Source organism: Ruegeria sp. N4, from assembly GCF_056531425.1.
In genome coordinates this window covers 227362-675390 of sequence record NZ_JBQFLT010000001.1, presented here as the reverse complement: position 1 = coordinate 675390, position 448029 = coordinate 227362, and the positions used below count along the sequence as shown (strand labels likewise).

Below are 448029 nucleotides of genomic sequence, written 5' to 3'. Positions count from 1 at the left end.
CTCCGTTGCCGCCAAGGGACAGAAGCAGGATGACCGCGGCATAGATCCACACATTGCTGGCGTGGCCGGTCATGGTGAACACCAGCGCCATGATTGCCGATAGCGCCGAGGTCATGCAGCCCAGCCACATCACATGCTTTACCGACACCCGACCGCTGAGCCACCCCCACAGAATGGATCCGATCACGATCCCTGCGCTGGCACCGATCACAAAATAGCTGAGCGAATGTTCGGTGCCGATATGGTAGGTGGCCGCGTGAATTGTGTAAAACGGCATCGCCAGCTCGACCGAGATGAACAGAACACGGGCCAACAGGAACTTGCGATACCATGGGTAGGCCATCCCGGTCCTGAAGCCTTTTGCAAGTTCGGCCAGGGGTTTCGGTTTCTCGACGCGTTTCGGTGGGCGCTTGATCTCTTCCTCGAACAGTCGCACCCCGGCAAAGCTGATCCCGGCGGCGAACATGGCAACCACGCCGCACCACATCACCACGATATGCCGCTGCATCGGCTGATCCGAAGCCAGCAGATCCTTGGTTACCCAAACCACGATGATGGCCAGCAAACCGGATATGGTCGCCTGCGCAAACACCATCCGGTTGCGTTTGGACTCGGGGACTGAGGTGCCGTATATCTGGCTGGTGCCAAGGCTGTTGATGCCCTGACACAGGCCCATGATGATCGCGGTCAGCAGGAACAGCAAAACCACCATCACCTGTGTCAGGTTGGTGGCGAACAGGGCGACAACGGCCAGAATGGCCCCCGTCAGGATGTTGGGCACATAGACGGCAAGCTTTGCGCGCGTCACGTGGTTGACGAAAGGCGAGACGAAGATTTCCGCAATCAACCGCGCCCCTGTCACGAAAGGCAGCAGCAGGCCCGCCACAAAGGTTGGTGCCCCAAGGGCCAGGTACAGGAACGGCAGCACCAGACGCGGGTTCACCAATTGCCCGCCAATCGTAGCCAGCGCGCCGGACCAGAAGATCAACTGGTAGTTCCGGCTCTCAACTGCTTTTGCGTCTTTTGGCGTTTGCGCCTCAGTCATTCCCGCCCCGTTATTCGAAGATGCCCTGCAATGCTGGCGCAGAAGCAGGAATTGCGCAACGGGTTCGGTCGGGCCGAGTGTGGGCCTGCGGTCGCGCCTGCCCAAAAACGCGGCTTCTGTTTCTATTCGTCTTGCTTTGGCCCGGGAATGGCGGGCAGTGTCGAACCCGCAAGGGTAGAAAAAGAACGAGCAGGAGAATGACAGGTGCGCCCGGCCATTAAGACAAACAAGCCGATCCGAGCCCTTGGCACAATGTCCGGCACCTCGATGGATGGGGTGGACGCGGCGGTGGTGGAAACCGATGGACACCGCATCTATGGCTTCGGTGAAAGCGGATACCGCGCCTATTCCGAAGAAGAGCGTCAGATCCTGCGCGCGGCGCTAGGACATTGGCACGGGCCAGATGTCGATGCGGCGGCTGAACTGGTGACCATCGCCCATGCCGAAGCGTTGTCGGAGTTCGACAATATCGACCTGATCGGCGTGCACGGTCAGACCCTTGCGCATGAGCCACGTGGGCGTGGCACATTGCAGGTTGGCGATGGCAAAGGTCTGGCGCAGGCGCTGGGCGTGCCTGTGGTCTGGGATTTCCGCAGCGACGATGTCGCCATGGGGGGTGAGGGCGCGCCGTTGGCCCCGTTCTTTCACTTTGCCTGCGCCAAATGGATCGGGGCTGATGCGCCCCTGTGTTTCCTCAATCTTGGGGGGGTCGGCAACCTGACCTATGTGGACCCAAGCTTTGACGGGCCCGAACAACCCGGTGCCCTGCTGGCGTTTGACACCGGGCCGGCGAATGCGCCGGTGGATGATTTGATGCAGGCGCGTTTGGGTCAACCGATGGACCGGGATGGCGCGGTTGCGCGCGAGGGCACCGTTGAGATGGGCGCGCTGGAACTGTTTCTGGCCGAGCCGTTCTTTACCAAGATGCCACCGAAGTCTTTAGACCGGAACGATTTTGCCGAGATGATCGGGCTGGTTCAGGAACTCAGCGACGCGGATGCGGTGGCGACCCTGACGGGGATGTGCGCAGCAGGGGTTGCGCAGGGGATCGGGTATTGTCTGAAACCTCCGTCCCGCGTTCTGGTTACTGGTGGCGGGCGGCGCAACCCGGTGTTGATGGAGATGCTGCGGGTCTCGCTCGATTGCCCGGTCGAACCGGTCGAGGCCGTGGGTCTGGACGGTGACATGCTGGAAGCACAGGCATTTGCCTATCTCGCCGTACGTGTGGCGCGGGGTTTGCCGACCTCGTGCCCCGGCACAACCGGTGTTCAGGCGCTGGTGGGGGGCGGTGTCGTCAGCGCGGTCTCGATGAATCGGGCCGGGTGAGCCGGAACCGGAAAACAGTTCAAAAAAACAACTCATTGTGCGACGGTTGCGCGACACCCATGCAATGAGGGCCAGAGAGTATGGCAACCAAAGCCGAGCTTGAATCCGAGTTGGAAGCGTTACGCAGCCGCAATGCCGAGTTGGAGGCGAAGGGCGGGTCGGCTTCGCCCCCCGAATATCAGACCGAGCCCGTCAAAACCTCGGATGAGATTCGAAAGCTGCTGGAAGAGCACGGGATTGATCTGAGCAAAGCGCAGGCATTGGGAGAGGACGTGGTCGAGGAATTCGGCCGCCTGCAGAAGGATTATCCGATCACTGCCCTGCTGATTGCGTTTTCGCTGGGCTATGTGGTTGGGCGGGTACAGGGGTAGGAGCAACGTTATGAGCAGGCTGAGCAGAAATCTGGTCACGATCTACCGAACCGAACGCCTGATCGCGCGACGTCGTCTGGCCGTTATGCAGCAGCAGACCATTCTGATGGTCTTGGCCGGGATTGCCGCCATGTCGGCGCTGGTTCTGTTGAACGTCGCGCTGTTCTTTGCGCTTCGAAGCACGATGTCGCCTGCCGCCGCCGCTGGGCTGCTGTCCATTGGTAATTTTGTACTGGCCGGGCTGCTTGTGCTGATTGCACGGCGCAGCAATGCCGAAGATGAGGTCGCACCAGCCGTTGAGCTGCGTGATATGGCAATTGCGGATATCGAGGATGAGCTTGAGGATATGGCGACCGAGGCACGCGACGTGGTGCGTGCGGTCAAAGGCATTGGGGCGAATCCACTGGGGTCTCTGACGGCGGTTTTGGTGCCATTGATCAATATGCTGATCAAAAGCCGGGCTGAGAAATAGGGGGCGCTGCCCCCGTCGCGCAGGCGCGACTCCCCCGGGATATTTTTGGCCAGATGAAGAACGGATCCTAGGAGTTGAGCGTGCGGGCGTAATCTTTGGTGAAGCCTGAGTAGCCGTCGGATGTGGATTTCAGGTGGGTCCGGGTCCAGTCGTGGAATGCGGGTAGCTGGTGGAAGGGCACGTTCGGAAAGGCGTGATGCTCGGCGTGGTAAGGCATGTTCCAGGCCAGAAACCGTATGATCCGGTTGGTGAAGGTGGTGCGCGAATTTTCCAGCATATTGGCGACCGGTGGGCAGAGGCCGTGTTCGGCCAGAAGGTACAGGCGCAGCGCGGGCTGGGCGATCAGGACGGGGATGATCCAAAGCCAGAGCAGGAGCGGGGAGAAAAGCAGGCTGAACAGGCCCAGTGCTTAGAGCGTGAGCACAACGCGGGCTTCGGTTCGGATGGCTCGATGCTGCCGCGCGGGCAGGTAGGGGGCGTCGATCTGCCCGAAGGCGTTTTGAGCCAGCACTTTGCCCATGCCGGACCAGTAAGGTGCGCCGCTGAGGTAGAGTGCAAGACTGCGCCAACTGTCAGGGCGCGGTTTTCCGCCAAGTTCGGGGTCTTTGTCCGGGTGGTTGGTCCATTTGTGGTGGGCCAAATGGAAATACCTAAACCATGTGAAGGGTAGGGCAATTGGTACCGAGACCAAGTGACCAACCGCATCGTTGATCCACCCGGTTTTGAACGGTGTCTTGTGGGTGCATTCGTGGCTGAGGGTGAACAGAAAGACCAGCAGGACGCCTTGCGGGACCATAAGGACCGGCCAGAGCGGAATTTGCGTGGCGATACCGATGCTACAAACGGCCAAAAGCGCGAAATAGACCGCCAGATGTTTCAATCCTGCCGCGTCGGACCGGCGTTGCAGCTTGTCCTTGGTCTCGGCCGGAATTGAGGCGATGAGGGCGCGGTGGTCCATGGATTATGCCCTCGGAATGTCAAAACCGGGTGGGGCCAGATCGAAGCCATCGAACTCGAACCCCGGCGAGACGGTGCAACTGACCAGAGTGTAATCGCCGGTGCTGCGCGCGGCTTGCCAGTGGCCTTCGGGCACGATCAGTTGCGGGGCTCCTGCGTTCAGATCGGGGGTCAGAAGGTGATCGGTCGCAGGGCCCTGATCACTTTCGCTGAGCGACAGCACCAGTGGCGCGCCGGAGTGATAGAGCCATATCTCGGTCGCATCGACGCGGTGCCAATGGCTGCTCTCACCTTCTTGCAGCAGAAAGTAGATGCAGGTGCCCGTTGCGCGGCCCGCGTTGTCGGCGCGCCAGGTTTCCTTGAACCAGCCACCTTCCGGGTGGCGTTGCAGGTTCAGGTGGTCGATGATCTCTTGTGCGGTCATGGTATCCTCGGGGGTTTGAGGTGATTATGCACGGGTACAGGTGATCCGCTATGGCAATTGTCGGTTCAGGTCATATGTTTGGCGCATGACCCTGACGATCCCGTTCGACAATTCTTATGCCCGCCTGCCGGATACGTTTTTTGCGCGGCAGGCACCGGTTCCGGTAAGTGCCCCTCGGTTGATTGTGTTCAATACCGATTTGGCCCGGTTGCTGCAGATCTCACCCGGGGATGTGCAGGAAATGGCCGAGGCTTTTGCAGGCAACAGCCTGCCAGACGGGGCCGAGCCTTTGGCACAGCTTTATTCCGGGCATCAATTCGGCACCTACAACCCGCAACTGGGCGACGGGCGTGCGGTTTTACTGGGTGAGACCATCGGGGCCGATGGGGTGCGGCGGGATATTCAGTTGAAAGGCTCAGGTCCCACGCCGTTTTCCCGACGGGGTGACGGGCGCGCGTGGTTGGGGCCGGTATTGCGCGAATATGTCGTGTCCGAGGCGATGCACGCGCTGGGCGTGCCGACCACACGCGCGCTGGCCGCGGTCGAGACGGGCGAGCAGGTGTTTCGCGAAACCCCACTGCCGGGGGCGGTTCTGACACGCGTGGCGCGCAGCCATTTGCGCGTGGGGACGTTTCAGGTCTTCGCGGCGCGGGGGCAGTTCGACAGTTTGCGACGCCTGACGGAATACGCCATCGAGCGCCACTATCCCGAGGCCGATGGGCCGATGGGCTTGCTGCGCGCGGTGCGCGATGCGCAGGCGCGGCTGATTGCGCATTGGATGAGCGTCGGGTTCATCCATGGGGTGATGAACACCGACAATTGCTCGATTGCCGGGGAAACCATCGATTACGGGCCGTGTGCGTTCATGGACACCTATCACCCGAACACGGTGTTCAGTTCGATTGACCGGATGGGGCGCTATGCCTATTCCAACCAGCCTGACATAGCTGTGTGGAACCTTGCGCAACTGGCGACCGCTCTGATCCAGCAGATGGAAGATAAAGAGGCCGCGGTGGAAGAGGCGACCGAGATTGTCCATGCGATGCCCGAGCAGATTCAGGATCATTGGCTGACCCGCTTTCGCGCCAAGATCGGGATTTCAAGCGCCGAGGCCGGGGATCTGGAGTTGATTTCCGATCTGCTGAAACGCATGGCCGAGCAACAGGCGGATTTCACCAACACGTTCCGCGCGCTCAGCGGTCAGGCGGCGCGGGATCAATTCACCGACCCGCAGGCCTTTGACAGTTGGGCCGAGGGCTGGTCCGCGCGATTGCAGCGCGAGCCGGAGCCGCAAACGGTCATGAACGCGGCAAACCCCGCCTTCATTCCACGCAACCATCGGATCGAGCAGATGATCGAAGCGGCGGTGCAGGGGGATTACACTTTGTTCCAGCGTCTCGATACGGTGCTGTCACGGCCCTATGACGATCAGCCGGATGAGGCCGACCTGACGCGCCCACCGACGCAAGCCGAGGTGGTTCACGCCACGTTCTGCGGCACCTGATTGCGGCCCAGCAATTCGAACTGCAAACAGGTCTCGGACATTTCGATGGGCAGGGTCGGAGAAATCAGGCCGCTATCGGCCAGCATGACGGATTCGCGTTTCAGCTGGATTTCACGTCCCGACTCGGATTTCACATATGTGCCCGAAGTGCTGCGATCGGTCAGGATCAGTTTGCCCGCCTTCATTGCAAGCACGGCGTGAAGGCGCGAAATCCAGGGTTGCGACAGAACCACATGGCAATCCGGAGAGCGGCCGATATTGAACTCGCCATTGCCCAGACACCGCCAGACCCGGTCTTCATGGCGCAGGATCAGCGTCAGCCCTTCGCGCGGCTGCCAGTTTTCCTCGGACCGCCCAAAGTTCTGGGGCAGCCTTGTCTGCATGATCGAATCCGAGTCCGGATGGATCAGTGAATAAGCAGTCTGCGGCTCGTTAAGGCCCTTTAGGCTCAGCTGGCCCAAGGGGATCAGAGTTTGCCGCAATTCATTTGGCAGCAACACCGCAACGCCCTGACTGAAACAGGCCTCACCCGGATTGGCCGCTGTCGCAAACCGGGCGGTGACGTTGACGGCCTCGCCGTATATCCCGCGCTGGCCGATCACGATGGGGCCGCAATGCACACCGATATGTACGGACAGAGGCGTGTGGGTCGAAGGTTCAATCAGCTTGAGCGCGGCCTGGTACGCGGCGCTTGGGTCTTCGAAATAGCTGAGAACATCGTCGCCCTTCTGCCCAACCGGTACGCCGCCGAACTCCAGCAGAACCGAGCGAAGCCGGTCGATCTCAAGCTGGATCAGTCGCTGGGCCTCATCATCGCCTACAGCTTTGTAAAGCGGCGTGCTGCCCACGATATCGGCAATGATCATCGTGGCGAATGTGGATTCAACGTCCAATAGCGCGGTTCCTTTTTGCGGCAGTTTAACCCCGCAGAATTTTGTGTACACTGACTTAATCTAATAATCTTAGACCATTGAATATACGCCCCCGGTATTGCAAGTCGCAAGACGCGCAGAACACCACAAATACGGGTTAATCCCGGTCGTTTTGTGACAATCTCGGGGCGGGGCGCTTGTCGGGGGCAGTGAACATCAAAAACGACTTCCAAAAACCACCGACCCTGCGCCTTGCCAGCTACAACATTCAGAAATGTGTCGGGCTGGATTTTCGGCGTCAACCGCAGCGGATCATGCAGGTTCTGAACGGCATGCAGGCCGATATTGTCGTTCTGCAAGAGGCGGATAAGCGCTTGCCGCCGCGCCCGGCCGCTTTGCCGCATTTCATGCTGGATGAGGCCGGATGGCAGATCGTCGATCTGGGCGGGGCCGGCAGTCTGGGCTGGCATGGCAATGCTGTGATCTGGCGCGGGGATCAGATCTCGGTCCGTCAGACCGGCCACCACGACCTGCCGGGGTTTGAGCCGCGTGGCGCTGTACGGGTCGAGTTTGATACGCAGATCGGACCGCTGCGTGTGATGGGGATGCATCTGGGGCTGCTGCCCGCATCCAGGCGGCAACAGATCACGCATATCCGGCGCTTCGACGATGATCTGGACCAGATGCCCACTGTCTGGGCCGGGGATTTCAACGAATGGTCGCGCCAGCCTGTGCTGGACACATTGGCGCCCGAGATGCGGTTTCTGCCGCCTGTGGCCAGCTTTCCGGCGGCGCAACCGTTGGGCGCGTTGGATCGGATTGCGCTGGGGCAGGGGATCGAGGCGCTGAACCACGGTGCACATCTGGACCGGCCCGCCCATATCGCCTCGGACCATCTGCCGATCTGGGCCGATTTGCAGCGCGCCGGATGATCTGCGCCTTGGGCGTCGAATCCCTGTGGCGCTGGGCACGCAGACGGTTTAAGACAGCACCCCAAGTAACTTCTGAGGGGCAGCATGTCCGACACGATCATCGCGCGGTGCGAGGCCAAGGGCCTGCGCATGACTGGCCAGAGGCGCACCATTGCGCAGGTGCTTGAGCAGAGCGCAGACCACCCCGATGTCGAGGAACTGTATGCGCGCGCCTCGGCCATCGATGCGGGGATATCGATTGCCACGGTCTATCGCACGGTAAAGCTGTTTGAAGAGGCCGGGATACTCGACCGTCTGGAATTCGGCGATGGGCGCGCCCGCTACGAGGATGCCGAGCGTGACCACCACGACCATCTGATCGATATGCAGTCGGGTGAGGTGATCGAGTTTGTCGACCCCGAAATCGAGGCGCTGCAGGAAAAGATCGCCGCGAAACTGGGCTATAAGCTGAAAGGCCACCGGTTGGAACTGTACGGCGTTCCGCTGGACAAAGACTGACTCATCACCAATCGCGAAGGTCAGCCGCACGGGATATCATGTATTCCGGGCCGTTAAGGCTTGCCTGAACGGGCGTCTTACGATTTGGGTTTGGCAAAGAGCGGTAATTCGGGCCGCTGGTTTCAACGGATGTGATCATGAACAACGTGCACGGCATTTTGCTGGTCGTCGGCGCGATGGCGGCGTTCTCGCTTGAGGATATGTTCATCAAGCACATGTCGGCGATGGTACCGACCGGTCAGATCATGGTAATGCTGGGTCTGGCCTGTGCGGTGCTGTTTGCCCTGATGGCTGTGGCAACACGCAAACGCATCTTCAACACAGAAGCATGGCAACCCTTGCCGCTGATCCGCGCGGCGTGCGAAGGGGTTGGGGCCGTGGCTTTCCTGACCGCGCTGTCCCTGGTTGATCTGTCGACCGTGGCGGCTGTGTTTCAGGCGATGCCTTTGGCGGTGACGATGGGCGCGGCACTGTTTCTGGGCGAACAGGTCGGCTGGCGACGGTGGAGCGCTATCGGTCTGGGTTTCATCGGTGTCCTGATGATCATTCGGCCCGGATTGGACGGGTTTCAGCCGGAAACACTGTTCGTCGTGCTCAGCGTCATTGCCATCGCTGCGCGAGACCTGATCACGCGGCGGCTGGACGCGCGGATTGCCTCATCCGTCGTGGCCTTGCAGGCCTATGTCGCGGTGGCATTGGCCGGGCTGACCCTGATGGTTCTGAACGCGCAGCCGGTGGCTCCGATGGGGTCGGCACAAATCTGGCCGTTTGTCGGTGCGGTCGGCTTTGGAGTTCTGGCCTATTACAGCATCGTCACCGCAATGCGGATCGGTGAAGCCTCGGCCCTGACACCGTTTCGCTATACCCGCCTGATCTTCTCGATTGCGGCAGGGATGCTCATGTTCGGCGAGCGCCCGGATACGATGACTCTGGCCGGTGCCACGCTGATCATCGGATCGGGCATGTATACATTCATCCGTGAACGCAGGCTGGCGCGCGCATTGGCTGTCGCCGCCTGACGGATCGTCGCAGGTTGGCGCAAACATTTGCCCAGAGTCGTGTTAGCGATAACATGAATGGTTTACTTTTTGCCCTGTGATGCTAAGAGGCGTGCAACTGAACGCAGCCACAGGGACGGGCCTCATGAGCACCATCATCGACATCCACGCACGCGAAATTCTGGACAGCCGGGGCAATCCGACGGTCGAAGTGGACGTGATTCTGGAAGACGGCACCATGGGCCGCGCTGCCGTGCCTTCGGGCGCATCGACCGGCGCCTATGAGGCCGTGGAAAAGCGCGACGGCGACAAGGCGCGTTATCTGGGCAAAGGTGTGCTGGAAGCTGTTGCCGCGGTGAACGGTGAGATTGCCGAAGAACTGGTTGGCTTTGACGCCACCGAACAGGTCGCCATCGATCAGGCCATGATCGAACTGGACGGGACCGAGAACAAAGGCCGTCTGGGCGCCAACGCCATTCTGGGTGTCTCGCTGGCAACCGCCAAGGCGGCGGCGGATTTCACCACGCAGCCTTTGTACCGCTATGTCGGCGGCACCTCGGCCCGCGTGCTGCCGGTGCCGATGATGAACATCATCAACGGCGGTGAACACGCCGACAACCCCATCGACATTCAGGAATTCATGATCATGCCGACCTCGGCCGCGAATATCCGCGAAGCCGTGCGCATGGGGTCCGAAGTGTTCCACACGCTGAAGAAAGAGCTGTCTGCCGCTGGTCTGGCCACGGGCGTGGGCGACGAGGGCGGTTTTGCCCCGAACATCGCATCCACCCGCGAGGCGCTGGATTTCATTCTGAAGTCCATCGAAAAGGCAGGCTACAAGCCGGGTGAGGAAATCCATCTGGCGCTGGATTGCGCCGCGACCGAGTATTTCAAGGACGGCAAATACGTTTTGGCGGGCGAGGGGATCTCGCTGTCGTCCGAGGAAAACGCGGCCTATCTGGCGGCGCTTGTCAACGATTACCCGATCATCTCGATCGAAGACGGCATGTCCGAGGATGACTGGGACGGGTGGAAAGCCCTGACCGACGCAATCGGCGACAAGGTGCAACTGGTGGGCGACGACCTGTTCGTGACCAACCCCGCGCGTCTGGCCGAAGGGATCGAGCGTGGTTGTGCCAACTCGATGCTGGTCAAGGTCAACCAGATCGGGTCGCTGACCGAAACCCTGCGCGCCGTCGATATGGCCCACCGCGCGCGCTATACCAACGTGATGTCGCACCGCTCGGGCGAGACCGAGGATGCAACCATTGCCGATCTGGCGGTGGCAACCAATTGCGGTCAGATCAAGACCGGCTCGCTGGCTCGCTCGGACCGGTTGGCCAAGTACAACCAGTTGATCCGCATCGAGGAATCGCTGGGTGAGGTCGCGGAATACGCAGGCGCGTCGATCCTGAAACGCTGAACGACAGGGTTGACCCCGTGGCGGCGCAAACCGCGACGGGGTCGGCCACATTACTGTCGGCTGATCGGAACGAAGCTGACGACCAGCCCGGTTCCTGTCACACCCGCCGAATTTTCCTTGCTGAGTTCGGCAACCAGCTCGGGTTCCAGCACTTCAAGGGCCGCCGACAAATCGCCTGACGCGTTCGAGGTCGACTTGCGCGCAAAGACGATGTCCCCGGAAATCACCGACTGAATCTGATAGGCCGCCCAGTCAAACTGCCCGACATTTTCCCGCCAGCCACTGCATTTGGGCCCGTCGCCCTGTTCATTGAACAACCGGGATGCGTCCTGCAGTGTCACGGATGATTTCCTGGCATTGGTCAGCTTGTAGGAATAGTAGCGATCAATGCCGCCACTCAGCCCGGCCGAGGCGAATTTGGTTTCTATCCCACCCAACTCACCGGACGCTTCGAGCTTTTTCAGAAGGTCGATATCAGCGACGCGCTGGTCCGCTTCAAGCGTCACATCGGACAAAGGCAAGTCAAAGAAACACAGGCTTTCCAGGTTGGCAGGGCGGGTCAGGTCGTTGGTGGGGTTTTCGCGAACGTAGTACAAAGATCCGACACGGATGCCTTCACGCGGGGGTTTCAGTTCACGACCGCCGGTTTCATCTGCGATAGGAACGGTTTCTCCGCATCCTACCAAGGCCGCCAGGCACAGTGCCGAAAGAGAAAAATAGACTGATTTCATATTAACTTACCTCTTAATCTAAATGCGGATACAGGATACCAAAGCGAGATTCGTTCCAAGTCTTACTTTGGCTTCCCCAAAAACCGCATGGATGGCTTCAGCCTTTGCTGCCGTGCGAACTCAAATGGAGAATGCGCACGCGCAAATGTGGGCATGACATCATCAAAAGCGCACCGAGCAGCCGAAGCGCATGTAAAACAGCTTATCAGGGCTGCCTGCTAAAATCCAAATTTCAGGTGAAACCGACGGCACCGGGTGGGTGGGAACGAGGTGGCGACAAAGAGCCTTGGCAAGTCAAAAACATCTGATTTTTCACCATTTTGATGCGAAGAAACTGACAATAACATGCTCATATGTGAACTTGTTCCTATATGAGGTACAATAATCGCGGTAATCCTTAACATATTACAGAAAGGGGGACGCGATGTCTGCTTCAAGATTCCTTCTTGTTCTTTCAGTGATTTCTGCTGGCGTTTTATCTGCCTGCACCGAGCCCGGAACCTATCCGATTACGGGGGCAGAGATCTCTCAGGATGACCCGGTTCAAGAGATGTACAATCCGGGTCTGATTTTCCGTGGGGAATCCCGCTAGAGCGGCTTGCTCATCAACATGTAGCGCTCACGCGGTTTGAAGCCCGTGCGCAGATACAGCTTTTGCGCCGTTTCATTGGTGCGATCGACTTCCAGATGCAGGGCAGTCAGCCCGGCCTCGGCCAGCGCTTTGGGCAAGTCCAACAGCACTTCGGTTGCGATGCCACGGCCCCGGACGGCAGGGCGGATGTAGATCTCGTCGACAAAGCCGTCCATGCCGCCGAACTCGACCGACCAGCCGAAGGTCAGGATAATGTAGCCCAATGGCGCGCGGCCCGGACCGATCAGATAGATGCAGCCATGCGGGATACCTTCCAACAAAGGCAGCAACGCCTCGCGTCGTTGGTCGGCATCCTGCGCGATCTGTGCCTCGGTGTGGAAAGCAGTGACCAGACCCATCAGGCGATCCAGATCCTCGGGGCGGGCAAGTCTCAGTGCGGCGCTCATAGGCGGGCCAGCCTTTCTGTCAGCAAGTCGAAAAATCCTTCGGCGTCGACATCACCCATGAACATCGCGTTCGGCGCACGATCCGTGACCCGCCACCAGTCGGCAACGGTCATGCCCAGCGTCAGCTCTGACTGGGTTTCGATCTCAACATTGATGTGGCGGCCCGAGAACAGGTCTGGCCGGATCAGATAGGCCGTCACGCAAGGGTCGTGCAGCGGTGCGCCTTCCGAGCCGTATTTTTCCTTGTCAAAGCGTTCGAAGAAATCGGTCATTTCGGCAACCGCATGGCCAACCTTGCTGTCCAGCGCCCGGAACGCATCGTTGCGATGGGGCGTGACCAGGGCGTCATGGGTTACGTCCAGCGGCATGACCACGATATGAGCGCCGGATTTGAACACAATTTCAGCAGCTTCCGGGTCGACGTAAATGTTGAATTCCGCAGCCGGAGTGATGTTGCCGACCTCAAAATAGGCGCCGCCCATCAGCACGATTTCCTGCACCCGGTCGATGATGTCAGGCGCCTTCTGGAACGCCGAGGCGATGTTTGTCAGCGGTCCCAGCGGACACAGCGTAACCGTTGCCGGTTCCTGCGCGCGCAGGGTGTCGATGATGAAATCGACCGCGTGGCCCTCGGCCAGCGGCATCACCGGGTCCGGCAATACAGGGCCATCCAGCCCGGTTTTTCCATGCACATGCTCGGCGGTGATCAGAGGGCGGTTCAGCGGGCGGTCGCACCCGGCATAGACCGGGATATGCGTGTGCCCGGCCAGTTCACACACGATGCGCGCGTTCTTGGCGGTCAGCGCCAGCGGGACGTTTCCGGCGACGGCGGTGATGCCCAGAACCTGGATCTCTTCGGGGCTGGCCAGCGCCAGCAGGATGGCGACGGCATCGTCCTGTCCCGGGTCGGTGTCGATGATGATCTTGCGCGGTGCCATGCTGTGCCTCCGGGGTCTTGAAGCGCGGACACTCGCAAGTGTCACCGCACTTGTCCAGCGGTTTCAGGCCCCGGTCGGTGCGTCCACAGGCGGGAGTTTGCCGTTGGCGCGGTGTTCCTCGATCTTGACCTCATCCCACAGCGCATCCATCTCGGCCAGATCGCTTTGAGACGGCGTTTTGCCTCGGGCAGCCAGCCGTGCCTCAACCTGTTCGAACCGGCGGGTGAACTTGGCGTTGGTGCGGCGCAGGGCGGCTTCGGGCTCGATGCCCAGATGACGGCCCAGATTGACCATCACGAACAGCAGATCGCCGAACTCATCCTCAAGCGCATCGGCGTCCTTGCTGTTGCGCGCCTCTTCCAGTTCGGCAGCTTCTTCGGTGATCTTGGCCAGCACGTGGCTGGCATCGGGCCAGTCAAACCCCACGCGGGCGGCGCGTTTTTGTAGCTTATGTGCGCGCAGCAGGGCAGGCAGGTTGGCGGCGACACCGTCCAGCGCGCCTTTCTGTTCCTTTCCCGCACGCTCAGCCGCTTTGATGGTTTCCCAGTCGCGCGTCTGCTGTTCAGCCGATTTGTCGCGGGATTCGTCGCCGAACACATGCGGATGGCGGTCGACCATCTTGTCCGACATGGTGCGCACCACGTCCTGAAAGGTGAAATGCCCGGCTTCTTCGGCCATCTGGGCGTGAAAGACGGACTGGAACAGCAGATCGCCCAGCTCTCCTTGTAGCTCATCATAGGCCTCACGTTCGATGGCGTCGGCAACCTCATAGGCCTCTTCGATGGTATAGGGGGCAATCGTCGAAAAATCCTGTTCGATGTCCCACGGACAGCCTGAATCCGGGTCGCGCAGGCGGCGCATGATTTCCAGCAAACGCTCGATACCCGCATCGCTGTCGTGGATCAGAGGATTTTCGGCCATTGCGAACCCTTTCGTTCCGGTGTCAGATGCATCCATTCCGCAGTCCCGATCAGGAGTCCACCCCAGATGCCCGTCGTCAACCGAATTGCCGATTTCTCAGCCGACATGGCCGCATGGCGCCAGCATTTGCACACGATCCCCGAACTGGAGTTCGAGTGCTTTGAAACCGCCGCCTTTGTGGCCGAACGGTTGCGCGAGTTCGGGGTGGATGAACTGCACGAAGGTATTGCGAAAACCGGGATGGTCGCGATCATCAACGGGCAGGGCGACGGGCCGACCATTGGCCTGCGCGCCGATATGGATGCGCTGCCAATTACCGAGGAGACGGGCGTAGACTACGCCTCGAAACACCCCGGCAAGATGCACGCCTGCGGCCATGACGGGCACACCACGATGCTGCTGGGCGCCGCGCGCTATCTGGCCGAGACGCGAAACTTCCGCGGCCGCGTTGCGCTGATTTTCCAGCCCGCCGAGGAAGAGGGTGGCGGGGCCAATGTCATGGTTCAGGAAGGCATCATGGAGCAGTTCGACATCGCTCAGGTCTACGCGCTGCACAACGCGCCGGGCTTTGCCGAAGGCGCGTTCTACACCACGCCCGGTCCGATCATGGCAGCGGTCGATACGTTCGAGGTGCATATCCAGGGCGTCGGTGGCCACGGTGCGATGCCGCATGAGACCCGCGACCCGGTCATGGCCGCCTGCGCCATTGCGCAGGCGATTCAGACGATTGTCAGCCGCAACCACTATGCCTTGGACGATCTGGTCGTTTCGGTCACGCAAATCCATACCGGGACGGTCAACAACGTGATCCCCGATACGGCCTATATCAACGGCACCGTCCGCACCTTCGACCCTGCCGTTCAGAAAATGGTGATGCAGCGGATGGAGCAGATCGTGCAGGGGCAGGCGGCCTCGTACGGGGTCGAGGCGCGGCTGGATTATGTCGTCAGCTATCCCGCAACGATCAATGATGCCGACAAGGCGGGTTTTGCGGCCGAGGTTGCGCGGGATGTTGCAGGACCCGACCGGGTCACGGCAAATACCGGGCGTGAGATGGGGGCCGAGGATTTCTCGTACATGCTGCAGAAACGCCCCGGCGCGTATCTGTTCTTGGGACAGGGCGAGGGCGCGGGCCTGCATCACCCGAAATACAACTTCAACGACGAGATCGCGCCGGTGGGAGCTTCTTTCTTCGCGCGGATTGTCGAAAAGGCCCAGCCGCTGGGCTGATGGGATCAAGACATGGCACTGGAAGACGCAAAAACACAGGTGGACGAGGCGTTCACCAACCCTGACCTAAAAGGGCTGTCCTATGAGAACACATTCGGCGGCGCGACCTCGTTCCTGCGGCGGCTTTACACCAAAGAGCTAAAGGGCGTGGACATCGCTGTGACCGGGGTGCCGTTCGATCAGGCCGTGACCAACCGCCCCGGCACACGTCTGGGCCCCCGCGCAATCCGCGAAGCCAGCGCCCTGCAATCGCCCGATGCGCCGTATGGCTGGCCGTTTGATGCGCTCAGCGAACTGGCCATCGTTGATTATGGCGACATGGCCTATGACTATGCCAATATCCCGGCCTTTCCGGACACGCTGACCGATCATATCCGGACTATCCTGGCCGCCGACGTGGCCTCGGTCACGCTGGGCGGGGATCACTATATCAGCTTTCCGATCCTCAAAGCCTATGCCGAGAAATTCGGGCCGATGTCCCTGCTGCAATTCGATGCGCATACCGACACATGGGCCGATGATGATATGTCGCGCGTGGATCACGGGACGATGTTCTACAAGGCGGTGAAATCAGGGATCGTGGACCCCAAACGCTCGGTCCAGGTGGGGATCCGCACCCATAACGAGGACACTCTGGGCGTCAACATCATCGACGCGCGCGAGGTTTACGAATCCGGCCCCGCCGCCGTGGCCCAGAAGATCAAGGGCATTCTGGGCGACAATCCCGTCTACCTGAGCTTTGATATTGACGGTCTGGACCCGGCCTTTGCCCCCGGCACAGGAACACCGGTCTGGGGTGGCCTGAGCTCAATCCAGACGCAGATCATCCTGCGCGACATTGCCGGGATCAACATCAAAGGCGGGGATGTGGTCGAGGTGTCGCCGCCTTTCGATACATCCGGTGCGACGGCGATTGCCGGGGCGCATGTGGCCACGCAGATCATCTGCCTGCTGGGGTGGAAACGCCTGATGGCTGGCAAAACGTAAACGCGACCCCTCGGGCGTTAACCAATGGTTAGCCATACATCCGGTATGTGCTGAGGGACGTGATCTGATGGAGTGGGAACCAAACGCGCATGACTGAGTATAATCAACCGATCAGCGGCAATGATCTGGCGCGGTTTTCCGGGCCGAACACCTTTATGCGTCTGCCGCAGGCGACCTCGCTGGCGGGGCTGGATATTGCGCTGTTGGGGATCCCGATGGATATCGGCACCTCGTGGCGCTCGGGCACCCGGTTTGGTCCCAAGCAGATCCGCAGCGAAAGCGCGATGATCCGGCCCTATAACATGGCCACATCTGCCGCCCCGTTCGACAGTTTGCAGACTGCCGATATTGGCGATCTTGCAATCAACACCTTCTCGCTGTCCGAAAGCCTGAAGATCATCAAGGACAGCTATGACGGTATTCTGGCGAAGAACGTGATCCCGGTGGCGATGGGCGGGGATCACTCGATCACTTTGCCGATCCTGCGGGCGATTGCGGCGAAACACGGGCCGGTGGCCCTGGTCCATGTGGATGCCCATGCGGATGTGAACGATGAGATGTTTGGTGAGAAGGAAACCCACGGCACCGTCTTCCGTCGCGCCTATGAAGAGGGGCTGATCGTCCCCGACAAAACTTTTCAGATCGGCATTCGCGGCTCGGGCTACGCCGCCACCGACTTTACCGAGGCCAAAGACTGGGGCTTTCGCCAGTTTCCGGCGTGGGAGTTGTGGCAACAAAACCTGACCCAGATCGGCTCGCAGATCCGCAAGACGGTCGAGGATCACCCGGTTTACATCACCTATGACATCGACAGTCTCGATCCCGCCTACGCCCCCGGCACCGGAACGCCCGAGATCGGTGGATTGACCACCCCGCAGGCGTTGCAACTGATCCACGCCTTGCAGGGGGTGAATGTGGTGGGCTGTGATCTGGTCGAGGTCTCTCCGCCTTACGACCCGTCGGGCAACACGGCGCTGACGGCGGCGAACCTGCTGTTCGAGCTGTTGTGCATCCTGCCCGGCGTGACGTCGCGGTAAAGCCGTACGGGGCACCTTGTTCCGGTGGCGGATCGGGATAGGCTGACGGGAAAAGGTTGAGGTAGGTGATGAAGATAGCCCTTGGTTTGCTTCTTTTTCTGGCCGTTGGGATGGCGGCGTATATCCGATTGGCACCGTCAGACCCAAAGCGCTGGCACGTGGCCCCTCAGGCCGATGCGGATCGTGACTTGCAGGGCGGCGTTTTGCGCGTGGTTGAGGCGGGTCCGGATGGCCTGGCGCGTCTGGATGCGATTGCAAGGGCGGCACCGCGCACCACGGTTCTGGCCGGATCGGTTGGGGACGGGATGATCACCTACATCACCCGCACCAAGGTGATCGGCTTCCCGGACTACACGACGGTACAGCAGGATGGGGATGTCCTGCGCATCCACGGGCGTTTGCGCTTTGGCCGCAAGGATTTTGGAGTGAACAAGGCGCGGGTTGATGGGTGGTTGGGGCAGATGTGACGCCGCAGGTGTCGCTTAGGACTCGGCGGTGTCGGGCGCAGGTTCCAGATCCGGCCAGTCGGACGGCAAACCAGACGACAAGCACCCTTCCTGCACCTCGCGCCACATGGGCACGTTCAGCGACATCTGGCATTGCGCCATGAACATGCGGCCATCGACCTGCAGGCAGATCATCTCACCCAGTTCAACGCGCGTGCCGGTTTTGTCGGTGCAATAACAGTCCTGAACCTTGCCATTCGGGCCGGTCACATCCGCCATAACAGGCGAGGCACACAGCAGGAATCCAAGAACGAACCGTTTCATGGGCGGAATCTTAGCACAAGGCTAGCCCTTGACCAAAGCCCCGGATTAAGAGACACCGCCGGGATGATCCCCGAAGAACGCCTTGAGCAGATAACCCAGCGATTCCAATACCTCGAAGCGGCCATGGCCGATGGCGCCTCGGGCGGGGATATTGCGGCTCTGGCCAAGGAGTATTCGGACCTCAAGCCGGTGGTTGACCAGATCATGGCGTGGCGTCAGCTGGTTGCCGATCTGTCCGAGGCCGAGGCGATGCTGTCCGACCCGGACATGAAGGAACTGGCCGAGGAAGAAATCCCGGAATTGCAGGCGCAGATTCCGCAGGCCGAACATGCGCTGCAACTGGCCTTGCTGCCCAAGGACGAGGCGGACGCCCGCCCGGCGATGCTGGAAATCCGACCCGGCACCGGCGGGGACGAGGCCGCATTGTTCGCCGGTGACCTGTTGCGCATGTACCAACGCTATGCGGAAAGTCGCGGCTGGCGGTTCGAGATTATCGAGGAACAGGCCTCGGATCTTGGGGGCGTCAAAGAAGTTGTGGCCCACATCAAAGGCGACAATGTCTTTGCCCGGATGAAATACGAATCCGGCGTGCACCGCGTCCAGCGGGTGCCCGAAACCGAAAGCGGCGGGCGTATTCACACCTCGGCGGCGACGGTGGCGGTTTTGCCCGAGGCTGAAGATGTGGACATCCAGATCGACGCAAATGACATCCGCATCGACACGATGCGCAGTTCCGGCGCGGGTGGGCAGCACGTGAACACGACCGACTCGGCGGTGCGGATCACCCACTTGCCAAGCGGCCTTGTGGTGACAAGCTCCGAGAAATCCCAGCACCGCAACCGCGAGATCGCGATGCAGGTGCTGAAAACGCGGCTTTATGATCTGGAACGGCAGCGGATCGACAGCGAACGCTCGGCCGATCGGGCCAGTCAGGTGGGATCGGGCGACCGGTCGGAACGGATCAGGACCTATAACTTCCCGCAAGGCCGCATGACGGATCACCGCATAAACCTGACGCTGTATAAGCTGGACCAGGTGATGCAGGGCGATCTGGATGAAGTGATCGACGCACTGACCGCCGATGATCAGGCCCGGCTGCTGGCCGAGATGGCGCAATGACCGGGGTGCATACAGCGGCACAGGCCATGGTGGCCGCCACGGCGCGCCTGAGGGCTGCGGGCGTGGATGATCCGGCACGGGACGCCCGTGTTCTGCTGGCCCATGCGGCGCGAATCGAAGCAAGCCGCGTTACCCTGATCGCACCCGAAGAATTGCCACCCGACATTGCCGAGCGCTACGATCAGTTGATCTCGTTGCGCGCCATTCGGGTGCCGGTTTCGCATTTGTTGGGCGAGCGCGAATTCTACGGCCGCAGGTTCCATGTCAGCCGCGACGTTCTGGACCCGCGTCCCGAGACCGAAGCGCTGATCGAAGCCGCGCTGAGCGAGCCGTTCGACCATGTGCTGGATCTTGGTGTCGGCTCGGGCTGTATCCTGATCACATTGCTGGCCGAACGCACCAGCGCAAGCGGGGTGGGCGTGGATCTGAGCGAGGCCGCCTGCCTGCAAACCAGCGCCAATGCGGTGCAGCATAATGTGCAGGCGCGTGCCGAGGTGTTGCGTTCGGACTGGTTCCAGGCGGTAGAGGGCAAGTTCGACCTGATCGTCTCGAACCCGCCATACATTGCGCTGACGGAAATGCCGGGCCTGTCCCCGGAAGTGCGCGAGCATGAACCCCGGATGGCCCTGACAGATGAGGGCGACGGGCTTAACGCCTACCGCCATCTGGCCGCCGATGCGCCGGATTTTCTGCTGCCTGGCGGGCGCATTCTGGTTGAAATCGGCCCTACACAGGCCACGCAGGTTGCCGCGTTGTTTGACGCCTCTGGTCTGGCGGATGTCCGCGTGATCCCGGATCTGGACGGGCGTGACCGCGTCGTGGGCGCACGTCTGCCTGCTTGAAATCAACAGTATGAGGCCGAAAAACGCCGGTTTAGGTAAAAAAGCTGCGAAATATCCGAGAATCCTCTTGTCTGCCGGGGCAGGACATGTTTACTCAGGATTAGTCGGCGAGGTTGACGCTGTTGCAGCGCACCCCTGACGCCAAGCCCAAAAAAGTTGACTTCCCGTCATGGCAAACGCCGCAGAGCAGTGCAGAACACGGGTTGGTCGACAGCGAATGACAAGGCTGACGTAAAGTAAGATGAGATCTTCCAAATCCCGCTCGCGGGCCAAGAACAACCGCAATCGTCCTTCCGGCGGTAACGTCGTGAACCGTGTTTTTGACAGCTCGGGCCCCGAGGGCAAGGTGCGTGGCACGCCGCAGCAGATCATTGACAAATACAACCAGCTTGCCCGCGACGCTCAGTTGTCAAACGACCGTGTCGCAGCCGAGAACTTTCAGCAGCACGCGGAGCATTATCTGCGGATGCTGAGCGAGGCACAGCGCGAGATCGAAGCCCGCCGCGAAGAGCAGGAGCGCCAGAACCGCGAGCGTCAGGCCGAGCGTGACCGCGAACGCGCCGAACGGCAGGAACGCGAAGCCGCCCGTCAGGCCGACCCGGCCGAGGCACCGCAACCCGATGTGATGGATTTCTCGCCCGAGGCGTCGGCGCCTGAAAGCGGGTTGGTCGAAACACCGGAAAACAAAGGCGACGCCCAAACGGCTGAAGCGCCCGAGAAAAAAGAAAAACCCGTCCGTAAGCCGCGAGCGCGCAAGCCCAAGGCTGCGCCTGCGTCAGAGGGTGCGCCCAAAACGGATGGGGATACTCCGGAAGCGGCTGAGTAAATCCCGATAGACGATTTCAAAAAGCCCCGGACATTGTCCGGGGCTTTTTTTGTTCAGCGGTTCGTAATTTGGCGCGCCAGCGCACAAAAACCCTCAAGCGGGATTTGTTCGGCGCGTTCTGTGGGCTTGATCCCTGCTGCGATCAGGCGGTCTTCGATGTCGGGGGCCACGCCTTTCAGCGAGGCGCGCAGCATCTTGCGGCGTTGGTTGAAGGCGGCGGCCACAACACGCGACAGCGTGGCTGCATCGGCCGGATAGCGCGGCTCGGGCAGGGCGGTCAGGTGGACCACGGCGCTGGAGACTTTGGGCGGGGGCGTAAACGCGCCGGGGGGCAGTGACATGGCGATGCGCGCCTCGGCCCGCCATTGGGCGAGAATGGCAAGGCGGCCATAAGCTTTGCTGCCGGGTTGGGCGACGATGCGCTCGGCGACCTCGCGCTGGAACATCAGGGTCAGGCTTTGCCAGAAGGGCGGCCATTCGGGCGGGGTCAGCCAGCGGACCAGAAGCTCGGTGCCCACGTTATAGGGCAGGTTGGCGGCGACGCGGATCGGTGGCGTCAGATGTTCCAGCGGGTTGATTTCCAGCGCGTCGCCGTTGATCACCTTAAGCTGGCCCGGATACGCCGCGGCGATGTCGTTCAGGGCGGCGATGCAGCGGGTGTCCTTTTCCACTGCCACAACCTTGCGCGCACCTTCCGAAAGCAGCCCGCGCGTCAGGCCGCCGGGGCCGGGGCCGATTTCCAGAACGTCGCATTGGCTCAGATCCCCGGCCTGACGCGCGATCTTGGCGGTCAGGTTGAGGTCCAGCAGAAAATTCTGGCCCAGCGATTTGCGGGCCGACAGCTGGTGGGTCGCGATGACCTCGCGCAGAGGGGGAAGGGTGTCGATAGCGCTCATGATCCGGTTACCGTGGCGCGGGTTGATGGGGGAGCGCCAGAGATTTTTTGCCTCCGGCGGGGATATTTTCAGCCAGGTGAAGGATCAAGGGGTTTGTGCCATCTGTTGGGCGAGTTTCAGGGCCTCGATCAGGCTGGTGGGGTTGGCGATGCCTTGCCCGGCAATGTCCAGCGCGGTGCCGTGGTCGGGGGATGTTCGGATGAAGGGCAGGCCGAGGGTCACGTTGACGCCTTGGTCGAAATCCAGCGTCTTGATCGGGATCAGGGCCTGGTCGTGATACATGGCGATGGCCGCGTCATAGCGGGCGCGGGCGGCGGTGTGGAACAGCGTGTCTGCCGGATGCGGGCCGGTGACGGAGCAATCCTTGCTGTCCAGACCGGCGATCAGGGGCGCGATCCAATCCAACTCTTCGGTGCCCATCTTGCCGCCTTCACCGGCATGGGGATTCAGCCCCGCAATAGCGATCCTTGGATGCGCGATGCCGAACTGGCGGCGCAGCCCGTCGGCGGTCAGCGCGATTGTTTCGGTCAGCAGATCGGGCGTCAGTTCCTGTGGCACCCGTGACAGGGGGATGTGAATGGTGGCGGGAACAACCCGCAACTGCGCGCTGGCCAGCATCATCACAACGCGCTGTCGCCCCGCCAGTGCGGCCAGAAACTCGGTATGGCCCGGATAGGCAAACCCGGCCCCGTCGATCAGGGCCTTTTTGTGGATCGGCGCGGTGCAAAGCGCCGAGGCCCCGCCAGATTGCACCAGCGCCACGCCACGTTCGATCGCGTCGATCACGCTGGGGGCGTTGGCGGGGTCGGGCTGTCCGGGTGTGTTTTGGGCCGGGAAGTCCAGATGCAGTACGGGCAGCGCGTTTGGGCTGATCTGAACAGCTTCGGCCGGGTCGGCGATGTGTTGGGTTGGTGTGCCGGCGGGCAGGTGAGATGCGTCGCCGATATAGAAAAACGGGCAGGTGCCGCGCAGTTCAGCCCATGCCTTGGCGGCGATTTCAGGGCCAATGCCCGCCGGATCACCGCAGCTGAGCGCGATGGGGGTTGTCATTGCTCGGTTATGGATGCGTCGGCGCGCAGCTGTTCCAGCAGGCTTTCGGCAAAGGCTTGCAGGCGTTGCTGGGTCAGGGCGTTGGCGACATCAACGCGCGAGGTATCTTCACCCAGATCGCGGGTGCGGTTGCACAGCATCAGGAACATCAGCGTTTGCCCATTGTTGCGGGTCAGCGCCGTAGACACCTCGTTGCGGTCCAGCTTGGCCAGTTCCACGGCAACATCCTGCGGGATTTCCGATGGCGCGGCCTCGATCCGTTCCAGCACCTCGGCGGGTTGGTCCTTGGCGATGCCGTACAGGTCGTCGCACGTGTCAATATCTTCGCGCAGACGGGTAGCCTGGGCCAGCGTGTCACCGCTGCGCCCGCCGGGCAGGTAGTAGACCGCGTAGTCGATTTTCGAATATCGGGGCGCGCCGGTCGAGACCTCGCGAATACCGCGCATCTGGAACAGCGCGATGGCGTTGGGCAGGCCCACGGGCTCGGTGATCTCACCGTTTTCCAGTCCCAGAATCAAGGGTTGCAGCGCAGGTGGCAGGTTGGTGATGTTCAGCCAGTCCAGCCGTCCGCCATTGTTGCGGGTGGCAGCTGCCGAGTATTGCGCGGCGGCTGAGGAAAACGCGTCAAACCCTTGCAGGCGCGAGATTTCTTCGGCCAACAACTCGGTTTGTGCCAGGGTTTGCTGGTTCACCGGAATGATGATCTCGGACAGCAGGACCTGAAGGCCACCGCCGCCGCCCTGACCTAGGGCGCGGTTGATCTCGTCTTCGGTGGGGCGGGCCTGAGACAGAAAACGCGCGCTGATATAATCGCGCCAGGCCAACTGATCGGCCACGAAATCGCGTACCGTTTCGGGGTCAACGCCTGCATCGCCCAGCAATTGCAGGAACTGATCGGTGCTGAGTTGGCCGCGCGCGGCGAATTCGTCGATGCCGACCTGCACGTCTTCTGGGGCGGCTTGAATCCCGGCCTCGCGCATCGCTTGTTTGCGCAGACGTTCATCGATCAGGGCCTGCCGGACCTCGGCCTCGGTGCCGCCAGGGATGCCCAGAACGTTCAGGAACTGGATCCGCTGTTCCAACTCGTACCAGGTGACGATGTCCTGATTGACGCGGATCGCGGGTGAGAACAGGCTTTGGGCGCCCGACTGAGGGGCAGATAAGGCCAAAATGGCTGCTGCCAATGCCGAAGTAACCGGTTTGGAGCAACCGGAACGGAGAAACCTGACGAAACCTGTAATCAACTGCATTTTCTCTTGTATGTCTTTCCGCCGCCTTCAACGGCATATCCTGTCAGCGAAAGGGTAAACCCGAATTCGGTCGAAGGCTCAATAGTTGTTGTCGATGTAAAGCGCCTGCTTACGGACATGTTAACCTGCACGCACTCGTTCTGATAAGTCACGCCCAGCCCCAAACGAATGGGTTCCGAGGCGGCCAGATCATAGCGGGCCGAGGCGCGGGTCTGCCAGTTTTCGTCAACCCGGTAGCGCCCGCGCAGCCAGATTTCCGAAATCTCGTCATCCAGATTTTCGGCGGGATCCGCTTCTTGCCAGACATAGCTGCCGGTGATCGCACTGCCTTCACCGGTCCAGCCGCCGCGCAGCTCGGCCTTGGTAAAGCTGAAATCACCATCGATCAGCCCACGCCCGGCCAGCGACCAACCGTTGGCTGTTTTGATCTGACCGGCCAGCAGCAGATCCGAGGTCGTGCCTTGTAGGCCCGAGGTCAGGTTGAAATTCGGGTCGGCTTCGCTGCGAAAGACCTGACCCACGGTGGCCAGCGCCTGCCAGCCGTTCGCCTTGTACCGCGCCCAGTTCACGCCAAAGACGGCCGTGGCCCCATCCTCGCGCTGGTCTTCTGCCGGGAAGCGGGACAGGGACAGAAGGTTGCCCTGATCGAATTCCTGAAACGTGCTTTCGTCATTGGGCACATCGGTATCGGACACATCGGTCCAGCCGAATTGCGCGATCGGTTCCAGAAACTGGGTCGCGCCGGATTGTTCCCGGCGTGTCATCGGATAGCGCAGGGTCAGTGCCGCGCGTGGCGTGGCGCGTGTGACCTGATCCGGGAACGCGCTGTCATTGCGGATGTCGAACGTATCCACCGATGTGCCCAGCTGCACGTCGGCCCGAAGCCCTGTGGCAAAGGTCCAGCTGCGCAACCATTCCGCGTCAAAGGTTGCACGCGCAATGTCACGGCCAACAATATCCTCGTCGCTGGTGCGTTCGTGGGCGTGAGTAATGAATCCCAGCCGCACTTCACCGCCGATGGCGTTGGGGAAATAGCGCCTTTCATAGTTCAGATCGAACACGCGCGAGGGGATCTCATCCTGATCCTCGCTGTCGCGCAGGGTCTTGTAGTGGATGAAACTGGTGCGGAAGGCTGTATCGCGTTTGATCCGGGTCAGCGCGATTTCGCTGCGCAGGCGGTCGAAATCCGGCAGGCCGTAATCGGCAAGATAGGCGTCGTCGGATGTGGTGCGCAGATTGAAGCTCAGCCGGTAGTCGTTTTTGAGGTTGAAGAAACCGTTGGCGAACAAATAGCCGCGATCCTGATCCGGTTGCACATCATCACGGGTAAACGCGCCTTCGATCTGAATGCGGCCGTTCTTGAAGGCCTGACGATAGCGATATCCCAGCGTTTTGGTCTGGGCCGACACATAAGGCGTCAGCGTCAGGTCCTTGTGATCGCCTATTTTGAAGAAATACGGCACCTGCACGCCGGTCCCCAGTTGCGAGGTGCTGCGGATCGACGGCACCAGAAACCCGGTTGCCCGGTCAAGTGTCGGGTCTGGCAGGCGCAGATAGGGGAAATAGAACACCGGGAAATCCAGCACCCGAAGCTGAGCGCCTTCGAAATACAACTGTCGTTCGAGCTGGTCGTGGATTACCTTGCGCGCCCTGATCTGCCACAGAGGCGGTCTGCCATTTGCGCAGACATGACACGACGTGGCCGAGACCTTGCTGAACTGCGTATAGCGCCCGGCGGCCCGATTGGCCTGAACCGAGGCGATCTGGACCTGCTGGTCAAACACCATCCGCGCGCCGATCAACAGGCCGTTTTGAATACCTTCATCCAACTCGCCCGAATCCGCCAGCAGCGTGGTCTGTCCGGCCTGATCGATGCGGATCGGACCTTCAAGGACAAGCTGCCCGGTTTCCTGATCGAAAGTGACTCGTTGGGCGGTCAGTTTCACATCGCCCTGAAATGCCTCGACATTGCCTTCGGCGACCAGCTTGCGCTCGGGCGTGATGAAGATTTTGTCGGCCACCAGCAAGGCGGGCTGTTCCTGCTGCGCCGCTCCATCCGCAGGCGCGGGTCCAGGCGCGGTTTGCGCCTTCAACGCGGTGGTCGGGGCTGCAAAGACCAGGACACCTGCCAGCAGCGCAGATACGATGCGCGGCATTACCCGTCCTCCGCATGCAGCAACAGGCCAAGTGACAGGAATATGGCGGCAACGGGCGGGGCCCAGGCAGCGACGTAGATGGGCAATTGACCGTTTTCCCCAAGAATTTGCGCAAAGTTGCGTACGAAATAGATGGCAAAGCCCAACAGAACCGCCGTCAGAACCGCCACACCGGTTCCACCAAAACGCACGTGGCGCATGGTAAATGCGGCGCCGATCAGAACCATCGACACCAGAAAGAAGGGGCGCGCCAGTTGGACTTGCAGCCAGACCTCGTACTGTTTGGTCGAGAATCCGGCCTCGCGCAGATCCTTGATGAGCTGCGGCAGGTCGTACACAGAAACGGAGTCCTGTTGGCCCAAAGTGTCCAGAATGCGCTGACGGGTCAGCGAGGTGGGCAGGTCCAGCCGGTCATGCTCGACCGCGTTCAGTTCAGGGTTCTGGCCGTCCTCAAAGTTCCAGACCTTGGCCTGCATCAGAACCCAGCTTCCATCGATCAGCCTGGCACGGTCTGCAACGATCTGTTGGGTCGGTTTGCCGTCCGGATCGAACGAGACGATGGTGACATCACGCAGGCGCAACTCATCCCCGTTCGACGTGCCTCGGGCGTGGATCACGGCCTGACCTGTGTCGGTGCTTTGACGCAGCCACAGGCCTTCGCTGCTGATCGACAGGGCGGAACTGCCGTTGTTGCGGTAGGAATCGGACAGGCGCTGATATTCCTCGGAGGTGGCTGCCGCGATCGGGTTCAGCAAGGTCACGGCAAGCGCACCGATGATCAGCGCCAGCAGGACAGGGGCCACCAGCGCCCGGATGCCGGACCGACCCGTGGCCCGCGTCACCACAAGTTCAGAGGTGCGCGCCAGCCCCACGAACAGCGCGATAGTGGCCAGGATCACCAGCAGGGGCAGCATTTCGCTGATCGCGGCGGGCGTGTTCAACAAGGTCAGTTGCAACAAGCGGCCAAAGGACAGGTCAACCTCGTTGAACCGACGTACCTGTTCGATCAGGTCGATCAGAATCATCAGGGTCAGAAAGATGCCGCCGATGACCAGAAAGCTCTGCAAAAAGCGGCGGGCGAAGTAGCGGTCCAGTATCACGGGCACAGCCCCGCTGGGCTTGCATCACAGGCAGTCTGGCCAAGGCCTGTCCCGCATATGGTCATGCGCGACGGCGTGTGCCTGCCGTTTAGTGCCACTGTCGTCTCCCCTCGAGCCTGCCGAATATTTTTTCAGGACTTTAATGCAATTGGTGGTCGGGGAAAACTGCTATCTGGTCAAGCCGGGCGACGCGGGCTAGGTCTTGGGGAACAGATTTTGAGGAGCGCGCAATGAGCAGTCTAGTCCCCATCCAGTTTCAGGCCTTCGACGTGGACGCGATGGCACAGGCCGAGGGGCGTGTCGTCGTCGTCATTCCCGCGGACCGAAAGCTGAGCCCGGCGGCCAAACGCGCCAATCGCCTGACGCGCGGGGCCGTGGCGCGGCTGCTGGAAAGCGACCGGTTTGAAAAGGTGAATGCCGGGGATGTGGTGTCGCTGGCCTGGCCAAGCGGAATGGCGGCCGAGGCGCTGGACATCCTGATCCTGCCGCGCCGCCCTGATGCAGATGAGGCGCGAAAGGCCGGGGCCAAGCTGGCCAAGCTGTCAGATAATCAACCTTTGCTGGTCATGGCCGGAAATCTTGCCCGCGCCGAGGATCTGGCGTTGGGCATTGCCCTGCGTTGCTATGATTTTGACGCGCACAAAACCAAGGACAGCGACGCGCCGGGCACGGTCACGATCAGTCACCAGAAACCGGACGAAGTCGAAGCCGCCTTTGCGCCGATGTATGCGGTCGCCGACGGTGTGCGGATGACCCGCGACCTGACCAACGAGCCCGCAAATGTGCTGACCACCACCGAATTCGCGGATCGTTTGGCCGAGATGGCCGAGCTGGGTCTTGAGGTCGAAGTGCTGGACGAGGACAAGCTGGCCAAACTGGGCATGCGCACATTGCTGAGCGTCGGACAGGGTTCGGACAGCCCGTCGAAAGTGGTCGTCATGCAGTGGAATGGCGGTGACAAGGACGATGCGCCTCTGGCGCTGGTCGGCAAGGGCGTGGTGTTTGATACCGGTGGTATCTCGCTGAAACCGGCTGGTGGCATGGAAGACATGACCATGGATATGGGCGGCGCGGGTGTTGTTGCGGGCACCATGCGGGCGCTGGCCAAACGCAAGGCCAAGGCCAATGTTGTGGGGCTTGTTGGTCTGGTCGAGAACATGCCCTCGGGCAACGCCACACGTCCCGGCGATGTGGTCAAATCGATGAAGGGCGACACGGTCGAGATCATCAACACCGATGCCGAGGGGCGCTTGGTGCTGTGCGACGTGATGTGGTACGCGCAGGAGCGGTTCGAACCGGTGGGCATGATCGATCTGGCGACCCTGACTGGTGCGATCATCATCGGGCTTGGGCACGAAAATGCCGGTGTCTTCTCGAACAATGACACGTTCTGCGATGCCTTCCTGAAATCGGCGCGGGCCGAGGATGAGGGCGCATGGCGGATGCCGCTGGGTGAGGCGTATGACAAGCAACTGAAATCCCGCATTGCCGATATGAAGAATGTGGGCGGACGGCCCGCAGGCTCGATCACGGCGGCACAGTTTCTGCAACGGTTCGTCAAGGATGACACGCCGTGGATTCATTTGGACATTGCCGGGGTGGCCTCGGTCGCCTCCGAGACCTCCTACGCGCCCAAGGGGGCCACTGGCTGGGGTGTCCGTGCGCTCAGCCGCTTTGTGCAGGACAATTTCGAGTAAACCATGGGGGCCGTCTATTTCTACCACCTGACCCAGAGGCCGCTGGAGCAAACTTTGCCGGTGCTGCTGGACAAAGCGCGTCAAGCCGGGTGGCGGATTGCCGTGCGGGGCACCGATCCCGCCCGGCTGGACTGGCTGGATGAAAAGCTGTGGCTGGGGCCCGAGGAAGCGTTCCTGCCCCATGGCCGCGCAGGCGGGCCACATGATGCAATGCAGCCGATTCTTCTGACCTCGGACATGCAGGCGGCAAATGACGCCACCTGCGTTATGTCGGTGGATGGGGCTTCGGTTGAACCGGATGAGGTTGCCACGTTGGATCGGGTCTGCATCCTGTTTGATGGCAATGACGAACAGGCCGTTCAGCATGCGCGCGGACAGTGGAAAGCCCTGACCGGCGCGGGGTGTTCGGCACAGTACTGGTCCGAAGAATCGGGCCGTTGGGAAAAGAAAGCCGAGGCGTAACGCGCGGCTGTCGCAAATTTCAGGAGGGTGACGGATGGAAATGAAGCCATTGGGTCGTACCGGCATCATGGTCTCTGATCTGTGTCTGGGAACGATGACCTTCGGGACGCAGACATCCGAGGCGGATGCGCACGCGCAGATGGATCTGGCGCTGGGGGCAGGGATCAATTTCGTCGATGCCGCCGAGATGTATCCGGTGAATCCGGTCTCGAAGGAAACCATCGGGCGGACCGAGGAGATCCTGGGCAACTGGAACGCGGCCAACGCGGCACGCCGGGGCGATTATGTTCTGGCCACCAAGCATTCGGGGTCGGGCATGTCTTACGTGCGCGACGGCGCGCCGATCTCGGCGCAGACCATCCCTGAGGCAATCGAAGGCTCTCTGCGGCGGTTACAGACCGAATATATCGACCTTTATCAGTTTCACTGGCCCAATCGCGGCAGCTATATGTTTCGGCAGAACTGGAATTATTCCCCGTCGGGTCACAACACCAACGAGGTGTTGGAGAACATGCAGGAGTGCCTTGAGGCCCTGCAGACGCAGGTCGACAAAGGCAACATCCGCGCCTTCGGCCTGTCGAATGAGAGCGCCTGGGGCATCGCGCAGTGGTTGCGCCTGTCCGAGCAGATGGGCGCGCCTCGGGTCGCGTCGGTGCAGAATGAGTATTCGCTGCTGTGCCGGCATTTCGACACCGACATGGCCGAGCTGAGCGTTCATGAAGACGTGGGCCTGATGGCGTTTTCACCTTTGGCGACCGGGTTTTTGACGGGCAAGTATCAGGGCGGCGCGGTGCCCGAGGGGTCGCGCATGTCGATCTCGGCCGAGATGGGCGGGCGCAAGTCGGATCGGGTGTTTGATGCGGTGGCAGCCTATCTTGGGGTTGCCTCGGCGCATGGTCTGGACCCCACCCATATGGCGCTGGCATGGTGCCGGACGCGGCCCTTCATGATGTCGGCCATTTTCGGTGCGACGTCGGTGGTGCAGTTGGAACATATCATCGCCGGGAAGGATCTGCAGCTTTCCGCTGAGGTTCTGAAGGACATCGGACAGGCGCATCGCGCGCATCCGATGCCGTTTTAGTGGGCTCTCCCCCCGTCGCGTTTGGCGACTCCCCCGAGGTATTTTTGGCCAGATGAAGCGGATCCGGTCAGTGATGGGTGGGGTGCGCGCGCTCTTGCCTCAGGTCGCGGGCCGATTGGCCGTGGGCGGTGCGGAAGGCGCGGGCGAAACTGGATTGTGAGGTGAAGCCGGTGGCCAGTGCCACATCCATCAGCGGCATATCGGTGTCGGTGACCAGACGGCGGGCCTCGGCCAGGCGCAGTTGCAGGTAGTGGTCTTGCGGCGTGGTGTTCAGGCGCAGGCGGAACTGCTGTTGCAGCGTGCGCGGGCTGGTGCCCAGACGGTCGGCGATATAGGCGAGCGGCAGGGGGTCGTCGAGCGCTGATTCCATCAGGCTGTTCGCTTTGGCTGTCAGCGCAGTATGGCGGTGCGGAGCACCCGTGCGGCTTTGCGGTTTGGTGGGTTCCGGCGCGCCTTCGTACAGGAACAGGCCCGAGACGCGCGCAGCAAAGCCTGCGCCGTGACGCGCGGCGATGATGTGCAACATCATCTCGACCGCCGGGATCGCGCCGCCGGATGTCAGGCGGTTTTCGGATACTGTAAAGCGGTCGGGGCGGACATCTACCTCGGGGAAGCGGGCGGCGAAATTGTCGAGGTCTTCCCAATGGGTTGTGGCCGCGTGACCATCCAGCAGACCAGCCTCGGCCAGCAACCAGGGGCCGCCGTCAATGCCAGCCATTGTGGCACCCGTGCCGGCAATACGGCGCAGACCGGCCAGCAGGCTAGGGGTGGCGTGGCGGGCCAGTTGGAATCCGGCCACGACGATCATCAGGTCGCAGCTTTGCAGCCGCGCCAAGGGGATGCCGGGGACGTTCAGCGCGCTGGTCAGCATCGCGGGTTCCGCTGTGGCGGTCACGTAATCCCAGTCAAAAGCCGGGCGGTCCGCCAGACGGTTGGCTGCGCGCATCGGATCAACCGCCGAGGCGAAGCTGAGCGTGTTGCATTCGTCCAGCACCAGCACCGCCGTTTTCAGGGCGCGATGTTCGGGCTGGAGTATGTTTTTTGCGGATTTCATCAAGTTCGATTCGCATTCTGGCAAGTGTTTCCCCAAGGCTGCGTCAGAGTCGGGGGTGAACGCAAATCGATTGCCGGGGAGAAGCCTGGGGAAAACTCAGGGCGAAACCGGGTATAACTTGGGGAAAACACCATGCCTCTGGAAATGAACCGCGATGTCTTCATTACCTGTGCTATTACCGGCTCGGGTGGAACGCAGGATCGCAGCCCGCACGTGCCACGCTCGCCGCAGCAGATTGCCGATAGCGCAATCGCTGCCGCCAAGGCCGGTGCGGCGGTAGTGCATTGCCATGTGCGCGACCCTGAGACCGGCGCACCCAGCCGTCGGCTGGATCTGTATCGCGAGGTGACGGACCGTATTCGTGATGCCGACGTGGACGTGGTCTTAAACCTGACCGCTGGCATGGGCGGGGACATCGTGTTTGGCGGTGTCGAAAGCCCGTTTCCGGTGAATGAAGCGGGCACGGACATGATTGGTGCATCCGAGCGGGTGGCGCATATTGCTGAGTGTCTGCCGGAGATTTGCACGCTGGATTGCGGCACCATGAACTTTGCCGAGGCTGACTATGTCATGACCAACACCCCCGGTGCGCTGCGGGCGATGGGGCAGATGATGACCGATATGGGCGTGAAGCCTGAGGTCGAGGCCTTTGACACCGGTCATCTGTGGTTTGCCAAGCAGTTGGTGAAGGAAGGGATTCTGGAGCCGAATGCGCTGGTGCAACTGTGCATGGGGGTGCCCTGGGGCGCGCCGGATGATCTGAACACGTTCATGGCGATGGTGAACAATGTACCGGATGACTGGACGTTCAGTGCCTTTTCGCTGGGGCGGAACCAAATGGCCTATGTGGCGGCAACGGTGCTGGCAGGGGGCAATGTGCGTGTCGGGCTTGAGGACAATCTGTGGCTGGACAAGGGCGTCTTGGCTGAAAACTGGCAGTTGGTCGAACGCGCGGGCACCATCATCGAGAACATGGGCGCGCGGGTGATCGGACCGCAGGAGGTGCGCGAGAAGCTGGGCCTGGAGAAACGGGCACCGGTTGCGAAGTGACACCTACGGGGAAATTGGGGGCCAGCCCCCAAACCCCCGGGATATTTCTGGCCAGATGAAGAGGCGGATCGTGGACAAAGAACAACGAGCAAAAACAGCGGCAATCATAGGGGGCGGTGTGATCGGCGGCGGATGGGCTGCCCGGTTTCTGCTCAATGGCTGGGATGTGCGGGTATTCGACCCGGACCCGGAAGCCGAGCGCAAGATTGGCGAGGTTCTGGACAATGCGCGGCGGTCTTTGCCGGGGTTGAGCGATGTACCTTTGCCGCCCGAGGGGGCGTTGACCTTTCACGACGACATTGGGGACGCCGTTCGGGACGCGATCTGGATTCAGGAGAGCGTGCCGGAACGTCTGGATTTGAAGCTGAAGGTTTACAAAGGGTTGCAGGAGGCGTGCGATCCGGACGCGATCATTGGCTCTTCGACCAGCGGGTTCAAGCCGTCGGAATTGCAGGAAGGCGCGCTGCGGCCCGAGCAGATTGTGGTGACGCATCCGTTCAACCCGGTCTATCTGCTGCCATTGATCGAGTTGGTGCCGACCGCCAAGAACCCGCCCGAGATGGTGGAACGGGCGCAGGAGCTGTTGAAATCGGTTGGATTCTTCCCCCTGCACATCAAGAAAGAGATCGACGCGCATATCGCGGACCGCTTTCTGGAGGCGGTTTGGCGCGAGGCGCTGTGGCTGGTCAAGGACGGGATCGCCACGACCGAAGAGGTGGATGAGGCCATCCGCATGGGCTTTGGCATTCGCTGGGCCCAGATGGGGTTGTTCGAGACTTATCGCGTGGCCGGTGGTGAGGCCGGGATGCGGCATTTCATGGCGCAGTTTGGGCCCGCTTTGAAATGGCCCTGGACCAAGCTGATGGATGTGCCCGAGTTCACTGATGAACTGGTCGATATGATCGCGGATCAGTCGGATGCGCAGTCCGGGATGCATTCGATCCGGGAACTTGAACGCATTCGCGACAATAACCTTGTGGGCATGATGCGGGCGCTGAAGGCGCAGGATTATGGCGCGGGGGCGGTGTTGAACCGGCATGACGCGCTGCTGAAACCGGGCGCGTTGCCGACGTTGGATCAGGCGGATCTGAGCCAGCCGATCCTGACCTTGTCACGCGCCGTTCCCTTGGATTGGACAGATTACAACGGCCACATGAACGAGGCGAAGTATCTGGAAGCCTTTGCTGCTGCAACCGACCGGTTCATGGAAATCATCGGCTGCGATGCGGACTATATCGCCTCGGGCGGCAGCTATTTCACCGCCGAAAATCACATCCGCTATCATGATGAGGCCCATGCAGGCGCGAAGATTCAGGTGCGGACGCAAATGCTGTTGGGGCAAGGCAAGAAGCTGCACCTGTTCCACAGCATGTATGAGGGCGACACGCTTTTGGCCACGGGTGAGAGTTTCCTGCTGCATGTCAGCCTGCAGACCCGCCGCCCAAGCCCGCCGTTGCCCGAGATCGAAGCCGCCATGGCCAGGATAGCCAATGCGCAAGCTGATCTTCCCTATCCGGAAGGAGCGGGTGCCGCGATCCGAAAACCCGCATGACGCAGCGGGTGTTGATCACCGCGGGCGCCTCGGGCGTCGGGCGCGCGATGGCCGAGGCGTTTGATGCCGCAGGGGCGCAGGTTTGGGTGGTGGATGTCGACGAGGACGCTTTGCAGGGCTGTCCGGACCATTGGCAGTCCTCCAAGGGAGATGTGTCGGACGAGGCGCATGTCGCCGAGGTTTTCGCGCAACTGGAACAGGCCTGGGGCGGGTTGGATGTTCTGTGCGCCAATGCAGGTGTGGCCGGGCCAACCGCACTGGTTGAGGATGTGTCTTTAACAGATTGGAAAAAATGCCTTTCCGTCAATCTTGAGGGCGCGTTTCTGTGTTCAAAATACGCAGTGCCGATGCTGAAACGTGACGGGCGCGGTGCGGTGATCATCACATCATCCACGGCGGGGCAATATGGCTATCCGAACCGCGCGCCTTATGCGGCGGCCAAATGGGGTGTGATCGGGCTGGGCAAGACACTGGCGATGGAACTTGGCCCTCACGGTGTGCGCTGCAACGTGATTTGTCCGGGCGCTGTTGAAGGCCCGCGCATGGAAGGCGTCCTGCAGCGCGAAGCCGCCGCAAAGGGCATGACGCGGGATCAGGTCTATGCGGGCTATGCCTCGGGCACCTCAATGGGGCGCTTTGTCGAGGCGCATGATATTGCTGAAATGGCGGTCTTTCTGGCCTCGGACGCGGCGCGGCTGGTTTCGGGGCAGGTCATCGCGGTGGATGGTCACACGGTCAATCCTGACCCGAAACTCTGATCTGCTTTGTCAGCCTTGATTCGGGCCGCGGATCTGGCGGATTGTGCTGCGCACGGCCTGCCAGTCTTTGGCTTCCCGCGTGTTTCCGGCGGCCTCACATTCGCGCATCTTTTTAGCGGCTTCCGCCTCGGCCTGGTCGCCATGGGCCGTGTACAATGCGCGTGCATATTGGGCAGTCTGTAATGCGTCCATTCCTGTCATCCTCCATGGAATGTCTGAGGGTTCGCGCGGTCACTATACTACACGACCCGCCAAATCGCACGATTGGGGGATTCCCTTTAGCCCTCAGCCGTCGGCAATCTGGGCGCGCAACTGGCGCAGATGTTCTGGAAAATGGCGCGCTGTCATATCCGCCTCGCGGATCAATGTGTCGAAGTGGCGGGTGAAAACCTCGATCCGGTCGCGGTCCCGGAAGGCCATATAGTGACCGCCAGCATAGAAAACACACAGCAGCGGGCCGAAGATTGTGACCGGCGCGGAATACAGGCGTTTTGCGTCGAACAGATAGATGCGCAAACGTGGGTAGAGCTGTTCACAGAGGCTCAGCAGGTGGTCGATTTGTTCCAGGCGGAAAGAAAGCGGCAGGCCCTGATAGTATCCCTCGGCCTGCGCAAAGCTGCGCATTTCAAACAGCGGCATGGCGATTTCATAGTCTGACTGCGCGCTGCGCATCCAGGACAGACGATCCTCGGAGGCACCGATGGCCTGATCTGCCGTGCGACCCAGATGCGGGGCGTATTCCCATTCCAGCACCGCGCGGGTCTTGAGCATGTCGGGTAGAGTAGCCGGCACATAGCGGATTTTGTAGCCCGCAGCCTCTTGATGCCATTGAAAAATCCGCTCATCCACCAGTGCGCGGGGGGCTTCGGTCATGGTCAGGGAACTGGCCAGTAGTTCCGCCGCGCTTTCGGGGCGGTTCGACAGGCTCAGCAGCCAATCCGCTGAAACCCCAAGCGCCGAAGCACAGCCGCCGATCACATGCGCATTGGGCAAGCGCGCGCCTTCATCGGCCAGTAGTTGAGACACTGTGGACCGGTCTACCCCGATGCTGCGGGCCAGAGCGCTTTGGCTGACATGGCGGTCCTCCATCGCGCGGGCCAGTCGCAGGCGAAACTGCGCAGCGCGGACGCGTTTGTCGAGTTTTTCATCCATGTGTTTGAAAATATCACAGGTGATGAATTTTGTTAATCATATTCAGAATTCCCAACGTCCGGGCCGGTAAGTAACACTTTTGTGAGAACAATAAAAACTGGGGTCCGGAATGGAAACGCGACGAAGATCGGTCGTGAAAGCAATCATTTGGAATGCTGTTGGGTTGGCGGTCATGACATTGGTCGGTCTGATCGCAACAGGATCGGCGGCCATTGGCGGTGCGCTGGCGCTGGTCAATACGGCCATTGGTTTGACGCTTTATGTCCTCTACGAGCGCATTTGGGCCGGGATTTCGTGGGGCCGCCATGGGTGAGCCAACGACGCCGAAGACACCCGAATGGGGCACGTTTGCGCTGATCGTCGCGTGCTATGCCACTTGGCTGGCGGTGCTGTTTTGGTTGGCCGCCTGGTCGTTATGGTTGGCGATTCCGGCGATGGGGTTGGTCGGGGCCTTGCATTCTTCGCTGACGCATGAGGCGCTGCACGGCCATCCGTTCCGCGCCAAATGGTTGAACGAGGCCCTGTTGGCCTTGCCCCTGACACTGTTTATCCCGTTCAATCGCTTCCGCGATCTGCATCTTGCGCATCATCAGGATGCCAACCTGACCGATCCTTATGACGACCCCGAGACGAATTACTTGGACCCCAAAATCTGGGCGCAATTATCCGGGTGGAAGAAGCGGCTGTTTGCAATCAACAACACGCTTCTGGGCCGGATCGTGCTGGGCCCGGCCATTGGGCAGGTCATGTTTGTTCGGGACGAATGGCAGGGGATGATCCGGGGGGATCGCGCGGTTCTGGTGGCATGGGCGCTGCATATTCCGGGCGTCGCGGTGGTTTTGTGGGTTGTTGCGCAGTCGACCATGCCGGTCTGGGGATTTGTCCTGTCGGCCTATATCGGTTTGGGGCTGGTCAAAATCCGCACCTTCCTGGAACACCGCGCGCATGAGAAATCGCGCGCCCGGACCGTGATAATCGAAGATCGAGGGTTGCTGTCCTTTCTGTTTTTGAACAACAACTTGCACGTTGTTCACCACATGAACCCATCCGCGCCTTGGTATCAGCTGCCTGCGCTCTATCGGGCCGGGAAAGAGCGGTATCAGGCGTGCAACGAGGCGTATGTCTATCGGTCTTACGCGCAGATATTCAAAGAGTATTTCTGGCGGGCGAAAGACCCGGTGGCCCATCCGCTCTGGCCAAAGCCCTGATTTCGCGACAGAAGGGAAGCCATGAGCTTGTGGATTCCCGTCACCATCGCAGCCGCCTCGTTCCAGACGGTGCGGTTCATGCTGCAAAAATCGCTGAGCAGTGTGAAACTGTCCGCGGCTGGTGCGACCTTTGCGCGGTTTGCCTATTCGATGCCGCTGGCGGTTTTGGGATTGGCTGTGGCGCTGTGGCTGACCGGTGCGGCGATGCCGCCGCTGACGGCGCAGTTCTGGCTGTTTGTTGCCATCGGTGGGACCGCGCAGATATTGGCGACGGTCTGCGTTGTCGCCCTGTTCAAACAGCGCAATTTTGCGGTGGGAATTACCTTTAAGAAGACCGAGGTCATCCAGACCGCAATTGTCGGGTTTCTGATCCTTGGGGATAAGGTCTCAGCCGGTGCGCTTGGCGCGATCCTGTTGGGATTGCTGGCGGTTCTCTTGTTGTCCAAAACACCGGGCGGGGACGGGGCGTGGTGGCGTCATCTGACCAACCGCGCATCGCAACTGGGGCTAGGCTCTGGCGTTCTGTTTGCCTTCTCAGCCGTCAGCTATCGCGGTGCGTCTTTGGAACTCGGGGAAATTGACGCCTGGTTCCGCGCTGTAGTGACCTTGGCGGCAGTGGTCACGTTCCAGTTTCTCAGCATGGGCCTGTGGCTGCTGTGGCGCGACCGGGCCGAGTTGCGCGCGGTCTGGGAAACCCGATCCACCGGCGTTTTCGTCGGGCTGACCAGCCTCGGCGGCTCGTTCTGCTGGTTTCTGGCCTTCACCTTGCAAAACGCGGCCTACGTCAAAGCGCTGGGGCAGGTAGAGCTGATACTCAGCCTATTGGCCTCGATCCTGTTCTTCCGCGAGACAATCACCCGGCGCGAAATCGCCGGGATGGGTTTGCTGGGCGTTTCGATACTGACGCTGGTGCTGACGATCTAGCTGGCGCGGCGTTCGTCGAAGCTCAGCGCGATGAAGCTGGGCAGATGATCACCCATGCCGACAACCGCTGGGCCAGTATCGTCCCGGCGACCACGGCCCTTGGCGGGCTTGTCCTGCTTGCGCTCATCCTTCTTGCGGTCGCGCTTTTTCTCGTCTGTGGGCTTGACCTTTTTCTCGGGCTTGGGCGTGTCCGGCTTCGGCTCGTCCTTTACCGGGTTGTCGATGCGCGGAATGTCCTTCTGGATCAGCTTCTCAATCGCATCCAGCGCCTTCTCATCACGGCCCGAGCAGATTGTAACAGCCTTACCTTCGCGGCCCGCGCGACCGGTACGGCCGATACGGTGCACGTAATCCTCGGCATGGCCGGGCACGTCGAAGTTGAACACATGGCTGACCGATGGAATGTCCAACCCGCGCGCGGCCACGTCAGATGCCACCAGCAAACGCAATGAGCCATCGCGGAATCCGTCCAGCGTTTTCATCCGCTGGGACTGATCCAGATCGCCATGGATGGCTGCGGCGTTATAGCCGTATTTCTTCAGCGACTTGGCGCAGATGTCCACATCCGTCTTGCGGTTGCAGAAGATGATCGCGTTGGTGCATTTCTCACCCTCGGCATCGATCAACGCACGCAGAACCTTGCGCTTTCCACTGGCCTCGCGATCCCGACGCCCACCTTTGAACATGACGACGCCCTGTTCGATGGTCTCGGAGGCGGTGGCCTGACGGGCAACTTCGATCCGGGCGGGGGCGGACAGGAACGTGTCGGTGATGCGTTCGATCTCGGACGCCATGGTGGCCGAGAAGAACAGGGTTTGACGGGTGAAAGGCGTCAGCGAGAAGATGCGCTCGATATCGGGGATAAAGCCCATATCCAGCATCCGGTCGGCTTCGTCCACCACCATGATCTGAACGCCCGTCAGCAGCAGCTTGCCGCGTTCGAAATGGTCCAGCAAGCGGCCCGGCGTGGCGATCAGGACGTCGACGCCCCGGTCGATCAGCGCCTCTTGCTCCTTAAAGCTGACGCCGCCGATCAGCAGCGCCTTGGTGAGTTTCAGGTGCTTGGAGTAGGTGTCGAAATTCTCGGCCACCTGCGCGGCCAGCTCGCGCGTCGGGCACAGCACCAGCGAGCGCGGCATCCGCGCGCGGGCGCGGCCACGGGCCAGCAGGGTGATCATCGGCAGCGTGAAGCTGGCGGTTTTACCTGTGCCGGTTTGCGCAATGCCCAAAACGTCCTTGCCTTCAAGCGCAGGCGGTATCGCGCCTTCCTGGATCGGAGTGGGGGTTTCGTATCCGGCTTCCTCAATGGCTTTGAGGACCTTCGGGTTCAGGTTCAGTTCGTTAAACTTTGTCATGTATGTCCGGTTCAAGCGGACACTTGACCTGGCCCGCGCATCAAAATCTGCCGGGCCCGGATGGCCACGCGCAACAGGCGCGTTTCGGCTTTGGGCGCGGACATAACAAAAAGGTAGGTCAGGGTCAAATGAAGACCAGTCTGACGTTACGCGGTTGCGTCAAATCGGGATTTTGCGCAACAATTCAGGCCCTTCCGGGAAAGTGTTTCGCGATCTTGTCGGGCAGGTTCAAGGGCCTGTGCCGGATCAGCCCGTGTTGTTCCAGCCGCGCACGCACATCCGGGTTCTGACCGCTCATCTCCGCGTAGAAGGCCCGCAGCCCGTCCATGCCTTGCTCGGCCTCGATCCAGCTGAGCAGTTCGTTTTTGCTCAGACCGCCCTTGTGGCGCGGTAAATTGGGCGACATTCCTGGCTGGTAAGAGCCTCGATTCATTCGGAAATCATAGTGACCGATCCAATGGTCCCAGTCCGGTGCGTGGCGGTGGCACAGCTCAAGCTGGGGCAGTTCGGTTTTGCAGGGCAGCAGTTTCTTGTTCTGGAACAGGTTGTGGATTCGAAAGCTCAGGTTCGGCAATCCGGCCCGCACGAACAGCTTGCCCTGCACGTGGCTTAGAAACCCGCCCAGAACAAACCCGCCATAGGTGGGGTAGAGGTCCTGCACCAGCGCCTCGCGGCCTGGCCCCTTGGGGATATGCGCTTTGTAAAGGTCGTCGCCCCCGGCCAGCGCCTCGATCGGGCGCACCCGAAAACCGGGAATGTCTGCCGGAACCGAGCGCAGAACATCCGCAATCGGCTCGGACGACCACAGGAACTCATCCACATCGATATGGGCCAGCCAGTCCAGATTGGTACGCTTGTAGATATGGGTGGCGTGCACGGTTTGACGGACCTGGTGCTTTTCCGGCCGTGTGCGTTTTCGTTTCACCCAGAACGCGTCGTCACAAAGCCGGACCCGAACCTTTGGATGCGCGCGAAGTGCCCGAAAGGCGCGCCGGTTTGGTTCGTCAAGGTAGATGTATAGTTGGTCCGCCCCAAGCTCCAGATGGTGCGCGACAAAGCCAAGGATGTCCTCGGCAGACCCCCGCACCATTGACACGATACCCCAGGTCGGAACGTGCGTGTGATTGTCTTGGTCTGAAGCCATGCAAGTCATTGTGGCGGGGTCTGTTTTTGAGCCTGTGCCGAAATGTGATACGATAGCGCCACTTTATGAGTTCTTACATTTGTTATTGAGGAGATTACAATGCCTCGTGTTGTTCCCGCGTCATGGATGCCCGATGTCAATATGGAGCGCATCCATCTTCATTGGACGGCCGGAGCGCATAGCGCCAATGCCAATGATAAGAACAGCTATCACATTCTAGTCGAATCCGACGGTACCCTTGTGCGCGGAAACAAGTCGATTGCTGAAAATGCACGCCCCATGAGCTCGAACTATGCGCGGCACACACGCGGTGCCAACACGGGCGCGATTGGTGTGTCGCTGTGCTGCATGCTGGGGGCTGAACGGTCGCCTTTCGATCCCGGCAACTATCCCATGACGCGAACCCAGTGGGATCAGGGAATGCTGGTCGTGGCGGATCTGGCCGAGAAATATAACATATTGGTCACGCCCACCAAGATCCTGACCCATGCCGAGGTCGAGCCCAATCTGAACGTCCCGCAAAACGGCAAATGGGACATTGTGCGGCTGGCCTTTGACCTGTCGGTCAAGGGGTATGACGAAGTCGGACAGTTGCTGCGCTCCAGCGTCGCCGCCGCGTTGGATGACGGCCCGCTGAATGCCGCGGACGCGATGCCCGAAGACGCGAAGGCCCCAAGATACCGTGTGACGGGTGTCGCGCCTTCAACACTGAATTTGCGCCGCACACCCGGCGGTGAAAAAATCGGGGCACTGCCCGAACGTACAATCGTGGAACGACTGGGTGTCGATGGCGAGTGGTGGCGCGTTCGCACAAGGCAAGGGTATATCGGCTACGTCTTTTCCACGTATCTCAAGGCGATAAACCCCTAGCCTTGGTCAGACCATCATCTCTTTGGTGGCCGTCAGGTTCAGCGCCGGATAGTCGCGCACGACCCGGTCGATGTCCCATTGCAGGCGCGTCAGATAGACGATGTCGCCGTCATGATCATGGGCGATGTGCTGCTTGTTTGCGTTGACGAACTTTTCGACCTCGGGTTTGTCACCGCTGACCCAGCGGGCCGAGGTAAATTGCGACGCCTCGAATCGCACGGGCAGGCCGTATTCCATCTCGATCCGGCTGGCGAGCACTTCGAATTGCAGCGCGCCGACAACGCCGACGATAAAGCCTGACCCGATCGAGGGTTTGAATACCTTGGCCGCGCCTTCCTCGGCAAATTGCATCAGGGCTTTTTCCAGATGCTTGGCCTTCATCGGATCGCCCGCGCGGACACCCTGCAGCAGTTCCGGTGCGAAGGACGGGATGCCGGTCACACGCAGCGCCTCACCCTCGGTCAGTGTGTCGCCGATGCGCAACTGGCCGTGGTTCGGGATGCCGATGATGTCCCCGGCCCATGCCTCATCCGCCAGTTCGCGGTCCGAGGCGAGGAACAGAACCGGGTTCGAAATGGCCATCGGCTTTTTCGACCGCACATGGGTCAGCTTCATGCCACGCTTGAAATGGCCGCTTGCCATTCGTACGAACGCCACCCGGTCGCGGTGCTTGGGGTCCATATTGGCCTGCACCTTGAAGACAAAACCCGCGACTTTTTTCTCGTCCGGGGCGATCTGACGGGGTTCGGCCGACTGAACCTGCGGCTGCGGGCCATAAGCGCCGATGCCTTCCATCAGTTCCTTGACGCCAAACGAGTTGATGGCCGAGCCGAACCAGATCGGGGTCATATGCCCCTCAAGCACCGCTTGCGGGTCCAGCGCGGGCAGCAACTCGCGCGCCATTTCGACCTCTTCCAGCAGTTTCTCCAGCAGATGCTCGGGCACGTGCTCGGCCAGTTTCGGGTCGTCCAACCCGTCGATCTGGATGCTTTCGGCCACCTTGTTGCGGTCGGCGCGGTCCATCAATTCCAGCCGGTCACGCAGCATGTCATAGCAGCCAATAAAATCGCGGCCCACGCCGATCGGCCACGCGGCGGGCGTGACGTCGATGGCTAGCATTTCCTGAATTTCGTCGATGATCTCGAACGTATCGCGGCTTTCGCGGTCCATCTTGTTACAGAAGGTCAGGATCGGCAGATCGCGCAGGCGGCAGACCTCGAACAGTTTTTGCGTCTGGCTTTCAACGCCTTTCGCGCCGTCGATCACCATCACTGCGGCATCCACGGCGGTCAGGGTGCGATACGTGTCCTCGGAAAAATCCGAGTGACCGGGCGTGTCCACCAGATTGAACCGGAAGTTCCCGTAATCGAACGACATCGCCGAGGCGGACACCGAGATGCCGCGATCCTTTTCCATCTGCATAAAGTCCGACCGGGTCCGCCGCGCTTCGCCCTTGGCGCGGACCTGACCGGCCATCTGAATCGCGCCCCCGTACAGCAGGAACTTTTCCGTCAGCGTCGTCTTACCCGCATCCGGGTGCGAGATGATGGCGAATGTCCGGCGCCGGGCGATCTCGGGCGGCAGAGAGGGTTGGTTCGAGGTATCAAGCATAAACGCGCGTATAGGCGGGGAATCCCGCCGAGGCAAGACAAAGGGGTGGTTCGAATCGGCGGGTTGTGACAGAAGGAACATATAGTGAACAAAATATGGAGTGGACCAATGAATTTGAAAGAAATCGCCGAAGAACTGGTCGCGGGATGCCGCGAGAACCGGGCCAAGGAAAACCTGAGCAAGCTCTACGCACCTGACGCAGTTTCGGTCGAGGCGCAGGACATGTCGGGTATGGGCCGGGAAACCCAGGGCCTCGAAGGCATTCGAGGCAAGCACGATTGGTGGGAAAACGCGCACGACGTCTCTGGCGCAACGGTTGGTGGGCCGTTTCTGCACGGCGACGACCGCTTTGCCGTGATCTTCGAGGTTCAGGGCACAGTGAAAGACAGCGGCGAAAGCTTTGATATGCGCGAGGTGGCGATTTACCACGTCGCGGACGGAAAAATCGTGCGCGAGGAGTTTTTCTACTGACAAAGCTCGTCTGGTCCTTCCGGTCGGGCCGGTGCAAGATAAGGCAGGACAGGGAGGATCAGAATGGATCTTGGAATTCGCGGCAAACGCGCGCTGGTCTGTGCCAGCAGCAAGGGATTGGGTCTTGGGTGCGCCGAAACCTTGGCCGAAGCAGGCGTTGATTTGGTGATGAACGCCCGCGGGGCCGAGGCGTTGGAGGCCGAAGCGGCCCGCCTTCGTTCGGACCACGGCGTGGATGTTCAGACGGTGGCCTGCGATGTGACCTCGGCCCAGGGGCAGGCGCAGGTGATCGAGGCCGCGCAGGGCGTGGATATTCTGGTGAATAACGCAGGCGGGCCACCGCCGGGAATGTGGTCAGACTGGGACCGCGAAGATTTCATCAAGGCGCTGGACGCCAACATGCTGACACCGATTGCCTTCATGAAAGCGCTGTTGCCGGGGATGATGGACAAGGGCTGGGGCAGGGTGGTCAACATCACCTCGCAATCCGTGCGTGCGCCGATTGCGGTGCTTGGCCTATCGAATGCCGCACGCACCGGGCTGACAGGGTATGTTGCCGGGACGGCCCGGCAGGTCGCGCCAAACGGGGTGACCATCAACAACCTGCTGCCGGGCATTCATGCGACGGACAGGGCGGATTCGCTCGACAGCGGCGTGGCGGCGCAGCAAGGGATTTCGATGGATGAAGCGCGTGCTGCGCGCGCGGCCACGATCCCCGCGCGCCGTTATGGCACACGCGCCGAATTCGGGGCCGCCTGTGCCTTCCTGTGTTCGCAACATGCCGGGTTCATCGTCGGGCAGAATATCCTGCTGGACGGTGGCGCAACCAATCTGACAATGTAGCCATGGCGCAAGGGTTTTCGCTGAAAGACCAGCTGTTTAACGATGAAAAAACCCGTTATCTCGCGGGGTTGTTCGCCAAGGCCGATGCATCCTTTGACGCGGATGCATTTCACGCACGGGTCATGTCGCGCCTGCTTGAGCTTGAGTTGAAAGAGCGGATGACGTGGATCGCGGACTGCCTGCAAGAGGTTGTTCCGGGTGAACTGCCGCAGGTCGCGCCCGTAATCCTGCGCGCGCTTCCTCCGCCTTTGGATCCGACAAAAACCGATGATGATTTCGGCGATTTCATCTTTGCCCCTTTGGGTGAGTGGGTGGTGTCGGTTGGGTTGGAAAACCCTGATCAGTCGCTGGACCTGCTGGCCGAGATCACGCAGCGCTTTTCGATGGAGTGGGCGATCCGCCCGTTTCTGAACCGCTGGCCCGATCAGGTTCTGGCCCGGATGCAGGACTGGTGCGCGCATGAAAGCTATCACGTGCGTCGGTTGGTCAGCGAAGGCACCCGTCCGCGTCTGCCATGGGGGCAGGCCATCGGGCTGGAACTGGATGATCCGTTGCCTTTGCTGGACCGGCTGCACAGCGATCCGACACGCTATGTCACCCGATCGGTCGCAAACCATTTGAATGATGTTTCCAAGAAACAGCCTGATCAGGTGCTGGCGCGGCTGCAACAGTGGCGGGATGCGGGCGCGCAGGACGCGGATGAACTGGCTTGGATGACGTCGCACACGTTGCGGGGCCTTGTTAAGGCTGGTCATCCGGGGGCGATGGCGATGCTGGGCTATGATCCTGACGCCGACGTGGCAGTGACGATTGACCTCAACACGCAGGCCCGGATTGGCGAGGCACTGGAGTTCTCGGTGGATTTGAAAGGCCCGGATGGTCAGCCTGTACTTGTGGATTATATCATTCACTTTCAACGCCCTGGCGGAAAAACCTCAGCCAAGGTGCACAAGTTGAAACAAGCCGTTCTGAAAGATGGAAAGCTGCGACTGGACAAGCGGCACAAGCTGAAGGGAGATGCCACGACGTTCAAGCTGGTGCCCGGCGCGCACCGGCTTGAGGTTCAGGTCAATGGCAGGGTGCGGGCGGGGATCGATTTCGATCTGTTGGGTTAAATCCCCCCTCACGCTTTCGTCAAAACCCAAGATGCCGGATTGCACCGGGCGCAGCCGTGCACTAGCTGCGGTGCAGCTGTTTGCGAAAGGAAAGCTGAGATGAAGCATGAATCGGTGCAGAACTATTATGGCGAAGTGCTGCAAAGCAGTGCGGATCTGCAAACCAATGCCTGCTGCACACCGGATGACATGCCGGATCACCTCAAGCGTATCCTGTCCAAACTGCACGATGAGGTGCTGACCCGCTACTACGGCTGCGGCCTGATCGCGCCGCTGGATCTGGAAGGGATGAGCATCCTCGATCTGGGTTGCGGCGCGGGTCGGGACGTCTATGCCCTGTCCGCGATGGTGGGCGAAACGGGCCGGGTGGTTGGCGTGGACATGACACCCGAGCAGCTGGATGCGGCCCGCGCGCATCAGGAGTATCATGCCGAGGCATTTGGATATGCGGCCAGCAATGTCGAATTTCACCACGGCTATATCGAAAAACTTGACGAGCTGGACCTGGAGCCCGGTTCCTTCGACATCATTGTTTCGAACTGCGTCATCAACCTGGCAACCGACAAAGAGGCCGTTCTGCGGGGCGCGCATCGTTTGCTGAAAGACGGCGGCGAGATGTATTTCTCGGACGTCTACGCCGACCGCCGTATCCCTCAGGCAATGGCCGAGGATGGGGTTCTGTATGGCGAATGCCTGTCGGGCGCGCTGTATTGGAACGATTTCCTGTCGATCTCGCGCAAAGCAGGCTTTGGTGATCCGCGCCGCGTCACCCATCGCCCGCTGACCATCGAAAACCCGGTGCTGGAGCAGCGGGTTGCACCGCTGAACTTCCTGTCGGCCACCTATCGGCTGTTCAAACTGCCCGAACTGGAACCGGCCTGCGAGGATTACGGGCAGGCCGTGATCTACAAGGGCACCATCCCCAACGCGCCGCATCTGTTCGAGTTGGATGATCATCACGCGATTGAAAAAGGCAAGGTCTTTCCGGTTTGCGGAAACACCTGGATGATGCTGAAAGACACGCGTTTTGCGCGTCACTTCGACTTTATCGGCGATTTCTCGACCCATTATGGGATCTTCGATGGCTGCGGCGGCGAAAGCCCGTTTGAAGCGGTTGGCGAGACTGCATCGTCGGGCGGGTGCTGCTGATCCCTTGAACCTGCGGGGCGGGGTTGCTATCCCCGCCCAAGCCCGATGCTTTTGATCGGGAAAGGCAACGGGGTCCCTTGGTGACAGAAGACGCAACTCCTCCACGTCTGGAAATTCGCAATATGGTCCGCCGGTTTGAAGGGCGGGTCGTTGTCGATGACGTGTCGCTGACCATTCAGGCCGGGCAGGTGACGTGCCTGCTGGGGCCGTCGGGTTGCGGCAAATCCACCACCTTGCGCATGATTGCCGGGGTCGAGATGCAGGACTCGGGCGAAATCTATGTCGATGGAAAGCTGATCTGCGACACGGTGTTCCGGGTGCCGCCCGAACGGCGCGAGATCGGGCTGATGTTTCAGGATTTTGCCCTGTTCCCGCATCTGAGCGTGGCCCAGAACGTCGCTTTCGGCCTGAAGGGCAGCAAAGACGAAAAACGCGCGCGCGTTGAGGAGTTGCTGCGTAAAGTCGACCTGATGCGCTTCATCGACGGGTTTCCGCATCAATTGTCGGGGGGCGAACAGCAACGTGTCGCGCTGGCTCGTGCCTTGGCCCCACGCCCCCGCATCATGCTGATGGATGAGCCTTTCTCGGGCCTCGACAATCGTCTGCGCGACGGTATCCGGGATGAGACGCTGGCAATCCTGAAAGAAGAGGATGCCGCCGTTCTGCTGGTCACGCATGAACCCGAAGAGGCGATGCGCATGGCCGACGAGATCGCCCTGATGCGCCGTGGCAAGATCGTACAGCAAGGCGCGCCCTATAACGTCTACACCAGGCCAGCCGACAAGGCGGCGGTTGCTTTCTTCAGCGATGTCAATGTTTTGCGGGCCGAAGTGAATGGCGCGTTGGCGCAGACGCCATTTGGTCAGTTCCTTGCCCCCGGCATCCCGGATGGCACCGATGTCGAGATCGTCTTTCGCCCGCAACACATAAAGCTGGATTTCGACCGCAACGGCAAAGGTCCATCGCCCACCGCCACCGATGGGGTTGCCGCACGCGGCACCGTGGAACGTGCGCGTTTTCTGGGCAATGAAAGTCTGGTCGAGTTTCGGATGGACCATGACGGCTCGATCCTGAAAGTGACGGTGCCAAACGTGTTTGTGCCCAATCCCGGGCGCGTCATGTGGCTGACCATCCGGCGCGACCGCTGCTTCGTTTTCCCGGTCTAGGCCGCAATTTCCGCCAAAGTGGTGCGCGAAAGCCTCAGATTGCGTATGCGCTTTGCTTGCCGCAACGCAAGGGCGGGTCTATCAAGGGCCAAACGTGGGGATGATCGGGCACATGCGTATTCTTTTGACCAATGATGACGGGATCAACGCACCGGGTTTGATCACGCTTGAGGCGATTGCCAAAGACCTGGCCGGGCCGGACGGCGAGGTTTGGGTTGTCGCCCCGGCGTTCGAGCAATCGGGCGTCGGGCATTGCATCAGCTACACCCATCCTATGATGGTCGCCAAACTGGGCGAGCGTCGTTTCGCGGCCGAAGGCTCTCCGGCGGATTGCGTGTTGGCGGGGCTGCATGATGTGATGAAGGACACGCCGCCCGATCTGGTGCTGTCCGGGGTAAACCGGGGTAATAATTCTGCCGAGAATACGCTTTATTCCGGCACAATTGGCGGCGCGATGGAGGCCGCTTTGCAAGGCGTACCCGCAATCGCCTTGTCGCAATATTTCGGGCCGCGCAATCTGGGGCTGGACGATCCGTTCGAGGCTGCAGCGCGCTTTGGGGCCGATCTGGTGCGGCGTATTCTGGATGCCACCCCCGCTGAGCAAAGCGATTACCGCCTGTTTTACAACGTGAATTTCCCGCCGGTCCCGGCGGATGAGGTTCTGGGCACCCGCACCGCGCCGCAGGGCTTTCGCCGCGACACGCGGTTCTCGGTCGAGCCGCACAGCTCACCTTCGGGGCGGCGGTTTTTGTGGATCAAGGGCGGGTATCAGCACAATCCGACCGCGCCGGGCACGGATGCGGCGGTCAATCTTGCCGGGTATATCTCGGTCACGCCGATGCGGGCGGATCTGACGGCGCATGATGCGCTTGAGGCGTTGAAGTCGATCGAATGAGCGGACTGGACCCTGAAACCGTAATGCAGTTCCTGTTTGCCCTGCGCAAACGGGGCGTGACAGATGCGCGCGTGCTGGCCGCGATGGAGCAGGTCGACCGGGGCCGTTTTGTGACGGGGCTGTTCGCGGATCGCGCGTATGAGGATATGCCGCTGCCCATCGCCTGCGGGCAGACGATCAGCCAGCCTTCGGTCGTTGGTCTGATGACGCAGGCGCTGGATGTGCGCCCCAGGGACACTGTGCTGGAGGTCGGTACCGGCTCGGGCTATCAGGCGGCGATCCTGTCGAAGTTGGCGCGCCGGGTCTATACGGTGGAACGGCACCGGCGGCTGGTGCATGAAACAGGCCAGTTGTTTCGCGCGTTGGGTCTGACCAACGTGACCGCGATGTTGTCTGATGGCTCGTTCGGTTTGCCGGAACAGGCGCCTTTTGACCGGATCATCGTGACAGCTGCGGCTGAGGACCCTCCGGGCCCGCTCTTGGCGCAGCTTAAAATCGGGGGTATCATGGTGCTACCCGTAGGACAGTCAGATGCGGTGCAGCAGTTGATCAAGGTGACGCGCACCGAGGATGGTCTGGACTACGACGAATTGACGTCCGTCCGTTTCGTGCCTCTGCTTGAGGGGCTTGGGAAGGACGAGGCATAACAGGTTTTTAAGTTTTATCGCCAAAACCCCGGTGAACAGGGGCAGGTGTTGAGGATCGACGTGATGAGAGCAGTTTCCAAATCGGCAATGCGCCGCTGTGCGACCGGGGTGGCTGCCTTGGCAATTCTTGCCGGGTGCGAAGGGCCGCTGGATTATGACCTGCGGGGGCAGATCGGCGGGTTTTCGACCACCGGTGCCGCGCAAAGCGCCACAGCCAGCCGTCCGGCACCGGATGCGCGCGGGGTGATCACCTATCCGAACTATCAGGTTGTAGTGGCCCGCCGGGGCGACACCGTCCGCGACGTGGCCGCCCGCGTGGGTTTGCCCGAGGGCGAGCTGTCGCGGTTCAACGGATTGCAGACCACGGACACGTTGCGTGAGGGCGAAGTGCTGGCCCTGCCGCGCTCGGTCGGGGCGGCGAGCGGTGTTGACATCGCCTCGATCGCAGGCTCGGCCATTGATCAGGCGCCCGAGACGGGCTCGGTTCAGACCACGACGCTGGAACCGGCACGAACCGCCCCAGCGCCAGCGCCGGCCCCGGTACCCGCAGGGCCGGAACCGATCCAGCATAAGGTCAAACGGGGCGAAACAGCCTATACGATCTCGCGCCTTTATCAGGTTCCGGTTGAATCGCTGGCAGAATGGAACGGGTTGGGTCCGGATTTTGCGATCCGCGAAGGTCAGTACCTGTTGATCCCGGTCAAGAACCAGCCTGCGCCGCGCGCGGCTGCGGCGGCCCCGGCGGCTGAGGCAACCAACGTGACGCAGCCGGGGCAGGGCTCGCCAACGCCGACACCCCCCAGTGCCACGCAGCCGCTGCCGGATGAACAGGTCGCACCGCTGACCGAGTCGCCCGAAGCTCCGGACGTTACTGCCGAAGCCCCCAGCAATACAGGCACATCGGCGCTGTCATTGCCGGTATCCGGCAAGATCATCCGGACCTATGAGAAGGGCAAGAACGAAGGCATCGATATCGCTGCCGCGCCGGGCACATCCGTTCAGGCGGCTGAGGCGGGGACTGTTGCGGCCATCACCGCAGATGCGGATCAGGTGCCGATCATCGTGGTCAAGCACAACAATGACCTGCTGACGGTCTATGCCAATGTAGATAATATTGCCGTCAAGAAAGGCGATCGGGTCCGGCGCGGGCAGAAGATTGCGGCGCTGCGCGGCGGCGACAACGCCTATGTGCATTTCGAAGTGCGTAAGGGGTTCGAGTCGGTTGATCCCGAGCCATATCTGAAGTGACGTTGAATGGCCCGTTCCGGGCCATGCCTCCGGCGGAGGTATTTTTAGCCAGATGAAGCCGGGATCACGCGTTTGGGTCGTAGTCGCTCAGGCGTTTGCCGGGTTCATCTGTGAAGAGTTCCGGTTGGGGCGTGACGGATTCGATCAGGTCGATGCGGAAGACACGAAAGCCTTCGCGTAGCTCGCACCATGCGGTCAGTGTCCAGACACGACCCCAGTATTCCATGTGCAATGGGCGGATGATGCGGTCGGTCAGGGTGCCGTCGATGCGGCGATAAGACAGGTGCAGTTTCTGTCGTGCTTTGATGGCGGCACGGATGGGGGCCATATGAGCCAGACCGCGCGCGGCGTCTGCAAAGGGGTAGACGGCGAATTTCCAGGCTTCCGCCTCGGCCACGACCTGCGTGGGAAGAACTGCATCGATCTTTTCCGCCAGTGACTCGGCGGCTGATTTGAGGTCCGGGTCTGCAGCCTCGGCCACGATGGCCATGCCGAGGTTGAGGGCTTCGAGTTCGGATGGTGTCAGGTTCAGCGGGGGCAGGGTGATCTGCTCGCGCACCATGTAGCCCACGCCGCGCTCACCCTCGACCGGGACGCCCGAGGCGACCAGCGTGTCCATGTCGCGGTAGATGGTGCGGACCGACACCTCGAGCCGATCCGCGATGTCCTGCGCGCGGTGCAGTTTGCCGTCGCGCAGGATCTGGATGATGTCGAACAGGCGGTCAGTGCGACGCATGACACGCCGATCTGATCGGGGTTACGCGGTCATGTTCCATAGCACAGTCTCATGTCGCATCTGGACGCTGTCGGGATTGATCACCGCCATTATGGCGGCGGCGCAATCCTGCTGCATGAATTGCGCAGCGGCATCTTGCGCGGCTTTCATATCCGCCCAGACGACATAGTCGGTCCAGCGGCCATCCTCGCCCTGGCTGAGTTGACGGTGGGCAAAGCCCGGGGCTGACCGGACAAAAGCCTCGGACGCCTGGCTGAGTTTCACGAATTCTTCCGCTGTGGTGCCATTGGCAAGGCTGAAGGTGACGATTTCCGCAACATGGGTCATTTGATTCTCCGTTGACCAGGTTTCGATGACCTCTGCCTAGCCCCTTGCAACTGACATAAACCTGTCAGTTGAGAAATGCGAGCCCCATGTTTCCACCCGATCACATCAAATTTGAGCACCAATTGGGGCCGGTTCCCTTTTGGCGGGCAGGTTTGCGGCGTAAACACAGGCTCAGATCATATTCCGGGCGCACAGCGCCCAAGCAAAGGAGAAGAGACATGCTCAACAATATCGGCCTTCCCGGTCTTCTGCTGATTGCGGTTGTGGTGCTGGTGCTGTTTGGTCGCGGCAAGATCAGCTCGTTGATGGGTGAAGTCGGCAAGGGCATCACCGCGTTCAAGAAAGGCGTCAAGGACGGTTCGGAAGAGATCGAACAGGACGCGTCTGAACTGGCCAAGGATGTCACGCCCGAAACCGAGAAAGACAAGGTCTAAGCGCAGATGTTTGATCTGGGCTGGACCGAGCTTCTGGTCATCGGCATCGTTGCGCTGATCGTGGTGGGGCCCAAGGACCTGCCGGTGCTGTTTCGCAATGTCGGGCGCTTTGTCGGCAAGGCGCGGGGCATGGCGCGCGAATTCAGCAGCGCCATGAACGAAGCGGCGGATCAGGCGGGTGTGAACGAGATCAAGAAGGGTCTTAAGGCTGCGACGAACCCTGTGAACACGGCCATGGATGGTGTGAAACAGGCGGCGCAGGACATGGCCAAAAGCATCGACCCAACCAAATATGATCCCGACAGCGCAACCGGGAAACTGGCGGCCGAGCGGGCCGAACAAGCCAAGAAGGTTCAGGCCACGAGCGCCCGCGCCACGGCCGAGCGCAAGGCCAAGGAAGCCGCTGATGCGCTGGCCAAGGCGGAAGAGGCCGAAGCGGCGCTGAATTCTGAGAACAAGACATGAGCAAGACCGACGAAATCGAAGACAGCTCGGCCCCGTTGATCGAGCATCTGGCGGAACTGCGTACGCGGCTCATTCATTGCGTCGTGGCGTTTCTGGTCGGGATGATCATCTGCTTTACGGTGGCAACGCCGCTTTTCAACTTCCTGACGCATCCACTGTGCGAGGTGCTGAACGAACGTGGGCAGGATTGCGGGCTGATCTTCATCTCCCCGCAGGAAGGCTTTTTTGTCGCCATCAAGGTTTCGCTTCTGGGCGGTTTCATTCTGGCTTTCCCCTATATCGGAATGCAGATGTGGCGCTTTGTGGCACCGGGGCTGTATCGGTCGGAAAAGAACGCGTTTCTGCCCTTCATGGTTGCGTCGCCCTTCATGTTCCTGCTGGGTGCTAGCTTTGCCTTCTATGTCGTCACGCCTTTGGCTTATGACTTCTTCCTTGGCTTCCAGCAGTTTGGCGCGGAAGGTGAGGCTGTGGTCGATGGTGCGACTGCTGCTCCGCTAAGCGTTGTGTTCCAGGGCTCGGCACAGGAATACCTGAACCTGACGATCAAGTTCATTGTGGCCTTTGGCCTGTGCTTCCAACTGCCAGTCCTTTTGACCCTGATGGGCAAAGCCGGGTTGGTCAGCGCCGAAGGGTTGGGTGCGGTGCGCAAATATGCGGTTGTTGGCATTCTGGTGTTGGCCGCGCTGGTGACGCCACCCGACGTGATCACTCAGGTCATCCTGTTCGTGGTCGTCTATGGCCTTTACGAAGTGTCGATCTTCCTCGTCGCCCGTGTCGAGAAAAAGCGCGAAGAACAACTGCGTGCCGATGGCTATTATGATGACGAAGCCGAAGCGGATGAAGAGATCATTCAGGAAGAAGAAGGCAAGTAACCTTCCCTGATCCCGGACAAAGGCGCGCCTCGGTTGGCGCGCCTTTTTCATTGGCGGCTCTTGTCGTAGTGGGCGGATCATGGTTTGAAACCGCCAGACCCTGACCCGGAGGCCCCGATGGACGATCAAGCCCTGAACCGTATCGCCGACGCGCTGAATCGCATGGCACCCGCCCCATTGGCCGCCCCGGATTTCAACCAGGCCCCGGCCTTTGTCTGGCATGTCGAGCCGGACCGGCTGGAGCCGGTGACGCAAGTCAACCGGGTCGATCTGGATCTGCTTGTGGGCATCAACCGCTCACGCGACACATTGCTGGACAATACGCGCCGGTTTGCCGACGGGTATAAGGCCAATAACGCCTTGCTTTGGGGGGCGCGGGGGATGGGGAAATCCAGCTTGGTCAAAGCGGTGCATGGCACGCTGCAGGCAGATCACCCAAACCTGAAACTGGTGGAATTGCAGCGCGAGGATATGGGCTCGGTCGCGCGCCTGTTGAACCATCTGCGGGCCGCGCCGCATCGGTTCATCCTGTTCTGCGATGACCTGTCCTTCAGCCATGATGACCAGCACTACAAATCGCTCAAGGCCGTGCTGGATGGGGGTATCGAGGGCCGCCCCGAGAATGTGGTCTTCTACGCCACCTCAAACCGCCGCCACCTGATGCCGCGGGACATGATCGAGAACGAACGCTCCAGCGCCATCAACCCGTCCGAAGCGGTCGAGGAAAAGGTCTCGCTCTCCGACCGTTTTGGTCTGTGGCTGGGCTTCCACCCCTGCGATCAGGACGAATACCTTGCCATGATCGACCGCTACTGCGGTGCCTATGGGGTTTCAGTCGACCCAGAAACCCTGCGCGCCGAAGCCATCGAGTGGCAGGCCACCCGAGGCGCGCGCTCGGGCCGCGTCGCCTGGCAATTCTTCGTCGATCTGGCGGGGCGCAACGGCGTCCATATCGCCTGATCCCAGCTTCATCTGGCCAAAAATATCTCCGCCGGAGGCATGGCCCGGAACGGGCCATTCCCCTATAGCAGTGCCAAAATCCGCGCCGCCTCATCTGCCGTGTTGGTTAACACATCCCGATCTTCGCCGGGATGGAACCGAGCGCGCACGGCCGTCGGCATCGGCGCAGGTTCCACAATGGAAACCCGAGGGCCGGTGCGTTCGGTCTCGACCTGCCAACTGCGGGCCAGTGCCATCTGTGCGGCCTTTGTGGCCCCATAGATGCCATAGAACTTCTCGCCCGCCTTGGGGTCGTCAAAGAACACCGCGTGACCGGCTTCACCCAGCAAAGGTGTTACATACGGGATCAGGACCGAGGTGGCATTGGCGTTTGTGTTGATCGCCTTCGTCCACTCTTTCGGATCAACGAAATGCGCCGGTGTCAGGGCCGAGGTATGAACGGCCGTGTGCAACCAAAGATCAACCTTGCCCCAGCGATCGTGAATGCCCCGGCACAGGGTCGCCATGGCGTTTGGATCGGTGATGTCCATTGGGGCTAGGGTTGCGGATCCGCCCTTTGCCTTGATCCGGTCGTCCAGTTCTTCCAGCCCGCCGGTGGTGCGGGCAACGGCGACGATGTGATAGTCGGGGGCCAGCGCCTCGGCCAGGGCTGCGCCCAACCCGCGTGAGGCCCCGGTGATGAGGGCAATTTTGGTCTGATCGGTCATGGCAGCGGTTTGAACCCCATCGCGCAGGGCGTCAAGAGGGGGTTAGCCCCCCGGAATCGCGATCTGCCGGGTCTGGCCGCTTTGTCGCAGCATGATCCCATGTTCATCGATGGCAACAATGGTGCCCGAGCCGACCCGGCTGCCGGTCTTGACCTCTTTGACACGACCCGACGCCATACGCATCAGCGCGCGCAGATCGCTTTTGGGGCCAAAGATCCCAAGAACAGACACAGAGTTTTTCTTCAGCGCGCCCTTTTGGGTGGCCGCGCTTTTGACGGTGGCGTTGGACATGAACTGCGGTCGGGGCAGGGCCCGGACCCCTTTGGTGAGTGGTAGCAGAAGGGTGGTTAACAAAGGCCAAAAGGGAACAAAAGACTGCCGCCGCGTCGCAGATTTCGGTGCAAAACACCGCGCCGCCGAAGCCTTTGCAAATCCAAAGGGTTCAACTTGGGGATGTGGCGGCAACTTTTCGTGATCGATTTTTGCACCGACCCAAACCGCCCAAATCCCGGACCTGAACCCCTCAGCTTGATTCGCCTTCTGACCTCAGCCTGAGGCCAGCTTGGCCCCGTTCCACGACCCACCAACGACCTGCATGTCTTCGCGCTTTTTGCTGACCCGGCTGCTGTTTTCCAGACTGTCGAGGTAGTCGTCGCTGACGCTGCCGGTGATGTAGTCGCCGTCAAAGCAGGAACAATCGAAGGCCTCGATCTCGGGGTTGCCTTCCTTGGCCGCCCAGACCAGATCGTCGAGATGCTGATAGAACAGGGCATCCGCGCCCAGTTCCTCGCGGATTTCTTCAATTTCTTTGCCGTTTGCGATCAACTCATGCTTGGTGGGCATGTCGATGCCGTAGACATTGGGATATTTCACCGGAGGCGAGGCGCTGGCGATATAGACCTTCTTGGCCCCGGCCTCGCGGCACATTTGCACGATCTTCTTGATGGTATTGCCGCGCACAATCGAGTCATCAATCAGCAGGACATTGTGATCCTTGAACTCAAGCGGAATGGCGTTCAGCTTGCGGCGGACGGATTTCTGGCGTTCTTCCTGACCGGGCATGATGAATGTCCGACCGACATAGCGGTTCTTCACCAGACCTTCGCGATAGGGAATGCCGGTGATCTTGGCAGCCTCAAGCGCCACGGGGCGGGCGCTGTCGGGAACCGGGATGATCCGGTCAATCTCAAGCCCGGAATCCTGAATCTGCTTGGCCAGCGTTTGACCCATGCGCATCTGGGTTTTGTAGACCGATACGCCATCCAGCAGAGAATCCGGACGGGCCAGGTAGACATATTCGAAGATACAGGGGGTCAGCTTGCCTTCGACCGCCTGGAATTCGTGCATGTTGCCGTCCAGATCGATCAGGATCGCCTCACCCGCGCGCAGGTCGCGCAGTTTCTTGAACCCGTTGATGCCAAAGGCCACATCCTCGGACGCAAAGGCATAGTCGTTGCCGTCGCCATCGGTTTCACGCTCAGCCACCGACAGGGGGCGAATGCCGTACGGATCGCGGAAGGCCAGCATCCCGACACCTGCAATCAGGCAGATCACGGAATAGGCACCCTGCACCCGCTCCATCGTCATCTTCACGCCCGCGAAGATGTTGCGGATGGGTTCGACATTGCCGTTGACCTTGATCGCATCGGCCACCTTGTCGGCCAGCACGTTCAGCAGAATCTCGGAATCCGACGTGGTGCGCAGGTGGCGGCTGTATTTGCCTGTCACCTTCTCACGCTGCTCGGCGGTGTTGGTGATGTTGCCGTTATGGACCAGATAGATCCCGTAGGGCGCATTCACAAAGAATGGCTGCGCCTCAGCCGCGCTGAGCGAACCTGCGGTCGGATAGCGCACATGGCCCATGCCAACCTTGCCCAGCAGGGTTTCAGCGTCCGTTGCGTTGAAGACGTCCTTGACCAGACCGTTGGCCTTTTTCTCGCGAAAAAACTCACCATTATACGTGACGATCCCCGAGGCATCCTGACCCCGGTGCTGCAGCATCAGCAGCCCGTCATAGATTTCCGCAAACACATCATGTGTCCGGCTTGCGATCCCCAAAATCCCACACATGTACGGGCTCCAATTTCTATGACGTTGTAACGAGAGGTTTGACCGGCATGGGGGATCGGATGGCCTGCGCCAGACGCGGGATTGGGTGTGTTTCCAAAGCCAGATGGCCAATCATCGATGCGGCGCACGCAGATGAAAACACAAAGAACAAGACCGGCAGCTCCGATTCCGTGGCGGGTTGGCCCCCACATAATGCCTTAGAACGCGCCTGTCATCAAAGGATCACAAATACACAATGCCGCAGGTGGGTTTTGTGCAACCGTGATCCGGGGCCAAGGCTGATGACATATGATTTCTTTTATGCTGACATGTCGGAAAGGGCACGAAAACCAGGGGATTTAGCGGGCAGGGGGCTTTTATGTGGCAAAACAGGGCACCATCGAAGAAAGATGAAACACCCAAGCGGCGGTGCCATCGATGTCGCGGCATGGGGCGGGCGCCCTGTCAGATCTGCAACGGCTCGGGCGAGGTCATCAAAAGCCGCGATATTCACGGCAAGCCGATCACCAGCCGCTGCGACGGCTGTTTCGGGCTAAAGACAATCCGATGCACCGTATGCGGTGGCGAGGGGTTCGTTTAGCTTGACACAAAAAAGCCCTGGCAGTGCCGGGCTTTCCGAAAACTGGTAAAGCAGCAATCAGTTGCCGGTGCTTTCAGCAGCAGGGGCCGAACCGTTCGAGGTGCAGCTTGCTACCAGCTCTTCATACTGCGCGGTGACCCAGCCCAGAGCGGCCTCGGGGTTCTGCTCTTCGATCTGCGAGCTGAACTGTTCGAACACCTTGGCCGAGCGGCTTTCATCCACGATTGTATAGGATTGGCCGGTCATGACCGTGTCGTAGACAAAGAAGGCGATGGCAACCAGCAGGATGCCGCGCGCGATGCCGAAGAAGAAGCCAAGCGCCTGATCCAACCCGCCCAGAGCGGAACGCTGCACCAGTGACGAGAACAGCGGTGTGAAGATGCTGACCACGATCAGGGCGATTGCAAAAACGGCAGCGAACCCTGTGATCACCGACAATTCGCAACTGTCGCGCAGGAAGTCTCCGACAACCGGGATTTCTTTGACCAACGGCACGGCCTGCGGTGCAAAGATGAATGCAAGGACTGCCGCCGCGACCCAACCTGCGATGGCCAGAACCTCGCGCATGAACCCGCGCGAATAGGCCAGCAGACCTGACAGCACGATGATCAGGGCCACAACCCCGTCAATTATTGTAAAACCTTCCATGGCCCTCGCCTGTTCTTTTTCTGCCCCTCGCGGCGCGACTTTAACCTGCTCCGAAGGTTTCGCCAACAAACCCAACCAAATCAGAGGGCCGGGTGAGTGTCAGACCTGCCACAGTACCGGTTTTGCCGCCAGCCGGAGCGATTGCCGACGTGAAACCAAGTTTTTGGGCTTCTTTCAACCTGTTTTCGGTCTGCGGGGCCGGTCTAAGTGCCCCGGATAGAGAGATTTCTCCGAAAACCACCGTGTCTGCGGGCAGGGCAGTGTCTTCGCGCGCGCTCAGCAGCGCGGCGGCAACGGCCAGATCGGCGGCGGGTTCGCCGATTTTCAGGCCTCCGGCGACGTTTAGATAGACGTCCAGGCCAGTGAACGGAACGCCGCATCGCGCCTCGAGCACCGCAAGGATCATCGCCAGACGCCCGCTGTCCCAGCCCACAACCGTGCGGCGGGCCTGCGAATGGGGCGAGGGCGCGACCAGCGCCTGCAACTCGACCAGAACGGGGCGGGTGCCTTCGATGCCTGCGAACACGGCGGAACCGGGGCTTGGAGTGCCGCGTTCCGACAGGAACAGGGCCGAGGGGTTGGTGACTTGGGCCAACCCCTTGCCGGTCATCTCGAAGACCCCGATCTCATCAGCGGGGCCAAAGCGGTTCTTGACGGCGCGCAGGATGCGGAACTGATGGCCGCGCTCGCCTTCGAAATAAAGCACGGTGTCGACCATGTGTTCGACGACCCGAGGGCCTGCGATCTGGCCTTCTTTGGTGACGTGGCCGACCATGATGATCGACACGCCATGTCGTTTCGCAAACGTGGTCAATTCATGCGCCGCGGCCCGGACTTGTGACACCGAACCCGGCGCGCTGTCCACATTGTCGGCCCACATTGTCTGAATCGAGTCGATAATGGCGAGGCCGGGTTTCTCGGCCTCTAGCGTTGTAAGGATGTCGCGCAGGTTGGTCTCGGCGGCCAGTTGGACGGGCGCGTCTTCCAGCCCCAAACGGCGGGCGCGCATGCGGACCTGAGCGCTGGCTTCTTCGCCTGAGACATAGATCGTCTTGACGCCCGCACGCGCGAACCGGGCAGCCGCCTGCAACAACAGGGTGGATTTGCCGATACCGGGATCTCCGCCGACCAACAGAGCAGAGGCGGGGACGAGGCCGCCGCCCAACACGCGGTCCAACTCATCCACCCCGCTGAGTGTACGGGGTGGCGGTGTCTCCTCGGTCGACAAGTCCGTGAGTGCGATGGACGTGCCCCGCTTGCCGCCGAGGGATTTCTTGGCCGGACCCGCCGAAAGCGGCACGTCCTGGGTGATTGTGTTCCATTCGCCGCAGGCGTCGCAGCGCCCGGACCATCTTGTATGCGTGGCGCCACAGGCCGAGCAGGAGAAGGAAGTCGTCTTTGCCATGTGGCCTTTGGTGCCCGAGGGCGGGCGGTTCTTCAAGCCCTTGCGGGCTTTCATCCCCGCCGGTGGCACGCTGCGGGCTCAGGCCCGACGGGCCATCCCCCGCAGCGGGCGCTGACGCGCCTATTCCGCTGCCCGAGGGGGGGACATTGCGATGACGCTGGACGCGCTTGGATCGCTGTCATCAGGGGGGGATTGCAATTGGGCGGAAAGTTCCGGCAGCAACTCGAACAACTCGTCCCGCAGGCGGCTGAGTTGGGATTTGGCGATGGATTCCTCGATCTCGATATCGCGGGTCCATTGGCTGAGCTCGTGCAGGATGGTCTGCGCATCCTCGATCCGCTTCTGAAACAACTCAACCTCTTCCTGCCGCTGTTGCAGGAAGGTGCGGGCGCGTCTGACACGATCCTCGCCGTAGGTTTCGGCCAGTTCCTGACTGACCTGACTCATCTGGGCCGCCGTTTCCAGAACTTCAGGTTCCAGCGCCTGCAGGTCGGGGTGATCCCGCAGAAAGGCCATCCGTTCCTTCACCGCGTCGAATTCCGAGGCCAGCGCAAACGCCCCGCTGCGGTCGGCGGCATGGGCCACCTGATAGGCATGGGCGATGTCCTGCATGTTCAGCGAGAACTTCCGGTGCGCGTTTTCCAGCGCCATCATCCGCGCGTTTGAGGGCAGGTAGAAGGCCAGCATCAGAATCAGGCAGGTCAACCCGATCTGGATATAGACGCCCGCATCGATGGTGCCGCCGGCAAATCCGGCCTGCATCGACAGCCACGGCCAGACGCCAAGCGCGGACAGGGATGTAGCGACAACTGCGCCAAGCGCTGCGGCGCATATCAGGAAAAAAGTCAGTCTTAGAAAGGCATTCTGAAATTGCAATGTGATGTTATGGAGTGCGGCCATGATAGTCCTTCTCCTTTTCAAACCGGTACACACCGGGCCGAAGCGGAGGGAAAGATCAAACACGCAAGGTGATCCGCTGCGGACCCGTAAACGACAAAAAACTTTGCTGCTCGAATATTAAAATGATACTCAGATTAATGTTTTCAATCAATTAGGTCTGAGGATTTCGTGAACTGGATGTCATCTCGGTAATATAACCCAGCGCAAGCGAGGCCAGAATGCAGGCGGTGAACAGGTACAGGCCCCATGCGGTTTCGATGGTGGCGTAAGAGATGCCCTTGGCCAGCGTGATATAAAGCGCGATCAGGAAGATGTCGGCCATTGCCAGTTTGCCGAGGATGTTCAGTGCGGGTTGTAGCCGAGCATCCATCAGGTCCCATTGGATCAGCGCGGTGCCGATGGTTTTGACGTAAGGTGCGACGAGGGCGAAGATTGTGACGACCAGCGCGAGGAAGACGTCGGATTTCCAAAGCGACTGGAGGCCGGTGATGACGCTGATCTCGCTGAGGCCAAAGATGGGGAGGAGACCGGCGCGCATCAGCGGGGCGAACCACGCGATGGGGTAGAGGATCAGGAGCGAGAGGGTTGCGAGGCGGAGGGGCATGTATCCGGTTCACGAAGAAAAGTCACTTGGTCGTGCTTTCTCCAGTTTGTATGGTCGATGTCCCCAGTCAATCAGAAGTTTGAAGCGATGGTAGTAAGTTACTACTTTGCTCGCAGCGTGGTAACTGCAGAAGCTCATAGTATCTATTCGCTTCTAGAACTTGAAAAACTGCGCAGATAACAATCGCCAGCAGGATAGCAGCGGGAACAAGCTCGAATTTTCTAGGCTTCCACCGAGTTTTGAAGGCGCCGATCAACCAAATAAGAACTAGGAATACGTAGAGAACGAACAGAGCCAAGCCAAAAACTGTACTGTAGTACCTTACAAAGTCTTCGCTCGCCTCGGAAACCATCGGAAGAAACAACCTAGTGAGCGCGAAAGCCACCAGTATGTAAAACGAACTGAGCCCTTTTTTGATTGTTCGCGTTGTGAAACCCAGCTTTCGCTTTATCAGAAGCGAAACAAATACCGCGAATGGCAACAGCAGAACCAGAACGAATGTTATTAATCCCAGACCGAAGTTCTGAGACCTGTATAGTTCGCCAACATCAACGCAGCTTTGTTCCATGCTCAACGCACCGCCTCAATCGGCCCTTCTGCACTCCCGCTGATGAACTGCTCCAGATACGGATCGCCCGAGGCGTCCATCTGGCCCACAGGCCCGGTCCACTGGATCACCCCGTCATGCAGCATCGCCACGTTGTCGGCAATCGCGCGGACGGAGCTCATGTCGTGGGTGATGGTCATCGCGGTGGCACCCATCTCGGTTACGATTTCCCGGATCAGGTCGTTGATGACGCCGGACATGATCGGGTCCAACCCGGTGGTGGGCTCGTCGAAAAAGATGATCTCGGGCTCGGCGGCGATGGCGCGGGCGAGGCCTACGCGTTTTTGCATACCGCCGGACAGTTCAGCAGGAAAGCGGTCGGCGACGTTGGATTTCAGACCGACGCGGCGCAGTTTTTCGATGGCGATTTCGCGGGCTTCCTCGGCTGGGCGCTTCAGGGAACCGCGCAGCAGGCGGAAGGCGACGTTCTGCCAGACGGGCAGCGAGTCAAACAGCGCTGCGCCCTGAAACAGCATTCCGAACCGGGCCAGAAAGGCGTCTCGGTCGCCCTTGGTGGCGTCTTTGCCGTCCACATAGATCATGCCGCTGTCGGGCTTGATCAGGCCCAGAATGCATTTCAGCGCCACCGATTTACCCGTGCCCGAGCCACCGATGATAACCATCGAGGTGCCCTTGGGGATCTCAAGGTTCATCCCCTGCAACACATGGTTGTCATCAAAGGCTTTATGTACGTTCTCCATCCGGATCATAGCGAGAAGAACACCCCTGTCAGAACGAAATTGGCGGCCAGGATCAGCACGGCGGCGGCCTCGACCGAGCCTTTGGTGGCGCGGCCAACACCTTGCGCGCCGCGACCCGAGCTCATGCCGTAGTAGCAGCCCATGACGGCGGCGATCATGCCGAAGGCGGCCCCTTTGACCAGTGATGAGACGATGTCGCGCGTCTCAAGGAAATCCACCGTGTTTTTCAGGTAGGTCGCCGGGTTGAAGCCCAGGTTTTGGGTGGCAACCGTATAGCCGCCCATGATGCCGATCACATCGCCCACCGCGACCAAAGCAGGAACGGTGATCACCGCCGCCAGCACGCGAGGGGCGGTCAGGTATTTCATCGGATGGGTGGACAGCGTGACCAGAGCGTCAATCTGCTCGGTCACTTTCATGGTCGCGATTTCTGCCGCGATGGATGAGGTCACGCGCGCAGCGATCATCAGGCCGACCAGTACGGGGCCAAGTTCCCGCACCATGCCGATGGCGACGATCTGGGGGACCACGGCCTCGGCATTGAAACGCGCGCCGCCGGAGTAGATCTGCAGGGCCAGCGCGCCACCGGTGAAGATTGCGGTCAGGCCGACCACGGGCAGGGACAGCCAGCCGATATTCAGCAATGCCATGGCGAATTCGCGCGGGTAGAAGGGCGGTCGAAAGATATGCGACACTGCGTCCAGCGCAAACAATGCGACGCGTCCGAACGCAGCCAGCATGTTCAGGACCGCGCGACCCAATCCGCCAAGCATCAGAATGGGGTTCATTCCACGTAACCCCGCGAGTACCTGCGGCCCAGTGACGTCAGAATTTCATAACCGATCGTCCCAGCGGCCTCGGCCAGATCATCCACGGTCTGGTGGCCGTTCAGGATGCGCAGGCGTTCGGGGTCCTGCGGCAGGTCGGTGACATCGACGGTGATCAGATCCATCGAGATACGGCCCACGACCGGGCAGGGCTGATCGCCCGAAAACGTATCGATGCCGCCGCCAATTGCGCGGTGCAGACCGTCCGCATATCCCGCCGCCACTGTGGCGATGCGCGACGGACGCCGGGCAGTCCAGCTGTTGCCGTACCCAACAGACTCTCCGACTTCCACGGCGCGGACCTGAATGACCGGCAAATCAACCGTGACGACCGGCTTGGCCCCGGCAAAGGGCATGCCGCCATACAGGCCGACGCCCGGACGGCAGAAGTCGAAATGGAACTCGGGCCCCAGCAACGTCCCGCCCGTCGCCGCAAGCGAGCGCGGCGCGGTGACACCGTCGGTCATCTCGCGGAAGGTTTTCAGCTGCTGCTGGTTCATCGGGTGATCGGGCTCGTCCGAACAGGCGAGGTGGGACATCACCACCACCGGGTTCAGCGCCTCGGCCTTGGGGCGCAGCTCGGCCCAGTCGGCGGGTTCCAGCCCCAGACGGTTCATGCCGCTGTCAAGCTGGATGCCAAAGGGATGATCGGGCAGGGCCTGCACATGGCGCTGGAATTGCTCGGCCGAGTTGATCAGCGGCGTCAGATCGTGATCGCGCAGCAGATCGGTGTCACCCTCCATATGGCCGGAAAACACGGCTACCATCGGTCCGGGGCCAACGGCCTCGCGCACGGCAACGCCTTCCTCGGCGACGGCGACGAAAAACTTGCGCACGCCTTCCTCGGCCAGCGCGCCGCTGACGGGTCCGGCCCCCAGCCCATAGGCGTCGGCTTTGACCACGGCGCCGGTTTCAACATTGGTCTTTGCATCCAGCGCCCGCCAGTTGCTGGCAACGGCCTGAAGATTGATTGTTAGTCGTGCTGTACTCATGCGTCGTTCATGCCATTGCGTCGTGGCAGGTCAAGGGGGTATCGGGCTTTTCCCGACAAGATACGCTGCGACATAGGCAGCATCTGGCTGAGTACAAACGGTCCGCGCGGCTGTCGAGCGTAATCTTCTGCAAAAACACCATTGTTTGAAAGGGGTTTGGATTATGTGACATCTGGCGTCAAACGCGACTGAAGCCAATTATCGTTGACCCGCTTCGGGTCAAGCCGATCCCTGCGCAGACGGCGACAGCAGCGGTTTTTCGTTGCTCAGATGCCGCGCCACCAGTTTGCGCTGCTGCTTGCCACTGGGAATGAAACAGGCAGGCTGGCCGGTCTGTGCCTCAGCCGCATTCAGCGCGGGGAACAAGGCCAGCAATTCAGCCCGCGCCTCTGGCGTGACGGCAAACACGGCCTGCGGGCCGGTGAACAGGCTTTCGCTGGGCGCGCCTTCGGCAAACAGAACAACATGACAATCAAACACCAGATGATGATAGGTGACCTGAGTGATGCTGTCGTCGATGAAGATACCGGGCAGGTCGGTCAGCCGGATTGCCGAGATCAGCACGTCCTGCGTTCCAAACATCCGCCCGGCAATCGGCGACCGCACCAGCATACGATGTTGACGCGAAACCAGCAGATCGCGCCCCGGCAAGCTTTGGCCCAAGGCTCCGGCCACGATACGGATCGGGCGCAGCTCGGGTTGCGAGATCAACTCGGACTGTCGCAGAGCGCGGGAGAGATTCAGCCGCAGTGGCAGATACGCCCCGGTCGCCGTCAGGACCCGGTCGCCGGGTTTCAGGTCTTCGACGGCAATCTGCCCGCTGTCGGTCTGGATCAGAGTGCCGGTCGCAAAACAGGGCGCGCCCGGGCTGGGGTTGTCGTTGACGACGTAGTTGATGCCATCGGTCGATGTGACCGACTGCGTTGAGTCCGTCAGGTCCGGATCGCTGTCGTTGCCAATGCGGTTTGCGGTCAGACCATCGGCGGCCCCTTCGGTGGCCGTGACGTCGCTGTCGAATGACACGAACCCCAGAACGGTGCCATTGTCATCGAGAGATACCGCGCCAAAGCGATTGATGCGGGCGTTCAATACGTAATAGTCGAACCCGCCGACTGTGGTCATGGTGCCGCTATCGACCGACGTTGTGCTGCGCACTGTGCCGTTGGGGTTATACACCTCGACCGTCAGGCCCGAGACACTCTGGCCCGTGGGCACCCGGATTTCGATGAAGTCGTCATCCGGGTTGTTGAAGCCCGGACCGTTGCGATAGCGAATTTCCGAGATGATGGCTGGCAAATTCCGCGCGTCCTTTTCAGAGCATGGCCTCTATCTAACCCCATACCCAGCCTGCCGTACAGGTGAGAGGCAACGGCATTCTACCCGTGGGACAGGGGTGTCCGGCACCAGCGTGGGTCAGTACCCCTCGATCTCGCCGCCCTGTTGCCAGGGTTTGACCAGATTGCCAAAGCGCGTGAACTGCGCCTCGAAGGACAACTCGACCGTGCCGATGGGGCCGTGGCGCTGCTTGCCGACGATAACCTCGGCCTTGCCGTGCAGGCGTTCCATGGCCTGCTTCCACTCTTCCATCTTTTCCAGCTCGTGATCGCCGGGCTTTTCGCGTTCCTTATAGTATTCCTCGCGGAACACGAACATCACCACGTCGGCGTCCTGTTCGATCGAGCCCGATTCCCGCAGGTCGGACAGTTGCGGGCGCTTGTCGTCGCGGTTTTCGACCTGACGCGACAGCTGGGACAGGGCGATCACCGGGATGTTCAACTCTTTGGCGATGGCTTTCATGCCCATCGAAATCTCGGCGATTTCGTTGACGCGGTTGTCGGCCATGCCGCGGCACAGCTGCAGATAGTCGATCACCAGCAGGTCCAGCCCGTGGGTCCGCTTCAACCGTCGTGCGCGGGCAGCAAGCTGAGAAATGGGCAGGGCCGGGGTGTCGTCGATGAACAGCGGGCAGGCTTCCAGTTCCTTGGCTGCGTCCACGAAACGGCGGAACTCGGCCTCGGTCATGTCGCCCTGACGGATCTTGTGGCTTGAGATTTCGGATGCCTCGGCCAGAACCCGGCCTGCAAGCTGCTCGGCACTCATTTCGAGTGAGAAGAACCCGACCACGCCGCCATCAATCGCGCCCTCGGTGCCATCCGGTTTCAAACCGCGCTTGTAGGCTTTGGCCACGTTGAACGCCACGTTGGTCGCCAATGAGGTTTTCCCCATCGACGGACGCCCCGCCAGAATGATCAGGTCGGAGGGGTGCAGGCCCCCAAGCTGCTTGTCGAGATCGGCCAGACCGGTGGAAATCCCCGCCATGCCGCCACCGCGCTGGTAGGCCTCGTTGGTGACGTTGACGGCTTCTGTGACCGCCTTGAGGAAGGATTGAAACCCCTGTTCGGTCTGGCCCTGCTCGGATAGCTGATAGAGCTGTTGCTCGGCCTCGACGATCTGTTCTTTCGGCTCGCTGGACACATCAACCCGCGCCGCCTTGTCCGAGATGTCCCGGCCCAGCCGGATCAACTCGCGCCGGATGGCGAGGTCATAGATCATCTGGGCGTAGTCATGCACCGCAAAGGCACTGATCGACGCGCCTGCCAGCTTGACCAGATAGGCCGGTCCGCCCAGTTCCTTCAGGCCCTCATCCTCGGCCATGAAGGATTTCAGCGTCACGGGCGAGGCCAGCGCATTCTTGGCGATACGGTTGGCCGCGACCTCATAGATGCGGGCATGGACCGGATCATAGAAATGCTCGGCCCCGATGATCGAGGCGACCCGGTCATAGAGGTCGTTATTGGTCAGGATTGCACCCAGAAGCTGCTGTTCAGCCTCAATGGAATGCGGCATGGTTTCGGCGTTTTGAATCTGTGCCGCTGCCTGCTCGATACTGCTGATCTCGTTCATTGCTGCTCTCACCGTCCCTTGGGACAAGGTCCATAGCTTAGCCCTGCGAGTCGGGGCAAATTGTATGTTTTCTGGGGATATGCTGTGAATATCTCCGGGCCCCATCATCTTGAAGCATGAGGGGGCCGGACGTCAACATATTGTGCGGATTAAGTCCGCGGACCCGCCACTGTTTCCGTTCAGAAAACAGATTTCGCGACGTCAGCTTTTGTTCGCTTCCTGCCAGCCGCGCGGGTCGTTCAGGAAGGCTTCGACGCCGCTAAGGGTCTCTTCGTCAAAGGCCTTTTGGGCCTTAGCTTCGGCCAGAACGTCCCACCAGGTGCAGAGCGAATGCAGCTTCACCCCATGATCGCCCAGCGTCTTTTCTGTCTCGGGGAAAATTCCGTAGTAGAAAATGACCGCCGTATGCCCGCAGGTCGCGCCGGTTTCGCGGATCGCATCGACAAAGGACAGCTTGCTGCCGCCATCGGTGGTCAGATCCTCGACCAGTAGTACACGCTCACCTTCGCTCATCGCGCCTTCGATCCGGGCGTTTCGGCCGTAGCCTTTAGGCTTCTTGCGTACATAGGTCATCGGCAACGCCATACGCTCGGCCACCATTGCGGCAAAGGGTATGCCCGCCGTCTCGCCGCCTGCGATATTGTCGAACGCCTCGAACCCGGCCTCGCGCATCACGGTGACGGTCAGGAAATCCATCAGGGTCGAGCGGATGCGCGGGTATGAGATCAGCTTGCGGCAGTCGATATAGGTTGGGCTGGGCAGGCCAGAGGCCAGCGTGAACGGCTCGCGCGAGTTGAAATGCACGGCCTTGATCTCCAGCAGCACGCGCGCGGTCAGGCGGGCGATTTCGGTGCTATCGGGGAATGAGCTGGGGATCATGGTGCAAACCTCTGGGCTGAAAACGCGTTGCGGGCTGATAGCCTGACCCTTTGGCCGGAGTCGAGGGGGTGAAAAAAGAAAAGCGGACCCCAAAGAGGTCCGCTTAGGCCCTTACGGGCAGAGCATGCCAAGGTGGGCTTAGCTGCTCATGTCATAGGCCCGCTCGCCGTGTACCGACAGATCGAGCCCGTTTGTTTCGGTCTCGGCGTCTACGCGAAGTGGGGTGATCAGTGCAACCACCTTGACCAGTACAATCGTGACAACTGACGTAAAGACACCCACGATCACCAGCCCGCCCAGTTGCGCGGTCCAGGTGCCCAGACCGAACAGTGCAATCATCAGGGTGCCAAAGATGCCGCCCACCCCATGCACCGCGAACACATCCAGCGTGTCGTCGATATTCAGCTTGTTGCGGATCACGAACACGGCCTCCTGGCACAGGATGCCTGCCACGGCGCCGATGATCAGCGCCTGAACCGGGCCGACAAAGCCCGAGGCCGGCGTGATCGAGGCCAGACCCGCGATGGTGCCGGTCACCAGACCGACCATCGAGGCTTTGCCAAAGCGGATTTTCTCCCACAGCGCCCAAGTCAGCGAGGCGGTGGCGGCGGACAGATGTGTGACGGTCATGGCCATCGCGGCCCCTCCGTCAGCGGCCAGTTGCGAACCGCCGTTGAAGCCGAACCAGCCGACCCACAGCATCGCGGCACCGACCATAACAAAGCCCGGATTGTGCGGCGGTGTCGTGCGGTTGCGACGCGGTCCGAGGATGACAGCGATGATCAGCGCGGCCAGACCGGCGGTTTCGTGGACAACGATGCCGCCCGCAAAGTCGCGCACGCCGATCTCACCCAGAATACCGCCATCGGCCAGCATCCCGCCGCCCCAGATCCAATGCACCACCGGCGCATAGCACAGCAACATCCACAGCGCCGAGAAAGTCAGGACAAAGCCAAAGCCCACGCGTTCCACATAAGCGCCGACGATCAGTGCGGGGGTGATGATGGCAAAGGTCATCTGAAAGGCGAAGAACAGAATCTCGGGCAGGGTGCCTGCAAGGCTGTCCACATCGACGCCGTTCAGGAACGCTTTGCCCAAACCGCCCCACAGCCCACTTTCGCCAGGGCCGAAGGCGATGGAATACCCCGCGACCAGCCAAAGGACGCTCATCAGGCAGGCGATGCTGAAACAGTGCATGAAAACGCTCAGCACGTTGCGGGCGCGCACAAGGCCGCCATAGAACAGGGCAAGCCCCGGTAGTGTCATGAACAGGACCAGTGCGGTTGCAACGATGATCCAGGCTGTATCGGCTCCGTTCATGGGCCGGTCTCCTTTTCCCTGCGGATGCTCCGGGACGCCCATCGGGGCAGGTCGGAGCCATGTGAGTGATTGTGCGGGGCGTTGAAGCGGAGGCGGGGTGAGGAAAAAAGAGGCAGGGGTGGAAATTTGCGCCTAATTTGGCGTCTTTTGTTCAACTGATGACAGTTTTTGCATCAGTTGCGGGCGAATGCCTGAAAAACGGGCGGTTTAGGAAAAGGCCTGATGCAGCAGGGCCAACGCATGATCCCGCGCCGCCTTGCGCACAGCGTCCCGTCCCAAAGCACCGAATTCGACGGTTTCGGTGCGGGTTTCCAGCCCGTCACCGGCCAGCCCAAAGCACACGCGCCCCTCGGGCTTGAACTCTGATCCGCCGGGGCCCGCGATGCCGGTAACCGACACGGCCAGTCGCGCCTGCGAGTTTCGCAGCGCGCCCTCGGCCATTTCGCGGGCGACCTCTTCGGACACCGCGCCGTAGGCGTCCAGAGTGTCAGGGCGCACACCCAGCAAGTCCTGCTTGGCTTGGTTGGTGTAGGTCACGAACCCGCGTTCGACCACGGCGGAACTGCCGGGAATATCGGTCAGGGCGGCGGCCACCATACCTCCGGTGCAGCTTTCGGCCGTGGCGATCATGACGCCGCGTGCCTTTGCCAGATCAAGCAGGGCGGCGGCGGTCACAGCCCCAGAACCCCATGTGCGATACCGGCCAGAACCGCGACGCCAATCGCAGCGAACACCCCGGCGATCACATCGTCCAGCATCACGCCCATCGCGTCATTGCGCCGGTCGGCCCAGCCGACGGGGCCGGGTTTGGTGATGTCGAACAACCTGAACAGCAGGAAACCCGCAATCCAACCGGGCCAGAGCGCCGTGATCTCAATCCCGTGCGCCCAGGCCGGATAGGACACGGCCCAGAGCGCGATGAACTGGCCCGCGACCTCATCAATCACGATTTCCGACGGGTCGTGATCGTCCTGACCAGCGGTCATCACGCGCGTTGCCCACACGCCTGCGATAAAGGTCGCAACGGTGGCAATGGCCAGCAGCGGAAAGCCACCCAATGTGTGCAACAGCCAGGCCAGGGGCAGGGCGGCCAGCGATCCCCAGGTCCCCGGAGCCGGACGCAGGTGGCCCACGCCACAGACGGTTCCGATCAGGCGCGCGGCGTTCATGCCTTCACCAGACAGGCGGTGGCCAAAGCGGCGATGCCCTCACTGCGCCCGGTAAAGCCCAGACGCTCGGATGTGGTGGCCTTGACCGAGACCTGACCGACCTGCAAACCCATGATTCTGGACATCTCTTCCCGCATCGCCTGCGCATGGGGTCCGATCTTGGGGTATTCGCAGACCAGCGTGCAATCGGCGTTCGAGATGCGATAGCCCATTTGCCCGGCCAGTTCGACGGCGTGGCGCAGAAAGATCTCGCTGTCGGCCCCCTTCCACTGCGGGTCAGATGGCGGAAAATGCTGCCCGATGTCGCCCTGCGCCAGTGCGCCATAGATCGCATCCGTCACCGCGTGCATGCCCACATCCGCATCCGAATGGCCCTGCAACCCACGCTCATGCGGGATTTTCACGCCGCACAGTATTACGTGATCCCCCTCGCCAAAGCGGTGCACGTCATAGCCGTTGCCCAGCCTTACATCCATATCCAGCCCCAATATGCGTTCTGCCCGGGCAAAATCCTCGGGTCGTGTGATTTTGATATTATCCGGGTCGCCCGGCACGATGGTCACGTCCAGCCCTGCGGCGCGCGCGACCTCGACATCATCCGCTGCGCCGCCGGGATGGGCGGCATGTGCTTCGGTGATCGCCTCGTAATCAAACCCCTGCGGGGTTTGCGCCGCAAACAGGCCCGTGCGGTCCTGCGTGCCAGTAACCGAACCATCCGCCCCGGTCCAAAGCGCGTCCGTGACCGCCAGACCCGGTGCAGCGGCCTTGGCCGAGGTCAGAGCCTCCAACACGTTTCGAATAGTGTTTTCCGCCACGCAGGGGCGGGCGACATCGTGGATCAGAACGCGGGTGACGCCTTGGTCCGCCAACGCCGCCAACCCGTTGCGCACGGATTCGGACCGGTCATTGCCGCCTGCGGTCAGGGTCAGGCCACTGGTTCGATATGCCGCCCACGCCGCGTCGTCGTCGGGCGAAAGCACCAGAACGATCTGATCGACCTGACCGCGAAACCTGGCGATGGTCCAGTCTGCCACTGTGCGATCGCCCAGCGTGCGCCATTGCTTCGGCGCACCCCCTCCGGCGCGGGTTCCGCGTCCGGCGGCGACGATGATGGCGGCGGTTGTCATTTGGGGCTCGGCCTTCCGTGGTTCTCGCCATTGTTTAGGGGGCGGTGAATGCAGAGGCAATCACCCGCGTTAACGTGATTAAAAAATAGGCAAGTGATGATTTTGCAGGCTTGTGACCCGCCGTTTTGTTGTTCATATGCGCGGAATTCGATATCAAAACCCCAAATGCTCAAGGATTAGGCACGTTGACCCTGCATCTTGCTGACAAAACCCTGAACCCGCCGGTGTTATTGGCCCCAATGGCCGGAATCACGGACCGGCCCTTTCGCGATCTGGTGATGCGCTTTGGGGCCGGAATGGTCGTCAGCGAAATGGTCGCCAGTCAGGAGATGGTGCAGGCCAAGCCGGGCGTGCGCGAACGGGCCGAATTGTCTGCGGACGTGGAAAACACCGCCGTCCAGCTTGCCGGGCGTGAGGCACATTGGATGGCCGAGGCCGCCCGTCAGGTCGCGGACCGCGGCGCGCGGGTGATCGACATCAACATGGGCTGCCCGGCCAAGAAGGTCACAAATGGCTATTCCGGCTCGGCCCTGCTGAAAACGCCCGATCACGCGCTGACGCTGATCGAGGCGGTGGTCGAGGCCGTGGACGTGCCCGTCACCCTGAAAACACGGTTGGGTTGGGACGATGCGCTGCTGAACGCGCCGGATGTGGCGCGCCGGGCCGAAGGGGCGGGCGTTCAGATGGTTACGATCCACGGGCGTACGCGCTGTCAGTTCTACAAGGGTCGGGCCGATTGGCAGGCGATCCGCGCGGTGAAAGAGGCGGTCTCGATCCCCGTCATCGCAAATGGCGATATTGTTGACACCAAAGCGGCGCGTACGGCGCTGGACCATTCCGGCGCTGACGGTGTCATGGTCGGGCGCGGGGCGCAGGGAAAACCCTGGCTGCTGGCGCAGATCTGCCATGAGGTTTACGGCACCGATGCCCCTGCAATCCCGGAAGGTGCTGATCTGATCGACATGGTGCGTTCGCATTATCAGGCGATGCTGGGTTTCTATGGCGCCGATCTGGGCCTGCGCGTCGCGCGCAAACATCTTGGCTGGTACATGGATGAGGCCGGAACACCCGCGCCGTTGCGCCGGGCGGTTCTGACCTCACGCGATACAGACGAGGTCCTGCGCCTGCTGGGCGATGCCTTGAACGGCACGGCAGAGGTGGCGGCATGACCTCGGATCAAAGCATCTGGAACTCGCTGCCGGTTCCGGCCTTTATCATTGATGCCGAGGATCGGATTGCCGACGTGAATTCCTCGGGTGAGGGGTTTCTGAATGCCTCGCGCAAAGCGGTGATTGGTGAGCCGGTCTGGGATCAGATCGCCGTGGATGCCCCGCTGGAAGAGGCGTTTCTGCGCGCCCGCCAGCACGGCACGCCCTTGTTCGTCAATGATGTGGATGCAGGCTCGGGCAACCGCGCGCCGTTGCAATGCGCGCTGCAAATCGCGCCTTTGGTCGGGCATCCGGGATCGATGATCATGATTATCTCGCCCCGCGAACTGGCCGGGCGCATGACCCGTGGCAATACGGTCAAATCCGCCGCCCAATCAGCGATTGGCATGGCCGAGATGCTGGCGCATGAGATCAAGAACCCCCTGGCAGGAATCACCGGGGCCGCGCAGTTGCTCAGCATGAATATCCCGCCGCAAGATCTTGAACTTACAGATCTAATCGTCGCAGAAAGCCGCCGGATCGTGAAGTTGCTGGAACAGGTTGAGCAGTTTGGAAACCTGCAGCAACCTGACTTCAAACCGGTCAATATTCACGATGTTCTGGACCGCGCCCGCCGTTCGGCCTTGCTGGGGTTCGGTGCGGACATGACCATAATCGAGGATTACGATCCGTCCCTGCCGCTGGCCTTTGGGGATCCCGACCAGATCCTGCAAGTGGTTCTGAACCTGCTGAAGAACGCCTCCGAGGCCGCAGGGCCGGACGGTGGCACAATTCGCCTGCGCACCTATTTCGAACATTCGTTCCGGCTGCGCCGCAGCGACGGCTCGGGCCATTCGCTGCCCCTGCAGATCGAAATCATCGATGACGGGCCGGGCCTGCCAGAGAAAATCCGCAGCGATATCTTCGACCCGTTCGTGTCCGGCAAGGAAAACGGAACCGGACTTGGGTTGGCATTGGTCAGCAAGATCATCTCGGACCATGACGGCTGGATTTCCGCCGAATCCGTTCCGGGACGCACCGTCTTTAAACTGTCGCTGCGCCGCGCACCGGCAGAGAGCATATCGAAGGAGAGCACCTGATGGATGGCACCGTTCTGGTCGCAGATGACGACCGCACGATCCGCACTGTTCTGACCCAGGCCCTGACGCGGGCCGGATGCAAGGTGCACGCCACCTCTTCGCTGACCACGCTGATGCGCTGGGTGGGCGAGGGCAAGGGGGATGTTGTGATCTCGGACGTGGTCATGCCGGATGGGAACGGTCTGGAAATGCTGCCGAAAATCGCTCAGGACCGGCCCGGATTGCCGGTCATCGTGATCTCGGCCCAGAACACCATCATGACGGCGATTCAGGCGGCCGAGGCGGATGCCTATGACTACCTGCCCAAGCCCTTCGATCTGCCCGACCTGATGAAGCGCACCGCGCGCGCGTTGGAGCAGAAACAGCGCCTGCATACCGAGCCTGAGACCGAACAAAGCGACCGCCCCGATGAGTTGCCTCTGGTTGGGCGCACCCCGGTCATGCAGTCGCTTTATCGTTTGGTGGCGCGGGTGATGAATACCGACCTTTCGGTGATGATCTCTGGTGAAAGTGGGACCGGTAAGTCCCTGATCGCGCGCGCTATTCACGATTTCTCGGACCGGCGTACCTTGCCCTTTGTCACTGCAACTGCAGCTGACCTGCGTGATCTTGAGGGACCCGCGCGCGTCATGGCGCGTGTGCGCGGCGGCACGCTGCTGATCGATGAGATTGCCGACATCGATGATGAGATTCAGGCCCGGATCGTTCGGATGATGGACACGCCGGGCGATCACGTTCCGCGCTTTATGGCCACCAGCCAGTCGGACCTGACCGATGGAATGGAAAGCGGTCGTATTCGGCAGGACCTGTATTACCGCCTGTGCGGCGCAACGATCCATGTGCCAGCCCTGCGCGAGCGGGTCGATGACATCACCCTGCTGGCCGAGCACTTTCTGGCCCGCGAAGAACGTGACAGCGGCACCAAACGCTGGCTCAGCGCCGATGCGGTTGAACTGGTCCGGCGTTATTCCTGGCCCGGCAACGTGCGGCAGTTGGAAAACGCGATCCGCCGCCTGAGCCTGACCAGCCGCGCGGACGAGATTTCAAAGGCTGAGGTCGAAATGGTACTGGGCAGCCAGCCCGAGGCCGAACCGGTTCTGGGCGGGGGCGAGCGCGAGAAGCTGTCCACGTCCGTTGAACGGCACCTGCGGCGGTATTTCGACCTGCACGGCAACATGCTGCCGCCTCCGGGCCTGTATCAGCGTATCCTGCGCGAGGTTGAGGCACCGCTGATCGAAATCGCGCTGGAAGCGACCGGTGGAAATCAGGCAAAATGCGCGGATTTGCTGGGAATCAACCGCAATACGCTGCGGAAAAAGATTACAGACCTCGATATTCAGGTGACACGCCGTCGCAAACTGATGTAATATCGCCACACAAAGCGTGGCATCCGGGTATCGCCTGGGCAACGACCACGACATATGGCGGTTCGTCGCGCAAGCGACACATCAGAATGAGGGCAGACGGTGGCAACCCGAGCACAGAGCGGGATGATCCCATCGATTAGTCGATGGCGAAAATCCCGAAAACTGCGCAATTTCGGCACCTTGGGGCTGGTTCTTCTAGGACCTGCCTTGGCGCTTGCAACCTATCTTGTCATTGGTCCGTTTGATCTGGGGGCGACAGCCCCGACATTGCGTCTGATTCTTCTTGCAGATCTGGTTTACGTGCTGGTTGTCGCGGCCCTTGTGCTGAGTCAGTTGGGCAGCCTGATCGCGGCGCGACGGGCGAAATCGGCCGGCTCTCGCCTGCATTTGCGTCTGATTGGGGCGTTTACGCTGCTGGCGCTGGTGCCCACGGTGACAGTTGCGATCTTTGCCGGGCTGACGGTGAATATCGGCCTTGAGGGCTGGTTCTCGGACCGTGTGCGGCAGGTTGTCGGCTCATCCCTGACCGCAGCCGAAGCGTATGAGCTTGAACACCGCCAAGGGCTAACACAGGACGCGGCTGTTCTGGCGCTGTATCTCGACAATGCCCGCTCGCGCGATTTCTACATCTCGGACGCAGAACTGCGCGAGGTTTTGGCGCAGGGGCAATCTCAGATCCAGCGCGGCCTGCGCGAGGCCTATGTGATCGATGGCAGTGGTGAGATCCGCTCGCGCGGGGATCGGTCTTATCTGTTCAACTACGAAGCCCCGACGCCCGAGCAGATGATCGAGGCAACGGATAATGGCCTTTTGATCATCGCCGATTGGGAAAACAACGAATTCCGCGCGCTGGTGCCCTTGCAGGCCTATCTGGACCGGTATCTCTATGTCAGTCGCGAAGTGGACGGCCAGTTGCTGACCCTGCTGGACGACACCAAGGAAACGGCGCAATTCTACCAACAACTCGAAAGCGAACGGGGACGGGTGCTGTTCGAATTTGGCCTTTTGTATCTGGGCTTTGCGCTGATCCTGATCCTTGCAGCCATGTCCCTGGGCATGTGGTTTGCCGAGCGTCTCTCGCGCCCCGTGGGACGTCTGACAACCGCCGCGCAGCGCGTCGGCGCGGGCGACCTGAGCGTTCAGGTGATCGAAGAGGCCAGCGACGACGAAATCGCCATGCTGGGGCGGTATTTCAACCAGATGACCCGACAGTTGAAGGGCCAGCGCGACACGTTGCTGGAGAACACACGCCAGATTGAAAGCCGCCGCCGCCTGTTCGACTCGGTGCTAAGCTCGGTGACATCGGGCGTTGTCGGGGTAGACCCGGATGGGTGCGTTACCTTCGTCAACCGTTCAGCCGAACGCTTGCTGGATTGGTCTCGTGGCGAACAGCATCTGGCCATCGGTATTGCGGTTCCTGAGTTTTTGCCTCTGTTCGAGAGTTTGAAGGACAGCGGGCAAGAGGCTGTGCAGGGCGAAATCAAAGTGACTCGCAAGGGGCAGTTGGAGAACCTTCTGGTCCGCATGGCCACCCGGCGCGGTGAGGATGGCGGGCTTGAAGGCTATGTTGTGGCCTTTGATGACGTCACCGATCTGGTCAGTGCGCAGCGGATGGCCGCCTGGGGCGACGTGGCCCGGCGGATCGCGCACGAGATCAAGAACCCGCTGACCCCGATCCAGCTGAGCGCCGAGCGGATCAAACGCAAATTCTCGCGCAAGCTGGACGAAGAGGATTGCGATAGCCTCGAGTCGATGACCGACGTGATTGTGCGGCAGACCAATGACCTCCGGCGGATTGTGGACGAGTTTTCGAAATTCGCACGTATGCCCGAGCCGGAACGACGTGAGGAAGATGTTGTCGCCTTGGTGCGCGAGGCTGTGTTGCTGCAGCAGGCCGGGCAGCCAACCGTGCAGATCGATGCGGATTTGCCAGATCAACCAATCGCGGCGGATCTGGATGCGACCATGCTCAATCAGGCGCTCACAAACCTGATCAAGAACGCAGGCGAAGCCATTGATACCTTGAAGGAAAAAGGCGCGCCTGAAAACCTGAAACCACAGATCAAGGTGGCCGTTTCCGACGATGACGCGGGTACGATCATCACCATTGCGGACAACGGTATCGGTCTGCCCGAAGACCGGGCGCGGTTGTTTGAACCCTATGTGACCACACGCGACGAAGGGACCGGGCTGGGCCTGCCCATCGTCAAGAAAATTATCGAAGAACATGGCGGAGCGCTGACGCTTGAAGACGCGCCCGTATTCGACGGACAGGACCATTTTGGCGCGATGGCCGTGATCCGTTTGCCGGGGGCGAATCTGCCCACCAATTCAGCGCCACAGAAGCAGGCGATTAAAACCAACAAACTGAAAGCAGGCCAAAGATGAGCGACATTCTGATCGTAGATGACGAACGCGATATTCGCGAGCTGGTGTCCGACATTCTGGAGGACGAAGGCTATTCCACACGGCTGGCGGCAAACTCGGACGAGTGCATGTCGTCGATCAATGCCGAACCGCCGGGGCTGTTGATCCTGGATATCTGGCTGAAAGACAGCCGCATGGACGGGATCGACATTCTGAAGGCGGTCAAACGCGACAACCCGGATGTGCCGGTGGTGATCATTTCGGGCCACGGCAATATCGAGATCGCGGTCGCCGCGATCAAGCAGGGTGCGTATGACTTTATCGAAAAGCCCTTTAACATTGACCAGTTGATGGTGGTGATCCGCCGCGCGATGGAGACCTCGCGCCTGCGTCGCGAGAATGCCTCGCTCAAGCGCAAAGAGGTCAGCAATTCGGACATGATCGGCAAGTCGGCCTCGTTCCGGGCGATGCAGGGCCAATTGGACAAGGTCACCAAGTCGAACGGCCGCGTGATGCTGAGCGGCCCGGCCGGGTCGGGCAAGGAAATCGCCGCGCGCTATATCCACGCCCATTCCAACCGCGCCAACGCGCCGTTTGTGACCGTCAACTGCGCGGGGATCGAGCCGGAGCGGGTCGAGGAGGTTCTGTTTGGCCGCGAATCCTCGGAACGCGGGGTGGAATCGGGCTTGCTGGAAGAGGCTCATGGCGGTGTGATCTACTTTGATGAGGTCGCCGATATGCCGCTGGGCACGCAGTCGAAAATCCTGCGGGTGCTGGTCGATCAGCAATTCCAGCGGGTTGGTGGCAGCGACAAGGTGCGGGTCGATTTGCGCGTGATCTCGTCTACGAACAAGGATCTGGACGACGAGATTGCGGCCGAACGCTTCCGGGAGGAACTGTATCACCGCCTGAACGTCGTGCCGATTGCGGTGCCGTCGCTGGAAGACCGGCGCGAGGATATTCCGGTCCTGGCCCAGCACTTCATCGAAATGTGCAACGAAACCCAAGGTCTGCCGATCCGCGAATTGTCGGAAGAGGCCGTCGCGCTGCTGCAAACCATGACCTGGCCGGGCAATGTGCGCCAGTTGAAGAACCTGATCGAACGGGTGCTGATTCTGGGCGATGGCACCGGGCCGATTGAAGCTCGAGAATTGCCGAGCGACGAGGATAAGGCCGAAGAGTCGGGCCGTGTTGTCCTGTCCGGTGCGCTGGCGACCTTGCCTTTGCGTGAAGCGCGTGAAGCGTTCGAGCGTGAATATCTGCTGACCCAGATCAATCGCTTCGGCGGCAATATCAGCCGCACCGCCAGCTTTGTCGGGATGGAGCGCAGCGCGCTGCACCGCAAGCTGAAATCGCTGGGCGTTGTGACCTCGAACAAATCCGGTGCACGCGTGGCGCAAATCGATGAGCCGGAACCGGCGGAGTGATGTACCGGAAAGGCTGTGCTGGCCATGAGCGTTCTGACATCAGGGAACAGGCTTGAAACACGCGGGTACCCCGGCTTTGGCAAACGCCTGAAACGGTTGCGCCGGTCGGTCGGGTACAAGCAATCTCATCTGGCCGAGTTGCTGCAGGTGGATCAGGCCACTGTTTCAAGGTGGGAGCGGGGCGGGCAAACCCCGCCGCCGGACACTCAGCAGGCTGTGTTTGCCGCGCTAGGGCCTGCACGTGCGGATAACAGCGCCTTGCGGCGGCTGGTCATGACCTCGTCCGACTGTCTGCATCTGGTTGAAGAGGCCAGCCATAAATGCCTTGCCTATTCCGCCAGCCGGGCACGGGATTGGAAGACCAGCCAAAACGCTCTGCTGGGCGTATCACTCTGGCAATTTGCTACGGAAGAAATTCAGCAGGCCGAGGCCGAACTGGACGCCGACGGCTGGTGGGACATGCACACGCCTGCGCCAAAGGCGTTTCAGACGTCTGAGGCTGTCCATGACCGCATCCGCATCAGCGCCGGAGAGATCATCTGGGAACGTCTGTATCTGTCTGATGGAACACCGGTGCGTCTGGTCAGCGGGTCCAGACATTAGGGCCGCATAATTTATGCGTTCCGTGGTCTGATCGGGCGCTGTAGAAGCGGCGTATGACACAAGCTTTTCAAGTCCTTCTGCTCTGGCTGGCCGGGCTGGGCGCGGCGACGCAGTTTGCCAAGATCGCGGTGCCGTTCCCCCAGCTTTTGCAGCTGTATCCCGATCATGCGGAGACGATGGGTTGGCTGCTGTCGATCATCAGCCTGCTCGGTGCCGTGCTAGGGGCCGTGTCCGGGGCAATCGTGGGTCGGGTGGGGCCATTGAAGCTGCTGACCTTCGGCCTGTGTCTTGGGGGTGCGATTTCAGTGTTTCAGGCAACATGGCCCGGGTTTTACGTCATGTTGGCCAGCCGGTTTGTCGAGGGTCTGTCGCATCTGGCAATCGTCGTCGCCGCCCCAACGCTGATCGCGCAGATCACCAGCGGCAAGGCGCGGAACATGGCCATGGTGCTGTGGAGCACTTTCTTTGGCGTAGCCTTTGCGCTGAATGCGTGGCTCGGGCTGCCTTTGATCGAGCGGTTTGGGCTGACTGCGTTCTTCCTGCTGCACGGTTTTCTGATGATCGGGGTCGCGGCGTTGATCCTGATAACTCGGTTGCCCGTGCAACCCGCCTCGCCAACAGTGCCGTGGCGGTGGAGCGAGGTGCTGCATGTCCATCTGCGCACCTACCGGTCGCCTTTCGTGTCCGCGCCAGCCGTCGGGTGGTTCTTTTACACGCTGACCTTTGTGTCCTTGCTTGCCATCCTGCCGGGCCGTCTGCCCGAAGAGACAAGCGGTCAGATTGCCGGGCTGATGCCGCTGGCGGGGATCGTGCTCAGCTGGGTGGCCGTGCCATTTCTGCTGAACGTGATGCCGTGTGTTGCCGTGATTAATCTGGGGTTTGGGCTGGGTATACTGTCCATTGCTGGCGGTTTCCTCGGCCTGCCGCTGGAAATTGTCTGCGTCCTGCTGTTTGCGGTTCTGGGTCTTGTGCAAGGGGGCAGTTTTACCGCCGTGCCGATCCTGAACCAAACCGCCGAGACGCAGGCGCTCAGCTACGGGGCGATGGCGCAGATGGGGAATGCGGGCAACCTGCTGGGCACGCCGGTTTTGCTGGCCGTTCTGTGGCGGGTTGATGAGGCCGGAATGCTGATCACCGTGATTGGTATCTACGCATTAGCCATTTTTGCGCATCTGGCCTTGTCCCGCCGACGCGCGGCGCAAGGTTCAACCTGATTGACCGGGCGAGATGATCTGGAATGATCCGTCATCGAACTTTACAAAACAGGATTGCGTGGTCAGCGGGGGCAGGGTGGTTGTGCGGGCAAGTGGCACGCTGGATTTCACGCCCGATTTGCAGGGCGGCAGGCTGACCGGGCGATAGCCCTTTTGCGCCATGCACTGCGCCTCGACCTTGTTGCGTAGGGGTTTGTTGACATCCACCGTGTAGACATTTCCCGGCTCCCACCATCCGGGTGAGCGGTAGCACCTGCCGCGCCCGTCGCAATAGGTCCGACCGGGCCAATAGACCGGCGGGCTTTGCCGGATCTGATTGGCAACCGGCGCATCCTTGAGGGCCTGAACCTGACACTGGGTGGTTTCCGTCTGCATGCGCGAGACGCTCTCACCCTCGCGATAATACAAAGACAGGGGGCCACAGGCGCTGAGCGCCATCAGGGGAACCAGCAGGGCAACAAGTGTTTTCATGTGCTTATCTTGCCCCAGACCAACAGTTAAGACAATTCAATTGACCCCTATCGGGCCATCTGTCATTCAAAGATTTCAGGCAGAAGGGCCAGGAACATGAAGGTCATCATTTGCGGTGCGGGTCAGGTTGGTTGGCAGATTGCACGGCACCTTTCGGGCGAGCTTAACGACGTCACCGTGGTGGACAACAACCCTGACCTTGTGCGCCGCGCGACCGAAACGCTGGACGTGCAGGGCATCGCAGGCTTTGCCAGCTATCCGGATGTTCTGGATCGGGCCGGGGCGCGGGACGCGGATATGATCATCGCCGCGACCCACTCGGACGAGGTGAATATGGTCACCTGTCAGATGGCGCATTCGGTGTTCTCGATCCAGCGTAAGATCGCGCGTTTGCGGTCGAAATCCTATTTGCAGGCGATCCATTCCGACCTGTTCCGCCGCGATCACCTGCCTATTGACGTGGTCATCAGCCCTGAACGTGAGGTTGCCGCCGCCGCCATGCGCCGATTGTCGGCCCCGTCCGCCTTTGACACCGAATTGTTCATGGATGGTAAGGCGCAGCTTCTGGGCATTCGGGTGGATGAGGATTGCCCCATCGTGAACACCCCGCTGCGCCAGTTGACCGACCTGTTTTCGACCCTCAGCTCGATTGTTGTCGGGGTCCGGCGCGAGGGCACCTTGTTTGCTCCTGAATCCGAGGACCAACTGTTTGTGGGCGACGAATGCTATGTCTTCACAAGCGTAAATGACGTCGACCGCACGATGGAGGTGTTCGGCAAGTCGCAAAAACGACAGGACCGTGTGGTGCTTGTGGGCGGCGGCAATGTTGGCCTTGAGGTTGCCCGCACTCTGGAAGAACGCGAGGGCCGAGTCAGGGCGAAGATTATCGAGCGGGATCGCCAATGCGCCGAAAAAGCCGCCGAAGCGCTAGAGCGGACAATTGTATTGCATGGCGACGGCTTGGATTCCGCGTTGCTGAGTGAGGCAGGCATTGACCGCGCCGATGCGATGCTGGCGGTTACGGATGATGATCGTACCAACATGCTGGCCGCCGTGCGGGCCAAGGCCGAAGGCTGCGCGTTAGCGATTGCCTTGATCAACGACCCCAGCATGGTCGCTCTGATGGGCCCGCTGGGCATTGACGCCTATATCAACCCGCGCGCCACGACGGTCAGTTCGATCCTGCGTCATATCCGCCATGGACGCGTGCGGCAGGTCTATTCGATTGGCGATGCCGAGGCCGAGGTGATTGAGGCCGAGGTTCTGTCAACCTCGCCCATGGCCGGTCAAAGACTGCGTGATATCGACTTTCCCGAAGGTGTTTTGGTGGGGGCCGTCCGCAAAGGGGATGATGTATTGCGCCCCACGGGCAGCCTGCGGATCGACGAAAAGGACGTTGTTGCGATCTTTTCCATGGCCAAGGACGTGCCCGAGGTTGAGCGGCTGATGCAGGTCTCGATCGATTTCTTCTGATGGCACGCGTGAAACCACAACAGGTTGGGCTATTGCGGCGGTTGCCGCTGTTTTTGCTGATCTGGGGATGCGTTTCGATCTCGATGTGGGTGCCGGCGGTCTTTGCGCTGGTGCTGGATGACCACGATACCTCGCGCGCCTTTCTGTATTCGGGTCTTTTGGGGCTGTTTCTGGTGGCGACCATTTCCCTTGCATCCTCAAACCGGGTGCCGCGGCGGGGCACTTTGGGACAGCTGGCGGTGCTGTTGGGGTGTTTCACGGTCCTGCCGCTCTTTCTGGCCATCCCGTTTCACGAGGCGCTTGGCAACACCACGTTTCTGAACGCCTATTTCGACATGGTCAGCGCCCTGACCACAACAGGTGCGGATCTGTTTCCCAACCCTGATCGACTGAGCGCGCCGCTGCATTTGTGGCGGGCGATGGTGGGCTGGATGGGCGGTCTGCTGATGTGGATTTCAGCGGCGGCGATCCTGGCCCCCCTGTCGCTGGGCGGGTTCGAAGTGACCGCGAAGGGCCAGCCGGGGCGCCCCGTCTCGGGCGTGGCACAAAGTGAGACGGTTGACCCACGCGGCCGCCTGATCCGGGTGACACGCACGCTGACCCCGGTCTATGCCGGTTTGACGGCCGTGATCTGTATCCTGCTGTTGATCGCCGGAGAGCAAGGCCTGACCGCCATCTGTCACGCGATGTCGGTCATGGCGACCTCGGGCATTTCGCCGGTCGGCGGGCTTGAGGGGGCACAGGCCGGGATCACCGGTGAGGCAATTCTGCTTCTGTTCCTGTTCTTTGCCTTGTCCCGTCTGACATTCTCGGCGGATACGGCGACAAGCGGCTTTTCGCGGCTGGACAAAGACCCCGAGTTTCGGATCGGCCTGCTGATCGTGCTCGCGGTTGCCGCTCTGCTGTTTTTCCGCGTTTGGGCCGGGGTTAACGAAATTGGCGGGCAACTTCAGCCCTTGCAGGCGCTGCATGTCATCTGGGGCATGCTGTTCACTGGACTGTCTTTTCTGACAACCGCCGGGTTTGAAAGCGCCAACTGGAACGACGCGCAACAGCTTTCGGGGCTGGGAACACCCGGTCTGATTCTGATGGGCCTTGCGCTGGTCGGCGGCGGCGTCGCCACCACGGCAGGCGGCGTGAAATTGTTGCGGGTCTTTGCGCTGTACCTGAACGGCGCGCGCGAGATTGACCGGCTGATCCATCCCTCCTCGGTCAGCGGGGCCGATGGCGGCAACCGGCGCATCCAAAGCGACGGCGCATTTATTGCCTGGATCTTCCTGATGCTGTTTGCCCTGACGCTTGCGGTGTTCAACCTGCTGCTGGCCATGATGGGGTCGGGGTTCGAACAGGCGATGGTCCTTAGCGTTGCCGCACTCAGCACGACCGGCCCGCTGATCGAGCTGGCCACGGATGTCCCGATCCGGCTGATCGACCTGTCGGGTGGGGCCAAACTGACGCTGTGCGCCGCAATGGTGATTGGGCGGCTCGAGACGCTGGCAATCATCGCCCTGATCACCCCGTCGCTGTGGCGGGATTAGGCCAATGTTAAGTCTTGGCATTACTGCCTGATTTTTCATCTGGAATATCTGGGCGCAGCACTCCATACTCTGCCAGAGGGAGCGCGTTGGTCCGCAGCGCGTAGCAAGAACAACGGCGAGATAACAAAATATGGCTTCGGACAGACAGAATCTTCAGGACGCGTTCCTGAACAATGTACGGAAAGCAAAGGTCCCGGTCACGATTTTCCTGATCAATGGTGTAAAATTGCAGGGTGTGATCACCTGGTTCGACAATTTCTGCGTGCTGCTGCGCCGCGACGGACAGTCGCAACTGGTCTACAAACACGCGATTTCGACGATCATGCCATCGCAGCCGATCAGCCTGTATGAGGGCGAAGACGCCTCTTGATGGAACATGAACGGAGGCGCACCCGGGCCTGGGTGCTGCATCCTGAAATCAAGTCAGATGAACAGCGCCGTGTCCCCGAACCAGCGCTGGAAGAAGCGGTGGCACTGGCTGCCGCATTGCCCGATCTGGATGTGGTCGGGTCCGAGATCGTGCGCCTGCAACGCGCCCAGCCGGGTCTGCTGTTCGGCAGCGGCAAGATCGAGGAACTGGCCGAACGACTGCATGACGCCGAGGTCGAGCTGGTGCTGATCGATGGTCCGGTGACCCCGGTCCAGCAGCGCAACCTGGAGAAGGCGTGGAAGGTCAAAATCCTCGACCGGACCGGTTTGATTCTGGAGATTTTCAGCGACCGTGCCCGCACCCGCGAAGGTGTGTTGCAGGTCGAAATGGCAGCGCTCAGCTATCAGCGGACGCGGCTGGTGCGGGCCTGGACCCACCTGGAACGTCAGCGCGGCGGGTTGGGCTTTGTCGGTGGTCCGGGTGAAACGCAGATCGAGGCCGACCGACGCGCGATTGATGAACAACTGGTCCGTCTGCGGCGTCAGTTGCAGAAGGTGGTCAAGACGCGCACGCTGCACCGTGCGGCGCGGGCCAAGGTGCCGTATCCGATTGTGGCGCTTGTGGGTTACACCAACGCAGGCAAATCCACGCTGTTCAACCGCTTGACCGGGGCCGAAGTCATGGCCAAGGACATGCTGTTTGCCACGCTGGACCCAACCATGCGCCGCGTTGTTCTGCCTGATGGCCCCGAGGTGATCCTGTCGGACACGGTGGGCTTTATCTCGAACCTGCCCACCGAACTGGTCGCTGCCTTCCGCGCCACGCTGGAAGAGGTGCTGGGCGCCGATCTGATCGTGCATGTGCGCGACATCAGCCATGAGGAATCGCAGGCGCAGGCCGAGGATGTGCAGGCCATTCTGACCTCATTGGGGGTCGATGATGAACGCCCGATGTTGGAGGTCTGGAACAAAACCGACCTGCTGGACCTTGATGAACGCGAGGCGACACTGGCCCGCGCGGACCGGGATCCTGCGATCTTTGCGATCTCGGCCGTGACGGGGGATGGGATTGACCCGCTGCTGGCGGAAATCGCCACGAAACTGCAGGGCGTCCGCCATCAGGTCACTCTGTCCCTTGGGTTTTCCGAGGGCAACAAACGCGCCTGGCTGTTCCGGCAGGATGTGGTCCGATCCGAAGAACAGACCGAGGATGGTTTCGAAATCACCGTACTTTGGACCGACAAACAGGCGGCTCAATACTCTTCGTTATAGTGTGATCAAAAGGTCCAATCATGTCTGACACGCCAGACAAACGCATATTCCTGAACGGGTATCTGGATTTCCCTGCAGATCGGCTGAACGATGTGCGCACGGCATTGCCAGATCATATCGCGCTGACGCGAGCAGAACCCGGCTGCGTGTCTTTCGAGGTTGATGAAGATCAGGACCAGCCGGGTCGGTTCAACGTTTCCGAGGTGTTTGTCGATCAACCGGCGTTTGACGCGCATCAGGCCCGCACGCGCGCGTCCGATTGGTTCAGTGTTACGCAGGGGATCGCCCGGCATTATGTGATTGAAACCGCAGGCGACAGGCGGGGCTAAATCAGCTCCTACCGACCTGCCTTTGATACTCAGCCAGGTCAAACCACCAGGATGAGGATCGCACCTTGTGGTTGGCGTCTAACTCCCATTCCTCCCACCCGCGGGTCACGACCGGGTTGCCGGTTTGCGCGTGGTTGCCCTCCAGCGTCCAGACAAAAAGGGCGTGGGTTCCGGCCCAACGCAGCATGTCGCAGCGCAGATCCAGATCGGGGAGTTCCGCGTACAGATCGCGCGCCATCGCGGCTATTGCCTCGCGGCCCTCTAGCGGCGTGTCGCCGTTGATGGTCATCTGACAGTCCGGCGCAAAATAGCTGGCGACAACATCGGCATCACCGGAACTCCAGGCAATGGCGTAGTCGCGCGCGAGGTTGTTCAGGACATCCCGAATACTGGCCATGATCGCCCCCTTGGTCCCACATAGTCGGTAGGGGGATGGTAGGCGAAACCGGGCAGGGGTGCCACGGTGCCTTGCAGCATAGGGCGGGGACTCGCCGACCGAGCGGATTATCGCGGAATCAGAGTGGTCACACCAACAGCAGCGGCCCGCGCCAGATCGATGTCGAGTGACATGGGGATGTATTCTCCGCGCCGCCACAGTTGGGCCTGATCGTCATAGTAGCGCGACAGGAAATGCCCTGACTGACCGGTGGCTGTGATAAAGACCGAACTGTCGGGGTCAGCGAAGTCATAGACGCCGCGATAGCCCGCGCCGTGGACATTCTGGAACGGATCCGGCCCTTCGCCCGAGGTGCGCCCGCGCAGCAGCGTGTTGTCACCGCCGCTGGTCGATTGCCGGATGTTCACGAAATAGCGCAGGACCGGGACCTGTCCCAGAACCGGATGATCATGCGTCGCCTGATGCGCATCGCCCCAACGCAGCGATTCCAGGGCCGAGCCGTAATTCTCGGAGATCCAGATCAGCGCGTCATCCAGTGCCAGCCGCGCCATGTCGGTGCAGGTTTCCACCGGGGCGCTTTGGCGGACGTCGCACCAGACCGAGGCACCATCGATGTCGCGATAAACCCGTTCGATGAACAAGGGTTCCACATGCTTGAACTCGCTGGCCAGTGGGCCAAGTTCATCCGCGATCAGGCGGATCTGCAACGCGCGTAGCCAGGCGGCATAGATCAGGGGTTCGGGCAGATGCTCGTTCATCTCGCCGTTCCATTCGGCCAGCAGGGATAAGGCGATCTCGCGCTGGCGCACTGGCGTGCCTTCGGGGGCAGACGCACCGGTAAACCACAGATCAGCCCCGATCAGCGGCAGCAGCGACCGGGCGGTGAAGCTGACAGTGTCCAGCTGCGCCTCGATAAAACTGTCGCGGGTGTGGACCTCTCGCGATTGCATCAGGCGTTCCCAGCGGTGAACGCGCTGGGTATCGCCCCATTCGTATGAGACATGGTTGGGAAAGGGGCGGTCGATGACCTTGTTGTTGGTGTTGCCCAGCAGGCCGCCTATGGGGGCCACGAATTCGGGGTTGTTGGCATAAGGCAGGCGACCCTGCCAGCGGTTGGCGTCAATCCAGCCGGGGGTCGGGATGCGGCCTCTGCTCTGGTTTCGCAGTTCGCGTTGCGGCATGGCACCGATCAGCTTCATGCCGATCGTGTCCCCATCGACCAGTGAAAGGTTTTGCGACGGTGCGATAAATTTCTCTCCAACCTCAAGAGCTTCCCGCACGGTGTTCACGTTCATCAAACCCATCGACGCGCTCATCGACGTGTCGTTCGGGCTGAGCGCGGTCCAGGACAGGGAAACCACATGACCGGGTGGCGTGATCGTTTCCAGATCGTAATGGCTGCCGGGCAGAACCGGACCATTCTCGGTCCAGCGCAGGGTCAGGGTAATGGGGGCTTCATCCTTGATCTCGATGATCGAGGGGCGGGTGCGGAATTCCTTGTAGCCGTCTGGGGTCAGGTATTCTTCGGGATTGTCGGGGTTCAACTGCTCGATATGCAGATCCTGGTCGTCCAGATACGAGGATGTCAGGCCCCAACCCAACCGGTCGCTGCGCCCGCTCATGACGGCAGGAATACCTGGGATCGTCGCGCCGATCACGCCGCCATTGGCCAGCCCCAGATGCGCCAGATACCACACACCGGGCGCGGTGAAGCCCAGATGCGGGTCGTTGGCCAAAAGCGTGCCACCGCTGGCAGACCGTGTGGGTGCTGCGGCCCACGCGTTCGACGCGCCAGCAAGCCCGCGTTTGGGGAACGGCGACAGGGGCGTGTCCGGCATATCCGTTCCGGTGGCATAGCGGGGCAGACCGGGGAATAGCTCGGCATATTCCGGCAGGGCGGCGATGCCGGGGCCGGGGACGTCTGGCAGAATGTCAGAAAGGCGCGCGGGGTCGTTCAGCATCAGGGACGTGCGCGCGCGCAGAACCTCATCCTGCAAATGGCCCGACAATTGCAGCCCCATCAGCTTGATCACCGCAAGGCTGTCACCCGGTTGCCAGGGCGACACGGGGGCGTTGAACAGAAACATCTCGGGCGCGCCACGGCCCAAAGCCTCTTCGTTGATCTGTGTCAGGCGGGCGTTGACGCCAGCGGCATAAGCCCGCAGCGCGGCTTTTGTGTAATCGTCCTGCGCGTCAACCGACCGATGGGCCAGACCATAGAGGTCGAGCCGGCGCAACAGCTTATCGATGGGCACCGTCCGAGCGCCAAAAACCTCGGACAGACGACCCTGCGCAGTGCGGCGCATGACGGTCATCTGCCACAGGCGATCCTGTGCATGGGCATAGCCCAGACCGTAGAACACATCCGGGTCGGTTTCGCCAATGATATGCGGGACGTTTGCAGTGTCGCGAATAATTTCAACCGGGGCGATTAAGCCTTGAACCTCAAGGGTTTGATCGTATTCGGGCAGGGACTGGCTGGCTAGAAAATAGACCAGCCCGATCGCGGCAAGCACCAACAGGATCAGACCCGAGGCGATACGCACCAGCCAGCGAAAAACAAGACCCATAAATGCCCCTCAATCCCGTTCGATTATCGTTTGCGCAAAGACTAATGGATGGGGCCAGCAACCGAAAGAGGAACGCGGCAGGAACCTGCCCTGACGTACCGAAAATAAGTGCCCCGCCGCACCGGAATGCGACGGGGCTTGCCAGAGGGGTGTGGTGTTCGAAACTTACGGAATGATCCGGGTGTATTTGGTGCCTTCGACCGTGGCACCGATCTGGAGGCCCGCTTGTCCGAAGACAGCGGCCAGAACCGGTGTGCGTAGCGTGGTTGTGTCGGTCGACAATGAATCGCCCTGATCGCTGACCACGTAGCCAATGTCAGCCCCGGCGGTCCAACCGCTGGAGCGGCGGAAATCGTTCAGTGCGTCCTCGGTCATGAAGAACAAGACGTGGGCGTATTGCTGCGCGCCGATCTGAAGGCCCGCGCTGCCTTTGACGGCCGAGTAATAATCAACCGTAGCACCGTTGATCTGCAACGCGCCGCGCCCGTAGCCGCCACCAAAAACAAATCCGGCTTCGGTGATCAGGGGCATCACCAGCAAGCCATTGGCCTTGTTGGCAATTTCAACCGTGTTTGGATAGCGGCTGTACATCTCGGTCAGCGTTGCGGCGACGCGTGCATCAATCGTGGCTGCGTTCGAATTGCCAACGCCGTTGCCGCATGCGGCGGTCAAGGTCAGCCCAGCCATGCCAAAAGCAAAGCCACGACGGCTCAGTCGGGGGGATTGGGAACTGCTCATATGTCCTGTCTCTTGTAAATGTGCCTGATATGTCGGGTGATCCCGATCTTATGTGCAAGAATACGCCGATTGCCCGTGTATGTCACGGGAAAGCTTTGCGCGCCTGCGTATCAATAGGCGAAATATCGCGACAATCCGGGGTTTTAGCCCTGCAGCATCTCTGCAACCTTGGGGGCGAAATAGGTCAGGATACCGTCGCACCCGGCGCGTTTGAAGGCCAGCAAGCTTTCCAGCATGACCTTGTCGCCATCGATCCAGCCGGTCTGCGCCGCCGCCTGAACCATCGCGTATTCGCCCGACACCTGATAGGCATAGGTCGGCGCGCCAAACGTGTCTTTCACCCGGCGGCAGATGTCCAGGTAGGGCATGCCGGGTTTGATCATCACCATGTCCGCGCCCTCGGTCAGGTCGCGTTCTATCAGGCGCAGGGCTTCGTTCGAGTTCGCGGGGTCCATCTGATAGGTTTTCTTGTCACCAGTCAGCGCGCCCGAGGCTCCAACCGCATCGCGGAACGGACCATAAAAGGCGCTGGCGTATTTGGCGGCGTAGCTGAGGATCATCACGTTATAGTGCCCTGCGCCTTCCAGCGCCGAACGCATCGCCCCGATGCGGCCATCCATCATGTCCGACGGGCCAATGATGTCCGCGCCGGCCTCGGCCTGAGCAAGGGTCATCTTGACCAAGGCTTCAACGGTCCGGTCATTCACGATCTCGCCATCGACCACATAGCCGTCATGGCCGTTGATATTGTAAGGGTCCAGCGCCACGTCGGTCATGATCGCGATCTCTGGCGCAGCCGCCTTGATCGCGCGGATTGCGCGGTTCGACAGGTTATCGGGGTTCCAGGCTTCGGCGCAGTCTTCCGTTTTCAGTGCCGGATCGGTGTAAGGAAAGATGCAAATCGCCGGGATTCCAAGGGCCTGAGCCTCAACCGCTGCCTTGGCAATCAGATCGACCGAGCGGCGCATGACGCCGGGCATCGAAGGCACCGGTTCTTCCACACCTTCGCCGTCGCGCACGAAAACCGGCCAGATCAGATCATCCGTGGTCAGCGTATTCTCACGCACCAGCCCCCGGATGGCCTCGGACTGCCGGGCCCGGCGAAAGCGGGTCATGGGGTAGGGGGCGATGGTCGGTTTCATGGCGCGTGCTCCTTGAACATTGCCGCATTGGGTGGCATGAATTCGCCTAGGGCTCAAGGGTACCAATGGACGCGCCGCTGCGATAGAACCCCCTGAGGATTTTGAATAAAGGGCTGGGTTTGGACTGGTACACCTCGATCTTCGAACTCATCGACATGCGCAGCTTTTCGAATCTGTGGTTCTGGATCGTTCTGGCGGTGATGTGGTCCTCGGCCAGCCATTGGGTGATGGGTGTGCCTTACGATCTGGTCGTGCGGGCGCGACGGATCGGCGGACAGGTCGAGCTTGATCTGCTGGACATAGTGCGGATCAATTCCAACCGTTTGCTGTATCTGGTGGAAGTATCGGGCGCAGTCCTTCTGGCACTGGCCTGTTTTGTATTCACCGGATTGGCAACGCTTGGGTTTTATTACGGGGTCGAGTTTGCGCAGGCCCTGTTTTTGCTGATGTTCCCGATGACCATCGTCACGGTTCTGAATGTCGTCTACGCCCGTCGCTTGCGGCAACATGAACTGACGCTGGAAAGGGTGGCAAAAGCCTTGTCTCGGTGTCGGCTTTATACCCAAATCATCGGCATGATCTCGATACTGGTCACTTCCCTCTGGGGCATGTATCAGAACCTCTCGATCGGCGTTCTGGGATAGCGAAATCTGAAAGGCAAGGCGATGAAGGCTCCGAACCACGTGACAGTCGGCGGCGCCCCGGAAGGGTTTGACGCTCAGCTTGTCCTGAACGAGATCGCGCGTTCGGGTGGGCCAGTCTGTCACGTCGCGCGGGATGACAAACGGATGGAGGCGATGCGCGCCGCATTGGCCTTCTTTGCCCCGGACATGCCGGTCTTTGTGTTCCCCGGCTGGGATTGCCTTCCTTACGACCGGGTGTCGCCCAATGCCGATATCGCCGCGGCGCGAGTGGCGACATTGGCGGCTTTGGTGCACCAGATGCCGGATCGGTTCGTGCTGCTGACCACGCTAAACGCCGCGACCCAGCGGGTGCCGGCGCGCGATGTGCTGCGCGAGGCTGCATTCACCGCCCGTGTGAACCATCGCGTGGATGAGGACGCGCTGCGCAAGTTTCTGGTGCGCATGGGGTTCACCCAAAGCCCCACGGTGATGGAGCCGGGCGACTACGCAATCCGGGGTGGCATCATCGACATTTTCCCGCCGGGTGAATCCGGGCCTGTCCGGCTGGACCTGTTCGGCGATGTGCTGGACGGTGCGCGCCGGTTTGATCCAGTGTCCCAACGCACGACTGAGAAGCTGGAGGTGGTTGAACTCGCACCGGTTTCCGAGGTCATTCTGGACGAGGCTGCAATCACCCGTTTCCGCCAGAATTATCGCATCGAATTTGGCGCTGCCGGAACTGATGATCCGCTGTATGAGGCAGTTAGCGCAGGCCGAAAACACCAAGGCGTCGAACACTGGCTGCCATTTTTCCACGAAAAGCTTGAAACGCTGTTCGATTATCTGCCGGATGCGACAATCACGGTTGATGATCAGGTGACACCGGCACGGCTGGCACGTTGGGATACGATTGCGGATCAGTACGAAACCCGTCGTCTGGCGTTGGAAAACCGCTCGCGCATGGATGCGGTCTACAAGCCTACGCCGCCCGGATTGCTGTATATGGATGACGCGGCGTGGGAACAGGCCGTGGGTGACCGGCGGGTGATGCAGTTCAGCCCGCTGCCGCAGGCCAGCGGTCCCGGAGTGATCGATGCGGGCGGGCGGATCGGGCGCAACTTTGCACCCGAGCGGCAGCAGGAAAGCATTAGTCTGTTCGACGCGCTGGCGGGTCACATCACCGACAAGCTGTCCAAGGGTCCGGTCCTGATCGCCTCGTATTCCGAGGGCGCGCGCGAACGTCTGACCGGGTTGATCGAGGATGAAGGCCTGGCCGAAGCCATCCCCGTCACCGACGGCACCCGTGTCGGCAAGCGTGGGCTGCATCTGGCGGTCTGGGCGCTGGAACACGGGTTCGAAACCCCGGATCTGACGGTGATTGCCGAGCAGGACGTGCTGGGCGACCGCCTGATCCGCCAGCCCAAGAAACGTCGTAAGGCCGAGAACTTCCTAACCGAGACCCAATCGCTGTCGCCCGGTGATCTGGTGGTTCATGTCGATCACGGTATTGGCCGTTACATGGGCATGGAGGTGGTCACAGCCGCAGGGGCCGCTCATGAATGCCTGCTACTGGAATATGCCGAACAGTCCAAGCTGTACCTGCCGGTTGAAAACATCGAACTGCTGTCGAAATACGGCCATGACGAAGGGCTGCTGGACCGTCTGGGCGGCGGCGCTTGGCAGGCCAAGAAGGCCAAGCTGAAAGAGCGCATCCGCGAGATGGCGGACAAGCTGATCCGCATCGCGGCTGAACGCGCCCTGCGCAAGGCTCCGGTGATGGATCCGCCCCCCCACGCGTGGGAGGAGTTCAGCGCGCGGTTTCCCTATCAGGAAACCGACGACCAGCTGCGCGCGGTTTCCGAGGTGATGGAGGACATGCATTCCGGCGCGCCGATGGATCGTCTGATCTGCGGCGACGTGGGGTTCGGCAAGACCGAGGTCGCCATGCGCGCCGCCTTTGTTGCCGCCATGTCGGGCGTGCAGGTGGCGGTGGTCGCGCCGACCACCTTGCTGGCCCGTCAGCACGCCGCCAGCTTCAAGGAGCGGTTCCGGGGCTTCCCGCTGGAGGTGCGGCAATTGTCGCGCTTTGTCTCGGCCAAAGAGGCGCAACAGACCCGCGACGGGTTGGCGCGCGGCACGGTGGATATCGTGATCGGCACCCACGCGTTGCTGGCCAAGGGGGTGCGGTTCCAGAATCTCGGCCTGCTGATCATCGACGAAGAGCAGCATTTCGGGGTCGGCCACAAGGAACGACTGAAGCAACTGCGCTCGGACATTCACGTGCTGACCCTGACCGCCACGCCGATCCCTCGGACCTTGCAATTGAGCCTGACAGGCGTGCGCGATCTGTCGATCATCGGCACTCCGCCTATCGACCGTCTGGCCATCCGCACCTATGTCAGCGAGTTCGACGCGGTCACCATCCGCGAGGCGCTGTTGCGCGAACACTATCGCGGCGGGCAGAGCTTTTACGTCGTTCCCCGCATCTCGGACCTGCCCGAAATCGAAGAGTTCCTCAAAGACCAGCTGCCCGAACTGACTTATGTCGTCGCGCATGGTCAGATGGCGGCAGGTGAACTCGACGACCGGATGAACGCGTATTATGACGGCAAATACGACGTGCTGCTGGCGACGACGATTGTCGAAAGCGGGCTGGATATTCCGACTGCGAACACAATGGTTGTGCACCGGGCAGATATGTTCGGTCTGGCGCAGCTCTATCAGATCCGGGGGCGGGTCGGGCGCTCAAAAACCCGCGCCTATGCTTACCTGACCACCAAGCCGCGCCAGAAACTGACCGCGACGGCCGAAAAACGGCTGCGGGTCTTGGGCTCGCTGGACACGCTGGGGGCAGGGTTCACGCTGGCCAGCCAAGACCTCGACATTCGCGGCGCGGGCAACCTGCTGGGCGAGGAACAATCCGGTCAGATGCGCGACGTGGGCTATGAACTCTACCAATCGATGTTGGAAGAGGCGATTGCCAAGATCAAGGCCGGTGAGATGGAGGGGCTGTCGGATGCCGACGACCAGTGGGCCCCGCAGATCAATCTGGGCGTCCCGGTTCTGATCCCCGAGGAGTACGTGCCCGATCTGGACGTGCGTCTTGGCCTCTATCGACGTCTGTCGTCGCTCTCGACCAAGGTCGAGTTGGAAGGCTTTGCCGCCGAACTGATCGACCGCTTCGGCGCTTTGCCCAAAGAGGTCAATACCCTGATGCTGGTGGTGCGCATCAAGGCGATGTGCAAACGGGCGGGGATTGCCAAGCTGGATGGCGGGCCGAAGGGCGCGACGATCCAGTTTCACAATGACAAGTTTGCCTCGCCTCAGGGGCTGGTCGAGTTCATCCAGAATCAGCGCGGCCTTGCCAAGGTCAAGGACAACAAGATCGTCGTGCGCCGCGACTGGAAGAAGGACAGCGACAAGATCAAGGGCGCTTTTGCCATTGCCCGCGATCTGGCCGAAAAGGTTGTGGCCGAGAAGAAAAAGGCCAAAGCCTAGTCCCCGGTCACAAAGGTGCAAAGCTGCCAGTCGCCCGCGTCCGATTTCACAAACGCGGCGCGGTAGCCCACCATGGACCACAGAAAATCGCTGTGCATATAGCCCAAAGTTCCGTCGGTCAGGCGGACCAGTTGGTACTCGGCCCCGTCCTGATATTCGGGCACCAGAACGACCTCGTGGCTAACGAAATCCAGAATGCCGCCGCTGCGCGCCGCGGACCGGCGCAGGGTAACCCGTTCTCCGGTCACGAAATAGGCCAGAAACGGATCCAGCGATGCAGGCAGAGAGATCTGCCATTGATGCGGCATCCAGAACTCGCCCTGATCGTCGAAATAGCCGGGTTGGGACAAGGTGTCTTCCAGCGCCGCCCAATAGGCTTCGCGCAGCGCGTCGGCTTGGTCACGGGAATCCTCGGCCAGTGTTTCGGGGGATACGGTCAGGCTTTGCCGAAACGCCTCGGGGCCACTTTCGGTGCCGTGGCTGATATAGATGTCCGGACAGGCGGCGGCGATCACAGCCTCGGTGTCGCGGGCGGCGACCTTGGCCAGCAGGTCCTCTCGAAACGCCACAAGTGACGGGTCATTACCCGCCTGATCCACGGGGGTGAAGCTTTGGCGGTCCGCCCAAACCGGCCCACAAATCAGGACGGCCAGCGCAAATTTCAGTGATTTCATTCGGCAGCTCTCATCGCGGCTTGGGCGCAGAAACAGGATGCGCCGACGGCACCGTCGGCCCGCGCCAGCGCAAGGTCAAGCCGTTGTTTGATCTGTTTGATCTCAACCGTCTCGCCACGTGCTTTCAGGCAGTCATGCAGGCCCTTCAGGCTCCAGACATTGTCCGGGTGGATCGAGGCGCGGCTGAGGTCGCCGCCCAGACCCAAATCCTCGCGATAAACCGCTTCGGCCTCGGCTACATGGCCCTGTTCGAACAGCAAGGCCCCAAGGGCGTGGCGCGTGGGCTGCATCCAGCCCCACGGCTCATCGTAGGGCAGGGTGTCGTCCAACTCGACCGAGCGGCGCAGATGGGCGAAGGCGATCTCGAAATTGCCTTTGCGGTACTCAATCTCGCCGCGCAGCATCTCGGTTGCGACCTCCAGCAGATCGATGACGCGGTTGTTGTGCAGCCGCCGCGCCTCGGGCACGCAGGCTTTGGCGCTGAGGAACAGCTGTTCCTCGGCCTCGGCCTGCGCCACATCGCCGGTTGCGGCATGGGCAATCGCGCGGGCGTAATGGGTGGTTGCCGTCAGCGTGCGGAACAGGTCGGGGTCTTCGGGCAGGTCCAGTGCCTTGGCCTCGTCCCAGCGGCCAAAGCGGATCAGGATATGAGGGCCCATCGACATGTAGCTTTCGAAGAAATCCGCCATGGGCGGGCTTTCAACGCGCAGCATTTCTTCGGGCGTGGTGTCCCAAAGCCCCTGATTGGCGCGCAGTGCGGGCTCCATCTGGCCCAGAAACAGCGCGCCATAGATGGTGAAGTGATAGTTGTGCTGGCGATAGCCGGTATAGATGTTGAACGCGCCCTCGCGCTCATAATACTTCAGATCAGCGACCGAGGCCTTTTCGTTCCAGTGCACCACGTTCTGATAGTGGCCGCAAAGCACATCGATATGGGTCGGCATATGCACAAGATGCCCGGCATCGGGGACGAGGGTACGTAGCACGTCGCCTGCTTTCAGCGCTTTTTCTGGGGTCGGCGACATTTCCATCAGGTGAACATAAAGGTGCAGCAGGCCGGGATGAGACATGGCGGCGGGGTCATTCTCCATCGCCCATTCCAGCACCTCTTGCGCCTCAAGCGTGGCGGCCCCGTCGGCGGGTTTCCCGGTGCTCAGGTCCCACATTTTCCAAGGGGTCAGGTTCAGCAGGGATTCGACATAGATTGTGCGCAGGTCCAGATGTCCGGGCTGGGCAGCGAAGGCTGCGCGCATGGCATCGGCAAAGTCGAAATCCCATCGATGCATATCCTCGACCGGGTCCCGTTGCGGATAGCGCGCAGGCAGGGCGTTGATCAGCGCCTTTTCGACATCGGTACATGTGTCCGTCAGCGCCAGCGCCTTCTGCGCGGCGTCATAGGCTATTCCAAGGGCCTTTTGCCGCCCCCTGTCGTCCTGCAATTCCCATGGCAGGTTGTAGTTCGGACCGGCGGCATAAGCGATGCCCCAATGGGCCATGGCGCAGGCCGGGTCATGCTCAACCGCTTTCTGGAAACAGACCACAGCCTCACCGTGGTTATAGCCATAGGTCCAGGCCAGACCCCGGTCGAACCAAAGCTGGGCCTCGGCCGATGATGTGGTGACGGGGCAGGAATAGGTGCCCAAATCATAATCATAGCTCATCAAATAACCTCCCCCGGAATGTCGAGGGCAGGTTAGCGCGAATTATGGCGTCTGCACAGGGTCAGGCGGGCAGGCGGTTTTCGATCCGGCCCATGTGAACCATCAGCCCAAAGGCGATGATGCACATGGTCAGGATGCCCGTTGTCAACGGCGTGATCGAGCCATCGAACAGCAGCCCAACCGGCGCCGCGATCCCAGCGGCCAGCACCGTGGCAACCGATCCGATGACTGATGCGGCCATGCCTGCAATATGTCCCATCGGCTCCATCGCGATAGCGTTGAGATTGCCCAAAGTGACACCGGCCATGAAGAAAATCGTGGTCTGCCACACCACAAACAGCGCGAATGAGGCGTTGGGCGACATTGGCATTGCGCTCAGCGTAATCACCACGGTGGTGATCAGGATCTGGCCCCCCAGCGCCCAAGTCACCATGCGGCGCATCCCAACCCGCACCACGAGAGCCGCGTTCAGTAGACTGGCCGAACCCGAGATCAGGGCCACAAACCCAAACCAGAACGGAAAGCTATCCGCGCGGTCATGCACCACGTCATAGACGGGCTGCACCATGGTCAGCATGGTGAACAGGATGCCCATGCACAGGGTCTGAACCATGATCGACAGGCGCACCGTGGGATGGGCAAACATCTCTTTCGTGGCGGCAACCATCAGTGGCAACCGGAAGGGGCGGCGGTTTTCCACTGGCAGAGACTCGGGCAGGCGGGTGCCCATCCATGTGACTGTAATCAGGGCAAACAGGATGAACGAGACAAAGATGCCGCGCCATCCAAACAGGGCGATCACGCCCGCGCCCATCATCGGGGCGGCTGCGGGCACCAGCGTAAAGATCATCATCGCAATCGAGATGATCCGCGCCATGATGCGCCCGGAATAAAGGTCGCGAATAATCGCCATCGCCACAACGCGCGGACCCGCCGCGCCAAGGCCCTGAACCACACGGGCCGCCAGAACCAGTTCCAGCGAGGAACTGGCCCATGCCACGACCGAAGCCACGATATACAGCACCACGCCGCCGTAGATGACCGGCTTGCGCCCAAAGGCATCCGACAAAGGGCCGGTGAAAAACGTCCCAATCCCCATGCCCAGCACAAAGGATGTCAGGATCAGCTGCGCGCGGTTGATGTCATCGGGGCTGAGCTGCGCGCCGATCTCGGGCAGGGCGGGCAGCATCGAGTCGATTGAAAAGGCGATGGTCGAGAACATCATTGCAATCAGCGCAATGAATTCCCCTCGGGACATGCGATTGGCCATGGGCACTCCTTACCTGTTCGCGCTATCACGACAGATCAGGTTGCGCCAGACCGGAAATTTGCACAGACCTATGTGCTATTCTGCAGAGGAAGCCTCAAGTTGAGACATGATCTCGGCAATCACTTTTTCCCACATTTCAGGGGGTTGCGCGCCCGGAACGGCGTGTTGATTGGCAACGATATAGGTGGGCACCGAATTCACACCCATTTCGCGCGAATGGGTGTCGCGCTTGCGAATATCCTCGCGATCGGCGTCTGATTTGAGAAGTTTCATGACCACGGCGGCGTCCATACCCGCGCTGTCAGCGATGTCGGACAGAACCTCGGGGTCGCCAATGTCGCGCGCCTGAACGAAATAGGCGTCGAACAACGCATCGACGACGGCGTTCTGTTTGCCCTCGATCCCGGCCCAGTGGATCAGGCGGTGGGCGTCCAGCGTGTTGGGGGTGCGCTTCATCCCTTCGAAATCAATCGTCAGACCGGCGTTTTCGGCATGTTCGACCACAGGCGCATAGGCGCGCACCGCGCCTTCTTTGCTGCCGAACTTACGCTCAAGGTATTCGCGCCGATCCATGCCTTCATCCGGCATCTCGGGGTTCAGTTGGAACGGATGCCATTCGATGACAAAGGGATGATCCGGGACCTTGGCTAGCGCCTTGTCCAGATGGGTCTTGCCGATATAGCACCACGGACAGATCGGGTCGGACAGGATATCAAGCTTGACGGTCTGGGTCATTCGGAGGTCGCCTTGAAATAGGCCGGCAATGCGCGGCGCAGGAGTTTGCCGTTGCCGCCGGTCGGCAACTCGGGAAGGTGAACAAAGGCGCGCGGTTGTTTGTAGCGCGCCAGATTGGCTTGGACATAGGCGCGCAGGGCCGCGTCGTCCAGTCTTTGGGGGCCTGTGTAGAAGGCGGCGATCACAAATGTGTCTGGTTTGACCTCAACCGCAGCCGCGCCGACCTGGGTGATGCCGGGATAGTGGGACAGCGCCGATTCAACCTCGACCGGCGAGACGCGATAGCCGCCTGCGTTCATCATGTCGTCGTCGCGGCCCAGATAGGTAATCTGCCCATCCACGGCCATCGCCCCCTGATCGCCGGTCAGGAACCAATCGCCTTGCATGCGGGCAGCGACTTCATCCGGGGCGTTCAGATAGGTCAGCATCAGGCCCGGGTCCGAGCGATGGATGGCAATAGTGCCGTCCTGTCCCTGAGGGACTGGCCCGTCCGGTCCAAGGATCGCCACGCGGCGGCCCGGCTGAGGTTGTCCAAGCGCCTCGCCGCGTGGCGGATGCGCCGGGCTGGACGAGATGAAGGTCGAGCATTCGGACATGCCATAGGCTTCATACAGCTCGGTCCCGGTGGTCGTTTGCCACTGCGCGTGCAATGACCGCGACAGCTTTTCGCCAGCGCAAAGCCCGTGGCGAAGGTCAGGCAGATCGATTTTGCCGGCTGCTCGCAGCATCTTGCGAACCACGCCCGGAGCGGCCGCAAAAATCGTTGCGCGGCTGTGGCGCAGAAGCTGGGGCAGTGCTGAGATGTCGGTGCCCGGCTCGGGGATCAGGGCGGTCGCGCCAATTGTCCACGGGTCCATCAGGCCGGTGCCCAGCGTGTAGGTCCAGTTGAAGGCCCCGGCATGGCACAGGCGGTCGTCCTGCGTCAGCCCGTACCAGCCGTCCACCATCATCTGCCGCGCCCAGATCGCCCGATGCGCATGGGCCACAGCGCGCGGCTTGCCCGAGGTGCCCGAGGTGTAGACCACATAGGCCAGTCGCTGGGGATCGCCCAGATCGAACGCGGCGGGGGGCAGGTCGCGCATGGCGGTCAGCGCAGGCAGGTCGATCTGATGCGGATGCGGGGCGCAAGCCACGGACGGGTCTCGCAGGATGGCGGCGGGGCTCAGATCGGCGATCATGCGGGCCGTTTCCGGTTCGGTCAGTTGCGACGATGTTGGGACCGGTACGATCCCAACGGCAATCGCCCCTAGATAGGCGATAGGGAAATCCACCGTATTTCCCAAGCGCATCAGTGCAATGTCACCGGGTTTCAACCCGGCCTGCAATAACCCGGTGCCCGTGCCCAGAATGGCGCGCTTCAGTCGGCTGTAGCTCCAGTCATCCGTTCCGTTCTGGCCGAGGACGGACAGGGCGGTTTTATCAGGAAACTGATCCGCCTTACGCAAAACATGTGCGGCCAGATTGAACGGTTCAGGGCAGGGGGCGGGCGGCCCCTGATCAAAGATCGACAACATGCTGTCTGGCTAGCGCGGCGCTTGTCGCGTTGCAAGCACGGCTGGCTGGTTCTATAGAAAGGCCATGAGCGACCAAGATCCCAAATCCCTAATCCGCATCGCCCGCGAGTCTGGCGTCGAGACTGAACTCGAGCCGCTGGATCTTGGCGCGCGGGTGCGCGAGCTGCGCAAGGCGCGCAACTGGACGCTGGAACAGGCGGCAACACAGGCGGGGCTGGCGCGCTCAACGCTTAGTAAAATTGAAAACGGGCAGATGTCGCCCACCTATGATGCGTTGAAGAAACTGGCCACCGGGTTGGAAATTTCGGTTCCGCAGCTTTTCACCCCGCCGCAGCGAGATCAGGTGATCGGGCGGATGGCCGTCACGCGTATGGGCGACGGAACCGCGCATGCCACGGTGACATACGAGCACGAATTGCTGGCCGAGACGTTGACCAAGAAGCAGATGCTGCCCTACCGCGCGCGCGTGCGGGCGCGGTCAATGGATGAGTTCGACGGCTGGGTGCGCCATGACGGGGAAGAGTTTCTATACGTGCTGACCGGCGTTGTTCGCCTGTATACCGAGTTCTACGAACCCGTTGAAATGCGCCGCGGGGACAGCGCCTATTACGATGGCAGCATGGGGCATAACGTGGTGTCTGTCAGTGACGAGGACGCAACGATCCTGTGGGTGACGTCACTTAACTAGATGAGCGTGGGACAGTTCGTGGTTCAGGCGTTCCGTGAACAGAAAATCCTCGACCTCTTCCCGGGCTTCGTTCACGGTCAGATGATGACGCTCGGCCAGGTAGGCCTCGAACTGTTCACGGTTGTTCCACACGCGATCCATGTCCTGATCCCTCAGGTTTGGAAATCGTCGTTTGGCACGGGCATAGGTCGCGCCTAGGTCCTGCGTCAGATCTGTCCAGTTCAACATGTGCGAGCTTCCCTTGGTTTGCTTAGGACTGCTCTCCCCCACAGACAGCGTACGTATGTGTTGGCGTGACCTCGGACATGACAAAATGTCGCAGCCTGATTTGGGGTGGTGCCGAACAAAAATGCCCGCTGCGGACATCCCGCAACGGGCGATCGGACCTGCAGTTCAGTGTGAGTGGCGGCTGGTCCGTTTGTTCTGTGTCAGGACCTGAGCGACACGCGATAGGTGTCCGTAAAATAACAATTAAATCGCAGTGTTGATCTGATCTGTCTAACTACAAGGTATATCGGTAAATTGCGCATAGTAAAGCGTTTTGAGGTGTCAATTTGATCTTTCGCTAAGATTTGTTGGTTGCGCGGAATATAGCCGAGGGCTTCGCGCAACATACCAGATTTGGGGGTTGGTCCCGCATGTGCCAATTTTTGCCGAACCCGGTCAATTGATCGCCGGATTGAACAGCCGGGGATTGATCTGCACCCGACATCCTTGGGTCAGTTGGCTGTCAGCAAAAGGATCACGCCGGACCGTTACTCTTCGTACCACCAGACTTCGGGCATGTACTGAGGGCCGTCGCCATAGATCGGAAGCGTCTCGGGGAACTTCAGCGCACTGACATGCGCGATGCGGCCGACATCAAAGCTCCAGATCGGGATCACATAGCGACCGGCGGTCAGAACTCGATCCAGCGCACGGGTGGCGGCGACGAAATCCTCCCGCGACTCCGAGGCCAGCATCGCGTCGATCATCCCGTCCACGGCGGGTGAGGCGACGCCCATCAGGTTGCGCGTGCCCGGCGTATCGGCGTTTTCGCTGCCCCAATACAGGCGCTGCTCGTTCCCCGGTGACAGGGACAAGGCGCGGCGGAACGGGGTCACGTCGAAATCCAACTCGGACGTGCGACCGGTGTACTGTGCGCTGTCGACCTGTTCTGTCATGACCTGAATGCCCAAACGTTCCAACGCGCGGGCATAGATTTCGACGGCGGTTTCCATCTCGGCGTCGCCCTGTTGCAGCAAAACGGTCATGCGGAATGCCTCGCCGTTCTGGTTTTGCAACACTCCGCCCTGAATGGTCCATCCCGCCTCGGCCAGCAGCTTTGTCGCTTTGCGGATATTCGCGCGGTTGCGGGCTGAGCCATCCCCTTGGGGCAGCGCATAACCTTCCAGGGTGCCGGGGGTCAGGTCCGAGGCAAAAGGCTCCAGCAGTTCTTTGACCTTGCCGGTTGCCGGGCCGGGCTGCATCGCCAGATCCGAGCCCGAGAAATACGAGGTGATCCGGGGCTGAGCGCCACCGGTGATTGTGTCGTTGATGAATTCGAAGTTGAATGCCAGCGTCAGCGCCTCGCGCACGCGCCAGTCATCAAAGGGCGCTTTGCGGGTGTTCATGACAAACCCGGTCATGCCCGAGGGCTTGCCGTGCGGGATCTCGGTCTTGATCACATCGCCGCGCTGGATGGCGGGGAAGTTGTACTGGGTGGCCCATTTGTCGGCATTGAACTCGCGGACGGCGGATAGTTCCCCGGCTTTGAACGCTTCGAACAGCACGGTTGCGTCGCCATAGAATTCGATCCGCATGTCATCCAGGTTCATCGTGCCCCGGCGGAACGGGACGTCGTTGCCCCAGTAATCGGGGTTCCGCTTCAGGTTGACGTATCGCCCTGCCTCATAGTCGTCGATTACATAGGGGCCGCTGCCGATTGGCACATCATGCAGTTGGGCGTCGGCAAAGCTGCGACCTTCCCACTGCGCCTTTTGCAGGATCGGACGCAGACCGGCGATCAGAGCTAATTCCCGATCCGGTTCGTTATAGGTGATCCGGACGGAACGCGGGCCGGTCTGTTCGATGCTGTCGATTTTGCCCCACAGACCGCGATAACGCAGATGCCCCTCGGTCCCGAGGGTCTGGTAGGACCAGATCACATCTTCGACAGTTACCGGGCTTCCGTCTGAAAATTCAGCCTCTTCCCGCAGTGTAAATTCGACCCAGGACCGGTCTGGTGCAGTCTCAACTGATTCGGCTAACAGCCCGTAAAGAGTGAAAGGTTCGTCCCAGGACCGGCCCATCAGGCTCTCATGCGTCCAAAATCTAAGCTGCCAGGGTGAGGTGCCTTTTTGCACAAACGGGTTCAAGCTGTTAAAGCCGCCCGTGTTCCCAAAAACGACCCTGCCACCTTTCGGCGCATCCGGATTGGCGTAGGGCAGCGACACAAAATCCGGTGGTAGGGCCGGGTCGCCATACATAGCTATGCCATGGGCCGAATCTGCATGGGCGAAAGAGGTCGCCAAAATGCAGGCGATTCCCGCTGCGAATGGACGAAGAGGGCTTAGGAAATCCGGGCGCATTTTGGAAACAATCCTGCTCTGGCCTTATTTTGTTGGGGATCACCGTACCGATGATTTTTCTTATTTTCAAACTTTTAGCTTGGATGAAGGCACAGAATTGCTTATAAAGGTCTCACTGCTCGATAGGTTTCTTGCCTGTATGAAACCTGCCTCAATAACTTAACGCCCGCTTCGTGCGGGCGTTTTTTTTGGTCGGTTCGCGCGGTCTTACCGCGGTATTTTAGCGGCGTCTTTCCCCGTTTTCTTTGCAGGTGCAGCATGGCATGCTGTGCCCAATCTGATGCTAAGGGAGAACGGTCATGAGCCTGTCGGGCAAAACAGCAATCATTACAGGATCAAACTCGGGGATCGGGCTGGGCGTCGCGCGCGAACTGGCCAAGGCCGGGGCGGATGTGGTTCTGAACTCGTTCACCGACCGGGATGAGGATCACGCCTTGGCCGCCGAGATTGCCAAGCAGACCGGCACCAATGCGCGCTACATCAAGGCGGACATGTCGAAGGGTGACGAATGCCGGGCGCTGATCGAACAGGCCGGGACCTGCGATATTCTCGTGAACAACGCGGGTATTCAGCATGTGTCGCCAATCGATCAGTTTCCGGTCGAGAAATGGGACGCGATTATTGCAATCAACATGAACTCGGCCTTTCACACCACGGCGGCGGCCTTGCCAATGATGCGCGCAGTGGGCTGGGGGCGGGTCGTCAATATCGCCTCGGCGCACGGGCTGACGGCCTCGCCCTTCAAGGCGGCTTATGTTGCGGCCAAGCATGGGGTTGTCGGGATGACCAAAACCGTAGCGCTGGAAACCGCGCAAGAGCCGATCACCTGCAATGCGATCTGTCCCGGTTACGTGCTGACACCGCTGGTCGAGGCGCAGATTCCCGACACGATGAAGGAATACAACATGAGCCGCGAGGATGTGGTGAAGAACATTCTGCTGGAGCGGCAGCCGTCGAAAGAGTTCGCAACGGTTGAGCAATTGGGCGGAACCGTGCAGTTCCTGTGCTCGGACGCGGCGGCGCAGATCACCGGCACGACGATCTCGGTCGATGGGGGCTGGACGGCTTTGTGAGTTTTCATGGGGGCTCTGCCCCCATACCCCCGAGGTATTTTTGAACAGAAGAAGGGGCGGGGTCTTGAAACAGATCAACCTGGCATTGCAGGGCGGTGGGGCGCATGGGGCGTTTACCTGGGGGGTGCTCGACCGGTTTCTGGATGAGGAAGATATTGAGGTTGCGGCGATCACCGGAACCTCGGCGGGGGCGCTGAACGGGGCGGCGTTCAAATCCGGCATGGTGCATTCGGGCCGAGACGGCGCGCGGGCGCGGTTGGATGAGCTTTGGAAGCGGATGGGGGCCGTGGGCGATATGCGGCTGGCCAACTGGTTTCGCGGGTTAGAGCCTGCGAGCATTGCGCAGGCCATGGAGTACTCGCTGCCGTATTCCATTGGCGATGCGTGGTCGCGGATGGTGTCGCCCTATGCCTACGGGCCGTTCTATACGAACCCGCTGGAACCCGTTGTGGACCGGTTCAATTTCAAGGAAATCTGCGCCGATCAGGGGCCGCGCCTGTTTGTCTGCGCAACCTGCGTGCGCAGCGGCAAGATCCGGGTGTTCACCGGGGAGGAGATTTCGACCGATGCGATCCTCGCCTCGGCCTGTTTGCCGACGCTGTTCAAGGCGGTTGAGATTTACGACCCCGAGACGGAGCGGACCGAAGCCTATTGGGATGGGGGCTATACCGGCAACCCGGCCTTGTACCCGTTGTTTGGCGATGATTTGCCGGATGATGTGGTGATCGTGAATATCAACCCGCTGGAGCGCGATGAACTGCCGGTGACGCCGCAGCAGATTCAGAACCGGATTAATGAGATCAGCTTTAACTCATCCCTGTTCCGCGAGTTGCGGGCGATCAATTTCGTTCAGCGATTGCTGGAAGAGGGCAAGCTGAAGGCCGGAGAGATGAGCCGCGTTCTGGTGCATATGATTGCGGATAACGAACTGATGAACAGCCTGTCGGTTGCCACCAAGACGGTGCCCAACCCGGTGATCCTGCATAAGCTGAAACAAGCTGGTCGTGACGCCGCAGACGGGTTCTTAAAGCGCCACAAATCGGACTTGGGCCAGAACAGTACGGTTGATCTGCCCGCGATGTTCGGCTGATCACTCGGGCGGCTGGGTCGGGTCTTTTTCGTTGGGATAGACCAGACCGGCCGAGATCACCAGTTTCGCGGCGTCTTCGATGCTCATGTCCAGCAGGATGACGTCTTCGGCTGGAAAGAACAGCAAAAAGCCCGAGGTCGGGTTGGGTGTGGTCGGGATAAACACGCTCAGCAGATCGCCGCCGGTTTCCGCGCGGGTGCTGACCTCTCCCTTCGCGGTCGTCGATACGAAGCCGATGGCCCAGATGCCACGGCGCGGATATTGCACCAGGCAGGCTTTTTCAAAGGACCGCTCGGTCTGGGCAAAGACCGTTTCCGAGATCTGTTTGATGCCGGAATAGATCGACCGCACGATGGGCATCCGGTTCACCAGACTTTCGGTGAACGAGATGAAGGACCGGCCCAGAATACCCTTGGCCACCCAGCCGACCAGTACGGTGAACACCAGGAAGATGATAACGCCGACGCCGCGCAGGTTGATGCCCACATATTGTTCGGGCCGGAATTGCTGTGGCACCAGCGGCAGAACGGCGCTGTCGATCCAGCCGACAACGGACCAGATCAGCCACACGGTCAACCAGACCGGAGCAATGACGACGATCCCTGTCAGGAACGACGCGCGCAGGCGCGAAAACAGGCCGGGGCGGCGGTGGGGTTCTTCGTCAAACGGTGTATTCATTACAGGTCCGGGTGATTTGCGGAATTAGTTAAGCAGTCCAACGCGCCCGTGCAATAGGGCGGAGTTACACACCGTTTGCCAACGCTTTAGCGATGTTCGCCGCCAAACGGGCGTTGTTGCGGACCAATGCGATATTGGCGGTTAGCGAGCGGCCCTGGGTCTTTTCAAAGATCCGTTGCAGCAGATACGGCGTCACGGCTTTGCCGGTGATCCGGTGGGTTTCGGCATCGCCTTGCGCGGCGGCGATGATCGGGGCCAGCTCGTCGGCCGGGATCTGGTCGGCTGCGGGGATCGGGTTGGCGACCAGTTGGCCACCGGGCAGCCCCAGCGCGCGGCGGGTGGCGTGGGCTTTGGCGATGGCCTCGGCACTGTCCATTCGCAGGGGCGCAGCGTAGGGGGATTTCGCAGACCAGAAGGCGGGGAATTCGTCCTGCCCATAGGCGATCACCGGGACGCCCAGAGTTTCCAGAACTTCCAGCGTTTTGGCCAGATCTAGAATGGCCTTGGCCCCTGCAGCCACCACTGTAACCGGCGTTTGGCCAAGCTCGTGCAAATCGGCGGAAATGTCGAACGAGGTTTCGGCACCCTGATGCACGCCGCCAATGCCACCGGTGGCAAACACCTCGATCCCCGCATATTGTGCGGCGATCATGGTGGCGGCGACTGTGGTGGCCCCGGTGCCCCCGGTTGCGATACAGGCGGCCATATCCGCGCGTGAGAGTTTGGCGACGCCCTGCGCCTGACCCAAAGATTGCAACTGATCGGGTTCCAGTCCGACATGCAGCACGCCTTCGATCACCGCCATGGTGGCCGGAACGGCCCCGGCGTCGCGGATGTCCTTTTCCACCTGGGCTGCGACCTCGACATTCTGCGGATAGGGCATGCCATGGGTGATGATGGTGCTTTCCAGCGCCACGATGGGCTGGCCTGCGTCTTTGGCGGCGCGGACCTCGGCTGAGTAGTGGATGTTGATCACAGGGGAGTTTCTCCGGAAACGTAAGTTGCGGCGGCGTTCAGCGCGCGGGTCAGGGCCGTCTGTTCGTCGGCACCGCCCGCTTCTGAGGCGATATGGGCGGCCATGAAGGTGTCACCTGCGCCAGTGACGCGGGTTACCAGAACCGAGGGCGGGGTTTGGGTCAGAACACCCGACGACGAGCCGACGGTGGCCGAGTTGCCCCCGTCTGTCACCAGCACGCGCAGCGCGCCCCGGTCCAGAAGGCCCTTGGCGGCGGATTCGGAATCGGCAAACTCGCGCTGGCAGAGCAGACCGGCCTCTTCCAGATTGACATACAGCGTCGCGCGGGCGTGTTTCAGGAAGGGCAGCAGGCGCTCGGCCTTGCCGGGCGAGGCGGGGGCGACCCTCAGGTCGGCTTTGCCAAAGGCCGGGCTTTGCGCGATCTCTTCCAGCAGGTTCAGCGTCAGGTTGCCGTCCAGCGCAATCGGGCCTTCGAAGGGGGTGTTTTCGTATCCCAGCGGACCATGCATCAGGGGGCGCAGGATCTTGGCCCCTGCAGCCTCAAGCGAGTGTGCATCGGCAATGGCGGCGATCAACCCGTTGGCCCCTTCGACGGCCATATAGCGGTCGGTGGGCAGGTCCTGCGAGCGATAGATATGTTCAGTCACCATTCCCAGCCGTGCGCAGGAATTGACCAACTCGTCCCCCTCGGGGTCGCGGCCAATGGCGGTCAGCAGGGTCGGGGTCATGCCAAAGCGCACCAGCGTCATGGCGATGTTCATGGCAACGCCACCGGGCAGGCGGGTGATCCGGCCCGGCACGTCCGATCCCTGCCGCATGGCGCTGGCCGACCGCCCGATCACGTCCCACAGGACCGAACCGATACACAGGATGTCGCTGTTCTGAGTCATGCCGCTGTCATGCCGCAGCACCGGGGGCCTTGCAAGTCCGAACGTTAACGCCAACACAGATAAACCGCCTGTGCTGTGCGTTCAGGCTTGCGATCTGATGCGTTCGGCGGGAAACTCGGCCCGGTATGATTTGTGATTTGATTTCTATTGCAGAGCGTTGCGCATGAGCGGCTTTTTCCGCCTGATGATGGGTCTGATGCTGTTGGCGATGCCCGTCCAAGCCCAGACCCCGCCGACGACGATTGTCGAGTTCTGGACCAAGGCAGACAGCCTGTTTCTTGAAATCACCCTGAACGCCGAGATGTTTCTGGCGGGGATTGATCCTGAAACCCATCCTGACCTGACCGACAATGCTGGCTACCGGGCGCTACGCCAAAGGGTCTCGTCCGAGTTGGAGCCCGAGGTCCGCGCGTTTGTCACCGACTGGAAGGCGCGCTTGCAGGTTGAGGCCGGTGGCCCGGTCGTTCTGGCCTATGAAGGGGTGCGCATTCCCGTTGTCGGCGATACCGCCAACCCCCGGGTTTCAAGGCTGTTGCTGACAGCGCCCTTGCCGAATGGGGCGTCCAATTTGCGCCTGACATGGCCTGCGGGTCATGGGCCGGTTGTTTTGAAACAGCAACAGGTGGCCGCCCCTTACACCGGTTATCTCATGGCCGGAGAATCCAGTCCTTCGATCCCATTGCAAGGCGGCGCGGCCCTCAGCCCTGAACAGGCGGTGCAGGTGTTCTTCCCCAAAGGGTTTTCGCGTATCGTGCCCAACGGTTTGCAAGAGATCGCGCTGGTTCTGGCCTTGGTTTTTCTGTCCCTGACACTGCGCGCAGTAATCGCCCAGATGGTGTTCCTGTCGATCGGATTGGTCTTCGGACTGGCGCTTTCGGTTTACGGAGCGTTGGGGCTGTCACCATTTGTAGCCTCTATCGCCCTCACATCCGCCATCGTCATTCTGGGGCTCTGGAACCTGATCCTGAGGCGTCTTCACGTCTTTCGATTACTGGCGGTTTTTGCTGCCGGTTTGCTTCTGGGCAACGTGCTCAGCGCCTCCGTGATCGCGATTGGCGTGCCGCCCGATCACCTGCCACCCGCCATCCTGGGATTTGCCGGGGGTGCGGTGGCTGCACTCAGCGCGGTTGCGGCGGCAGGCTATGCCGGTGCTGCCCTGATCTCTGGCGGGTCGCATCGGATGCGAGGCCGGGTATCGGTTCTGGCCTCGATCCTGATTGCGGGTGTCGGGGTCTATTGGATGGTCACGCCGTGGATGCTTAGCTAGGCATGTGGGCCAATAGCGCGTTCAGCGCGGCCAACGGATCCTCGGCTGACCAGATTTCATCGCCGATGCCGAAGAAATCGGTGCAGGGCGACAGGTCGCGGATCAGGTCGGGGGTCAGGCCGCCCTCGGCCACAACGGGAACTTCGATCATCTCGGACCACCACTGGAACAGGTCCCTTTCAGCCAGCGTACCATCGCCCAACGACGACGTGCCGACCGGGCCAAAGGCGACGTAATCGACGCCAGCCTCGCCAGCGGTCATTCCGTCATGGCTGGACGCCCCGCAGAAACTGCCGAGAATCGCGTCCGCGCCCAGTTCCTTGCGGGCCGCACGCACGGACCGGGCGGCATCATCCAGATGTACCCCGTCCAGCCCCAGCCGTTGCGCCAGCAGCACGTGGTTCGAGATTACGATGGCCACGTCGCGCGCATGGGCCACCTCGCGGCAGGCATCGGCAGCGCGGGCGATGGTGTCCTCGTCATTGCCGGCCAGCGCCAGACGAATGCACGCGATCTCGGCCCCGTCCAGCACCCGCGCCAACTGGTCCGGATAGGTGCTGAGCGTGATGGTCGGCGGTGTGATCAGATAAATCTGCGGCTGCTCGGGGGTGTCCATTGGCGCGTCCTTCGCTTTCAGTCTTTGGCGCGGTTTAGCGGATTGCGGCGGGGAAGCAAACTTTTAAGCCTGCCGAGCGGGTATTTGGGAACAGAAGAAGAGGATCGGGTTGCTCTGTCAAAGCTGGCGGATTAGAGCGGGCGGAGTTTTTCGGAGACAGCCATGCCCAGCGATACATCCCAGCCTTCCTTTGTGCTTGTGCGCCCGCAGATGGGTGAAAACATCGGTGCCGCCGCGCGGGCGATGTGGAATTTCGGGCTGGACCGGATGCGGATCGTGGCCCCTCGGGACGGGTGGCCGAACCCCAAGGCGGTGGCGATGTCCAGCGGGGCGGGGCGGCTGCTGGACGAGGCGCAGCTGTTCGATGATCTGGCAGGCGCGCTGGCCGACAGTACATTCGTATTCGCCACCACGGCGCGGCAGCGCGGGTTGACCAAACCGGTCTACAGCCCGGAACGCGCCATGCAGATCGCGGCCCAGAAGGTGGCGGCCGGTGAAAAGGTCGCCGTTTTGTTCGGACCCGAACGGGCAGGGCTTGAGAATGAAGATATCGCCAAAGCCAACGCCATCATCTCGGTCCCAGTGAACCCGGAATATGCCTCGCTGAACCTTGGGCAATGTGTCTTGCTGACCGCTTATGAGTGGATGCGCCAGACCGGCGATGTGGTGCATGAAGCCACCGATCTGGGCAAGGGCGACTGGGCCACCGGCATCGAGGTCGAGAAACTGGTCGAGCATTATGAGGATCGGCTGGAAGAGGCCGGGTTCTTCTATCCGCCCGAAAAGGCCGACGGCATGAAGACCAACCTGCGCAACCTGTGGTCGCGGATGCGCATGACACGGGCCGATGTGCAGATGTTGCATGGGATCATGCGGCAGATGGTCCGCTGGAAAGATAAGGGCTGAGGCTGGACCTCGCCCGTCAGTGGCCCTAGCTTGCGACGAAATCCAGGACACATGAGGACAGCATGAGCGCCAAGCGCAGCATCTTCGAAGACGTCTCAGACAGCGAAAAACAACAAGCCGTTCAACCCGGTATGATCGACAAGGGACGCGGCGGCGCGCGCAAGGCGATCCGCGCCTGGCTGATGATCCTGTTCGCCTTGGTCGTTGTGATGATCGCCGTGGGCGGGTTGACCCGTCTCACTGATAGCGGGTTATCGATCACCGAATGGCGTCCGATCACCGGGGCGATCCCGCCGATGACCGAGGCCGACTGGCAGGCGGAATTCGACAAATACAAGCAGATCGACCAATGGCGCATCCAGAACCAGTGGATGGAGCTGAGCGATTTTCAGTTCATCTATTGGTGGGAATGGGGCCATCGCCAGTTGGGTCGCCTGATTGGTCTGGTCTGGGCGCTTGGTTTCTTCGGCTTCCTTGTCGCCCGCAAAATCCCGACCGGCTGGACCGGCAAGTTGCTGATCCCCGGCGCTTTGGGTGGTGTTCAGGGCGCGGTCGGCTGGTGGATGGTCGCCTCGGGCGTCACGCAAGGCGAGGGGATGACCGCCGTCGCCAGCTATCGCCTTGCAGTGCATCTGGGACTGGCCTTTGTGATCCTGGGATTCTTGGCCTGGTACATCTTTGAACTCGGGCGCGAGGAACGCGACCTGATGCAGGCCCGCCGCGCGAAAGAGGCGAAACTGTTCTCGCTGTCGACCGGCCTGCTGCATTTCACCTTTTTGCAAATACTCATTGGCGCGCTGGTCGCCGGGATCGATGCCGGGCGGTCTTTCACCGATTGGCCGCTGATCGGCGGGCAGCTTCTGCCACCGGATGCAACCGCAATAGACCCCCTGTGGCGCAATTTCTTTGAAAGCCCCGGATTGGTGCAGTTCATCCATCGCTGCGCCGGGTATCTGCTGTTCATCTTCGCCATCATCGTCTGGCGCCGCGGCCAGACCAGTGCCCATCCGCAGACCCGGTTCGCCTTCAACGCGGCCTTTGCGGCGCTGTCGCTACAGGTCGTGGTTGGTGTCATCACCGTGCTGTATGCCGCGCCATGGCAGATCGCGATCTTCCACCAGTTCATGGCCGTCGTGGTCTGGACCCTGATCCTGCGCGCCCGCTTCCTGAGCGGCTATCCCATTGCAACCTCAATTCGTGGAGCCTGAGCCCGATGACTGCCTTTAACGACCTGATGGCCTTTCAACGCGAAACCTCGGCCCTTGGGCAGATCGCTGGCCGCCTGGGCTGGGATCAGGAAACGGTGATGCCGCGCGGGGCCGCGCCCCAACGGGCCGAGGAAATGGCCGCGATCGAGGCGGTTCTGCATGCCCGACGGTCCGACCCGCGTGTGGCGGAATGGCTGGAGCAGGCCGAAGCTTTGGACACAGCAGGTCAGGCACAGCTACGCGAAATCCGCCGGTCCTATGAGCGTACCGTCAAAGTGCCCGCCGATCTGGCGAAAGTCATCGCCCGTGTCACTTCGGCAGCGCAGGGAAAATGGGCACAGGCGCGCGCGGATGAGGACGTGTCAGCCTTCCTTCCGGTTCTGGAAGAGGTCGTGACCCTGAAACGCGAAGAAGGTGCCGCTCTGGCGCAGGGCGGCGACATCTACGACGCGATGGTCGAGGATTACGAGCCCTACACAACCGGCGCACAGATTGCGGCGATCTTCGATCAGATGCGCCCGCGTTTGGTGGCGTTGCGCGCGGCCGTTCTGGACAAGCCCGCGCCGCAGGCGCTGGCCGGTACGTTTGACGAGGCGGCCCAGATGCGCGTTTCGCAGACCCTGGCGCTGGCGTTTGGATACGACCTGAACCGGGGCAGGGTGGACAAGGCGGTGCACCCGTTCAGCTCGGGCAGCGGATCGGATGTGCGGATCACCACACGCACCAGCGAAACGGACCCGTTCAACTGCTTCTACTCGACCATTCATGAGGTCGGACACGCCGCCTATGAGCAAGGGATCGACCCGGCCTATGCGCTGACCCCATTGGGAAGCGGCGCGTCGATGGGCGTTCATGAAAGCCAAAGTCGGATTTATGAAAACCAGCTTGGCCGGTCGCGTGCGTTTACCGGATGGCTCTACGCCCAAATGCGCGATGCGTTCGGGGATTTCGGGATCGCAGATGCCGACGCTTTCTATGCCACGGTGAACCGCGTCCATAACGGCTATATCCGGACCGAAGCGGATGAGGTGCAGTATAACCTGCACATCATGCTGCGCTTCGACCTGGAACGCGCGCTGATGGCCGGAGACCTTCAGGTCAGCGATCTGGAAGCCGCGTGGAACGATCGATTCAAGGCCGATTTCGGTTATGCGGTCGACAAACCTTCGAACGGCTGCTTGCAGGACGTCCATTGGTCGGTTGGCCTGTTCGGTTATTTCCCGACCTACTCGCTGGGCAACGTTTATGCCGGGTGTCTGTATGAGGCCCTGCGCAACGCGGTGCCGGGGCTGGATGGTCAACTGGCCGAAGGGGACACCTCGGGCGCGACCACTTGGCTGCGCGAAAACGTGCAGCAATACGGGGGGCTATACGCCCCGCGCGAGATCATCCAGCGCGCCAGCGGGGTCGAGCCGGGGCCGGAGCCCTTATTGGCTTATCTGGAGCAGAAATTCGGGGCGCTTTACGGGCTCTGACGATCTGCCGTCACGTTGTTGTTTGACAGCGTGACAGCGTGGCGTTTGGCGCTGTGGTGCGTAAACTGGACATGTCCAAGCCACTTTGATCGCCGGTTCTGCATGAAAACACAGATTAAATCCCATTTGGCTGCCGTCATAACCAGCGGCAATCTGCAATCGGCGCGCAGAGGCGTGGCAGAGCTTCGACGCAAGCTGCGCGGTGCAGAGCATGAGGTGCATTATTTTCATTATGTCGCCGATCCCTATTGCTATCTGACCGCGCAGATCCTGCCCGAATTTCAGGAGTTCTATCGCGTTAAACTGTGCATTCATTTGATCTCTGGCCCACATTCGGATGCGATCCCTGCGCCCACGGAACATAGGCAAAACGCCCTGATGGATGCAGGGCGTCTGGCCCGCCGGTTCGGGCTGGATATGCCGCAGGAACCGGCGGCAAAGAAGGTGGAAACCGCAAAGCGCCTTCTTGCGGATGCTTTAGGAAAACCCGACGCCGCAGAACGCCTGCGTGCTATCACCGCAGGCGTTTGGGGCAGGGGGACTATGCCCGACGACGGTGGCGTGGATCCCGGGCAGGCGATGGAGGCAGGCGACCAAAAGCTATCCGCGATGGGACACTACCTGGGTGGAACGTTTTACTATGGCGGCGAATGGTATTGGGGCGTTGATCGGCTGCACTATCTGGAGGACCGGCTTGCGCAGCTAAAGCTGAGGCAGGGTGATGCTCCGGTCGCGCCTTGGGAAGAGAGTGCGCAGCCACCAGACATTCAGGACAGTATGGAGCTGGAGTTCTTTTTCTCATTCCGCAGCCCATATTCCTATCTGGCTTTCGACCGCGTTGTTGATCTTGCGAACCGCTATAATGCTCGCCTGATCCTGCGCCCCGTTCTGCCGATGCTGATGCGGGGCCTGCCGGTGCCCAAGGTCAAGTCCGGCTACATCCTTGGCGATTGTGCGCGGGAGGCGCGCAGAATGAAGATTCCGTTTGGTCGAATTTGTGATCCTTTGGGGTCTGGCGTCGAACGCGGGTACGCTTTGTTCGACCATGCCGAGGATCTTGATCGGTTGGCGACCTACTGCTCGACCTTCATGCGTCTGGTCTGGTCCGAGGGAGTGGACGCAGCCTCCGACAAGGGTATGGCGCGAATTGCGGGCGCCAGTGGTCTTGATTGGGGGGCCGCGCGTCAGGCTCTGGCCACTCAAACATGGCACGACCGGGTTGAGAAAAACCAAAGCAGACTGCAAGAGATTGGTCTGTGGGGCGTTCCCAGTTTCTACGTAGCCGGTCAGGCGATTTGGGGGCAGGATCGGTTATGGGCTGTCGAGGATTTGCTGCGGGCTCAAGGGTCGGGCACGGGTGGACGCTAGACCACCTGAACCAATTCGATCCGCGCGGCAACGGCGGCAAAGAACAGGACGCTGCCGACCAGCACAAACATATGCCAGATCGTGTTGTGGAACGGCAACCAATCCAGCAGATAGAATGCGACGCCCGCGGTGTAGACCAGCCCTCCGGCGATCATCAGTGTGATGACTGTGGGCGATAGCTCAGCCAGCATCGATTGACCGGCCCAGACGGCGGCCCAGCCCATGAGCAAATAAAGCGCCAATCCGAACCAGCGGAATCGGTTCGGGTCAAACATCTTCAGCGCCGATCCCAGGGTTGCCGAAAACCAAAGCCCGATCAGCAGCCCCGTTGGTTGCGTACCCGACAACAGCAGGAACGGCGTGTAGGTGCCCGCGATTTTGACGTAAATACCCGAATGGTCGAGGCGGCGCAGGAACGCGCTCCAATCGTCGTGCTCGATCATGTTGTAGAGCGCCGAGAAGGTCAGCATCAAAACCAGCGTCACGCCGTAGATCGACGCGCCCAGAACGGCCACGGGGTCCGAACGGTAGTAGATCGTCAGGATGATCAGCATCGGTACGGCGATCAGGGCGGACGACACGCCAAGCACATGGATCACACCATCGCTTACGCGCTCGGCGCGGCTGTAGGCGGGGCGGATATGGGCAAAGGACCACATGTTAAGAAAGCTAGGCCTCGGATTGACCTCGGGCAAGCGCGCCAAACGGGCGCTTGCCGATAACGTGATCCAGAACGGCAAAACGCCCGCTAGAACGGGCGCTTTGTTTCATAAGTGTTGGAAAATTTGAGGGTTACTCCTCGGTTTCCTCATCCCCTTGGTCTGCAATCCAGGCGACCGAGACAACCTCTTCCCCCTTGCCGGTGTTGAAGACCCGGACGCCCCCCGCGCTGCGCGAGCGGAAGGAAATGCCATCAACCGGAACCCGGATCGACTGGCCCTTGGAGGTCGCCAGCATGATCTGATCGTCGATTTCGACCGGGAACGAGGCGACCAATTCACCACCGCGCATAGCCTTGTCCATCGCCGCAACGCCCATGCCACCACGCCCGCGAACGGGGTAGTCGTGGCTGGAGCTTAGCTTGCCCGCGCCGCCGGTGGTGATGGTCAGGATCAGGTTCTCGGCCGCCGACATCTCGGCGTAACGCTCCTGCGGCAGAACGCTGTCGGCATTGCCTTCGTCCTCGTCCGTCTCGGCCTCATCGGTGACACCAGCCATCAGGCGGCGCATTTTCAGATAGGCGGCGCGCTCGTCCGAGGTGGCGTTGAAGTGACGGATGACCGACATCGAAACCACGCGGTCGCCATTGGTCAGCCTGATCCCGCGCACACCAGTGGATTTGCGGCCCTTGAAGACACGCACATCGGTGGTCTGGAAGCGGATCGCACGGCCCGAATTGGTCACCAGCATTACGTCGTCTTCTTCGGAACAGATGCGCGCATTGACCAGTTCCACACCCTCGGGCAGGTCCATGGCGATCTTGCCGTTGCGCTTGACGTTGGTGAAATCGCTCAGGGCGTTGCGTCGCACGTCACCCGCGCTGGTGGCGAATACGATTTGCAGGTTTTCCCATTCCTCATCCGGCACATCCACGGGCATGATCGCCGCGATGGAAACGCCGGTCGGGATCGGCAGGATGTTGACGATGGCCTTGCCCTTACCCGTCCGGCTGGACTGCGGCAGGCGCCAGGTCTTGAGCTTGTAGACCATACCTTCGGTGGTGAAGAACAGCAGTTGGGTATGCGTGTTCGCCACGAAGAGGTTGGTGACAACATCCTCTTCCTTGGTCTGCATCCCCGACAGGCCCTTGCCGCCACGCTTCTGCGCGCGGAAATCGGCCAGTGGGGTTCGCTTGATATACCCGCCCGAAGTGACGGTCACGACCATATCCTCACGCTCGATCAGGTCCTCGTCTTCCATATCGCCGGACCAGTCGACGATCTCGGTGCGGCGGGGCACGGCGAATTGCTCGCGCACGTTGCGCAGTTCATCGCCGATGATCGACATGATGCGCTCGCGCGAGGACAGAATGTCGAGGTATTCCTTGATCTTGGCGGCCAGTTCTTCCAGCTCGTCCGTGACCTCTTTGACACCCAGTTGGGTCAGGCGTTGCAAGCGCAGGTCGAGGATGGCGCGGGCCTGAATTTCGGTCAGGTTATAGGTGCCATCGTCGTTCATCTTGGACAGAGGGTCATCGATCAGGCGCAGGTAGCCTTCGATCTCGGACGCGGGCCAGCGGCGCGTCATCAGTTTCTCACGCGCCTCGGCGGCGTCTGCTGACGAGCGGATAGTGGCAACCACTTCGTCCACGTTCGAAACGGCCACGGCCAGACCACACAGGATGTGGCTGCGCTCGCGCGCCTTGCGCAGGTCGTAGGCGGTTCGGCGGGCGACAACATCCTCGCGGAAGTCGATGAACGAGGTCAGGAACCGGCGCAGGGTCAGTTGCTCGGGGCGGCCACCGTTCAGGGCCAGCATGTTGCAGCCAAAGGACGTCTGCATCGGTGAGAACCGATAGAGCTGGTTCAGCACCACTTCGGGCGTGGCGTCGCGCTTCAGTTCGACCACGACCCGCACGCCGTTACGGTCGGATTCGTCCTGTACGTGGGCCACGCCTTCGATGCGCTTCTCGCGCACGGCCTCGGCGATCTTTTCGATCATCGCGGCCTTGTTCACCTGATAGGGAATCTCATCCACGATGATGGCATAGCGGTCCTTGCGGATTTCCTCGGTGCGGGTCTTGGCGCGAATAATGACGCTGCCGCGCCCCTCAAGATACGCCTTGCGGGCACCGGACCGGCCCAGCATCACGCCGCCAGTCGGAAAATCGGGGCCGGGGACGTATTCGATCAGTTGTTCGGACGTCAGGTCCGGATCGTCGATCAGCGCCAGCGTGGCATCGACCACTTCGCCCAGATTGTGCGGCGGGATATTCGTGGCCATACCCACGGCGATACCACCGGCACCATTGACAAGCATGTTCGGGAAACGGGCGGGCAGGACGGTTGGTTCCCGGTCCTTGCCGTCATAGTTATCCTGAAAATCGACCGTCTCTTTTTCGATATCGGCCAGCAGCGAGGCGGCGGGCTTGTCCATCCGCACTTCGGTATAACGCATGGCCGCCGGGTTATCGCCGTCCATCGAACCAAAGTTGCCCTGACCATCCAGCAGCGGCAAAGACATCGAGAAATCCTGCGCCATCCGCACCAGCGCGTCATAGATCGCGCTGTCGCCATGAGGGTGGTATTTACCCATCACATCGCCCACCGGGCGGGCCGACTTGCGATACGCCTTGTCATGGGTGTTCCCGGTTTCGTGCATGGCGTACAAAATCCGCCGATGCACCGGTTTCAGCCCGTCGCGCAGATCGGGGATCGCGCGGGAAACGATGACCGACATGGCATAGTCCAGATAGGACGTGCGCATCTCGGATTCGATAGAGACCGTCGGGCCGTCATACACTGGGCGCTCGGGCGGGGTTTCGTCCATGTTTTCAGGGATTTCTGGCGTATCGCTCACGTAAACTGCTCGTCCTTAGTGCAGACTCTATATTTTGTGGTTACATCCTATCAGACCCGGCACATAAGGTGCAAGCAAGCAACGAATCTTGCCCGGAAATTCCGAAGTAACACTCAAGTAACATCTTGTTATCCAAGTATTAGGCAGTTTCGGTGTTACTCTGAAGAGACCTTGCACGGAATTGGAGGTCTGAATGGAGCAAAGCGAAACGGAATTGATGCTAAAGGGATACGGGCTGACGACGGCAGAGTTTTTCTATCACATGCCCGATTATATCCACGTCCTGAACACGTTCATCTGGCAGGAATACGATCTGGCCCCGGATCACCCGAAACTGTTTGAATTCATCGATTTCTGGCAGCGTGAGATTGAAGGTCCGCTGCACTCGGTCAAGTTCACCCATCGCAAGATGATTGCGCCTGGCGAATGGCGCAACATGGTGGGCGAGTTTCGCGTGAATTAACGGCTTATCCCGCACGCCAGGCGTATACGGAACAGCCGGTCGAGCCTGAGGCGGTGTAGCTGTTGCCATCCTCGGCCAGACGTCCGCGCCATTTGACGGTGATACCGGGGAAATAGTCTGTCCCGCTGATCTGACCCTCGTTCACGAATATCACCGTGTTGGCGGTTTGACCCAGTGAGTCGGTCAGGCGCCCGGTGTATTTATTGCCACCCGCACGTGTGTAGCGCGTCGTGCCTGTCACTTTGACAACCAAAGCGCAGGTTGCCTTGAATTGCCACGTCCCAGCCATGGACACGCCGGTATCGGCAGGTTTTGGGGCGGGTGCCGTGGCTTTGCAGATGGTGCCGGATTTGCCTTTCAACTCTTCCAACGCATGTTTGGTTCCCAAGTCATCAGCACCCAGATTTGAGCCGCTGGCCGACCGATACCGGGCAAAGGCCTGCCGGGTCCGGGGGCCTGCAACTCCATCCGCGCCACCAGCACTGCATCCGAGCGCATTCAAAGCCGCTTGGGTGGCGCGCATCACCTCTTGCGTGTCTGAAACCGTAGGCGCGGACGGGGCAGAGGTGCGCTCAACATCCACTGATGTATCGGCCGAGGCCAAGCCGTCGCGCAGTTGCAGGGCGACCTCGTAGGCATAAGTCTCGGACTGATCGGCATATTTCTGAAGGAAACTGTCCAGCGCAGTCACCGTTCCAAGCGAGCGCGCAAGCTCAAGATCCGCGCGCATGTCGTCGCTTGGGCGCGCCGATGGGCTTTCTGGCGATGTGGTGCTTATGGCAGGGGTGAAATAGAATTCCCCAAGCAATTCATCGTAATAGGCCGGGATTTGCGTGTGCTGCACGCTGCTGGACAAGTCCCGTACTTCGCGCCGCAGGTCGGCCACCATGCTGCGCAGTTCCAGACCCGGCTGCGACAGGCGTGGCAGCAAGGCACGGGTGAAGACTGAATTCTCGGCTGGTTCATTATCGCTCAGCCGGTCCAGCGCCATCTGTCCGGCCCCGGCTGAAAAGATCACGAACATGCCTTCGGGTGCGTTGATGCGGCCCAGCCCACGCGTCCGTCCGACACTGCGCCCGGCGACGGTGTCAAACGGGTTGTCGCGGCAGGCGTCGATGATGGCGATTGAAGTGCGCGCACCGGTTGAGCGTACGCGGTCCAGCAGATCTGAAAGGGCGATGGATTCGGATTTCACGAAATCGGTCTCACCCGACAGGGGCGCGACGATATCTGTGGGCAACAGATAGTTTTCGCCGTCGATTTCCACCCCATGTCCGGCAAAGAATACAAACGCCGTATCGCCGGGATCCAGGCGAGAGGTGAATTCGGAGATCCTCTGGTTCATGCCGCGCCGGTCGAGGTTCAACCCCTCGATGGTCTCAAAACCCGCACCCTGCAACTTGTCCGAGACAGCGCGGGCATCGGCCACAGCTTTCTGAAGGTCGGTGACAGATTGGTATTGGTCATTGCCGATAACCAAGGCCAACCTTTCTTGCGCGCAAAGCGGCGCGGCGCAAAGTGCAAAAGCAAAAACAAGAAATCTGAACATCACAACAGCCCAACAGCAAATGACCCTTTTCCTTCTATACAGAAAAAGGGCGCAAAGGCTCAGTGACTTACATTACTTTTTGTTTTTGCCGGATCAGCCCGAACAACTGGCCCCGCCCAGAACGCAGAATTTGGCACAATGGGGGTGGTTCAGATGCACATCCGCCTCAGCCTCGGCCAGGGTTGCGCCCATTTCGAATTCGGGGGCGTAGGGCAGAAGAGTGCAGGCCAGCACAGCAGGGCGTTCAGCGCCTTTGCGTTTGACGACCATGCGCGCGCTGGCGCACATCACGGCGTCGGGGGATTTGTTCAGGATACCCCAGCAAGCGGTCGTGATTTCAGGGACTTCGACGGTTTCGTCCATTTCCGGGAACAGCACGGTCTGGCCGGGGTTCGTGGCGTCGATCTCAAAGCCGTGTTTTTCGAAAAACGCAGCGTATCCGGCGCGGCTGTCCGCGTCGCTGTCGCCCCAGACGGTGCGCCCAGCGACGGCCATATTGAAGCCGTTGTCGCGCAGCCATTCCATGCCCATCACGGTCTTGGCGAAACTTCCCTTGCCGCGTTCCTCATCATGCAGTTCGGGGCGGTAATGATCGACGGAAATCCGCAAAGTCAGCTTGTCGTTGTAGTCGCGCTGCAAGTCCAGCAGACCTTCGCGCATCTTGCGGCGCATCATCGGCAGCATGGCGTTGGTCAGGATCAAAACCTCGTACCCGCGTTCCAGTGCGGCGCGAGTCATCTCGATCATCTCGGGGTTCATGAACGGCTCGCCGCCCGTGAAGCCGATTTCGCGGATGGGCCAGTTGCGCTGTTCGATCTGGTCCAGATAGTCGGTCACTTCAGCCGCAGTGATATAGACCAGCGCATCGTTTATGGGGCTGCTTTCGATATAGCAGTTTACACATTCGATATTGCACAAGGTACCGGTATTGAACCACAGGGTTTGCGGATTTGTCAGCGCAACCGAGGCGCGGGTCTGCCCGTCTGCCGTCACCAATCTGTCTTGAAACTTGCCGATATTGGCAAGCTGGGGGGCATTGTCTTTCATTCCCGCATCCGGTTCTTTGAAGTGGTTTGACTGACTTAGCTGTTTATTGTCCTGTTGGTAAGGGCTTGGGGCTGTTCTGACAGAGTTTTGATGAATGAGAAAAAATCTCAAAAAACCTCGATGTGATTGCGCTAACATTGGACATGCCGACAGGGGCAGGGTAAGTACGGGCCATGGTTTCTCGCGTCATACCTGTTGACCCATTTGATCTGGTCATTTTCGGCGGCACCGGCGATCTGGCGCAGCGCAAGATTCTGCCTGCTTTGTTTCGCAGGTTTTGCGCAGGGCAATGGCCCGGTGATGCCAGAATCATCGGCGCAGCCCGCAGCGACCTGACCCCGGATGGGTTTCGCGAAATGGTGGCCGGTTCGCTGAGGCTGAACGCGCCCAGACGGGCGGCAGATTCGGATGCATTGCGCGGATTTTTGCAGCGTGTCGATTATGTTGCGCTGGATGCGATGTCGGCGGACGGGTGGGGCGATCTGTCGATCAGACTGACGGATGATCGCGTTCGGGCCTTTTATTTCTCGGTCGGGCCGCGCCTGTTTGGTCCGTTAGCGGAACAGATCAGATCGCATGGCTTGGTCACGGCGCAGACCCGGATTGTGGTCGAAAAACCCTTTGGTCATGATCTGGAAAGCGCGCGAACGCTCAACGCCACGCTGGCCGCGCATTTTGACGAGGGGCAGATTTACCGGATCGATCACTATCTGGGTAAAGAGACGGTTCAGAACCTGATGGCCGTGCGCTTTGGCAACATGCTGTTCGAGCCGTTGTGGAACAGCCAGTATGTCGATCACATCCAGATCACCGTCGCGGAAACTGTCGGCGTGGATGGGCGCGAGGAGTATTATGAGCGCGCCGGTGCCATGCGGGATATGGTGCAGAACCACCTGATGCAGCTGCTCTGCCTGATCGCGATGGAGCCGCCGGCCAAGTTTGACCCCGACGCGGTGCGGGATGAAAAGCTGAAAGTCATTCGCGCGCTTGATCCGGTCGAACCGCATCACATCGTCCGGGGTCAGTTCGCGGCCGGTCCGGACGGGCCGGGCTATCGTGAGGTCGTGGGCCACCCACGCTCGACCACTGAAAGCTATGTGGCCTTGAAAGCGCATGTCAGCAACTGGCGGTGGGCGGGAACGCCGTTTTATCTGCGTACCGGCAAACGGCTGGTCGCGCGGTCCTCGGTCATCAATGTGCAGTTCAAGGATGCGCCGCATTCGATCTTTGGCGAGGCCGCAGGGCGGCACGCGAATGCGCTGTCCATCCGGCTGCAGCCGAACGAAGGCATCACGTTGAAGGTGACGATCAAGGAACCGGGGCCGGGTGGAATGCGTCTGATCGACGTGCCCTTGGACATGAGTTTCGCCGAAGCGCTGGGGCCTGAAAATCAGGATCCGCCCGACGCCTATGAACGGTTGGTGATGGACGTGATCCGGGGCAATCAGACCCTGTTCATGCGCGGGGACGAGGTCGAGGCCGCATGGGCCTGGACCGACCCGATCATCGCCGGTTGGCAGGCGCGCGGCGATGTGCCCAAACCTTATGACAGCGGCAGCACAGGCCCCGGCGACGCCGAGCTGCTGATGAAACGAGACGGTCGCCTCTGGCAAGGAATAAAGCCATGAAAATTCAGGACTATGCCGACCGCGATATGCTGGCTATCGACGTCGCGAACGCCTTGGCCGGAGAGCTTGAGGCGGCGCTGCTGCACAATGAAACGGTTGCACTGGCGGTGCCCGGTGGCACCACGCCGGGGCCGGTGTTTGACGTGCTTTGCGCAGCCGATCTGGCATGGGATCGCGTGCGCGTCATGGCCACGGATGAGCGCTGCGTGCCCGCTGACAGCGACCGTTCGAACGAGCGCCTGATCCGCGAGCGGCTGCTGACCAACCGCGCATCTGTCGCGCAGTACATCCCGCTTTATGTTCCGGGGGCCGAGCCCGAGGCTGCTCTGCCGGAAATCGAGTCCCTGATCGCGCCGGTTCTGCCGCTTTCGGTTTTGGTTCTGGGTATGGGCGAAGACATGCACACGGCCTCGCTGTTTCCGGGAATGGAGGGGCTGGCCGCTGCGCTGGACAGCCACGCGCCAACGCTTGCCGTGGCCCGGACCGAGGTTCAGCCGGAACCCCGCATCACGCTGACCGCGCCGGTTCTGGATGGGGCACTGTCCAAACACCTTATTATCTTTGGCGCGGCCAAACGGGACGCGCTGGAACGCGCCATGTCTTTGCCCCCCGAGGATGCGCCGATCGCCGCCGTTCTGAGTGGCATGACCGTACATTGGGCGGAGTGAATGATATGAAACTGGATCACCTGAAATCGCTGGCAGGCAAGGCTGGGCGCATTCTGGACTTGTTCGACGCTGACCCGAACCGGGCGCAGGGCTTTTCCGCCTCAACCGGTGACATGGTGTTTGACTATTCAAAAACCCTGATCGACCTGGACGTGCGCGCAGGGCTGATCCGCCTGTGTGACGAAGCCGACCTGGCCGCGCGGCGCGAGGCGATGTTCTCGGGTCAAAAGATCAATGAAACCGAAGGGCGCGCGGTGCTGCATACGGCGCTGCGCAATCTGGATGGGGGGGCGGTGCATGTCGATGGGCAGGATGTCATGCCCGACGTGCTGGATACTCTGCACCGGATGCGGGTCTTTGCCGAAGAGGTGCGCGGTGGTGCGATCTCGGGCGTGGGGGGCAGTTTTACGGATGTGGTGAATATCGGCATCGGCGGCTCGGACCTTGGCCCGGTGATGGCGACCCATGCGCTGTCGCCGTATCACGACGGCCCGCGCGTTCACTATGTCTCGAACGTAGACGGGGCGCATATTGCGGATACGCTGCGACAGCTGGACCCGATGCGAACGCTGATCATCGTCGCCTCAAAGACCTTCACGACGATCGAGACCATGACCAACGCCCGCACCGCACGGGCGTGGATGAGCGACGGCGGCGGTGACCCGACCAAGCAATTCGCAGCGGTCTCCAGCGCGTTGGACAAGACACAGGAATTTGGCATCCCGGCAGAACGAGTCTTTGGCTTTGCCGATTGGGTCGGTGGGCGCTACTCGGTCTGGGGACCGGTAGGTCTGCCGGTGATGATCGCCGTGGGGTCGAACGCGTTTGATGCGTTTCTGCGGGGCGGGCAGGCGATGGACCTGCATTTCCGCTCGGCCGAATGGGGTGAGAATATGCCGGTTCTGCTGGCACTTGTCGGCATCTGGCACCGTCAGGTGTTGGGCTATGCCAGCCGCGCGGTTCTGCCCTATGACCAGCGTTTGCTGCGCCTTCCCGCCTATTTCCAACAGCTTGAGATGGAATCGAATGGCAAATCGGTAGCGATGGATGGATCGGACCTGACCGTTCCCTCTGGCCCGGTTGTCTGGGGCGAACCCGGCACAAACGGCCAGCACGCGTTTTACCAGCTGATCCATCAAGGCACCGACGTCATCCCCTGCGAGTTCATGGTTGCCGCCGAAGGGCACGAGCCGGAACTGGCCCATCATCACCGCCTGTTGCTGGCCAATTGTCTGGCCCAGTCCGAGGCGCTGATGCGTGGCCGGTCACTGGACGAGGCCCGCGCCCGGATGGCAGAAAAAGGCTTTGAAGGGGCCGAACAGGACCGCCAGGCCCGCCACCGCGTGTTCCCCGGAAACCGCCCCTCGACCACGCTGATCTATCCCAAGCTGACTCCGTTTGTGCTGGGCCAGATCATTGCCCTTTATGAACATCGCGTGTTTGTCGAAGGCGTGCTGCTGGGCATCAATTCGTTCGATCAGTGGGGCGTGGAACTGGGCAAGGAACTCGCCACCTCGCTGGGGCCGATTGTGGACGGCGATGAAAGCGCGGCGGGTAAGGATGGATCGACCGCGGCATTGGTTGTATATGCTCTACGGCACCGCGAATAACGCCATTTAACGCAGCTTGCCCTGCGGGCGGGTTGCATTTTTTAATTGTCAGACAATTAAATGCTTGGCAGGGTTCCCCCTGAGGATAAGTCTGAATTGACGCGCGGGGCCACACCCCCAGGTGTCGAGGACAAGGCGATGGCCGCACATGGCCGCGCCGAGAATGGGGAGGATGTCCATGCTGGGACAGATGATGACGCAGCCTTTGCTGATCTCGTCGCTGATTGATCACGCCGAACGTTATCACGGGCAGACCGAAATCTGCTCGGTCGAAACCGATGGCACCGTGACGCACACGAACTGGGCCGAGGTCGCCGGCAATGCGCGCAAACTGGCATCCGCGCTGACCAAGCTGGGATTAGAGCCTCAGGACAGGATCGGCACGTTGGCCTGGAACAACCGGCGACATCTTGAGATCTACTATGGCACTTCGGGCGCGGGATATGTGTGCCACACGGTCAATCCGCGTCTGTTCCCCGAGCAACTGTCCTATATCATAAACCACGCGCAGGACCGGGTTCTGTTTTTTGATGCCACCTTTATCCCTCTGGTCGCGGCTCTGAAATCCGCGCTGACCGAGGTCCGGCACTTTGTCCTGATGGGACCACGTAATGACGAGGCGCTGTCCCAGATCGATGGGGTGGAGTTCTATGATGAACTGATCGAGACCGGCGATGCGGATTTTGTCTGGCCCAGTTTCGATGAAAACATGGCGTCGAGCCTGTGTTACACCTCGGGCACGACGGGGAACCCCAAGGGTGTCTTGTATTCCCATCGTTCGACTTTGCTGCACAGTTTTGGGTCAAACACCCGCGATTGCATCGGGTTTTCGGCCCGCGATGTGGTGATGCCGGTTGTGCCGATGTTCCATGTGAATGCCTGGGGCTCGCCCTATGCCTGTGCGATGTCGGGGTCCAGAATGGCGTTGCCCGGCCCGGATTTGCATGGCGAGGCGCTGGTTAACCTCATCGACACCTACGGCGTGACGCTGGCTATGGGCGTTCCCACGATCTGGCAGGGATTGCTGGCCCATGCGGCGCAATCGGGCAGCCAGCTGACCAGTCTGCAACGCACCGTGATTGGCGGCGCGGCGTGCCCGCCATCGATGATCGACACGTTCCGCGACACCTATGGCGTTGACACGATTCACGCCTGGGGGATGAGCGAGATGAGCCCGCTGGGCACAACCAATACGCCGCTTGCCAAGCATCTGGACCTGCCCATCGAAGAACAGCGCAAAATACGCGAGAATCAGGGCCGTCCGCCGTTCGGGGTGGAACTGAAAATCGTTGATGACGATGGCAATGATCTGCCCCATGACGGCGAAACCCAAGGCGATCTGATGGTGCGCGGCCACTGGGTTCTGGACAGCTATTTCCAGATGCAGGATCAGGAGTTGTTGCAGGATGGCTGGTTCGCCACCGGCGATGTGGCGACCCTGGACCCGGACGGCTACATGACGATTCGGGACCGGTCCAAGGACATCATCAAATCCGGTGGCGAATGGATCAGTTCGGTGGAACTGGAAAACATCGCCGTTGCCCATCCAAAGCTCGCCACCGCTGCCGTTGTAGGTGTACCGCATCCGAAATGGGACGAACGCCCCTTGTTGGTGGCTGTGAAAGCCGAAGGGCAGGACCCAAGCGAACAGGAACTGCTGGCCTTCTTCGATGGAAAAATCGCCAAATGGCAAATCCCGGACAAGGTTGTTTTCGTTGATGCTTTGCCACTGAACGCAACCGGCAAAGTGCTGAAACGCAACCTGCGCGCGGATTACAAGGACGCCCTGGCGGGATGATCTTGCGCGTGTGAGGGTGAATGGCTCCGGCGGTAGGGATCGAACCTACGACCAATTGATTAACAGTCAACTGCTCTACCGCTGAGCTACGCCGGAACGGTCCGCGCCGTATAACAACCAGATTTCGCGTCGTCCAGAGGGTACAGGCAAGTTTTTTTGACAGGGCAACTCTGGCCGCAATTCATTGGTGATTGCGCCCAATAGAAGCATGATTTTGAGGGGGAAGATTTTGGCTCCGGCGGTAGGGATCGAACCTACGACCAATTGATTAACAGTCAACTGCTCTACCGCTGAGCTACGCCGGAACTGAGGGCGCGTATAACAACCCGAATTTTCCCCGTCCAGTGGGGAAGCGCGCGTTTCGTGAATTTTTTTTCGCGCTCAATCCTGCCGGGCAAAAACGGCGTCTGCGGACAAGGCGCCGCTATGGGTTGTCTTGGATTTTCCAACCAGATCAAGCAGATGGGCAAACACGTTGCGTTCCGCTGCGGGCAGAAGGGCCTTGGGGGTTTCGGTGTAGATACGCTCGGCCAAGTCTCGGGCCGTGCCGGGGCGGTCTTCCAGCGCCGACAGGATTTGCGCCTCGCGCCCAAGGCGGTGCTGAATCAACCACTCCAACCGCCCGGGCGGGTCAGTGATGGGTGCACCATGCCCGGCGTGGAAGACCGCCCATTCGCGTTCCTGGAGCCGGTAACAGGCGGTCATGAAATCGGTCAGGTCTCCGTCAGGTGGTGACACCAGCGAACTGGCCCAGCCCATCACGTGATCTGCGGTGAAACAGGTCTGGCCCCAGGCCAGTGCGATGTGGTTGCCCAGATGTCCCGGCGTATGGATCACCTCAAGCTGCCAATCCTCACCCTCAATCACCTCTGCGTCGGCGACTTCGATGTCCGGGCGAAACTGCGTGTCGATGCCTTCACCGCCACCGGCCAGACCGTTTTGGGCCAGTTGGGACATGACCGCGCTGCGCCCGGCCTCGGGCCCCCCAAAGGCGTAGATCTGCGCTCCGGTGCGTGCAGCCAGTGGTGCCGCCAGCGGTGAGTGATCCAGATGGCTGTGCGTCACAAAGATATGACTGATCTTCTGGCCCGGTTCCAAAGCCTCCAGAATCGCATTTAGATGCGCGTCCGACAAAGGGCCGGGATCAATGATTGCGATATCCCGCTGCCCCAGCAGATAGGTATTGGTGCCCCGATAGGTCATGGGCGAAGGGTTGGGGGCCAGAATGCGCCGCACCCCCGGTTGCAACTGCGTGGCAATCCCGGCGGGCGGGTTGAAATCGTCTGGGGCCTGCATTCTGTCCTCTTCCTCTTACCCGGGCAGCCCGCTAGGTTTAGCGCATGTCTTCGCAATGGCTCAAACCCTATCTGCCACACAGTCTTTACGCCCGGGCGGCGTTGATTCTGGTTGTGCCGGTGATCGTCCTGTTGCTGGTGGTCGGGAATGCGTTCCTGCAACGGCATCTTGAGGACGTGACCGCGCAAATGGTCCGTGCTGCCGCGCGCGAAGTTGATCTGATCACAAGCGCGATGAGTGACGTCGAGACGCAGCAACAGGCCATCGCTGCCGTGCGTCCCGATCTGGTTGCGCTTGAAATCAGCGCGCGATTCCTTGGCATCAATGAAGAGCCGAATATCGGAACGCGGCGCTGGTATGATTTCATTGCGCCGCAGGTCGAGGCCAACCTGCACGCCCTTTTGCCGGATCTGGATGCCGTTGCACTGCCCAACGGCCCAGACGCCCGGCTATATCTGAATACGCATCTGGGGACACTCGAGCTTGTGTTCGACCGCAGGCGACTGGCCCCGACAGCACCGCACCAGTTGATCGTGACAATGCTGTTCTTTGCGATTGTCATGACGTCGATTTCATTTCTTTACATGCGCAACCAGTTGCGGCCGATTACGCGGTTGGCTGATGCAGCACAGGCGTTCGGACGTGGGCGCGTTGTACCTTACAACCCCGGCGGGGCGATTGAAGTACGTGCAGCCGGAAACGCTTTTCTGGACATGCGTGCCCGCATTGAACGCCAGATGGAGCAGCGGACGCTTATGCTGTCCGGCGTCAGCCACGACCTGCGGACCCCCTTGACCCGTCTGAAGCTTGGCCTGTCGATGTTGCCCGAAGATGAGGCCGCGCCGCTGCAGCAAGACGTCACCGAAATGCAGTCTCTGCTGGATGCTTTTCTGGATTTTTCCCGCGGCGCTGCCGAAGGTTCTCCGGAAGAGGTCGAGCCCAAGGCGCTTGTGCGCCAGATCGTCGAGGATGCCAAACGGGCCGGTTATCAGGCTGAACTGGTTGACGTTGACGGGCAGGGCTCCGTCATGCTGCGCCCCATGGCCATTCGACGCGCGGTCGAAAACCTGATCGGGAACGCCGTCCGCTATGGCAATCGCGCTGATATTAGCCTGTCGGTCACGCCGAAAACCCTGCGCATCCGGGTCGAAGATGACGGCCCGGGCATCCCCTCGGAGATGCGGACCGAAGCGGTCAAGCCTTTCACCCGCCTTGATCCGGCGCGCAACCAGAACCAAGGCAGCGGCGTCGGCCTTGGCCTTGCCATCGTCGCTGACGTCGCCCGCGCACATGGCGGAGTGCTAAGGTTGGGCAAAAGCGACCGATTGGGCGGATTGTGCGCCGATATTATCATTGGGCGGTAGATGCGGCAGACATTTGGGCAACGCCGTGTCGGATCAATTCGAATGCGGAACGAGGAATCTAAGACCTGATTCCGTAAGAAAACCCGGTTTTCTGGTAGGCCCGGCAGGACTTGAACCCGCAACCAAAGCGTTATGAGCGCTCTGCTCTAACCAATTGAGCTACAGGCCCGCCTGAGGCTTTGAGTACCACGGTGAACGCCCGCGTCAAGCCTGACCGTTGCATAGATGCGCACAATCGACTAACCCGCCCGCAAAGCATTCGTAAGGGACCTACCATGACAGCGGGCAAGAACGGAATCACCTATGCCGATGCAGGCGTTGACATTGATGCAGGCAACGCTCTGGTCGACCGGATCAAGCCCGCCGCCAAGCGGACCAACCGCCCCGGCGTGATGAGCGGGCTGGGCGGGTTCGGAGCTCTGTTTGACCTAAAGGCTGCCGGATACGAAGACCCCATTCTGGTCGGGGCAACCGATGGCGTCGGCACCAAGCTGCGGATCGCGATTGATACCGGCGTCGTGGATGGCGTTGGCATTGATCTGGTGGCCATGTGTGTCAACGATCTGATTTGCCAGGGCGCTGAGCCTTTGTTCTTCCTCGATTATTTCGCCACCGGAAAGCTGGACACCGACACCGCTGCGCGGATCATCGAGGGCATTGCCGAAGGATGCGCCCAATCGGGCTGTGCCCTGATCGGTGGTGAGACGGCGGAGATGCCGGGTATGTATCCCGATGGCGATTTTGATCTGGCGGGCTTCTCGGTCGGCGCGATGGAGCGCGGGGCGGACTTGCCGGATGGCGTGCAGGCGGGCGATGTGCTGCTGGGGCTGGCCTCGAACGGGGTGCATTCCAACGGCTATTCTTTGGTGCGCAAGCTGGTTGAGATTTCGGGGCTGGGCTGGGACGCTGACTCGCCCTTTGGCGGCGGCTCGCTGGGTGAGGCGCTGCTGACGCCGACGCGGCTGTATGTGAAGCCCGCGCTGGCGGCGATCCGGGCAGGGGGCGTGCATGCGCTGGCGCATATCACCGGTGGTGGCCTGACCGAGAACCTGCCGCGCGTGTTGCCCGAAGGGCTGGGTGCGCAGATCGATCTGAATGCGTGGGCGTTGCCGCAGGTCTTTGGCTGGATGGCTGAAACCGGCGGGATTGCCGAGGCCGAGATGCTGAAGACATTCAACTGCGGCATCGGCATGATCGTTGTCTGCGCTGCTGATCAGGCAGATGCGCTGTCGGCGTTGTTGAGCGACGCAGGCGAGACCGTCTCGCGCATCGGAACGGTTACAGAGACAGCGGGCGTGGCCTATTCGGGCAAGCTGCTGTGAGTCACAAGCGCGTCGCCATCCTGATTTCCGGGGGCGGGTCGAACATGGTGTCGCTGGTCGACAGCATGACCGGCGATCATCCGGCACGGCCCTGTCTGGTTCTGTCCAACGACGCGCAGGCAGGCGGTCTGGTCAAGGCCCGGGATCGCGGGATCGCGACCGCAGTCGTCGATCACCGCCCGTACAAAGGCGACCGCGCCGCGTTCGAGGCCGAACTGCTGAAACCGCTGGAAGAGGCACAGCCGGATATCGTCTGCCTGGCCGGGTTCATGCGGGTTCTGACCGGCGATTTCGTCTCGCGCTTTCAGGGCCGGATGCTGAACATCCACCCGTCTCTGCTGCCGAAATACAAGGGCCTGAACACCCATGCACGGGCCATTGAGGCGGGTGACTCGGAACATGGCTGCACCGTGCACGAGGTGACGGCGGCGCTGGATGATGGTCCGATTTTGGGTCAGGCGCGGGTCCCCATTTCGCCCGAGGATACGCCCGAGGATCTGGCCGCAAAGGTTCTGGTGTGGGAGCATCAACTCTACCCAGCGGTGCTGCGCCGTTACGCAGAAGGCAACAGGTCTGTTCTTATGCTGCCCTGATCGCCCTTGGGTGATTTACACGCGCGTAAAAATCGTCTTATGGTCGCCTGTATCGCTCGGGACGCGGAAAAACGGGCAGTCACACAAAGAACAAGAGCAAGAATAGTACGGCGCATGAAAACCCTGACGACGACGCAAGAGCTGGCTGAATTCTGCTCGGCTGCTGCCGGATACCCCTATGTCACAGTAGACACCGAGTTTCTGCGCGAGCGGACCTATTATTCCAAACTGTGCCTGGTGCAGCTGGCTGTCCCGTCCGAGGATGAGGACAGCGCCGTTCTGGTCGACCCGCTGGCGGATGGCCTGTCGCTGGAGCCTCTGTTCGAGTTGTTCAAAAACGAAGATGTGGTCAAGGTGTTCCACGCGGCCCGGCAGGATCTTGAGATCTTCTGGGTCGAGGCCAATGTATTCCCGACCCCTCTGTTCGACACCCAGGTCGCCGCGATGGTCTGCGGTTTTGGTGAGCAGGTCGGCTATGAGACACTGGTGCGCAAGATTTGCAAGCAGGGCGTGGACAAGACATCCCGGTTCACCGACTGGTCCAAGCGCCCGTTGACGGATGCGCAAAAGACCTACGCCCTGGCCGATGTAACCCATCTGCGCCGGATTTACGAACATCTTGCGGCCGAGCTTCAAAAGACCAAGCGCAGCCATTGGGTATCCGAGGAATTGCGCACGCTGACGCAGCCGGGAACCTATGACATCCGACCCGAGGATGCGTGGAAACGGGTGAAAACCCGCACAAACTCGGCCAAGTTCCTCGCCGTGGTGCGGGAACTGGCACAATTCCGTGAATCGTATGCGCAGGAAAACAACGTGCCACGCAACCGTGTTTTCAAGGATGATGCGCTGATCGAGCTTGCCTCGACCAAGCCCAAAAACCCGTCGGAACTGGGCGGATCGCGCCTGTTGCTGCGCGAGGCGCGTAAGGGTGCGATTGCCGATGGTATTCTGACTGCCGTGAAGCGTGGCGTGAACTGCCCGCCGGACCAGATGCCCAAGGTCGATACCTCGCGCGACAAGCTGAAGGTCAACCCGGCGCTGGCGGATTTGCTGCGCGTACTGCTGAAATCGAAAACCGAAAGTTCGGGCGTGGCCGCCAAGCTGATCGCGACCAGTTCCGAACTGGATCAGATCGCAGCAGGCGAGCGCGAATTGCCTGCCATGTCAGGCTGGCGGTTCGAAGTGTTTGGCGAGGATGCTTTGAAGCTGTGCGAGGGCAAGATTGCACTGTCTGCCAAAGGTCAGGCCGTCAAGGTCGTTTCACTGTAAACGCCCTTAACGCCGCCGCGATTCCAGTGCGTTTTGCTGTCCGACCACCCGGACGACGCGGATGCCCTCCAGGTCTTGCTTGGTGACATTGATCGCGTCGGACACCATGCGCGTCCTTTCAGACCCTTGTGCGGTCTGATAGGTCGGGTAGTTCACGCGAAACACAAACTCCAAAACGCCATTCTTCCGGTTTTCTTCTGATTCCACAGGTACAAGCCGCGCCTCATATGCGCCCTGACGGATTGCAGTGCCCGAGGCATATACGATTGCCCCCGAAGGTATGGCATCGATCCGCAATTCATCGATTTTGGCGATAGGAACGCTGGTATCAACCTCTTCAGGGCGCGCAAACAGACCGCGACCGCCGCGTTGTTCGGGAATCAACGCATCCGCGTTATTTGCCGGAGCTGTCTCGACCGGGGCCGGGGTGCTGGAGCCAAACCAGTTCGACGGGTTCACCCGCGACTCGCGCCAACTGTTACAGGCGGTCAGGGTCAGTGCGGCGACGACAAGGATGGACAATGATTTTTGCATGGACCCACGGTTCTTTGGCTGTATTTCAGTCAATGGGTTAGCGCAATTTCCGTCCCTTGAAAAGCCACGGCAGGGGCTGGACAGCCGTGCATCGCCGCCTTAGGTCACAATTGTGAATGCAACGGAAGGACCGCCGCACAATGGCAACGCCCGCCTTTGAAGACATCGTCGAGGATTTTGAGTTTCTGGAGGACTGGGAAGACCGGTACCGCCATGTGATCGAGCAGGGCAAGGCGATGGACCCGCTTGACGATGCGCTCAAGGTTCCGGCGACCAAGGTGAACGGCTGCGCCAGTCAGGTGTGGCTGCACCCAATGATCGAAAACGGCGTGTTCCGGTTTGACGGGGATAGCGACGCATTGATCGTGCGCGGGCTGATTGCGGTTCTTCGGTCGCTGTATAACGGTTTGCCCGTGGCCGAAGTTCCCAAGGTGGACGCAGGCGGTGAATTGGCGCGGCTTGGGCTGAACGACCACCTGTCAGCGCAGCGTTCAAACGGCTTGCGTGCCATGATCGAACGTATCCGCGACGTCGCGCAAGAGAACGCCTGACCCTAACCCGGTCGCTTGGCCCAGTCTTTCAGCGTGACCTCAAGATCGCCGTATCCGGTGAGGCGGCGTTCAAATTCCAGACCCATCTTGTCGGCACAGGCGCGGGCGCGTTCGGTCAGGGCAGGGTCATCGGTCTGGGCCTGATAGACGAGCTTTGTGTAATTGCCGAAATACATGTCCCGCAGTTCAGGGTGACGGTCCAACCCTAGCGGTTTCCATACAAAGGCATCGAACTGCCGGGCCAGAAAATCCGTCAGATAGAAAGCCGTCGTTTCATCATCGCCGTGGTCGGCGAAGGTCTGATTGCCTTCAAAAAACGAATAGCAATGGGGGCCTTTGACCATCTCAACCCCCAGACGTTCGCATGCTTGTTGCAGCAGCCCACCGGTGCCGCAATCGGCGTAGACCACAAAGATCTGGTCGTAATGATCGCGGTGTTTGGCCACGGCGTCCTCGACCGCCTGCGTGATCCGTTCGGGATGAATGTGCAGAATCGCTGGCAGACAGGTGAGCGCCATGTGATCCCAGCCATTGCGTTTTTTCAAATCCAGGATCTCGCGCGCCAAGGCTCCGCAGGCGATCAACAGGATGCTTCCGGACGTATCGGCGGAGTATCCTTGGTTGGTCAGGCTTGTATCGTCGGGCAGGGTGTCGTTCGGCATGGCTGTGCTTTCTGCTGCGCTGTGTTCAGAAAAGGACGAATGACGGTTTTGGGCAAGCCTTGCACCGACATCCTGTGTCAGGTCGCCGACGCCTTGGTTCCTGACCGCTTCAGTTGTGACAATCCAACAAAAAAGCCGCCCATGTGAGGGCGGCCTTTCAATCAGATATGTCTGACGGGTCAGCCAGCCAGTTGGTTGTGCTTGCGCGACACGAATTCTTTCGCTGTCTCCACCGCAACGGCGGCGTCCCGGCAATAGGCGTCGGCACCGATGGCCTTGCCGAATTCCTCGTTCAAAGGTGCGCCACCGACCAGAACGATGTAGTCGTCGCGCACGCCTTGCTCGACCATCGTGTCGATCACGACCTTCATGTAAGGCATGGTGGTGGTCAGCAGGGCGGACATGCCCAGAATGTCGGGCTGTTCGTTTTCCAGCGCTTCCAGGTAGTTCTCGACCGGGTTGTTGATGCCCAGATCGACAACCTCGAAACCCGCGCCTTCCATCATCATCGAGACAAGGTTCTTGCCGATGTCGTGGATGTCGCCCTTCACGGTTCCGATCACCATCTTGCCTACGCGTGGTGCACCGGTTTGCGCCAGCAGAGGCTTGAGGATAGCCATGCCGCCTTTCATGGCGTTGGCGGCCAGCAGAACCTCGGGCACGAACAGGATACCGTCGCGGAAGTCATGGCCGACGATGGTCATGCCACCGACCAGCGCTTTGGTCAGAACGTCATAAGGCATCCATCCGCGTTCCAGCAGGATGTTCACACCTTCTTCGATTTCTTCCTTCAGGCCATCGTAAAGGTCGTCGAACATCTGTTCGACAAGTTCGTCGTCGTTCAGTTCGGACAGGATGATGTCTTCTTCATCAGACATGGGGCGATTCCCTGAGCTGTTTGGACCACAGGTCCATGGTGGCATTTGTTCCGTTTTGGCTAAAACGTCGCAGTTTGACTGTGACGATTGCGACCTCAGTGGTTTCGGGACCGACCTATAGGATAGAAATTCGCAACCTGCGACTGAATTCTTCGCAAGATCATTCTGCATATGGTTCAAGTCGTTAGGCGAAATCCCCTGGATTCTGTTTTTTGGCCGGAAGGCCACGTGGCACTTGCCGTAGCGGCGGTCTTTGGTTACTTTGCAAAAAGGAACAAAAAGCGAACAAATGACCGATCATTTCACAATCCGGGGGCGGGGAACCGCATCAAACGACGCTGGTCGGTTTGAACGCTATGCCACTGTCGCAACCGATGATGGCTGGTCGGCGGACGAAGACCTGCCCCCCCTGCGTACCGAGGTTCGGGATGAGGTCGCGCGGAGTGTGATCACCTATAACCGCTCTCCGGATTTGCCCTTTGATCGATCGATTAACCCATATCGCGGGTGCGAACATGGTTGCGTGTACTGTTTTGCCAGACCCAGCCACGCTTATTTGGGTCTGTCCGCAGGGCTGGACTTTGAAACGCGTTTGGTTGCCCGTCCGAACGCGGCGGATGTTCTGCGCAAAGAACTGTCGTCGCGGTCCTACCGCGTGGCGACCATCGCTTTGGGGACCAACACGGACCCCTACCAACCCATAGAGAAAACCCGTTTGATAACAAGGGAATGCTTGCAGGTTTTGCAGGACTTCAACCACCCGGTTGCCATTGTCACCAAGGGTGCGCTGATCGAGCGGGATCTGGATATTCTGGCCCCAATGGCCGAGTTGGGACTGGCGCGGGTCGGTATATCGCTGACGACGCTGGATGGGGATTTGTCGCGCCGGATGGAACCTCGGGCCCCGTCACCAAACCGACGGTTGCAGATGATCCGCAGATTGACACAAGCCGGGGTACCGGTGCGCGTGATGACATCTCCGCTGGTTCCGGGGCTGACCGATCACGAATTGGAACAGTTGCTGGAGGCAGGCCGGGACGCCGGTGCAGACACCGCAAGCTGGATCATGCTGCGCCTACCCAGAGAGGTCTCGGAACTATGGCAAGAATGGCTGGCCCAGCATGAACCCGCGCGCGCAGGTAAGGTGATGTCCCGCCTGCGCGACATGCACGGAGGTCGGGATTACGATCCTCGTTGGGGTCACAGAATGCGGGGCGAGGGGGAGTATGCGCAGGTCATTGCGCAGCGTTTTTCGAAAGCCTGCAAGCGCCTTGGGCTGGCAATCAAATCCGACGCTCTGCGCTGCGATCTGTTCTCGATCCCGCCGCAGGCCGGGGACCAACTAAGCCTGTTTTGAGATGGACCGGGCATAGTCATTTCTGGGCCAAAAGGCTGCTGGCGCCTTCTTATCAGGCCTCTTGTGGACCAATTGGCTGGGTCGCTGGTTCACTTGCGGCAAGGATCAAAGCCCTGACCAACACCCCCAAACAGAGACATTAGCCAGGAAAAAGAGCACTGGCGGCGCTAGAAAAATTCGAAGCGGCGGCACGACGAGGTTTACCGCTGCCGGCCGGATCCACATTTGACTGCTCAAAAAAAAACCCCGCAAATCGCGGGGTCTTTCTTGTGTCATGCCGCCTTAGCGGTTTTCGATATCCACGTAGTCGCGGTTGGTCTCGCCCAGATACAACTGACGCGGACGGCCGATCTTGTTCTGTGGATCGGCAATCATCTCTTTCCACTGGCTGACCCAGCCAACGGTGCGCGAAAGGGCAAAGATCGGGGTGAACATCGAGGTGGGGAAGCCCATCGCCTCGAGAATGATGCCCGAATAGAAGTCCACATTCGGGAACAGTTTTTTCTCGGCGAAATACGGATCTTCCAGCGCCTCACGCTCAAGTTCCTTGGCGACCTGCAGCTTCGGATTGTCTTCAATGCCCAGCAGATCCAGCACTTCGTCAGCCGACTGCTTCATCACCTTGGCGCGCGGGTCGAAGTTCTTGTAGACGCGGTGGCCAAAGCCCATCAGGCGGAACGGGTCGTTCTTGTCCTTGGCGCGGGCGATGTATTCAGGGATACGATCAACGGTGCCGATCTCTTCCAGCATCTCTAGACAGGCTTGGTTCGCACCGCCATGGGCCGGACCCCACAGGCAGGCGATGCCAGCGGCGATACAGGCAAACGGGTTTGCACCGGACGATGACGCCAGACGCACGGTCGATGTCGAGGCGTTCTGTTCGTGGTCCGCGTGCAGGGTAAAGATGCGGTCCATTGCACGGCTGAGGATCGGGTTCACTTCATACTCTTCCGCGGGAACGCTGAAGCACATGCGCAGGAAGTTCGACGCATAGTCCAGATCATTGCGCGGATAAACGAAAGGCTGACCGGTGTGGTACTTGAAGGCCCAGGCCGCAATGGTAGGCATCTTGGCGATCAGACGGTGCGAGGCGACCTCGCGCTGATGCGGGTCCGAGATGTCGGTCGAATCGTGATAGAAGGCCGACATTGCTCCAACCACGCCCACCATGATCGCCATCGGGTGCGCATCCCGGCGGAATCCGCGATAGAAATACTGCATCTGCTCGTGCAGCATGGTGTGACGGGTGATCGTGGTCTCGAAGGTTTCAAGATCCTTGGCGCTCGGCAACTCTCCGTACAGCAGCAGATAGCACACTTCCAGGAAGTGGGATTTCTCGGCCAGTTGGTCGATCGGATAGCCCCGGTGCAGCAGCTCGCCCTTTTCACCATCAATATAGGTGATGGTGCTGTCGCAGCTTGCGGTCGAGGTAAAGCCGGGGTCATAGGTGAACACACCCGCCTGACCGTACAGTTTGCGGATATCGACAACGTCAGGCCCAGCGGTCGGCGAGTGAACCGGCAACTCATACTCTTTTCCATGCACGGTCAGAGTGGCTGTTTTGTTGCTATCAGTCATGATTGTCCCTTCTTCATTCGTGCGCAGGCCAGATCGTTGCCGAATCCTGCGGGCAATGACCGCGCGCAAGCGCGCAGTCCGGGTGTTAGCGGAGCAGCGTTACCCGTTTATGAAGCTTGGGTTTATTTCGCTGCCTCAGAAAGCCGCGCCAGGGTTTCATCGCGTCCCAGCACAAGCATCATGTCAAAAACCGAAGGTGTGACGGCCCGACCAGCCAATACAGCCCTAAGCGGGCCTGCCAGCTTGCCGAACTTGACCTCCCTTGCTTCGGCAAAGGAATTCAACGTCTCTTCCAGCTCGTTCCGGGACCAGCTAGCATTTTGCAACTGCGGCGTCAATTCATTCAGTATACCATCGGATACTGATGCCAACGCTTTTGCGGCTTTCTCATCCGGGGCAATCGGGCGCTCGGTCAGTACAAAATGCGCTTTTTCAAGCAGTTCCGGGAAAGTGCGCGCGCGATCCTTGAGGCAATACATCGCACGTTCCAGATCACCCGATTGTGTCTGTGTGAGAGCGGGCAGCTCTGCTGCCGCGAGGTAATCTTCAACTTCTTGCCGCAGCGCAGCATCATCCGAGATTGCGATGTGCTGACCGCACAGGTTTTCCAGCTTTTTCAAGTCGAAACGCGCCGGGCTTTTGCCGATTCCATCCAGATCGAACCACTCTTTCGCCTGTGCGTCGGTGAAGAATTCATCGTCACCGTGGCTCCAACCCAGACGTGCCAGATAGTTGCGCATACCGGCGGCGGGATAGCCCATCGCCTGATATTCCTGCGCGCCCAAAGCGCCGTGGCGTTTGGACAGTTTCTTGCCGTCAGGCCCGTGAATCAGCGGAATGTGCGCCCAGACTGGAACGTCCCAGCCCATCGCCTCGTAGATCATCATCTGGCGGGCGGCGTTGTTCAGGTGATCGTCGCCGCGGATCACATGGGTGACGCCCATATCGTGGTCATCAACCACAACCGCCAGCATATAAACCGGTGTCCCGTCCGAGCGCAGAAGGATCATATCGTCTAGCTGATCGTTGCGGATGGTCACATCGCCCTGAACCTGATCCCGGATCACGGTCGCGCCGTCCTGCGGCGCCTTGATGCGGATCACAAAAGGCGCATCGGGGTGGGTTTCAGGGGGCGCATCGCGCCAGGGGCTGCGGAACAGGGTCGATTTCCCCTCGGCCCGTGCCTGTTCGCGGAATGCGGCGATTTCATCCTGAGACGAGAAACACTTATAAGCCTTGCCCTCAGCCAATAGCTGATGCGCAACCTCGGCGTGTCGTGCGGCCCCTTCGAACTGAGAAATCACGTCGCCGTCGTGATCCAGCCCAAGCCACTCCATGCCTTGTAGAATCGCCGCGGTGGCCTCGGGGGTCGACCGCTCGCGGTCCGTGTCTTCGATTCGCAGCAGGAACTTGCCGCCGCGCCCGCGCGCATAAAGCCAGTTGAACAGCGCTGTGCGTGCACCGCCGATGTGCAGAAAACCGGTGGGTGAGGGTGCAAAACGGGTGACGACCTGATCGGACATTATTTTGATTAACCTTTTGGTAACCGCGACGGGCATAGTGTGGCGCTTGTCTAACGAGCCCGAAGGACGGGGGCAACCATGCGTGTTCTTGCACGGGCCCAGGCGGCGCTGCTGAACCAGACGGGGTTCCTGTTTCCATGGTCTCCGGTATGTCTGGCGCTTGGGATTGGCCTCTATTTCGGATTGCGGTTCGAACCGGGCTGGCCGATCTATCTGGGCTTTGCGACCACCGGTTTGGTGCTGATCGGCCTGTGCCGCTTTTTACCGGCCGGATGGGGATCGTTGGCAATCGGGGGGGCGCTGGTTGCTGTCGGCTTTCTGCTGGCAGGTGCCCGCGCCCATATGGTGGCGGAACCGGTTTTGTCATGGCGGTATTACGGCCCCATCGAGGGGAGGGTCGTCGCCATGGACCGGTCTGCCTCGGATGCGCTGCGACTGACGCTGGATCAGGTGCGGGTAGGGGACGTGCCGCATGATCGGCGACCGCAGCGCATCCGTCTTTCCGTTCATTCTCAGGTCGGTCCCATTGCGCCGGGGCAGCGGATCATGACCACCGCCCATCTGTCGCCGCCGCAAGGCCCGGTCGAGCCCGGCGGTTTCGATTTCCGCCGCCACGCCTGGTTTCAACGCCTTGGCGCTGTTGGATACACTCGCGTCCCGGTCATGACCATTGCCCCGCCGCAGGACGCGATGGACGGGGTTCGGATTACCGCGATCCGCATGAAGATTTCCGAGCGGGTGCGTGAGATCTTGCCGGGGGAGGTTGGCGGCTTTGCCGCCGCCGTCACCACCGGAGACCGCAGCGGTATGGGGCAAGCGGCGCTTGGGGCGTTACGGGCCTCGAACCTCGCGCATCTACTTGCGATCTCGGGCTTGCATATGGGGCTGTTGACCGGGTTTGTCTTTGTCGCCTGCCGGATCGGGCTGTCCGCGATCCCGGCTTTGGCCCTGCGCGTTCCGGTTCGCAAACTGGCTGCGGGATGTGCGCTGGTCGCGGCGGTGATCTACCTGATGCTCTCGGGCGGTAACGTGGCGACCGAACGTGCCTTTGTCATGGTCACCGTCATGTTGGGCGCGGTTCTAATCGACCGCCGCGCCATCTCGTTGCGGGCGGTGGCCGTGGCGGCGTTGATCGTGCTGGCCTTGCGCCCGGAAACCCTGTTGAGCCCGGGTTTTCAGATGTCATTTGCGGCAACCACGGCCCTTGTGGCCGTCTTCGGCGCGCTGCGAGATTTCGGTCCGATGCCCGGCCCCAAATGGTTCCGGCCAATGGCTGGCGTTCTCATGTCATCTGCAATCGCCGGTCTTGCCACTGCGCCAATCGGAGCGGCGCATTTCAACACAATGTCCCATTACGGCCTGCTGGCCAACCTTCTGTCGGTTCCGGTGATGGGGTCGGTTGTGGTTCCCTTTGCCGTGGTGGCGGCGCTGCTGGCCCCGTTTGGGTTGGAGGCGATTGCCGTTCAGATCATGGGCATTGGCCTGCGATGGATCTTGATGATCGCGGACTGGGTCTCGGGCCTTGAGGGCGCGCAAGGTTACGTTGTCAGCCCGCCCTGGTTCGTGCTGCCGGTGATGGCCCTGGGCGCGCTTTGGATTGCCCTGTGGCAGGGTCGGGCACGGTGGATCGGCCTTGCCCCCGTTGCCCTTGCCTTTTTGTTCTGGACGTCTGGCCATCGCCCCGAGGTGCTGATCGCCGAGTCCGGTGGATTGGTGGGCGTCATAACCGAACAGGGCAGGGCGCTGAGCAAAGAAAAAGGCAGCGGTTTTGTTGCGACTGTCTGGTTAGAGAATGACGGGGACGGGCAGGATCAGGGGCACGCCGCCGGTCGCTGGCCGGGGCAGGCCGGTCTCATCCAGCGGATTGTCTTGCAGGACAAAGAGGTCATCCATGTCATCGGCAAAAGGGCCGCGCAGGAATTCACCGAATGTCATGAGAATCAGATCGTTGTTTCAGCCATAAATCTGGACATGGACGGAGATTGCAGCGTTTTTGACCCCGAACGGCTGTATGAGACCGGTAGCCTCTCCATCACTGATGGAAAGCTGATCACCAGCGCTGATCTGACCGGGCATCGCCTGTGGTCCCCGAAACCTTCCGGGGACAGGCGTTAAAGGTGGGATCAGTAGGTGCGGATCAACCCGACCAGACGACCCTGAACCTTGATTTTGTCTTCGGGCAGCACCCGCGTTTCATAGGCTGGGTTCGCGGCCTCAAGCGCGATGGCCTGACCGCGGCGGAAGAAACGCTTCAAGGTGGCCTCCTGATCCTCGACCAGTGCAACAACGATGTCGCCGTTGTCAGCGGTCGATGTCTCACGGATCACAACGACGTCGCCATCATTGATCCCGGCATCGATCATCGAGTCGCCCTTTACCTCAAGCGCGTAATGCGAGCCCTGACCCGAGACCATGGGACCGGGCACCGCCACACGATGCGAGACGTGGCTGATCGCCTCAATCGGCACACCAGCGGCGATCCGGCCCATAACGGGCAGTTCCATAGCATCCACCGCAACCGGCTCAAAGTTTGCTGGGCGTTGGCCTTCAGGCTTGTCACCATCGATCACACGCGGGCTGAACCCCGCCGTGGGTTGTCCGCCAAGGCTTTCGGGCAGTTTCACAATCTCGATCGCGCGGGCACGATGGGCCAGACGGCGGATAAATCCTCGTTCCTCCAAGGCCGTGATCAACCGATGAATGCCGGATTTCGAACGCAGGTCCAGCGCGGCCTTCATTTCGTCAAAGCTGGGCGGAACACCGTCCGCCTGCACGCGTTTGTGGATGAATTCCAGCAAATCCAATTGCTTCTTGGTCAGCATCGCTCACACCTCGTCGCTCATGCGTTTTCTTTTGTTCTACGCATGTTCACGTTTTGTGTCAACGAATTTGACGATGTTCTATATCGGCAGGTAGCGCACCGTTGCCCCCGCAGGCAGAGCGGGATCGTCGGGCGGGCGCACCAACAAGGCGTTGGCCTGTGCCAGAACGCTCAGCAGAGAACTGTCCTGATCGGCACAGGCGCGGATGCCATTGTCGTCGAGGATTGCGCGCATGTAGTGCTCGCGCGGACCATTCTCCGACAGCGGCTCGACTAGGGTGGCGGTCCTGAACGGTGTCACAACCGTATCCAGACCCAACATGCGCCGCACCATCGGAGCCAGGAACAAGTAGCCGCAAACCATTGCGCTGACGGGATTTCCGGGCAGACCGACCATGGCCGCATCGCCCATCCGTCCGGCCATCAGGGGTTTTCCGGGCCGCATTCGGATCTTGTAGAACGACCGTTCCATCCCCAGCGCCTCGGACACGTCGGACACCAGATCATAGTCGCCGACCGACGCGCCGCCGATTGTCACCACCAGATCCGCGCCCTCGGCCAGACCAAAGGCGGTTTCAAGCGACGATACCGTGTCCTGCGCGATGGGCAGGACGCGGACATGTGCGCCAAGCCCCCCCAGCAGGGCTTTCAGGCCGAACGTATTCGAGGCGATGATCTGGTCAGGGCCGGGCGTTTCGCCGGGCATGACCAACTCATCCCCGGTCGAAATCAGCGCGATCTGAGGTTTCCGCGTGACCGGCACCTTTGCGATGTTCATGGAGGCCATCAGGGCGGCATCTTCGGGGCGGATCAGACGCGGGGCGGTGATTTTGGTGCCCTTGGCGAAATCCACCCCGGCGGGCCGGATGTTGGTTTTGGGGCCGGGGGCGTCGGTGATGGTGATCAAATCACCCCGGCGCTCCACATCTTCCTGAATAACAATGAAATCAGCACCTTCCGGCACCGGCGCGCCGGTGAAAATGCGCACAGCCTGACCCGGTCCGACACGTCCGTCGAAGCGATTGCCCGCAGCGGATTCCCCTACGACCTTGAACATTGAATGCAGTTCAACCTCAGCCGCTTTGACCGCGTATCCATCCATGGAAGAGGCCGCAAAGGGCGGCTGATCGCGCGTCGCTGCGACGTCTTCGGCCAGGACCCGGCCTGCGGATTGGGCCAGTGGCACATGCTCGACCGGCAGAGGGAGCACCAGATCGAACAGCAGGGCGCGGGCGTCTTCAATCGTGATCATTGCGCTTCGTAACGCCCTGATTTTCCGCCGTCTTTCAGAAGGACCCGAATACCGCCGATCTCCATCGCCTTGTCCACGGCTTTGGTCATGTCATAGACCGTCAGCGCGGCGGTCGAGACGGCCGTCAGCGCCTCCATCTCAACCCCGGTCTGGCCCGAGGTCTTTACGGTGGCTTCAATCTGAACGCCCGGTAGATCGGGGTCCAGCGTCAGCTCCACTGCAACCTTGGTCACCGGCAAAGGGTGGCAAAGGGGGATCAGGTCAGGCGTTTTCTTGGCCCCCATGATCCCGGCCAGTCGCGCAACGCCCAGAACATCGCCCTTCTTGGCGCGACCTTCTGAAATTAAATCAAAAGTTTCCGGCGCCATCTTGATGTACCCGGATGCGACAGCTACGCGGTCCGTCACCTCTTTTTCCGAGACATCGACCATATGGGCCTGACCTTGCGCATCGAAATGGGTGAGCGGCATCACATCACTCCGGGGATCAGCGGGTTTGACAGGATGTGCCGGGTCGCGGCGGTCACGTCGTCCTGACGCATCAGGCTTTCGCCGATCAGGAAACACCGCGCGCCGTAACGGGCGATATCGGCCAAATCCTCGGGCGCGCCCAGACCGCTTTCGCAGACGATCGTCCGGTCTCCTGGAACCAGCTTCGACAAACGTCGGGTCGTATCAAGAGTGGTCTCGAACGTCTTGAGATTACGGTTATTTATGCCGATCAGGGGGCTTTTCAACTGCGTCGCACGCTCCAACTCGGCCGCGTCATGAACCTCGATCAGAACGTCCATGCCCCAGTCAAAAGCGGTTTGTTCCAGTTCAGCGGCCTGAGCATCCTCGACCGAGGCCATGATGATCAGGATACAATCTGCCCCCAATGCGCGCGCTTCGACAACCTGATAGGGGTCATACATGAAATCCTTGCGCAGGGCGGGCAGGTTGGTGGCGGCTCGGGCTGCGGTCAGGTATTCCTTGGAGCCCCGAAAGCTGGGCGTGTCGGTCAGCACCGACAAACAGGCCGCGCCGCCATCTTCATAGGCTTTCGCCAGAACCGGAGGATCAAAATCCGGGCGGATCAATCCTTTGGACGGGCTGGCTTTTTTGACCTCGGCAATCAGTCCATACCCGGTGCGGGACGCATCGTGCAGCGCTGCAGCAAAGCCGCGAACCTCGGGCGCTTCGCGCGCCTCGCTTTCCAACTCGTCCAGCGATTTTTGCGCCTTGTCCGCTGCGATCTCTTCCAGCTTGTAGGCTTTGATTTTGTCCAGAACAGTCTCGGTCATGCGGCTTCCTGTGTGATCCGCGCCAGGGCGGTTATTTTCTCTTTTGCTTTGCCACTGTCGATGCTTTCGGCAGCCTTTTCAACGCCTTCGCGCAGGTCCGAGGCCGCCTCGGCCACGACCAGAGCGGCTGCCGAATTCAGCAGAACGGCGTCGCGATAAGCGGACGGCGCGCCATCCAGCAAGGCGCGAAAAGCGGTGGCGTTTTCCTCGGGCGTGCCGCCGATGATGTCCTCGAACGGGTGCACAGGCAGGCCCGCGTCTTCGGGGTGCAGTTCGACCTCTTTGACGGTATCGTCTTCCAACGCGGCAACCCAGCTGACGCCGGTGATGGTCAACTCATCGGTGCCGTCCGAGCCATGTACCAACCATGCGCGGTCAGAGCCCAACAGACCCAGCGTCTCCGCCATCGGTCGGATCAACTCGCGCGAGAATGCGCCGGTCAACTGACGCTTGACGCCCGCCGGGTTGGTTAATGGCCCGAGAATGTTGAAGATCGTGCGCGTCCCAAGCTCTTGCCGCGAGGGCATGACATGGGCAATCGCCGGGTGGTGCATCGGAGCCATCATGAAGCAGATACCGGCTTCATTCAGCGCCTTTTCAACCACTTGCGGGCCGACCATCACGTTGATTCCCATCTGCCCCAACGCGTCCGCCGCGCCGGATTTGGAACTGAGGTTCCGGTTGCCGTGCTTGGCCACGGTGACACCGGCCCCCGCCACGACAAAGGCCGTCGCGGTCGAGATGTTCAGGGTTCCCTTGCCATCACCACCCGTACCGACAATATCCATTGCACCCGCAGGTGCGGACACAGCGTTGCACTTGGCGCGCATCACAGCAGCGGCGGCGGCGTATTCGTCCACGGTTTCGCCCCGCGTGCGCATCGCCATCAGCAGCCCGCCGATCTGGCTGGGGGTGGCTTCGCCGTCGAACAGAATGCCAAAGGCCTGTTCCGCCTCGGCACGGGTCAAAGGCCGATCAGCCGACGCGCCGATCAGCGGTTTCAATGCGTCGCTCATGCGGGGACTTTCAGTTCTTGCAGGAAGTTCTTGAGCAGGGCGTGGCCATGCTCGGATGCGATGGATTCCGGGTGGAACTGGACGCCGTGAATGGGCAGTTCCTTGTGTTGCAGCCCCATTATGGTGCCGTCTTCCAGTTCCGCCGTGATCTCAAGGCAGTCGGGTAGCGTCTCACGCTCGACGATCAGGGAATGGTAGCGGGTCGCTTCAAAGGGTGAGGGAAGTCCGGCGAACACACCTTTGCCCGTGTGTTTCATCGTGCCCATCTTGCCATGCACGATCTCGTGGCAGCGCACGACCTTACCGCCAAAGACCTGTCCGATAGTCTGATGGCCCAGACACACACCCATCAGCGGCGTTTTCGTCTCAGCCGCGGCTTCGGTCAGGGCCAGGCAAATCCCCGCCTGATCCGGGTCGCAGGGGCCGGGGCTTAGCAGGATACCGGCGGGGTTCATCGCCATGGCTTCCTGCACATCCAGCGCATCGTTGCGGCGAATGACCATTTCGGCCCCAAGTTCGCCCAGATAATGCACCAGGTTGTAGGTAAACGAGTCGTAGTTGTCGATCAGCAGCAGCATTTGGGCACTTATCTTCGCTTGGGCATTTCAGGCTGGCGATGCAGCCCCCGGCCACGGTATAATGTCGGGACATACATGCTCAGGCTTGTGCGGCAGCGTCAAGAGGACATCCCGTTCCCGGCGCGTCATCAGGCCAAGCGTCGCAGCAGACGGCGTCGGGATGGGCAAAGCAGTAAACAGGCGAAAGGCACTGGTCATGGGCGGATTTATCGGGGGAATGGTCGCAGGCGCGGTCGTTGTTTTGATTCTGGGCGCGGTACTGTCGTTGCAGGCGCCGTTGGCTCAGCGAACCGCGGTCACGACCGAAGCGCCGCAACCCGAAGACGTGGCGACATCCGAGGCCCCGGAAGGTGTGGCCGAGACCGGATCGGATGCGGATCTGGTCGAAGTGCCCCCAGCTGCGCCAAATGTTGCCGAGTACCAAGAAGAAGACGCAGCCGATCTGTCAGGTCTTGAGGCCGAGGCAGATGCCCAACCCGTGATCACGGATCCGGCGCAACAGGCCGAACAGCCTGACCCTGCGGTTTCCGAGGACGTCGCGGTGCTGACGGATCCGCCCGCCGCGCCACAACTGCCGGGGGCTGCGCCGGAGGCCCCTCAGGACGATAGCCAACCGCTGGTGATCGACGAAACACCCGCGCCGCCTGCAAAGGAAGATGTGGCTGGACTGGAACCCCAGCCAGAACCGACGCCATTGCCGGGCACGTCCAGCGAGGACACCGAAGAGAACCCGTTTGAAAACAGCCCGATTGCCGTTGAAGGCGACGAGGATGTTTTGCCCCGGACCTTGCCGCGTCTTGCAGCTCTGCCTCAGATCGGGGGGGAGGGTGAGACCAGCACCAGCTCAATCATTGGCAAACGTGTTGTTCCCCTGACCGAACGGGACGATCCGCCAGCGACGGATACGCCGACCGCGGACACGGCAGGTACGGACGGATCGACTGCCATCGCGATCGGAAAACCCATCGAGGCGTACGCCGCGTCGTTCGATAACCCCGAGGCCAAACCGCTGATGTCGATCATTCTGATCGATGACGAGGACGCATTTGGAGCCGAGGCGCTGCAGGATTTTCCCTATCCGATCAGCTTCGCCGTCAGCCCGTCCGACCCGAATGCAGCCGAGAAGATGGCCCGCCACCGAGCCGCCGGGTTCGAGGTGATGGCCTTGGTTGATCTGCATGAGGCGGCCAGCGCACAGGATGCCGAGGTTTCGATGGCCGTGTGGCTTGAAGCGCTGCCGGAAACCGTGGGTATTCTGGAAGGGGTCGATACCGGCATTCAGGGCAATCGCAAACTGGCGGATCAGGTGGCCGAGATTGCGGGTGTGACGGGCCGGGGGCTGATCACGCAGGATAACGGGTTGAACACGGTCCAGAAAATCGCGGCCCGTAACGGCGTGCCGTCGGGCGTGGTGTTCCGCGATATCGACGGGGCGCGTCAGGACCCCAAGATCATGCGCCGGTTCCTGGACCAGGCCGTGTTCCGCGCCGGACAGGAAGGCACGGTTGTGATGCTGGGTCGCGTGCGGCCCGAGACGATCTCGGCCCTGCTGCTTTGGGGATTGGAAGATCGCGGCAATCGGGTTGCCATGGCCCCGATCTCGGCCGTCATGATGCGCGAAGTGCAGTAAGATAAAGAAAGGCGGCTGATCCGGGATCGCCGCCTTCTTTTATTGGTTGCCGCTGCCGGTGAACCGGGCAGCATCTGCCGCAGCCCGTCGGATCGCATTGGATTTGTGGACTGTCTCCATATACTCAGCCTCTGGGTCGCTGTCGTAAACAACGCCGCCACCGGCCTGAATATAAAGCTTCTGATCCTTCACGATCGCTGTGCGCAGGGCGATGCACATATCCATATCGCCGCCCGCGCTGAAATAGCCGACACCGCCGCCATAGACGCCGCGCTTTTCCGGCTCCAGCTCGTCGATGATCTCCATCGCGCGGACCTTGGGCGCGCCCGAGACGGTCCCCGCAGGCATCCCGGCAAAGAAGGCATCCAGCGCGTCTTTGTCCTCGGCCAGTTCGCCAACCACGTTCGAGACGATGTGCATCACGTGGCTGTAGCGTTCGATGATGAACTCTTCGGTTGGACGTACGGTGCCGATCTTGGCAACGCGGCCTGTATCGTTGCGGCCCAGATCCAGCAGCATCAGATGCTCGGCCAGTTCTTTCTTGTCAGCCAGCAGATCGACCTCATTGGCCTTGTCCTCTTCGGGCGTCGCGCCGCGCGGGCGGGTGCCTGCGATGGGGCGAATGGTGACTTCGTCGCCGAAGACGCGCACCAGAATTTCGGGGCTCGCGCCCACAACCTGAAAACCGCCGAAGTTGAAGTAGAACATGAACGGCGACGGGTTTGTGCGGCGCAGCGAGCGATAGAGCGCAAAGGGCGGTTGCGGGAAATCCTGCGTCCAACGTTGCGCCGGGACGACCTGAAAAATGTCGCCCGCACGGATATATTCCTTGGCCTTTTCAACGGCTTCCATATATCCTGATTTGGTGAAATTCGACACGGGCGGCGCAACCTCGGACGCGTCCCCCAGATCGCGGGTCTCGGCAGGCATGGCGCGTTCCAGATCGCGGACCGCGTCCATCACACGCTCAGCCGCTTGGGCATAGGCGGCCTTGGCGGATTGCCCCTCACTGACCCAGGCGGGCGAGACAACGGTGACCTCGCCCTTCACACCGTCCAGCACCGCGATGACCGAGGGGCGCAGCATGATCGCGTCCGGCAGACCCAGCGGGTCGGGGTTCACGTCCGGCAGATACTCGACCAGACGCACCATGTCATAACCCAGATAGCCAAACAGCCCGGCGGCGGCCTGGGGCAGATCATCGGGCAGGGCGATCCGGCTTTCCGCCAGCAACGCACGCAGATTGTCCATCGGGTTGCCGTCCTGAGGCGTAAACGCCTCGGGGTCGAATCGGGTCGAGCGGTTCAGTTCGGACGCCTCACCCCGGCAACGCCAGATCAGATCGGGCTTCATCCCGATGATCGAATAGCGCCCGCGCACCTCTCCGCCAGTGACGGATTCCAGCATGAACGCGTCTTTCTGCGCGCCGGTCAGTTTCAGCATCAGCGAGACCGGCGTATCCAGATCGGCGGCGAGCCGCGTGTAGACGACCTGATTTTCGCCCGCTTCATAGGCGCGGGCGAAACTGTCGAAATCGGGGGTCAATGCCATCTTGGTCTCGTTTAATAGCTTGCCTGCACGGCGTTCAGGGCTTGCTGATCGACCACAGGGCGGGCCCGTGTTTGCGCATCGCGCACATAGGCGTCAAAGATATTCTGGGCCAGTGCCTGATCCAGTTGAGCGGTCAGTGCTTCCTGCACCTGACGCAGTTCGTCGGTCTCGGCCGGGGGCAGAATCTCATCCAGACGCACGATCATGGCCGCTTCGTTGCCGCTGATCACGCGCAACTCGCCGGGTTCCATTTCGAACACTTCGGCCATGAAACTGGGCGGCACATCGTCCAGAAACGCGGTGCGGGTCAGGGCGTTTTCGACGCGGAACGGCAAGCCGGTTGCAGTGAAATCGCCGTCGGTTGCCAATTCCACCAGGACCGAGGCCGCCTGATCCAGCAGTGCTTTGTTTGTCTCTGCAGCAATCCAAGCGGCGGCGACGCGATCACGCGCGCTGTCCAGCGGTTCAGGGCGCGGCGGCAGTTCTTCATCCAATCGCAGGGCAAAGATCGAGCCGTCCTCAAGAAAGCCGATCTCGGGGAAGTCGCCTTCACGCACGGCTTCGGCTGCGGTGCGGAACCCGTCATAGGCGGCAACGCTTTCGTCGCTGTCGCCGGTCCAGTCGATCTGGCCCAATTCCATCTCGGTCTCGGCAACCAGTTCTTCCAGTGTCGCACCACCGGCCAGCATGTCGTTGATGTCTTCCGACTGCGCCTCGATCAGACGGCGGGCGCGATCCGAGGCGATTTCTTCCCGCAGGGCCGGTTCGGCGTCTTCAAACCGAGTGTTGTTTGCGGCCAGCGATCCGTTGATGCGGAACAGGGCAGGGCCGAAGACCGACGGCAACGGACCGACAACCGCGTCGAGTTCGGCGGCAAACACCGCATCGGCGGCCTCGCCCAGATCATCGCGTGTGACGTCGCCCAGATCGATATCGCTCAGCTCCAACTCGCGGTCGCGAACCAGTTGTTCGAAAGTCGTACCGCCGACTTCGAGCTGGGCCTTGGCATCATTTGCGGCCTCTTCGCTGGGGAAGTTCAGACGTTCGACCAAACGGCGTTCAGGCTGCTGGAATTCGTCCGCGCGCTGATCGTAAAGGCGGCGCAGCGTGTCCTCATCGACCTCGACCGTGTCCACCAGCATCTCGGGCGACAGGATGGCATAGGTCAGGCTTTTGGTACGAGGCAGGGTGAACTGATCCGTGTTCTCATCGTAGTAAGACTGAACCTGATCTTCGGTCGGCTCGGCGACCGGCGTGGTCAGCGCGTCAATGCCAAGCGTTGCCACGGTAAAGCTGCGGCGCGCGCCGATATAGTCGACCATGGTTTCGGTCAGCGTTGCGGGCATCTTCACGCCACCGGTCACTGCGGCCTGAATGATCGTGCGCGAGGATTCCTTGCGCAGATCGTCTTCGAACTCGGTATCGGTCATGCCGATCTGTTCCAGCTGGAACCGATAGGCTTCGCGGTCAAACGTGCCGTTCACGCCCTGAAAGGCTGGGATCGCCACAATCTCTTCCTGCAGGTTTTCATCCCCGATCGAGATACCAAGCTGAGCGACCTCGTTGTCCAAAGCGGCCAGCGCAGTCAGGCGCGACAGGGCCAGTTGGTCCAACCCAAATTCACGGGCCTGAGACATTTGCAGCGGCTGACCGGTCTGCGCCTCGACCGCGCGGATTTCGCGCTGAAGCTCGCGCACATAAGCCTCAACCGAGACGCTTTCGTCGCCCACTTGCGCCACGGTCCGCACCGTGCCGCTGAGATTGGTTGCGCCAATGCCTGCGAGACCTACGAACAGAAGGCCCATCAGTATCCAGACAAAGGTTTTTGAAAGACTGTTCTTGCCTGCAGCCATAATGCCCTCTTGGTGTTTTTGGCAGGTCTCTGCCCTGTTGGTCGGGGCCCTGAATACGACGCGTGCCGCCGGGGGGCAAGCTTAGAAGGAAAGCGCCTGCAAACGATCGAACAACCGGCCGATTCCGGCCCGGTCCAGATTGGCAAAAGCCACACGGACCTGCCGTTCCCCGGCAGGGTCGCCTGCAGGCATGAACATGGTGCCCGGCAACAGCAGAATACCTGCTTCGGGGACCAGACGACGGGCCAATTCATCCGAGGGCATGTCGAACGGATGTTCGAGATAGGCGAAATAAGCGCCAAGCCCCAAAAGCCGCCAACCTTTTGCCGTCAGTGCCTGCATCCCCTCAGCGATGGCAGCGCGGCGGTCTAGGATTTCGTCGCGCTCACCGGCCAGCCACTGGTTCAGGTTCTGCATGCCCCACAGGGCCGCAAACTGGCCGATCTGGCCGGGGCAAATCGCAACGGTGTCCAGAAATTTCTCGATCTCGGCCAGCAAGGCCGCGCTGGTCGCAATGGCGCCGACCCTGTGCCCGGTCAGGCGATAGGCTTTCGAGAAGGAATAGAGATGCACCAGCGTCTCATCCCAGCCGGGCTGTTGGAACAACTCATGCGGGGGGCCACTGCGGCTGTCGAAATCGCGATAGGTTTCGTCGACCAGAAGGTAGATGCCCGCCTTGCGCGCCAGATCATAGAAGGCGCGGACCAGATCAGCCGGGTACTCGACCCCGCCGGGATTGTTGGGCGTGACCAGGGAAATCGCGCGCGTCTTGTCGGTGATCAGAGCGCGCGCCTGATCCGGGTCGGGCAGCAGATCCTCACCGGTGGGCAGATCGATAGCTTGCACGCCTGCCATGTCCAGCCACATTTTGTGGTTGAAATACCAGGGGGTTGGCAGGATCACCTCATCCCCCTGATCGGTGATGGCCGAGATGACGGCTGAGAAGGCCTGATTGCAGCCCGAGGTGATCGCAACCTGTTCCGGCATCACAGTGGCTACGTAATGATCTCCGATCTGGTTGGCCAGTTCGGTGCGCAGATCGTCATTGCCCAAAACGGGTCCGTAGAGATGCGCGCTGTCCTGCTGCACCGTGAAGTCGGCCATGGCCTGCCGCAGGGCCAGCGGCGGAGGATCCACCGGCGCGGCCTGGCTGACATTGATCAGAGGGTGATCATCGGGAAATGTGACGCCGTCCAGCCAACGCCGCGCCTCCATCACCGGGGGTGGGAAGGTGGCGCTGGTGCGGGTCTGGGTCATGGCGTGCCGATCTTTTGCGAGGCTCTGCCTCGCGCTCCGAGGTATTTTTAAACAGAAGAAGGGATCAGTCGGTGCCGCGATAGGGCTCGACATATTGCAGGGCCATATCCCACGGGAAGAAAATCCAGGTGTCCTGGCTGACCTCGGTGATGAACGTGTCCACCATTGGGCGGCCTTTGGGCTTGGCGTAAACGGTGGCGAAATGCGCCTTGGGATACATGGCGCGTACCAGTTCCAGGGTTTTGCCGCTGTCGACCAGATCGTCGATGATCAGAACACCTTCGCCGTCCCCCATAAGCGCCGCATCGGGGGCTTTCAGCACTTCGGCCTCACCCTGTTCCTGATGGTGGTACGAGCGGACGCTGATTGTATCGACGGTGCGAATATCAAGCTCGCGGCTGACGATCATCGCGGGGGCCATGCCGCCACGGGTGATCGCAACAACCGCGCGCCATGCGCCGTCATCGGGGCCTTGCCCGTCCAGCCGCCACGCCAAAGCGCGCGAATCGCGGTGGATCTGATCCCAGCTGATGTGAAATCCCTTTTCGTGGGGCAGGCGGTCCTTGGCGCTCATGTCTTTAGCCTTTCTCGACGTCCGGGGCATCGACGGCCTTCATGCCGACAATGTGATAACCCGAATCCACGTGCAGGTTTTCCCCGGTCACACCGCCGGACAGGTTCGACAGCAGATACAGCGCCGAATTGCCCACATCGTCGATGGTCACGTTGCGGCGCAGGGGCGAGTTATACTCGTTCCACTTCATGATATAGCGGAAGTCGCCGATGCCGCTGGCGGCCAGCGTCTTGATCGGACCGGCCGAGATCGAGTTCACGCGGATGCCGTCCTTGCCCAGATCTTCGGCAAGGTATTTGACCGATGCCTCAAGCGCCGCTTTGGCCACGCCCATCACGTTATAATGTGGCATCACCTGTTCAGCGCCGTAATAGGTCAGCGTGATCGCGCTGCCGCCTTCGGACATCATCTTTTCGGCCCGTTGCATCACAGCGGTAAAGGAATAAACCGACACATCCATGGTCAGTTTGAAATTCGCCCGGCTGGTGTCGACATAGCGACCGCGCAATTCGTTCTTGTCGGAAAATCCGATGGCATGAACGACGAAATCCAGCTTGCCCCATTTTTCTTCCAGCGCGGTGAACAGCGCATCGATCGATGCTTCGTCACTTACGTCGCAGGGCAGGACAACCTCGCTTCCCAACTGAGCCGCCAATGGATCGACGCGCTTTTTCAGAGCATCGCCCTGATAGGAAAAGGCCAGCTCGGCCCCGGCGTCGGACAAGGCGCGGGCGATTCCCCATGCGATTGATTTGTCATTGGCCAGTCCCATGATGAGGCCGCGTTTTCCGGCCATCAACTGATTTGACATGTTTGGTTCTCCGCCTGTCTTCGCGATGTGTTGCGTTGGTTTATGCCATTGGGTGCCCTGCATCAAGGCCGTGCACCCTTGCCCGCAGCAGGTTCTCGCCTTAGGTTCGGGGACAATACTTTCCAGGGGATGGAAATGACCGAGCGTGATGGCATCTTTGCTGGCTCCGATCCGTTTGAAATAGCGGCTCGGTGGTTAGGCGAGGCTGAAAAGACTGAATCAAACGACCCCAATGCAATTGCCCTGGCAACTGTCGATGCCGATGGCATGCCCAATTCGCGCATGGTTCTGTTGAAAGATATTGAACCGAACGGTTTTGTTTTCTACACAAACTATGAAAGCAAAAAGGCGTCCGAGTTGGACGGTGCAGGGAAGGCCGCTTTTGTCATGCACTGGAAATCATTGCGGCGTCAGATCCGAGTTCGTGGTACAATCACCCGCGAAGATGGGCCGAAAGCGGATGAATATTATGCATCCAGGTCACTGAAAAGCCGGTTGGGGGCTTGGGCATCGCGGCAATCACAACCGCTCAGCAGTCGGGCCGCGCTGATGGCCGAGGTAGCCAAGGTGACGGCAAAGCACGGTCCTAATCCTGCACGGCCACCGTTTTGGGGAGGGTACAGATTAGCACCAACCGAAATCGAATTCTGGGCTGACGGGGCGTTTCGTCTGCACGACAGATTCAGGTGGCAACGGGAAAAGCCGGATTCGGTGTGGCATGTGGAAAGGTTGAATCCATGACGTTCACGTGTCGCGAAATGCAACAATCAGAAAATAAACGACTTTTTCAGCTTGAAATTGTGGGTCATTCCCATAAACAACAAACCCTTAACGAACTGCTAAAATTCGCGATGGGAAAACAGTGCCAGAAGATCTGAACAACATGTATCGCGTCCGGGGACACGTAAAATGGTTCGATCCCGCAAAGGGATACGGATTTGTTGTGTCTGACGAAGGCGGTCCGGATATTCTGTTGCACGTGAACGTGTTGCGCAATTTCGGTCAAAGCTCGGTCGCGGACGGGGCAGGGATCGAGATCATGACCCATCGCACCGATCGCGGCGTTCAGGCGGTCGAGGTGATCAGTGTTGATCCGCCTGCACGCACGGACTCGATGCTGCTGGCTGATTTTGCCGAACTTGATCCTGACGTGATCTCTGACGCCCCGCTGGTGGCGGCGCGGGTCAAATGGTTCGACAAGGGCAAGGGCTTTGGTTTTGCCAATGTCTTTGGTCGCGGCGAAGATGTGTTCCTGCATATCGAGGTTCTGCGCCGCTCGGGCCTTGCGGATCTGCAGCCGGGCGAGGCGCTGGCGATGCGGGTGATCGATGGCAAACGCGGGCGCATGGCGGCACAGGTTCTTGCCTGGGAAGCCGCGTTGGACGACTAATACTTTCATGATGCGCTGCCTTACCGTTCCTGCCGTGATCCTTACGATGTGGGCCGGGAACGTGTTTGCCGAATGCCGGCCTGACCGAGTCGAATTGAAAAACGATCAGGCGCAGATTCGGTTCGACGTCGAGCTTGCCGTTACCCCGCAAGAACGATCCCGCGGCCTTATGTTCCGCGAGCATCTTGCGAACCGGTCGGGCATGTTGTTCGTGTTCGATCCGCCGCAGCCGGTTGTGTTCTGGATGAAGAATACTCTGATACCGCTCGACATCATCTTTCTGGACAAGACCGGAGCCGTGACGCGCGTCCATCAGGGGGCCATTCCGGGCGATTTGACCCCGATTGAAGGGGGCGATGCCGTGTTTGCGGTGTTGGAAATCAACGCCGGTTTGTCTGCGCGATACGGGATCGAGGCGGGAACCCAGATGCGGCACGAAATTTTTTCGCAAGGCCCAGCAATTTGGCCCTGTTAGGGCTTTTCAAATCAGATCGGCATCGTTAGGAAGGCGCACGGTCCGGGGCGTGGCGCAGTCTGGTAGCGCACCTGTTTTGGGTACAGGGGGTCGTAGGTTCGAATCCTGCCGCCCCGACCACTTTTCTTCCCTTCAAGTCGGCGAGCCACCCAACGCGCGGTAAAGCGTGCTCATCGTCTTGTCCAATTCTTCGCTTTCCACCGGAACCTCAACTTTTGATCCGTTTTTCTGCGGCACTTCAAACACCAGCGACGCATCGACCCTGTAGCCGCCCGAGGTTTTGGTCGGGATCAGCCGCATGATGCTTTTGGGCAGGTCCTGAGGGTCCCCGTCGTAGTTCAGAATCAGGAACGCGGTCGCTTCGGGCGGCAAAAACTCGCTACACGCAAAACCGCGATCCCCGAGTTTTTGAAAGGTTTCGCCGGGGCCGGAACAGCTGGCTTCGAAGGTTTCGAACAGGCGCGTGGGGTAGGTTTCGAACTGCGCGCTGCGTGACGCATCGGGCACATCTTGTTGTGTGCAGGCCACGATCAGGGCCAGTGCCGGGAGAAAGCGAAACGGCTGCATCTTCTTGTAAGCCCTCAATCATTTACGTTTTTGTCACGCGCCGGATTTGCCGGATTGCAAAGGCGCGGGATGATTCTGTTTCAACCTAGCCAGTCGGGCGTTGGTTGATCAAACGCTGATAACTGTGCTGGTAAAAACAACAATTCCATTTTGAGAGATTTGGGTTCGGCGGAATTTCGCCGTGGATCATTCTGTGGAGGAATCGCAGCACCGGGCCCCGAGGCCTCTGTCGGGGGTCGGGTCAACACAAAAGATTTCAAAAATGACCTAAAAATGCCGTTGACGATCTATGGTGAGATACGCCAGATTGTATGAGCCGAACAAGACGCCACTACATCTGGTATGAAATCCGGGGGCGGCGCGGGCGAGGGACGGAACGCACACCAAAGAATTGTGCAACCGCTAAGACGGTTATGCGTTGCCACGGGCAACGCCTGATCTTCTGCGTCTGTCAGGTTCGGCATGGTGGTGGGCCCGGTATTTCATGGGTCTGACGCTGGGTAGACGGTCATTAATTCGAAGGCAGCGGACATGAAAATTGAAAGAAAATTCACCAAGCCGGGGCAGGACGCATACGCAGATCTTGATTTCGTGTCTGCAACATCAGAGATCCGGAACCCCGACGGAACCATCGTTTTTCGGTTGGACAACATCGAAGTTCCGTCAAGCTGGAGCCAGGTGTCCAGCGACGTCATTGCGCAGAAATACTTCCGCAAGGCCGGTGTTCCGTCCAAGCTGAAGAAAGTAAAAGAGAAAGACGTCCCCGAATTCCTGTGGCGCTCGGTTCCTGCCGATGGTGCTGAATTCGATGGTGAGACGTCCTCGAAGCAAGTGTTCGACCGTCTGGCAGGCGCGTGGGCCTATTGGGGCTGGAAGGGCGGCTATTTCTCGGATGAAGAGGACGCGCGCGCGTATTTCGACGAGATGCGCTATATGCTGGCGACCCAGCGTGCCGCGCCGAACTCGCCGCAGTGGTTCAACACCGGTCTGCACTGGGCCTATGGCATCGACGGCCCGGCGCAGGGGCACCATTATGTCGATTACAAAACCGGCAAGCTGACCAAATCGAAATCCGCTTATGAACACCCGCAGCCGCATGCCTGCTTCATCCAGTCCGTCGATGATGATCTGGTGAACGAAGGCGGCATCATGGATTTGTGGGTGCGTGAGGCGCGCCTGTTTAAATACGGTAGCGGAACCGGAACCAACTTCAGCCATCTGCGGGCCGAAGGCGAGGCGCTGTCAGGTGGCGGCAAATCCTCGGGCCTGATGGGCTTCCTCAAGATCGGCGACCGCGCCGCCGGTGCGATCAAATCAGGCGGGACAACCCGTCGGGCCGCAAAGATGGTGATCGTCGATGCCGATCACCCGGATATCGAGCAATTCATCGAATGGAAGGTGATCGAAGAGCAGAAAGTGGCCTCGATCGTTGCCGGTTCGAAGATGCACGAGAAGATGCTGAACGGCATTTTCGAGGCTATCCGGTCCTGGGACGGGTCTGCCGATGATGCCTATGATCCGAACGCAAACGACGCCCTGAAAAAGGCGGTGCGTGAAGCCAAAAAAGTTGCGATCCCCGAGACTTACATCAAGCGCGTGCTGGATTACGCCAAGCAGGGCCACGACAGTATCGAGTTCCCGACCTACGACACCGACTGGGATTCCGAAGCTTACAGCTCGGTCTCGGGCCAGAACTCGAACAACTCGATCCGCGTGACCAACGCGTTCCTGACCGCCGTTGAAAAAGACGCCGATTGGGAGTTGATCAACCGCACAGACGGCAAGGTCGCCCGCACCGTCAAGGCGCGTGATCTGTGGGAAAAGGTCGGCCACGCCGCATGGGCCTGTGCCGATCCGGGCATCCAGTTCCACGACACCGTTAACGAATGGCACACTTGCCCCGAAGATGGTGAGATTCGCGGCTCGAACCCGTGTTCGGAATATATGTTCCTGGATGACACGGCTTGTAACCTGGCCTCGATGAACCTGCTGACCTTCCTGAAAGACGGTGAGTTCCAGGCGGAGGATTATATGCACGCCTCGCGTCTGTGGACCCTGACGCTGGAAATCTCGGTAACCATGGCGCAGTTCCCGTCGAAGGAAATCGCGCAACTGTCTTATGACTTCCGCACACTGGGCCTGGGTTACGCCAATATCGGCGGTTTGCTGATGAACATGGGCTACAGCTATGACTCGGACGAAGGCCGGGCGATCTGTGGTGCGCTGACCGCGATCATGACCGGCGTGGCCTACGCGACCTCGGCCGAGATTGCAGGCGAACTGGGTCCGTTCAAGGGCTATGAGCGCAACGCTGATCACATGCTGCGCGTCATCCGTAACCACCGCCGTGCGTCGCAGGGTGTGACGGATGGCTATGAGAAACTGGCGGTCAAGCCGGTGCCTCTGGACCACGGCAACTGCCCCGATAAACGTCTGGTCGATCTGGCCATGTCCGCCTGGGACGAGGCGCTGAGCCTTGGTGAGAAGAACGGCTATCGCAACGCGCAGGCCACTGTGATCGCGCCGACGGGGACCATCGGTCTGGTGATGGATTGCGACACCACCGGGATCGAGCCGGACTTTGCGCTGGTCAAATTCAAAAAGCTCGCGGGCGGCGGTTACTTCAAGATCATCAACCGCTCGGTGCCCTCGGCGCTGGAAAAGCTGGGCTATTCCTCGTCTCAGATCGAAGAGATTGTGGGCTACGCGGTTGGTCACGGCACCATCGGCAACGCGCCGGGGATCAACCACACCTCGCTGACCGGTCATGGTTTTGGCCCCAATGAGTTGGCCAAGGTGGACGCCGCGCTGGAAAGCGCGTTCGACATCCGGTTCGTCTTCAACCAGTGGACACTGGGTGAGGACTTCTGCACCGGCGTTTTGGGCATCCCGGCGACCAAGCTGAACGACCCGACCTTTGACCTGCTGCGCCATCTGGGCTTTACCCGTGCGGATATCGACGCGGCCAACGACCACGTGTGCGGAACCATGACGCTGGAAGGCGCGCCGCACCTGAAAGAGGAACACTATTCGATCTTCGACTGCGCCAACCCGTGCGGCAAGAAAGGCAAGCGTTTCCTTGGGGTTGACAGCCACATCACCATGATGGCGGCAGCGCAGAGCTTTATCTCGGGCGCGATCTCGAAAACGATCAACATGCCGAATGACGCAACCATCGAGGATTGCCAGAAGGCATACGAGCTCAGCTGGTCGCTGGGTGTGAAAGCCAACGCGCTCTATCGTGACGGTTCGAAATTGTCACAACCCTTGGCGGCAGCGCTGGTCGAGGATGACGACGAGGCGGCGGAAGTGCTGGAAAGCGGTTCGGCGCAGGAAAAAGCCGTCGTTCTGGCCGAGAAGGTGATCGAGAAGGTTGTGGTCAAGGAAATGATCCGCAGCCATCGCGAGAAACTGCCCCATCGCCGCAAGGGTTATACCCAGAAGGCGATCGTGGGTGGCCACAAAGTCTATCTGCGCACCGGCGAGTTCGAAGACGGCAAACTGGGCGAGATTTTCATCGATATGCACAAGGAAGGCGCTGGCTTCCGGGCGATGATGAACAACTTTGCCATCGCGGTCTCGGTCGGCCTGCAATACGGCGTGCCGCTGGAGGAGTTCGTGGACGCCTTCACCTTCACCAAGTTCGAACCGGCGGGGATGGTGCAGGGCAACGACTCGATCAAGAACGCGACCTCGATCCTGGACTACATCTTCCGCGAACTGGCCGTGTCCTATCTGGACCGCACCGATCTGGCCCATGTGAAACCCGAAGGCGCAAGCTTTGACGATCTTGGTCGCGGCGAGGAAGAGGGCGTCTCAAACGTCTCGGAAATCAGCGACAGTGCGGCGTCCAAGTCCTTGGAAGTGCTGAAACAAATCAGCTCGACCGGCTATCTGCGCAAGCGTTTGCCGCAGGATCTGGCAGTGTTTAACGCGGGTCAGGCCGAACTGAACGGCATGGCAGAAACTGCAGCGGCCTTCGATACCCCGGTCGCCGAAACAGCCGTGGCAACCGGCATGGACGCCCGCACCAAAGCCAAGATGCAAGGCTACGAGGGCGACCCGTGCGGCGAATGCGGAAACTACACGCTGGTGCGCAACGGTACCTGCATGAAGTGCAACACCTGCGGCGCGACAAGCGGGTGTAGCTAAGGAATTGTAGGTTGGGGACCAGTGGTTGCAACACTGATCCCCGGCTGATCTCGCAATCGATTAGCGCGCTGCGAGATAAACCAAATCCGGCCCAAGTAGGGTCGACAGATGAAAAGGAAGCAGATCGGTATTTGGTGATCAATAGCGTGCTTAGAAATACAGAGTTGTCCCGAGACTTACCAACAGGAAATCGTGACCGCCTGTGAATAAGGAGCCTGCGAAATGGCAAAAAATACCGGAGACGGATATCGCCGAGGCGCTGTAACTGGACGCACACAGTTTCAGCGAGACGATGGAAATTGGCAAAAGCGTGATGAACGTACTGGCCAGTTCATGCCCGTGAAGGACGATGGCAAACCCTACAAGGGTGTCGCCAAGGAGCCTGATGGGCGAGACACTCCCAACGCTTAGTTGGGAAAATATTAGCGCCCCGGCACCCCGGGGCGCAGGGGTCGGATAGCTGCCACAGGTACCGACCCCGACGAATACGGAGAATGGTCGCAAGACTTACCAAAGACCTTTCTCCACTTGGCCGACATGCCCGTGTTGGCCGCAAACAGGGTGGGGCGGAATATTTGCTCCCTTCCACTCTTTCACGGGGCGGGTGCGCTCGCCCCATGCGCAGTCCAGGCCGCAGGCAAAAAATACCGGGCGGTCAACGAAATGAGCCTGGGAGGCGAAACTGACAGGGGGCTTCGGCCCCCTTTCTTTTTTGCTGCGCCGAGTCGCCTCTTATCAGCAAGCCCTTGCCGGATCGGCTGCATTTTGTCGGGCAAGAATCGCCGACGGGCGGGTTGCGCGTTTCGTCCAGCAAGGGATTGCGGACCCGACTCGGGGAAAGTCGCAAATAATGGCGCGAAATCCCGCAGTTCAGGTCAATGGGGTGACCAGAACCGGGTTGAAGGTGTTTGTAAGACCTGTCCGGACGCAAACACGAAAAACTCACTCAGGAGGCACTAACATGAAACCGCAAAATCTGGCCGTTATTTCGGCAATCGCACTCGGGCTGCCCGCGCTGGCACTGGCGCAATCGGCGGCGGACACGAACGGGGATGGCGTGCTGACCATCGACGAAGTGCAGGCCGTCGTGCCCGAGGTGGACGCCGATACCTTCTCGGCCATGGATGCCAACGGCGACGGCGCGTTGGATCAGGACGAAGTCGCAATCGCACAAGAGGCCGGACTGCTGCCCAACAACGGGTAATCCGGCATGACAAAAGGCGGTCCGATCCCCATCGGACCGCCTGTTTTCAATATGTTACGCGGGCAAGTGAATGTTGAACTTGCTGCGCAGTTCCGCATCCAGAAGCGGATCAAAGCGGGCAGGCGAAGGCATCCCGAGGATTTCTTCCTTTCGTGCGGTGGCCTTGTCCAGCAAATCCGGCTTGCCCAGTTCGGCCCATTCTTTTGGCGACGTCCGATCCCCGAAGGTGGGGTAGACGTAATCGACCTGCATCCGGCTAAGCGTGGCGTCGGTTCCAAGATAATGCCCGGGGCCGCCCATGCAGACCTGAGCAATCTGGTCCAGAGCGAGCGTTTCGTCATTGACTTCGATCCCGCGAACACAGCGCTGCGCCTGTCCGATCAGATCGTCGCTGAGGATAAGGCTTTCGAAACAGAAACCCAGCAGCGAGGCGTGCATACCGGCGGATTCATACACCATGTTCAGCCCGGACAATCCGGCCATGACGTTCGAGCACATCTGCTCCCACCCGGCCTGCATGTCGGGCATTTTCGAATCCGAAGCACCCGCAGCAGCGCCGCCCGGCAGGTCGTAGAACTGATGCATCTGGGCGCAGCCTGCGCTTAGCAATGCCTGCTCTCCGGACCCGATGGACATGGCACCGGTCCGCAGGTCCAGACCGAAAGGCCAGGTGCCAAAAATCGCGGGTGCGCCTGGCTTTACGGCATTTACATAAACCAAACCGGCGAGACATTCTGCCGTTGCCTGAGTGATGGCGCCGGCGATGGTAGAAGGCGCGGTGGCCCCGGCCATGCCTGCGGACAGCAACAAAACCGGCATTCCGGCCTTGATGCATTCCTCCATCACTTCGCAGCTTTCGGTGGCGAATTTCATTGGAGGAACGACAAAGCAGTTCGAATTGGAAACAAAAGGCCGCTCGCGCCACTTGTCCTCGCCACCTGCAATCATGTGCAGCATCTCCATGGCCGGGGCCACGTGCGACGGTTCGGTAAACGAGGTGCCGATATGCTTGTAAGTTCCTGAACAGGCAGCATAAACCGTGTTGTAGTCCATTTCCATGTTGTCGAGAATGTCGCGACACACCATCGGGCGCTGGACAAAGTGGATGTTGTCGAGCTGCTGGCAAATCCGCGCCGCGTCATGCAGATCCTGCACGGTTGAATCGCGGTATTCGCGGCCATGGACGTCAACCATGCTGACAGCGGCCCCGGCGGTGCCATAGTGGACCTTGGTCCCGGTCAGATCCAGATCGTGTTGCCCGTCGCGGCTGTATAGGGTGATCGACCGGTTTGCCTTGGCGATCGTATCTTCGACCAACGCGCGGGGAAACCGGATGCGCCCATCATCGCCCAGCGTACATCCTGCACCAACCAAATAGTCGATTCCGCTTTGCGGGGCGTCGGCAAGGCCAATGGTTTCAAGGGCTTGCAGCGCGGCGTTGTGAATTTTCTCGATCTGCGCCTGCGTCAGGGGCTTGTAGGTTCCACCCTCCATGCCGGGGCGGATCGGGCGCAGATGCTCGGGCAGCGCCGAGGCACGGGCTGCTCGGCGCGCAGAGCGCCCACCGCTGCGAGAGGTGTTACGGGGTTGGTCATTCATGTCAGGGGTCCGGTCTTTGGAATCAGTCTTGAGTGTGAAGGATCAAGACAGCTGCGGACGCCCGCGCGCCGCACGCCCGCGATCCGCGCCGATGGTGCGGCTGATCAGACGTATTTTCCAAATTTCGTTCGGCATGGAACCTCGCTATTCGTGGTCGCAATAGTTGCAGCGAAGGGCGACGCGATCTGTCCCGTTTGCGACGCGGTGGTAAAAAACCGGCAGGTTTCGAAGCGGGCCTCGCGAGATAGGTGTCAGAGTCAGATTTTCTCCCGTTAGGGAAGAAATCTGTTATAGTTTATTAACTTATTGCTGAATAACTCGTGAAGTGAATTGAATTTCGGTCCCTGTAGACCACCTGTTATGTTAAGCCTGTTGCCGCTTATTTTGGATTGAGCGTGTCCTGATGACGGAGATGAAATCGCTTTCGGCCCTGATTGTCTGGATGACAATCGCCAGTGTCGGTCCCGCCTTTGCGCAGGACTGGACCGGGGCCTATGCCGGTTTCAGTTTCGGATACGCCGAGGCGGATGGCCCGGCTGGGTCCAGCGGCGACAACACCGTCTTTGGGGCGCATATCGGGTACGATCAGGATTTTGGCAATTTCGTATTGGGTGGCGAACTGGAATATAACCGTTTGTCCCTGAACCTGAGCCAGGATCAGGGCAGTCTGGACAGCATGACCAGCGTCAAGCTGCGCGGTGGATACGATTTTGGTGGTGCGTTGGGATATGTTGTTGTCGGCGCCGCCCGCGCAGAGACCTCAGCCGACAGCGATACGGCAGCTGTCTATGGGATTGGCGTGGCCTATCCGATTGGCGAGAATTTTATCATCAGCGGTGAGGCGTTGCGCCAGAACTTTGACGATGTGACCCGGTCCGAAGGGGGCCTTGGGTCGAACGTTTTCAATCTGCGCACAACTTTCCGGTTCTAGGCCGGTTACTCTGCCGCCCGTTGATCCGCCAGATTGGCCGCACACTCACAAAGGATCTGCAAGGCCGAAGCGAACCGATCATCATCCACCGTCATGGCAACACGAATGTGACCAGCAGCAGCGCGTCCAAAACTTTCACCCGGCATCACGGCAATCGCGTGTTGATCCAGCAGGGCATTCGCGAACTCTTCGCCGCTCAGCCCGGTCGCGCGCACGTCCAGCATCAGGTACATCGCGCCTTGTGCGGGGACGAGGCCAACGGTTTGCTGCCGGGCCAGAATCTCTTTGGCCAGCGCGCGGCGGCGGCGGAAAGGGGCGGCGATTTCGGCCTCTAACTCAGTTCCCGCATTCAGGGCAAAACTGGCGGCGTCCTGAACGAAACCGGGCACCCCGTAAGTGGTATGTGTTGCCAGATTGATCAGATGTGAAATCACCTCTTCCGGGCCTACGATCCAACCGCAGCGCGAGCCGGTCATGGCATGGGATTTCGACATCGAACCAACGACCAGCGTCCGCTCGACCATGCCGGGCAGGGCGCGGGGCGAAATGTGCTCACCTTCCCAAACCTGCGTATCATAGACCTCGTCCGATATCAGCCACAGGTCGCGGAGAGTGCATAATTCGGAAATGTTTTCAATCGTTTCGCGGGAATAGACAACGCCAGTGGGATTGTTGGGTGAGTTGATCAGCAAGGACACGGCCCCATCCGCGACCGCATCAATATCTTCAGCGCGGGGCTGAAAGGCATTGTCGGCCGACGTTTGAACAGCGCGCGCAATGGCTCCGGCACCGCGGATCGTGCCGGGGTAGGTCGCGTAGTAGGGATCAAGGTAAAGACCCAAACCCCCCGGATCACAGACTGCGGTATGCGCCGCGAACAGGGCGGCTTGTCCGCCGGGGGTGATCAGCACGTTGTTGCGGGACGTGGGCACGCCGGTCCGCATCTGAACCCGTGCTGCCACCGTGTCGCGCAAAAGATCGGTGCCAGGCACCATGGCATAGCCGGTATGGCCGGACCGCGCCGAAAGATCCATGGCTTGCAGGATCGAGGCATCGGTGCGGATGTCATGCTCGCCAATCGTCAGTTCGGTTACAGCGTGACCCTCGCTGATCATGCGACGCGCGCGGTAGAACACGTCCCACCCGTCGCTGCCGCCGCCGGTAAGATGCGTGATGCGATTTGACAGTTTCATGCAATGCCCCTGTTTGTCTTGACGCTGAATGGGGCAGAGCCGCCAGCGAATGTCAATCAGCTTCGCGCGGGCAGGGTGGCCTGAACCTTTTTGGTGAGCGATGCGCGCACCAGATCGTACGAAGCGGCCAGCCGATGCCGCATCTCTTCCTCATCCGCATCAAAGGGCAGGCGCACCCAACTGCGGTGAAAATACGGGGCTTTGACGCCCACGCCTGCGTCGATCAGCATCTGGGCGGTTTCGATGTCCGGTGTCTTGACCGAGACACCGTCATTTGCCGTGCCGATGCAGGCAAACATCTTGCCGCCCACCTTCCAGGCGTCGTGGCCGCCACCCCAGGGGTCCGACCATTCGGCCCCCGGCAGGTCGCGGCATACTGAGTTGACGAAATCCCGGCTCATGGTCGCAGAGTGCCGAGGAAGGTCCGCAAACTCAAGCCTTGGCTTGGCGCGTGACGCGTGTTATGCCAAGCGCCATGAACCGGATGAGCTGCATCATTATCTGCTGCATTACCTGCTGATTTATCAAGCGGGCCGGTTTCTTTCGTTTTCATCTCTGAGACAAGTTGCTAAGCCCGCGCCAACGCGCAAGCTTTAGGAGCCCGAGTGATGACGACAATCAAGCTGCACAACACGCGGACGCGGACGAAGGAAGATTTCGTTCCGATCGATGCCGAAAACGTGCGGATGTATGTCTGTGGACCCACCGTCTATGACCGGGCCCATCTGGGTAACGCGCGGCCGGTGGTGGTGTTCGACACGCTGTATCGGGTGTTGCGTCATGTCTTTGGCGCGGATCATGTGACTTACGTGCGCAATTTCACCGACGTAGACGACAAGATCAACGTGACCGCGCTGAAGCGCAAACAGGCCGGGGCCGAAGGGTCTCTGGAGCAGTTGGTCCACGAACGCTCGGATGAGACCATCGGGTGGTATCTGCACGATATGGGCGCGCTTGGGACGCTGGAACCGAACCAGATGCCACGCGCAACTGAGTTTATCCCTCAGATGATCGAGATGATCGAAGACCTGATCGCCAAGGGCCACGCCTATGCGGCCGAAGGTCATGTGTTGTTCGCGGTGGACTCGTGGAAGGAAGGCTATGGCAAGCTGTCGGGTCGGTCGGTCGATGACATGATCGCGGGCGCACGGGTCGAGGTTGCGCCGTACAAGAAAAACCCGATGGATTTCGTGCTGTGGAAGCCCTCGACCGATGATCTGCCGGGGTGGGAGTCGCCCTGGGGCCGGGGTCGACCGGGTTGGCATATCGAATGCTCGGCCATGAGCTATGAGCTGCTGGGGGAGAGTTTTGACATCCACGGCGGCGGCAACGACCTGATGTTCCCGCACCACGAAAACGAGATCGCGCAAAGCTGCTGCGCGCACCCCGAGGGTGAGTTCGCTCGGGTCTGGATGCACAATGAGATGCTGCAGGTCGAAGGTAAGAAGATGTCCAAGTCGCTGGGCAATTTCTTCACCGTGCATGACCTGTTGGAACAGGGCGTACCGGGTGAGGTGATCCGCTTTGTTTTCCTGCAGACCCATTATCGCAAGCCGATGGATTGGACCGAAAAGAAGGCGCGTGAGGCCGAGGCAACGCTGCGCAAGTGGCGGGCGCTGACAGCGGGCATCGAGCCCGCCGCCAGCGCGGCACCCTCGGTGATCGCGGCACTTGCGGATGATCTGAACACGGCGGGTGCCATTGCAGAACTCTACCGTTTGGAACGCCAGATCAGCCGTCAAAAAAACGCATCGAACGAACCTGTGAATTTGCAGGATGGATTATTGCAGAACTTCTTGGCTTCTGCACAATTGATGGGACTTCTGTTGCCCGAAATGGGAGCTTGGGCGGACGCAGCATCCGTTGATCTGACCTCTCATTCCGATCGATTGGCAACGGCCCGCGCCTCAGCGATGCAAAACAAGGATTTCTCGGAGGTTGATCGTCTAAAGTCAGCCTATATCGCCGCCGGTCTTGAGGTCCGCATGAGCAAGAATGGCGTTGAACTGGTCCCCGGTCCGGGTTTCGATCCTTCGAAGTTGGAGAAAATATAGATCACCGTTCAACCCGGGGCTTGCCCGGGCAGCGCCCGACCGCCCCCATGGGCGGGCGCTTCGCATCCACCCTCGGTCGGGCACCGCCCGAACAAGCCAAAGAGCCAGAATAATGACCAAGGAACGCCTCTACCTCTACGACACGACCCTGCGCGACGGGCAGCAGACGCAGGGGGTGCAGTTCTCGACCGCCGAGAAGGTGCAGATCGCGCAGGCGCTGGATGAGTTGGGGGTCGATTATATCGAAGGCGGCTGGCCCGGCGCGAACCCGACCGACAGCGCGTTTTTTGAGGTCGCACCAAAGACCTCGGCCCGGTTGACGGCGTTTGGGATGACCAAGCGCTCGGGTCGGTCGGCGGAGAACGACGACGTGCTGGCGGCGGTGATGAATGCGGGCACGCGGGCGGTCTGTCTGGTCGGCAAGTCGCATGACTATCATGTGACCCACGCGCTTGGGATTTCGCTGGAGGAGAATGTCGAGAACGTCCGCGCCTCGGTCGCGCATCTGGTGGCGCAGGGGCGCGAGGCGCTGTTCGACGCCGAGCATTTTTTTGACGGCTACAAGGACAACCCCGGCTATGCGACCGAGGTGTGCCGTGCCGCGCTGGAGGCTGGCGCGCGCTGGGTTGTTCTGTGTGATACCAATGGCGGCGCATTACCTGCCGAGGTTGGGCGCATCGTTGCGGACCTGGTCAATGCCGGGCTGCCGGGGGATCGGCTGGGAATTCACACCCATAACGATACCGAGAATGCGGTGGCCTGTTCGCTGGCCGCTGTGGATGCAGGTGCACGGCAGATTCAGGGCACGCTGAACGGGTTGGGCGAACGCTGTGGCAACGCGAACCTGACGGCGCTGATCCCGACCTTGTTGCTGAAAGAACCTTACGCTTCGCAATTCGAGACTGGCGTCAGCCTTGATGCTCTGGCCGGTTTGACGCGGATCAGCCGGATGCTGGACGACATCCTGAACCGGGTGCCCAGCAAGCAGTCGGCCTATGTGGGGGCCTCGGCCTTTGCGCATAAGGCGGGGCTGCATGCCAGCGCGATTCTCAAAGACCCCTCGACCTATGAACATGTCGATCCGGCAACGGTCGGCAATGCGCGGATCATCCCGATGTCGAACCAGGCCGGGCAGTCGAACCTGCGCAAGCGCCTGACCGAGGCCGGGTTGACCGTGGAAAAAGGCGACCCGGCATTGGGGCGCATTCTTGAGCGGATCAAACAGCGCGAGGCCGAAGGCTATTCCTACGACACCGCGCAGGCCAGTTTCGAACTGCTGGCGCGGGATGAGCTGGGGCAGTTGCGCGAGTTCTTCGAGGTCAAGCGCTACAAGGTCACGGTTGAGCGGCGTAAGAACAAGTACAACAACATGGTCAGCCTGTCCGAAGCCGTGGTTGTGGTGAAGGTCGATGGTGAAAAGAAACTGTCGGTCAGTGAGTCTCTGGACGAGCAGGGCAGCGACCGGGGGCCGGTGAACGCGCTGGCCAAGGCGCTGGCCAAGGATCTGGGGCAATATTCGCAGGTATTGGCGGATATGCGGCTGGTCGACTTCAAAGTGCGGATCACCCAGGGCGGGACCGAGGCCGTCACGCGCGTCATCATCGACAGCGAAGACGGGCAGGGGCGGCGGTGGTCTACCGTTGGGGTCAGCGCGAACATAGTCGACGCGTCCTTCGAGGCGCTGTTGGACGCAATCCAGTGGAAGCTGGTGCGGGACTGTGACCCTCAGCAGGCGGCGGCAGAGTGACGGCGACGTTTGACGAGGATGTCAAAGCCTGTGCCGCTTTGGTGCACAAAGCCGATCCCGATCGGTTTTTGTCAGCAATGGCCGCTCCGGTCCCCGCGCGGGCCATTCTGTTTCCGATCTACGCGCTGAATGTCGAGGTCGCGCGCGCGCCCTGGGTCACGCAAGAGCCGATGATTGCCGAGATGCGCCTGCAATGGTGGCGCGATGCCTTGCAGGAGATTGCGCAAGGTCCGACCGTGCGGCGGCACGAGGTTGTGACGCCTTTGTCTCGGGTCCTGTCGCCCCATCTGGCCGGGATGCTCGACGAATATGTGACGGTGCGGCGGTGGGACATCTATCGCGACCCGTTCGAGAATCAGGACCACTTTGACGCCTATATCAATCACAGTTCCGGTTCGCTGCTGGTGGCCGCGGCACAGGCCCTTGGGGCTGCGGATGAGGGTGTGCTGCGCGATTTCGGCTATGGCGTAGGCGTTGCGAACTGGTTCCGCGCGATCCCCGAGCTTGAGGCGCGCGGGCGTATTCCTTTATTGGATGGCACGCCCGATGGGGTGAAGACGCTGGCAGAGGCAGCTTTGGTGCGATTGACGCGGGCCCGAACTGACCGCAATGCGGTATTGGCAGACGCCCTTCCGGCGCTTTATGTCGGATGGCAGGCCGAATGGATTTTGAAACGGGTGATTGCTCGCCCGGATCGCGTCGCGGCGGGCGCTTTGGCGCAGGGTGAGGCGCGGCGGCGGCTGTCTCTGATGTGGACCGCTGCGACGGGTCGGTGGTGATCAGGCTGTTTTCGGATCGGCTGGCCTGAGGACCAGCCACAGCAGCGCTCCGCCCGCCAGGGTCAGCAGCGGGATCATAGCGAGGTTGACGGCCGTCCAACCTTCGACCGGAGAACCTCCGGAACAGTTCATCAACCCGCCCGAGGCCAGCGAAGCAATCGTCACGCCTCCGAACACCAGCAGGTCGTTAAGGCCTTGCATCCGGCCTCGTTCATGCACTTCGTGCGAGGCGGCGAGCATACTGGTTGCGCCGATAAAACCAAAGTTCCAGCCGATGCCCAACAGGATCAAGGCGATGAAGAAATTGCCCAGTTCGACCCCTTGCAGGGCGACGACTCCGGCGCCTGCAAGGATGGCAAGACCAAGGGCCACGATCTTTTCGACGCCGAAACGTGCGATCAGGTGGCCGGTGAAGAAGCTGGGGACATACATGGCCAGCACGTGGCTGGTGACCACATCCGCCGCGTCATTGGCCGAGAACCCGCAGCCGACAACCGCCAGAGGGGTCGAGGTCATCACAAGGTTCATCAGCGCGTAAGACACCATGGCGCAGATGATCGCAACGGCGATGCGCGGGGTTTTCAGCAACTCTAGCCGCGACCGGCCTTTAGGTGCGTCTGCGTTGGGTTTTGGCGGCGTCGGGATGTCCAGAAAGAAGAACAGGGCCGAGCCAATGACGTTGACGGCAATCACCGCGATATATGTGCCCAGAAACGGAATGACATAGGCCTGCGATGTCAGTTTGACGATTTGCGGGCCGATGATCGCGGCGGCCAGACCGCCCGCCATGACATAGGAAATCGCCTTGGGCCGGAACGCGTCCGAGGCGGTATCGGCTGCGGCAAAACGGTAAAACCCGTGCGCGCTCATGTAGATGCCCGTCAGCAGGCTTCCCAGCAGAAAGATCGGGAACGAGCCGAGATAGAGCCCATATGCCCCGACCAGACCGCCCAACGCTCCGGCTGTTGCGCCGACCAGAAAGCCCGCACGACGGCCCCAACGCTGCATGATAGCCGAGATCGGCGTAGCGGCCAGCATTGAACCCAGAACAATCAGCGAAATCGGCAGTGTCGCAAGGCAGGGGTTGCTGGCCAGCGATTGCCCGGCCAAGCCACCAACGATGAAAATCATCGGCATCTGCGCACCTAGAATCGATTGCGCGGCGACCAGAACAGCAACATTGCGTTTGGCTTGCGAGTCGTCCGGGGTGGCTGTAGTCATCGTCATGCGCCAATGCGTATCGGTGAAAACGCTGACGCACAAGCGGCTTGCATATGCGGCTGTGGCCCCTAACGTGCGAAGCGTGTCACAAAGCAGAGATCCCATGGCCGTAGGGCGCATCATTGAAACCCCCGACTGCGTGACGGAAGGGGCCGAGTGGCTGGCCAATGCGTGCCCGCGCATGGCTTATGCGATGGAGCAGACCGGTCCTTTGCCCCTGCGGCGTAAGCCCGACGGCTTTGCCCAACTGCTCAGCGCGATTGTCAGTCAGCAGGTCAGCGTGGCCTCGGCCAACGCGATCTGGAAGCGGATGCAGGACGCAAAACTGACCGGGCCGCGCAAGATCATGTGGGCTACGGATGATGATTTGCGGGCTGTTGGATTGAGCCGTCAGAAGATCCGATACGCCCGTGCTCTGGCTGAGGCGCGTATTGATTACAAAGCGTTACGAGACGTCCCTGATGCAGATGTCATTGCCACGCTGACGCAGGTTCCGGGCATCGGCGTCTGGACCGCCGAGATATACGCCATGTTTTCACTGGGGCGCGCGGACGTCATCGCGCCGGGCGATCTGGCCCTGCAGGAAGCCGCGCGCGTTCTCTACGATCTGCCCAAGCGCCCGACCGACAAGGAGCTTCGCCAGATGGCCGAGGCGTGGTCGCCCTGGCGCTCGGTTGCGGCCCGGGTTTTGTGGGCCTATTACCGGGTGGCCAAGAAAAGAGAAGGGATCAGATGACTCGGGTTTTGAACGCGCTCAGGAAAGAGCCGGTTTCGGGCGATACACGCTCGGTCGTGGTGTTCGTGCACGGCTATGGGGCCAACGGGGCCGATTTGCTGGGCCTTGCCGACCCGCTGGGTGAACACCTGCCGGATACGCTGTTCGTGGCCCCCGACGCGCCCGAGCAGATCCCGGGAATGCCGAACGGCTTTCAATGGTTTCCGATCCCGTGGATCGATGGCTCGTCCGAAGAAGAGGCGCGTCGTGGGATGGAAATGGCGGTCGAGGATTTCAACGCTTTCCTCGACGCGCTGATGGTAGATGAGGACGTGCTGCCCGAGCAGGTCGTTCTGTTCGGCTTCAGCCAGGGCACGATGATGAGCCTGCATGTGGCCCCCCGCCGCGAAGACCCGGTTGCCGGGATCGTGGCGTTTTCGGGCCGGTTGCTGGAGCCTGAACTGCTGGCCGACGAAACCGTTAGCCGAATGCCCATCCTGCTGGTCCATGGCGATGCCGACGATGTGGTCCCGCCGCAATCGCTGCCCGAAGCCGCCGAGGCGTTGCAGGCTGCTGATTTCAAAGAAATCTATGCTCATGTGATGAAGGGCACGGGCCATGGTATCGCACCCGATGGCCTAAGCGTCGCTTTGGCCTTCATGCGCGACAAGCTGAGCCTGTAGCGATGATCGCCATCCGCCCGATGATGCCCGAGGATGTGGCCGAGGCCTGCCGCATCCTCAACCACATCATCGCGGCGGGTGGCACGACCGCATTTGAAATCCCGTTTTCAGAGGCATTGTTCGCGCAAAGCTATCTGAATGGTGCTGATAAGATCTGTTGCCATGTTGCCTTGGACGACCAGGGCGCGGTTGCCGGGTTTCAGTGGTTGGGCACCTATGACGCGTTGCCCGATGAGTGCGCCGATATCGCAACCTTCACCCGCCGCAACCCGGTGCTGCGCGGCGCGGGCCGGGCCTTGTTTGACGAGACGGAGAAGACGGCCTGCGCGCTGGGGTTTTCTGCGATCAACGCCACGATCCGGGCGGATAACCTTCTTGGCCTAAGGTATTACGAAAAAATGGGTTTCCGGGACTACTCGGTCGCGTATGGCGTTCCGCTGCGCGACGGCACCCCGGTCAATCGAGTCTCGAAACGTTATGATCTGAGGAAGGGAGCGTAATGCTGGTTGTCACAGGAATTGTCGAAGTGAACGAGGCCGGGGTTGAACAGGCCCGCGAGGCCGCTCAGGCGATGGTTGCGGAAACCGTGAAAGAGCCCGGCTGTCTGGTCTATGAATTCAGTCAGGTGCTGGGACATCCCAACCGCTTCCGCGTCTATGAGGAATGGCAGGATCAGGCCGCGTTAGAGGCACATTTTGCGACACCGCATATGGCCGTGTTCCGCGCGGCCTTGGGTGAGGTTGGCCTGACCTCTCGCGAACTCTACACGATCACGGGTGGGCAGAAGCAGCCGCTTGGTTAGTCGGGTTCAACCCCACAAGTGACCTTCGGCAAACTCGACCGAATTGCCCGCCGGGTCGCGGATATAAAGAGATCGCGCACCGCTGGGCCAATCGAACTCGGCATCGATGGGGACGTTCCAGTCCAACAGGTGCTTGCGCATGGCGGAGATTTCGTCGCGTGTCAGCACAAGGCAGACATGCCCCGGACCCCGCGCGCCATGCGGCGGAACGGGCAGGTCCGGGTTCAGGGGCGGTTGCGCGGTCTGATCCGGGTTGAACAGCAACAGGACGGACCCGCCGACACGGTAGAACACATGCCGATCGGTGATCCGCTGAATGCGCTCCAGCCCCAGAACCTCACCATAAAACTGCTCTGCCGCGTCCAGATCGTCAACGTAAAGCGCGGCCTCCAGAATGGCCGACGGGGCAGGTATGTCCGGCGTGAGTTTCATACCCGCATTTTAGCAGAGATGAGCCGCCCGTGTCACCGCCGCGTACGGCGGTCGCGTTTGCGCTGCGGGGCCGTGTTGAGGTCGGGCAGGGGCAGGCTGTCCCATTGGCCGGGCTCCAGATCATCCAGCGTCCAGTCGCCGATGCGATAGCGGATCAGGCGCAGGGTCGGCAGCCCGACCGCCGCCGTCATCCGGCGCACTTGTCGGTTCTTGCCTTCGCGGATCGTCAACTCGATCCAACTGTCCGGCACGGACTTGCGTTCGCGGATCGGTGGCGTGCGGGGCCAAAGGCCATCCGGCTCGTCCATCTCACGCGCTTTGGCGGGGCGGGTCAGGCCGTCTTTCAATTCGACCCCATCGCGCAGCGCCTTCAGCGCGGCTGCATCGGGCTCGCCTTCGACCTGAACCCAATAGGTCTTGGCCATCTTGTGCTTGGGGTCCGAGATCTGCGCCTGCAGCCGCCCATGATCAGTCAACAGCATCAACCCCTCGCTGTCCCGATCCAGCCGCCCGGCCGGGTAGACCCTCGGCAGATCGATGAAATCGGACAGTGTTCGACGTGGCGACTCGGCGCTGCCGCGATCGGTGAACTGCGGCAGCACGTCAAAAGGTTTGTTGAATCGAATGAACCACGACATGCCCCCGCCATAGCCTGCAAAACACACTGTGTGCAACCTGTGGATAACTGTCATGCGCCTGTTACGGAACAGGCTTACCCAGTCTTCGAGATATTGTGGAAACTCAGGGCTTGTCAGAGATTTACCACGATATATAGTTATCTTAAGGCCGGGGCGGGTGCTCCCCGCTCTGGTGTCACAAACGGGCAGCTGAGAGCGAGGAGCGATTCTGTTATGGACGGAGACTTCAGGACCGAATTTGTAAGAGAGCCGGGGACGCTCAAGCATCACCCGGCGCTGGTTTTGAATGCCGATTACCGCCCCTTGTCCTATTACCCGCTGTCGCTGTGGCCCTGGCAAGAGGCGATCAAGGCTGCCTGGCTGGACAGGGTGGACATCGTGGCTGAATACGACGAAGTCGTCCGAAGCCCCAGCACCGAGATCCGAATACCCTCGGTCGTTGTTTTGAAAGACTATGTAAAACCCAGAAAGCGCGTGGCCTTCACGCGCTTTAATTTATTTCTGAGGGATGAGTTCCGCTGCCAGTATTGTGGCAGTCGCGACAACCTGACGTTTGATCATGTAGTGCCGCGCGCTGCGGGTGGGGTGACAAGCTGGCAGAATGTGGTTGCGGCGTGCAGTCCATGCAACCTGCGCAAAGGGTCCAAATCACTGCGCCAGGCAGGCATGACCCTGCGCAAACCACCGCGTCAGCCCGATGCCGAAGCGCTGCGCAATATCGGGCGAAAGTTTCCGCCGAACCACCTGCACGAAAGCTGGATCGATTTCCTGTACTGGGATGCTGAACTGGACGAAATCTAAGCCTTCGCGCGCCAGGCGGCGAGCCAGAACAGAACCAGCACCGCCGAGATTACCGCATTCCAACCAGCCATGGACAGGCCCAGCATCTGCCATGGGATCTCATCACAGCGCACCAGCGGGGCGGACATGATCTGATCCATCAGCTCTTGCGCCGATAGCCCCCCAATATCGCCCGAGGTGCAGCTGGTCGGGCCTTCCCACCAGCCTTGCTCGACGCCCGCATGAAAAAGACCGATGACGGCAGTTGTCAGCGCGGCCAGGGCACCGGCCAGGGGCAGCAAGCGAACAGTTGGCAGGGCCAACGCCAATGCGCCGATCACAATGGCGACGCTGTGGGGGTAGCGCTGCCAGATGCACATTTTGCACGGTGCCAACCCACCGACATACTGAAAGGCCCAGGCCCCCAGCAACAGGGCGGCTGATCCGCCAGCCGCCAGCACCACATAGGTTGCGCGTTTCGTCATAGGTATCGCACCGCAAGAAAGCCGCCGAACAGCAGGATGATGAACAGCGTGAACATCAGGCCCAGACGCTTTTCAATGAAGTCCCGGATCGGCTCGCCAAATTTCCAAAGAAGGCCTGCCACCAGAAAGAACCGCAACGCGCGCGCCAGAATCGAGGTCGCGACGAAGGTTCCAAGCGGCATGCCCGTCCAGCCCGACATAATGGTGATGACCTTGTAAGGGAAGGGCGTCACCCCCGCCGCCAGCACAGCCCAGAAGCCGAAATCGTTGAAGCGGGTGTTGAAGTCTTCCATTGCGTGGGCTTTGCCCATCGCCTCAAGAATGGGTTGGCCGATGCTTTCATAGGCAAAGGCTCCGATCGCATAGCCCAGCAGACCGCCCAAAACCGAGGCCACCAGAGCAACGCCGGCAATCAGCCAAGCACGTGAGGGGCGGGCCAGAATCATCGGGATCATAAGCACATCAGGCGGGATCGGAAAAAATGAGCTTTCGACAAAGGCGACAATCGCCAGCGCCCAAATCGCCCGAGGATGCTCGGCCAGTCGAATGGTCCAATCGTAAAGCGATCGTAACATGGTTTACTCAGATTCCGGTCTTTGACCGTGCCAGCCAAATCACGCACCCGTGGACCCGTCAACCGCTGGGGTGCAAACAATCGCTACGAAGGTTGATTTTTGCCTCTGGACCTTCCCCGCTCTGGGCGCTAATCCAGTGTCCGTGGCCCAAGTGGCGGAATGGTAGACGCAGGGGATTCAAAATCCCCCGCCTTCACGGGCGTGAGAGTTCGAGTCTCTCCTTGGGCACCACATTTTTATCCCTGATACATGCTGAGAAACGGTTTGTTGTTCTTCATGTGGCGGCTGATCAGTGTTTTTTGCTGTTTGCCGTTTGGAACAATGCAGGCGGGTTCGATCTGTGCTGTTGAATGTGCCAGCTCTGGAAACAATGTCAGAATTTCTTCGCGCAGGGCGGCGGGGAACATTCTTAGGGCTTCAGGGCCTGTGAACAGGCTTTCGGTTGGTGCGCCGTCGGCAAAGATCACCTCGTGAGAGTCAAGCAAGATGTGGAAATACTCAACGTTGTCAACGCTGTTGTCCACGTAGATGCCCGGCCATTCGGTCATCTTGACGGCGGCAACCAGCGCCTCGGTTTGCCCGAACATCCGTTTGGCGATTTGCGAGGAGATGAGCATTCTGTGCTGGCGTGAAACCAGCAGGTCCCGGTTTGGTAAACCATTGCCTAACGCGCCCTGAGTGATGCGAACCGGCCGGAGCTTCGGGTTTCGGGACAAGGCGCTTGCATCCAGCTTGCAAGACCCAATCCAACGGATGGGCTTGGCACCGTTTCGGGTTTCGACCAGATCACCTTCTTTGAGCATTTCCACCGGAATCAGCCCACCCGGCGTGGCAATCCCCGCGCCCCGCGTCAGGCAAACAGCCCCTTCAATGTCGTCATATTGAGGCGAGTTGCCGGGGATCGTGTTCGACACGGTGATTGTATAAACAACGCCCGGGGCAAGAGGTTCGGACGGCAGATACCCGGCAAGTATCCCAGCGCCAGCGGTAGAGTTCGGGTTCGAGTCAACTTCGATCTGATACAGCGTGATGGTGCTGCCATCGGGTGCCGTCAGGGTATATTGCTGTTCTGAATATACCGTAGTTGTCGGACCACCCAAAACCGTGCCGTCCGCAAAAGTGGCGGTTCCGAACTGGTTGGTGTCGTTGCCGTCTTCGTTGCGAAACAGGTCCCCATCCAGCACGTCATCGTCATCGTCAACGACCAGAATGACATCGTTGCTGCCATCATAGCCCCCAACCAACGAGACCGTATTGCCGGAAAACACCAGATCGGTACTCAGGTAGAGTTCATAGGTGGTGATCGGCATGTTTCAGATGCTCGGTAAAATAGTAATCACAAACTTTTGATCACGTTAGATGAACGTTCCAGCCTGTCAAGTCATGGTCCCGCCACCTAAAGGCCGGTTCGTTTCCCACGGGGAAAGTTCCAAAAGACGCGTCACATCTGAGCGAATGGGCGAAGTATCGACAAGGCACACTTGACAACTCGCGTCTCGGAATGAAACCTCGAAATTGTTGGGAGACATTGGAAAAATTCAAAAGTTGCACGGGTTGCATGACGAACTGATCTGACGTATCGGCGCGTCCCTCGCATTCGCGGGGCTTTTGTTCTTTCCCGCTCACACAATAAAAAATGGGAGTTCTTACATGAAAAACAGCAGCAAGCTTAGCCTCGGCGCATTTGTCACCGCGGCGATGATGGCACCGGCAGCCTATGCCGAAGAGTTCATCACAATCGGTACCGGCGGCGTGACCGGAGTTTACTATCCGACCGGTGGCGCGATCTGCCGTCTGGTGAACAAGGGCCGCAAGGAACATGGCGTGCGCTGCTCGGTCGAATCGACCGGTGGATCGGTCTACAACATCAACACCATCCGCGAGGGCGAGCTGGAGTTCGGTGTGGCGCAGTCCGACTGGCAGTACCATGCCTATAACGGCTCTTCGAAATTCGAAGAGGCTGGTCCGTTCGAAAACCTGCGCGCCGTCTTCTCGGTTCACCCCGAGCCGTTCACCGTTGTGGCCCGTGCCGATGCCGGCATCACCAACTTCGAGGACCTGAAAGGCAAGCGCGTCAATATCGGCAACCCCGGTTCCGGTCAGCGCGGCACCATGGAAGTCCTGTTGGGCGAAATGGGCTGGACCACCGATGATTTCGAACTGGCGACCGAACTGAAGGCGGCTGAACAGTCGGCGGCCCTTTGCGACAACCAGATCGATGCGATGGTCTATACAGTCGGCCACCCCTCGGGTTCGATTCAGGAAGCAACCACAGCCTGCGATTCCGTTCTGGTGAATGTCAGCGGTGACGCGGTCAGCAAGCTGGTCGACGACAACTCGTTCTACCGGACCGCGACCATCCCGGGTGGTATGTATCGCGGATCGGACGGTGACACCGCAACCTTTGGTGTCGGCGCAACCTTCGTGACCTCGGCGGATGTGTCGGAAGACGCGGTTTATGCGGTTGTCAGCTCGGTCTTCGAGAACTTCGACGACTTCAAAAAGCTGCACCCGGCATTTGCCAACCTCAAGCCCGAAGAGATGATCGCGGACGGCCTGTCGGCTCCGCTGCACCCGGGTGCCGAGAAGTACTACAAAGAAAAAGGCTGGATTCAGTAACCCGGACCCAAAGCAGGGTGCCCACGGGCGCCCTGCCACCCAAACCCGTAGCAAACGGGTGATTCAGAAGGCCGCAAAAGGCCGCGACGGGGAGACATTTGCATGAGTTCCGACACACAATCCAATCGTCCGCTATCCGAAGAAGAGCTACAGGAATTAGTTGCTTCCTCCGATGCGGGTGGGCGCAACCCGGTCGGTAATGTCGGGATATTCCTGGCCATTGTGGCAGCGATCTGGTCGATCTTTCAGGTGGTTCTGGCCTCGCCGCTGGCGAATTACATATTGCCCGGCAGTATCGTGAACAATTCGCGGCAGTTCCATCTGGCCTTTGCCATGTTTCTGGCCTTTGCGGCCTATCCGGCGCTGAAGTCCAGCCCTCGGAACTATATTCCGGTTCAGGACTGGATCATGGGCCTGCTGGGCGCGTTTGTCGCGCTGTACGGCTATTTCTTCTACCAAAAAATCGTCGATGCGGGCGGTTTGGCCGATGACACGGACAAATGGGTCGCTCTGGGCGGTCTGCTGTTGCTGTTCGAGGCCGCACGCCGCGCGCTTGGTCCCGCAATGGCGATCATCGCGACGATCTTTCTGGCCTACGTGTTCTTCGGCTCGTCCGAATGGGTGCCCGAGGTTATCCGCTGGAAGGGTGCCAGCCTGAAAAAGGCGATGAGCCATATGTGGATCACGTCCGAGGGCGTGTTTGGCATCGCGCTTGGGGTTTCGACCAAATTCGTGTTCCTGTTCGTGCTGTTCGGCGCGTTGCTGGATAAGGCCGGGGCAGGGAACTACTTTATCAAAATGGCCTTTGGCGCGCTTGGCCACCTGCGCGGTGGTCCGGCCAAGGCGGCGGTTGTTGGTTCGGCGGCGACCGGCCTGATCTCGGGCTCGTCCATCGCCAATGTTGTGACCACCGGCACCTTCACCATCCCGCTGATGAAACGCGTGGGCTTTTCCAGCGAACAGGCGGGCTCGGTCGAGGTTGCCTCATCCGTGAATGGCCAGATCATGCCCCCCGTGATGGGCGCTGCGGCCTTTCTGATGGTGGAATATGTGGGCATCTCGTATGTCGAGGTGATCACCCACGCCTTCCTGCCTGCCGCGATTTCCTACATCGCGCTGGTCTATATCGTGCATTTGGAAGCCGTGAAGCGGAACATGCCCACGCTGGGCGACCGTGACGTGCATCTGGCGCGGACCGTTGTGGGGATGTTCTCCTTCTTCATCGTCTTTGCCGGTCTCTGCTATGGCTCGCAATTCCCGGTCGACGCGGTGACCGCATGGGTGCCGTCGGCGGCCGGTTTGGTGCTTAGCCTGATTGTCTGTGCGGTCTATGTCGCGCTTTTGTATCTGGCCGCGCAAGTGCCGGATCTGGAACCGGATGATCCGAACGCCAAAGAGGTGCAACTGCCCGTCATCGCAGACATCTACAAGGCCGGTCTGCACTACCTGCTGCCGATCATCGTGCTGGTCTATTTCCTGATGATCGAGCAGAAATCGCCGGGCCTGTCAGCCTTCTGGGCGACTGCCTTGCTGTTCGTGATCCTTCTGACGCAGAAACCGCTCAAGGCGATCTTCCGGGGTGAAAGCGATGTCTACAATCGCTTTATCGATGGTGTTGCCGATCTGTGGCAGGGCCTGATCGACGGTGCGCGCAACATGATCGGGATCGCCCTGGCCACGGCCACGGCGGGTGTGATCGTGGGCACCGTGACCCTGACTGGTGTGGGCCAAGTGATGGCCGATCTGGTCGAGTTCCTGTCGGGCGGCAACCTGATCCTGATGCTGATCATGGTCGGTATTCTCAGCCTGATCCTGGGCATGGGCCTGCCGACCACGGCGAACTATATCGTTGTCAGCTCGCTGATGGCCGGTGTGGTTGTCGAACTGGGCGCGCAAAGCGGGCTGATCGTGCCGCTGATCGCGGTGCACCTGTTCGTGTTCTACTTTGGGATCATGGCGGATGTGACGCCTCCGGTCGGGTTGGCCAGTTTCGCGGCGGCTGCCGTGTCCGGTGGTGATGCGATCAAGACCGGGTTTACCGCGTTCTTCTACAGCTTGCGCACCGTGGCGCTGCCGTTTGTGTTCATCTTCAACACCGACTTGCTGCTGATCGATGTGACATGGGTCGAAGGTATAATCGTCGCCATATTTGCGACCATCGCCATTCTGGTCTTCACCGCCGGAACCATGGGCTATTTCCTGACCCACAGTCGGATTTACGAAAGCGTTGCGCTGATCTTTGTCGCCTTTGCGCTGTTCCGACCGGATTTCTTCATGGACCGGATCTCACCCCCGTTCCAGTCGGTGGAACCCGCCGCGTTTGAAGAAACGATCGGGCAGACGCCACCGGGGTCCGAGGTGCGACTGGTCGTGTCCGGGCCGGATTTCGACACGTTGGAAATGGTCGACACGACGGTCGTCGTCACTGTGGGTGAAGAAGAGGGCGGCGCGGCTCGGGTCGAAGCGATGGGCCTGCTGCTGATCCCCGAAGACGGGCTGATCAAACTGGAAGAGCCGCTGTTTGGCGCGCCGGTCGCGGATGAGCTGGGCATCTTCGACTATTACGGGGATGAGGCCGTGCGCCTGACCTCGGTCAGCCTGCCGTCCAGCCAACCGCCCAAGCAGTTGATCTACCTTCCGGCGATGCTCTTGCTGGGTCTGATCGCCTTCCTGCAACGTGGCCGTGCCGCCAGACAAGAAGAGGTGCCCGCATGACAAAGTCAGTTCTTTGCGCCGTCGATATCAGTAACGGAGATCTGGACAGCCCGGTCCTGAAACAGGCCGCAGCGTTGGCGGATTTGGATGGGGCCCAGTTGGATGTGGTCACGGTTCTGCCCGATTTCGGGGAAAGCTGGGTGTCGGGCTTTTTCGAGCCCGACTTCCACGACAAGGCGCTGGAAGAGGCCCATAACAAACTGACCGCGCTGTGTGTCTCGGCGTTGGGCTCGGACCGCAATGCCTCGATCCGTCATGTGGTCGCAACTGGTACGGCCTATCAGGAAATCCTGAAAACCGCCGACAGCGCCGGGTCGGACCTGATCGTGATCGGGGCGCACAAACCGGATTTCAAGGATTACCTTCTGGGCCCCAACGCTGCGCGCGTAGTGCGTCACGCGGCGGTTTCGGTCTACGTCGTCCGCTGATCCAGAGTGTGCGACCTTTGAGCTGAAGTATCATGCGACAGGAATAGCCCGAGAGCGCCGTAGGCGTGGCAGGGTATTCCTGTCTCAGAATTAAGGTCGCACGCTTTAATACCCGGTCATCTCAAGGTAGCCGCGCCCTGCGTGGCTGCCTGAGACCGTGACAGGGCCTTCCCAATATTCAAATCGCGTCGCCATCCAGGCGTCAGGGATCAGGGCCGAAACCTCGACGTTTATGTCGCGGTCAGGCAGGGTGACGTTCCATCGAATTGGCACATCCCGACCCGCAACGCGTGCGGTTTCAAGTGGTGTGAACTGGGCCGATCCATCAGGCAGTGTCTGGCTGCTGCCATCCGCATTGATCCACGTGGCCGCCGTGAAATCACTCCGTGCCCCGCGCAGGCGAAACGCCATCAGCTTGTCACCATCATCGAAGCTGAGCGAGAACCAGTCCCACCCGCTTTGATCCTCGGCCAAGGGCTGCGACGACCACTCGCGATCCAGCCAGGCATGACCGGTGACGGCGATGTCTCCGTCCGGCAAATGCAGGGTGCCTTCGACGGCGTAGAACGGTTGGGAATAGTAATAGCTCGCCTGACCGTCTGCGGATTTCACGGAATATCCGCCGTCTCCGTGAAAGACCAACGGACCTTGGGCGTTCAGGGATAGGGTATAGCCGAAATCCGCTCCATTCGCAGTCAGCGACAGCGAGTCGAAATCCGGCCCGCTCATACGCCATTCGTCGATCCATGCGGCAAAGGGTTGGGCGGTTACTCCGGCCTGACCGATGCCGCCGCGCGACAGGCGTTCCGCGAAGTAATGGCGTTCGGGAGTGGTGACGGCTGCGTGACCCATCCAGATCTGCGGGCTTTGCCAGCCGTCGGTGTCAAAGGGTTTCAGGGCGGATCGGAACAGTGTCCACTGGATGCCATAGTCGCGCCCGTCTTCGCCCATCAAGTTGGCTGTCAGGTACCACCATTCGATGCGATAGCTGGGATGCGCGCCGTGATCCCTTGGAAAGACATATTGAAAGTCGCTCTGCGGCACGTCGAACCCATCCGCCGAGCCGCCCAGACCCGCGTAGCCTTGCGCCAGAGCGGGTATCGGTAGCCAGCAAAATAGGATCAGAAAAAGGGCCTTAACGTTCATTGGCAAAAACCCTCAGTAAGTTGGCGGGGGGCAGGCGTAACAGTCGCAGCGCGGGCAGGGCGGCTGCGACAAGTGCGGCAACCAACGTCAGCAGAAACAGATACAGCCAATCCCACGGGAATACGTACATCGGCAGGCGCCATCCAAAGGCCTGGACATTAATGACAGCAAGCAGCACCCAGGCCAGAACCAGCCCCAAAGGCAGTGCCAGACAGGCTGTCAACGCCGCCAGAAGAACACTGCGCAACAGCTCGAATTTCGCCAGTTCTGCGCGATTCAAACCCAAGGCCCAAACCGGCGCGATCTGAGGCAGGCGCTGGGTCCACAAGGTCAGAAGGCTGGTTAAAATGGCGAACCCGGCGACCCCAAGCGTAAGGATGTTGAGTGCGGAGGTCACGACAAAGGTTTTCTCAAAAATCGCCCGCGATTGCGCCTTCATCGCGGCCTGCTGCACCACGTTTCGGGGCGGCAGATCGAAACGCGCGCGTAGCGATTGCGCCATCTCGGTCGCCGCGCCCGGGTTCATACGTATCCCAAAGCGCCTTGCGTCTGTCCCCGGCGCGATCTGATCCAGTTTGGTCATGGACACAATCGCCTGACCGGTGGGGTTGCCATAATCGGAATAGACGCCCGCGATTGGCAATTGATGGTCCGGCGCGATCGTCAAAACATCCCCCGGCCAAAGCTGCGCGCGGCGGGCCAGTTGCTCATTGATCAAAATGGCCTCACCCGCCATCACCCTGTTCCAATCGCCATCGGATCGGGCAATCAACGGCCAGTTATCCCGGTAGACCGGATCGTCTACGACCCCATACAAGAACAAAGGCCCGGTGGTGTGAGGCAACTCGACACTGCGGATCGGCAGGATCGCATTGACCTGAGGGGCCAGCCATACGGCCATCTCGCTGGCTTGCTGGTCATTTTGGGCAGTCACATAAATTTCGGCGGTCAGGCGTTGGTCGAGCCATCCGATGAAGGTTAGCCGGAAGCTGGAGACCATGGTGCCAACGCCGATATTTGCAGCCAGCGCCAGCAGCAGGGCCATCAGTGCCAGAGAAAGCCCCGGCAATTGCGCCCGCATATCGGCCCAGATCCATTGCGATTCAGGGCCGCGCGCTTGTTTAGCACCTACCGATAGGGCGATAGACAGAAGCAGGGGCAGCAACAGGGCGGCCCCGGTCAACAATCCGGCGAGCAAGACAAATCCGGCAAGCAGGCCACCGAGGCTGGTATAGAAAAGAGTACCGCCGACAATCAGAAACACTCCGATGACCCCGGCCAATCGGTGTGTCTGTCCCGAACCGCTCCAGGCCTGCACGCCGGGCCCTTCAAGCAGTGGCATCCGGGCCAAACGCCAAAGCGCGTGGCCGCTGGCCCCCAAGGTGCCCAGCAGCGCCATGGCCAGCCCCGCAAGCGCCCATTCGGTTTGCAGGGTCAACTGTCCCGTCACAGGCGCGCCGTATAGCCCGCGCAATGTTGCGGCCACGTCGGGCAGCAGCGCGCCTGCCAGAAAGAAACCCAGGATCAGTCCCAGTGCGCCGCCGATACAGGCCAGCAGGGTCAACTCGGCCAGGATCAGCCAGACCAGCCGCCGCATCGAAACACCCAGGGCGCGCAACGTTCGGATCATCCCGCGCCGTTGGGCAAAAGCCAGCCCGACCGTGCCATTGACGATGAAGAGGCCAACGGCGAAGGACAGCAGTCCAAAGGCTGTCAGGTTCAGGTGGAAGCTGTCGGTCAGTTGCGCGGTATCGACCTGCGAATCCGGGCTGATCTGTTGCAGTTCCGGTGCGACATCCGACAGTGGCAACCGCCCGCGCGGCTGGTTTGGCAGAACGACAAGGCGCGAGATCGCACCGGGTTGACCCAGCAGAGTCTCGGCCACGCCAATGTCGGTCAGAATGACATCCGGGGGCAGGGACCGGGACAGCAGAATGGGCGGCAGATCGATTATCGGTTCCAGAACAGGTGCAAGATCGGGATGCACTATGAGACGCCCAGGCGCGGTCAACATATCCGCTGGGTTGGGTGGGTCGGCGCCCTGTTCGGTCTCGGTCACGGCGGGCAGGGCCGGGTAGGCCACCATATCCACGCCCATCAGACGCATTGTCCGCCCCCCGACACGGAAAGTACCCTCGAGCACAGCCGCGACCTGCCAACCGGCCTGACGCAGTTGGGCATAACGCGCAACGGGGATGGGGCCGGTGGGATCGCGCAGCTCATCGAACTGACCAAGTGCCAGTTGTGCGTTTGCGCGGGCATAGCTGGCGCGCGCTTCGGCATTGATCGCCTGCACCGCAGACCACAGACCAGTGGCCAAGGCGATCCCGATCAGCAATGTCGCAAGTTGCAGCCAGTGCGCGCGCCAATGGGACAGCAACGCTTGTATGACCGGTCCGGTCATTGGATCCGGCCACCGGCCAGATGCACGCGCCGTTCAAGCCGCGCAGCAATTTCGGCGGAATGGGTGACCAGTAGCAGCGCCGCGCCTGTATCCGCGACAAGCGACAGCATCAGGTCCAGCACAGTGGTGCTGGCGGTTTCATCCAGATTGCCCGTGGGTTCATCTGCCAGCAACAGTTTCGGGCGCGCGCCCATGGCGCGGCCAATGGCGACCCGTTGTTGTTGCCCGCCGGACAGGTTCTCGGGGAAGCGATCCAGAAGATCGGACAATCCCAACCTGTCCGCCAGATGGGCGCTCCAGTCGGGATCATGGCACCCGGCCAGTCGGGCGTGGAACGAGAGGTTCTGCGCAACCGTCAGCGACGGGATCAGGTTAAACTGCTGAAACACCAACGAAACATGCCGGCGGCGCAGGTCGGCCCGTCCAGCATCATCCAGCGAGGACAGGCGCGCTCCGTTCAGCGTGATCTCGCCCCCGTCGAACCGATCCAAAGCGGCTGCGAGGTTCAGCAGCGTGGATTTGCCGCTGCCGCTTTCTCCGGTCAGCGCCAGAGTCTGCCCCTGATCCAGTTCCAGCGACACGTCGCGCAGCACCGGCCGCCCGCCGGGATAGGATTTCTGCACCTTGTCTATTGTCAACAGCATCGACCGACCCACTTTTCCCAGCAGGATGTGCAACAGTTTTGACCTATGTCCAGTGCAGACCGACCCCCGGTGCGTTTCGCCGCAGGGGCAAAATCCGCCAACCGGGCTTGTGCCAAGGCGCGGCACGGGCCATTCTGGCTGACAGAGTCATTACTGCAATTCAGGGTGAAAAAACATGAGCTTGCTGCACCAGATTGTATGGGGCAGTGCCTTTCTGGGGCTCTGCTTTGTGGTCGAGATCTTTTTGCTGACCTGGTGCACCATCGTCATCATGAGGATGGAGCCGAAATGGTCCAAAAGCGGGCTTTTTCTGGCGACTGCTGCACCGATTGCAATGGCTTTAGTGTTCATTGTTCTGACACACACCATTCAGGTCTGGATCTGGGCGGTTGTGTGGGTCCTGCTTGAGGTGCTGCCCGACTGGAACACGGCGCTTTATTTCTCGTTGGTCACATTCACCACGCTGGGCTATGGCGACATCGTTTTGGGCGAGGCGTTGCGAATTTTCGGCTCGTTCGCGTCAGTCGCGGGGCTTTTGGCCTTTGGCCTGTCCACCGCCTATATGGTGGCCCTGATGACCCGCGTGTTTCAGGAACGGTTCTTTTCCTAAAGGATGGGCGCAAACAGCCTGGCCAGCGGAGCGCCGAACCGGATATGGGCCGGTTGTTGTTGCAAAGACCGGGTGAGTTCATAGCAGTTCTCGAAATCCGCCAGCAGCATCCGTTCAACGGCTTGCGTTGCCCTTTGATCGAAGAACAGGGCCATCGCCTCAAAATTCAGGCGGAAGGAACGGTTGTCCAGATTTGTTGTTCCAACCGCGGCCAGCGTGTCATCAACCACAAACACCTTCTGGTGCATGAACCCGTCGGTGTAACGAAACACCCGCGCGCCGCAGTCGCGAACCTCATCGAAATAGGCAAAGGCAGCGAGCCAGGGCAGTCGGTGATCGATCATGTCTGGCACGAGGATTCGCACATCGACGCCACGCATCGCCGCGTGTTGCAGGGCGGTCATGATGTCGATATCGGGCACGAAGTAGGGTGAGGCGATCCACAGCCGTTCCTTCGCCTCGGCGATGGCGGAAAAGAACAGCATCGCCCCGGTTTCGGTATCGTCGCCGGGCCCGGTTGCGACCAGCAGGGCGTTCATATCCTGCTCGGACTCGGTTCCGGCCCAATCAACTTCGTCGATCAGGTCTTCGTCGCGGGCCCAATGCCAATCCTCGGTAAAGATCAGTTGCAGTTGGCGGACGATATGCCCGGTCATCTTGATATGCGTATCGCGCCAATGGCCGAAATGCTTGCTTTGGCCAAGATACTCGACACCGATATTGTGCCCGCCGATAAACCCGATTTCGCCGTCGATCACTACGGTTTTGCGGTGATTGCGGTAGTTGAGTTGGAACCGGAAATTCGGCCCGCGCTGATCCTTAGGGTTGGCAACGTCGATCCCGGCAGTCTGCATTGTCTCAAGATACTCGGTCGGCAGCCCGTAACTGCCCACAGCATCAGTCATGAACCGGACATGCACGCCGCGTTTCGCGGCAGCGATCAGCTTTTGCTGCAGTTTCAGACCCAGATCATCGGCGCGTACAATATAAAACTGGATCAGGATGTAGTTTTTGGCCGCATCGATGGCATCAAAGATCGCATCAAACGTGGCTTGCCCGTCGATCAGCAACTCGGCCCCGTTGCCGCGCGACACCGGGAGGTGGGCCAGAAACTCGAACGGGCGGGGGTTGATCGACATCGTGGACGGATCGGGCTTGGAATAGTCCGCAAAGCTTTTGATGCCTTCGACCACACGCTCGCTTTCTTGTCGTGCGATGCGATAGCCGCGAAACCGGTGGTGGCCCAGAAACAGGTACATGGGCACGGCAAAGAACGGGGCCGACACCAGAAAGACCACCCAACCCACCGCACCTTGCGGGGTTCGGGCGGTCTGCGCGGCGCGAACGGAAAACACGACCGCCGTTACGTACAGGGCAAAAACGGCGGTCGAAACAAGCAATGTCCACATAAGGTTCCAGGATCCGGGTGGTTTTTAGTTCGCCCCAGTGTAGACGCGAGACCAGTCCTGCGCCATATCCACGATCACCCACCCAAGATCGGGGCCTTTGTCCAACCCATCGATCAGCGTGCCAATTGGGCTTTCGCGGTCATAAGCCCATTCGCGGTCTGCATCCGTGTGATGTATCAGGACACCCAATCTGGGCCCATCGCCTGCGGTGACCCACTCCATCATCGCAAAATCCCCATCCGAGTTTCCGCCCGCAAGGATCGGTCGCTTGCCTATGGTGCGTTCGATATTGATCGGCTTTCCTTCCTTGTCATCAATGAAAGCGATGCCCGGCGTTTTGATCACGGTGGGCACGCCATCGACATGGTCGAAACTGGTATTGCCATAGGTGCCCAACACCTGATGAGGGGGAATGCCATAGGCATCTTCGGCAAAGACCCGCATGAAATGGATGCCGCCGCCCGAGACGATATAGGTGGTGAACCCTTCGTCACGCAGATAACGCAGCAGCTCGACCATCGGCTGATAGGTCATTTGATCGTAAGGCAAATCAGTATCCGGGTGGCGCGCCGTTTCCAGCCATTGGGCCACGGCGGCCTGAAACTCGGCAACACTGGTGCCGGAATGCGAGGCATTGACGACTTCGATCAGCGCGTCATGCCCGCCGTGCAGGATCGTGGCCAGATCGCCTTCGGCTGCGGCCTTCAAAGCTGGGGTGGTCAGGATCGACGGATCCTGTTCGGCCATGTCCGCAAGGCGATCCATGGCAAAAATGAACTGAAAATAGACGGGCTGTTCGGCCCAAAGGGTGCCGTCATTGTCGAACACGGCAATTCGGTCGGATGGGGTAACATAGTCGGGGCCATCCGGATCGGTCACGCCCTGGACAAAGTCGATAATCCGGGTGCGGGCATCGGTATCCTGCCAGCTTGGCAGCGGGTCAGCCTGTGCCATCAGGGGCAGGACAAGTGCGGACACAACAGCGGTTAATCGCAGCATGAGAATTACTCCGGTCAATAAAGGAAGGGCCGCCATCATCGGCGGCCCCCTGAGTGGCAGGCGAGCTTAGTTGCCTGTCGGTGTGCTGAGCTTTTCCATCACCTGATCCAGGCTGAAGCTAGCGGCTTTCTGGCGTGGCGGGAATTCCTGGAAGGTGCTCAGGAAGTTGCCCACATATTGCTGCGCCGGCACCAGGAAATACGCCCGGTCGAGGATCCAGTCGTAATAGGTGTTCGAGGTGCGATAACCACGCTCGTACGGGTCGCGGCGCAGGTTAACGATGATCGGCACGCGCAGTTCGGTGAACGGCTCCATCCACGCACGGAAGGTTGCCCATGCTTTCTGCTCAAGGAAGATCAGTTTCCAGTCGTCAAAGCGCAACGCCGACAGATCGCCATCGTCGGTGAAATAGAAGATCTCGCGACGGGGGCTTTCGGTGGTCTCACCAGTCAGCAGGGGCAGGATATTGTAGCCATCCAGATGCACTTTGTAGTCGCGGCCCATCGCGGGCGAGGAATAGCCTGCTTTCAGCTTGTCCTTGATCTCGGGGTCCCCGGCAACGGCCAGATAGGTCGGCAGCCAGTCCATGTGATGCACGATTTCGTTGTTGACCGAACCGGCCTCGATCTGCCCGGGCCAGCGCACCATCGAAGGCACGCGCCAGCCGCCTTCCCAGTTGGTGTTCTTCTCGCCCCAAAACGGGGTCGAGGCGGCGTCGGGCCAGGTGTTGTAGTGGGGTCCGTTGTCGGTCGAGTAATGCACGATGGTGTTGTCGGCGATGCCCAGTTCGTCCAACAGGTCAAGCAACTGGCCCACATGCATGTCATGTTCGATCATGCCAGCGGTGTATTCGTCCGCCGGACCGCCAAAGATCTCATTGGCCTGCTGCCGCATCTCGTCTTTCACATGGGTGCGGAAGTGCATTCGCGTCCCGTTCCACCAGACATAGAACGGCGTCCCGTTGGCGTTGGCTTCGCGAATGAACTCAACGGCTGCTTCCAGCGTTTCCTCGTCCACCGTCTCCATCCGCTTGCGGGTCAGAGGGCCGGTGTCCTGAATCTCGCCCCCGGCAGAGGAGCGGATTACGCCGCGCGGACCATAGGCTTCGCGGAAGGTGCGCCCGTCAGGCAGGATCGCGTCACCGGGATAGTCCTCATGTTCGGGTTCTTCTTCGGCGTTCAGGTGGTAGAGATTGCCGAAAAACTCATCAAATCCGTGGTTTGTAGGCAGGTGTTCATCTCGGTCGCCCAGATGGTTCTTGCCGAACTGACCTGTGACATAGCCATGGTCTTTCAAAAGGCCGGCGATGGTGGGGTCTTCGACCTGCATGCCTTCTTTCGCGCCGGGCAGGCCAACCTTGGACAGGCCGGTGCGGAAAACCGATTGCCCCATGATGTAAGACGACCGACCGGCGGTGCAGGACTGCTCGCCATAATAATCGGTGAAAATCATGCCTTCTTTGGCGACACGGTCGATATTGGGCGTGCGATACCCCATCAGGCCCATCGTATAGGCCGAGATATTGGATTGACCGATATCGTCACCCCAGATGACCAGAATGTTTGGCTTTTGATCCTGCGCCCAGGCGGGCAGGGCCAAAAGCACCGAAAGCGCACCGACGGCTGCGCGGCGTATCCCAGTACGCCAGTGTTCCACCAATTGAATAGAAGGTCGCATGTCTTGCTCCTGAATTTGCGGGCAGAACCGCCCGAGAGAATTTTTTGTGCTTTAACGTCGAGAGCCGGATCGACTACTCTGCGGATAGCTGTAAACGTCCTGTTCAAGCCCAGCTTGCGCAGGAATCGCTTGGCACCAAATTAGGCCAACAGCATGGGCCAAAACTTATCACATGATGATTTTCAAATATACCGATGTTAAAAAACAAACCTGATCTCAAGCCGTTGCAAGATTCAAATTGGCTGCAAACCCGGTCTGCCGGGTTCCGAACGGCGTTGATGGCCTGCGCCGTACACCGCAGGTATGAGGCCGGAGAAGCGCTGTATAACCACGGTGATCCGGCAGACGGCATTCATGGCGTGCTGGATGGTGGTGTCAGGCTGACCACCCCTGCGGATGACGGGCAGGAGTACGTTCTGCATCAGGAAGGGCGTGGGTTCTGGGTCGGTGATCTGGCGCTGTTTGCCAACGCGCACCGGCTGGTTGGGGTGGTCGCGACAAAGCACACCGAGGCCTTGTTTTTTCCGTCGGCCATGCTGGACAGGATGGTGCAGCAAAACCCGGAATACCTGCGCGATTTCTATGTGTTGTCACATGAAAACATGCAAAAAGCCCTGCGGATCATTGCCAACCTTGGCGTAACGGGTACGGAAAAGCGTCTGATCCTGCGGTTGCTGCATCTGGAGGAGGTTGCCGCAGACGCCGATGGCTGGCTACAGGTTTCGCAAGAGGAACTGGCCGCGATGATCGCCGTATCCCCGCCGACGCTGCACCGGACGCTGCAACGGCTGATCAAACAGGGCCTGATTGCTGGCGGCTATGGGCGCCTCAAGCTACAGGACCGCCCGGCTCTGATCGCGCTTTGCCAAAGCTGAGGTCAGGGCTGATCATCCCCTAGTCGCCCGTCCAGCGACATCAGGATGGCCACCGGGCGCAAGGCGGGGATGTGGCTGAATACGATCAGGATGCAAACGGTTAACGGCACGCTCAGGAACGCTCCGATAAGGCCCCAGACGGTGGTCCAGAACATCAGGGCCAGAACGACCAGAAACGTGGACATGTTCAGCGACCGGCCCAGCATCGCCGGATCTACGAAATTGCCGATCAGGAACTGGATGGTGCCGCAGCCCAGAACCACCACCAGAAACGGGCCGATGCTTTCGAATTGCACAAGCGCGATCATGGCCGGGAAGACCACGGCAATGATCGACCCGATCGAGGGGATGAAGTTCAGCGCAAAGGTCAGAACCGCCCATGTTTCGGCATATTCCAGTCCGAGGATGCGGAAGACGGTGTAGCTGATGCCCGCCGTGATCAGACTGATCAGGGTTTTGACCCCCACATAACGCTGCAGGCTGAATGAAATTGCATCCAGCATCGCCGAAAACTCTTTGCCGGTTTCGGGGTTGCCTGCGGCCAGTTGGATTTTCTTGCGAAAGGCCAGTCGTTCGGCCATCAGGAACGCGACATAAAGGCTGATCAGAAAGAACTGATTCAGCAGCGAGGTCGCGCTGCCCAGCAACAGCCGCGCCAGATAAGACATGTCGATACTGACCAGATTGTCGCGAATGAAGGTCGTGACATCACTGCCCACCAGCCCCGCCACGCGGTTCACCGCATCATCGAACTGGGTCTCATACGTGTTGATGCTGCGGGCGAACTGTGTCGCCTGACTGCCCAGAATATACATGATCATGAACAAACCGGCCAAAACCACGGTTACTCCGGCAATATTGGCCAGCCAGACGGGGGCTCGGGTCACCGCAATGACCCGGTCGCTGAGCGCGATGATCAGAACATTGATCAACAGGGCCATCGTCAACGGAATCAGAAAAGCGGCACCCGCATACAGCCCCAAAACAACCAGAGCTGCGATGATACAACTGTCGCGTACCACGGACAGGCTGGGGCGATAGCGATCTTTCGGGCTGTTTGGATCAAGGGTCATTCGCAAACCTGAACTATGATAGGGCGGGCGCATGCAAAGCGTGTCGGGTTGTCCTGATCCTGCACAGCCGGGTAAGTTTATGCAATGCAGTCAGTTATTTATATATCGGGATTTACGACTTCCCGGGTTCTACCGGGGCTGCGGGCGGGCTAGGGTTTCAGAATGTCGCAACCATCGATTCTACTATCCGGCCGTCTGATCAAAGCGCTGTTTCTGGCGTTTCGGCGGTTCAGCGAGAAAAACGGCTTTGTCATGAGCAGCCATGTCGCCATGTCGATGATGATGGCGTTGTTTCCGTTTGTACTGTTCACCGTGGCGCTGGCAGGGACGTTGTCGCAAGGCTATGTGACGGACGAGTTGATCGACCTGATTTTCGGCGCATGGCCACAGGATGTGGCTGGTCCGATTGTGTCCGAACTGCGGGCGGTTCTTCAGGGGTCAAGCTCGGGCGTGATCACGATCGGCGGTTTGCTGGCGGTGTATTTTGCTTCGAACGGGGTGGCGGCGGTGCGGGCTGCGATGAATCAGGCCTATCACGACCGGGACAGCTGGCCGTTCTGGAAGACGAGGCTGCTGTGTATCGTTTTGGTCATTCTGGGCGGGGCCGCCATTCTGATCGTCGCTGCGGTCGAGGTCGTGCTGCCCGTCTACACAACGCTGGTGTCCAAGCATACGGACGTGGATGTCTCGACTTGGCTTTCGGTGGACCGGCTGCGCTGGACCTTTACCGTGGCCGTGCCGGTGGCGACCATACTGCTGGCGCATCTTGTTCTGCCGACGCGGCGCCACCGGGTGATGCAGATCCTTCCGGGCGTGGTGCTGACCCTGCTGCTGTTGGGCGGCGGCGGCTGGGCCTTTTCGATCTATATCGCCCAATTCGCCAGCTACAGCGCCACCTATGCCGGTCTGGCCGGGGCCATGGCCGCGCTGATCTTCCTGTACCTTTGCGCGGCGATCCTGATCCTGGGCGCGGAATATAACGGCGCGTTGATGGATCTGCATAGCGAGGATATCGGCGCATGAAGTGGTTCGTCTTTGCGATTCCAGTGTTGATATCCGGGATCGCCACCGCTCAGACCCCATCATATGTCGGATCCGAGCAATGCGCCGATTGTCATACCGAAGAAACAGCCGCCTGGGCCCAATCCCATCACGCATTGGCCTGGACCGGGGTTGAAGACGGGGCGCTGGTCGCGGATTTTGACGGCACGGTGTTCGAACATGACGGCATGTCGGTCCGTTTTGGCTATCGTGGTGCGACGCCTTATGCGGATGTGACCGAAAAAGATGGCGTAACGACCAGCTATGACGTGCATTCCGTCGTCGGGATCGAGCCTTTGCAGCAATATCTGTTCGAAACCGAACCCGGACGACTGCAGAGCTTTGATGTGGTCTGGGACACCGAAAACAAGCGTTGGTTCCACCTCTATCCCGATCAGGACCTGCCGCCGGATGACGGGCTGCATTGGACTGGGCCGTATAAGAATTGGAACGCACGCTGCGCCGAATGCCACGCGACGGGGTTCGAAAAGAACTATGACGTTCAAACCCGAGCCTATCAGTCCCGTCAGGTCGAAATCGGTGTCGGGTGCGAGGCCTGCCATGGTCCGGGCTCGGCGCATATCGACTGGGTTGGCGGGAAGTCGGTTGCGGAAGGATTAAGCGACACTGGCTTTTTGATGTCATGGGGCAGGGGCCAGACCGAGGCGGAAATCCAGCAATGCGCCGGGTGCCATTCCCGGCGCGAGGCGCATGAGCAAGGCAACCCTCTGCCCGGCACGCCCTATCACGATGCCTATAATCTGGCCCTGCTGCGGCCCGGAACCTATCACCCGGACGGGCAGATACTGGACGAGGTTTATGTCTACGGCTCGTTCCTGCAATCGAAGATGTATGCGCAGGGCGTTGGCTGTATGAACTGCCACGAACCCCATAGCGCCGAGCTGCGGGCCGATGGCAATGGCGTTTGCACGCAATGCCATTCCCCGGCGGGTAACCCCGATTTTCCGACTTTGGCGCGCAAGGAATACGACACGTCTGCGCATCACCACCACCCCGAGGACAGCGTGGGTGCGCAGTGCAAGACCTGTCATATGATCGAACGTGTCTATATGGGCGTCGATGGTCGCCGCGATCACAGTTTCCGCGTGCCGCGCCCGGATTTGGGGTTTGGGCAGGACGCCTGCACCGATTGCCATGAGGACAGGGATCAGCCTTGGGCGGCTGCCCGGATTGAAGAATGGTTCCCGAATTCATCGCATCGCGGCCCGCATTTCGGGTCGGCCTTTGCCCCGGCGATGGCGGGGCAGGCAGACAGCCCCGAAGGGTTGCTGGCCATTGCTCTCGACCCCGCACAGCCGGGCATCGTCCGGGCCACGGCAGCTTATCTTTTGCAACCGTTTGGCTCTGCAGACGTGGCAGAGGCGACAGTTGCGCTGCTGGCGGATGCCGACCCGCTAATACGGGCCAATGCGGTCGCCTTGCAGCGACAGGCATCCCTCGTCGAACAGGTGCAGCGGCTTGAGCCGCTTTTATCTGATCCGTTGCGCAATGTGCGTATATCGGCGGCGAAAGAGTTTCTGAACACTCCGCCCCAAGCCCTGAGATCGGATCAGCAGGCCCTGGCCGGGCAGGCGATGTCCGAATGGCAGGGCGCAATTGCCAACCGTCTGGATTTCCCCGAGACCCATATGGTGCTGGGCGGCATGGCCTTGACCTTCCGCAATGCACCTGCCGCCGAACGGGCGTTTCGCGAGGTTGTCACGCTTGATCCGCAACGGGCCGAGGCCTGGCCGATGCTGGTGCAACTGGCGCAGATCAACCGGGGGCCGGATGCCGCGCGTGAGGTCTTGATAGAAGGCCTAGGGCGCATCCCGGACGACCCAAACCTGCAAGAATTGTCCAGACAAATCGGGCCATAACATTGGCATCTGCCTGCCCGCATAGCGCCATTATCCCGGCAAATTCTGACGTTACCCCTTAGATCGAGGGTGTCGGCCTAAGGCGAAGTCAAAGGTGGCAATATGTCGGAGCATTCAAAGAAACTGCCCATTCCACGGGGGAAATGGGTCTCGCTTGACCAGCGGATCGCGCAGTTGCGCGAGCAAGAGCCGGTTGATCTGAACCACGGAGAGGGCCTGATGCTGCAAGGCATCGCAACCGCATCGCTGAGAGAACAGCGTTTGCCCGGCCAGATCTCGCTGGAAGATTAACGTCAGCCGCGAAACCCGGTTGCGACAACGAATTTTTCGGAACTGTCTGAACGCGATGCGGGTGGTTTGACGTTGGCAACCTTGTCGAATTTCTGCTTCAGCAGCTTCTGCAAATCGCCCTCGGCCCCTCCGGCCAGAACCTTGGCAACAAACGTGCCGCCTTCTTCCAACACATCGAACGCAAAGTAGGCAGCGGTTTCGCACAGCGCCATGATCCGCAAATGGTCGGTCTGTTTGTGACCCGAGGACGCAGCGGCCATGTCCGACATCACCACATCCGCCTTGCCGCCCAACCAGTCTTTGACCTTTTGATCGGCGTCATCTTCCATGAAATCCAGCACATGCGCTGTGGCTCCGGCCACCGGTTCAACCTCTTGCAGGTCAACGCCCAGAACCGTTCCGATCCGCTTGCCACTTTTCTCGCCCAGCGCGTTCACCCGTTTGACGGCCACTTGCAGCCAGCCGCCGGGCGCGCAGCCCAGATCAACCACACGGGCACCGGGCACCAGAAACCGAAATTTCTCGTCCAGTTCCAATATCTTGAACGCTGCGCGTCCGCGATAGCCCTCGGTCTGCGCGCGTTTCACATAGGGGTCATTCAACTGCCGCTCGAGCCAGCGGGTCGAGCTGAGCTTGCGCCCACGCGCAGTCTTCACCTTGACCTTCAGGTCGCGTTGCCCACGGCCTGAGGTGTTTTTGCCACTCGGTGTCTTCGCCATCAGAACGGTCCGTCTTCCAATACGCCGTCCGCACTCATCTGCGCATACAGCAGACCCTCGCGCAGCCCCCGGTCCGCCACGGAAAGGCGGTCGGTGGGCCAGCATCGAAGCAGCGCCTGCAAAATGGCCGAGCCGGACATGATCAGGGCCTGCCGGTCATCCCCGATCCGGGGGTCGCGGCGGCGCCCGTGAGGGCCGAGTTCTAAATACCCGCGTATGACTTTGTCAATCTGATCGCTGGTCATGCGCAGACCGTCCACTTTGGTCCGGTCATAGCGTTTCAGCCCAAGATGCGACGCCGCAACCGTGGTCACGGTGCCGCTGGTGCCGACGATCTGAAACCCCGCGCGGGCCTGTTCGTCTTTGTACGGGGCGAAATCGGCAAGATTTTCCTCGAAAAACCAGCTCATTAGTGCGAAGCGGGCCGAGTCATCCTCGACATCGTTGAACTGATCGCGCAGCGTGGCGACGCCCAAGGGAACGCTGATCCAGTCTACCACCTTGGCGGCGGGAAACGGGCTGTCGGCCGTGTGAAACCCATTGTGCAGGCGCATGATTGCCGCCGGACGGTCGCGGCGCGGAACCGAGGAAATGTCGATCCACACCAACTCGGTCGAGCCTCCGCCAATGTCGACGACCAGTAATTGCTCGGTCTTGGTCGAAACCAGCGGCGCGCAGGAAATGACAGCCAGACGCGCCTCTTCCTCGGGCTGGATGATCTCAAGCGTCAGGCCGGTTTCGCGCTTCACCTGACGGATGAAATCGCGCGAATTCTTGGCGCGGCGGCACGCTTCGGTGGCGACCAAACGCATGCGTTTGACCTTGTTGCGTTTCAGCTTTTGCTGACAGATGCGCAGCGCCTGAACGGTGCGCGACATCGAGGCCCGGGACAGCCGCCCGGTCCGTTCCAGACCCGCGCCCAACTGCACGGATTTGGAGAAACTGTCGACCACATGGAACCCGCTACCCTTGGGTTGGGCTATCAACATGCGGCAGCTATTTGTCCCCAGATCCAGCGCGGCATACAGCGCATCTGGATCGGGTCTTGCCGGCGCGGGGCTTTCGACCGCCTTCGGGAACGCGCCCGCACCTTTGGGACGCTTGGGCGCCATTCGTCACGCCCTCCGATTTTCGAGTTAATTTGACCCTAGGCGGGGGATCGCCGACGCGCAAGTGATTTCAATTTTGAATTTAACGTGAGTGTCACACAGCGTTCATACTGGAATGCGATCCCCGCGCGGGATCCCCGATACGGGATTCTCTACCAGCTTTCAGCCAGATACGGAGATTGCCATGAAAGACGAACGCACCCTGTCCTTTGATGAATACGATGAGGTCGTAAACCCACGTCCCGAAGAATGTGAATTTGATCGCGTGGTCGAACGCGCCTTGTCGCGTCGCGGATTTCTGGGCGGCGTTCTGGCCATGGGCAGCTTCACCGCCGTTGGCGGCGCGCTTATTCCTTCTGGCGCGCGCGCAGCGGCGGACCGGTTCTCGTTCGAGGCGATCCCTGTATCCACCGCAGACGACGTGATCGTACCGCCGGGCTACAAGGCCGAAGTCATGGTGCGTTGGGGCGATCCGCTGTGGTCTGATGCGCCCGAATTCGATCACGCGACCCGTGGGACGGCTGCCAGTCAGGAGCGCGCCTTTGGCGACAATACCGATGGTCAGGACGTGTTCTATCACGACGGGCACGTGTTGCTGGTGGTAAACAACGAATACACCAACCGCGACATTCTGTGGGGCAACAACCCCGATGCCAAAGCAGCCTCGGACGACGACGTCGCCAAGGGCATGATGGCCCACGGCGTGACCGTGGTTGAGATCGCCAACACCGACGGTACATGGGGCATCGTCAAGGACAGCCCGTATAACCGCCGCATCACGCCGCAGACCGATATGACGATCACCGGCCCCGCAGCTGCTCATGATTTGATGAAAACCGCTGCTGATCCGACCGGGACCACGTCGAAAGGCACCTGGAACAACTGCGGCAACGGTATGACCCCGTGGGGCACGTACCTGGCCTGCGAAGAGAACTTCAACGGCTACTTCTCGGCAGAAGACGAAAACCACGAGGTCAGCGCTGAGCTGAAGCGCTATGGTGTTTCGGCCAGCGACTGGGGCTATGGCTGGGCCAAGATCGACGACCGTTTTGATGTGTCGAAAAACCCCAACGAGCCGAACCGCGCCGGCTATGTGGTTGAGATCGACCCGACCGATCCGAACTCGACCCCGCGCAAACTGACCGCTTTGGGTCGGTTCAAGCATGAAAACGCCGAAGCGGTCGTTAACAATGACGGTCGTGTTGTCGTGTACATGGGCGATGATGAACGCGGCGAGTTCCTGTATCGCTTTGTCTCGGACGGCGTCTATGCCGCTGGCGTGGACACCAACGCCCTGCTGGAAAACGGCACCCTGTCGGTCGCCAAGTTCAATGACGACGGCACCGGTGAGTGGCTGGATCTGACGCCCGAGACAACGGGTCTGGCCTCGCAAGCCGAGATCAGCATCCACACCCGTCAGGCAGGCTCCGCCGTTGGCGCGACCACCATGGACCGCCCGGAATGGGTTGCTGCCAACCCGAACGTGGCCGAGGTGTATTGCTGTCTGACCAACAACAAGAACCGGGGCGTCAAACCGAATGCCGGGGGTGACGACACCTCGGTCAACGGTCCCAACCCGCGCGAGGCCAACAATTACGGCCAGATCGTGCGGTGGCGCCCGGACGGTGGCGATCACACTGCCTCGGGCTTTGCTTGGGATCTATATGTTCTGGCGGGTAACCCCAATGTGCATCAGGATGCCTATGGTGGCTCGGACAACGTCAACGCCGACAATATGTTTAACTCGCCCGATGGTCTGAAATTCGACAGCAACGGCCTGCTGTGGATCCAAACCGACGGCAACTATGGCAACGAAGGCGATTTCGAAGGGCAGGGCAACAACCAGATGCTGGCAGGTGACCCGGTCACCGGTGAAATCCGTCGCTTCCTGGTTGGTCCGAACGAATGCGAAATCACCGGCCTCAGCTGGTCTCCGGATCGTCGCACCATGTTCGTGGGCATCCAGCACCCGGGCGAGGACGGCAACAGCCACTGGCCGGAAGGGGGCGATGCAGTGCCGCGTTCGGCGATCATCGCGGTGACTCGCGAAGATGGCGGGCTGGTGGGTTAACCCCTCTGGACCCTTAAAAACATGCCCCGGACGCGGTTTCCCGTCCGGGGCTTTTTGGTTTTATGAAGCGGTTTCATAGTGAATTGAGGATTATGATATGCGCAATTGCAGGGGCACTGTGTAAAAGCCCGGTACACCACCCTGGGCAAAAACGTCGTTTGGAAAGCGTTGGGTGTCGAAAATCGACTGACCCGAGCCCAGATTGAAGTTTAGAACCGCCCCATCGGGTTAGGAGGAATCACAGCAATGCCTGACGTCACCATCGTTTACTGGCGCGACATTCCCGCTCAGGTCATCGTCGGCAAGGGCCGTCGTGGGGCCAAGCGGCAGTTAGAAGAACGGTTCGAGCAAGCCATCGACCGGGCTGCCATGAAGGTGAACGCCAAGGACAGTGATGCCTATCTGGCCGAATGGCGCAAGGCCGAGCCTTTCGCGGTTGAGGGCGACCCGTCCGAGATTGCCGAGGCGCAGGCCGTGCGTCTGGAAACGGAATACGATCAGGACCGCATCAAAGCGCTGATCGCCAATGACGGTTGGGCATGAGCCCGAGACAGCTATGGGAGGCCGCAATGGCTTTGCTGAACTTCAAGAAACGTGATGCGGTCGAAAACGGGCCGGTGAATCCGACCGTCGAAGCCTTCTTGCAGGGCTATTCGATCGAGGTGATGCCCCGCACCGCCGAAAAGGTCGAAGATTTCCGCGCGCTGCTGCCCGAAGGCACGCGCGTCTACATCGCCCATATCGAGGGCACGCCCATCGAAGACATGGTCAAGACCGCCAAGCGTATCGCGGCCGAGGGCTATCCGGTCATGCCGCACTTCCCGGCGCGTATCATCAAGGACGCGGCGACGCTGGAGAACTGGATCTCCATGTATCAGGGCGAAGCGGGCGTCGAGCAGGCGCTGCTGCTGGCTGGGGGCGTTGCCAATCCGCATGGTGATTTTGACAGCTCGATGCAGTTGCTGGAATCCGGTCTGTTCGACAAGGCGGGTTTCAAGCGCCTGCACGTCGCGGGTCACCCCGAGGGCAACAAGGACATCGACCCGGACGGCTCGACCAAAAATGTCGACGATGCGCTGCGCTGGAAACAGAAGTTCAGCGAAACCACCGACGCCGAAATGGCTCTGGCCACCCAGTTTGCGTTTGACGCCAAGCCGATCATCGCATGGGCCGACAGCCTGAAAGAGGCGGGGATCGACATCCCGGTCCATATCGGTATCGCAGGCCCGGCCAAGCTGCAGACGCTGATCAAGTTTGCCATCGCCTGCGGTGTTGGCCCCTCGCTGAAGGTTCTGCAGAAACGCGCCATGGACGTGTCCAAGCTGCTGCTGCCCTATGAGCCGAACGATGTGATCACCGAACTGGCCAACCACAAAGCGGCCAACCCGGATTTCAACATCACCAACGTCCACTTCTTCCCGCTGGGCGGGATCAAGACCAACGCCAACTGGGCGATCAATAACGGCGGCGCTTCGGCAAAGCCTGCAAACTCCTAAGGAACGGATATGACCCGTACAGTCGTAGAATCAAAAACAAAAACTGCCGTTCTGGGCTTTGACGAACCGTTCTGCGTGATCGGCGAGCGGATCAACCCCACAGGCCGCAAGAAACTGGCGGCTGAACTGGAAGCGGGCGACTTTTCGACCGTGGAAAAAGACGCGCTGGCACAGGTTGCGGCAGGCGCGACCGTGTTGGATATCAACGCAGGCGTTGTCTACAACTCGAACCCCAACCCGAACGAGACCGAACCACCGCTGATGCGCAAGATCGTCGAGCTGGTGCAGGGTCTGGTCGATGTCCCGCTGTGCATCGACTCGTCGGTTCCGGGTGCTTTGGAAGCCGGTCTTGAAGCGGCTGAGGGCCGCCCGCTGCTGAACTCGGTCACCGGCGAAGAAGAGCGTCTGGAACTGGTTCTGCCGTTGGTCAAAAAGTACAATGTGCCGGTTGTGGCGATCTCGAACGACGATACTGGCATCTCGGAAGACCCTGATGTGCGCTTTGACGTCGCTAAAAAGATCGTCGAACGGGCCGCCGATTTCGGCATTCCCGCACATGACATCGTGGTTGACCCGCTGGTCATGCCCATCGGAGCGATGGCAACCGCAGGCCAGCAGGTGTTCGCTCTGGTCCGTCGTCTGCGTGAGGAACTGGGTGTGAACACCACTTGCGGTGCGTCCAACATCTCATTCGGTCTGCCGAACCGTCACGGTATCAACAACGCCTTCCTGCCTATGGCAATGGGTGCTGGCATGACCTCGGCGATCATGAACCCGGTTGCATTGCCGGTGACGCAGAAAAAGATTGCCGAGAAGAAAGAGGCAGTCGCTGCCGCTGGTATCATCCTGCCCGAAGGCATGGATGATGAGACCTTCGTGCAGATGTTCGGTCTGGGTTCCACCCTGCCGCGCGCCGGTAAGGAAATGGAAGCCATCCGCGCCGCCAACCTGCTGACCAACAATGACCCCCACGGCGGCGAGTGGATCCGGTTCAACAAAGCGCCCGAAGCGCCCGGCGCCGAGGGCGAAGGCCGCGGACGCCGTGGAGGTGGCCGTCGCCGCCGCGCCTGATCCAAGAGTTATCGCAAATTTCAGAGGCCGGGCATTTGCCCGGCCTTTTTTCGTCAATGCCGAAGCCCGATGGCCCGGTTGATCTCGCCCCCGGTGTTCACTGCGCAATAGGTGGGGAAGGGTGCCCGAGCGGATAGATCGATATCCCGCTGGATCCACTCACGCTCTTCCAATTGATGCAGCGCGGATGACAGGGCGCGATCGGTGATCGAGGCCAGCGTTGTTTTCATGGTCGAAAAGCGCTGCGGGGTTTCCGTCAAGGCCAGTATCGGAACTGACCAACTGCGCCTCAGCAAGGTGAATTCGGTCTCATCAGGAACGGTCGCCACAATTCTGCTTGCGATCTCGGCGGCCTTCACGCCCTCTGCGGTCAATCTGAACTCGGGTCGCAGGGGGTGACCGTGACCCGGGTTTCTTTCCAACAGGCCCAACTGAAAAAGATGATCCAGACTGGCGGCAAAGGACGTCCGGCTTGCACTGGTCGCGGCAAGCAATGGGGCCTGACGGCCCGGAACCCCAGAATGCAGCGCTGCCAGAATGTTCAACGACCACGCCCTAGAGGTCAGCTTGACAAGTGTCGCAATGTCCATAAAGTATAGTTAATATAATTTCAGACATAAGGAAAGCGCAATGGCCCTGATTTCTCTGGACAACACGATTACGCTCGCAATCTCGGTTCGTGATCGTCATGCAAGCGCGGATTGGTATGGCGAAAAGCTTGGCTTCGAATTGATCCACCACATTGACGAAGCCGGTTGGAGCGAAATGCAAACCAAGACCCAAGGCGTGACCCTTGGATTGGGTGAGCAGGCAGAACCAGCGCCGGGCAACACCGTGCCGGTATTCGGCGTGGCCGACATTGCAGCGGCCCGAACTGCGCTGGAAGGGGCCGGAGTGCGGTTCGATGGCGAAACCGAAACCATTGAAGGCATGGTCAGCACCGCAACATTCTACGACCCGGACAACAATGCCCTGATGTTGGCGCAGGATTTGACCACAGCCGGATAAACACGTGTTTCAGAGGTAAGTCGGGAATACCCTCTGAGTGACCACCACACCTAACAGCCGCGCATTTCCTTGCAATATGGACCTGTTCCGGGAACAGTGACGACGGCGTCGGCACGTAAAAAGGTGGTCACTATGTCCAAACATCACCCCCCGAAACTCTCGGACGCGGATCTGACCAGCAAGTTGGGAAAGAAGGACTATTTCGACCAGTTGATCGATCTGCAGGCCAAGCTGGCCATTGTTCAGCAGGCGTTTCTGTTCCATGGCCTGAAAGGCGTGATCGTCTTTGAAGGCTGGGACGCGGCGGGTAAGGGCGGCACGATCCGACGGATCAGCCAGGCGCTGGACCCGCGCAGCTTCAAGGTCTGGCCCATTGGCGCGCCGCGGAATTATTACCTCAATCGCCACTACCTGTTGCGATTCTGGGAGCGTCTGCCGCCCTCGGGCGCAATCTCGGCCTTTGATCGCAGTTGGTACGGGCGCGTTCTGGTCGAACGGATCGAAAAATTGACGCCGGAACATCGCTGGCGCGCGGCTTATGACGAGATCAACGCCTTTGAACGGATGCTGACTGACGACGGCACACGGATCATCAAGCTGTTCTTCCACATCTCGCAGGATGAGCAGATGGAGCGATTCACCGAACGGCTCACAAATCCGTTGAAGCGCTGGAAACTGACCTACGAAGACTTTCGAAACCGCGAAAAATGGGCCGAGACAGAGGTGGCAGTGGACGAGATGCTGGCCCGCACCTCGACCCAGAACGCGGCCTGGCACGTGATACCGGCAAACAACAAAAAATATGCGCGTATCAGGGCGATGCAGGCTATTGTTGATGCATTTTCGAAGGATGTTGACCTGAACCCGCGCCATCTGGACAGCGAAACCCTGGATGCCGCGTGCGAGGCGCTTGATGTCGATGAGACGCTGATCGAAAGCCTGCGCGCGCGCACCGAGTGAGTTTTGAGGCGAGCCGGGTGACAATCCCGCTTGAACCCCGGTTCCCGGTGGTGCTATCCACTTCCACGCGGCGGGTATGATGTAATGGTAGCCTGTCAGCTTCCCAAGCTGAACGCGCGGGTTCGATTCCCGCTACCCGCTCCAGAGTTTTCCCCATCGGACCAAAATACTGCCGCCCGCTCGTACATTTGCGCGCGGAGTCGCGACCTGAAATTCGAAGCAGGTCGCGACTGTGGTCTTTTTTGGGCTTAACCCCGACGTCTGCGGCGACGGCCTCCGCCTGTTTCGGCGTCTGCGCCGCCCGTGTTAAAGCTGGGCGCGGGCAGGGTGACGACCTGACCGAGTTCCGGGAACGGGTCGGTTTTGTGCGGGATGGCGTTGGCGGCGACGAAATGGTCCTGAAACTTCGGCTCGATGGCGGTTTCGATCTTGGTGATCTCGCGCACGACCCGTTCGATCTCGGCGCGTGAGCCGATGTTGCAGAGCGCAATCCGTGCGCCGGTGCCAGCGGCGTTGCCCGCGCTTGTGACCTTGTCCAGCGGCGCGTCTGGGATCATGCCCAGAACCATCGCGTGTTTGGTCGAGATATGCGCGCCAAAGGCGCCCGCCAGAACGACGCGATCCACGCGGTCGACCTCCATCTCGTCCATCAGCAAGCGTGCACCGGCATAGAGCGCGGATTTGGCAAGTTGGATGGCGCGAATGTCGCCTTGGGTGACGGTGATGCGCGGGCCGCCTTCGGCGCTGGCGTCGTGGATAAGGTAAGCGTGGGTGCGGCCTTCGGGCACGCAGCGGGGGGTGCCGGTTTGTTCGGCCGACCCGATCAGCCCGCTTTCGTCCAGCAGCCCAGCAATTCGCATCTCGGCAACGGCTTCGATGATGCCGGACCCGCAGATGCCGGTGATGCCGGTGGTGGCGATGTCTTTGTCAAAGCCGTCCTCATCCGACCACTTGTCCGACCCGATGATGCGGAACCGGGGTTCTTTCGTCACTGGGTCAATCTCGATCCGTTCGATGGCACCGGGCGCGGCGCGCTGGCCGGAACTGATCTGAGCGCCCTCGAACGCAGGCCCGGTGGGCGAGGAACAGGCCAAAACGCGGCTGGTGTTGCCCAGCAGAATCTCGGCATTGGTGCCCACGTCGACGATCAGCACCAGATCCTCGGATTTGCCCGGCTCTTCCGACAGCGCCACGGCGGCGCAGTCCGCGCCCACATGGCCCGCGATGCAGGGCAGGATGTAGACCTGCGCGCGCGGGTTCATCGCGGTCAGGTCCATCTCGCGCGCGGGCAGGGACATGGATTCCGACGTCGCCAGCGCAAAGGGGGCCTGTCCCAGCTCGACCGGATCGAGGCCCAGCAGCAGGTGGTGCATGACCGGGTTGCAGACAAACACCGTCTCGACAATCAGCGCGGCGTCAATCCCGGCCTCCTCGGCGATCGAGGTGGTCAGGTCATTGATCGCCTCGCGCACGGCCCTGGTCATCTCGGCATCGCCGCCGGGGTTCATCATGGCGTAGGACACTCGGCTCATCAGGTCTTCGCCGAACCGGATTTGCGGGTTCATCAGGCCCGAGGACGCCTTGACCTCGCCCGTTTCCAGATCGGTCAAGTGGGCTGCGATTGTGGTCGAGCCGAGGTCAATGGCCAGACCGTACAACCCATGTTCGTGCAGACCGGGCCAGATCTCGACGATACGGCCCACCGTGTCCTTGTGGCCTTTGTGGACGGCGACCGTGACCTCCCATTTCCCTTTGCGTAGAACCGGTTGCAGCTTAGACATCAGCGACAGATCGGCGGTCACGGCGTCGATGTTCCACTGCTGGCGCAGGGCGCGTTCCAAGCGCTCCAGATCGCCGGTGGGGGAATGCATGTCGGGCTCTTCGACCACCACGAAATACAGGCGCGTCGCCGGGTCCATGGTGATGGCGCGCGCGGCGGCGGCCTTGCGGACGACCTGGCGGTGTACCTGGCTTTCGGGCGGGACGTCGATCACCACATCGCCCTGAACAGATGCCTGACAGCCCAGACGCCGACCGGGTTTCAAGCCGCGCTTGTCGTCGTAGCGCTGCTCAACCGCGTTCCATTCGCTTAGCGCGTCTTCGGATACGGTGACGCCATGCTTGGGAAACTCGCCATAGCTTGGCGTGATCTGGCATTTCGAACAGATACCGCGCCCGCCGCAGACCGAATCCAGATCGACGCCCAACTGGCGCGCTGCGGTCAGAATCGGGGTGCCGACGGGAAAGTGCCCGCGTTTGCCGGATGGGGTGAAGACGACAAGAGGGTCGGTGGTCATGAATGGCCTGCCTTTGTATTCGCGCGTATGCGGCGCAAGATATGAGTTTATGCGCAAAGGGAAAGGCCATTCAGCGGCAGGTTTTGATCAACCAGCGTCGTTTTGGGCGCGGCATTCCCCGACATTTGGCAACAACTTGGGGTCAGGGGCTTTTCCTTAGGGTTGATCCATGCAATAGGGTCACCGCCAAACGGGCTTTTGCATGGGGTGAACAGATGCAGATTCGTGAGGCGCTTACCTTTGATGACGTTCTCTTGGTGCCGGGGGCATCCTCGGTCTTGCCTGCAACGGCGGATACCGGCACGCGTGTGACGCGGCAGATCACCATGAACATCCCGCTGCTCAGCTCGGCCATGGACACGGTGACCGAGGCGCGCATGGCGATTGCGATGGCGCAGGCGGGTGGCATCGGGGTGATCCACAAGAACCTCTCGGTCGAGGAACAGGCCCGCGAAGTGCGCCGGGTCAAGCGGTTCGAATCGGGGATCGTCTACAACCCGGTCACGCTGCGCGCGGATCAGACGCTGGCTGACGCGCAGGCGCTGGTGCAGCGGTATAATTTCACCGGTTTTCCTGTGGTGGACGATCAGGGCCGTGTTGTTGGCATCGTGACCAACCGCGATATGCGCTTTGCGACCTCGGACGACACGCCGATCCACGCGATGATGACCTCGGACAATCTGGCGATGCTGCAAGAGCCTGCGGATCTGGAAGAGGCCAAAAGCCTGATGCGCGCTCGCCGGATCGAGAAACTTCTGGTTGTCGATGGTGAAGGCAAGCTGACCGGACTGTTGACGCTGAAAGACACCGAACAGGCGGTCCTGAACCCAACTGCCTGTAAAGACACCCTTGGACGTCTGCGCGTCGCGGCAGCAACCTCGGTTGGCGATGCCGGATTTGAACGGTCCGAGTTGCTGGTCGATTCGGGTGTGGACATCATTGTTGTTGACACCGCGCACGGCCATTCGCAAGGCGTTCTGGATGCTGTGAAACGGGCCAAGACCCTGTCGAATGAGGTTCAGATCATCGCAGGCAATGTGGCCACGGCGGATGCGACCAAGGCCCTGATTGATGCGGGCGCGGATGCAATCAAGGTTGGCATTGGTCCGGGCTCGATCTGCACCACCCGGATGGTGGCTGGGGTCGGTGTGCCGCAGCTGACCGCGATTATGGATTGTGCGGCGGCTGCCGGGGACGTTCCGGTGATTGCCGATGGCGGCATCAAGTTCTCGGGCGATTTCGCAAAGGCGATTGCGGCGGGCGCGTCCTGCGCCATGGTTGGTTCGATGATCGCAGGGACAGACGAAAGCCCGGGCGAGGTGATCCTGTATCAGGGACGCTCGTTCAAATCCTATCGCGGCATGGGCAGTCTGGGCGCGATGGCGCGCGGGTCTGCGGACCGGTATTTCCAGAAGGACGCCGCCAATGACAAGCTGGTGCCTGAAGGGATCGAGGGGCAGGTGCCCTACAAAGGCTCGGCCAGCGCGGTTGTTCACCAATTGGTCGGCGGTCTGCGGGCGGCCATGGGCTATACCGGCTGTGGCACGGTTGAAGAGATGCGCAAGAACTGCAATTTCGTAAAAATTACGGGGGCCGGTTTGAAGGAAAGCCATGTGCATGACGTTCAGATCACGCGTGAAAGCCCGAACTACAGGGTGATGTGATCCGGTATTTGGATGCAGACGGCACCCTTTAGCGGGTGCCGTTTTGCATTTGCGCCGCGCGTAACAGGAAACGGAATAGGCAATGACACCTGCAGCCCGCGTTCAGGCCTCGATTGAAATTCTGGATCAGATTTTGGATGGCGCGCCGGTTGAAAAGGCCTTGACCGGCTGGGCCCGGCGCAGCCGGTTTGCCGGGTCAAAAGATCGCGCGGCGGTTCGGGATCATGTATTTGATGCCCTGCGCTGCAAGCGGTCCTTTGCCGCGCTTGGCGGCGCATGCACCGGGCGCGGGCTGATGATCGGGGCGATCCGTGCAAAAGATGGCGATGTGGACACCCTGTTCACCGGCGACCGGCATGCCCCTGCACCTGTTCAATCCTCCGAGACTGCGCGCGCGTTCACGACGGAAGCGGAACGTTTTGACATCCCAGAGTGGCTCTGGCCTCGGTTCTCGGCTTCGCTTGGAGATGGCGCCATAGCGGCGGCTGAGGCTTTGCAAAACAGGGCGCCGGTGCATCTGCGGGTGAACCTTCTTAAGGCCGACTTGTCCCTTGTCACGGAACGCCTGAAGGCCGACGGTATCACCGCTCAACCGCTGGGGATCTGCCCAACGGCTTTGGAGGTAACCGAGGGCGCGCGCAAGATTGCGCAGAGCCGGGCCTATCTCGACGGTCTGGTCGAGCTGCAGGACGCCGCCAGCCAGGCGGTCGTCGCGGCGCTGGACTTGCGACCGGGCCTGCGGGTTCTGGATTATTGCACCGGCGGTGGTGGGAAGGCTTTGGCCTTGGCCGCGCATCAAGGGGTCGAGGTCTTTGCGCATGACGTGAATGCCGCGCGGATGCGCGACTTGCCCAACCGGGCCGAACGCGCCGGGGCCAAGGTGACGTTGGTGACGTCAGACGAGTTGGCCCGACACCAGCCGTTTGACATCGTTCTGGCCGACGCGCCGTGTTCAGGCAGTGGCTCATGGCGGCGCGCGCCTGCGGGTAAATGGGCGCTCACCGAGACGCGATTGCAAGAACTGACCCGCATTCAGGCGGATATTCTGGTCACGATTGCGCCTTTGGTCCGGGACGGTGGCGTACTGGCTTACGCGACCTGTTCGATGTTGGATAGCGAGAACGCAGACGTTGTTGACGCGTTCCTGAATGCAAACCCGGAATGGCGTGAACAGCTACGCAAATCGTGGCGAGTGGCGCACGGAACGGACGGATTCTTTACGGCACAATTGACGCGGTAGCGCGTCACCGAATAGCAACCTTGGGTAGAAGCCCGTTGTTCGATTTTCGTTAAGCGGGAATTAACCAAATTGGGGTCGAAATACCCCAACGCCCAATTGACCGAACCGTTCATGTCCGACGCTGCCGAGTTTTTTCCCGATCCGCCCGACCAGAAATCACCGCCCGCGTGGCGCGCGGGCTCTTTGGCTGTTGTAGCGCTTGTTCTGACCTTGGCGCCGATGTCCGGTCTTTTATCCTCGGACTGGATGTATGGCTTGTGGGTGTCGGGTGGGTCCTTGCTGGTCGTCGTGCTGGGCGTCGTCGCAAAGACGATGCTGGCAAATCGCTCGGCGCAACAGATGGCGTCGATCATGGCGGCCTTTGCGCAGCAAGACTCGTGTCCATGCCTGATCGCGAACGCGCATGGCGACATCCTTATCGCGAACGCACAGGCCCAAAAAAGGTTTCAAGCCGATCCGGGTGCAGGCCTGGCCAGATGTTTGCGATCGGTCTTTGCCAATCCCGCCGCGATTCTGCTGCGCCTTCAATCTCAGGCGCAGTCTCAGGGGCGCGCGCATGAGGATATTGTCACCCATGACGCAACCATCCCGGTTTCTGTTTTCGGGCTTGGAAACGGCCTGTTTTGCTGGCGGTTTCATCTCAATGACGGCGGTCCGTGGACGGATCTGTCCCTGCCTGTTCTGACCGAGGGGCGAAACGGCGTGGTGCTGGACCTTAACGCCGCCGCCGAACGTCTTTTGGGATTTCGGCCCGAAACAATGGACCAGTTTCTGCCGGATAGCCTTGGGCCCGAAGGCGGAATTCGGCAACTCACAACACAAAACGGCACGACGCCTGCCGCCGTGACACAACTGTCGCGCTCGGGTATTGGGCGCAATCTGGCGCTGGTGCCTTTGGCCGAGACACCAAGCCATGGGGTCGGAACATGCTTTGCCGATCTGCCTGTTCCGATCATGTGCCTGCTGCCGGACGGAACGATTCAGGAAGCCAACCGTCTTGCGCTGAAACTGCTGGGCGGAAGCCATCTGAACCACACCAACATTAGCCACATCATGCAGGGGCTGGGCCATCCGATCCTCGAATGGTTGGAAAGGACCGCGGCCGGAGAAGACACGCAGCGGTCCGAATTCCTGCGCCTCACCCGCGATGACAAAGAGATTTTCGTGCAGGTGACGCTGAGGCGGGTGATCGATGACGGGCAGGTCTGCCTGATTGCCGTTCTGAACGATGCGACCGAGCTCAAGACCCTTGAGGCCCAGTTTGTGCAGGGGCAGAAGATGCAGGCCGTCGGGCAGTTGGCCGGTGGCGTCGCGCATGATTTCAACAATTTGCTCACCGCCATCTCGGGCCATTGCGATTTGCTGTTGCTGCGCCATGACCACAACGACCCCGACTATGCCGATCTCGTCCAGATCAATCAGAACGCCAACCGCGCCGCAGCCTTGGTCAGTCAGCTTCTGGCGTTTTCGCGAAAACAAACCCTGCGACCCGAGGTTTTGGACCTGCGCGACACAATCTCGGACCTGATCCATTTGCTGAACCGGCTTGTGGGGGAAAAGGTGCAGTTGACCCTCAGCCATGATCCGGTGCTGAAACCCGTGCGCGCCGATAAACGCCAATTGGAGCAGGTTCTGATGAACCTTGTGGTCAACGCCCGCGACGCCATGCCGGATGGGGGCGAGATTCGGATTGAGACCGAGGTGCTGGCCCTGACAGAACCCCTGCGCCGCGACCGTGCGAGTGTACCGCCGGGCGAATATGTGACTGTAAAGGTCAGCGACAGCGGCATCGGCATTCCCGCTGACAAACTGCAAAAGGTGTTCGAGCCGTTTTATACGACCAAACGAACGGGTGAGGGGACGGGGCTGGGCCTGTCCACCGTCTATGGCATCGTCAAGCAGACCGGCGGTTTCATTTTTGTCGACAGCGCGCCGGGGCGGGGAACCGATTTCACCGTGTTTCTGCCGGTCTGCACTTCGGCCTCGGCCCCGGAGGCGGTGGAAGAGGCACCACCGGTCGTCCAATTAGCGCGTCAGGGCGAAGGGGTTGTGCTGCTGGTGGAAGACGAAGCGCCGGTTCGCGCCTTTGCAACCCGGGCCTTGCGCCTGAAAGGCTATACGGTGCTCGAGGCGGAATCCGCCGAGGATGCCCTGCGCCTTCTGGAAGACCCTGACCTGATCGTGGACGTCTTTGTCACCGATGTGGTCATGCCGGGTATGGATGGGCCGACCTGGGTGGGCAAGGCGTTAGAATCCCGGCCTGATGCGCGGGTGGTCTTTGTGTCGGGCTACACCGAAGGCGCATTCGGGGATTCAGGGCCACAGATCGCCAACTCGACCTTCTTGCCCAAGCCGTTTTCACTGAACCAACTGACCGAGGCCGTGCATCAGCAGCTTGCCTAGAGCGTGCGACCTTTGACCTGAATTGTCCTGCGACACGAATGGCCCGCGAGCGCCGTAGGGTATTCGCGTCTCAGATTTAAGGTTGCACGCTTCAAAGGGCGGCGTCATGGGTTGCGAATTCCTCGGCGTGTTTGCTGCGGAACTTTCGTTCGGTCTCGGCTGACAGGGTCAGGTCGCCCGGCGGGGATACATTCTCGCGTGGCAGAGAGATGTCCATCTGCAACCGGTCCTGCAAAAAGCTCAGGATCTTGTCCTGATGTTCGTATTTGAAGATATGGGTCGCACCGACCCCGTTGTTTCTGGTCCGAAAAAACTGGCTTTGGCTGCCCACATCCGCAAACCCGGGGCGCGGGTTCTGCATATAGGCGCGAACATACTCATCAAAGCTCAGATCGCGGGTCGAATGGGGATGGCCGATCCGATCCTCGCGGCTGCGAAAGCGGTACCAACTGCCCAGCCAGTCAATCGGTTCGCGCACGACGGCCATGATTTCCATCTCGGTGTCGTACATCTTTCGGTACATGTTCTGAAAAAACCGATCAAACCGGCGCACCGGCGCGTGTTTCAACTCGGGCGGGCCGGTCACAACCAGATCGGCCCGCGCACCCAACGCGGTGTGGTAAGCCGTGCTGCCAGTCTTGGGGACAGATAAAAACGCAAGGCGTTCTTTATAGAAAACAAGCATTTATCGGCCCCGAACTGTATTTCACCATGATGGCAGAGTGTCGTAAACGACTCTTTAACACAATTGCCCAAAAGTAAGTTCTGTAAGTTTTAGTTGAAATGTTCTCTTTTTGGTCCCATAAGGAACAAGAGGCGAACAAAGCAGCGATTGCCGCCCGGCAAAGGGTGTGACAAAAGGGAAGGCGACAGGACAATGGCGGATCTTCTGACGATGAGCGACAAGAAAAACGCGGATAAGCAAAAGGCGCTCGACAGTGCGCTGGCCCAGATCGAACGGCAGTTCGGCAAAGGCTCGATCATGAAGCTGGGCGAGGATGCCAAACAGGATATCGACGCAAGTTCGACCGGATCGCTGGGTCTGGACATCGCGCTGGGAATCGGCGGTCTGCCGATGGGCCGGATTGTTGAGATTTACGGGCCGGAAAGCTCGGGTAAAACGACGCTGACGCTGCATTGTATTGCCGAACAGCAGAAACGTGGCGGTGTCTGCGCCTTTGTCGACGCGGAACATGCGCTGGATCCGCAATATGCCCGCAAACTGGGCGTCGATCTGGATGAGCTGCTGATCTCGCAGCCCGATACCGGCGAACAGGCGCTTGAGATTACCGATACGCTGGTGCGTTCGGGGGCTGTGAACATGGTCGTGGTCGACTCGGTGGCGGCGCTGACGCCGAAATCTGAGTTGGAAGGCGATATGGGCGACAGCAACGTGGGCGTTCAGGCCCGCTTGATGAGTCAGGCGATGCGCAAGCTGACCGGTTCGATCAGCCGCTCGAACTGTATGGTGATTTTCATCAACCAGATCAGGATGAAAATCGGTGTCATGTTCGGCAGCCCGGAGACCACCACCGGCGGCAATGCGCTGAAATTCTACAGCTCGGTCCGTCTGGACATCCGCCGCATCGGTGCGATCAAGGACCGCGACGAGGTGGTCGGCAACCAGACCCGCGTGAAGGTTGTGAAGAACAAGGTGGCCCCGCCGTTCAAGCAGGTGGAATTCGACATCATGTATGGCGAAGGCATCAGCAAAATGGGTGAGTTGCTGGATCTGGGCGTCAAGGCTGGCGTGGTCGAGAAATCGGGCTCGTGGTTCAGCTATGGCGACGAACGGATCGGGCAGGGGCGCGAGAATGCCAAGCAATACCTGCGCGACAATTCCCGCATCGCGCTGGAGATTGAGGATAAGATTCGCGCAGCCCACGGTCTGGATTTCGACATGCCGCCCGGCGCTGCCGAGGATGACGACATCCTCGAAGCGTAAAGGACGCTGACGGGAACAGCAGAAATCCCCCGGCACCCCGATGGTGCTGAGAATACTGGGAACAGGGCGGTCCATCGGGGCCGTCTTGTTTCGTTTGGAACGGCTATGCTGTGGACACTCCCCGGACGCGGCGGTAAACCTGCGCAAACGAGTATGATTTCGCGCTGAGAGAGCCTGATGCCCACGCTGAACGATATCCGATCGACCTTTCTGAACTACTTCGCCAAGCAGGGGCACGAGGTGGTCGCGTCCAGCCCATTGGTGCCGCGCAACGACCCGACGCTGATGTTTGTGAACTCGGGCATGGTGCAGTTCAAGAACCTGTTCACGGGCGTTGAAACCCGCGACTACCAGCGCGCCACCACGGCGCAGAAATGTGTGCGTGCGGGCGGTAAGCACAACGATCTGGACAATGTGGGCTACACCGCGCGACACCATACTTTCTTCGAGATGTTGGGGAATTTCTCGTTCGGCGACTATTTCAAACCCGAGGCGATTCCTTTCGCGTGGGAGCTGATCACCAAGGAATTCGGTATTGACAAGAACCGTTTATTGACAACGGTTTATCACACCGATGACGAAGCGTTCGAGATCTGGAAAAAGGTCGGCGTGCCCGAGGATCGGATCATCCGCATCGCCACCAGCGACAATTTCTGGCAGATGGGCCCGACCGGCCCCTGCGGCCCGTGCACCGAGATTTTCTATGACCATGGCGATCACATCTGGGGCGGCCCTCCGGGATCGGCCGAGGAAGATGGCGACCGGTTCATTGAAATCTGGAACATCGTTTTCATGCAGAACGAGCAGTTCGAGGACGGCTCGATGGTGGAACTCGACATGCAGTCGATCGACACCGGCATGGGGCTGGAGCGGATCGGTGCATTGCTGCAGGGCAGCCATGACAACTACGACACTGACCTGTTCAAAACGCTGATCGAGGCGTCGGCGGATGCAACCGGCGTCGACCCCTATGGCGACCAGAACGTGCACCACCGGGTGATTGCGGATCACCTGCGCTCGACCTCATTCCTGATCGCGGATGGGGTGATGCCATCCAATGACGGTCGCGGCTACGTGCTGCGCCGGATCATGCGCCGCGCGATGCGCCATGCGCATCTTCTGGGTGCAAAAGATCCGGTCATGCATCGTCTGGTTCCGACCCTGGTGCAATTGATGGGCGCGCAATATTCCGAACTTGGACAGGCGCAGCCGCTGATCGAAGAGACTCTGCTGCTTGAGGAAACCCGTTTCAAGCAGACATTGGATCGCGGCCTGAAACTGCTGGATGATGAAGTTGCAGGCCTGCCCGAAGGTGCGGCTTTGCCCGGCGATGCGGCGTTCAAGCTGTATGACACATATGGGTTCCCGCTGGACCTGACGCAGGATGCGCTGCGCGAAAAAGGCCGAACCGTCGATATCGATGGGTTCGACGAAGCCATGGCCGAACAAAAGGCCAAGGCCCGTGCCGCGTGGGCGGGTTCGGGCGAAGCAGCGGATCAGGCCGTTTGGTTCGACGTGCTGGACAGCGCGGGGGCCACGGACTTCCTGGGTTACGATACCGAGAAAGCCGAAGGTCAGGTTGCCGCGCTGATCGTCGATGGCGCTTTGGTCGACAAGATCGAGCAGGGCAACAGCGGCTGGGTCGTGGTGAACCAGACGCCGTTTTACGGCGAGGCCGGCGGTCAGGTTGGCGACACGGGTGAAATTCGACGGCTGGAGGAGCGCGATGATGTTTCGCGCGTCGAAGACACAAAGAAATTCGCAGACGGGAAGGTCTATGCGCACAAAGTAACCGTGGATCACGGCGCTTTGTCCAAGGGCGACGCGGTTGAGTTGGAGGTTGATCACGCGCGCCGTTCGGCGATCCGTGGCAATCACTCGGCGACGCATTTGCTGCACGAGGCCTTGCGCGAAACACTGGGTGATCACGTGGCGCAGCGTGGGTCGTTGAATGCATCCGACCGCCTGCGGTTCGATTTCAGCCACTCCAAAGCGCTGACGCTGGACGAAATCCAAAAGGTTGAACGCGAGGTGAATGATTTCATCCGCCAGAACTCGACCGTCGAGACCCGGATCATGACCCCGGATGACGCGCGGGGGCTGGGTGCGCAGGCCCTGTTTGGTGAGAAATACGGCGACGAAGTGCGCGTTGTGTCGATGGGCAAGGCGCCGACCGGTAAGGGACAGGATGGTGAGACCTGGTCGATTGAACTGTGCGGCGGTACGCATGTGCGCCAAACCGGCGACATCGGAACCTTTGTTGTTCTGGGCGACAGCGCCAGCAGCGCCGGTGTCCGGCGGATCGAAGCGCTGACCGGGGATGAGGCGTTTCGCTATCTTTCGGCGCAGGATCATCGTCTGGCCCAGATCGCGACAGAGTTGAAAGCACAGCCGGATGATGTGGTCAGCCGTGTCAAATCCTTGCTGGACGAACGCAAGGCGCTTCAAAACGAGGTCGCTCAGCTGCGCCGTGACCTGGCCATGGCTGGCGGCGCGGGGCAGGGCAACGGGGCCGAGGCGCGCGAGGTCAATGGCATCAAGTTCCTGGCCCAGGCGCTGAGCGGTGTATCGGGCAAGGACCTGCCTGCGCTGATAGACGAACACAAAGCCCGTCTTGGCTCGGGCGCGGTATTGTTGATCGCGGATGCTGGTGGCAAGGCCGCCGTTGCGGCCGGTGTGACGTCGGACCTGACCGACACGGTTTCCGCGGTGGATCTGGTGAAGGCCGCTGTTGTGGAACTGGGCGGGAAAGGCGGCGGAGGCCGTCCCGATATGGCGCAGGGCGGGGGCAAAGATGCCTCCAACGCCGACGCGGCGATCAAGGCCGCCGAACAGGTATTAGGAGCGTAACATGCCCGCACTCTGGATTTCGCACGTAACGGTGACCGACGCCGAATCATATGGAAAATACGCCGAGCTGGCCGGACCCGCGATCGCCAAACATGGCGGTGAGTTCATCGCCCGCGCCGCCCGTTACGTTCAGTTAGAAGGGAAAGAGCGGCCACGGAATGTGGTCGCCCGGTTCCCGTCCGTCGAAGCGGCGGTGGACTGTTATAATTCGGATGACTACCAAAGGGCGCTGGATCACGCGCGCGATGCCAGCGAACGTGAGTTGGTCGTGGTTGAGATCACCGACTGAGAATCACCAGACGCGGTGCGTTTCGGGCGCGTCGCGTGCAAGTGGGCCGTAAGTAAGCGAAAATCAGCCAAGGCGCGGATGGCATGATTGTGGCAACTGCAGGCTCGCGAAAGGCGTGAGTTTTACTTCATAAATGTCATACACTTAAGCCTGCTCAGGCGAGTATCCGATCAGGTTTCCCGTCACAATTGTGGCCATCTGAACCCATTTCTTGCCCGAAATGGTCAAAATAAGTGACGAATTTCCGCCCTTTTTCCCCTTCAGTTTCGACCTAGATTGCATAATCGGCCACGTTTACGGATAGTTTCTGAAAACGGAATATGGTCCGGTTTGACGACAATCGCTCGGAGAGACTTGGATCGAGGGACAGGCATGAAATCGAATGGCGGGAAATTCACGTCCATCTTAGGGCGCGCTGCGGCAGGTTCGGGGCGCTTTTTGGGTGTCGTTGCCATTACTTTTGGCACGTTCCTTGGGGGAACCGTTTCCCAGGCCTCGGAAGGGGCTTTCATCACCAGTGTATCCGCGTCCCCTCCGCCAACCGGCGCACGTCAGTTGTGCCGCCAGTATGATTGGGCGTGCACCACGAAACGGTCCGGGTCCCTGACCAGCCAGCAAGAGATGCAGATCGTTCAGCGCATCAATCGCCACGTAAACGCCACCATTCGCGAAGTGACCGATCAATCGCAATACAGAACTCGCGAACGTTGGGCGCTTCCGACCTCGCGCGGTGGCGATTGCGAGGATTTCGCGTTGCTGAAAAAGCGCGATCTGATCAACGCAGGTATCGATCCCAGAAAACTGCTGATTGCAACTGTGCTCGACAAACACCGCAATGCACATGCTGTATTGGTCTACCGTTCGGCGCAGGGGGATTTGGTTCTGGACAATCTGACCAATCGAATTAAGCCCTGGTCCGCGACCCAGTATCTGTTCCTTCGCATGCAGGATCCCAAACAACCTCGGCGTTGGGTTGGTGTCTACGGTAGCAGTTAACGTAAGACCAAGAACGCATCGCAAAAAGCCAGCGGCGACAGTTGCAACCGCTGGCTTTTTTGCATTCTAACCCGAGCTTAGTTCGTGCCCTGATCACCGGCTTCAGGCGAGCCGCCGCCTTCGGTTCCGTTACCTTCGGGCGAGTCACCCCCTTCGGTTCCGCCGCCTTCAGATCCACCGCCGGAGCTGGAACCACCGGAGCTGGACCCACCAGAACTGGAGCCACCTTCGGACCCACCAGAGCTGGAGCCACCCGAGCTTGAACCACCAGAGCTGGAGCCACCCTCAGACCCACCGGAGCTTGAACCGCCTGAGCTTGAACCGCCCGAGCTGGAGCCACCTTCAGAACCGCCGGAACTGGAGCCACCCGAGCTTGATCCACCAGAGCTGGAGCCACCTTCGGACCCACCGGAGCTGGAGCCGCCCGAGCTCGATCCGCCGGAGCTGGAGCCACCTGAGCTTGATCCGCCGGAGCTGGAGCCACCGGAACTTGATCCGCCGGAGCTGGAGCCACCACTGGAACCGCCAGTAGGCGTCACGCCGCCCGAGCTTGAGCCGCCGGAGCTTGATCCACCACCGGAACTGGACCCACCACCGGAACTGGACCCACCGCCAGAGCTTGACCCACCGCCGTTTTCGTCAGCCGGACCGTCGCCGGAACGTTGTGACGGCGCGCCAATCGACGCTGTCGGGAAGTCGGTCAGAACTGCTGCGAACGCGGGGCAGGTCTGAAGCGTCCGGGCCAGAATATCTTCGAAATCCGAACGACGCTGCAGATACCGCAGCATACGGGATTCAACGACGGTACAAGCACACAGGGTTTCCGTCGATACAGACTGTTTGGCGGTCCGAACTGTACATTTCCCATCAGCCAATGCGGGACCAGCCGCGAGCAAAGGAAGTGTAGCTGATGCAAATATAACGGGTAGTATACGAGACTTGATGCGCATGGCGCTACTCCTTGAAACTCATTACTTACTGCGTCGATCTTGTGCACTATTGAAACCGTGCGTTGTATGAACGACGTCACACTTTAGTCATGAATACACCTTTCTCTGGCCGAATTTACAAGGGCCGGATCGGGTGAGTCACTTGATTTTAACTTTACTAAAAGTTGAACGGCCATGAAAAACAGGGGTTAGACCTGCCGTTACGGAAGGTCTCCCCATTTTCATCATTTTTGGGATGGATGAAAAAATGTCACACTCGTGTCATTGTTTCCAATTTCGAAATCGACCATTTGCCACAATTTAGGCGGATTTCGCCATGCGCTTGCGTTCATGGGGGTCCAGAAAGCGCTTGCGCAGACGAATGGCGTTGGGGGTTACCTCGACCAGTTCATCATCGTCGATATAGGCAATCGCCTCTTCCAGCGAGAACTGAACATGCGGCGTCAGGCGTACAGCGTCATCAGATCCGCTGGCGCGCACGTTGGTCAGTTTCTTGCCCTTCAGAGGGTTCACTTCCAGATCGTTGTCGCGCGAATGCTCACCGATCACCATGCCCTGATACACTTCTGCCTGAGGGCCAACAAACATGCGGCCACGCTCTTCCAGATTCCACAGCGCGTAAGCGACAGCCTGACCTTTTTCCATCGAGATCAGAACACCAGCGCGACGACCGGGGATCTGGCCTTTGTGAGCGGCCCAGTCATGGAACACCCGGTTCAGTACGCCGGTACCACGGGTGTCAGTCAGGAATTCGCCGTGATAGCCGATCAGGCCGCGCGAGGGGACATGGGCGATAATGCGGGTTTTGCCCGCACCAGCGGGGCGCATCTCGACCAGCTCACCTTTGCGCGCGCCGGTGATTTTTTCGATCACCGCGCCCGAGTATTCGTCATCCACGTCAATGGTAACTTCTTCGACCGGTTCCAGCCGCTGACCGTTTTCTTCGCGGAACAGAACCTGCGGGCGCGAGATGCTGAGTTCGAACCCTTCACGGCGCATGTTTTCAATCAGAACGCCCATCTGCAATTCGCCACGGCCTGCAACCTCGAACGCTTCACCTCCGGGGGTGTCGGTGATGCGGATGGCAACGTTGGATTCGGCCTCTTTCATCAGGCGGTCACGGATGACGCGGGACTGCACCTTTTTGCCGTCCCGCCCGGCCAGGGGCGAGTCGTTGATGCCGAAGGTCACAGTGATGGTGGGCGGGTCGATGGGTTGGGCGGGCAGGGCTTCGTCAACCTGCGGCGAGACCAGCGAGTCGGCGACTGTCGCCTTGCTCATACCCGCGATGGTAACGATGTCGCCTGCTTCGGCCACATCGATGGGCTGTTGCGCCAGACCACGGAAGGCCAGGATTTTCGAGGCGCGGAAGTTCTCAATCAGCGTGCCGTCGCGGCTGAGCGCCTTGAGGGTGTCGCCGGCTTTCAGGGTGCCGCTTTCAACGCGACCAGTCAGGATACGGCCAATGAACGGGTCGTTGCCCAGTGTTGTGGCCAGCATGCGGAAAGGTTCGTCTTTCTTTTCGGCCTGCTTGGGCGCGGGGACGTGATCCACGATCAGGTCGAACAGGGCGGTCAGGTCCTTGCGGGGACCGTCCAGCTCCATATCGGCCCAGCCGGACCGGCCGGAGGCGTACATTGCGGGGAAATCCAGCTGGTCGTCATCGGCGCCGAGGTTGGCGAACAGGTCAAAGCATTCGTCCAGCGCCCGGTCGGGCTCGGCATCGGGCTTGTCGACTTTGTTCAACACCACGATTGGACGCAGACCCAACGCAAGCGCCTTGGAGGTCACGAACTTGGTCTGCGGCATCGGGCCTTCGGCGGCGTCGACCAGCAGGACCACACCGTCCACCATGCTGAGGATCCGCTCAACCTCACCACCGAAATCGGCGTGGCCAGGGGTGTCAACGATGTTGATGCGTGTGCCCTTCCACTCGACCGAGGTGGCTTTGGCCAGAATGGTGATGCCACGCTCGCGTTCCAGATCGTTGCTGTCCATGGCGCGTTCCGCCACGGCCTGGTTGTCCCGGAACGCGCCGGATTGTTTGAGCAGCTCATCCACCAGGGTCGTCTTGCCGTGGTCCACGTGAGCGATGATTGCGATGTTGCGCAGGTCCATGAGAGGTCAGCCTTTGAACGGGAAGTTGCCGCGCGCATAACGCGGCACGCGCAAAGTTACCACCCCTAACAGGCGTTCAATGGCCCGCAGTCTTCGAAAACAGGTGAATGATCAGAATTCCGGCCAGGATCAGGGTCAGCCCCAGAACGGCCCAGATGTCCAGTTTTTGTCCAAAGACAACGAAGCCAATTATTGCGATGAAGAATATCCCCAATCCGGACCAGATTGCGTAGACGATACCAACCGGCATGAATTTCAGGGTCAGGCCCAAAAGGTAGAAGGCAAACCCATAGCTGACAACGACCAGAACCGACGGCCAAAGCCGCGTGAATTGCTGGCTGGCCTGCAACGCAGTTGTCCCTACGGTTTCTGCAAAGACCGCAAGCAGCAGGATCAGGTAGGCTTTGGGCATGTTTTATACCTTTGTCTCAATAAACCCAGGCAAGCTTGACCACGACTTTGCAATCTGCGGCAAGCACATTCAGTTGGAAAGCAGTGCCGACCCACAACATGAAGGTCAGGTATACCTGACTATGGGTAAAGTTGAATTTGTGTAAAGTTCCCCGTGTATTGGTTTTTTTTGTTACTGAGTATTGTTTCATGACGTTATTTGCAAAAACCGTCATTCTTGCTGCGTTTGTTATCGTAGCGCTTGGGTGGCTTGCTGGCGGGGGGTCCGTCGATACTGATGCAGCCAATATGGTTGAAAAGTTGGATGGTAGCGTAATTTAAGCGCCGATCAGAACGAAGCAGAGGGAAAAGGGGCCTTTGGGCTCCTTTTTCTATTTCTGGCTATGCGCCCGCTGTGCTGTGCGTTTGAAAATAGGCGGCCAGTTGCGGCTGTAGCCACTGCCAAAGCTGCGGGGCACCGCCTTCAACCGCCGGTCGTACCCGTGTTTCCAGCTGAGCATAGGTCACGTTGTAATCGACCCATGACCCACCACCTGTTTCCAGATTGGCAATCGGGGTCTGGAACCGGTCAACGGCCTTGGCAAACCGGGCACCCGGTGTATCCGCCGCCTCGAACTCGTGCCACAGATCCGCGAATTGCGTTTGCTGCGGTTCGGGAAGCAGGCCGAACAGACGTTTTGCTGCCGCCTCCTCTTTGGCGGTTTGGGCGGCGTGATCCACTTGTCCGTGGATCGGGTGGTCTCCGGCGTCGATTTCGACGATATCGTGCAGCAACAGCATCCGCAGGGCACGGGCCTCGGACACACCGTCCTCGGCATATTCCGACAAGACCCAGGCGTAGAGCATGATGTGCCAGGAATGCTCGGCAGAATTCTCAAACCGGTCCGACGCCATCAGGCGCGAGGCGCGCAGGACTGTTTTCAACTGATCAGCCTCGGTCAGGAAGGGCAGGCGTGTTGTAAATGCGTTAGAGTCCGTATCCGCGCCGTCCAGCAGTGCCCGCGCATGATCAAAGGCCAGAGGGAAATCCTGCGCCAGATAAGCTGCGCGCCCACCGTCCAGATTATCTTGCACGACCTCAATATGATCGGCCCGAGGATGCTGTGCACAGAGCACCTGAAACAGGGGCTGAGAGCGATCCAGAATTTTTGCGAAACGGGCGTCAGGGGATTGATCGGCCTCGAACTCCTGCCAGAGGCCTTGAAACTCCGCCGCCTGATCGGCGGGCAGCAGGCCAAACAGTTCCGTGGCCGCGGCTTGTTCAGCCTTGGCGACGGCCTGCCAGTCGGTCTGCAGATGAATCGGATGGTCGCCCACGATGATCTCAACCAGATCATGCAACAGCAACATGCGGATCACCCGGTCAATCGAAACCTCGGGTCCCGCCAATGGCTCCATGACCAAAGCCCAAAGGGCCAGATGCCAGCTATGCTCGGCCGAGTTTTCACAGCGGGACAGGTCCAGCAGGACGTTTGCCCGTTCCACTGTTTTCAACCTGTCGGCCTGTTTCAGAAAGGCGATTTGGGCCGACAGACGATCACTCATTGCTTTTCGATAGCTTTCACTTTTGAGCGGTGGTCGCTGAGACGCTTGATCACAAAGGTGCGCGCCTTGCGTTCCGCCATCCGGACGCGGATTTCGGTCAGAAATGCCTCTTCCAGCGATTGCGACGCCGCGCCCAGAACCTCACCCACCTCGACAAAGAACCGGTCGTCGCCGGTTTCGTCCATAACCTTCATCGTATCCTCGGCCAGTTTGGCGGCGAGGGTGGTGATGGTGTCAGACATCAGCGCGTGGTCTCGGTCAGGCGGCGTTTCACATAGTCGCTGACATCGGTGATCAGCGTGTCCATGTGGCGGTCCTGGAAGAAATGGTCTGCACCTTCGACCTCGTTATGGGTGATGGTGATGCCCTTCTGTTCATGCAGCTTGTTCACCAGCGATGTGGTATCCGCCGGAGGCGCAACGCGGTCGGCTGATCCGTTGATGATCAGGCCAGAAGACGGGCAGGGCGCCAGGAACGAAAAGTCATACATGTTCGCCGGGGGCGACACGCTGATAAAGCCCGTGATCTCGGGCCGGCGCATCAGCAGCTGCATCCCGATCCACGCACCGAATGAAAAGCCAGCGACCCAGCAGTGTTTCGAGTTGTTGTTCATCGACTGCAGGTAGTCCAGCGCCGATGCCGCGTCGCTCAGCTCGCCTACGCCCTGGTCGTACTCGCCCTGGCTGCGGCCCACGCCGCGAAAGTTAAAGCGCAACACGGTAAAACCCATGTTGTAGAACGCATAGTGCAGGTTGTAGACGACCTTGTTGTTCATGGTCCCGCCAAATTGTGGGTGCGGGTGCAACACGATGGCGATCGGTGCGTCTTTTTCCTTTTGCGGGTGGTAACGGCCTTCCAGGCGGCCTTCGGGTCCGGGAAAAATCACCTCGGGCATGTGTGCTTTGGTCCTGTCTTTTTCTTCCGAGAGCCCGGATATACTTGACGATAATCGTCGGGCACCTTAGAACGGTTCTAATATGTAGCGGCGCGTACCGTCGCTGTCCGTCGGAGATACGCACTGGCGGCGGCGGCGTCAATGATTTCGCGCGCATCTTGCCATGAGGGATTGTCAATGAAGCTTTCGACGAAAGGTCGTTACGCCATGGTGGCGCTGGCTGACATTGCGCTGCAGCCCTCGGATCAGCTTGTGACGCTTGGCGAGATCTCGGAGCGTCAGGACATTTCGCTACCGTACCTAGAGCAATTGTTCGTCAAACTGCGCCGGGCCGAGCTTGTGTCTTCGGTCCGTGGCCCCGGTGGCGGCTATCGACTGGCGCGCCCGGCCTCGGACATTCGCGTGGTCGAGGTTCTGTCAGCCGTTGACGAAACCGTCGATGCGATGACCAAGGGGGCAGGTGCATCCGGCGCGTCCTCGGGCAGTCGCGCGCAATCCCTGACCAATCGTCTGTGGGAGGGGTTGAGCGCACATGTTTACGTATTCCTGCATCAGACGCGGCTGTCGGATGTGATCAAGAACGATCTCGCGCCATGTCCTGCTGTTCCCAGCCTGTTCGCTGTGGTGGATGAGTAAGGCGATGGCGTTTCAGGTCACAGGCAACCGGAAAAAGATGTATCCATGAATCGCGTTTATCTGGATCATAACGCGACCACGCCGTTGCGGCCCGAAGCGCGGGACGCGATGATCGCGGCGATGGAGGTCTGCGGGAACCCGTCCTCGGTCCATGCAGAAGGGCGTGCCGCCAAGGCGCTGATCGAACGCGCGCGGGCGCAGGTCGCATCGGCCTTTGGGGCGGACGGAGCGGATGTTGTGTTCACTTCAGGCTCGACCGAGGGTGCGGCCTTGACGCTGGCAGGGCGCGATATACATGGGGCCGCGATTGAACATGATGCGGTAAGGGTTTGGATTGATGAGGATATTCCCGTTTCATCAGCGGGGCTGGTTTCCTTGGAAGATCCGTCGCGCGCCACACTGCAACTGGCCAATTCCGAAACCGGTATTGTGCAGTCCTTGCCGTCGGGTCTGGCAGTGGCGGATGCAACGCAGGCGTTTGGCAAATTGCCTGTTGCGTTCAATTGGCTGGACGTGCAGATGGCGCTGATCTCGGCGCACAAGCTGGGCGGGCCCAAGGGCGTAGGCGCGGTTGTGATGAAACGCGGCACTGATCTGGCGGCTCAGATCAAGGGCGGCGGACAGGAAATGGGGCGTCGGTCCGGAACTGAAAATGTGATTGGAATTGCGGGGTTCGGGGCCGCAGCTGAAGCAGCCGCGCGGGATTTGGCCAACGGTGTTTGGGAGCAGGTCGAAGAATTTAGAAATATTCTAGAAAACGCTCTTGAGGCCGGAGTTAAATCACCTATTTTTGTCGGGAAAGGTCAAAAGCGACTGCCGAACACTCTGTGTTTCGCGACCCCCGGCTGGAAGGGCGAGACGCAGGTCATGCAGATGGACCTGTCGGGTTTTGCAGTCAGCGCGGGCTCTGCCTGCTCCAGCGGCAAGGTTCGTGCCAGCGCGGTGTTGACTGCAATGGGATTTGATGAGGTCACAGCAGCCAGCGCGATCCGCGTTTCGCTGGGTCCTTTGACAACAAAAGAGAATGTGCTGCGTTTCGCTGAAACGTGGCTTGAGAAAGAGAAAAAGCATCGCGCGCGCGCCGCGTGATCTGACGGAGGGTAAGTTATGGCCGCTTTGGACCAGACCCAGGTGAAAGAAGGTGTCGATCAGGAAACCGTGGATGCGGTACGCGAGGTCGGAACCTACAAATACGGCTGGGACACCGATATCGAGATGGAGTATGCGCCCAAAGGCGTGAACCCGGATATCGTGCGGTTGATTTCGGAAAAGAACGAAGAGCCTGAATGGATGACCGAATGGCGTCTGTCGGCCTTCGAGCGCTGGACCAAAATGGATGAGCCGAAATGGGCCATGGTGCATTACCCGCCGATCGATTTTCAGAACCAGTATTACTATGCCCGTCCGAAATCGATGGAGGAGAAGCCGAAGTCGCTGGATGACGTCGATCCCAAGCTGTTGGCGACTTACGAAAAGCTGGGTATCCCGCTGAAAGAACAGATGATTCTGGCCGGGGTCGAAGGGGCCGAAGATGCGCCCGCCGAAGGCCGCAAGGTCGCTGTGGACGCGGTGTTTGACTCGGTTTCGGTCGGGACGACATTCCAGGCCGAATTGAAAAAGGCCGGGGTGATCTTCTGTTCGATCTCCGAGGCGATCAAAGAACATCCTGAGCTGGTCAAGAAATACCTGGGCACCGTGGTCCCTGTGTCGGACAACTTCTATGCCACTTTGAACTCGGCCGTGTTCTCGGATGGCTCGTTCGTCTACATCCCGCCGGGCGTCCGCTGCCCGATGGAGCTGAGCACCTATTTCCGCATCAACGCGGAGAATACCGGTCAGTTCGAACGCACGCTGATCATCGCCGACAAGGGCTCGTACGTGTCTTATCTGGAAGGTTGTACTGCACCTCAGCGTGACACCGCCCAATTGCACGCGGCTGTGGTCGAGATCATTGTCGAAGAAGACGCCGAGGTGAAGTATTCGACCGTTCAGAACTGGTTCCCCGGGGACGAGAACGGCAAGGGCGGCATCTATAACTTCGTAACCAAACGCGCCGATTGTCGGGGTGATCGGTCCAAAGTGATGTGGACTCAGGTCGAAACCGGCTCGGCCGTGACCTGGAAATATCCGTCCTGCATCCTGCGCGGCAATGAAAGCCAGGGTGAGTTCTACTCGATCGCGATTGCGAACAACTATCAGCAGGCCGATACCGGCACCAAGATGGTTCATTTGGGCAAGAACACCAAGTCGCGCATCGTGTCCAAGGGCATCAGTGCGGGCAAGGCGCAGAACACCTATCGCGGTCTGGTTTCGATGCATCCGAAAGCCAAGGACAGCCGGAACTACACGCAGTGTGACAGCTTGCTGATCGGCGACAAATGCGGCGCGCATACGGTTCCGTATATCGAGGTCAAGAACAACTCGTCCCGCGTTGAGCATGAGGCGACGACGTCGAAGGTGGATGATGATCAACTGTTCTACTGCCGTCAGCGCGGCATGGATGAGGAAGAGGCCGTGGCGCTGGTCGTGAACGGGTTCTGCAAAGACGTGTTGCAGGCGCTGCCGATGGAATTTGCCATGGAAGCGCAGCAACTGGTAGCGATTTCACTGGAAGGCTCTGTCGGCTGATGACGCGGTCACCCCGGAACGGCATCCAGAAGGATGATGTGCTGACCTGGCTGGGCTATGCGCTGCCGGTTTTGGGCGGCCTGCTGGGGGTGGCTTACGTGAACATCAATCACATGGCTTTCATCAACCCGGTCTGGGCGGTTGGTGGTGGGGTAATCCTGGGTTGGATTGCTGCACGGCTGATCCGCAAGGTACTGGGATAGGGATTTATCGGGGCGACGATGCCCCTTGCGAGATGCAAAAGGACAAAACATGCTGGAAATCAAGAACCTGCACGTACAGCTTGAAGAAGAAGACAAGCAGATCCTCAAAGGTGTAGACCTTACGGTCGAGGCCGGCAAGGTACACGCGATCATGGGGCCGAATGGCTCGGGCAAGTCGACGCTCAGCTATGTGCTGTCGGGTCGCGATGGATACGAAGTGACCGACGGTTCGGCCACTCTGAACGGTGAAGACCTGCTAGAGATGGAGCCGGAAGAGCGCGCCGCTGCTGGTGTGTTCCTGGCGTTCCAGTACCCGGTCGAAATTCCGGGCGTCGGCAACATGACCTTCCTGCGTACGGCTGTAAACGCTCAGCGAAAGGCACGCGGGGAAGAGGAACTGTCGGCCGCCGACTTCCTGAAAGAGGTGCGCGCCAAGGCCAAGACCCTGAAGATCGACGCGGACATGCTGAAACGTCCTGTGAACGTTGGTTTCTCGGGCGGTGAGAAAAAGCGCAACGAGATCCTGCAGATGGCCATGCTGGAACCCAAGATGTGCATCATGGACGAGACCGACTCGGGCCTTGACGTGGATGCGATGAAGCTTGTGGCCGAAGGTGTGAACGCGCTGCGCGACGAAGGGCGCGGGTTCCTTGTGATCACCCACTATCAGCGCCTGCTGGATCACATCAAACCCGATGTGGTGCACATCATGGCGAACGGTCGCATCGTCAAATCCGGTGGCCCGGAACTGGCGCTTGAGGTCGAAAACAACGGTTATGCCGACATTCTTGCCGAGGTGAACTGATGGCCTTGCCCGAAGTCAAACAAACCGCAACCGAGGCGCGGCTGGCAGTGCTGACCATGCCGGATGCCGGATGCACCCGCGCCGCGCGCGAAGATGCGCTGGCCCGCGTGCTTGAGATGGGTCTGCCCAACCGTCGCGACGAATATTGGAAATACACACGGCCCGACACTCTGGTCGCGCCTGCGGCCATGCCTGCAGCGGTCTTCGTGGATGATGAACCCTTGGTGTTCCACGAGTTCGACCGCCTCAAGATCGTGTTTATCGACGGTGTTTTCAGCGCCGAGGAATCGGATGATCTTACGCAAGAAGGCGTGAGCATTGATCGTCTGGAGGACATCTGCTGCAAGGACATCCATTGGGCCAAAGATCTGTATGGCGTTCTGGAAGCCCGCGGACAGGTTCCCGTGCAGCGCCCACTGGCCGCGCTGAACACCGCCTTTGCGTCGGACGGGGTTGCCATTCATGTGACGGGTAAGCCCTCCAAGCCGATCAACCTGATCTACCGGCACGAGTCCGCGACCTCGGACGCGATCCTGCACCACGTAATCCGCGTCGAAAGCGGTGCCGAGGCGACCATTCTGGAAACCGGCCCCGCCGCGTCGCGCTTCAACAAGTGCATGGAGATCGACATTGCCGATAACGGCACGCTGCATCACGTCCGCGCGCAGGGCAGAGATTGGGAGCGTCGGGCCGCGACCCATATGTTCACCCGTCTGGGCACCGAGTCTGTCTACAAGTCCTTCACCCTGACCGTGAATGGTGTGCTGACCCGAAATGAACAGGTTGTCGAATTGACCGGCGATGACGCCGTCGCGCATGTGGCGGGGGCCTGTGTCGGCGATGGTGACTTTCATCACGATGACACCGTCTTCATCACCCATGACGCGGTGAATTGCGAAAGCCGTCAGGTGTTCAAGAAAGTGCTGCGCAACGGTGCGACCGGCGTGTTTCAGGGCAAGATCCTTGTGAAAGAAGGTGCTCAGAAAACCGACGGCTATCAGATCAGCCAGTCGCTGCTTCTGGACGATGACAGCCAGTTCCTCGCCAAGCCCGAACTTGAGATCTACGCCGACGACGTGGCCTGCTCGCACGGCTCGACCTCGGGCGCGATTGACGAGACCGCGCTGTTCTACCTGCGCTCGCGCGGGGTTCCGACCAAGGACGCGACCAACATGCTGACGCTGGCGTTCCTGGCCGAGGCCGTCGACGAGATCGAAGACGGCGCATTGGCCGAGGCCATCGTGAGCCGTCTGGAAGGTTGGTTGGCGCGCCGCAGCTGATGCCTGTGTCGTCAGATATCGTTGCCACATACCGGGGGCCGGGGCGTGTCGTGCGCCGGCTTCTGGATATGGGGCCGCGCGAAGACCGGGCGCTGATTTTCGTCATGGCCTTCTGCATTGTGTCCTTCATCGCCCAGATGCCAAGCCTTGCGCGCCGTGCGCATCTTGAAGGGGTGGAGCTGAACATGCTGCTGGGCGGTGCCTTGCTGGGCTCGGTCTTTATCCTGCCGTTGTTCTTTTACAGTCTGGCGCTGATCTCGCATTGGGCCGCGCGTTTGGCGGGTGGCAAAGGGACGCCCTATGGCGCGCGTCTGGCGTTGTTCTGGGCCTTGCTGTCTTCCGCACCCTTGGTTCTGCTGAACGGACTTGTTGCCGGGTTCATCGGCTCTGGTCCAACGCTGACCCTTGTGGGTTTGATTTGGGTTGCCGTTTTTGTCTGGTTCTGGTTATCCGGACTGCGACAAGTGCAAAGGTCCGCTGAATGAATACTCCGAACCTGGGTCAACTGGCGGTTCTGACGCTAAGACAACCCGCCGAGGCGGCGCGTCAGCTTTTGGCCCTGAACCCGGGGCGCGAGGTGCTGTGGCTGGCGTTTTTCCTTGCGGTTGTGCTGAACTGCATAATCCAGTTGGGCATTGATCTGTCGATTCCGGTTGTCGAAGGCGATGCCGGGCCGATTACGGAAAGCGTTCCGATTGTATTGGTTCGCTCGGCCGGTACGATGATGTTCAGCATCCTTGCCTTCCTGTTCGTCGGCCGTTTTCTGGGCGGAACGGCGCGGTTCGAGGGAATGATGGTGCTGATCGTCTGGGTGCAATACCTGCAGATCGCGGCATTGCTTGGCGTTCTGATCCTGAGCCTGACGATCCCGTTTCTGATGGCGGTGTTGCTGTTGGCCACCGCGATCCTGAGTCTCTACATCACGTTGCATTTCCTGAACGAGGCGCATCAGTTCGGATCGCTTTGGAAATCGTTCGGCGTGATTTTGTTGTCCGCTTTGGTTGCGGTTCCTTTTGTCCTTATGCTCGCCCCCGTGGCGCCCGTCTAGGAAGACAGCCCTATGTATGATGTGCAGAAAATCCGCTCTGATTTTCCGATCCTGTCGCGGCAGGTGAACGGCAAGCCGCTGACCTATCTGGACAACGGGGCCTCGGCGCAGAAACCTCAGGCGGTGATTGATGCAGTGACCCGTGCCTATGCCGAGGAATATTCGAACGTCCATCGCGGTTTGCACTACCTGTCAAACCTCGCGACCGAGAAATACGAAGGCGTTCGCGGCACGATTGCACGTTTCCTTGGGGTGGCGAATGAGGACGAGATCGTCCTGAATTCGGGCACTACCGAAGGGATCAATCTGGTCGCGTACGGCTGGGCCATGCCCCGGCTTGAGGCAGGCGACGAAATCGTGCTGAGCGTGATGGAGCATCACGCCAATATCGTGCCCTGGCATTTCCTGCGCGAACGGCAGGGCGTTGTTCTGAAATGGGTCGATGTGGATGCAGATGGCGGCCTTGATCCGCAGGCCGTTCTGGATGCGATCGGGCCCAAAACCAAACTGGTGGCGGTCACACAGTGCTCTAACGTTCTGGGCACGGTTGTAGATGTCAAAGCCATCACCAAAGGGGCCCATGCCAAAGGTGTTCCGGTTCTGGTGGACGGTAGTCAGGGCGCGGTTCATATGCCGGTCAGCGTCGATGAGATTGGCTGCGATTTCTACGCGATCACCGGGCATAAGCTCTACGGCCCGTGCGGGTCGGGCGCGATCTTCATCAAATCCGAGCGTATGGCCGAAATGCGCCCCTTCATTGGTGGCGGTGACATGATCAAAGAGGTCAGCAAAGACCAGATCACGTACAACGACCCGCCGATGAAGTTCGAAGCCGGAACACCCGGCATCGTCCAGACCATCGGTTTGGGCGTGGCGTTGGACTACATGATGGATCTGGGGATGGAGAACATCGCCGCCCATGAATCCAGCCTGCGCGACTATGCGATGCAACGCCTGACCGGGTTGAATTGGCTACAGGTCCAGGGCACCCGCCCGGACAAGGCCGCGATCTTCAGCTTCACGCTGGATGGAGCAGGGCACGCGCATGACGTCTCGACCATCCTTGACAAAAAGGGCGTCGCCGTGCGCGCCGGTCATCACTGCGCGGGTCCGTTGATGGATCATCTGGGCGTTACTGCGACCTGTCGGGCGAGTTTTGGCCTGTATAACACCACCGATGAGGTCGACACGCTGATCGAAGCGCTTGAACTGGCGCATGATTTGTTTGCGTGAAACCTTGCCGGGACCCGCAGATTTCCAGTTGCACCCGACCCGGAACAAGGTTAGCTAACGGCCAAGGCACCTGTAGCTCAGCTGGATAGAGCGCTGCCCTCCGAAGGCAGAGGCCAGAGGTTCGAATCCTCTCAGGTGCGCCATCTTTCATTAGATTTAGGATCCGCACTCCGGTCGGATCGCCCGGTCAGATTGCATTGCGCAAAACAAACCCCCGTCAGAGGATCTGCGGGGGTTCGGAACAATTGGTTTTAACGAGGCGGATTAGCCGCGCCAGGTGCGGACCACGCCGCAATCCATATGTACGAAGTTCGACCGGTAGTATTGGCCTACACCGCCCGCGCGGCACGACATCGCCGCTTTGGCCATTTGCGAGACGGAACGCGAGCCAAGGCGAAGGTCTGCCGCCTGGCCTTGCATGTGCAGGGAGTTCCGGGCAACGCGGCGGGATCTGGAACGCAGCATGGCGTTTGTCTGCGGCGAGCGATAGCCGGACAGCAGCATGTAAGGCTCGTTCACGTCCAGAAGATTGTGGGCGGCGGCCATGATGTCGACTGTGCGCAAATCCATGCTTTTGACCTGATCGGTTCGCCAGTCGCGCATGAAATGGTTCACTTCCTTGACAGCATCCTTGATGTATTTGCCGTCAACCCAATATATCATATCGATCCGTTCGCCTGTGCGACCGGAATACATGCGGATACGACGAATGTCGCCGCCGCCGCGAAGGAAACCTGCTGCATTGGAATAAGTCGGTGCTGCAGCGACTGCTGTGGCTGCGAATGCCCCCAATAGGGCACGCCGGGTCAAGCCCGATGTACTGCTCTTGGTCATTTTTGTTTCGTCCCGTACTGTTCCTGCCTGCGCACGATGTTACGCGCGCTGTATTAATATTTTCCCATCCCAGATGGCGAATTTATGGCACAATCGGATTCGGTCGCCAAGAAGTGTTTGATACTCACCTTTTCAAGGGGGAATTTTCGGCAGTTTTTTGCGCAGATGGGGCAACCGGCACATTTTTTGCGCAATTGAGGCGTTTCGGCACCGCTTCGATGCAAACGCGCATCAGGCCGAAATAGAAGAGGCTGAGTAAGGAATTTGTGAATAGACAAAGGCAGAGTGCAAAAATGATATTTGTTCGGCGCATCCCCATCAGCGCAAACTATTGAATAACCAAGGGCATCCCATGTTCTCAGTATTGCGGACCAGTACCAGTATCCTTGTCGCGGCATGTTTTGCGGCCACAGCAGCCATTGCCAACACAACGTCTGACCCGATTCAGGGCACCGCGTTTCAAATGGCTGTGGCCGAGCACACTCCGACATCCAGCGATATTGCGGCGTTTTACCGGACCAACGGGTTTTCGCCGGTCTGGGTCGGAGCCTCGCAAGATCATGCCGAACGGCGCGCCGCGTTGATCAAAGCGCTGTCCAACAGCCATATGCACGGTCTGCCCGCAGCAGGTTACGATGTAGACGCGCTGGTTGAACAGATGCGGCAGGCGCGATCTGTTCGGGATTTGGGCGCGGTCGAGGCTGAACTGACGCGGGTGTTTCTGGCTTACGCCGACGATCTGTACTCCGGTGCCCTGCGCCCGGCCAGCATTGACGACGGACTGGTCCGCAAGGTGGAACGGCGCAGCCCCGAGGAACATCTGCAGCAACTGAACACGCATGGTGCGGCCTATCTGGATCAGCTCGCACCGCAGACGCGTCAGTATCGCGCGCTGATGAAGCAAAAACTCGCACTGGAGGCTCTGGTCGATCAGGGTGGCTGGGGCGCGAGTGTTCCGGTGGCCAAGCTGGAACTTGGGGATTCAGGGCCAAATGTCATCAAGCTGCGCAACCGGTTGGTGGCGATGGGCTATCTGAAACCCACCGCCAGCCCTTCGTTTGATGCCACTCTGCTTGAGGCTGTTCGCAGCTTTCAAACCGCACATGGGTTGGAGCCGGACGGCGTTGCCGGGCAGGGCACGATTTCAGAACTGAACCGCCCGGCATCGGACCGGTTGAAGGCGGTTCTGGTGGCGTTGGAACGCGAGCGTTGGTTGCCGCGTGAACGTGGGACCCGCCATATTCTGGTGAATCAGGCGGATTTCTCGGCCAAGATCGTCGATGACGGGCAGGTCACGTTCGAAACCCGCGCGGTGATCGGCAAGAACGTGCATGACCGCCGCAGTCCCGAGTTTTCGGACGAGATGGAGCATATGGTGATCAACCCCAGCTGGTATGTGCCACGCTCGATCATCACAAAGGAGTATCTGCCCAAGCTGCAATCCAACCCAAATGCCGTGGGTCACATCCAGATCACCGATCGCAGTGGCCGTCAGGTCAACCGCGGGGCCGTGGACTTCACCCAATTCACCGCGCGCAACTTCCCGTTTGCGATGCGTCAACCGCCCAGCAAAAGCAATGCACTGGGGCTGGTGAAGTTCATGTTCCCCAACAAGTACAACATCTATCTACATGATACGCCCCAGAAATCTCTGTTCGCGCGCGAGGTGCGGGCCTTCTCGCATGGCTGTATTCGATTGGCGCAACCGTTCGAATTCGCCTATGCGTTGCTGGCCAAGCAAGAGGAAGACCCAAAGGCGTTTTTCCACCGAGTGCTGAATACCGGCAAGGAAACCACAGTGAAACTGGATCAGAAGGTTCCGGTGCATCTGATCTATCGCACCGCCTATATGGGCCCGAAGGGCGAGGTGCAGTATCGCCGGGACATCTACAATCGTGACGCCAAGATTTGGGACGCGCTGCAAAAGGCAGGGGTAGCCCTGCCGGACGTTCAGGGGTAAGCACGGGGGCAAATCCTGCCGAAAGAAAGCCCGCCATGCAGTTTACCATTCAGCAAATCGCCGACAGCCTTGGTGCCGAGTGCCAGGGCGATACCGGCCTGACGATTGTGCGCGCGGCCGAGCCCGGTGACGCCGGACCCACCGATCTGGCCATGGCGATGTCACCGAAATATGCCGAGGCTCTGACTGGGGGTGAGGCGCGCGCGGCGGTTCTGTGGGAAGGTGCGGATTGGCAGGCCATGGGCCTGCGGGCCGCGATTTTTGTGAAACGTCCGCGCATGGCGATGGCAGGCATAACATCGATGCTGGATCGGGGGCAGGGGGTTGAGCCCGGCATTCACCCCTCGGCCGTGATCGATCCGACGGCAGAGATTGGCGCGGATGTGTCGATTGGGCCTTTGGCGGTTGTCGGGGCCAGGGCACGGATCGGGGCCGGATCGGTAATTGGCGCCCATTGCACGATTGGTATCGACGCTGTTCTTGGCGAACAGGCGCTGCTTCGCGAAATGGTCAGCATCGGCGCGCGCGCTCAGATCGGGGATCGCTTTATCGCCCAACCGGGCGCGCGGATTGGTGGAGACGGTTTCAGCTTTGTCACTCCCGAAGTGTCAGGCGCAGAAAACGCGCGCAAAACCATGGGGGATCCGGGTGAGGCCAAGGCGCAAAGCTGGCTGCGCATTCATTCTCTGGGCGCGGTTGAAATTGGTGACGATGTCGAGGTCGGCTCGAACTGTACCGTAGACAATGGCACAATTCGCAACACCCGGATCGGCGATGGGTCGAAACTGGATAACCTTGTGCATGTGGGCCACAACACCCGTGTGGGGCGTGACTGCCTGCTGTGCGGACAGACCGGCGTGTCCGGCTCGGTCGATATTGGCAACAACGTGGTGTTGGGCGGCCAGACCGGCGTGGTGGACAACATTTTCATCGGCGACGGCGTAATCTCGGGCGGCGGCACCAAAATCCTGTCCAATGTGCCCGCCGGTCGGGTGATCATGGGCTATCCGGGGATCAAGATGGAAACCCATACCGACATCTACAAAGCGCAACGCCGGTTGCCGCGTCTGGCCCGCGACGTTGAGGCACTTAAAAAGGCTGTTTCCAAACAGCCCCCGAGCGATTAAATCATCCTCAGATTGATAATCAGGGGATCGATATGAGCATCAGCGACCGCGTCATCGCAATCATTGCAGAGCAGGCCGTGCTGGAGCCATCGGATGTGACACCCGAAAGCACGCTGGAAGATCTGGGCATCGACAGTCTGGGTCTGGTCGAAAGCATCTTTGCGATCGAGGAAGAGTTCGACATCTCGGTTCCCTTCAACGCCAACGAACCTGAATCGAACGATTTCGACATCTCGAACGTGGCCGCGATCATTGCGGGCATCGAACAGCTTGTGTCGGAAAAGGTCTGACCCGGAACAATGAAACGGGTTGTTATCACCGGCGCGGGCACCATCAACTCGCTGGGTCACTCTGTCCCCGACACGCTGGAGGCCATGCGTGAAGGGCGCTGCGGTATCTCGGAACTGGAGTTTCGCGATGTCGATCGTCTGGCCATCAAGATCGGCGGTCAGGTGCGCGGGTTCGAGGCCGAAGGGCGCTTTAATCGCCAACAGATGTCTCTGTATGACCGGTTCACGCAGTTCACACTGACCGCAGCCAAAGAAGCCATCGAGCAATCGGGGATCGAATTCCACGGGGAATTGGCGGCCCGGTCCGGCGTCGTGCTGGGCACGGCAGGCGGCGGTGTTTCGACCTGGGACGACAATTACCGGTCGGTCTACGAAGACGGAAAAAACCGCGTGCACCCCTTTGTTGTGCCAAAGCTGATGAACAATGCGGCCGCCAGCCATGTGTCAATGGAACATAACCTCAAAGGACCCAGCTTTACCGTTTCAACAGCCTGCGCATCGTCGAACCATGCGATGGCGCAAGCGTTCCAGATGGTCCGCAGCGGTGCTGCGCCTGCGATGGTCACCGGCGGGTCGGAATCGATGCTGTGTTTTGGCGGCGTGAAAGCCTGGGAAGGCTTGCGCGTCATGTCCAAAGACGCCTGCCGCCCGTTCAGCGCTAACCGTAACGGGATGGTTCAGGGCGAAGGTGCCGGCATTTTTGTCTTCGAGGAATACGAACATGCCCGCGCGCGGGGTGCAGAAATCCTGTCCGAGGTCGTCGGGTTCGCCATGTCCTCGGATGCGGCCGATATTGTCATGCCCAGCAAGCAGGGCGCATCACGCGCCATGGCCGGGGCTTTGGCTGACGCAAAGCTGAACGCCAGCGATGTCAGCTATATCAACGCGCATGGCACCGGAACGGCAGCAAATGACAAAACGGAATGCGCCGCAGTTGCAGACGTGTTCGGGCCGCATGCGGATGACCTGATGATCTCGTCCACCAAGTCCATGCACGGGCACCTGATCGGCGGCACTGGTGCTGTCGAATTGCTGGCCTGCATCATGGCTCTGCGGGATGGCGTTATTGCGCCGACCATCGGGTACGAGGAACCCGATCCGGAATGCGCGCTGGATGTGGTACCGAACGAGGCGCGCGAGGCCAAGGTGGATGTTGCCCTCAGCAACGCCTTTGCCTTTGGCGGCCTGAATGCTGTTCTGGCTTTGAAGAAGGTCTGAAGACGATCCAAAAGTCGCCGCAGCGTTTCCACCGCGGCGACGAAAGCATCGCTTAGTTTACGTTGACGCTCAGGCTGTCAAAGCCTGAGGTGAAGCCAGACAGCGACATGTCCATGGTCAGAACCTGATCCGGGAAGCGTGCGGGCACCAGCGAGAAGGTCGCCTTGCTGCCCGCCTTCATGGCATCAATGTCACCCTGGCTCAGACCCAGTTGGGCGACGCAGCCGACCGGCACACAGTGGTGATAGTTATACAGCTTGCGCGGCGCGCCATCGATGGACAGCGCCAGTTGCGCCTGCAGCAGGGTTTCCAGCGGGACGATCACATTCGCCCAGGCCACGGCGGCCCCACCTTCGGGCAGTTTGCCAATGGACACCTCGGCAATCGGATCGCCTTGCTGGCCGTTGAGAACCTGAACGATGGCGCATGGGTCTTCGCCTTCCTGCGCCTTGATGCAGGACACCTCCCAATCGCCGGAAGTTTCTTTGACGAACTGTTCACCCGCACGCGGACCGGTCTCGCCCAGGTCCAGCCCGTTATCGGCCTCGGGTTCCGAGGTTTCCTGTGCACTGACAGCGCCGCAAACAAGGACAGCAGCGAGCGTATTGATCGAAAGGAGTGACTTGATCATGAATGCCTCGATATTTGGTGATTGAGTTTTTTTCTTCCTCTAGCACCGTTCACGGCTGGTGTCAGGCACTAAGCGATGCGTCGGTTCGAAAATGAACAATTTCTTGCCACTCAGGTAGGGTTTCCACCCCTTAAAAACAAGAAAAAGGGAGCTGGTGGAGCAGCTCCCTTCTATAAATGTTTCTCCCCGTCGGACTGGCCGACTTAGTTATGTGGCAGACGTTACGAGAGGGGAACGCAGTGGTCAACTGCTAACCTGAACTTTTAATATACTCGTCAGTTCAGTTTAATCCGCGTGAACGGGCAAAAAAGCCGTGCCCGAAGGCACGGCCAGTCAACAGGGAGGAAGTGCGCCTTTGCGGCTGGCACCACAAAGCGCGCAAAATGACTATCGCAGTCAAAGGTTAACTTTGTATGCTGGGTCCGGATCGGTGAGACATAAGGCAGTGAAAACATGGGCGAAGATATCTTTCTGGGCGGTGGCGGTCAGGACTATGGCCAGCCGCAGGGGCTGACGCTGAAATACGCGAACCGGCATGGGTTGATTGCCGGGGCCACCGGGACCGGCAAGACGGTGACTCTGCAAATTCTGGCCGAAGGATTTTCCAAGGCAGGCGTTCCGGTATTCCTGTCGGACGTCAAAGGTGACCTGTCCGGGCTGGCATTGCCGGGAACCGAGACACACAAACTGCATCAGGCTTTCATGGATCGCGCCACGCGGATCGGATTCACCGATTTTGCCTACGCCGCTTGCCCGGTGACCTTCTGGGACTTGTTTGGTGAGCAGGGGCATCCGGTTCGTACGACAGTGACTGAGATGGGGCCATTGCTATTGTCCCGCCTGATGGAATTGAGCGAAGCGCAGGAGGGGATACTGAACATCGCCTTCCGTGTGGCAGATGAAGAAGGCATGCCGCTGCTGGACCTTAAGGACCTGCAAGCGCTGTTGGTCTGGATTGGTGAGAACCGGGCGCAGCTTTCATTGCGTTACGGCAATGTCTCGACCTCTTCAATCGGTGCGATCCAGCGCCGATTGCTGGTGTTGGAGAACCAGGGCGGCACCCGACTATTTGGGGAACCGGCGCTGGACCTTGCCGACCTCATGCGTACGGATGAGGCCGGGCAGGGTGTTGTGAACATCCTCGCCTCGGACAAACTGATGGGATCGCCGCGCCTTTATGCAACTTTCCTGCTATGGCTGCTGAGCGAGTTGTTCGAAGAACTGCCCGAGGTTGGTGACCCCGAGAAACCCAAGCTGGTCTTCTTCTTCGATGAGGCCCATTTGCTGTTCGAAGACGCGCCGAAGGTTCTGATCGACAAGGTGGAACAGGTGGCGCGCTTGATCCGCTCCAAGGGTGTGGGGGTCTATTTCATCACGCAGAATCCGGCCGATATACCCGAAGATATTCTGGGACAGTTGGGCAATCGCGTGCAGCACGCCCTGCGGGCCTTTACCGCGCGCGACCGGAAGAACCTGCGCCTTGCCGCAGAAACCTATCGCGAGAATCCGGCTTTTGACACCGAAGAGGCAATACGTGAGGTCGGCGTGGGTGAAGCCGTCACATCAATGCTGCAAAAGAAGGGTGTGCCGGGCATTGTCGAACGTACACTGATCCGCCCGCCGGGTTCCCAGCTGGGGCCGATTTCCGACGCTGAACGCCGGACGGTTATGACCGCGTCATCAATGGCTGCGAAATACGACACACCCGTCGATCGAAAATCGGCCTTTGAGATCCTTCAGGCCCGCGCCGAGGCCGCCGCCAAGGAAGCCGAAGCCGCCGAGGCCGAAGAGGTCGTGGAAATGCAGACGGCGATGGAGCGCGAATTCGCCTCGGCCCGCAGATATTCGGGCAGTCGGGTGGGGCGGTCTTCCTCGCGCGTGACACGCAAGAAAGACACGTTTGCCACCGCGATGAGCGAGGCCGTGATCAAGGAACTGAAAGGCACCACCGGTCGCCGCATCGTGCGCGGCATCCTGGGTGGTTTGTTCCGAAACCGCTAGCTTAACCTTTCAGGCGGCGCTGGCCTTCCTGACGGCAATAGGCATCCGCCTGACGCACCGACATCTTGGTCGCCGGGAAATCAATGGCCCGGTCCCAGGTCACGCGGTCATGGCGATAGAGCTGACAGGTCACCACACCCTCGGGCGTGTTGACCTTGACCGGTGTGGTTTCCAGATCTTCGGGCGAAGGGACGCAGGCCGCAACTGCCGCAACAAGCGGCAACAGGATGACAACTTTGCTGAGTGGTTTTTTCATGGTTCTAAGATCTACTCTTTAGACTGGGTAACTGGCCTTATAAGACCGGCGAGAGGGTGTGTGAGTGAGCGTCGACAGAAATGAAGACGTATCCAATGCCGGGAATGGTGGGTTGGTTTAGTCAAAAAATCTTTAAGAATCAAGAAGCCGCGCCGGTATTCGCCGACACGGCTTTGTGATTTGAGAAGATTTCAGCCTATTTCTCGGGGATCAGCCCCCTTGGACTGAATCTGAGAACAATCAAAAGCACCAGCCCCATGGTAAACAGGCGCATATGCGCGGCGCTTTCGATCAGGTGCGCTTTCAGGGCGCTGCCGTCCGGCAGGCCGGATGTAATCAGGTTCATGATCCACAGGCCCATCGGTTCGACCTGAACCCACAGGAACCAGATCAGGAACGCGCCCAGAACCGCGCCAAAGTTGTTGCCCGAGCCGCCAACGATCACCATGACCCAGACAAGGAAGGTAAAGCGCAAAGGCTGATAGGCGCTGGGGGTCAACTGCCCGTCCAGCGTGGTCATCATCGCGCCTGCAATCCCGCAAATGGCCGAGCCCAGTACAAACACCTGCAAATGACGGCGGGTGACATCCTTGCCCATCGCCTCGGCGGCCACTTCGTTGTCGCGGATCGCGCGCATCATGCGGCCCCAAGGGCTGTGCAGCGCCCTTTGCGCCATCCACAGCAGCACCAGCAGCACGATCAGGAACAGAAGTGAATAACCCAGCTTGACCGACAGGGTCGAAGCGGTCACCGGGTCAAGCCCCAGCCATTCCGCCCGCGCGATAAAACCGGGATCCTGTTGCAGGTCGATCTCATACCCGACCACGGGGGCGGGGCGGGGAAGGCCGTAGACGTTCTTGACGCCGCGGGCCAGCCAATCTTCGTTCTTGAGGACCGCAATGATGATCTCGGCGATACCAAGCGTGGCAATGGCCAGATAGTCGGACCGCAGGCCCAAAGCCGTTTTGCCAATCAGCCAGGCCGCGCCCGCCGCCAGCAGCCCGCCCGCAGGCCAGGCCAGAAGAACCGGTAGGTTCAGCCCACCTAGATTTCCCGCAATCGCCGGATCGACGGCCTCGACCCCCGCAACGCTGGGGTCAAACACCGCGCGATAGATGAAAAAACCAGCCACAAGGATGCCGAGGATGGACAGGTTGCGCACATTGCCCTTGGGCAGTTTCTGCGCCGCCATCACGGCCGCAACAACGGTCGCCGCACCCAATAGCAAAGCAAGCACAATACCATACCCGCCAGAGGACCACGCCCCGGGCGTCGGCGGCGTAGATACCAACACAACAGCCAGACCGCCCAGCGCGACAAAGCCCATGACGCCAACGTTGAACAGGCCCGCAAAGCCCCATTGCAGATTCACCCCAATCGACATGATGGCCGAGATCAGCCCCATGTTCAGGATCAGAATCGCCGCATTCCAACTTTGCGTGAAACCGGTCATCAGGATCAGCCCGCCGACCACGGCAAACAAAAGCGTGTATTTGGTTGCTTCGCTCATACCGCTTTCCCTTTGAACAGGCCCGTGGGCTTAAACAGCAAGACGATCAGCAGGATCACAAAGCTGACGGCGAATTTGTAATCGGTGGACAGGAATTGCACCAAACCCGACGGTGCCAGCGTCTCTGGTGCGAGATAGGTCAGGACCTTTTTCCAGGCGTAAGTAATCGTCACCTCGGAAAACGCGATGATGAAGCCACCGGCAATTGCGCCCAGCGGGTTGCCCAGCCCGCCGACAATGGCCGAGGCAAAGATCGGCAGAAGAAGCTGGAAATAGACGAAGGGCTTGAAGCTCTTGTCCAGCCCGTAAAGCACCCCGGCGGTTGTCGCCAGTGCCGCCACGATGATCCAGGTGATCATCACAACGCGCTCGGGGTTGATGCCGGACAGCAGGGCCAGATCCTCGTTATCCGAATAGGCCCGCATCGACTTGCCCGTGCGCGTCTTGTTCAGAAACCAGAACAACAGCGCCACCGCAACGACCGCCACGACAACGGTAATCGCTTGGGATGTGCGGATCGCCAGACCCTCACTCAGCCCGGTCATCGCCTTGAAATCCCGTGCGGAAATCAGGAACCGCGCGCCGTCGGAAAACCTCTGATCGTCGGGTCCGATTACAAAGCGCACCAACCCGTTCATGATGAACATCACGCCCATCGACACGATCACAAGGATCACCGGCTTGGCCTTTTGCTCGCGATAGAACCGATAGACCAGCCGATCCGTGATCAGAACCAGAACGATACAGCCAAGGATCGCAAAGGGCAGCGCCAGCAGGGCGGTCGGCAGAGGCCCAAAGCTGACACCGGCAGCCTGCAGGCCCCAGGTTACCAGCACGGCGATCATCGCGCCAAAGGCCATCGTATCGCCATGGGCGAAGTTGGAAAACCGCAGGATGCCGTAGATCAGAGTGACGCCCAGCGCCCCCAGCGCAAGTTGGCTCCCATAGGCAATCGCAGGAACGATCACAAAATTCGCAAGCGCAACAAGCGCGTTCAGTAAATCCATCAGTTCTTCTCACTGTCCGAGTGCAGCCTTATGGCATGCCCTGCCTGCCGGGCACAATATTTTGCGCCCGTTTTTGGGTCGTAAATTACAGTTCCAGTGAGAAAATTGTACGATCCGTCAGCTTATCGGATAATCACAAGCACCATGGTCCTGGGTGGCGTGCGGACCCTTGATTGTCAGGTCATAGCTCAGGTTGTCGAAATCAACCACAAAGGTGATCACGTCCCGCTCCATCAGGTGTAGAAATGTCAACGACCCGATGCCCGACAGGATGGTCGCTTCGCCCCGGATGGCGTCGGTTACGATATAGCCCTTGTTGGTGCCACCCGAACGGGCGAGGGTCACCGAGCTGCCGTCTTTGTCCGACACGCAATTGACGACAAAATCCGCGCCGTCCAGTGGGCCTGCATTCTGGGCCGAGGCCAGCTGGGGGATCAGCAGCGAAAGGGTCAAGGCGATCATCTTCTTCATCGGTCACATTTCCAACTTTTGGGCGGTCTACGGGGCGCTGATTTTCACGCCACTTACCGCCTGGTCTTAGGTCTGATGAGATCAGGTTTGGCGTCGAATCCAAACACGGATCACATCAATAGACCTAAGCCAGAAAGTCGGTTGGGAAACGGTGTTACATCCGTTCTCACCGTCAGTTGAGTCGCGGTGAATATTCCGTGTAATGAAGCATTATATCACATTGATATTTAGCGGTTAATTTTACTCAACCGTGCCAAGATCAAACTTGCCCTTCCGTGCACGTCCCTTTGTCATTTGCCGAGTGTTCCCCATTGATCGACAAATCATAAGTCATATCGGAAAAGTTCACGACATAGGTCAGAACCTGCGTTTCCTGCATCGACAGGAAAGTGACACTGCCCACACCTTTCAACACCTGGGCGTCAAAGGCCACAGTGTCGCCAGCGATGTCGATGGTCGAAATCGTGCCCGCGCTGCCTTCCGACGCGCTGTTGAGGACGAATTCAGTTCCGTCCAGATTTGAAACGCATGAAAAAACATGCTCCTCTGCTGCGGCTCCCGACGCCACCAATGCGAACAGCGTCGCCATCATCCATTTTGTCATTTTTGTTGTTCCCTGTCGTTCTTCATTGATGTTGTGCGCACGCCAATCCGAGCAGCGCGATGTCAGGCGCAGGTGGAACTGGACCATCTGCACGCACGCGATAGGTGAAGATTCTGACCGGAATGTATCCTTAAACGGGCAATCTTTGGATTGAATGGCAGCTAAATCGAACCGATGTGATGCTGATTAGATGTGTAATAACATAAGCTTACAATGCATCTTTGAAAGACGATCTGTTACGCCGAGCATCTTCGCCGCAAAACCGCCTTATTTTGGCGCGGAATCACTCAATCCTCCGCGCCCCAGGATACCGGCGTCAGCCGCCCAGGAAACTCTTGCGCACTTCCGGGTCTGCCAGCAGTTCCTTTCCGGTGCCGGAATAGGCATTGCGACCCTGTACCAGCACATATCCCTTGTCCGCAATCTCCAGCGCCTGACGGGCGTTCTGTTCCACCATCAGGATCGGCAACCCGGTGCGCGATACTTCGATAATCCGGTCGAACAACTCATCCATCACGATGGGCGAGACACCGGCGGTCGGTTCATCCAGCATCAGCACTTTCGGTTGCGTCATCAGCGCGCGACCCACGGCAACTTGCTGGCGTTGACCGCCGGACAACTCGCCGGCAGCCTGGTTGCGCTTGTCGCGCAGAATAGGGAACAGGTCATAGACCTGCTCCATCGTTTGGCTGATGTCATCTCGACGAATGAAAGCCCCCATCTCAAGGTTCTCTTCCACCGTCATCGAGGTAAAAATATTCTGGGTTTGCGGCACAAAGCCCATCCCCTTGTTCACCCGGTCTTGCGGGGACAATGACGTAATATCTTCTCCGTCCAGCCGAACAGAACCAGCGCGCACGTCCAGCATCCCGAACACGGCCTTCATCGCGGTGGATTTACCGGCCCCGTTCGGGCCAACGATCACCGCAATCTCGCCCTTGTCCACGGCGATGGTACAATCATGCAGAATATCCGGCCCCTTGCCATAACCGCCGGTCATGGTGTCCCCGATCAGAAACGGCTCAGCCATTCACAGGATCCTTCTTCATCTGGCTAAAAAATTTCTCGGGGGTCATGGGGGCAGAGCCCCCAATCAAACAATTCAAGCGCGCTGCAGGCGCACATCTGGATCACTCCATTCACGCGCCTGCCTCCAGTTTGTCTTTGTTTTTCAAGCCGGTCCCCAGATAGGCCTCGATCACATGCTCATTGGCCTTGATCTCGTCCAAGGTCCCCTCGGCCAGCACCTTACCCTCGGCCATGCAGATGACCGGATCACAAATCTTGCCGATGAAATCCATGTCATGCTCGATAACCACAAAGGTATAGCCGCGTTCCTTGTTCAGGCGCAGAATGGTGTCGGCGATGGTCATCAGCAGGGTGCGGTTCACGCCCGCACCGACCTCGTCCAGAAACACGATCTTGGCGTCAACCATCATGGTGCGTCCAAGCTCCAGCAGTTTCTTCTGCCCGCCCGAGACCTGACCGGCCTTGTGATCGGCCAGATGTTCGATGGTCAGGAACTCTAACACCTCATCCGCCTTGGCCTTCAGCGCGCGTTCTTCATCCGCGATCCGCTTGCGTCCGAACCAGGTGTTCCACAGCGATTCCCCAGCCTGCGCGCCCGGCACCATCATCAGATTCTCGCGACAGGTCATCGAGGAGAACTCATGCGCGATCTGAAACGTGCGCAGCAAACCCTTGTGGAACAGATCATGCGGGGGAAGGCCGGTAATGTCTTCGCCATCCATGAACACGCGGCCAGAAGTCGGAGGCAGAACACCCGCAATCACGTTAAACAGCGTGGTTTTTCCAGCACCGTTCGGGCCGATCAGCCCGGTGATCGAACCCTTCTGGATTTCCAGCGATGCCCCATCCACCGCGTGAAATCCGCCGAAATGCTTGTGCACGTCCTCGACGACGATCATCTTTTCCCCTAGCCGCCGTTTTCGGCGTTCTTATCCCATCCTCGAACCCGAGGTGCGGCCTTTTTTCATTGAAACAGCCCGGACACAAGGCCCGGGCTGCTTTGTTTTATGACGCTCAGAGCAGGATCAACGGAAGTTGACGGTCTTGTTCTCGCCGTCGGTCACTTCGATCTCACGGTACGAGCCCGCGCTTTCGCCGGGGCCGATCAGTTCAACACCCGAAGCGCCGACATAATCGATGTCCTGACCCGCAGCGATCAGCTCCAGACCCTTGACCAGTTCACCCGGATAGATCTTCTCACCCGGCGCGTTTGCGACGTCCATCACCTTGGCACCGTAATCCGCCGGGTTGGTGGACCCTGCGGCCTGCATTGCCAACATGAACAGCGCGGCGGCGTCATAGGATTCAGGCGAATACGGCGACGAGCCGTCAAAGCCCGCGGCTTCTGCCATGGCAAAGTACTTCTCGGCGCCTTCACCACCCGAACCGGCGATCTGCCCGAACGAGCCGTTCAGGTCGGGGCCAACATTTGCAGGCAGCGAGTCACCGATCATGCCACCAGGCAGACCGAACGTGTCAAACGCGCCGCTGTCCAGCGCCGACTGGATGATGCCCAGACCACCCTGATCCAGATAGCCCGCGACAACCAGAATGTCGCCACCGGCCGAGGCCAGTGCGCCCACTTCGGCCGAGTAATCGGCTTTGCCGTCTTCATGCGCGGCCACGATGGTCACTTCACCCCCCGACGCCTCGAACGAGGACTGGATCGCATCCGCCAGGCCCTTGCCGTAGTCGTTGTTGGTGTAGGTCAGCGCGATCGAGCTGATGCCTCGGTCATTCAGAATGTCCGCCATCACCTGACCTTCACGCGCATCCGACGGTGCGGTGCGGAAGAACAGGCCGTTGTCTTCCATGGTCGACAGGCCGGGCGACGTGGCCGAAGGCGAGATCATGACCATGCCGTTCGGAATCGCCACGTTCTGCAGGATCGCGCCGGTCACGCCCGAGCAGTCACCGCCGATGATACCGGCAACGCCATCCGCGATCATGCGCTCACCGTTCGAGGTGGCCAGACCGTTGTCGATACAGCCGGTATCGGCGCGGGTGCCAACAACTGTCTTGCCGTCCAGCAGTTTGCCCGACTCGCTGACCTCGGCAATCGCCATTTCTGCGCCCGAACCCATGGCCGGTGCCAGAGATTCGATGGGGCCGGTGAAACCGAACAGAATGCCCAGCTTTACATCCTCGGCCATGGCGGTGCCCGCCAGCAGAGCGGTTGCTGCAGTTGCTGTAAGCAGCTTTTTCATAAGGTTACTCCCTGATGTCGTAGTCTAACTGGGCACGACCCTAGGCAAGCTATCGGGAAAAGAAAAGTCTTATAGAGGTCCTGCTTTTTGACAAAGCGCACCTATCTGTTTGACGTATCGGCTTGCCCTGACGACTGAACCCCAACTGATGGAGGTCACATATGATCCGGCTTTTCGCGTTTTTCGTTCTGATCTGGTCCGGCGGTGTGGCTTATGCCCAGACATTGCAGACAGCCGACGGCCCGGTTCGGGCCACAAAGATGCTAGGCGGGCTGGATACGCCCTGGGCGCTGGGTCTTCTGCCCGACGGCAGCTATCTGGTGACCGAGCGGGATGGCGCGCTGATCCATGTGTCTGATGGCGCGGCCCGGAATGTATCGGGCGTGCCAAAAGTCGCTGCCTCGGGGCAGGGCGGATTGCTGGATGTCACCATTCCCCGCGACTTCAACCGCAGCCGAGAGATTTTTCTGACCTTCTCCAAACCGCAATCAGGGGGGGCGGGCACCGCACTGGCCGTTGCGCGCCTTTCCGAGCGTGGGGACAAACTAACCAATGTCAGGGTCGTGTTCGAGGCCAAACCGGGCGGCTCTGGCGGTCGCCATTTCGGCTCGCGCGTGGTCGAGGCGCAGGACGGAACCCTGTTCATTACCATCGGAGATCGGGGCGACCGGCCTTCGGCGCAGGACACCAGCACCCATATGGGGTCGGTCATTCGGATCAACCGTGATGGTTCGGTTCCTGCGGACAATCCGTTTGTCGGGCAATCCGGTGTGCGACCAGAAATCTGGTCCTATGGCCACAGAAACCCGCAAGGGGCCGGTCTGGATGCGCGCGGAACATTATGGGTGTCCGAACACGGCGCGCGCGGCGGAGATGAGGTCAATCTGGTGCAACCCGGTAAGAATTACGGCTGGCCCGTGATCTCGTACGGCACCCATTATTCCGGTCAGAAAATCGGAGAGGGGACGTCAAAACCGGGTCTGGAGCAACCGGCGCTGTATTGGGACCCCTCAATCGCGCCCTCAGGCCTGCTGGTTTATTCCGGTGACATGTTCCCGCAATGGAAAGGCGATATTTTCGTAGGTTCGCTCAAGTTCGACTACATCGCACGCCTGTCCGGCTCACCCTTGCGCGAGGTTGAACAGATCAAAGGCCCGGAAACCGAACGCGTACGCGACATCATTCAAGGGCCGGATGGATCGATCTGGTTCATTTCTGTCGGGCAGGGCGCTGTGTACCGGCTCACACCCGGTTAATCAGATCGACAGCCGCCCGCTCTGCGAGCCGCGCTCGCGGTATGGCGTCGTATTGTAATGCGCCCGGTAGCATTTCGAGAAATGACTGGGTGAGGCAAAGCCGCAGGCCAAGGCCACGTTGATAACACTCATATCCGTCTGCATCAGCAGGTTACGCGCTTTGTGAAGGCGCAACTCCATGTAATACCGCTTGGGAGACCGGCTCAGATACCGGCGGAACAGGCGTTCCAGCTGGCGGGTCGACATGCCGACATCTTTGGCAAGGATCGAGGGCGAAATCGGCTCTTCGGTGTTTTTCTCCATCATCAGGATGACCTGGCTCAGCTTTGGGTGCCGTACCCCGATCCGGGTCGGGGTGGACAGGCGCTGGGTGTCCTGATCGGTGCGGATCGAGGAATAGATCATTTGGTCCGCCACCGCATTGGCCAGTTCCTCGCCGTAATCATCCGCAATAAGCTTCAGCATCAGATCGATCGAGGATGTACCGCCCGCCGTCGTCATGCGGTTGCCGTCCACGATGAACACGGATTTGGTCAATTCGACCGCGTCGAATTCTTCTGAAAAGCTGTCGGCATTTTCCCAGTGGATTGTCGCCCGCTTGTCATCCAGCAATCCGGCCTTGGCCAGCGTGTACGCTGCAGTGCAAAGACCGCCAATCTTCAGACCCTTGCGCGCCTCGCGCCGCAGCCAGTTCAGAACCTTCTTGGTGGTCGAAGCTTGAACGTCCACCCCGCCGCACACCAGGATCACATCGTCGCGATGCAGCTCTTCAAGGTCCGAATCGAGCTTGAATGTTGTTCCGGCGGAACACGACACCAGTTCGCCGCCTTCGCCGACCAACGACCAGCTATAGATCTCGCGCCCGGCCATGCGGTTGGCAATGCGCAGGCTGTCCAGCGCAGACGCGAACGACAAAAGCGAGAACTTGTCCAGCAAAATGAATACGAAATTGACAGGCTTATCCGACCCGCCGTCCACTGTGACAACTTGGCGTTGCTCTTGCATGGCTGTTGTTTCCCCGAATCCACGACGGCTGAACCCCCCGTCGCGTGTGATTTGCCAGACACCATGCTCAAAGCTTGTTTCCGGCGTCAAGAGGCGCAAATGGGATATGGTCACTCTGCAATGCATTTTGTATAGAGGCGACCTGAACACTTCAGCGGAGATCAAAGCTATGACCGAATGGCAAAAATCGAACTGGCGCAACAAGCCCCGGGTTCAGATGCCAGACTATACCGACGCGGCCGCGCTGGCCAAAGTCGAGGCTCAGCTTTCGCAGTATCCCCCGCTGGTCTTTGCGGGCGAAGCGCGGCGTCTCAAGCAACATCTGGGTGCCGCCGGTCGCGGCGAGGCCTTCCTGCTACAGGGCGGGGATTGCGCTGAAAGCTTTGAACAATTCAGCGCGGATGCGATCCGTGACACGTTCAAGGTGATGCTGCAGATGGCGATGGTTCTGACCTATGGTGCCAAGGTTCCAGTGGTCAAGGTGGGCCGCATGGCGGGCCAGTTTGCCAAACCGCGCAGCGCGCCGACCGAGGTTGTGGATGGCGTGGAACTGCCCAGCTACCGCGGCGACATCATCAATGAACTGGCGTTCACCCCTGAGGCGCGGATTCCGAATCCGGCCAAGATGCTTCAGGCCTACACGCAGGCGGCGGCGACGCTGAACCTGTTACGCGCCTTCTCGACCGGCGGTTTCGCGGATATGAGCCGCGTTCACTCGTGGACCCTTGGGTTCACGGACGAGCAGGACGTGCAGAAATACTCCGAGATTGCCGACCGCATTCAGGACACCATCGACTTCATGGATGCCGCTGGGATCACGGCGGATACCACGCATGAATTCTCGACCGTTGAATTCTACACAAGCCACGAAGGTCTGCTGCTGGAATATGAAGAGGCGCTGACGCGTCTGGATTCCACCTCGGGCAACTGGCTGGCTGGCTCGGGTCACATGATCTGGATCGGCGACCGCACCCGTCAGCCTGACGGTGCGCATGTGGAATTCTGCCGGGGCGTTCAGAACCCGATCGGTTTGAAATGTGGCCCGACAACAACTGCCGAAGACCTCAAGGTTCTGATGGCCAAGCTGAACCCCGAAAACGAAGAGGGTCGCCTGACCCTGATCGCACGCTTCGGGGCTGGTAAGGCAGGCGAGCATCTGCCGCGTCTGGTCAAGGCCGTGAAGGAAGAAGGGGCCAAGGTCACTTGGGTCTGCGACCCGATGCATGGCAACACGATCAAGTCGGCCACAGGCTATAAGACACGTCCGTTCGATTCCGTCCTGCGCGAGGTGCGCGACTTCTTCGGTGTGCATCAGGCCGAAGGCACCATTCCCGGCGGCGTGCATTTCGAGATGACAGGTCTGGATGTGACCGAATGCACCGGCGGCGTGCGGGCCGTGACGGAAGAAGACCTGTCCGACCGCTACCATACCGCCTGTGATCCGCGCCTGAATGCGTCGCAGTCGCTGGAACTGGCCTTCCTGGTGGCAGAAGAACTGACCAACCTGCGCCGGAACGGCTCGAAACGCGCCGCAGGCTGAACACGGCAGATATGAATGCGAAACGGCGGGCCAAAGGCTCGCCGTTTTTCGTTAATCGTCGCGGGACACAACCAGACGCAAATGACTTGCCGCCGGTTTGAACCCGGCCTGATCTTCGGCAAAGCCTGCGGATTCTCTGGCCGCATGTGCCGCCGGGCTCTGCAACTCGGAGACCGGCTTGATGCGCTGATCCGAGATCGTGAACCGGCGCGGGGTAGGGCCGATGGTGCCATCGCAAAGCATGACGCCCATGATCCGGCTGACATCGCCCAGATCGCTTTTCAACGGCAATAGGATCAAACGGGCCTGCAGGCGGGTGCGACCGAACCCTCCGCCGGACACAAGCCCCATCTCGGCCGTTGCGGGGGCCGAAAACACCTGTTCCAGCGTGTCTTTGACCTTGGGCCGGGCATCGGCCTCGAAAAACGCGGTGAACGGCATGCCGCGCACTTCCATACCGGCAAGCTGGTTCAGATGCGTACCCGCCAGCCGAAACCGGGCCAGACCGGGTGCAATACGTTCCAGAATGAACGTGTATTGCAGAACGTTTTCCAATCCACGCGGGTCGATCTGCGACCGCATGGGCACACCGTCTTCCGAAAGCAACGCGGTCCAATACGCCTCGGCCTGACGGATCGGCGAAAGAGAGCGTCCACTGTCAAAGCGATCCATTGCGACGATCTTTCCAAATTCTGAGCCGGAGCCAGTCCCGAAAAAGGTTTTCATTACCATCACCCTACCGTCAATTGATCGCCATTTTCCTAAAATGCAGTGCATCGGGGGCATTCGCGGCCCGACAGCCTGTGCTACGGCCAAATTGACACGGGTTAATACAATTTTGGAGGAATTCTTTAACGAATGGTTAACTTCTGCGGATGAATTGCGTGTTGAGCAAACTCTTGCTCTGGACCGGCCAATGGCATTAGGTGCGGCAGACAAGAAAAAGACGTGTGGGACAGAAAGGGCAGTCATGATCAGATCCATGACCGGGTTCGCCTCGGGGACGGGGGAGTTTGGCCCGCATAGCTGGAGTTGGGAGCTGCGCAGCGTCAATGGTAAGGGCCTGGACATGCGCATCCGCGTGCCGGACTGGCTGACCGGGCTTGAGGCTGCGTTGCGCGCCACCCTGTCCAAATCGCTGAGCCGGGGCAATGTGACCCTGTCGATGCGCCTCAGCCGTGATGAATCGCAACCCGATCTGGCCTTGAACGCAGCCGCAATGGCTGCGGCGCTGGACGCCTTGCAGCAAACGCAGGAGTTGGCCGAAGCCAAGGGGATCACCTTGGCCCCATCCAAGGCAACCGACTTGCTGGCCCTGAAGGGGATGATGGAGGCAGGCACCGAAGCCGATGATCCCGCGCCGCTGGTTGCGCATCTGACATCCGAGTTTGCGTCCCTGTTGGCGGCTTTCATCGACATGCGCCGGACCGAGGGGGAGGCGCTGGCCCAGATCCTGCGGGCTCAACTGGATCAGGTTGAAGCCCTGACAGCGCAGGCTGCCGATCTGGCCGAACAGCGCAAGGACAAGATGGCAGACGCCCTGCGCGACAACCTTGCGCGGGTCTTGGATAATGCACAGGGGGCTGATCCGGATCGTGTGGCGCAGGAACTGGCGCTGATCGCGGTCAAGGCCGACATCACGGAAGAGATTGACCGCCTGACCGCCCATGTTGCCGCCGCGCGCGATCTGCTGGCGCAGGACGGGGCCGTGGGGCGGAAACTGGATTTCCTGATGCAGGAGTTCAATCGCGAGACCAATACCCTATGCTCCAAGGCGCAAAGCGCGGAACTGACGTCGGTCGGGCTGGAACTCAAGGCCGTGATCGATCAGATGCGCGAACAGGTGCAGAATGTTGAATGAAAATAGGAAGAACTGAAATGGCAGATCGCCGCGGGCTACTTATCATCCTGTCTTCGCCATCCGGCGCGGGCAAATCCACTTTGGCCCGTCGGCTAATGGCCTGGGACACCGGCCTGGAATTCTCGATCTCGGCCACAACCCGCGCCCCGCGTCCGGGCGAAGAACACGGGCGCGAGTATTATTTTCAGACCGAGGATGAGTTCAAACAGCAGGTCGCCAATGGCCAGATGCTGGAACACGCGCATGTGTTCGGTAATTTCTATGGCTCCCCCGCTGGCCCGGTGCGCGAGTCGATCGATGCAGGCAAGGACGTGCTGTTCGACGTGGATTGGCAGGGCGAGGTTCAGATCCGTAATTCGGACCTTGGAAAACACGCGTTGTCGATCTTCATCCTGCCGCCCTCGATTCCCGAACTGCGCCGCCGTCTGGAAGGCCGGGGTCAGGACAGCGAAGACGTGATCGCAAAGCGGATGCTGAAAAGCTGGGATGAGATCAGCCATTGGGGCTATTACGACTATGTTCTGGTCAATGATGATCTGGACGCGACCGAGGAAAAACTGAAAACTATCGTCAGTGCCGAACGGATGCGCCGCATTCAGCAGCCGAAGCTTCAAGACCACGTCCGCACATTGCAAAACGAATTCGAGGCCCTGTCATGACCATTTACGCCCTGGGTGATCGCGTGCCCGAAATCCATGAAGACACCTGGGTCGCGCCGGATGCCAATCTGATCGGCAAGGTCGTTCTGGAAGAAGGTGCCTCGGTCTGGTTCGGCTGCACGATCCGCGCCGATCATGAAGAGATTCGGGTGGGCGCAGGCAGCAATGTTCAGGAAAATTGTGTCATGCATATCGATGCGGGTTATCCGCTGACCATCGGGGCGAACTGCACCATTGGTCACAAGGTTATGCTGCATGGCTGCACCATCGGTGAAAACACTCTGATCGGTATGGGCGCGATTGTTCTGAACGGGGCAAAGATCGGGAAGAATTGTCTGATCGGGGCAGGGGCCCTGATTACCGAGAACAAGGAAATCCCGGACAATTCGCTGGTCATGGGATCACCGGGCAAGGTTGTGCGCCAGTTGGATGATGCCTCGGCCCAGCGGATCACGTTCAGCGCGCTGCATTATAAGCAGAACATGCGCAAATTTCGCGAAACCATGAGGCCTGTGTCCTGACAGATCGGGACAAGTACGGAATCAGCCGATGTCAGAAGACCTGCTTACGGAAATAGTGTCGGCCATTCCGATGCCCGCGCTGATGGTAGATCAGACCGAGCGCATCATCGCCGCAAATACCGATGCCCGCACGCTGCTGGGGCAAAATATGCAAGGTCGGCATTTCGCGACCATCTTGCGCCAACCGCAGGTGATTGACGCGATGGAGCAGAGCCTGCGCAGCAAAGGGCCCAGCAAAACCCGGCATCTGTCCAATGACGGCGCGCAGGATACGACGTTCGAAGTTCAGTGCCGCTATATGAACGGTGTCGGTGCCGTCTCGGGCGGGGCGGTTCTGGCCATCTTTCAGGACATTACCCATCTGGAACAGGCAAGCCAGATGCGCCGTGACTTCGTCGCAAATGTCAGCCACGAATTGCGCACGCCCCTTACGGCGCTGATGGGCTTTATTGAAACCCTGCGCGGCCCCGCGCGCGAGGACGCAGCGGCGCGGGATCGGTTTCTTCAGATCATGACGGATGAGGCGAACCGGATGAACAGGCTTGTTGGCGATCTGCTGTCGCTCAACCGTGTGGAAAGTGAAGAGAGGGTGCGCCCCAAGGAACAGCTGGAACTGACGGGGCTTTTGCAGTCGACGCTGAACTCGCTGAAACCCTTGGCCGAGGATGCCAGTGTCGTCCTGAATTTGAACGCGCCGCAGGACCCGGTGTCATTGATCGGTGACAGCGACCAGTTGCGGCAAGTGTTCACGAACCTGATCGAGAACGCCATCAAATATGGCGGCAGCGGCGGCAGTGTCGAAGTGCGCATTGTCCCGTCCGAGCGTGACACAGCCATGCGCGGCCCGGCGGTCCGGGTTCAGATCGTGGACAAAGGCCCGGGCATCGACGCGGTGCACCTGCCACGCCTGACCGAGCGATTCTATCGCGCCGACAGCCACCGCTCGCGTCAATTGGGTGGAACCGGGTTGGGGTTGGCGATTGTAAAGCACATCGTCAATCGCCACAGGGGGCGGTTACGCGTGGAAAGCGATCTGGGCAAGGGATCGGTCTTTACTGTTATTTTACCACGGTAATGACTGGGTCCGCGGTTGAACCCGCCGGTATGTAAACGGCGCATGGCAGCTTTGCGTCACGTCACTCAGTTTTCATAACGACTGTCATAAAGCTGTTACATACCTGTCACAAAAGGCTTACGCACCTCACTTAAACGTGCCCGCAAGATCATCATGGGGGTGATCAAGTTCTACTTTTCAGGGAGACTGAAATGTCCTTTGTAAAACTGTCGGCATCTGCGCTGGCAATCGCTGCCGTCTCGGCAACCACTGCTGCAGCTCGTGACAACGTACAGGTTGCCGGTTCGTCGACCGTTCTGCCTTATGCCTCGATCGTTGCTGAACTGTTTGGTGAAAACACCGATTTCCCGACACCCGTTGTCGAATCGGGCGGTTCTTCGGCGGGCCTGAAGCGTTTCTGTGAGGGCGTTGGCGAAAACACCATCGACGTTGCAAACGCATCGCGCGCCATCCGCGAAAAAGAAATCAAAGCCTGTGCCGAAAACGGCGTGACCGACATCATGGAAGTCCGCATCGGCTATGACGGCATCGTTTTCGCAAGCCAGCAGTCTGGCCCTGCCTTCACCGCGTTTGAGCCTGCAGACATCTTCAATGCCCTAGGCGCGAAGGTTCTGAAAGACGGTGAGATCGTCGACAACCCCTACAACACCTGGGCCGAGTTCAACGGCGACCTGCCTGACGTTGAAATCGCCGGTTTCATTCCGGGCACCAAGCACGGCACCCGTGAAGTGTTCGAAGAAAAAGTTCTGCTGATCGGCTGTGAAGCAACCGGTGCAATGGAAGCCATGGTTGCAGGCGGCATGAGCGAAGATGATGCCGAAGATGCATGTCTGGACGTGCGCACCGATGGCAAGTCGGTCGACATCGACGGTGACTACACCGAAACTCTGGCACGTATCGACACCAACCCGAACGGCATCGGCGTCTTTGGTCTGGCGTTCTACGAGAACAACACCGACAAGCTGAAAGTTGCGACCATGTCCGGTATCGCACCGTCGACCGAGACCATCTCGACCGGTGAATACCCCGTGTCGCGTCCGCTGTTCTTCTACGTCAAGAAAGCCCATATCGGCGTGATCCCCGGCCTGAAAGAATACGCTCAGTTCTTCACCGCTGACGAAATTGCTGGCCCGTCGAGCCCGCTGGCCAACTATGGTCTGGTTGCTGACCCTGAGCTGACAAAAACTCAGGAAGCGATTGCCAACGAAGTCACCATGGGTTCGGGCAGCTAAGCCCCCTTCGATATGATTTGCGGGGGGCGGCATTCTGTGCCGCCCCCATGTTTCTTCTCTTCCCGATCAAGACCTGTGGGGGCGTTATGCCGATAATTTGGCTTTTTCTGATTGTCTTGGCGATTGCGGCAGTCGGTTATGTGTTGGGGCGGTCTCGCGCCTTGCAAAGCGCCGGGGGCGACAGTCGGGAACTGCATTCCCTTCCGTCCTTTTACGGTGCCAATGTCGCGCTGAAGGTGGTCATACCTGCCTTTGGGTTGTTGATCGTGTGGCTGCTGGCGCAGCCGTTATTCGTGAACTCTCAGATCTCGGGGATGATCCCGGATTCGGCCATTCAGGAAGGCTCGTCGCGCGGGCTGGTCATGGCCGAGGTGCGCCGTACCGCGTCGGGGCTGGATGCCGCCATCACTCAGGGTCAGTTGGATGAGGCCGTCGCCCAAAACCCAAGCGCGGATGTCGCCGACATCACGCAACTTTTGAAAGACGCCGGGCAGGTTGTGACATCGACCATCACGCAACCGGTTCTTCAAGCCGCGCAGCGCTATCGCGTGATGAATGCAAGCGGCTATCTGGTGATGACGATCGCTGTGATCCTTGTTGCATTGGCAGGCGCAGCCGTCAGCCTGGTGCAAACCAATGCCAGCTATCGCGCCCGAAATGTGGTTGAGCAGAGCGTTCGCATTTTGCTACTGGCCGCCGCGTCCATCGCCATCCTGACAACCGTCGGCATCGTTCTGTCGTTGGTCTTCAACACGTGGGAGTTCTTCCGACTATACCCCGCCTCTGATTTCTTCTTTGGCACCACCTGGGCGCCCAGCTTTTCGGGTCGGGGTGGCGCGTCGGATCTTGGCATCCTACCGCTGCTGTGGGGCACGCTGTATATCTCGGTCGTTGCCTTGCTGGTGGCGGTGCCGATTGGCCTGTTCGCTGCGATTTACCTCAGCGAATATGCCTCGCCCGCCGTTCGTTCGATTGCCAAGCCGCTGCTCGAAGTTCTGGCTGGTATCCCGACCATCGTCTACGGCCTGTTCGCCCTGCTGACCGTTGGCCCGATGCTGCTGGGCGTCTTCGGCGATGAAGGTTTGGGCTGGATGAAAGCCGGTACGGCTGTGATGACTGCCGGTCTGGTCATGGGCATCATGCTGATCCCGTTTGTCTCGTCTCTGTCCGACGACATCATCAACGCTGTGCCACAAGCGATGCGCGACGGGTCCTATGGATTGGGTGCCACGCAGTCCGAAACCATTCGTCAGGTGGTTCTGCCTGCCGCGTTGCCGGGGATCGTGGGGGCCATCCTGCTGGCAGCCTCGCGCGCCATTGGTGAGACCATGATCGTGGTTCTGGGGGCAGGGGCCGCAGCGCGGCTTAGCCTGAACCCCTTTGAGGCGATGACAACCGTCACCGCGAAAATCGTAAGCCAGCTGACTGGCGATGCAGATTTTGCCTCGCCCGAAGCGCTGGTTGCCTTTGCGCTTGGCATGACACTGTTCGTTGTCACGCTGGGCCTGAACGTCTTTGCCCTTTACATCGTGCGTAAGTACCGGGAGCAGTACGAATGACCGACGCAAGCATGCAAACCTCTGAGCCGCGTCGCAAATCTGTGTCGCTCACCGCGTCAGACGCACATACCCGCAAACGTGCCAATGCCGAAAAACGCTTTCGCGCTTATGGGATCGTGGCCATTGCTACCGGCCTGTTCTTTCTGCTCGTCCTGTTCGCCTCGATCTTGTCCGAAGGGATCCCGGCCTTTACCCGGACCGTTGTCAGCGTGGAATTCACACTGACCGAGCAGGAACAGGAAGAGGCCGAAAGCACCCTGTTCAAGACCAAGGCCTATTCTGACCTGTTCATCGCGGCCTTGAACAAAGAGCTGGAGGAAAGCGGTCTTGAGGTCGATTTCGACGAGGCCGCGATTGAACGTCTTCTGGGTAAAGTCGGCGGAACCATTCGGACGTTCTATGCGGACAACCCGGATCAGTTGGGCCAACCGGTTGAGTTTGATCTGGCGGCGTCCAGCCGGGTGGACGGCTATTACAAAGGCCGCGTGTCACGCGACAGCATTCAGGACAGCCGCTTCCTGCAGAAAAGCGATCTGGATCTGGTGGATGCGCTGGAAGAGGCCGGGATCATCAAGCAGGTCTTCAACTGGCCGTTCATCACCGGCGCAGACTCGGGCGTGGACAACCCCGGCGGTGCTGGTATCGGCGCCTCGGTCGTGGGTTCGTTCTTCATGATGCTGGTCGTTCTGGGCCTGTCCCTGCCGATTGGTGTGGCGGCATCGATCTATCTGGAAGAATTCGCGCCGCAGAACAAGTTTACCGATCTGATCGAGGTAAATATCTCGAACCTCGCCGCTGTTCCGTCGATTGTGTTCGGTATCCTCGGTCTGGCTGTGTTCATCCAGTTCATGCACCTGCCGCAATCGGCCCCGCTGGTCGGTGGTCTGGTGCTGACGCTGATGACATTGCCGACGATCATCATCTCGACCCGCGCGTCGCTGAAGGCGGTTCCTCCGTCGATCCGCGATGCCGCACTTGGGGTAGGGGCCTCGAAAATGCAGGCGGTGTTCCACCACGTGCTGCCGCTGGCTGCGCCCGGTATCCTGACCGGAACCATCATCGGTCTGGCGCAGGCTTTGGGAGAAACCGCGCCGCTGCTGCTGATCGGGATGGTAGGCTTTGTGGCCCGTGGCTACCCCGACGGCTTCCTTGCTGGCTTTACCGAAGCAAACTCGGCCATGCCCGCCCAGATCTACACCTGGGCCGCCCGCGCCGATGTGGGTTTCTACGAAAAGGCCTGGGGCGGGATCATCATTCTGCTGATGTTCTTGCTGACCATGAACATCATCGCAATCATCCTGCGCCGCCGCTTTGAACGCCGCTGGTAAAAAGGGGCTATACTATGAACGACATGTCGCGAGTGGAGAGACAAGTGGACACCAATGAAATCAAGCTGGAGTGCCGGGACTGCCAAGTCTACTACGGCGACACCCACGCCATCAAAGATGTGAATGTCGACATCGAAGACAAAACCGTCACCGCGTTCATCGGCCCGTCGGGCTGCGGCAAGTCCACCTTTCTGCGCTGCCTGAACCGGATGAACGACACAATCGACGTGGCGCGCGTTAAGGGCAGTTTCAAACTGGATGGCGAAGACATCTATGACAAGCGCGTCGATCCGGTGCAATTGCGCGCCAAGGTCGGTATGGTGTTCCAGAAACCGAACCCGTTCCCCAAGTCGATCTATGACAACGTAGCCTACGGCCCGCGCATCCACGGCTTGGCCAAGAACAAGGCGGAACTGGATGAGATCGTTGAGAAATCGCTGCGCCGCGGTGCAATCTGGGATGAGGTCAAGGACCGCCTCGATGCCCCCGGCACCGGCCTGTCGGGTGGTCAGCAGCAGCGCCTGTGCATTGCTCGCGCCGTAGCGACTGAGCCGGAAGTTCTGCTGATGGACGAGCCATGCTCGGCGCTGGACCCCATTGCGACCGCGCAAGTCGAGGAACTGATCGACGAACTGCGTGCGCAGTATTCAGTGGTGATCGTCACCCACTCGATGCAACAGGCCGCGCGCGTCAGCCAGAAAACCGCGTTCTTCCATCTGGGCAATCTGGTCGAGTTCGGAGAAACCGGCCAGATCTTCACCAACCCCGTAGATCCGCGCACGGAAAGCTACATCACAGGCCGCATCGGCTGAGCACAGGTATTCAGATATGACCGATATGAGCGAACAACATATTGCATCTGCTTTCGACCGTGACCTAGAGGCCATCCAGGCGCATATCATGAAGATGGGCGGGTTGGTTGAAGCCGCTATTATGAGCGCCGCCCGCTCGCTTGAATCCCGCGACGTGGAACTGGCGCAGGAAGTGCGGCAGGGCGACAAGGCCATCGACGCGCTGGAAGAGGTGATCGATGAGGAAACGGCCCGCCTGATCGCGCTGCGCGCACCGACAGCCAGCGACCTGCGTCTGGTTCTTTCAGTGCTGAAAGTATCCGGCAACCTCGAACGGATCGGTGACTATGCCAAGAACATCGCCAAGCGTACCACGGTTCTGGTCGATGCAGGCGAGGTCAACGGCAGTGCCGCCGCTCTGCGCCGCATGGCGCGCGAAGTCGAACGGATGCTGCGCGACGCCCTGGACGCCTATATCCAGCGCGATGCCGAACTGGCGACCGACGTCATCAACCGCGATGAAGATGTCGACCAGATGTATAACGGCCTGTTCCGCGAGTTCCTGACCTATATGGCTGAGGACCCGCGCAACATCTCGGCCTGTATGCACCTGCATTTCATCGCCAAGAATATTGAACGGATGGGCGATCACGTGACCTCGATTGCCGAACAGGTGGTCTATCTGGTCACGGGTGAACGCCCGGCCGAGGCGCGGCCCAAGGCCGACACCACGTCGCAAACCGTCTAGGAGACGCAGAAGATGTCCGCAGATCAGCCAACTGTCCTGGTTGTCGAGGATGAGCTCGCCCAGCGTGAAGTGCTGGCCTACAACCTTGAGGCCGAAGGGTTTCGGGTTTCCAAAGCCGCCAGCGGTGACGAAGCATTGCTTCTGGTGGATGAAGACAGCCCCGACATCATCGTTCTGGACTGGATGATGCCCAATCTCAGCGGGATCGAGGTTTGTCGGCGGCTGAAAACCCGGCCTGATACCCGCTCGATCCCGATCATCATGCTATCGGCTCGCTCGGAAGAAGTGGACAAGGTGCGCGGCCTTGAAACGGGCGCAGACGACTATGTTGTCAAACCTTATTCGGTTGTCGAACTGATGGCCCGCGTGCGCACCCAATTGCGGCGTGTGCGCCCGGCGACCGTGGGCATCCTGTTGGAGTTCGACGACATTGTTCTGGATTCCGAGACGCATAAGGTCAGCCGCGACAGCAAGCCACTGAAACTGGGCCCGACCGAGTTCAGGCTGCTGAGTACCTTCATGGAAAAACCGGGACGCGTCTGGAGCCGCGAGCAACTGCTGGATCGGGTCTGGGGCCGCGACATCTATGTCGATACGCGGACCGTCGATGTTCATATCGGTCGGCTGCGCAAGGCATTGACGCAACATGGCGGTGAAGACCCTGTGCGCACCGTGCGCGGCGCCGGTTACGCTTTGGGATAACACATCAAGGGCAGGGAGCTCAGACACCGGTTTCCTGCCCATGACAATTGCTTGTGGACACGTGCCAAACTCTTGCTGTTTATTGCGGCAGACCCACGTTAGGGTGCAGCAAATCTGATCAAGCGGAGAAGCACAATGAACGCGCCTCAAACGAAACCGACCGTGCGGGCCAAGGACGCGCCGGATCTGGGTAAATTCTCGTGGGAAGACCCGTTCCGCCTGTCTGACCAACTGCAAGAAGACGAGCGGATGATCACCGACAGCGCCCGGGCCTATGCTCAGGAAAAGCTGCTGCCGCGCGTGACCGCTGCTTACCAGAACGAAGAAACCGATCCTGAGATTTTCTGTGAGATGGGTGAGATGGGCCTGCTGGGCACCACGATCCCGGAGGAATACGGCGGTTTGGGCGGCAACTACGTGTCCTACGGCCTTGTAGCGCGCGAGATTGAGCGTGTGGATTCCGGATATCGCTCGATGATGTCGGTGCAAAGCTCGCTGGTCATGTATCCGATCTATGCCTACGGCAGCGAAGAACAGCGTCAAAAATACCTGCCGAAACTGGCTTCTGGCGAATGGATCGGTTGTTTTGGCTTGACCGAAGCTGATGCAGGCTCGGATCCCGCAGGCATGAAAACGCGGGCCGAGAAAATCGACGGTGGCTACCGGTTGACCGGCAGCAAAATGTGGATCTCCAACGCTCCGATTGCGGATGTATTCGTGGTCTGGGCCAAGTCCGATGCGCATGACGGCAAAATTCGCGGGTTTGTTCTGGACAAAGGGTTGAAAGGTCTGAGCGCGCCGAAGATTCAAAACAAACTAAGCCTGCGCGCGTCGATCACCGGTGAAATCGTTTTGGACGGCGTTGAAGTGGGCGAGGGTGCGTTGCTGCCGCATGTTCAGGGCCTCAAAGGTCCGTTCGGCTGTCTGAACCGCGCCCGCTATGGCATCAGCTGGGGCGTCATGGGGGCTGCGGAACACTGTTGGCACGCGGCGCGTCAATATGGGCTGGACCGTAAGCAGTTCGACAAGCCGCTTGCTCAGACGCAATTGTTCCAGCGCAAACTGGCGGATATGCAGACCGAGATCGCCTTGGGCCTGCAGGCCAGCTTGCGTGTCGGTCGTTTGTTGGACCAGGCCGAGGCCGCGCCCGAGATGGTGTCGATTGTGAAACGCAACAACTGCGGCAAGGCGCTGGACATTGCACGCATGGCCCGTGACATGCACGGCGGCAACGGCATTTCGCTGGAGTTCCACGTAATCCGCCACATGGTCAATCTGGAGACCGTGAATACTTACGAAGGCACGCATGATGTCCATGCGCTGATACTGGGGCGTGCTCAGACGGGGTTGCAGGCGTTTTATTAAGCCTTGCGCCCAATCCCAAATCTGCCGCCAACCGCGCGTTTGGCGGCAGTGAGAGCAGTGTTCTGGTAAGCGTATAATCAGTATTATGTAAAATAACTTAATTTGAAAACACTGCAAAACCTTACGCTTAGCGCACATAACTGAACCACATCGGAAACGCCCCATGGATCTAAATGGAAAAACAGTTGTTGTAACCGGCGCCGCTGGCGGCATTGGCAAAGGTCTGGCTCAGCGGTTTGCGCAGGACGGTGCAACGGTCGTGTGTTCGGACATTGATCTTGCAGCCGCACAAGCCGTTGCCGCTGGTATCGGCGGCCATGCCTATCCCTGTGATGTGTCCAGCGAAGCGCAGATCAAAGCTTTGATCGATCATGTTGAAAGCGAGATCGCGCCGATAGATCTGTTCTGTGCAAATGCTGGCATCCTGACGCTTGGCGGCCCGGATGTTCCGGATGACAACTGGAACAGGATCTGGACCATCAACGTTATGTCTCATGTCTGGATGGCGCGTCATCTGGTGCCGCGCATGATCGAACGTGGCAAAGGCTATGTGCTGATCACGGCCTCAGCAGCCGGACTTTTGAACCAACCGGGCGCAGCGCCGTATGGGGTCACGAAACACGCAGCCGTCGGATTTGCCGAATGGTTGTCCTTGACCTATGGCCATAAAGGCCTGGGCGTATCGGTCCTGTGCCCTCAGGCCGTGCGGTCCGAGATGACGCGCGGGCACGAGGCTTCGGTCGCCGCCATAGACGGAATGCTGGAACCCGAAGACGTCGCAAACGCCTGTGTCGAGGCCATTCGCGCCGAACAGTTTCTTGTTCTGCCACACCCTCAGGTTCTGGATTACATCCGCCTCAAATCCGCCGACTATGATCGTTGGCTGATCGGAATGCGGAAGTTAAATCAACAGTTTGTGGAAGATAACTAAACCCTCGACTGTGGCTTGCGCATCAAACCTTCCTGCGCGACCGACGCAACCAAAACTCCGTCCTGCGAATAGATCGAGCCGCGATTGAACGAGCGTCCCTGCCCTGACCACGGTGAATCCATCGCGTAAAGATGCCAGTTCTCGAAACGCACCGGCGCATGAAACCACATTGTATGATCAAGGCTTGCGCCGTTCACCTGTCCGGTGAACCAGCTTAGCCCATGCGGGCGCATTCCCGAACTCAGCAGCCCCATATCCGAGGCATATGCCAGCAACAGGTGCTGTGTTCGGGCATCAGCGGTTGCGGCGGCCCCCATGCGGAACCAGATCTGGTTGCGGTCATCTGCCACCGCCGGATTGAACGGGTCCAGATGCCCAACCTCTCGTACTTCGATAGGACGTTCGCGCATCAGTTCCTTGCGAAGTCTCTCGGGAACGCGGTCCAGGTATTTGCCCCGAAGCCCGGCTCGGGACGGATAGGTTTCTGGCCCGTTCAGTGCGGGCATCGCATGCTGATGTTCCCATCCTTCATCCTGAACATGAAACGAAGCCGACATGTTCAAAATTTGCCGCCCATGCTGAACCGCAACGACCCGACGAGTTGTAAAAGAGCCTCCATCCCGCGCTCTATCCACTTGATAAATAACAGGGATCGAAGGATCGCCGGGACGAATGAAATAGGCATGCAAAGAATGGCAAAGCCGATCCTCAACCGTTCGATAGGCTGCGGCCAGGGCTTGGGCGATCACCTGCCCGCCAAAGATGCGGGTCGGGGTTTCGCCGCCAGACCCGGTGCCCCGGAACAGATCAACCTCAAGCCGTTCAATATCCAGAAGGTCAAGAAGAATACGTTCGGCTTCGGTCATGGTCCTGTCTCCGGAAGTGATCGTGCTTTGGGTATCAGCCGGTATCGGATCATTCAATCATGGCGGCCAGAACCAGCGCCTTTAACTCGGTCCGGGACGGATAGGAACTGGATGGCGACAATTGGGTAAAAAAGACGGCTGTCAGATCGTTCTGCGGGTCGAGCCAGAAATAGGTCGAGGCCATGCCGCCCCAGCTGAAATCCCCGACCGACCCCGGCACACGCACCCTGCCCGGGTTCAGGACGATCGATCCGCCCAGACCAAAACCCATCCCCTCCATCGGTTGTTCGGCAAAACTGCTGGGACCCATAGAGGCAATATCGCCCGGTAAGTGGTTGCAAAGCATGAAATCTACGGTCTTCGGCCCCAGCAGGCGGTGACCGTTAAAAGCCCCCCGATTGCGCAGCATTTCGACAAACCTCGCATAATCGTCGATGGTGCTGATCAACCCGCCGCCGCCGGAAAATGTGGTCGTGCGTTCAAAGGGCGATGATCCGGCCTCATCCACAAGGCTTAGAGTTTCCGTGCCCCGCTCGGCAGAGTTCAGCGCCATGGCGTCGCCGGACAAGGGCGAGTAGAGCGAGGCAAACCGGTCCCCTGCCCCTTGAGGCACCGAAAAGCCGGTTTCGGTCATCTGAAGTGGTGCGAATATCTCTTGCGCGAAATACCGATCCAGCGGCAGGCCGGACACGATTTCGATCACGCGGCCCAACACATCCGTGCTGACCGAGTATTCCCACCGCGAACCGGGTTGAAACGCCAACGGAAACGCGGCCAGATCACGGACACGATCTGCCAAAACCCCTTGGTTAGGCTTGAATAACAGATCCTGTTCATCCATCGCTTCGGGCAAAAGGCCTGGATTGAACGGATAGCTGAACCCGCTGGTATGCGTCAGCAACTGATGAAGCGTTGGCGTCGGCGCATCCTCGGTTTGATCCAACCGTTCGGCACCGGGAACAAGCGCCTGCATCCCACTGAATTCCGGAAGAAAATCGGACAGAGGCGTATCCAGGTGGAACAGCCCCTTCTCGGCCAACATCATCAGCCCGACCGACGTGATCGGTTTGGTCATTGAGTAAATCCGGGTCAGCGTGTCCCGCTGAAACGGCAGATTATTTTCAACACTGCGCTGGCCGCAGGCGTGAAAGAACACCTCGGTACCTTGATGTGTCAGCAAAAACGCGCTGCCCGCGTATTTGCGCTGCGTGACATACCGATCCATCCAGGTGCGGATGCGGTTCAGGCGGTTTTGGTCGAAGGATGTCATGATGAACCTGTCTGAAAGCTGCCTGATCTCACCCTATGCCAGCAACGCGAAGTTTGTCCCTTGCAATGTGCAGGCCATAAGCGATTACTTTCTATGAAAGACTGCCCCCGTCGCAGATTCGTTGCGTGCCTGTTCTAAAGATCTGCCGACACCTTCTTTTGGAGTACCGACATGGCGCAAACCATAGATTTCGTTTACGATTTTTGCAGCCCGAACGCGTTTCTCGCGTATAAAATGCTGCCGAAAATCGCCAAGGGGCACAAGGCGACGGTCGTGCCGGTCCCGGTGATGTTGCCGGTTATCTTCAAATCCACGCATAACCAAAGCCCGTTCGAGGCTTTTTCAGAGAACCGTCAGAAATCATCCTATCTGACCCATGATCTGCATCGCTTTGCCCGCCGTCGCGGCGTAAGCTTTCACATGAGCCCGCATTTTCCGGTGAACACCAAATTCGCCATGCGCGGCGCGTATTTTGCATCCGGAAAGCCATGGGAAAACAAATATATAGACGCAGTGTTTGATGCGATTTGGGTGCACGGTCAAAAGGTCGATGAGCTGAATGTGTTGTCCGAGATCCTGCGCGAGGCCGAACTGCCCGTCCGCAAGATCCGCGAAGCAATCGCCGCACCTGAGACCAAGCAACTGCTGAAAGAACAGACCAAGGACATCGTCAGACGCGGCGCCTTTGGTGTTCCCAGCATGTTCGTGGGGTCCGAGATGTTTTTTGGCAAGAACAGCCTTGCCAATCTCGACCTTGAGCTTTCTCTGAAAAGTTAAATGCTTGACGACCCAACCTAACGTTGTTCCAGCGCGGCCAGCCCGTGTTGCGCGAAGATGGGAACATAGGCTCCGAACGCTTGGGCGCGTTTTGGATCGGATGCGTTGCCATCCAGCGCGCGTTTGTAGACGCCTTGCAAAATCCCCGCCATCCGAAAGAAGTTGAAGGCCAGATAGAAGCCGAAATTGTCGATCCCTGGCAGACCGCGTCGTTCGCAATATTGTGCGACAAAGGCCCGATCGCTAGGCAGGCCCAGAGCATCCCGGTCGATTCCCGCCAGCCCGCGCCCCTCTTTTCCCGGAGGCATTTGCCACTGCATGATCACGGCGGCCAGATCTGCATAGGGATGGCCGATGGTCGACAGTTCCCAATCCAGAACACCGATGCAATCTGTGCCATTTGGGGCGAACATCAGATTGTCGATGCGATAATCACCATGCACCAGCGTCCGTTGCCCGTCATCCTGCGGAAGCGACGTCTCCAGCGCGCCGATCAACCTGTCCATGTCCGCAATGTTCGCGGTTTCGGATGCGCGGTATTGCTTGGTCCAGCGTGAGATCTGGCGTTCGAAATAGTTCCCCGTCGGGCCGTAGTCAGTCAGACCAGCGGCGTCGATGTCCACCATATGCAACTCTGCCAGAACCCGGTTCATTTCGTCGATGACCGCGCGGCGGGCATCGTTGCTTTCGCCCTCCATCTGCGGCTCAAGAAAAACCCGGCCTTCCAGATGTTCCATTAAGTAGAAGGCCGATCCGATCACCGAATCATCCTCGCACAGTAACAGCATGCGCGGCACCGGAACGCGGCTGTCTGCAAGGGCGCGTTGCACCCGGAACTCTCGATCCACCGCATGGGCGGATTTCAGCAGCACACCCGGGGGTTTGCGGCGCAAAACGTACGACTGTTTTGGGGTACGCAACCGGAAGGTCGGGTTCGACTGGCCGATGGCGAATTTCGTGGCGTCCAGCGGGCCTTCATACGCCGCCAGATGTTGGGACAGGTAGGCGTCGACAGCATCCAGGTCCAGATCGGTTTCGGTGCTCATAACTGGCCCTCGCACTTATAACGCAGCTTCAAAGATATTGCCAGCGGTCACAACGTTAATGCCACCTGATACTGGGATAACCGCACCGGTCACGTAACTGCCACCGCGTCCGCACAGAAACAGCATACAGCCCGCAATATCCTCGTCCCGGCCCACGCGGCCCAGAGGGACGGACTTGCCGACCTTGGCGCGAGTATCTTCGTCCGCTGTGGCAAAAGCTGTCATGCGCGACACGAACGGCCCCGGTGCCAGGGCGTTCACGGTGACATGGTAAGGCGACAACTCTTTCGCCAAGATTTTGGTCAGGTGCAGCACCGCTGCTTTGGACGCCGAATAGCTATAGGCCCCATCGCCCATCGGGACCTCACCCATGACCGAGCCGACATTGACGACCCGAGCAGGATCTTCGGCGGTGCCGGATTTCATCAGCAAGGGCAACAGTTTCTGGGTCAGGTCAAATATACCAGCAACGTTGACGGACATGACCTTGTCCCAAGCGTCATACGGGAACTGCCCCATTGGCGCGCCCCAGCTTACGCCGGAGTTATTCATAAGAATATCAAGGCGTTCAGTGCGCGCATCAATGTCCGCAACCAGTGCGTCAATCCCTTCCTGGCTTCCCAGATCCCCGCCAAATCCAACCGCGCCGCCCGGTGCATCCAGCGCGTTCAGCTCTTCGGCAACTGCTGCGCAGGCATCGCCTTTGCGCGAGGCAATCAGGACATGGGCCCCGGCCCTGACCAAAGCCTCGGCCGCCATGCGCCCAATGCCGGTTGCACCACCTGTCACCAGTGCGGTTTTGCCTTGCAGCGAAAATAGGGTCTCGGGGGTCATGGTCTGCTCCTCACTGACATCTGTGGGCAGGTGCCGTTGCGGGAACCAAGGGGATGGCCCGTTGACAACACATGATCCTGCACCAAAGCTTCCTGTGACAGAATAACAGAGACATCAGGGTCAACATGCAAGCATTACTCAGCGTCGCGCCCGGCGGGCCCGAGACTTTGGAACTGACCACCCTGCCCGATCCAACCCCCGGCAAAGGCGAGTTGTTGATCGAAGTGAAAGCGGCTGGCGTGAACTTTCCCGACACGCTGATCATCCGCGATCTGTATCAGATGAAACCCCCGCGCCCCTTCGCCCCCGGCGGAGAAATTGCCGGAGAGGTTCTGGCCATCGGTGAAGGCGTCACCGGATTTGAACCGGGTGATCGGGTGCTGGCGCTGACTGGTCACGGCGGATTTGCGACGCACCTGACACTCAAAGCTGCGACGGCGATCAAGATCCCGGACGAGATGCCGTATGAGGACGCCGCCTGTTTCATTTTCACCTACGGCACCTCGTACCACGCCCTGAAAGACCGCGCGCATCTGCAATCCGGCGAGACACTCTTGGTTCTGGGCGCGGCCGGAGGCGTCGGTTCGGCTGCGATTGAGTTGGGTAAAGCCATGGGCGCGCGGGTGATTGCGGCGGTGTCGTCGCAGGACAAGGCCGAGTTCTGTCGTCAGGTCGGCGCGGATGAAACCATCGTGTACCCCAAAGACATGGACAAACAGGCGCAAAAGGACTTCTCCGGCCAGATCAAAGCATTGGCCGGGCCAAATGGTGTGGATGTCGTCTATGACGCGGTCGGAGGACCCTTTGCCGAGCCCGCCCTGCGCAGTATGGCGTGGAACGGACGCTTTCTGGTTGTCGGCTTCCCGGCTGGGATACCGAACATCCCGCTGAACCTGCCCTTGCTCAAAGGGTGTCAGGTCGTTGGCGTATTCTGGGGCGCGTCCGTATTCCGTGACCCAAAGGGGCACGCGGAAAACGTTGCCGAGCTGTTTGGCCTTTATGCTGCGGGACACATCAAACCGCGCATCAGCGCCCGATTCCCGTTGGCCAAAGCCGGACAGGCGCTCGATCTGCTGGCCGGGCGTTCGGTTCTGGGAAAGCTGGTCGTAACACCCGGTTCAGACTGAAATTCGCGCTGAACAAGCGGCACAAGATCACAGCACGGGGCGCTTATGCTGCAATGCGACACAGCGCGGTAGACAATCTGGCCTATTCATGTCTATGAACCTGTAATGGGGATAGTAAAGACATGAATAACGTTCTGGTTTTGAATGGTCCGAACCTTAATTTGCTGGGCACGCGCCAGCCCGAGGTTTACGGCAGCACCACCTTGCAGATGGTCGAGGATTTGTGTGTCGAACATGGTGCGTCCATCGGCCTGAACGTCACGCATTTCCAATCCAACCACGAAGGCGTGTTGATCGACGCGATTCATGCGGCGCGGGGCGCGCAGGACGGTCTGGTTCTTAACGCGGGTGCGTATACACATACTTCTATCGCGCTGATGGATGCGATCGCCTCTGTCGAACTTCCGATGGTCGAAGTTCATCTGTCCAACATCCACGCCCGCGAAACCTTTCGCCATACGTCTTATATCGCAAAGGTAGCGCTGGGGCAGATTTGCGGGTTCGGGGCGCAGAGCTATGTTCTGGCGCTTGACGCGCTGGCCGCCCATTTGGGGTCAAGAGGTGCCGGATGACTCTGAAAGAATACCTGCATTTCGTAAGCTACGCCAAAACCCTGGAAGAGTTGTGGGACGCGCATTGCCGGCAGATGGCTGAATATGGCTTTGACCGGCTGATTTATGGCTATACGCAGTTCCGCACAGAAACCTCGCTGGGCGACCCCGAGGATTTCGTGATCCTGACCAATCACTGCCACAACTACGTGGATGGTTTTCTGAAGGGCGGACTGTACTTCCATGCCCCGATGCTCAAATGGGCGCTGGACAACGAAGGCGCTGCCAGTTGGCGGATGATCCAGGACATGATGTCCAGCGGTCGTATGACGGCGCAGGAACGCAAGGTCTTTGAGTTCAACAAGTCGATGGGCGTTGTGACGGGCTACACGGTTAGCTTCAATTCCGTCTCAATGCGGTCGAAGGGTGCGATTTCACTGTCCGCAAAAGGTGGGCCAAGTCAGAATGAAGTTGACGAGATCTGGGCAGAGCATGGCGAAGACATCCTGTTGATGAACAACATGGCGCATCTCAAGATCCTGACCCTGCCGTATAATCCCCCGAACCGGGCGCTGACCAAACGACAGCGCGAGGCGTTGCAATGGGTCGGGGATGGCAAGACGACTCAGGACATTGCGCTGTTGATGGGGCTGACCTCGGCCACCGTGGAAAAGCACCTGAGGCTCGCGCGCGAGTCGCTTTCGGTTGAAACCACGGCGCAAGCGGTCCTCAAGGCCTCGCTACACAACCAAATGTTCATCATGGAGGCCTGATGTCGTTGATTTCTGACGCTAAACTGCGTCAATTTACCTTAGGTAAGGAAATCATGACTTCCGGTTCACGCGATAAAGTTGCAGATTGATATTGTTCCGTGAGTGGTGGCTTTAGCCAGGGAACACATCGATCAGATCTTTGCAATTTCAGAGCTCTCTGGTCACTCTGACACTGAGGCGCCTATTTGTCCGCGTCACGAGGTCGGAAATTTGGGGGGCCTCGACCATCCCCATCATGCGGGGCCCTCCATCCTTCTTCCTCTTGGTTTGCGTCGGCCTGACGTTGGCCAAAAAGAAAACCGGTTACGCTAGGCGTAACCGGTTTTTTTGTTGTGTCGGGCCTCTGACGAGGCCCTGAATGGTCGCTTAGCCTTGCGCTGCTTTGGCGACTTCGGCTGCGAAGTCTTCTTTTTCGACCACGATGCCTTCGCCAACTTCCAGACGGATGAAGCCGCTGATGGTTGCGCCCGCTTCTTTGGCCGCTGCTTCAACGGTCAGGTCAGGGTTCACAACGAACGACTGGTTCAGCAGAGTCGATTCCGCGACGAATTTCTTCATGCGGCCTTCGATCATCTTCTCGATCACCTGCTCCGGCTTGCCGGATTCGCGGGCGATGTCCATCTGAACCTGCTTTTCCTTTTCGACAACAGCCGGATCCATGTCCGCTTCGGACAGGGCCGCCGGGTTCACAGCCGCGATGTGCATCGCAACCTGCTTGCCGATTGCTTCGTCGCCACCGGTCAGCGCGACCAGAACGCCGATTTTGCCCATGCCGTTGGTGGCTGCGTTGTGGACGTAGGACACAACAGTGTCGCCCGACAGCTTGGCCATACGGCGTACCGACATGTTTTCGCCGATGGTGGCGATCTTGTCGGTCAGGGTGTCGGCAACGGATTTGCCACCCAGATCAGCGGCCAGCAGCGCGTCAACATCTGCAACGCCTTCGGCTGCGTAAGCGATCTTGCCAACCATTTCCTGGAACTCGGCGTTTTTCGCAACGAAGTCGGTTTCCGAGTTCACTTCGACAGCAACACCGTTGCCACCGTTGACGTGAACAGCAACCAGACCTTCTGCTGCGGTACGGCCCGATTTCTTGGCCGCTTTGGCCAGACCTTTGGTGCGCAGCCAGTCAACGGCTTCGTCCATGTTGCCGCCGGTTTCGGTCAGCGCTTTTTTTGCGTCCATCATGCCTGCGCCGGTTGCGTCGCGCAGTTCTTTAACCATTGCTGCTGTGATTGCCATCTCTTGGCTCTCCTCAATTCAAACGGAATTGGGGCAGGTCATACCCTGCCCCATATGTCATTTACGTGACGGGCAGCTTACGCTTCGGCAGGTGCTTCAGCTTCTTCTGCAACGGCTTCTTCAACCGGGGCTTCTTCGAACTCGCCCAGGTCAACGCCTGCGGCACCCAGCTGAGCGGTCATGCCGTCCAACGCGGCACGGGCTGCCAGATCGCAGTACAGAGCGATGGCGCGCGCTGCGTCGTCGTTGCCGGGGATGATATAGTCAACGCCGTCGGGCGAGCAGTTGGTATCGACAACGGCCACAACCGGGATACCCAGCTTGTTGGCTTCGGCGATGGCCAGTGCTTCTTTTTTGACGTCGATGACGAACAGCAGGTCAGGAACGCCGCCCATCTCGCGGATACCGCCCAGCGACGCCTGCAGCTTGGCCTGGTCACGTTCCATGCCCAGACGCTCTTTCTTGGTCAGGCCTTCGGCGCCTGATTCCATCGCTTCGTCGATCTGGTTCAGACGGTTGATCGACTGGGAAACGGTTTTCCAGTTGGTCAGCGTGCCGCCCAGCCAGCGGTGGTTCATGTAGTACTGAGCCGACTTTTCAGCGGCTTCGGCGATCGGGCCGGCGGCCTGACGCTTGGTACCAACGAACAGAACGCGGCCACCTTTTGCAACGGTGTCACGAACGGCCTGCAGCGCCTGGTCCAGCATCGGAACAGTCTGGGTCAGGTCCATGATGTGGATGCCATTGCGCGAACCATAGATGAACGGGCCCATGCGGGGGTTCCAACGCTGTGTCTGGTGACCAAAGTGAACGCCAGCTTCCAGCAGCTGACGCATGGAGAACTCGGGAAGAGCCATGCTATTTTCCTTTTCCGGTTTACGCCTGGGCGGGGGTGAAAGAAGCGGATGCTCCAACCGGCGGTCTTGATGAGGATGTCTCCCTCAAAAAGCCCAAACCCCGCCTGCGGGTTTGAATGGCGCGCGTATACGGCAGGTTTTGATGCAGTGCAAGGGCCTTTTGCCCTTATTTTTCAAGCCGCGCCAGGCTGTGCGCATGCCGCACGGCCTCTTCGCAATGGGCTGCCAGCGCCTTGCGGTTTTCAAAGTCGCTGACCTTGGCGGGCGCGTGGTAAATCAGTTCGACCGAACCCTGACGCAGTGCGCCGAGTGTCTTGAGAAGGTGCGGACCGAACTCCATATCACCCCACCAGCCATAGAACCGATCCGGTTGCTCCTTTGGCGCGTGAAACACGACGGAAACAGGCTGCACATACATAAAATCACGCAGTTCATCTGCGAAGAATGCCGCGAAGAGCGTTGTTTTAAATGGCAAAACCCGCAATCCATCGGTCGAAGTCCCTTCGGGGAAGAACAACAGTTTGTGTCCGGCCTTCAGGCGAGACTCGAACACTTTGGTCTGCTCGCGCGCCTTTTTTGGGTTCCGCTCGATAAATACGGTTCCGGTCGAACGGGCCAGCCAGCCGATTCCGGGCCATTTCGCGACCTCGGCCTTGGACACAAAGTAAATCCGCTTGCGCGCGTTCAGGGCGAAGATGTCCAGCCAGGACGTGTGGTTCGCCACCACAGCTCCGCGCTGCTGCATCAACTCGCCCGACGTTCGAAAACCGATACCCAGAAACCGGAGTGCATTGCGGCACACAAATTGCGCGATGAACGGAGTAATCGGACGACGAACCCCGAAGAGAGGGAGTTCGAACAGGCGAATGGTCAGAAGGACGATCAGGCCCCCAAACACCAAAAGCGCCAGAGGCACCCCGCGCAAGATGACAAGAACCCAGCCCAGCGGACCCAGATTGATCGGGTCAGGTGCCTCGTCACTATTCCACAATGGATCGTTCACGCCCGTTACGCCCCACCATAGATGCGTTTTTGCCGCTCGTTCATGCGGGCGGTATCCAGGATCAGGCAGACATCCGTGGTGTTGAACGCATGATCGATAAAGGCCCCCTCGCCCACAAATCCACCCAAACGCAGATAGGCTTTGATCAGCGCGGGCACCTGCACCATCGCGGCGCGGCGGTCGAGGTCTTCGGGCGCGACCAGATCCATCGATTGAAACACGTCCGGCTGTGCCCGCACCCGCAGATCCTCGGGGGCCAGATGGTTGTGGTGCAGCATGGACAGGGATTGCGCGAGGGGTTGAACATCGGTGCCGTGGAAGCTGGCGACGCCGAACAGAACTTCGATCCCGCGTTCGTTCACATAGGCGGCCAAGCCATTCCACAGGTGATACATCGCAGTGCCACCCCGATAATCTGCATGCAGGCAGGACCGGCCCAATTCCAACAGCTTGCGCCCGCTTTGCTTAAGAACGGTCAGATCATACTCGTCTTCGGAATAAAACTGCCCGATTTCCGCAGCACGTTCGCCCGGTAACAGCCTGTAAACGCCCACAACTTCGCCGCTCAGGTCGTCGATGGCCAGCATATGATCGAAATATGGATCGAACCTGTCCTGTTCCAGACCCGCGTCGTGATCGACCATCTCGCCGCCGCCGCCCAGTTCGCGCACGAAGACATCATAGCGCAGCCGCTGCGCGGCGCGCAGGTCATCCTCGGTCTCGGCGAGTTTGATGGTAAATGAGGGGCCTGAATCCGGCATGTCTATCCTTTGAATTGCCCCCGGCTGATACCGCAGGTTTTCACGTAAAGGCAACACGGCCACATCTGGTGTTCAGCGTTAACCTTTCCTAAACCAGTTTCACGGATCAAAGACCGGCACCAGGGCAATGCGTGTCCCGTCGATTACCACTTTCCCCTGCTCGCGAAAGTTAACGGTGATCTTGCCTGCGATGTTGGACTGCACCTGTCCGATACCCCAATCGGGGAAATCCGGGTGGCGGACATACATGCCCGGTGCAAGAATGGCATTGAGGTCTGACATTTGGGCTCCGGTCCGGTGGCAGATACAGCAGGAGGTACGCATGGGCGCTACGGACGTCAACCTGGCCGAGCTGATCGGCTCGCGCATCTGTCACGATCTGATCAGCCCGATCGGGGCGATTACCAACGGGTTAGAGTTGTTGGACTTGGTTGGCGCAGTACAAGGCCCCGAGATGGAGTTGATCTCGGGCAGTGTTGGCAGCGCGGGCGCGCGTATCCGGTTCTTTCGGGTGGCGTTCGGGTCGGCCAGCGATCAGCCGCTGGGGAAGACCGAAGTCGCCGAATTGCTGAAGGATATCGAACGCGCCGGTCGCGTGCGGGTGAACTGGAACCTGACCGAGCCGGTGCCGCGCAATCAGGTCAAGCTGGCCTTTCTCGCCCTGATGTGTTGCGAAAGCGCGATGCCCTTGGGTGGCGAGGTCGAGATTTCAGTCAACGGTACCGGCTGGCAGGTGACGGGGACGGCGGACAAACTGAATGTCGACCCTGATCTTTGGAAGAACGTCACAACGGGGCGGTTTCCCAAAAAGGTCACGCCCGCGCAGGTACAGTTTGCCCTTCTGCCCGAGACGGCGACCGCGATGGGGCGGCGGGTTGGCGTTGAAACCAACTCAACCCGCGTCGCCCTTCGGTTTTAGGCGCGGGTGGTGCCGTTGCCGCGCACCAGATACTGAAAACTGGTCAGTTGCGCCGCGCCCACTGGTCCGCGCGCATGCATCTTGCCGGTAGCAATCCCAATCTCAGCGCCCATCCCGAACTCACCACCATCGGCAAACTGGGTTGAGGCGTTGTGCATCAAAATCGCGCTGTCGAGCCGTTCGAAAAAGCGCCCTGCGGCCGCAGTGTCCTCAGTTATGATGCAGTCGGTGTGGTTCGAGCCGAACTGTTGGATATGCGCAATCGCCGCGTCGATATCGGCAACGGGTTTGGCAGCGATGATGCTGTCCAGAAACTCTTTGCCCCAATCATCGGCGGTGGCTGCGACGGACCCTTCGGTGGCCAGAGCGCCCTCGGCATGGACCTCGACACCCGCTGCAATCAGCGCCGCGATCACGTCACGCCCCAACGTGTCTACGACGTCCTGATGGACCAGAAGACACTCAGCCGCGCCGCAAATTCCGGTCCGGCGGGTTTTTGCGTTCAGCACCACATCCAGCGTCTTTTGCGGGTCGGCGGATTTGTCGATGTAGATATGTACTATGCCTTCCAGATGCGCGAAGACCGGAACGCGCGCCTCGCGTTGAACCAGCCCAACAAGCCCCTTGCCACCGCGGGGCACGATGACATCGACGTAATCGGTCATGGTCAGCAATTCCTGAACCGCGGCGCGATCCCGAGTCGGCACCAATTGAATCGCATCTGCGGGCAGGTTCGCGGCCTTCAACCCTTCGACCAGACACGCGTGGATGGCGGTTGAGGAGTGGAAGCTTTCGGACCCACCGCGCAGAATCACCGCGTTCCCGGATTTCAGGCACAAGGCCCCGGCATCTGCCGTCACATTAGGGCGGCTTTCGTAAATCACGCCGATCACGCCCAACGGCGTGCGCACCCGCTGGATATTCAGGCCCGAGGGCATGTCCCATTCGGTGATCACCTCACCCACAGGGTCGGTCTGGTCCGCGACAGTGCGCAGCCCGTCAACCATGCCCTGAATGCGGGATTCGTCCAGCATCAGGCGATCCATCATTGCGGGGCTCAGGCCCTTGTCACGACCGAACTCCAGATCTTTCTTGTTGGCCTCGATGATTTCCGCACGGTTGGCCCAAACGGCCTCAGCAGCCGCGATCAGGGCCGCATGCTTGCGCTCGGCGCTGGCAAAGGCCAATTCGCGCGCAGCCTCTTTGGCGCGTTTGCCAAGGTCGGCCATCAGGGCGGGGATATTGTCGAGGTCCTTCATATCATAAGCCTTTCTGCGCCGTTACAGCGCCAAATCGTCCCTGTGGATCAGCGCCGCGCGACCGGGATAGCCCAGCGTCGCCTCAATCTCCGAGGATTTGCGCCCCTTGATCGCGTCCGCTTCCTGCGCGGTATAGCGGCTGATCCCTTGCGCCAGACGCCGCGCCTGCGGGTCGAGGATTGCAACGGGGTCGCCGCGCCCGAAATCGCCGGTGACTTCGACGATACCGGCGGGCAGCAGGCTGTTGCCATTGGCCAGCGCCTTTGCGGCACCCGCGTCCACCTTGATTTCACCGCGCGGTTTCATGGCCGAAATCCAGCGCTTGCGGGCTGCATGCGGGTCCAACGTCGCCGTGAACCACGTGCTGTTCGCGCCATTTTCAAGCGATTGCAATGGGTTGAGGGGCGATCCTTCGGTTATCGCCATGTCACAGCCTGCCGCAGTCGCCATTTTGGCGGCCAGCAACTTGGTCTTCATCCCGCCTTTGGACAGGCCGGACCCGGCATCGCCTGCCATCGCCTCAATCTCGGGCGTGATGGTGTCGATGGTGTCATAGCGCGTGGCCGAAGGGTCTTCGTTCGGATTGCCAGAATAGAACCCATCGACGTCGGACAGAAGGATCAACTGATCGGCCCCGACCGTCACCGCGATTTGCGCGGCCAGACGGTCATTGTCGCCATAGCGGATTTCGTCCGTGGCGACGGTGTCGTTTTCGTTTACGATGGGCACAACACCCAGACCCAGCAGGGTTTCAAGCGTTGCGCGCGAATTCAGATAGCGTCGCCGATCCTCGCTGTCTTCCAGCGTGACCAGCACCTGAGCCGTGGTGATGTCATGAGGGGCCAGCGCCTCTTCATAGGCGCGCGCCAGCCTGATTTGACCCACCGCCGCTGCCGCTTGCGATTTCTCCAACGGCAAGTCTGCCATCGGTAATCCCAGGACGCCGCGACCCAATGCAATAGAGCCCGAGGACACCAGAATGACATCCGCGCCCTGCCCCTTGAGCCACGCCACGTCCTGCGCCAGTGATTTCAGCCAGTCCGAGCGCAGCAAACCGGTGTGTCGGTCCACCAGCAAGGCAGACCCGATCTTGACCACCAAGCGGCGTGCTGCGGTCAGGGTTGCCAAGACTGAGCCTCCTCAGCGGGCTTTTGGCGCAGACGGTTTTCGTCGATCTGCGCGCGCAAGGCGCGCAACACCTCGGTCACGCCGACATGAGCAACACCGGACATGGTCATGACGGGGCCACCAACGGCCTCTTCAAGCTCGGCCTTGATCAGGTCGCGTTCTTCCTCGTCCAAGGCGTCGATCTTGTTCAGCACGGTGATGCGCGGCTTGTCCGCCAGCTCTCCGCCATAGGCTTCAAGCTCGGTGATGATGGTGCGGTAATCTTCGACCACGGTTTCCGAGGTGCCATCGACCAGATGCAGCAGAACCGCGCAGCGTTCTACGTGGCCGAGGAACCGGTCGCCGATCCCCCGCCCCTCATGCGCGCCCTCGATCAGGCCGGGGATATCGGCCACGACGAATTCGACGTTATCGACGCCGACAACACCCAGATTGGGATGCAGCGTGGTAAACGGATAGTCGGCGATCTTGGGCCGGGCATTCGACGTGGCGGCCAGAAAGGTCGATTTGCCCGCGTTGGGCATGCCAAGCAGACCCACATCCGCGATCAGCTTCAGCCGCAGCCAGATGGTGCGGTCGATCCCCGCCTGCCCCGGATTTGCGCGGCGCGGGGCCTGGTTGGTGGCCGATTTGAAATGCAGGTTGCCGAACCCACCATTGCCGCCCTTGGCCAGCAGGAACCGCTGTCCGACCTCTGTCAGGTCGCAAATGACGGTCTCTTCGTCCTCGTCCAGAATTTCAGTTCCGACAGGAACGCGCAGGATGATGTCGTCGCCATCCTTGCCGGTGCGCTGCTGGCCGCGCCCGGGCTGGCCGTTCTTGGCGAAGAAATGCTGTTGATAGCGGAAGTCGATCAGGGTGTTCAGCCCATCCACAACCTCGGCCCAGACAGACCCGCCCTTACCGCCGTCCCCGCCATCGGGTCCGCCGTATTCGATGTATTTTTCGCGTCGGAAGCTGACGCAGCCGCTACCGCCGGCCCCGGACCGGATGTAGACCTTTGCAAGATCGAGAAATTTCATGTCAGTCCCCTACTGCAAAGGCCCCATCGGCCACAAGTCAGAGTTTTTTACTATAGGTCCAGGTGGGCACATTTGCGTCGCGCGCCACCGAATAGCTTTCGGCGTCCCCCAGATATTCAAACCCGCAATGGGTCAGCACCCGGGCCGAGGCCGGGTTGTCCTGAAATACGCTGGCGAACATGGTCGAGTTTTCCAGCGGATTCGCCAGAACCAGAGCCTCGACCGCCAAAGACGCGATGCCCGTGTTCCAATAAACCGGAGCGACCCAATAGCCGACCTCGGACTGGTTGCGATCCAGCCGCTGCAGCGAGATCAGGCCGATCAGTTCAGGCCCGCCATCCTTGGTGGCATCCATCGCCCAGACGTCTTCGTCCCGGTCTTCGGCCATCGAACGGGTCACAAAGGCCTCAATCGAGCCCGGCGGCAATGGGTGCGGAATCGACGTCGTCATCCGCGCCACGCGCTCATCGCCTGCATAATGTTCAATGAGACCCATATCCGACCGGCGCAGGGGCCGCAGGTCGAACCGCTCGGTTTCGATGACCGGCTGATTGATTATCGTCTCAAGTTTCATGAGTGCGTTCCTCCTCCGAACAACACAAAAAGTACGGACGCAACGGTCAAACTGGCTAACGTCCACATCAGATATTTTTCCGCAGGCCGACCTTCAACCGTCTGGGCGATCCGATCGCCTGCAAAAGTCCAGACCGGGTGCAATAAGACCTGACAAAACAACAAGCAAAGAGCGATTGTTAACGTCGCTTCAAAACTTGATGTCCCCACGGCCACAAAACCTGTGAACCCGGCGATGATCATCGCCCAGGCCTTGGGGTTCAACGGATGAACGATTAATCCAGCCAGAAAACCCGGCACTTGTTCGTCCGACTGCCCTCGGGTCAGCCGCAGATTGGCAATCTTCCACGCCAACCAGATAATATAAGCGGCCGAGGCATATTTCAGCACCTCAAACACCAACGGCGCCTGATCGGCCATTTGCATCAGCCCGAACCCAACAGGCCAGATGATCAACTGCTTGCCCAGTATAACGCCGCCCACAAAAGGCAGTGCCGCCCGAAATCCATAGCGCGCACCTGTCCCCAGCAGGACCATATTGGCTGGTCCCGGCGTGCCGACCTGGCTGGCGGCAAAAATCAGGAAACTGGTGGTTGCGACTGTCATTAGGGTGGTCAATCACGACTGCGTTAAAACGAAAAAGGGACCGGCACTTTCTGCCGGTCCCCCATGAATTTTTTATTAACCTTATGGGTTTCGGCTTACTCTGCGGCCTCCGCCACTGGCAGGACCGAAATGAAGGTGCGGTTTTTCAGTCCCTTGTGGAACTTCACGGCGCCATCGGTGGTTGCAAAGATGGTGTGATCCTTGCCCATGCCTACGCCTTCGCCCGGCCAGAACTTGGTGCCGCGCTGACGTACGATGATGTTGCCTGCGATGGCTGCCTGACCACCATAGAGTTTCACGCCAAGGCGGCGACCCGCTGAGTCGCGACCGTTACGGGAGGAACCGCCAGCTTTTTTATGTGCCATTCTCTCTCTCCTTAGCCCTGAGCCAGCTCTTTGGCTTGCTCAACCCATTCGGGTTTCACTTTGATGGTGTCGATAGCAGCAATCTGCTCGTCCGACAAGGCGGCCAGAGCGGCAAAGCTCTCGATACCGGCTTCAACCAGCTTTTTGGCAGCGGCAGGGCCGACACCGTTCAGCTTGGTCAGATCGTCGGCAGCAGCAGCGGCAGGTGCCTCTGCTTTGGCTTCGGCTTTCTTGGCAGGCTTTGCAGCAGGTGCCGCTTCGCCAGCCGGGGCCGATCCGGTTGCAGCTTTGATGCCCGACTTGTCAGCGCCCGACGACAGGATGTCGGTGATCTTGACCAGAGTCAGCTTCTGACGGTGGCCAACGGTACGCTTCGAGCTGTGCTTACGACGGCGCTTGACGAATTTGATGACCTTGTCACCTTTGATCTGTTCGATCACTTCGGCCTGTACGCCTGCGCCTTCAACGAAAGGTGCACCAACAACCGGAGCGTCACCGCCCAGCATCAGAACATCGTTGAATTGAACTTTTTCACCTGCGTCGGCAGCCAGTTTTTCAACGCGGAGGATATCACCCGCCTGAACCTTGTACTGCTTGCCGCCAGTCTTGAGGACCGCAAACATGCGTCTTTCCTTTTCATACCCGCGTTCTGTGGTCCCCGTATGGGTGTTGCCGGCTTTCGCCACCTCGAACAGCGCGCCCTTTTCGGGCTGTGTGACGACCCCGGGACAATCCCGATGGATCAAATAATAACGAGACCCGGCGCGGAAAACCGGCCGGGATGCGCGCTTATCCATAGATTGCGGGGCAAAGTCAACACCCAACCGGGCCTAAAGATCCGGGGCGTTCAAAACCTGTGCAACGGCCTCGCCCAAGCGGAAGGAAATTCCATCGAACATCCGGTCGAACCCGTCAAACAAGGCGTCGTTCAGGGCCTTGCCCGTCTCGGTTCGGGAAAAGGCAATGTATTCGCGCATCTGCGTCTCGTCCAGCGGGGCATAGGCCATCAGCAGAAAGGAATAGACCCATGAGGTCGTATCTGCGGTAACCGCATCCTGTTCGGCCAAAAGCTGCGCCAGCAACTCGGCATCGTCAGAGCTGGGGCCGTATTCCAACCCCTTGAAGAAATTGTAATCAGCACTCAGCGCGCCCTGAACATTCAGGTCAATCAGATCGTTTACCTGTATGAACTCGTCCACAAGTTCATAATGCACGTCGTCCTTCGAGGCGTTTTTATAAGCCTCCCGCGCCATATCCTCGATGGTCTCATCCAGAAATGCCCGCCGGGCCGAGTTTTCCAGCGTGATAATGGTCTGTCCCAGGTCACTTTCGAAAAACACGATTGCCTGATCCAGTTGAGCATCGGTCAGTCCGACCTCGAAAGCGTCGGTCATCCGGTTGCGCATCCAGACAGGGTCAAAGATGTCCTCGACCTGCGCCTCAAAGAACTCGCCACCGGAATTGTCCAATAGGGTCTTGTCCAGTTCCTGCCGTTGGGTGTCGCCTTCGTCGACAATAATGTCCATCGCCTGCATTAAATGCATGGCCAGGGCCAGCCGTTCGACCTTTTCACTGGCAAAGCCGGGCGCAACCCAGAAAAGCAGCGCGGGAATAAGTGTCAGCAGACGCATCATATGTCTTGCGCGGGGTGCAATTCAGCCATTCGGGCTGCCAGAACTTCGAACCGCATGGCCATGATCTCGTATTGGATCGCGTTCAGCAATTCGTAGACTTCCTGCATCAGCGGGTGTTCCAGCGCCGCGACATAGTCATCCACTTCGGCGTCCGAGAAGCCCTGATAGGTATACGCAGCCCCCGCCAGCCCGGACAATTGCAGCGATTGGCGCATCCCGGCCTCATTGCGTTTGAGCATTTCCCGCAACTCATCCGCGCTCAGTTGCAATTCAATAACGCCTGAGGCGCTTGCCGCCAGCAGAAACCGCACCTGAATCTCTTGCAAGGCCCGCAATGCAGTCCCCGACGAGTCAATCGCCGCGTTCATACGCTTGTAGCTTTCCACCCGTGGCGACCCCGCCTCGACCAGCGCGGCAAAGATCTGTTGTCCTTCCAGTTGCTTACCGTCCTCATCTTCTTTCAGGTGCGAGGCATTTTCGGCCACAACCAGGCGCTGGCCCAGATCCGAGGCATAAAAGTCAACCGCATGGTTCAAAGCCTCGTCATTCAGGGTCTGCTCAAGGATCGACACAGCCGTTTCATGCATGCCCTCGGTGTCAAACACCTCTTCCGTCAGGCGCGTCCAGTCCGAGCCGAATCCGTCCGGGTCTATTCCCAGCATTTGCGGTGCCGACCCGGACGCAAGTGCGATGCTTTCCAGGGCAACGTCAAACCCCGTGGTGGTCAGAAAAGCCTCGATCCGGTCTCGATTGGCTGCGGCCACAAGTGAAGGCAAAAGCAACAGTGCGATAAGCGGGGCCAAAAACGAGAGTGCAAGGCGTTGGGCATGATGTATCATACCCATCAGCCTAGGTGTTTTGATCCGGCAGGCAATGGAAAATCACGGCTTTCTGAATTTGAGGAATTTTCTGCTTGCACCCCTGCCCGTTCCTCACTAAATCCCCCCCTCACAGACCCCCGCGGAGAGGTGCCGGAGTGGTCGAACGGGGCGGTCTCGAAAACCGTTGTGGGTGCAAGCCCACCCAGGGTTCGAATCCCTGTCTCTCCGCCACTCAATCAGAGTAGCCAGAAATTCCGACGTCATTGGGCAAGCAACGTTCAAGTGGTGTGCGGCCAGAAATCCGAAATCATCGTGCGGGTTGGCGTGTTATTGCCGTGCCGGACCGGCTGGATCAGCGTAGCATGGCGCATATCTCGCAGCTGCAGAAAAACACGCGGAATTCCCCTTTGAGAACAGTTAGTTTTGCTGCATCCCGGCGACACAAATTCCAAAGGAGATTCACATGTCGCGTACTCTTATTCTGGCCATTGTCATCGCTGCAATCGGCGCTGGCGGCTATTACTACCTGAACCAACCCGAGCCCACCCCGGCCGAGCAATTGCAGGACGCCGCACAAGATGCAGCCGAAGCTGTGAACGACGCGGCGACAGAGGCACAAGACGCGGCAAGCGACGCGGTGGCCGATGCGCAAGAGGCTGTGACTGACGCGGTTGAGTCCGCGCAGGATACCGCCTCGGAAGCGTTGGACAATGCTGCGGATCAGGCAGCCGAGGCCGCGTCTTCGGTCGCGGATCAAGCCGCGGATGCGGCTGAGCAGGCTGGCGATCAGGTCGCAGCGCTGGCAGGTCAGGGTCAGGAACTCTTCAACTCGTGGCTTCAGGACGGAATGCTGACCGCGCAGCAGTTCGACTATGACGCCATGGTTGCCTCGGTTCAGGACAGCGCGCTGTCGGAAGAGCTGAAAACCCAGGCGATCCAGATCTTTGATGAGATCAAAGCCTCGCCCGAGACGATTCTGCAAAAGATCCAGGACCTGCGCAATCTGTTGACGCAGCAATAAAAAAAATGGGGGTCAGCTTTTAGGGCTGACCCCTTTTTGGACGTTACCGTCCCTTCCGTTGGGTCAGCTATCCGCGCGATTGACGCAGCAGCCCCCATTTGCTTGGCTCACGTTACACCCAAACCATCGCCATTTCGCAGGGTCCTTCGGATTCAAGCGATACAACGGCGACAATTTTGAGGACGTAACCGTGACCGATATCCCCTCTTCCATGTTCGCAACCATCCTCAGGCATGAGGGGTATTCCGGCACCATGACTGGCCCGGTGATCGAGGATGCCGGTGACTGGCTGGTCGAAGCGGAACTGCCCGTTCCCCAGCCCGGCCCCGGACAGGTTCTGATCAAGCTGCGTACGGCCTCGGTCAATCCATCGGATCTGCATTTTATCAAGGGCGAGTACGGACAACCTCGGGTCAAGGGGGCTGCGGCAGGGTTTGAGGGCTGCGGCGATGTGGTGGCCACCGGCAAAGGGGCCGAGTCGTTACAGGATCAGCGCGTGGCCTTTGTGGCGGCAGGTTCCGGCGCGTGGGCCGAGTATGTGGTGACCCAGATGCAGATGTGCATCCCGCTGCGCCCGGATATTTCAGACGATGACGGCGCGGCTCAGATCGTCAACCCGCTGACCGCGATGGCAATGGTCGACATGGCGAAAGAGGCAGGCGACGCCTTTGTCATCTCGGCCGCGACCAGCCAACTGGGCAAGCTGATGTGCAGCTTGGGGCGCGATCTGGGTCTGAAACCCATCGCTCTGGTCCGGCGGGCCGAGACTGTCGATGTGCTCAAAGACCTTGGCGCGTCCGAGGTGCTGGTCACCTCCGACCCTGATGTGGGCCAGAAATTTGCCGAGCTGAGCCGCACATTAAAGCCGCGCATGTTTCTGGATGCGGTGATGGATCAACTCTCGGAACAGGTGTTCTGTGCGATGCCAAACAAGGCGCAGTGGGTGTGCTATGGCAAGCTGGGCAGCGAGGCCCCGACGCTGACGCAAACCGGTCAGTTGATCTTTATGGGCAAGCGGATCGAAGGCTTCTGGCTGACGCAATGGATGATGTCCACGCCGCCCGCAGACCAGATGCGCGTCGTGATCGAAGTTCAGGCCCGGTTTGCCGATGGGCGATGGAAAACCGATGTGTCAGAACGGCTTACACTCAGGAATCTGATCCCAAATCTTGCCGATGCGCTAAAAATGAGTGACGGGAAGGTGATTATCACGCCATAGTAGAACGAACGCCGCACCGTTGCTGTGCGGGTTGGACATGAACCGGATAACCGGCATGGGGAGGGTGAGCTTGGATAACGCGCAGCTGCTGATCAGCGGGCTGGCGAACGGGTGTGTGTACGGCCTGATCGCGCTTGGTTTTGTTCTGATCTACAAGGCGACCGAAGCGGTGAATTTCGCACAGGGCGATTTCATGATGCTGGGGGCCTTTGTCACGATCGGCCTGACAAACACCGAATATATGGGCCTGCCTTTCTGGATGGCATTGCCGATTTCTCTGGGGATCATGGGGGCGCTGGGGTATCTGCTGGATCGCCTCATTATCCGTCGCATGTTTGGTCAAAGCCAGACCGCCGTCGTCATCCTGACCATCGCTCTGGGTTTTGTGATCCGCTTTGTCGCCGGGCTGATCTGGGGGCACGAGCCGCAGACACTGCAAAACCCACTGGCCGGAAAAGAGGTCCGCTTTGGCGGGCTTGTTCTGGGGATGGAGGACGTTGCTGTCATCGTCGTCACCATCCTGCTGACCTGGAGTCTTTATGTGTTCTTCAGCAGAACCAAGCTGGGGCTGGCGATGCAGGGTGCGTCACAGAACCAGTTGGCGGCCTATTACATGGGCATTCCGGTCAAGCGCGTGCAGGGGTTCATCTGGGCGCTGGCCGGAGTTGTGGCCGGGATCGCCGGTATTCTCTTCGCCGCGAAGGGCTCGGTCGATCCAACGACGGGCTTGCTGGGGATCAAGGCTTTTGCTGCCGCCGTGATTGGCGGCTTCGGCAGCCTGCCCGGCGCGTTGGCGGGTGGTCTGATCGTCGGCGTGATCGAGCCGTTTGCCAGCCGTTATATCGCCGCAGGCTACAGCCAGATCGCCCCTTATGCGCTGCTGCTGGCCGTGCTGATCTTCCGGCCCAACGGCCTGTTCAGCCAGGTTCGGGTCAAGAAGGTCTGATCGATGCGCATCGTTTTCAAAACCAACTACATGCAGGATATTCGGCCCTGGAAGGACCGCTACCAACTGGTTCTGTATCTGCTCCTGCTAGTCGTCGTCGCGGTTGCCCCGTGGTGGCTGGATGACTTTTATCTGGGTGAGTTGACCAATGTCCTGATCTGGGCCATCGCCGGTCTGGGACTGATGATCCTGACCGGACATACCGGGCAGGTCAGCCTCGGCCACGCTGCATTTCTGGCCTTTGGCTGTTATGCCAATGTGATCCTGATCGAGGCTGGCGTACCCTTCCTGATCGCTTTCCCGCTGGCCGGCGTCCTGACCGGAATAGCCGGAGTCACCGTCGCCATCCCTGCCCTGCGCCTGCACGGGATCTATCTGGCGATCTTTACCATGGCATTGTCCATCCTGATGGATGACGTGATCGTTCTGGCCGAGCCCCTGACAGGCGGCGTGGCGGGCAAGTTCATCGGCGGCGTCGACATCTTTGGCCTGAGTGTGGATCGCTGGGGCACCCCCGCCCCATTCTTCTGGCTGGTGCTGAGCGTCGCTGTTCTGGTCACGTTGGGCTATATCAACCTGCTGCGCGCGCCTTTGGGGCGCAGCTTCATCGCAGTGCGGGATTCAGAAGTTTCTGCGCAAGCCATGGGTGTCGATATTGCGCGGACCAAGATGATCTCCTTCGCCCTGTCCTGCGCCGTGACCGGATGGGCGGGCGCGCTGATGGGGATGTTTTCCGGAGCGTTCAATAACGAGACCTTCTCGGTTCTGATCTCGATCCAGTTGCTGATGATGATTGTGATCGGCGGGCTGGGCTCGATCCACGGCGCGTTTCTGGGGGCCATCGTGATCGGATTCCTGCCGCAATTCCTGTCGATCTCAAAGGAATATGTGGGTGTCCTGTTCGGCGGCAATACAGTCGCCATTCCGGGGCTGGAATTCGGCATCTTCGGCATGATCCTGATCGCCTTCATCCTGTTCGAACCCTTGGGCATGTATGGCCGCTGGCTGAAAATCCGCACCTGGTTCGAGCTGTTCCCCTTCTACCGCAAGGACATGTTCAAACGGCAGAAATCCTATCTCAAGACGGAGCGTCTGAGATGAGTCTGCTGGAGTTCGAGAACGTCACCCTGAAATTCGGCGGCGTCACCGCGGTCGACAATCTGTCGTTTGAGGTCGAGGAGGGCGAGGTGTTTGCCATCGTCGGCCCCAACGGCGCGGGCAAGTCCACCGTGTTCAATCTGATCTCACGCTTTTATGACCCGGTCGTGGGCTCGATCCGCTTTGACGGGCATGATCTGTTGCGGGTGAAACCTTCAGGCGTGGCCGCCTTTGGCGTGGCGCGGACCTTTCAGAATATCGAGCTGTTCGAACATGCCACCGTGCTGCAAAACCTGCTGGTCGGTCGGCACCGGCACCGCAAAACCAACCTGCTGTCCGAGGTTCTGTTCCTGCCCTCGGCCCGCAGGCAGGAACTGGAAAACCGCGAGAAGGTCGAACAGATCATCGACTTCCTCGACCTGCAGGCCTATCGCGACAAAATGATCTCGGGCCTGCCCTATGGTGTGCGCAAAGTGGTCGAGGTGGCGCGCGCGCTGGCTACCGATCCAAAGCTGTTGCTGCTGGACGAGCCAGCCTCAGGCCTGTCGGTCGAGGAAACCACGGATATGCGCTGGTGGATCGATGACATCCGGCGGCAGATGGGGATCACCGTGCTTATGGTCGAACATGACATGGGTCTGGTCTCGGGCGTGTCTGACCGCGTTCTGGCCATGGCGGACGGGGCCAAACTGGCCCTTGGAACACCCGCCGAGGTGCAATCCCACCCCGCCGTGGTCGAGGCCTATCTGGGGAAAGCCTCATGAGCGAGCCGATCCTGAAAATACGCAATATCGAAAGCTTCTATGGCCCGATCATGGCCATTCGCGGAGTCTCGCTGGATGTGCATCCGGGTCAGATCGTCTCGATCCTTGGGGCCAATGGCGCGGGCAAGACCACGCTGATGAAAACCGTTTCGGGCGTCATGGACCCCGAAAAAGGCAAGATCACCTTCGACGGGCGGGATATTCAGGGGTCCGAGCCGCATAAGGTTGTGCAACAAGGCATCGTTCATGTCCCCGAGGGCCGCGAGGTATTTCCCTTGCTGACAGTGAACGAAAACCTCAGCCTCGGGGCCTACACGGCCAAGGACAAAGCCCAGATCGAACAGGATCGCGAGATGGTGTTCAGCTATTTTCCGGTTTTGAAGGAACGTCGCGGGCAAGAGGCCGGAACCCTGTCAGGCGGTCAGCAGCAAATGCTGGCGATTGGCCGGGGCCTGATGGCCAGTCCAAAGATCATGCTGCTGGACGAACCTTCGCTGGGGCTATCACCCCTGCTGGTGCAGGAAATCTTTGGCATCCTCAAGCGGCTGAACGACGAACAGAACATGACGATGATGCTGGTCGAACAAAACGCCCATGCGGCGCTGGAACTGGCCCATCATGGTTATGTGATGGAGGTCGGGCGCATCGTCATGGACGGGGCTGCCGACACATTGCTGCAATCCGAGGACATCCAGAATTTCTATCTGGGCGTGCAGGAAGAAGGCGCGCGGGAAAACCGCCGCTGGAAGCGGAAAAAGACGTGGAGGTGACACGGATGGACAGCACCCCCCTGCCCCCTCAGATCACGATCAACGGCGTGCAGTTGAACGCAACGCCCGGTCAGCGCCCCGTGCGCGTGGATGGCTGCATCACGATCTCGGACCTTTTCCAAACCCGTTGCGCGGAACTGGGTGATCGCACGGCCCATCGGGAAAAGGATCTGGGCATCTGGAAGTCCTATTCCTGGGCTGACTATTGGCAACACGCCAAATGGATCGGTCTGGCGCTGCGAAAACTTGGGCTCAAGCGTGGCGAAGTGGTCTCGATCCTGTCCGAGGACCGCAAGGAATGGGCCTGGTTCGATATGGGCATCCAAGGCGTTGGGGGGATTTCCTCCGGCATTTACACCACTGACGCAGCCAAACAGGTACAATACCTGATCAATGACAGCGATAGCCGGTTTCTGGTTGTCAAGAATGAAGAACAACTGGACAAGTTTCTTGAGGTCGAAGACGAGGTTCCGGGGCTACTGAAGGTCATCATTCTGGAAGACGAAGGTCTGCACGATCTGGATCATCCCCGCTGCATGATGATCGAAGACCTCTATGCGCTTGGCAAACAGGCCGAAGCCGAAGATCCGGGCCGGTTCGAGGCCGAAATTTCCCTTGCTAAACCGCAGGACACCGCCTTGCTGGTCTACACCTCGGGTACCACTGGCCAACCCAAAGGCGCGATGCTGAGTCACGAGAACATTCTGGCCGGTATCGAATGCGGTGCACGGGCACTGCCGACCCTGGCCAGCGACGAGCAACTCTGCTTCCTGCCCCTGTGCCATATTCTCGAACGGGATGTTTCCGTCTTTTTCCCCTTGGCTGCCCGCTGCACCGTCAATTTCGCCGAAAGCCCGGAAACGGTGTTCGCCAACCTGCAAGAGGTCTCGCCCACCACATTCACCGCTGTTCCCCGTGTGTGGGAGAAGATCTATGCGCAGGTCCAGATCATGTCGCAGGATGCCACGCCGCTGGGCCGGTTGGCCTTTGGTCTGGCGGTAAAGGCCGGGTTGGCAAGGGCCGAGTACCTGACGACGGGCCAGCCTGTCCCGACCAGCATTGCCGCGCGGTTCTGGGTCTGGGATCATCTGGTGTTGCGCAATCTGCGGCGGATGCTGGGCATGGACAAAATGCGCCGCGGCGGGTCCGGGGCGGCACCGATCTCACCTGATCTGCTGAAATGGTATTGGGCCATCGGTGTTCCTTTGATCGAAGGGTTTGGCATGACCGAGACCTCGGGTCTGGCATCCCTGAACACGATCGAAGACAACCGCGTCGGCACCATTGGCCGCGCGGTCGAGGGGTGTGCCATGCGTATCTCGGACGACGGGGAAATTCAGGTAAAGGGCCTGAATGTCTTTCAGGGCTACTGGCGCAACAACGCCAAAACCGCTGAAAGCTTTACCACCGACGGTTGGCTGCGCACCGGCGATGTCGGGAAAATTGACGAGGACGGGTTTCTTTCGATCACCGGTCGGATGAAGGACATTATCATCACGGCGGGCGGCAAGAATATCACCCCGGCTGAAATCGAAAGCCGGTTGAAGTTCAGCCATTATATCTCGGACGCGGTGATCGTGGGTGATCAGCGCAAATACCTGACCGCGCTGATCATGATCGATCAGGAAAACGTCGAGAAATTCGCGCAAGACCGCAAAATCCCCTTCTCGAACTTTGCATCACTTTGCGCTGCAACCGAAATCAAGGATCTGATCGGTGCCGAAGTCGCCTCAGTCAATTCCGATTTCGCGCGGGTAGAGCAGATCAAGGATTTCCGCCTGATCGACGTTTTGCTGACGGCCGAGGATGACGAACTGACCGCCACGATGAAACTGAAACGCGGGCTGGTGGAAAAGAAACACGCACATTTGATTGAAGATATGTACAGTTAACCAAGGGATAAAACGGGAGGAGAAAGATGAGCAAGCTGAGAAACCGGCTAACTCTTGCTGCGGCGCTGACTGCAGCGGCAACGATGGGTTGGGCGCAAACGCAAGGGGTCACCGACGATGAGATCGTGATCGGCTCGGTCAATGATCTGAGCGGTATTTTCGCCGCCGTGGGTGTTCCGGCCACCAAAGGCGCGAATGTGGTCTTTGATCGGGTGAACGCGGCAGGTGGCGTGCATGGTCGCACGATCCGCTATGTGGTCGAGGACAATGGCTATCAGATGCCGCGCGCGATGCAGGGCTATAACAAGCTGCTGAACCGCGACAAGGTGTTTGCCATGCTGCAATCGCTGGGCACACCGATGAACCTGGCCGGGTTCAAGCTGCTGGATCCAAAGGGTATTCCAAACGTTGCCCCTCTGACCGCCGCGCGGCAGATGCTGCAGGAACCGATGGACAACAAGTTCACATCCTTCTCGACCTATTATGATCAGGCCCGGGTTGGCGTGAAATACCTCAACGGTGAGTTTGGATCACAATCTGTCTGCACCATGTATCTTCCCACCGATTTTGGAGAGGAAATTCTGGAAGGCAGCAAAGCCGGAGCTGAAGAGGCCGGGATTTCCTTTGTCGCCGAAACCACCCACAAGCCTGATGAGACGGACTTTGTCGGCTCGCTAAGCAAACTCAAGGAAGAAGGCTGCGACATCGTCACCATGGCGCTTGGCGTGCGGCAGGCGATCACGGTCGTTGGGACCGCCAAGAAAATGGGCCTGACCGACATGAAATTCCTGGGCACCTCGGCCAGTTTCCTGACCGTTGTCGCGCAGGTGCCGGGCGGTGTGACCGACGGTTTCTACGCGGCGGCGTCGTGGAAGGATCTTTGGGCACGCGCCGACGAACCTGCGCCGGCTGCGTTTATCGAGGAATACAAGGCCGCAACGGGTGAAGATCCGGTTGGCTTTGCGATGCTGGGCTATTCCGCTGCGGAAATGATGGTCAAGGCGCTAGAGGCCGCCGGTCCGGACCTGACCCATGAAAGCTTTATCGCGGCAATGGAGTCGCTGGACTACACCGACGAACTGGTCGGTAACCACATCACCTACGGCCCGGATGACCATCAGGGCGCGGACACGGTCTTTGTGAACGTGGTCGAAAACGGGGCGTGGAAACTGGTCTACGAAGAGTAATCGCAAAGAAAAAGGGCTCGCAAATGCGAGCCCTTCGAATGTCGTATTCCGCAGCGATTAACGCTTCGAGAACTGGAACGAACGACGCGCTTTGCGCTTACCGTATTTCTTACGTTCCACAACGCGGCTGTCGCGGGTCAGGAAGCCAGCGGCTTTCAGAGCGCCGCGCAGCGACGGATCGTACAGTTGCAGCGCTTTCGAGATGCCGTGCTTGACCGCACCGGCCTGACCGGTCAGGCCACCGCCTTTGACGGTTGCAACAACGTCAAACTCACCTTCCACGCCGGCAACCTGGAACGGCTGGCGCAGGATCAGCTGCAGAACGGGACGCGCGAAGTACTTGTCCTGGTCTTTGCCGTTCACGGTGACCTTGCCGGAACCCGGCTTGATCCAAACGCGGGCAACAGCGTCTTTACGCTTGCCGGTGGCATACGAACGGCCCAGTTCGTCACGCACGGGTTCACGTGCGATGACTTCTTCGACTACGGTTTCGACGCCTGCGACGGCGCTCAGCTCTTCGAGAGTATTGATCTGATCAGCCATCGGTCATTAGCTCCGGGTGTTTTTCTTGTTCATGGACTTGACGTCCAGAACTTCGGGCGCTTGCGCCTCATGAGGGTGCTCGGCACCGGCATAAACGCGCAGGTTGGTCATCTGCTGGCGCGCCAGACGGTTGCCCGGCAGCATGCGCTTGACCGCCTGGGTCACAACGCGCTCGGGGTGTGCACCTTCCAGGATCTGCTGTTTGGTGCGCGACTTGATGCCGCCCGGGTGGCCAGTGTGCCAGTAGAAGTTCTCTTCGCGCTTCTTGCCGGTCATCTGGATTTTGTCAGCGTTGATCACGATGACATTGTCGCCCATGTCCATGTTCGGGGTGAACGACGCTTTGTGCTTGCCACGCAGGCGCATGGCGACGATCGAGGCAAGACGGCCCAGAACAACGCCCTCGGCGTCGATCAGGATCCATTTCTTGTCGATGTCTGCAGGTGTTGCAGAAAAGGTTTTCATGGCAGGATAGTCCTGTTTGATGTGAAAGACCGCCCCAGCGGAGCGGCCCGAATTCGATGGACGGGTTTTAGTCGCGCGGGAATGCCGCGTCAACAACCGAAAACCTTATTTTATGACGTAATTACAAAGTGTTAAAAAATAGGTATTATTTTACCCCATCTTAATTCCACCTCGCGCAGTATCCTGCTGCCCTATTTTTCAATTTCTGACAGTTTCCAAAACGCGATTGCATCGCAAGCACATATTTCAGGAGGGGAACATGCTGGACCTGTCCGCGTTAGACAAAATCGATCCGGGTACACGACTGGATGACCTGAACAAAACCCGACTGGCCGCCGTTCAAAGAGGGTTGGCCATCTGCGCCCACCCCCTTGGCGAAGCAGATGGGTTGATCGGACCCAAAACCCGAAACGCCTTTGCCGAACTGGTGCAGGACATCGGAAATGGCCATCCCTCGGTTGTCTCTGATGCTGTGATCGATCACCTGAAGAAAAAGGCCAAGCGGCTGCGCACAATTTTCGCAATGCCCGCCGACAGCAAAGATGACGTCAAAGACAGCATCGCCGCCATGTTCCGCTTTATCGGTTTGGGATTTAAGACCCAGATCGCCTACGGCCTTGCAACCGCGCAGTGGGAAACCGGGCACACTTTCGAACCGGTAAAGGAAGCCTACTGGCTCAGCGAAAAGTGGCGGAGGGACAACTTTCGCTACTATCCCTATTACGGACGCGGCTATGTGCAACTGACGTGGGAGAATAACTACAAGGTGTATTCCAGCATTCTGGGGCTTGATCTGGTCGGTGATCCCGATCTGGCCCTTCGGCACGACGCGTCCCTGTTCACCATCGCCCACGGCATGAAGATCGGCACATTCACGGGGCGAAAGCTGGAAGATTATGTCTCGAAAGGTAAGACCGATTTCCTTGAGGCGCGACGGGTCATCAATGGCACCGACAAGCAAAAGGAAATCGCCGATCTGGCCGAGGATTACCTGGACGAGTTGTAACCGCTTAGACGCTGATTTGTTCAGGCGGATTGTCCAGCAGTGCCCGCAGCCGCAGCATGGCATCCTCGAACCGTTGCAATGAGACGTGACCGTTCATTGCGATACGCACAGCGTTCGGCGCGCGCCCGTCACGCAGGGCGAACTCATCCGCGGATCGCAACTGTATCCCTTCCCGCTCAGCCGCGCGGCTGAACGCGGCGGCGCGCCAGCCGGATGGCAGGTTCAGCCAGACAAAGGGCACATCCGGTGCCCAGTTGAGGTCAAAGCCCCCCAACGCATTCACCGTTACCCGCACATATTCGCCCATACGGGACCGTACGTCCTGCGCGATCTGACGAGTGCGGGGATCGGAAAGTATCAACCGGGTAAGTTCCGCCAGCGGCTGGGCCAGACCGAAATACCCGTATTCGGCCGAGCGTCGCAGATCTACGCTGCGTTCCTTCGGAGCAATGGCAAACCCGACCCGCAAGGCCGGGGTCAGGGTTTTCGAGATTGACGAGACATGCCAACCCCGTTCCGGTGCCAAAGCGCGATAGCTGGGTTCGCGGGCGTCGCCCATACGATAACAATCGTCCTCGACGATTTGCAGATCGAAACGGCGGGCCACTTCGACAACCTCTTTGCGCCGCTCCAATGGCGTATGTGCGCCGGTTGGGTTTTGCACTTCGGGCGAGACGCAAACAGCCTGTGCCTGGTTCTGCCGCAGCACATGCTCCATCGCTTGCGGGTCGATGCCCCATTTGTCCATTTTCACACCAATGACCTCGGCCCGCATCAGCTCTCCGGCCCGTCGGAACCCGGCATAGGACAGGTCTTCGACCAAAACAGTCGGCTTTGGGCCGCGCAGGATTGTCTGGAACACAAGGCACAGCCCGTTCTGGCCGCCATGAGTCAGCACGATGTCGTCATGCGAGACGGCGCCCAGGGGCAAGTCCGACAGCCAATCGACAACCGCCTGACGCATCGGTTGATAGGCATCGCGCGTTGGATAATTCAAAAACAGCCCCGGATCGGCTTGCGAGACCTTTTGCAGACACTCCCGGATCAACGCCACCTGTCCGGCATCAGCCAAACGCGGGCTGAACAGGCTGACATTGGCATTGTACTTGTCGTCCCGCAGATGCAGCTGCCGTGCCCAGACATCGTCCAGAATCGGTGACTTTGGCGGGGCCACGAATGTACCACGCCCAACCTCGGCTTGTAGCAAGCCTTCGTCCGTCAAAATCGTATAAGCCCGCGCAACTGTGCCCGGAGTGATTTTCAATCGATACGCCAGCTCGCGCACCGGCGGCAGCTTGGTTCCGATGTCTAACGTTTTGCTTTCGATGGCTTTTCGTATTGTGTCGGCGACCAGAGTATATTTTGGCCCCTTGGATTTCGGCAGTGCTTCTGGCCAAATTGTATCCATTACAATTCTTCCTTTGCATTTGACACAATATCGAATGTATCAAGCAACTGTACCGAACAACAATGCTTTGTGTCAATACAATTTGAAAGGAATACTGAGATGACACGCACAATGCACAACCCCGCCCTCTTGCTGCTGAACGACAGCCCTCGGCTGCCGCTGATCGCCGCGCTGGCCGTGCGGTTTGCGGCGGCGGTCACTCAATGGGAACGCCGTCGTCGCAGTCGTATTAACCTGAGCTATCTGGATGACAGGCTGCTTGAAGATGTGGGTTTGACCCGCATGCAAGCCACACGCGAAGTAAAACGCTATTTCTGGCAGCTTTGAATTATCCCCAGTCCCATCACGGGACCTCTTCCTAGGCCGGGGTTCGTCCCCGGCCCTTTTTCAACCGAATTTCGCCGCAGCCGAGCCTTCGGGCGGGATGGAATAGGTCATATTGGCCCGCGCCACAGGCTTGTTCGACCCTTCCGAGAAGATCAGCACATCCCCGACCGCAAGGCTGCGCCCCAGTTTCAGCAACCGGCATTCGGCGATCAGATCCTTGCCGCCTTCCGGTTTGCGCAGAAAATCCAGTGATCCGTTGGTGGTTACAGCCAGGGATTGACGCCCCTTGCGCGCCAAAACCATCGCATAGACGCTGACATCCGCCAGGCTGAAAATGGACGGGCCAGATACGGTGCCACCGGGGCGCAAGTGACGCTCGGCCACCATCATCCGCATGGTCACGCTGTCTTCGGTCAGGTCCTCGACAACAAAATCCTGTTTCACCTGCGGAAATACCTGGTGAAGGTATTGTGACAGTTCGTCCTTCTGCAGCGCTAAACCCATACTTCCCCTCCTGAACGTCGCGCCCTAGAGTTGGACCAACAGCCAGCGGGAGGGCAAGATGGCAATTTTGGAACGTAACAACACAGGCGCGGTAGCTCAGTTGAAACTGAACGCACCTGACAGGCTGAATGCCCTGAGCGATGAGATGCTGGCGGCCCTTCAATCCGAGTTCGACGCGCTGCGCGAGGACAGCTCGATTCGAGCGATCACGCTGTCGGGCGCGGGCAAGGCCTTTTGTGCCGGGCACGACCTGAAACAGATGACCGCAGGACGCCAGTCCGAGGATGGCGGCAAGGCCTATTTCCAGGACCTGTTCGCGCGCTGTGCCAAAATGATGATGTCCATTCAGACCCTTCCGCAACCGGTTATCGCGCAAGTGCACGGCATCGCCACGGCTGCGGGCTGTCAGTTGGTGGCAACCTGCGATCTGGCGGTCGCTGCCGAGGGCACGCGATTTGGCGTGAATGGTGTGAATATCGGGCTGTTCTGCTCGACCCCCATGGTCGCGCTCAGCCGCAATATCCCTAGAAAACATGCGTTTGAGATGCTGACAACGGGCGATTTCATCTCGGCTGAACGGGCCGCGGAATTGGGTCTGGTCAATCGTGTTGTACCCGAAATGCTGCTGGAGCATGAAACGATCTCATTGGCCGAGCAATTGGGCAGCAAGCTGGGAACGGCCGTCAAAATCGGAAAAGAGGCGTTTTATCAACAGCTTCAGATGCCGCTGGATCAGGCCTATGCCTATACCGGAGAGGTAATGGCGCAGAATATGCTGCATCGGGACACAGAAGAAGGCATTTCCGCCTTTATTGAGAAACGCCCCCCGAATTGGACGCAATGACGCAATTGTTAGGTACATTTTTTGCCACTGTTTTCATTTTTGCACTTTTCAAAAGGGCGACACTGTGGCAAAGCTGAGACGAGGCTGAGGCCTCAGGTACACTTTTGGGTCGCCGTGGGCGGAAGGTCCCTCCAAGCTGGTTTCTCTCACCGGCGTTGACATTCCCGCAGCGGCGACCCCAAGACCCTCCCATAAAATTCGAAGCCACTGACAGGGTTGAGTTGCGTCTGCCTGCCCCCTGCCCTATGTGGCAGCGCATGACACAAGTTTTGCATATCGTGGGCGGCGGCATGGCCGGGTCCGAGGCCGCATGGCAAGCCGCCGAGATGGGCGTGGATGTTGTGATCCATGAAATGCGCCCCACTGTCGGTACATTCGCGCACCAGACTGGCAATCTGGCCGAGATGGTGTGTTCGAATTCCTTCCGGTCCGACGATGACGAACAAAACGCCGTGGGCCTGCTGCATTGGGAAATGCGTGCCGCGAACGGCCTAATCATGACCACCGCCGATGCGCACCGCCTGCCCGCCGGGGGCGCACTGGCCGTCGACCGCGATCCGTTTGCCGAGGATGTCACCGCCAAGCTGCGCGCCCATCCCCGTGTAACCGTGACGGACGAAGAGGTCACGACCCTTCCCGATGATGGGCATTGGGTCTTTGCCACCGGCCCCCTGACCTCTCCGACTTTGGGTGAGGCAATCCGGGCCGAAACCGGTGCGGACTCGCTGGCCTTCTTCGATGCCATTGCCCCCATTGTCTATGCTGACAGCATCGACATGAGCCAGGCCTGGATGCAGTCACGCTATGACAAGGGCGAGACGGAAGAGGAACGCACAGCCTATCTGAATTGCCCAATGGACCGCGACCAGTATGAGGCCTTCATTGATGCCTTGCTGGCCGCCGACAAGACCGAGTTCCACGAAGGCGAGACGGCAGGTTACTTTGACGGCTGTCTGCCGATCGAGGTGATGTCCGAGCGTGGTCGCGAAACCCTGCGCCACGGTCCGATGAAGCCTGTCGGCCTGACCAATCCGCATCAGCCGGACGTGAAACCTCATGCGGTGGTGCAATTGCGTCGCGACAATGCCTTGGGCACGCTGTTCAACATTGTAGGTTTCCAGACCAAGATGAAATACGGCGCACAGACCGAGGTGTTCCGCATGATCCCCGGGCTTGAAAACGCCAGTTTCGCACGTTTGGGCGGTATTCACCGCAACACGTTTATCAACTCGCCCACTTTGCTGGACGCGCAGATGCGGTTGAAATCGAAACCGAATATCCGCTTTGCCGGTCAGATCACCGGGGTCGAGGGGTATGTCGAAAGCGCCGCGATGGGTTTGCTGGCGGGCCGATTGGCTGCCGCCGAAATCTTGGGACGCACCCTGCCCACCGTACCGCAAGACAGTGCCATGGGGGCTTTGATCCACCACATCACCGGCGGGGCCGAGGCAAAGACCTTTCAGCCCATGAATGTGAATTTCGGCTTGTTCCGCCCTGTCGATGGCCTGAAAGGCGGCCGTCGCGGACGCAAGGACCGTTACAAAGCCTACACAGATCGCGCCAAAGAAGAATGGACCAACTGGCTGGCCGCGTGCTGACTGGACGCGACGCCGTTGATCAGCCTACCATGCGGTTATGAGCGACGAATTCTTCAAAAGCACCTACGATCTGGAAACACCCGAACAAACCGAAGCCCACTATCAGAAATGGGCCGCGACCTACGAGGCCGAGGTGGCCGAGCTAGGCTATGCCACCCCCGACCGTGTGGCCCAGGCGCTCTGGTCAAAAATGCCGGAAGCCCTGACGCCAATTCTGGATTACGGCTGTGGTACCGGCCTGTCTGGTGTGGCGCTTCGAAAAGCCGGGTTCGAGGTGATCGATGGCATGGACCCAACCGAAAACATGCTGAAAGTTGCGCGCGGCAAAGCTGTGTACCGGGATCTCAAGAGCTTTGAAATTACCGAACCTGCACCGTTGACCCCGGATACCTATGCGGCGATCACGGCTATCGGTGTGATTGGTTCGGGGGCCGCCCCGCCGGAAACTCTGGACATGCTCATGCACGCGCTTCCCAAGGGTGGAAAGCTGGCCTTTTCCTTTAACGATCATACGCTTGCGGATCACAGCTACACGTCACGATTGAACGACTGGCTCGATATGGGGGCTGCGCGTCTTCTGTTCCGGGAACATGGCCCGCATTTGCCTGGTCTGGACATGAAATCTGACGTGTATGTATTAGAAAAAACGTGATTTTTACCACGCGCTTCGCGCCTTCTCCGACGGGTCCCCTTCATCTGGGTCACGCCTATTCGGCGCTGCTGGCCAGCGACATGGCGGCTGCCGAGGGCGGTGCTTTCCTGCTGCGGATCGAAGATATCGACCAATCCCGATCCCGGCCTCACTGGGAAGAGCAGATCTATAACGACCTGCGCTGGCTGGGCCTTGACTGGCCCGAGCCGACCCTGCGCCAGTCGCAGCGGAAATCCATCTATGACGCGGCCTTGGACAGCCTCTGGCAACGCGGCTTTCTTTATCCCTGCACTTGCAATCGCAAGGACATCGCTGCGGCGGTGAGTGCCCCGCAAGAGGGCGCGCCGCTGCTTGGTCCGGACGGTTTGATCTACCCCGGAACCTGCCGGAACCGCACCCAATCACGTGGAACATCGCCCCGACCAAGGACCGAGGCACTTCGACTGGACATGGCCAAAGCCGCGCGCCACGTCTTTGATAAAAACCCCGCTGCAGGTCAATTTAAGGAATTCGGCCAGGGGCCAAACGGCGAAACGGGTACTGTCATCTTCACACCCGAGGAATTGACCGAGAGTATCGGTGATGTGGTCCTCGCGCGCCGGGGAATGGGCACATCCTACCATCTGTCCGTCGTGCTGGACGATGCCGACCAAGGCATCACAAAGGTAATCCGCGGCCAGGACCTGTTCGAAGCAACGCGCATCCACGTGCTGCTACAAGCCCTTCTGGGCCTGCCGACGCCTGAATACCTGCACCACGACCTTGTCCGGGACGAAAACGGAAAACGTCTGGCAAAACGCGACGACGCGCGCGCGATCTCAAAATACCGATCCGAAGGTGCGTCCCCTCAGGACATCCGCGCCATGGTCGGCCTCTGACCGCGCTTCATCTTTTCTAAAATACTCTCGCCGAAGGCATGGCGCTTGCGCCATTCACTCCATCGGTTTCATCAACTCGGTCTCATCTCCGTCCCGAATGGCCGTGTAGAAACAGCTGCGTCGGTTGGTGTGACAAGCGGGACCTTTCTGATCAACAAGAACCAACAGGCAGTCTCTGTCACAATCGACACGGAAATCGACCAGTTCCTGAGTGTGTCCCGAAGATTCACCCTTGATCCAGAAGGACTGCCGCGACCGCGACCAATAGGTGACGCGCCCTGTTTCCAACGTGCGTTCCACCGCCTGCGCATTCATCCAGGCCATCATCAGCACTTCGCCGGATGTGTGATCCTGCGCGATGGCGGGGATCAACCCAGCCTCGTTATATTTCAAAGTCGATGGGTCAAACACGACAGGGTCAGACATGACAAAAACCTTTTGCATCCCGGGGGCTGGTCACTATGTATGGGGAACACGCAACGAGGGAAAGCCATGAGCGGCGAGAACGATCTGATAAAGCTCTATTCCGGACGCATTCTGGCGCTCGCGGCGGATATTCCGCATCTGGATCGGCTGGATAACCCCGATGCGACGGTCAAAAAACGGTCCCCGCTATGCGGTTCGACCGTGACCGTTGACGTGAAGGTACAGGATGGCCGAGTCGCCGCTTTCGGGCAGGACGTGAAAGCCTGCGCTTTGGGTCAGGCATCGGCTTCGGTTGTCGGAGACGCGGTATTGGGTGCCACGCGGGCGCAGATCGAAACCGCTCGGGATCAACTGGCTGCGATGCTGAAAAAAGACGGGCCGGTCCCCGACGCGCCTTTTGACGGGTTAGAGGTGCTGATACCCGCGCGGGACTATAAGAACCGCCACGCCTCGATCCTTTTGTGTCTTGACGCCACCGCCGAAGCAATTGCGCAAGCTGAACAGGCCAACTGCGCCTGATCATAGCGTTTTGCGGCAATCCCGTCTAACGTCAGTCACAATTTGGCGGAGAGATGGGTGTGAACAATTTACTCGAACATTTTGTGACATTGTGGGTCGTGATTGACCCCATCGGGACGATTCCTGTGTTCATTGCCGTAACCGCCGGGCTTGAGGCTGCCGCGCGACGGCGCACCGCTGTTCTGGCCGCCTTGATCAGCGCCGGCGTTTTGCTGTTTTTCCTGGTGTTCGGCCAGTTGCTGATCGAGGCGCTGGATATCGGCCTGAATTCATTTCAGGTGGCCGGCGGGATCATCCTGTTCCTTTTCGCGCTGACCATGATCTTTGGCGAAAGCAAGCAGGACATGGAACAACGCGCCGCCGAGGATGATAAGGACGACAAAACCCACACGCATAACCCGGCCATCTTTCCGCTTGCCGTGCCGTCCCTCGCCTCACCGGGCGCGATGCTGGCGATTGTGATCCTGACCGACAACAACCGTTACAGCGCGGCAGATCAGGGCATTACCGCGCTGGTCATGCTGTCGGTTCTGGTGATTGCCTTTGTCCTGATGTTGCTGGCCGAGCCGATCATTCGCCTGATCGGACATTCCGGTGCTGCGATTATCAGCCGGGTGATGGGAATGATTCTGGCCTCGGTCGCAGTCAATTCGGTGCTGTCGGCGATGTTGGAAATCATGAAAACCGGCCAGCTATAAAAAAACCGCCGCACCTTCCGGGCGGAAAGGGCGGCGGCAGGCAATGCGTTTCTCGTCTGGGGTCCGGGACACCGCGCGGGGCCGAGGCATGGCCCCTTCAAGGGGTTTGGGACAGGCAGGTCACCCTTGATCGTATTGGGGATGACAGGCGCGGTTTGATCGGCACGAGAGCGCAGGCAGAAAGGCTTAGAATCCAATCGGAAGGTGAAGGGCAACCATCAGCATAACGACCAAGGAAGCCACACCCACCGCATCCTGCAGGATGGTCGGTTGCGAGCGGGTAAAGACTGTCTTGATCTGGGTCAGCATGGGTCACCTCCGGTCAGGGATTTAATCCTTTGTTGACCTTTTGTTCTCATATTTTGCCGAGTCGGTAAAGAACTTTTTGAGAACATTTGTGAACTTTAAGGGATTTATAATCTAACCCACTGAAATCAAACGGATCGCCTGATCCTGTTTCATAAGCCACAGTAGAACACGCGCGGCTTTGCCCCGGTCCGAGGTCAGTTTCGGGTCCGCATTCAACAACGCGCGGGCATCGGATTGCGCAACCGCCATCAACCCGGCCTGCCGCTCCAGATCGGCAATGCGGAATTTCGGCAACCCGGTTTGCGCCGTGCCGATCAGATCGCCCGCGCCGCGCATCTGCAAATCCGTTTCCGAGATGCGAAAGCCGTCCTCGGTCTCGCGCAGCACTTCCAGCCGCTTGCGCCCGCCTTCGCTGAGCGGCGCTTGATACATCAGCAAACAGGTCGAATCCGCGTCGCCCCGACCAACGCGACCGCGCAGCTGGTGTAGTTGCGCCAGACCAAAGATCTCGGCCCGTTCAATCACCATGATCGTAGCGTTGGGTACGTTCACACCAACCTCAATGACCGTCGTGGCCACCAGAACCTTGGTGTCCCCGTTCTGAAACGCTGTCATGGCCGCGTCTTTTTCGGCGGGCGGCATCTGACCATGCACCAGCCCAACGATGCCTTCGCCCAACACCGCCCGCAGACGCTTGAACCGTTCTTCGGCCGCGGTCAGATCCGACACCTCAGATTCGTCGACCAAGGGACACACCCAATAGCACTGTCGCCCCTCATCAATCGCGCGACGCAGATGGGCGACGACCTCATCCATGCGCCCAGTGCTGACAATCGCGGTTTTGATCGGCTTTCGCCCGGGCGGCTTTTCGTCCAGAACTGAAACATCCATGTCGCCATATTGCGCCAGCGCCAGGCTGCGGGGGATCGGTGTCGCCGTCATCACCAAGACATCGGCGCCCTGCCCTTTCTCAGACAATTCCATCCGTTGACGCACTCCGAACCGGTGCTGTTCGTCAACGATGGCGAGCCGAAGGTTTCTGAATGCCACGTCGCTTTGGAATACTGCATGGGTACCGACAAGAATCTGAATATCGCCACGCGCCAAAGCCTCAAGCTTGGCGCGACGCGCGGACCCCTTGTCGCGTCCGGTCAGGATTTCCAGAACAACTCCGGCCTCTTCGGACAAGGGGCGCAGGCCTTCCAGATGTTGACGGGCCAGAATCTCGGTCGGGGCCATCATCACGCCCTGCCCGCCAGCCTCAACCGCGATCAGAAGCGCCATGAACGCGACCAGTGTCTTCCCCGCTCCCACATCGCCCTGCAGCAACCGGTTCATCCGCAAGTCCGAGGCCATATCGGCCGAGATTTCTTCAATCGCGCGGGTTTGCGCCCCGGTCGGCCGATACGGCAGGCTGCGCAGAACTCTGGACTGCAACGCCCCGGTGCTGACACTGGAGATCCCCCGCGCCTTGCGTTCGATCTGCCGCGCCAAAGCCAGGGTCAACTGATGCGCCAACAGCTCATCATAGGCCAAACGTTCCCGGGCCGGAGAGAACGCGGCCACATCATCAGCGCCCTGCGGATGATGGGCGGCGTGAACCGCATCATGCCAGCTTGTCCATTTTTTCTGAGCCAATTGAGCCGGATCAATCCATTCGGCCAATTCAGGCGCGCGGGCCAACGCATTGCGCGCGGCCTTGTAGGCCATTTTTTGCGTCACCCCTTGCGTCAGGTGATAGACCGGTTCGAATTCGGGAATGTCCCGGGCCTGCTCAACCGGCAGCATGTGATCGGGATGCACCATCTGCGCCATCCCGTCGAACAGCTCCAACTTGCCCGAGATCACCCGGCGCGATCCATGCGGCAGCACCTTCTTCAGGTATTCGCCCCGCGCGTGAAAGAACACGAGTTGAAAATCGGCCTGACTGTCCTCGACATGAATTCGATAGGCCCCGCCTTTGTTTCGGGGCGGACGGTGCGGGCCAACAGTCACCTCAACCGTCAGAGTTGTCGGCAGATCAGCCCCTTGGATCGTGTCACGCCTGCGCCGGTCAACCACGGCATATGGCAGCCCAAACAGCACATCGCGCGGGCTTTCGATCCCGCTTTGCATCATGGCCTGTGCGGTTTTGGGGCCGACACCCTCCAGCGTTTCCAACCCGGCAAACAGCGGGAAAAGTTGTTCGGGCCGTCCGCTCATGCGCCGTCGATCAGCTGCAGCCAGCCATCCTCATCCAGCGTTTCGATGCCCAGTTCTGCGGCTTTCTTGGCCTTGGATCCTGCCCCGGGCCCGGCCACCAACAGATCGGTTTTTTTGCTGACCGAGCCTGAGACTTTGGCACCCAAAGCCTCAGCCCTCGCCTTGGCCTCGGCGCGGGTCATCTTTTCCAGCGTTCCGGTGAAGACGACCGTCTTGCCTGCAACCGGGCTGTCCGATGCAGGGGCGTCGGGTGATATGATCGTCAAATGCCGGATCAGGTCATCGAAAGCGCGGCGCTCATCCGAATTGGCAAAGGCATCCGACAGGGACAGGCCCAGCGTTGCGCCGATGCCGTCGATGCCAATCAAATCGGACCAGGCCGTGGCAGCGGCCTCGGGTACATCCGAAGTTGCGATTGCAGCGTCGCGTGCTTCTTTCACGCGGGCCCGACGGTTTTCTTCGGTGGCGGCGATGCGCTCGGCCTCTTCGGCCTGATCGGCGCGTCGCTGCGCCAGTGCGCCCGGGCGGGCCATGTCAATCGCCTGCGCCATAGCCTCCCAAGTCAGGTAGTGTAGCGCCAAGTCGCGCGCGCCAACCTCTCCGACATGGCGAATGCCAAGGGCGAACAGCAAGCGCCCCAGTTCGATGGTTCGTTTTTCGTCAATGGCGTCGAACAGGTTCCTGGCCGACGTCTCACCCCATCCATCCCGGTTCTTGAGCCAAGCCAGATTGCCTGCGTCGCGCGCCTGCAGCGTGAAAATATCTGCCGGAGTGTTGATCGGCAGAACCTCATCGCCATGAAACATCTCAATCTGTTTGGCCCCCAGGCCTTCGATGTCGAACGCTTTCCGGGATACGAAGTGTTTCAGTTTTTCAACCGCTTGCGCAGGACAAATCAACCCGCCGGTACAGCGCCGGACGGCATCACCATCTTCGCGGATGGCGGCACTGTCGCATTCGGGGCATTCTTGCGGGAAAGCGTACGCGATACTGTCTGCCGGGCGTTTGGTCAGATCGACATCGGCCACTTTGGGGATCACGTCCCCGGCGCGATAGACCTGAACCCAATCGCCGACCCGGATGTCCTTGCCGTCGCGGATCGTCCCGCCTTTGGCGTCCCGACCCGCAATATAATCCTCATTATGTAAGGTGGCGTTCGACACGACGACGCCGCCCACTGTCACCGGATGCAGGCGCGCCACGGGGCTGAGGGCGCCGGTGCGCCCGACCTGAATGTCGATCGCTTCCAACCGGGTCCAGGCCAGTTCGGCGGGGAATTTATGGGCGATGGCCCAGCGAGGCGTCGTGGACCGGAACCCCAACCGCGCTTGCAGCGCCAAATCGTTCACTTTGTAGACGACCCCATCGATGTCATATCCAAGGGTTGCACGCTGCGCTTCAATATCGCGGTAATGCGCGAGCATATCTTCTGTCGTATCACAAAGACGCGTCAACGCATTGGTCGAAAACCCAAAATCCTTCAGCCGTTCAATTGCGCCCATCTGAGTATCTGCCAGCGGCTCTGACACCTCGCCCCAGGCATAGGCAAAGAACCGTAGCGGGCGCGCTCGGGTGATTTCCGCATCCAGTTGTCGCAAGGACCCGGCCGCCGCGTTTCTGGGGTTGGCGAATGTCTTCCCTCCGCTCTCCGTCTGGCGCTGATTGAGCGCATCGAAATCCGCGTGGGACATATAGACCTCGCCGCGAACCTCGAGCACGGCTGGCGCGTCTTTGATCTTTTGCGGGATGTCCGAAACCGTGCGGGCGTTTGCGGTGACATTCTCGCCCACCTCTCCATCGCCACGCGTTGCGGCCTGAACCAATTCACCGTCCTCATAACGCAAGGACAGTGACAAACCGTCGATCTTGGGTTCCGCCGTAAAGGCCAGCGGCGCGCCTGCGGCCAACCCGAGGTATTTTCGGATCGACCGGTCGAAATCGCCTACGTCCTCGTCATCAAAGGCATTTCCCAATGACATCATGCGCATCGCATGGGTGACCTTGGAGAAACCGTCTGCGGCCCGGGCGCCGACCTGTTCGCTGGGGCTGTCGGCGCGTTTCAGGTGCGGGAAATGCGCCTCGATCTCGGCATTGCGGCGTCTCAGCGAATCGTATTCGGCGTCCGAAATCTCGGGCGCATCTTCGGCGTGATACAACCGGTTGGCTCGCAAAAGCGCTTTAGCCAAACGCTGCAGCTCGGCGCGGGCTTGGTCTTCGGTCATGTCTGCGGGTGTAATGGAGTTGCTCATGGCCTCGCCCTGTCACGTCTTCTTGGACATCAGTGATAGGGCGAGGCCATGGCCAGGTCCAGACGTGCTGATCCGTGAGTGCGGGTGCCGCCCTGGACCACCGGCGGCACAGGTGTTCTTGTGTCAGGCGCCGACGGCCATACGGGTCTCGTCCACCGTGTTGCTTTGCGGGTCGCGCAGAACGTAGCCACGGCCCCAAACGGTTTCGATATAATTGTCGCCGCCGGTCGCGTTGCTGAGTTTTTTGCGCAGCTTACAGATGAAAACGTCGATGATTTTCAGTTCGGGTTCGTCCATGCCGCCATAGAGATGATTCAGGAACATCTCTTTGGTCAGAGTCGTCCCCTTGCGCAGGCTCAACAGCTCCAGCATCTGGTATTCCTTGCCGGTCAGATGAACCGTCTTGCCATCCACTTCGACCGTTTTTGCATCCAGGTTTACCGCAACGCGACCTGTATGGATCACCGATTGCGAATGCCCCTTGGACCGACGGATGATCGCGTGAATACGTGCCACCAGTTCTTCGCGGTGGAACGGTTTGGTCAGATAATCGTCGGCCCCGAAGCCAAACCCTTTGATTTTGCTTTCAGTGTCATCGGCACCGGACAGGATCAGAATCGGAGTTTCCACCCGCGCGATCCGCAATTGCCGCAAAACTTCGTGCCCGTTCATGTCCGGCAGGTTCAGGTCCAGCAAAATAAGATCGTAATCGTAGAGTTTTGCCAGATCGATCCCCTCTTCCCCCAGATCCGTCGCATACACGTTCAGGTTTGCATGCGTCAGCATCAGTTCGATGCTTTTGGACGTGGTCGGATCATCCTCGACAAGAAGTATTCTCATTTCACTGCTCCAATTCGGGTCAAATATTCCAATTAAAATTAAACCTGACCAAGAATGGTTAATCTGACGTTACCGTTGAATCATTTATTCACTTTCTCCTTTAGGTTGTCGATATTTTTTTAAGGCGGTGACTTTCAGCGCCTCAACACCGTGCTCGGCAACCGCTGCGACCCAGGTGTTGAACTCTTCATCGCTGATGCCATAGCGCTTCTTGGCCTCTGACAGCGTAATCAGCCCATAAAGCACCCCGCGTACGACTACGATCTTGCGCGAGGCCACCCAGCGCCGCGTGTCCGAAGGCGGAAGATCGGCGCGGGACAAAATCGTTCCATCCGGCAGGGTTACGGACCGCGGTCCTTCAACTTTGTGCAAATACATCTTTCAACCCTTTTCCTGCTGCATCAAAGCTGGCACCAGCCTACTTAATGCCGGGTGAAACCGCCCCTTGAGAGTGTCTAGAATTTTCCTATATTCTGCCGGTCTTTCTTAACCCGGACTGGAATCGCCATGGCCCTCGCCGCCGAGACCCAACTCAATTCGCTTGGCTTTGCCAAACCTCCCTCGGAAACGCGGGTGGTTGTTGCCATGTCTGGCGGCGTCGACAGCTCCGTCGTGGCAGCCTATCTGGCCGATCAGGGGTATGACGTGGTGGGCGTGACCTTGCAGCTGTACGACTACGGCGCGGCGCTGGCCAAGAAAGGTGCATGCTGTGCAGGGATCGACATCCACGACGCGCGCCGCGTGGCCGAGGAACGTGGCTTTCCGCATTACGTTCTGGATTACGAGAACATCTTCAAGGACGCGGTGATCGACGAATTCGCCGACAGCTATCTGGCCGGCGCGACACCGGTGCCCTGTATCCGCTGCAATGAACGGGTGAAATTCAAGGATCTGCTGGAAACCGCCAAGGATCTGGAAGCTGATTGCATGGCCACCGGTCACTATATTCAGCGCAAGATGGGCGCGAACGGCCCGGAATTGCACAGTGCCGAGGATGCAAACCGCGACCAGTCCTACTTCCTGTTCTCGACCACGCCCGAACAACTGGATTACCTGCGCTTCCCGCTGGGCCACCTGCCCTCCAAAGACGCAACGCGCGAAATGGCGGCGCAATATGGGCTGGCAGTGGCCGACAAGCCCGACAGTCAGGACATCTGTTTCGTGCCCAACGGCAACTATGCCAGCGTGATCGAGAAGCTGCGCCCTGGTGCTGCGGAACCGGGTGAGATTGTGCACGCCGATGGCCGTGTTCTGGCGCAGCATGACGGGGTGATTCACTACACCATTGGTCAGCGGCGCGGTCTTGGCATCGGTGGGCTGAGCGAGCCACTTTATGTCGTCAAGCTGGACGTGGATAAGAAACAGGTTGTTGTCGGCCCAAAAGAGATGCTGGCCACCCGCACCGTTCCCGTGCGCGAGATCAACTGGCTGGGCGATGAACCCTTCACCTCACGCAGTGAATGGCACTTGTCGGTCAAAGTTCGCTCGACCCGTCCCCCGCGTGAGGCGATCATCCGCCCCCTGTCGGACACCACGGCTGAGGTCGAGTTGCTGACACCCGAAGAAGGTATCTCTCCGGGTCAGGCCTGCGTGTTCTATGCCAATGAAGGCAGCCGCATCTTTGGCGGCGGCTGGATCTGGCGCGGGTATTAAGCCGAGACCGGCTCGACCTCGGGTTCGATCTGGATTTGCAGCGCATCGTTGAACCGGTTGAACGCGCCGCACAGCGCGATGCGCCAGGTCAGTTCGACGATCTGCGCATCGCTGAACCATTCCCGCAGGTCCGCAATCTCGGCATCGCGCATCCGGCCTGAACGGGTTGTCACCGCCTGAGCGTAGAGCACGACCGCCTTGTCGCAGGCGTCCAGTTCGGGGTGATCTTCAACATCGGGCAACCGCGCCGCGCCTTCGGGGCTAAGCCCGGCAACCGTCAGCAATGGCGCGTGATGCGACACGCAATAGTCGCAGGCATTCAGCTTGGACACTGTCACCATCGCCAGTTCCAGCGCCCGGCGCGGCAGAGTTTCCTGCGCGCGCAATGCGGTCAGCATACCGCTCACGTGTTCCAACACCGGCGGGCAATGGGCCGCCACCCGCGCCCAGTTGTCGAACGGGCCGTATGCACCCAGCTCGGTATGGGCCGCGCGGGCCTGCGGAGTCATCTGATCGTCGGTCAATGGGGGAATGCGGGTCATCTGCGATCTCCTTTGGCCGCAGGGTATTGCAGGGCCAGATCGCCGCGACAACAGCGCGGCGATCACAACGCCGAGACGGCGGATCAAAGCACGTCGGTCGGCGAATTGAGCAGGATGTAAAGGCCGACACAGACCATGATATACGGCGCGATCCGATCCAGACGCGCAACACGAGGCCCAAGGTTCTGTGCGTAAGGCGCCCCCCACGCAGCGACCGAGGCCAACAGAACCGCGGCGCAAATCGCTCCGATCAGGGCGACCAGCCGGAAAACCGGGGCCGAATCCGCCAGCAGTGGCGTCATCACTGCGAAACTGTCCACTGACAGGCTTAGAAACAGGGTCACAACCGAAGTCACCGCCCCTTTGGGTCCATCCGCCTGTCGCTCGGCCCCCGAAAACTGCTGCCAGATACCGCGAAGCCCCAAGGCCAAGGGGATCAGCCCCAGATACCCGATCCAGCCCGGAAGGCCGCTTTGACTGACACCGATGGCCACCGCGAAAGCCAGCGACAGCACAATCGCCTGCGCCATGGCGAACCCTGCCACGGCCCGCTTGTGATCCATGACCAGCATCAGCCCCAGCAGCACCGCCAGATTATCGAGATTGGTCGACACCATCGCGATCCCGGCGGACACCGCAAAGAGCAGGTATTCACCCATCTGCGGCCGTCATGCGCTGCAAAACCGCCCTTGCCGCCCGCAGACCTGGCGCTTCGCCGCCGCGGCCCAGACGCTCCATTGTGATCTCCATGGCCTGCCGCTGGGCATCCGGTGCATCCGCAACTTGCGTCAACGCAGCGGCGATCTTGTCCGGTTGGCAGTCATCCAGCAGACATTCGGGAACCGTCCGGGTTTCCGAGACCAGATTGACCAGAGTCACGGTGTCCAGTTGCACCATGCGTTTGGCGATCAGGGTCGTTAGCCAGTTCAGGTTGTAAGCAATCACCATTGGTGTCGCCTGCGCCGCCAGCTCCAGCGAGACCGTCCCCGACGCAGCCAGCGATAGATCGGCCGCCGCAAAGGCTGCTCGTTTCTGGGCCACCGCCTGATCCGAGGGCATATCACGCGGGTCGATCACAACTGGCGATCCGGGCCAGTCGCGCAGATGCTCGGCCACTGTATCAACCATATGGGTCACGGCGGGCACCACGACGCGCGTGTCTGGTCGGGTTCTGAGATACTGCCCCAGCGCCTTCCCAAAGACGGGGGCCAGCCGGTCCACCTCGCCCCGGCGCGAGCCCGGCAAGGCCAGAAGAATGGGCGCATCGCCCAGATCATAGGCGGCCCGGAAATCGCGGATTTCCGTCTCGGTCGCAATTGGTTCGCTGGCGACCGGATGGCCGACAAAGTCGCACTCCATCCCCGCGCGTTCCATATAAGGCGGCTCGAATGGCAGCAGGGCCAGAACGTGATCGATCACCTTGGCCATCTTGTCCGCCCGCCCCGGACGCCAGGCCCAAACGCTGGGAGCCACGTAATGCACGGTGCGAATGTCGCTGGCCGCCTTCACCAGTTTTGCCACACGCAGCGAGAAATCGGGGCTGTCGATAGTGATCAGCACATCGGGCTGCGTGTCAAGCACCGCTTGCGCAGTCTCGGCGATCCGGCGTTTGAGGTGGAAGAACTTGGGCAGGACCTCGACCAGCCCCATGACGCTCAGTTCGGCCATCGGGAAGCGGCTTTCCAACCCTTGCGCCTGCATCAGGGGCCCGCCTACCCCATCGAATTCGATTTCGGGGACAAGGGTCCGTAGTCCCTCCATCAGCGCGCCGCCCAACCGGTCGCCCGAAGGTTCCCCGGCGACCAGATAAACACGCATCAGGAGGCCCGCTCGCGCACGTAAAGGAACAGCCCCAGACGGTCGCATTCGGCAATCACGCGTTCGCGTTGCAGCACCAGAACGCCGCCCTTTTCGATGACGATCCCCGCAAGGCCCGCAGCCACCGCGCCGGACACGGTATCGGGTCCGATCGCAGGCAAATCGGCCCGACGATCCTGATCGGGTTTGGGGCCTTTGAACAACACACCGCCGCCAGCATCGGGCCGCTGAGTCAGAGATTGCAGCATCCAGGCGGTGCCAAAGATGCTTTCGACGGCCAGCACCTGCCGTTGCGAAACCGCACAAGCCTGTCCGATATCAGCGTTGCCCATTGCGCGCAGAACAGTTGCGGCGCGCTCAGCGTCAGCCAGATCAGCCTCGGACGGTTGCGCTTCGGTCAGGCAACCAAGCGGAGGCAGCAAATCGGGCGCAATGTCATGCGCGGCTTGAACGGTCAAGCCAGCATCCTCGAAGATGCCGATCACCGCCCGCAAGGCACCATCGTCGCCAGACATGATTGCCTGCTGCAGGATCGGCACCAAAGGCAGCGTCGCCGCATCGATGCGCGCGGGATCCACCTTGGGCCGCCGAACTGCGCCTGCCATGCAAATTTGGGTCACGCCGCGCGATTTGAGGTCGGCGATGAAACTGCCCAATTGTTCCAGCGGAAACACCAGATCGGGTGTCAGGTTATCGGGCTCGAACCCCTCCATTGCACAGATCAAAGGCCGCTCTGCCAGCGCAGACGCAACCTCCTCCGGTAAAACACCCGTTCCCGCAATCAATGCCAGCATGGGGTTACTTCCTTGGGGTCAGGAACGACCGGTCCGTGTCACCTGTCACAAAGTCGACAATACGGCGCACATATTCGCTTTCGGTATCTTCACCCGCGCGCCGGGCGCGCTCCTGAAAGGTGCCCTCGCCGCCCGACAATTCGCGGAACGCCGCCCGCAAAGCCGAGATATCAGCGCGCGACACGCCGCGACGCTTGAGGCCCACCAGGTTCAGACCATCCAACTCACCGCGCGGTGCCTGTACCAGCCCGTAGGGAATCACGTCGTTGGGCACCATGGTCAGCGCGCCGATAATGGCACCGCGACCCACACGTACCCATTGGTGCAGGCCCGAGATTCCGCCCACAATCACGTCATCCTCGATGATGCAATGACCTGCCGCACCGGCGTGGTTTACCATGATCACGCGATTGCCGATCTGAACGTCATGAGCCACGTGAACACCGGCCATCAGCAAGCAGTCATCGCCAATGCGGGTCACACCGCCGCCGCCTTCGGTGCCGGTGTTGATGGTCACATGTTCGCGGATCCGATTGCGCTGACCGATTTCCAGCCGCGTGTTCTCACCGCCGAACTTCAGGTCCTGCGGGATCTCACCGATGACCGAGAAATTGAAGATCACCGTGTCGTCGCCAACCGACGTTTCGCCGGTGACAACCACATGTGACTTCAGCTCGACCCGGTCCCCCAATCGGACCTGCGCCCCGACATAGCAGAACGGCCCAACGACGCAGTCCTGCCCGATCTGGGCGCCTTCTTCGATGATTGCACTGGGGTGAATGCCGCTCATGTTGTCTTTTCCATGTCCCAGTCAACATAGGCCGAAAACTCAGCTTCGGCGGCAACCTCGCCTTCAACGGTTGCCCGACCGCTGAACTTGAACAGTTTGCCGCCCTTCTTGCCACGGATCGTCTCGACATGCATTTCCAGCACGTCACCCGGAACAACCTTGCGACGGAATTTGCACTTGTCGATGCTCATGAAATAGATCAGCAGTTCGGTGTCGATCACATCCATGCCAACACCCAGCATAACACCGGCGGTCTGAGCCATCGCCTCGACAATGGTCACGCCGGGCATGATCGGGGTTCCGGGGAAATGGCCCTGGAAATGCGGCTCGTTCATGGTGACATTCTTGATGCCACGGGCCGAGTGGTAATCGGTGATATCGACCACCTTATCGACCAGCAGAAACGGATAGCGGTGCGGCAAAATCCGCTGGATCAGCTGAATGTCAGCGCTTTTGGTTTCCGTGGTCATAACTCAAATGTCCCGTTTTGCATTCTCAGTTTCAGCGTGGTTAGCAATACAGGCCCGCAAGGGCAAGCAAACCTATTCGCCTGTCCCGTCCTGCAAGCCGGTTCCATCACCGATTGCAGCATCGATACGCTCAATCGCGGCGCTGGTAATGTCCGAAGTGTCCGAACTGAGCAGCACGCTGGAGCGTTCGAGGATGATGGACGCCCCGTTTTCACGCATAAGATCGATCAGGACCGGGCGCGCCAATTCGTAGAACTTTTGTCGGCTTTCTTCACTGATGCGGCCCAGGGCATCCAGTTTGGCGCGCTGACCCTCGCGATGCGACTGCACTTTGCGATCAAATGCCTCGGCCAGAGGACGGAAGTCTTCGGGCGCCAATTCGGCACGTTTCTCGGTCAGGTCCTTTTCTTCAGTGCTTAGCTCGGCAACGATCCGTTCGTTTTCCTCGGACAGCAGCGTGCCTTCCTGCTCGATCTCGCGCAGCACCCGCTGGCCAAATTCGGATTCGGTGAACAAGCGATCGCTTGAGACTGTCAGCACAACGGTCTGCGTGACGCCCAATTGCTGCGCCGCCGCTGATGTCACGCCAAACAGAGCCAGAAAAACACACAGGGCCCCCAAAGGGCCCTGAATGAGACGTTTGCAAATCCACCGCATCGCGGATCAGAACCGGGCTTGAACGGTCAGGTCAAAGTTCTGCTCGTTGTCGAACTCTTCTTTTTTCAGAGCTTTCGAGAAGTTGAACCGCAGCGGGCCGAAGGGCGTTTCCCACAGGACCGAGACGCCGATAACGTGACGGATCGATCCGTTGGCACCGACGATGTTCGCCCCCGCCGTGTTCACGTTGTCGATGTTGTAGAGGTTCCCGACGTCATAGAACACACCGCCGCGCAGACCCAGTTCCTCTGGCAGGCCCAGCGGGAAATCCGACTCGAACCGGGCAACCCAGTAGTAGTTGCCGCCGATGGCATCGTCCTGACCGTTGGACAGGTCACGCGGGCCAAGACCCGCGGGTTCAAACCCGCGGAATGTGTTCGGCCCCAGAAGGAAGCGGTCAATTGTGCGGCTGAAATCGTTGCCTGTCCAATGCAAGGCACCCAGTTCCAGTGTCGCGCGCAATACCACTTCTTCGCTTAGGACGCGGGTCTGTGCGATACCGCGCGCGGTTGTTCTGAAGAACTCGTTGTCGCCACCCAGACCAGCCGCATCAACACCAACTTCGAACAGCACACCGGCATTCGGGTTCAGGCCGCCAAGACGGCTGTCATAGACATAAGACACACCGATCGAACTGGTCGTCCGCTTGCCCTGATCGATTTCCGAGGAAATGACCGCGCCGTTGATCTCATCATCCTGCTGCGTCATCTCGCTGCGTTCCCAGCCGTACCGCAGGCGAAGCGAGGACAGCTCGCCAATCGCATAGGTCAGCTGCGGGTTAAAGAACACGCGCTCGGTATCGTAGCTTGCAAAACCCGAGTTCGTACCGGCCAGACCGAGGCCCAGATCGAAACGCAGCCGACGTCCCAACAGATAAGGTTCGGTAAAGTTGATGGTGTATTGCTCGGAATCCTGCGCCGTCGACAGGGTCAAACCCAGGTTCTGGCCGCGACCGAGGAAGTTGGATTCGTTCAGGCCAATCGCAATCCCGAAGCCATCCGAGGCCGAGAAGCTACCACCAAGGCTGAGCGATCCGGTCGGTTGCTCTTCGACATCCACATCCAGAATAACCTGGCTGGGCGAGGACCCTTCGCGCGGTTCGACATTTGCAACGGCAAAGAAGCCTAGTGCGTTGATGCGTTCCGCTGCTTGCCGGATCTCACGCGGGTTGAAGGGGTCGCCTTCGACCGTGTCGAACTGACGCCGGATCACGCGGTCAAGCGTGGTGGTGTTGCCTTCAATATCGATCCGCTCAACAAAAATGCGCGGGCCTTTGCTAAGGACAAATTCGACATCCAGCGTCAGATCGCGTGGGTTGCGGGTCACCCGAGGTTCGACCCGCAGGAAATCGACACCTTGCCGGATCCCCAAACGCTCCTGCCGGGCAATCGAGTTCTCGATCAGTGTGGGGGAATAGGTCACGCCCGGTTTGATCTTCAGCGCTTCCTGATACGGGGCCGGATCGACGCCGGGAATTTCGCTGACAGTCGTGATCTTGCCGAACGAGAATTTCTGCCCCTCGGTCACATTCATGACGAGGAAGAAGGCATCACGCTCGCGGGTGAATTCCACATTTGCGCTGTTTACGCGGAAGTCGATATAGCCGCGCGACAGGTAGAAATCGCGGATAACCTGTTTGTCGAACTCGATCCGGTCACCGATGAAAGTGTCGCTGCGGAAGAAGGTGCGCAGGAAGGTCGCTTGTTTGGTTTCCAGCACACGGCGCAGGCGGCGGTCCGAATAGGCCCGGTTGCCGACAAAGCTGACACGCTCAACCTCGATCGTTGTGCCTTCGGCGACCTCAAAGACCAGATCCACGCGATTGTCGCTGCGGCGGATGATGCGCGGGATTACGGTTGCGGCGACCCGGCCCTGGGCCGAATAGACCTCGGCAATCAGATCCGCGTCGGTTTCCGCGACCTGAGGGGTGAAAACGCGTCGTGGCTGGGACGAAATCACTTCGAGCAGGACATCGTCTTTGACGCGACGATTCCCTTCGATGCTGATTTGGTTGATCGTCGGGTATTCCTGTACCTCGATCAGCAGGGTTGTGCCGCGCGGGGTCAGTTCGACTGTTTCAAAAACACCACTGTCAAGCAAACGCTGGAACGCGTCGTTCAACTGACCGGTTGTGACGGTTTGCCCCGGTTCGATCCCCGTTCTGGCGATGATCGTCCCCGTCTCGATGCGGCGGTTTCCTTCCACCTCGAACGAGTTGATGGTGAAACTTTGCGCCTGTGCCGTATTCGGCAATGCCAGTAAGCTGGCGGCAACAAAAAGGAAAAGAAACGTCAGCGATTGCCACAAAATCTTGTTTGTAGACTTACGCCCCCCGCAGGATGTGCCCGCGCCTCGCCCGTCGGTCATTTTTTTCTCAACCCAGAATTTTAAGACTTTAATGCTGAGTAGCGGGAATGGATGGGGTTGTCAAAAGGCCAAAAAGCGCATCCGGCATTTGATGGCCTTTAGGGCGTGAAAAGACGGTTGGTCAGAATCACAATCCCGCCAGATAGGCACCAGCGGCCAGTGCCAGAGCGGTGACGGCAAAACTCAGCAACACATCCCAGTTCAGCATGAACAGGAAGCTAAAACTCCGATAGGATTTGCGCAGTGCTTTGGTCATGATCGCCCCTCAACGTCGCGCAAACCTTACCGTCGGAATGCGGCAAGAATGCGGCTTTCCTGTGCGGCTTGCGCCACAATCAGCAAAACAGGTCGTTGGTCACCGAGAACAACATCAGGCTGAGAATAACCGTGATTCCGACGGTCATCAGAATCCGCAATGCCATGTCGCTGGGCGGTTTTCCGGTCACGGCCTCATAGGCGTAGAACAGCAGATGACCACCATCCAGAGCCGGGATCGGGAACAGGTTCAGCAACCCGACTGCGGTGGACAGAACCGCGATGAAGAAGATAAAGCTTTGCGCGCCCTGGCTGGCCATTGCGCCCGACGTCTCGGCGATGCCAATCGGGCCGGATATGTTGCAAGTGCTGATCGCGCCGGTGATCATATGCCACATCCCCGACAGCGATCCTTCGATGATGCGGATCGTCTGATTGACGCCACCCGTTAGCGAGTCAAACAGACCCGCAGGCTGGGTTGCAGGTTCCAGCATCATTCCACCGACGATCCCGATACGCCAATGGGTCTGAAACCCGCCATCAGACTTCGGTTCATCCGTGCGGCGCGGGGCCAATGCAAACTCAAGATCGGCCCCATCGCGCCAGACATTCAGCAACAGAACCCGACCATCCGAACTTTCGACAAAGTCCTTGAGCTGCTCGAACGCAAAGATCGGTTCACCATTTACCGAGGTGATGACGTCCCCCTGCTCAAGCTGGATATCCATGGCCGCGCTGCGCGGCGCGACCTGACGGATCAGCGGCGGAAACAGCCACGGGGCTTCAACATCGATGGTCTGCCCATCGCGAATGACCGTGTAGTCCAGCACTGGCTCAACCGGCAGCGAGTCGGTGAACTCGCTCCAGGTGCTTTCCTCATCGAAATCCGGTGTTTGGATGCCTGCGATTGCGACGATCTCATCACCGACCTGCAAACCCTGAACGGTGCCCGGCAAGGGCTGCAACTCACCCACGGTCAAAGGTTCGCGCGACACGCCCTGGGACCAGAAGATCAACCCGAAGACGATGATCGACATTGCAAAGTTGAACACAGGACCGGCCGCAACAGTGGCCGCCCGCGCCCAGAGCGGCGCGCCGTGCATCGTGCGACGCAGTTCTTCGGGTTTTTGTTCGGCGATCTCTTCCATCGCCTCTTCGTCCTTGCCCGACGCCGCGTTGGCATCGCCCAGAAACTTCACATAGCCGCCAAATGGCAACAGAGCGACCTGCCAGCGGGTGCCGCGCTTGTCCATGCGGCTCCACAGCACCGGGCCGAACCCGATGGAAAACACCTCGGCATGAATGCCTGACCAGCGTCCGACGATGTAGTGGCCGTACTCGTGCACCGCGACAATGGCGGACAAGGCGATGACAAAGGCCACAATGGTCCAAAGCAAATTGCCAAATTGCGGGATCAGGGAAAGTAGGTCCAAATGTCTATCCTGCTCGTTTGCTTACGGCTTCATCCGCCCATTGCCGTGCCAGATGGTCCGTTTGCTGTACGTTATCAAGAGTCAAAGCGGCATCAATAAGACTATGTCCCGCATCGAATCTGTCCAGAACCATTGCGACAATATCCGCCATGCTGGGGAAATCGATTTGACCCGCGATAAAGTGATCCAGCGCCCGTTCCTTGGCCGCGTTGAACACAGCCCCCGACAAGCCCCCGCGCGCCATCACGTCCCGCGCCAGCTTCAGCGCCGGATAGCGGGCCAGATCGGGGTCTTGAAAGTTCAACTGCCCAATGGCGGGCAGATCCAGCCGCTGAACGGGCAAGTCCTGCCGCTTGGGCCAATGTAGCGCGAATCCAATGGCGTGACGCATATCCGGCGCGCCCATATGGGCCATTACCGCACCGTCGCGAAACCCGACCAGCGCATGAACGATGGATTCGGGATGGACTAGAACCTCGATCTGATCCGGGGCGACGCCAAAGAACTCTTTCGTTTCGATGACCTCAAGCGCCTTGTTGAACATCGACGCGCTGTCGATGGTAATCCGCTGCCCCATATCCCAATTCGGGTGGCTCGAGGCCTGTTCGACCGTCGCCTTGGCCAGATCGTCCAGTGGCCAGTCTCGGAAGGCGCCGCCGCTGGCGGTGATGATGATGCGCTCGACCGCATCAATCTCTTCCCCCACCAGTGCCTGAAACACGGCCGAATGCTCGCTGTCCACCGGTAGCAGGCGGGCATTGTGGGTCTTGGCCGTCTCCAGGACCAAAGGCCCGGCACAGACCAGCGTTTCCTTATTGGCCAGCGCCAGTGTCGCGCCTTGCTTTAACGCTTCGATGCCCGGCGCAAGACCGGCGGCTCCGACAATCGCAGACATGACCCAATCCGCCGGGCGCGCCGCCGCTTCGGTCAGCGCTTGAGATCCTGCGGCAGCTTCGACACCAGACCCCTGCAACGCATCGCGCAGGTCCGGCAGGCGATCCTCAAAGGCCGTGACGGCCAGATCGGCATTCAAGCGACGGGCGTCCGCGACAAGCTGTTCGATATTCGCGCCACCTGTCAACGCGACAACGTCATAGGCCTGCGGATCCCGTGCGATCAGATCAATCGTGTTCTGACCGACAGAACCGGTCGCGCCAAAAATCGATACTTTGCGCATCACATTGCCCCGGGTGAATAAAGCAGGCCTGCCAGCAAGACAAACAGGGCCGCACCCATCATACCGTCAAACCGGTCCAGAAACCCGCCATGGCCCGGTATCAGGCTCGAACTGTCCTTGACCCCAAACCTGCGCTTGACCGCGCTTTCCACGATATCGCCCGCCTGACTGGCCATGGACGCAAAGACCGAGACCACTACGAACAGAACACCAAACCCGCCATGGGCGGCAAACGCGACCCCGACAATAGCAGCGGCGACCCAACCGCCCGCCGTACCAGACCATGTCTTCTTGGGGCTGACCTTTGGCCAGAACTTCGGCCCGCCGATAGCCTTGCCCACGAAATAGCCCGCGACATCGGTGGCCACCACAATGGCGATCAGCCAGATCATCCAGCCGAACCCCATATTCTCGCGGATCGAGATAAAGCCCAGCCCTGCCCCGGCGATCCAGATCACAAAGATGGCGTACAGCCCCTTAGAGCGGCTGACCTGCCCGGCCCCTACCAGCGCCGGGGCCAGCAAGATCGGCAGTTTGTAAAGCGGCGGCACATGGTAACTCAGAACCACCGCGACGCCCGTCAGAATGCCCAGTTGAACCGCCACACCCATGCGCTGCGGTTCGATCATCCGAACCAGTTCCCATGTCATGATGGCGCAGGCGATGGCGATGAACGCCTCGAACCACAGACCGCCCAGCCACACCTCGATCGAGCCAATGGCCACAAGCACAATGGCGGACAGAACCCGCGTCGTCAGATCAGACCATCGGCCTTCGCTCATGCCGGAACTGCCCCAAAGCGTCTCTCGCGCGAGCCGTAGTTGCGACACAGGCGTTCCAGTTCAGCGGCGGTGAAATCGGGCCACAGGGTGTCGATGAACTCATATTCGGAATAAGCGGATTGCCAGAGCAGAAAGTTCGAAATCCGCGCCTCACCACTGGTGCGGATAACCAGATCAGGGTCGGGAAGAACCCGGGTATCCAGATATTTCGGCAGAGTTTCTTCATCCACATCTTCAGGCTTCAACCGCCCCTCGGCGACATCACTGGCCAGACGTTTGGTGGCCCGCGCAACCTCATCCCGACCGCCGTAGTTCAGCGCCACCGTCAGATGGACAAGGTCATTGTCCTTGGTCTCGTCCTCAAGGGAATCCATCAGGTCGGTCAGCTTGGAATCCAGCCGCACCCGATCCCCGATGAACCGCACACGAATGCCGTTATCCGCCAATGTCTTGGTTTCTTTAAGAATATACCGGCGAAACAGGCTCATCAGCCCTGCGACCTCGACCTGTGTCCGTTTCCAGTTCTCGGTCGAAAAGGCGAAGATTGTCAGGTATTTGATCCCCAGTCCCGGGCAGGCCTCGACCACTTCCCGCACGCGCCGCGCGCCGGCATGGTGCCCAAACAGCCGGGGCCGACCGCGCGCCTGCGCCCAACGGCCATTGCCATCCATGATAATGGCCACATGGCGCGGACCAGCACAGGGCTCGGTGTGGGGATCTTTGGGCATGAGACCGGCTCAGACCTGCATGATTTCGGACTGCTTGGTCTCAAGCGCGGCATCGACGGCCTTGATCATCTCATCCGTCAGGTCCTGCACTTCGCTTTCCCAGAACTTCTGATCGTCCTCGGACATGCCGTCAGCCTTGGCTTTCTTGATCTGATCCATCCCGTCGCGGCGCACATTCCGGATCGAAACACGGGCGCTTTCGGCGTACTGCCCGGCGACCTTGCCCAACTCGCGGCGGCGTTCTTCGTTCAGCTCGGGGATTGGCAGCATGATGATCGTGCCGTTCAGCTGAGGATTGATCCCCAGCCCGCTTTCGCGGATCGCCTTTTCCACCTTCCCGACCAATGACTTGTCCCAGACATTAACTGTCACCATCCGGGGTTCCGGAACGTTGACCGTTCCCACCTGATTGATCGGTGTCATCGAGCCATAGGCATCCACCATCACCGGCTCCAGCATCGAGGCCGAGGCCCGCCCGGTCCGCAACGAGGCAAATTCGGTTCTGAGGTTGGACATCGCGCCTTCCATGCGGCGCTTCAGATCATCGGTGTCCAGTTCGAAGTCGTCAGACATGCTGCTCACTCCCCGTCTTCAGGTGCTGTTTGGATGGGTCTTACGCCATCGCACTTGGGATGTATAGCAATCATGATCAGGAATTGTGCCAATGACCAGAGTTGTTTCGGTCCTTTTCGCCAGGTTTTGATCAGCCGGGACAGGCACGCCCCGGCTGCCATGTCAGATCAGGCGTTCACGTCGACAACCACGCGCCCTTTGACCTGACCTTTGAGAATATCCGCACCCAGTCCGGGCAGATCGGACAGTGCGGCGGGATGCATCATCGCCTCCAGCTTATCCATCGGCAGGTCGGTCGCGATCCGCTGCCACGCGCGCACGCGGTTGTCATAGGGCTGCATCACGCTGTCGATGCCCAGCAGGTTCACACCGCGCAACAGGAAGGGAATCACCGTTGCCGACAGCGCCGCCCCCCCGGCCAGACCCACAGCCGCGATCGAGCCGCCGTATTTCATCTGCCCCAGCACCCGCGCCAGCATCTCTCCGCCAACAGCATCCACACAACCCGCCCAGGTTTCGCTTTCCAGCGGGCGTTTGGTGGTCTCGTTCAACTCCTCACGCGGCACAATGGTCGTGGCCCCGAGTGATTTCAGATAGTCCCCGGTCTCGGGCCGCCCGGTCACGGCGGCGACCTCGTAACCCAGGTTGCCCAGAATGGCGGTCGCCACGGACCCAACGCCGCCTGCGGCACCGGTGACCAGAACCGGACCTTTGTCCGGGGACAGACCATGATCCTCCAACGCCATGACAGCCAGCATGGCCGTGAAACCAGCAGTGCCAACCGCCATCGCCTGCCGCGCGCTCAGCCCGTCCGGCAAGGGAACCAGCCAATCCGCCAAAGCGTTGGCTTTCTGCGAATACCCGCCCCAATGCGCCTCACCCACGCGCCAACCGGTCAATACCACCTTGTCGCCGGGCGCGTACCGATCGTCCGAGGACGCCTCGACCGTACCCGCATAATCGATGCCCGGCACATGTGGGTACGACCGCACCAACCCGCCCCCTTTGGGCGACATGCACAGACCGTCCTTATAGTTCACTGTCGAGTATTCGACGGCAACCGTCACCTCACCATGGGGCAGATCATCTGCTGAAAGCTGCTTGACCGAAGCGCTCGCCAGCCCGCTTTCTTCATCCTTGTCCATTACCAACGCATTGAACATTTGCAGTTCCTTTCGTTTCCAAAAAACCAGATCCGAGTCTTCATCCGGCTAAAAATATCCCGGGGGAGTCACGCAGCGACGGGGGCAGAGCCCCCTTCCCCCTCTAAACCCAGAAATGCGCCTTCACCTGCGCGCAGCGCGTGCCATCCGGCGTTTCAACATCCAGTTCGGTCCCCGGTTCCCAATGGCTCAGGCGGATCATGCCGATGGAGACATTCGTTTCGAAATCGGGCGACCAAACAGACGAGGTCACCTGCCCCACCTGTTTCCCATCCACAAAAGCCGGCCATGGTCGATCGCAGGGCGGCACCGGGTCGCCCTGAATCGCAATCGGACGGATTTGCTGCACCGGGCCTTCCTTGGCCACGCGCAACAAGGCATCGCGCCCGATGCAGCCAATGGCCGTGTGCGTGTTGCAGAACTTGCCCAGTCCACATTCATGCGGCGTGTTGTCGTCGGTCATGTCATTGCCATAAGACAATAAGCCGCCTTCGATACGTTCGATCAGGTTCGGACACCCGGCCCGCACCTGAAGGTCCTCGCCCGCCTTGAACAGCGCGTTCCATAGCGGCATCCCGATATCGCCGCCCTCGACATAGATCTCGAACCCGCCCTGTTTTGAATAGCCTGATCGCGCAACAGCCAGATCGCGACCTTCGAACTCGAACATGTCGAACTTGAAAAACCGGATATCACGCACCCGATCCCCGAAGACACGCGCCATCAACTCATCGGCCTTGGGCCCCTGAACTGCCAAAGGCGAGACGTCAGGCTCATCCACCAGAACGTCCAACCGATACCCATTTGCCAATCCTTTGACCCACAACAACAAATCACTGTCGGCAATGGAAATCCACCAGCGGTCCTCGGACAGCTTCACCGCAACGGGATCGTTTAGCATCCCACCGGTTTCATCCACGATGGGCACGTAATAGCACTGCCCCGGCAGCATCCCGCGCAGGTCACGGGGCGTCAGCATCTGCATCAGCCGCGCCGCATCCGGGCCGCGCAGTTCCACCTGCCGCTCGCAGGATACATCCCAGACCTGAACATGCTCTTTCAGATGGCGATAGTCGGCTTCTACACTTTCAAAAACCGTCGGCAACAACATGCGATTGTAAACCGTATAGCCTTTGACCCCCGCAGCCTCGACCCCGTCGGAAAAGGGCGTGCGCCGCAAGCGGCGAGACAAGGATATTTGCGGCATTCAGCCCTCCTGCGGCAGGAAAACCAGATCACTGACCGGAGCCTCAGACCCGGTCTCGGTCAGCATTTTGTGCAATTGACCGCGATGATGCGTCTGGTGGTTGAAAAAATGCATGATGCATTTCGCGTAAGGCAATGTAATATCGCCTTCTTTTGCCGCTGAATACCAGGTGAACGGGCCGGTGATCAGATCATCACCCAACGTGTTCGCCCAATCGGCAATCCGGGTATCCACGGTCTTACGCAGAGACAACCAACTGGCCAGATCAGGACACAGATAGACGCTTTCATGGATGCCGCAGCCTTTGCGATGGATGTTGCTTTCCGGGCCCGGCCCTTTGTCGAACCGGGACATCCAGATCCAATCGCCCCACAGCAAATGGTTCGCTGTGCCCAGGATCGAGCCAAAGAACGCCCCGCGTTCGCGTGTTAGTTCCTCTGAGGTCAATGCTTGAAGGAACTCGGCCAACTGACTGTTTTGCCATTGATTGTAGCGCGACATCTCACGCGCATAGGCTCCGGTAATCATCACTTTGGCCCGTGCCAATCGATGGGGCAAATCTCGGCCGATTTGCCGCCGAAATCCCAGACGCGGCCATAATCGCGCACCTTGGACTTGGTGCCGCGCGCCACGATGATGTCCGGTCCCATCCAGTATTTCGAGTTCGAGACCATCACCGGATGCTCGGGGTCCTTGCCTGCCAGCATCTCGATCTCACCCTGAATTTTGCGACCGATCACGATCCGGCGCTTGGTGCCGTCGCGCTCGATGACGACCGGAGCCCGCTCGGCCCCGATGATCTCGCTCACCAGCATGGTGAACAGGCCGGTGGTGCCGCCCGCCTGACCGCTGAAAATCTGCAATAGCCCGTTATACGCCTTGCCGCTGGCACGTTCGTCCACATAGGCGGCGACTTTCCATTGCCCCTCGCCCATACGGCCCGGAATGTCGACCAGCAGGCCGACGCACAGATCGGAGAGGTCCTCACCCTCGTAATGCCCCTCATCAATGATGACGCCCATCCACGCGTGGCAATGCCCCTCGGTCGGAGGGTGTGCGCCCAGCGAGACAACGCAGGGACAAAACACATCGCACGAGCAGTTCAGGATCAGCTCGCCCTTGATGGCCCATTCCGTCGGGCTCATCTCGCGCCGCTTCGGGTTGGGCATACGGCTGTCGATCCGCTGACTTATGGGAAGCCTGTCCGCTTCGGGTTTTCTGTTTTTTGCCATCGGCTTATCCTCCGTATGCAAAGGGATAGATCAGCAGGACAAGACCGCCTGCAATCAACGCAAACCCCATGGGTCGGGTCACAACATGCCCGATCTGGGGAAGTTTTTCCAAAACCATGAACAAGGTGGCCAGACCCATCCACAAAAGGCTCATGACACCACCGACAAAGCCAAGTGCCATGAAGCCCCAACAGCAGCCCACGCAAAACGCGCCAAGGCCCAGCCCCATTTTCACGCCGCCAGTGAAACCGGTTTTCCAATGGCCCAGGAAATAGGTCATAGGTGCGTGGCAGACGCCGTGGCAGACCTCTTTCACGCGGGTGAACTGGAAGGCACCGACGACGACCAGCAACCCTCCGGCCACCCAGTTGGACTTGGCGATGCCCAGCATGTCGACGACCCCACCAAACAACAGAGCCAGCTGAACGCCGGTGATCAGCGCCGCGAAGCCCACCCAGACGATGAAATATCCGGTCAGAACGCCCAGCCATCCGCCGCGCGAGCCATTCGCGCTGTGGATCAGGTCGTCATAGCTGCGCAGGGTTGGCACCAGAGTCGGCAGCATCATCGCCGCCATCATGATCGCCCACATCCAGAACAGCGGGCCAAACTCGGCCATGGGCATATACATGTCCATACGCGGGTCCATCGCCGCCATGGCCTGCCCCATCGGACCCGGACGACCGATCCAATCCAGGTCCATGTCGCGGCTCATCGAGAACATGACCCACCAGGCCCACAGGATCAGCACATAGAACGCCAGCCACATCCCGCTGCGTAGCATTGCGCGACTCATGTGATCCCCTCCGACTCAACTCCCTTGCTTTTCAAATGTCAGACTTTTAAATGTCAGACAAATAAAATCGTAAAGCCGCGTGCAAAATGAAGATTAACCCACAGAAAACCGCAGACCTGTCCGCGCAAATCGCGCAGGCCATTCGCGATGCGATTGTCTCGGGTGAGTTGATCGTGGATGAGCGTTTGCCGTCCGAGGCCGAATTGGCCGACCAATTTCAGGTCTCACGCCCAACGGTCCGTGAGGCGCTGAAACGTCTGGCGGCACAGTCCCTGATCCGCACCCAGCGCGGGGCAACCGGCGGGGCCTTTGTGAACCGCATCAGTTTTGAAGACGCGTATTCGCAACAGATCACCACGTCGACCCTATTGTTGTCTATGAACGCGGTGCGCTTCGATACGGCCTGTGAGGCGCGATACGCGCTGGAACGCGCCTGCGCCCCCTTGTCTGCGCAGCGTCGTACGGCAGATCAACTCGCCACCATGCGGGCCGAGATTTTCCGACAGGCGCAGCCCGGTCTGACGGATGAGGCGTTCTGCGCCTCGGACGTCGCCTTTCACCGGGCTTTGGTGGATGGCGCCGGCAATCCGGTTCTGTCCTATCAACTGGCAGGCGCGGTCGAGGCAATGCAGCCCCTGATGAACATGATCACCTTCACAGCAAGGTCACGCGAAGAGATCATCTTGCTTCACACCAAGATCGCCGACGCCCTTGAAGCGAATGACGCCACAACGGTCGATGCCACCTTGGTCGAGCTGGAAGCCTACACCCGCCGACTGGCCCAGGACGTGGCCGAGCGCAAACGCAAACCCGCCTGATCCCGATCAGGCCCCAGGATTGACGCAGACGAACAGGCACAAGGAAGACAGAGCAGGCAGGATGTCACCCGGCGCCAAGACCGGAACTCTCAATACAAATTGAATATCAATTGCTTACGGGAGGACGTTATGAACACAAGACCGGACCCAACCTTTTATCCATCCGCCAAGCTGGCAATGGAGGGCCCCGCCGAGACGCTTGCTTTCACGCTGATGCTGAGCCCGGATTTTTCGCAACCCGACGGGCTGGCGGTTGTGAATGTCGATCCGACATCCGACGATTTCGGCAAGATCGTCCACAAGGTGATGATGCCGGAAAAAGGCGATGAGTTTCATCATTTTGGCTGGAACGCCTGTTCCTCGGCCTTGTCACCGCTGACCGGGCACGCCTTTCTGGAACGGCGCTATCTGATTATCCCGGGCATTCGGTCCAGCCGGATTTACGTGATCGACGTCAAGAACCCGCTTGAGGCCAAGATCCACAAGATCATCGAACCCGAGGAAGTCTTTGCAAAGACAGGATATTCCCGCCCTCACACCATCCATTGCGGCCCCGAGGGCATCTATGTCAGCACGCTGGGTGGCGGCGGTGAAGATGGGACCGATGGCCCTCCGGGTATCTTCATCATGGATTGCCAAAGCTTTGAGATCATAGGGCGGTATGAGATCGAGCGCGGCGTGCAGGACAAGCACTATGATTTCTGGTGGAACCTGCCGCGCGATTACATGGTCAGTTCTGAATGGGGCCTTCCGCCTCAGTTCGAAAACGGCATCGTGGCCGAGGATTTGTTGTCCAACAAATACGGACACAGCATCCACTTCTGGAACCTGCGCAACCGGACCAATATCCAGACCATCGATCTGGGCGAAAACCACCAGATGGCGTTGGAGATCCGCCCGGCCCATGATCCGGTCAAGCAATACGGGTTCTGCGGCGTGGTTGTGGACACCACCAACCTGCAAGGCGCGATTTTCACGTGGTGGCGCAATGAGGACGGCACGTTCGAGGCCAAAAAGACCATCACCATCGACCCGCAACCAGCCGACCCGGATGACCTGCCCGATCTGTTGAAGGGGTTCTCGGCCGTTCCGCCGCTGGTCACTGATATCGACCTGAGCCTCGACGACAAGTATCTCTATGTCGCTTGCTGGGGTACGGGTGAGATGCATCAGTACGATGTCTCGGACCCGATGAACCCGACGCTGGCGGGCAAGGTTGAAATCGGTGGTATCGTCAAGAAAACCAAACATCCAAACGGTCAGGATTTTGGTTACGGCCCGCAGATGGTCGAGATCAGCCGGGACGGCAAGCGCGTTTACTGGACCAACTCGCTTTATTCCACATGGGATGATCAGTTCTATCCCGGCGAACGCGGCGCGGCGATGGTCAAGGCCGATGTCGGCGAAAACGGTGGCCTGACGCTGGACCCGAACTTCTGGGTCGAATTCCCCGACGGCTACCGCAGCCACCAGATCCGGCTGGAGGGCGGAGACTGCTCGACCGACAGCTTCTGCTACCCCTCGGTCTGAGTTGGAGGTTCTGATGACATCAACGGCTGGTCTCTGGCTGGCCGTTGTTCTCAGCGGTGCGTATCACGGGCTGAACCCCGGAATGGGCTGGCCGCTGGCTGTTTCTTCGGCATTGATGGAGCAGCGCCAATCCGCCCTGTGGCGCGCGCTGGCCGCCTTGGCAGGCGGACATTTTGTGGCGATGCTGGGTGTCCTGCTGCCCTTTGCCCTGATGGCCGTTCTGGTTGACTACCAACGCGAGATTCGCATCGGGGCCGCACTGATCGTCATCGCGATGGGTCTGTATATCGCCCTCACCCAGCGCCACCCGCGATTCCTGTCGCGCGTCCCACCAAGCAAACTGGCGCTTTGGTCCTTTCTGGTGGCGCTGGCGCATGGGGCCGCGCTGATGCTGGTTCCGATCTATCTGGGCCTGTGCGGCTTGGATGAATTGGATGCCGGGCATCAGGCAATCTCGCAGATTATGACAACGAATGGCCTGCTGGTTCTGGGCGTGGCGGCGCTGCATACCGCCGCAATGATCCTTGGCGGGGGTCTTCTGGCCTATGCCGTCTATCGCTGGCTGGGCCTGCAATTCCTGTCCCGCAGTTGGTTCAATCTGGAACTGATCTGGGCGCTCAGTCTGATTCTGGTCGGAGTTCTGGGGCTGTGGTCGGCGATTTAGTGCTTTTCTTCGGAAAACAACGGATTACCGTTGTCGACGGATAAGCAAGTTGGAAGAGGCCGAAATGGTAACAACCCTGAATGTAATCGTCGCTTTGCTGACCATCGGATTCGGCCTCTTCGGCTTTCTGGCCCCCGCCCACACCGCCAACGCGCTGGATCTGGCCCCGACCGACAGCACAATGGGCCTAAGTGAATTGCGCGCCTCGGTCGGAGGGTTGTTTGTTGTAACCGGCATTGCCGTGATCTGGCTGAACGCGCCGATGGCATACACAATGCTGGGCGTGGTCTACGCAGGGGCGGCGCTTGGACGGTTCGTGTCGCTGGCGTTGGACAACCCGCCATTCGTCAAAGCGGCCACTTTTGGTGGAATCGAACTTGTTCTGGCCGTCTGGCTGATTGCGGCGAACTTCAACAAAACCACATAACACGCTGCTTTTGAACGTATTCGCATCCAAAAATCTGGATTTGCAACCCAGCGCCGCCTCACCTATATAGGGTATGTCCTTCGGGACTATGGACATAAACGCGCTCGTAATAAGCGGATCGGACCCGGGGGCGGTACCCGGCGGCTCCACCAACCATCCTTCGTTTGGGGATTTTGGGGCCGAAACAGGATCGACGAACGTCTAAAGGGGTTAGCTTTGTCTCGGCTGTCTGCCACCGTTACCGGCGAAAATAGTACAATTGCAAACGACAATCGTGCTCCGGTTGCAGTTGCTGCGTAAGCAGTAACAAGACCGAAATCTAAGCCCTTGCGCCTAGCCGCGTAAGGCGGGGTTCGCAGGTACCTGGCAACAGAAACCTGCATTTCCACATTGTAATGTCTGAGTTTAATTCTTTTTCTGTGCAGATTTAGAGTTTGTTCATCCCTTTTGTCCACTGTCATCCCAGTCAGACAGGAGAGCCGGGATGAAACACACAGATATCCTAAAAGCATGGTACGCCGAGGTTTGGGAACAGGGAAACACCGAAGCGATCGATCAGTATTTTGCGCCCGATACGATGGCCGAGGGGTTGATCCCCGAAATGCAGGTGGGCGCCGACGATTTCCGCGATCTGGTCATGGCCTTCCGTCATATCCTTGGCGAGATCACCGTTGAGATGCCCAAAATCATCGAAAATGGCGATTGGGTTTCAGCAATTCTTCACGTCAAAACCTTCCGCGCCGATAACGGGGCACCGCTGGAGGTCACCGGGCAGGTCATGGCGCGATTCAAAGGTGACAAGATGGTCGAAGCCTATAATCAGTTCGATTTCGTCTCGCTTTTCGAACAACTGGGTCAGTTTCCGCAGGACACGCTGCCCGTTTGTATGACGGGGCAAAGGCTGGATTGGGCCTGATCCAAAGGCGGTGCAATCTTGACCCATGGGCGGCTTGCACGGTAGCTAGAGCCATGGGGTAAGATTGCGAACGCCCCGTGAGGCGTCAGCCCAAGTTTCGCATGTATCCGAGACTACAAGGAACATGCCATGGCATCGCCAAACTCCATTACCCCAAAGCAATTGTCGCGTCTGATCGGAACACCTCAGGCTCCGATGCTGGTGGATATTTGTCTGGACGAAGATTTTGCGGAGGATCCGTATCTGATCCCCGGTTCATTCCGGCACCCGGCCGCCGATATTGCGGGGCTTGCACGGCTGGTCTCGGATCGCCGCAGCGTCATCATCTGTCAAAAAGGAAAGAAACTCAGCCAAGGTGTCGTTTCCTGGCTGCGCAGTGAAGGCTGCGCCGCTGAGTATCTGGATGGCGGCATGTATGGTTGGCGCGACTTGCGCGACAGCCTGCGCATTCCGGCCGCGTCTGTGCCGTCGCCGGTTAACGGGCAGACACTCTGGGTCACACGGCACCGTCCAAAGATTGACCGTATCGCCTGCCCCTGGCTGATCCGTCGCTTTGTCGACCCCAAGGCCAAATTTCTGTTCGTCGCGCCAGCCGAGGTGGAAAGCGTCGCAGAAAAATTCAACGCCACGCCCTTTGACATCGAAAACGCATTCTGGAGCCACCGAGGCGACGCCTGCACATTTGATACGCTGCTGGATGAGCTGTGCCTACGCTCCGAGTCGTTGGATCGGCTTGCAACCGTAGTGCGGGCAGCCGACACCAATCGCCACGACCTTGCCTCTGAGGCCGCCGGATTACTGGCCATCTCGGTCGGCCTGTCCCGACAATACCGTGACGATCACGAAAACCTTGAGGCCGGGATGCATCTCTACGATGCCCTGTACCGCTGGGCGCGCGACGGGTTTGAGGAAACCCACGACTGGCCAATGGATCGCAAGTCATGACACCATCGCTCAAAGAGATGATGCAGGTGTTCGGCAGGATTGGCCTTCTGTCCTTCGGAGGCCCGGCCGCCCAGATTTCGCTGATGCATCACGAATTGGTTGAACATCGGCCCTGGCTGGATGAGCAAGCCTATCTGCGAGCCTTGTCCTTGTGCATGTTGCTGCCGGGCCCCGAAGCCATGCAACTGGCGACCTATGCGGGGTGGCGTCTGCGCGGCGTGACCGGCGGGTTGATTGCCGGAACCCTGTTTGTGCTGCCCGGCGCGATTGTGATCGCGGCCTTGGTGATGCTTTACGCAGCATTTGGCACCCTGCCCCTGGTTCAGTCGGCCTTTCTTGGGATCAAGGCCACGGTCATCGTGATTGTTATTCAAGCCTTGCTTAAACTGTCCCGCAAGGCGCTGTCAGATGTGGAACACCGCATCCTCGCGGGTCTCGGGTTTCTGGGCATTTTCCTGTTCAACATTCCGTTCCCTTTGATCATCCTGACGGCTGCTCTTTGGGGGTATCTCAGTTTCAAGGGCGCGGTGCCCGCACCCGAACCCATCGCTGCGCCGACCTTCGCAAAACCGTTTCGTACGATAGCCATTTGGCTGCCCCTGTGGCTGGGGCCGCTGGTCCTGCTGACACTGTCGGGGCACCAACTGCTCAGCGATCTGGGCTGGTTCTTTGCCCGTCTGGCGGTTGTGACTTTTGGCGGCGCTTACGCGGTTCTGGCCTACATGACGCAGACGGTCGTCGACCAGTACAACTGGATCAGCACAGGCCAGATGATCGACGCGCTGGGCCTTGCCGAAACAACGCCGGGGCCGCTGATTCTGGTGACGCAGTTCGTTGCCATGCTGACCGGGCAGCTAGACGGTGGCGTCACATTGGCGCTGGCGGCGGGTGCTGTGTCGCTATGGGCGACATTTGTTCCCTGTTTCCTCTGGATTTTTCTGGCCGCACCCTATCTGGACAGCCTTGCGACAAGGCCAAGGCTGACAGCCGCGCTGCACGGCATCACGGCGGCGGTGGTCGGCGTGATTCTCAACCTGTCCGTGTGGTTCGCCCTAAACGTTCTCTTTGATGTGGTCGGTCAGGCAAGCTGGGGGCCGCTGTCAACTCCTGTTCCGGACGTGTTATCCGCAAATTATACTGCTCTGGCCCTGACATTTGCCGCAGGACTATTGATTTTCAAAGCAAAATTGGGGATGGCAACGGTGCTGGCGCTGATGGCCCTGGCTGGCATGGCCATCCATCTATTCTGATCAATCCGGCCATACCTGCTCTTTCGTTTCCAGTTAAAACGCCTATGCTGGGGATAACCACTTTCGAGGATCACACATGTCGCAAGACATCGACTATGGAAACCTGATGCACACCGCCATGCGCGGTCTCATCAAAACGGTTCTGACCGGCGTTTCCGAAACCGGCCTGCCCGGCACCCATCATTTTTTCATCACCTTCGACACCCGTGAACCCGGCGTCCAGATCGCGGATTGGCTGCGCGAGCGGTATCCAGAAGAGATGACGATTGTCATGCAGCACTGGTTCGAAAACCTTGAGGTTGGCGAGACCGGCTTTGCCATCACTTTGAACTTCGGTGACGCGCCCGAGCCGCTGTATATCCCCTATACCTCCATCAAAACTTTCGTGGACCCGTCCGTCGAGTTCGGCCTGCGGTTCGAAAGCCCCGAAGATGACCTGGAAGAAGACAATTTCATCGAAGAATCGATTGAGGTTGAAGAGCCCGAGGAACACCACGACGCAGACGTCGTCTCGTTGGACAGCTTCCGCAAATAGGCCCTGAAACCCCGCGACCCACGCGGGGTTTATTGTTTCTTCAGAAACGTTTCGACCGAGCGGGACTTTTCGCCGTTGATAAAGCGCGAGAATGACAGGTTCAGGCCACCCTCGGCCAGAGTGCGGTCGAACTGCTGCAATTCATATCCGCCGGTCTCATCGATAAACAGTGAAAACACGGTCATCGTGTCCCCGTCGATGCGGCCCCAGACAAAGGGTTCGCCTTTCATGGGGTCCAACGGAACCTCATGACCAAAGACATTGCGCTTCATCGCGGCGGCGAACACGTCGGGACGGTCAGACGGTTGGAAATCGATAGAAAACGCCTGTTCCTTAACGCGCCCGTCCAGCTTGTAGGTCGTTGTTTTCCAACTGACGTTAAAGCCGTTCTTGGTCTCGTGAATCGAAACGCTCATGTCTCGGGGCGTGCTTGTTCCGTCCGCGTCCACCACATTTGCCGAACCGATATAATCTCCGACAAACGGCGTTACGTCGGCGGCGCGGGCCGACACGCTTAGAACTGCGATCCACAAGGTTGCGGCCAAAGCCACCGCGATGGCTTTGATTGGCGATATCCGTTCAGATTCGGGCATTTAAACCTCCTCGACCGCAGCCACCTTATTCTAAACATGCGCGCGGTGCGCACAATGGCACAATCCTGTGCGGTGCAAATTAAAATGTTGTCATCCGGCGGCTATACCTTTCGGGACCGTATGTCTAAGGTGCGCGCAACTGGCCGATTGCGTCACAGCGTTGTGGCCGCTAAACGGCATACGACTGCATACCAGACGGAGTGACAGATGTCTCAGACCCGCACCGAATCCGACAGCTTTGGCCCGCTCGAGGTTCCTGCCGACAAGTATTGGGGCGCGCAGACGCAGCGCTCGATCATGAACTTCCCCATCGGGTGGGAGAAACAGCCCGTGGCCATCGTGCGCGCGCTGGGCGTGATCAAGCAAGCCTGCGCCATGGAAAACAAGGCGACCGGCAAGCTGGACGCCAAAATCGCTGACGCGATCATTCAGGCCGCTGGTGAGGTATTCGAGGGCAAGTTTGACGACAACTTCCCTCTGGTCGTCTGGCAGACCGGTTCGGGCACGCAGTCGAACATGAACTCGAACGAAGTTATCGCAAACCGCGCCATCGAGATTCTGGGCGGCGTGATCGGTTCGAAAGACCCGGTGCACCCGAACGATCACTGCAACATGGGTCAGTCCTCGAACGACACCTTCCCCACCGCCATGCATATCGCCACCGCGATGAGCGTGCGCGACGTGTTGCTGCCGGGTCTTGAAAAACTGGCCTCGGGGCTGGAACAGAAGGCCGAAGAGTTCAAGGACATCATCAAGATCGGCCGGACCCATACGCAGGACGCAACGCCCCTGACACTGGGTCAGGAGTTCAGCGGCTACGCCCACCAGATCCGTCAGGGGATTGCCCGTGTGCACGCGGCGATGCCGGGGATCTATGAACTGGCGCAAGGCGGCACAGCCGTCGGCACCGGCCTGAACACCCAGAATGGTTGGGGTGAAGCGGTCGCAGGCCATATGGCCGAGATCACCAGCCTGCCCTTCGTCACAGCGCCGAACAAGTTCGAGGCGCTGGCCGCCCATGACGCGATGGTCTTCCTGTCTGGTGCTTTGGCGACGATTGCAGGCAGTTGCTACAAGATCGCCAACGATATCCGGTTCCTGGGCTCCGGCCCGCGTTCTGGTCTTGGTGAACTGATCCTGCCCGAGAATGAGCCCGGCTCGTCGATCATGCCCGGCAAGGTGAACCCGACTCAGGCCGAGGCGCTGACTCAGGTCGCGGCCCATGTGATGGGCAACAACGCCGCGATGACCTTTGCCGGGTCGCAGGGGCATTTTGAGCTGAACGTCTATAACCCGATGATGTCCTACAACCTGCTGCAGTCGATCCAGTTGCTGGGCGATGCCGCCGACAGCTTTACCGAACGGATGCTGTTGGGCATCAAGGCCAACGAACCGCGCATCGACAAGCTGATGAAGGAATCGCTGATGCTGGTTACGGCGCTGGCTCCGACCATCGGTTATGACAACGCCACCACCGTTGCCAAGACCGCGCATAAGAACGGCACGACCCTGAAGGAAGAGGCCATCGCGCTGGGTTTTGTCGATGAGGCGACCTTTGACGCCGTTGTCCGGCCCGAGCAGATGATCGGCCCGAAAGACTGATGGGCAAGCCGGTCAATCTGAACCGGTTTCGCAAAGAAAGGGCGCGGGCCGAAAAGAAGGCCCGCGCAGATCAGAACGCTGTCGCCTTTGGGCGGACCAAGGCCGAAAAAGACGTCGTGAAACTGCGGCAGGACAAGCAGAAGCGCGACCTGGACAATCACGAGCTGGATGAATGAGCGGCCGTCCCGTCAAACGGTCCCTGACGCTAAAAGGGCATCGCACATCGGTGTCTCTGGAAGATGAGTTCTGGCGGGCCTTTCGGGACATAGCGCAGGAAAAAGATCAACCAATCAATGCTTTGGCGGCAGAGATTGATGTGGCCCGTGATCCCGAAACAGGGCTGGCATCCGCTATTCGGGTTTTCATTTTAGATTGGTATCGCAACAAGGTTTGACCCTTGTCAGCGCGTGCTCAATGCGTGTAACGTGAATTGAGAACAAAAAGGGTACATGCATGACGGACACAGCCATTGGACCAGACGGCAAACCTCGGTGCACGTGGTCTTTGGCCGCGCCCGAGTTCCCGGAGTATCATGACAATGAATGGGGATACCCGGTGGCCGATGACCAGCGTTTGTTCGAGAAACTGTGTCTTGAAAGCTTTCAGTCCGGCCTCAGCTGGCTGACGATCCTGCGCAAGCGCGAAAACTTTCGCGCGGCCTTTTGTGGATTTGATTTCAACAGGATGGCCGAGTTTTCCGATGCAGATGTCGAACACCTGTTGCAGGACCCAGGCATCATCCGCCATCGCGGCAAGATCGAAGCGGTGATCAACAATGCCCGCCGCGCGCAAGAACTGGTCGCCTCGGAAGGCTCTCTGGCCGCTTATGTCTGGCGGTATGAGCCGGAAATCCCGCCGCCGCCACGCAGCGCCTCAACCTCGGCTGAATCCATCGCCATGTCGAAGGACCTGAAAAAACGCGGTTGGAAATTCGTCGGACCCACCACGGTCTTTGCCTTCATGCAGGCGATGGGATTGGTCAATGACCATGCCGAGGGCTGCATATGCCGGGAAAAAGCGGCGCAGATGCGCCGCGATTTTGTCAAACCGGTCTGAGGCTTAGCAGGACGCGTTGAAGATCTTGTCGATATTGCCGCCCAAAGCCGCGTTGAACTCGGCTTCTGATTGCTGCTTCGACAGTCCTTCGGTCAATGCGCGCGAGAACGAGGCGATCATCTTGCCGTTCTGACCCAGAAGATCACAGGCCTGCTCGGTCGAATACCCGCCCGACAGCGCCACGACACGCACGACGCGCGGATGATCTGCAACCTCGTCATACAGGTTCGCGTTGCTCGGGATGGTTAGCTTGAGCATCACATCCTGCCCCTCGTCCAACTGGTCGAGGTTTTTCAGCAACTCACCCTTCAGGATATCTTCGGCCTCGGCCTTGGTTTCCGAGTTGATGTTCACCTCAGGCTCGATGATCGGAACCATGCCTGCGGCGACAACCTCGCGCGCAACGTCGAATTGCTGCGCGACCACAGCGGCGATGCCTTCGGCGTTGGCTTCGTGGATGACCGAGCGTTCCTTGGTCCCGAACACGCCCTCAGCCTTGCCCAGGGTTTCAGCCAGCCCCGGAATGGGCTTCATCATCTGAACGCCATTGGTCTGATCTTCCAGCCCTTTGTCGATTTTCAGGAACGGCACGATCCCTTTGACCGACCACAGATAATCGGCCACTTTGCGACCTTCGATTTCCTCGCCCAAAGTGCGTTCGAACAGGATCGCGCCGATCACTTTGTCCTTGGTGAAGTCATCCGCCAGAATGATCCGTGCGCGCATTTGCTGGATTTCGCCGAACATTTCCTCGTCCGAACCATATTGCGAGGCATCCACGCCATAAAGCGCCAGCGCCTTGGGAGTCGATCCGCCGCTTTGATCCAGTGCTGCGATAAACCCTGCGCCATTGGACATCTGCGCGCGCTGTTCTGCTTTGGACATAATGTTTTCCCGTTCAAGAATGATTCCGATTTCATTCTTCGCATACAGCACGGCGTTGGGCGATGATAGTTTGTTAGCGCTCAACCACGCGCAACCAAATGCCGTCTTTCGATCTGACGGTCAGATGGGCCACCGGAACCGGTGTTTTTTCGGCGATTGTTTCGAATCTGAACCTGCGCAGCAGCGTGGACAGGATCAACGGCCCCTCGACCATCGCAAACCCCGCCCCGGTACAGACGCGCGGGCCGGTGGAAAACGGGATATAGGCGTCGCGCTGACAAGACTTGCCATTTTCGGTGTGCCAGCGTGCCGGATCGAATGCGTCGGGGTTATCCCACAACCGTTCTTGGCGGTGCAGATGCCACGGGCTGATCACGATCTGGGACCCCTTCGGCACTTCTCGATTGCGAAATCTTTCAGGGCAAGAGGCTTGCCGCACCATCATCGGCACCGGTGGGTACAGCCGCAACGCCTCGCGAAACACATCGCGGCTGAGCTTCAGCTTGGACATGACCGCAAATGAGGGGTCGTCCAACGCCTCGGCCTCTTGCGCGACTTTCCCCTGCCACTCAGGGTACAGCGCCATCAGGTACAACGTCCACGCAAGCGCCGAGGCGCTGGTTTCATGGCCCGCCAGAAAGAAGATCGCGACCTGATCGATCATCTCTTCGGTGTCAAAACATGCGCCGGTTTCGGGATCAGGCGTCGTCATGATCTTGGTTGCCAGATCATCCGGGGCCTGACCTTGGGCAATCGCCACAGCCCGCTCGGACGTGAGCCTGGCGATCAGGTCGCGGATTTCCCGAGCCGTCTGACGGGTGCGTTTCGAATGAAACCGGGGCAGCCAGCGTGGCAGCGGCACAAAGGCCGCCAGATTCAACAACGGTTGTTCGCGCTGATAGGTTCGGAACTTACGAAACACCTCGGCGGCGATTTCGTGCTCGATCGGTACGGAAAACAGCGTCCGAAAGATCACATCGGCAGCGGCGTGGCTGGTCACCTCTTCGCATTCGACCTCAGCCCCGGCCTGACCGCGCAGCCGTTCAACGCAGGCGTCGGCGGCGGCCAGCATGGCGGGAAACGTGTCTTTCAGACGTCCGCCCTCGAAAGCAGGGTCGATTATGCGGCGCTGGCGTTTCCAGACCTCGCCATTGGTCAGGAAGACCGAATTGCCCAACAATGGGTGCAGCCCCTCACTGATACGGCCGGATTTAGGGAAGTCGTCGGGGCGCTTTTTCAGAACGGTTTCAACCAGGTCCGGCTGGTTGATCATATAGGACCGGAAGAAGGGCGTTCGAAACTCAGCCATCCAGGCGCGGTACAACCGCTCGGGCTGCGCGGACAGTAGGTCACGGCGGAACAGTTTGAGATAGCGCCACAGCGAAACACGATCAGGACGAGAGCGCGGCTTGGGCGGGGTCATGCGCTGATGCTCGTATGTTTCGAAACAGCGGTCTCGATGCGGGTTTTGGACGGGGTTCGCCCTTTGAACCGTGCGCCCAGTGTCTGGGGGCCCGCCGTGATGCGGAAGTAGTCATAGGTTCCGGGTTGGTCAAAAGCGCAAAGGTATTGAAAATGCAGCCGGAAGAATTTCCACCGCAATTCCCGCCACCGCTGGGATGACAATGTCTGAGTAAACGCCGCCGACAGGACAAGAGGCCAAATCTTGTCCGGCCCGGCCACCCCGCTAACCGCAACCGGATCGCAAAGGGCAAAGGAACACCCATCGCCCGGCGCTGAAACATCGACCCAGGTCACGGCCTTTTGCGACGACAGAAACCGCAGATCACCCCGCAGTTTTGTGGCCTGGGGCAGAAACGAGACCATCGGAACCACCTGCCCGAGCGTCAAAAAGGACAGAACCGGCCTGCCCGGCAGATCGCCCCGCGCGCGGATCAGATCGGCCAGAACGGACACGCCCAGATGCGCGCCAGAGCTGTGGCCGACGACCAGAACCTCATCCGCATCTGTGTCCAGCGCGGCATCAATCAGGTGCACAAACTCATCCAGACGATCTTGCAGCCCGGTTGGAGTTTCCCCGTTCAGTTGTGCGGAATAGGCGTAATCGTGCATGAGGTAGTAGGCGAACAACCGGTTATCGATCTTTCGAAACCATTGAAGCAGCAGGTAAGCTAAAGCCAATGAGGGCAACAGACCCCACCAACCCAGAGTAGCCACCGCAACCGCCACGACGATCATCGCAGCCGCCAATTGCAGTAAGAGCATCCCAACCGGATACAGCGCCGCGATCACCGGCCCTTTCCGCAACTGACTGAGCTGTTTCAGCGTGCCGGTTGAGATATAGGTCCACGCCGTCCGCCCGAGTTGAAGATAGGACGCCAAAATCGACCCGGACATGCTGTCGCGCACGATGTCGGACCAGACCAGAACGTCTATGTCCGTCTGGACCTCCATGCCATCCTGAACCGATGTCACCTGCCAACCAAATGGTCCTTCGACAGGTTTGGGAGACATAGCAATCTCATAGCCCGAAATTTCGGCCTGCGTCTGCGACTCGGTCCGATATAGCTCACGGTACCGGCGTGCCGGAATCGGGTCGTAGCCGGGGATGTAGAACACCCGGCGATTACGCACCTGAGGCTGATTTGTATGACTGCTCATGGCCTTACCTTCTGCTGCGCAGGTTAACGCAGCATTGCAGCCAAGGTAAGGTGGATCAGCCCAGAACCGCCAGCGCCGGGAAGGTTTCCAGCAGCCACCAGCTGAATTCTGTGAACAGACCGGTGATCAGCATGATCCCAACGAACAGCAGCAGACCGCCCATCACCTTCTCAATCGTGCCCATGTATGGCTTGATCCGGTTCATTACACTCATCGAGCGGTTCAGGAACATCGCCGCCAGCAGGAACGGAATGCCCAACCCGGCGGCATAAACGCCCAGCAACAGCGTGCCGCGCGCAACTGACGCCTCGGACGCGGCCAGGGACAGGATGGCCCCTAGCTGAGGGCCAATGCAGGGCGTCCAGCCAAATGCAAAGGCAAGACCAAGAATATAAGCGCCGAACACCGAGCCTCCGGAATCGCCGGTTTCAACCCGCGCCTCGCGATCCAGCAGCGGAATGCGGAAAACGTTCAGAAAGTGCAGACCAAAGACGATAACCACCGCGCCCGAGAGCTTGGAAAACAGCACCTGATTCTTCAGCACAAACGCCCCAAACGCCGAGGCGGTAAAGCCCAGCAGCAGGAAGACGGTCGACAGGCCCAGAACAAAGAACAGCGCCGACAGGGTCGCCTTGCGACGCGCGCGCGCCTCATCCTGCATCTCATTGATCGTCACGCCGCTCATATACGCCAGATAGGGCGGCACAATCGGCAGAACGCAGGGCGACAGAAAACTGATCAGCCCGCCGATCATGGCGATGAACATGGCGGGCAGCAGCCCCGCGTCGATGATATCAATTCCGAACATGACTAAGCACATATGGTATCAGGTGGATTTCGTCACGGGGCCATTCAGTCACATCCTCGTGGTCGTATGTTGCATGCTGGACAGCGTCGCCCGTTGGAAATATCTCAATCAACATGACTGACGAACCCGAGATACTCGACGCGCTAGGGCTTTTGTGCCCCCTGCCCGTTCTGAAAGCCCGAAAGCGGCTGAAATCCTTACCTGCCGGGGGGCTTTTGCGTGTGCTGGCGGATGACCCGGCCGCAATCGTCGATGTTCCACATTTCTGCATGGAAAGCGGCCATAACTTGCTGTCGCAGGAAGAAGAGAATGGCCATCAGGTCTATCTGATCCAAAAATCAGCCTGATCGGATCGAGTCAAAGAAAAAGGCGGGCACCTGGCCCGCCTTTCTTTTGTCTACTGGCCCAAAGACCACCATCCGCGCCGTTTTGGCTTGGGTGGTTCGCTGGGTTTTTCCGGTTCTTCCGCCACCGTTTCCAAGACCGGTTCGGCTGCGGTTTCTTCTGCAACCGGCTCGGCAGGCGTGTCTTCGACGACGGGTTCGGTTGCAACCACTTCCGCCTCAACAGGGTCTTCCTGAGCGTCTGCGGCTTCGATTGGCTCTTCCACCGTCTCGGCAACTTCAACAGCCTCGGCCTGAACCTCTTCGGGCTCAGACACCGCAGGGGCTTCGGCTTCCGCAGCAACCTCTTCGGCTTCGGGTTCTGCAACAGGCTCAGCGGGGGCTTCCTCAGTCGCTGCTTCCGGGTCACCGGTTTCTGCCTCAGCTTCGGCCGCAACCGGTTCCGCATCCTTCTTCTTACGGCGCGGTGCACGGCGGCGTTTTGGCTTCGCAGGCTTGTCCTCATCTTCGGACGCGTCGGAACCCTCTTGGGGTTTGGCATCGTCAGAGGCATCCTCGTCAGAACCCGCCTCCTCGCTCACGGCATCAGAATCTGCCCCGGCGTCTTGCTGTTCACCCGCATTGCCACCCTTCTTCCGACGGCGACGGCGACGCTTGCGCTTGGGCTTGGTCTCTTCGTCGGCCTGAACGGTTTCCTCTTCAGCCTCATCCTCATCGGTCGCATCGACCAGATCCATCAGCGAGGCATCCGCAGACACAACAGGCGCGGTCGCTTCGGGCACGATCCGGCTGGCGGTCTTGAACTTCTCCATCGAGAAATCGGGGCTGACCAGATGCAGATCGCCTTCGACCCGTACCGACAAACCATAGCGCGCCTCGATCTGAGCGATATGTTCGCGCTTCTGGTTCATCAGGAAGTTTGCGATGCTCACCGGGCAACGAACCAACACCTCGCGCGAGCGGCGGCGGGTGCCTTCCTCTTCGATCTGACGCAGGATCGACAGCGCCATATTGTCGTCCGAGCGGATCAGGCCGGTGCCATGACAGGCCGGGCACGGCTGCGTGGTCGCTTCCAGCATACCGGGGCGCAGGCGCTGGCGGCTCATCTCCAACAGGCCAAAGCCCGAGATGCGGCCAACCTGAATGCGCGCACGGTCGGTTTTCAGCTTGTCTTTCAGGCGCTTCTCAACAGCGGTGTTGTTCTTGCGCTCGTCCATATCGATAAAGTCGATGACGATCAGACCGGCAAGGTCACGCAGACGCAACTGCCGCGCCACTTCCTCAGCCGCCTCAAGGTTGGTCTTGAGCGCCGTTTCCTCGATCGAACCTTCCTTGGTGGCCCGGCCTGAGTTCACGTCGATCGCCACCAGCGCCTCGGTCACGCCGATCACGATATAGCCACCGGATTTCAGCTGCACAGTCGGGTTGAACATCCCCGCCAGATAGCTTTCCACCTGATAGCGCGCGAACAGCGGCAGCGCGTCCTCATACCGTTTCACGTTCTTGGCGTGCGACGGCATGATCATCTTCATGAAGTCCTTGGCGATGCGATAGCCGCCCTCGCCTTCAACCAGAACCTCATCGATATCGCGGTTATAGAGGTCGCGGATCGACCGTTTGATCAGATCGCCTTCCTCGTAGATTTTCGCGGGCGCGATGGATTCCAACGTCAGCTCGCGGATCTGCTCCCACAGACGCTGCAAATATTCATAGTCGCGCTTGATCTCGGATTTGGTGCGTTTGGCCCCGGCGGTCCGGATGATCAGGCCCGCGCCGGTCGGTACGTCGATCTCGGCTGCAATCTCTTTCAGCTTCTTGCGGTCGGGGGAATTGGTAATCTTACGGCTGATCCCGCCACCGCGCGCGGTGTTTGGCATCAGAACGCAGTAGCGCCCGGCCAGCGACAGATATGTGGTCAGCGCAGCACCCTTGTTGCCGCGTTCTTCCTTGACGACCTGCACCAGCAGAACCTGGCGCACCTTGATGACTTCCTGAATCTTGTAGCGACGCGGCCGCGGCTTGCGCGGAGGGCGAATATCCTCGCTGTCATCTTCATCCGCAACCGATTCGATCGAAGCATCCTTGGCAGTTGCATCCGATGGTGCGTTACCGTCTTCGGGGTTCTCACCTTCGGCATCGGCCTTGGCTTCTTCTTCAGCCTGCTCTGGCTCGCTCACCTCGTCCGACGAGTCCGCAGCGTCCTCTGCCGAGGCGTCCACCTCTGCATCGGCCTCACCCTCTGCTTGCGTCTCAGCCGCAGAGTCAGTTTCTTCCGCGGCCTGCTCATCGGCCTCGACCGCTACATCCGCCGCGTCTTCTGCAGGCGTTTCCTCATCCGCCGGCTCTTCCACCGGAGTGTCTGCAACCAAATCAACCGGTGAGGTCCCCTCGGGCACCGCCAGTTCCGCCTCTTCCCCGTCTTCAAGATCGATGGTTTCCATGCCGCTCGGTTCGGACGACACTTCAATCGACTCGACCGCATCATCGGATTTCACATCCGCCGCCTTGGTCCGCGACCGCGACCGGCGTTTTTTCGGCTTGGCCTCTTCCGCCTCATCCCGGGCCTTCATGGCCTCGGCATAAGCGCGTTCTTCTTCCATCAGCGCCTCACGGTCGGCGACGGGGATCTGGTAGTAATCGGGATGAATCTCGGAAAACGCCAGGAACCCATGCCGGTTCCCGCCATAATCCACAAAGGCCGCCTGCAGCGACGGCTCGACCCGGGTTACTTTTGCAAGATATATGTTGCCAGCAAGCTGGCGTTTGTTTTCGGATTCAAAATCGAACTCCTCGACCTTGTTTCCGTCGACCACCACGACGCGGGTTTCCTCCGCGTGGGTGGCATCGATAAGCATTTTCTTAGCCATGTGTCCTTGGTGCACCGCGCCAAACGCGTTGTCCTGACCCGTCCAGGCGGACAGGCGCTTTTGGGGAGGTGTCTTGTCAGGGCGATATCAGACGGCGCGCGGCAGGGTCTGGCGCTTTGGCCCCCTGCCCGGTCTCTCAATCGTTGCGCGCGCGTCATCGCGGTTCTTCTCCGACAGGCGCGATTAGGATCGCTGCCTGCCCATTTATTCCTTTCACCCAACGCATCGGGCTCAGGTACTCAACTGCCCCATGGATCGGGGCACAATCGGTCTGCTTCGCGGTGAAAACCAAAGATCACCTGTTGCGACGCAGCGAAACTCAAAGATTCGGGGCTTAAAGGCGCAAAAATGGCCCGGCCCGTTCGGACACAATAAAAGCAGTCCTGTGGAAAACACAATGGGCAAACTGCATCCCGTCCATCTCAAACGCGCCGCGCCCATCTTCTTCTGTTCAAAAATACCTCGGGGGGTGAATTGAGCCTATGGCTCAAGAGGGGGGCTGGTCCCCCTCCCCGGCCTCACAAATAGTCCGACCGTTGAAGCCCGTATTTCGCCATCTTCTCATTCAACGTCCGACGAGGCAGGCAGAGCTCATCCATGACCGAGGCAATAGAACCTTTATGTCGCCGCATCGTGTTGTCGATCAGCATCCGCTCGAATGCCTCGACATATTCTTTCAGCGGCTTGCCTTCGGTGGTCATTACCGGCTGCATTTCCTCGTGATCCGACATCAGCAAGGATGCAATCGTCCCCGACCCACGCCGCGATTGCAGCACGGCCCGTTCGGCGATGTTGATCAACTGACGCACATTCCCCGGCCACGGGGCCTGCAACAGCTGCGCCGCTTCCTGAGCGCTGACCTGCGGCGCATCACAGCCATATTCCTCGGCAAATTGCTCGCTGAGGCGGGTGAAAAGGGTCAGAATGTCTTCACCTCGCTGACGCAGCGGCGGCATGGTGATCCGCAACGCGGCAAGCCGATAGAACAGGTCCGGGCGCAGCACGTCTTCGCTGGTCTTTCCGGCCTCTTGCAGGTTCGAAATCGCAACGATGCGTGTTTCCGCCGGGGTGCCCTGTTCGTTCATCACGCTCAGCAACCGCGCTTGCAGCGTGTCACTTAGGGCCTCCACATCCTCCAGTACCAGCGTCCCACCACGGGCTTCCTCAATCGCAGGCAGTTGAGCGTCTTCGGGCATCATGGGGCCAAACAGGCGCTTGGACAAAGCCTCTTCTTCCAGTGCCGCGCAGGACACCAGAACGAACTTTTTACCCGCCCGGCTGCCAACCGCGTGCAGGGCATGGGCCACCAGCGTCTTACCCGTTCCGGTCTCGCCGTCGATCAGTACATGGCCGTCCGCCTGCCCCAGATCCAGAATATCCTCGCGCAGGCGTTCCATGACCGGGCTGGCCCCGATCAGTTTGTTCATGATTTGGGTGCCGCCCGACAGCTCGCGCCGCAGCGCCCGGTTGTCCAGCGTCAGACGCCGCGCATTGCTGGCGCGTTTGGCCAGTTCCGACATGCGATCCGGATTGAACGGTTTTTCAAGGAAATCGAACGCCCCAACCCGCATCGCTTCAACCGCCATGGGTACATCGCCGTGACCGGTAATCATGATCACCGGCAGAGTGCTGTCCGCCCCCATCAGCTTTTTCAAAAGCTGAATACCATCCATCCCGGGCATCTTGATGTCCGAGATCACAATGCCCGGATAGTCCGGCCCCAGCACCTTCAACGCATCCTCGGCGCTGGCAAAGGTTTCGGTGTCATATCCGGACAATGCCAGCCATTGGCTGATCGACTGGCGCATGTCCTGTTCATCATCCACAATGGCGATCTTCATGGCCTGTGCCATAGTCTTCCCTTTTATTCTGCGGCCTCAAGGCCGTCGCTTCCCAGTATCGGCAATTGCATCTCGAACACCGCGCCGCCGTGTTGTCCGTTGCGCGCGGTTAGCCGTCCACCATGGTCGTTCACGATCCCGGACGAGATGGCAAGCCCCAGTCCGACGCCATCGCCGGGCTGCTTAGTGGTGTAGAACGGCTCGAACAGGTTCTCGATATCCTCGATCCCGTAGCCGTTGTCGCGCACGGTCAGCACCGCCATGTCACCCGCTGCCAGGATGATTTCCACATCCGGCTCTGCCACCGATTTGGTGGCGTCCAGCGCGTTGCGCAAGAGGTTGACCATCACCTGCTCGATCCGCATCCGGTCACCCATCACCACCACAGGTTCTTCCGGCAGGATCTGAGTGATCTTCACATGTCGTTGGCGCAGTTGCGGTTCCATCATCGACAGGGACGAGGCCAGTGCTTCACCAAGATTTACAGGTGAAAACGCGTCCGCCCCTTTGCGGGCGTAGGATTTCAACTGCCGCGTGATTGCGCCCATGCGCTCGATCAGACCATCGATGCGACCAAAGCTGGCCAACGCTTCTTCGGGGCGGTTGCGACGCAGCAGCAGACGCGCGCCAGCCAGATAGGTTTTCATCGCGGCCAGCGGTTGATTGAGCTCGTGGCTCACCGCCGCAGACATCTCGCCCAACGCCGCCAGTTTCGAGCTTTGGGCAAGGGTCTGCTCGGCCAAATCCAGCGTCTTTTCAACCCTTTCCCGCTCAGCGATTTCCCGCTGTAGCCTTGTGTTCAATGCGCGAAGCTCTGCCGACTCGCGCTGGAACAGGGCCATCCGCAAGGTGGCCCGACGGCTGAGCGCATAGAAGGTCAGCGCCAGAAGAATCGCAAATCCCATGATTTCCAGCGCAAGCACGCTGTTCACCCGCTCGCGCACCGACTCATAGGAGGTGAACGAGGTCATCTGCCAGCCGCGGAACGGGATGCGTTTTTCCATTCGCATCACCGCCTCACCCTGAAGGTAGGCGTCGGGCGGAAGCGCCGTCCAATCGGTCGTGGCCCGGATCGCACGTTGAATTGCGCCCTGAGGTGGTTGCCGCAGCATCGCCGACGCCTCATCCAGACCGCGCCATTGCGGCTCGGTGGACAGGATGATGTTGCCGGTGCTGTCGGTCACAAGAACGGCGTGCGAAATACCGGCCCAGGCCCGCTCGAATTTCTGCAAATCGACCTCGACCACGATCACGCCGAGGATTTCGGCCGCACCCTGTATCCGGCGCGAATAGACAAAGCTGTAGCCGCCGGACTCCCTTGGTATGACCGAAAACAAGGTCGAATTGGCCCGAATTGCATCCACGAAATAAGGCGCGTTGCGATGCGCCTCACCCAGTCGGTTTCGGTCGGTGGCGGCAACCGTGCGCCCGTCTCCATCCAGCAGCATCAGCGACGCGGCACCGATTTCCTCGACGAATGAAATCAGGCGTTGGGTGGACAGCGTATAATCACTGGATTGCAGCGCCGAGATCAGCGTCGGGTCGCGCGACAGCAATTGCGGCACAATGGCGTTGCGGCGCAGTTCGCTCAGCAAGTTGCCGGAATCCAGCGCCAGCCTAAGTTCGGCGCTGTTGCGGGTGTCTTCGGTGAAGCGGTCGGTCAGCAGACGGTTGGTGATCCAGACCGTTGCTACCGTGACCAAAAGCAGCAGGATGATGGCCAGACGCAGCCGCCACCCCAGAGGTGCCCCGCGAAAGGGTCGTGCCAGTTTGGACCAGCCTGTGCGAACCTCGGTACTCATCCCCAGAAGGTACGCGCGCTAGGGCCCAACCTCAAGTCACGCCGGAGCGAGCACGCCCGACAATGCGCGGAACAATGCCGTACCATCGGTGCCGCCGTGACCTTCATCCGCGGCCCGTTCCGGGTGCGGCATCATCCCGAGAACACGACGGTTTTCCGACAGAATACCAGCAATATCCCCGACCGAGCCGTTCGGGTTCTCGGTATAGGTGAACGCAATCCGATCCTGATCGCGCAACGTGGACAATGTGGCGTCATCCGCAAAATAGTTGCCGTCGTGATGCGCAATCGGAATGCCGATCACATCGCCAGCATTGTAGCCTTCGGTAAAGGCGCTGTTGCTGGTTTCGACCTTCAGGCCGACGGTTCTGCAGATGTATTTCAGCCCCGCATTGCGCAACAGCGCGCCCGGCAGGATACCGGTTTCGGTCAGGATCTGAAAGCCGTTGCAGATACCCACGGCATAGCCGCCACGCTCGGTATGCTCGACCACCGCCTTGCAGATCGGCGACTGGGCCGCAATCGCGCCGCACCGCAGGTAGTCGCCATAGGAAAAGCCGCCCGGAACGCCGACGATGTCGATCCCGTCGGGCAATGCCGCATCCTTGTGCCAGACCATATCGACCTGAAAACCGGCTTGCTCGAAAGCCACGGCAAGGTCCCGGTCGCAGTTCGAGCCGGGGAATACGATGACGGCAGCACGCATGGCAGACCCTCCTTTGCGGGTAATATCAGACCAGTTCGATCTCGTAGCGTTCGATGACCGTGTTGGCCAACAGCTTCTCGCACATCTCGGTCACGTCAGCCTCGGTCGCGCCGTCTGCCAGCTCAAGGTCGATCACCTTGCCCTGGCGCACACCTTCGACCTGATCAAAGCCCATGGCGCCCAATGCGTGCCGCACAGCCTCGCCCTGCGGGTCCAGCACCCCGTTCTTGAGCATCACATGCACCCGTGCTTTCATTTTCGCAACTCCACCTGCGGGCCGCGCGTCAGGGCCCATTTCGTTGCGCGGGGGATAGCGTGGTTGCGGCCTTGGGACAACCCTGTTTGCACTGCAGTTTGACGCAGGCCGTTTTCTGACCGCCACCGACAGGTTTCTACGACAAAGCCGGGCACTACGCCCAGCCCCGCATCTGCCGGGCGCGACCACGCCGGAGGCCGTCAATTCCCAAAAAACAAGCGCCACCGGTTTCGCGGCGGCACTTGTTTTCAATCAGCCGGAAGGATCAGTTGATCAAAGTCGGCTTGGTCACGTTGCTTTTCGGCAGCACACCCAGACGGCGCGCGACCTCGGAATAAGCATCGGTCAGATTGCCCAAATCACGGCGGAATACGTCCTTGTCCAGCTTTTGACCGGTTTCAATATCCCACAACCGGCAGCTGTCGGGGCTGATTTCATCGGCCACGATCAAGCGCTGGTAATCGCCATCGAAAACGCGCCCGATTTCGATCTTGAAGTCGATCAGGCGAATTCCGACAGCCAGCATCAGGCCGCTCATGAAATCATTAACGCGCAGCGCAAGGCTTAGAATATCGTCCATGTCCTGCTGGCTGGCCCACCCGAAGGCGGCGATGTGTTCCTCGGTGACCAGCGGATCGCCCAGCGAGTCATCCTTGTAGCAATACTCGACAATCGGGCGCGGCAGCTGCGTGCCTTCGGCAATGCCCAGACGTTTGGACATCGTCCCTGCGGCATAGTTCCGCACGATCACTTCCAGGGGCACGATCTCGCAATTGCGCACCAGTTGCTCGCGCATATTCAGGCGGCGGATGAAATGCGTGGGTACGCCGATCTGGTTCAGACCGTTCATGAAGAACTCGGACAGGCGGTTGTTCAACACGCCCTTGCCATCGATCACGTCCTTCTTTTCCGCATTGAACGCGGTGGCGTCATCCTTGAAATACTGCACAATCGTGCCCGGCTCGGGGCCTTCATACAGAATCTTGGCTTTGCCTTCGTAGATTTTCTTGCGACGCGCCATAAGCGACCTTTCCAGACTGATCAGAGGGATCGAGTCCCCTCACGTTGGCGTCCTCATAGTCCAAGCCCCCTCTTCCCGCAAGTTTACAGACCAGCGAGACTTTGACACAGCGCAAATACCTTGCACCGATGGTCCCGTATGGTCATATCATCAATGCAGACATCCTAACCCAAGAGGCCCCTGTCCCATGACCACTTTTGACGAGCGTGAAGCTGCGTTTGAATCGAAATTTGCACATGACGAAAAGATGCAGTTCATCGCCCGGATGCGCCGCAACCGGTTTATGGCTGTCTGGGCCTCGACCCTGAAGGGCGAGACCGTTGAACAGGCGCGCAAATACGGGCAGGAACTGGTTCATACGGACCTGCAGAATGTCAGCGAAGATGACGTGATCAACGCGGTCAAAGGCTATCTGGGCGATCTGGCGGATGAAGCCAAGATCCGGTCCAAAATGGCAGAACTGCTGGTTGAGGCCAAAGAACAGGTCATGGCCGAGGCCGATATCTGACCCTTCTCACAGAATTGCTCATGATCTTCATGAGTAATATGAATTTGATTCGACGCCCCTGTCATGAGACACGGGGCGTCTCTTTTTTCTTACAGGCGCATTACGCCTTGCTTCGGAATACCCCAATGACAAACGCGCTGACTGAACTTCTGAACACCGTCGATGCCATTCTGGCAGACGGCGCGACCGGCACCAATCTGTTCAATATGGGCCTGCAATCCGGCGATGCGCCCGAGCTTTGGAACATTGACGCGCCGGACAAGATCAGGGCGCTGTATCAGGGTTCGGTCGATGCGGGCAGCGATCTGTTTCTGACCAACACCTTTGGTGGCACAGCCGCACGGCTGAAACTGCACGACGCGCAGAATCGCGTAGGTGAGTTGAACCGTATCGGGGCCGAACTGGGCCGTGAAGTGGCGGACAAGGCCGGGCGCACCGTGATCGTGGCCGGGTCCGTCGGCCCGACCGGTGAGATCATGGAGCCTGTCGGCAGCCTGTCCCATGCCGAAGCGGTCGAGATGTTTCATGAACAGGCCGAGGCGCTGAAAGAAGGTGGCGCTGACGTTTTGTGGTTGGAAACCATCAGCGCGCCCGAAGAATTCCGCGCCGCCGCCGAGGCGTTTGCACTGGCCGACATGCCCTGGTGTGGCACCATGAGCTTTGACACTGCCGGGCGCACCATGATGGGCGTGACCTCGTCCGATCTGGCCCTGCTGGTCGAGACCCTGCCCAACCCGCCAGTGGCCTTTGGCGCGAATTGCGGCACAGGCGCGTCGGACATTCTGCGCACGGTTCTGGGCTTTGCGGCTCAGGGTACCGAACGCCCGCTGATTTCCAAAGGCAATGCGGGTATTCCGAAATATGTGGATGGCCACATCCACTATGACGGCACGCCTGATCTGATGGCGCAATACGCCGTGATGGCCCGCGATGCCGGGGCCACCATCATCGGTGGCTGCTGTGGTACCATGCCCGCGCATCTGGAAAAGATGCGCCGCGCTTTGGACACCACGCCGCGCACGGAACGTCCAACGCTGGACCAGATCACCGACGCGTTGGGGCCGTTCACGTCGGCCTCGGACGGCACGGGCGAGGATGCGGCAGCGCCGGAACGGCGCACGCGCCGTCGCCGCCGCGCCTGATTGCGATCAGCGCCCCTCGAACTTTGCGGGGCGCTTTTCCAGAAAGGCCACAACACCTTCGGCAAAGTCGCGCGAACGTCCGCATTCGCCCTGCAGATGCGCCTCGGTCGTCAACTGCTGCGTCAGCGTGTTTTCGTATGTTCCGCGCAGGGCCTGTTTCATTGCTGCAAAGCCTGCGGTCGGGCCGTTGGCCAGATAGGTGGCCCGCTTGCGCCAATGCGCGGCAAAATCCTCATCCGCGACGGCTTCCCAGATCAGACCCCAGTCATCCGCCTGACGGGCACTGATTTTCTCGGCAAACAGCGACGCCCCCATCGCCTTGGCCAGACCCATCTGACGCGGCATGAACCAGGTTCCGCCCGCATCCGGCAACAATCCGATCAGGGCAAAAGCCTGCAGGAAATACGCACTTTCGGTTGCGATCACCACATCGGCACACAGCGCCAGATTCGCCCCCGCCCCGGCAGCCGGGCCATTCACGGCGGCGATGGTCGGAACTGGGCAGTCATGGATGGTTTCAAGCATCGGCTGATACTCATCACGCAGGGACCGTTCCAGATCGATCTTCCCGGTCGATGACGCATCGCCCAGATCCTGCCCCGAGCAAAACGCCCCACCCGCCCCGGTCAGCACGACGCAGCGCGCGTGGCGAGCGGCATGTTTCATGGCATGGGTGATTTCCGCGCGCATCTGCGTGGTCAGAGCGTTCATCTTGTCCGGACGGTTGAATGTCAGAACGGCAAGCCCGTCCGTGATGTCCAACAGGATCGTTTCATAATCCATGCAAAGCCTCCCCTGGCGACAGTTTCAGCGAACCCTGACGTATTCGCAGGACAAGGGGAAGTGGAACCGCGCGTCAATCTTCCAGAATCTGACGCAGCCGTTCCTTTTCTTCGTCGCTGAGCGTATCTGTCTCGCCCGCCGCCTGAACTTTGGAACGGCTTCGAACAAAGCTCCACCCCATGCCAGCCGCAACCAGCAGCATCAGCGGACCGGCCAGCCACAACATCAGGTTGGATCCCGTAACTTTCGGTTTCAGCAATACATATTCGCCATAGCGATCGACGATAAAGGAAATCGCCTGCTCGTCTGTATCCCCCGCGACCAGCCGTTCCCGCAGCAACAGGCGCAGATCGCGGGCGAGGTCCGCGTTGCTTTCATCGATGCTTTCATTTCGGCACACCAGACAGCGCAACCCCGTGCTAAGGTCACGCGCGCGCTGTTCCAGAACCGGATCGTCCAACACCTCGTCAGGCTGCACGGCAAATCCGGGCGTCGCCAGCAACATCAGGATGAAGATCAGGCGCTTCATTCCGCAGGTACTCCGGCCGAGGGCGTCTTGCGCGCGCCAGCAGCGACACGGAAACGCCGGTCACACAGGCTGAGAACACCACCCAGCGCCATCAGGATACAGCCCGCCCAGATCCAGTTGGCAAAAGGTTTGACATAGGTCCGCATCACCCAGCCCCCATCGGCCTGTTGATCGCCAATCACCACATAAAGATCACGCAGAACCCGGTAGTCAATCGCCGCCTCGGTGGTGGGCATGCGCGCCACCGGATAGTCTCGTTTCTCTGGGTGCAAAGTGCCAATCACCCGATCGCCGGATTCAACCAGAACATCGGCCGTGGTCGAAAAATAGTTCGGTCCCTGCACGCGTCGCACGTCTTCCAGCGTCAGGGTAAACTGCCCCACCTCGAACGGCTGACCGGGTTGGGCGACCCGAATATCCTCAACCTCCCACGCGGTCAGACCGGCGATGGCGAAGATGGTGACGCCCAGCCCGGTATGGGCCACGGCCTTGCCCCAATCGGCCCCCGGCAGGCGAAACAGCCGTTTCAGATTTCCTTTTCGGCCCGTACGGCTCCACAGATCAATAATCGCGCCGAGCGTGATCCAGGCCCCAAGGAACAGCCCCACCGGACCCAGCGCGCTGCGCCCGGTCTGCATTGCCCAAACCAACAGCCCCAAGGCCACGGCCAGCAGAAAGGCATAGCGCAGAGACCATGCCGTCTTGCCCAGCTTGCCCCGTTTCCAAGGAAGCATCGCACCAATGGGCAGAACGAGACCCAGCAGCACCATGAACGGCGTGAAGGCGACATTGAAAAACGGCGGCCCGACCGAGAGTTTCCGGTCAAACATCATCTCGGCCACCATCGGCCACATGGTCCCGGCGAATACGACAAAGCAGCTGACGGCCAGAAGAACGTTATTCACCACCAGCGCGCTTTCACGGCTGACAACACCAAAGACGCCCTTAGCCTCCATCGCCTGCGCGCGCGCCGCAAACAGGGTCAGTGCGCCGCCGATGAAGAAAACAAGGATCATCAGGATGAACACGCCGCGCTCGGGATCCGTTGCAAAGGCGTGCACCGAGGTCAGTAGGCCCGAGCGGACAATGAACGTCCCGATCAGCGAGAACCCAAAGGCGATGATCGCCAGCAAGATGGTCCAGCTTTTTAACGCTTCGCGCTTTTCAACCACAATGGCCGAATGCAACAGCGCCGCCGCCAGCAACCACGGCATGAACGAGGCATTCTCGACCGGGTCCCAGAACCAGAACCCACCCCAGCCAAGCTCGTAATACGCCCACCACGATCCCAGCGCGATACCGATGGTCAAAAAGACCCAGGCCGCCAGAGTCCACGGACGTACCCACCGCCCCCAGGCCGCATCAACCCGCCCCTCGATCAGCGCGGCGACGGCAAAGCTGAAGGCCATGCTAAGGCCCACATAGCCGAGGTACAGAAACGGCGGGTGAAACGCCAAACCGGGGTCCTGCAGCAGCGGGTTCAGGTCGCGCCCATCAAAGGGCGCAACGGCAAGCCGGTCGAACGGGTTCGAAGTGAACAGGATAAAGGCAAAAAACGCCACCGCCACGGCCGATTGCACAGCCAGCACCCGTGCCTTCAACGTCGGCGGCAAGCCACCCCCAAACACCGCTGCCATGGCACCAAACAGAGTCACGATCAGCACCCATAGCAGCATCGACCCTTCGTGGTTCCCCCATGTCCCGCTGATCTTGTAGATCATCGGTTTCGCAGAGTGACTGTTTTCAACCACGATCCGCAGCGAGAAATCCGAGCTTGTGAACGCCCAGACCAAGGCCCCAAATGAAAATGCGGTCAGCAGGAACTGTGAAATCGCGGCAGGTTCCGCAAATATCATCCACCCGGTCCACCGCTTGGCAGCGCCGACAAGGGGCACCACGCTTTGCACGATGGCGATCAGAAAGGCTAGAATTAGGGCGAAGTGACCAAGCTCTGTAATCATGCCCATGGATATACTCCGCGGGCTTCCTGATCGCCAATCACTTTCGCCCATTTCAGGCGCACATAGTGTCGCGGTTCAGGCGCTGCGCAACCGTTTCCAATCGACCAATGCAGGATTGGGATCGGAGCGCATCACCTCAAGCTGCAACCCGGCATCCGGGCCGGTATCGGCAACGCCCGGGCTGTCACTGCGCAACTCCCTCAGCGCGCGCAGATTGTCCATGACCTGCGGGGCCCGCAACATGGTCTGAGATATCTCACGCTGCAGATCCTGCGCCTTGGCCTGATGCCGCGCACCGAAATAGAACGAGACGATGACACCCAGCAACCACCACAAAGGTTCAGGCACCAGTGCGATCCCCTGCATCCGCGCGGCAAACCACAATGGGTCGATCATCGCCGCCGCAAACAGGCCCAGCGTTCCCAACGCCAGCGCCGGGCGCGGTACGCGGTTCAGCCCGTCCATAAACCGATCAAACGCACCTTTGCGCGGCACCTGAAACTCGGCCCGGAATTGCGCCATCGCCTGCCCTTGCACGGCCAGCGCCCGCCTGGCCCCTTCTTCGGAGTTTTCTCTGAATATTTCCGCAGTTTCACGCACGATGTTGCGCCCGCCGCCGAATAGAAAACCCAACACGCCCGTAATCAACCCCATGCCGCAACTCTCCTTTGAAACTCAACGTCGCCCATGTGGTATTTGGGCGAAATAAACTCCTCGGCCCGCCTGATCCATCCGCCTTTCCCACCGGCACGGCTGCGGGCGTATTTTCGCGATGCGGGGCGTCGATCCGCCAACCGGAAATAGTAGTTCCGGCGCGCCACGCCATATGCATCCCGAAGGGCAACAGCGTCAGGGCGCAACGCCTCCTCACAGGCGCGTTCCGTCTGCGGACCAATGACCCCATCAACCGCCACATCAAAGCCCATCTCACGCAACAACCGCTGAAGGATTCGAACCGCCTGCGCGCCCGCGTTGACATACATGTCAAACACAGCCGCGTGCAGAGTATCGGGCAAAGCGGCAATGCGTGGTTTCTCAAAGTAATGGCGCACAAAAATATCAATGGCTTGCCCATGGCTCAACGCCCGCACATCTGCCGTGTCAATCTGCCCGTCCCCATTCAAATCCAGCCCAAGCCTGCGCATAGTGTGAATGGTGACACCAAACTTCGTGGCCCCGCCCGGATCGTCCGGGTCGTCCACAAACCCGCCTTCCCGCGTTACGATCTCTGCCGCTATCTGTCGAACCGTCTGCATATCTTCCCCTGACCAATCTGCCGGGCAAAACGGTCACGCAAGACAGTTAACATCCCCAAACGAAACAGGGCGCTGCCGCCTGATACGCGCAACGCCCCTGCTTCTTGTGTTCAAAAATACCTCCGCCGGAGGCACGCAGCGCAGCTGCGTTCAGCTTTCCTCAGGCCCCTTGTAGACGCCTTGTTCTTTCAAAGCATCCATTACTTCCTTCGGCATATAAGTCTCATCGTGTTTCGCAAGTATTTCAGTGGCTTCAAAGACACCGTTCACGTAACTTCCGGTCCCCACCATGCCCTGATTTTCAGAAAACAGATCCGGCAGAACGCCGGTAAAGGCCACCTGCACACTTTCGCCGCCATCGGTCACAACAAAACGCACAGTCTCGCCCTGCCCGCGAATGATCGAGCCTTCCTCGACCAGGCCACCGATACGAAACACCTCGGTCGGTGCGGGCGGTTCCGCGATCACCTGACTGGGCGAGCGGAAAAAGTTGATGCCGTCGCGCATTGCGTACCCAATCAACGCCGTCGACGCCACAAGGGCGACAACGGCCACCAGAATGATCTGAACTCGACGACGTTTCTTGAGCGTTTTCATACCGTCCTCACGGGAATAGAGGGGCCATCATCAGCCCCCGGGTTTCATCCTCACCTAACATCAGGTTGGCGTTCTGCAAGGCTTGCCCACTGCTACCTTTTGTCAGGTTATCCAGCGCAGCGACCACAATCGCGCGCCGTTCGATCCGGTCAGCCACCACACCGATATGGCAGAAGTTCGAGCCCCGCACATGATGGGTCGACGGGGCTTCGCCCATTGGCAGCATCTGAATGAACGGCTCGCCTTCATAGGCCTTGGCCAGCGTCTCATAGATGCTCTGCGGGTCGCCCTTTACATAGGTCGTCGCCAGAATCCCCCGGTTCGCCGGGATCAGATGGGGGGTGAATTGCACATGGACCGTGCGCCCGGCGAGTTTCGAGAATTCCTGATCAAACTCACCCAGATGCCGGTGCGTACCACCGATGGCATAGGCGTTATACCCCTCGCTCAACTCGGCGTGCAGCAGATTCTCTTTCAAAGACCGCCCCGCACCCGAGACTGCGCATTTCAGGTCCAGCACGATATCGTCCAGATCGATCACACCAGCCGAGATCAACGGCCGCAGCACATACTGCCCCGTCGCCGCGTTGCAGCCTGTACCAGCCACCAGCCGAGCGGTGCGGATCTCGTCCCGGTAGAACTCGGTCAGGCCATAGACAGCCTCTTCCTGCTGCTCCAACGCACTGTGCGGATTGCCGTACCATTTTTCGTACTCATCCGCGTCCCGCAGCCGGAAATCTGCGGACAGGTCGATGATTTTCAGGGTCTTCGGCAGATCGCGGATCACATCCTGACTGGTTTTGTGTGGCAAAGCGCAGAAACACAGATCGATCTGAGAGAAGTCGATTTCCGAAATCTTGCACAGATCCGGCAGGTCCATATGGCGCAGATGCGGGAAGACCTGCGCCATGCTCATGCCTGCCTTACGCTCGGCCGCCAGCGCGACGATGTCCATGTTCGGGTGCTCGGCGATCAGCCGCACCAATTCGGCGCCGGTATAACCGGATGCGCCCAGAATTGCGATTTTGTGGGTCATGTCAGACCTCTTCTTTCCATGTGTCACATTTCATGACCGCCGATGTGACGGTCTTGGATTTAGAAAATTGGAAGGGGCGCGTCCTTGACCTAAATCAGGCCGCCTCGAACGAGATTTGTCGTCGGAGGAATTGTGTCGCCCGATCGCTGACAAAACCCGGCTTGCCGGTCGTCAGGAATCCGCTCGTGCCGTCGCCCAGCATATTGGGGTGGCGTTGCAGGTAGTCCGCCAGACTTGCGGCAACCAGATCGCCCTGGCTGAAGACCTGAACATCCGGGCCCAACGCGGCCTGAAAGGTCTCGGCCATCAACGGGTAATGGGTGCAGCCCAGAATCGCGGCCTGAGGGTCGGGCATTTTCCGTTTCAACGCATCCACATGGCTGCGGACCAATGCCTCGGCCAGAATCATGTCGCCATCTTCAATGGCATCGACCACACCACCGCAGGCCTGCGCCTCGACATCGACGCCAATCGCGCGGAACGCCAGTTCCCGCTGAAAGGCCCGGCTGGATACGGTGGCAGGTGTGGCAAACAGGGCAACGTGCTTCACCGCAACCTCGCGCGGGGGTGAGTTATCGCCCCACTGCCGTTCGGTCAGTGCTTCGATCAGAGGAACGAAAACGCCCAGAACCCGCTTACCCTCGGGCACACCCGCTTCCTGCATCCGCCGCAGCGCAGCGGCGCTGGCGGTATTGCAGGCCAGAATCACCAGATTGCAGCCGCGATCCCACAGTTCGTGCACCGCCTTGCGGGTCAGCTGATAGATATCCTCGGCGTCGCGCACACCGTAAGGCGCGTGTGCACTGTCCGCAAAATACAGGAAATCAACGTCCGGCAGGTGTTTCTGCGCGGCGTTCAGGACGGTCAGACCGCCCAAACCGGAATCAAAGATGCCTACTGCCATTTGCCCCTTCAGGCGCGATGCCGTTCCTCGAATTCATAGCCGTAGTCATACGACTTCAGCGGTGTCGGAGACAGCTCATACGTGGCTTTGCGCAGGAAATCCATCATCTTGCGCGTATCCTTGCCCAACGGGTCCAGAACATCGCGCCCGATGGGCTCGCCAATCACCACTTTGACCGGGGTATCGACGCGTTTCTTGAACTCTTTGATCAGCAATCCCATGCGCAACGTGTTGTGCAAATGGCTGGCGATCTGGAACAGGCGCGAGGTGTGCCCGTCGAAAAACACCGGCACCACGGTCGCATTCGATTTTGCCACCATTCGGGCAGTGAACCCACGCCAACCCGGATCCATCGGATAGGCAAACGGGTTGACCGCCGTGCTGACCGTACCGCCCGGGAAAATCCCAATCGCCCCGCCATCCCCCAGATAGTTCAGCGCGGTTTTGCGGGTTTCCAGGTTCAGCTTCATCGCCTCTTTCGTCTCATCAAACGAAATCGGCAGGATGATGCGGTTCAATTCCTCGGCCTTGCGGAACACCCTATGGGCCAGAATGCGGAAATCGCCGCGCGTCTCGGACAGCATATGCCCCATCATCAGACCATCCAGAATGCCATAGGGGTGGTTGGCAATCAGGATCAAAGGTCCGTCCTTGGGGATATTCGACAACGACCCGCCCACAACGTCCAGCGTCAGCCCATATCGTTCGACCATGACGGCCCAGAAGTCGCGCCCTTTGGCCACGTCTTTTTCATACCCATCCGCACGCTTGATCAGGCGCATTCGGCCCGTTGTATTCTCCATAAGCTTGATAACCATCCGACCGCCTTTGGTTTCGGCGGAATGGGCGTAGGAAATGTCACGAACGACATGACGGCGCGAGGGCATTTACGGACTCCGGTTGTTCGCCTGTATTATATGTTTGAGGCGCAATTTTGCCTAGCTATCGTGACAGGTTTGTGACGCCTCATTCCGCCGCAGCGCGTAGTTCTGGCCCTCCACTTTTGATGGTCACTAGCAACTCCTCACGCCGTTTCGCGGCTTTGGCCTCGTTTTCCAGCAAGACCGGGCCGAAACCACGGATCTCCAGCGGCAGACGCGCCAGGGCGGCAATGGCTTCTTGCGTGCCCTGAGACACCAAAGGCAGAACCTGCTTCATGTCCTTTTCATACTGCCGGATCAAAGCGCGTTCCATTTTGCGCTCGGCCGAGTATCCGAAAATGTCCAGAGGTGTTCCCCGCAGCACCTTCAACTTCGCCATCAGCTTAAGCGGCCCCAGCATCCATTCACCAAAGGCGCGTTTGCGCGGTCTGCCGTTACCGCCTGCTCCGCCAAAGATCGGCGGGGCAAGATGGAAGGTCATCTTGAAGTCGCCATCAAACTCCGCCGCCGCTTTGTCGCGGCTGCTGAGCAGCAACCGGGCAACCTCGTATTCGTCCTTGTAGGACAGCAGTTTGTGGTATCCCTTGGCCGCCGCTTCCTGGATTTTGGTATCCTCGATCCCATCCACCAGCTTGCGATAACGTTTGGCCAGTCGCTTGGATTGGTAGTTGGTCAGGTGCTGCGCCCGGAACTCAATCATCTGGTCCAGAGATTTCGGCAACTCGGTGACCGAGGGCGATAACATCGCCTGCACCTCGTCCGGATGCAGAACAGCCCAGCGACCCACATCAAAGGCGCGTTTATTGCGCTCAACCGCTGTGCCGTTGAGTTCGATGGCACCCATTATGGCTTCGTAGGTAACCGGCAGGACACCGCGCTGCCAGGCCGCGCCAAAGACCATCATGTTGGAATAGATCGAATCGCCCATCACCACCTTTGCCAACTCGGTGGCATCAAATAGCGTGACATCGTCTTTCAGCCGCGCCTGCAAGGCCAGTTCCAACTGATCGGCCGGGATGCGGAATTCGGTGTCGCGGGTGAAATCGCCGGTTACGGTTTCGTGGCTGTTGACCACCGCACCTGTCTGTCCGGCCCGTGTCAGGCCCAGCGTCTTGGCCCCGGCTGACACCACCAAATCGCCACCAATCAGCGCGTGCGCCTCACCGGTGGCCACGCGAATGGCGCTGATGTCTTCCGGCTTGTTGGCCAGACGGCAGTGGATGTGAACCGCGCCGCCTTTTTGCGCCAGACCCGCCATCTCCATCATGCCCGCGCCCTTGCCATCCATCTGCGCGGCCTGCGCCAGAATAGCACCAAGGGTCACGACGCCCGTGCCACCAACCCCGGTGATGACCACGTTATGCGTGCCCTTGATCTGCGGTAGCTCCGGCAGTGGCAGATCGGGCAGATCAAGCTGTTTCGTCGCCTCTTTCCGGATTTTCGCCCCTTCCAGGGTGACAAAGGACGGGCAGAACCCGTTCAGGCAGGAAAAATCCTTGTTACAGCTTGATTGATCAATCGCCCGCTTGCGGCCCAGTTCGGTTTCCTTGGGCACGATCGAGACGCAGTTCGATTGCACGCCGCAATCGCCGCAACCTTCGCAGACATCCGTGTTGATAAAGACGCGCTTGTCCGGGTCCGGGAATTCCCCTCGCTTGCGACGGCGGCGCTTTTCGGCAGCGCAGGTTTGGACATAGACAATGACCGAGACACCCTCGATCTCGCGGAACCGATCCTGCACTTGCATCAACTCGGCCCGTTCGAAGGTTTCCACACCGGAGGGCAAGGCGCCAAGGTTCACGTCTTCTTTCTCGTCATAAACCAGCGCTACGTGTTGGACACCCATGGCCTTGACCTCGGCCACGATCCGTTCGGCGGTCAGGTCGCCTTCGTTTCCCTGTCCACCGGTCATTGCAACCGCGTCGTTGAACAGGATTTTGAAGGTGATGTTGGTGCCCGCCGACAAAGCGGCCCGGATCGCCTGCACGCCCGAGTGGTTATAGGTCCCGTCGCCAAGGTTCTGGAACACATGGCTCGTGGTCGAAAACGGAGCCTCACCAATCCAGTTCGCGCCCTCGCCGCCCATCTGAGTGAACCCAGTCGTTTCCCGATCCATCCACTGCACCATGTAATGGCACCCGATCCCGGCATAAGCCCGGCTGCCCTCGGGCACTTTGGTCGAGCTGTTATGCGGACAGCCTGAACAGAAATACGGCAGACGCGTTGCGATTTCCTGGGCGTTGTCGGCCCGACGCGCCTCGGACAGTTTACCCAGACCGGCGCGAACACCATCGGTATCGCGGCCCTCTTCGATCAGGATCTCACCCAGTTTCTCGGAAATCATGATCGGGTCCAGCGCGCCGCGCGTGGGGAACAACTCCTCGCGGTGCAAGGTCCCGGCCCCGCCTTTGTACCAACCGTAAACGCGGCGACCCCGGCGGTCGTCAAAGATGGCTTCCTTGACCTGCACCTCGATCAGCTTGCGCTTTTCCTCAACGATAACTATCAGGTCCAGCCCCTCGGCCCAGTCATGGAACCCGGCCATATCCAGCGGAAACGTCTGCCCGATCTTGTAGGTGGTAATGCCAAGGCGCTCGGCCTCGGCCTCATCAATGTTCAGCAGCGACAGTGCGTGCGCCAGATCCAGCCAGTTCTTGCCTGCGGCTACAAACCCGATCTTCGCGCCCGGCTTGCCCCAGACACGTTTATCCAGCTTGTTGGCATGAGAAAACGTCTCGGCCGCGAAACGTTTATAGTCGATGATCCGCGCCTCTTGCAGATGTGGCGTGTCGCCCAGTCGGATGTTCAGCCCGCCCTCGGGCATGTCGAACTCGGGCATTACCAGACCCACCCGGTCCGGCCTGCCATCCACGACCGAGGTCACCTCGATCGTGTCCTTCATCGTTTTCAAACCAACCCAGACACCGGCAAAGCGGCTGAGTGCAAAGCCGTAGATGCCGTAGTCCAATATCTCCTGCACGCCCGCCGGGCTGACCACCGGCATATACATATCGACCAAAGACCACTCGGATTGGTGCAACACGGTCGAGCTTTCGCCTGTGTGGTCATCCCCCATCGCCATCAGCACGCCGCCATGCTGTGCCGTGCCCGCCATATTGGCGTGACGCATCACATCACCCGACCGGTCGACACCCGGCCCTTTGCCGTACCAAAGGCCGAACACACCGTCATAGCGCCCATCGCCACGCAGCCCTGCCTGCTGGCTACCCCATAACGCCGTCGCGGCCAGATCTTCGTTCAGACCGTACTGAAAGGTCACGTCACTTTCGGCAAGATATCGCTGCGCCCGCATCATCTGCTGATCAACGGCTCCAAGTGGCGAACCGCGATATCCGGTCACCAGTCCCGCCGTATTCAGCCCGGCCTTCTGGTCGCGCGCGCGCTGCATCAGCATCAGCCGCACCAGCGCCTGCGTTCCGTTCAAAAGAACAGGCGATTTCTCAAGATCGAACCGGTCGTTCAGCGATATTTGTGGCTGACTCATCAGACGTCTCCCCTCGTCAGATCAGTGTGCTTCATATTCTCGCATATTAGGTCACAAAGGCTGACCTGCATAGAGTTTATCCACTGAAACCTAACGATTTCACCGTTTGTTTGTGGAACTTGTTACCTATTTCATATAGGCCTTCCCGAGGATAACGAAAGTTGCGGCGATGGATTGGGATAAGCTTAGGATATTTCACGCGGTTGCAGATGCAGGCAGCCTGACCCATGCGGGGGACAAGCTCAATTTGTCTCAATCCGCCGTGAGCCGTCAGATCCGCGCGTTGGAAGAATCACTCGATGCGACCCTGTTTCACCGTCACGCCCGTGGCCTGATCCTGACCGAACAGGGTGAGTTGCTGTTCGATGCGACCTCGGCCATGTCCAAACGCCTAGACGCTGCCGCTGCCCGCATCCGCGACAGCGAGGATGAGGTGTTCGGCGTCCTGCGTGTGACCACGACCTTCGGCTTTGGAACCCTGTGGCTGGCCCCGCGCCTGCCAAAGCTCTACGAGCAATACCCCGATCTGAACATCGACCTGATGCTGGAAGAACGCGTTCTGGACCTGCCCATGCGTGAGGCCGACGTTGCCATCCGCATGAAGGAACCCAGCCAGGCCGATCTGGTGCGCAAGCGGCTGATGACTGTACAGATGACGCTGTATGCCACGCAGGAGTACATCGAAACGCATGGCGGCAACCTGAAGTCGCTGGACGAGATCAAGGATCATCGCCTGATTTGCCAAACGCCTGCAGCGCCTCAGGTCGGGGCAAGCGCGTCAATGGTGCGCCATTTGATGACCTATAATCCGGGATCGCTGCTGACGGTGAACAACTACTTCGGCGTACTGCAGGCCGTGCTACACAATCTGGGCATTGGCGTTCTGCCCGATTATGTCACGCAGGATTTCCCGCATCTGGTCCCGGTCCTTTCCGATATCGAAACTGCCGATGTTCCGGTTTATCTGGCCTACCCCGAGGAATTGCGGCACTCCAAACGCGTTGCAGCGTTCCGCGATTTTGTTCAGGCCGAAATCATTGAACAACGCAAGCAGTTGAAGAAATTGGGTAAACTATAGATATGCGCGCAGGGCATATCAGGGTTGTCAAATGCACAGCCTGAAACTCCTTGAACGTTAACAAACTGATCCCTAAACGAGCACTCGAAGGCGGTGATGCTGAAACGCTCATCATCTTCATACCTCCCTGTTGGACTATGGCCGAGCTTAGTGCTCGGCCTTTTTTTTGGTTTCACGGGTTGTCAGGGCGGTGAAACTGCTGGGAAATCTGGCGGCTTGTGCCTATGATCCCGAAAAACAACTAAATTTTTCGCGATCGAGGACAAATCAATGTTCCACCCCCTACGCCTTTTGGCGGCGCTTTTGTCATTTGTGCTGATGACCGCGCCATTGCATGCGCAAATCGCCACAACGTCGTCATCGGACGCACCTGCCACAGTGACCATCCCCGAGGACCTGACCCCGGAACAGGTAGATGGTCTGGTGGCCCGCATGTCGGACGATCAGGTCAGGTCGATCCTGTTGGAGCGTCTGGATGCCGTTGCCGCGAAAAACGCGGCTGAGGCGGAGGAGGTTGACGATCCGATCACGGAACTCAACGAAATCTGGACCGAAATGGTGACGTCGTGGACGCAGGTCATCATGACCGTCCCGAACATCTTCCATGCCCAGGTCGAGGCGGTTTCGAATTTCACGGGAACTTTTGGCGCCAGCGGGGCGCTTACACTTATGGGGTTGGTCCTGAGTGTTCTGGTCGTGGGCTTCATCGCGGAAAAGCTGTTTGAGCTGCTGACGCGTCGTTGGCATGTTCAGGCTGAGGTTGAAGAAGAAGGCGACCTGTGGGGCGCTGTCCGCTACCTGTTTGGTCGTTTCTGCCGCGAAATCGCCGGGCTTGTGGTGTTCTATGTGGTGATCCGCGCGGTCGGTCGCGGCCTTTTGTCTGCAGAACAAATCACCTATGCCGCGCCTTTCGTATTCTATCTGATCTGGGTTCCGCGACTGGGTGCAGCCGCCTCGCGTTTCATTCTCGCACCCAAAAAACCGCATTACCGTTTGGTCAATATTGACGATCACTGGGCGAAATACCTGCATCGTAACCTGATTGGCCTGCTGATCTTGATCGGCTTCACGCTGTTCCTGTTGCACTTCAACCGGCTGAATGGGATCACCAGCGGCGAGACCCGTATTGGCTTCTGGCTGAACGCGGGGATTCACATCTATATCGGCGTCATCGCGTGGAAAGCGCGTGAGGGCCTGTCGCAGATGATGCTGGGCACCGACCCGGACCATACAAAATTCGACGAGGAAGTGGCGCATTACTATCCCTACTTCGCGATCGGTGTCTCGGCTGCGATCTGGCTATTGGTCGAATTTCTGGTGGCTCAGCGCGATCCGTCGTCGCTTGCGCTTCTGGTTCAGGGCGCGCATTTCGCCACGATGTTCTGGCTGCTGATCGCGCCTGCGCTGGATACGTTGATCCGGGGTCTGGTGCGTCACCTGCAACCGCCAATGCTGGGCGAAGGCCCGGTGGCCGAGCAGGCCTACAGATCGACCAAACGCAGCTATATCCGCATTGGTCGCGTTCTGGCCGGTATCCTTGTGATCCTGATGATCGCCAAAGCCTGGAACCTGAACCTGCAGGAAATCGCAGGCGGCGCGCAGGAAGAAGGCAGCCGACTGATCCAGTTCTTCATCATCATCGCGGTCGGCTACATCCTGAACGAGGTCGTCTCGCTGTGGATCAACCGCCGTTTGGCGAAAGAGATGACCGCCGATCAAAGCCCCGATGAAGAGGCTGGCGAAGGCGGTGGTTCGGGCGGGTCGCGTCTGGCGACGGTTCTGCCGCTGCTGCGGGTCACGGCTCAGGTCGCGATTGCGGTGATCTTCCTTCTGCTGGCGCTGGGGGCCTTGGGTCTCGATATCACGCCGCTGCTGGCGGGTGCCGGTATCCTTGGTCTGGCCATCGGTTTCGGCGCGCAAAAACTGGTCTCGGACATTGTGGGCGGGATCTTCTTCCTGATCGACGATGCCTTCCGCGTGGGCGAATATGTCGATGTGGGCGGCACTACCGGCACGGTCGAGAAAATCTCGATCCGGTCGATGCAGCTGCGCCACCATCGCGGGCCGGTCCACACCATTCCTTATGGTGAGATTCAAAAGCTGACCAATTACAGCCGCGACTGGGTCATCATGAAGCTGAAATTCACCGTGCCTTTCGACACCGACCCCAACAAGGTTAAGAAGATCTTCAAGAAGATCGGTGCCGAGATGATGGAGGACGAGACCCACAAGGATGGCTTCCTGCAGCCCTTCAAGTCGCAGGGTGTATTCGACTTTGACGATGTCGGCATGATCATCCGCGGCAAGTTCATGGCCAAGCCGGGCAAGCAGTTCACGCTGCGCAAGGAAATCTTCAACCGGGTCAAGGCGTCGTTCAAGGAAAACGGTATCGACTTTGCCCGCCGCGAGGTGCGTGTTGCGATCCCGGGTCTGGATGAGGCCGAGAACCTGACGGATGAGCAAAAGGCAGCCGTAGGTGCAGCGGCGGCGGATGCCGCCAACAAGGCGCAAAACCCCGCGTAACGATACGCAACCAGCCCTCATTCTGTTGATGGCTGGCCGCTAAATCGCAAGGAAAGAACACGGAACCGCCCCTACCGTCGGTTCCGTTTTTCTTTGCCATAACCGCCCTGCGCTGACTTGGCCCTTTCCACAGGCCGCCCCTTGCCCTAAAAGGCGCGCAATCTCGGCCCACTTGGACACAGGACAGACGATGCAAGAGCCCGCTATCACACCCGATCTGATTGCCGCACACGGGCTCAAGCCCGAGGAATACGACATGATCCTCGAGATCATCGGGCGTGAACCGACCTTTACCGAATTGGGCATCTTCTCGGCCATGTGGAACGAGCACTGTTCCTACAAGTCGTCCAAGAAATGGCTGCGCACCCTGCCGACCTCTGGCCCTCAGGTGATCTGCGGTCCGGGTGAAAACGCGGGTGTGGTCGATATCGGCGACGGACAAGCCGTGGTCTTCAAGATGGAAAGCCACAACCACCCCTCGTATATCGAACCCTATCAGGGTGCGGCCACCGGCGTGGGTGGCATCCTGCGCGACGTCTTTACCATGGGCGCGCGTCCCATCGCCTCGATGAACGCGCTGTCGTTTGGTGAGCCCGGCCACCACAAGACCCGCCAGTTGGTGAACGGCGTGGTCGAAGGCATCGGCGGCTATGGCAACTGCTTCGGCGTTCCTTGCGTCGGCGGCGAGGTGCGGTTCCACCCCGCCTATAACGGCAACTGCCTTGTGAACGCATTTGCCGCCGGTCTGGCCGACAGCGACAAGATTTTCTACTCTGCCGCATCGGGCGTCGGGATGCCGGTCGTCTATCTGGGTGCAAAAACAGGTCGTGACGGCGTCGGCGGCGCGACCATGGCCTCGGCCGAATTCGACGACACTATCGAAGAAAAGCGCCCCACCGTTCAGGTCGGCGACCCTTTCACCGAAAAACGCCTGATGGAGGCGACGCTGGAGCTGATGCAGACCGGTGCCGTGATCTCGATCCAGGATATGGGCGCGGCGGGTCTGACCTGTTCTGCCGTGGAAATGGGCGACAAGGGCGGTCTGGGCGTGCGTCTGGATCTGGAAAACGTCCCCCAGCGCGAAGAGAACATGACGGCCTACGAGATGATGCTGTCGGAATCTCAGGAACGGATGCTGATGGTGCTGAAGCCCGAGCTTGAGGCCGAGGCCCGCGCCGTGTTCGAGAAATGGGATCTGGATTTTGCCATCGTTGGCGAAACCATCGCCGAAGACCGCTTTCTGATCATGCATAATGGTGAAGTCAAAGCAGATCTGGTCCTGTCGAAACTCTCCTCGACCGCGCCGGAATACGACCGCCCATGGGTGCCGACCCCCGAGGCCGCACCTTTGGAAGACGTGCCCCAGATCGATCCCATCGACGGTCTGCGCGCCCTGCTCGCCTCGCCCAACTACGCGGGCAAGCAATGGGTTTATGAGCAATACGACACGATGGTCATGGCCGACAGCACCCGCACGCCGGGACTGGGCGCAGGCATGGTCCGCGTGCACGGCACCGACAAGGTGCTGGCCTTCACCAGCGACGTGACGCCGCGCTACGTGCGCGCCAACCCGGTCGAAGGCGGCAAACAGGCGGTGGCCGAAGCCTATCGCAACCTGACCGCCGTCGGGGCCAAACCGCTGGCCACCACCGACAACCTGAACTTCGGCAACCCCGAAAAGCCCGAAATCATGGGCCAGTTCGTTGGTGCCATTCAGGGCATCGGCGCCGCCGTTGGCGCGCTGGACATGCCCATCGTGTCGGGCAATGTCTCGCTTTATAACGAGACCGACGGTCAGGCGATCCTGCCCACCCCGACCATCGGTGCCGTGGGTCTGCTGAACCATTCCGATGAAATCATCGGCAATGAGGTTCGCGAGGGCCATGTTGCCCTGATCATCGGCGAGACCAATGGCCATCTCGGCCAATCCGCCCTGCTGGCCGAAGTGTTCAACCGTGAAGACGGCGACGCCCCGCATGTGGATCTGGACGCGGAAAAGCGCAACGGGGATTTCATCCGCGCCAACCGCGAGATGATCAAGGCCTGCACCGATCTGGGCGATGGCGGCCTTGCGCTGGCCGCGTTCGAACTGGCCGAGGCCGCTGGCGTGGGCGTCCAACTCGACGAGGCCCCGACCGAGTTCCTGTTCGGCGAGGATCAGGCCCGCTATCTGGTCGCCTGCAACTTCGATCAGGCCGAGGCGCTGATGATCGCCGCCGGTCAGGCCGGTGTACCGCTGGTCTCGGTCGGTCGTTTCACCGGCGACAGCGTCAAGATCGGCGCGTCCGAGGCATCGCTGGCGGATTTGCAAGACACGTTCCGCACCAGCTTTGCGGCGGCTGTTGCCTGACCTACAGGCTTCTTCTCGTCCCAAATACGGACATCCTGCGCGCACAACCGGGCGCAGGATTTGCCGGTTTTGTCCGCGCGTGCCATCTTGCACGCCCCGCCCCATCGCTCTACATCTTGGGAAAGACTTTCAGGAGTAAACCTACATGCCGATGAGCGCCCACGAAATTGAAACCCTGCTGCGCGAGAGCTTTCCCAACGCGGAAATTCAGGTTGGCGGCAGCGATGGCGTGCATATGTCCGCCATGGTCGTGGACGAAAGCTTTCGCGGCAAAAACCGCGTTCAGCAGCAACGCGCCGTTTACGCGGCCTTGAAAGGCAAGATGGACGGGCCGGACGGAGAATTGCACGCGCTGGCGTTGACCACGAAAGTCCCAGAATAGCTCTTGGTTTTCCGCAGAAAACAGAGATCCCAATGCATTCCCTAAAGGGAAGACCACAAGGAAACGCGAAATGACCGATGTGAAAACCCAGATCGATGAGACCGTCAAAGCAAATGACGTGGTTCTGTATATGAAAGGCACCAAAGAGATGCCGCAATGTGGCTTCTCATCCCGTGTGGCTGGCGTGCTGAACTATATGGGCGTCGATTATGCGGACGTGAACGTTCTGGCCGATGACGCGGTGCGTCAGGGCATCAAGGATTACTCGGACTGGCCGACCGTGCCGCAGCTATATGTCAAAGGTGAGTTTGTCGGCGGCTGCGACATCATCACCGAGATGACCCTGTCGGGCGAACTGGACACGCTGTTTGACGAAAACGGCGTCGGCTACAACAAGGAAGCCGCAGACAAAATACGCGAAGCAAACGCGTGATCCAGCCTTAGCGGCTGGAGCAATTCTGATAGATCACCTGCTCGCTGGCGGCATCGCTTGCCGCCAGATAGCTGATGGACGCGTCCCACCCTTTCGAGCGCAGAACATAGGTGCCTTCCGTGTCGACGGATTCGTAGCGGATGCCCGAACCGCTTTCGACCTGACGCAACGCAACAAGAGTATTGTCCACAATCGTTGCCGCCGCACCCGTCCCGTCAGCAGCGTTGAAATAGGTGACCGGCAGCGGCAATCCGTTTTCGCAGGTGAAGGTCACGGACAGAATGTCGATCTCGGCCAACGCTGCCGAAGCAGACATCGCGACCAGTGCACCACCGGCCAGAACACGTAGCTTGTTCATTGGGATTTCTTCTCCTCAACGACCGAGGCCAGGGCTTCGGCCCGTGCCGCCAATTCGGCCAGCGTATCGGTCACCGAAGGCGGAACCACCGCAACCTCGACCCGTTCCGGCTCGGGCGCAGGGGCGTTGCGCAGGGTGTTCAGCTCGGTTTCGGCCTCGGCCAGTTTGGCCTCCAGCGCCTTGACCTTATCCTCGGTCGCAGCCGTTTTGTCGGCCAGCATCAGGCCCGCCATCAACAGCATCCGGGATTCCGGCATCCGGCCGATCTGATCCGACAGAACTTGCGCCTCGTCATCCAGCATTTTTGCGGCAGATTGCAGAAACACCTCTTCCCCGTCCTGACAGGACACATCGAACCCGCGCCCGCCGATATGAATGGTAACCTCGGGCATTATTCCACCTCACCTTCCGCAAGTTTTGCCTGGTTCAGCAACGGCTCCAGCCGCGCCAGAACCGCGTGGGCCTCGGCCGCATCGGTCGCCTGCGCCGCGCGCGTCGCCTCCAATTCCGCGATCGTCGCCCGGTTCAGAAGTTCGGCATCTGTCACGCCTTGTTCCGCTGCGGCCCGCAACTCATCAACCGAGCCGCGAAGCTGTTCGTTGGCCTTGCGCATCCGTTGCAGATCATCATCCAGCCGAGACATCGCTGCTCCATGGCTGGCCCGTTCGGCGCGCAGCATCTCAAGCTCGGCGCTCAGGTCGCCAACACGTTCCGTATCGGCAAGTTCCGCCCGCAACCGGCTGTTTTCCGCCTCAATCTGCTTGGCCTGGGCCACAAGCGCCTGAAGCTGTTCCAACTCGGCCTGCAAGGGCGCGGTATCATCAAGCGCCTCAAGCTCGGCCTTTAGCTGTTCATTCTCGGCTTTCAGCGTGTCCAGCTCTTCCGAGTTTTCCAACGCGGCTTTGGCTTCGGCCAATTCCGCACGGGCTGCTTCGACCGATGCCAGCTTTGCAGTCGCCTCGGCCAGTTGTTCGCGCAGTGTCTCGGTTTCGGACCCGTCGCCCGAGGCCCCGCGGGCCTGATCCAATTCGGCGCGCAGCCCGTCGACTTCCTGTTCATGCCGTTCTTTCAGGGACTTCAGCCGTTCCTGTAGCTGAGCGTTCGCGACGCGTTCATCCTCAAGCTCGGCCTTCAACCCTTCATCCGCGTCGCCACTGCCGGGGGCTGCGTCCTGCAAGGCGTCAACGCCCGCGCCAATGCGCTCCATCGCTGCCATAATGCGATGCTGTAATTCCTCGATCTGGCTCATGCCCCTGTCACCTCTTTATCAAGGTTCGTTCTGTTGCAGGGTGACCCGAATCAACGTCATCCCCGCCTGCAACTAGTTTAGCGGAATGCGGCGGGAAATACCCACTGTTTGGTTTCAACAACTTGGACTGCTCTCTTGAAGCGCATGGCCTTTGTGACACGCGGTTCTGCTTGCACTTTGAGGGGTGGATGCTATTGAGCGCGCAATCTGCTTCAAATCCAAAGGAACAACGCCCGTGGACCTGACTGCGCTGCGCAATGCCAACCCCGAACACTGGGACAAAGCTGCGGCCATCCGCACCCTGACCCTGGACGCCGTCGCCGCCGCCAATTCCGGCCATTCCGGCATGCCGATGGGCATGGCCGATGTTGCGACCGTACTGTTCGAAAAGCACCTGAAATTCGACGCCTCAAATCCCAGCTGGCCCGACCGTGATCGGTTCATCCTGTCGGCAGGCCATGGCTCGATGCTGGTCTATTCGCTGCTGTATCTTACGGGTCATGCCGACGTCACACTGGACGAGATCAAGAATTTCCGGCAGCTGGGCGCGAAAACCGCCGGTCACCCGGAAAACTTCCTGATCGATGGCGTTGAAACCACCACCGGCCCGCTGGGTCAGGGTATCTCGAACGCCGTAGGCTTTGCCATGGCCGAGGAAATTCAGCGCGCCCATTACGGCAAGAAGGTTGTCGATCACTATACTTACGTGATCGCAGGCGACGGTTGCCTGATGGAGGGTGTCAGCCAAGAGGCGATCACCCTGGCGGGCCGTCACGAACTCAGCAAGCTGATCGTCTTCTGGGATAACAACAACATCACCATCGACGGCACCGTCGACATCGCCGACCGCACCGATCAAGTGCGCCGTTTCGCGGCCTCGGGCTGGCATGTGATCGAGATCGACGGCCACGACCCCAAGGCCATCGATGCCGCCATCGTGGACGCGAAGAAATCCAGCAAGCCGACCATGATCGCATGTGAAAGCCACATCGCGCTGGGTCACGCCGCGCAGGACACGTCGAAAGGCCACGGCGCGCTGACCGATCAGGATCAGTTGAAAGCCGCCAAAGACGGCTATGGCTGGCCGCATGATGCGTTCGAAATCCCCGCGAATGTCAAATCCGCTTGGGAGGCCATCGGCTCGCGCGGTGCTGCTGAACGGGCCGCATGGGAAGAACGTTTCGCGCAACTGTCCGAGCGCAAGCAGGCCGAATTCAACCGTGCCTACGCGTTTGAGGCTCCAAAGAAACTGGCCAGTGCAATCCGTGCGTTCAAAAAGCAGGTGTCGGAAGACCAGCCCAAACTGGCCACACGCGCCTCGTCTGAAAAGGTTCTGAACGTCGTGAACCCGATCATGACCGAAACCGTGGGCGGTTCGGCTGACCTGACCGGTTCGAACAACACCAAATCGGCCGATATGGGTGTGTTCCTGCCCGAAAACCGTAAGGGTCGTTACATCCATTACGGTATCCGTGAACACGGTATGGCCGCCGCGATGAACGGCATGGCGCTGCATGGCGGCATCCGCCCCTATGGCGGTACGTTCATGGCGTTTACAGACTATGCCCGCCCCTCGATGCGTCTGGCGGCACTGATGAAGATCCCGTCGGTTTTTGTGATGACCCATGACTCGATCGGTCTGGGCGAAGACGGCCCGACCCACCAGCCGGTCGAGCATCTGGCAATCTCGCGCGCGACGCCGAACACCTATGTGTTCCGTCCTGCTGATACCGTTGAAACGGCTGAGGCCTGGGAACTGGCGCTGACCTTCAAAGACAGCCCCTCGGTCCTGTCTCTGACCCGTCAGGGCGTGCCGACCGTCCGTAAGGATCACAAGACCAAGAACCTGACCGCGCAAGGTGCTTACGTTCTGGCCGAGGCCAAGAGCAAACGTCAGGCGATCTTGATTGCCACCGGGTCCGAGGTGTCGCTGGCGATGGAAGCCAAGGCGATGCTCGAAGCCGAAGGTATCGGTACCCGCGTCGTCTCGATGCCCTGCATGGAGCTGTTTGCGCAGCAGGACGAAGCCTATCGCAAGCGCGTTCTGCCCGCCGGTGCCGTGCGCGTCGGGATCGAGGCCGCCGTTCGCGCCGGTGGCTGGGATCGCTGGCTGCTGGGCGAGCGTGGCCGCGAAGCCAAAGCGGGCTTCATCGGCATGTCTAGCTTTGGCGCATCGGCCCCTGCGGGTGAGCTTTACAAGCATTTCGGCATCACCGCCGAAGCGACCGTCGCCAAGGTCAAGGAATTGCTGGGCTAAACCCAAGCGCTCAACCCAAAAGCCCCGGCCAGCGCCGGGGCTTTTTTGTCAGACGAAGATGATAACCGACTGCATCCCGTCCACGATCAGATCGCCGTCGGTATTCCACACCCGCATGACCTGCGAGCTATAACCGTCGCGCCCTGCCGTCAGTTGATGTTCCAGCAGCCACCAGCCATCGCGAGTGTGAACATCCTCGGACAACACGTTGAAAATCCAGTTCATTGATGAATTCGGGCCGGGTTTCTTCAAGGTCGGATAGATCGCAGGCGGTGGCAGATCCGCGACCGAGATCAGCCCTTCCATCCGATCCCACATTCGCGGGTCACGGTGCCGCGCCCATAAACGCAAGTACCCGTGTTCCGCACCCGAAAACGGCAAAGAGCCTTCCACCCGTTTGACATCGAAATTCTCAAGGAACGGAATTGGCGGACGCGGCAAGCCCGGCGGGAAATAGGGATCGCAGGCTTCGGGGTCCGGGGCGGGTTTTGCGGGGTGGTCAAATGCAACATGGCTGTCCTGCGCATGACCGAACGAGAAAGTGGCGGTTGCCGCCACCTGCCCTTCAATCTCGGCGCGGGCGCTGATGATTGTCACATTGCGGCCCTGGCGCAAAACCTCGGTACTGATCGTGGGCGCAGCGCCAATCGGGGCTGTGAAATTGATCAGAGCGGATCGCAAAGGCGGCAGGCCGTTGTGCTGTGCGTGAACCGTTGACAGCATCAGGGCCGAGGAAAACCCGCCAAAGGTCGTGCGGCCTTGCATCCAGTTCTGGGGCACAGGGAAACTCAGGCCGTTCTCTTTAGCGACCCGCGCCTCAAGAACATCGATCAAAGACTGATTGGGCATGAGGGTTCCAATTCTTCTGTGTCTCACCCGACTCTAGCCGCCTGACAACACATCACCATCACAACCCAACGTCACATTCGGATTCTGTTTCAGTGCTTCTCGGCTGATCCGCTGAAAGCGCCCATCATTGGACCAACGACCTTGGTCGCGACCGGGATCAGAACAAAGCCCCAGGCCAGACCGAACACGCCGTCCATAGTCGCTTTGGACACCCACTCAATCACACCGACCCACTGGCCGGATGCCATATGACCAAGCGCATAAGCCCAATCGTGAATGTGATGACCAAGCCAGCCAAAGCCCAGAACCTCCATCCCGTGGATGACAATCGATCCGCCGACCCACAACATCGCAGCCGTGCCGACGATGGACAGAATTTTCATGACCACCGGCATGGCCTTGACCAGACCCCGGCCTGTCCCACGCCCAATCGGCGTTGGCGCGTTCTGCGCCAGAAACAGCCCGACATCGTCCATCTTCACGATCAATGCGACCGATCCGTAAACGGCCACGGTCACGCCGATGCCCACAACCGCCAGAGTCGCCGCCTGCATCCAGATATTCGGGGCCTCAATCGCTGCCAGTGCAATTGTCATGATTTCCGCTGAAAGGATAAAGTCGGTCTTGATCGCGCCCTTGACCTTTTGTTCTTCAAGGTGGCCGGGGTCGCGCACGCTCATGTCTTCTTCGATGGCGTGGCTGCCATGAGGGAACAGGACGTGAAAGATCTTCTCGGCCCCTTCGAAACATAAGTAAGACCCGCCAAGCATCAGCAGCGGAGTGATCAGCCACGGCGCGAAATTGGCCAACAACAGCGCGACCGGCAAAAGCAGGATAAGCTTGTTGAAGAACGACCCGCGTGCAATGCGCCAGATGATCGGCAACTCGCGCGCAGGTGCGAAACCCTGAACGTATTTCGGGGTCACCGCCGCGTCGTCGATGATCACTCCCGCCGTCTTGGCCCCGGCCTTACCGGCCGCTGCAACCACATCATCGACCGAGGCCGCAGCCACCTTGGCAATCCCCGCCACGTCGTCCAAAAGGGCCAACAGACCGCTCATTGCGCATCCTTTCCTGTCACCTGTCGCACCGCGACCCTACCCGATCTCACAGCTAGCGCAAGCGTTAGCGCAATCGCGTGAGGTTTGCGCTAACACCTTAAAAATATGCCGCTTTTGCCCTTTTGAGATTCCAATTTCGCGGCTATATGGCCTGCAACGCAAGCGCATCTGGAGACATCTCATGACCATTAAGGTCGGCATCAATGGTTTTGGCCGCATTGGCCGCTGTACCCTGTCGCATATCGCCGCCTCTGGCCGCAACGACATCGAAGTGATCAAGGTCAACGCAACCGGCCCGCTGGAGACCTCGGCGCATCTGTTGAAGTATGACAGCATTCATGGCCGTTTCCCGCGCGATGTATCGATTGACGGAAACACCATGGATCTGGGTCGCGGCCCGATGCAGATGTTCTCGACCTACGACATGAACGAGCTGGACTGGGAAGGCTGCGATGTCGTTCTGGAATGCACCGGCAAGTTCAATGACGGCATCAAGGCGAAAACGCACCTTGAGCGTGGCGCCGGCAAGGTTCTGCTGTCCGCACCGGGCAAGAATGTCGACAAGACCATCGTATTTGGGGTCAACCACAACACCCTGACCGCGAATGACAACATGGTTTCGAACGGCTCGTGCACCACGAACTGCCTTGCCCCGCTTGCCAAGGTACTGGACGAGGGTGTCGGCATCGAGCATGGCATCATGACCACGATCCACGCCTATACCGGCGACCAGCCGACCCTGGACCGTCGCCACAGCGATCTGTACCGCGCCCGCGCTGCCGCGATGTCGATGATTCCAACCTCGACCGGTGCCGCCGCTGCGCTGGGTGAAGTGCTGCCCAACCTCAAGGGCCGTCTGGACGGCTCGGCCATCCGTGTGCCGACGCCGAATGTCTCGGCCGTTGACCTGAGCTTCCGCGCCTCGCGCGATGTGACCGTCGAAGAGGTCAACGCCATCGTCGAAGAAGCCGCCAAAGGCCCGATGCAGCGCGTTCTGGGGTACGAGCCCGCGCCGCTGGTCTCGACCGACTTCAACCACACCGAAGAAAGCTCGATCTTCGCACCCGACCAGACCCGTGTTGTCGACAACCGCATGGTCCGCGTGCTGGCCTGGTATGACAACGAATGGGGCTTTTCGGTCCGCATGGCAGACGTTGCCGTTGCAATGGGTCGTCTTAACTGACCCTTCGGACTTCGCTTGTAGCTTTGCACCCGCTCAGGTTATCTGGGCGGGTGTTTTCGTTCGGGGACAGAATGACAAATCAACTCGCCATCTGGCTCGGATTGCTTATCCTCGGCGCGATCGTGCTGGACTATGCGCTGTTCGGACCCGAGCATTTGGTGTTCCTCAGCAAGAAGCTTTACGCCTTCCTGGACTGGGTCGCATTCTGGCGCTGACCGAGGTTTTTCTTGACATTCGCGCCAATCTGGAATTGTTAGCGCTAACCAAGCCCAATTCGGGACTCTCTGACGAATGAAACGGAGCGCGACATGACACTCAAACTGGCAATCAACGGCTTTGGACGGATCGGGCGCGGAGTTTTACGGGCGGTCATGGAATCGGGCCGTACGGATGTGCAGATCGTGGCGATCAACGATCTGGCGAAACCCGAAATGAACGCGCATCTGTTCGAGTTTGACAGCGTACATGGCCGCTACCCCAACACAGTCACCCTAAGCGACGCAGGTCTGGACGTCGGCGCGGGCCCCATCCGTCTGACCAGTGAACGCGATCCCGAAGCGCTGGATTGGTCGGACGTCGATGTCGTGCTGGAATGCACCGGCGTCTTCCGGACGCGCGAAGCGGCTGAGCGTCATCTGAAGAACGGATCGAAGAAAGTGCTGATCTCAGCCCCCGCGCGCGGCGATGGTGGGGTCAAGACCGTGGTCTTTGGTGTCAACGACAGCGAACTGACCGCAGACGATATCATTGTCTCGAACGCGTCCTGCACCACCAACTGCCTGTCGCCGGTTGCTGCGGCGCTGGATGCGGGGCTTGGCATTGTGCATGGCAACATGACCACCGTTCACGCCTACACGGCCAGCCAGCCGGTGCATGATACGGCGGGCAAAGACCCTTACCTGTCGCGCGCTGCCGCCTTGTCGATGATCCCGACAACCACCGGCGCGGCTGCTGCGGTCGGGCTTGTGCTGCCGCAACTGGCCGGAAAGCTGACCGGTCAGGCGATCCGGGTCCCTACCCCCAACGTCTCGGTCGTCGATCTGGTGGCCGAGGTGTCGCGCCCAACGACCGAGGATGAGGTCAACGCGCTGTTCGTCGATGCTTCTGCGAAAATTCCCGGCGTACTGGCTGCGGAAAACCGGCCCTTGATCTCGGTCGATTTCAATCATGATTCCCACAGCTCGACCGTGTCGCTGGCCGAAACCAAGGTCACCGACGGCACCCTTGTGCGGGTGCTGGCGTGGTATGACAATGAATGGGGTTTCTCGAACCGGATGCTGGACACAGCCGCCGCGATGGGTGCCCTAGCCTAAGCGGTCGCGCAAGGCCGCGTGGACGCTGGGTGTGACGAATTTCGACACATCCCCGTTTAGCCGCGCGATTTCTTTGACCAGTTTCGAGGCGATGGCCTGGTGCCGCGCCTCGGCCATCAGAAACACAGTCTCGATTGAATCGTCGAGGGCACGGTTCATGCCGACCATCTGGAATTCATACTCAAAGTCGGCCACAGCCCGCAGACCGCGCACGATGATCTGGGCGCCCACGTCGCGGGCGCAATCGATCAGCAGATTTTCAAAGGGATGAGCAACGATCTCGGTGCCGGTCTGTTCGGTCAGATGCGCGCATTCCGCCTCGATCATGGCGACACGTTCTTCCAGAGAGAACAACGGCCCCTTGTCGCGGTTGATCGCAACGCCGATCACCAGCTTGTCCACCAGCGCAGAGGCCCGACGGATGATATCAATATGACCCAGTGTAATCGGGTCAAAGGTTCCCGGATACAATCCAACCCGCATCAGGATCTCCTGCGCAACATTATTTCTGCGCTAGCAAACATAACTTTGACGCAGGTGCAAGGGGTGGAAACGCCCCTGACCAAGTCAATGGCCCATGATCATGCCCTGAAGGGCGTCCTTTTCCATCGCCAGTTCTGCCAGTTGCGCCTTGACGACATCGCCAAGGGTGACAATGCCGACCAGCTTGCCCTCTTCAACGACCGGCATGTGGCGAAAGCGCCCTTCGGTCATGCGTGACATGATGTCCTGAACCGTCGCCTGCCTTGTGGTCGTGACCAGATCTTCGGTCATGTACGAGCTCACCGGTTGATTCAGGCACCCGCTGCCGCTGGCAGCCAGTTCGCGGACGATATCGCGTTCGGACAGGATGCCCACCGCCGTCTGCCCGCCGTCTTCGGATACAACAACTGTCCCGATCCGTTTCTCCGCCAGGATTTTTGACGCCTCAGAGACCGTCGCTGAAGGTTGAACCGTGACTACGCCTTCTGCGGCCTTGGACTTCAGAATGGCCTGAACGAGCATTAAGAACACCTCCGGAATAATAAACTTATTCCAAAGCGTTGCGCGATTAGGACAACCTGTCAAGCTTCGGCGGCGGCTTCCAGCCGCGTCACTTCTTCACGGATGCCCTGCGTCAGCGCCTCGGCAAAGCGGTTCAGGCGTTCATTGCGCTGATCGCCCTGATGCCGGACCAGATAGAAACTGCGGGTCAAATGTACTTGGTCCGTCAGGATTTTCCTCAGGTTCGGATGGAACGGCAGGGTAAAATCATGCGCGACACAGACCCCGGTGCCCAACGACACCTGCCGCAACTGAACCGAGACCGAATTCGATGCAAGCGCGACACGGTCAACGCCGATGTCATTCAGATAATCCAGTTCCCGGTCGAAAATCATGTCCGGGATATACCCGATCAGACGGTGCCCTTTCAGGTCGCCAACCTTTCGGATCGGATCATGGCGATCCAGATAATCCTGCGCGGCGACCATGTGCAGCCGATAGTCGCTGATTTTCTTGACCAGCAACTTTCCCGCGGTCGGAGCACTCACGGTAACGGCCATATCGGCCTCGCGCCGGGACAGGTTGATGATCCGGGGCAAGGCGAGGATCTGAATGTCCAGATCCGGGTTGGCATCGCTGATCTTGGCGCAGACTTGCGGCAACAGATAGTTGGCCGACCCGTCCGGCGCCCCGATCCGGATCTGACCGCTAAGCGATTTGGTCGAGCCAACCACCGCACCGGCGGCGGCACGCATCGCCTCTTCGGCTTGCAGACCGTGATCCAGTAAGCGTTGACCTGCCCGCGTCAGAATGTAGCCCTGCTGCGATTTGGTAAATAACGGCGCGTCCAGAGTGGCCTCGAGCCGGGCAATGCGCCGACCGACCGTGGCCGGATCGATTTTCAGGATACGACCCGCTGAAGACAGGCTTTCCTCGCGCGCGACAGCCAGGAAAACCCTCATATCGTCCCAATTTGGGTCCATGCTTTGCCTTCCGTGCTTTTTCCAGCGCGTATTTTTCGAACATTTCCTCTGTTCGGGTGATTTTTGCAAGCCTATCCTGCGCCCAAACGTTCGGAGGAGATATCAATGCAAGACCTGACCCATTTCCTGAATGGCGCGCAAGTGGCCGGCACGTCAGGCCGGTTTGACGACGTCTTCAATCCTGCAACGGGCGAAGTGCAATACAAATGCCCGATGGCCAGCGCCGCTGAAACGACGGCCGCCATTGAACAAGCCGCGATTGCGCAACCCGCATGGGGCGCGACCAACCCGCAAAAGCGGGCGCGCGTGATGATGGCGATGGTGCATCTGATGAACCGCGACATGGACAAGCTGGCCGAGGCGCTCAGCCGCGAGCACGGCAAGACCATCCCCGACGCAAAGGGGGACCTGCAGCGTGGACTGGAAGTGATCGAATACTGCATCGGCGCGCCGCAAATGCTGAAAGGCGAGTTCACCGACAGTGCAGGCCCCGGCATCGACATGTATTCGATGCGTCAGCCGCTAGGCGTTGTGGGGTCGATCATGCCCTTCAACTTTCCCGCCATGATGCCCTTGTGGCATGTCGGTCCGGCACTAGCCTGTGGGAATGCCGTGGTTCTGAAACCGTCTGAACGTGACCCCTCGGTCCCCTTGATGCTGGCGGAACTGTTCGTCGAGGCCGGTCTGCCGAAAGGCGTCTTTCAGGTCGTCAATGGCGACAAGGAGGCGGTCGACACCATCCTTGATAGCGAGATCATTCAGGGAGTGTCTTTCGTGGGCTCGACCCCGATCGCGCAGTATATCTATTCCCGCGCCACCGCGAACGGGAAACGCGCGCAGTGCTTTGGTGGCGCCAAGAACCATATGATCGTGATGCCCGATGCGGATCTGGATCAGGCTGCCGACGCCTTGGTGGGTGCCGGATTTGGCGCGGCGGGTGAACGGTGCATGGCCGTTTCGGTTGCGGTTCCCGTGGGTCAGGACACCGCCGACGCGCTGATCGAAAAGCTGGTGCCGCGCGTCGAAAAGCTGAAAGTCGGCCCCTACACCGCCGGTGATGACGTTGACATGGGTCCGGTTGTGACCGCCGCGTCAAAGGAACGTATTCTGGGCCTGATCGACTCAGGCGTGGAACAGGGCGCAAAGCTGGTCGTGGACAACCGCGATTTCAGCCTGCAGGGGTATGAGGACGGCTTCTTTGTCGGGCCGCACCTGTTCGACCATGTGACACCCGATATGGACATCTACAAACAAGAGATCTTTGGCCCCGTCCTGTCGACCGTGCGCGCAGAGTCGTATGAAGAGGCGTTAAAGCTGGCGATGGACCACGAATATGGCAATGGCACCGCGATCTTCACCCGCGACGGGGACACAGCGCGTGACTTTGCCAACCGGGTCAACATCGGCATGATCGGCATCAACGTTCCCATCCCGGTGCCGCTGGCCTACCACACCTTTGGCGGCTGGAAGAAATCCATGTTCGGGGACCTGAACCAGCACGGACCGGACAGCTTCAAGTTCTACACGCGCACCAAGACCGTGACGGCCCGCTGGCCGTCGGGCATCAAGGAAGGTGGCGAGTTCAATTTCAAAGCCATGGACTGATCTGAGCCCTAAAAGCCTAAAGCCCGGCCCATTTGGCCGGGTTTTTGTGGCAAAGACTCGCCAATGCCCCTGAAAACCTGCGCCCTCACGATAAATTCAGGTTTCACAGGCTGGAAATTCGCATCCCGCACAAATAATTTACTCTCAAATTTTTTGATCGAGCAGTTCAAAAATATCGGAGGCCGTTTTGTCCAATTCCCGCATGACCCGCCGCTCGGCCCTATTGGGGGTCGCGTCCGTTCTGGCAACGCCCGCTCTTCTGCGCGCGCAAAGCACGGATGCCTTCCCGCAGACCGAAGACGCGATCAGCACACAGTTGCCGGTGCGCCGCAATGTATCCTCGTTCTCTCAACAGAACTGGCAGGATCACTTTGACGAGCTTGGCTCGGGCTGCCTGCTGGCCGACATCACCAGCCGTGCCGTGCATTACTGGGGCCCGGACGGGACCTATAAGCTGTACCCAAGTTCTGTGCCGATGAGCGAAGAACTGACCAAGCGCGGCTACACCAAAGTTGTGCGCAAGGCCGAAAACCCAAGCTGGACACCAACCGCGTCGATGCGGGAACGCGATCCTTCGCTGCCCGTCCGGATGGATGGCGGCGATCCGGGCAACCCGTTGGGCACCCGCGCCATGTATCTGGACTGGCCCGCCTATCTGGTGCACGGCACCCATGATACGCGCAAAATCGGTCGTCAGAGCTCATCCGGTTGCATCGGACTGTATAACCAGCATGTGGAAGAGCTGTATCCGCTGGTCCAGATCGGTACGCAGGTGCGTCTGGTCTGATCTGATCATGAGTTACACGAAAGCCCCGGCCAACAGGACCGGGGCTTTTGTTTTGTGCGGTCGTGGCGCTTATTTCGGCAGGATCACCGCGTCGACCACATGGATCACACCATTGCTGGCCTCGATATCGGCCTGAACAACTTCGGCACCGTTGACCTTCACGCCGTTGCGCGCATTCACGCTCAGACGGTCGCCCTGCACGGTCAGAACCTTCGCGCGCTTGCCAGCGATATCGCCCGACATCACCTTGGCCGGAACCACATGATAGGTCAGAATTTCAACCAGCTGATCCTTGTTCTCGGGCAGCAAGAGGCTTTCGACAGTCCCCTCGGGCAATGCTGCAAACGCCTCATCCGTCGGCGCAAACACGGTGAACGGGCCATTGCCCTTCAGCGTATCGACCAGACCAGCCGCCTGAACGGCTGCGACCAGGGTGGTGAACGATCCGGCAGATACTGCGGTATCAACAATGTCAGCAGCCTGGGCCTTCAGCGGCATGGCAAATGCGAGTGCGGCGGCAGCGCCCATAAACGTGCGACGAAACATGGCTGTCTTCTCCTCTCCAGCTTGTTATGGAAAGGGGTACGGGCCTTTTGTCACACCGGATCACTTTGAGATCACTGCTCCTTGATCTGAACCCAGATACTCTGGGCGCGACCCTCTTTCAAAAAGGGCAAGGCTTCGACGGCATCCGGACGCTCCTGTTGCAGGTAGTACCCCGGCCAAAGCATTGAAAACGCACCAGATTGCAGCAAAGCGTGCAACATGTACTGCTCACCCCAACCGGGGCAGTCATAGAAGAACCGCTTGGGATATTCATAGGGCAAAAAAACATCGTGCACGTGGATGACAACGCCCGGTTTCAGGCTGGGAATGATGCGGCAGAACAGGTGCGCGACATCGTTCGACATCCGAACAACATGGCTGGAATCGATGAACAGAACGTCGCCTGCCTCCAACTGGTCGAACAGCGCGGGGTCCACATCTTCCAGCCGTTTCTGCTCGAATGCATCCACCACATGGGCAATATCCGCGCGGGGGTATGGGTCGATGGCCGTGATCTTGGTCTCCAACCCACCATCGATGATCGCCTGACGTGTGACGCGGGTCGAATTTCCGCAGCCGACTTCGATAACCTGTTTTGGCTGAAACCTTCGGATCATCAGATACAGCGCATCCGCGTCAGGGCTGTCATAGTAGCCATTACCGATGCGGTAACCGGTCTGATTGCGCGCTGGGTCCTTTAACGCGGCCAAGGCGTCGCGGTGTTCCGCAAACTCCTGTTTCAGCGGCTCGATATCGAACCCCTCCATCCCCGGTGACAGAGCATATGCCGGTTTGGTCAGCCCCCCTGCCCGCTCGAACGCTTCAAGCCGTGCGCGTTCGTCCTGTTCGGCGGCCTTGTCGATCAGTTTCACCCCCAACTCATCAAGCGCTTCGTTGATCTTCGGGAATTTTCTGAGTTTCACGCGCGTCGCTCCGGTTCGGTGGCTTTCTGCATTTCCATACCTGTCCGGCATGGGCCTTCGCAAGCGGCAGAACGGCAAACCCTTGGCAAAACGCCGATTTCCGTATTCACTGAGATCGTAAAACAAAGGGAGGTCCGTGAATGCAGCAGGATTTCACGCTGGGCATTGAAGAAGAATATCTGCTGGTTGACCGCGACAGCCTGCAACTGACCGAAGCCCCCGCCGCCCTGATGGAAGCCTGCCAGGCCGATTTCGAAGGTCAGGTCAGCCCCGAATTCCTGCAATGCCAGATCGAGGTCGGAACGCGCCCTCATACCACGATCAAAGGCGCGCGTGAGGATCTGAAGCGGCTGCGATCTTGTGTGTCGAAACACGCCGCCGCATATAACCTCAGCCCGATTGCGGTATCCTGCCACCCGTTCGCCAATTGGAAGGATCAGCACCACACCCGGAAGGAACGCTACGATGCCTTGCAACACGCCTTGGGCGGTGTTGCGCGACGGATGCTGATCTGCGGAATGCACGTTCATGTTGGGGTCGAGGACCCGGCGCTGCGGGCTGACCTGATGCCCCAGCTCTGTTATTTCCTGCCTCACCTGCTAGCGTTGTCCACATCCTCGCCCTTCTGGAACGGAGAGGATACGGGCCTGTCCTCCTACCGGCTGACTGTCTTCGACAACCTGCCGCGCACTGGGCTGCCACCTGACTATAACAGCTGGTCCGAATACGAGCGTACCACCGGCGTGCTGGTCGAACTGGGCGTGATCGAGGATACCTCAAAAATCTGGTGGGACCTGCGCCCGTCGCACCGATTCCCGACGCTTGAAACCCGCATCATGGATGTGCAGCCCCGGCTGGAACACACCCTTTCGCTGGCGGCCCTGGTGCAGGCCCTGACCCGGATGCTGTGCCGCCTGAAGGCGCGAAACCTGCGGTGGCGTCAGTATGATCGGTTCCTGATCAGTGAAAACCGGTGGCGTGCGCAGCGCTATGGTGTTGGCGAAGGGCTGATCGATTTCGGAGATCGCTCGATCAAACCGATGGCCGAGTTGATGGGCGAACTGATGGGCATGCTGGCCGAAGATGCCGAGGCGCTGGGCACCATGACCGAACTCGCTCGGTTGCGGCAGATTGCCGAAAACGGGACCTCAGCCACACGCCAAAGGCGCGCGCATGCCGAAGCTGTCGCCAAAGGCGAGGACCCCGGTCAGGCGGTCGTTCGCCATTTGATCGAAGAGTTTCACGCCGATCTGTGACCCTGCGGCGCGTAGTCGCCGCGCCGCCCGTGAACGATTGCTGATCTTGCAAAATTTCTGTAACGATTGCGAAATAAACAAGCGTTCAATTCTTTACCTGCGGGAGGGTACGCCATGGATTTCGGGCTGACCGAGGAACAGACAGCCATCTTCGATATGGCATATGCGTTTGGGCAGGAAAACATCGCCCCATTCGCGCGCCAATGGGAAAGCGACGGCACCATTCCAAAGGACCTGTGGCCCAAGATCGGGGAACTTGGATTCGGTGCGCTATACGTGTCCGAGGACAGCGGCGGGTCGGGCCTGACCCGGTTGGACGCCACGCTGGTGTTCGAGGCTTTGTCGATGGCCTGCCCTTCGGTCGCGGCCTTTCTGTCGATCCACAATATGTGCGCCAAGATGCTGGACAGCTTTGCCAGCGACGACCTTAAATCCCAAGTGATGCCAAACGTGCTGAGCCTGAACACAGTGCTCAGCTACTGTCTGACCGAACCGGGCTCAGGCTCGGACGCGGCCGCGCTGAAAACCCGCGCCGAACGCACGAATGAAGGGTACACGCTGAACGGGTCAAAGGCCTTTATTTCCGGCGGAGGATACTCGGACGCCTATGTTTGCATGGTGCGTACCGGTCAGGACGGCCCCAAAGGTATTTCAACCGTCTATGTCGAAGACGGAACACCGGGCCTCAGCTTTGGTGCGCTGGAACAAAAGATGGGCTGGAAAAGCCAACCCACCGCGCAGGTCCAGTTCGACGACTGCAAAATTCCAGCCGGCAATCTGGTCGGCGTTGAAGGCGACGGGTTCAAATACGCCATGAAGGGTCTGGATGGCGGGCGTCTGAACATCGCCTCTTGTTCCTTGGGCGCGGCACAGGCCGGGCTGGACATGACCCTGCAATACATGTCCGAACGCAAAGCCTTTGGCCAATCCATCGATCAGTTCCAGGCCCTGCAATTCCGCCTGGCGGATATGGAGATCGAACTGCAGGCCGCCCGCACTTTTCTGCGTCAAGCGGCCTGGAAACTGGATCAAGGCGCTCCGGATGCGACCAAATTCTGCGCCATGGCCAAGAAATTCGTGACCGAGACCGGATCGAAGGTGGTCGATCAGTGCCTGCAACTGCACGGCGGCTACGGCTATCTGGCCGATTACGGCGTCGAAAAGCTTGTGCGCGATCTGCGGGTACATCAGATATTGGAAGGCACGAACGAGATCATGCGCGTGATCGTCGCGCGCCAGATGATTGCACAAGGCTAAAGGTTACATGTCCGACATCGACATCCGCACAGCCGGCCGCGCCGGGCGCATCACCCTGACCCGACCCAAGGCGCTGAATGCGCTTACCTACGATATGTGCATGGCCGTCGACACCGCCCTGCGCAACTGGCGCGAGGATGATGCGGTCGATCTGATCATCTTCGACGCGGAAGGCGACAAGGCCTTTTGCGCCGGAGGGGACATTGCCGAACTTTACCAGACCGGGATCCAGGGCGACTTCGCCTATGGTCAGACATTCTGGCGCGACGAATACCGGCTGAACGCCCTGATCTTCGAATACCCCAAACCTGTCATCAGCTTCCTGCAAGGCTTCACCATGGGCGGCGGCGTCGGAATCGGCTGCCACGGCAGCCACCGGGTTGTTGGCGAAACCTCTCAGATCGCGATGCCCGAATGCTCCATCGGGCTGGTTCCCGATGTCGGCGGCACGCTGATGTTGGCGCTGGGCCCCGGTCGATTGGGTGAGTTTCTGGGCACCACCGGGCACCGCATGGGCCCCGCTGATGCGATCCTTGCCGGGTTCGCCGATCATTTCATCCCGCAGGTTCAATGGGCTGATCTGATCGACATGCTAGAGGCGTCCGGCAACGCCGATCTGATTGGCGAACATGCCGCCACGCCGCCCAACGGTGAACTTGCCGGTCTGCAACCCGAAATTGACCGCACCTTCGATGGTGAGACACTCGGCGATATTCTAACCAATCTGCGGAGCAGTGGTTCCGAATTCGCGGTGAAGGCGCTGGCCAAGCTGGAACGGAACGCGCCGCTGTCGGCGGCCTGCACGGTGGAAATGCTGCACCGCCTGCGCGGGGCCTCGCTAACCATGCGTCGGGCGCTGGAAATGGAATACCGTTACACCTTCCGCGCCATGCAACATGGTGATTTTCTGGAAGGCATCCGGGCGCAGATCATCGACAAAGATCGCAATCCCCGCTGGCAATATGCGGATATGACCGTGCCAGCGGTTGCGGTGTCGAAGATGTTGCAGCCGCTGGGCAAGGACGCCCTGACATTCGAGGAGGAGTAAGACATGCAAATCGGGTTCATCGGGCTGGGCAATATGGGCGCGCCCATGGCCGCCAATCTGGCCAAAGCCGGTCACAAGGTGCGCGGTTTTGATACCGCTGGGGTCAGCGTGGACGGTGTCGCCAACGTTCAGACAGCTGCCGAGGCCGTAGCGGACGCGGACGCCGTCATCACCATGCTGCCGAACGGGGCCATCCTGCGCGCCGTCGCCGATCAGATCATCCCCCATATGCAATCCGGTGCCGCTCTGATCGACTGTTCAACCGTCGATGTCGACAGCGCCCGCGCCGTCGCTGATCAGGCTAATGCAGCCGGGCTGCTCTCAGTCGATGCACCTGTTTCGGGCGGGATCGGAGGCGCCTCGGCAGGTACGCTGACCTTCATGGCCGGTGGATCCGAAGACGCCTTTGCCAAAGCCGCCCCCCTGTTCGAGATCATGGGGCAAAAGGCCGTGCACTGCGGCGAAGCCGGGGCCGGTCAAGCGGCCAAGATCTGCAACAACATGATCCTCGGCGTCACCATGATCGCTACTTGCGAAGCCTTTGCATTGGCTGACAAGCTGGGGCTGGACCGTCAAAAAATGTTCGACGTCGTCAGCACGTCCTCCGGCTATAGCTGGACCATGAACGCCTATTGCCCCGCCCCCGGCGTTGGCCCAACCAGCCCTGCGGATAACGGCTACCAACCCGGTTTTGCCGCCGAGCTGATGCTGAAAGACCTGCGCCTCAGCCAGCAAGCCGCCGAAAGCGCCGATGCGGACACTCCGATGGGGCAAGCCGCAACGGCGTTGTATGAACAATTCGTCGAAGGTGAAGACGGGAATGGTATGGATTTCAGTGCCATGCTGCCTCGATTCGAGAAACGCGGTCGCGGCTGATCTAACTTTCGTCTTGGGATAAGATACAAAGCCGATCTGCGTATTCGGACAAATCAAACCCAAACGGCATCCGCGCCTGCAGCGCGCGCGCGGATGCCGAAACGCTGGCCGGATCGGCACACGCCTCCTTGCATCCGAACAGAACATGCGTGCCCTCGACTTCAACCTCGCAGGCATCTGCAAAAACCGATTGAAAGTCCGCTTTCTGCTCAGGCAGCCGAGGGTCGCTGTCCACGAAATTCATGCAAACCACGCCCCTGTGCCGAAGCTTGCTGGCGCACATTTCAAAGAACGCGGGCGTGGACAAGGATTGCGGCACACGCCCGTCCGCCGCGAAGCAATCCAGATAGATTTGGTCGAATTGCGCGTCTGTCTGTTCGGCCAAATGCAAGCTGCCATCGGCGCAGGAAATCCGCAGGCGCGGACCGTCCTTCAGACCGAAATACCGGTATGACAGGTCAAGAACTTCCCGATCAATCTCCGAGCCGGTGATCATGACATCATCGAGCAGCGCATGAAGAACCGTGGGCATCCGCCCACCACCGCTGCCCATAACATACACACGCTCGGGCCGTGGCACGAAAGCAAGGCACAACAGCATCGCCTGCGTATAACCACCGGTCAGAGTCAGCGGGTTTGTCAGATCAATGCGCGACATGACGCCGCTGAGCGCGTCGTTGGTCAGAGGAACTCCGCTGGGGCAAAACACCAGAAACAGCTCGCTCCCGCTCTTTGCAACGACCACCTGCCCGATCTGGCCCTGCCGATGCTCGACCAAACCATCCGGCAGATCCTGCAAATGCCTCAGCCGCTGTGCAATAGAGCCGGGTAAGGTTCCCGAGGCGAACACGTTCGGGTCTGGATCGGCCATGCGACCTCCGTTCGCGTTGGACGCACCGACACCGCCGATTTGCCAGGCGCCGTCCCCAATAGACGTATTCCTGGCAGTATGCGTGACTGGTCTACTCGGCGGCAACCGCCTTTGCATCAAGCATCTGTTTCAGATACCGCCCGGTGTGGCTGCGCTCGACCTCGGCCACCTCTTCCGGGGTGCCGGTCGCGACAATCTCACCACCACCGTCACCGCCTTCGGGGCCGATATCGATGATATGGTCGGCGGTTTTCACCACGTCCAGATTGTGTTCGATCACAACAACCGTATTTCCCTGATCGACCAATTCATGCAGCACTTCCAACAGCTTGCGCACGTCTTCGAAATGCAGACCCGTGGTCGGTTCATCCAGAATATACAAGGTGCGCCCGGTGGAACGTTTGCTGAGCTCTTTCGACAGCTTAACCCGCTGCGCCTCGCCCCCTGACAGGGTCGTGGCCTGTTGACCGACCTTGATATAGCCCAGCCCCACACGCGCCAGCGCATCCATCTTGTCGCGGATCGACGGCACGGCTTTGAAGAACTCCTGCGCGTCCTCCACCGTCATGTCCAGCACGTCGGCGATGGATTTGCCCTTGAACTTGATCTCCAGCGTCTCGCGGTTGTAGCGCGCACCCTTGCAGGTCTCGCAGGTCACGTAAACGTCGGGAAGGAAGTGCATCTCGATCTTGATGACACCGTCACCCTGACATGCCTCGCAACGGCCACCTTTGACGTTGAAGCTGAACCGCCCGGGCTTGTACCCGCGCGCCTTTGCCTCAGGGAGGCCAGCGAACCAGTCGCGGATCGGAGTGAAGGCCCCCGTGTAAGTCGCTGGATTCGAACGCGGAGTCCGCCCGATGGGCCGTTGGTCAATGTCGATGACCTTGTCCAGAAATTCCAGCCCCTTGATGGTCTCACACGGCGCGGGTGTCTGACGCGCACCGTTCAGACGCATCGAGGCGGTCTTGAACAGCGTCTCAATGGTCAGCGTGGATTTGCCGCCCCCGGACACGCCGGTTACGCAGACGAATTTACCCAGTGGAAAATCGGCGGTCACGTTCTTCAGGTTGTTTCCCGTCGCTTTGACAACCGAAACCTTCTTTTTGTTGCCTTTGCGCCGTTCAGTTGGCACCGCAATCTCGCGGGATCCCGCCAGATACTGACCTGTGATCGAAGCGGCGTCAGCCGTGATTTCCGCTGGTGTCCCTTTACTGACCACCTGCCCACCATGCACACCCGCGCCTGGGCCAATGTCGAACACATAGTCCGCCTCGCGAATGGCTTCCTCGTCATGTTCCACGACGATGACCGTGTTCCCCTGATCCCGCAGGTTTTTAAGCGTACCCAGCAGCCGGTCATTGTCGCGTTGGTGCAGGCCGATGGACGGCTCATCCAGCACATACAGAACCCCCGTCAGGCCCGAGCCGATCTGACTGGCCAAGCGGATACGCTGGCTTTCCCCGCCAGACAGTGTGCCACTTGAACGTGACAGCGTAAGGTATTCCAAACCAACGTTATTCAGGAATCCAAGACGTTCGCGGATTTCCTTGAGGATGGCGCGCGCGATCTCGTTCTTCTGCACGCTCAGATGGTTCGGCGCATCCTCAACCCAAGCCAGCGCCTCGCGGATCGACATCTCGACCACCTGACCCACATGCAGGCCCGCGATCTTTACCGCCAACGCCTCGGGACGCAGGCGGTAGCCTTCGCAGGTGCCGCAGGGGCGATTGTTTTGGTACCGTTCGAATTCCTCGCGAATCCACGCGCTGTCGGTTTCACGATAGCGGCGTTCCATGTTCGGTATCACGCCCTCAAAACTGCGCGTGACCTGATAGACCCGCCCGCCTTCGTCATAGCGGAACTGGATTTCCTCATCGCCCGAGCCGCGCAGGAAGACCTGCTGCACCTTGGCGGGCAAATCCTTCCACGGCGTGTTCTTGTCGAACTCATAATGCCGCGCAATGGCTTCGATGGTTTGCAGGAAATATGGGGACTTCCCTTTGCGCCATGGGGCCAAGGCACCATCGTAAAGCTTCAATGTCTGATCCGGTACGACGAGGCGTTCGTCAAAGAACAGCTCGACCCCCAAACCGTCACAATCCGGGCATGCCCCGAACGGAGCATTGAACGAGAACAAGCGTGGTTCGATTTCGGGAATGGTGAAGCCGCTGACCGGGCAGGCAAAATTTTCACTGAACGTAATGCGTTCCGGGTCACCTTCGCGCGGGGCGGTTTCCAGAATCGCGATACCATCCGCCAAATCCAAAGCCGTGCGCAGGCTGTCGGCCAGCCGGGTTTCCATCCCTTCGCGCACAACCAGACGATCGACCACAACGTCGATGTCGTGGCGGAATTTTTTGTCCAGCGTCGGAGGCTCATCCAACTCGTAGAATTCGCCGTCAACTTTCACGCGCTGAAAGCCCTGTTTGCGCAGTTCCAGAAATTCTTTCTTATACTCACCCTTCCGGTCGCGCACGATAGGGGCCAGCAGGTAGCCGCGCGTCCCCTCCTCCATCATCATGATCCGGTCGACCATGTCCTGCACCTGCTGCGCCTCAATCGGCAAACCGGTCGCAGGGCTGTAAGGAGTTCCTGCGCGCGCAAAGAGCAAACGCATATAGTCGTAGATCTCGGTCACAGTACCCACGGTCGAGCGTGGATTTTTCGATGTGGTTTTCTGTTCGATGGAAATCGCCGGGGACAGGCCGCTGATGTGATCCACATCAGGCTTTTCCATCATGTCCAGGAACTGACGCGCATAGGCCGACAGGCTTTCGACATAACGGCGCTGGCCTTCGGCATAGATCGTATCAAACGCCAGCGAGGATTTGCCCGATCCGGACAGACCGGTGATCACCACTAGCTGATCCCGCGGGATATCGACGTCGATCCCTTTCAGGTTATGTTCGCGCGCGCCGCGCACTTCGATGTTCTTCAGCTCAGCCATTCAGGCCCCCAACCAGACAAGTGTCCTAGAAATAGGCGAGCGGCGCTGAGTCTCCAACAGAAAAGTTAGAACAAAGTGTGAACGAACCAATTATTGCCGACACCTACTGACAAGGCGCGACGCAGTTGGGCCTTGCAGGGCAATTGCTGATGGTCTGAGGTGGAAAGGAAAGAAGAAAATGGCGCGGTTGACGGGGCTCGAACCCGCGACCCCCGGCGTGACAGGCCGGTACTCTAACCAACTGAGCTACAACCGCGCATCTATTTTCATGGCCTTTATCCTGGACCAAGGATTGCAGCGATGGCGCGGTTGACGGGGCTCGAACCCGCGACCCCCGGCGTGACAGGCCGGTACTCTAACCAACTGAGCTACAACCGCCCGCTGCACGTTCGCTCTGAACGTTGGGGTGTATTATGGCCCCGCCCCGGCATCGTCAAGCGGCGTTTTGAAGTTTTTTTCGAATTCCAGAAATTTACGCATGCCGCTGTTCGGGCGGCGGCGTCAGTTTTCTGGATACGGTCAAATGGCACGCGGCTGTCCGTGGTTTTTCGCACAGAAACACCATGCTTCACCCTCAATGTGACACCCCGGCAACAGCACCAGTTATTTCAAGTGAATCAATACACCCCAAAGCAGAATCAACCTAATGCTGCGCGCGCAAAAAGGGCTACATTCCGGGGCCCGGCCAACAAAAAAAGAACGGAGCATAATCTTGAAAAAACTCTTTATCTACAGCGCCCTGTCAGCAACCCTGTCGACCGGCGCGGCGCAGGCTGTCGAACTTACGGGCGGTTATCTTGATCTGGGGTATTCAACCTTCACCGACACCGATTTTGGTGACGTCTACAACCTGAACGGAGCGGCTGAACTGGCCTTCACCCGCGCGTTCAGCGCCCAGTTGGATCTGGGCGGCTATCGTTTTCAGGACCTCGGCGAAACCGCAACGAACTGGACACTGCACGCCAACTTGCACACCAGCGGCAACGCGTCGTTTGGTGCGTTCTACGGTCAGGAAAAGTTGGAAGATGCTGATTTCGACTTTTTCGGAATCGAGGGTGGCTTCGACGCAGGTCCGGCAGAGATCGAAGGTTATATCGGTCGCCAGGAACTGAGCAACGTCTCTGGTCTGGACGGAACAATTTTCGGAGTTTCGGCCACAACCGAACTGAGTGACCGCTGGGACTTCACCGCAAGCTGGGACATTGTCGACAACTTTGTCGGTGCGTTGGATTACAACCTGTTTGCAATCGGTGCCACCTATGCCGCCGCTGACAACGCCGAAGTTTACGGCAATATCGGCGTCGCACATATCTCGTCCCCGCTGGTTTCCGGCAGCTCGAACGAGGCCTATGTGGGCGTTGGCGTTCGTGTGAACTTTGGCAATGATCGCGGTACGACGTTTGGCCGTCGCGGTGTTCTGGCCAAACTGCCTGGCCTGCCCGGTCTGTAAAACACCAGGGCCCCGGTTTTCCGGGGCCTTTCGTTCTGCGCATACTTGCCGGGAAAAACTGATCTTCCTGCCCTTGCAGAGCACCAAGACCTGCGGTAAGAGGCCGCCCTATGGGTGATTAGCTCAGTGGTAGAGCGCTTCGTTCACATCGAAGATGTCAGGAGTTCAAATCTCTTATCACCCACCATTCCCCTTTCCGATCATCTGACCCCGCCCAGCTTGCCACCGGGCGTTGTAACTGCGTATCCTTTTCACAATCGCTGAATTAACGGCGCGTGAACAAGAGGATACGCATGGCCAAACTGAAACGGGATATTGGCCTTGTGGGCCTGACCTTCATTTCGGTCGGCGGAATCATTGGGTCAGGATGGCTGTTCGGGCCGATGCTGGCGGTGCAACACGCGGGCCCTGCTGCGATCCTGTCATGGATCATTGGCGCGGTGGCGATGTTCATCCTTGCCATTACATTCGCCGAGATTTCGGCCATGCTACCAATCCCCGGCGGCATCGCCCGCGTACCGCAGTTCTCGCACGGCAACATCGTGTCGATGGCAATGGGCTGGACGGCCTGGATCGGCTACAACACCACGGCCCCGATCGAAGTCGAGGCGATGTTGAAATACCTGGCCCCCTATGCCCCGTGGCTCCACACCGCAGCGACCGGAGATCTGACCGGCGCGGGCATTGCAGTGGCCCTGTTTTTCATGCTGCTGTTCGTGGCCATCAACGCGCTGGGCGTCAAGTTCTTCACCCAGGTCAACGCCGCGCTGACATGGGCCAAGGTTGCAATTCCGATTGTGCTGTCGGCGCTTTTGATTGCCAGTCGGTTTGACACGCAGAATTTCTCGCACCCCGACGGGTTCGCGCCTTACGGTCTGCAAGGCATCATGGCCGCTGTATCGACCGGAGGGGTGATCTTTTCGTTCATCGGTTTCCGCCACGTGGTCGACATGGCCGGAGAGGTTCGGAACCCGAAATTCGATATTCCCGCCGCGCTGATCCTGTCGATCATTCTGTGCGCCGCCATCTATCTGGGCCTGCAAGTCGCATTCATCGGCGCGCTTGACGCCGACATGCTGAAAAACGGGTGGAGCAACCTGACCTTTGGCGGCGAAGGCCCACTGGATGCGGTCATCATGTCCGTTGGGATGGTCTGGTTTCTCAGCCTGCTGAATGTGGGATCGGTCATTGGCCCCTTCGGCAACGGGCTTGTGGCCACCGGGTCGAATGCCCGGATTGCACTCGCCCTGTCGAAGAACGGGTTCCTGCCGCAGCGCTTGACGATTCTGTCCACGTTTGGCGTGCCGCTTTGGGCGCTGGCCTTGAACTTTGTGATCGGCATTGTGTTTCTGCTGACGGTGCCCTTTACCACGGTTATCGCCCTGAACGGTGCCGCAATTGTTCTGTCCTTCGCAGTGGGGCCAATCGCCGTTGTCTGCCTGCGCCGCCTGATGCCCGATCACCCAAGATCCATCCGCATCCCCGCCGTCAAACTGGTGGCCGTCACCGCCTTCGCCGTTGCAACTCTGGTCGTCTATTGGAGCGGCTGGGACACCGTATGGCGGCTGGGCATCGCGCTAACGGCAGGGATGGTTCTGCTTTTGGTCCGGTTCCGGGGTCGGCTGGATGAGATGGACGTGACCGAGGCGCTGTGGCTGGTGCCCTATTTCGGGGGCACCGGCCTGATCTCTTACCTCGGTCAGTTCGGGGACGGCGCGATGAAGCAAATTCCGTTCGGGTGGGACATTGTACTCTGCACCCTGTTCTCGGCGGTAATTTTCACCCTCGCCGTACGGTCCGCGCTACGGGATGAAAAGTTTCAGCAATACATCGCAGAAGAAGAGATACTGGACCCCAAAAAACCGATTATTGGGTTCTGAAACGAAAAAAGGCGGGGTCCTGCCCCGCCTTTTCAGTTCTTTACGTCCGCTTAATGCGCCGTGGCCGACGGGCCTGCATTCTCCGCAGCTTTTGTCGCGGCAGCAGCTGCTTCCTCGGCAGCCTCGTCCCATTCGATGGGCTCCGGCTCGCGCACCAGTGCTTGTTTCAATACTTCCGAGACATGTTTGACCGGAATGATTTCCAGCCCTTCTTTCACATTGTCCGGAATCTCGGCCAGATCCTTTTCGTTTTCTTCCGGGATCAGAACCGTCTTGATGCCACCGCGCAGCGCCGCCAGCAGTTTCTCTTTCAAACCACCGATGGGCATCGCATTGCCGCGCAGCGAAACCTCGCCCGTCATGGCAATATCCTTGCGCACCGGAATACCGGTCAGGACCGAGACAATCGAGGTCACCATCGCCAGACCCGCTGACGGGCCATCTTTGGGCGTTGCCCCATCCGGCACGTGGACGTGAATGTCCAGCTTGTCGAACTGAGGCGGCTCCACCCCGATCTTCGGTGAGATCGACCGCACGTAAGACGAGGCCGCGTCGATGGATTCCTTCATCACATCGCCCAGCTTACCGGTGGTCTTCATCCGCCCCTTGCCGGGCAGTTTCAGGGCCTCGATATGCAGCAGATCACCGCCAACGGACGTCCAGGCCAGACCGGTCACGACGCCGATCTGATCGTCCTGCTCGGCCAAGCCATAGCGGAACTTCGGCACACCCAAGAAATCATCCAGATTGTCCGGCGTCACCGTCACAGTTTCCGCCTCTTTCTTGATGATCTTGGTCAGCGATTTCCGCGCGACCTTGGCGATTTCACGTTCAAGGTTCCGCACGCCCGCCTCGCGGGTGTAAGTGCGGATGATCGATTGCAGCGCCTCATCGGTCAGTTCGAACTCTTTGGCTTTCAGACCGTGGTTCTTGACCTGTTTGCTGATCAGGTGCTGCTTGGCGATCTCGCTCTTTTCCTCTTCGGTGTAACCGGCCAGCGGGATGATCTCCATCCGATCCAGCAGAGGCCCCGGCATGTTGTAGCTGTTCGAGGTGGTCAGGAACATCACGTTGGACAGGTCATATTCGACCTCAAGGTAGTGGTCCATGAACGTGCTGTTCTGTTCCGGATCAAGCACTTCCAGCATCGCCGAGGCCGGGTCGCCACGGAAGTCCTGCCCCATCTTGTCGATTTCATCGAGCAGGATAAGCGGGTTCGTGGTTTTCGCCTTTTTTAGCGCCTGGATGATCTTACCGGGCATCGAACCAATGTACGTCCGACGGTGACCGCGGATCTCGGATTCGTCGCGCACACCACCCAAGCTGATACGAATGAACTCGCGCCCCGTGGCTTTGGCAACCGACTTACCCAGCGAGGTTTTACCGACACCCGGAGGGCCAACAAGGCACAGGATCGGGCCTTTCAGCTTTTTCGAACGCTGCTGAACCGCCAGATATTCGACGATCCGCTCTTTGACTTTCTCAAGCCCATAGTGATCAGCGTCCAGAATGTCCTGCGCGCGGCCCAAGTCCTTTTTCACGCGGGATTTGGTGCCCCACGGCAGAGACAGGATCCAGTCCAGATAGTTGCGCACGACGGTGGCTTCGGCGGACATCGGGCTCATGTTACGCAGCTTCTTCAGCTCGCCCTCGGCCTTCTCGCGGGCCTCTTTCGACAGTTTGGTCTCGTTGATCTTGGCTTCCAGCTCGGCGACTTCGTTCGAACCGTCCTCACCATCGCCGAGTTCCTTCTGAATGGCCTTCATCTGCTCATTCAGGTAATACTCGCGCTGCGTCTTCTCCATCTGGGATTTGACGCGGGTTTTGATCTTTTTCTCGACCTGCAGAACCGACATTTCGCCCTGCATCAGGCCATAGACCTTCTCAAGCCGCTCACTGACCGAGAGCGTCTCAAGCAGTTCCTGCTTTTGCTCAACCTCAATACCCAGATGACCCGACACCAGATCGGCCAGCTTGGCAGGCTCGGTGGTTTCACCGACTGCGGTCAGGGCCTCTTCGGGGATGTTCTTGCGCACTTTTGCATAGCGCTCGAACTCATCCGCCACAGTACGCAGCAGCGCCTGTGTGGTGGTCACATCGCCCGGGATTTCGGTCAGATACTCGGCACGCGCCTCGAAAAACTGATCGTTTTCAAGGAATTCCGTGATCTGCACACGCGCCTGTCCTTCGACCAGCACCTTGACGGTGCCGTCGGGCAGTTTCAGCAGTTGCAGGACGTTGGCCAGAACACCAGCCTGATAGATGCCGTCCACTTCCGGATCGTCAACACCGGGGTCGATCTGGCTGGACAACAGAATTTGCTTATCATCCTGCATCACCTCTTCCAGCGCGCGGACCGATTTGTCTCGGCCCACGAACAGCGGCACGATCATATGCGGGAACACCACAATGTCGCGCAGCGGCAGGACGGGGTATGAGGAATTCAGAGGCTCTTGCATGCTCTATCCTTATCGTTGGCAAGACGGCTCTGGTCCCTGCTTGAGGCAACGCTTGGCCGTCTCCTGTCTTGGATGGTTAAAGGTGGGGCTGTCACCACCCTATTTCAACCTCACCATCATGTCTCTGGCGCAGCATGACCCGAGGTTTTCCGGACTGCAAGGCGTCCCGGAAACATATCCACCGAAATTAACGCACCCTGCGTGAGAAATACGCAGGCAAGAAGATCAGAACACGCGCTGCACGGCGCGGGACAGGAAAAACCCGTGGCCGTCCTGATTGCGACATTCCAGACCTTTCCGAGAGGAGCTACAGGTAAACCCACCAAACTGGCCCGTGACACCATATTCCGCACGGTTAAACCCGCCGCGGTTTCGATTCAGCGGCTGGCACAGCATTTCCACGGGGCCGGTATCGAACATCAGGAAATCATGGCCCCAGTCGGATTGGCAGTCGGAAGGCCGCGGCAACGCGGGCTGGCCAGACTTTTCGATTATCGTGCATTGGATATCAGAAGACTCAGCGCCTTCGCCCACCGAACACTGAATATTTTCGGAAGGGGTTTCAAAGGTCCAGACATCTGAAATGGCAGGTGTCGCGCAGAAAATTGCTGCGCCGAGAAAAAGGCGAAACATAAAAACTCTCCGGGTCACGAACTAAAAATAGCATTGCTTGAAGTGGCCTCAGACTACCTGAAAACCACGCAATTGTCACCCGAACGGGACGGTTATAGCGGCTCGATATCGCCCTGCGCGCGCGTTGCATGGAAATCGGCCTGCCACGCATCGAAGCTTCCGGCCGAGATGGCATCCCGCATGCCCTGCATGATCTCCTGGAAATAATGCAGGTTGTGCCAGGTCAACAACATACCCGAAATCATCTCGTTCGACCGGAACACATGATGCAGATAGGCGCGCGAATAATTCGCGCAGGCCGGGCACGAGCATTCCTGATCCAGCGGGCGCGGATCGTCCGCATGCCGCGCGTTTTTGATGTTCACCACGCCACGACGCGTGAAAACCTGTCCGGTGCGACCGGACCGCGACGGCAGGACGCAATCCATCATGTCCACACCGCGCGCCACCGCGCCGACGATGTCATCCGGCTTGCCCACGCCCATCAGATAGCGTGGCTTTTCGGTGGGCAGGAAATCGGGGGCGTAGTCGAGGCAGTCAAACATCGCCTCCTGCCCTTCACCCACGGCCAGACCGCCAATGGCGTAGCCTTCGAAACCGATGGCTTTCAACGCCTCGGCGCTTTCTTCCCGCAGATCCTGCTCCAAACCACCCTGCATGATCCCGAACAGCGCATGACCCGGACGATCCCCGAACGCATTGCGCGACCGCTCGGCCCACCGCATCGACAGGCGCATCGACTCGGCAATCCGCTCCCGATCGGCGGGCAGCGAGGGGCATTCGTCGAAACACATCACAATGTCCGAGCCGAGCAGGCGCTGAATTTCCATCGACCGTTCCGGCGTGAGTTCGTGCTTGGACCCATCCACATGAGATTTGAAGGTCACGCCCTTCTCGGTCAGCTTGCGCAACCCGGCCAGCGACATAACCTGAAACCCGCCCGAGTCGGTCAGAATGGGCCGCTCCCAATTCATGAATTTGTGCAGGCCCCCCAGACGGTCAATCCGCTCGGCCGTTGGGCGCAGCATCAGATGGTAGGTGTTGCCCAGCAGAATATCCGCCCCGGTCGCGCGCACGCTTTCCGGCATCATTGCCTTGACCGTCGCCGCTGTTCCAACAGGCATGAAGGCCGGTGTGCGCACCTCGCCCCTTGGCGTGTTGATCACGCCGGTACGGGCCTTGCCATCGGTGGCTTTCAGCTCAAAAGAAAACTGCTGGGTCATATCATCGTCTCTGATCGCGGAACCGGGCAGGCTTTGCCCGATCCACCGGTGCTTTGCAACCCGTCAGGGCAGCGAGGCGACGCGGGCGGTAAACAGATCCACGACCCCTGCCCCGTCCACATCCCGACAGACCGAGACCCTTGGGCGACCGTCATGTGGCACCGTGGCCCCCAGCGCAGCGCCTTCAGTGGTGACGTGCAATCCAGTCTGAACGATCTCGAACATATGATCATGGGTGCAGGCGATCACTGCGGTCGAGTCGTGCAGGCCGCAGCCTTCCAACCCGCCGATATCCTTGTAGAACTTCAGATAAAACCGCGAAATATCGCGCAGGAATGCGCCCATATTGGGTGACTGATCTGCCAGCGCCTCGAAATCTGCGGTTTCGTACAGGGTTTTCAGCGTGACATCCAAACCTACGACCACTGTCTCTGGCGGCGCGGCGAACACCGCATCGGCTGCCTTGGCGTCGTGGTAGATATTCGCCTCGGCATGTTCGGTGATATTGCCGGGGCAATAGACAGCACCGCCCATGATGACCAACCGTTTAAGGTTCTGCGCGAACTGGGCATCCAGCTTCATGGCGTCGGCGATGTTGGTCAGTGGACCAACGGCGCAGACGACCAGCTCACCCCGATGTTGACGTGCCATGTCGGCCAGAAATTCGGCCGCGGACAAGTCGTGGTTCTGCCCGATCTCGGGAATATCAGCCAGATCGCCAAAGCCCTCGGGACCATGCACATGCTCGGACGGGCTGTGGCTGTCCTGCCCGTGGGCAAATGGCGCGCCTTGGGCGACCGGAATGCCCAAGTCCAGCTTATCGACCAGAAACCGAGCGTTTCGGCTGGATTGGTGGACATGCGTGTTGCCAAAAACAGTGGTCAGCCCGATCAGGTCAATCTCGGGCGCGGCAGCGGCGTAGGCGATGGCCATGGCATCGTCGATACCGGGGTCTGTGTCGATAATCAGTTTCATCCCGTTCCGATAGCGCAATCAGACACAGATGCAAAGCGATCACTGTCACTGCTTGCAACCGTCCGAATGGGCCATACCGCTATTTGCAACCGCCTGCATTCACGCCATACCAGAGTTGAAATCGGGCGACTCAATCCCCAAATGTATACTAATGTACACAATAAAAGAGGACAGTTATGACAGAAGAGCAGATCATTGGATTGCTTTCGTCGAATATCATTTACTTTTTGGCCGCCATTCTGGTGGTCATCGTTACGCTCAAAGGCATCAAGATCGTTCCCCAATCCGAAAAATACGTGGTTGAACGGTTCGGACGCCTGCACTCGGTGCTTGGCCCGGGCATCAACTTTATCGTTCCGTTTCTGGATGTTGCACGCCACAAGATATCCATTCTGGAACGCCAGCTGCCCAATGCGACACAAGACGCGATCACCAAGGACAACGTGCTGGTTCAGATCGACACCTCGGTCTTCTACCGCATTCTTGAGCCTGAAAAGACCGTGTACCGTATCCGCGACGTGGACGGCGCGATTGCCACCACCGTTGCCGGTATCGTCCGCGCCGAGATCGGTAAAATGGATCTGGATGAGGTTCAGTCGAACCGCGCCCAGCTGATCGCTCAGATTCAGGAAAGCGTCGAAACCGCCGTGGATGACTGGGGCATCGAAGTGACCCGGGCCGAGATCTTGGACGTGAACCTCGATCAGGCCACCCGCGACGCGATGTTGCAACAGCTGAACGCCGAACGCGCCCGCCGCGCGCAGGTGACCGAAGCCGAAGGTCAGAAACGCGCCGTGGAACTGCAGGCTGACGCCGAGCTTTATGCCGCAGAACAAACCGCCAAAGCCCGCCGCATTCAGGCCGAGGCCGAGGCATATGCCACCGGCGTCGTCGCCAAGGCCATTCAGGACAACGGGATCGAGGCCGCGCAGTATCAGGTTGCGCTGAAACAGGTGGAATCGCTGAACGCGCTGGGCAATGGCACCGGCAAACAAACGATTGTCTTGCCTGCAAATGCTCTGGAAGCCTTTGGCGATGCGTTCAAGATGCTGAAAGGAGGCAAGTGATGGCCGACCCCTTCTGGCTGACATGGTGGATCTGGTTGGCGGGCGCTTTGGCGCTCGGCATCCTCGAAATCGTTCTGCCCGGTTTTATCTTTCTGGGCTTTGCCATCGGGGCCGCTGTGACCGGGCTGCTGCTGCTTATCCCGGGGCTTGCCCCATCGCTGCCGGTTGTGCTGCTGATCTTCGCAGTGCTGTCGCTGATCGCGTGGCTGGGCCTGCGCCGAACCTTTGCGCACCCGCATGGGCAGGTGAAAACCTTTGAGCATGATATCAACGACTAACGTCAAGGGCCGCGCGGCGGCCTTTGCACACTGGACGCTGCCACAGCCATTCCCTATATAATCACTCAGGCAACCGACCCGAGGCGAAGATGACGCACCCGAGCGAACACTTAGAAGGCACACCGCTGATTGCACCTTCGACAATTGAACACCCCCTTTACGACCAGGTGGTCGAGGCGTGCAGAACGGTCTATGACCCTGAAATTCCTGTCAATATCTATGACCTCGGCCTGATCTATACGATCGACATCAAGGACGACAACGCGGTCAAGGTGATCATGACACTGACCGCGCCCGGCTGCCCGGTTGCGGGCGATATGCCCGGCTGGATCATGGAAGCCATCGAACCGGTTCCGGGGATCAAGGAAGTGGACGTTGAACTGACGTGGGAGCCGCCCTGGGGCATGGAGATGATGTCGGACGAAGCCCGGCTTGAACTCGGGTTCATGTGATCGCGCTTAAGGCATTGTCACAAAAGGTTAATCCATCCGTTACCTAACTGTAGGCCCGCTGTCACATTTCTGCGGGACACATACGGCGCATCGACAACCGCCAAGGTTTAATTCTGTCATGCGCATGGGCCGATACCGACTGTGCCATCCCCCATCCCCGGCCCGGAAATTGGACCGCTCTTGCCCGAGAGCGGTCTTTTCTTTTGCCGGATGCGCTGGGGCCTAACTCAGACCGCAGGTCGCTTTGATGTCTGCGGCCCGCTGGTCCAACTCTTTGACGTAATCGCCGGACAGCATTTGCAGTCTTTTGTTCTCGGTCCCGGTCACAAGACCCAGTAATGCACCTGCCGGAGTGATCGCGGCGACGCTTTCCAATTGCTGGTCCTGAGCGTGTTTCTTTTCCGATGCAATCGCCCGCAGATCCCCTTCGGCTGTGGCACAATTGATCGGATGCCGCTTGAGTGTTGTGTCCGCATAAGCGGGAATGGCCGTGATCATGGCTGCGGTGCCGATCAAGGCCGCATGAAAAATTGCATTAGCTTTGCCTCGTAACCTGTTCATTTCAATATAACTCCCCAAACGCAATCTGATCTCTGGCCGACTTTGGCAAACTGTCTTGGGTCAGGCTACGCGCATCCGTCACGTCAAGGCAACCCGCGCAAGCCGGTGGTAAATTTCACAACATCCAATCGCACCGACTTGAGCCTGCCGGGATACGCCCCTAAATTAGCGGTAACGCGCGACGACGGAGACACAGATGTTCGGCATTCCCGGCAAACAGGCGGTGACCATAACGCCCAAAGCTGCAAAGCAGATCACCCGCCTGATGAAATCCGGCGGTCATACCGGTCTGCGTATCGGTGTGAAAAAAGGCGGCTGTGCAGGCATGGAATACACCATGGACTATGTCGACGAAGCCGACCCGCATGACGAGGTGGTCGAACAGGACGGCGCACGGGTGATGATCGCCCCTATGGCGCAGATGTTCCTGTTCGGAACCGAGATCGATTACGAGGTCTCGCTGCTGGAATCCGGGTTCAAGTTCAAAAACCCCAACGTGGTCGATGCCTGTGGTTGTGGCGAGTCGATCAAGTTTGACGAAAGCCTTACATCGCAGCCCTAAGCTGATTTCAGGTGCAGATAGGTTTCATTGAACCGTTTCGTCAGGTGATCGCCTGCGGAAATCACCTGCCCTGACCCCGGCGGGGCGACATTGGTGTCGTAGGTTGGGTTGAAGAACATCGGGACCGAGATCCGTTCGTGGGACCCGCCTATTACCCGGTGCTCGGTCGCCTTGACGCGGCCTGCGGTCCAGAACTCCAGCATCTCACCGAAATTGATCACAAAGACACCCGGTTCGGCCTGGACCTTCTCCCACGCCCCATCGGGCATCCGTACTTCCAATCCGGACGTGCCGTCGGTGGCCAAAAGGGTCAGACAGCCGTAATCGGTATGCGCGCCAATGCCGAAGTCTTTGTCTCCGGCCCAGACAGGCCGCTTGGGATAGTAGTTCCCGCGCAGCAGGGCCATCGGCGTGTCGAAGGCCGCATCAAAACTGCCCGCGTCCCGCCCCAAGGCGACAGCAATCGCGCGCAACACCCGCATGGATACACCGCAGGCATCCGCGTAGTACGCGCGAATGGTATCTTGAAAGTGTTCTGGTTCCTCGGGCCACAGGTTCGGGGCATACACGCTCAGGTTCTGGGCTCGGTAAGGGTTGCCCTGCGGCAGTTCATAGCCGCAATCGAACACTTCCTTGAAATCCGGATTGGCTGTCGGATCAACCTGCTCTGACTGCGGCGCGCCCCAGCCCCGATTGGAACCGGTCACAGCCATGTCGACAGCGCGTTTGTCCTGCTCAGGCAAGCGGAAAAAGTCGTGATAGGCCGCGATCACGTTCTGAATGCGTTCCCGCGTCAGCCCTGTGTTGCGCACCTTCAAGAACCCAACCTGTCCAACGGCTTGCCGCAAGCGTGCAAGCTCTTGCGGGTCCCGGTTGTCCAGCTTTTCAAGATCAAGGTTGTCGATCATGGCATCCTCGGAAGACTCAGCGCGGAAACTGCCCGTCACAGATATGAACTGCAACCGCAATTGTAAGGTCCGATCATCGATGCTATCCGATGGCCCAAACAACCAAATTCGCAGGGAGAGTTCGATATGCGGCGCAAGCTGGCGGCTGGAAACTGGAAAATGAACGGAACCGGCGCAGCGCTTGCCGAGCTAAAGCAACTTGCGGCCAAGCACCCCTCGCCTTCGGTCGATATTCTGATCTGCCCCCCGGCCACCCTGCTGCACCGCGCCGCCGAGATGGTTGAAGGTACTGGTGTCTCGGTCGGCGGGCAGGACTGCCATGCAGAACACTCGGGCGCGCATACCGGTGATGTCAGCGCCGAGATGCTGCAAGACGCCGGTGCCACGGCAGTCATTCTGGGCCATTCGGAACGGCGCGTGGATCATGGCGAGCAAAACGAAGACGTGCGCGCCAAGGCCAGATCGGTCATGGATCAAGGCCTGAAAGCCATCATCTGCGTCGGCGAAAGCCTCGAACAGCGCGTGGCCGCCAACACATTGGACATCATCGGCGGTCAGATGTCAGGCTCGATCCCGGATCAGTCAACCGGCGAAAACCTGATTGTCGCTTACGAACCGATCTGGGCCATCGGCACCGGCAAGGTTCCGACGCTGGAAGAAATCGGTGAGGTCCACGATTTCATCCGCGCCCGTCTGGAACGCCTGTTTGGCGAGGGCGTCGGCCGCTCGGTCCGGTTGCTATATGGCGGTTCGGTCAAGCCGTCCAACGCGGCCGAAATTTTCGGTGTTTCGAACGTAGACGGCGCGCTGGTCGGCGGGGCCAGCCTGAAAGCTGCGGATTTCTCGGGCATCATCGAGGCGCTGGAAAGCGTCTGAGCCGGGGCCGCACAATCAGGCCAGCTTCATCGTCACGATCCCGGCAATGATCAACGCCGCTGCCAGAAGGCGCATGGGCGTCAGCGCCTCACCCAGCACCGTGACGCCCACCAGAAACGCGCCAACCGCGCCGATGCCGACCCAAATCATGTAAGCAGTGCTCAGCGGCAGATCCCGCATCGCCAGTGACAGCAACCCAAACGAGCCAATCATGGAAACGCCCATGATCGCGGTTGGCAAAAGCCGCGTGAAACCAGCGGATTGCTTCATCGCACCCGCCCAGACAATTTCGAGAATTCCGGCAAAAACAAGCATGATCCATGCCATGAGATGACCCATTGTCAACGCGGGTCGTCCCGCATGATCTGCCCGTGATGGGGAGGTCGTCCTCTGACCCCGAGATAGGCATCCCTGCCCCGGGTTCAAGAGGAAGGCCGGACGACGTTTCACCCGGCCTTCCAGTTCCTAGTTCGTTATGATCTCGGGCCCCATGACCGAGTTCGGCAGGAATGTCGAAATCCACGGGATATACGTCACCATGATCAGGAAGACGAACAGCACCGCCAGGAACGGCAACGCAGCCCGCACGACGCTCATCATCGGCATGCCTGCCACACCGGACGTGACGAACAGGTTCAACCCGACCGGAGGCGTGATCATTCCGATTTCCATGTTCACCACCATGATGATGCCCAGATGGATCGGATCGATGCCCAGCTCGATGGCAATCGGGAAGACCAGCGGGGCGACAATGACCAGTAGCCCCGAAGGCTCCATGAACTGACCACCGATCAGCAGGATCACGTTGACCACGATCAGGAAGGTCACCGGACCCAGACCAGCAGACAACATCGCCTCGGCAATGTGTTGCGGGACCTGCTCGTCCGTCAGCACATGTTTCAGGATCAGCGCGTTGGCGATCACGAACAGCAGCGTGACGGTCAGTTTACCCGCCTCGAACAGCGTATGCTTGGTGTCAGGGTGAAAGAAAGCGGTGACCAGCGCATGCGGTTTCTTGAACAGCGGAATATTCGCCGTCCCCTCTTCCGTGCTGAGCGGCCCCATGTCCTTGTAGACAAAGCTGGCGATCAGGAAGGCGTAAACAGCGGCCACCGCAGCGGCCTCGGTCGGGGTGAAGATACCACCGTAGATGCCGCCCAGAATGATCACGATCAGGAACAGACCCCAACCAGCCTCGCGCGCCGAGGTGAAAATCTCGCCCCAACCCTTCCAGTCACCTTTGGGCAGGTTCTTGACCTTGGCCATAACGTAAATGGTGATCATCAGCATCAGACCGGCCATCAGGCCCGGAATGACACCCGCCAGAAACATCCGCCCGACCGAGACCTCGACGGCTGCCGCGTAGACAACCATCACGATCGAGGGCGGGATCAGGATGCCCAACGTCCCCGCGTTACAGATCACACCTGCGGCGAATTCCTTGGAATAACCCACCTGACGCATCCCGGCGATGACAATGGAGCCGATGGCCACAACGGTCGCCGGGGACGACCCGGACAACGCAGCAAACAGCATACAGGCAAACACGCCCGCAATCGCCAGACCACCGGGCAGATGCCCCACGCATGCAATCGAGAATCGGATGATCCTCCGTGCCACCCCACCCGTGGTCATGAAGGACGAGGCCAGAATGAAGAACGGGATCGCCAGCAGGGTAAAGTGCCCCTCGAACGCCTCGAACAGCGTGCCCGCGACCGAAGCCAGCGAACTGTCGGAATAAATCAGCAGGAACAGGGTCGAACTGAGGCCAAGCGCCACCGCAATCGGAACCCCGATCAGCAGCAGGCCGATGACCATCGAGAAAAGAAGTACAACGTCCATCAGTCATGTCCTCCCTGCTGCGCGCGCACTTCTCCGATCTCGTCCTCAACCTCGTGGCTGGCGACCAGACGGTCCGTTTCACCGCGCCAAATCTGCAGGGCAACCTGCGCAAAGCGGATCACCAGCAGCAGCATCGACAAAGGCAGGATGAAATACGGAACGACCTTGGGCAGTTTCTCGTAATATTCGCCATAGTTGATCAGGTCTTCCAGGAACCGCAGCGGTGCGATCATCGGAATATCGTCAACTTCATAGAAACTCTGGCTGCGGGCGTCGAAATTGAACCCGGTCGGGAACCAGCGACCCGATGTGGGCGGCAGGTCAGCAAATACCGCCCAGTAATCATAGGCACCCTTGAGCAACAGCAGCGAGAACACCAGACAACAGGCCACGGCGATCAGCGCCAGGATCCGACGCGGCGCGGGGGCCAGCATGTTCAGGATCGCATCGACCCCCAGATGAGCGTGTTTCTTGACCGCATATGACGCGCCCAGCAGCACAAGCCAGCCGAACATGAACACCGTCAGTTCCAGCGCCCAAAGAATGTTCGAGTTAAAAAAGAACCGGGCGATCACATTGGCAAAGGTCACGGCCGTCATCAGGCCCAGCAGCAATGCAATCACGGTCTCTTCGATATGGTCGACCAGCCCAGCCGGGCCGGATTTCGCACCAGACATCTTTCTGTCCCCGCATTTTTCGTGATGAGAGTAACTTGCGGCGGGCCTTTGAAGCGGCCCGCCAAGGCCGCGCGTCGTTAACTCCCCAGTCCCCGGACGCGCGGCCTGACCGGATCAGAACCCGGCGTTGATGGCCTGTGCGGCGTCGATCTTGTCCTGCCCCACGTCACCGGCGAACTGATCCCAGACGGGCTTCATCGCATCAACCCAGGCCTGACGCTGTTCGGGGTTCAGTTCACGAATGATACCACCCGCGTCGGTGATCGACGCTTTGGCTGCTTCATTCACGGCAAAGGCTTCCTTGTTCCGGGTTTCGGTCACTTCGTCCATGATGGTCATGAACTGGTCACGCACCTCGGGGTCCAGGCTGTCCAGCCAATCCACCGAGGTCACGACCAGATAATCGATGATGCCGTGATTGGTCTCGGTAATGCCGTCCTGCACCTCGAAGAACTTCTTGCCGTAGATGTTCGACCAGGTGTTTTCCTGCCCGTCCACAACGCCCTGTTGCAGCGCGCCATAGACTTCCGAGAACGCCATCTTCTGCGGGCTGCCACCGATCGCTTCCATCTGCGCAACCAGCACGTCCGAGGACTGCACCCGGAATTTCAGACCATCCGCATCCGACGGATCAACCAGCGGCTTGTTCGCCGACATCTGCTTCATGCCATTGTGCCAGAAGGCCAACCCCTGCAGGCCACGGCGCTGCATGCTGTCCTTCATCGCCTGACCATCGGCCGAGGCCTGGAACGCGTCCACGGCATCGATGTTCTTGAACATGAACGGCAGGTCGAACAGGCGGAACTGTTTGGTGAACTTCTCAAACTTCGACAGCGACGGCGCGGCCAGTTGCACGTCGCCTTGCAGCATCGCCTCAAGCACCTTGTCGTCATTGTAGAGGGTCGAGTTCGGATAGACCTCCATACACATCACGCCGTTCATCTCGTCATTTACACGCTGTTCCAGCAGCGAGGCAGCGATACCTTTCGGATGCTTGTCGGTGTTCGTCACATGCGCGAACTTGACGACGATTTCACCGTCGTCGCACGCCGCAATACCCGCCGAGGCGGTTACCGCCAATGCCAGAGCCGTCGCGGCTGTTGTCAAAACTCTCATCTGTTCTCCTCCCAGACTTCAAAACATTCCATCAGATGCCATAGGGGCACCGCATGCCGGGCAGTGAAGCGAATCAAATCTTACCGCACAACGTTTTGATTCCGGGGATGAAGGGTCGTTATTTATATAATAATAACCGGTACTTAAATTATACCTTTCAGGCACGTATTTTATCACCCAGCCAAGGGTGTGCGGAAATCCGCACAGCGGAAAACCAAGATGTGCGGAAATCCGCACGGTTTTCGAATCACCGGTCCAGAATCAATCCCTTTGCCCCATCACACCCACCGCAGCCCGCGCCAGCGGGCTGCCCGGCCCAACAGCTTTGACCGGATGAAAATGCGGGCAAAGCTGGCGGGAGTGTCTGCTTATCTGCGATAATCCTCGGGGCGGATCTGATACCGCGCCAGCTTGTCATAGAACGTCTTGCGCGGCAGTTTCAGTGCCTTTGCCGCGTCCGAGGCTTTGCCATTGTGCCGCCCCAAAGCCGCAATCAACAACGACCGTTCGACCCGCGCCATCTGATCGCTCAACCCAAGTTCCGCGGCCTGAGCGACATCCTCGGGCATGCCCAACACAAATCGCATCGCTGCAGACATCAACGACCGTGCATTCCCCGGCCAATCGCGCGCCATCAACGACGCCAGATGGTCCGAGGTGATCTCGGGCTCGGGGATACCGGCCTGTTCGGCGGCTTGCGCCACATAGTGACGAAAGATGACCGGGATATCCTCGGGCCGCTCGGCCAGAGACGGAATGCGCACCTGCATCACGTCCAGACGATAGAACAGATCGGCGTTGAAACGCCCCTCGTCCGACAGCGCGGCCAGATCCGCCGTTGTCCCTGCAAGGATCCGGGCATCCGTGCCCTGTTCAATCCGTTCCAGAGCCGCATATTGCGTGGCCTGCGGCATTGCCGAGATCTCATCCAGAAACAAGGACCCGCCCGCAGCATCCTCGCACCCTTGCAGTAGCTCCTCAGTAGTCAACGCGGATCCCGCGCGCTTCACAAAGGGGCCCTGCGCGACAGGAGACATCAGATGCACAACTTCGGCCACCTTGGACACCCCGCTGCCCGGCGGTCCGGTCACCAAAACCTCGGCCCCGGTCGGGGCGACGCTTCGCACCCGCTCGCGCAACGCCTCGGCCTGTGATGACAGGCCGAACAACAGACGCGCTGCGGGATCGCCGCGCTCAAGCTCGGACTTCAGCGCACGCTTTTCCATGACCTGCGACCGCTGCGCAAAAGCGCGTTCCAGCACCGCCAGCAGATCCGAGGCCGCGCAGGGCTTTTCCAGAAAATCAAACGCCCCTTGCCCCATGGCCTGCACCGCCATCGGGATATCCCCCTCACCGGTCAACAAAATCACCGGCAGTTCGGGGTCCACATCGCGCGCATAGGTCAGAAGATGAAAACCGTCACGCCCCGGCATCCGAATGTCCGAGACGATGACACCGGGAAAATCCGCCCGGATATGATCCTTTGCCGCAACAAAGGATCCTGCCGGAACCGGCGTGAATTCGGCCAATTCCATAGTTTGCGCCAGCGCTTCGCGAACGGCGGCGTCGTCATCGACCAGAAGGACCCTGCGTGTCATGCAACCTCTTCCTCCCTGAAATACTCAAGCTCGACAGTGAATACCGCACCGTTTTCGGCGTTCGCACCGCGAATATTGCCGCCAAAACTCTGCACCAGCCCGTAAGAAATCGACAGGCCCAGCCCCATGCCTTCGGACGAGCCGACGGATTTGGTGGTATAAAATGGCTCAAACAGCTTGTCGGGGTCTTCGATACCTGGCCCGCTGTCGCGTATCGCCACAACAACGCGATCTCCGGTTTCAATCTCGATCACGATACGCTTGTCTTCCTGCCCGCTCATCGCGTCGATGGCGTTGTTGATCAGGTTCACAAAGACCTGCGCCAAACGAACTTCACCGCCCCACGCATTCACCGGATGGGTCGGTGGGGTCCAGTCCAACGTCACCCCTTCTTCACGCAATCTTGCCTCTGTCAGTTCAATCGCCGATTGGATCACCTGAACCAGATCGACCTTGCCCATAGGCTCGCTTTCATTTCGCGCAAAGGCCCTCAGGTTCTTGATGATCCGCGCCATGCGCGCGGCCATTTCCGAGATACGGCCCAAGTTTTTACCAGCCTTTTCACCCTGCCCCCGCTCCATGAAGGCTGCACCATTGTCGGCGAACTGTTGAATGGCCATCAAGGGCTGGTTCAATTCGTGACTGATGCCCGCCGACATCTGACCCAATGCGCTTAGCTTACCGGCCTGCACCAAATCCGCCTGAGCTTGCTTCAAGGCGGCTTCCGCCTCCTGCCGCTCGGCCACTTCGCGCCGCAGGGCCGTGTTGGCTGTCGTCAGGTCTCGCGTTCGCTTTGCCACGCGGCCTTCAAGCACGGCATTGGCTTCGGCCAAGGTCCGCCGCCGCTCGGTGGCCAGAAACAGCAAGGCGCCAAAGGCCAGACAGATCGCGGCCACCGCCGCCGCCTGCAACCCGGCCAACCGCCGCGCCGGGGCCACATCCACCAGCACCTCGGCGATCATGTCGATCACCGGCAGATCAAGCGTCAGATGCAGCGCGTGCTGCGGCAGGTAACGGCCCCAGTTCAACCGCCATAACTCGTGCCCGCCAACCCAGGACGAAGCAAAATCGACCGGCGCGCCCTCGGGCGGCGTCAACCCCCGCTGCCCGTCGGCGCGGTACCAGAACAACAGATCGGACCGGTTCGAGATAAAGACGACGCCGTTGTGATCAACAAAGAAAACCGCTTCGGTACTTCCACGCCAGGTCTGTTCGACATCCTGAACATCGGCGAACACCATCAAGGCCCCTACGACTTGCCCGGCCGGGCCAAAAGCCGGGGCCGCGTAGGAATAGATCCTGTTTCCGCTTTCGGTTTCGACACCATGCGCACTGCCCATCGCGCCTTGCAATGCACGCTCAAACGCCGGATGCCCCGCCATGCTGCGCTGCGCAACCGGCTGGGCCGAAGCCAGAACGCGGCCATCTCGATCCAGATAGATCATGTTGACCGCAGCCGTCTTGTCGGCCACATCCAAAAGCACTTTGCGCGCCTCCTGCTGCTGCTGGGACGTTTCCAGCGCGGCCAGCGTTGGATGCCCCGCCATCAGAACCGCAAGCTCCTGATAGACCTGCATCTGAGTGCTCAACCTGTCGGCCGCCAGCTCCAAATCGGCTTCGGCCTTTTCGCTCAGCTGCGACAGCGCCTGCCGATACCCGTAGGACCAGACGCTCGCCGACAATAAACCGACCGCGATCAGGAAACCGCAAATGACCCAAAACCTTTGCATGACATAGGGTCTTGCATTCACGCCGCCCGATGGCAAGTCTGCGCCGCATGAAGACCGTCTCTCAATCTCCGACCGATCCGGGTTTCGTTCAGAACCCCTATCCGTTCTATGATACAGCCCGCGCGCATGGAGATTTGGTTTATTGGAGCGACTACAACATGGTCGCCGCCGTTTCGCACAAGGCGGTCCACGCGCTGTTGCGCGACCGCCGGTTTGGTCGCGAAATCCCGGCTGAGCTTGCAAAACCCGGCCCGGATCACCTGGCCCCGTGGCTTGCGGTCGAGGCTCATTCGCTGCTTGAGGCTGAACCACCCCGCCACACGCGGCTGAGGGCTTTGGTCACACGGGCCTTCACCTCGCGCGCCATTGCCGCCTTGGCCCCGTCGATCGAAACCCTGTGCCATGACCTTGTTGATCAGTTTCCGGACCGGCCATTCGACTTGCTGGATGCCTATTGCACGCAAGTCCCTGTCATAACGATCTGCCGCCTGCTGGGGGTGCCCGAAAGCATGTCCCCCGACCTGCTCAGATGGTCCCACGACATGGTCGCGATGTATCAGGCAAGCCGCACGTCAGAGACTGAACAGAACGCAGCGCAATCCGCACAGGATTTCACCGCCTTTCTGAACGGTTACATCCAACAACGACGATCCAACCCGCGTGACGATCTGATCACGCGTCTGATTGCGGCAGAAGAAGAAGGCGACAGGCTGTCAACCGATGAACTGATCGCCACCTGCATCCTGCTGCTCAATGCAGGGCATGAGGCGACGGTCCACTCACTTGGGAATGGTGTAAAAACCCTTCTTCAATGCGGTCTGGGTAGCAGTGTCCTTGGGCCGGATGCAATCGATGGCACTGTGGAGGAGATCCTGCGCTTCGATCCTCCCCTGCATATGTTCACCCGCTATGCCTATGAAGAGGTTGAGGTTTTTGGCCATTCCTTCAAACGCGGCGATCAGGTTGCGCTGTTGCTGGGTGCCGCCAACCGGGACCCCGAGGCATGGCCGGACCCGCATATCTTCAATCCAAAGCGTCCGGTCAAAACAAACTCAAGCTTTGGCGGCGGCCTGCACTTTTGCGTTGGCGCGCCCCTGGCCCGGCTCGAGATGCGCATCGCTCTGCCCATCCTGTTCGACAGATGCCCCAATCTGCACCTGACCGAGCCGCCAACATACTCGGACAGCTACCATTTTCACGGCCTTGAACACCTAATGGTTCTGGCCTGAAGCCTAAAATCAAATCGCGCGTTCCGCGCGATGCCTCCGGCGGGGATATTTTTAGCCAGATGAAGTCTGGATCCCCTGTTCATCTGGCTGGAAATATCCCGGGGGAGTCGCCCCGACAGGGGCGGGGGGGGCAGCGCCCCCAACCCCCTTAAGTGCTGGCCAAGGCGTTCAAGGGAAGCATGGTCGTGGACTTGATCTCTTCCATTGACAGCAATGCGGTGACGTTGTGGACACGAACCTCTGATATCAGAGACTGGTAAAACTGATCATAGGCGCGGGCATTTTTAACCCGTACTTTCAGAATATAGTCGATGTCCCCTGCCAGCCGGTGTGCCTCTTGCACTTCGGGTTGATCCCGAAGGGCTTTCAGGAACTTACGCTGCCAGTCGGCTTCGTGCTCGGATGTGCGGATCAGAACAAAAAAAGTGGCCTCGAACCCCAGCGCTTCGGCGTCCAGCAATACCGTTTGCTGACCAATGATTCCGGCGCTTTTGAGCTTGCGGATTCGATTCCAAACCGGGGTCTTGGAACTGCCGACCCGGGCTGCTATTTCGTCCAGCGACTGGCTGGCATCGCGCTGCAGCTCAGCCAGAATTTTCCGATCCGTATCGTCTATCCGCACCGACATTCCATTTTTCCTTCAGTTTCGAAACGCTCGTCCCAAACAGGTCATTAGAAAAGACGCACGTTCTTATTTATTCCGCGATATGGCGGTTTGGTGGGAATATTTCCTATATTGCAGGGCAAGTCAAACCAAGCTCTGGACGATCTGATGCAGCTTACGAACGAAACAGGACGCACAGGACATGTCGACTTTGTCGGCGCTGGTCCTGGTGATCCGGAATTGCTGACGCTCAAGGCCCTGAAAGCCTTTAAGCGCGCGGATGTCGTTCTGCATGACCGTCTCATCGGCGAAGACGTCCTGACCCTTGCCGGGCAAAGCGCGCATTTGGTCGACGTTGGTAAGGCCGGGTTCGGCCCGTCGTGGAAACAGGCCGATATTGATGCGCTGCTGGTCGACTATGCTCTGAAAGGCAACCGCGTCGTGCGTCTGAAATCCGGCGACCCGACTGTCTTTGGGCGGCTGGACGAGGAAATCGAAGCTGTTGAAACCGCAGGTATCTCGTGGCGCATCGTTCCCGGCATCACGGCGGCGTCTGCAGCCGTTGCGGGCATCGGTCAAAGCCTGACCCGGCGCGGGCGCAATTCATCGGTTCGGTTCCTGACCGGACACGACATGAAGGGTTTTGCCGATCACGACTGGACCGCTCTGGCGCGCGAGGGATCGGTTGCCGCGATTTACATGGGCAAAAAATCCGCCCGTTTCATCCAGGGTCGCCTGATCATGCACGGCGCGAACCGCGCCACACCTGTAACAATGATCGAAAATGCCTCGCGCCCGGATCAGCGCGTTGTGGCAAGCACGCTCGATCAACTGCCCACCGACCTGAGTGCCGCCGAAATGGACGGCCCGGTTCTGACATTCTATGGCCTTGCCCCGCGCCAAGCGGCCGAGGCCCTGACCGAATTCAATAAGGAGCTTGCCTGATGGCCCGCGCTTTTACCCCTAAAGTTGTCACTGCAAATGACCTGCTGGAAGGCGACGTGATCTACCAGACCGAGGATGACCGCTGGTCGCGCGATCTGTCCGAGGCCGAGCTGATCACTGATGAAGCCCACGCGCAGGTCCGTCTGCTGGACGCCGCCCGCCAAGCCAACAAGATCGTTGGTGCCTATCTTGCCGATGCAGCCGCTGGCGCAAACGGCCCCGAACCCACCCATTTCCGCGAGGAGTTCCGCCGCACCGGGCCCTCGAACTATGCCCATGGCAAGCAGGAAACTGAAACGCAGCCCCGGGCCTGACTTCTGGCCCCTCTTCCTCTCCCCAAAGGCCCCAAAGTTCGGGGCTGCAACTAAGGACAGCTAGATATGTATCGCTACTCCGAGTTCGACACAGCATTCCTGGCAGAGCGCAACAAACAGTTCCGCGCGCAGGTCGAGCGTCGTATTGACGGCTCGCTGACCGAAGATGAATTCAAACCCCTGCGCCTGATGAACGGCCTGTATCTGCAGCTGCACGCCTATATGCTCCGGGTCGCCATTCCCTATGGCACGCTGAACAGCGCGCAGATGCGCCAACTGGCCTTGCTGGCCGAGAAGTGGGACAAGGGCTATGGCCATTTCACCACCCGTCAGAACATCCAGTATAACTGGCCGAAACTGAATGACGTGCCGGATATGCTGGACGCGCTGGCCGAAGTTGGGATGCACGCCATTCAGACCTCGGGCAACACCATCCGCAACGTGACCGCCGACCATTTCGCCGGTGCCGCCGCGGACGAAATCGCCGACCCGCGCCCCTATGCAGAACTGCTGCGCCAGTGGTCCACCGACCACCCGGAATTCCAGTTCATGCCGCGCAAGTTCAAGATCGCCATCACCGGCAGCGAAAACGACCGCGCAGTGATCAAAGCGCATGACATCGGCCTGCAACTGGTCGAGCGTGACGGCATTCTGGGTGCTCGCGTCATCGTGGGCGGCGGTCTGGGCCGTACGCCGATGATCGGCAAGGAACTGTCGGAATTCGTCGCCTTTGACGACCTGCTGGCTTACCTCGAAGCCACCGTATCCGTCTGGAACCAGATCGGTCGCCGCGACAACAAGTACAAGGCGCGTATCAAGATCACCGTGCATGAACACGGCATCGACGCCATCCGTGCCAAGGTGAACGAGCGCTTCCTGCAGGTCCGCCCGCAGTTCAAAGGTGCCGACATGAACCTGCTGGACGAGATCAAGGGCCACTTTGCTGCACCTGCTTTCCGCAAAGGTTCGGTTGCATCGTTCGAAAGCGCCTATACCAACGATCCGGTCTTCCGCTCGTGGGTCGATACCAACATCGCGCCGCACAAGAACGCGGACCACGCGATTGTCACGATCTCGATCAAAAAGCACGGCGCAACGCCGGGCGATGCCACGGCTGAGCAGATGCGCGTGATGGCCGATCTGGCCGAAGAGTTCGCCTATGATGAACTGCGTATCAGCCATGAGCAGAACGTGATCCTGCCGCATGTCCACAAGTCGGACCTGCCCGCGATCCATGCCAAGCTGAAGGAACACGAACTGGCCACTGCTAATATCGGCCTGATCAGCGACATCATCGCCTGCCCCGGCATGGATTACTGCGCGCTGGCGACGGCCCGCTCGATTCCGGTTGCGCAGGAAATCGCGACCCGGTTTGACGAGCTGAAGCTGGAGCATGATATCGGTCACCTGAAAATCAAGATCTCGGGCTGCATCAACGCATGTGGTCACCACCATGTGGGCCATATCGGCATCCTGGGTCTGGATCGCGCAGGCGTCGAAAACTACCAGATCACGCTGGGTGGCGACGCGACCGAAACAGCCGCCGTTGGCGACCGCACCGGTCCGGGCTTTGCCTATGACGAGATCGTGCCAGCCGTCGAACGTATCGTAGACACCTATCTGAACCAGCGTGAGAGCGCCGAAGAAACCTTCCTGGAAACATATCGCCGCGTCGGTATGGCTCCGTTCAAGGCGGCCCTCTACCCCGAGGCTCAGGCGAATGCCGCTTGACCTTATCCAGACGGAACTGGGTGCAGACAGGCGCGAACTGACCGACAAGGTTGACGCGCTGAACAACCGGTTCCGCCACCACAGCGCCCATGATGTCATGCATGGCGCAATCGAAGAGATCGACGAGCTTGCTCTGGTCTCAAGCTTTGGGGCGGAATCGGTGGTGCTGCTGCATATGGCGGCGGTGGTCGACAAGATGACCCCTGTGCTGTTTGTGGATACGCAGATGCTGTTCACCGAAACGCTGGAATACCAGCAGGAGGTCAGCGAGCGGCTGGGCCTGAAAAACGTTCATATCATCCGTGCGGATGATCAGGACATTCAGCAGGAAGACCCTTACGGCGCGCTGCGCCTGCGCGATACGGATGCGTGCTGCAACCTGCGCAAGACCTTCCCGCTGCAACAGGCATTGACCGGGTATTGCGGCTGGATTACCGGGCGCAAGAGATTCCAGTCCGGCACCCGCGCCGCGCTCGATTTCTTTGAGGTCGAGGATGGAACGGGCCGGATCAAGGTAAACCCGCTGGCCCATTGGGCGCCCGAGGATGTGCGCGCCTATATGGAAGAAAACAACCTGCCCCGGCATCCGCTGGTGGCCAAAGGATACCCGTCGATCGGCTGTGCGCCCTGCACCTCGCCGGTCAAAGAGGGCGAAGACCCCCGCGCCGGGCGCTGGCGCGACCAGAACAAGGAAGAATGCGGCATCCATTTTGTCGATGGCAAGATGGTGCGCGCCGGAGAGAAAACATGAACGTAATCGTAACGGATGAGGGGTTCGCCCCCGATGACTGGACCGACGGCTTTGTGACCCTGGAAGACGCCGCGAATGATGTTGTGGCGCTGGATGTGGCCTCGGACACCGACCCGGATGAGCTGATTGACCGTCTGGGCAGCGCAAAAATGGTGCGCGTGGACTTTCCGTCCTCGGCGGATGGGCGTGGGTTCACCATCGCGCGCGTGCTGCGCCTGAAAGGCTTTACCGGACGTCTGCGCGCCAAGGGGCACGTTCTGGCCGACCAATACGCCATGGCCCGCCGCAGCGGGTTTGACGAAGTTGAAATCGACAACGCCCTGGCGACCCGTCAGCCCGAAGATCAGTGGCTGGCTCGCGCCGACTGGAAAGAGAACAACTACCAGGCCCGCCTGCGCGGCTAAGACCGCCATCGCCAGCTTGTGAAGGAAGGGGGCAAACTGTCCCCTTTTCCTGACTTGGATCAAAGATTAAACGGAGATGTCGGTTTACCTCACCGGCAGTGAAACGATGACAGAGATGAAACCCGTGAGTGAAGCAACCGCCGTAAAGGCCCCCGTACTGCCCGACGCGCAGACTGTGACCGATGTGAAGCATTGGACCGACAGCCTGTTCTCGTTCAAAGTGTCGCGCCCTGCGACGCTGCGGTTCCGCTCGGGCGAGTTTGTGATGATCGGCCTGATGGGTGACCCCGACCCCAAAACCGGGCGTCAGAAACCTCTGCTGCGCGCCTATTCGATTGCTTCGCCCTCATGGGATGAAGAGCTGGAGTTCTACTCGATCAAGGTGCAGGACGGTCCGCTGACCTCGAAGCTGCAGCATATCAAACCCGGCGATCAGATCATCCTGCGGCCCAAGCCCGTCGGCACGCTGGTGCATGATGCCCTGCTGCCCGGCAAACGTCTGTGGTTCTTTGCCACCGGCACCGGCTTTGCGCCATTTGCCTCGCTGCTGCGCGAGCCGCAGACCTATGAGGATTATGATGAGGTCATCATCACCCACACCTGCCGCGAAGTGGCCGAGTTGGAATATGGCCGCCAGCTGATTGAAAGCATTCGTCAGGACGAATTGCTGGCCGAACTGATGGGCGAAGGCTTTGCCGACAAGATCCGCTACTACCCGACAACAACGCGGGAAGAGAGCCCCAAGATGGGCCGCATTACGGAACTGCTGAAAGACGGCACCGTGTTTGCCGATCTGGGCATCGAAGGCGGCATCAAGCCCGAAACCGACCGCGCGATGGTCTGCGGCTCGCTGGCCTTCAACCTGGACATCAAGGAAATCCTGGAAGAGTTCGGCCTGCGCGAGGGCGCAAACTCGGAACCCAAGGAATTCGTGATCGAAAAGGCATTTGTCGGCTGATCGACACGGCTGGCTGGGCCTTTCCTGACCCGGCCAGCCGATTCCCGCGATAATTCACGGGAATTTCCGACTTACAGGCGTTTATGCTGCTTGAAACGCTGCCCGGCCCGGTCTAAATTCCGGGCTCGAAATTCTGCAATCATCAAAGGAATGAACCCATAGCTCGCAGACCCCACAACGCGCCGCCGCAGAGAGATACCGGACCGCGCGTCAACGACAAAATCCGTGCCCCCGAAATCCGCCTGATTGGTGCTGAAGGTGAAAATGTCGGGGTGGTTCATCCCGCCAAAGCCATGCAACTTGCCGCCGATGCCGGCCTCGATCTGGTCGAGATCTCGCCCAACGCGAATCCGCCGGTCTGCAAGATTATGGACTTTGGCAAGTACAAGTACGAAACGCAGAAGCGCGAAGCCGAGGCCCGCAAGAAACAAAAGATCATCGAGGTGAAAGAGGTCAAGTTCCGGCCCAACACCGACACGCATGATTATGACGTCAAGATGAAGAACGTCTTCAAATTTCTGGAAAAGGGCGACAAGGTCAAAGTCACCCTGCGTTTCCGCGGTCGTGAGATGGCGCACCAGAACCTGGGGCGCGAACTGCTGGAACGCGTAGCCGAAGACATCAAGGATATCGGCAAGGTCGAGAACATGCCGAAGATGGAAGGCCGTCAGATGATCATGATGATCGGCCCGCTGCCGCAGAAATAGTCCCTGCAAGCAATCCCAATTCGAACCCTGTCAGAGACGATCTGGCAGGGTTTTTTTGTTCACCTGAACGTCATTGAACGCGATTTGCATCCCATCGAGATAATCCGCACATCCTGAAAGCCGGAAAGCGACAACAGGTCGATTTCAGACGCTCTGATTTCGACGCCGCCTTGGCGCAATCCGGAAAGATGTGGATCGGGGTTTGGATCAATCCGAATGCCACGGATCCTTGGGAGGCTACGATGGGTGAAATGTCTTTTGCCGGCGGCGTTTATCAGTCGCTTCCGTCGCAGGCCTATTGCGACGAGGCCGTGTTTGCCACCGAACGCAGCCGCATATTCAGACGCGCGTGGCAACTGGTTGGCCATGTAACCGACCTGCCCAACCTCGGAGACTATGTTGTCGAGGATATCAGCGGCATCTCGGTGATTGTGATCCGGGGTCAGAATGGTGAAATCCGCGCTTTCTACAATGTCTGCGTGCATCGCGGGCATGAGCTGCTGAATGGCAAGGGCTGCGCCAAAAAGATGACCTGCCCCTATCACGCCTGGACCTATGATACGACCGGTCAGCTGCGCGCCGCCCCAAATGCCACTGCCTTTCCCGGGTTCGACAAAAGCCAGTACAAACTGCGCCCGGTGCGGATTGAGGTCTTTTTTGGGTTGATCCTGGTCAATCTGGATGCGGATGCTCGCCCGATGGCCGAACTGGCACAGGAAGCGCTTGGCGAGATTTCGGACTATGCCCCCAACCTGCCCACCTACCAGCGCGCCGATCGCACGGAACGCTTGGCCAGTGCAAACTGGAAGGTCGTGGCCGAGAATTTCAACGAATGCTACCACTGCGCCGTGGTGCACAAGACCCTGACCACAGGCGTTGTCGACCCGGATCAATACCAGACGCGCGGTCACGATTACGGAATTCGCCACGCAAGCCCGGCTCGGCCGGATTCCCAGAAATCCTATGAATACGTGGCAGACCCCGCCGCGCGCACGGACAAATTCCTGACCTGGTGGTTCTTTCCCCTGTTCGCGCTGCAGGTCTATCCCGGTGGCATCGTGAACACCTATCGCTGGAAACCGCTGAGCGTGAACTCCACCAAGATCGAGGTCGACTGGTGGCTGCCCGACGCCACCCCCAATACGGTCGAGCGCGAGATCATCCTGCAACACCGCACCACCACCTTTGCCGAGGACGGCCCGATTGTGGATTCGGTACAGCGCGGATTGGAAACCGGTGCCATTGGTCATGGCGCGCTGGTGGTGGACAATGCCTGCTCGTCCCAGTCAGAGCATCCGATCATGGCATTCAACACGCATTATCAGAAGGCCATGCAGAACACGGCCCTCTGACCCCTTTTTCAGACCGGAAGCGTCGCGTCGATGGCTTTCGCCAGTTTTGAAACCAATTCGTCAAGCTGCGACTCTTCGATGATGAAGGGCGGTGCCAGCAGGATATGATCGCCGTTCTTGCCGTCGCGGGTTCCTGACATCGGGTAGCAGATCAGCCCCTCGGCCATTGCCGCCTTCTTGATCTTCCCGGCCACACCATGCGCTGGATCGAACGGGGTTTTGCTGTCCCGATCAGCAACCAGTTCGATCCCCCGAAACAAACCGCGCCCGCGAATATCGCCCACATTCGGGTGCTGGCCAAAGGCAGCTTCCAGCGCCGATTGCAGTTTCTCACCCATCACACCAGCGCGCGCGGGCAGATCACGCCCGGTCAATTCGCTAACCACCGCCAAAGCCGCTGCCGTGGCCACCGGATGGCCGATATAGGTATGCCCGTGCTGAAAGAAGCCAGAGCCGTTCTGAATGGCCTCATAGATCCTGCCCGTGCACAGCATTGCACCAATCGGTTGATAACCAGCCCCTAACCCTTTGGCGATGCACAGAATATCCGGAGACACCCCATCATGGTCGCAGGCAAACAAATGGCCAGTCCGCCCCATGCCGCACATGACTTCATCCAGAATCAACAGCACGCCGTACTGATCGCAGATTTCGCGAATGCGCTTGAAATACCCGTCCACCGCCGGAACAGACCCCAGCGTCGCCCCGACAACCGGCTCGGCCATGAACGCCATGACCGTCTCGGGACCAAGCCGCAGAATTTCGGCCTCCAACTCATTGGCGACACGTTGGCCGTAGTCAAAACTGCTCTCACCCTCGGGCTTCTCGGCATATTCATAACAGGGCGCGATATGGGTCATTTCGATCAGCATCGGCGCAAATTGCGCGCGCCGCCAGGCATTGCCGCCCGCCGACAAAGCCCCCAGCGTATTGCCGTGATAGCTTTGCCGCCGTGCGATCACGTGGCGGCGCTCGGGCTGGCCGATCTCAAGGTAGTATTGCCGGGCCAGCTTGATCGCGGCCTCGGTCGCCTCGGACCCGCCCGAGACAAAATACACCCGATCCAGATCACCCGGAGCATGCTCGATCAGCAAATCCGCCAGCGCCTCGGCAGGTTCCGAGGTCATGAACCCGCTATGAGCAAAGGCGATCTGTTCGACCTGCTTTTGAACCGCTTCGATAACGGCAGGATTGGAATGCCCCAGACAGGACACCGCCGCATCGCCACAATCCAGATAACGCTTGCCATCGGCATCAATCAGGTAACACCCCTCGCCCCCGGCGGCGACAGGCAAAGCAGCCTTGGTGTGGCGCGGAAAAACATGGCTCATTTCGAAACTCCCTTGATCAAAGACACCAGCGCCGCAACCGACGCCGCATTGTCAGCCCATGGCTGTCCGTCAGAATTCGTCAGGCTGTTTTCGAACCCGACCCGCAGGTCTCCGCCGCGCTGCGCGGCCTTATGCAAGCACGCATGTTCACGTGGCCCAAAGGCGCACACCATCCAAGGTGAGCGATCCTGCGGGAACTGATCCAAATCCTCGGGCGACGACACCTGACCGGTCGAATAGCGTCCCAGCACCAACAGGCGATCCTGCTGCCCGTCCCGGACAATGCCTGCACGCTGCCATTCGGTCAGCAATGCGGCATCTTCGGCATCATACAGAATATGCTGAACGCGCGTCCCCTGATCTTGACACAGCCCATAGACACGATCCGCCATCTCGGGCGCCCGCGCGATCTCGCGCACCGAGACCGATGCCCAACCGGGCCGCACCTGTCGCAAACACCCATACTGGGCATCGACGCCATAAATGCCCGCAGCTTCGGTCGTGATTTGAATGTCCAGATCGGGCACCTGCTTTTTCAACTCCGCGACGGCTTCGAGATACCGCCCTGCATCCAGCGAATGCTGCCCGTGCGCATCCCGAATATGAAGATGCAAGCCATCTGCCCCAGCCTCATGACACGCCCGCGCGGTTTGGACCGTTTCTTCCAGGGTAACTGGCAAGTGCGGGTGATCCACATGCCCGCGCCGCGCGCCATTGGGTGCGACAAGGATGTAAGGTTGCTTTGGCAGGTCGGTCATCGGTTGCTCCGTCAAACACACAGCCGATCTATCCATGCCCCGGACGTTTTCAATTGGATAATTTAAAAACATATGTTTTCTTTCACACCATGACCGACACCCTCAACCAGTTGACCAACGCTCTCAGACACGAGATCGACCACATGCCGGCGCAATTGCAGGCGGCGGCCAAATACGTGATCGACCATCCCGGCGACTTTGGCCTCGACCCGATCCGCATCACAGCCGAGAAAATCGGCGTCAGTTCAAACGTCCTTGTGCGCCTTGCCCAACGTATGGGGTTTGACGGCTACGACGCCTTCCGCCACCCGTTCCGGCAAGCTCTGGTCACGGACGGAGAGGATCGCCTGCATCAGGACTGGCTGTCACGCCAGGGGGCAGACGGGCCGTTCAGCGCAGCCCAGGCCGATTTCGCCCGCAACGAGTTGAATGTGGTTACAAGATCACTGCGGTTGATGGACCCCGGCGACGTCAAGGACGCGACCAACCTTATTCTGAACGCGCAGCGCTGTTTCATCACCGCGACGCGGGCCAGCTACGCCCTGGCTTACTATTTCCACTACGCGGGCCGCATGGCCCATCCCGGCCTGCAACTGGTGCCACGGCACATGGGCTCTGCCACCGACGACCTGTTGGACGCGGACAGCAACGATTGCCTGCTGGCCATAACGGTGCGGCCCTATTCGGCAGAAACCATCCGCACCATGCGTTTTGCCGCGGACAAAGGGGTCCGGATCATCCTGATCTCGGACAGCGACGTGATCGCGCCGGGATTGCGACCCGATGTCAGCTTACAGATCAGCACGCGGTCCATGCACCATTTCTCCAGCTTTTCCGGGGCGATGGCCGTGCTGGAATGCCTTCTAAGCCATCTCTTCTCCGCGGGTGGCGAAGACGCCAGACGCCGGGTCGAAGCCTATGAAAAGGCTCGCGAGGATACCGGCGCCTATTGGCAGGCCCCGAAACTGCCCAGAATACGCAGCACATAAAAAGCCCCGGCGCACGGTCCGGGGCTTTCCAGAAAAACCTGCCTGCTTCACATACAGGCTTCAACGGCGCGCTTGGTCATTACTCCAACCAGATGCGCCCGGTATTCCTTGCTGCCATGCAGATCGGCAATCATGTTCATCGGGTTGACCTTCAGATCCATCAACGCATCAGGACGGAACGCAGTGTTCAGCGCCGCCTCGGCCTCGGACCACCGGAACACACCGTCCTCGCTGGCCCCCGTTACGGCAACACGGACACCATCCGAGAACCGCGCCACAAACACACCGACCAGGGCAAAGCGCGAGGCAGGTTGCAGGAACTTCTGATAACTCGCCGCCTGCGGCACCGGGAACCGGACCGATGTGATGATCTCACCCTCATCCAGCGCCGTGCTGAACATACCGTCAAAGAAATCATCCGCCCCGATCTGGCGCGTATTGGTCACGACCGTCGCGCCCGATCCCAGCACACCTGCCGGATAACACGCCGCCGGGTCATTATTGGCGATGGACCCGCCAAGGGTACCGCGATTGCGCACCGCCGGATCACCGATCTGACCCGCCAGCGCCGCCAGCGCCGGATAGTTTCCCGCAGCCTCGCGCGCCACCACCGCATGCGGTGTCGCCCCGCCAATCGCGACCGAGCCGTCATCCTCGATGCAAACCCCCTGCATCTCGGCAATCCCGCTCATCGACACCAGTTTCGACGGCGCAGCCAACCGCTGCTTGAGGGTCGGAATCAGCGTCTGCCCACCCCCCAGCGCCTGCGCATCTTCAGACCCTAACGCAGCAACCGCATCAGCGATGGTCGAGGGCTTCTCAAACTCGAAATTGTACATTGCGTCTTCCTTTCCGAAAGGCGCGGATCCGCCCTTCATCTGGCTATAAATATCCCGGGGAGCGGGAGGGGCTGCCCCCTCGCCCCCCAACCTCTCAGCTGTTCATCGCCGCCCAAACGCGCGACGGGCTCACGGGCATGTCGATGTGATCGACCGCCTTGCCGCCCGAGTTCAGCGCATCCAGCACCGCATTGACCACCGCAGGCGGAGAGCCAATCGCCCCGGCCTCACCACAGCCTTTCACCCCCAACGGGTTATGCGTACACGGCGTCTGGCTGGAATGATCCACGCCATAAAACGGCACGTCATCTGCGCGTGGCATCGCGTAATCCATGAAAGACGCGCTCAGCAGTTGCCCGTTTTCGTCATAGGCGCAGTTCTCCAGCAGGGCCTGACCGATCCCCTGCCCGATCCCGCCATGAACCTGACCATCAACGATCATAGGGTTGATGATGTTGCCGAAGTCATCCGCAGCGGTGAACTTTTCGATGCTGACCTGACCGGTTTCAGGATCGACCTCAACCTCACACGCATAGGCCCCTGCCGGGAAGGTGAAGTTGGCCGGATCGTAGAACGCGGTCTCTTCCAGCCCGGGCTCCACCTCCAGCGGGTAGTTATGCGGCACATAGGCTGTCAGGGTCACATCACCCCAGGCCACCGACTTGTCGGTGCCTGCCACGCTGAACTGGCCGTCCTTCAGCTCGATATCAGCCTCGGACGCTTCCAGCAGATGGGCGGCGATCTTCTTGGCCTTCTCGATCACTTTCTCGGTCGCTTTCACCATGGCCGAGCCACAGACCGCCAGAGACCGAGACCCATAGGTCCCCATCCCAAACGGAATCTTGGACGTATCCCCATGCACAATCTCAACCATCGACTCGTCGATGCCGATCATGTCGGCCACTACCTGCGGAAAGGCGGTCTCATGCCCCTGCCCGTGGCTATGTGCGCCGACCATGACGCTGATCGAACCGGTGGCATTCACCCGCACCGTCGCCGCGTCATAAAGACCCGCGCGGGCCCCCAGCATGCCAACGATGTTCGAGGGTGCAATCCCGCAGGCTTCGATATAGCAGTTGATGCCCAGACCGCGCAGCTTGCCATTGGCCTCACTGGCCGAACGGCGGGCGGCAAAGCCTGCCAGATCGGCGGCGGCCTCAAGCTTGTCCATCGTCCCGTTGTAGTTGCCGGTGTCATAAGTCAGCGCCACCGGCGTGTCATAGGGGAACTCGGTGACGAAGTTCTGACGGCGCAGGGCAATCGGATCGACGCCCAACTCGCGCGCGGCCTTGTCCACCACGCGCTCCAACTGGAACGTCGCCTCTGGCCGGCCCGCACCGCGATAGGCATCCACCGGAACCGTATTGGTGAACATCGCCTTCACGTTCACCTGAATGACCGGCGTCTTGTAGTTGCCCGCCATCAGCGTGCCGTGCAGCCATGTGGGCACGGAACTTGAGAAGGTCGACAGGTAGGCTCCCAGATTCGCGAAGGTATTGGTGCGCAGACCGATGAAGTTATTGTCGGCATCCAGCGCCAGTTCGATGGTACTGACATGATCGCGACCATGAGCATCCGACATGAACGCCTCGGACCGGCTGGACGACCATTTGACCGGGCGGCCGCAAGCTTTGGCGGCAAATGTCACGAACGCCTCTTCCGCATAGTGGAAGATCTTGGTGCCGAAACCACCGCCCACATCCGGGGCAACCACGCGGACCTTGTGTTCAGGCAGGCCCAGAACAAAGGCGCACATCAGCAGACGGATCACATGCGGGTTCTGCGAGGTGGTATAAAGCGTATATTCCTCGGTCGCCCGAGCGTATTCGGCGACTGCAACGCGCGGCTCCATCGGGTTAGCAACCAATCGGTTATTCACAAGGTCCAGAGTGGTCACATGCGCCGCGTTGGCAAACACCTCATTGACCTTGGCATCGTCGGCCTCACCCAACTGCCAGTCATAGCAGATGTTGTTTTTCAGATCGTCATGAACCAGCGTCGCGCCATCCTGCGCGGCGGCCTTCATGTCGATCACGGCAGGCAGTTCTTCGATATCGACCTCAATCGCCTCGGCGGCGTCGCGGGCCTGTTCCAGACTGTCGGCCACAACGGCGGCAATCGGATCGCCCACATGGCGCACCTTGCCCTGGGCCAGAATTGGGTGCGGAGGTTCTTGCATGGGCGCGCCGTGCTTGTCGGTCACTTCCCAGCCGCAAGGCATCCCGCCCACGCCTTCGAAATCCTTGCCGGTGAAAACCTTGACCACACCCGGCATCCCCTCGGCCGCCGAAGTATCGACGGATTTGATCCGCCCATGCGCGATGTCGGACCTCAGGAAATGCACATAGGCCTGGTTATGTACGTTGATGTCGTCGGTGTAATTGCCTGCTCCGGTCAGAAAGCGCACGTCCTCGCGGCGCTTGGAACTGGCTCCGATGCCACTGTCTTTGGGCATTGCTTGTTCTCCTCCCATAAACGGATGCGGATGCATCCTCTGTCATCCCACGGGCGTCTCCCTTACGCCCGCAGTGGCATCATTCGGCAGCGATGCTGCTGGCGTCCTGACCCGAAGCGGCCATGATCGCCTTGACGATATTGTGGTATCCGGTGCAGCGGCACAGATTGCCTTCCAGATACTTGCGTATTTCGGCCTCGGTCGGGCGCGGATTGTCTTTCAGCAGGGCCGCAGCACTCATCACCATACCCGGCGTGCAGAACCCGCATTGCAGCCCGTGGTGATCCTGAAATGCCTGCTGAATGACATTCAGCGACCCGTCCGGATTGGCCTGACCTTCGATGGTACCCACCTCGGCCCCATCAGCCTCAAGTGCCAGCATGTTGCAGGATTTGACCGCCTCACCATTCACATGCACCACACAGGCGCCGCATTGGGCCGTATCGCAGCCTACATGTGTGCCCGTCAGCGACAGGTGGTCGCGCAGAAAGCTGGACAGCAGGGTCCGGCCTTCGACGTCACCGCTAACGGATTTACCGTTCACGGTCATTGAGACCTGTGTCATGAGTTCCTCCCAGTTTTGATTTTCTCCCTTGCGACCGAGTTAAACACGGGAATTTTCGTTTGAGAACAAAAATCTTGTCGCGTTCAACACCCCGAGCGTCGCTTAACACTCATAACCTAAAGTGGCAGGGATAGAGGTCAAAATGCCGTGGCGTCACGGCCTGCGCTGGGCGCGCGGTTGAGGTCGCGTCGGGATTTCCTTGAGCAATCCGCCCACACCCATGGCCGCAATATCCGCGCCTGTGGTCTCGACACCGCAGGCAACGCGGGACAGAACCCAATCCGCGCCGTTCAAAGCAGGCGAGCGTGCGCAACCCGGCAGGCCGATAACGGGCCGATCCCCCATCGCGCCCAGAAACAGCAGGTTGCCGGGATCGACCGGCATACCGAACCGATCCACCGCCCCGCCTGCCGAGCGCACAGCCGAAGGTGCCACATCATCCACATCCGAGGTGGCCGAAGCGGTCAGAATCATCAGAACGTCGCCCTGCGTTCCGGCAATGGCCTTCGCAAGGGGATCGGTGTCATGCGCGACGATCTGCACGTCGCACAACTCCATCCCCAACAGTTCGACCCGCCCCCGCATGGCCGCGATGCCTTTTTCGTTCGGTGGTCCACCGGGAATATCCGTCACGATCAGACCAGCGGTTTTGTGAACCGGCGCAATCAGTTGAACTGAGCTTTGCGCAAGGCTTGCTGCGCGCTGAACGTCCACCTCGGGCACGGCGTAGGAAATCACCTTGATCGTCGCGACCATTCCGCCGTCACTCATCTGCTGATGCTGCGGAACTGTGGCGACGGTGATCATTGGGTTGACCTGATTGAACTGCTCCAGCGCGGCCACGTCCAGCGCCACGACGCCCGGCCCGTTGGCCAGCAAGTTGACGCGCCCCGTAAATGCTTCGGTCACGCGCAGGTTCGCCGCCGACGGGTCAGGTACCAAAGCCTTGGCCAACAGCGTAGCCGCCTCGTCCTCGTGACAGTCGCCGGGTTCCAGACGGGCCACGACAATTTCGGTCAAACCGGCCTGTGTCAGTTGTGTGATGTGATCTTCGGTCAGTCTCAGACCCTTGCGCAGTTTGCGGTCCGAGGCCATGACCGAATGCGCCAGAATCGCCCCGTTGGCATCAGCTACGGGCACCGGGCCAAACTTCATGCCTTGCCTCGCAGAACAGCAGTCATCTGAGCCAGGATCGCAACGGCAATTTCCGAAGGATCAGTGGCTCCGATGTCCATACCAATTGGCCCGTGTATTCTGCCGATCTGCGCATCGGTAAACCCGGCAGCCGACATACGCTCGACCCGTTTGGCATGGGTTCGCTTTGACCCCAGCGCGCCGATGTAGAACACGTCCGCCTCCAACGCGGCTTGCAGCGCGGGGTCGTCCAGCTTGGGGTCATGGGTCAGCAGAACAACCGCTGTGCGCGTGTCTAGTCCCAGTTTCAAAACGGCTTCGTCCGGCCAATCGGTGAGAATCTTTTCACCGGGAAAGCGCGCATCTGACGCAAAGGCATCGCGCGGGTCCACGATGGCCGGGTCATATCCCGCAATCCGCGCCATAGGCACCAAAGCCTGCGCGATGTGAACCGCACCGACGACGATCAGGCGCAAGGGCGGGTTATGGACGGCGACAAAGGTCTCTGCATCCTCTTCGAAACCGGACCGGTCCATGCGCAGTCGGTCGGGGTATTTGTTGCGCCGCAGGGCGCGGTGGCCGCTGTTGATATTGACCTCATAAGCCAGCGGCTCGCGCGCCGCCCGCGCGGCGACCAGTTCGGCCAGCATCGATTCAGGCAGGACGCGGCCAACCGGTTCAACCAGAACCCGGATGGTGCCGCCACAGGCCAGACCCACGGCAAAGGCGTCTTCGTCGCTGACGCCAAACTCCAGCAATCGCGCCTCGCCCTCATCAATGGCTTCCAGCGCCTCGACGATCACCGCGCCTTCGACGCACCCGCCGGACACGGACCCTTCGATCCGCCCATCACCGCCAATCACCAACTGAGCGCCCACCCGGCGCGGTGCACTGCCCCAGGTCTCGACCACCGTCGCCAGGGCCGCACCGCGCCCTTTGCGGTGCCAGTCCAAAGCGGTTTCCGGGCTGTTGTCGAATCGCTCCATCGAAGCCTCCTGAGGTCATCGGACTCAACATAGTCAGGAAAAGCGGGAAGAAAAGCATATGGGGGCAGTCCCCGCTCAAGGACGAGCTTGCTTGGGGGCAAAGGTTCTTTCGTATTCACATAAGCAAAGCATTGATTGTCTGCGCCCGTGCTTTTAGCTTGCTGCTACCTTCGGGGCCAATCCCGGACGTGCCCCCATTTTCAAAACGGAGACAGAGAGTTGAAACGCATTCTTACACTCGGCGCAGCTTTTGGGCTGTTGGCGTCAACCGCAGCTTGGGCTGATACATTTGAACGCTATGGCGAGGTCGAAGGCTGGAAGGTCTTCATCGACAATGAAAAGAAATCCTGCCTGATCGAAGCGATCGATGACTCGGAAAACGTGGTTCAGATGGGCCTGACTGAGGATCGCGCTGTGGGCTATGTCGGCGTCTTTACCAAAGCCGAAACGGACATCAAGCGCGGTGAGAAAGAAGCCGTGGCGATCATTCTGGGCGACAACCTGTATCTGGGTGAGGCCACGGGCATGAAGGGAAACATCACCAAGGGGTATTCAGGCGGCTACGTGCTGTCGGACGATCCGCAATTCGCGGAAGATCTGGCCAAACAGAAGGTCATGATCGTGTTCCCGGAAAAATCCTTTGGTTTCACCGTCGATCTGACCGGCACTTACAAAGCCATTGAAATGGCGCGCGAGTGCAATGAAAAACAGCTGGGCTGACGCTTAGCCGGAAAGCGCGGAGATCAGCCGCGCTTTCTCGCCCACATCCTGTGGTTCCGAAATGACGGTCGCCAGATCTTCGAGCGACGCAATCGAGTGACCGGCGCGGAAGCTGTCCACATGCGGCAGCATGGCAGCCACGCCCTGCGCCTTTGGCGCGAACCCATCCCATCGCAGCAATGGATTGAGCCAGATCAGACGGCGCGCCGACAGGTGCAGACGTTCGGTTTCCTTCGCCAAGGCGTCCGGGTCGCCACGATCCAGCCCGTCCGAGATCAGCAGAACAACGGCACCCTGCCCCATCACGCGCCGCGACCAGTCACGATTGAACGCGTGCAGACAGTCCCCGATCCGTGTGCCACCCTCCCAATCCTGCGCTTCGGCCCCGGCGGCGGCCAGCGCGGCGTCCACGTCGCGTTGGTGCAAGTGGCGGGTGATATTGGTAAGTCTTGTGCCAAAGGTGAAAGCGTGGACCTTGGCCCATCCCGCGCCCTTGGCGTTCGAGACGGTGTGCAGGAAATGCAGGATCAGGCGGCTGTATTGGCTCATTGAACCCGAGATGTCGCAAAGAACCACAAGATTGGGCCAGCGAGGCCTAGGTTTTTGCCGGGCAATGTCCCGTATCTCACCACCCTGACGCATGGCTGCGCGCAGGGTTCTGGCGCGGTCGATGCGGTGGCCCAGAGGGTTGGCCTGCGCCCGCCTGCTGGCAATCGGGTGAACCGGCAAGGTTAGACGCGCCAGAAGGCGTTTGGCCTGTGCGATTTCATCCGTGCTCATCTGCTCAAAATCCAGACTGCGCAGGCGTTCTTCGGAAGACGCGGTTTGCGAGGCGTCAATGTCGAGCTCGGTCTCGCCTTCATCTTCCGCAGGCTCGGGCAGATCACGTTCAACCCCGTCCAGCAGCGCCTCGGCTGCGCGCTTTTCGGCGGCGTCGGCCTTGCGTTCTTCCTGCACGCCCCGAATGGCGGGCAGCATCATGGACATCATGTGTTCCAGATAACGCGGGTCGCGCCAGTAGAGGCGGAAAACCTGTGCAAAGACGGTGCGATGTTCAGGTCGGTTCACGAAACAGGCGTGCAGGGTCCAGTAGAAATCCTGCCTTTGCGTGAAACCCGCCGCCTGCACGGCGCGTATGGCATCCACCACCCGACCTGTCCCGATGGGCAGTCCCGCCTTGCGCAGCGCGCGGGCAAAATGGGTGATGTTTTGCGCCAGTTTCGGATCTGCGGGGGTGTCGAGCGTAAGGTGTTCGGCCATTACCTTTCATGGGGGCTCTGCCCCCATACCCCCGAGGTATTTTTGAACAGAAGAAGCATCAGGCGGGTTCGAGGTCGGCTTTTGCCTCATCCAGAATGCGTTTGGCTTCAGAGCCTTGCAGTTTCTGGATGTCGTCCTGGTATTTCAGGATCGCGCCGAGCGTGTCGCCGATGACCTCGGGGCTGAGGTTGATGACATCCAGCGCCAGCAGGCATTTGGCCCAGTCGATGGTTTCGGCGACGCCGGGTTTTTTGAACAGGTCTTCGGTGCGCAGGCGTTGAACAAAGGCGACAACCTCGCGGCTGAGCGCCTCGGCGGCCTCGGGCGCGCGGGCGTGCAGGATTTCGATCTCGCGGTTGAAATCGGGGTAGTCGACCCAGTGGTAGAGGCAGCGGCGTTTGAGGGCGTCATGCACCTCGCGCGTGCGGTTCGAAGTGACGATGACGATGGGTGGTTCGGGCGCATGGACGGTACCGAGTTCCGGGATTGTGACCTGAAAATCGCTGAGCGCTTCCAGCAGGAACGCCTCGAAGGGTTCATCGGTGCGGTCGAGTTCGTCAATGAGCAGCACCGGCGCGCCGTGCTCATCCGGTCGCATGGCTTGCAGCAAGGGGCGTTCGATCAGGTAGTCGTCCGAGAACAGTTCGGTTTGCAGGGCTGTGCGGTCCGCGCCGCCTGCGGCCTCAGCCGTGCGGATAGCGACCATTTGCGCCGGGAAGTTCCATTCATAGACGGCTGAGGAGGCATCCAGCCCCTCATAGCATTGCAGGCGGATCAGGCGGCGCCCCAAACCCGCAGCCAGTGCCTTTGCGATTTCGGTCTTTCCAACGCCTGCCTCACCTTCCAGAAACAGCGGGCGGCCCAGCTTGAGCGCCAGAAAAACAACCGTCGCCAATGCCCGGCCGCACACGTAACCTTGCGCGTCCAGTGTTTGCTGAACGGCATCAATGGAACTTGGTTGGGTCATGCATGTTCTCCTTGCGGCCTAACAGGTCATGGGCCGGGGTCTGCGTCAAGCCTGCGGTGGGGGAAGAGGTACGGCGATCCTGCGCGCTGACAAGGTCTTTTCCGGCGGCGGGGTCTGTGCTAGCGGGTGCGTCATGACTGATAGCATCACGATCCGCCGCCCCGACGACTGGCACCTGCATCTGCGCGATGGCGCGATGCTGCAGGCCGTTCTGCCCGAAACCGCGCGCCATTTTGGCCGTGCGATCATCATGCCCAATCTGGTACCCCCGGTGGTGACTGGCGCACACGCTGCTGCCTATCGCGAGCGCATCATGGCCGCGCTGCCCGAGGGGATGGCGTTCGAGCCGCTGATGACCCTGTATCTGACCGAAGACACGGACCCGGACGATCTGGCCGCCGCCCATGCAAGCGGGCTGGTCAAGGCGGTGAAGTTGTATCCGGCAGGGGCCACAACCAATTCACATTCCGGCGTGCGGAATTTCGACAATGTGCGCCCTGTGCTGGAACGCATGGCCGAGATTGGCCTGCCCCTGTGTGTGCATGGTGAAGTGACAGATGCCGAGATTGACATTTTCGACCGCGAGGCTGTGTTCATCGATCGCGTTCTGGATCCGATCCGCAAAGCTACTCCGGGCCTGCGGGTGGTGATGGAGCATATTACGACCCATGACGGTGTTCAGTACGTCAAAGGCAATGACACCGATCTGGGCGCGACGATCACCGCGCATCACCTGATCATCAACCGCAACCATATACTGGTCGGTGGGATCAAGCCGCATTACTATTGCCTACCCGTCGCCAAGCGCGAAGAACATCGGTTGGAGTTGCTGAAGGCCGCGACCTCGGGTGATGCGCGCTATTTCCTGGGCACCGACAGCGCGCCGCACACGGATGACAACAAGGAAATGGCCTGTGGTTGCGCAGGTTGTTTCACGGCGACGAACACCATGTCCTTGGTGGCCGAGATGTTCGACCGCGAAGGCGCGTTGGACAAGCTGGAAGGGTTTGTTTCTCTGAATGGGCCTGCCTTCTATGGCCTGCCTGTGAACGAAGGTTCGATCACGCTGACCAAAGGCGAACCGGTCGAGTACCCCGACAAGATCGAAACCGGAGACGGCCCGGTAACCGTATTCGACCCCGGTTTCCCCCTGCACTGGCGCGTGGACTAACCCGCCAGTTTTGCAGCCAGATCGCGGGCGCGACCGCCGGTGCGCAGCATCGACCAGATCGCGTCCGCCTCAATCCCTCCGATCAGTTTCGAGGCTTTGGCACGAACCCGGTCTTCCCGGTCGGGAAGAGACATTGGGGTCATGAGGTCATAGGTAGCCTCACGCCGCGCCCCGTCGCGCCGCAGCAAGGTCAGGCAAGCCTCAGTTTCGGAAAGGGAGTCATCCGCTTTGACCGTGATGCGATCTTGCAGCGACCGGATGCGCGGGTCGGCGCAGACCTTCTCAGAGTAGCTGCCCGGCAAGGCGGTGTCATATCCCAACGCCTGCATTGCAATCACCGTGCGATATGAGAATTTCGCCCCCAGCCCGGTGGTCGGAGACATCTGGTTGCAGACGCTCATCCAACGCGGGTGGGTTTTGACCTGGATCTCGGCCACTTCGGGTTCAGCGATGTCCAGATTACGCGCGGCCTCAAGCGCCGCGTGTAGCCCGTGGCAGCAGGCGTGGAACTTGTAGCTGACGGATTCGAAAAGCCATTCATCTCCTAAACCGTCCAGAGCCGCCGTGGCATCCGCAGCCCCCTGATGCGTCGCGCCAAAGCCAAATTGGCCTTCCAGTGCTTCGGCATTGGGTTCAAATCCGCGCTTGACCAGAAGCGCCGCCTCAACCCCATTCGAGGCTGCCAAACCCGCGTTGTAAGGCTTGCCCATCGTGCCGAACTGAGCCTTCAGACCCGCCGAGCGGGTCGCTGTCAGGCCCAGCACCTGACGCATCTGATCGGCGTCGAACTGTAACAGACGCCCCACCGCCACCGCCGCCCCAAAGGCCCCCGCCGTTGCCGTTTGGTGAAACCCGGCCTGATAGTGGCCGCGCCCCAGCCACAGGCCGATGCGGATTGAGACCTCCATCCCGATCAGGGCCGCTTCGAGGAAGTCCACAAGAATACGATCATCCCATTCCGACACCGCCAGCGCAGCGGGCATAACGGCGACCGATGGGTGGCCGATATGGGCGAAATGGGTGTCGTCATAATCCAATGCATGGGACACGTTGCCATTGACCAAAGCCGCTGCGCGGAGGGGCGCGAGCCCCCCGCCGAACATATGCGCCTGGGCGGCGCCGCCCTCCTCTAGCACCATATTCCGTACGGTATTAGACACGGGTTCATCCGCCCCGGCGCGGCCAACGGCGATCCAATCCAGAACAGATAGCGACGTGACAATCCGTGCCTGCGCGGTGGTCGAGATCGCGCCCGCGGCAAAAGCCGCCAATGCTGATGTGAAATCTGACATGAGGCGCAGTCTAACGTGCGCCGTTCGTTGGTAAAGCCTTAGCTGTAAAGCTCGGCGGCACGAGCCTCGAACGCGCGAACGATGCGTTGCATGGCCTCGTTGAAGACCACGCCAATGATGCCCTGCAGGATGGCGTTCTTGAATTCGAAATCCACATGGAACGACACGTTGCAGCCCCCGTCCGGCGCGTCTTCGAACTGCCAGTCGGATTTCATGTATTTGAACGGACCGTCCAGATATTCGGTGTCGATCTTCTTCTGATCCGCAAACAGCGTCACCCGGCTGCCGAACCGCTCGCGAAACACTTTGAACGAGATGACCAGATCGGCCTCCATCACCTCGGCCTCGCCTGCCGCATAGGTCTTGCGGATACGGGCCGCTGCGCACCAGGGCAGAAACTGCGGGTATTTCGCCACATCCGCAACCAGATCATACATCTGCTGGGCGGTGTATGGCAGGTGGCGGGTTTCCGAGTGGATTGGCATGGCATTCAGGCATTTAAAGGTGACAATGGCGCGTCATGTCGTATGTTGCGCGCCAAAGATCAAGGGGGCTGCGATGACTGACCGCGCTTATGTGATAGATGAGATGATCTCGGCCAAGGCCATCGCGGCGCGGATTGAGGAGCTGTGTCGCAAGATTTCCGAGGAATTCGGCAATACCGACAAGCTGGTTGTGGTGGGCCTGTTGCGCGGCAGTTTCGTCTTCATCGCCGATCTGGTGCGCGAGCTGGACCTGCCCATCGAGGTCGACTTTCTTGAGGCGTCGTCTTACGGCGATTCCATGGAGAGCAGCCGGGAAGTGCGTATTCTCAAAGACTTGCGCGGCGCAATTGAAGGGCGCGACGTGCTGGTGGTCGAGGATATTGTCGACACTGGCCACACCTTGAACCACGTCACCAACCTGCTGCACAGCCGCAATCCCAAGCGTCTGAAATCCATCGCCCTGCTGGACAAACCCAGCCGACGCGAGGTTGATTTCCGCTCGGACTGGATCGGGTTTGAGATCCCGGATGAGTTTGTTGTCGGTTACGGAATTGACTACGCACAGCGCAATCGCAATTTGCCCTTTATTGGCAAGGTGCGCTTTACCGAAGACACGTAAGCGGCTGGCTCAACCCAAAACCTGACGGATCGCATTCAGAAAGATTCCGGTTCCGATCGGGATCAGCGCATCGGGAAAATCGTAATCCGGGTTGTGCAACTGCGGATGATCGCGCCCGGCCCCAAGCCAGAACATCGCGGTCTTCGCGCCTTTGCCAAACTGGCCGAAATCCTCGGAAAACCGTTGCGGTGTGTTGGTCCGTTTACACTCAACCTTTTGGGCGGCGCAGGCTTGGGTCAAAATCTCTACCGCGTCCGAATGATTGGTGCAGGCGTCGAAAACGTCTTCGCAAGTGATCGAAGCGCTTAGCGCTTCGGATTTCGCGACCTGCTGCACCAGCGCTTCGGCATCCGCAATCAGTTTGGCCATCCGGTCGTCGGATACCGTGCGCAGCGTCACCCAAAGCTCGGCCTGTCCTGGGGCGACACCGAATGTCTGCTCCCCCAAACTGGCATGAGTGATCGTGGTCAGCGCGTAATCCGAGTTCAGCGCGCCGCCGCCACCAAGCGCTGTCAAAGCCGGGATCAAAGCCGCCAATGCGCCGGCCGGAGATACGCCGTCCTGAGGCGCCGCTGCGTGCGAAGTTTTGCCGGTCAGCGCAATACGCATCCCGCGTGACGCGCAATTGGCGGGGCCTTTGCACAGCTCGACCGCGCCAAGCTGCAACCCTGGAAGATTGTGCAGCGAAAACACGAAATCAGGTGCGATTTCAGCGAATTGCGGATCAGCCCGGAAGGCTTTGGCCCCCTGCCCGGTTTCCTCGGCAGGCTGGAAGATCAGAACAACGCGACCGCGTTGGGGGCGCTGTTTCTGCAACGCCAGCGCCACGCCCAACACCATCGACATATGGCCGTCATGCCCGCACAGATGCCCCCGGCCCGGTCTCTGCGAGACGTAAGGAACATCCGAGAGTTCCTGAATCGGTAACCCATCCAGCTCACACCGAATACCAACGCATGGCCCGTCCTGACCGCTGTCGAACACAGCGGCGACGCCGTGCCCACCAAGCCCGGTCAACACGCAATCCGCGCCGATGCCGCGCAATTCATCCGCAATCCGGGCGGCGGTCTCGTGCTCGGCTCCGGACAGTTCGGGCTGTTTGTGCAAGCCATGGCGCAACCCAATCAGCCGCGCCAGCGTGTCAGGTGTCACGCCTGCCCCAGCTTCTCTTGCCGGGCGGCGCGCAGGCGGGCGAAATCATCGCCTGCGTGATAGGACGACCGGGTCAACGGCGTGGCCGAGACCATCAGGAACCCTTTGCCATAGGCCGCTTTTTCGTAGGACTCGAACTCTTCTGGCGTGACAAACCGGTCCACCGCGTGGTGCTTGGGCGTCGGTTGCAGATACTGTCCGATGGTCAGAAAATCGATATCGGCGGCGCGCATATCATCCATCACCTGACCGACGGACTGTTTGTCTTCACCCAGACCCACCATGATGCCGGATTTGGTGAAGATCGACGGGTCCAGTTCTTTCACGCGCTGCAACAGGCGCAGCGAGTGGAAATACCGTGCGCCGGGGCGGACCTCGGGATAAAGGCCCGGTACGGTCTCAAGATTGTGGTTGAACACGTCCGGTTTCGCTTCGACCACGGTTTCGAGCACTTCGGGCGCGCATTTCAGGAAATCCGGCGTCAGAATCTCAATCGTCGTCTTGGGTGAGCGATGACGGACCGCGCGGATGGTCTGCGCAAAATGCTCGGCCCCGCCATCGGTCAGGTCATCGCGATCCACCGAGGTAATCACCACGTGGTTCAGACCCAGTTTTTCAACCGCATGTGCCACGCGGCCGGGCTCGAACACGTCCAGCGCATCGGGGCGCCCGGTGGCGATGTTGCAGAAGGTGCAGCCGCGGGTACAGATCTCGCCCATGATCATCATGGTGGCGTGGCCCTGGCTCCAGCATTCGCCTACATTCGGGCACCCGGCCTCTTCGCAGACGGTGACCAGATTGTTTTCACGCATGATCTTATGCGTGTCGGCATAGCCTTTCCCACCGGGGGCCTTGACCCGGATCCACTTCGGTTTCTTGGGCTGTGCATTGTCCGGGCGATGCGCCTTTTCGGGGTGACGTTGCTCGGGGATTTTCAGATCTCGCACGGGCAGTTTTCCTGACTTTGGGTCAACTTTCTGTTCTCATAACATAAAGCAGTCGTAGGTGTTACGCCAGCGACGCATAGCCGCTATGCAAGCCATCCAAGTCGTGCAATTTAGTTTAACCTTAAACTACATCTTTGCCATACATTTCAATGGTCAAACCCAAAAGCGACGCTTTGCGCCCGCAGCATTTCTTGGATTGAAGGCAGTTTAGACCTGTTTTAAATCACGCCCGGATCACATGTGAATCACAGGAGCTTGAACGTGAAAACCGGAACCAAACTGCCACAGGTTACCTTCCACACCCGCGTCCGCGACGAGGCTGTCGAAGGCCCCAACCCCTATCGCTGGCAGGATGTGACAACCGCAGATTACTTTGCGGGCAAGCGGGTCATCCTGTTCTCGCTTCCTGGCGCGTTCACGCCGACCTGCTCGACATATCAACTGCCCGGTTTCGAAAAAGGCCACGCAGATTTCGTCGCCAAGGGTGTGGACGAGATTTACTGCATGTCGGTCAATGACAGCTTTGTCATGAACAAATGGGCGCAGGATCAGGGCCTGAAAAACGTCAAGGTCATCCCCGACGGATCCGGCGAATTCACCCGCAAGATGGGCATGCTGGTCGACAAGGACAATCTGGGCTTTGGAATGCGCTCGTGGCGCTATGCTGCGATCATCAATGACGGTGTGGTCGAGGCGTGGTTCGAAGAGCCCGGCCTGATGGATAACTGCCCTGAAGATCCCTATGGCGTGTCCTCGCCCGAAAACCTGATGCAGCACCTGCAACAAGCGGCCGAGCCTGAACTGGCCTGAGGCACGATCCGTCTTTTTCCGATTGGCCCGCCCTTTGGCGGGCCTTTTCAGTTTCGGGTGGCGGATACGATGGATTCTCCGACCTCGCGGATAACCTCGGCCAGCCGATCAGACCAGTCTTCATCCCCGCTGGACGCACGGCGGACCAGACCCACAGTGCGGGCCGGTTGTGGCGCGCCAAAGCGGAGCAGTTTCAGGCCGGGAACCGCCTCACCCTCGGCCCGTGCGGCAAGTTCCGGGATCAGGGTCAGGCCAAACCCTTCGGCCACCAAGCGCGACAGGGTCGCCAGCGAGGATGCGCCCATGTTGATCTGGCCGCTGCCCCGATCCTGACCACATACCTCAAGCGCCTGATCCGTCAGGCAATGACCGTCTTCCAACAGCATCAATTGCGCAGATTGCAGGTCCAGCGGGCGCAGCATGTCCGGGGTTGCGGATACTTTTTCCAACCGCGCGGCGCTGCCTGCCAACAGGAACTGATCCTGAAACAGGGGCGTCTCCCTGAACTCCGACCCCGCGACAGGCAGGGCCAGAACAGCGGCGTCAATCTCTCCGGTACGCAGCAGGGTCAGCAGGTGTTCGGTTCTGGCCTCGCGGATCTGCACCCGCAGCGAGACATCGCCGGCCCTTAACCCGGCCAGAACGCCGGGCAGCAGATACGGCGCAATGGTCGGGATGATCCCGATAGACAGCGACCGATGCCCGCCTGAATGGTCGCGCGCGAACTGATCCAAACGGTCTGCCGCACCAAGGATCAGTCGCGCGCGGTCCAGAACATCCCGGCCAAGCGGTGTCAGAAGAATATCGCGCGCCTGCCGCTCGAACAGCACCCCGCCCATGGTTTCCTCAAGCGCTTTGATCTGAACGGACAAAGCAGGCTGCGATACGTTACAGACCTGCGCCGCGCGCCCAAAGTTGCGCTGCTCGGCCACGGCCTGAAAATATTGCAGCTGTCTGAGTGTGAAATTCATAACCCCTGCTTATCACCACCCAAGTGATCTGCAAGGGTTATGTATGACTTCTAACCGATCATCCGATCCCGTTCAGCCTGATCTTCATAGTGTCGTTTCAGGCGCTGCAAAGCGATGCGCAGGACGATTTTACCGGACCGCGCCGACCATCCCATACGCTTTTCCGCCAATTCCAGCCCTTCCAGATAGCAGCAACACCGCAAGGCAACATCGCTGAGACCCGGACCCAGATCAGACAAGGCCCGCGCCACCCGGTCGCGCGCATCTGAGGACCCGCGTCCGCCATGCGACTCGCTGCCGAAACTGCCCCGGCCACCGCTTGTAAGAAACCGGTCCCAATTCTGCGCCACCTGAGGGCCGATCTGCGCCAGTTCAAAATCTTCGCGCAGGCGCTCCCCGGCACTGACAAGAGTCTCGTCCAGAAAGGGTTTACCGTCCCGATCCCGACGCCGCGCCAGCGCGATCAGCGGGCTTTCTGCAGCGCTGTAGCGGATGCGCCGCGCCCGTTCGCCTTGGTCCGAGGCGGCTTTGGCCTGAAACGGTGTTTGCGCTTCGGCCATACCAAATTCATTGCGCGCGCGGGCTTTGTTCTCGGCCTCAGCCACAAGACGGCTCAGCGCGGTGCGACCTGATGCCGATATCCGGTAACGCGAAATCCGCCCGGGATTGTCGCAGGTGATCCAGTCCTGCAAGGCCAGCGCCTGTGCAATCCTGCATTCGACCACGGCGGTTCGGGTCGCACCGGCCTCGCCCGTATCCCGAACGACAACTGCCTTGTCCATATCTTCGGCCACGGCAAGCACCGACCCGGTTTCGCACAAACGGCGCAGAACACGCATGGCTTCCTGATCGAAAACGTCCTTTTCCCCCTCGTCCGGCAAGGCACGGTGGTTTTCGGAAATCGAAAAATGGGTTTCGGCCAGCGATTGCAGGGCTGCATCCACAAGCGGATCGTCACGGCGCATTTCAATGCGTCTGATCTGCCGAAGAATGGTCGACGCATGGCACCCTGCCGATCGCGCGATATCCCGTATCGATCGGCCGGTCTCGGTATGAGCAAGGTATCTTTGCGCCCCTTCAGGCACCCATGCCGGGATGGTGAAAGCCACGTTGTTTTCCATATTCATTTGCCCTCGTCGACAAAACAGACTGCCACTTTTCGCCCTCGGAATTTGAGTTAACCAAATCTAACTAGAGGTGCTTTCGTTACTCGTTCGTTAACCCCAACGGCCTGGAACCAGATTTGATTCAAAAAGATAAACAGTCGTGAAACCATCGTTCGGGGGGAGCCGAACTAAGGCAACACCCGCTTAGGTTGTGTGACAAACAGGCCGTCAAAGCTCGTACAAGGGAACACGAACATGCAGGACCTGATGACCATGATCACAACGCTTCGCCGCCCCCGACTGCTGGCACGGGCGGCCAAACACGGGGCGCAGGATTACAATCGGGACCGGCACCTGCAACGCATTCTGGGATATGGTTCGCTGCCCGGCACAGGCGCAGCCCTGATGCGGTTGTTAGAGCTTGAGAGAGAGGTAAATGAACAACGAAAAGAAGAAGATGCCGCCTATTCACTGGTCCGGCATCTGGATCTTCTGATTGCCCTGTTGGGCGAGGCGCAGCTGTATCAGGCAAGCCGCGCCTCGTACCCTACTTGATCAGATGAAAGCGTCCGGCATGGAGGCTTTCTTTTCCGCTACATAAGCCTCAAGCGCGGCGGCTTTGTCCGGGTCCATCTGCGGCTGCTGATAGTTTGCCAGCAGATGCTCGACCCGCGCAGTTGCCAGGGCGCGTGTGTCGCGGGCGCCTTCTTCCTGCCAGGTCTCGAACGGCTTGTAGTCCAGCATTTCGGTTTTCCAGAACGCGTCCTTGAAATTGGCCTGCGTATGCGCGCAACCCAGATAGTGACCGCCCGGCCCGACTTCGCGGATCGCGTCCATGGCCAGCGCGTTTTCGTCATAGGTCACGCCTTTGGCCAAGCCGTGCAGAATGCCCAGTTGATCGGCATCCATGACGAATTTCTCGAAATCAGCGACCAGACCACCTTCAAGCCAGCCGCAGGCATGCAGCATGAAGTTCACACCCGACAGCAGACCCATGTTCAACGAGTTGGCTGTTTCATACGCCGCCTGCGCGTCCGGCAGTTTCGACCCGCAGAACGAGCCGGCCGAACGGTAAGGCAGGTTCAGACGCCGCGCCAATTGGCCCGCGCCATAGGTGATGTGCGAAGCCTCGGGCGTTCCGAATGTCGGCGCGCCCGAGTTCATGTCGATCGAGGTCACCATCGCGCCAAAGATCGCAGGCGCGCCGGGGCGAATGATCTGGCTATAGGCGACACCGGCCAGAACCTCGGCCAGAACCTGCGTCAGCGTCCCGGCAACCGACACCGGGGCCATCGCGCCTCCCACAATGAACGGAGAGATGATGCAGGCCTGATTGTTGCGCGCATAGACCTCGAGCGACCCCATCATCACATCGTCGAAGGTCATCGGCGAGTTGATGTTGGTCAACGAGGTCATCACCGTATTTTCCTGCACGAACTCTTTGCCGAACAGAATCTCGCACATCTCGACCGAATCCTGCGCGCGGCTGGGGTCGGTCACGGATCCCATAAAGGGTTTGTCCGACAGCGTCATATGCGCCAAGAGCATATCCAGGTGACGCTTGTTCACCGGAATATCGGTCGGTTCGCACACTGTCCCGCCCGAGTGGTGCAGCCACTTGGACATATAGGCCAGTTTCACGAATTTGTTGAAGTCATCCATGGTCGCATAGCGGCGACCGCCCTGCGCGTCACGCACGAATGGCGGGCCATAGACCGGGGCAAGCACCAGATTGCGGCCGCCAATTTCGACCGATTTCTCGGGGTCGCGGGCGTGTTGCGTGAATTGGCTGGGGGCGGTCTTGATCAACTCACGCGCCAGACCGCGCGGGATGCGCACACGCTCACCATCGATATCCGCGCCCGCATCGCGCCAGCGTTCCAGCGCCGCCGGGTTGTCGACAAAGTTGACGCCGATCTCTTCCAGCACGGTTTCCGCGTTGTATTCGATGATCTCCAACGCTTCTTCGTTGAGAACTTCGAAATTCGGAATGTTGCGTTCGATATACTTTGCAGTTTCGATGCGAACCGCGGTGCGCTCGGCCCGGCGGGCAGCGCCACCGCCGCCTCTCGCCCTGCGCCGGGTGTTTGCCTCTGCCATGAGAAAATCCCGTCTGAATGGTTAGATTGACCGTTTAGTTACAGGATTGAGCGTCATCGAGCATATGGTTTACGGCGCTCTGGGGGGAAAAGCGACATTGGACCTCACGTTGGCGTAGATCTTCACCGTCGCGTTACGCTTCGGACACCGTATCCCATTCAATGCTGTCGATGCTCGGCTCAAGCATCAGAGGAGCGACAACCTTGTGCTGCAGTTCCTCGGGGTGATCTTCCATCGAGACCAGAACAGCGATTGTTCGTTTGCCTTCCACCGCATCGCCCTTTTCAAAGCCAACGATTCGAACATCGTTTTGCGCCAACGCCTTGAGAACAGCGACACGCGCATCTGCCTGCGCTTCTTCCGAGCATTGAAGAAGGATCTTGAACTCTTGCGTCAGCGGCACCCCGGCACGTGTGGTGCGCTTGAGCCATTTCACCAACGGCCTGAGCCCGAGATTCACAAAAATCACGAAACCCGTCATCATGACGGCAAACACCCAGGCCCCTGCCCCCGCCATCATTCCGACAGCAGCCGAGCACCACAGGGTAGCAGCCGTATTCAGGCCATGAATGGTGAATCCGTGCCGGAAAATGATACCGGCCCCCAGAAAGCCGATTCCCGAAACGACCTGCGCCGCAACGCGCGTCGGGCTCACCTCATCCGGAAACAGCGCCGAGAATACAACAAACGCAGCGGCACTCAGCGCGACCAGCGCATTTGTCCGCAGCCCGGCCATTCTTTGGCGGACCTGACGCTCGGACCCGATTAGCGCGCCGCAAAACAGCGCCAAAGCCAGATTCAGTGCGGCAATCTCGATGGAAATCGGCAATTTCGGTCCCTTGTTCTATTTGTATATACATCGATCCAGCCGAGTTGTCATATTTTCGTTACAAAACTTTTACAATTCCTTTTTTTGAATCGCTGAACCCCTTTCAGAATCAGAGGTTGCTCTTGCGAAACAGGTGCGCTTGGCCTAAGGCGCGGATATGACCCAAGACACCCATGACCGCCTTCTGATCATCGACTTCGGCAGCCAGGTGACGCAGCTGATTGCCCGTCGCCTGCGTGAACTGAACGTCTATTGCGAAATCCACCCCTACCAAAATGTCACGATGGATGTGGTGCGCCAGATGGCGCCGCGCGCCGTAATCTTTTCGGGCGGCCCGGACAGCGTCACGCGCGATGGCTCGCCCCGCGCCCCGCAAGAGATTTTCGACTATGGCGTGCCGATCCTTGGTATTTGCTACGGTCAGCAGGTGATGATGCACCAGCTTGGCGGCAAGGTCGAAAGCGGCCATGGCACTGCCGAGTTCGGTCGCGCCTTTGTCACCCCGAAGGAACAGCTGGACATTCTGGACGGCTGGTTCGCTGACGGCGACGAACAGGTCTGGATGAGCCACGGCGACCATGTCAGCGAAATCGCCCCGGGTTTTGAGGTCTACGGCACCTCGCCCAACGCGCCCTACGCAATCACGGCAGACCCCGCGCGCCACTTCTATGCGGTGCAATTCCACCCCGAGGTGCACCACACGCCCAAAGGCGCGAAGCTGTACGAAAACTTCGTCAAGCTGGCCGGGTTCAAAGGCGATTGGACCATGGGTGCCTATCGCGAAGAGATGATCCGCAAGATCCGTGAACAGGTTGGCGACAAAAAGGTCATCTGCGGTCTGTCCGGCGGAGTGGATAGCTCGGTGGCGGCGATCCTGATCCACGAGGCTATCGGCGACCAGCTGACCTGCGTCTTTGTCGACCACGGCCTGCTGCGCAAGAACGAGGCCGAG

The 448029-nt window shown here is 59.7% G+C and carries 435 protein-coding genes, 11 tRNA genes, 1 other RNA gene and 3 pseudogenes (2 of these 450 cut by a window edge); 218 read left to right on the top strand and 232 right to left on the bottom strand.

Translation table 11 applies throughout. The features are described 5' to 3' along the window. Positions 1-1045, bottom strand: the 5' portion of a protein-coding gene (locus tag ACR0LW_RS03320) for an MFS transporter (RefSeq protein ID WP_480881562.1). The gene continues 248 nt to the left of window position 1, outside the view; only the first 1045 of its 1293 coding nucleotides appear in the window; the start codon lies at positions 1043-1045; its stop codon lies off the left edge, out of view. Positions 1046-1297: 252 nt separating this feature from the next. On the opposite strand from ACR0LW_RS03320, the gene ACR0LW_RS03315 reads away from it, so the two are divergent. The 3 genes from ACR0LW_RS03315 (at position 1298) to ACR0LW_RS03305 (ending at position 3214) form a co-directional block, all read left to right on the top strand. Beyond that, on the top strand, positions 1298-2371 hold the full coding sequence (locus ACR0LW_RS03315) for an anhydro-N-acetylmuramic acid kinase (RefSeq protein ID WP_480881751.1): 1074 nt from the start codon (positions 1298-1300) through the stop codon (positions 2369-2371). Between the two features lie 80 nt (positions 2372-2451). Then, the gene (locus ACR0LW_RS03310) at positions 2452-2742 is read left to right on the top strand and encodes a hypothetical protein (protein WP_480881561.1); all 291 of its coding nucleotides are present in this window, start codon (positions 2452-2454) and stop codon (positions 2740-2742) included. 10 nt (positions 2743-2752) lie between these two features. Further along, positions 2753-3214, top strand: a complete 462-nt coding sequence (locus tag ACR0LW_RS03305; RefSeq protein WP_480881560.1) for a phage holin family protein — start codon at positions 2753-2755, stop codon at positions 3212-3214. 67 nt (positions 3215-3281) lie between these two features. Here ACR0LW_RS03305 and ACR0LW_RS03300 read toward each other — a convergent pair. Further along, positions 3282-4010 (bottom strand): annotated as a pseudogene (locus ACR0LW_RS03300) (fatty acid desaturase). Positions 4011-4175: 165 nt separating this feature from the next. Beyond that, complete coding sequence (locus tag ACR0LW_RS03295) at positions 4176-4595, bottom strand: cupin domain-containing protein (RefSeq protein ID WP_480580844.1); 420 nt, start codon at positions 4593-4595, stop codon at positions 4176-4178. An 85-nt stretch (positions 4596-4680) separates the two neighbouring features. On the opposite strand from ACR0LW_RS03295, the gene ACR0LW_RS03290 reads away from it, so the two are divergent. Next, positions 4681-6099 carry a protein adenylyltransferase SelO gene (locus tag ACR0LW_RS03290; RefSeq protein ID WP_480881559.1) on the top strand — a complete coding sequence of 473 codons (1419 nt, stop codon included), beginning with the start codon at positions 4681-4683 and terminating at the stop codon, positions 6097-6099. On the opposite strand, the gene ACR0LW_RS03285 is transcribed toward ACR0LW_RS03290, so the two are convergent. Then, positions 6075-6992 (bottom strand): adenylate/guanylate cyclase domain-containing protein, encoded by a 918-nt coding sequence (locus tag ACR0LW_RS03285; protein WP_170450110.1) that lies wholly within the window; start codon positions 6990-6992, stop codon positions 6075-6077. The genes ACR0LW_RS03290 and ACR0LW_RS03285 overlap by 25 nt on opposite strands. A gap of 188 nt (positions 6993-7180) precedes the next feature. Here ACR0LW_RS03285 and ACR0LW_RS03280 point away from each other — a divergent pair, with 188 nt between their 5' ends. From ACR0LW_RS03280 to eno, 4 genes are all read left to right on the top strand, one after another. Then, the gene (locus ACR0LW_RS03280) at positions 7181-7903 is read left to right on the top strand and encodes an endonuclease/exonuclease/phosphatase family protein (RefSeq protein ID WP_480580848.1); all 723 of its coding nucleotides are present in this window, start codon (positions 7181-7183) and stop codon (positions 7901-7903) included. 84 nt (positions 7904-7987) lie between these two features. Continuing rightward, positions 7988-8401 carry a Fur family transcriptional regulator gene (locus ACR0LW_RS03275; protein WP_170450112.1) on the top strand — a complete coding sequence of 138 codons (414 nt, stop codon included), beginning with the start codon at positions 7988-7990 and terminating at the stop codon, positions 8399-8401. A 137-nt stretch (positions 8402-8538) separates the two neighbouring features. After that, positions 8539-9420, top strand: coding sequence for a DMT family transporter (locus ACR0LW_RS03270; RefSeq protein ID WP_480881558.1), 882 nt, complete (start codon positions 8539-8541; stop codon positions 9418-9420). 124 nt (positions 9421-9544) lie between these two features. Then, positions 9545-10822: a phosphopyruvate hydratase gene (eno, locus tag ACR0LW_RS03265; RefSeq protein WP_170519124.1), complete on the top strand. Its 1278-nt coding sequence runs from the start codon at positions 9545-9547 to the stop codon at positions 10820-10822. 50 nt (positions 10823-10872) lie between these two features. Here the strand turns inward: eno and ACR0LW_RS03260 are convergent, their stop codons facing one another. The 4 genes from ACR0LW_RS03260 to mazG form a co-directional block, all read right to left on the bottom strand. Next, positions 10873-11553, bottom strand: a complete 681-nt coding sequence (locus tag ACR0LW_RS03260; protein ID WP_170519121.1) for a hypothetical protein — start codon at positions 11551-11553, stop codon at positions 10873-10875. 588 nt (positions 11554-12141) lie between these two features. Continuing rightward, positions 12142-12591 carry a GNAT family N-acetyltransferase gene (locus tag ACR0LW_RS03255; RefSeq protein WP_170450121.1) on the bottom strand — a complete coding sequence of 150 codons (450 nt, stop codon included), beginning with the start codon at positions 12589-12591 and terminating at the stop codon, positions 12142-12144. Next, positions 12588-13529 carry a nucleoside hydrolase gene (locus tag ACR0LW_RS03250; RefSeq protein ID WP_170621928.1) on the bottom strand — a complete coding sequence of 314 codons (942 nt, stop codon included), beginning with the start codon at positions 13527-13529 and terminating at the stop codon, positions 12588-12590. The genes ACR0LW_RS03255 and ACR0LW_RS03250 overlap by 4 nt, the downstream gene beginning before the upstream one ends. Positions 13530-13592: 63 nt before the next feature. Beyond that, positions 13593-14450, bottom strand: a complete 858-nt coding sequence (gene mazG, locus ACR0LW_RS03245) for a nucleoside triphosphate pyrophosphohydrolase (protein WP_170453015.1) — start codon at positions 14448-14450, stop codon at positions 13593-13595. 66 nt (positions 14451-14516) lie between these two features. Between mazG and ACR0LW_RS03240 the strand changes: the two genes are divergently transcribed. From ACR0LW_RS03240 to ACR0LW_RS03225, 4 genes are all read left to right on the top strand, one after another. Continuing rightward, positions 14517-15680 carry a M20 aminoacylase family protein gene (locus ACR0LW_RS03240; protein ID WP_170450125.1) on the top strand — a complete coding sequence of 388 codons (1164 nt, stop codon included), beginning with the start codon at positions 14517-14519 and terminating at the stop codon, positions 15678-15680. Between the two features lie 12 nt (positions 15681-15692). Further along, on the top strand, positions 15693-16667 hold the full coding sequence (gene speB / locus ACR0LW_RS03235) for an agmatinase (RefSeq protein ID WP_170450127.1): 975 nt from the start codon (positions 15693-15695) through the stop codon (positions 16665-16667). 89 nt (positions 16668-16756) lie between these two features. Further along, positions 16757-17704, top strand: coding sequence for an agmatinase (speB, locus tag ACR0LW_RS03230; RefSeq protein ID WP_170621925.1), 948 nt, complete (start codon positions 16757-16759; stop codon positions 17702-17704). A 68-nt stretch (positions 17705-17772) separates the two neighbouring features. Next, the gene (locus ACR0LW_RS03225) at positions 17773-18171 is read left to right on the top strand and encodes a DUF1499 domain-containing protein (RefSeq protein WP_170621924.1); all 399 of its coding nucleotides are present in this window, start codon (positions 17773-17775) and stop codon (positions 18169-18171) included. Positions 18172-18186: 15 nt separating this feature from the next. Here the strand turns inward: ACR0LW_RS03225 and ACR0LW_RS03220 are convergent, their stop codons facing one another. Beyond that, positions 18187-18474 (bottom strand): hypothetical protein, encoded by a 288-nt coding sequence (locus ACR0LW_RS03220; RefSeq protein WP_480580859.1) that lies wholly within the window; start codon positions 18472-18474, stop codon positions 18187-18189. A 63-nt stretch (positions 18475-18537) separates the two neighbouring features. Between ACR0LW_RS03220 and prfA the strand changes: the two genes are divergently transcribed. The 3 genes from prfA (at position 18538) to ACR0LW_RS03205 (ending at position 21261) form a co-directional block, all read left to right on the top strand. After that, positions 18538-19593, top strand: coding sequence for a peptide chain release factor 1 (gene prfA / locus ACR0LW_RS03215; protein ID WP_480881557.1), 1056 nt, complete (start codon positions 18538-18540; stop codon positions 19591-19593). Continuing rightward, positions 19590-20435 carry a peptide chain release factor N(5)-glutamine methyltransferase gene (gene prmC, locus ACR0LW_RS03210; RefSeq protein WP_480881556.1) on the top strand — a complete coding sequence of 282 codons (846 nt, stop codon included), beginning with the start codon at positions 19590-19592 and terminating at the stop codon, positions 20433-20435. Before prfA ends, prmC begins: the two co-directional genes overlap by 4 nt. Positions 20436-20676: 241 nt before the next feature. After that, entirely contained in the window at positions 20677-21261 is a 585-nt protein-coding gene (locus tag ACR0LW_RS03205; protein WP_480881555.1) for a DUF4167 domain-containing protein, read from the top strand. 53 nt (positions 21262-21314) lie between these two features. Here ACR0LW_RS03205 and rsmA read toward each other — a convergent pair whose 3' ends face one another. The 5 genes from rsmA to lptG all read right to left on the bottom strand — a co-directional run bounded on the left by rsmA (position 21315) and on the right by lptG (position 27713). Further along, entirely contained in the window at positions 21315-22157 is an 843-nt protein-coding gene (gene rsmA / locus ACR0LW_RS03200) for a 16S rRNA (adenine(1518)-N(6)/adenine(1519)-N(6))-dimethyltransferase RsmA (protein WP_480881554.1), read from the bottom strand. 84 nt (positions 22158-22241) lie between these two features. Then, positions 22242-23207, bottom strand: coding sequence for a 4-hydroxythreonine-4-phosphate dehydrogenase PdxA (pdxA, locus tag ACR0LW_RS03195; protein WP_480881553.1), 966 nt, complete (start codon positions 23205-23207; stop codon positions 22242-22244). Continuing rightward, a complete protein-coding gene (locus ACR0LW_RS03190; protein ID WP_170450146.1) occupies positions 23204-24457 on the bottom strand; it encodes a peptidylprolyl isomerase in 1254 nt (417 codons plus the stop codon). The genes pdxA and ACR0LW_RS03190 overlap by 4 nt, the downstream gene beginning before the upstream one ends. After that, positions 24448-26613, bottom strand: a complete 2166-nt coding sequence (locus ACR0LW_RS03185; RefSeq protein ID WP_480881552.1) for an LPS-assembly protein LptD — start codon at positions 26611-26613, stop codon at positions 24448-24450. Before ACR0LW_RS03185 ends, ACR0LW_RS03190 begins: the two co-directional genes overlap by 10 nt. After that, complete coding sequence (lptG, locus tag ACR0LW_RS03180) at positions 26613-27713, bottom strand: LPS export ABC transporter permease LptG (RefSeq protein ID WP_170453017.1); 1101 nt, start codon at positions 27711-27713, stop codon at positions 26613-26615. Before lptG ends, ACR0LW_RS03185 begins: the two co-directional genes overlap by 1 nt. Positions 27714-27943: 230 nt before the next feature. On the opposite strand from lptG, the gene ACR0LW_RS03175 reads away from it, so the two are divergent. From ACR0LW_RS03175 to ACR0LW_RS03165, 3 genes are read left to right on the top strand one after another with little or no spacing between them, the layout of a single operon-like run. Further along, positions 27944-29410: a leucyl aminopeptidase gene (locus ACR0LW_RS03175; protein ID WP_480881551.1), complete on the top strand. Its 1467-nt coding sequence runs from the start codon at positions 27944-27946 to the stop codon at positions 29408-29410. A 3-nt stretch (positions 29411-29413) separates the two neighbouring features. Then, entirely contained in the window at positions 29414-29872 is a 459-nt protein-coding gene (locus tag ACR0LW_RS03170; protein ID WP_480881550.1) for a DNA polymerase III subunit chi, read from the top strand. Positions 29873-29906: 34 nt separating this feature from the next. Then, a complete protein-coding gene (locus tag ACR0LW_RS03165) occupies positions 29907-30953 on the top strand; it encodes an aldo/keto reductase (protein ID WP_480881549.1) in 1047 nt (348 codons plus the stop codon). Positions 30954-31020: 67 nt separating this feature from the next. Here ACR0LW_RS03165 and ACR0LW_RS03160 read toward each other — a convergent pair whose 3' ends face one another. Continuing rightward, positions 31021-32007 carry a GlxA family transcriptional regulator gene (locus ACR0LW_RS03160; protein ID WP_480881548.1) on the bottom strand — a complete coding sequence of 329 codons (987 nt, stop codon included), beginning with the start codon at positions 32005-32007 and terminating at the stop codon, positions 31021-31023. Between the two features lie 132 nt (positions 32008-32139). Here ACR0LW_RS03160 and bcoG point away from each other — a divergent pair, with 132 nt between their 5' ends. The 3 genes from bcoG (at position 32140) to ACR0LW_RS03145 (ending at position 35367) form a co-directional block, all read left to right on the top strand. Beyond that, positions 32140-33057: a 3-dehydrocarnitine:acetyl-CoA trimethylamine transferase BcoG gene (gene bcoG / locus ACR0LW_RS03155; protein ID WP_480881547.1), complete on the top strand. Its 918-nt coding sequence runs from the start codon at positions 32140-32142 to the stop codon at positions 33055-33057. Between the two features lie 70 nt (positions 33058-33127). After that, positions 33128-34609 (top strand): carnitine 3-dehydrogenase, encoded by a 1482-nt coding sequence (locus ACR0LW_RS03150; RefSeq protein ID WP_480881546.1) that lies wholly within the window; start codon positions 33128-33130, stop codon positions 34607-34609. Beyond that, positions 34606-35367, top strand: a complete 762-nt coding sequence (locus tag ACR0LW_RS03145; protein ID WP_480580884.1) for an SDR family oxidoreductase — start codon at positions 34606-34608, stop codon at positions 35365-35367. Before ACR0LW_RS03150 ends, ACR0LW_RS03145 begins: the two co-directional genes overlap by 4 nt. A 9-nt stretch (positions 35368-35376) precedes the next feature. Here ACR0LW_RS03145 and ACR0LW_RS03140 read toward each other — a convergent pair whose 3' ends face one another. Together ACR0LW_RS03140 and ACR0LW_RS03135 are read right to left on the bottom strand one after the other, a co-directional pair. Beyond that, on the bottom strand, positions 35377-35559 hold the full coding sequence (locus tag ACR0LW_RS03140; protein WP_480881545.1) for a hypothetical protein: 183 nt from the start codon (positions 35557-35559) through the stop codon (positions 35377-35379). A gap of 93 nt (positions 35560-35652) precedes the next feature. Continuing rightward, on the bottom strand, positions 35653-36519 hold the full coding sequence (locus ACR0LW_RS03135) for a helix-turn-helix domain-containing protein (protein WP_480580886.1): 867 nt from the start codon (positions 36517-36519) through the stop codon (positions 35653-35655). Between the two features lie 109 nt (positions 36520-36628). Between ACR0LW_RS03135 and ACR0LW_RS03130 the strand changes: the two genes are divergently transcribed. From ACR0LW_RS03130 to ACR0LW_RS03120, 3 genes are read left to right on the top strand one after another with little or no spacing between them, the layout of a single operon-like run. Beyond that, a complete protein-coding gene (locus ACR0LW_RS03130) occupies positions 36629-36832 on the top strand; it encodes a DUF2061 domain-containing protein (RefSeq protein WP_170734948.1) in 204 nt (67 codons plus the stop codon). After that, positions 36825-37727: a fatty acid desaturase gene (locus ACR0LW_RS03125; protein WP_480580888.1), complete on the top strand. Its 903-nt coding sequence runs from the start codon at positions 36825-36827 to the stop codon at positions 37725-37727. The genes ACR0LW_RS03130 and ACR0LW_RS03125 overlap by 8 nt, the downstream gene beginning before the upstream one ends. 21 nt (positions 37728-37748) lie before the next feature. Then, complete coding sequence (locus ACR0LW_RS03120; protein ID WP_480881544.1) at positions 37749-38651, top strand: EamA family transporter; 903 nt, start codon at positions 37749-37751, stop codon at positions 38649-38651. On the opposite strand, the gene ACR0LW_RS03115 is transcribed toward ACR0LW_RS03120, so the two are convergent. Both ACR0LW_RS03115 and ACR0LW_RS03110 read right to left on the bottom strand, forming a co-directional pair. Further along, the gene (locus tag ACR0LW_RS03115; protein ID WP_480580892.1) at positions 38648-40006 is read right to left on the bottom strand and encodes a DEAD/DEAH box helicase; all 1359 of its coding nucleotides are present in this window, start codon (positions 40004-40006) and stop codon (positions 38648-38650) included. The genes ACR0LW_RS03120 and ACR0LW_RS03115 overlap by 4 nt on opposite strands. Before the next feature lie 184 nt (positions 40007-40190). Further along, positions 40191-41150 carry a glycosyltransferase family 2 protein gene (locus ACR0LW_RS03110; RefSeq protein WP_480881543.1) on the bottom strand — a complete coding sequence of 320 codons (960 nt, stop codon included), beginning with the start codon at positions 41148-41150 and terminating at the stop codon, positions 40191-40193. Positions 41151-41249: 99 nt separating this feature from the next. Between ACR0LW_RS03110 and ACR0LW_RS03105 the strand changes: the two genes are divergently transcribed. Further along, on the top strand, positions 41250-42020 hold the full coding sequence (locus tag ACR0LW_RS03105) for an N-acetylmuramoyl-L-alanine amidase (RefSeq protein ID WP_480881542.1): 771 nt from the start codon (positions 41250-41252) through the stop codon (positions 42018-42020). 6 nt (positions 42021-42026) lie between these two features. Here the strand turns inward: ACR0LW_RS03105 and ACR0LW_RS03100 are convergent, their stop codons facing one another. Continuing rightward, entirely contained in the window at positions 42027-43631 is a 1605-nt protein-coding gene (locus ACR0LW_RS03100; RefSeq protein ID WP_480881541.1) for a peptide chain release factor 3, read from the bottom strand. 108 nt (positions 43632-43739) lie between these two features. On the opposite strand from ACR0LW_RS03100, the gene ACR0LW_RS03095 reads away from it, so the two are divergent. The 8 genes from ACR0LW_RS03095 to ACR0LW_RS03060 all read left to right on the top strand — a co-directional run bounded on the left by ACR0LW_RS03095 (position 43740) and on the right by ACR0LW_RS03060 (position 51165). Beyond that, a complete protein-coding gene (locus ACR0LW_RS03095; protein ID WP_170450180.1) occupies positions 43740-44102 on the top strand; it encodes a nuclear transport factor 2 family protein in 363 nt (120 codons plus the stop codon). Positions 44103-44165: 63 nt separating this feature from the next. Next, the gene (locus ACR0LW_RS03090; protein ID WP_170450182.1) at positions 44166-44945 is read left to right on the top strand and encodes an SDR family oxidoreductase; all 780 of its coding nucleotides are present in this window, start codon (positions 44166-44168) and stop codon (positions 44943-44945) included. A gap of 2 nt (positions 44946-44947) precedes the next feature. Next, the gene (locus ACR0LW_RS03085) at positions 44948-46060 is read left to right on the top strand and encodes a hypothetical protein (RefSeq protein ID WP_480881540.1); all 1113 of its coding nucleotides are present in this window, start codon (positions 44948-44950) and stop codon (positions 46058-46060) included. Positions 46061-46159: 99 nt separating this feature from the next. Next, positions 46160-47209: a methyltransferase domain-containing protein gene (locus ACR0LW_RS03080; RefSeq protein ID WP_480881539.1), complete on the top strand. Its 1050-nt coding sequence runs from the start codon at positions 46160-46162 to the stop codon at positions 47207-47209. A gap of 122 nt (positions 47210-47331) precedes the next feature. Further along, positions 47332-48375 (top strand): ABC transporter ATP-binding protein, encoded by a 1044-nt coding sequence (locus ACR0LW_RS03075; RefSeq protein WP_480582206.1) that lies wholly within the window; start codon positions 47332-47334, stop codon positions 48373-48375. A gap of 112 nt (positions 48376-48487) precedes the next feature. Further along, a complete protein-coding gene (gene surE / locus ACR0LW_RS03070; RefSeq protein ID WP_480580901.1) occupies positions 48488-49270 on the top strand; it encodes a 5'/3'-nucleotidase SurE in 783 nt (260 codons plus the stop codon). Further along, entirely contained in the window at positions 49267-49917 is a 651-nt protein-coding gene (locus tag ACR0LW_RS03065; RefSeq protein WP_170450192.1) for a protein-L-isoaspartate(D-aspartate) O-methyltransferase, read from the top strand. The genes surE and ACR0LW_RS03065 overlap by 4 nt, the downstream gene beginning before the upstream one ends. Positions 49918-49980: 63 nt before the next feature. Next, complete coding sequence (locus ACR0LW_RS03060; protein WP_480881538.1) at positions 49981-51165, top strand: peptidoglycan DD-metalloendopeptidase family protein; 1185 nt, start codon at positions 49981-49983, stop codon at positions 51163-51165. Between the two features lie 64 nt (positions 51166-51229). Here the strand turns inward: ACR0LW_RS03060 and ACR0LW_RS03055 are convergent, their stop codons facing one another. Then, on the bottom strand, positions 51230-51901 hold the full coding sequence (locus ACR0LW_RS03055) for a helix-turn-helix transcriptional regulator (protein WP_480881537.1): 672 nt from the start codon (positions 51899-51901) through the stop codon (positions 51230-51232). A gap of 21 nt (positions 51902-51922) precedes the next feature. Continuing rightward, complete coding sequence (locus ACR0LW_RS03050) at positions 51923-52228, bottom strand: hypothetical protein (protein ID WP_480881536.1); 306 nt, start codon at positions 52226-52228, stop codon at positions 51923-51925. A gap of 218 nt (positions 52229-52446) precedes the next feature. On the opposite strand from ACR0LW_RS03050, the gene ACR0LW_RS03045 reads away from it, so the two are divergent. The 4 genes from ACR0LW_RS03045 (at position 52447) to ACR0LW_RS03030 (ending at position 54959) form a co-directional block, all read left to right on the top strand. Further along, a complete protein-coding gene (locus tag ACR0LW_RS03045; RefSeq protein WP_170450201.1) occupies positions 52447-52662 on the top strand; it encodes a twin-arginine translocase TatA/TatE family subunit in 216 nt (71 codons plus the stop codon). Positions 52663-52668: 6 nt separating this feature from the next. Continuing rightward, positions 52669-53127 carry a Sec-independent protein translocase protein TatB gene (gene tatB / locus ACR0LW_RS03040; RefSeq protein ID WP_480881535.1) on the top strand — a complete coding sequence of 153 codons (459 nt, stop codon included), beginning with the start codon at positions 52669-52671 and terminating at the stop codon, positions 53125-53127. Beyond that, entirely contained in the window at positions 53124-53999 is an 876-nt protein-coding gene (gene tatC / locus ACR0LW_RS03035) for a twin-arginine translocase subunit TatC (RefSeq protein WP_170519024.1), read from the top strand. The genes tatB and tatC overlap by 4 nt, the downstream gene beginning before the upstream one ends. A gap of 117 nt (positions 54000-54116) precedes the next feature. After that, on the top strand, positions 54117-54959 hold the full coding sequence (locus tag ACR0LW_RS03030) for an ATP-binding protein (RefSeq protein ID WP_170621902.1): 843 nt from the start codon (positions 54117-54119) through the stop codon (positions 54957-54959). 62 nt (positions 54960-55021) lie between these two features. Here the strand turns inward: ACR0LW_RS03030 and ACR0LW_RS03025 are convergent, their stop codons facing one another. The 17 genes from ACR0LW_RS03025 to ACR0LW_RS02945 all read right to left on the bottom strand — a co-directional run bounded on the left by ACR0LW_RS03025 (position 55022) and on the right by ACR0LW_RS02945 (position 72399). Next, on the bottom strand, positions 55022-55666 hold the full coding sequence (locus tag ACR0LW_RS03025; RefSeq protein WP_480881534.1) for an SDR family NAD(P)-dependent oxidoreductase: 645 nt from the start codon (positions 55664-55666) through the stop codon (positions 55022-55024). A gap of 42 nt (positions 55667-55708) precedes the next feature. Beyond that, entirely contained in the window at positions 55709-55957 is a 249-nt protein-coding gene (locus ACR0LW_RS03020) for a hypothetical protein (protein WP_480881533.1), read from the bottom strand. Positions 55958-56212: 255 nt separating this feature from the next. Further along, positions 56213-57736, bottom strand: a complete 1524-nt coding sequence (gene purF / locus ACR0LW_RS03015; protein WP_480881532.1) for an amidophosphoribosyltransferase — start codon at positions 57734-57736, stop codon at positions 56213-56215. A 637-nt stretch (positions 57737-58373) separates the two neighbouring features. Beyond that, the gene (locus tag ACR0LW_RS03010) at positions 58374-58964 is read right to left on the bottom strand and encodes a CvpA family protein (protein ID WP_170519014.1); all 591 of its coding nucleotides are present in this window, start codon (positions 58962-58964) and stop codon (positions 58374-58376) included. A 40-nt stretch (positions 58965-59004) separates the two neighbouring features. Beyond that, a complete protein-coding gene (gene radA / locus ACR0LW_RS03005) occupies positions 59005-60369 on the bottom strand; it encodes a DNA repair protein RadA (protein WP_170519011.1) in 1365 nt (454 codons plus the stop codon). A gap of 120 nt (positions 60370-60489) precedes the next feature. After that, on the bottom strand, positions 60490-61269 hold the full coding sequence (locus ACR0LW_RS03000; protein ID WP_480881531.1) for a kinetochore Spc7 family protein: 780 nt from the start codon (positions 61267-61269) through the stop codon (positions 60490-60492). A gap of 151 nt (positions 61270-61420) precedes the next feature. Next, positions 61421-61873, bottom strand: a complete 453-nt coding sequence (locus ACR0LW_RS02995; protein ID WP_170450221.1) for a paraquat-inducible protein A — start codon at positions 61871-61873, stop codon at positions 61421-61423. A 570-nt stretch (positions 61874-62443) separates the two neighbouring features. Then, entirely contained in the window at positions 62444-63190 is a 747-nt protein-coding gene (locus ACR0LW_RS02990) for an ATP-binding cassette domain-containing protein (RefSeq protein WP_170734912.1), read from the bottom strand. Next, on the bottom strand, positions 63187-63969 hold the full coding sequence (locus ACR0LW_RS02985) for an MlaE family ABC transporter permease (protein ID WP_170450224.1): 783 nt from the start codon (positions 63967-63969) through the stop codon (positions 63187-63189). The genes ACR0LW_RS02990 and ACR0LW_RS02985 overlap by 4 nt, the downstream gene beginning before the upstream one ends. Then, on the bottom strand, positions 63966-65000 hold the full coding sequence (gene alr / locus ACR0LW_RS02980) for an alanine racemase (RefSeq protein ID WP_480881530.1): 1035 nt from the start codon (positions 64998-65000) through the stop codon (positions 63966-63968). Before alr ends, ACR0LW_RS02985 begins: the two co-directional genes overlap by 4 nt. Before the next feature lie 219 nt (positions 65001-65219). Beyond that, positions 65220-66296 carry a Hint domain-containing protein gene (locus ACR0LW_RS02975; protein ID WP_480881529.1) on the bottom strand — a complete coding sequence of 359 codons (1077 nt, stop codon included), beginning with the start codon at positions 66294-66296 and terminating at the stop codon, positions 65220-65222. Positions 66297-66413: 117 nt separating this feature from the next. Next, positions 66414-67904 (bottom strand): replicative DNA helicase, encoded by a 1491-nt coding sequence (locus ACR0LW_RS02970; RefSeq protein ID WP_170450230.1) that lies wholly within the window; start codon positions 67902-67904, stop codon positions 66414-66416. A 201-nt stretch (positions 67905-68105) separates the two neighbouring features. Continuing rightward, positions 68106-68783 carry an orotate phosphoribosyltransferase gene (locus ACR0LW_RS02965; protein WP_480881528.1) on the bottom strand — a complete coding sequence of 226 codons (678 nt, stop codon included), beginning with the start codon at positions 68781-68783 and terminating at the stop codon, positions 68106-68108. Between the two features lie 138 nt (positions 68784-68921). Then, the gene (locus ACR0LW_RS02960) at positions 68922-70103 is read right to left on the bottom strand and encodes an ammonium transporter (protein WP_170518991.1); all 1182 of its coding nucleotides are present in this window, start codon (positions 70101-70103) and stop codon (positions 68922-68924) included. A gap of 207 nt (positions 70104-70310) precedes the next feature. Beyond that, positions 70311-70778, bottom strand: coding sequence for a CinA family protein (locus ACR0LW_RS02955; protein WP_170518988.1), 468 nt, complete (start codon positions 70776-70778; stop codon positions 70311-70313). Then, positions 70775-71272: a phosphatidylglycerophosphatase A family protein gene (locus ACR0LW_RS02950; RefSeq protein ID WP_170518984.1), complete on the bottom strand. Its 498-nt coding sequence runs from the start codon at positions 71270-71272 to the stop codon at positions 70775-70777. The genes ACR0LW_RS02955 and ACR0LW_RS02950 overlap by 4 nt, the downstream gene beginning before the upstream one ends. After that, positions 71269-72399 (bottom strand): bifunctional 2-C-methyl-D-erythritol 4-phosphate cytidylyltransferase/2-C-methyl-D-erythritol 2,4-cyclodiphosphate synthase, encoded by a 1131-nt coding sequence (locus tag ACR0LW_RS02945; RefSeq protein WP_170621891.1) that lies wholly within the window; start codon positions 72397-72399, stop codon positions 71269-71271. Before ACR0LW_RS02945 ends, ACR0LW_RS02950 begins: the two co-directional genes overlap by 4 nt. A gap of 185 nt (positions 72400-72584) precedes the next feature. On the opposite strand from ACR0LW_RS02945, the gene dusB reads away from it, so the two are divergent. The 7 genes from dusB (at position 72585) to ACR0LW_RS02910 (ending at position 81625) form a co-directional block, all read left to right on the top strand. After that, the gene (gene dusB, locus ACR0LW_RS02940) at positions 72585-73568 is read left to right on the top strand and encodes a tRNA dihydrouridine synthase DusB (protein WP_480580932.1); all 984 of its coding nucleotides are present in this window, start codon (positions 72585-72587) and stop codon (positions 73566-73568) included. After that, positions 73565-74647 (top strand): two-component system sensor histidine kinase NtrB, encoded by a 1083-nt coding sequence (locus ACR0LW_RS02935; RefSeq protein ID WP_480881527.1) that lies wholly within the window; start codon positions 73565-73567, stop codon positions 74645-74647. Before dusB ends, ACR0LW_RS02935 begins: the two co-directional genes overlap by 4 nt. After that, positions 74647-76014 (top strand): sigma-54-dependent transcriptional regulator, encoded by a 1368-nt coding sequence (locus ACR0LW_RS02930; protein WP_170450246.1) that lies wholly within the window; start codon positions 74647-74649, stop codon positions 76012-76014. The genes ACR0LW_RS02935 and ACR0LW_RS02930 overlap by 1 nt, the downstream gene beginning before the upstream one ends. 123 nt (positions 76015-76137) lie before the next feature. After that, positions 76138-78402, top strand: a complete 2265-nt coding sequence (locus ACR0LW_RS02925; RefSeq protein WP_170629553.1) for a sensor histidine kinase — start codon at positions 76138-76140, stop codon at positions 78400-78402. Further along, on the top strand, positions 78399-79808 hold the full coding sequence (gene ntrX / locus ACR0LW_RS02920) for a nitrogen assimilation response regulator NtrX (RefSeq protein ID WP_170450251.1): 1410 nt from the start codon (positions 78399-78401) through the stop codon (positions 79806-79808). Before ACR0LW_RS02925 ends, ntrX begins: the two co-directional genes overlap by 4 nt. Before the next feature lie 24 nt (positions 79809-79832). Then, on the top strand, positions 79833-80411 hold the full coding sequence (locus ACR0LW_RS02915; protein WP_170518967.1) for a helix-turn-helix domain-containing protein: 579 nt from the start codon (positions 79833-79835) through the stop codon (positions 80409-80411). 53 nt (positions 80412-80464) lie between these two features. Then, entirely contained in the window at positions 80465-81625 is a 1161-nt protein-coding gene (locus ACR0LW_RS02910; protein WP_480881526.1) for an MFS transporter, read from the top strand. On the opposite strand, the gene ACR0LW_RS02905 is transcribed toward ACR0LW_RS02910, so the two are convergent. Next, positions 81617-82096 (bottom strand): hypothetical protein, encoded by a 480-nt coding sequence (locus ACR0LW_RS02905; RefSeq protein ID WP_480580946.1) that lies wholly within the window; start codon positions 82094-82096, stop codon positions 81617-81619. The two genes, ACR0LW_RS02910 and ACR0LW_RS02905, sit on opposite strands and share 9 nt — an antisense overlap. A 96-nt stretch (positions 82097-82192) precedes the next feature. On the opposite strand from ACR0LW_RS02905, the gene trkA reads away from it, so the two are divergent. From trkA to ACR0LW_RS02880, 5 genes are all read left to right on the top strand, one after another. After that, positions 82193-83569 (top strand): Trk system potassium transporter TrkA, encoded by a 1377-nt coding sequence (gene trkA / locus ACR0LW_RS02900; protein WP_480881525.1) that lies wholly within the window; start codon positions 82193-82195, stop codon positions 83567-83569. After that, positions 83569-85107, top strand: a complete 1539-nt coding sequence (locus ACR0LW_RS02895; RefSeq protein WP_170450261.1) for a TrkH family potassium uptake protein — start codon at positions 83569-83571, stop codon at positions 85105-85107. The genes trkA and ACR0LW_RS02895 overlap by 1 nt, the downstream gene beginning before the upstream one ends. A 130-nt stretch (positions 85108-85237) precedes the next feature. Continuing rightward, on the top strand, positions 85238-85477 hold the full coding sequence (gene hfq / locus ACR0LW_RS02890) for an RNA chaperone Hfq (protein ID WP_010440340.1): 240 nt from the start codon (positions 85238-85240) through the stop codon (positions 85475-85477). After that, on the top strand, positions 85477-86748 hold the full coding sequence (gene hflX / locus ACR0LW_RS02885) for a GTPase HflX (protein WP_170621886.1): 1272 nt from the start codon (positions 85477-85479) through the stop codon (positions 86746-86748). The genes hfq and hflX overlap by 1 nt, the downstream gene beginning before the upstream one ends. Positions 86749-86768: 20 nt before the next feature. Further along, positions 86769-87077 carry a putative quinol monooxygenase gene (locus ACR0LW_RS02880; RefSeq protein ID WP_170621885.1) on the top strand — a complete coding sequence of 103 codons (309 nt, stop codon included), beginning with the start codon at positions 86769-86771 and terminating at the stop codon, positions 87075-87077. A gap of 1 nt (position 87078) precedes the next feature. On the opposite strand, the gene ACR0LW_RS02875 is transcribed toward ACR0LW_RS02880, so the two are convergent. The 4 genes from ACR0LW_RS02875 to hemB form a co-directional block, all read right to left on the bottom strand. After that, positions 87079-87474, bottom strand: coding sequence for a nuclear transport factor 2 family protein (locus ACR0LW_RS02875; protein WP_480881524.1), 396 nt, complete (start codon positions 87472-87474; stop codon positions 87079-87081). A 107-nt stretch (positions 87475-87581) separates the two neighbouring features. Continuing rightward, positions 87582-90044, bottom strand: coding sequence for a penicillin acylase family protein (locus tag ACR0LW_RS02870; RefSeq protein ID WP_480881523.1), 2463 nt, complete (start codon positions 90042-90044; stop codon positions 87582-87584). Positions 90045-90209: 165 nt separating this feature from the next. Beyond that, positions 90210-90782, bottom strand: coding sequence for a YSC84-related protein (locus ACR0LW_RS02865; RefSeq protein WP_170450268.1), 573 nt, complete (start codon positions 90780-90782; stop codon positions 90210-90212). 143 nt (positions 90783-90925) lie between these two features. After that, entirely contained in the window at positions 90926-91924 is a 999-nt protein-coding gene (gene hemB, locus ACR0LW_RS02860) for a porphobilinogen synthase (RefSeq protein ID WP_480780653.1), read from the bottom strand. A gap of 119 nt (positions 91925-92043) precedes the next feature. Between hemB and ACR0LW_RS02855 the strand changes: the two genes are divergently transcribed. Together ACR0LW_RS02855 and mfd are read left to right on the top strand one after the other, a co-directional pair. Next, positions 92044-92568 carry a component of SufBCD complex gene (locus ACR0LW_RS02855; protein ID WP_170453021.1) on the top strand — a complete coding sequence of 175 codons (525 nt, stop codon included), beginning with the start codon at positions 92044-92046 and terminating at the stop codon, positions 92566-92568. Positions 92569-92589: 21 nt separating this feature from the next. Further along, positions 92590-96045 (top strand): transcription-repair coupling factor, encoded by a 3456-nt coding sequence (gene mfd, locus ACR0LW_RS02850; protein ID WP_480881522.1) that lies wholly within the window; start codon positions 92590-92592, stop codon positions 96043-96045. Here the strand turns inward: mfd and ACR0LW_RS02845 are convergent. From ACR0LW_RS02845 to ACR0LW_RS02825, 5 genes are all read right to left on the bottom strand, one after another. After that, on the bottom strand, positions 96042-96719 hold the full coding sequence (locus tag ACR0LW_RS02845) for an SH3 domain-containing protein (protein ID WP_480881521.1): 678 nt from the start codon (positions 96717-96719) through the stop codon (positions 96042-96044). The two genes, mfd and ACR0LW_RS02845, sit on opposite strands and share 4 nt — an antisense overlap. Next, positions 96716-98380: a tetratricopeptide repeat protein gene (locus tag ACR0LW_RS02840; RefSeq protein WP_480881520.1), complete on the bottom strand. Its 1665-nt coding sequence runs from the start codon at positions 98378-98380 to the stop codon at positions 96716-96718. The genes ACR0LW_RS02845 and ACR0LW_RS02840 overlap by 4 nt, the downstream gene beginning before the upstream one ends. Positions 98381-98441: 61 nt before the next feature. Beyond that, positions 98442-99650, bottom strand: a complete 1209-nt coding sequence (locus tag ACR0LW_RS02835; protein ID WP_480881519.1) for a multidrug effflux MFS transporter — start codon at positions 99648-99650, stop codon at positions 98442-98444. Between the two features lie 75 nt (positions 99651-99725). After that, complete coding sequence (locus ACR0LW_RS02830) at positions 99726-100385, bottom strand: DsbA family oxidoreductase (RefSeq protein WP_480881518.1); 660 nt, start codon at positions 100383-100385, stop codon at positions 99726-99728. After that, entirely contained in the window at positions 100382-101899 is a 1518-nt protein-coding gene (locus ACR0LW_RS02825) for a class I adenylate-forming enzyme family protein (protein WP_480881517.1), read from the bottom strand. Before ACR0LW_RS02825 ends, ACR0LW_RS02830 begins: the two co-directional genes overlap by 4 nt. A gap of 64 nt (positions 101900-101963) precedes the next feature. Between ACR0LW_RS02825 and ACR0LW_RS02820 the strand changes: the two genes are divergently transcribed. Then, a complete protein-coding gene (locus ACR0LW_RS02820; protein WP_170450285.1) occupies positions 101964-102587 on the top strand; it encodes an XRE family transcriptional regulator in 624 nt (207 codons plus the stop codon). On the opposite strand, the gene ACR0LW_RS02815 is transcribed toward ACR0LW_RS02820, so the two are convergent. Beyond that, entirely contained in the window at positions 102576-102815 is a 240-nt protein-coding gene (locus ACR0LW_RS02815) for an SPASM domain-containing protein (RefSeq protein WP_170450287.1), read from the bottom strand. The genes ACR0LW_RS02820 and ACR0LW_RS02815 overlap by 12 nt on opposite strands. Positions 102816-103342: 527 nt before the next feature. Beyond that, entirely contained in the window at positions 103343-105157 is a 1815-nt protein-coding gene (locus tag ACR0LW_RS02810) for an extracellular solute-binding protein (RefSeq protein WP_480881516.1), read from the bottom strand. Here ACR0LW_RS02810 and ACR0LW_RS02805 point away from each other — a divergent pair. The 3 genes from ACR0LW_RS02805 (at position 105102) to ACR0LW_RS02795 (ending at position 107320) form a co-directional block, all read left to right on the top strand. Then, a complete protein-coding gene (locus ACR0LW_RS02805) occupies positions 105102-105320 on the top strand; it encodes a hypothetical protein (RefSeq protein WP_170628320.1) in 219 nt (72 codons plus the stop codon). The genes ACR0LW_RS02810 and ACR0LW_RS02805 overlap by 56 nt on opposite strands. A gap of 136 nt (positions 105321-105456) precedes the next feature. Continuing rightward, positions 105457-106230 (top strand): 3-hydroxybutyrate dehydrogenase, encoded by a 774-nt coding sequence (locus ACR0LW_RS02800; protein ID WP_170450291.1) that lies wholly within the window; start codon positions 105457-105459, stop codon positions 106228-106230. Between the two features lie 64 nt (positions 106231-106294). Next, complete coding sequence (locus ACR0LW_RS02795; protein ID WP_480780648.1) at positions 106295-107320, top strand: patatin-like phospholipase family protein; 1026 nt, start codon at positions 106295-106297, stop codon at positions 107318-107320. Here ACR0LW_RS02795 and ACR0LW_RS02790 read toward each other — a convergent pair whose 3' ends face one another. The 3 genes from ACR0LW_RS02790 to ACR0LW_RS02780 all read right to left on the bottom strand — a co-directional run bounded on the left by ACR0LW_RS02790 (position 107321) and on the right by ACR0LW_RS02780 (position 109864). Continuing rightward, positions 107321-107998, bottom strand: a complete 678-nt coding sequence (locus ACR0LW_RS02790) for a DUF502 domain-containing protein (protein ID WP_170450295.1) — start codon at positions 107996-107998, stop codon at positions 107321-107323. It abuts the gene before it with no gap. A gap of 64 nt (positions 107999-108062) precedes the next feature. Next, a complete protein-coding gene (locus ACR0LW_RS02785; protein WP_480580968.1) occupies positions 108063-108974 on the bottom strand; it encodes a pseudouridine-5'-phosphate glycosidase in 912 nt (303 codons plus the stop codon). Next, a complete protein-coding gene (locus tag ACR0LW_RS02780; RefSeq protein ID WP_170621872.1) occupies positions 108971-109864 on the bottom strand; it encodes a PfkB family carbohydrate kinase in 894 nt (297 codons plus the stop codon). Before ACR0LW_RS02780 ends, ACR0LW_RS02785 begins: the two co-directional genes overlap by 4 nt. Positions 109865-110027: 163 nt before the next feature. Here ACR0LW_RS02780 and ACR0LW_RS02775 point away from each other — a divergent pair, with 163 nt between their 5' ends. Further along, complete coding sequence (locus ACR0LW_RS02775) at positions 110028-111131, top strand: HupE/UreJ family protein (RefSeq protein WP_480881515.1); 1104 nt, start codon at positions 110028-110030, stop codon at positions 111129-111131. Here ACR0LW_RS02775 and ACR0LW_RS02770 read toward each other — a convergent pair. Beyond that, positions 111124-111747: a thiamine phosphate synthase gene (locus ACR0LW_RS02770; protein WP_480881514.1), complete on the bottom strand. Its 624-nt coding sequence runs from the start codon at positions 111745-111747 to the stop codon at positions 111124-111126. The genes ACR0LW_RS02775 and ACR0LW_RS02770 overlap by 8 nt on opposite strands. Before the next feature lie 162 nt (positions 111748-111909). On the opposite strand from ACR0LW_RS02770, the gene ACR0LW_RS02765 reads away from it, so the two are divergent. The 4 genes from ACR0LW_RS02765 to ACR0LW_RS02750 all read left to right on the top strand — a co-directional run bounded on the left by ACR0LW_RS02765 (position 111910) and on the right by ACR0LW_RS02750 (position 116704). Continuing rightward, entirely contained in the window at positions 111910-112653 is a 744-nt protein-coding gene (locus tag ACR0LW_RS02765; protein ID WP_480881513.1) for an RNA methyltransferase, read from the top strand. Between the two features lie 62 nt (positions 112654-112715). Further along, positions 112716-113861, top strand: a complete 1146-nt coding sequence (ctaA, locus tag ACR0LW_RS02760) for a heme A synthase (protein WP_480881512.1) — start codon at positions 112716-112718, stop codon at positions 113859-113861. Positions 113862-113866: 5 nt separating this feature from the next. Further along, complete coding sequence (locus ACR0LW_RS02755) at positions 113867-115336, top strand: carboxypeptidase M32 (protein ID WP_480881511.1); 1470 nt, start codon at positions 113867-113869, stop codon at positions 115334-115336. Between the two features lie 102 nt (positions 115337-115438). Continuing rightward, complete coding sequence (locus ACR0LW_RS02750; protein ID WP_480881510.1) at positions 115439-116704, top strand: DsbA family protein; 1266 nt, start codon at positions 115439-115441, stop codon at positions 116702-116704. Here ACR0LW_RS02750 and trhA read toward each other — a convergent pair. Further along, entirely contained in the window at positions 116701-117363 is a 663-nt protein-coding gene (gene trhA / locus ACR0LW_RS02745; RefSeq protein ID WP_480580980.1) for a PAQR family membrane homeostasis protein TrhA, read from the bottom strand. The genes ACR0LW_RS02750 and trhA overlap by 4 nt on opposite strands. A gap of 133 nt (positions 117364-117496) precedes the next feature. Then, entirely contained in the window at positions 117497-120193 is a 2697-nt protein-coding gene (gene gyrA / locus ACR0LW_RS02740; protein ID WP_480881750.1) for a DNA gyrase subunit A, read from the bottom strand. Positions 120194-120416: 223 nt separating this feature from the next. Between gyrA and ACR0LW_RS02735 the strand changes: the two genes are divergently transcribed. Beyond that, positions 120417-120686 carry an usg protein gene (locus ACR0LW_RS02735; RefSeq protein WP_170450317.1) on the top strand — a complete coding sequence of 90 codons (270 nt, stop codon included), beginning with the start codon at positions 120417-120419 and terminating at the stop codon, positions 120684-120686. Between the two features lie 4 nt (positions 120687-120690). Here ACR0LW_RS02735 and ACR0LW_RS02730 read toward each other — a convergent pair whose 3' ends face one another. Then, the gene (locus tag ACR0LW_RS02730) at positions 120691-122172 is read right to left on the bottom strand and encodes a caspase family protein (protein ID WP_480881509.1); all 1482 of its coding nucleotides are present in this window, start codon (positions 122170-122172) and stop codon (positions 120691-120693) included. Between the two features lie 156 nt (positions 122173-122328). Next, on the bottom strand, positions 122329-123282 hold the full coding sequence (locus ACR0LW_RS02725) for a radical SAM protein (protein ID WP_480580984.1): 954 nt from the start codon (positions 123280-123282) through the stop codon (positions 122329-122331). 173 nt (positions 123283-123455) lie between these two features. On the opposite strand from ACR0LW_RS02725, the gene zwf reads away from it, so the two are divergent. The 4 genes from zwf to ACR0LW_RS02705 all read left to right on the top strand — a co-directional run bounded on the left by zwf (position 123456) and on the right by ACR0LW_RS02705 (position 128986). Further along, on the top strand, positions 123456-124910 hold the full coding sequence (gene zwf / locus ACR0LW_RS02720) for a glucose-6-phosphate dehydrogenase (RefSeq protein WP_170629684.1): 1455 nt from the start codon (positions 123456-123458) through the stop codon (positions 124908-124910). Further along, positions 124907-125578: a 6-phosphogluconolactonase gene (gene pgl, locus ACR0LW_RS02715; RefSeq protein ID WP_170450325.1), complete on the top strand. Its 672-nt coding sequence runs from the start codon at positions 124907-124909 to the stop codon at positions 125576-125578. The genes zwf and pgl overlap by 4 nt, the downstream gene beginning before the upstream one ends. Before the next feature lie 5 nt (positions 125579-125583). Further along, the gene (gene pgi, locus ACR0LW_RS02710; RefSeq protein ID WP_480881508.1) at positions 125584-127188 is read left to right on the top strand and encodes a glucose-6-phosphate isomerase; all 1605 of its coding nucleotides are present in this window, start codon (positions 125584-125586) and stop codon (positions 127186-127188) included. Between the two features lie 178 nt (positions 127189-127366). Beyond that, positions 127367-128986 (top strand): long-chain-fatty-acid--CoA ligase, encoded by a 1620-nt coding sequence (locus tag ACR0LW_RS02705; RefSeq protein WP_480881507.1) that lies wholly within the window; start codon positions 127367-127369, stop codon positions 128984-128986. Between the two features lie 21 nt (positions 128987-129007). Here ACR0LW_RS02705 and ACR0LW_RS02700 read toward each other — a convergent pair. The 3 genes from ACR0LW_RS02700 to ACR0LW_RS02690 all read right to left on the bottom strand — a co-directional run bounded on the left by ACR0LW_RS02700 (position 129008) and on the right by ACR0LW_RS02690 (position 130282). Beyond that, positions 129008-129082: transfer RNA gene (locus ACR0LW_RS02700), tRNA-Asn, on the bottom strand. 134 nt (positions 129083-129216) lie between these two features. After that, a tRNA-Asn gene (locus ACR0LW_RS02695) sits at positions 129217-129291 on the bottom strand. Between the two features lie 76 nt (positions 129292-129367). After that, positions 129368-130282: an MBL fold metallo-hydrolase gene (locus ACR0LW_RS02690; protein ID WP_480881506.1), complete on the bottom strand. Its 915-nt coding sequence runs from the start codon at positions 130280-130282 to the stop codon at positions 129368-129370. A gap of 44 nt (positions 130283-130326) precedes the next feature. Here ACR0LW_RS02690 and ACR0LW_RS02685 point away from each other — a divergent pair, with 44 nt between their 5' ends. Then, a complete protein-coding gene (locus ACR0LW_RS02685; RefSeq protein ID WP_480580996.1) occupies positions 130327-131646 on the top strand; it encodes an ATP-binding protein in 1320 nt (439 codons plus the stop codon). Between the two features lie 92 nt (positions 131647-131738). On the opposite strand, the gene ACR0LW_RS02680 is transcribed toward ACR0LW_RS02685, so the two are convergent. Next, a tRNA-Ile gene (locus ACR0LW_RS02680) sits at positions 131739-131815 on the bottom strand. A gap of 106 nt (positions 131816-131921) precedes the next feature. On the opposite strand from ACR0LW_RS02680, the gene purM reads away from it, so the two are divergent. The 3 genes from purM (at position 131922) to rnd (ending at position 134833) form a co-directional block, all read left to right on the top strand. Next, entirely contained in the window at positions 131922-132968 is a 1047-nt protein-coding gene (gene purM / locus ACR0LW_RS02675) for a phosphoribosylformylglycinamidine cyclo-ligase (RefSeq protein ID WP_480881505.1), read from the top strand. After that, positions 132965-133561 carry a phosphoribosylglycinamide formyltransferase gene (gene purN / locus ACR0LW_RS02670; protein ID WP_480581000.1) on the top strand — a complete coding sequence of 199 codons (597 nt, stop codon included), beginning with the start codon at positions 132965-132967 and terminating at the stop codon, positions 133559-133561. Before purM ends, purN begins: the two co-directional genes overlap by 4 nt. A 114-nt stretch (positions 133562-133675) precedes the next feature. Continuing rightward, on the top strand, positions 133676-134833 hold the full coding sequence (gene rnd, locus ACR0LW_RS02665) for a ribonuclease D (RefSeq protein WP_170629721.1): 1158 nt from the start codon (positions 133676-133678) through the stop codon (positions 134831-134833). Between the two features lie 6 nt (positions 134834-134839). Here the strand turns inward: rnd and ACR0LW_RS02660 are convergent, their stop codons facing one another. After that, entirely contained in the window at positions 134840-135367 is a 528-nt protein-coding gene (locus ACR0LW_RS02660; protein WP_480881504.1) for a hypothetical protein, read from the bottom strand. A 140-nt stretch (positions 135368-135507) separates the two neighbouring features. Here ACR0LW_RS02660 and ACR0LW_RS02655 point away from each other — a divergent pair, with 140 nt between their 5' ends. Then, the gene (locus tag ACR0LW_RS02655; protein ID WP_170518846.1) at positions 135508-135918 is read left to right on the top strand and encodes a SufE family protein; all 411 of its coding nucleotides are present in this window, start codon (positions 135508-135510) and stop codon (positions 135916-135918) included. A gap of 2 nt (positions 135919-135920) precedes the next feature. Here the strand turns inward: ACR0LW_RS02655 and ACR0LW_RS02650 are convergent, their stop codons facing one another. Together ACR0LW_RS02650 and ACR0LW_RS02645 are read right to left on the bottom strand one after the other, a co-directional pair. After that, complete coding sequence (locus tag ACR0LW_RS02650) at positions 135921-136580, bottom strand: DUF1638 domain-containing protein (protein ID WP_480881503.1); 660 nt, start codon at positions 136578-136580, stop codon at positions 135921-135923. Between the two features lie 179 nt (positions 136581-136759). Next, positions 136760-137458: a cobalamin B12-binding domain-containing protein gene (locus ACR0LW_RS02645; protein ID WP_170450348.1), complete on the bottom strand. Its 699-nt coding sequence runs from the start codon at positions 137456-137458 to the stop codon at positions 136760-136762. A gap of 289 nt (positions 137459-137747) precedes the next feature. Here ACR0LW_RS02645 and ACR0LW_RS02640 point away from each other — a divergent pair, with 289 nt between their 5' ends. Then, positions 137748-138815, top strand: coding sequence for a PA0069 family radical SAM protein (locus tag ACR0LW_RS02640; protein WP_480881502.1), 1068 nt, complete (start codon positions 137748-137750; stop codon positions 138813-138815). A 282-nt stretch (positions 138816-139097) separates the two neighbouring features. On the opposite strand, the gene gltA is transcribed toward ACR0LW_RS02640, so the two are convergent. Beyond that, complete coding sequence (gltA, locus tag ACR0LW_RS02635; RefSeq protein ID WP_170450352.1) at positions 139098-140393, bottom strand: citrate synthase; 1296 nt, start codon at positions 140391-140393, stop codon at positions 139098-139100. A 122-nt stretch (positions 140394-140515) separates the two neighbouring features. After that, positions 140516-141916 carry a glutamate--tRNA ligase gene (gene gltX, locus ACR0LW_RS02630; protein WP_480881501.1) on the bottom strand — a complete coding sequence of 467 codons (1401 nt, stop codon included), beginning with the start codon at positions 141914-141916 and terminating at the stop codon, positions 140516-140518. Between the two features lie 78 nt (positions 141917-141994). On the opposite strand from gltX, the gene ACR0LW_RS02625 reads away from it, so the two are divergent. Then, a complete protein-coding gene (locus ACR0LW_RS02625; protein WP_480881500.1) occupies positions 141995-144031 on the top strand; it encodes a ComEC/Rec2 family competence protein in 2037 nt (678 codons plus the stop codon). A gap of 8 nt (positions 144032-144039) precedes the next feature. On the opposite strand, the gene lexA is transcribed toward ACR0LW_RS02625, so the two are convergent. The 6 genes from lexA to ACR0LW_RS02595 all read right to left on the bottom strand — a co-directional run bounded on the left by lexA (position 144040) and on the right by ACR0LW_RS02595 (position 148865). Next, positions 144040-144738 carry a transcriptional repressor LexA gene (gene lexA / locus ACR0LW_RS02620; protein WP_170450359.1) on the bottom strand — a complete coding sequence of 233 codons (699 nt, stop codon included), beginning with the start codon at positions 144736-144738 and terminating at the stop codon, positions 144040-144042. A 78-nt stretch (positions 144739-144816) separates the two neighbouring features. Continuing rightward, entirely contained in the window at positions 144817-145989 is a 1173-nt protein-coding gene (locus ACR0LW_RS02615) for a molybdopterin molybdotransferase MoeA (RefSeq protein ID WP_480881499.1), read from the bottom strand. Beyond that, positions 145986-146459, bottom strand: a complete 474-nt coding sequence (gene moaC / locus ACR0LW_RS02610; protein WP_480881498.1) for a cyclic pyranopterin monophosphate synthase MoaC — start codon at positions 146457-146459, stop codon at positions 145986-145988. Before moaC ends, ACR0LW_RS02615 begins: the two co-directional genes overlap by 4 nt. After that, positions 146459-147271, bottom strand: a complete 813-nt coding sequence (gene trpC, locus ACR0LW_RS02605) for an indole-3-glycerol phosphate synthase TrpC (RefSeq protein WP_480881497.1) — start codon at positions 147269-147271, stop codon at positions 146459-146461. The genes moaC and trpC overlap by 1 nt, the downstream gene beginning before the upstream one ends. Continuing rightward, complete coding sequence (trpD, locus tag ACR0LW_RS02600) at positions 147268-148287, bottom strand: anthranilate phosphoribosyltransferase (RefSeq protein ID WP_170734831.1); 1020 nt, start codon at positions 148285-148287, stop codon at positions 147268-147270. Before trpD ends, trpC begins: the two co-directional genes overlap by 4 nt. Then, positions 148284-148865, bottom strand: coding sequence for an aminodeoxychorismate/anthranilate synthase component II (locus tag ACR0LW_RS02595; RefSeq protein ID WP_170734830.1), 582 nt, complete (start codon positions 148863-148865; stop codon positions 148284-148286). The genes trpD and ACR0LW_RS02595 overlap by 4 nt, the downstream gene beginning before the upstream one ends. A 160-nt stretch (positions 148866-149025) precedes the next feature. Between ACR0LW_RS02595 and ACR0LW_RS02590 the strand changes: the two genes are divergently transcribed. Continuing rightward, positions 149026-150495 (top strand): divergent polysaccharide deacetylase family protein, encoded by a 1470-nt coding sequence (locus tag ACR0LW_RS02590; RefSeq protein ID WP_480881496.1) that lies wholly within the window; start codon positions 149026-149028, stop codon positions 150493-150495. Between the two features lie 39 nt (positions 150496-150534). On the opposite strand, the gene trpE is transcribed toward ACR0LW_RS02590, so the two are convergent. From trpE to fabI, 5 genes are all read right to left on the bottom strand, one after another. Then, the gene (gene trpE, locus ACR0LW_RS02585) at positions 150535-152046 is read right to left on the bottom strand and encodes an anthranilate synthase component I (protein WP_480881495.1); all 1512 of its coding nucleotides are present in this window, start codon (positions 152044-152046) and stop codon (positions 150535-150537) included. Between the two features lie 11 nt (positions 152047-152057). Next, positions 152058-153899 (bottom strand): peptidyl-prolyl cis-trans isomerase, encoded by a 1842-nt coding sequence (locus ACR0LW_RS02580; protein WP_480881494.1) that lies wholly within the window; start codon positions 153897-153899, stop codon positions 152058-152060. Positions 153900-153980: 81 nt separating this feature from the next. Further along, positions 153981-155156: an aminotransferase gene (locus tag ACR0LW_RS02575; RefSeq protein ID WP_480881493.1), complete on the bottom strand. Its 1176-nt coding sequence runs from the start codon at positions 155154-155156 to the stop codon at positions 153981-153983. A gap of 64 nt (positions 155157-155220) precedes the next feature. Then, entirely contained in the window at positions 155221-155730 is a 510-nt protein-coding gene (gene gpt, locus ACR0LW_RS02570) for a xanthine phosphoribosyltransferase (RefSeq protein ID WP_170450379.1), read from the bottom strand. Between the two features lie 4 nt (positions 155731-155734). Further along, complete coding sequence (fabI, locus tag ACR0LW_RS02565; RefSeq protein WP_170450381.1) at positions 155735-156541, bottom strand: enoyl-ACP reductase FabI; 807 nt, start codon at positions 156539-156541, stop codon at positions 155735-155737. Between the two features lie 135 nt (positions 156542-156676). Here fabI and pdxH point away from each other — a divergent pair, with 135 nt between their 5' ends. From pdxH to ACR0LW_RS02545, 4 genes are all read left to right on the top strand, one after another. Further along, positions 156677-157282 (top strand): pyridoxamine 5'-phosphate oxidase, encoded by a 606-nt coding sequence (pdxH, locus tag ACR0LW_RS02560; protein ID WP_480881492.1) that lies wholly within the window; start codon positions 156677-156679, stop codon positions 157280-157282. Positions 157283-157424: 142 nt separating this feature from the next. Next, the gene (locus ACR0LW_RS02555; protein WP_480626273.1) at positions 157425-157931 is read left to right on the top strand and encodes a cold-shock protein; all 507 of its coding nucleotides are present in this window, start codon (positions 157425-157427) and stop codon (positions 157929-157931) included. Between the two features lie 7 nt (positions 157932-157938). Then, positions 157939-158406 (top strand): DUF192 domain-containing protein, encoded by a 468-nt coding sequence (locus tag ACR0LW_RS02550; protein ID WP_480708233.1) that lies wholly within the window; start codon positions 157939-157941, stop codon positions 158404-158406. Positions 158407-158449: 43 nt separating this feature from the next. Next, positions 158450-158526 (top strand) — tRNA-Pro (locus ACR0LW_RS02545). A gap of 12 nt (positions 158527-158538) precedes the next feature. Here ACR0LW_RS02545 and ACR0LW_RS02540 read toward each other — a convergent pair. Beyond that, a complete protein-coding gene (locus ACR0LW_RS02540) occupies positions 158539-158973 on the bottom strand; it encodes a hypothetical protein (protein ID WP_170450388.1) in 435 nt (144 codons plus the stop codon). A gap of 531 nt (positions 158974-159504) precedes the next feature. Here ACR0LW_RS02540 and ACR0LW_RS02535 point away from each other — a divergent pair. Beyond that, positions 159505-163125, top strand: a complete 3621-nt coding sequence (locus tag ACR0LW_RS02535; RefSeq protein ID WP_480881491.1) for a vitamin B12-dependent ribonucleotide reductase — start codon at positions 159505-159507, stop codon at positions 163123-163125. 961 nt (positions 163126-164086) lie between these two features. Beyond that, the gene (locus tag ACR0LW_RS02530; protein ID WP_170450391.1) at positions 164087-164329 is read left to right on the top strand and encodes an EF-hand domain-containing protein; all 243 of its coding nucleotides are present in this window, start codon (positions 164087-164089) and stop codon (positions 164327-164329) included. A gap of 54 nt (positions 164330-164383) precedes the next feature. On the opposite strand, the gene ACR0LW_RS02525 is transcribed toward ACR0LW_RS02530, so the two are convergent. Beyond that, complete coding sequence (locus ACR0LW_RS02525; protein ID WP_480581034.1) at positions 164384-165928, bottom strand: trimethylamine methyltransferase family protein; 1545 nt, start codon at positions 165926-165928, stop codon at positions 164384-164386. 403 nt (positions 165929-166331) lie between these two features. Between ACR0LW_RS02525 and ACR0LW_RS02520 the strand changes: the two genes are divergently transcribed. Continuing rightward, the gene (locus tag ACR0LW_RS02520) at positions 166332-166859 is read left to right on the top strand and encodes an outer membrane protein (protein WP_480581036.1); all 528 of its coding nucleotides are present in this window, start codon (positions 166332-166334) and stop codon (positions 166857-166859) included. Between the two features lie 5 nt (positions 166860-166864). Here the strand turns inward: ACR0LW_RS02520 and ACR0LW_RS02515 are convergent, their stop codons facing one another. Genes ACR0LW_RS02515 through ACR0LW_RS02505 form a run of 3 tightly spaced genes read right to left on the bottom strand, consistent with a single transcriptional unit; the run spans position 166865 to position 168605 of the window. Next, positions 166865-168052, bottom strand: a complete 1188-nt coding sequence (locus tag ACR0LW_RS02515) for a pyridoxal phosphate-dependent aminotransferase (protein ID WP_480581038.1) — start codon at positions 168050-168052, stop codon at positions 166865-166867. A gap of 56 nt (positions 168053-168108) precedes the next feature. Then, positions 168109-168453 carry an MmcQ/YjbR family DNA-binding protein gene (locus ACR0LW_RS02510; protein ID WP_480626042.1) on the bottom strand — a complete coding sequence of 115 codons (345 nt, stop codon included), beginning with the start codon at positions 168451-168453 and terminating at the stop codon, positions 168109-168111. Further along, on the bottom strand, positions 168450-168605 hold the full coding sequence (locus ACR0LW_RS02505; protein WP_480881490.1) for a hypothetical protein: 156 nt from the start codon (positions 168603-168605) through the stop codon (positions 168450-168452). The genes ACR0LW_RS02510 and ACR0LW_RS02505 overlap by 4 nt, the downstream gene beginning before the upstream one ends. Before the next feature lie 55 nt (positions 168606-168660). On the opposite strand from ACR0LW_RS02505, the gene cysS reads away from it, so the two are divergent. The 3 genes from cysS to ACR0LW_RS02490 all read left to right on the top strand — a co-directional run bounded on the left by cysS (position 168661) and on the right by ACR0LW_RS02490 (position 172632). Next, the gene (cysS, locus tag ACR0LW_RS02500) at positions 168661-170106 is read left to right on the top strand and encodes a cysteine--tRNA ligase (protein ID WP_480881489.1); all 1446 of its coding nucleotides are present in this window, start codon (positions 168661-168663) and stop codon (positions 170104-170106) included. A 112-nt stretch (positions 170107-170218) separates the two neighbouring features. Continuing rightward, positions 170219-171853, top strand: coding sequence for a citramalate synthase (gene cimA, locus ACR0LW_RS02495; RefSeq protein ID WP_480881488.1), 1635 nt, complete (start codon positions 170219-170221; stop codon positions 171851-171853). Then, positions 171850-172632 carry a squalene/phytoene synthase family protein gene (locus ACR0LW_RS02490; protein WP_480881487.1) on the top strand — a complete coding sequence of 261 codons (783 nt, stop codon included), beginning with the start codon at positions 171850-171852 and terminating at the stop codon, positions 172630-172632. Before cimA ends, ACR0LW_RS02490 begins: the two co-directional genes overlap by 4 nt. Here ACR0LW_RS02490 and ACR0LW_RS02485 read toward each other — a convergent pair whose 3' ends face one another. Then, positions 172633-173859, bottom strand: coding sequence for an MFS transporter (locus tag ACR0LW_RS02485; protein ID WP_480872847.1), 1227 nt, complete (start codon positions 173857-173859; stop codon positions 172633-172635). Positions 173860-173956: 97 nt separating this feature from the next. Here ACR0LW_RS02485 and ACR0LW_RS02480 point away from each other — a divergent pair, with 97 nt between their 5' ends. Genes ACR0LW_RS02480 through ACR0LW_RS02465 form a run of 4 tightly spaced genes read left to right on the top strand, consistent with a single transcriptional unit; the run spans position 173957 to position 176053 of the window. After that, positions 173957-174589 carry a DNA-3-methyladenine glycosylase family protein gene (locus ACR0LW_RS02480; RefSeq protein ID WP_480581050.1) on the top strand — a complete coding sequence of 211 codons (633 nt, stop codon included), beginning with the start codon at positions 173957-173959 and terminating at the stop codon, positions 174587-174589. Further along, positions 174586-175251, top strand: coding sequence for an alpha/beta hydrolase (locus ACR0LW_RS02475; protein WP_480581052.1), 666 nt, complete (start codon positions 174586-174588; stop codon positions 175249-175251). The genes ACR0LW_RS02480 and ACR0LW_RS02475 overlap by 4 nt, the downstream gene beginning before the upstream one ends. 2 nt (positions 175252-175253) lie before the next feature. Further along, positions 175254-175751, top strand: a complete 498-nt coding sequence (locus ACR0LW_RS02470; RefSeq protein WP_480881486.1) for an N-acetyltransferase family protein — start codon at positions 175254-175256, stop codon at positions 175749-175751. Continuing rightward, complete coding sequence (locus ACR0LW_RS02465) at positions 175751-176053, top strand: putative quinol monooxygenase (protein WP_170518777.1); 303 nt, start codon at positions 175751-175753, stop codon at positions 176051-176053. Before ACR0LW_RS02470 ends, ACR0LW_RS02465 begins: the two co-directional genes overlap by 1 nt. A gap of 6 nt (positions 176054-176059) precedes the next feature. Here ACR0LW_RS02465 and ACR0LW_RS02460 read toward each other — a convergent pair whose 3' ends face one another. Together ACR0LW_RS02460 and ACR0LW_RS02455 are read right to left on the bottom strand one after the other, a co-directional pair. Beyond that, entirely contained in the window at positions 176060-176485 is a 426-nt protein-coding gene (locus ACR0LW_RS02460) for a VOC family protein (protein ID WP_480881485.1), read from the bottom strand. 32 nt (positions 176486-176517) lie between these two features. Further along, the gene (locus ACR0LW_RS02455) at positions 176518-177123 is read right to left on the bottom strand and encodes an rRNA large subunit pseudouridine synthase E (protein ID WP_170453029.1); all 606 of its coding nucleotides are present in this window, start codon (positions 177121-177123) and stop codon (positions 176518-176520) included. Between the two features lie 213 nt (positions 177124-177336). On the opposite strand from ACR0LW_RS02455, the gene ACR0LW_RS02450 reads away from it, so the two are divergent. Next, complete coding sequence (locus tag ACR0LW_RS02450) at positions 177337-177924, top strand: HNH endonuclease (protein WP_170450414.1); 588 nt, start codon at positions 177337-177339, stop codon at positions 177922-177924. Here ACR0LW_RS02450 and ACR0LW_RS02445 read toward each other — a convergent pair. Together ACR0LW_RS02445 and ACR0LW_RS02440 are read right to left on the bottom strand one after the other, a co-directional pair. Next, on the bottom strand, positions 177921-178388 hold the full coding sequence (locus ACR0LW_RS02445) for a disulfide bond formation protein B (protein ID WP_480881484.1): 468 nt from the start codon (positions 178386-178388) through the stop codon (positions 177921-177923). The genes ACR0LW_RS02450 and ACR0LW_RS02445 overlap by 4 nt on opposite strands. Then, entirely contained in the window at positions 178385-178963 is a 579-nt protein-coding gene (locus tag ACR0LW_RS02440; protein WP_480881483.1) for a YqaA family protein, read from the bottom strand. Before ACR0LW_RS02440 ends, ACR0LW_RS02445 begins: the two co-directional genes overlap by 4 nt. Positions 178964-179108: 145 nt before the next feature. On the opposite strand from ACR0LW_RS02440, the gene ACR0LW_RS02435 reads away from it, so the two are divergent. After that, a tRNA-Leu gene (locus tag ACR0LW_RS02435) sits at positions 179109-179194 on the top strand. 5 nt (positions 179195-179199) lie between these two features. Here ACR0LW_RS02435 and ACR0LW_RS02430 read toward each other — a convergent pair. Continuing rightward, positions 179200-180273, bottom strand: a complete 1074-nt coding sequence (locus tag ACR0LW_RS02430) for a Hint domain-containing protein (protein WP_480780621.1) — start codon at positions 180271-180273, stop codon at positions 179200-179202. A 340-nt stretch (positions 180274-180613) separates the two neighbouring features. Here ACR0LW_RS02430 and ACR0LW_RS02425 point away from each other — a divergent pair, with 340 nt between their 5' ends. The 3 genes from ACR0LW_RS02425 to ACR0LW_RS02415 all read left to right on the top strand — a co-directional run bounded on the left by ACR0LW_RS02425 (position 180614) and on the right by ACR0LW_RS02415 (position 184725). Beyond that, positions 180614-181582, top strand: coding sequence for a TAXI family TRAP transporter solute-binding subunit (locus tag ACR0LW_RS02425; protein ID WP_170450535.1), 969 nt, complete (start codon positions 180614-180616; stop codon positions 181580-181582). A gap of 102 nt (positions 181583-181684) precedes the next feature. Further along, on the top strand, positions 181685-184297 hold the full coding sequence (locus ACR0LW_RS02420) for a TRAP transporter permease (RefSeq protein ID WP_480881482.1): 2613 nt from the start codon (positions 181685-181687) through the stop codon (positions 184295-184297). Then, entirely contained in the window at positions 184294-184725 is a 432-nt protein-coding gene (locus ACR0LW_RS02415) for a universal stress protein (RefSeq protein ID WP_170450539.1), read from the top strand. The genes ACR0LW_RS02420 and ACR0LW_RS02415 overlap by 4 nt, the downstream gene beginning before the upstream one ends. A gap of 105 nt (positions 184726-184830) precedes the next feature. Here ACR0LW_RS02415 and ACR0LW_RS02410 read toward each other — a convergent pair whose 3' ends face one another. Genes ACR0LW_RS02410 through ACR0LW_RS02400 form a run of 3 tightly spaced genes read right to left on the bottom strand, consistent with a single transcriptional unit; the run spans position 184831 to position 188919 of the window. Next, a complete protein-coding gene (locus ACR0LW_RS02410) occupies positions 184831-185871 on the bottom strand; it encodes a lipocalin-like domain-containing protein (protein WP_480581061.1) in 1041 nt (346 codons plus the stop codon). Beyond that, positions 185861-188275, bottom strand: coding sequence for an FtsX-like permease family protein (locus ACR0LW_RS02405; protein ID WP_480881481.1), 2415 nt, complete (start codon positions 188273-188275; stop codon positions 185861-185863). The genes ACR0LW_RS02410 and ACR0LW_RS02405 overlap by 11 nt, the downstream gene beginning before the upstream one ends. Beyond that, complete coding sequence (locus ACR0LW_RS02400; RefSeq protein ID WP_480581065.1) at positions 188272-188919, bottom strand: ABC transporter ATP-binding protein; 648 nt, start codon at positions 188917-188919, stop codon at positions 188272-188274. The genes ACR0LW_RS02405 and ACR0LW_RS02400 overlap by 4 nt, the downstream gene beginning before the upstream one ends. Before the next feature lie 175 nt (positions 188920-189094). Between ACR0LW_RS02400 and ACR0LW_RS02395 the strand changes: the two genes are divergently transcribed. Further along, positions 189095-189529 carry a potassium channel family protein gene (locus ACR0LW_RS02395; protein ID WP_170450548.1) on the top strand — a complete coding sequence of 145 codons (435 nt, stop codon included), beginning with the start codon at positions 189095-189097 and terminating at the stop codon, positions 189527-189529. On the opposite strand, the gene cls is transcribed toward ACR0LW_RS02395, so the two are convergent. The 3 genes from cls to ACR0LW_RS02380 form a co-directional block, all read right to left on the bottom strand. Further along, a complete protein-coding gene (cls, locus tag ACR0LW_RS02390; protein ID WP_170629879.1) occupies positions 189526-190938 on the bottom strand; it encodes a cardiolipin synthase in 1413 nt (470 codons plus the stop codon). The genes ACR0LW_RS02395 and cls overlap by 4 nt on opposite strands. Before the next feature lie 24 nt (positions 190939-190962). After that, the gene (locus ACR0LW_RS02385) at positions 190963-191937 is read right to left on the bottom strand and encodes an HAD family hydrolase (protein ID WP_480881480.1); all 975 of its coding nucleotides are present in this window, start codon (positions 191935-191937) and stop codon (positions 190963-190965) included. 66 nt (positions 191938-192003) lie between these two features. Further along, a complete protein-coding gene (locus ACR0LW_RS02380; RefSeq protein ID WP_170450554.1) occupies positions 192004-193614 on the bottom strand; it encodes an arylsulfatase in 1611 nt (536 codons plus the stop codon). A gap of 224 nt (positions 193615-193838) precedes the next feature. Between ACR0LW_RS02380 and ACR0LW_RS02375 the strand changes: the two genes are divergently transcribed. After that, positions 193839-194489 (top strand): Crp/Fnr family transcriptional regulator, encoded by a 651-nt coding sequence (locus ACR0LW_RS02375; protein ID WP_480581070.1) that lies wholly within the window; start codon positions 193839-193841, stop codon positions 194487-194489. 2 nt (positions 194490-194491) lie between these two features. Here the strand turns inward: ACR0LW_RS02375 and ACR0LW_RS02370 are convergent, their stop codons facing one another. Continuing rightward, positions 194492-195562 (bottom strand): AI-2E family transporter, encoded by a 1071-nt coding sequence (locus ACR0LW_RS02370; protein WP_480581072.1) that lies wholly within the window; start codon positions 195560-195562, stop codon positions 194492-194494. 162 nt (positions 195563-195724) lie between these two features. On the opposite strand from ACR0LW_RS02370, the gene ACR0LW_RS02365 reads away from it, so the two are divergent. The 3 genes from ACR0LW_RS02365 to ACR0LW_RS02355 all read left to right on the top strand — a co-directional run bounded on the left by ACR0LW_RS02365 (position 195725) and on the right by ACR0LW_RS02355 (position 198774). Beyond that, positions 195725-196585, top strand: coding sequence for a YihY/virulence factor BrkB family protein (locus ACR0LW_RS02365; RefSeq protein WP_480881479.1), 861 nt, complete (start codon positions 195725-195727; stop codon positions 196583-196585). After that, positions 196582-198483, top strand: a complete 1902-nt coding sequence (locus ACR0LW_RS02360) for a cytochrome c3 family protein (protein WP_480881478.1) — start codon at positions 196582-196584, stop codon at positions 198481-198483. The genes ACR0LW_RS02365 and ACR0LW_RS02360 overlap by 4 nt, the downstream gene beginning before the upstream one ends. Positions 198484-198585: 102 nt before the next feature. Next, positions 198586-198774 (top strand): hypothetical protein, encoded by a 189-nt coding sequence (locus tag ACR0LW_RS02355; RefSeq protein ID WP_480881477.1) that lies wholly within the window; start codon positions 198586-198588, stop codon positions 198772-198774. 2 nt (positions 198775-198776) lie between these two features. Here the strand turns inward: ACR0LW_RS02355 and ACR0LW_RS02350 are convergent, their stop codons facing one another. Then, the gene (locus tag ACR0LW_RS02350) at positions 198777-199493 is read right to left on the bottom strand and encodes an RlmE family RNA methyltransferase (protein WP_480881476.1); all 717 of its coding nucleotides are present in this window, start codon (positions 199491-199493) and stop codon (positions 198777-198779) included. Further along, positions 199493-200605 carry a Ppx/GppA phosphatase family protein gene (locus tag ACR0LW_RS02345; protein WP_170518736.1) on the bottom strand — a complete coding sequence of 371 codons (1113 nt, stop codon included), beginning with the start codon at positions 200603-200605 and terminating at the stop codon, positions 199493-199495. The genes ACR0LW_RS02350 and ACR0LW_RS02345 overlap by 1 nt, the downstream gene beginning before the upstream one ends. A gap of 181 nt (positions 200606-200786) precedes the next feature. Here ACR0LW_RS02345 and ACR0LW_RS02340 point away from each other — a divergent pair, with 181 nt between their 5' ends. From ACR0LW_RS02340 to ACR0LW_RS02325, 4 genes are all read left to right on the top strand, one after another. Continuing rightward, on the top strand, positions 200787-202673 hold the full coding sequence (locus ACR0LW_RS02340; RefSeq protein ID WP_170621832.1) for a PhoX family protein: 1887 nt from the start codon (positions 200787-200789) through the stop codon (positions 202671-202673). A gap of 246 nt (positions 202674-202919) precedes the next feature. Beyond that, positions 202920-203216, top strand: coding sequence for a virulence factor (locus tag ACR0LW_RS02335; protein ID WP_170373668.1), 297 nt, complete (start codon positions 202920-202922; stop codon positions 203214-203216). A 26-nt stretch (positions 203217-203242) separates the two neighbouring features. Then, positions 203243-204169 carry a methylenetetrahydrofolate reductase gene (locus tag ACR0LW_RS02330; protein ID WP_480881475.1) on the top strand — a complete coding sequence of 309 codons (927 nt, stop codon included), beginning with the start codon at positions 203243-203245 and terminating at the stop codon, positions 204167-204169. Between the two features lie 9 nt (positions 204170-204178). Then, positions 204179-205240, top strand: coding sequence for a methyltetrahydrofolate cobalamin methyltransferase (locus tag ACR0LW_RS02325; protein ID WP_170450574.1), 1062 nt, complete (start codon positions 204179-204181; stop codon positions 205238-205240). A 53-nt stretch (positions 205241-205293) separates the two neighbouring features. Here the strand turns inward: ACR0LW_RS02325 and ACR0LW_RS02320 are convergent, their stop codons facing one another. Continuing rightward, positions 205294-205830: a winged helix-turn-helix transcriptional regulator gene (locus tag ACR0LW_RS02320; RefSeq protein WP_480881474.1), complete on the bottom strand. Its 537-nt coding sequence runs from the start codon at positions 205828-205830 to the stop codon at positions 205294-205296. Between the two features lie 40 nt (positions 205831-205870). On the opposite strand from ACR0LW_RS02320, the gene ACR0LW_RS02315 reads away from it, so the two are divergent. The 3 genes from ACR0LW_RS02315 (at position 205871) to ACR0LW_RS02305 (ending at position 207352) form a co-directional block, all read left to right on the top strand. Beyond that, positions 205871-206248, top strand: a complete 378-nt coding sequence (locus tag ACR0LW_RS02315; RefSeq protein ID WP_480780610.1) for a VOC family protein — start codon at positions 205871-205873, stop codon at positions 206246-206248. A 132-nt stretch (positions 206249-206380) separates the two neighbouring features. Continuing rightward, on the top strand, positions 206381-207208 hold the full coding sequence (locus ACR0LW_RS02310; protein WP_480881473.1) for a polyphosphate kinase 2 family protein: 828 nt from the start codon (positions 206381-206383) through the stop codon (positions 207206-207208). A 70-nt stretch (positions 207209-207278) separates the two neighbouring features. Then, a tRNA-Gly gene (locus tag ACR0LW_RS02305) sits at positions 207279-207352 on the top strand. A 104-nt stretch (positions 207353-207456) separates the two neighbouring features. On the opposite strand, the gene ACR0LW_RS02300 is transcribed toward ACR0LW_RS02305, so the two are convergent. After that, positions 207457-209505 (bottom strand): ASKHA domain-containing protein, encoded by a 2049-nt coding sequence (locus ACR0LW_RS02300; RefSeq protein ID WP_170518715.1) that lies wholly within the window; start codon positions 209503-209505, stop codon positions 207457-207459. 215 nt (positions 209506-209720) lie between these two features. On the opposite strand from ACR0LW_RS02300, the gene guaB reads away from it, so the two are divergent. From guaB to ACR0LW_RS02285, 3 genes are all read left to right on the top strand, one after another. Then, positions 209721-211169: an IMP dehydrogenase gene (gene guaB, locus ACR0LW_RS02295; protein ID WP_480881472.1), complete on the top strand. Its 1449-nt coding sequence runs from the start codon at positions 209721-209723 to the stop codon at positions 211167-211169. 82 nt (positions 211170-211251) lie between these two features. Next, the gene (locus ACR0LW_RS02290; protein WP_480881471.1) at positions 211252-212409 is read left to right on the top strand and encodes an RsmB/NOP family class I SAM-dependent RNA methyltransferase; all 1158 of its coding nucleotides are present in this window, start codon (positions 211252-211254) and stop codon (positions 212407-212409) included. Between the two features lie 111 nt (positions 212410-212520). Then, complete coding sequence (locus ACR0LW_RS02285; RefSeq protein ID WP_480881470.1) at positions 212521-214812, top strand: two-component system sensor histidine kinase NtrB; 2292 nt, start codon at positions 212521-212523, stop codon at positions 214810-214812. Between the two features lie 91 nt (positions 214813-214903). Here the strand turns inward: ACR0LW_RS02285 and ACR0LW_RS02280 are convergent, their stop codons facing one another. Beyond that, positions 214904-215497, bottom strand: a complete 594-nt coding sequence (locus ACR0LW_RS02280; protein ID WP_480881469.1) for a gamma-glutamyl kinase — start codon at positions 215495-215497, stop codon at positions 214904-214906. A gap of 192 nt (positions 215498-215689) precedes the next feature. Here ACR0LW_RS02280 and recA point away from each other — a divergent pair, with 192 nt between their 5' ends. The 4 genes from recA (at position 215690) to ACR0LW_RS02260 (ending at position 220892) form a co-directional block, all read left to right on the top strand. After that, positions 215690-216757 carry a recombinase RecA gene (gene recA, locus ACR0LW_RS02275; RefSeq protein WP_170629954.1) on the top strand — a complete coding sequence of 356 codons (1068 nt, stop codon included), beginning with the start codon at positions 215690-215692 and terminating at the stop codon, positions 216755-216757. Between the two features lie 177 nt (positions 216758-216934). After that, complete coding sequence (gene alaS / locus ACR0LW_RS02270; protein WP_480881468.1) at positions 216935-219607, top strand: alanine--tRNA ligase; 2673 nt, start codon at positions 216935-216937, stop codon at positions 219605-219607. Position 219608: 1 nt separating this feature from the next. After that, on the top strand, positions 219609-219896 hold the full coding sequence (locus tag ACR0LW_RS02265; protein WP_480881467.1) for a DUF1330 domain-containing protein: 288 nt from the start codon (positions 219609-219611) through the stop codon (positions 219894-219896). Between the two features lie 372 nt (positions 219897-220268). Further along, positions 220269-220892: a transglutaminase-like cysteine peptidase gene (locus ACR0LW_RS02260; protein WP_480581109.1), complete on the top strand. Its 624-nt coding sequence runs from the start codon at positions 220269-220271 to the stop codon at positions 220890-220892. A 77-nt stretch (positions 220893-220969) separates the two neighbouring features. Here the strand turns inward: ACR0LW_RS02260 and ACR0LW_RS02255 are convergent, their stop codons facing one another. The 6 genes from ACR0LW_RS02255 to ACR0LW_RS02230 all read right to left on the bottom strand — a co-directional run bounded on the left by ACR0LW_RS02255 (position 220970) and on the right by ACR0LW_RS02230 (position 226811). Further along, positions 220970-221680 (bottom strand): hypothetical protein, encoded by a 711-nt coding sequence (locus ACR0LW_RS02255; protein WP_170518700.1) that lies wholly within the window; start codon positions 221678-221680, stop codon positions 220970-220972. A gap of 462 nt (positions 221681-222142) precedes the next feature. After that, positions 222143-223960 carry a translational GTPase TypA gene (typA, locus tag ACR0LW_RS02250; RefSeq protein ID WP_480881466.1) on the bottom strand — a complete coding sequence of 606 codons (1818 nt, stop codon included), beginning with the start codon at positions 223958-223960 and terminating at the stop codon, positions 222143-222145. Between the two features lie 76 nt (positions 223961-224036). Beyond that, positions 224037-224372: an SMR family transporter gene (locus ACR0LW_RS02245; protein ID WP_170518694.1), complete on the bottom strand. Its 336-nt coding sequence runs from the start codon at positions 224370-224372 to the stop codon at positions 224037-224039. Between the two features lie 380 nt (positions 224373-224752). After that, positions 224753-225916 carry an HD domain-containing protein gene (locus tag ACR0LW_RS02240; protein WP_480881465.1) on the bottom strand — a complete coding sequence of 388 codons (1164 nt, stop codon included), beginning with the start codon at positions 225914-225916 and terminating at the stop codon, positions 224753-224755. Then, positions 225913-226158, bottom strand: coding sequence for a hypothetical protein (locus ACR0LW_RS02235; RefSeq protein WP_170450608.1), 246 nt, complete (start codon positions 226156-226158; stop codon positions 225913-225915). Before ACR0LW_RS02235 ends, ACR0LW_RS02240 begins: the two co-directional genes overlap by 4 nt. After that, positions 226158-226811 (bottom strand): alpha/beta hydrolase, encoded by a 654-nt coding sequence (locus ACR0LW_RS02230; protein WP_170450609.1) that lies wholly within the window; start codon positions 226809-226811, stop codon positions 226158-226160. The genes ACR0LW_RS02235 and ACR0LW_RS02230 overlap by 1 nt, the downstream gene beginning before the upstream one ends. A 177-nt stretch (positions 226812-226988) precedes the next feature. Here ACR0LW_RS02230 and iscR point away from each other — a divergent pair, with 177 nt between their 5' ends. From iscR to ACR0LW_RS02180, 10 genes are all read left to right on the top strand, one after another. Beyond that, entirely contained in the window at positions 226989-227447 is a 459-nt protein-coding gene (iscR, locus tag ACR0LW_RS02225; RefSeq protein WP_170450610.1) for a Fe-S cluster assembly transcriptional regulator IscR, read from the top strand. A gap of 45 nt (positions 227448-227492) precedes the next feature. Further along, positions 227493-228536 (top strand): cysteine desulfurase family protein, encoded by a 1044-nt coding sequence (locus tag ACR0LW_RS02220; protein WP_480881464.1) that lies wholly within the window; start codon positions 227493-227495, stop codon positions 228534-228536. A gap of 18 nt (positions 228537-228554) precedes the next feature. Further along, positions 228555-230075 (top strand): Fe-S cluster assembly protein SufB, encoded by a 1521-nt coding sequence (sufB, locus tag ACR0LW_RS02215; RefSeq protein ID WP_170518684.1) that lies wholly within the window; start codon positions 228555-228557, stop codon positions 230073-230075. Next, positions 230075-230278: a hypothetical protein gene (locus tag ACR0LW_RS02210; protein WP_170450615.1), complete on the top strand. Its 204-nt coding sequence runs from the start codon at positions 230075-230077 to the stop codon at positions 230276-230278. The genes sufB and ACR0LW_RS02210 overlap by 1 nt, the downstream gene beginning before the upstream one ends. 49 nt (positions 230279-230327) lie before the next feature. Next, the gene (gene sufC, locus ACR0LW_RS02205) at positions 230328-231083 is read left to right on the top strand and encodes a Fe-S cluster assembly ATPase SufC (protein WP_170450618.1); all 756 of its coding nucleotides are present in this window, start codon (positions 230328-230330) and stop codon (positions 231081-231083) included. Continuing rightward, the gene (locus ACR0LW_RS02200; RefSeq protein ID WP_480881463.1) at positions 231083-232363 is read left to right on the top strand and encodes a SufB/SufD family protein; all 1281 of its coding nucleotides are present in this window, start codon (positions 231083-231085) and stop codon (positions 232361-232363) included. The genes sufC and ACR0LW_RS02200 overlap by 1 nt, the downstream gene beginning before the upstream one ends. Further along, on the top strand, positions 232363-232848 hold the full coding sequence (locus tag ACR0LW_RS02195; protein ID WP_170450622.1) for a YIP1 family protein: 486 nt from the start codon (positions 232363-232365) through the stop codon (positions 232846-232848). Before ACR0LW_RS02200 ends, ACR0LW_RS02195 begins: the two co-directional genes overlap by 1 nt. After that, positions 232845-233411, top strand: a complete 567-nt coding sequence (locus ACR0LW_RS02190; RefSeq protein WP_170734761.1) for a YIP1 family protein — start codon at positions 232845-232847, stop codon at positions 233409-233411. Before ACR0LW_RS02195 ends, ACR0LW_RS02190 begins: the two co-directional genes overlap by 4 nt. Before the next feature lie 12 nt (positions 233412-233423). Further along, positions 233424-234644, top strand: a complete 1221-nt coding sequence (locus ACR0LW_RS02185; protein WP_480881462.1) for a cysteine desulfurase — start codon at positions 233424-233426, stop codon at positions 234642-234644. Between the two features lie 66 nt (positions 234645-234710). After that, a tRNA-Arg gene (locus ACR0LW_RS02180) sits at positions 234711-234787 on the top strand. Positions 234788-234908: 121 nt separating this feature from the next. Here the strand turns inward: ACR0LW_RS02180 and mepK are convergent. Further along, positions 234909-235478 carry a peptidoglycan L,D-endopeptidase MepK gene (gene mepK / locus ACR0LW_RS02175; RefSeq protein ID WP_170450628.1) on the bottom strand — a complete coding sequence of 190 codons (570 nt, stop codon included), beginning with the start codon at positions 235476-235478 and terminating at the stop codon, positions 234909-234911. Positions 235479-235830: 352 nt separating this feature from the next. Between mepK and ACR0LW_RS02170 the strand changes: the two genes are divergently transcribed. Genes ACR0LW_RS02170 through ACR0LW_RS02155 form a run of 4 tightly spaced genes read left to right on the top strand, consistent with a single transcriptional unit; the run spans position 235831 to position 240073 of the window. Further along, entirely contained in the window at positions 235831-237438 is a 1608-nt protein-coding gene (locus ACR0LW_RS02170) for a L,D-transpeptidase family protein (protein ID WP_480881461.1), read from the top strand. 35 nt (positions 237439-237473) lie between these two features. Then, positions 237474-238565 carry a UDP-3-O-(3-hydroxymyristoyl)glucosamine N-acyltransferase gene (gene lpxD, locus ACR0LW_RS02165; protein ID WP_480881460.1) on the top strand — a complete coding sequence of 364 codons (1092 nt, stop codon included), beginning with the start codon at positions 237474-237476 and terminating at the stop codon, positions 238563-238565. 32 nt (positions 238566-238597) lie between these two features. Next, entirely contained in the window at positions 238598-238855 is a 258-nt protein-coding gene (locus ACR0LW_RS02160) for an acyl carrier protein (RefSeq protein WP_170450632.1), read from the top strand. Between the two features lie 9 nt (positions 238856-238864). Beyond that, positions 238865-240073 carry a beta-ketoacyl-[acyl-carrier-protein] synthase family protein gene (locus ACR0LW_RS02155; protein ID WP_170450633.1) on the top strand — a complete coding sequence of 403 codons (1209 nt, stop codon included), beginning with the start codon at positions 238865-238867 and terminating at the stop codon, positions 240071-240073. A gap of 52 nt (positions 240074-240125) precedes the next feature. Here the strand turns inward: ACR0LW_RS02155 and ACR0LW_RS02150 are convergent, their stop codons facing one another. After that, a complete protein-coding gene (locus ACR0LW_RS02150; protein WP_170450634.1) occupies positions 240126-240704 on the bottom strand; it encodes an invasion associated locus B family protein in 579 nt (192 codons plus the stop codon). A 453-nt stretch (positions 240705-241157) separates the two neighbouring features. Between ACR0LW_RS02150 and ACR0LW_RS02145 the strand changes: the two genes are divergently transcribed. Continuing rightward, positions 241158-242705: a helicase HerA-like domain-containing protein gene (locus tag ACR0LW_RS02145; RefSeq protein ID WP_480881459.1), complete on the top strand. Its 1548-nt coding sequence runs from the start codon at positions 241158-241160 to the stop codon at positions 242703-242705. A 1-nt stretch (position 242706) separates the two neighbouring features. Here the strand turns inward: ACR0LW_RS02145 and ACR0LW_RS02140 are convergent, their stop codons facing one another. From ACR0LW_RS02140 to ACR0LW_RS02105, 8 genes are all read right to left on the bottom strand, one after another. Continuing rightward, a complete protein-coding gene (locus ACR0LW_RS02140; protein ID WP_170450636.1) occupies positions 242707-242961 on the bottom strand; it encodes a hypothetical protein in 255 nt (84 codons plus the stop codon). 196 nt (positions 242962-243157) lie between these two features. Then, positions 243158-244471, bottom strand: coding sequence for a branched-chain amino acid ABC transporter permease (locus tag ACR0LW_RS02135; RefSeq protein WP_480881458.1), 1314 nt, complete (start codon positions 244469-244471; stop codon positions 243158-243160). Beyond that, on the bottom strand, positions 244468-245478 hold the full coding sequence (locus ACR0LW_RS02130) for a branched-chain amino acid ABC transporter permease (RefSeq protein WP_480581132.1): 1011 nt from the start codon (positions 245476-245478) through the stop codon (positions 244468-244470). Before ACR0LW_RS02130 ends, ACR0LW_RS02135 begins: the two co-directional genes overlap by 4 nt. Positions 245479-245595: 117 nt before the next feature. Beyond that, entirely contained in the window at positions 245596-245949 is a 354-nt protein-coding gene (locus tag ACR0LW_RS02125) for a hypothetical protein (RefSeq protein WP_480881457.1), read from the bottom strand. A gap of 259 nt (positions 245950-246208) precedes the next feature. Further along, positions 246209-246640, bottom strand: coding sequence for a hypothetical protein (locus tag ACR0LW_RS02120; protein WP_480581137.1), 432 nt, complete (start codon positions 246638-246640; stop codon positions 246209-246211). 229 nt (positions 246641-246869) lie between these two features. Further along, the gene (locus tag ACR0LW_RS02115; RefSeq protein WP_170518649.1) at positions 246870-247583 is read right to left on the bottom strand and encodes an ABC transporter ATP-binding protein; all 714 of its coding nucleotides are present in this window, start codon (positions 247581-247583) and stop codon (positions 246870-246872) included. Positions 247584-247692: 109 nt separating this feature from the next. After that, positions 247693-248481: an ABC transporter ATP-binding protein gene (locus ACR0LW_RS02110; protein ID WP_170630026.1), complete on the bottom strand. Its 789-nt coding sequence runs from the start codon at positions 248479-248481 to the stop codon at positions 247693-247695. A gap of 126 nt (positions 248482-248607) precedes the next feature. After that, complete coding sequence (locus tag ACR0LW_RS02105) at positions 248608-249789, bottom strand: ABC transporter substrate-binding protein (protein WP_170450650.1); 1182 nt, start codon at positions 249787-249789, stop codon at positions 248608-248610. Positions 249790-249950: 161 nt separating this feature from the next. Between ACR0LW_RS02105 and ACR0LW_RS02100 the strand changes: the two genes are divergently transcribed. Beyond that, the gene (locus tag ACR0LW_RS02100; RefSeq protein WP_480881456.1) at positions 249951-251045 is read left to right on the top strand and encodes a PQQ-dependent sugar dehydrogenase; all 1095 of its coding nucleotides are present in this window, start codon (positions 249951-249953) and stop codon (positions 251043-251045) included. On the opposite strand, the gene ACR0LW_RS02095 is transcribed toward ACR0LW_RS02100, so the two are convergent. After that, the gene (locus ACR0LW_RS02095; protein ID WP_170518641.1) at positions 251046-252050 is read right to left on the bottom strand and encodes a GlxA family transcriptional regulator; all 1005 of its coding nucleotides are present in this window, start codon (positions 252048-252050) and stop codon (positions 251046-251048) included. Positions 252051-252219: 169 nt separating this feature from the next. Here ACR0LW_RS02095 and ACR0LW_RS02090 point away from each other — a divergent pair, with 169 nt between their 5' ends. Continuing rightward, positions 252220-253590 (top strand): class II 3-deoxy-7-phosphoheptulonate synthase, encoded by a 1371-nt coding sequence (locus tag ACR0LW_RS02090; protein WP_170450655.1) that lies wholly within the window; start codon positions 252220-252222, stop codon positions 253588-253590. A gap of 51 nt (positions 253591-253641) precedes the next feature. Here the strand turns inward: ACR0LW_RS02090 and ACR0LW_RS02085 are convergent, their stop codons facing one another. After that, the gene (locus ACR0LW_RS02085; protein ID WP_480881455.1) at positions 253642-254262 is read right to left on the bottom strand and encodes a PAS domain-containing protein; all 621 of its coding nucleotides are present in this window, start codon (positions 254260-254262) and stop codon (positions 253642-253644) included. 298 nt (positions 254263-254560) lie between these two features. Between ACR0LW_RS02085 and ACR0LW_RS02080 the strand changes: the two genes are divergently transcribed. From ACR0LW_RS02080 to ACR0LW_RS02025, 12 genes are all read left to right on the top strand, one after another. Next, on the top strand, positions 254561-255451 hold the full coding sequence (locus ACR0LW_RS02080) for a YicC/YloC family endoribonuclease (protein ID WP_480581148.1): 891 nt from the start codon (positions 254561-254563) through the stop codon (positions 255449-255451). A gap of 17 nt (positions 255452-255468) precedes the next feature. Next, positions 255469-256110, top strand: a complete 642-nt coding sequence (gene gmk / locus ACR0LW_RS02075) for a guanylate kinase (RefSeq protein ID WP_170450661.1) — start codon at positions 255469-255471, stop codon at positions 256108-256110. Continuing rightward, positions 256107-256631, top strand: a complete 525-nt coding sequence (locus ACR0LW_RS02070) for a gamma carbonic anhydrase family protein (RefSeq protein WP_480881454.1) — start codon at positions 256107-256109, stop codon at positions 256629-256631. The genes gmk and ACR0LW_RS02070 overlap by 4 nt, the downstream gene beginning before the upstream one ends. A gap of 28 nt (positions 256632-256659) precedes the next feature. After that, complete coding sequence (locus ACR0LW_RS02065; protein WP_170450665.1) at positions 256660-257706, top strand: ATP-binding protein; 1047 nt, start codon at positions 256660-256662, stop codon at positions 257704-257706. 191 nt (positions 257707-257897) lie between these two features. After that, positions 257898-258938, top strand: coding sequence for a substrate-binding domain-containing protein (locus ACR0LW_RS02060; protein WP_480881453.1), 1041 nt, complete (start codon positions 257898-257900; stop codon positions 258936-258938). An 86-nt stretch (positions 258939-259024) separates the two neighbouring features. Continuing rightward, positions 259025-260497 carry a phosphate ABC transporter permease subunit PstC gene (pstC, locus tag ACR0LW_RS02055; RefSeq protein WP_480881749.1) on the top strand — a complete coding sequence of 491 codons (1473 nt, stop codon included), beginning with the start codon at positions 259025-259027 and terminating at the stop codon, positions 260495-260497. Then, on the top strand, positions 260494-261825 hold the full coding sequence (gene pstA / locus ACR0LW_RS02050) for a phosphate ABC transporter permease PstA (protein WP_480881452.1): 1332 nt from the start codon (positions 260494-260496) through the stop codon (positions 261823-261825). Before pstC ends, pstA begins: the two co-directional genes overlap by 4 nt. Before the next feature lie 23 nt (positions 261826-261848). Next, positions 261849-262637, top strand: coding sequence for a phosphate ABC transporter ATP-binding protein PstB (gene pstB / locus ACR0LW_RS02045; RefSeq protein ID WP_480582213.1), 789 nt, complete (start codon positions 261849-261851; stop codon positions 262635-262637). Positions 262638-262662: 25 nt separating this feature from the next. Beyond that, the gene (phoU, locus tag ACR0LW_RS02040; RefSeq protein WP_170450675.1) at positions 262663-263364 is read left to right on the top strand and encodes a phosphate signaling complex protein PhoU; all 702 of its coding nucleotides are present in this window, start codon (positions 262663-262665) and stop codon (positions 263362-263364) included. Between the two features lie 12 nt (positions 263365-263376). Further along, positions 263377-264066, top strand: a complete 690-nt coding sequence (gene phoB / locus ACR0LW_RS02035) for a phosphate regulon transcriptional regulator PhoB (protein ID WP_170450676.1) — start codon at positions 263377-263379, stop codon at positions 264064-264066. A gap of 135 nt (positions 264067-264201) precedes the next feature. Then, on the top strand, positions 264202-265431 hold the full coding sequence (locus ACR0LW_RS02030; RefSeq protein WP_480881451.1) for an acyl-CoA dehydrogenase: 1230 nt from the start codon (positions 264202-264204) through the stop codon (positions 265429-265431). 163 nt (positions 265432-265594) lie between these two features. Then, positions 265595-266362 (top strand): SDR family oxidoreductase, encoded by a 768-nt coding sequence (locus tag ACR0LW_RS02025; RefSeq protein WP_480881450.1) that lies wholly within the window; start codon positions 265595-265597, stop codon positions 266360-266362. On the opposite strand, the gene ACR0LW_RS02020 is transcribed toward ACR0LW_RS02025, so the two are convergent. After that, positions 266359-267228 (bottom strand): acyl-CoA thioesterase, encoded by an 870-nt coding sequence (locus ACR0LW_RS02020; RefSeq protein WP_480881449.1) that lies wholly within the window; start codon positions 267226-267228, stop codon positions 266359-266361. The two genes, ACR0LW_RS02025 and ACR0LW_RS02020, sit on opposite strands and share 4 nt — an antisense overlap. A gap of 49 nt (positions 267229-267277) precedes the next feature. Beyond that, positions 267278-268498 (bottom strand): serine hydrolase domain-containing protein, encoded by a 1221-nt coding sequence (locus ACR0LW_RS02015; protein WP_480881448.1) that lies wholly within the window; start codon positions 268496-268498, stop codon positions 267278-267280. Between the two features lie 171 nt (positions 268499-268669). Between ACR0LW_RS02015 and ACR0LW_RS02010 the strand changes: the two genes are divergently transcribed. Beyond that, entirely contained in the window at positions 268670-269275 is a 606-nt protein-coding gene (locus tag ACR0LW_RS02010; RefSeq protein WP_170518604.1) for a 2-hydroxychromene-2-carboxylate isomerase, read from the top strand. Positions 269276-269292: 17 nt separating this feature from the next. On the opposite strand, the gene ACR0LW_RS02005 is transcribed toward ACR0LW_RS02010, so the two are convergent. Further along, positions 269293-270321, bottom strand: a complete 1029-nt coding sequence (locus ACR0LW_RS02005; RefSeq protein WP_480881447.1) for a phosphotransferase family protein — start codon at positions 270319-270321, stop codon at positions 269293-269295. A 15-nt stretch (positions 270322-270336) separates the two neighbouring features. Continuing rightward, positions 270337-271155 (bottom strand): SDR family oxidoreductase, encoded by an 819-nt coding sequence (locus ACR0LW_RS02000; protein ID WP_480881446.1) that lies wholly within the window; start codon positions 271153-271155, stop codon positions 270337-270339. Positions 271156-271280: 125 nt separating this feature from the next. On the opposite strand from ACR0LW_RS02000, the gene ACR0LW_RS01995 reads away from it, so the two are divergent. The 3 genes from ACR0LW_RS01995 to ACR0LW_RS01985 all read left to right on the top strand — a co-directional run bounded on the left by ACR0LW_RS01995 (position 271281) and on the right by ACR0LW_RS01985 (position 273606). Next, positions 271281-272282 (top strand): NADPH:quinone oxidoreductase family protein, encoded by a 1002-nt coding sequence (locus ACR0LW_RS01995; protein WP_480881445.1) that lies wholly within the window; start codon positions 271281-271283, stop codon positions 272280-272282. Positions 272283-272404: 122 nt separating this feature from the next. Next, on the top strand, positions 272405-272854 hold the full coding sequence (gene aroQ / locus ACR0LW_RS01990) for a type II 3-dehydroquinate dehydratase (protein WP_480881444.1): 450 nt from the start codon (positions 272405-272407) through the stop codon (positions 272852-272854). Beyond that, the gene (locus tag ACR0LW_RS01985) at positions 272851-273606 is read left to right on the top strand and encodes an autoinducer binding domain-containing protein (protein ID WP_480581175.1); all 756 of its coding nucleotides are present in this window, start codon (positions 272851-272853) and stop codon (positions 273604-273606) included. The genes aroQ and ACR0LW_RS01985 overlap by 4 nt, the downstream gene beginning before the upstream one ends. A 366-nt stretch (positions 273607-273972) precedes the next feature. On the opposite strand, the gene tsf is transcribed toward ACR0LW_RS01985, so the two are convergent. The 5 genes from tsf to ACR0LW_RS01960 all read right to left on the bottom strand — a co-directional run bounded on the left by tsf (position 273973) and on the right by ACR0LW_RS01960 (position 277751). Then, entirely contained in the window at positions 273973-274848 is an 876-nt protein-coding gene (gene tsf, locus ACR0LW_RS01980) for a translation elongation factor Ts (RefSeq protein ID WP_480881443.1), read from the bottom strand. Positions 274849-274925: 77 nt separating this feature from the next. Then, complete coding sequence (rpsB, locus tag ACR0LW_RS01975) at positions 274926-275705, bottom strand: 30S ribosomal protein S2 (RefSeq protein WP_170450699.1); 780 nt, start codon at positions 275703-275705, stop codon at positions 274926-274928. A 166-nt stretch (positions 275706-275871) separates the two neighbouring features. Further along, complete coding sequence (gene olsA / locus ACR0LW_RS01970) at positions 275872-276708, bottom strand: lyso-ornithine lipid O-acyltransferase (protein ID WP_170450701.1); 837 nt, start codon at positions 276706-276708, stop codon at positions 275872-275874. Positions 276709-276713: 5 nt separating this feature from the next. Beyond that, positions 276714-277469, bottom strand: coding sequence for an L-ornithine N(alpha)-acyltransferase (olsB, locus tag ACR0LW_RS01965; RefSeq protein ID WP_170518591.1), 756 nt, complete (start codon positions 277467-277469; stop codon positions 276714-276716). A gap of 99 nt (positions 277470-277568) precedes the next feature. Continuing rightward, complete coding sequence (locus tag ACR0LW_RS01960) at positions 277569-277751, bottom strand: DUF3553 domain-containing protein (RefSeq protein ID WP_170450705.1); 183 nt, start codon at positions 277749-277751, stop codon at positions 277569-277571. A 40-nt stretch (positions 277752-277791) separates the two neighbouring features. Between ACR0LW_RS01960 and ACR0LW_RS01955 the strand changes: the two genes are divergently transcribed. After that, a complete protein-coding gene (locus ACR0LW_RS01955; protein WP_170518587.1) occupies positions 277792-278388 on the top strand; it encodes a histidine phosphotransferase family protein in 597 nt (198 codons plus the stop codon). On the opposite strand, the gene ACR0LW_RS01950 is transcribed toward ACR0LW_RS01955, so the two are convergent. The 9 genes from ACR0LW_RS01950 to ACR0LW_RS01910 all read right to left on the bottom strand — a co-directional run bounded on the left by ACR0LW_RS01950 (position 278385) and on the right by ACR0LW_RS01910 (position 285820). Beyond that, positions 278385-279647: a glutamate-5-semialdehyde dehydrogenase gene (locus tag ACR0LW_RS01950; RefSeq protein WP_480881442.1), complete on the bottom strand. Its 1263-nt coding sequence runs from the start codon at positions 279645-279647 to the stop codon at positions 278385-278387. The two genes, ACR0LW_RS01955 and ACR0LW_RS01950, sit on opposite strands and share 4 nt — an antisense overlap. A 21-nt stretch (positions 279648-279668) precedes the next feature. Beyond that, a complete protein-coding gene (proB, locus tag ACR0LW_RS01945) occupies positions 279669-280775 on the bottom strand; it encodes a glutamate 5-kinase (RefSeq protein WP_480881441.1) in 1107 nt (368 codons plus the stop codon). Beyond that, entirely contained in the window at positions 280763-281797 is a 1035-nt protein-coding gene (obgE, locus tag ACR0LW_RS01940; RefSeq protein WP_480881440.1) for a GTPase ObgE, read from the bottom strand. The genes proB and obgE overlap by 13 nt, the downstream gene beginning before the upstream one ends. A gap of 37 nt (positions 281798-281834) precedes the next feature. Next, the gene (locus ACR0LW_RS01935) at positions 281835-282371 is read right to left on the bottom strand and encodes a GNAT family N-acetyltransferase (protein WP_170450716.1); all 537 of its coding nucleotides are present in this window, start codon (positions 282369-282371) and stop codon (positions 281835-281837) included. Continuing rightward, on the bottom strand, positions 282368-282976 hold the full coding sequence (locus ACR0LW_RS01930) for a LysE family translocator (RefSeq protein WP_480881439.1): 609 nt from the start codon (positions 282974-282976) through the stop codon (positions 282368-282370). The genes ACR0LW_RS01935 and ACR0LW_RS01930 overlap by 4 nt, the downstream gene beginning before the upstream one ends. A gap of 95 nt (positions 282977-283071) precedes the next feature. Further along, the gene (gene rpmA, locus ACR0LW_RS01925) at positions 283072-283341 is read right to left on the bottom strand and encodes a 50S ribosomal protein L27 (RefSeq protein WP_039535512.1); all 270 of its coding nucleotides are present in this window, start codon (positions 283339-283341) and stop codon (positions 283072-283074) included. A gap of 11 nt (positions 283342-283352) precedes the next feature. Next, positions 283353-283964 carry a 50S ribosomal protein L21 gene (locus tag ACR0LW_RS01920; RefSeq protein WP_170539672.1) on the bottom strand — a complete coding sequence of 204 codons (612 nt, stop codon included), beginning with the start codon at positions 283962-283964 and terminating at the stop codon, positions 283353-283355. Between the two features lie 207 nt (positions 283965-284171). Next, the gene (locus ACR0LW_RS01915; RefSeq protein WP_480881438.1) at positions 284172-284972 is read right to left on the bottom strand and encodes a DUF2059 domain-containing protein; all 801 of its coding nucleotides are present in this window, start codon (positions 284970-284972) and stop codon (positions 284172-284174) included. After that, positions 284972-285820 (bottom strand): DUF2059 domain-containing protein, encoded by an 849-nt coding sequence (locus ACR0LW_RS01910; RefSeq protein ID WP_480881437.1) that lies wholly within the window; start codon positions 285818-285820, stop codon positions 284972-284974. The genes ACR0LW_RS01915 and ACR0LW_RS01910 overlap by 1 nt, the downstream gene beginning before the upstream one ends. Before the next feature lie 117 nt (positions 285821-285937). Here ACR0LW_RS01910 and ACR0LW_RS01905 point away from each other — a divergent pair. The 9 genes from ACR0LW_RS01905 (at position 285938) to ACR0LW_RS01865 (ending at position 294693) form a co-directional block, all read left to right on the top strand. Then, positions 285938-286027, top strand: a tRNA-Ser gene (locus tag ACR0LW_RS01905). Between the two features lie 232 nt (positions 286028-286259). Next, on the top strand, positions 286260-286817 hold the full coding sequence (locus ACR0LW_RS01900) for a hypothetical protein (RefSeq protein ID WP_170630053.1): 558 nt from the start codon (positions 286260-286262) through the stop codon (positions 286815-286817). A gap of 211 nt (positions 286818-287028) precedes the next feature. Next, a complete protein-coding gene (locus ACR0LW_RS01895; protein ID WP_480881436.1) occupies positions 287029-288036 on the top strand; it encodes an alcohol dehydrogenase catalytic domain-containing protein in 1008 nt (335 codons plus the stop codon). Between the two features lie 70 nt (positions 288037-288106). Further along, complete coding sequence (locus tag ACR0LW_RS01890; protein ID WP_170450732.1) at positions 288107-288982, top strand: branched-chain amino acid ABC transporter permease; 876 nt, start codon at positions 288107-288109, stop codon at positions 288980-288982. Positions 288983-288985: 3 nt separating this feature from the next. Further along, positions 288986-290083, top strand: coding sequence for a branched-chain amino acid ABC transporter permease (locus ACR0LW_RS01885; protein WP_480881435.1), 1098 nt, complete (start codon positions 288986-288988; stop codon positions 290081-290083). Continuing rightward, positions 290080-290844 (top strand): ABC transporter ATP-binding protein, encoded by a 765-nt coding sequence (locus ACR0LW_RS01880; protein WP_480881434.1) that lies wholly within the window; start codon positions 290080-290082, stop codon positions 290842-290844. Before ACR0LW_RS01885 ends, ACR0LW_RS01880 begins: the two co-directional genes overlap by 4 nt. Then, positions 290841-291614 (top strand): ABC transporter ATP-binding protein, encoded by a 774-nt coding sequence (locus tag ACR0LW_RS01875; protein WP_170518554.1) that lies wholly within the window; start codon positions 290841-290843, stop codon positions 291612-291614. Before ACR0LW_RS01880 ends, ACR0LW_RS01875 begins: the two co-directional genes overlap by 4 nt. 5 nt (positions 291615-291619) lie before the next feature. After that, a complete protein-coding gene (locus ACR0LW_RS01870) occupies positions 291620-293506 on the top strand; it encodes an AMP-dependent synthetase/ligase (protein WP_480881433.1) in 1887 nt (628 codons plus the stop codon). A 26-nt stretch (positions 293507-293532) separates the two neighbouring features. Further along, the gene (locus ACR0LW_RS01865) at positions 293533-294693 is read left to right on the top strand and encodes an ABC transporter substrate-binding protein (protein ID WP_480881432.1); all 1161 of its coding nucleotides are present in this window, start codon (positions 293533-293535) and stop codon (positions 294691-294693) included. A 57-nt stretch (positions 294694-294750) separates the two neighbouring features. On the opposite strand, the gene rpsI is transcribed toward ACR0LW_RS01865, so the two are convergent. Together rpsI and rplM are read right to left on the bottom strand one after the other, a co-directional pair. Further along, positions 294751-295236: a 30S ribosomal protein S9 gene (gene rpsI / locus ACR0LW_RS01860; RefSeq protein WP_170518545.1), complete on the bottom strand. Its 486-nt coding sequence runs from the start codon at positions 295234-295236 to the stop codon at positions 294751-294753. 6 nt (positions 295237-295242) lie between these two features. Continuing rightward, positions 295243-295701 carry a 50S ribosomal protein L13 gene (gene rplM / locus ACR0LW_RS01855; protein ID WP_039536983.1) on the bottom strand — a complete coding sequence of 153 codons (459 nt, stop codon included), beginning with the start codon at positions 295699-295701 and terminating at the stop codon, positions 295243-295245. 259 nt (positions 295702-295960) lie between these two features. On the opposite strand from rplM, the gene ACR0LW_RS01850 reads away from it, so the two are divergent. Further along, positions 295961-296707, top strand: a complete 747-nt coding sequence (locus ACR0LW_RS01850) for a glycoside hydrolase family 19 protein (RefSeq protein WP_480881431.1) — start codon at positions 295961-295963, stop codon at positions 296705-296707. A 4-nt stretch (positions 296708-296711) separates the two neighbouring features. Here the strand turns inward: ACR0LW_RS01850 and ACR0LW_RS01845 are convergent, their stop codons facing one another. Next, complete coding sequence (locus tag ACR0LW_RS01845; RefSeq protein ID WP_170518538.1) at positions 296712-298115, bottom strand: aminotransferase-like domain-containing protein; 1404 nt, start codon at positions 298113-298115, stop codon at positions 296712-296714. Between the two features lie 99 nt (positions 298116-298214). Here ACR0LW_RS01845 and ACR0LW_RS01840 point away from each other — a divergent pair, with 99 nt between their 5' ends. Continuing rightward, on the top strand, positions 298215-298442 hold the full coding sequence (locus tag ACR0LW_RS01840; RefSeq protein ID WP_170450749.1) for a YjiS-like domain-containing protein: 228 nt from the start codon (positions 298215-298217) through the stop codon (positions 298440-298442). A 60-nt stretch (positions 298443-298502) separates the two neighbouring features. On the opposite strand, the gene ACR0LW_RS01835 is transcribed toward ACR0LW_RS01840, so the two are convergent. Then, entirely contained in the window at positions 298503-298946 is a 444-nt protein-coding gene (locus tag ACR0LW_RS01835) for a PaaI family thioesterase (RefSeq protein WP_170450751.1), read from the bottom strand. 49 nt (positions 298947-298995) lie between these two features. Between ACR0LW_RS01835 and ACR0LW_RS01830 the strand changes: the two are divergent. The 4 genes and pseudogenes from ACR0LW_RS01830 to gluQRS all read left to right on the top strand — a co-directional run. Further along, a pseudogene (locus ACR0LW_RS01830) lies at positions 298996-299790 on the top strand (enoyl-CoA hydratase); the annotation flags it as partial. Positions 299791-300047: 257 nt separating this feature from the next. Further along, positions 300048-301388 carry a methylenetetrahydrofolate--tRNA-(uracil(54)-C(5))-methyltransferase (FADH(2)-oxidizing) TrmFO gene (gene trmFO / locus ACR0LW_RS01825; protein ID WP_480881430.1) on the top strand — a complete coding sequence of 447 codons (1341 nt, stop codon included), beginning with the start codon at positions 300048-300050 and terminating at the stop codon, positions 301386-301388. A 37-nt stretch (positions 301389-301425) separates the two neighbouring features. Further along, complete coding sequence (locus tag ACR0LW_RS01820; RefSeq protein WP_480881429.1) at positions 301426-302040, top strand: class I SAM-dependent DNA methyltransferase; 615 nt, start codon at positions 301426-301428, stop codon at positions 302038-302040. After that, a complete protein-coding gene (gluQRS, locus tag ACR0LW_RS01815) occupies positions 302037-302918 on the top strand; it encodes a tRNA glutamyl-Q(34) synthetase GluQRS (protein WP_480881428.1) in 882 nt (293 codons plus the stop codon). Before ACR0LW_RS01820 ends, gluQRS begins: the two co-directional genes overlap by 4 nt. A 54-nt stretch (positions 302919-302972) precedes the next feature. Here the strand turns inward: gluQRS and hisI are convergent, their stop codons facing one another. Continuing rightward, positions 302973-303362 carry a phosphoribosyl-AMP cyclohydrolase gene (gene hisI, locus ACR0LW_RS01810; RefSeq protein ID WP_170450760.1) on the bottom strand — a complete coding sequence of 130 codons (390 nt, stop codon included), beginning with the start codon at positions 303360-303362 and terminating at the stop codon, positions 302973-302975. Between the two features lie 48 nt (positions 303363-303410). Between hisI and ACR0LW_RS01805 the strand changes: the two genes are divergently transcribed. Both ACR0LW_RS01805 and ACR0LW_RS01800 read left to right on the top strand, forming a co-directional pair. After that, the gene (locus ACR0LW_RS01805; RefSeq protein ID WP_170450762.1) at positions 303411-303863 is read left to right on the top strand and encodes an iron-sulfur cluster assembly scaffold protein; all 453 of its coding nucleotides are present in this window, start codon (positions 303411-303413) and stop codon (positions 303861-303863) included. Between the two features lie 59 nt (positions 303864-303922). Then, positions 303923-304561, top strand: coding sequence for a MarC family protein (locus tag ACR0LW_RS01800; RefSeq protein WP_170450764.1), 639 nt, complete (start codon positions 303923-303925; stop codon positions 304559-304561). Positions 304562-304747: 186 nt separating this feature from the next. Here the strand turns inward: ACR0LW_RS01800 and ACR0LW_RS01795 are convergent, their stop codons facing one another. The 5 genes from ACR0LW_RS01795 to sciP all read right to left on the bottom strand — a co-directional run bounded on the left by ACR0LW_RS01795 (position 304748) and on the right by sciP (position 310539). Beyond that, positions 304748-304870, bottom strand: coding sequence for a hypothetical protein (locus ACR0LW_RS01795; RefSeq protein WP_480581227.1), 123 nt, complete (start codon positions 304868-304870; stop codon positions 304748-304750). A gap of 111 nt (positions 304871-304981) precedes the next feature. Next, positions 304982-307072, bottom strand: coding sequence for an ATP-dependent DNA helicase RecG (gene recG, locus ACR0LW_RS01790; RefSeq protein WP_480881427.1), 2091 nt, complete (start codon positions 307070-307072; stop codon positions 304982-304984). Next, positions 307069-309321: an NAD-dependent DNA ligase LigA gene (ligA, locus tag ACR0LW_RS01785; protein WP_480881426.1), complete on the bottom strand. Its 2253-nt coding sequence runs from the start codon at positions 309319-309321 to the stop codon at positions 307069-307071. Before ligA ends, recG begins: the two co-directional genes overlap by 4 nt. Before the next feature lie 123 nt (positions 309322-309444). Then, the gene (ctrA, locus tag ACR0LW_RS01780) at positions 309445-310161 is read right to left on the bottom strand and encodes a response regulator transcription factor CtrA (protein WP_170450769.1); all 717 of its coding nucleotides are present in this window, start codon (positions 310159-310161) and stop codon (positions 309445-309447) included. Positions 310162-310245: 84 nt separating this feature from the next. Then, complete coding sequence (sciP, locus tag ACR0LW_RS01775; protein WP_170450771.1) at positions 310246-310539, bottom strand: CtrA inhibitor SciP; 294 nt, start codon at positions 310537-310539, stop codon at positions 310246-310248. 129 nt (positions 310540-310668) lie between these two features. Between sciP and mnmA the strand changes: the two genes are divergently transcribed. Continuing rightward, positions 310669-311814, top strand: coding sequence for a tRNA 2-thiouridine(34) synthase MnmA (mnmA, locus tag ACR0LW_RS01770; RefSeq protein ID WP_480881425.1), 1146 nt, complete (start codon positions 310669-310671; stop codon positions 311812-311814). Here the strand turns inward: mnmA and ACR0LW_RS01765 are convergent. From ACR0LW_RS01765 to ACR0LW_RS01675, 19 genes are all read right to left on the bottom strand, one after another. Next, the gene (locus ACR0LW_RS01765; RefSeq protein WP_170621786.1) at positions 311811-312356 is read right to left on the bottom strand and encodes a carboxymuconolactone decarboxylase family protein; all 546 of its coding nucleotides are present in this window, start codon (positions 312354-312356) and stop codon (positions 311811-311813) included. The genes mnmA and ACR0LW_RS01765 overlap by 4 nt on opposite strands. A gap of 83 nt (positions 312357-312439) precedes the next feature. Beyond that, positions 312440-313015, bottom strand: a complete 576-nt coding sequence (locus tag ACR0LW_RS01760) for a hypothetical protein (protein ID WP_480708177.1) — start codon at positions 313013-313015, stop codon at positions 312440-312442. Further along, the gene (gene lpxB / locus ACR0LW_RS01755) at positions 313008-314174 is read right to left on the bottom strand and encodes a lipid-A-disaccharide synthase (RefSeq protein ID WP_480881424.1); all 1167 of its coding nucleotides are present in this window, start codon (positions 314172-314174) and stop codon (positions 313008-313010) included. Before lpxB ends, ACR0LW_RS01760 begins: the two co-directional genes overlap by 8 nt. Next, positions 314174-314968: an LpxI family protein gene (locus tag ACR0LW_RS01750; RefSeq protein WP_480581247.1), complete on the bottom strand. Its 795-nt coding sequence runs from the start codon at positions 314966-314968 to the stop codon at positions 314174-314176. Before ACR0LW_RS01750 ends, lpxB begins: the two co-directional genes overlap by 1 nt. A gap of 4 nt (positions 314969-314972) precedes the next feature. Next, positions 314973-315758, bottom strand: a complete 786-nt coding sequence (lpxA, locus tag ACR0LW_RS01745; protein ID WP_170518503.1) for an acyl-ACP--UDP-N-acetylglucosamine O-acyltransferase — start codon at positions 315756-315758, stop codon at positions 314973-314975. Next, on the bottom strand, positions 315755-316228 hold the full coding sequence (gene fabZ / locus ACR0LW_RS01740) for a 3-hydroxyacyl-ACP dehydratase FabZ (protein ID WP_170450786.1): 474 nt from the start codon (positions 316226-316228) through the stop codon (positions 315755-315757). Before fabZ ends, lpxA begins: the two co-directional genes overlap by 4 nt. A 72-nt stretch (positions 316229-316300) precedes the next feature. Then, positions 316301-316885 (bottom strand): OmpH/Skp family outer membrane protein, encoded by a 585-nt coding sequence (locus ACR0LW_RS01735; protein ID WP_480780573.1) that lies wholly within the window; start codon positions 316883-316885, stop codon positions 316301-316303. Between the two features lie 6 nt (positions 316886-316891). Then, a complete protein-coding gene (gene bamA / locus ACR0LW_RS01730) occupies positions 316892-319252 on the bottom strand; it encodes an outer membrane protein assembly factor BamA (RefSeq protein WP_170450791.1) in 2361 nt (786 codons plus the stop codon). A 127-nt stretch (positions 319253-319379) separates the two neighbouring features. Next, positions 319380-319508, bottom strand: a complete 129-nt coding sequence (locus ACR0LW_RS01725) for a hypothetical protein (RefSeq protein ID WP_480708172.1) — start codon at positions 319506-319508, stop codon at positions 319380-319382. A 79-nt stretch (positions 319509-319587) separates the two neighbouring features. Continuing rightward, the gene (gene rseP / locus ACR0LW_RS01720; RefSeq protein WP_480881423.1) at positions 319588-320940 is read right to left on the bottom strand and encodes an RIP metalloprotease RseP; all 1353 of its coding nucleotides are present in this window, start codon (positions 320938-320940) and stop codon (positions 319588-319590) included. A gap of 4 nt (positions 320941-320944) precedes the next feature. After that, entirely contained in the window at positions 320945-322117 is a 1173-nt protein-coding gene (dxr, locus tag ACR0LW_RS01715) for a 1-deoxy-D-xylulose-5-phosphate reductoisomerase (RefSeq protein WP_480881422.1), read from the bottom strand. Then, the gene (locus tag ACR0LW_RS01710; protein ID WP_480881748.1) at positions 322117-322899 is read right to left on the bottom strand and encodes a phosphatidate cytidylyltransferase; all 783 of its coding nucleotides are present in this window, start codon (positions 322897-322899) and stop codon (positions 322117-322119) included. The genes dxr and ACR0LW_RS01710 overlap by 1 nt, the downstream gene beginning before the upstream one ends. Then, the gene (locus tag ACR0LW_RS01705) at positions 322896-323627 is read right to left on the bottom strand and encodes an isoprenyl transferase (protein ID WP_170630075.1); all 732 of its coding nucleotides are present in this window, start codon (positions 323625-323627) and stop codon (positions 322896-322898) included. Before ACR0LW_RS01705 ends, ACR0LW_RS01710 begins: the two co-directional genes overlap by 4 nt. 9 nt (positions 323628-323636) lie before the next feature. Then, a complete protein-coding gene (gene frr / locus ACR0LW_RS01700; RefSeq protein ID WP_170450800.1) occupies positions 323637-324200 on the bottom strand; it encodes a ribosome recycling factor in 564 nt (187 codons plus the stop codon). Positions 324201-324367: 167 nt separating this feature from the next. Beyond that, complete coding sequence (acuI, locus tag ACR0LW_RS01695; RefSeq protein ID WP_480881421.1) at positions 324368-325363, bottom strand: acryloyl-CoA reductase; 996 nt, start codon at positions 325361-325363, stop codon at positions 324368-324370. Between the two features lie 103 nt (positions 325364-325466). Beyond that, a complete protein-coding gene (locus ACR0LW_RS01690) occupies positions 325467-326570 on the bottom strand; it encodes a dimethylsulfoniopropionate demethylase (protein WP_480881420.1) in 1104 nt (367 codons plus the stop codon). Then, positions 326571-327098 carry a DinB family protein gene (locus ACR0LW_RS01685; RefSeq protein WP_480881419.1) on the bottom strand — a complete coding sequence of 176 codons (528 nt, stop codon included), beginning with the start codon at positions 327096-327098 and terminating at the stop codon, positions 326571-326573. Beyond that, the gene (locus ACR0LW_RS01680; RefSeq protein ID WP_480881418.1) at positions 327098-327802 is read right to left on the bottom strand and encodes a DUF1326 domain-containing protein; all 705 of its coding nucleotides are present in this window, start codon (positions 327800-327802) and stop codon (positions 327098-327100) included. Before ACR0LW_RS01680 ends, ACR0LW_RS01685 begins: the two co-directional genes overlap by 1 nt. 4 nt (positions 327803-327806) lie before the next feature. Then, the gene (locus ACR0LW_RS01675; protein WP_480881417.1) at positions 327807-328598 is read right to left on the bottom strand and encodes a DUF2182 domain-containing protein; all 792 of its coding nucleotides are present in this window, start codon (positions 328596-328598) and stop codon (positions 327807-327809) included. A gap of 86 nt (positions 328599-328684) precedes the next feature. On the opposite strand from ACR0LW_RS01675, the gene ACR0LW_RS01670 reads away from it, so the two are divergent. From ACR0LW_RS01670 to ACR0LW_RS01630, 9 genes are all read left to right on the top strand, one after another. Beyond that, a complete protein-coding gene (locus ACR0LW_RS01670) occupies positions 328685-329416 on the top strand; it encodes a FadR/GntR family transcriptional regulator (protein WP_480881416.1) in 732 nt (243 codons plus the stop codon). A gap of 129 nt (positions 329417-329545) precedes the next feature. After that, entirely contained in the window at positions 329546-330946 is a 1401-nt protein-coding gene (locus tag ACR0LW_RS01665; protein ID WP_170518475.1) for a selenium-binding protein SBP56-related protein, read from the top strand. Positions 330947-330959: 13 nt separating this feature from the next. Further along, positions 330960-331610 carry a hypothetical protein gene (locus ACR0LW_RS01660; RefSeq protein WP_170450817.1) on the top strand — a complete coding sequence of 217 codons (651 nt, stop codon included), beginning with the start codon at positions 330960-330962 and terminating at the stop codon, positions 331608-331610. Positions 331611-331674: 64 nt separating this feature from the next. After that, complete coding sequence (locus ACR0LW_RS01655; RefSeq protein ID WP_170518469.1) at positions 331675-332037, top strand: DUF4345 family protein; 363 nt, start codon at positions 331675-331677, stop codon at positions 332035-332037. Between the two features lie 36 nt (positions 332038-332073). Further along, positions 332074-332421: a transfer-messenger RNA gene (gene ssrA / locus ACR0LW_RS01650) on the top strand. A gap of 100 nt (positions 332422-332521) precedes the next feature. Then, positions 332522-332953 carry an ester cyclase gene (locus ACR0LW_RS01645; protein ID WP_170450821.1) on the top strand — a complete coding sequence of 144 codons (432 nt, stop codon included), beginning with the start codon at positions 332522-332524 and terminating at the stop codon, positions 332951-332953. Between the two features lie 129 nt (positions 332954-333082). Next, complete coding sequence (locus tag ACR0LW_RS01640) at positions 333083-333898, top strand: chromate resistance protein ChrB domain-containing protein (RefSeq protein WP_480881415.1); 816 nt, start codon at positions 333083-333085, stop codon at positions 333896-333898. Beyond that, the gene (gene chrA, locus ACR0LW_RS01635; protein ID WP_480881414.1) at positions 333895-335148 is read left to right on the top strand and encodes a chromate efflux transporter; all 1254 of its coding nucleotides are present in this window, start codon (positions 333895-333897) and stop codon (positions 335146-335148) included. Before ACR0LW_RS01640 ends, chrA begins: the two co-directional genes overlap by 4 nt. A 76-nt stretch (positions 335149-335224) precedes the next feature. Further along, the gene (locus tag ACR0LW_RS01630) at positions 335225-335683 is read left to right on the top strand and encodes an SspB family protein (protein ID WP_480881413.1); all 459 of its coding nucleotides are present in this window, start codon (positions 335225-335227) and stop codon (positions 335681-335683) included. A 29-nt stretch (positions 335684-335712) separates the two neighbouring features. Here ACR0LW_RS01630 and ACR0LW_RS01625 read toward each other — a convergent pair whose 3' ends face one another. Further along, positions 335713-336276: a hypothetical protein gene (locus tag ACR0LW_RS01625; protein WP_170450829.1), complete on the bottom strand. Its 564-nt coding sequence runs from the start codon at positions 336274-336276 to the stop codon at positions 335713-335715. 207 nt (positions 336277-336483) lie between these two features. Between ACR0LW_RS01625 and fumC the strand changes: the two genes are divergently transcribed. The 4 genes from fumC to ACR0LW_RS01605 are packed head-to-tail and all read left to right on the top strand — an operon-like array spanning position 336484 to position 338934. Next, on the top strand, positions 336484-337878 hold the full coding sequence (fumC, locus tag ACR0LW_RS01620; protein ID WP_480581286.1) for a class II fumarate hydratase: 1395 nt from the start codon (positions 336484-336486) through the stop codon (positions 337876-337878). Beyond that, positions 337878-338054 carry a DUF4169 family protein gene (locus ACR0LW_RS01615; protein WP_170450832.1) on the top strand — a complete coding sequence of 59 codons (177 nt, stop codon included), beginning with the start codon at positions 337878-337880 and terminating at the stop codon, positions 338052-338054. Before fumC ends, ACR0LW_RS01615 begins: the two co-directional genes overlap by 1 nt. After that, a complete protein-coding gene (locus ACR0LW_RS01610) occupies positions 338051-338272 on the top strand; it encodes a ribbon-helix-helix domain-containing protein (protein ID WP_170518449.1) in 222 nt (73 codons plus the stop codon). Before ACR0LW_RS01615 ends, ACR0LW_RS01610 begins: the two co-directional genes overlap by 4 nt. Positions 338273-338331: 59 nt before the next feature. Beyond that, positions 338332-338934, top strand: a complete 603-nt coding sequence (locus ACR0LW_RS01605; protein WP_480581289.1) for a DNA-3-methyladenine glycosylase I — start codon at positions 338332-338334, stop codon at positions 338932-338934. A 3-nt stretch (positions 338935-338937) separates the two neighbouring features. Here ACR0LW_RS01605 and ACR0LW_RS01600 read toward each other — a convergent pair whose 3' ends face one another. From ACR0LW_RS01600 to ACR0LW_RS01585, 4 genes are all read right to left on the bottom strand, one after another. Beyond that, positions 338938-339819, bottom strand: a complete 882-nt coding sequence (locus ACR0LW_RS01600; protein ID WP_480881409.1) for a fructose bisphosphate aldolase — start codon at positions 339817-339819, stop codon at positions 338938-338940. Between the two features lie 73 nt (positions 339820-339892). Continuing rightward, complete coding sequence (locus ACR0LW_RS01595) at positions 339893-341242, bottom strand: cytochrome P450 (protein WP_480881407.1); 1350 nt, start codon at positions 341240-341242, stop codon at positions 339893-339895. After that, entirely contained in the window at positions 341239-342441 is a 1203-nt protein-coding gene (locus tag ACR0LW_RS01590; protein ID WP_480881405.1) for a hypothetical protein, read from the bottom strand. The genes ACR0LW_RS01595 and ACR0LW_RS01590 overlap by 4 nt, the downstream gene beginning before the upstream one ends. A gap of 55 nt (positions 342442-342496) precedes the next feature. Next, complete coding sequence (locus tag ACR0LW_RS01585; protein ID WP_480881403.1) at positions 342497-343249, bottom strand: cytochrome c biogenesis CcdA family protein; 753 nt, start codon at positions 343247-343249, stop codon at positions 342497-342499. A 113-nt stretch (positions 343250-343362) separates the two neighbouring features. Between ACR0LW_RS01585 and ACR0LW_RS01580 the strand changes: the two genes are divergently transcribed. Then, entirely contained in the window at positions 343363-343596 is a 234-nt protein-coding gene (locus ACR0LW_RS01580) for a sulfurtransferase TusA family protein (RefSeq protein WP_170450846.1), read from the top strand. 50 nt (positions 343597-343646) lie between these two features. Here ACR0LW_RS01580 and ACR0LW_RS01575 read toward each other — a convergent pair whose 3' ends face one another. From ACR0LW_RS01575 to purC, 6 genes are all read right to left on the bottom strand, one after another. After that, the gene (locus ACR0LW_RS01575) at positions 343647-346460 is read right to left on the bottom strand and encodes an Rne/Rng family ribonuclease (protein WP_480881400.1); all 2814 of its coding nucleotides are present in this window, start codon (positions 346458-346460) and stop codon (positions 343647-343649) included. A 518-nt stretch (positions 346461-346978) separates the two neighbouring features. After that, positions 346979-348313, bottom strand: a complete 1335-nt coding sequence (locus ACR0LW_RS01570; RefSeq protein ID WP_170450850.1) for a sigma-54-dependent transcriptional regulator — start codon at positions 348311-348313, stop codon at positions 346979-346981. Positions 348314-348324: 11 nt separating this feature from the next. After that, a complete protein-coding gene (locus tag ACR0LW_RS01565) occupies positions 348325-350103 on the bottom strand; it encodes a sensor histidine kinase (protein WP_480881398.1) in 1779 nt (592 codons plus the stop codon). A gap of 36 nt (positions 350104-350139) precedes the next feature. Beyond that, positions 350140-350808, bottom strand: a complete 669-nt coding sequence (gene purQ / locus ACR0LW_RS01560) for a phosphoribosylformylglycinamidine synthase subunit PurQ (protein ID WP_170450854.1) — start codon at positions 350806-350808, stop codon at positions 350140-350142. Positions 350809-350833: 25 nt separating this feature from the next. Next, on the bottom strand, positions 350834-351064 hold the full coding sequence (purS, locus tag ACR0LW_RS01555; RefSeq protein WP_117872765.1) for a phosphoribosylformylglycinamidine synthase subunit PurS: 231 nt from the start codon (positions 351062-351064) through the stop codon (positions 350834-350836). 265 nt (positions 351065-351329) lie between these two features. After that, positions 351330-352085, bottom strand: coding sequence for a phosphoribosylaminoimidazolesuccinocarboxamide synthase (purC, locus tag ACR0LW_RS01550; protein ID WP_170450855.1), 756 nt, complete (start codon positions 352083-352085; stop codon positions 351330-351332). A gap of 187 nt (positions 352086-352272) precedes the next feature. Here purC and ACR0LW_RS01545 point away from each other — a divergent pair, with 187 nt between their 5' ends. Then, entirely contained in the window at positions 352273-352593 is a 321-nt protein-coding gene (locus ACR0LW_RS01545; protein ID WP_170518424.1) for a DUF1476 domain-containing protein, read from the top strand. Between the two features lie 125 nt (positions 352594-352718). After that, entirely contained in the window at positions 352719-353735 is a 1017-nt protein-coding gene (bmt, locus tag ACR0LW_RS01540; RefSeq protein WP_480581306.1) for a betaine--homocysteine S-methyltransferase, read from the top strand. Between the two features lie 6 nt (positions 353736-353741). On the opposite strand, the gene ACR0LW_RS01535 is transcribed toward bmt, so the two are convergent. The 10 genes from ACR0LW_RS01535 to ACR0LW_RS01490 all read right to left on the bottom strand — a co-directional run bounded on the left by ACR0LW_RS01535 (position 353742) and on the right by ACR0LW_RS01490 (position 365187). Continuing rightward, the gene (locus ACR0LW_RS01535; protein ID WP_170518418.1) at positions 353742-354518 is read right to left on the bottom strand and encodes an enoyl-CoA hydratase-related protein; all 777 of its coding nucleotides are present in this window, start codon (positions 354516-354518) and stop codon (positions 353742-353744) included. Between the two features lie 73 nt (positions 354519-354591). After that, complete coding sequence (locus ACR0LW_RS01530; protein ID WP_480881394.1) at positions 354592-355047, bottom strand: cytochrome c-type biogenesis protein; 456 nt, start codon at positions 355045-355047, stop codon at positions 354592-354594. Then, positions 355044-357008 carry a heme lyase CcmF/NrfE family subunit gene (locus ACR0LW_RS01525; RefSeq protein ID WP_170622285.1) on the bottom strand — a complete coding sequence of 655 codons (1965 nt, stop codon included), beginning with the start codon at positions 357006-357008 and terminating at the stop codon, positions 355044-355046. Before ACR0LW_RS01525 ends, ACR0LW_RS01530 begins: the two co-directional genes overlap by 4 nt. A 75-nt stretch (positions 357009-357083) precedes the next feature. After that, a complete protein-coding gene (locus tag ACR0LW_RS01520; RefSeq protein ID WP_480581312.1) occupies positions 357084-357662 on the bottom strand; it encodes a holin family protein in 579 nt (192 codons plus the stop codon). Continuing rightward, on the bottom strand, positions 357653-358264 hold the full coding sequence (locus ACR0LW_RS01515; protein ID WP_480881392.1) for a holin-associated N-acetylmuramidase: 612 nt from the start codon (positions 358262-358264) through the stop codon (positions 357653-357655). The genes ACR0LW_RS01520 and ACR0LW_RS01515 overlap by 10 nt, the downstream gene beginning before the upstream one ends. A 150-nt stretch (positions 358265-358414) precedes the next feature. Beyond that, positions 358415-358861 carry a cytochrome c maturation protein CcmE gene (ccmE, locus tag ACR0LW_RS01510; protein WP_170450870.1) on the bottom strand — a complete coding sequence of 149 codons (447 nt, stop codon included), beginning with the start codon at positions 358859-358861 and terminating at the stop codon, positions 358415-358417. A 7-nt stretch (positions 358862-358868) separates the two neighbouring features. Further along, positions 358869-359897, bottom strand: a complete 1029-nt coding sequence (gene argC, locus ACR0LW_RS01505; RefSeq protein WP_170621764.1) for an N-acetyl-gamma-glutamyl-phosphate reductase — start codon at positions 359895-359897, stop codon at positions 358869-358871. Between the two features lie 94 nt (positions 359898-359991). Next, positions 359992-360801: an aspartate/glutamate racemase family protein gene (locus ACR0LW_RS01500; protein ID WP_170518399.1), complete on the bottom strand. Its 810-nt coding sequence runs from the start codon at positions 360799-360801 to the stop codon at positions 359992-359994. 8 nt (positions 360802-360809) lie between these two features. Further along, positions 360810-361688, bottom strand: a complete 879-nt coding sequence (locus ACR0LW_RS01495) for a lysophospholipid acyltransferase family protein (protein ID WP_170518396.1) — start codon at positions 361686-361688, stop codon at positions 360810-360812. Between the two features lie 79 nt (positions 361689-361767). Further along, on the bottom strand, positions 361768-365187 hold the full coding sequence (locus ACR0LW_RS01490) for an indolepyruvate ferredoxin oxidoreductase family protein (RefSeq protein WP_480881388.1): 3420 nt from the start codon (positions 365185-365187) through the stop codon (positions 361768-361770). 169 nt (positions 365188-365356) lie between these two features. Between ACR0LW_RS01490 and ACR0LW_RS01485 the strand changes: the two genes are divergently transcribed. From ACR0LW_RS01485 to grxD, 5 genes are all read left to right on the top strand, one after another. Further along, positions 365357-366265: a LysR family transcriptional regulator gene (locus ACR0LW_RS01485; protein WP_170450880.1), complete on the top strand. Its 909-nt coding sequence runs from the start codon at positions 365357-365359 to the stop codon at positions 366263-366265. 270 nt (positions 366266-366535) lie between these two features. Then, a complete protein-coding gene (locus ACR0LW_RS01480) occupies positions 366536-368788 on the top strand; it encodes a mechanosensitive ion channel family protein (protein ID WP_480581325.1) in 2253 nt (750 codons plus the stop codon). 190 nt (positions 368789-368978) lie between these two features. Beyond that, complete coding sequence (purL, locus tag ACR0LW_RS01475) at positions 368979-371138, top strand: phosphoribosylformylglycinamidine synthase subunit PurL (RefSeq protein WP_480581328.1); 2160 nt, start codon at positions 368979-368981, stop codon at positions 371136-371138. 145 nt (positions 371139-371283) lie between these two features. Next, positions 371284-371520, top strand: a complete 237-nt coding sequence (locus tag ACR0LW_RS01470) for a BolA/IbaG family iron-sulfur metabolism protein (RefSeq protein WP_039530494.1) — start codon at positions 371284-371286, stop codon at positions 371518-371520. 70 nt (positions 371521-371590) lie between these two features. Continuing rightward, positions 371591-371953, top strand: a complete 363-nt coding sequence (grxD, locus tag ACR0LW_RS01465) for a Grx4 family monothiol glutaredoxin (protein WP_170518386.1) — start codon at positions 371591-371593, stop codon at positions 371951-371953. A gap of 7 nt (positions 371954-371960) precedes the next feature. On the opposite strand, the gene ACR0LW_RS01460 is transcribed toward grxD, so the two are convergent. The 3 genes from ACR0LW_RS01460 to ACR0LW_RS01450 are packed head-to-tail and all read right to left on the bottom strand — an operon-like array spanning position 371961 to position 373560. Beyond that, positions 371961-372311: an MliC family protein gene (locus ACR0LW_RS01460; RefSeq protein ID WP_170734679.1), complete on the bottom strand. Its 351-nt coding sequence runs from the start codon at positions 372309-372311 to the stop codon at positions 371961-371963. Continuing rightward, positions 372308-372703, bottom strand: a complete 396-nt coding sequence (locus ACR0LW_RS01455) for a cell division protein ZapA (RefSeq protein WP_170518380.1) — start codon at positions 372701-372703, stop codon at positions 372308-372310. The genes ACR0LW_RS01460 and ACR0LW_RS01455 overlap by 4 nt, the downstream gene beginning before the upstream one ends. After that, complete coding sequence (locus ACR0LW_RS01450) at positions 372703-373560, bottom strand: hypothetical protein (RefSeq protein ID WP_480881384.1); 858 nt, start codon at positions 373558-373560, stop codon at positions 372703-372705. Before ACR0LW_RS01450 ends, ACR0LW_RS01455 begins: the two co-directional genes overlap by 1 nt. 235 nt (positions 373561-373795) lie before the next feature. Between ACR0LW_RS01450 and tkt the strand changes: the two genes are divergently transcribed. Continuing rightward, positions 373796-375817, top strand: coding sequence for a transketolase (tkt, locus tag ACR0LW_RS01445; protein WP_480881382.1), 2022 nt, complete (start codon positions 373796-373798; stop codon positions 375815-375817). A 48-nt stretch (positions 375818-375865) separates the two neighbouring features. Here tkt and ACR0LW_RS01440 read toward each other — a convergent pair whose 3' ends face one another. Together ACR0LW_RS01440 and ACR0LW_RS01435 are read right to left on the bottom strand one after the other, a co-directional pair. Further along, complete coding sequence (locus tag ACR0LW_RS01440; protein ID WP_480881380.1) at positions 375866-376666, bottom strand: thioesterase family protein; 801 nt, start codon at positions 376664-376666, stop codon at positions 375866-375868. Positions 376667-376755: 89 nt separating this feature from the next. Beyond that, the gene (locus tag ACR0LW_RS01435; RefSeq protein WP_480881378.1) at positions 376756-377727 is read right to left on the bottom strand and encodes a DUF808 domain-containing protein; all 972 of its coding nucleotides are present in this window, start codon (positions 377725-377727) and stop codon (positions 376756-376758) included. 181 nt (positions 377728-377908) lie between these two features. On the opposite strand from ACR0LW_RS01435, the gene gap (ACR0LW_RS01430) reads away from it, so the two are divergent. The 3 genes from gap (ACR0LW_RS01430) to gap (ACR0LW_RS01420) all read left to right on the top strand — a co-directional run bounded on the left by gap (ACR0LW_RS01430) (position 377909) and on the right by gap (ACR0LW_RS01420) (position 380223). Next, complete coding sequence (gap, locus tag ACR0LW_RS01430) at positions 377909-378910, top strand: type I glyceraldehyde-3-phosphate dehydrogenase (RefSeq protein WP_170450900.1); 1002 nt, start codon at positions 377909-377911, stop codon at positions 378908-378910. A gap of 71 nt (positions 378911-378981) precedes the next feature. Further along, positions 378982-379125, top strand: coding sequence for a hypothetical protein (locus tag ACR0LW_RS01425; protein ID WP_170450902.1), 144 nt, complete (start codon positions 378982-378984; stop codon positions 379123-379125). A 93-nt stretch (positions 379126-379218) separates the two neighbouring features. Continuing rightward, positions 379219-380223 (top strand): type I glyceraldehyde-3-phosphate dehydrogenase, encoded by a 1005-nt coding sequence (gene gap / locus ACR0LW_RS01420; protein ID WP_480881375.1) that lies wholly within the window; start codon positions 379219-379221, stop codon positions 380221-380223. Here the strand turns inward: gap (ACR0LW_RS01420) and coaD are convergent. The 3 genes from coaD to ACR0LW_RS01405 all read right to left on the bottom strand — a co-directional run bounded on the left by coaD (position 380215) and on the right by ACR0LW_RS01405 (position 382190). Beyond that, the gene (gene coaD, locus ACR0LW_RS01415; RefSeq protein ID WP_170450906.1) at positions 380215-380706 is read right to left on the bottom strand and encodes a pantetheine-phosphate adenylyltransferase; all 492 of its coding nucleotides are present in this window, start codon (positions 380704-380706) and stop codon (positions 380215-380217) included. The genes gap (ACR0LW_RS01420) and coaD overlap by 9 nt on opposite strands. A gap of 84 nt (positions 380707-380790) precedes the next feature. Further along, complete coding sequence (locus ACR0LW_RS01410; RefSeq protein WP_170450908.1) at positions 380791-381228, bottom strand: CBS domain-containing protein; 438 nt, start codon at positions 381226-381228, stop codon at positions 380791-380793. A gap of 59 nt (positions 381229-381287) precedes the next feature. Continuing rightward, positions 381288-382190: a LysR family transcriptional regulator gene (locus tag ACR0LW_RS01405; protein ID WP_170621753.1), complete on the bottom strand. Its 903-nt coding sequence runs from the start codon at positions 382188-382190 to the stop codon at positions 381288-381290. Positions 382191-382295: 105 nt separating this feature from the next. Between ACR0LW_RS01405 and ACR0LW_RS01400 the strand changes: the two genes are divergently transcribed. Together ACR0LW_RS01400 and ACR0LW_RS01395 are read left to right on the top strand one after the other, a co-directional pair. Further along, positions 382296-383795 carry a CoA-acylating methylmalonate-semialdehyde dehydrogenase gene (locus ACR0LW_RS01400; protein WP_170630109.1) on the top strand — a complete coding sequence of 500 codons (1500 nt, stop codon included), beginning with the start codon at positions 382296-382298 and terminating at the stop codon, positions 383793-383795. Positions 383796-383997: 202 nt separating this feature from the next. Further along, a complete protein-coding gene (locus ACR0LW_RS01395) occupies positions 383998-384582 on the top strand; it encodes a L,D-transpeptidase (RefSeq protein WP_480881747.1) in 585 nt (194 codons plus the stop codon). 69 nt (positions 384583-384651) lie between these two features. Here ACR0LW_RS01395 and ACR0LW_RS01390 read toward each other — a convergent pair whose 3' ends face one another. Next, a complete protein-coding gene (locus ACR0LW_RS01390; RefSeq protein WP_480881371.1) occupies positions 384652-385128 on the bottom strand; it encodes a fasciclin domain-containing protein in 477 nt (158 codons plus the stop codon). A 71-nt stretch (positions 385129-385199) separates the two neighbouring features. Continuing rightward, the gene (locus tag ACR0LW_RS01385; protein WP_480881369.1) at positions 385200-386051 is read right to left on the bottom strand and encodes a class I SAM-dependent methyltransferase; all 852 of its coding nucleotides are present in this window, start codon (positions 386049-386051) and stop codon (positions 385200-385202) included. A 140-nt stretch (positions 386052-386191) separates the two neighbouring features. Between ACR0LW_RS01385 and ACR0LW_RS01380 the strand changes: the two genes are divergently transcribed. The 4 genes from ACR0LW_RS01380 (at position 386192) to mmsB (ending at position 390488) form a co-directional block, all read left to right on the top strand. Beyond that, a complete protein-coding gene (locus ACR0LW_RS01380; protein ID WP_170734676.1) occupies positions 386192-387307 on the top strand; it encodes a carboxylate-amine ligase in 1116 nt (371 codons plus the stop codon). Positions 387308-387421: 114 nt separating this feature from the next. Next, positions 387422-388564 (top strand): acyl-CoA dehydrogenase family protein, encoded by a 1143-nt coding sequence (locus tag ACR0LW_RS01375; protein WP_480881367.1) that lies wholly within the window; start codon positions 387422-387424, stop codon positions 388562-388564. Between the two features lie 7 nt (positions 388565-388571). Further along, positions 388572-389612 (top strand): enoyl-CoA hydratase/isomerase family protein, encoded by a 1041-nt coding sequence (locus ACR0LW_RS01370; protein ID WP_480881365.1) that lies wholly within the window; start codon positions 388572-388574, stop codon positions 389610-389612. Positions 389613-389615: 3 nt separating this feature from the next. Next, positions 389616-390488 (top strand): 3-hydroxyisobutyrate dehydrogenase, encoded by an 873-nt coding sequence (mmsB, locus tag ACR0LW_RS01365; RefSeq protein WP_480881363.1) that lies wholly within the window; start codon positions 389616-389618, stop codon positions 390486-390488. 1 nt (position 390489) lies between these two features. On the opposite strand, the gene ACR0LW_RS01360 is transcribed toward mmsB, so the two are convergent. From ACR0LW_RS01360 to ACR0LW_RS01345, 4 genes are all read right to left on the bottom strand, one after another. Next, on the bottom strand, positions 390490-391359 hold the full coding sequence (locus ACR0LW_RS01360) for a fused MFS/spermidine synthase (RefSeq protein WP_480881361.1): 870 nt from the start codon (positions 391357-391359) through the stop codon (positions 390490-390492). 91 nt (positions 391360-391450) lie between these two features. Continuing rightward, positions 391451-394309 carry an excinuclease ABC subunit UvrA gene (uvrA, locus tag ACR0LW_RS01355; protein ID WP_480881359.1) on the bottom strand — a complete coding sequence of 953 codons (2859 nt, stop codon included), beginning with the start codon at positions 394307-394309 and terminating at the stop codon, positions 391451-391453. 179 nt (positions 394310-394488) lie between these two features. After that, positions 394489-394565 (bottom strand) — tRNA-Asp (locus ACR0LW_RS01350). 45 nt (positions 394566-394610) lie between these two features. Then, positions 394611-394687 (bottom strand) — tRNA-Asp (locus ACR0LW_RS01345). 334 nt (positions 394688-395021) lie between these two features. Between ACR0LW_RS01345 and ACR0LW_RS01340 the strand changes: the two genes are divergently transcribed. From ACR0LW_RS01340 to ACR0LW_RS01330, 3 genes are all read left to right on the top strand, one after another. Beyond that, complete coding sequence (locus ACR0LW_RS01340) at positions 395022-395759, top strand: porin (RefSeq protein WP_170630117.1); 738 nt, start codon at positions 395022-395024, stop codon at positions 395757-395759. A 112-nt stretch (positions 395760-395871) separates the two neighbouring features. After that, a tRNA-Val gene (locus tag ACR0LW_RS01335) sits at positions 395872-395946 on the top strand. A gap of 106 nt (positions 395947-396052) precedes the next feature. After that, complete coding sequence (locus ACR0LW_RS01330; RefSeq protein WP_480881356.1) at positions 396053-397639, top strand: APC family permease; 1587 nt, start codon at positions 396053-396055, stop codon at positions 397637-397639. A gap of 50 nt (positions 397640-397689) precedes the next feature. On the opposite strand, the gene lon is transcribed toward ACR0LW_RS01330, so the two are convergent. The 4 genes from lon to ACR0LW_RS01310 all read right to left on the bottom strand — a co-directional run bounded on the left by lon (position 397690) and on the right by ACR0LW_RS01310 (position 402929). After that, positions 397690-400098 carry an endopeptidase La gene (gene lon, locus ACR0LW_RS01325; RefSeq protein ID WP_480881354.1) on the bottom strand — a complete coding sequence of 803 codons (2409 nt, stop codon included), beginning with the start codon at positions 400096-400098 and terminating at the stop codon, positions 397690-397692. 225 nt (positions 400099-400323) lie between these two features. Beyond that, entirely contained in the window at positions 400324-400731 is a 408-nt protein-coding gene (locus ACR0LW_RS01320) for a DUF6636 domain-containing protein (protein ID WP_170519751.1), read from the bottom strand. 92 nt (positions 400732-400823) lie between these two features. Then, positions 400824-401954: a tRNA guanosine(34) transglycosylase Tgt gene (tgt, locus tag ACR0LW_RS01315; RefSeq protein ID WP_480881352.1), complete on the bottom strand. Its 1131-nt coding sequence runs from the start codon at positions 401952-401954 to the stop codon at positions 400824-400826. Between the two features lie 63 nt (positions 401955-402017). Next, complete coding sequence (locus tag ACR0LW_RS01310; protein WP_480581368.1) at positions 402018-402929, bottom strand: nucleoside hydrolase; 912 nt, start codon at positions 402927-402929, stop codon at positions 402018-402020. A 176-nt stretch (positions 402930-403105) separates the two neighbouring features. Between ACR0LW_RS01310 and ACR0LW_RS01305 the strand changes: the two genes are divergently transcribed. The 3 genes from ACR0LW_RS01305 to ACR0LW_RS01295 all read left to right on the top strand — a co-directional run bounded on the left by ACR0LW_RS01305 (position 403106) and on the right by ACR0LW_RS01295 (position 404726). Further along, positions 403106-403996 (top strand): SPFH domain-containing protein, encoded by an 891-nt coding sequence (locus ACR0LW_RS01305; RefSeq protein ID WP_170450943.1) that lies wholly within the window; start codon positions 403106-403108, stop codon positions 403994-403996. Further along, positions 403996-404274 carry an NfeD family protein gene (locus ACR0LW_RS01300; protein ID WP_170450945.1) on the top strand — a complete coding sequence of 93 codons (279 nt, stop codon included), beginning with the start codon at positions 403996-403998 and terminating at the stop codon, positions 404272-404274. Before ACR0LW_RS01305 ends, ACR0LW_RS01300 begins: the two co-directional genes overlap by 1 nt. An 89-nt stretch (positions 404275-404363) precedes the next feature. Next, a complete protein-coding gene (locus ACR0LW_RS01295; RefSeq protein ID WP_170450947.1) occupies positions 404364-404726 on the top strand; it encodes an SUF system Fe-S cluster assembly protein in 363 nt (120 codons plus the stop codon). A gap of 222 nt (positions 404727-404948) precedes the next feature. Here ACR0LW_RS01295 and ACR0LW_RS01290 read toward each other — a convergent pair whose 3' ends face one another. Next, entirely contained in the window at positions 404949-405287 is a 339-nt protein-coding gene (locus ACR0LW_RS01290) for a hypothetical protein (protein ID WP_480881348.1), read from the bottom strand. A 196-nt stretch (positions 405288-405483) separates the two neighbouring features. Between ACR0LW_RS01290 and ACR0LW_RS01285 the strand changes: the two genes are divergently transcribed. Beyond that, entirely contained in the window at positions 405484-405849 is a 366-nt protein-coding gene (locus tag ACR0LW_RS01285) for a HesB/IscA family protein (protein WP_480881346.1), read from the top strand. Here ACR0LW_RS01285 and ACR0LW_RS01280 read toward each other — a convergent pair. After that, complete coding sequence (locus ACR0LW_RS01280; RefSeq protein WP_480881344.1) at positions 405846-406757, bottom strand: isopenicillin N synthase family dioxygenase; 912 nt, start codon at positions 406755-406757, stop codon at positions 405846-405848. The genes ACR0LW_RS01285 and ACR0LW_RS01280 overlap by 4 nt on opposite strands. Positions 406758-406883: 126 nt before the next feature. On the opposite strand from ACR0LW_RS01280, the gene tpiA reads away from it, so the two are divergent. Next, positions 406884-407633, top strand: coding sequence for a triose-phosphate isomerase (gene tpiA, locus ACR0LW_RS01275; RefSeq protein ID WP_480881342.1), 750 nt, complete (start codon positions 406884-406886; stop codon positions 407631-407633). Positions 407634-407648: 15 nt separating this feature from the next. Here the strand turns inward: tpiA and ACR0LW_RS01270 are convergent, their stop codons facing one another. The 6 genes from ACR0LW_RS01270 to ACR0LW_RS01245 all read right to left on the bottom strand — a co-directional run bounded on the left by ACR0LW_RS01270 (position 407649) and on the right by ACR0LW_RS01245 (position 414596). Continuing rightward, entirely contained in the window at positions 407649-407960 is a 312-nt protein-coding gene (locus ACR0LW_RS01270; protein WP_480881340.1) for a DMT family transporter, read from the bottom strand. A gap of 138 nt (positions 407961-408098) precedes the next feature. After that, positions 408099-409475 (bottom strand): TRAP transporter large permease, encoded by a 1377-nt coding sequence (locus ACR0LW_RS01265; RefSeq protein ID WP_170450958.1) that lies wholly within the window; start codon positions 409473-409475, stop codon positions 408099-408101. Then, the gene (locus ACR0LW_RS01260; protein WP_480881337.1) at positions 409475-410152 is read right to left on the bottom strand and encodes a TRAP transporter small permease; all 678 of its coding nucleotides are present in this window, start codon (positions 410150-410152) and stop codon (positions 409475-409477) included. Before ACR0LW_RS01260 ends, ACR0LW_RS01265 begins: the two co-directional genes overlap by 1 nt. A 114-nt stretch (positions 410153-410266) precedes the next feature. Beyond that, entirely contained in the window at positions 410267-411268 is a 1002-nt protein-coding gene (locus ACR0LW_RS01255) for a DctP family TRAP transporter solute-binding subunit (RefSeq protein WP_170621739.1), read from the bottom strand. A 368-nt stretch (positions 411269-411636) separates the two neighbouring features. Further along, positions 411637-412866 (bottom strand): sigma-54-dependent transcriptional regulator, encoded by a 1230-nt coding sequence (locus ACR0LW_RS01250; protein ID WP_480881334.1) that lies wholly within the window; start codon positions 412864-412866, stop codon positions 411637-411639. Further along, positions 412863-414596 (bottom strand): sensor histidine kinase, encoded by a 1734-nt coding sequence (locus ACR0LW_RS01245; RefSeq protein ID WP_480881332.1) that lies wholly within the window; start codon positions 414594-414596, stop codon positions 412863-412865. Before ACR0LW_RS01245 ends, ACR0LW_RS01250 begins: the two co-directional genes overlap by 4 nt. Before the next feature lie 47 nt (positions 414597-414643). Between ACR0LW_RS01245 and ACR0LW_RS01240 the strand changes: the two genes are divergently transcribed. Continuing rightward, positions 414644-415825 (top strand): cytochrome P450, encoded by a 1182-nt coding sequence (locus ACR0LW_RS01240; protein ID WP_480581385.1) that lies wholly within the window; start codon positions 414644-414646, stop codon positions 415823-415825. Positions 415826-415973: 148 nt separating this feature from the next. Here the strand turns inward: ACR0LW_RS01240 and ACR0LW_RS01235 are convergent, their stop codons facing one another. Continuing rightward, the gene (locus ACR0LW_RS01235; RefSeq protein ID WP_170518306.1) at positions 415974-416453 is read right to left on the bottom strand and encodes an Lrp/AsnC family transcriptional regulator; all 480 of its coding nucleotides are present in this window, start codon (positions 416451-416453) and stop codon (positions 415974-415976) included. Between the two features lie 141 nt (positions 416454-416594). Between ACR0LW_RS01235 and cobA the strand changes: the two are divergent. The 8 genes and pseudogenes from cobA to ACR0LW_RS01195 form a co-directional block, all read left to right on the top strand. Continuing rightward, positions 416595-417374: pseudogene (gene cobA, locus ACR0LW_RS01230) on the top strand (uroporphyrinogen-III C-methyltransferase); the annotation flags it as partial. Beyond that, positions 417374-417688 carry a DUF2849 domain-containing protein gene (locus tag ACR0LW_RS01225; protein WP_170450972.1) on the top strand — a complete coding sequence of 105 codons (315 nt, stop codon included), beginning with the start codon at positions 417374-417376 and terminating at the stop codon, positions 417686-417688. The pseudogene cobA and the gene ACR0LW_RS01225, both read left to right, overlap by 1 nt. A gap of 66 nt (positions 417689-417754) precedes the next feature. Further along, positions 417755-419419 carry a nitrite/sulfite reductase gene (locus tag ACR0LW_RS01220; RefSeq protein WP_480881329.1) on the top strand — a complete coding sequence of 555 codons (1665 nt, stop codon included), beginning with the start codon at positions 417755-417757 and terminating at the stop codon, positions 419417-419419. Then, complete coding sequence (locus ACR0LW_RS01215) at positions 419409-420170, top strand: phosphoadenylyl-sulfate reductase (RefSeq protein ID WP_480881327.1); 762 nt, start codon at positions 419409-419411, stop codon at positions 420168-420170. The genes ACR0LW_RS01220 and ACR0LW_RS01215 overlap by 11 nt, the downstream gene beginning before the upstream one ends. Further along, the gene (locus tag ACR0LW_RS01210; RefSeq protein WP_170450979.1) at positions 420167-420574 is read left to right on the top strand and encodes a DUF934 domain-containing protein; all 408 of its coding nucleotides are present in this window, start codon (positions 420167-420169) and stop codon (positions 420572-420574) included. The genes ACR0LW_RS01215 and ACR0LW_RS01210 overlap by 4 nt, the downstream gene beginning before the upstream one ends. A gap of 106 nt (positions 420575-420680) precedes the next feature. Beyond that, on the top strand, positions 420681-421532 hold the full coding sequence (locus tag ACR0LW_RS01205) for a ferredoxin--NADP reductase (RefSeq protein ID WP_170450982.1): 852 nt from the start codon (positions 420681-420683) through the stop codon (positions 421530-421532). A gap of 116 nt (positions 421533-421648) precedes the next feature. Further along, positions 421649-422239, top strand: coding sequence for a translation initiation factor IF-3 (gene infC, locus ACR0LW_RS01200; protein WP_480626269.1), 591 nt, complete (start codon positions 421649-421651; stop codon positions 422237-422239). Between the two features lie 242 nt (positions 422240-422481). Then, a complete protein-coding gene (locus ACR0LW_RS01195; RefSeq protein WP_480881324.1) occupies positions 422482-423591 on the top strand; it encodes an aromatic ring-hydroxylating oxygenase subunit alpha in 1110 nt (369 codons plus the stop codon). Between the two features lie 8 nt (positions 423592-423599). Here ACR0LW_RS01195 and ACR0LW_RS01190 read toward each other — a convergent pair whose 3' ends face one another. Together ACR0LW_RS01190 and ACR0LW_RS01185 are read right to left on the bottom strand one after the other, a co-directional pair. Then, complete coding sequence (locus ACR0LW_RS01190) at positions 423600-424922, bottom strand: aspartate aminotransferase family protein (RefSeq protein WP_480881322.1); 1323 nt, start codon at positions 424920-424922, stop codon at positions 423600-423602. Continuing rightward, a complete protein-coding gene (locus ACR0LW_RS01185; RefSeq protein WP_480881320.1) occupies positions 424919-425680 on the bottom strand; it encodes a beta-keto acid cleavage family enzyme in 762 nt (253 codons plus the stop codon). Before ACR0LW_RS01185 ends, ACR0LW_RS01190 begins: the two co-directional genes overlap by 4 nt. Positions 425681-425769: 89 nt before the next feature. Here ACR0LW_RS01185 and ACR0LW_RS01180 point away from each other — a divergent pair, with 89 nt between their 5' ends. Continuing rightward, a complete protein-coding gene (locus ACR0LW_RS01180) occupies positions 425770-426669 on the top strand; it encodes a MurR/RpiR family transcriptional regulator (RefSeq protein ID WP_480881318.1) in 900 nt (299 codons plus the stop codon). A 47-nt stretch (positions 426670-426716) separates the two neighbouring features. Here the strand turns inward: ACR0LW_RS01180 and ACR0LW_RS01175 are convergent, their stop codons facing one another. The 5 genes from ACR0LW_RS01175 to ACR0LW_RS01155 form a co-directional block, all read right to left on the bottom strand. Then, positions 426717-427508: an FAD binding domain-containing protein gene (locus tag ACR0LW_RS01175; RefSeq protein ID WP_170630139.1), complete on the bottom strand. Its 792-nt coding sequence runs from the start codon at positions 427506-427508 to the stop codon at positions 426717-426719. A 94-nt stretch (positions 427509-427602) separates the two neighbouring features. Further along, positions 427603-429963: a xanthine dehydrogenase family protein molybdopterin-binding subunit gene (locus tag ACR0LW_RS01170; protein ID WP_480881316.1), complete on the bottom strand. Its 2361-nt coding sequence runs from the start codon at positions 429961-429963 to the stop codon at positions 427603-427605. Between the two features lie 79 nt (positions 429964-430042). After that, on the bottom strand, positions 430043-430528 hold the full coding sequence (locus tag ACR0LW_RS01165; protein ID WP_480881314.1) for a (2Fe-2S)-binding protein: 486 nt from the start codon (positions 430526-430528) through the stop codon (positions 430043-430045). A gap of 153 nt (positions 430529-430681) precedes the next feature. Continuing rightward, positions 430682-431683 (bottom strand): molybdopterin-binding protein, encoded by a 1002-nt coding sequence (locus ACR0LW_RS01160; RefSeq protein WP_480881312.1) that lies wholly within the window; start codon positions 431681-431683, stop codon positions 430682-430684. Continuing rightward, entirely contained in the window at positions 431680-432648 is a 969-nt protein-coding gene (locus ACR0LW_RS01155) for an XdhC family protein (RefSeq protein ID WP_480881310.1), read from the bottom strand. The genes ACR0LW_RS01160 and ACR0LW_RS01155 overlap by 4 nt, the downstream gene beginning before the upstream one ends. Before the next feature lie 219 nt (positions 432649-432867). Between ACR0LW_RS01155 and ACR0LW_RS01150 the strand changes: the two genes are divergently transcribed. Further along, positions 432868-433368, top strand: a complete 501-nt coding sequence (locus ACR0LW_RS01150; RefSeq protein ID WP_170451001.1) for a hypothetical protein — start codon at positions 432868-432870, stop codon at positions 433366-433368. 3 nt (positions 433369-433371) lie between these two features. Here the strand turns inward: ACR0LW_RS01150 and ACR0LW_RS01145 are convergent, their stop codons facing one another. Further along, a complete protein-coding gene (locus ACR0LW_RS01145; protein ID WP_480881308.1) occupies positions 433372-434628 on the bottom strand; it encodes a vWA domain-containing protein in 1257 nt (418 codons plus the stop codon). A gap of 58 nt (positions 434629-434686) precedes the next feature. Beyond that, positions 434687-435595, bottom strand: coding sequence for an AAA family ATPase (locus ACR0LW_RS01140; protein ID WP_480881306.1), 909 nt, complete (start codon positions 435593-435595; stop codon positions 434687-434689). 133 nt (positions 435596-435728) lie between these two features. On the opposite strand from ACR0LW_RS01140, the gene pyrC reads away from it, so the two are divergent. After that, complete coding sequence (gene pyrC, locus ACR0LW_RS01135) at positions 435729-436766, top strand: dihydroorotase (RefSeq protein ID WP_480881305.1); 1038 nt, start codon at positions 435729-435731, stop codon at positions 436764-436766. Here pyrC and ACR0LW_RS01130 read toward each other — a convergent pair. Continuing rightward, on the bottom strand, positions 436763-438058 hold the full coding sequence (locus ACR0LW_RS01130; protein ID WP_480881303.1) for an MmgE/PrpD family protein: 1296 nt from the start codon (positions 438056-438058) through the stop codon (positions 436763-436765). The genes pyrC and ACR0LW_RS01130 overlap by 4 nt on opposite strands. A 38-nt stretch (positions 438059-438096) precedes the next feature. After that, entirely contained in the window at positions 438097-438543 is a 447-nt protein-coding gene (locus tag ACR0LW_RS01125) for a type II toxin-antitoxin system RatA family toxin (protein WP_170451128.1), read from the bottom strand. A gap of 73 nt (positions 438544-438616) precedes the next feature. Here ACR0LW_RS01125 and hpt point away from each other — a divergent pair, with 73 nt between their 5' ends. Beyond that, on the top strand, positions 438617-439162 hold the full coding sequence (gene hpt / locus ACR0LW_RS01120) for a hypoxanthine phosphoribosyltransferase (RefSeq protein ID WP_170451130.1): 546 nt from the start codon (positions 438617-438619) through the stop codon (positions 439160-439162). Positions 439163-439171: 9 nt separating this feature from the next. Here the strand turns inward: hpt and ACR0LW_RS01115 are convergent, their stop codons facing one another. Then, entirely contained in the window at positions 439172-440314 is a 1143-nt protein-coding gene (locus tag ACR0LW_RS01115) for an amidohydrolase (RefSeq protein WP_480881301.1), read from the bottom strand. Then, entirely contained in the window at positions 440311-441261 is a 951-nt protein-coding gene (lipA, locus tag ACR0LW_RS01110; RefSeq protein WP_170518239.1) for a lipoyl synthase, read from the bottom strand. The genes ACR0LW_RS01115 and lipA overlap by 4 nt, the downstream gene beginning before the upstream one ends. A gap of 261 nt (positions 441262-441522) precedes the next feature. Here lipA and ACR0LW_RS01105 point away from each other — a divergent pair, with 261 nt between their 5' ends. Then, entirely contained in the window at positions 441523-442071 is a 549-nt protein-coding gene (locus tag ACR0LW_RS01105) for a redoxin family protein (protein ID WP_480881299.1), read from the top strand. A 47-nt stretch (positions 442072-442118) separates the two neighbouring features. Here the strand turns inward: ACR0LW_RS01105 and ACR0LW_RS01100 are convergent, their stop codons facing one another. Continuing rightward, complete coding sequence (locus ACR0LW_RS01100) at positions 442119-443042, bottom strand: LysR substrate-binding domain-containing protein (protein WP_170734635.1); 924 nt, start codon at positions 443040-443042, stop codon at positions 442119-442121. Between the two features lie 50 nt (positions 443043-443092). Then, complete coding sequence (locus tag ACR0LW_RS01095; RefSeq protein WP_480881746.1) at positions 443093-444163, bottom strand: DUF6456 domain-containing protein; 1071 nt, start codon at positions 444161-444163, stop codon at positions 443093-443095. Positions 444164-444403: 240 nt separating this feature from the next. Here ACR0LW_RS01095 and ACR0LW_RS01090 point away from each other — a divergent pair, with 240 nt between their 5' ends. Further along, a complete protein-coding gene (locus tag ACR0LW_RS01090) occupies positions 444404-444703 on the top strand; it encodes a DUF6477 family protein (RefSeq protein ID WP_170451141.1) in 300 nt (99 codons plus the stop codon). On the opposite strand, the gene ACR0LW_RS01085 is transcribed toward ACR0LW_RS01090, so the two are convergent. Further along, positions 444704-446248, bottom strand: a complete 1545-nt coding sequence (locus ACR0LW_RS01085; protein WP_170518230.1) for a trimethylamine methyltransferase family protein — start codon at positions 446246-446248, stop codon at positions 444704-444706. It lies immediately after the preceding gene. Positions 446249-446381: 133 nt separating this feature from the next. Next, positions 446382-447077: an MgtC/SapB family protein gene (locus ACR0LW_RS01080; protein ID WP_170518227.1), complete on the bottom strand. Its 696-nt coding sequence runs from the start codon at positions 447075-447077 to the stop codon at positions 446382-446384. 157 nt (positions 447078-447234) lie between these two features. Between ACR0LW_RS01080 and guaA the strand changes: the two genes are divergently transcribed. Beyond that, positions 447235-448029, top strand: partial view of a glutamine-hydrolyzing GMP synthase gene (guaA, locus tag ACR0LW_RS01075; protein WP_480881296.1) — the 5' portion only. The gene runs 765 nt beyond the window's last position; only the first 795 of its 1560 coding nucleotides appear in the window; it begins with the start codon at positions 447235-447237; its stop codon lies off the right edge, out of view.

What these genes read in the sequence shown, in the direction of transcription:
- ACR0LW_RS03315 (WP_480881751.1), top strand. Translation starts at nt 1,298, where the DNA reads ATGTCCGGCACCTCGATGGATGGGGTGGACGCGGCGGTGGTGGAAACC.
- ACR0LW_RS03310 (WP_480881561.1), top strand. Translation starts at nt 2,452, where the DNA reads ATGGCAACCAAAGCCGAGCTTGAATCCGAGTTGGAAGCGTTACGCAGC.
- ACR0LW_RS03305 (WP_480881560.1), top strand. Translation starts at nt 2,753, where the DNA reads ATGAGCAGGCTGAGCAGAAATCTGGTCACGATCTACCGAACCGAACGC.
- ACR0LW_RS03295 (WP_480580844.1), bottom strand. Translation starts at nt 4,595, where the DNA reads ATGACCGCACAAGAGATCATCGACCACCTGAACCTGCAACGCCACCCG.
- ACR0LW_RS03290 (WP_480881559.1), top strand. Translation starts at nt 4,681, where the DNA reads ATGACCCTGACGATCCCGTTCGACAATTCTTATGCCCGCCTGCCGGAT.
- ACR0LW_RS03275 (WP_170450112.1), top strand. Translation starts at nt 7,988, where the DNA reads ATGTCCGACACGATCATCGCGCGGTGCGAGGCCAAGGGCCTGCGCATG.
- ACR0LW_RS03270 (WP_480881558.1), top strand. Translation starts at nt 8,539, where the DNA reads ATGAACAACGTGCACGGCATTTTGCTGGTCGTCGGCGCGATGGCGGCG.
- eno (WP_170519124.1), top strand. Translation starts at nt 9,545, where the DNA reads ATGAGCACCATCATCGACATCCACGCACGCGAAATTCTGGACAGCCGG.
- ACR0LW_RS03260 (WP_170519121.1), bottom strand. Translation starts at nt 11,553, where the DNA reads ATGAAATCAGTCTATTTTTCTCTTTCGGCACTGTGCCTGGCGGCCTTG.
- ACR0LW_RS03255 (WP_170450121.1), bottom strand. Translation starts at nt 12,591, where the DNA reads ATGAGCGCCGCACTGAGACTTGCCCGCCCCGAGGATCTGGATCGCCTG.
- ACR0LW_RS03250 (WP_170621928.1), bottom strand. Translation starts at nt 13,529, where the DNA reads ATGGCACCGCGCAAGATCATCATCGACACCGACCCGGGACAGGACGAT.
- mazG (WP_170453015.1), bottom strand. Translation starts at nt 14,450, where the DNA reads ATGGCCGAAAATCCTCTGATCCACGACAGCGATGCGGGTATCGAGCGT.
- ACR0LW_RS03240 (WP_170450125.1), top strand. Translation starts at nt 14,517, where the DNA reads ATGCCCGTCGTCAACCGAATTGCCGATTTCTCAGCCGACATGGCCGCA.
- speB (WP_170450127.1), top strand. Translation starts at nt 15,693, where the DNA reads ATGGCACTGGAAGACGCAAAAACACAGGTGGACGAGGCGTTCACCAAC.
- speB (WP_170621925.1), top strand. Translation starts at nt 16,757, where the DNA reads ATGACTGAGTATAATCAACCGATCAGCGGCAATGATCTGGCGCGGTTT.
- ACR0LW_RS03225 (WP_170621924.1), top strand. Translation starts at nt 17,773, where the DNA reads ATGAAGATAGCCCTTGGTTTGCTTCTTTTTCTGGCCGTTGGGATGGCG.
- ACR0LW_RS03220 (WP_480580859.1), bottom strand. Translation starts at nt 18,474, where the DNA reads ATGAAACGGTTCGTTCTTGGATTCCTGCTGTGTGCCTCGCCTGTTATG.
- prfA (WP_480881557.1), top strand. Translation starts at nt 18,538, where the DNA reads ATGATCCCCGAAGAACGCCTTGAGCAGATAACCCAGCGATTCCAATAC.
- prmC (WP_480881556.1), top strand. Translation starts at nt 19,590, where the DNA reads ATGACCGGGGTGCATACAGCGGCACAGGCCATGGTGGCCGCCACGGCG.
- ACR0LW_RS03205 (WP_480881555.1), top strand. Translation starts at nt 20,677, where the DNA reads ATGAGATCTTCCAAATCCCGCTCGCGGGCCAAGAACAACCGCAATCGT.
- rsmA (WP_480881554.1), bottom strand. Translation starts at nt 22,157, where the DNA reads ATGAGCGCTATCGACACCCTTCCCCCTCTGCGCGAGGTCATCGCGACC.
- pdxA (WP_480881553.1), bottom strand. Translation starts at nt 23,207, where the DNA reads ATGACAACCCCCATCGCGCTCAGCTGCGGTGATCCGGCGGGCATTGGC.
- ACR0LW_RS03190 (WP_170450146.1), bottom strand. Translation starts at nt 24,457, where the DNA reads ATGCAGTTGATTACAGGTTTCGTCAGGTTTCTCCGTTCCGGTTGCTCC.
- ACR0LW_RS03185 (WP_480881552.1), bottom strand. Translation starts at nt 26,613, where the DNA reads ATGCCGCGCATCGTATCTGCGCTGCTGGCAGGTGTCCTGGTCTTTGCA.
- ACR0LW_RS03175 (WP_480881551.1), top strand. Translation starts at nt 27,944, where the DNA reads ATGAGCAGTCTAGTCCCCATCCAGTTTCAGGCCTTCGACGTGGACGCG.
- ACR0LW_RS03170 (WP_480881550.1), top strand. Translation starts at nt 29,414, where the DNA reads ATGGGGGCCGTCTATTTCTACCACCTGACCCAGAGGCCGCTGGAGCAA.
- ACR0LW_RS03165 (WP_480881549.1), top strand. Translation starts at nt 29,907, where the DNA reads ATGGAAATGAAGCCATTGGGTCGTACCGGCATCATGGTCTCTGATCTG.
- ACR0LW_RS03160 (WP_480881548.1), bottom strand. Translation starts at nt 32,007, where the DNA reads ATGAAATCCGCAAAAAACATACTCCAGCCCGAACATCGCGCCCTGAAA.
- bcoG (WP_480881547.1), top strand. Translation starts at nt 32,140, where the DNA reads ATGCCTCTGGAAATGAACCGCGATGTCTTCATTACCTGTGCTATTACC.
- ACR0LW_RS03145 (WP_480580884.1), top strand. Translation starts at nt 34,606, where the DNA reads ATGACGCAGCGGGTGTTGATCACCGCGGGCGCCTCGGGCGTCGGGCGC.
- ACR0LW_RS03140 (WP_480881545.1), bottom strand. Translation starts at nt 35,559, where the DNA reads ATGGACGCATTACAGACTGCCCAATATGCACGCGCATTGTACACGGCC.
- ACR0LW_RS03135 (WP_480580886.1), bottom strand. Translation starts at nt 36,519, where the DNA reads ATGGATGAAAAACTCGACAAACGCGTCCGCGCTGCGCAGTTTCGCCTG.
- ACR0LW_RS03130 (WP_170734948.1), top strand. Translation starts at nt 36,629, where the DNA reads ATGGAAACGCGACGAAGATCGGTCGTGAAAGCAATCATTTGGAATGCT.
- ACR0LW_RS03125 (WP_480580888.1), top strand. Translation starts at nt 36,825, where the DNA reads ATGGGTGAGCCAACGACGCCGAAGACACCCGAATGGGGCACGTTTGCG.
- ACR0LW_RS03120 (WP_480881544.1), top strand. Translation starts at nt 37,749, where the DNA reads ATGAGCTTGTGGATTCCCGTCACCATCGCAGCCGCCTCGTTCCAGACG.
- ACR0LW_RS03115 (WP_480580892.1), bottom strand. Translation starts at nt 40,006, where the DNA reads ATGACAAAGTTTAACGAACTGAACCTGAACCCGAAGGTCCTCAAAGCC.
- ACR0LW_RS03110 (WP_480881543.1), bottom strand. Translation starts at nt 41,150, where the DNA reads ATGGCTTCAGACCAAGACAATCACACGCACGTTCCGACCTGGGGTATC.
- ACR0LW_RS03105 (WP_480881542.1), top strand. Translation starts at nt 41,250, where the DNA reads ATGCCTCGTGTTGTTCCCGCGTCATGGATGCCCGATGTCAATATGGAG.
- ACR0LW_RS03100 (WP_480881541.1), bottom strand. Translation starts at nt 43,631, where the DNA reads ATGCTTGATACCTCGAACCAACCCTCTCTGCCGCCCGAGATCGCCCGG.
- ACR0LW_RS03095 (WP_170450180.1), top strand. Translation starts at nt 43,740, where the DNA reads ATGAATTTGAAAGAAATCGCCGAAGAACTGGTCGCGGGATGCCGCGAG.
- ACR0LW_RS03090 (WP_170450182.1), top strand. Translation starts at nt 44,166, where the DNA reads ATGGATCTTGGAATTCGCGGCAAACGCGCGCTGGTCTGTGCCAGCAGC.
- ACR0LW_RS03085 (WP_480881540.1), top strand. Translation starts at nt 44,948, where the DNA reads ATGGCGCAAGGGTTTTCGCTGAAAGACCAGCTGTTTAACGATGAAAAA.
- ACR0LW_RS03080 (WP_480881539.1), top strand. Translation starts at nt 46,160, where the DNA reads ATGAAGCATGAATCGGTGCAGAACTATTATGGCGAAGTGCTGCAAAGC.
- ACR0LW_RS03075 (WP_480582206.1), top strand. Translation starts at nt 47,332, where the DNA reads ATGGTCCGCCGGTTTGAAGGGCGGGTCGTTGTCGATGACGTGTCGCTG.
- surE (WP_480580901.1), top strand. Translation starts at nt 48,488, where the DNA reads ATGCGTATTCTTTTGACCAATGATGACGGGATCAACGCACCGGGTTTG.
- ACR0LW_RS03065 (WP_170450192.1), top strand. Translation starts at nt 49,267, where the DNA reads ATGAGCGGACTGGACCCTGAAACCGTAATGCAGTTCCTGTTTGCCCTG.
- ACR0LW_RS03060 (WP_480881538.1), top strand. Translation starts at nt 49,981, where the DNA reads ATGAGAGCAGTTTCCAAATCGGCAATGCGCCGCTGTGCGACCGGGGTG.
- ACR0LW_RS03055 (WP_480881537.1), bottom strand. Translation starts at nt 51,901, where the DNA reads ATGCGTCGCACTGACCGCCTGTTCGACATCATCCAGATCCTGCGCGAC.
- ACR0LW_RS03050 (WP_480881536.1), bottom strand. Translation starts at nt 52,228, where the DNA reads ATGACCCATGTTGCGGAAATCGTCACCTTCAGCCTTGCCAATGGCACC.
- ACR0LW_RS03045 (WP_170450201.1), top strand. Translation starts at nt 52,447, where the DNA reads ATGCTCAACAATATCGGCCTTCCCGGTCTTCTGCTGATTGCGGTTGTG.
- tatB (WP_480881535.1), top strand. Translation starts at nt 52,669, where the DNA reads ATGTTTGATCTGGGCTGGACCGAGCTTCTGGTCATCGGCATCGTTGCG.
- tatC (WP_170519024.1), top strand. Translation starts at nt 53,124, where the DNA reads ATGAGCAAGACCGACGAAATCGAAGACAGCTCGGCCCCGTTGATCGAG.
- ACR0LW_RS03030 (WP_170621902.1), top strand. Translation starts at nt 54,117, where the DNA reads ATGGACGATCAAGCCCTGAACCGTATCGCCGACGCGCTGAATCGCATG.
- ACR0LW_RS03025 (WP_480881534.1), bottom strand. Translation starts at nt 55,666, where the DNA reads ATGACCGATCAGACCAAAATTGCCCTCATCACCGGGGCCTCACGCGGG.
- ACR0LW_RS03020 (WP_480881533.1), bottom strand. Translation starts at nt 55,957, where the DNA reads ATGTCCAACGCCACCGTCAAAAGCGCGGCCACCCAAAAGGGCGCGCTG.
- purF (WP_480881532.1), bottom strand. Translation starts at nt 57,736, where the DNA reads ATGTGTGGGATTTTGGGGATCGCAAGCCGGACACATGATGTGTTTGCG.
- ACR0LW_RS03010 (WP_170519014.1), bottom strand. Translation starts at nt 58,964, where the DNA reads ATGGAAGGTTTTACAATAATTGACGGGGTTGTGGCCCTGATCATCGTG.
- radA (WP_170519011.1), bottom strand. Translation starts at nt 60,369, where the DNA reads ATGGCAAAGACGACTTCCTTCTCCTGCTCGGCCTGTGGCGCCACGCAT.
- ACR0LW_RS03000 (WP_480881531.1), bottom strand. Translation starts at nt 61,269, where the DNA reads ATGGCCGCACTCCATAACATCACATTGCAATTTCAGAATGCCTTTCTA.
- ACR0LW_RS02995 (WP_170450221.1), bottom strand. Translation starts at nt 61,873, where the DNA reads ATGCCCCTCCGCCTCGCAACCCTCTCGCTCCTGATCCTCTACCCCATC.
- ACR0LW_RS02990 (WP_170734912.1), bottom strand. Translation starts at nt 63,190, where the DNA reads ATGATCCGGATGGAGAACGTACATAAAGCCTTTGATGACAACCATGTG.
- ACR0LW_RS02985 (WP_170450224.1), bottom strand. Translation starts at nt 63,969, where the DNA reads ATGAACCCCATTCTGATGCTTGGCGGATTGGGTCGCGCGGTCCTGAAC.
- alr (WP_480881530.1), bottom strand. Translation starts at nt 65,000, where the DNA reads ATGAGTACAGCACGACTAACAATCAATCTTCAGGCCGTTGCCAGCAAC.
- ACR0LW_RS02970 (WP_170450230.1), bottom strand. Translation starts at nt 67,904, where the DNA reads ATGAACGAGATCAGCAGTATCGAGCAGGCAGCGGCACAGATTCAAAAC.
- ACR0LW_RS02965 (WP_480881528.1), bottom strand. Translation starts at nt 68,783, where the DNA reads ATGATCCCCAGCTCATTCCCCGATAGCACCGAAATCGCCCGCCTGACC.
- ACR0LW_RS02960 (WP_170518991.1), bottom strand. Translation starts at nt 70,103, where the DNA reads ATGAACGGAGCCGATACAGCCTGGATCATCGTTGCAACCGCACTGGTC.
- ACR0LW_RS02950 (WP_170518984.1), bottom strand. Translation starts at nt 71,272, where the DNA reads ATGAACGCCGCGCGCCTGATCGGAACCGTCTGTGGCGTGGGCCACCTG.
- ACR0LW_RS02945 (WP_170621891.1), bottom strand. Translation starts at nt 72,399, where the DNA reads ATGACAACCGCCGCCATCATCGTCGCCGCCGGACGCGGAACCCGCGCC.
- ACR0LW_RS02935 (WP_480881527.1), top strand. Translation starts at nt 73,565, where the DNA reads ATGACCTCGGATCAAAGCATCTGGAACTCGCTGCCGGTTCCGGCCTTT.
- ACR0LW_RS02930 (WP_170450246.1), top strand. Translation starts at nt 74,647, where the DNA reads ATGGATGGCACCGTTCTGGTCGCAGATGACGACCGCACGATCCGCACT.
- ACR0LW_RS02925 (WP_170629553.1), top strand. Translation starts at nt 76,138, where the DNA reads ATGATCCCATCGATTAGTCGATGGCGAAAATCCCGAAAACTGCGCAAT.
- ntrX (WP_170450251.1), top strand. Translation starts at nt 78,399, where the DNA reads ATGAGCGACATTCTGATCGTAGATGACGAACGCGATATTCGCGAGCTG.
- ACR0LW_RS02915 (WP_170518967.1), top strand. Translation starts at nt 79,833, where the DNA reads ATGAGCGTTCTGACATCAGGGAACAGGCTTGAAACACGCGGGTACCCC.
- ACR0LW_RS02910 (WP_480881526.1), top strand. Translation starts at nt 80,465, where the DNA reads ATGACACAAGCTTTTCAAGTCCTTCTGCTCTGGCTGGCCGGGCTGGGC.
- ACR0LW_RS02905 (WP_480580946.1), bottom strand. Translation starts at nt 82,096, where the DNA reads ATGAAAACACTTGTTGCCCTGCTGGTTCCCCTGATGGCGCTCAGCGCC.
- trkA (WP_480881525.1), top strand. Translation starts at nt 82,193, where the DNA reads ATGAAGGTCATCATTTGCGGTGCGGGTCAGGTTGGTTGGCAGATTGCA.
- ACR0LW_RS02895 (WP_170450261.1), top strand. Translation starts at nt 83,569, where the DNA reads ATGGCACGCGTGAAACCACAACAGGTTGGGCTATTGCGGCGGTTGCCG.
- hfq (WP_010440340.1), top strand. Translation starts at nt 85,238, where the DNA reads ATGGCTTCGGACAGACAGAATCTTCAGGACGCGTTCCTGAACAATGTA.
- hflX (WP_170621886.1), top strand. Translation starts at nt 85,477, where the DNA reads ATGGAACATGAACGGAGGCGCACCCGGGCCTGGGTGCTGCATCCTGAA.
- ACR0LW_RS02880 (WP_170621885.1), top strand. Translation starts at nt 86,769, where the DNA reads ATGTCTGACACGCCAGACAAACGCATATTCCTGAACGGGTATCTGGAT.
- ACR0LW_RS02875 (WP_480881524.1), bottom strand. Translation starts at nt 87,474, where the DNA reads ATGGCCAGTATTCGGGATGTCCTGAACAACCTCGCGCGCGACTACGCC.
- ACR0LW_RS02870 (WP_480881523.1), bottom strand. Translation starts at nt 90,044, where the DNA reads ATGGGTCTTGTTTTTCGCTGGCTGGTGCGTATCGCCTCGGGTCTGATC.
- ACR0LW_RS02865 (WP_170450268.1), bottom strand. Translation starts at nt 90,782, where the DNA reads ATGAGCAGTTCCCAATCCCCCCGACTGAGCCGTCGTGGCTTTGCTTTT.
- hemB (WP_480780653.1), bottom strand. Translation starts at nt 91,924, where the DNA reads ATGAAACCGACCATCGCCCCCTACCCCATGACCCGCTTTCGCCGGGCC.
- mfd (WP_480881522.1), top strand. Translation starts at nt 92,590, where the DNA reads ATGAAGGCTCCGAACCACGTGACAGTCGGCGGCGCCCCGGAAGGGTTT.
- ACR0LW_RS02845 (WP_480881521.1), bottom strand. Translation starts at nt 96,719, where the DNA reads ATGAAATCACTGAAATTTGCGCTGGCCGTCCTGATTTGTGGGCCGGTT.
- ACR0LW_RS02840 (WP_480881520.1), bottom strand. Translation starts at nt 98,380, where the DNA reads ATGAGCTATGATTATGATTTGGGCACCTATTCCTGCCCCGTCACCACA.
- ACR0LW_RS02835 (WP_480881519.1), bottom strand. Translation starts at nt 99,650, where the DNA reads ATGGCCAATCGCATGTCCCGAGGGGAATTCATTGCGCTGATTGCAATG.
- ACR0LW_RS02830 (WP_480881518.1), bottom strand. Translation starts at nt 100,385, where the DNA reads ATGACCCAGACCGTCAAGCTTGATATCCTGTCCGACCCGATCTGTCCG.
- ACR0LW_RS02825 (WP_480881517.1), bottom strand. Translation starts at nt 101,899, where the DNA reads ATGTTGTCGATCTTTGATCAGGGGCCGCCCGCCCCCTGCCCTGAACCG.
- ACR0LW_RS02820 (WP_170450285.1), top strand. Translation starts at nt 101,964, where the DNA reads ATGAGCGACCAAGATCCCAAATCCCTAATCCGCATCGCCCGCGAGTCT.
- ACR0LW_RS02815 (WP_170450287.1), bottom strand. Translation starts at nt 102,815, where the DNA reads ATGTTGAACTGGACAGATCTGACGCAGGACCTAGGCGCGACCTATGCC.
- ACR0LW_RS02805 (WP_170628320.1), top strand. Translation starts at nt 105,102, where the DNA reads ATGCAGGCGATTCCCGCTGCGAATGGACGAAGAGGGCTTAGGAAATCC.
- ACR0LW_RS02810 (WP_480881516.1), bottom strand. Translation starts at nt 105,157, where the DNA reads ATGCGCCCGGATTTCCTAAGCCCTCTTCGTCCATTCGCAGCGGGAATC.
- ACR0LW_RS02800 (WP_170450291.1), top strand. Translation starts at nt 105,457, where the DNA reads ATGAGCCTGTCGGGCAAAACAGCAATCATTACAGGATCAAACTCGGGG.
- ACR0LW_RS02790 (WP_170450295.1), bottom strand. Translation starts at nt 107,998, where the DNA reads ATGAATACACCGTTTGACGAAGAACCCCACCGCCGCCCCGGCCTGTTT.
- ACR0LW_RS02780 (WP_170621872.1), bottom strand. Translation starts at nt 109,864, where the DNA reads ATGACTCAGAACAGCGACATCCTGTGTATCGGTTCGGTCCTGTGGGAC.
- ACR0LW_RS02775 (WP_480881515.1), top strand. Translation starts at nt 110,028, where the DNA reads ATGAGCGGCTTTTTCCGCCTGATGATGGGTCTGATGCTGTTGGCGATG.
- ACR0LW_RS02770 (WP_480881514.1), bottom strand. Translation starts at nt 111,747, where the DNA reads ATGGACACCCCCGAGCAGCCGCAGATTTATCTGATCACACCGCCGACC.
- ACR0LW_RS02765 (WP_480881513.1), top strand. Translation starts at nt 111,910, where the DNA reads ATGCCCAGCGATACATCCCAGCCTTCCTTTGTGCTTGTGCGCCCGCAG.
- ctaA (WP_480881512.1), top strand. Translation starts at nt 112,716, where the DNA reads ATGAGCGCCAAGCGCAGCATCTTCGAAGACGTCTCAGACAGCGAAAAA.
- ACR0LW_RS02755 (WP_480881511.1), top strand. Translation starts at nt 113,867, where the DNA reads ATGACTGCCTTTAACGACCTGATGGCCTTTCAACGCGAAACCTCGGCC.
- ACR0LW_RS02750 (WP_480881510.1), top strand. Translation starts at nt 115,439, where the DNA reads ATGAAAACACAGATTAAATCCCATTTGGCTGCCGTCATAACCAGCGGC.
- trhA (WP_480580980.1), bottom strand. Translation starts at nt 117,363, where the DNA reads ATGTGGTCCTTTGCCCATATCCGCCCCGCCTACAGCCGCGCCGAGCGC.
- gyrA (WP_480881750.1), bottom strand. Translation starts at nt 120,193, where the DNA reads ATGGACGAAACCCCGCCCGAGCGCCCAGTGTATGACGGCCCGACGGTC.
- ACR0LW_RS02735 (WP_170450317.1), top strand. Translation starts at nt 120,417, where the DNA reads ATGGAGCAAAGCGAAACGGAATTGATGCTAAAGGGATACGGGCTGACG.
- ACR0LW_RS02725 (WP_480580984.1), bottom strand. Translation starts at nt 123,282, where the DNA reads ATGAAAGACAATGCCCCCCAGCTTGCCAATATCGGCAAGTTTCAAGAC.
- zwf (WP_170629684.1), top strand. Translation starts at nt 123,456, where the DNA reads ATGGTTTCTCGCGTCATACCTGTTGACCCATTTGATCTGGTCATTTTC.
- pgl (WP_170450325.1), top strand. Translation starts at nt 124,907, where the DNA reads ATGAAAATTCAGGACTATGCCGACCGCGATATGCTGGCTATCGACGTC.
- pgi (WP_480881508.1), top strand. Translation starts at nt 125,584, where the DNA reads ATGAAACTGGATCACCTGAAATCGCTGGCAGGCAAGGCTGGGCGCATT.
- ACR0LW_RS02705 (WP_480881507.1), top strand. Translation starts at nt 127,367, where the DNA reads ATGCTGGGACAGATGATGACGCAGCCTTTGCTGATCTCGTCGCTGATT.
- ACR0LW_RS02690 (WP_480881506.1), bottom strand. Translation starts at nt 130,282, where the DNA reads ATGCAGGCCCCAGACGATTTCAACCCGCCCGCCGGGATTGCCACGCAG.
- ACR0LW_RS02685 (WP_480580996.1), top strand. Translation starts at nt 130,327, where the DNA reads ATGTCTTCGCAATGGCTCAAACCCTATCTGCCACACAGTCTTTACGCC.
- purM (WP_480881505.1), top strand. Translation starts at nt 131,922, where the DNA reads ATGACAGCGGGCAAGAACGGAATCACCTATGCCGATGCAGGCGTTGAC.
- rnd (WP_170629721.1), top strand. Translation starts at nt 133,676, where the DNA reads ATGAAAACCCTGACGACGACGCAAGAGCTGGCTGAATTCTGCTCGGCT.
- ACR0LW_RS02660 (WP_480881504.1), bottom strand. Translation starts at nt 135,367, where the DNA reads ATGCAAAAATCATTGTCCATCCTTGTCGTCGCCGCACTGACCCTGACC.
- ACR0LW_RS02655 (WP_170518846.1), top strand. Translation starts at nt 135,508, where the DNA reads ATGGCAACGCCCGCCTTTGAAGACATCGTCGAGGATTTTGAGTTTCTG.
- ACR0LW_RS02650 (WP_480881503.1), bottom strand. Translation starts at nt 136,580, where the DNA reads ATGCCGAACGACACCCTGCCCGACGATACAAGCCTGACCAACCAAGGA.
- ACR0LW_RS02645 (WP_170450348.1), bottom strand. Translation starts at nt 137,458, where the DNA reads ATGTCTGATGAAGAAGACATCATCCTGTCCGAACTGAACGACGACGAA.
- ACR0LW_RS02640 (WP_480881502.1), top strand. Translation starts at nt 137,748, where the DNA reads ATGACCGATCATTTCACAATCCGGGGGCGGGGAACCGCATCAAACGAC.
- gltA (WP_170450352.1), bottom strand. Translation starts at nt 140,393, where the DNA reads ATGACTGATAGCAACAAAACAGCCACTCTGACCGTGCATGGAAAAGAG.
- gltX (WP_480881501.1), bottom strand. Translation starts at nt 141,916, where the DNA reads ATGTCCGATCAGGTCGTCACCCGTTTTGCACCCTCACCCACCGGTTTT.
- ACR0LW_RS02625 (WP_480881500.1), top strand. Translation starts at nt 141,995, where the DNA reads ATGCGTGTTCTTGCACGGGCCCAGGCGGCGCTGCTGAACCAGACGGGG.
- lexA (WP_170450359.1), bottom strand. Translation starts at nt 144,738, where the DNA reads ATGCTGACCAAGAAGCAATTGGATTTGCTGGAATTCATCCACAAACGC.
- ACR0LW_RS02615 (WP_480881499.1), bottom strand. Translation starts at nt 145,989, where the DNA reads ATGATCACGATTGAAGACGCCCGCGCCCTGCTGTTCGATCTGGTGCTC.
- moaC (WP_480881498.1), bottom strand. Translation starts at nt 146,459, where the DNA reads ATGCCGCTCACCCATTTCGATGCGCAAGGTCAGGCCCATATGGTCGAT.
- trpC (WP_480881497.1), bottom strand. Translation starts at nt 147,271, where the DNA reads ATGACCGAGACTGTTCTGGACAAAATCAAAGCCTACAAGCTGGAAGAG.
- trpD (WP_170734831.1), bottom strand. Translation starts at nt 148,287, where the DNA reads ATGAGCGACGCATTGAAACCGCTGATCGGCGCGTCGGCTGATCGGCCT.
- ACR0LW_RS02595 (WP_170734830.1), bottom strand. Translation starts at nt 148,865, where the DNA reads ATGCTGCTGCTGATCGACAACTACGACTCGTTTACCTACAACCTGGTG.
- ACR0LW_RS02590 (WP_480881496.1), top strand. Translation starts at nt 149,026, where the DNA reads ATGGGCAAAGCAGTAAACAGGCGAAAGGCACTGGTCATGGGCGGATTT.
- trpE (WP_480881495.1), bottom strand. Translation starts at nt 152,046, where the DNA reads ATGGCATTGACCCCCGATTTCGACAGTTTCGCCCGCGCCTATGAAGCG.
- ACR0LW_RS02580 (WP_480881494.1), bottom strand. Translation starts at nt 153,899, where the DNA reads ATGGCTGCAGGCAAGAACAGTCTTTCAAAAACCTTTGTCTGGATACTG.
- ACR0LW_RS02575 (WP_480881493.1), bottom strand. Translation starts at nt 155,156, where the DNA reads ATGACCCAGACCCGCACCAGCGCCACCTTCCCACCCCCGGTGATGGAG.
- gpt (WP_170450379.1), bottom strand. Translation starts at nt 155,730, where the DNA reads ATGAGCGCCAAGGACCGCCTGCCCCACGAAAAGGGATTTCACATCAGC.
- fabI (WP_170450381.1), bottom strand. Translation starts at nt 156,541, where the DNA reads ATGTCAAATCAGTTGATGGCCGGAAAACGCGGCCTCATCATGGGACTG.
- pdxH (WP_480881492.1), top strand. Translation starts at nt 156,677, where the DNA reads ATGACCGAGCGTGATGGCATCTTTGCTGGCTCCGATCCGTTTGAAATA.
- ACR0LW_RS02555 (WP_480626273.1), top strand. Translation starts at nt 157,425, where the DNA reads ATGTATCGCGTCCGGGGACACGTAAAATGGTTCGATCCCGCAAAGGGA.
- ACR0LW_RS02550 (WP_480708233.1), top strand. Translation starts at nt 157,939, where the DNA reads ATGATGCGCTGCCTTACCGTTCCTGCCGTGATCCTTACGATGTGGGCC.
- ACR0LW_RS02540 (WP_170450388.1), bottom strand. Translation starts at nt 158,973, where the DNA reads ATGCAGCCGTTTCGCTTTCTCCCGGCACTGGCCCTGATCGTGGCCTGC.
- ACR0LW_RS02535 (WP_480881491.1), top strand. Translation starts at nt 159,505, where the DNA reads ATGAAAATTGAAAGAAAATTCACCAAGCCGGGGCAGGACGCATACGCA.
- ACR0LW_RS02530 (WP_170450391.1), top strand. Translation starts at nt 164,087, where the DNA reads ATGAAACCGCAAAATCTGGCCGTTATTTCGGCAATCGCACTCGGGCTG.
- ACR0LW_RS02525 (WP_480581034.1), bottom strand. Translation starts at nt 165,928, where the DNA reads ATGAATGACCAACCCCGTAACACCTCTCGCAGCGGTGGGCGCTCTGCG.
- ACR0LW_RS02520 (WP_480581036.1), top strand. Translation starts at nt 166,332, where the DNA reads ATGACGGAGATGAAATCGCTTTCGGCCCTGATTGTCTGGATGACAATC.
- ACR0LW_RS02515 (WP_480581038.1), bottom strand. Translation starts at nt 168,052, where the DNA reads ATGAAACTGTCAAATCGCATCACGCATCTTACCGGCGGCGGCAGCGAC.
- ACR0LW_RS02510 (WP_480626042.1), bottom strand. Translation starts at nt 168,453, where the DNA reads ATGAGCCGGGATTTCGTCAACTCAGTATGCCGCGACCTGCCGGGGGCC.
- ACR0LW_RS02505 (WP_480881490.1), bottom strand. Translation starts at nt 168,605, where the DNA reads ATGAAAACGAAAGAAACCGGCCCGCTTGATAAATCAGCAGGTAATGCA.
- cysS (WP_480881489.1), top strand. Translation starts at nt 168,661, where the DNA reads ATGACGACAATCAAGCTGCACAACACGCGGACGCGGACGAAGGAAGAT.
- cimA (WP_480881488.1), top strand. Translation starts at nt 170,219, where the DNA reads ATGACCAAGGAACGCCTCTACCTCTACGACACGACCCTGCGCGACGGG.
- ACR0LW_RS02485 (WP_480872847.1), bottom strand. Translation starts at nt 173,859, where the DNA reads ATGACGATGACTACAGCCACCCCGGACGACTCGCAAGCCAAACGCAAT.
- ACR0LW_RS02480 (WP_480581050.1), top strand. Translation starts at nt 173,957, where the DNA reads ATGGCCGTAGGGCGCATCATTGAAACCCCCGACTGCGTGACGGAAGGG.
- ACR0LW_RS02475 (WP_480581052.1), top strand. Translation starts at nt 174,586, where the DNA reads ATGACTCGGGTTTTGAACGCGCTCAGGAAAGAGCCGGTTTCGGGCGAT.
- ACR0LW_RS02470 (WP_480881486.1), top strand. Translation starts at nt 175,254, where the DNA reads ATGATCGCCATCCGCCCGATGATGCCCGAGGATGTGGCCGAGGCCTGC.
- ACR0LW_RS02465 (WP_170518777.1), top strand. Translation starts at nt 175,751, where the DNA reads ATGCTGGTTGTCACAGGAATTGTCGAAGTGAACGAGGCCGGGGTTGAA.
- ACR0LW_RS02460 (WP_480881485.1), bottom strand. Translation starts at nt 176,485, where the DNA reads ATGAAACTCACGCCGGACATACCTGCCCCGTCGGCCATTCTGGAGGCC.
- ACR0LW_RS02455 (WP_170453029.1), bottom strand. Translation starts at nt 177,123, where the DNA reads ATGTCGTGGTTCATTCGATTCAACAAACCTTTTGACGTGCTGCCGCAG.
- ACR0LW_RS02450 (WP_170450414.1), top strand. Translation starts at nt 177,337, where the DNA reads ATGGACGGAGACTTCAGGACCGAATTTGTAAGAGAGCCGGGGACGCTC.
- ACR0LW_RS02445 (WP_480881484.1), bottom strand. Translation starts at nt 178,388, where the DNA reads ATGACGAAACGCGCAACCTATGTGGTGCTGGCGGCTGGCGGATCAGCC.
- ACR0LW_RS02440 (WP_480881483.1), bottom strand. Translation starts at nt 178,963, where the DNA reads ATGTTACGATCGCTTTACGATTGGACCATTCGACTGGCCGAGCATCCT.
- ACR0LW_RS02430 (WP_480780621.1), bottom strand. Translation starts at nt 180,273, where the DNA reads ATGCCGATCACCACCTATGAACTCTACCTGAGTACCGATCTGGTGTTT.
- ACR0LW_RS02425 (WP_170450535.1), top strand. Translation starts at nt 180,614, where the DNA reads ATGAAAAACAGCAGCAAGCTTAGCCTCGGCGCATTTGTCACCGCGGCG.
- ACR0LW_RS02420 (WP_480881482.1), top strand. Translation starts at nt 181,685, where the DNA reads ATGAGTTCCGACACACAATCCAATCGTCCGCTATCCGAAGAAGAGCTA.
- ACR0LW_RS02415 (WP_170450539.1), top strand. Translation starts at nt 184,294, where the DNA reads ATGACAAAGTCAGTTCTTTGCGCCGTCGATATCAGTAACGGAGATCTG.
- ACR0LW_RS02410 (WP_480581061.1), bottom strand. Translation starts at nt 185,871, where the DNA reads ATGAACGTTAAGGCCCTTTTTCTGATCCTATTTTGCTGGCTACCGATA.
- ACR0LW_RS02405 (WP_480881481.1), bottom strand. Translation starts at nt 188,275, where the DNA reads ATGACCGGACCGGTCATACAAGCGTTGCTGTCCCATTGGCGCGCGCAC.
- ACR0LW_RS02400 (WP_480581065.1), bottom strand. Translation starts at nt 188,919, where the DNA reads ATGCTGTTGACAATAGACAAGGTGCAGAAATCCTATCCCGGCGGGCGG.
- ACR0LW_RS02395 (WP_170450548.1), top strand. Translation starts at nt 189,095, where the DNA reads ATGAGCTTGCTGCACCAGATTGTATGGGGCAGTGCCTTTCTGGGGCTC.
- cls (WP_170629879.1), bottom strand. Translation starts at nt 190,938, where the DNA reads ATGTGGACATTGCTTGTTTCGACCGCCGTTTTTGCCCTGTACGTAACG.
- ACR0LW_RS02385 (WP_480881480.1), bottom strand. Translation starts at nt 191,937, where the DNA reads ATGCTGCGATTAACCGCTGTTGTGTCCGCACTTGTCCTGCCCCTGATG.
- ACR0LW_RS02380 (WP_170450554.1), bottom strand. Translation starts at nt 193,614, where the DNA reads ATGCGACCTTCTATTCAATTGGTGGAACACTGGCGTACTGGGATACGC.
- ACR0LW_RS02370 (WP_480581072.1), bottom strand. Translation starts at nt 195,562, where the DNA reads ATGACCCTTGATCCAAACAGCCCGAAAGATCGCTATCGCCCCAGCCTG.
- ACR0LW_RS02365 (WP_480881479.1), top strand. Translation starts at nt 195,725, where the DNA reads ATGTCGCAACCATCGATTCTACTATCCGGCCGTCTGATCAAAGCGCTG.
- ACR0LW_RS02360 (WP_480881478.1), top strand. Translation starts at nt 196,582, where the DNA reads ATGAAGTGGTTCGTCTTTGCGATTCCAGTGTTGATATCCGGGATCGCC.
- ACR0LW_RS02355 (WP_480881477.1), top strand. Translation starts at nt 198,586, where the DNA reads ATGTCGGAGCATTCAAAGAAACTGCCCATTCCACGGGGGAAATGGGTC.
- ACR0LW_RS02350 (WP_480881476.1), bottom strand. Translation starts at nt 199,493, where the DNA reads ATGGCGAAGACACCGAGTGGCAAAAACACCTCAGGCCGTGGGCAACGC.
- ACR0LW_RS02345 (WP_170518736.1), bottom strand. Translation starts at nt 200,605, where the DNA reads ATGGCGCCCAAGCGTCCCAAAGGTGCGGGCGCGTTCCCGAAGGCGGTC.
- ACR0LW_RS02340 (WP_170621832.1), top strand. Translation starts at nt 200,787, where the DNA reads ATGAAAGACGAACGCACCCTGTCCTTTGATGAATACGATGAGGTCGTA.
- ACR0LW_RS02335 (WP_170373668.1), top strand. Translation starts at nt 202,920, where the DNA reads ATGCCTGACGTCACCATCGTTTACTGGCGCGACATTCCCGCTCAGGTC.
- ACR0LW_RS02330 (WP_480881475.1), top strand. Translation starts at nt 203,243, where the DNA reads ATGGCTTTGCTGAACTTCAAGAAACGTGATGCGGTCGAAAACGGGCCG.
- ACR0LW_RS02325 (WP_170450574.1), top strand. Translation starts at nt 204,179, where the DNA reads ATGACCCGTACAGTCGTAGAATCAAAAACAAAAACTGCCGTTCTGGGC.
- ACR0LW_RS02320 (WP_480881474.1), bottom strand. Translation starts at nt 205,830, where the DNA reads ATGGACATTGCGACACTTGTCAAGCTGACCTCTAGGGCGTGGTCGTTG.
- ACR0LW_RS02315 (WP_480780610.1), top strand. Translation starts at nt 205,871, where the DNA reads ATGGCCCTGATTTCTCTGGACAACACGATTACGCTCGCAATCTCGGTT.
- ACR0LW_RS02310 (WP_480881473.1), top strand. Translation starts at nt 206,381, where the DNA reads ATGTCCAAACATCACCCCCCGAAACTCTCGGACGCGGATCTGACCAGC.
- ACR0LW_RS02300 (WP_170518715.1), bottom strand. Translation starts at nt 209,505, where the DNA reads ATGACCACCGACCCTCTTGTCGTCTTCACCCCATCCGGCAAACGCGGG.
- guaB (WP_480881472.1), top strand. Translation starts at nt 209,721, where the DNA reads ATGCAGATTCGTGAGGCGCTTACCTTTGATGACGTTCTCTTGGTGCCG.
- ACR0LW_RS02290 (WP_480881471.1), top strand. Translation starts at nt 211,252, where the DNA reads ATGACACCTGCAGCCCGCGTTCAGGCCTCGATTGAAATTCTGGATCAG.
- ACR0LW_RS02285 (WP_480881470.1), top strand. Translation starts at nt 212,521, where the DNA reads ATGTCCGACGCTGCCGAGTTTTTTCCCGATCCGCCCGACCAGAAATCA.
- ACR0LW_RS02280 (WP_480881469.1), bottom strand. Translation starts at nt 215,497, where the DNA reads ATGCTTGTTTTCTATAAAGAACGCCTTGCGTTTTTATCTGTCCCCAAG.
- recA (WP_170629954.1), top strand. Translation starts at nt 215,690, where the DNA reads ATGGCGGATCTTCTGACGATGAGCGACAAGAAAAACGCGGATAAGCAA.
- alaS (WP_480881468.1), top strand. Translation starts at nt 216,935, where the DNA reads ATGCCCACGCTGAACGATATCCGATCGACCTTTCTGAACTACTTCGCC.
- ACR0LW_RS02265 (WP_480881467.1), top strand. Translation starts at nt 219,609, where the DNA reads ATGCCCGCACTCTGGATTTCGCACGTAACGGTGACCGACGCCGAATCA.
- ACR0LW_RS02260 (WP_480581109.1), top strand. Translation starts at nt 220,269, where the DNA reads ATGAAATCGAATGGCGGGAAATTCACGTCCATCTTAGGGCGCGCTGCG.
- ACR0LW_RS02255 (WP_170518700.1), bottom strand. Translation starts at nt 221,680, where the DNA reads ATGCTGCGGTATCTGCAGCGTCGTTCGGATTTCGAAGATATTCTGGCC.
- typA (WP_480881466.1), bottom strand. Translation starts at nt 223,960, where the DNA reads ATGGACCTGCGCAACATCGCAATCATCGCTCACGTGGACCACGGCAAG.
- ACR0LW_RS02245 (WP_170518694.1), bottom strand. Translation starts at nt 224,372, where the DNA reads ATGCCCAAAGCCTACCTGATCCTGCTGCTTGCGGTCTTTGCAGAAACC.
- ACR0LW_RS02240 (WP_480881465.1), bottom strand. Translation starts at nt 225,916, where the DNA reads ATGAGTGATCGTCTGTCGGCCCAAATCGCCTTTCTGAAACAGGCCGAC.
- ACR0LW_RS02235 (WP_170450608.1), bottom strand. Translation starts at nt 226,158, where the DNA reads ATGTCTGACACCATCACCACCCTCGCCGCCAAACTGGCCGAGGATACG.
- ACR0LW_RS02230 (WP_170450609.1), bottom strand. Translation starts at nt 226,811, where the DNA reads ATGCCCGAGGTGATTTTTCCCGGACCCGAAGGCCGCCTGGAAGGCCGT.
- iscR (WP_170450610.1), top strand. Translation starts at nt 226,989, where the DNA reads ATGAAGCTTTCGACGAAAGGTCGTTACGCCATGGTGGCGCTGGCTGAC.
- ACR0LW_RS02220 (WP_480881464.1), top strand. Translation starts at nt 227,493, where the DNA reads ATGAATCGCGTTTATCTGGATCATAACGCGACCACGCCGTTGCGGCCC.
- sufB (WP_170518684.1), top strand. Translation starts at nt 228,555, where the DNA reads ATGGCCGCTTTGGACCAGACCCAGGTGAAAGAAGGTGTCGATCAGGAA.
- ACR0LW_RS02210 (WP_170450615.1), top strand. Translation starts at nt 230,075, where the DNA reads ATGACGCGGTCACCCCGGAACGGCATCCAGAAGGATGATGTGCTGACC.
- sufC (WP_170450618.1), top strand. Translation starts at nt 230,328, where the DNA reads ATGCTGGAAATCAAGAACCTGCACGTACAGCTTGAAGAAGAAGACAAG.
- ACR0LW_RS02200 (WP_480881463.1), top strand. Translation starts at nt 231,083, where the DNA reads ATGGCCTTGCCCGAAGTCAAACAAACCGCAACCGAGGCGCGGCTGGCA.
- ACR0LW_RS02195 (WP_170450622.1), top strand. Translation starts at nt 232,363, where the DNA reads ATGCCTGTGTCGTCAGATATCGTTGCCACATACCGGGGGCCGGGGCGT.
- ACR0LW_RS02190 (WP_170734761.1), top strand. Translation starts at nt 232,845, where the DNA reads ATGAATACTCCGAACCTGGGTCAACTGGCGGTTCTGACGCTAAGACAA.
- ACR0LW_RS02185 (WP_480881462.1), top strand. Translation starts at nt 233,424, where the DNA reads ATGTATGATGTGCAGAAAATCCGCTCTGATTTTCCGATCCTGTCGCGG.
- mepK (WP_170450628.1), bottom strand. Translation starts at nt 235,478, where the DNA reads ATGACCAAGAGCAGTACATCGGGCTTGACCCGGCGTGCCCTATTGGGG.
- ACR0LW_RS02170 (WP_480881461.1), top strand. Translation starts at nt 235,831, where the DNA reads ATGTTCTCAGTATTGCGGACCAGTACCAGTATCCTTGTCGCGGCATGT.
- lpxD (WP_480881460.1), top strand. Translation starts at nt 237,474, where the DNA reads ATGCAGTTTACCATTCAGCAAATCGCCGACAGCCTTGGTGCCGAGTGC.
- ACR0LW_RS02160 (WP_170450632.1), top strand. Translation starts at nt 238,598, where the DNA reads ATGAGCATCAGCGACCGCGTCATCGCAATCATTGCAGAGCAGGCCGTG.
- ACR0LW_RS02155 (WP_170450633.1), top strand. Translation starts at nt 238,865, where the DNA reads ATGAAACGGGTTGTTATCACCGGCGCGGGCACCATCAACTCGCTGGGT.
- ACR0LW_RS02150 (WP_170450634.1), bottom strand. Translation starts at nt 240,704, where the DNA reads ATGATCAAGTCACTCCTTTCGATCAATACGCTCGCTGCTGTCCTTGTT.
- ACR0LW_RS02145 (WP_480881459.1), top strand. Translation starts at nt 241,158, where the DNA reads ATGGGCGAAGATATCTTTCTGGGCGGTGGCGGTCAGGACTATGGCCAG.
- ACR0LW_RS02140 (WP_170450636.1), bottom strand. Translation starts at nt 242,961, where the DNA reads ATGAAAAAACCACTCAGCAAAGTTGTCATCCTGTTGCCGCTTGTTGCG.
- ACR0LW_RS02135 (WP_480881458.1), bottom strand. Translation starts at nt 244,471, where the DNA reads ATGAGCGAAGCAACCAAATACACGCTTTTGTTTGCCGTGGTCGGCGGG.
- ACR0LW_RS02130 (WP_480581132.1), bottom strand. Translation starts at nt 245,478, where the DNA reads ATGGATTTACTGAACGCGCTTGTTGCGCTTGCGAATTTTGTGATCGTT.
- ACR0LW_RS02125 (WP_480881457.1), bottom strand. Translation starts at nt 245,949, where the DNA reads ATGAAGAAGATGATCGCCTTGACCCTTTCGCTGCTGATCCCCCAGCTG.
- ACR0LW_RS02120 (WP_480581137.1), bottom strand. Translation starts at nt 246,640, where the DNA reads ATGGTCCAGTTCCACCTGCGCCTGACATCGCGCTGCTCGGATTGGCGT.
- ACR0LW_RS02115 (WP_170518649.1), bottom strand. Translation starts at nt 247,583, where the DNA reads ATGGCTGAGCCGTTTCTGATCGGGGACACCATGACCGGCGGTTATGGC.
- ACR0LW_RS02110 (WP_170630026.1), bottom strand. Translation starts at nt 248,481, where the DNA reads ATGATCGTCGTCGAGGACGTGCACAAGCATTTCGGCGGATTTCACGCG.
- ACR0LW_RS02105 (WP_170450650.1), bottom strand. Translation starts at nt 249,789, where the DNA reads ATGAAAAAGCTGCTTACAGCAACTGCAGCAACCGCTCTGCTGGCGGGC.
- ACR0LW_RS02100 (WP_480881456.1), top strand. Translation starts at nt 249,951, where the DNA reads ATGATCCGGCTTTTCGCGTTTTTCGTTCTGATCTGGTCCGGCGGTGTG.
- ACR0LW_RS02095 (WP_170518641.1), bottom strand. Translation starts at nt 252,050, where the DNA reads ATGCAAGAGCAACGCCAAGTTGTCACAGTGGACGGCGGGTCGGATAAG.
- ACR0LW_RS02090 (WP_170450655.1), top strand. Translation starts at nt 252,220, where the DNA reads ATGACCGAATGGCAAAAATCGAACTGGCGCAACAAGCCCCGGGTTCAG.
- ACR0LW_RS02085 (WP_480881455.1), bottom strand. Translation starts at nt 254,262, where the DNA reads ATGGATCGCTTTGACAGTGGACGCTCTCTTTCGCCGATCCGTCAGGCC.
- ACR0LW_RS02080 (WP_480581148.1), top strand. Translation starts at nt 254,561, where the DNA reads ATGATCAGATCCATGACCGGGTTCGCCTCGGGGACGGGGGAGTTTGGC.
- gmk (WP_170450661.1), top strand. Translation starts at nt 255,469, where the DNA reads ATGGCAGATCGCCGCGGGCTACTTATCATCCTGTCTTCGCCATCCGGC.
- ACR0LW_RS02070 (WP_480881454.1), top strand. Translation starts at nt 256,107, where the DNA reads ATGACCATTTACGCCCTGGGTGATCGCGTGCCCGAAATCCATGAAGAC.
- ACR0LW_RS02065 (WP_170450665.1), top strand. Translation starts at nt 256,660, where the DNA reads ATGTCAGAAGACCTGCTTACGGAAATAGTGTCGGCCATTCCGATGCCC.
- ACR0LW_RS02060 (WP_480881453.1), top strand. Translation starts at nt 257,898, where the DNA reads ATGTCCTTTGTAAAACTGTCGGCATCTGCGCTGGCAATCGCTGCCGTC.
- pstC (WP_480881749.1), top strand. Translation starts at nt 259,025, where the DNA reads ATGCCGATAATTTGGCTTTTTCTGATTGTCTTGGCGATTGCGGCAGTC.
- pstA (WP_480881452.1), top strand. Translation starts at nt 260,494, where the DNA reads ATGACCGACGCAAGCATGCAAACCTCTGAGCCGCGTCGCAAATCTGTG.
- pstB (WP_480582213.1), top strand. Translation starts at nt 261,849, where the DNA reads ATGTCGCGAGTGGAGAGACAAGTGGACACCAATGAAATCAAGCTGGAG.
- phoU (WP_170450675.1), top strand. Translation starts at nt 262,663, where the DNA reads ATGAGCGAACAACATATTGCATCTGCTTTCGACCGTGACCTAGAGGCC.
- phoB (WP_170450676.1), top strand. Translation starts at nt 263,377, where the DNA reads ATGTCCGCAGATCAGCCAACTGTCCTGGTTGTCGAGGATGAGCTCGCC.
- ACR0LW_RS02030 (WP_480881451.1), top strand. Translation starts at nt 264,202, where the DNA reads ATGAACGCGCCTCAAACGAAACCGACCGTGCGGGCCAAGGACGCGCCG.
- ACR0LW_RS02025 (WP_480881450.1), top strand. Translation starts at nt 265,595, where the DNA reads ATGGATCTAAATGGAAAAACAGTTGTTGTAACCGGCGCCGCTGGCGGC.
- ACR0LW_RS02020 (WP_480881449.1), bottom strand. Translation starts at nt 267,228, where the DNA reads ATGACCGAAGCCGAACGTATTCTTCTTGACCTTCTGGATATTGAACGG.
- ACR0LW_RS02015 (WP_480881448.1), bottom strand. Translation starts at nt 268,498, where the DNA reads ATGACATCCTTCGACCAAAACCGCCTGAACCGCATCCGCACCTGGATG.
- ACR0LW_RS02010 (WP_170518604.1), top strand. Translation starts at nt 268,670, where the DNA reads ATGGCGCAAACCATAGATTTCGTTTACGATTTTTGCAGCCCGAACGCG.
- ACR0LW_RS02005 (WP_480881447.1), bottom strand. Translation starts at nt 270,321, where the DNA reads ATGAGCACCGAAACCGATCTGGACCTGGATGCTGTCGACGCCTACCTG.
- ACR0LW_RS02000 (WP_480881446.1), bottom strand. Translation starts at nt 271,155, where the DNA reads ATGACCCCCGAGACCCTATTTTCGCTGCAAGGCAAAACCGCACTGGTG.
- ACR0LW_RS01995 (WP_480881445.1), top strand. Translation starts at nt 271,281, where the DNA reads ATGCAAGCATTACTCAGCGTCGCGCCCGGCGGGCCCGAGACTTTGGAA.
- aroQ (WP_480881444.1), top strand. Translation starts at nt 272,405, where the DNA reads ATGAATAACGTTCTGGTTTTGAATGGTCCGAACCTTAATTTGCTGGGC.
- ACR0LW_RS01985 (WP_480581175.1), top strand. Translation starts at nt 272,851, where the DNA reads ATGACTCTGAAAGAATACCTGCATTTCGTAAGCTACGCCAAAACCCTG.
- tsf (WP_480881443.1), bottom strand. Translation starts at nt 274,848, where the DNA reads ATGGCAATCACAGCAGCAATGGTTAAAGAACTGCGCGACGCAACCGGC.
- rpsB (WP_170450699.1), bottom strand. Translation starts at nt 275,705, where the DNA reads ATGGCTCTTCCCGAGTTCTCCATGCGTCAGCTGCTGGAAGCTGGCGTT.
- olsB (WP_170518591.1), bottom strand. Translation starts at nt 277,469, where the DNA reads ATGCCGGATTCAGGCCCCTCATTTACCATCAAACTCGCCGAGACCGAG.
- ACR0LW_RS01960 (WP_170450705.1), bottom strand. Translation starts at nt 277,751, where the DNA reads ATGTCAGACCTCAATGCCATTCTTGCACCGGGCATGTATGTCCGCCAC.
- ACR0LW_RS01955 (WP_170518587.1), top strand. Translation starts at nt 277,792, where the DNA reads ATGGGCGCTACGGACGTCAACCTGGCCGAGCTGATCGGCTCGCGCATC.
- ACR0LW_RS01950 (WP_480881442.1), bottom strand. Translation starts at nt 279,647, where the DNA reads ATGAAGGACCTCGACAATATCCCCGCCCTGATGGCCGACCTTGGCAAA.
- obgE (WP_480881440.1), bottom strand. Translation starts at nt 281,797, where the DNA reads ATGAAATTTCTCGATCTTGCAAAGGTCTACATCCGGTCCGGGGCCGGC.
- ACR0LW_RS01935 (WP_170450716.1), bottom strand. Translation starts at nt 282,371, where the DNA reads ATGAAACTTGAGACGATAATCAATCAGCCGGTCATCGAAACCGAGCGG.
- ACR0LW_RS01930 (WP_480881439.1), bottom strand. Translation starts at nt 282,976, where the DNA reads ATGACAGTCGCAACCACCAGTTTCCTGATTTTTGCCGCCAGCCAGGTC.
- rpmA (WP_039535512.1), bottom strand. Translation starts at nt 283,341, where the DNA reads ATGGCACATAAAAAAGCTGGCGGTTCCTCCCGTAACGGTCGCGACTCA.
- ACR0LW_RS01920 (WP_170539672.1), bottom strand. Translation starts at nt 283,964, where the DNA reads ATGTTTGCGGTCCTCAAGACTGGCGGCAAGCAGTACAAGGTTCAGGCG.
- ACR0LW_RS01915 (WP_480881438.1), bottom strand. Translation starts at nt 284,972, where the DNA reads ATGCGTCTGCTGACACTTATTCCCGCGCTGCTTTTCTGGGTTGCGCCC.
- ACR0LW_RS01910 (WP_480881437.1), bottom strand. Translation starts at nt 285,820, where the DNA reads ATGGGTATGATACATCATGCCCAACGCCTTGCACTCTCGTTTTTGGCC.
- ACR0LW_RS01900 (WP_170630053.1), top strand. Translation starts at nt 286,260, where the DNA reads ATGTCGCGTACTCTTATTCTGGCCATTGTCATCGCTGCAATCGGCGCT.
- ACR0LW_RS01895 (WP_480881436.1), top strand. Translation starts at nt 287,029, where the DNA reads ATGTTCGCAACCATCCTCAGGCATGAGGGGTATTCCGGCACCATGACT.
- ACR0LW_RS01885 (WP_480881435.1), top strand. Translation starts at nt 288,986, where the DNA reads ATGCGCATCGTTTTCAAAACCAACTACATGCAGGATATTCGGCCCTGG.
- ACR0LW_RS01880 (WP_480881434.1), top strand. Translation starts at nt 290,080, where the DNA reads ATGAGTCTGCTGGAGTTCGAGAACGTCACCCTGAAATTCGGCGGCGTC.
- ACR0LW_RS01875 (WP_170518554.1), top strand. Translation starts at nt 290,841, where the DNA reads ATGAGCGAGCCGATCCTGAAAATACGCAATATCGAAAGCTTCTATGGC.
- ACR0LW_RS01870 (WP_480881433.1), top strand. Translation starts at nt 291,620, where the DNA reads ATGGACAGCACCCCCCTGCCCCCTCAGATCACGATCAACGGCGTGCAG.
- ACR0LW_RS01865 (WP_480881432.1), top strand. Translation starts at nt 293,533, where the DNA reads ATGAGCAAGCTGAGAAACCGGCTAACTCTTGCTGCGGCGCTGACTGCA.
- rpsI (WP_170518545.1), bottom strand. Translation starts at nt 295,236, where the DNA reads ATGGCTGATCAGATCAATACTCTCGAAGAGCTGAGCGCCGTCGCAGGC.
- rplM (WP_039536983.1), bottom strand. Translation starts at nt 295,701, where the DNA reads ATGAAAACCTTTTCTGCAACACCTGCAGACATCGACAAGAAATGGATC.
- ACR0LW_RS01850 (WP_480881431.1), top strand. Translation starts at nt 295,961, where the DNA reads ATGCTGGACCTGTCCGCGTTAGACAAAATCGATCCGGGTACACGACTG.
- ACR0LW_RS01845 (WP_170518538.1), bottom strand. Translation starts at nt 298,115, where the DNA reads ATGGATACAATTTGGCCAGAAGCACTGCCGAAATCCAAGGGGCCAAAA.
- ACR0LW_RS01840 (WP_170450749.1), top strand. Translation starts at nt 298,215, where the DNA reads ATGACACGCACAATGCACAACCCCGCCCTCTTGCTGCTGAACGACAGC.
- ACR0LW_RS01835 (WP_170450751.1), bottom strand. Translation starts at nt 298,946, where the DNA reads ATGGGTTTAGCGCTGCAGAAGGACGAACTGTCACAATACCTTCACCAG.
- trmFO (WP_480881430.1), top strand. Translation starts at nt 300,048, where the DNA reads ATGACACAAGTTTTGCATATCGTGGGCGGCGGCATGGCCGGGTCCGAG.
- ACR0LW_RS01820 (WP_480881429.1), top strand. Translation starts at nt 301,426, where the DNA reads ATGAGCGACGAATTCTTCAAAAGCACCTACGATCTGGAAACACCCGAA.
- hisI (WP_170450760.1), bottom strand. Translation starts at nt 303,362, where the DNA reads ATGCAAAAGGTTTTTGTCATGTCTGACCCTGTCGTGTTTGACCCATCG.
- ACR0LW_RS01805 (WP_170450762.1), top strand. Translation starts at nt 303,411, where the DNA reads ATGAGCGGCGAGAACGATCTGATAAAGCTCTATTCCGGACGCATTCTG.
- ACR0LW_RS01795 (WP_480581227.1), bottom strand. Translation starts at nt 304,870, where the DNA reads ATGCTGACCCAGATCAAGACAGTCTTTACCCGCTCGCAACCGACCATC.
- recG (WP_480881427.1), bottom strand. Translation starts at nt 307,072, where the DNA reads ATGAGCGGACGGCCCGAACAACTTTTCCCGCTGTTTGCCGGGTTGGAA.
- ligA (WP_480881426.1), bottom strand. Translation starts at nt 309,321, where the DNA reads ATGAGCAACTCCATTACACCCGCAGACATGACCGAAGACCAAGCCCGC.
- ctrA (WP_170450769.1), bottom strand. Translation starts at nt 310,161, where the DNA reads ATGAGAATACTTCTTGTCGAGGATGATCCGACCACGTCCAAAAGCATC.
- sciP (WP_170450771.1), bottom strand. Translation starts at nt 310,539, where the DNA reads ATGTATTTGCACAAAGTTGAAGGACCGCGGTCCGTAACCCTGCCGGAT.
- mnmA (WP_480881425.1), top strand. Translation starts at nt 310,669, where the DNA reads ATGGCCCTCGCCGCCGAGACCCAACTCAATTCGCTTGGCTTTGCCAAA.
- ACR0LW_RS01765 (WP_170621786.1), bottom strand. Translation starts at nt 312,356, where the DNA reads ATGACCCGCATTCCCCCATTGACCGACGATCAGATGACTCCGCAGGCC.
- ACR0LW_RS01760 (WP_480708177.1), bottom strand. Translation starts at nt 313,015, where the DNA reads ATGGGTGAATACCTGCTCTTTGCGGTGTCCGCCGGGATCGCGATGGTG.
- lpxB (WP_480881424.1), bottom strand. Translation starts at nt 314,174, where the DNA reads ATGCGTGTTTATCTGGTCGCCGGGGAACCTTCGGGCGACCGGTTGGGC.
- ACR0LW_RS01750 (WP_480581247.1), bottom strand. Translation starts at nt 314,968, where the DNA reads ATGCTGGCATTGATTGCGGGAACGGGTGTTTTACCGGAGGAGGTTGCG.
- lpxA (WP_170518503.1), bottom strand. Translation starts at nt 315,758, where the DNA reads ATGAGCGGCATTCACCCCAGTGCAATCATCGAAGAAGGCGCCCAGATC.
- fabZ (WP_170450786.1), bottom strand. Translation starts at nt 316,228, where the DNA reads ATGACCACGGAAACCAAAAGCGCTGACATTCAGCTGATCCAGCGGATT.
- ACR0LW_RS01735 (WP_480780573.1), bottom strand. Translation starts at nt 316,885, where the DNA reads ATGCGGTGGATTTGCAAACGTCTCATTCAGGGCCCTTTGGGGGCCCTG.
- bamA (WP_170450791.1), bottom strand. Translation starts at nt 319,252, where the DNA reads ATGACCGACGGGCGAGGCGCGGGCACATCCTGCGGGGGGCGTAAGTCT.
- ACR0LW_RS01725 (WP_480708172.1), bottom strand. Translation starts at nt 319,508, where the DNA reads ATGACCAAAGCACTGCGCAAATCCTATCGGAGTTTTAGCTTCCTGTTC.
- dxr (WP_480881422.1), bottom strand. Translation starts at nt 322,117, where the DNA reads ATGCGCAAAGTATCGATTTTTGGCGCGACCGGTTCTGTCGGTCAGAAC.
- ACR0LW_RS01710 (WP_480881748.1), bottom strand. Translation starts at nt 322,899, where the DNA reads ATGAGCGAAGGCCGATGGTCTGATCTGACGACGCGGGTTCTGTCCGCC.
- ACR0LW_RS01705 (WP_170630075.1), bottom strand. Translation starts at nt 323,627, where the DNA reads ATGCCCAAAGATCCCCACACCGAGCCCTGTGCTGGTCCGCGCCATGTG.
- frr (WP_170450800.1), bottom strand. Translation starts at nt 324,200, where the DNA reads ATGTCTGACGACTTCGAACTGGACACCGATGATCTGAAGCGCCGCATG.
- acuI (WP_480881421.1), bottom strand. Translation starts at nt 325,363, where the DNA reads ATGTTCAATGCGTTGGTAATGGACAAGGATGAAGAAAGCGGGCTGGCG.
- ACR0LW_RS01690 (WP_480881420.1), bottom strand. Translation starts at nt 326,570, where the DNA reads ATGCCGCAAATATCCTTGTCTCGCCGCTTGCGGCGCACGCCCTTTTCC.
- ACR0LW_RS01685 (WP_480881419.1), bottom strand. Translation starts at nt 327,098, where the DNA reads ATGATTACCGGAGCCTATGCGCGTGAGATGTCGCGCTACAATCAATGG.
- ACR0LW_RS01680 (WP_480881418.1), bottom strand. Translation starts at nt 327,802, where the DNA reads ATGGCAAAAAACAGAAAACCCGAAGCGGACAGGCTTCCCATAAGTCAG.
- ACR0LW_RS01675 (WP_480881417.1), bottom strand. Translation starts at nt 328,598, where the DNA reads ATGAGTCGCGCAATGCTACGCAGCGGGATGTGGCTGGCGTTCTATGTG.
- ACR0LW_RS01670 (WP_480881416.1), top strand. Translation starts at nt 328,685, where the DNA reads ATGAAGATTAACCCACAGAAAACCGCAGACCTGTCCGCGCAAATCGCG.
- ACR0LW_RS01665 (WP_170518475.1), top strand. Translation starts at nt 329,546, where the DNA reads ATGAACACAAGACCGGACCCAACCTTTTATCCATCCGCCAAGCTGGCA.
- ACR0LW_RS01660 (WP_170450817.1), top strand. Translation starts at nt 330,960, where the DNA reads ATGACATCAACGGCTGGTCTCTGGCTGGCCGTTGTTCTCAGCGGTGCG.
- ACR0LW_RS01655 (WP_170518469.1), top strand. Translation starts at nt 331,675, where the DNA reads ATGGTAACAACCCTGAATGTAATCGTCGCTTTGCTGACCATCGGATTC.
- ACR0LW_RS01645 (WP_170450821.1), top strand. Translation starts at nt 332,522, where the DNA reads ATGAAACACACAGATATCCTAAAAGCATGGTACGCCGAGGTTTGGGAA.
- ACR0LW_RS01640 (WP_480881415.1), top strand. Translation starts at nt 333,083, where the DNA reads ATGGCATCGCCAAACTCCATTACCCCAAAGCAATTGTCGCGTCTGATC.
- chrA (WP_480881414.1), top strand. Translation starts at nt 333,895, where the DNA reads ATGACACCATCGCTCAAAGAGATGATGCAGGTGTTCGGCAGGATTGGC.
- ACR0LW_RS01630 (WP_480881413.1), top strand. Translation starts at nt 335,225, where the DNA reads ATGTCGCAAGACATCGACTATGGAAACCTGATGCACACCGCCATGCGC.
- ACR0LW_RS01625 (WP_170450829.1), bottom strand. Translation starts at nt 336,276, where the DNA reads ATGCCCGAATCTGAACGGATATCGCCAATCAAAGCCATCGCGGTGGCT.
- fumC (WP_480581286.1), top strand. Translation starts at nt 336,484, where the DNA reads ATGTCTCAGACCCGCACCGAATCCGACAGCTTTGGCCCGCTCGAGGTT.
- ACR0LW_RS01615 (WP_170450832.1), top strand. Translation starts at nt 337,878, where the DNA reads ATGGGCAAGCCGGTCAATCTGAACCGGTTTCGCAAAGAAAGGGCGCGG.
- ACR0LW_RS01610 (WP_170518449.1), top strand. Translation starts at nt 338,051, where the DNA reads ATGAGCGGCCGTCCCGTCAAACGGTCCCTGACGCTAAAAGGGCATCGC.
- ACR0LW_RS01605 (WP_480581289.1), top strand. Translation starts at nt 338,332, where the DNA reads ATGACGGACACAGCCATTGGACCAGACGGCAAACCTCGGTGCACGTGG.
- ACR0LW_RS01600 (WP_480881409.1), bottom strand. Translation starts at nt 339,819, where the DNA reads ATGTCCAAAGCAGAACAGCGCGCGCAGATGTCCAATGGCGCAGGGTTT.
- ACR0LW_RS01595 (WP_480881407.1), bottom strand. Translation starts at nt 341,242, where the DNA reads ATGACCCCGCCCAAGCCGCGCTCTCGTCCTGATCGTGTTTCGCTGTGG.
- ACR0LW_RS01590 (WP_480881405.1), bottom strand. Translation starts at nt 342,441, where the DNA reads ATGAGCAGTCATACAAATCAGCCTCAGGTGCGTAATCGCCGGGTGTTC.
- ACR0LW_RS01585 (WP_480881403.1), bottom strand. Translation starts at nt 343,249, where the DNA reads ATGTTCGGAATTGATATCATCGACGCGGGGCTGCTGCCCGCCATGTTC.
- ACR0LW_RS01580 (WP_170450846.1), top strand. Translation starts at nt 343,363, where the DNA reads ATGACTGACGAACCCGAGATACTCGACGCGCTAGGGCTTTTGTGCCCC.
- ACR0LW_RS01575 (WP_480881400.1), bottom strand. Translation starts at nt 346,460, where the DNA reads ATGGCTAAGAAAATGCTTATCGATGCCACCCACGCGGAGGAAACCCGC.
- ACR0LW_RS01570 (WP_170450850.1), bottom strand. Translation starts at nt 348,313, where the DNA reads ATGGCACAGGCCATGAAGATCGCCATTGTGGATGATGAACAGGACATG.
- ACR0LW_RS01565 (WP_480881398.1), bottom strand. Translation starts at nt 350,103, where the DNA reads ATGAGTACCGAGGTTCGCACAGGCTGGTCCAAACTGGCACGACCCTTT.
- purQ (WP_170450854.1), bottom strand. Translation starts at nt 350,808, where the DNA reads ATGCGTGCTGCCGTCATCGTATTCCCCGGCTCGAACTGCGACCGGGAC.
- purS (WP_117872765.1), bottom strand. Translation starts at nt 351,064, where the DNA reads ATGAAAGCACGGGTGCATGTGATGCTCAAGAACGGGGTGCTGGACCCG.
- purC (WP_170450855.1), bottom strand. Translation starts at nt 352,085, where the DNA reads ATGGCGCGTCGCAAGAAAATCTACGAAGGCAAAGCCAAGATTCTGTAT.
- ACR0LW_RS01545 (WP_170518424.1), top strand. Translation starts at nt 352,273, where the DNA reads ATGACCACTTTTGACGAGCGTGAAGCTGCGTTTGAATCGAAATTTGCA.
- bmt (WP_480581306.1), top strand. Translation starts at nt 352,719, where the DNA reads ATGACAAACGCGCTGACTGAACTTCTGAACACCGTCGATGCCATTCTG.
- ACR0LW_RS01535 (WP_170518418.1), bottom strand. Translation starts at nt 354,518, where the DNA reads ATGGATTATGAAACGATCCTGTTGGACATCACGGACGGGCTTGCCGTT.
- ACR0LW_RS01530 (WP_480881394.1), bottom strand. Translation starts at nt 355,047, where the DNA reads ATGAAGCGCCTGATCTTCATCCTGATGTTGCTGGCGACGCCCGGATTT.
- ACR0LW_RS01525 (WP_170622285.1), bottom strand. Translation starts at nt 357,008, where the DNA reads ATGATTACAGAGCTTGGTCACTTCGCCCTAATTCTAGCCTTTCTGATC.
- ACR0LW_RS01520 (WP_480581312.1), bottom strand. Translation starts at nt 357,662, where the DNA reads ATGGGGTTGATTACGGGCGTGTTGGGTTTTCTATTCGGCGGCGGGCGC.
- ACR0LW_RS01515 (WP_480881392.1), bottom strand. Translation starts at nt 358,264, where the DNA reads ATGCAGACGGTTCGACAGATAGCGGCAGAGATCGTAACGCGGGAAGGC.
- ccmE (WP_170450870.1), bottom strand. Translation starts at nt 358,861, where the DNA reads ATGAAAACGCTCAAGAAACGTCGTCGAGTTCAGATCATTCTGGTGGCC.
- argC (WP_170621764.1), bottom strand. Translation starts at nt 359,897, where the DNA reads ATGACCCACAAAATCGCAATTCTGGGCGCATCCGGTTATACCGGCGCC.
- ACR0LW_RS01500 (WP_170518399.1), bottom strand. Translation starts at nt 360,801, where the DNA reads ATGGCAGTAGGCATCTTTGATTCCGGTTTGGGCGGTCTGACCGTCCTG.
- ACR0LW_RS01495 (WP_170518396.1), bottom strand. Translation starts at nt 361,688, where the DNA reads ATGCCCTCGCGCCGTCATGTCGTTCGTGACATTTCCTACGCCCATTCC.
- ACR0LW_RS01490 (WP_480881388.1), bottom strand. Translation starts at nt 365,187, where the DNA reads ATGAGTCAGCCACAAATATCGCTGAACGACCGGTTCGATCTTGAGAAA.
- ACR0LW_RS01485 (WP_170450880.1), top strand. Translation starts at nt 365,357, where the DNA reads ATGGATTGGGATAAGCTTAGGATATTTCACGCGGTTGCAGATGCAGGC.
- ACR0LW_RS01480 (WP_480581325.1), top strand. Translation starts at nt 366,536, where the DNA reads ATGTTCCACCCCCTACGCCTTTTGGCGGCGCTTTTGTCATTTGTGCTG.
- purL (WP_480581328.1), top strand. Translation starts at nt 368,979, where the DNA reads ATGCAAGAGCCCGCTATCACACCCGATCTGATTGCCGCACACGGGCTC.
- ACR0LW_RS01470 (WP_039530494.1), top strand. Translation starts at nt 371,284, where the DNA reads ATGCCGATGAGCGCCCACGAAATTGAAACCCTGCTGCGCGAGAGCTTT.
- grxD (WP_170518386.1), top strand. Translation starts at nt 371,591, where the DNA reads ATGACCGATGTGAAAACCCAGATCGATGAGACCGTCAAAGCAAATGAC.
- ACR0LW_RS01460 (WP_170734679.1), bottom strand. Translation starts at nt 372,311, where the DNA reads ATGAACAAGCTACGTGTTCTGGCCGGTGGTGCACTGGTCGCGATGTCT.
- ACR0LW_RS01455 (WP_170518380.1), bottom strand. Translation starts at nt 372,703, where the DNA reads ATGCCCGAGGTTACCATTCATATCGGCGGGCGCGGGTTCGATGTGTCC.
- ACR0LW_RS01450 (WP_480881384.1), bottom strand. Translation starts at nt 373,560, where the DNA reads ATGAGCCAGATCGAGGAATTACAGCATCGCATTATGGCAGCGATGGAG.
- ACR0LW_RS01440 (WP_480881380.1), bottom strand. Translation starts at nt 376,666, where the DNA reads ATGCCCAATCAGTCTTTGATCGATGTTCTTGAGGCGCGGGTCGCTAAA.
- ACR0LW_RS01435 (WP_480881378.1), bottom strand. Translation starts at nt 377,727, where the DNA reads ATGAGCGGTCTGTTGGCCCTTTTGGACGACGTGGCGGGGATTGCCAAG.
- gap (WP_170450900.1), top strand. Translation starts at nt 377,909, where the DNA reads ATGACCATTAAGGTCGGCATCAATGGTTTTGGCCGCATTGGCCGCTGT.
- ACR0LW_RS01425 (WP_170450902.1), top strand. Translation starts at nt 378,982, where the DNA reads ATGACAAATCAACTCGCCATCTGGCTCGGATTGCTTATCCTCGGCGCG.
- gap (WP_480881375.1), top strand. Translation starts at nt 379,219, where the DNA reads ATGACACTCAAACTGGCAATCAACGGCTTTGGACGGATCGGGCGCGGA.
- coaD (WP_170450906.1), bottom strand. Translation starts at nt 380,706, where the DNA reads ATGCGGGTTGGATTGTATCCGGGAACCTTTGACCCGATTACACTGGGT.
- ACR0LW_RS01410 (WP_170450908.1), bottom strand. Translation starts at nt 381,228, where the DNA reads ATGCTCGTTCAGGCCATTCTGAAGTCCAAGGCCGCAGAAGGCGTAGTC.
- ACR0LW_RS01405 (WP_170621753.1), bottom strand. Translation starts at nt 382,190, where the DNA reads ATGGACCCAAATTGGGACGATATGAGGGTTTTCCTGGCTGTCGCGCGC.
- ACR0LW_RS01400 (WP_170630109.1), top strand. Translation starts at nt 382,296, where the DNA reads ATGCAAGACCTGACCCATTTCCTGAATGGCGCGCAAGTGGCCGGCACG.
- ACR0LW_RS01395 (WP_480881747.1), top strand. Translation starts at nt 383,998, where the DNA reads ATGACCCGCCGCTCGGCCCTATTGGGGGTCGCGTCCGTTCTGGCAACG.
- ACR0LW_RS01390 (WP_480881371.1), bottom strand. Translation starts at nt 385,128, where the DNA reads ATGTTTCGTCGCACGTTTATGGGCGCTGCCGCCGCACTCGCATTTGCC.
- ACR0LW_RS01380 (WP_170734676.1), top strand. Translation starts at nt 386,192, where the DNA reads ATGCAGCAGGATTTCACGCTGGGCATTGAAGAAGAATATCTGCTGGTT.
- ACR0LW_RS01375 (WP_480881367.1), top strand. Translation starts at nt 387,422, where the DNA reads ATGGATTTCGGGCTGACCGAGGAACAGACAGCCATCTTCGATATGGCA.
- ACR0LW_RS01370 (WP_480881365.1), top strand. Translation starts at nt 388,572, where the DNA reads ATGTCCGACATCGACATCCGCACAGCCGGCCGCGCCGGGCGCATCACC.
- mmsB (WP_480881363.1), top strand. Translation starts at nt 389,616, where the DNA reads ATGCAAATCGGGTTCATCGGGCTGGGCAATATGGGCGCGCCCATGGCC.
- ACR0LW_RS01360 (WP_480881361.1), bottom strand. Translation starts at nt 391,359, where the DNA reads ATGGCCGATCCAGACCCGAACGTGTTCGCCTCGGGAACCTTACCCGGC.
- uvrA (WP_480881359.1), bottom strand. Translation starts at nt 394,309, where the DNA reads ATGGCTGAGCTGAAGAACATCGAAGTGCGCGGCGCGCGCGAACATAAC.
- ACR0LW_RS01330 (WP_480881356.1), top strand. Translation starts at nt 396,053, where the DNA reads ATGGCCAAACTGAAACGGGATATTGGCCTTGTGGGCCTGACCTTCATT.
- lon (WP_480881354.1), bottom strand. Translation starts at nt 400,098, where the DNA reads ATGCAAGAGCCTCTGAATTCCTCATACCCCGTCCTGCCGCTGCGCGAC.
- ACR0LW_RS01320 (WP_170519751.1), bottom strand. Translation starts at nt 400,731, where the DNA reads ATGTTTCGCCTTTTTCTCGGCGCAGCAATTTTCTGCGCGACACCTGCC.
- tgt (WP_480881352.1), bottom strand. Translation starts at nt 401,954, where the DNA reads ATGACCCAGCAGTTTTCTTTTGAGCTGAAAGCCACCGATGGCAAGGCC.
- ACR0LW_RS01310 (WP_480581368.1), bottom strand. Translation starts at nt 402,929, where the DNA reads ATGAAACTGATTATCGACACAGACCCCGGTATCGACGATGCCATGGCC.
- ACR0LW_RS01305 (WP_170450943.1), top strand. Translation starts at nt 403,106, where the DNA reads ATGACAGAAGAGCAGATCATTGGATTGCTTTCGTCGAATATCATTTAC.
- ACR0LW_RS01300 (WP_170450945.1), top strand. Translation starts at nt 403,996, where the DNA reads ATGGCCGACCCCTTCTGGCTGACATGGTGGATCTGGTTGGCGGGCGCT.
- ACR0LW_RS01295 (WP_170450947.1), top strand. Translation starts at nt 404,364, where the DNA reads ATGACGCACCCGAGCGAACACTTAGAAGGCACACCGCTGATTGCACCT.
- ACR0LW_RS01290 (WP_480881348.1), bottom strand. Translation starts at nt 405,287, where the DNA reads ATGAACAGGTTACGAGGCAAAGCTAATGCAATTTTTCATGCGGCCTTG.
- ACR0LW_RS01285 (WP_480881346.1), top strand. Translation starts at nt 405,484, where the DNA reads ATGTTCGGCATTCCCGGCAAACAGGCGGTGACCATAACGCCCAAAGCT.
- ACR0LW_RS01280 (WP_480881344.1), bottom strand. Translation starts at nt 406,757, where the DNA reads ATGATCGACAACCTTGATCTTGAAAAGCTGGACAACCGGGACCCGCAA.
- tpiA (WP_480881342.1), top strand. Translation starts at nt 406,884, where the DNA reads ATGCGGCGCAAGCTGGCGGCTGGAAACTGGAAAATGAACGGAACCGGC.
- ACR0LW_RS01270 (WP_480881340.1), bottom strand. Translation starts at nt 407,960, where the DNA reads ATGGCATGGATCATGCTTGTTTTTGCCGGAATTCTCGAAATTGTCTGG.
- ACR0LW_RS01265 (WP_170450958.1), bottom strand. Translation starts at nt 409,475, where the DNA reads ATGGACGTTGTACTTCTTTTCTCGATGGTCATCGGCCTGCTGCTGATC.
- ACR0LW_RS01260 (WP_480881337.1), bottom strand. Translation starts at nt 410,152, where the DNA reads ATGTCTGGTGCGAAATCCGGCCCGGCTGGGCTGGTCGACCATATCGAA.
- ACR0LW_RS01255 (WP_170621739.1), bottom strand. Translation starts at nt 411,268, where the DNA reads ATGAGAGTTTTGACAACAGCCGCGACGGCTCTGGCATTGGCGGTAACC.
- ACR0LW_RS01250 (WP_480881334.1), bottom strand. Translation starts at nt 412,866, where the DNA reads ATGACACGCAGGGTCCTTCTGGTCGATGACGACGCCGCCGTTCGCGAA.
- ACR0LW_RS01245 (WP_480881332.1), bottom strand. Translation starts at nt 414,596, where the DNA reads ATGCAAAGGTTTTGGGTCATTTGCGGTTTCCTGATCGCGGTCGGTTTA.
- ACR0LW_RS01240 (WP_480581385.1), top strand. Translation starts at nt 414,644, where the DNA reads ATGAAGACCGTCTCTCAATCTCCGACCGATCCGGGTTTCGTTCAGAAC.
- ACR0LW_RS01235 (WP_170518306.1), bottom strand. Translation starts at nt 416,453, where the DNA reads ATGTCGGTGCGGATAGACGATACGGATCGGAAAATTCTGGCTGAGCTG.
- ACR0LW_RS01225 (WP_170450972.1), top strand. Translation starts at nt 417,374, where the DNA reads ATGGCCCGCGCTTTTACCCCTAAAGTTGTCACTGCAAATGACCTGCTG.
- ACR0LW_RS01220 (WP_480881329.1), top strand. Translation starts at nt 417,755, where the DNA reads ATGTATCGCTACTCCGAGTTCGACACAGCATTCCTGGCAGAGCGCAAC.
- ACR0LW_RS01215 (WP_480881327.1), top strand. Translation starts at nt 419,409, where the DNA reads ATGCCGCTTGACCTTATCCAGACGGAACTGGGTGCAGACAGGCGCGAA.
- ACR0LW_RS01210 (WP_170450979.1), top strand. Translation starts at nt 420,167, where the DNA reads ATGAACGTAATCGTAACGGATGAGGGGTTCGCCCCCGATGACTGGACC.
- ACR0LW_RS01205 (WP_170450982.1), top strand. Translation starts at nt 420,681, where the DNA reads ATGACAGAGATGAAACCCGTGAGTGAAGCAACCGCCGTAAAGGCCCCC.
- ACR0LW_RS01195 (WP_480881324.1), top strand. Translation starts at nt 422,482, where the DNA reads ATGGGTGAAATGTCTTTTGCCGGCGGCGTTTATCAGTCGCTTCCGTCG.
- ACR0LW_RS01190 (WP_480881322.1), bottom strand. Translation starts at nt 424,922, where the DNA reads ATGAGCCATGTTTTTCCGCGCCACACCAAGGCTGCTTTGCCTGTCGCC.
- ACR0LW_RS01185 (WP_480881320.1), bottom strand. Translation starts at nt 425,680, where the DNA reads ATGACCGACCTGCCAAAGCAACCTTACATCCTTGTCGCACCCAATGGC.
- ACR0LW_RS01180 (WP_480881318.1), top strand. Translation starts at nt 425,770, where the DNA reads ATGACCGACACCCTCAACCAGTTGACCAACGCTCTCAGACACGAGATC.
- ACR0LW_RS01175 (WP_170630139.1), bottom strand. Translation starts at nt 427,508, where the DNA reads ATGTACAATTTCGAGTTTGAGAAGCCCTCGACCATCGCTGATGCGGTT.
- ACR0LW_RS01170 (WP_480881316.1), bottom strand. Translation starts at nt 429,963, where the DNA reads ATGCCCAAAGACAGTGGCATCGGAGCCAGTTCCAAGCGCCGCGAGGAC.
- ACR0LW_RS01165 (WP_480881314.1), bottom strand. Translation starts at nt 430,528, where the DNA reads ATGACACAGGTCTCAATGACCGTGAACGGTAAATCCGTTAGCGGTGAC.
- ACR0LW_RS01160 (WP_480881312.1), bottom strand. Translation starts at nt 431,683, where the DNA reads ATGAAGTTTGGCCCGGTGCCCGTAGCTGATGCCAACGGGGCGATTCTG.
- ACR0LW_RS01155 (WP_480881310.1), bottom strand. Translation starts at nt 432,648, where the DNA reads ATGGAGCGATTCGACAACAGCCCGGAAACCGCTTTGGACTGGCACCGC.
- ACR0LW_RS01145 (WP_480881308.1), bottom strand. Translation starts at nt 434,628, where the DNA reads ATGGCCGAACACCTTACGCTCGACACCCCCGCAGATCCGAAACTGGCG.
- ACR0LW_RS01140 (WP_480881306.1), bottom strand. Translation starts at nt 435,595, where the DNA reads ATGACCCAACCAAGTTCCATTGATGCCGTTCAGCAAACACTGGACGCG.
- pyrC (WP_480881305.1), top strand. Translation starts at nt 435,729, where the DNA reads ATGACTGATAGCATCACGATCCGCCGCCCCGACGACTGGCACCTGCAT.
- ACR0LW_RS01130 (WP_480881303.1), bottom strand. Translation starts at nt 438,058, where the DNA reads ATGTCAGATTTCACATCAGCATTGGCGGCTTTTGCCGCGGGCGCGATC.
- ACR0LW_RS01125 (WP_170451128.1), bottom strand. Translation starts at nt 438,543, where the DNA reads ATGCCAATCCACTCGGAAACCCGCCACCTGCCATACACCGCCCAGCAG.
- hpt (WP_170451130.1), top strand. Translation starts at nt 438,617, where the DNA reads ATGACTGACCGCGCTTATGTGATAGATGAGATGATCTCGGCCAAGGCC.
- ACR0LW_RS01100 (WP_170734635.1), bottom strand. Translation starts at nt 443,042, where the DNA reads ATGAATTTCACACTCAGACAGCTGCAATATTTTCAGGCCGTGGCCGAG.
- ACR0LW_RS01095 (WP_480881746.1), bottom strand. Translation starts at nt 444,163, where the DNA reads ATGGAAAACAACGTGGCTTTCACCATCCCGGCATGGGTGCCTGAAGGG.
- ACR0LW_RS01090 (WP_170451141.1), top strand. Translation starts at nt 444,404, where the DNA reads ATGCAGGACCTGATGACCATGATCACAACGCTTCGCCGCCCCCGACTG.
- ACR0LW_RS01085 (WP_170518230.1), bottom strand. Translation starts at nt 446,248, where the DNA reads ATGGCAGAGGCAAACACCCGGCGCAGGGCGAGAGGCGGCGGTGGCGCT.